At 62.5% G+C, this 461373-nt stretch carries 410 protein-coding genes, 7 tRNA genes, 3 pseudogenes and 1 riboswitch (1 of these 421 only partly in view); of the genes and pseudogenes, 260 read left to right on the top strand and 160 right to left on the bottom strand.

Annotation, left to right across the window (positions count from 1 at the left end):
• Together FB466_RS08205 and FB466_RS08200 are read right to left on the bottom strand one after the other, a co-directional pair.
• On the bottom strand, positions 1 to 491 hold the 5' portion of the coding sequence (locus FB466_RS08205; RefSeq protein WP_141917508.1) for an acetyl/propionyl/methylcrotonyl-CoA carboxylase subunit alpha. It extends 1279 nt beyond the left edge of the window; the window shows 491 of its 1770 coding nt (coding positions 1–491); the start codon lies at positions 489 to 491; its stop codon lies off the left edge, out of view.
• A 130-nt stretch (positions 492 to 621) separates the two neighbouring features.
• The gene (locus tag FB466_RS08200) at positions 622 to 1311 is read right to left on the bottom strand and encodes a Maf family protein (RefSeq protein WP_141917507.1); all 690 of its coding nucleotides are present in this window, start codon (positions 1309 to 1311) and stop codon (positions 622 to 624) included.
• Between the two features lie 9 nt (positions 1312 to 1320).
• Between FB466_RS08200 and FB466_RS08195 the strand changes: the two genes are divergently transcribed.
• The 4 genes from FB466_RS08195 (at position 1321) to FB466_RS08180 (ending at position 7735) form a co-directional block, all read left to right on the top strand.
• The gene (locus FB466_RS08195; RefSeq protein ID WP_246054585.1) at positions 1321 to 2637 is read left to right on the top strand and encodes a class I SAM-dependent RNA methyltransferase; all 1317 of its coding nucleotides are present in this window, start codon (positions 1321 to 1323) and stop codon (positions 2635 to 2637) included.
• A gap of 112 nt (positions 2638 to 2749) precedes the next feature.
• Positions 2750 to 3952, top strand: a complete 1203-nt coding sequence (locus FB466_RS08190; protein ID WP_141917505.1) for a cobalamin-independent methionine synthase II family protein — start codon at positions 2750 to 2752, stop codon at positions 3950 to 3952.
• A 216-nt stretch (positions 3953 to 4168) separates the two neighbouring features.
• The gene (locus tag FB466_RS08185; protein WP_211344789.1) at positions 4169 to 6568 is read left to right on the top strand and encodes a glycosyl hydrolase family 28-related protein; all 2400 of its coding nucleotides are present in this window, start codon (positions 4169 to 4171) and stop codon (positions 6566 to 6568) included.
• 99 nt (positions 6569 to 6667) lie between these two features.
• Entirely contained in the window at positions 6668 to 7735 is a 1068-nt protein-coding gene (locus FB466_RS08180; protein WP_141917503.1) for a hypothetical protein, read from the top strand.
• A gap of 69 nt (positions 7736 to 7804) precedes the next feature.
• On the opposite strand, the gene FB466_RS08175 is transcribed toward FB466_RS08180, so the two are convergent.
• Entirely contained in the window at positions 7805 to 8443 is a 639-nt protein-coding gene (locus FB466_RS08175) for a DUF4166 domain-containing protein (RefSeq protein ID WP_170206076.1), read from the bottom strand.
• 124 nt (positions 8444 to 8567) lie between these two features.
• Here FB466_RS08175 and FB466_RS08170 point away from each other — a divergent pair, with 124 nt between their 5' ends.
• Positions 8568 to 9137, top strand: coding sequence for a YbaK/EbsC family protein (locus FB466_RS08170; RefSeq protein WP_141917500.1), 570 nt, complete (start codon positions 8568 to 8570; stop codon positions 9135 to 9137).
• On the opposite strand, the gene FB466_RS08165 is transcribed toward FB466_RS08170, so the two are convergent.
• The 5 genes from FB466_RS08165 to FB466_RS08145 all read right to left on the bottom strand — a co-directional run bounded on the left by FB466_RS08165 (position 9134) and on the right by FB466_RS08145 (position 13769).
• Positions 9134 to 10318, bottom strand: a complete 1185-nt coding sequence (locus FB466_RS08165) for a 5-(carboxyamino)imidazole ribonucleotide synthase (protein WP_281285169.1) — start codon at positions 10316 to 10318, stop codon at positions 9134 to 9136. The two genes, FB466_RS08170 and FB466_RS08165, sit on opposite strands and share 4 nt — an antisense overlap.
• Before the next feature lie 29 nt (positions 10319 to 10347).
• On the bottom strand, positions 10348 to 10929 hold the full coding sequence (locus FB466_RS08160) for a PH domain-containing protein (protein WP_141917497.1): 582 nt from the start codon (positions 10927 to 10929) through the stop codon (positions 10348 to 10350).
• A gap of 82 nt (positions 10930 to 11011) precedes the next feature.
• Positions 11012 to 12457, bottom strand: a complete 1446-nt coding sequence (locus FB466_RS08155) for a catalase (RefSeq protein ID WP_141917496.1) — start codon at positions 12455 to 12457, stop codon at positions 11012 to 11014.
• The gene (locus tag FB466_RS08150; protein WP_141917494.1) at positions 12454 to 12927 is read right to left on the bottom strand and encodes a Fur family transcriptional regulator; all 474 of its coding nucleotides are present in this window, start codon (positions 12925 to 12927) and stop codon (positions 12454 to 12456) included. Before FB466_RS08150 ends, FB466_RS08155 begins: the two co-directional genes overlap by 4 nt.
• 62 nt (positions 12928 to 12989) lie before the next feature.
• The gene (locus tag FB466_RS08145; protein WP_141917493.1) at positions 12990 to 13769 is read right to left on the bottom strand and encodes a biotin--[acetyl-CoA-carboxylase] ligase; all 780 of its coding nucleotides are present in this window, start codon (positions 13767 to 13769) and stop codon (positions 12990 to 12992) included.
• Between the two features lie 125 nt (positions 13770 to 13894).
• Between FB466_RS08145 and FB466_RS08140 the strand changes: the two genes are divergently transcribed.
• The 6 genes from FB466_RS08140 to FB466_RS08115 all read left to right on the top strand — a co-directional run bounded on the left by FB466_RS08140 (position 13895) and on the right by FB466_RS08115 (position 19970).
• Positions 13895 to 15499, top strand: coding sequence for an acyl-CoA carboxylase subunit beta (locus tag FB466_RS08140; protein ID WP_141917491.1), 1605 nt, complete (start codon positions 13895 to 13897; stop codon positions 15497 to 15499).
• Positions 15500 to 15510: 11 nt separating this feature from the next.
• Positions 15511 to 15765, top strand: a complete 255-nt coding sequence (locus FB466_RS08135) for a hypothetical protein (protein WP_141917489.1) — start codon at positions 15511 to 15513, stop codon at positions 15763 to 15765.
• Positions 15766 to 15835: 70 nt separating this feature from the next.
• A complete protein-coding gene (gene purE / locus FB466_RS08130; RefSeq protein WP_141917487.1) occupies positions 15836 to 16345 on the top strand; it encodes a 5-(carboxyamino)imidazole ribonucleotide mutase in 510 nt (169 codons plus the stop codon).
• The gene (locus FB466_RS08125) at positions 16342 to 17682 is read left to right on the top strand and encodes an LCP family protein (RefSeq protein WP_141917485.1); all 1341 of its coding nucleotides are present in this window, start codon (positions 16342 to 16344) and stop codon (positions 17680 to 17682) included. The genes purE and FB466_RS08125 overlap by 4 nt, the downstream gene beginning before the upstream one ends.
• A 14-nt stretch (positions 17683 to 17696) precedes the next feature.
• On the top strand, positions 17697 to 19643 hold the full coding sequence (locus FB466_RS08120) for a glycosyltransferase (RefSeq protein ID WP_141917483.1): 1947 nt from the start codon (positions 17697 to 17699) through the stop codon (positions 19641 to 19643).
• 9 nt (positions 19644 to 19652) lie between these two features.
• Entirely contained in the window at positions 19653 to 19970 is a 318-nt protein-coding gene (locus FB466_RS08115) for a hypothetical protein (protein ID WP_141917481.1), read from the top strand.
• A 262-nt stretch (positions 19971 to 20232) separates the two neighbouring features.
• Here FB466_RS08115 and FB466_RS08105 read toward each other — a convergent pair whose 3' ends face one another.
• Positions 20233 to 21369, bottom strand: a complete 1137-nt coding sequence (locus FB466_RS08105; RefSeq protein WP_141917479.1) for a glycosyltransferase — start codon at positions 21367 to 21369, stop codon at positions 20233 to 20235.
• Positions 21366 to 22268, bottom strand: coding sequence for a dTDP-4-dehydrorhamnose reductase (gene rfbD, locus FB466_RS08100; protein ID WP_141917477.1), 903 nt, complete (start codon positions 22266 to 22268; stop codon positions 21366 to 21368). The genes FB466_RS08105 and rfbD overlap by 4 nt, the downstream gene beginning before the upstream one ends.
• A gap of 196 nt (positions 22269 to 22464) precedes the next feature.
• Between rfbD and FB466_RS08095 the strand changes: the two genes are divergently transcribed.
• Genes FB466_RS08095 through FB466_RS08085 form a run of 3 tightly spaced genes read left to right on the top strand, consistent with a single transcriptional unit; the run spans position 22465 to position 25690 of the window.
• Positions 22465 to 23082 carry a dTDP-4-dehydrorhamnose 3,5-epimerase family protein gene (locus tag FB466_RS08095; protein WP_141917475.1) on the top strand — a complete coding sequence of 206 codons (618 nt, stop codon included), beginning with the start codon at positions 22465 to 22467 and terminating at the stop codon, positions 23080 to 23082.
• On the top strand, positions 23079 to 23939 hold the full coding sequence (rfbA, locus tag FB466_RS08090; RefSeq protein ID WP_141917474.1) for a glucose-1-phosphate thymidylyltransferase RfbA: 861 nt from the start codon (positions 23079 to 23081) through the stop codon (positions 23937 to 23939). Before FB466_RS08095 ends, rfbA begins: the two co-directional genes overlap by 4 nt.
• Positions 23940 to 23950: 11 nt before the next feature.
• Complete coding sequence (locus FB466_RS08085) at positions 23951 to 25690, top strand: glycosyltransferase family 2 protein (protein ID WP_141917472.1); 1740 nt, start codon at positions 23951 to 23953, stop codon at positions 25688 to 25690.
• On the opposite strand, the gene FB466_RS08080 is transcribed toward FB466_RS08085, so the two are convergent.
• Positions 25659 to 26774 carry a glycosyltransferase family 4 protein gene (locus FB466_RS08080; RefSeq protein ID WP_141917470.1) on the bottom strand — a complete coding sequence of 372 codons (1116 nt, stop codon included), beginning with the start codon at positions 26772 to 26774 and terminating at the stop codon, positions 25659 to 25661. The genes FB466_RS08085 and FB466_RS08080 overlap by 32 nt on opposite strands.
• A 103-nt stretch (positions 26775 to 26877) precedes the next feature.
• Here FB466_RS08080 and FB466_RS08075 point away from each other — a divergent pair, with 103 nt between their 5' ends.
• The gene (locus FB466_RS08075) at positions 26878 to 28038 is read left to right on the top strand and encodes a glycosyltransferase family 2 protein (RefSeq protein WP_211344788.1); all 1161 of its coding nucleotides are present in this window, start codon (positions 26878 to 26880) and stop codon (positions 28036 to 28038) included.
• 36 nt (positions 28039 to 28074) lie between these two features.
• Here FB466_RS08075 and FB466_RS08070 read toward each other — a convergent pair whose 3' ends face one another.
• Genes FB466_RS08070 through FB466_RS08055 form a run of 4 tightly spaced genes read right to left on the bottom strand, consistent with a single transcriptional unit; the run spans position 28075 to position 34752 of the window.
• Positions 28075 to 31644, bottom strand: coding sequence for a glycosyltransferase family protein (locus FB466_RS08070; RefSeq protein ID WP_141917469.1), 3570 nt, complete (start codon positions 31642 to 31644; stop codon positions 28075 to 28077).
• A 34-nt stretch (positions 31645 to 31678) separates the two neighbouring features.
• The gene (locus tag FB466_RS08065; RefSeq protein WP_141917467.1) at positions 31679 to 32530 is read right to left on the bottom strand and encodes a glycosyltransferase family 2 protein; all 852 of its coding nucleotides are present in this window, start codon (positions 32528 to 32530) and stop codon (positions 31679 to 31681) included.
• Positions 32531 to 32566: 36 nt separating this feature from the next.
• The gene (locus FB466_RS08060) at positions 32567 to 33814 is read right to left on the bottom strand and encodes an ABC transporter ATP-binding protein (RefSeq protein WP_141917466.1); all 1248 of its coding nucleotides are present in this window, start codon (positions 33812 to 33814) and stop codon (positions 32567 to 32569) included.
• Positions 33815 to 33846: 32 nt separating this feature from the next.
• On the bottom strand, positions 33847 to 34752 hold the full coding sequence (locus FB466_RS08055) for an ABC transporter permease (protein WP_141917464.1): 906 nt from the start codon (positions 34750 to 34752) through the stop codon (positions 33847 to 33849).
• A 164-nt stretch (positions 34753 to 34916) separates the two neighbouring features.
• Here FB466_RS08055 and FB466_RS08050 point away from each other — a divergent pair, with 164 nt between their 5' ends.
• Complete coding sequence (locus tag FB466_RS08050) at positions 34917 to 37265, top strand: hypothetical protein (protein WP_141917462.1); 2349 nt, start codon at positions 34917 to 34919, stop codon at positions 37263 to 37265.
• 17 nt (positions 37266 to 37282) lie between these two features.
• Here FB466_RS08050 and FB466_RS08045 read toward each other — a convergent pair whose 3' ends face one another.
• Positions 37283 to 39394 (bottom strand): glycosyltransferase, encoded by a 2112-nt coding sequence (locus FB466_RS08045; protein WP_170206074.1) that lies wholly within the window; start codon positions 39392 to 39394, stop codon positions 37283 to 37285.
• A gap of 128 nt (positions 39395 to 39522) precedes the next feature.
• Between FB466_RS08045 and FB466_RS08040 the strand changes: the two genes are divergently transcribed.
• From FB466_RS08040 to FB466_RS08030, 3 genes are all read left to right on the top strand, one after another.
• Entirely contained in the window at positions 39523 to 40905 is a 1383-nt protein-coding gene (locus tag FB466_RS08040) for a glycosyltransferase (protein ID WP_211344787.1), read from the top strand.
• Entirely contained in the window at positions 40902 to 41483 is a 582-nt protein-coding gene (locus FB466_RS08035) for a hypothetical protein (protein WP_141917457.1), read from the top strand. Before FB466_RS08040 ends, FB466_RS08035 begins: the two co-directional genes overlap by 4 nt.
• A gap of 78 nt (positions 41484 to 41561) precedes the next feature.
• On the top strand, positions 41562 to 44042 hold the full coding sequence (locus FB466_RS08030) for a glycosyltransferase (protein WP_141917455.1): 2481 nt from the start codon (positions 41562 to 41564) through the stop codon (positions 44040 to 44042).
• Positions 44043 to 44109: 67 nt separating this feature from the next.
• Here the strand turns inward: FB466_RS08030 and FB466_RS08025 are convergent, their stop codons facing one another.
• The 6 genes from FB466_RS08025 to FB466_RS08000 form a co-directional block, all read right to left on the bottom strand.
• On the bottom strand, positions 44110 to 45795 hold the full coding sequence (locus FB466_RS08025; RefSeq protein ID WP_141917454.1) for a DUF2142 domain-containing protein: 1686 nt from the start codon (positions 45793 to 45795) through the stop codon (positions 44110 to 44112).
• Positions 45792 to 46199, bottom strand: coding sequence for a DUF2304 domain-containing protein (locus tag FB466_RS08020; RefSeq protein ID WP_141917452.1), 408 nt, complete (start codon positions 46197 to 46199; stop codon positions 45792 to 45794). The genes FB466_RS08025 and FB466_RS08020 overlap by 4 nt, the downstream gene beginning before the upstream one ends.
• Positions 46196 to 46924: a glycosyltransferase family 2 protein gene (locus FB466_RS08015; RefSeq protein WP_141917450.1), complete on the bottom strand. Its 729-nt coding sequence runs from the start codon at positions 46922 to 46924 to the stop codon at positions 46196 to 46198. The genes FB466_RS08020 and FB466_RS08015 overlap by 4 nt, the downstream gene beginning before the upstream one ends.
• Before the next feature lie 246 nt (positions 46925 to 47170).
• Entirely contained in the window at positions 47171 to 48058 is an 888-nt protein-coding gene (locus FB466_RS08010; protein ID WP_141917448.1) for a glycosyltransferase family 2 protein, read from the bottom strand.
• A gap of 51 nt (positions 48059 to 48109) precedes the next feature.
• On the bottom strand, positions 48110 to 49441 hold the full coding sequence (locus tag FB466_RS08005) for a hypothetical protein (RefSeq protein ID WP_141917446.1): 1332 nt from the start codon (positions 49439 to 49441) through the stop codon (positions 48110 to 48112).
• Positions 49438 to 50574, bottom strand: a complete 1137-nt coding sequence (locus tag FB466_RS08000) for a glycosyltransferase family 4 protein (protein ID WP_170206073.1) — start codon at positions 50572 to 50574, stop codon at positions 49438 to 49440. Before FB466_RS08000 ends, FB466_RS08005 begins: the two co-directional genes overlap by 4 nt.
• A gap of 106 nt (positions 50575 to 50680) precedes the next feature.
• Here FB466_RS08000 and FB466_RS07995 point away from each other — a divergent pair, with 106 nt between their 5' ends.
• Positions 50681 to 51706 (top strand): glycosyltransferase family 2 protein, encoded by a 1026-nt coding sequence (locus FB466_RS07995; RefSeq protein WP_141917443.1) that lies wholly within the window; start codon positions 50681 to 50683, stop codon positions 51704 to 51706.
• Here the strand turns inward: FB466_RS07995 and FB466_RS07990 are convergent.
• Both FB466_RS07990 and FB466_RS07985 read right to left on the bottom strand, forming a co-directional pair.
• Positions 51689 to 52993, bottom strand: a complete 1305-nt coding sequence (locus FB466_RS07990; protein WP_141917441.1) for an O-antigen ligase family protein — start codon at positions 52991 to 52993, stop codon at positions 51689 to 51691. The two genes, FB466_RS07995 and FB466_RS07990, sit on opposite strands and share 18 nt — an antisense overlap.
• A gap of 4 nt (positions 52994 to 52997) precedes the next feature.
• Entirely contained in the window at positions 52998 to 54344 is a 1347-nt protein-coding gene (locus FB466_RS07985) for an O-antigen ligase family protein (RefSeq protein ID WP_141917440.1), read from the bottom strand.
• A 40-nt stretch (positions 54345 to 54384) separates the two neighbouring features.
• Here FB466_RS07985 and manA point away from each other — a divergent pair, with 40 nt between their 5' ends.
• The 5 genes from manA (at position 54385) to FB466_RS07960 (ending at position 62331) form a co-directional block, all read left to right on the top strand.
• Positions 54385 to 55596: a mannose-6-phosphate isomerase, class I gene (gene manA, locus FB466_RS07980; protein ID WP_246054584.1), complete on the top strand. Its 1212-nt coding sequence runs from the start codon at positions 54385 to 54387 to the stop codon at positions 55594 to 55596.
• A gap of 40 nt (positions 55597 to 55636) precedes the next feature.
• Entirely contained in the window at positions 55637 to 56617 is a 981-nt protein-coding gene (galE, locus tag FB466_RS07975; RefSeq protein WP_141917436.1) for a UDP-glucose 4-epimerase GalE, read from the top strand.
• Between the two features lie 182 nt (positions 56618 to 56799).
• Positions 56800 to 57117: a WhiB family transcriptional regulator gene (locus FB466_RS07970; RefSeq protein WP_141917435.1), complete on the top strand. Its 318-nt coding sequence runs from the start codon at positions 56800 to 56802 to the stop codon at positions 57115 to 57117.
• A 125-nt stretch (positions 57118 to 57242) separates the two neighbouring features.
• A complete protein-coding gene (locus FB466_RS07965) occupies positions 57243 to 60917 on the top strand; it encodes a glycosyltransferase (RefSeq protein ID WP_141917433.1) in 3675 nt (1224 codons plus the stop codon).
• Positions 60910 to 62331: a DUF5719 family protein gene (locus FB466_RS07960; RefSeq protein ID WP_141917432.1), complete on the top strand. Its 1422-nt coding sequence runs from the start codon at positions 60910 to 60912 to the stop codon at positions 62329 to 62331. Before FB466_RS07965 ends, FB466_RS07960 begins: the two co-directional genes overlap by 8 nt.
• A gap of 4 nt (positions 62332 to 62335) precedes the next feature.
• On the opposite strand, the gene FB466_RS07955 is transcribed toward FB466_RS07960, so the two are convergent.
• Positions 62336 to 62782 (bottom strand): hypothetical protein, encoded by a 447-nt coding sequence (locus FB466_RS07955; protein WP_141917430.1) that lies wholly within the window; start codon positions 62780 to 62782, stop codon positions 62336 to 62338.
• Between the two features lie 44 nt (positions 62783 to 62826).
• Between FB466_RS07955 and FB466_RS07950 the strand changes: the two genes are divergently transcribed.
• Positions 62827 to 63072, top strand: a complete 246-nt coding sequence (locus FB466_RS07950; RefSeq protein ID WP_141917429.1) for a DUF3499 family protein — start codon at positions 62827 to 62829, stop codon at positions 63070 to 63072.
• A 39-nt stretch (positions 63073 to 63111) separates the two neighbouring features.
• Positions 63112 to 64587 carry an adenosylhomocysteinase gene (gene ahcY, locus FB466_RS07945; RefSeq protein ID WP_141917427.1) on the top strand — a complete coding sequence of 492 codons (1476 nt, stop codon included), beginning with the start codon at positions 63112 to 63114 and terminating at the stop codon, positions 64585 to 64587.
• An 18-nt stretch (positions 64588 to 64605) separates the two neighbouring features.
• Here the strand turns inward: ahcY and FB466_RS07940 are convergent, their stop codons facing one another.
• Positions 64606 to 65427, bottom strand: coding sequence for an RDD family protein (locus FB466_RS07940; RefSeq protein WP_246054583.1), 822 nt, complete (start codon positions 65425 to 65427; stop codon positions 64606 to 64608).
• Between the two features lie 19 nt (positions 65428 to 65446).
• Here FB466_RS07940 and FB466_RS07935 point away from each other — a divergent pair, with 19 nt between their 5' ends.
• From FB466_RS07935 to FB466_RS07925, 3 genes are all read left to right on the top strand, one after another.
• A complete protein-coding gene (locus FB466_RS07935) occupies positions 65447 to 66442 on the top strand; it encodes a stage II sporulation protein M (RefSeq protein WP_141917425.1) in 996 nt (331 codons plus the stop codon).
• 94 nt (positions 66443 to 66536) lie between these two features.
• A complete protein-coding gene (locus FB466_RS07930) occupies positions 66537 to 68411 on the top strand; it encodes an ABC transporter ATP-binding protein (RefSeq protein WP_211344799.1) in 1875 nt (624 codons plus the stop codon).
• A 113-nt stretch (positions 68412 to 68524) separates the two neighbouring features.
• Positions 68525 to 69637 carry an IS1249 family transposase gene (locus FB466_RS07925; RefSeq protein ID WP_141916551.1) on the top strand — a complete coding sequence of 371 codons (1113 nt, stop codon included), beginning with the start codon at positions 68525 to 68527 and terminating at the stop codon, positions 69635 to 69637.
• A 106-nt stretch (positions 69638 to 69743) separates the two neighbouring features.
• On the opposite strand, the gene FB466_RS07920 is transcribed toward FB466_RS07925, so the two are convergent.
• Positions 69744 to 69819, bottom strand: a tRNA-Lys gene (locus FB466_RS07920).
• A gap of 178 nt (positions 69820 to 69997) precedes the next feature.
• Here FB466_RS07920 and FB466_RS07915 point away from each other — a divergent pair.
• A complete protein-coding gene (locus FB466_RS07915; protein WP_141917422.1) occupies positions 69998 to 70642 on the top strand; it encodes a DNA-directed RNA polymerase subunit beta in 645 nt (214 codons plus the stop codon).
• A gap of 212 nt (positions 70643 to 70854) precedes the next feature.
• On the opposite strand, the gene pstB is transcribed toward FB466_RS07915, so the two are convergent.
• From pstB to pstS, 4 genes are all read right to left on the bottom strand, one after another.
• Positions 70855 to 71634 carry a phosphate ABC transporter ATP-binding protein PstB gene (pstB, locus tag FB466_RS07910; RefSeq protein ID WP_141917420.1) on the bottom strand — a complete coding sequence of 260 codons (780 nt, stop codon included), beginning with the start codon at positions 71632 to 71634 and terminating at the stop codon, positions 70855 to 70857.
• A 21-nt stretch (positions 71635 to 71655) separates the two neighbouring features.
• Positions 71656 to 72738: a phosphate ABC transporter permease PstA gene (pstA, locus tag FB466_RS07905; protein ID WP_141917419.1), complete on the bottom strand. Its 1083-nt coding sequence runs from the start codon at positions 72736 to 72738 to the stop codon at positions 71656 to 71658.
• The gene (gene pstC / locus FB466_RS07900; RefSeq protein ID WP_141917417.1) at positions 72735 to 73781 is read right to left on the bottom strand and encodes a phosphate ABC transporter permease subunit PstC; all 1047 of its coding nucleotides are present in this window, start codon (positions 73779 to 73781) and stop codon (positions 72735 to 72737) included. The genes pstA and pstC overlap by 4 nt, the downstream gene beginning before the upstream one ends.
• Before the next feature lie 108 nt (positions 73782 to 73889).
• Positions 73890 to 74987: a phosphate ABC transporter substrate-binding protein PstS gene (gene pstS / locus FB466_RS07895; protein WP_141917415.1), complete on the bottom strand. Its 1098-nt coding sequence runs from the start codon at positions 74985 to 74987 to the stop codon at positions 73890 to 73892.
• 367 nt (positions 74988 to 75354) lie between these two features.
• Here pstS and FB466_RS07890 point away from each other — a divergent pair, with 367 nt between their 5' ends.
• Positions 75355 to 79146, top strand: coding sequence for a DUF7507 domain-containing protein (locus FB466_RS07890; protein WP_170206070.1), 3792 nt, complete (start codon positions 75355 to 75357; stop codon positions 79144 to 79146).
• A gap of 151 nt (positions 79147 to 79297) precedes the next feature.
• On the opposite strand, the gene FB466_RS07885 is transcribed toward FB466_RS07890, so the two are convergent.
• The 4 genes from FB466_RS07885 to FB466_RS07870 form a co-directional block, all read right to left on the bottom strand.
• Positions 79298 to 80236 carry an NUDIX hydrolase gene (locus FB466_RS07885; RefSeq protein WP_141917412.1) on the bottom strand — a complete coding sequence of 313 codons (939 nt, stop codon included), beginning with the start codon at positions 80234 to 80236 and terminating at the stop codon, positions 79298 to 79300.
• On the bottom strand, positions 80233 to 82383 hold the full coding sequence (locus tag FB466_RS07880) for an RNA degradosome polyphosphate kinase (RefSeq protein WP_141917410.1): 2151 nt from the start codon (positions 82381 to 82383) through the stop codon (positions 80233 to 80235). The genes FB466_RS07885 and FB466_RS07880 overlap by 4 nt, the downstream gene beginning before the upstream one ends.
• A 69-nt stretch (positions 82384 to 82452) precedes the next feature.
• Positions 82453 to 83385: a mycothiol synthase gene (gene mshD / locus FB466_RS07875; RefSeq protein ID WP_170206069.1), complete on the bottom strand. Its 933-nt coding sequence runs from the start codon at positions 83383 to 83385 to the stop codon at positions 82453 to 82455.
• Positions 83342 to 84046 (bottom strand): winged helix-turn-helix transcriptional regulator, encoded by a 705-nt coding sequence (locus FB466_RS07870; protein WP_141917407.1) that lies wholly within the window; start codon positions 84044 to 84046, stop codon positions 83342 to 83344. The genes mshD and FB466_RS07870 overlap by 44 nt, the downstream gene beginning before the upstream one ends.
• A gap of 81 nt (positions 84047 to 84127) precedes the next feature.
• Here FB466_RS07870 and FB466_RS07865 point away from each other — a divergent pair, with 81 nt between their 5' ends.
• The 5 genes from FB466_RS07865 (at position 84128) to FB466_RS07845 (ending at position 88371) form a co-directional block, all read left to right on the top strand.
• Entirely contained in the window at positions 84128 to 84460 is a 333-nt protein-coding gene (locus FB466_RS07865; RefSeq protein WP_141917405.1) for a hypothetical protein, read from the top strand.
• Positions 84461 to 84631: 171 nt separating this feature from the next.
• Positions 84632 to 85249, top strand: a complete 618-nt coding sequence (locus FB466_RS07860; RefSeq protein ID WP_141917404.1) for a heme-binding beta-barrel domain-containing protein — start codon at positions 84632 to 84634, stop codon at positions 85247 to 85249.
• Entirely contained in the window at positions 85242 to 86444 is a 1203-nt protein-coding gene (gene ygfZ / locus FB466_RS07855; protein ID WP_425460901.1) for a CAF17-like 4Fe-4S cluster assembly/insertion protein YgfZ, read from the top strand. Before FB466_RS07860 ends, ygfZ begins: the two co-directional genes overlap by 8 nt.
• A gap of 28 nt (positions 86445 to 86472) precedes the next feature.
• A complete protein-coding gene (locus FB466_RS07850) occupies positions 86473 to 87561 on the top strand; it encodes an FUSC family protein (RefSeq protein WP_170206068.1) in 1089 nt (362 codons plus the stop codon).
• A 57-nt stretch (positions 87562 to 87618) separates the two neighbouring features.
• Positions 87619 to 88371 carry a phosphoglyceromutase gene (locus FB466_RS07845; protein WP_141917400.1) on the top strand — a complete coding sequence of 251 codons (753 nt, stop codon included), beginning with the start codon at positions 87619 to 87621 and terminating at the stop codon, positions 88369 to 88371.
• A 69-nt stretch (positions 88372 to 88440) separates the two neighbouring features.
• On the opposite strand, the gene phoU is transcribed toward FB466_RS07845, so the two are convergent.
• Positions 88441 to 89082: a phosphate signaling complex protein PhoU gene (gene phoU, locus FB466_RS07840; protein ID WP_141917399.1), complete on the bottom strand. Its 642-nt coding sequence runs from the start codon at positions 89080 to 89082 to the stop codon at positions 88441 to 88443.
• A gap of 161 nt (positions 89083 to 89243) precedes the next feature.
• Between phoU and FB466_RS07835 the strand changes: the two genes are divergently transcribed.
• Together FB466_RS07835 and FB466_RS07830 are read left to right on the top strand one after the other, a co-directional pair.
• Positions 89244 to 90650 (top strand): sensor histidine kinase, encoded by a 1407-nt coding sequence (locus FB466_RS07835; protein WP_141917397.1) that lies wholly within the window; start codon positions 89244 to 89246, stop codon positions 90648 to 90650.
• Complete coding sequence (locus FB466_RS07830) at positions 90647 to 91330, top strand: response regulator transcription factor (RefSeq protein WP_141917396.1); 684 nt, start codon at positions 90647 to 90649, stop codon at positions 91328 to 91330. The genes FB466_RS07835 and FB466_RS07830 overlap by 4 nt, the downstream gene beginning before the upstream one ends.
• 63 nt (positions 91331 to 91393) lie before the next feature.
• Here the strand turns inward: FB466_RS07830 and FB466_RS07825 are convergent, their stop codons facing one another.
• Positions 91394 to 91981 (bottom strand): hypothetical protein, encoded by a 588-nt coding sequence (locus FB466_RS07825; RefSeq protein ID WP_141917394.1) that lies wholly within the window; start codon positions 91979 to 91981, stop codon positions 91394 to 91396.
• Positions 91982 to 92155: 174 nt separating this feature from the next.
• On the opposite strand from FB466_RS07825, the gene FB466_RS07820 reads away from it, so the two are divergent.
• From FB466_RS07820 to rlmB, 4 genes are all read left to right on the top strand, one after another.
• Positions 92156 to 92638, top strand: a complete 483-nt coding sequence (locus FB466_RS07820) for a CarD family transcriptional regulator (protein ID WP_141917393.1) — start codon at positions 92156 to 92158, stop codon at positions 92636 to 92638.
• Between the two features lie 4 nt (positions 92639 to 92642).
• Positions 92643 to 93845, top strand: coding sequence for a 2-C-methyl-D-erythritol 4-phosphate cytidylyltransferase (gene ispD / locus FB466_RS07815; protein WP_246054582.1), 1203 nt, complete (start codon positions 92643 to 92645; stop codon positions 93843 to 93845).
• Between the two features lie 62 nt (positions 93846 to 93907).
• The gene (gene cysS, locus FB466_RS07810) at positions 93908 to 95335 is read left to right on the top strand and encodes a cysteine--tRNA ligase (RefSeq protein WP_141917391.1); all 1428 of its coding nucleotides are present in this window, start codon (positions 93908 to 93910) and stop codon (positions 95333 to 95335) included.
• Positions 95328 to 96350, top strand: a complete 1023-nt coding sequence (gene rlmB / locus FB466_RS07805; protein WP_141917390.1) for a 23S rRNA (guanosine(2251)-2'-O)-methyltransferase RlmB — start codon at positions 95328 to 95330, stop codon at positions 96348 to 96350. The genes cysS and rlmB overlap by 8 nt, the downstream gene beginning before the upstream one ends.
• A 110-nt stretch (positions 96351 to 96460) precedes the next feature.
• On the opposite strand, the gene FB466_RS07800 is transcribed toward rlmB, so the two are convergent.
• A complete protein-coding gene (locus FB466_RS07800; RefSeq protein WP_141917388.1) occupies positions 96461 to 96973 on the bottom strand; it encodes an Rv3235 family protein in 513 nt (170 codons plus the stop codon).
• Between the two features lie 205 nt (positions 96974 to 97178).
• Between FB466_RS07800 and FB466_RS07795 the strand changes: the two genes are divergently transcribed.
• Positions 97179 to 98672: a sensor histidine kinase gene (locus tag FB466_RS07795; protein WP_141917387.1), complete on the top strand. Its 1494-nt coding sequence runs from the start codon at positions 97179 to 97181 to the stop codon at positions 98670 to 98672.
• A gap of 35 nt (positions 98673 to 98707) precedes the next feature.
• On the top strand, positions 98708 to 99838 hold the full coding sequence (locus FB466_RS07790) for a glycerate kinase (protein ID WP_246054581.1): 1131 nt from the start codon (positions 98708 to 98710) through the stop codon (positions 99836 to 99838).
• Between the two features lie 45 nt (positions 99839 to 99883).
• Here the strand turns inward: FB466_RS07790 and FB466_RS07785 are convergent, their stop codons facing one another.
• Entirely contained in the window at positions 99884 to 100234 is a 351-nt protein-coding gene (locus tag FB466_RS07785; protein ID WP_141917385.1) for a hypothetical protein, read from the bottom strand.
• 317 nt (positions 100235 to 100551) lie between these two features.
• Between FB466_RS07785 and FB466_RS07780 the strand changes: the two genes are divergently transcribed.
• Positions 100552 to 104208, top strand: coding sequence for an AAA family ATPase (locus FB466_RS07780; protein ID WP_141917919.1), 3657 nt, complete (start codon positions 100552 to 100554; stop codon positions 104206 to 104208).
• Positions 104209 to 104482: 274 nt separating this feature from the next.
• On the opposite strand, the gene FB466_RS07775 is transcribed toward FB466_RS07780, so the two are convergent.
• The gene (locus tag FB466_RS07775; protein WP_141917384.1) at positions 104483 to 104836 is read right to left on the bottom strand and encodes an FmdB family zinc ribbon protein; all 354 of its coding nucleotides are present in this window, start codon (positions 104834 to 104836) and stop codon (positions 104483 to 104485) included.
• Positions 104837 to 104850: 14 nt separating this feature from the next.
• Positions 104851 to 105432: a 5-formyltetrahydrofolate cyclo-ligase gene (locus FB466_RS07770; RefSeq protein ID WP_141917382.1), complete on the bottom strand. Its 582-nt coding sequence runs from the start codon at positions 105430 to 105432 to the stop codon at positions 104851 to 104853.
• 67 nt (positions 105433 to 105499) lie between these two features.
• Between FB466_RS07770 and galU the strand changes: the two genes are divergently transcribed.
• The 5 genes from galU to FB466_RS07750 all read left to right on the top strand — a co-directional run bounded on the left by galU (position 105500) and on the right by FB466_RS07750 (position 109242).
• Complete coding sequence (gene galU / locus FB466_RS07765) at positions 105500 to 106393, top strand: UTP--glucose-1-phosphate uridylyltransferase GalU (protein ID WP_141917381.1); 894 nt, start codon at positions 105500 to 105502, stop codon at positions 106391 to 106393.
• A 39-nt stretch (positions 106394 to 106432) separates the two neighbouring features.
• Positions 106433 to 107047, top strand: a complete 615-nt coding sequence (locus FB466_RS07760) for a GNAT family N-acetyltransferase (RefSeq protein ID WP_141917379.1) — start codon at positions 106433 to 106435, stop codon at positions 107045 to 107047.
• Between the two features lie 66 nt (positions 107048 to 107113).
• Complete coding sequence (locus tag FB466_RS13485) at positions 107114 to 108265, top strand: hypothetical protein (protein WP_170206067.1); 1152 nt, start codon at positions 107114 to 107116, stop codon at positions 108263 to 108265.
• A gap of 1 nt (position 108266) precedes the next feature.
• Positions 108267 to 109136 (top strand): DUF1206 domain-containing protein, encoded by an 870-nt coding sequence (locus tag FB466_RS07755; RefSeq protein WP_170206066.1) that lies wholly within the window; start codon positions 108267 to 108269, stop codon positions 109134 to 109136.
• Positions 109137 to 109166: 30 nt separating this feature from the next.
• Positions 109167 to 109242, top strand: a tRNA-Ala gene (locus FB466_RS07750).
• A gap of 129 nt (positions 109243 to 109371) precedes the next feature.
• Here the strand turns inward: FB466_RS07750 and FB466_RS13480 are convergent.
• On the bottom strand, positions 109372 to 109509 hold the full coding sequence (locus FB466_RS13480) for a hypothetical protein (RefSeq protein WP_170206065.1): 138 nt from the start codon (positions 109507 to 109509) through the stop codon (positions 109372 to 109374).
• Positions 109510 to 109714: 205 nt separating this feature from the next.
• Here FB466_RS13480 and FB466_RS07745 point away from each other — a divergent pair, with 205 nt between their 5' ends.
• On the top strand, positions 109715 to 111106 hold the full coding sequence (locus FB466_RS07745) for an MFS transporter (protein ID WP_141917376.1): 1392 nt from the start codon (positions 109715 to 109717) through the stop codon (positions 111104 to 111106).
• A 17-nt stretch (positions 111107 to 111123) separates the two neighbouring features.
• Here FB466_RS07745 and FB466_RS07740 read toward each other — a convergent pair whose 3' ends face one another.
• On the bottom strand, positions 111124 to 112446 hold the full coding sequence (locus tag FB466_RS07740) for an SWIM zinc finger family protein (protein ID WP_141917374.1): 1323 nt from the start codon (positions 112444 to 112446) through the stop codon (positions 111124 to 111126).
• Positions 112447 to 112532: 86 nt separating this feature from the next.
• On the opposite strand from FB466_RS07740, the gene FB466_RS07735 reads away from it, so the two are divergent.
• Both FB466_RS07735 and FB466_RS07730 read left to right on the top strand, forming a co-directional pair.
• On the top strand, positions 112533 to 112979 hold the full coding sequence (locus FB466_RS07735) for a helix-turn-helix transcriptional regulator (RefSeq protein WP_141917372.1): 447 nt from the start codon (positions 112533 to 112535) through the stop codon (positions 112977 to 112979).
• Positions 112980 to 113017: 38 nt separating this feature from the next.
• The gene (locus FB466_RS07730) at positions 113018 to 113428 is read left to right on the top strand and encodes a VOC family protein (protein WP_141917371.1); all 411 of its coding nucleotides are present in this window, start codon (positions 113018 to 113020) and stop codon (positions 113426 to 113428) included.
• Here the strand turns inward: FB466_RS07730 and FB466_RS07725 are convergent.
• Together FB466_RS07725 and FB466_RS07720 are read right to left on the bottom strand one after the other, a co-directional pair.
• The gene (locus tag FB466_RS07725) at positions 113406 to 114770 is read right to left on the bottom strand and encodes a hypothetical protein (protein ID WP_141917369.1); all 1365 of its coding nucleotides are present in this window, start codon (positions 114768 to 114770) and stop codon (positions 113406 to 113408) included. The two genes, FB466_RS07730 and FB466_RS07725, sit on opposite strands and share 23 nt — an antisense overlap.
• Positions 114771 to 114780: 10 nt before the next feature.
• Positions 114781 to 115893, bottom strand: a complete 1113-nt coding sequence (locus tag FB466_RS07720; RefSeq protein WP_246054580.1) for an AI-2E family transporter — start codon at positions 115891 to 115893, stop codon at positions 114781 to 114783.
• A gap of 69 nt (positions 115894 to 115962) precedes the next feature.
• On the opposite strand from FB466_RS07720, the gene FB466_RS07715 reads away from it, so the two are divergent.
• The 5 genes from FB466_RS07715 to FB466_RS07695 all read left to right on the top strand — a co-directional run bounded on the left by FB466_RS07715 (position 115963) and on the right by FB466_RS07695 (position 122620).
• Positions 115963 to 116352, top strand: coding sequence for a zinc ribbon domain-containing protein YjdM (locus FB466_RS07715; RefSeq protein WP_281285165.1), 390 nt, complete (start codon positions 115963 to 115965; stop codon positions 116350 to 116352).
• Between the two features lie 152 nt (positions 116353 to 116504).
• On the top strand, positions 116505 to 117689 hold the full coding sequence (locus FB466_RS07710) for an exonuclease SbcCD subunit D (protein ID WP_141917367.1): 1185 nt from the start codon (positions 116505 to 116507) through the stop codon (positions 117687 to 117689).
• The gene (locus FB466_RS07705; RefSeq protein WP_141917365.1) at positions 117686 to 120652 is read left to right on the top strand and encodes an AAA family ATPase; all 2967 of its coding nucleotides are present in this window, start codon (positions 117686 to 117688) and stop codon (positions 120650 to 120652) included. The genes FB466_RS07710 and FB466_RS07705 overlap by 4 nt, the downstream gene beginning before the upstream one ends.
• 100 nt (positions 120653 to 120752) lie before the next feature.
• Entirely contained in the window at positions 120753 to 120986 is a 234-nt protein-coding gene (locus FB466_RS07700) for a hypothetical protein (RefSeq protein WP_141917364.1), read from the top strand.
• Between the two features lie 125 nt (positions 120987 to 121111).
• On the top strand, positions 121112 to 122620 hold the full coding sequence (locus tag FB466_RS07695) for a DHA2 family efflux MFS transporter permease subunit (RefSeq protein ID WP_141917362.1): 1509 nt from the start codon (positions 121112 to 121114) through the stop codon (positions 122618 to 122620).
• A 116-nt stretch (positions 122621 to 122736) separates the two neighbouring features.
• Here FB466_RS07695 and FB466_RS07690 read toward each other — a convergent pair whose 3' ends face one another.
• The 3 genes from FB466_RS07690 to FB466_RS07680 all read right to left on the bottom strand — a co-directional run bounded on the left by FB466_RS07690 (position 122737) and on the right by FB466_RS07680 (position 128363).
• The gene (locus FB466_RS07690; protein WP_141917360.1) at positions 122737 to 124458 is read right to left on the bottom strand and encodes an RCC1 domain-containing protein; all 1722 of its coding nucleotides are present in this window, start codon (positions 124456 to 124458) and stop codon (positions 122737 to 122739) included.
• Positions 124459 to 125133: 675 nt separating this feature from the next.
• Positions 125134 to 126804 carry an RCC1 domain-containing protein gene (locus FB466_RS07685; RefSeq protein ID WP_170206064.1) on the bottom strand — a complete coding sequence of 557 codons (1671 nt, stop codon included), beginning with the start codon at positions 126802 to 126804 and terminating at the stop codon, positions 125134 to 125136.
• Between the two features lie 353 nt (positions 126805 to 127157).
• Positions 127158 to 128363 (bottom strand): hypothetical protein, encoded by a 1206-nt coding sequence (locus FB466_RS07680; protein WP_141917356.1) that lies wholly within the window; start codon positions 128361 to 128363, stop codon positions 127158 to 127160.
• A 388-nt stretch (positions 128364 to 128751) separates the two neighbouring features.
• On the opposite strand from FB466_RS07680, the gene FB466_RS07675 reads away from it, so the two are divergent.
• From FB466_RS07675 to FB466_RS07660, 4 genes are all read left to right on the top strand, one after another.
• Entirely contained in the window at positions 128752 to 131415 is a 2664-nt protein-coding gene (locus FB466_RS07675; protein WP_141917355.1) for a LuxR C-terminal-related transcriptional regulator, read from the top strand.
• 813 nt (positions 131416 to 132228) lie between these two features.
• Complete coding sequence (locus tag FB466_RS07670) at positions 132229 to 132858, top strand: arsenate reductase/protein-tyrosine-phosphatase family protein (protein WP_141917353.1); 630 nt, start codon at positions 132229 to 132231, stop codon at positions 132856 to 132858.
• A complete protein-coding gene (locus FB466_RS07665) occupies positions 132855 to 133976 on the top strand; it encodes an LCP family protein (protein WP_141917352.1) in 1122 nt (373 codons plus the stop codon). The genes FB466_RS07670 and FB466_RS07665 overlap by 4 nt, the downstream gene beginning before the upstream one ends.
• A gap of 83 nt (positions 133977 to 134059) precedes the next feature.
• A complete protein-coding gene (locus tag FB466_RS07660; protein WP_170206063.1) occupies positions 134060 to 135400 on the top strand; it encodes a sugar transferase in 1341 nt (446 codons plus the stop codon).
• Positions 135401 to 135583: 183 nt separating this feature from the next.
• Here FB466_RS07660 and FB466_RS07655 read toward each other — a convergent pair whose 3' ends face one another.
• The 3 genes from FB466_RS07655 to FB466_RS13880 form a co-directional block, all read right to left on the bottom strand.
• Entirely contained in the window at positions 135584 to 136933 is a 1350-nt protein-coding gene (locus tag FB466_RS07655) for a PqqD family peptide modification chaperone (protein WP_141917348.1), read from the bottom strand.
• On the bottom strand, positions 136933 to 138516 hold the full coding sequence (locus FB466_RS07650; RefSeq protein WP_141917347.1) for a tyrosine-protein kinase domain-containing protein: 1584 nt from the start codon (positions 138514 to 138516) through the stop codon (positions 136933 to 136935). The genes FB466_RS07655 and FB466_RS07650 overlap by 1 nt, the downstream gene beginning before the upstream one ends.
• Positions 138517 to 139042: 526 nt before the next feature.
• A complete protein-coding gene (locus FB466_RS13880; protein WP_281285164.1) occupies positions 139043 to 139177 on the bottom strand; it encodes a hypothetical protein in 135 nt (44 codons plus the stop codon).
• Between the two features lie 133 nt (positions 139178 to 139310).
• Between FB466_RS13880 and FB466_RS07645 the strand changes: the two genes are divergently transcribed.
• The 7 genes from FB466_RS07645 (at position 139311) to FB466_RS07615 (ending at position 143636) form a co-directional block, all read left to right on the top strand.
• Positions 139311 to 139475 (top strand): DUF2207 domain-containing protein, encoded by a 165-nt coding sequence (locus tag FB466_RS07645; protein ID WP_141917345.1) that lies wholly within the window; start codon positions 139311 to 139313, stop codon positions 139473 to 139475.
• Positions 139476 to 139660: 185 nt separating this feature from the next.
• A complete protein-coding gene (locus FB466_RS07640) occupies positions 139661 to 140017 on the top strand; it encodes a DUF7882 family protein (RefSeq protein ID WP_141917344.1) in 357 nt (118 codons plus the stop codon).
• A gap of 109 nt (positions 140018 to 140126) precedes the next feature.
• A complete protein-coding gene (locus FB466_RS07635) occupies positions 140127 to 140486 on the top strand; it encodes a hypothetical protein (protein ID WP_141917342.1) in 360 nt (119 codons plus the stop codon).
• A 120-nt stretch (positions 140487 to 140606) separates the two neighbouring features.
• Positions 140607 to 141227, top strand: a complete 621-nt coding sequence (locus FB466_RS07630) for a SipW-dependent-type signal peptide-containing protein (protein ID WP_141917340.1) — start codon at positions 140607 to 140609, stop codon at positions 141225 to 141227.
• Positions 141228 to 141230: 3 nt separating this feature from the next.
• Positions 141231 to 141860: a SipW-dependent-type signal peptide-containing protein gene (locus FB466_RS07625; RefSeq protein ID WP_141917338.1), complete on the top strand. Its 630-nt coding sequence runs from the start codon at positions 141231 to 141233 to the stop codon at positions 141858 to 141860.
• A gap of 31 nt (positions 141861 to 141891) precedes the next feature.
• Complete coding sequence (locus tag FB466_RS07620; protein ID WP_246054579.1) at positions 141892 to 143127, top strand: signal peptidase I; 1236 nt, start codon at positions 141892 to 141894, stop codon at positions 143125 to 143127.
• Entirely contained in the window at positions 143124 to 143636 is a 513-nt protein-coding gene (locus FB466_RS07615; protein ID WP_141917335.1) for a hypothetical protein, read from the top strand. The genes FB466_RS07620 and FB466_RS07615 overlap by 4 nt, the downstream gene beginning before the upstream one ends.
• 160 nt (positions 143637 to 143796) lie before the next feature.
• Here FB466_RS07615 and FB466_RS07610 read toward each other — a convergent pair whose 3' ends face one another.
• The 6 genes and pseudogenes from FB466_RS07610 to kdpB form a co-directional block, all read right to left on the bottom strand.
• Positions 143797 to 143991, bottom strand: coding sequence for a hypothetical protein (locus FB466_RS07610; RefSeq protein WP_141917333.1), 195 nt, complete (start codon positions 143989 to 143991; stop codon positions 143797 to 143799).
• 75 nt (positions 143992 to 144066) lie between these two features.
• A complete protein-coding gene (locus tag FB466_RS07605) occupies positions 144067 to 144669 on the bottom strand; it encodes a dihydrofolate reductase family protein (RefSeq protein ID WP_141917332.1) in 603 nt (200 codons plus the stop codon).
• Between the two features lie 55 nt (positions 144670 to 144724).
• Positions 144725 to 145429, bottom strand: coding sequence for a response regulator (locus FB466_RS07600; protein ID WP_141917330.1), 705 nt, complete (start codon positions 145427 to 145429; stop codon positions 144725 to 144727).
• Positions 145426 to 147922: pseudogene (locus FB466_RS07595) on the bottom strand (ATP-binding protein). The gene FB466_RS07600 and the pseudogene FB466_RS07595 overlap by 4 nt, the downstream one beginning before the upstream one ends.
• Positions 147923 to 147925: 3 nt before the next feature.
• Positions 147926 to 148528 (bottom strand): potassium-transporting ATPase subunit KdpC, encoded by a 603-nt coding sequence (gene kdpC, locus FB466_RS07590; RefSeq protein WP_141917329.1) that lies wholly within the window; start codon positions 148526 to 148528, stop codon positions 147926 to 147928.
• Positions 148529 to 148558: 30 nt separating this feature from the next.
• Positions 148559 to 149861, bottom strand: a pseudogene (gene kdpB / locus FB466_RS07585) (potassium-transporting ATPase subunit KdpB); the annotation flags it as partial.
• 40 nt (positions 149862 to 149901) lie between these two features.
• Between kdpB and FB466_RS13875 the strand changes: the two are divergent.
• From FB466_RS13875 to FB466_RS07575, 3 genes are all read left to right on the top strand, one after another.
• Positions 149902 to 150216 (top strand): transposase, encoded by a 315-nt coding sequence (locus FB466_RS13875; RefSeq protein WP_281285147.1) that lies wholly within the window; start codon positions 149902 to 149904, stop codon positions 150214 to 150216.
• 21 nt (positions 150217 to 150237) lie between these two features.
• On the top strand, positions 150238 to 151122 hold the full coding sequence (locus FB466_RS07580) for an IS3 family transposase (RefSeq protein WP_342777452.1): 885 nt from the start codon (positions 150238 to 150240) through the stop codon (positions 151120 to 151122).
• Positions 151123 to 151694: 572 nt separating this feature from the next.
• Complete coding sequence (locus FB466_RS07575) at positions 151695 to 152081, top strand: SHOCT domain-containing protein (RefSeq protein ID WP_170206098.1); 387 nt, start codon at positions 151695 to 151697, stop codon at positions 152079 to 152081.
• 57 nt (positions 152082 to 152138) lie between these two features.
• Here FB466_RS07575 and FB466_RS07570 read toward each other — a convergent pair whose 3' ends face one another.
• Together FB466_RS07570 and FB466_RS07565 are read right to left on the bottom strand one after the other, a co-directional pair.
• On the bottom strand, positions 152139 to 153149 hold the full coding sequence (locus FB466_RS07570) for an agmatine deiminase family protein (RefSeq protein WP_141917912.1): 1011 nt from the start codon (positions 153147 to 153149) through the stop codon (positions 152139 to 152141).
• A gap of 116 nt (positions 153150 to 153265) precedes the next feature.
• Positions 153266 to 154231 (bottom strand): nitrilase-related carbon-nitrogen hydrolase, encoded by a 966-nt coding sequence (locus FB466_RS07565; protein ID WP_141917327.1) that lies wholly within the window; start codon positions 154229 to 154231, stop codon positions 153266 to 153268.
• 153 nt (positions 154232 to 154384) lie between these two features.
• Between FB466_RS07565 and FB466_RS07560 the strand changes: the two genes are divergently transcribed.
• The 3 genes from FB466_RS07560 to FB466_RS07550 all read left to right on the top strand — a co-directional run bounded on the left by FB466_RS07560 (position 154385) and on the right by FB466_RS07550 (position 156758).
• Positions 154385 to 155506 (top strand): LLM class flavin-dependent oxidoreductase, encoded by a 1122-nt coding sequence (locus FB466_RS07560; protein ID WP_141917325.1) that lies wholly within the window; start codon positions 154385 to 154387, stop codon positions 155504 to 155506.
• A complete protein-coding gene (locus FB466_RS07555; protein WP_246054578.1) occupies positions 155503 to 155973 on the top strand; it encodes a MarR family winged helix-turn-helix transcriptional regulator in 471 nt (156 codons plus the stop codon). The genes FB466_RS07560 and FB466_RS07555 overlap by 4 nt, the downstream gene beginning before the upstream one ends.
• 353 nt (positions 155974 to 156326) lie before the next feature.
• Positions 156327 to 156758, top strand: a complete 432-nt coding sequence (locus FB466_RS07550; RefSeq protein WP_141917323.1) for a hypothetical protein — start codon at positions 156327 to 156329, stop codon at positions 156756 to 156758.
• A gap of 68 nt (positions 156759 to 156826) precedes the next feature.
• Here FB466_RS07550 and FB466_RS07545 read toward each other — a convergent pair whose 3' ends face one another.
• Both FB466_RS07545 and hrpA read right to left on the bottom strand, forming a co-directional pair.
• Positions 156827 to 158032: an MFS transporter gene (locus tag FB466_RS07545; RefSeq protein WP_141917321.1), complete on the bottom strand. Its 1206-nt coding sequence runs from the start codon at positions 158030 to 158032 to the stop codon at positions 156827 to 156829.
• An 84-nt stretch (positions 158033 to 158116) separates the two neighbouring features.
• Positions 158117 to 161989, bottom strand: a complete 3873-nt coding sequence (hrpA, locus tag FB466_RS07540) for an ATP-dependent RNA helicase HrpA (RefSeq protein ID WP_425460900.1) — start codon at positions 161987 to 161989, stop codon at positions 158117 to 158119.
• A 55-nt stretch (positions 161990 to 162044) separates the two neighbouring features.
• On the opposite strand from hrpA, the gene FB466_RS07535 reads away from it, so the two are divergent.
• From FB466_RS07535 to FB466_RS07515, 5 genes are all read left to right on the top strand, one after another.
• A complete protein-coding gene (locus FB466_RS07535) occupies positions 162045 to 162593 on the top strand; it encodes a DinB family protein (RefSeq protein ID WP_141917317.1) in 549 nt (182 codons plus the stop codon).
• A gap of 10 nt (positions 162594 to 162603) precedes the next feature.
• Entirely contained in the window at positions 162604 to 163440 is an 837-nt protein-coding gene (locus FB466_RS07530; protein ID WP_141917315.1) for an aldo/keto reductase, read from the top strand.
• Between the two features lie 271 nt (positions 163441 to 163711).
• Positions 163712 to 165406 carry an MDR family MFS transporter gene (locus FB466_RS07525; RefSeq protein WP_141917312.1) on the top strand — a complete coding sequence of 565 codons (1695 nt, stop codon included), beginning with the start codon at positions 163712 to 163714 and terminating at the stop codon, positions 165404 to 165406.
• A 12-nt stretch (positions 165407 to 165418) separates the two neighbouring features.
• The gene (locus tag FB466_RS07520; RefSeq protein WP_141917310.1) at positions 165419 to 166081 is read left to right on the top strand and encodes a TetR/AcrR family transcriptional regulator; all 663 of its coding nucleotides are present in this window, start codon (positions 165419 to 165421) and stop codon (positions 166079 to 166081) included.
• Between the two features lie 176 nt (positions 166082 to 166257).
• Positions 166258 to 167814: an amino acid permease gene (locus FB466_RS07515; protein ID WP_211344786.1), complete on the top strand. Its 1557-nt coding sequence runs from the start codon at positions 166258 to 166260 to the stop codon at positions 167812 to 167814.
• 26 nt (positions 167815 to 167840) lie between these two features.
• Here the strand turns inward: FB466_RS07515 and FB466_RS07510 are convergent, their stop codons facing one another.
• The 4 genes from FB466_RS07510 to FB466_RS07495 all read right to left on the bottom strand — a co-directional run bounded on the left by FB466_RS07510 (position 167841) and on the right by FB466_RS07495 (position 172436).
• Positions 167841 to 168725 (bottom strand): sulfurtransferase, encoded by an 885-nt coding sequence (locus FB466_RS07510; protein ID WP_170206062.1) that lies wholly within the window; start codon positions 168723 to 168725, stop codon positions 167841 to 167843.
• Positions 168726 to 168793: 68 nt separating this feature from the next.
• A complete protein-coding gene (locus tag FB466_RS07505; protein ID WP_141917307.1) occupies positions 168794 to 169381 on the bottom strand; it encodes a CoA-binding protein in 588 nt (195 codons plus the stop codon).
• Complete coding sequence (locus tag FB466_RS07500; RefSeq protein ID WP_141917305.1) at positions 169378 to 170673, bottom strand: O-acetylhomoserine aminocarboxypropyltransferase/cysteine synthase family protein; 1296 nt, start codon at positions 170671 to 170673, stop codon at positions 169378 to 169380. The genes FB466_RS07505 and FB466_RS07500 overlap by 4 nt, the downstream gene beginning before the upstream one ends.
• A gap of 86 nt (positions 170674 to 170759) precedes the next feature.
• Positions 170760 to 172436, bottom strand: a complete 1677-nt coding sequence (locus FB466_RS07495) for a dolichyl-phosphate-mannose--protein mannosyltransferase (RefSeq protein ID WP_141917303.1) — start codon at positions 172434 to 172436, stop codon at positions 170760 to 170762.
• A gap of 58 nt (positions 172437 to 172494) precedes the next feature.
• Between FB466_RS07495 and rsmI the strand changes: the two genes are divergently transcribed.
• Positions 172495 to 173310, top strand: coding sequence for a 16S rRNA (cytidine(1402)-2'-O)-methyltransferase (rsmI, locus tag FB466_RS07490; RefSeq protein ID WP_141917301.1), 816 nt, complete (start codon positions 172495 to 172497; stop codon positions 173308 to 173310).
• Positions 173311 to 173392: 82 nt separating this feature from the next.
• On the opposite strand, the gene FB466_RS07485 is transcribed toward rsmI, so the two are convergent.
• Positions 173393 to 174394: a LacI family DNA-binding transcriptional regulator gene (locus FB466_RS07485; protein ID WP_141917299.1), complete on the bottom strand. Its 1002-nt coding sequence runs from the start codon at positions 174392 to 174394 to the stop codon at positions 173393 to 173395.
• 181 nt (positions 174395 to 174575) lie between these two features.
• On the opposite strand from FB466_RS07485, the gene FB466_RS07480 reads away from it, so the two are divergent.
• The 12 genes from FB466_RS07480 to FB466_RS07425 all read left to right on the top strand — a co-directional run bounded on the left by FB466_RS07480 (position 174576) and on the right by FB466_RS07425 (position 185554).
• A complete protein-coding gene (locus FB466_RS07480; RefSeq protein ID WP_141917298.1) occupies positions 174576 to 175532 on the top strand; it encodes an asparaginase in 957 nt (318 codons plus the stop codon).
• Positions 175533 to 175557: 25 nt separating this feature from the next.
• Positions 175558 to 176436, top strand: a complete 879-nt coding sequence (locus FB466_RS07475; RefSeq protein ID WP_141917296.1) for a polysaccharide deacetylase family protein — start codon at positions 175558 to 175560, stop codon at positions 176434 to 176436.
• 35 nt (positions 176437 to 176471) lie between these two features.
• Complete coding sequence (locus FB466_RS07470) at positions 176472 to 177839, top strand: MFS transporter (RefSeq protein ID WP_246054576.1); 1368 nt, start codon at positions 176472 to 176474, stop codon at positions 177837 to 177839.
• On the top strand, positions 177836 to 178621 hold the full coding sequence (locus FB466_RS07465) for an SDR family NAD(P)-dependent oxidoreductase (RefSeq protein ID WP_141917294.1): 786 nt from the start codon (positions 177836 to 177838) through the stop codon (positions 178619 to 178621). Before FB466_RS07470 ends, FB466_RS07465 begins: the two co-directional genes overlap by 4 nt.
• Entirely contained in the window at positions 178621 to 179385 is a 765-nt protein-coding gene (locus tag FB466_RS07460) for an SDR family NAD(P)-dependent oxidoreductase (protein WP_141917906.1), read from the top strand. The genes FB466_RS07465 and FB466_RS07460 overlap by 1 nt, the downstream gene beginning before the upstream one ends.
• A 61-nt stretch (positions 179386 to 179446) precedes the next feature.
• Complete coding sequence (locus tag FB466_RS13475; RefSeq protein ID WP_170206061.1) at positions 179447 to 179848, top strand: hypothetical protein; 402 nt, start codon at positions 179447 to 179449, stop codon at positions 179846 to 179848.
• Between the two features lie 152 nt (positions 179849 to 180000).
• Positions 180001 to 181590, top strand: a complete 1590-nt coding sequence (locus FB466_RS07450; protein WP_141917292.1) for an ABC transporter substrate-binding protein — start codon at positions 180001 to 180003, stop codon at positions 181588 to 181590.
• On the top strand, positions 181587 to 182552 hold the full coding sequence (locus FB466_RS07445; protein WP_141917290.1) for an ABC transporter permease: 966 nt from the start codon (positions 181587 to 181589) through the stop codon (positions 182550 to 182552). The genes FB466_RS07450 and FB466_RS07445 overlap by 4 nt, the downstream gene beginning before the upstream one ends.
• Positions 182549 to 183487, top strand: coding sequence for an ABC transporter permease (locus FB466_RS07440; RefSeq protein WP_246054575.1), 939 nt, complete (start codon positions 182549 to 182551; stop codon positions 183485 to 183487). The genes FB466_RS07445 and FB466_RS07440 overlap by 4 nt, the downstream gene beginning before the upstream one ends.
• Positions 183484 to 184275 carry an ABC transporter ATP-binding protein gene (locus FB466_RS07435; protein ID WP_141917288.1) on the top strand — a complete coding sequence of 264 codons (792 nt, stop codon included), beginning with the start codon at positions 183484 to 183486 and terminating at the stop codon, positions 184273 to 184275. Before FB466_RS07440 ends, FB466_RS07435 begins: the two co-directional genes overlap by 4 nt.
• Entirely contained in the window at positions 184272 to 185069 is a 798-nt protein-coding gene (locus FB466_RS07430) for an ABC transporter ATP-binding protein (protein WP_170206060.1), read from the top strand. The genes FB466_RS07435 and FB466_RS07430 overlap by 4 nt, the downstream gene beginning before the upstream one ends.
• 8 nt (positions 185070 to 185077) lie before the next feature.
• Entirely contained in the window at positions 185078 to 185554 is a 477-nt protein-coding gene (locus tag FB466_RS07425; protein WP_141917287.1) for a hypothetical protein, read from the top strand.
• Here the strand turns inward: FB466_RS07425 and FB466_RS07420 are convergent.
• Positions 185512 to 186912, bottom strand: a complete 1401-nt coding sequence (locus FB466_RS07420; RefSeq protein ID WP_141917285.1) for an amidase — start codon at positions 186910 to 186912, stop codon at positions 185512 to 185514. The genes FB466_RS07425 and FB466_RS07420 overlap by 43 nt on opposite strands.
• A gap of 68 nt (positions 186913 to 186980) precedes the next feature.
• Here FB466_RS07420 and FB466_RS07415 point away from each other — a divergent pair, with 68 nt between their 5' ends.
• Positions 186981 to 187727 (top strand): tyrosine-protein phosphatase, encoded by a 747-nt coding sequence (locus FB466_RS07415; protein ID WP_170206059.1) that lies wholly within the window; start codon positions 186981 to 186983, stop codon positions 187725 to 187727.
• Here the strand turns inward: FB466_RS07415 and FB466_RS07410 are convergent.
• On the bottom strand, positions 187724 to 188623 hold the full coding sequence (locus FB466_RS07410) for an alpha/beta fold hydrolase (RefSeq protein ID WP_141917282.1): 900 nt from the start codon (positions 188621 to 188623) through the stop codon (positions 187724 to 187726). The two genes, FB466_RS07415 and FB466_RS07410, sit on opposite strands and share 4 nt — an antisense overlap.
• A 119-nt stretch (positions 188624 to 188742) precedes the next feature.
• On the opposite strand from FB466_RS07410, the gene FB466_RS07405 reads away from it, so the two are divergent.
• Positions 188743 to 189165, top strand: a complete 423-nt coding sequence (locus tag FB466_RS07405) for an SIP domain-containing protein (RefSeq protein WP_141917280.1) — start codon at positions 188743 to 188745, stop codon at positions 189163 to 189165.
• An 8-nt stretch (positions 189166 to 189173) separates the two neighbouring features.
• Here the strand turns inward: FB466_RS07405 and FB466_RS07400 are convergent, their stop codons facing one another.
• From FB466_RS07400 to FB466_RS07390, 3 genes are all read right to left on the bottom strand, one after another.
• Positions 189174 to 189533 (bottom strand): Fe-S oxidoreductase, encoded by a 360-nt coding sequence (locus tag FB466_RS07400; RefSeq protein WP_141917279.1) that lies wholly within the window; start codon positions 189531 to 189533, stop codon positions 189174 to 189176.
• Positions 189534 to 189541: 8 nt separating this feature from the next.
• Positions 189542 to 190396 (bottom strand): arginase family protein, encoded by an 855-nt coding sequence (locus FB466_RS07395; RefSeq protein WP_141917277.1) that lies wholly within the window; start codon positions 190394 to 190396, stop codon positions 189542 to 189544.
• A 73-nt stretch (positions 190397 to 190469) separates the two neighbouring features.
• Positions 190470 to 191309, bottom strand: a complete 840-nt coding sequence (locus tag FB466_RS07390; RefSeq protein ID WP_211344785.1) for a DUF3097 domain-containing protein — start codon at positions 191307 to 191309, stop codon at positions 190470 to 190472.
• Positions 191310 to 191423: 114 nt separating this feature from the next.
• Between FB466_RS07390 and FB466_RS07385 the strand changes: the two genes are divergently transcribed.
• The 5 genes from FB466_RS07385 to FB466_RS07365 are packed head-to-tail and all read left to right on the top strand — an operon-like array spanning position 191424 to position 194942.
• Positions 191424 to 192722, top strand: a complete 1299-nt coding sequence (locus FB466_RS07385; protein WP_141917274.1) for an MFS transporter — start codon at positions 191424 to 191426, stop codon at positions 192720 to 192722.
• 9 nt (positions 192723 to 192731) lie between these two features.
• On the top strand, positions 192732 to 193142 hold the full coding sequence (locus FB466_RS07380) for a DUF3054 domain-containing protein (RefSeq protein ID WP_342777450.1): 411 nt from the start codon (positions 192732 to 192734) through the stop codon (positions 193140 to 193142).
• Positions 193143 to 193187: 45 nt separating this feature from the next.
• The gene (locus FB466_RS07375) at positions 193188 to 193628 is read left to right on the top strand and encodes a VOC family protein (protein ID WP_141917273.1); all 441 of its coding nucleotides are present in this window, start codon (positions 193188 to 193190) and stop codon (positions 193626 to 193628) included.
• 9 nt (positions 193629 to 193637) lie between these two features.
• The gene (locus FB466_RS07370; protein WP_141917271.1) at positions 193638 to 194069 is read left to right on the top strand and encodes a DUF1761 domain-containing protein; all 432 of its coding nucleotides are present in this window, start codon (positions 193638 to 193640) and stop codon (positions 194067 to 194069) included.
• Between the two features lie 42 nt (positions 194070 to 194111).
• Positions 194112 to 194942, top strand: a complete 831-nt coding sequence (locus tag FB466_RS07365) for a MerR family transcriptional regulator (protein WP_141917270.1) — start codon at positions 194112 to 194114, stop codon at positions 194940 to 194942.
• A gap of 3 nt (positions 194943 to 194945) precedes the next feature.
• Here FB466_RS07365 and FB466_RS07360 read toward each other — a convergent pair whose 3' ends face one another.
• On the bottom strand, positions 194946 to 195422 hold the full coding sequence (locus FB466_RS07360; protein ID WP_170206058.1) for a MarR family winged helix-turn-helix transcriptional regulator: 477 nt from the start codon (positions 195420 to 195422) through the stop codon (positions 194946 to 194948).
• Positions 195423 to 195439: 17 nt separating this feature from the next.
• Between FB466_RS07360 and FB466_RS07355 the strand changes: the two genes are divergently transcribed.
• On the top strand, positions 195440 to 196312 hold the full coding sequence (locus FB466_RS07355) for an NmrA family NAD(P)-binding protein (RefSeq protein ID WP_170206057.1): 873 nt from the start codon (positions 195440 to 195442) through the stop codon (positions 196310 to 196312).
• Between the two features lie 119 nt (positions 196313 to 196431).
• Here FB466_RS07355 and FB466_RS07350 read toward each other — a convergent pair whose 3' ends face one another.
• The 3 genes from FB466_RS07350 to FB466_RS07340 form a co-directional block, all read right to left on the bottom strand.
• Positions 196432 to 199491, bottom strand: coding sequence for a DEAD/DEAH box helicase (locus FB466_RS07350; RefSeq protein WP_141917265.1), 3060 nt, complete (start codon positions 199489 to 199491; stop codon positions 196432 to 196434).
• Between the two features lie 72 nt (positions 199492 to 199563).
• Positions 199564 to 199749: a DUF5302 domain-containing protein gene (locus FB466_RS07345; protein ID WP_141917263.1), complete on the bottom strand. Its 186-nt coding sequence runs from the start codon at positions 199747 to 199749 to the stop codon at positions 199564 to 199566.
• A 97-nt stretch (positions 199750 to 199846) separates the two neighbouring features.
• Positions 199847 to 200308, bottom strand: a complete 462-nt coding sequence (locus FB466_RS07340) for a hypothetical protein (RefSeq protein ID WP_141917262.1) — start codon at positions 200306 to 200308, stop codon at positions 199847 to 199849.
• A gap of 90 nt (positions 200309 to 200398) precedes the next feature.
• Between FB466_RS07340 and FB466_RS07335 the strand changes: the two genes are divergently transcribed.
• Positions 200399 to 200902, top strand: a complete 504-nt coding sequence (locus tag FB466_RS07335) for a hypothetical protein (RefSeq protein WP_141917260.1) — start codon at positions 200399 to 200401, stop codon at positions 200900 to 200902.
• A 71-nt stretch (positions 200903 to 200973) separates the two neighbouring features.
• Here the strand turns inward: FB466_RS07335 and FB466_RS07330 are convergent, their stop codons facing one another.
• Positions 200974 to 201723: an alpha/beta fold hydrolase gene (locus FB466_RS07330; RefSeq protein ID WP_141917258.1), complete on the bottom strand. Its 750-nt coding sequence runs from the start codon at positions 201721 to 201723 to the stop codon at positions 200974 to 200976.
• Positions 201724 to 201796: 73 nt separating this feature from the next.
• Here FB466_RS07330 and FB466_RS07325 point away from each other — a divergent pair, with 73 nt between their 5' ends.
• Complete coding sequence (locus FB466_RS07325) at positions 201797 to 202486, top strand: helix-turn-helix transcriptional regulator (protein WP_141917256.1); 690 nt, start codon at positions 201797 to 201799, stop codon at positions 202484 to 202486.
• A 265-nt stretch (positions 202487 to 202751) separates the two neighbouring features.
• On the opposite strand, the gene FB466_RS07320 is transcribed toward FB466_RS07325, so the two are convergent.
• Positions 202752 to 203753, bottom strand: a complete 1002-nt coding sequence (locus tag FB466_RS07320) for a helix-turn-helix transcriptional regulator (RefSeq protein ID WP_246054574.1) — start codon at positions 203751 to 203753, stop codon at positions 202752 to 202754.
• 33 nt (positions 203754 to 203786) lie between these two features.
• On the opposite strand from FB466_RS07320, the gene FB466_RS07315 reads away from it, so the two are divergent.
• Positions 203787 to 204755, top strand: coding sequence for an alpha/beta fold hydrolase (locus FB466_RS07315; RefSeq protein ID WP_141917254.1), 969 nt, complete (start codon positions 203787 to 203789; stop codon positions 204753 to 204755).
• Positions 204756 to 204954: 199 nt separating this feature from the next.
• Here FB466_RS07315 and FB466_RS07310 read toward each other — a convergent pair whose 3' ends face one another.
• From FB466_RS07310 to FB466_RS07300, 3 genes are all read right to left on the bottom strand, one after another.
• Entirely contained in the window at positions 204955 to 205422 is a 468-nt protein-coding gene (locus FB466_RS07310) for a Type 1 glutamine amidotransferase-like domain-containing protein (protein WP_211344784.1), read from the bottom strand.
• A 103-nt stretch (positions 205423 to 205525) separates the two neighbouring features.
• A tRNA-Arg gene (locus FB466_RS07305) sits at positions 205526 to 205598 on the bottom strand.
• Between the two features lie 76 nt (positions 205599 to 205674).
• A complete protein-coding gene (locus FB466_RS07300; RefSeq protein WP_141917252.1) occupies positions 205675 to 206283 on the bottom strand; it encodes a hypothetical protein in 609 nt (202 codons plus the stop codon).
• A 225-nt stretch (positions 206284 to 206508) separates the two neighbouring features.
• On the opposite strand from FB466_RS07300, the gene argS reads away from it, so the two are divergent.
• Together argS and FB466_RS07290 are read left to right on the top strand one after the other, a co-directional pair.
• Positions 206509 to 208173 carry an arginine--tRNA ligase gene (gene argS, locus FB466_RS07295; protein WP_141917251.1) on the top strand — a complete coding sequence of 555 codons (1665 nt, stop codon included), beginning with the start codon at positions 206509 to 206511 and terminating at the stop codon, positions 208171 to 208173.
• 31 nt (positions 208174 to 208204) lie between these two features.
• A complete protein-coding gene (locus tag FB466_RS07290; RefSeq protein ID WP_141917249.1) occupies positions 208205 to 208969 on the top strand; it encodes an LmeA family phospholipid-binding protein in 765 nt (254 codons plus the stop codon).
• A gap of 32 nt (positions 208970 to 209001) precedes the next feature.
• Here FB466_RS07290 and FB466_RS07285 read toward each other — a convergent pair whose 3' ends face one another.
• Positions 209002 to 209517 (bottom strand): hypothetical protein, encoded by a 516-nt coding sequence (locus tag FB466_RS07285; RefSeq protein ID WP_141917248.1) that lies wholly within the window; start codon positions 209515 to 209517, stop codon positions 209002 to 209004.
• A 119-nt stretch (positions 209518 to 209636) separates the two neighbouring features.
• On the opposite strand from FB466_RS07285, the gene lysA reads away from it, so the two are divergent.
• The 6 genes from lysA (at position 209637) to prfA (ending at position 217838) form a co-directional block, all read left to right on the top strand.
• Positions 209637 to 211022 (top strand): diaminopimelate decarboxylase, encoded by a 1386-nt coding sequence (lysA, locus tag FB466_RS07280; RefSeq protein WP_141917246.1) that lies wholly within the window; start codon positions 209637 to 209639, stop codon positions 211020 to 211022.
• Positions 211019 to 212335 carry a homoserine dehydrogenase gene (locus tag FB466_RS07275; protein ID WP_141917244.1) on the top strand — a complete coding sequence of 439 codons (1317 nt, stop codon included), beginning with the start codon at positions 211019 to 211021 and terminating at the stop codon, positions 212333 to 212335. Before lysA ends, FB466_RS07275 begins: the two co-directional genes overlap by 4 nt.
• Positions 212335 to 213417 carry a threonine synthase gene (gene thrC, locus FB466_RS07270; protein ID WP_141917242.1) on the top strand — a complete coding sequence of 361 codons (1083 nt, stop codon included), beginning with the start codon at positions 212335 to 212337 and terminating at the stop codon, positions 213415 to 213417. The genes FB466_RS07275 and thrC overlap by 1 nt, the downstream gene beginning before the upstream one ends.
• Positions 213414 to 214334 carry a homoserine kinase gene (thrB, locus tag FB466_RS07265; protein WP_141917240.1) on the top strand — a complete coding sequence of 307 codons (921 nt, stop codon included), beginning with the start codon at positions 213414 to 213416 and terminating at the stop codon, positions 214332 to 214334. The genes thrC and thrB overlap by 4 nt, the downstream gene beginning before the upstream one ends.
• A 179-nt stretch (positions 214335 to 214513) precedes the next feature.
• Entirely contained in the window at positions 214514 to 216751 is a 2238-nt protein-coding gene (gene rho / locus FB466_RS07260; RefSeq protein ID WP_425460899.1) for a transcription termination factor Rho, read from the top strand.
• Positions 216752 to 216755: 4 nt separating this feature from the next.
• A complete protein-coding gene (gene prfA, locus FB466_RS07255; RefSeq protein ID WP_141917238.1) occupies positions 216756 to 217838 on the top strand; it encodes a peptide chain release factor 1 in 1083 nt (360 codons plus the stop codon).
• A 63-nt stretch (positions 217839 to 217901) separates the two neighbouring features.
• On the opposite strand, the gene epsC is transcribed toward prfA, so the two are convergent.
• Complete coding sequence (gene epsC / locus FB466_RS07250; protein ID WP_141917236.1) at positions 217902 to 218543, bottom strand: serine O-acetyltransferase EpsC; 642 nt, start codon at positions 218541 to 218543, stop codon at positions 217902 to 217904.
• 10 nt (positions 218544 to 218553) lie between these two features.
• Positions 218554 to 219492: a cysteine synthase A gene (cysK, locus tag FB466_RS07245; RefSeq protein ID WP_141917234.1), complete on the bottom strand. Its 939-nt coding sequence runs from the start codon at positions 219490 to 219492 to the stop codon at positions 218554 to 218556.
• A 224-nt stretch (positions 219493 to 219716) separates the two neighbouring features.
• Here cysK and prmC point away from each other — a divergent pair, with 224 nt between their 5' ends.
• From prmC to FB466_RS07170, 15 genes are all read left to right on the top strand, one after another.
• Complete coding sequence (gene prmC, locus FB466_RS07240) at positions 219717 to 220586, top strand: peptide chain release factor N(5)-glutamine methyltransferase (RefSeq protein WP_211344797.1); 870 nt, start codon at positions 219717 to 219719, stop codon at positions 220584 to 220586.
• Between the two features lie 68 nt (positions 220587 to 220654).
• Positions 220655 to 221317, top strand: coding sequence for an L-threonylcarbamoyladenylate synthase (locus tag FB466_RS07235; RefSeq protein WP_141917232.1), 663 nt, complete (start codon positions 220655 to 220657; stop codon positions 221315 to 221317).
• On the top strand, positions 221318 to 222523 hold the full coding sequence (locus tag FB466_RS07230; protein ID WP_141917231.1) for an MraY family glycosyltransferase: 1206 nt from the start codon (positions 221318 to 221320) through the stop codon (positions 222521 to 222523).
• Positions 222524 to 222561: 38 nt separating this feature from the next.
• The gene (locus FB466_RS07225; protein ID WP_141917229.1) at positions 222562 to 223062 is read left to right on the top strand and encodes a Cg1360 family ATP-synthase-associated protein; all 501 of its coding nucleotides are present in this window, start codon (positions 222562 to 222564) and stop codon (positions 223060 to 223062) included.
• A gap of 210 nt (positions 223063 to 223272) precedes the next feature.
• On the top strand, positions 223273 to 224067 hold the full coding sequence (gene atpB / locus FB466_RS07220) for a F0F1 ATP synthase subunit A (RefSeq protein ID WP_211344783.1): 795 nt from the start codon (positions 223273 to 223275) through the stop codon (positions 224065 to 224067).
• A gap of 49 nt (positions 224068 to 224116) precedes the next feature.
• The gene (gene atpE, locus FB466_RS07215; protein WP_141917226.1) at positions 224117 to 224344 is read left to right on the top strand and encodes an ATP synthase F0 subunit C; all 228 of its coding nucleotides are present in this window, start codon (positions 224117 to 224119) and stop codon (positions 224342 to 224344) included.
• A 30-nt stretch (positions 224345 to 224374) separates the two neighbouring features.
• Positions 224375 to 224926, top strand: coding sequence for a F0F1 ATP synthase subunit B (locus FB466_RS07210; RefSeq protein ID WP_141917224.1), 552 nt, complete (start codon positions 224375 to 224377; stop codon positions 224924 to 224926).
• Positions 224926 to 225723 carry a F0F1 ATP synthase subunit delta gene (locus FB466_RS07205; protein ID WP_141917222.1) on the top strand — a complete coding sequence of 266 codons (798 nt, stop codon included), beginning with the start codon at positions 224926 to 224928 and terminating at the stop codon, positions 225721 to 225723. The genes FB466_RS07210 and FB466_RS07205 overlap by 1 nt, the downstream gene beginning before the upstream one ends.
• Positions 225724 to 225787: 64 nt before the next feature.
• Positions 225788 to 227419: a F0F1 ATP synthase subunit alpha gene (gene atpA, locus FB466_RS07200; RefSeq protein WP_141917220.1), complete on the top strand. Its 1632-nt coding sequence runs from the start codon at positions 225788 to 225790 to the stop codon at positions 227417 to 227419.
• 89 nt (positions 227420 to 227508) lie between these two features.
• The gene (locus FB466_RS07195) at positions 227509 to 228408 is read left to right on the top strand and encodes a F0F1 ATP synthase subunit gamma (RefSeq protein WP_141917219.1); all 900 of its coding nucleotides are present in this window, start codon (positions 227509 to 227511) and stop codon (positions 228406 to 228408) included.
• 27 nt (positions 228409 to 228435) lie between these two features.
• The gene (gene atpD / locus FB466_RS07190) at positions 228436 to 229887 is read left to right on the top strand and encodes a F0F1 ATP synthase subunit beta (protein ID WP_141917217.1); all 1452 of its coding nucleotides are present in this window, start codon (positions 228436 to 228438) and stop codon (positions 229885 to 229887) included.
• A 2-nt stretch (positions 229888 to 229889) separates the two neighbouring features.
• On the top strand, positions 229890 to 230156 hold the full coding sequence (locus FB466_RS07185; protein WP_141917215.1) for a F0F1 ATP synthase subunit epsilon: 267 nt from the start codon (positions 229890 to 229892) through the stop codon (positions 230154 to 230156).
• Positions 230157 to 230174: 18 nt separating this feature from the next.
• Positions 230175 to 230951, top strand: a complete 777-nt coding sequence (locus FB466_RS07180) for a YaaA family protein (RefSeq protein ID WP_141917214.1) — start codon at positions 230175 to 230177, stop codon at positions 230949 to 230951.
• A gap of 93 nt (positions 230952 to 231044) precedes the next feature.
• The gene (locus tag FB466_RS13625) at positions 231045 to 231863 is read left to right on the top strand and encodes a DUF5684 domain-containing protein (RefSeq protein ID WP_211344782.1); all 819 of its coding nucleotides are present in this window, start codon (positions 231045 to 231047) and stop codon (positions 231861 to 231863) included.
• Positions 231864 to 232028: 165 nt separating this feature from the next.
• Complete coding sequence (locus FB466_RS07170; protein WP_141917212.1) at positions 232029 to 232844, top strand: PP2C family protein-serine/threonine phosphatase; 816 nt, start codon at positions 232029 to 232031, stop codon at positions 232842 to 232844.
• A gap of 12 nt (positions 232845 to 232856) precedes the next feature.
• Here FB466_RS07170 and FB466_RS07165 read toward each other — a convergent pair whose 3' ends face one another.
• Complete coding sequence (locus FB466_RS07165; RefSeq protein ID WP_141917209.1) at positions 232857 to 233612, bottom strand: MerR family transcriptional regulator; 756 nt, start codon at positions 233610 to 233612, stop codon at positions 232857 to 232859.
• A gap of 186 nt (positions 233613 to 233798) precedes the next feature.
• On the opposite strand from FB466_RS07165, the gene mgrA reads away from it, so the two are divergent.
• Positions 233799 to 234803 carry an L-glyceraldehyde 3-phosphate reductase gene (gene mgrA, locus FB466_RS07160; protein WP_141917207.1) on the top strand — a complete coding sequence of 335 codons (1005 nt, stop codon included), beginning with the start codon at positions 233799 to 233801 and terminating at the stop codon, positions 234801 to 234803.
• On the opposite strand, the gene FB466_RS07155 is transcribed toward mgrA, so the two are convergent.
• Positions 234800 to 235198, bottom strand: coding sequence for a hypothetical protein (locus FB466_RS07155; RefSeq protein WP_141917205.1), 399 nt, complete (start codon positions 235196 to 235198; stop codon positions 234800 to 234802). The two genes, mgrA and FB466_RS07155, sit on opposite strands and share 4 nt — an antisense overlap.
• 11 nt (positions 235199 to 235209) lie before the next feature.
• A complete protein-coding gene (locus FB466_RS07150) occupies positions 235210 to 236772 on the bottom strand; it encodes a PspC domain-containing protein (protein ID WP_141917203.1) in 1563 nt (520 codons plus the stop codon).
• Positions 236773 to 236886: 114 nt separating this feature from the next.
• On the opposite strand from FB466_RS07150, the gene FB466_RS07145 reads away from it, so the two are divergent.
• Both FB466_RS07145 and FB466_RS07140 read left to right on the top strand, forming a co-directional pair.
• Entirely contained in the window at positions 236887 to 238125 is a 1239-nt protein-coding gene (locus FB466_RS07145; protein ID WP_246054573.1) for an ATP-binding protein, read from the top strand.
• An 8-nt stretch (positions 238126 to 238133) separates the two neighbouring features.
• Positions 238134 to 238832, top strand: coding sequence for a LuxR C-terminal-related transcriptional regulator (locus tag FB466_RS07140; protein ID WP_141917892.1), 699 nt, complete (start codon positions 238134 to 238136; stop codon positions 238830 to 238832).
• A gap of 32 nt (positions 238833 to 238864) precedes the next feature.
• On the opposite strand, the gene FB466_RS07135 is transcribed toward FB466_RS07140, so the two are convergent.
• Both FB466_RS07135 and FB466_RS07130 read right to left on the bottom strand, forming a co-directional pair.
• On the bottom strand, positions 238865 to 239068 hold the full coding sequence (locus FB466_RS07135; protein WP_141917201.1) for a hypothetical protein: 204 nt from the start codon (positions 239066 to 239068) through the stop codon (positions 238865 to 238867).
• Positions 239069 to 239119: 51 nt separating this feature from the next.
• A complete protein-coding gene (locus tag FB466_RS07130; protein ID WP_141917200.1) occupies positions 239120 to 239977 on the bottom strand; it encodes a sugar phosphate isomerase/epimerase family protein in 858 nt (285 codons plus the stop codon).
• Positions 239978 to 240127: 150 nt separating this feature from the next.
• On the opposite strand from FB466_RS07130, the gene FB466_RS07125 reads away from it, so the two are divergent.
• Together FB466_RS07125 and otsB are read left to right on the top strand one after the other, a co-directional pair.
• Positions 240128 to 241600 carry an alpha,alpha-trehalose-phosphate synthase (UDP-forming) gene (locus FB466_RS07125; RefSeq protein ID WP_141917890.1) on the top strand — a complete coding sequence of 491 codons (1473 nt, stop codon included), beginning with the start codon at positions 240128 to 240130 and terminating at the stop codon, positions 241598 to 241600.
• Entirely contained in the window at positions 241593 to 242393 is an 801-nt protein-coding gene (gene otsB / locus FB466_RS07120) for a trehalose-phosphatase (protein WP_170206056.1), read from the top strand. Before FB466_RS07125 ends, otsB begins: the two co-directional genes overlap by 8 nt.
• Before the next feature lie 65 nt (positions 242394 to 242458).
• Here otsB and FB466_RS07115 read toward each other — a convergent pair whose 3' ends face one another.
• Both FB466_RS07115 and FB466_RS07110 read right to left on the bottom strand, forming a co-directional pair.
• Positions 242459 to 243847, bottom strand: coding sequence for a glyceraldehyde-3-phosphate dehydrogenase (locus FB466_RS07115; protein WP_425460906.1), 1389 nt, complete (start codon positions 243845 to 243847; stop codon positions 242459 to 242461).
• A 278-nt stretch (positions 243848 to 244125) separates the two neighbouring features.
• Positions 244126 to 244593, bottom strand: a complete 468-nt coding sequence (locus FB466_RS07110; RefSeq protein WP_141917195.1) for a MarR family winged helix-turn-helix transcriptional regulator — start codon at positions 244591 to 244593, stop codon at positions 244126 to 244128.
• Between the two features lie 169 nt (positions 244594 to 244762).
• Between FB466_RS07110 and FB466_RS07105 the strand changes: the two genes are divergently transcribed.
• The 8 genes from FB466_RS07105 (at position 244763) to FB466_RS13870 (ending at position 252285) form a co-directional block, all read left to right on the top strand.
• Complete coding sequence (locus tag FB466_RS07105) at positions 244763 to 245011, top strand: hypothetical protein (protein ID WP_141917193.1); 249 nt, start codon at positions 244763 to 244765, stop codon at positions 245009 to 245011.
• A gap of 50 nt (positions 245012 to 245061) precedes the next feature.
• Entirely contained in the window at positions 245062 to 246756 is a 1695-nt protein-coding gene (ilvD, locus tag FB466_RS07100; protein WP_141917191.1) for a dihydroxy-acid dehydratase, read from the top strand.
• A gap of 118 nt (positions 246757 to 246874) precedes the next feature.
• On the top strand, positions 246875 to 248701 hold the full coding sequence (locus FB466_RS07095; RefSeq protein ID WP_141917188.1) for an acetolactate synthase large subunit: 1827 nt from the start codon (positions 246875 to 246877) through the stop codon (positions 248699 to 248701).
• A gap of 3 nt (positions 248702 to 248704) precedes the next feature.
• Positions 248705 to 249214 (top strand): acetolactate synthase small subunit, encoded by a 510-nt coding sequence (gene ilvN, locus FB466_RS07090; protein ID WP_141917186.1) that lies wholly within the window; start codon positions 248705 to 248707, stop codon positions 249212 to 249214.
• A 28-nt stretch (positions 249215 to 249242) separates the two neighbouring features.
• Positions 249243 to 250268: a ketol-acid reductoisomerase gene (ilvC, locus tag FB466_RS07085; protein ID WP_141917185.1), complete on the top strand. Its 1026-nt coding sequence runs from the start codon at positions 249243 to 249245 to the stop codon at positions 250266 to 250268.
• A 196-nt stretch (positions 250269 to 250464) separates the two neighbouring features.
• Positions 250465 to 251397 carry a 4-(cytidine 5'-diphospho)-2-C-methyl-D-erythritol kinase gene (locus tag FB466_RS07080; RefSeq protein WP_141917183.1) on the top strand — a complete coding sequence of 311 codons (933 nt, stop codon included), beginning with the start codon at positions 250465 to 250467 and terminating at the stop codon, positions 251395 to 251397.
• Between the two features lie 62 nt (positions 251398 to 251459).
• Positions 251460 to 252131, top strand: coding sequence for a DsbA family oxidoreductase (locus tag FB466_RS07075; RefSeq protein ID WP_141917182.1), 672 nt, complete (start codon positions 251460 to 251462; stop codon positions 252129 to 252131).
• Positions 252132 to 252153: 22 nt separating this feature from the next.
• On the top strand, positions 252154 to 252285 hold the full coding sequence (locus tag FB466_RS13870; protein ID WP_281285162.1) for a hypothetical protein: 132 nt from the start codon (positions 252154 to 252156) through the stop codon (positions 252283 to 252285).
• A 301-nt stretch (positions 252286 to 252586) separates the two neighbouring features.
• Here FB466_RS13870 and FB466_RS07070 read toward each other — a convergent pair whose 3' ends face one another.
• From FB466_RS07070 to FB466_RS07060, 3 genes are all read right to left on the bottom strand, one after another.
• Positions 252587 to 254398 (bottom strand): ABC-F family ATP-binding cassette domain-containing protein, encoded by a 1812-nt coding sequence (locus tag FB466_RS07070; protein WP_141917180.1) that lies wholly within the window; start codon positions 254396 to 254398, stop codon positions 252587 to 252589.
• A gap of 104 nt (positions 254399 to 254502) precedes the next feature.
• A complete protein-coding gene (locus FB466_RS07065; RefSeq protein ID WP_141917179.1) occupies positions 254503 to 255090 on the bottom strand; it encodes a YdeI/OmpD-associated family protein in 588 nt (195 codons plus the stop codon).
• Positions 255091 to 255096: 6 nt separating this feature from the next.
• A complete protein-coding gene (locus FB466_RS07060; protein WP_141917177.1) occupies positions 255097 to 255600 on the bottom strand; it encodes a MarR family winged helix-turn-helix transcriptional regulator in 504 nt (167 codons plus the stop codon).
• Positions 255601 to 255679: 79 nt separating this feature from the next.
• Here FB466_RS07060 and FB466_RS07055 point away from each other — a divergent pair.
• The 3 genes from FB466_RS07055 to FB466_RS07045 all read left to right on the top strand — a co-directional run bounded on the left by FB466_RS07055 (position 255680) and on the right by FB466_RS07045 (position 258199).
• Positions 255680 to 255751: transfer RNA gene (locus FB466_RS07055), tRNA-Gln, on the top strand.
• A gap of 42 nt (positions 255752 to 255793) precedes the next feature.
• Entirely contained in the window at positions 255794 to 257218 is a 1425-nt protein-coding gene (gene glmU / locus FB466_RS07050; protein WP_141917175.1) for a bifunctional UDP-N-acetylglucosamine diphosphorylase/glucosamine-1-phosphate N-acetyltransferase GlmU, read from the top strand.
• Between the two features lie 3 nt (positions 257219 to 257221).
• Positions 257222 to 258199: a ribose-phosphate diphosphokinase gene (locus FB466_RS07045; RefSeq protein WP_141917174.1), complete on the top strand. Its 978-nt coding sequence runs from the start codon at positions 257222 to 257224 to the stop codon at positions 258197 to 258199.
• 239 nt (positions 258200 to 258438) lie between these two features.
• On the opposite strand, the gene gndA is transcribed toward FB466_RS07045, so the two are convergent.
• The 3 genes from gndA to FB466_RS07030 all read right to left on the bottom strand — a co-directional run bounded on the left by gndA (position 258439) and on the right by FB466_RS07030 (position 264518).
• Positions 258439 to 259890: an NADP-dependent phosphogluconate dehydrogenase gene (gndA, locus tag FB466_RS07040; RefSeq protein WP_141917172.1), complete on the bottom strand. Its 1452-nt coding sequence runs from the start codon at positions 259888 to 259890 to the stop codon at positions 258439 to 258441.
• A gap of 94 nt (positions 259891 to 259984) precedes the next feature.
• On the bottom strand, positions 259985 to 262837 hold the full coding sequence (locus FB466_RS07035) for an FAD-binding and (Fe-S)-binding domain-containing protein (protein WP_141917171.1): 2853 nt from the start codon (positions 262835 to 262837) through the stop codon (positions 259985 to 259987).
• 1 nt (position 262838) lies between these two features.
• Positions 262839 to 264518: an L-lactate permease gene (locus FB466_RS07030; protein ID WP_141917169.1), complete on the bottom strand. Its 1680-nt coding sequence runs from the start codon at positions 264516 to 264518 to the stop codon at positions 262839 to 262841.
• Positions 264519 to 264652: 134 nt separating this feature from the next.
• Between FB466_RS07030 and FB466_RS07025 the strand changes: the two genes are divergently transcribed.
• The 3 genes from FB466_RS07025 (at position 264653) to pth (ending at position 266854) form a co-directional block, all read left to right on the top strand.
• Positions 264653 to 265354, top strand: coding sequence for a GntR family transcriptional regulator (locus tag FB466_RS07025; RefSeq protein WP_141917167.1), 702 nt, complete (start codon positions 264653 to 264655; stop codon positions 265352 to 265354).
• Positions 265355 to 265587: 233 nt separating this feature from the next.
• Complete coding sequence (locus FB466_RS07020) at positions 265588 to 266175, top strand: 50S ribosomal protein L25/general stress protein Ctc (RefSeq protein WP_141917165.1); 588 nt, start codon at positions 265588 to 265590, stop codon at positions 266173 to 266175.
• 100 nt (positions 266176 to 266275) lie between these two features.
• On the top strand, positions 266276 to 266854 hold the full coding sequence (gene pth, locus FB466_RS07015; protein ID WP_141917889.1) for an aminoacyl-tRNA hydrolase: 579 nt from the start codon (positions 266276 to 266278) through the stop codon (positions 266852 to 266854).
• 163 nt (positions 266855 to 267017) lie between these two features.
• On the opposite strand, the gene FB466_RS07010 is transcribed toward pth, so the two are convergent.
• Both FB466_RS07010 and FB466_RS07005 read right to left on the bottom strand, forming a co-directional pair.
• Positions 267018 to 267494, bottom strand: a complete 477-nt coding sequence (locus FB466_RS07010) for a DUF1266 domain-containing protein (RefSeq protein ID WP_246054572.1) — start codon at positions 267492 to 267494, stop codon at positions 267018 to 267020.
• Between the two features lie 31 nt (positions 267495 to 267525).
• Positions 267526 to 267840 (bottom strand): hypothetical protein, encoded by a 315-nt coding sequence (locus FB466_RS07005; RefSeq protein WP_141917162.1) that lies wholly within the window; start codon positions 267838 to 267840, stop codon positions 267526 to 267528.
• A 365-nt stretch (positions 267841 to 268205) separates the two neighbouring features.
• On the opposite strand from FB466_RS07005, the gene mfd reads away from it, so the two are divergent.
• Entirely contained in the window at positions 268206 to 271808 is a 3603-nt protein-coding gene (gene mfd, locus FB466_RS07000) for a transcription-repair coupling factor (protein ID WP_141917154.1), read from the top strand.
• Here mfd and FB466_RS06995 read toward each other — a convergent pair.
• Positions 271805 to 273013, bottom strand: coding sequence for a Na+/H+ antiporter NhaA (locus tag FB466_RS06995; RefSeq protein WP_141917152.1), 1209 nt, complete (start codon positions 273011 to 273013; stop codon positions 271805 to 271807). The genes mfd and FB466_RS06995 overlap by 4 nt on opposite strands.
• A 123-nt stretch (positions 273014 to 273136) precedes the next feature.
• On the opposite strand from FB466_RS06995, the gene FB466_RS06990 reads away from it, so the two are divergent.
• The 6 genes from FB466_RS06990 (at position 273137) to FB466_RS06965 (ending at position 279165) form a co-directional block, all read left to right on the top strand.
• On the top strand, positions 273137 to 273814 hold the full coding sequence (locus tag FB466_RS06990; protein WP_141917150.1) for a MazG nucleotide pyrophosphohydrolase domain-containing protein: 678 nt from the start codon (positions 273137 to 273139) through the stop codon (positions 273812 to 273814).
• Between the two features lie 112 nt (positions 273815 to 273926).
• Positions 273927 to 275219 (top strand): histidine--tRNA ligase, encoded by a 1293-nt coding sequence (gene hisS / locus FB466_RS06985; protein ID WP_141917142.1) that lies wholly within the window; start codon positions 273927 to 273929, stop codon positions 275217 to 275219.
• A gap of 118 nt (positions 275220 to 275337) precedes the next feature.
• Complete coding sequence (gene eno / locus FB466_RS06980) at positions 275338 to 276618, top strand: phosphopyruvate hydratase (protein ID WP_141917139.1); 1281 nt, start codon at positions 275338 to 275340, stop codon at positions 276616 to 276618.
• Positions 276619 to 276674: 56 nt separating this feature from the next.
• Complete coding sequence (locus FB466_RS06975; protein WP_170206055.1) at positions 276675 to 277235, top strand: FtsB family cell division protein; 561 nt, start codon at positions 276675 to 276677, stop codon at positions 277233 to 277235.
• Between the two features lie 5 nt (positions 277236 to 277240).
• Positions 277241 to 277735 (top strand): DUF501 domain-containing protein, encoded by a 495-nt coding sequence (locus FB466_RS06970; protein WP_141917136.1) that lies wholly within the window; start codon positions 277241 to 277243, stop codon positions 277733 to 277735.
• 98 nt (positions 277736 to 277833) lie between these two features.
• The gene (locus tag FB466_RS06965; RefSeq protein WP_141917134.1) at positions 277834 to 279165 is read left to right on the top strand and encodes an NAD(P)/FAD-dependent oxidoreductase; all 1332 of its coding nucleotides are present in this window, start codon (positions 277834 to 277836) and stop codon (positions 279163 to 279165) included.
• A 76-nt stretch (positions 279166 to 279241) separates the two neighbouring features.
• Here FB466_RS06965 and aceB read toward each other — a convergent pair whose 3' ends face one another.
• Positions 279242 to 280912 carry a malate synthase A gene (aceB, locus tag FB466_RS06960; protein WP_141917132.1) on the bottom strand — a complete coding sequence of 557 codons (1671 nt, stop codon included), beginning with the start codon at positions 280910 to 280912 and terminating at the stop codon, positions 279242 to 279244.
• A gap of 81 nt (positions 280913 to 280993) precedes the next feature.
• Positions 280994 to 282307, bottom strand: a complete 1314-nt coding sequence (aceA, locus tag FB466_RS06955) for an isocitrate lyase (RefSeq protein WP_141917129.1) — start codon at positions 282305 to 282307, stop codon at positions 280994 to 280996.
• A 137-nt stretch (positions 282308 to 282444) separates the two neighbouring features.
• On the opposite strand from aceA, the gene FB466_RS06950 reads away from it, so the two are divergent.
• Both FB466_RS06950 and FB466_RS06945 read left to right on the top strand, forming a co-directional pair.
• Positions 282445 to 283986 (top strand): XRE family transcriptional regulator, encoded by a 1542-nt coding sequence (locus tag FB466_RS06950; RefSeq protein WP_141917128.1) that lies wholly within the window; start codon positions 282445 to 282447, stop codon positions 283984 to 283986.
• Positions 283987 to 284723: 737 nt separating this feature from the next.
• Positions 284724 to 285011, top strand: coding sequence for a hypothetical protein (locus tag FB466_RS06945; RefSeq protein WP_141917127.1), 288 nt, complete (start codon positions 284724 to 284726; stop codon positions 285009 to 285011).
• 24 nt (positions 285012 to 285035) lie between these two features.
• On the opposite strand, the gene FB466_RS06940 is transcribed toward FB466_RS06945, so the two are convergent.
• Positions 285036 to 286490, bottom strand: a complete 1455-nt coding sequence (locus FB466_RS06940) for an XRE family transcriptional regulator (protein WP_141917124.1) — start codon at positions 286488 to 286490, stop codon at positions 285036 to 285038.
• 128 nt (positions 286491 to 286618) lie between these two features.
• Between FB466_RS06940 and FB466_RS06935 the strand changes: the two genes are divergently transcribed.
• Complete coding sequence (locus tag FB466_RS06935; RefSeq protein ID WP_141917122.1) at positions 286619 to 288475, top strand: phosphoenolpyruvate carboxykinase (GTP); 1857 nt, start codon at positions 286619 to 286621, stop codon at positions 288473 to 288475.
• Positions 288476 to 288680: 205 nt separating this feature from the next.
• Positions 288681 to 288754 (top strand) — tRNA-Leu (locus FB466_RS06930).
• Positions 288755 to 288773: 19 nt separating this feature from the next.
• Here FB466_RS06930 and FB466_RS06925 read toward each other — a convergent pair.
• Positions 288774 to 288965: a hypothetical protein gene (locus tag FB466_RS06925; RefSeq protein WP_141917121.1), complete on the bottom strand. Its 192-nt coding sequence runs from the start codon at positions 288963 to 288965 to the stop codon at positions 288774 to 288776.
• Positions 288965 to 289375, bottom strand: coding sequence for a hypothetical protein (locus FB466_RS06920; protein ID WP_141917119.1), 411 nt, complete (start codon positions 289373 to 289375; stop codon positions 288965 to 288967). The genes FB466_RS06925 and FB466_RS06920 overlap by 1 nt, the downstream gene beginning before the upstream one ends.
• Before the next feature lie 45 nt (positions 289376 to 289420).
• Between FB466_RS06920 and FB466_RS06915 the strand changes: the two genes are divergently transcribed.
• From FB466_RS06915 to FB466_RS06905, 3 genes are read left to right on the top strand one after another with little or no spacing between them, the layout of a single operon-like run.
• Complete coding sequence (locus FB466_RS06915) at positions 289421 to 290107, top strand: TetR/AcrR family transcriptional regulator (protein ID WP_246054571.1); 687 nt, start codon at positions 289421 to 289423, stop codon at positions 290105 to 290107.
• Complete coding sequence (locus tag FB466_RS06910; protein WP_141917885.1) at positions 290107 to 291840, top strand: ABC transporter ATP-binding protein; 1734 nt, start codon at positions 290107 to 290109, stop codon at positions 291838 to 291840. The genes FB466_RS06915 and FB466_RS06910 overlap by 1 nt, the downstream gene beginning before the upstream one ends.
• Positions 291837 to 293813 carry an ABC transporter ATP-binding protein gene (locus tag FB466_RS06905; RefSeq protein ID WP_141917118.1) on the top strand — a complete coding sequence of 659 codons (1977 nt, stop codon included), beginning with the start codon at positions 291837 to 291839 and terminating at the stop codon, positions 293811 to 293813. The genes FB466_RS06910 and FB466_RS06905 overlap by 4 nt, the downstream gene beginning before the upstream one ends.
• Before the next feature lie 156 nt (positions 293814 to 293969).
• On the opposite strand, the gene FB466_RS06900 is transcribed toward FB466_RS06905, so the two are convergent.
• Positions 293970 to 294962 (bottom strand): asparaginase, encoded by a 993-nt coding sequence (locus tag FB466_RS06900; protein WP_141917116.1) that lies wholly within the window; start codon positions 294960 to 294962, stop codon positions 293970 to 293972.
• A gap of 52 nt (positions 294963 to 295014) precedes the next feature.
• Between FB466_RS06900 and FB466_RS06895 the strand changes: the two genes are divergently transcribed.
• The 7 genes from FB466_RS06895 to serA all read left to right on the top strand — a co-directional run bounded on the left by FB466_RS06895 (position 295015) and on the right by serA (position 301572).
• Positions 295015 to 295497, top strand: a complete 483-nt coding sequence (locus FB466_RS06895; RefSeq protein ID WP_141917115.1) for an OsmC family protein — start codon at positions 295015 to 295017, stop codon at positions 295495 to 295497.
• Positions 295498 to 295550: 53 nt separating this feature from the next.
• Entirely contained in the window at positions 295551 to 297128 is a 1578-nt protein-coding gene (metG, locus tag FB466_RS06890) for a methionine--tRNA ligase (protein ID WP_141917113.1), read from the top strand.
• Positions 297129 to 298013 carry a TatD family hydrolase gene (locus tag FB466_RS06885; RefSeq protein ID WP_141917111.1) on the top strand — a complete coding sequence of 295 codons (885 nt, stop codon included), beginning with the start codon at positions 297129 to 297131 and terminating at the stop codon, positions 298011 to 298013. It abuts the gene before it with no gap.
• Positions 298010 to 298930 carry a 16S rRNA (adenine(1518)-N(6)/adenine(1519)-N(6))-dimethyltransferase RsmA gene (gene rsmA, locus FB466_RS06880; RefSeq protein ID WP_141917110.1) on the top strand — a complete coding sequence of 307 codons (921 nt, stop codon included), beginning with the start codon at positions 298010 to 298012 and terminating at the stop codon, positions 298928 to 298930. Before FB466_RS06885 ends, rsmA begins: the two co-directional genes overlap by 4 nt.
• A 5-nt stretch (positions 298931 to 298935) precedes the next feature.
• Positions 298936 to 299511 (top strand): hypothetical protein, encoded by a 576-nt coding sequence (locus FB466_RS06875; protein ID WP_141917108.1) that lies wholly within the window; start codon positions 298936 to 298938, stop codon positions 299509 to 299511.
• On the top strand, positions 299511 to 299867 hold the full coding sequence (locus FB466_RS06870) for a hypothetical protein (protein ID WP_141917106.1): 357 nt from the start codon (positions 299511 to 299513) through the stop codon (positions 299865 to 299867). Before FB466_RS06875 ends, FB466_RS06870 begins: the two co-directional genes overlap by 1 nt.
• 115 nt (positions 299868 to 299982) lie before the next feature.
• Complete coding sequence (gene serA / locus FB466_RS06865; protein ID WP_141917105.1) at positions 299983 to 301572, top strand: phosphoglycerate dehydrogenase; 1590 nt, start codon at positions 299983 to 299985, stop codon at positions 301570 to 301572.
• Positions 301573 to 301633: 61 nt separating this feature from the next.
• On the opposite strand, the gene FB466_RS06860 is transcribed toward serA, so the two are convergent.
• Entirely contained in the window at positions 301634 to 302119 is a 486-nt protein-coding gene (locus FB466_RS06860; RefSeq protein ID WP_246054570.1) for a VapA/VapB family virulence-associated protein, read from the bottom strand.
• A 494-nt stretch (positions 302120 to 302613) separates the two neighbouring features.
• On the opposite strand from FB466_RS06860, the gene FB466_RS06855 reads away from it, so the two are divergent.
• Positions 302614 to 304869 carry a polyribonucleotide nucleotidyltransferase gene (locus tag FB466_RS06855; RefSeq protein ID WP_141917102.1) on the top strand — a complete coding sequence of 752 codons (2256 nt, stop codon included), beginning with the start codon at positions 302614 to 302616 and terminating at the stop codon, positions 304867 to 304869.
• A gap of 68 nt (positions 304870 to 304937) precedes the next feature.
• On the opposite strand, the gene FB466_RS06850 is transcribed toward FB466_RS06855, so the two are convergent.
• The gene (locus FB466_RS06850) at positions 304938 to 306350 is read right to left on the bottom strand and encodes a pyridoxal phosphate-dependent decarboxylase family protein (protein WP_246054569.1); all 1413 of its coding nucleotides are present in this window, start codon (positions 306348 to 306350) and stop codon (positions 304938 to 304940) included.
• Between the two features lie 271 nt (positions 306351 to 306621).
• Here FB466_RS06850 and FB466_RS06845 point away from each other — a divergent pair, with 271 nt between their 5' ends.
• The 5 genes from FB466_RS06845 (at position 306622) to FB466_RS06825 (ending at position 311036) form a co-directional block, all read left to right on the top strand.
• Positions 306622 to 307704, top strand: a complete 1083-nt coding sequence (locus FB466_RS06845) for an aldo/keto reductase (protein WP_246054568.1) — start codon at positions 306622 to 306624, stop codon at positions 307702 to 307704.
• A 92-nt stretch (positions 307705 to 307796) separates the two neighbouring features.
• Positions 307797 to 309191 carry a M16 family metallopeptidase gene (locus FB466_RS06840; protein ID WP_141917101.1) on the top strand — a complete coding sequence of 465 codons (1395 nt, stop codon included), beginning with the start codon at positions 307797 to 307799 and terminating at the stop codon, positions 309189 to 309191.
• Positions 309188 to 309787 carry a histidine phosphatase family protein gene (locus FB466_RS06835; RefSeq protein ID WP_141917100.1) on the top strand — a complete coding sequence of 200 codons (600 nt, stop codon included), beginning with the start codon at positions 309188 to 309190 and terminating at the stop codon, positions 309785 to 309787. Before FB466_RS06840 ends, FB466_RS06835 begins: the two co-directional genes overlap by 4 nt.
• Positions 309788 to 309796: 9 nt before the next feature.
• Complete coding sequence (gene dapB / locus FB466_RS06830) at positions 309797 to 310582, top strand: 4-hydroxy-tetrahydrodipicolinate reductase (RefSeq protein WP_141917099.1); 786 nt, start codon at positions 309797 to 309799, stop codon at positions 310580 to 310582.
• Positions 310575 to 311036: a hypothetical protein gene (locus FB466_RS06825; protein WP_141917097.1), complete on the top strand. Its 462-nt coding sequence runs from the start codon at positions 310575 to 310577 to the stop codon at positions 311034 to 311036. The genes dapB and FB466_RS06825 overlap by 8 nt, the downstream gene beginning before the upstream one ends.
• 3 nt (positions 311037 to 311039) lie before the next feature.
• Here the strand turns inward: FB466_RS06825 and FB466_RS06820 are convergent, their stop codons facing one another.
• Positions 311040 to 311966, bottom strand: a complete 927-nt coding sequence (locus tag FB466_RS06820) for a TIGR01777 family oxidoreductase (RefSeq protein ID WP_141917095.1) — start codon at positions 311964 to 311966, stop codon at positions 311040 to 311042.
• 119 nt (positions 311967 to 312085) lie between these two features.
• On the opposite strand from FB466_RS06820, the gene thyX reads away from it, so the two are divergent.
• The 16 genes from thyX (at position 312086) to dapF (ending at position 329119) form a co-directional block, all read left to right on the top strand.
• Positions 312086 to 312787, top strand: a complete 702-nt coding sequence (thyX, locus tag FB466_RS06815; RefSeq protein ID WP_246054606.1) for an FAD-dependent thymidylate synthase — start codon at positions 312086 to 312088, stop codon at positions 312785 to 312787.
• 43 nt (positions 312788 to 312830) lie between these two features.
• The gene (locus FB466_RS06810) at positions 312831 to 313937 is read left to right on the top strand and encodes a hypothetical protein (RefSeq protein ID WP_141917092.1); all 1107 of its coding nucleotides are present in this window, start codon (positions 312831 to 312833) and stop codon (positions 313935 to 313937) included.
• 54 nt (positions 313938 to 313991) lie between these two features.
• On the top strand, positions 313992 to 314810 hold the full coding sequence (locus tag FB466_RS06805; RefSeq protein ID WP_141917090.1) for an SDR family NAD(P)-dependent oxidoreductase: 819 nt from the start codon (positions 313992 to 313994) through the stop codon (positions 314808 to 314810).
• 5 nt (positions 314811 to 314815) lie between these two features.
• Entirely contained in the window at positions 314816 to 315793 is a 978-nt protein-coding gene (dapA, locus tag FB466_RS06800) for a 4-hydroxy-tetrahydrodipicolinate synthase (RefSeq protein ID WP_141917088.1), read from the top strand.
• 14 nt (positions 315794 to 315807) lie between these two features.
• Positions 315808 to 317484 carry a ribonuclease J gene (locus FB466_RS06795; RefSeq protein WP_141917086.1) on the top strand — a complete coding sequence of 559 codons (1677 nt, stop codon included), beginning with the start codon at positions 315808 to 315810 and terminating at the stop codon, positions 317482 to 317484.
• A 56-nt stretch (positions 317485 to 317540) separates the two neighbouring features.
• The gene (locus tag FB466_RS06790; RefSeq protein ID WP_141917085.1) at positions 317541 to 318476 is read left to right on the top strand and encodes a lipid II:glycine glycyltransferase FemX; all 936 of its coding nucleotides are present in this window, start codon (positions 317541 to 317543) and stop codon (positions 318474 to 318476) included.
• 99 nt (positions 318477 to 318575) lie between these two features.
• Complete coding sequence (locus FB466_RS06785; protein WP_141917083.1) at positions 318576 to 321476, top strand: FtsK/SpoIIIE family DNA translocase; 2901 nt, start codon at positions 318576 to 318578, stop codon at positions 321474 to 321476.
• A gap of 52 nt (positions 321477 to 321528) precedes the next feature.
• The gene (pgsA, locus tag FB466_RS06780; protein WP_281285161.1) at positions 321529 to 322119 is read left to right on the top strand and encodes a CDP-diacylglycerol--glycerol-3-phosphate 3-phosphatidyltransferase; all 591 of its coding nucleotides are present in this window, start codon (positions 321529 to 321531) and stop codon (positions 322117 to 322119) included.
• 3 nt (positions 322120 to 322122) lie between these two features.
• The gene (locus tag FB466_RS06775; RefSeq protein WP_141917081.1) at positions 322123 to 322647 is read left to right on the top strand and encodes a CinA family protein; all 525 of its coding nucleotides are present in this window, start codon (positions 322123 to 322125) and stop codon (positions 322645 to 322647) included.
• Between the two features lie 182 nt (positions 322648 to 322829).
• The gene (locus FB466_RS06770) at positions 322830 to 323153 is read left to right on the top strand and encodes a helix-turn-helix domain-containing protein (protein WP_141917080.1); all 324 of its coding nucleotides are present in this window, start codon (positions 322830 to 322832) and stop codon (positions 323151 to 323153) included.
• A 23-nt stretch (positions 323154 to 323176) separates the two neighbouring features.
• Complete coding sequence (locus FB466_RS06765; protein ID WP_141917078.1) at positions 323177 to 323395, top strand: DUF3046 domain-containing protein; 219 nt, start codon at positions 323177 to 323179, stop codon at positions 323393 to 323395.
• A gap of 299 nt (positions 323396 to 323694) precedes the next feature.
• Positions 323695 to 324789, top strand: coding sequence for a recombinase RecA (gene recA, locus FB466_RS06760; RefSeq protein WP_141917076.1), 1095 nt, complete (start codon positions 323695 to 323697; stop codon positions 324787 to 324789).
• A 180-nt stretch (positions 324790 to 324969) separates the two neighbouring features.
• The gene (locus FB466_RS06755; RefSeq protein ID WP_170206054.1) at positions 324970 to 325632 is read left to right on the top strand and encodes a regulatory protein RecX; all 663 of its coding nucleotides are present in this window, start codon (positions 324970 to 324972) and stop codon (positions 325630 to 325632) included.
• Positions 325633 to 325694: 62 nt separating this feature from the next.
• Entirely contained in the window at positions 325695 to 327281 is a 1587-nt protein-coding gene (miaB, locus tag FB466_RS06750) for a tRNA (N6-isopentenyl adenosine(37)-C2)-methylthiotransferase MiaB (RefSeq protein ID WP_141917073.1), read from the top strand.
• A 29-nt stretch (positions 327282 to 327310) separates the two neighbouring features.
• Positions 327311 to 328225, top strand: a complete 915-nt coding sequence (miaA, locus tag FB466_RS06745) for a tRNA (adenosine(37)-N6)-dimethylallyltransferase MiaA (protein ID WP_141917879.1) — start codon at positions 327311 to 327313, stop codon at positions 328223 to 328225.
• A 9-nt stretch (positions 328226 to 328234) separates the two neighbouring features.
• Positions 328235 to 329119, top strand: coding sequence for a diaminopimelate epimerase (dapF, locus tag FB466_RS06740; protein WP_141917071.1), 885 nt, complete (start codon positions 328235 to 328237; stop codon positions 329117 to 329119).
• A 69-nt stretch (positions 329120 to 329188) separates the two neighbouring features.
• On the opposite strand, the gene hflX is transcribed toward dapF, so the two are convergent.
• Entirely contained in the window at positions 329189 to 330763 is a 1575-nt protein-coding gene (gene hflX, locus FB466_RS06735) for a GTPase HflX (RefSeq protein WP_141917069.1), read from the bottom strand.
• 55 nt (positions 330764 to 330818) lie between these two features.
• Between hflX and FB466_RS06730 the strand changes: the two genes are divergently transcribed.
• From FB466_RS06730 to metE, 4 genes are all read left to right on the top strand, one after another.
• Entirely contained in the window at positions 330819 to 331466 is a 648-nt protein-coding gene (locus tag FB466_RS06730; RefSeq protein WP_141917877.1) for a class I SAM-dependent methyltransferase, read from the top strand.
• A gap of 175 nt (positions 331467 to 331641) precedes the next feature.
• A complete protein-coding gene (locus FB466_RS06725; protein ID WP_141917067.1) occupies positions 331642 to 332808 on the top strand; it encodes a uroporphyrinogen decarboxylase/cobalamine-independent methonine synthase family protein in 1167 nt (388 codons plus the stop codon).
• Between the two features lie 23 nt (positions 332809 to 332831).
• Positions 332832 to 333743, top strand: coding sequence for a methylenetetrahydrofolate reductase (locus FB466_RS06720; RefSeq protein WP_246054567.1), 912 nt, complete (start codon positions 332832 to 332834; stop codon positions 333741 to 333743).
• Entirely contained in the window at positions 333740 to 336052 is a 2313-nt protein-coding gene (gene metE / locus FB466_RS06715; protein WP_141917064.1) for a 5-methyltetrahydropteroyltriglutamate--homocysteine S-methyltransferase, read from the top strand. The genes FB466_RS06720 and metE overlap by 4 nt, the downstream gene beginning before the upstream one ends.
• Positions 336053 to 336216: 164 nt before the next feature.
• On the opposite strand, the gene lexA is transcribed toward metE, so the two are convergent.
• Entirely contained in the window at positions 336217 to 336921 is a 705-nt protein-coding gene (gene lexA, locus FB466_RS06710; protein ID WP_425460905.1) for a transcriptional repressor LexA, read from the bottom strand.
• Between the two features lie 298 nt (positions 336922 to 337219).
• On the opposite strand from lexA, the gene FB466_RS06705 reads away from it, so the two are divergent.
• Positions 337220 to 337939 carry a LysM peptidoglycan-binding domain-containing protein gene (locus FB466_RS06705; RefSeq protein ID WP_246054566.1) on the top strand — a complete coding sequence of 240 codons (720 nt, stop codon included), beginning with the start codon at positions 337220 to 337222 and terminating at the stop codon, positions 337937 to 337939.
• Positions 337940 to 338150: 211 nt separating this feature from the next.
• Here FB466_RS06705 and FB466_RS13720 read toward each other — a convergent pair whose 3' ends face one another.
• From FB466_RS13720 to FB466_RS06695, 3 genes and pseudogenes are all read right to left on the bottom strand, one after another.
• Positions 338151 to 338606 carry a hypothetical protein gene (locus tag FB466_RS13720; protein WP_246054565.1) on the bottom strand — a complete coding sequence of 152 codons (456 nt, stop codon included), beginning with the start codon at positions 338604 to 338606 and terminating at the stop codon, positions 338151 to 338153.
• A gap of 195 nt (positions 338607 to 338801) precedes the next feature.
• Positions 338802 to 339053: pseudogene (locus FB466_RS14000) on the bottom strand (helix-hairpin-helix domain-containing protein); the annotation flags it as partial.
• 42 nt (positions 339054 to 339095) lie between these two features.
• A protein-coding gene (locus tag FB466_RS06695) for an IS3 family transposase (RefSeq protein ID WP_141917060.1) occupies positions 339096 to 340318 on the bottom strand; the annotation gives its coding sequence in 2 pieces (ribosomal slippage) (positions 339096 to 340033 and positions 340033 to 340318; 1224 coding nt in all).
• Between the two features lie 49 nt (positions 340319 to 340367).
• Here FB466_RS06695 and FB466_RS06690 point away from each other — a divergent pair.
• Positions 340368 to 340652, top strand: coding sequence for a nucleotide-binding domain-containing protein (locus FB466_RS06690; protein WP_141917059.1), 285 nt, complete (start codon positions 340368 to 340370; stop codon positions 340650 to 340652).
• 41 nt (positions 340653 to 340693) lie between these two features.
• On the opposite strand, the gene FB466_RS06685 is transcribed toward FB466_RS06690, so the two are convergent.
• Together FB466_RS06685 and FB466_RS06680 are read right to left on the bottom strand one after the other, a co-directional pair.
• Positions 340694 to 342178, bottom strand: a complete 1485-nt coding sequence (locus tag FB466_RS06685; protein ID WP_141917057.1) for a PHP domain-containing protein — start codon at positions 342176 to 342178, stop codon at positions 340694 to 340696.
• Between the two features lie 321 nt (positions 342179 to 342499).
• Positions 342500 to 343240 carry an SOS response-associated peptidase gene (locus FB466_RS06680; protein ID WP_141917055.1) on the bottom strand — a complete coding sequence of 247 codons (741 nt, stop codon included), beginning with the start codon at positions 343238 to 343240 and terminating at the stop codon, positions 342500 to 342502.
• Positions 343241 to 343335: 95 nt separating this feature from the next.
• Here FB466_RS06680 and FB466_RS06675 point away from each other — a divergent pair, with 95 nt between their 5' ends.
• From FB466_RS06675 to deoC, 15 genes are all read left to right on the top strand, one after another.
• On the top strand, positions 343336 to 343695 hold the full coding sequence (locus tag FB466_RS06675) for a DUF6907 domain-containing protein (protein ID WP_141917054.1): 360 nt from the start codon (positions 343336 to 343338) through the stop codon (positions 343693 to 343695).
• Positions 343696 to 343717: 22 nt separating this feature from the next.
• Positions 343718 to 344380, top strand: a complete 663-nt coding sequence (locus FB466_RS06670; RefSeq protein ID WP_141917052.1) for a hypothetical protein — start codon at positions 343718 to 343720, stop codon at positions 344378 to 344380.
• Between the two features lie 51 nt (positions 344381 to 344431).
• A complete protein-coding gene (locus tag FB466_RS06665; protein ID WP_246054564.1) occupies positions 344432 to 345955 on the top strand; it encodes a leucyl aminopeptidase in 1524 nt (507 codons plus the stop codon).
• Positions 345956 to 346122: 167 nt separating this feature from the next.
• Positions 346123 to 346821, top strand: coding sequence for a phosphatase PAP2 family protein (locus FB466_RS06660; RefSeq protein ID WP_141917050.1), 699 nt, complete (start codon positions 346123 to 346125; stop codon positions 346819 to 346821).
• A 63-nt stretch (positions 346822 to 346884) separates the two neighbouring features.
• The gene (locus tag FB466_RS06655) at positions 346885 to 347865 is read left to right on the top strand and encodes an NAD(P)H-quinone oxidoreductase (RefSeq protein ID WP_141917048.1); all 981 of its coding nucleotides are present in this window, start codon (positions 346885 to 346887) and stop codon (positions 347863 to 347865) included.
• A 339-nt stretch (positions 347866 to 348204) separates the two neighbouring features.
• Complete coding sequence (locus FB466_RS06650) at positions 348205 to 348555, top strand: YciI family protein (protein ID WP_170206053.1); 351 nt, start codon at positions 348205 to 348207, stop codon at positions 348553 to 348555.
• A 2-nt stretch (positions 348556 to 348557) separates the two neighbouring features.
• Complete coding sequence (locus FB466_RS06645) at positions 348558 to 349766, top strand: DUF6596 domain-containing protein (RefSeq protein WP_170206052.1); 1209 nt, start codon at positions 348558 to 348560, stop codon at positions 349764 to 349766.
• Positions 349763 to 349969, top strand: coding sequence for a hypothetical protein (locus tag FB466_RS06640; RefSeq protein ID WP_141917043.1), 207 nt, complete (start codon positions 349763 to 349765; stop codon positions 349967 to 349969). The genes FB466_RS06645 and FB466_RS06640 overlap by 4 nt, the downstream gene beginning before the upstream one ends.
• A gap of 283 nt (positions 349970 to 350252) precedes the next feature.
• Positions 350253 to 351236: a substrate-binding domain-containing protein gene (locus FB466_RS06635; RefSeq protein WP_141917041.1), complete on the top strand. Its 984-nt coding sequence runs from the start codon at positions 350253 to 350255 to the stop codon at positions 351234 to 351236.
• Between the two features lie 81 nt (positions 351237 to 351317).
• The gene (locus FB466_RS06630) at positions 351318 to 352388 is read left to right on the top strand and encodes a galactitol-1-phosphate 5-dehydrogenase (RefSeq protein ID WP_211344781.1); all 1071 of its coding nucleotides are present in this window, start codon (positions 351318 to 351320) and stop codon (positions 352386 to 352388) included.
• Positions 352389 to 352392: 4 nt separating this feature from the next.
• Positions 352393 to 353925, top strand: a complete 1533-nt coding sequence (locus FB466_RS06625) for an FGGY-family carbohydrate kinase (RefSeq protein ID WP_141917039.1) — start codon at positions 352393 to 352395, stop codon at positions 353923 to 353925.
• Positions 353922 to 354872: a sugar-binding transcriptional regulator gene (locus FB466_RS06620; RefSeq protein ID WP_141917038.1), complete on the top strand. Its 951-nt coding sequence runs from the start codon at positions 353922 to 353924 to the stop codon at positions 354870 to 354872. The genes FB466_RS06625 and FB466_RS06620 overlap by 4 nt, the downstream gene beginning before the upstream one ends.
• Positions 354869 to 356368: a sugar ABC transporter ATP-binding protein gene (locus FB466_RS06615; RefSeq protein WP_141917036.1), complete on the top strand. Its 1500-nt coding sequence runs from the start codon at positions 354869 to 354871 to the stop codon at positions 356366 to 356368. The genes FB466_RS06620 and FB466_RS06615 overlap by 4 nt, the downstream gene beginning before the upstream one ends.
• Complete coding sequence (locus FB466_RS06610; RefSeq protein ID WP_141917035.1) at positions 356365 to 357384, top strand: ABC transporter permease; 1020 nt, start codon at positions 356365 to 356367, stop codon at positions 357382 to 357384. Before FB466_RS06615 ends, FB466_RS06610 begins: the two co-directional genes overlap by 4 nt.
• 35 nt (positions 357385 to 357419) lie before the next feature.
• Complete coding sequence (deoC, locus tag FB466_RS06605) at positions 357420 to 358106, top strand: deoxyribose-phosphate aldolase (protein WP_141917033.1); 687 nt, start codon at positions 357420 to 357422, stop codon at positions 358104 to 358106.
• 297 nt (positions 358107 to 358403) lie between these two features.
• On the opposite strand, the gene FB466_RS06600 is transcribed toward deoC, so the two are convergent.
• From FB466_RS06600 to FB466_RS06575, 6 genes are all read right to left on the bottom strand, one after another.
• Positions 358404 to 359626, bottom strand: a protein-coding gene (locus FB466_RS06600) for an IS3 family transposase (RefSeq protein ID WP_141914895.1) whose coding sequence is annotated in 2 segments (ribosomal slippage) — positions 358404 to 359341 and positions 359341 to 359626 — 1224 coding nt in all. Because the reading frame shifts where the segments join, the coding sequence is not laid out codon by codon here.
• A 249-nt stretch (positions 359627 to 359875) separates the two neighbouring features.
• Positions 359876 to 359952: transfer RNA gene (locus FB466_RS06595), tRNA-Met, on the bottom strand.
• A 10-nt stretch (positions 359953 to 359962) separates the two neighbouring features.
• Entirely contained in the window at positions 359963 to 360922 is a 960-nt protein-coding gene (locus tag FB466_RS06590; protein ID WP_141917031.1) for an AraC-like ligand-binding domain-containing protein, read from the bottom strand.
• 50 nt (positions 360923 to 360972) lie between these two features.
• On the bottom strand, positions 360973 to 362352 hold the full coding sequence (locus FB466_RS06585; RefSeq protein WP_141917030.1) for an MFS transporter: 1380 nt from the start codon (positions 362350 to 362352) through the stop codon (positions 360973 to 360975).
• A 229-nt stretch (positions 362353 to 362581) separates the two neighbouring features.
• Positions 362582 to 362872, bottom strand: a complete 291-nt coding sequence (locus FB466_RS06580; RefSeq protein WP_141917028.1) for a hypothetical protein — start codon at positions 362870 to 362872, stop codon at positions 362582 to 362584.
• A gap of 115 nt (positions 362873 to 362987) precedes the next feature.
• Positions 362988 to 363064, bottom strand: a tRNA-Met gene (locus tag FB466_RS06575).
• Positions 363065 to 363260: 196 nt separating this feature from the next.
• On the opposite strand from FB466_RS06575, the gene FB466_RS06570 reads away from it, so the two are divergent.
• The 8 genes from FB466_RS06570 (at position 363261) to FB466_RS06535 (ending at position 371351) form a co-directional block, all read left to right on the top strand.
• The gene (locus FB466_RS06570; protein ID WP_141917027.1) at positions 363261 to 363911 is read left to right on the top strand and encodes an HdeD family acid-resistance protein; all 651 of its coding nucleotides are present in this window, start codon (positions 363261 to 363263) and stop codon (positions 363909 to 363911) included.
• A 46-nt stretch (positions 363912 to 363957) separates the two neighbouring features.
• The gene (locus FB466_RS06565; protein ID WP_141917025.1) at positions 363958 to 364776 is read left to right on the top strand and encodes a carbon-nitrogen hydrolase family protein; all 819 of its coding nucleotides are present in this window, start codon (positions 363958 to 363960) and stop codon (positions 364774 to 364776) included.
• A gap of 190 nt (positions 364777 to 364966) precedes the next feature.
• Complete coding sequence (locus FB466_RS06560; RefSeq protein ID WP_141917023.1) at positions 364967 to 366697, top strand: bifunctional 3-(3-hydroxy-phenyl)propionate/3-hydroxycinnamic acid hydroxylase; 1731 nt, start codon at positions 364967 to 364969, stop codon at positions 366695 to 366697.
• Positions 366698 to 366729: 32 nt separating this feature from the next.
• On the top strand, positions 366730 to 367533 hold the full coding sequence (locus tag FB466_RS06555) for a 2-keto-4-pentenoate hydratase (protein WP_246054563.1): 804 nt from the start codon (positions 366730 to 366732) through the stop codon (positions 367531 to 367533).
• A complete protein-coding gene (locus FB466_RS06550) occupies positions 367530 to 368468 on the top strand; it encodes an acetaldehyde dehydrogenase (acetylating) (protein ID WP_141917022.1) in 939 nt (312 codons plus the stop codon). Before FB466_RS06555 ends, FB466_RS06550 begins: the two co-directional genes overlap by 4 nt.
• Positions 368465 to 369511: a 4-hydroxy-2-oxovalerate aldolase gene (dmpG, locus tag FB466_RS06545; protein WP_141917020.1), complete on the top strand. Its 1047-nt coding sequence runs from the start codon at positions 368465 to 368467 to the stop codon at positions 369509 to 369511. Before FB466_RS06550 ends, dmpG begins: the two co-directional genes overlap by 4 nt.
• Positions 369504 to 370376 carry an alpha/beta fold hydrolase gene (locus FB466_RS06540; protein WP_141917018.1) on the top strand — a complete coding sequence of 291 codons (873 nt, stop codon included), beginning with the start codon at positions 369504 to 369506 and terminating at the stop codon, positions 370374 to 370376. The genes dmpG and FB466_RS06540 overlap by 8 nt, the downstream gene beginning before the upstream one ends.
• A gap of 33 nt (positions 370377 to 370409) precedes the next feature.
• On the top strand, positions 370410 to 371351 hold the full coding sequence (locus tag FB466_RS06535) for a 3-carboxyethylcatechol 2,3-dioxygenase (RefSeq protein ID WP_141917016.1): 942 nt from the start codon (positions 370410 to 370412) through the stop codon (positions 371349 to 371351).
• 139 nt (positions 371352 to 371490) lie between these two features.
• Here FB466_RS06535 and FB466_RS06530 read toward each other — a convergent pair whose 3' ends face one another.
• A complete protein-coding gene (locus FB466_RS06530; RefSeq protein ID WP_141917014.1) occupies positions 371491 to 372882 on the bottom strand; it encodes an MFS transporter in 1392 nt (463 codons plus the stop codon).
• A 211-nt stretch (positions 372883 to 373093) separates the two neighbouring features.
• Between FB466_RS06530 and FB466_RS06525 the strand changes: the two genes are divergently transcribed.
• Positions 373094 to 373783: an IclR family transcriptional regulator gene (locus FB466_RS06525; RefSeq protein ID WP_246054562.1), complete on the top strand. Its 690-nt coding sequence runs from the start codon at positions 373094 to 373096 to the stop codon at positions 373781 to 373783.
• On the opposite strand, the gene FB466_RS06520 is transcribed toward FB466_RS06525, so the two are convergent.
• Complete coding sequence (locus FB466_RS06520; RefSeq protein ID WP_141917012.1) at positions 373780 to 374892, bottom strand: FUSC family protein; 1113 nt, start codon at positions 374890 to 374892, stop codon at positions 373780 to 373782. The genes FB466_RS06525 and FB466_RS06520 overlap by 4 nt on opposite strands.
• A gap of 65 nt (positions 374893 to 374957) precedes the next feature.
• Between FB466_RS06520 and FB466_RS06515 the strand changes: the two genes are divergently transcribed.
• A complete protein-coding gene (locus FB466_RS06515; protein WP_141917011.1) occupies positions 374958 to 375449 on the top strand; it encodes a MarR family winged helix-turn-helix transcriptional regulator in 492 nt (163 codons plus the stop codon).
• Here FB466_RS06515 and FB466_RS06510 read toward each other — a convergent pair.
• Complete coding sequence (locus FB466_RS06510; RefSeq protein WP_141917009.1) at positions 375427 to 376650, bottom strand: aminotransferase class I/II-fold pyridoxal phosphate-dependent enzyme; 1224 nt, start codon at positions 376648 to 376650, stop codon at positions 375427 to 375429. The two genes, FB466_RS06515 and FB466_RS06510, sit on opposite strands and share 23 nt — an antisense overlap.
• A gap of 639 nt (positions 376651 to 377289) precedes the next feature.
• Between FB466_RS06510 and FB466_RS06505 the strand changes: the two genes are divergently transcribed.
• On the top strand, positions 377290 to 378747 hold the full coding sequence (locus tag FB466_RS06505; protein ID WP_170206051.1) for a S1C family serine protease: 1458 nt from the start codon (positions 377290 to 377292) through the stop codon (positions 378745 to 378747).
• A 93-nt stretch (positions 378748 to 378840) separates the two neighbouring features.
• A complete protein-coding gene (locus tag FB466_RS06500) occupies positions 378841 to 381705 on the top strand; it encodes a CDP-glycerol glycerophosphotransferase family protein (RefSeq protein ID WP_141917005.1) in 2865 nt (954 codons plus the stop codon).
• A 33-nt stretch (positions 381706 to 381738) separates the two neighbouring features.
• Here the strand turns inward: FB466_RS06500 and FB466_RS06495 are convergent, their stop codons facing one another.
• Positions 381739 to 382827 carry a glycosyltransferase family 2 protein gene (locus tag FB466_RS06495; RefSeq protein WP_342777449.1) on the bottom strand — a complete coding sequence of 363 codons (1089 nt, stop codon included), beginning with the start codon at positions 382825 to 382827 and terminating at the stop codon, positions 381739 to 381741.
• A 108-nt stretch (positions 382828 to 382935) separates the two neighbouring features.
• Between FB466_RS06495 and FB466_RS06490 the strand changes: the two genes are divergently transcribed.
• Positions 382936 to 384240, top strand: coding sequence for a hypothetical protein (locus FB466_RS06490; RefSeq protein WP_211344780.1), 1305 nt, complete (start codon positions 382936 to 382938; stop codon positions 384238 to 384240).
• Here FB466_RS06490 and FB466_RS06485 read toward each other — a convergent pair.
• From FB466_RS06485 to FB466_RS06475, 3 genes are read right to left on the bottom strand one after another with little or no spacing between them, the layout of a single operon-like run.
• Positions 384195 to 384965, bottom strand: a complete 771-nt coding sequence (locus FB466_RS06485; RefSeq protein ID WP_141917003.1) for an ABC transporter ATP-binding protein — start codon at positions 384963 to 384965, stop codon at positions 384195 to 384197. The genes FB466_RS06490 and FB466_RS06485 overlap by 46 nt on opposite strands.
• 4 nt (positions 384966 to 384969) lie before the next feature.
• Positions 384970 to 385770, bottom strand: coding sequence for an ABC transporter permease (locus FB466_RS06480; RefSeq protein ID WP_141917002.1), 801 nt, complete (start codon positions 385768 to 385770; stop codon positions 384970 to 384972).
• A 26-nt stretch (positions 385771 to 385796) separates the two neighbouring features.
• Entirely contained in the window at positions 385797 to 386492 is a 696-nt protein-coding gene (locus FB466_RS06475) for a phosphocholine cytidylyltransferase family protein (RefSeq protein ID WP_141917000.1), read from the bottom strand.
• Between the two features lie 231 nt (positions 386493 to 386723).
• On the opposite strand from FB466_RS06475, the gene FB466_RS13955 reads away from it, so the two are divergent.
• From FB466_RS13955 to FB466_RS06460, 3 genes are read left to right on the top strand one after another with little or no spacing between them, the layout of a single operon-like run.
• On the top strand, positions 386724 to 389165 hold the full coding sequence (locus tag FB466_RS13955; protein WP_342777448.1) for an ATP-binding cassette domain-containing protein: 2442 nt from the start codon (positions 386724 to 386726) through the stop codon (positions 389163 to 389165).
• On the top strand, positions 389141 to 390715 hold the full coding sequence (locus FB466_RS06465; RefSeq protein WP_141916998.1) for a hypothetical protein: 1575 nt from the start codon (positions 389141 to 389143) through the stop codon (positions 390713 to 390715). Before FB466_RS13955 ends, FB466_RS06465 begins: the two co-directional genes overlap by 25 nt.
• A gap of 54 nt (positions 390716 to 390769) precedes the next feature.
• Complete coding sequence (locus FB466_RS06460) at positions 390770 to 391060, top strand: DUF3039 domain-containing protein (RefSeq protein WP_141916996.1); 291 nt, start codon at positions 390770 to 390772, stop codon at positions 391058 to 391060.
• A 59-nt stretch (positions 391061 to 391119) separates the two neighbouring features.
• Here the strand turns inward: FB466_RS06460 and FB466_RS06455 are convergent, their stop codons facing one another.
• The 5 genes from FB466_RS06455 to xseA all read right to left on the bottom strand — a co-directional run bounded on the left by FB466_RS06455 (position 391120) and on the right by xseA (position 395398).
• Positions 391120 to 392520 (bottom strand): class II fumarate hydratase, encoded by a 1401-nt coding sequence (locus FB466_RS06455; RefSeq protein WP_141916994.1) that lies wholly within the window; start codon positions 392518 to 392520, stop codon positions 391120 to 391122.
• A gap of 74 nt (positions 392521 to 392594) precedes the next feature.
• Positions 392595 to 393215 (bottom strand): carbonic anhydrase, encoded by a 621-nt coding sequence (locus FB466_RS06450; RefSeq protein ID WP_141917862.1) that lies wholly within the window; start codon positions 393213 to 393215, stop codon positions 392595 to 392597.
• A gap of 48 nt (positions 393216 to 393263) precedes the next feature.
• Positions 393264 to 393908 (bottom strand): DUF4245 domain-containing protein, encoded by a 645-nt coding sequence (locus FB466_RS06445; RefSeq protein ID WP_141916992.1) that lies wholly within the window; start codon positions 393906 to 393908, stop codon positions 393264 to 393266.
• A complete protein-coding gene (locus FB466_RS06440) occupies positions 393905 to 394132 on the bottom strand; it encodes an exodeoxyribonuclease VII small subunit (RefSeq protein WP_141916990.1) in 228 nt (75 codons plus the stop codon). Before FB466_RS06440 ends, FB466_RS06445 begins: the two co-directional genes overlap by 4 nt.
• 21 nt (positions 394133 to 394153) lie before the next feature.
• On the bottom strand, positions 394154 to 395398 hold the full coding sequence (gene xseA / locus FB466_RS06435) for an exodeoxyribonuclease VII large subunit (protein ID WP_141916988.1): 1245 nt from the start codon (positions 395396 to 395398) through the stop codon (positions 394154 to 394156).
• 110 nt (positions 395399 to 395508) lie between these two features.
• Between xseA and FB466_RS06430 the strand changes: the two genes are divergently transcribed.
• On the top strand, positions 395509 to 396543 hold the full coding sequence (locus tag FB466_RS06430; RefSeq protein ID WP_141917860.1) for a 4-hydroxy-3-methylbut-2-enyl diphosphate reductase: 1035 nt from the start codon (positions 395509 to 395511) through the stop codon (positions 396541 to 396543).
• A gap of 65 nt (positions 396544 to 396608) precedes the next feature.
• On the opposite strand, the gene FB466_RS06425 is transcribed toward FB466_RS06430, so the two are convergent.
• Genes FB466_RS06425 through fbaA form a run of 3 tightly spaced genes read right to left on the bottom strand, consistent with a single transcriptional unit; the run spans position 396609 to position 398444 of the window.
• Positions 396609 to 396788 carry a hypothetical protein gene (locus FB466_RS06425; RefSeq protein ID WP_141916986.1) on the bottom strand — a complete coding sequence of 60 codons (180 nt, stop codon included), beginning with the start codon at positions 396786 to 396788 and terminating at the stop codon, positions 396609 to 396611.
• Positions 396788 to 397411 (bottom strand): DUF6264 family protein, encoded by a 624-nt coding sequence (locus FB466_RS06420; RefSeq protein WP_141916984.1) that lies wholly within the window; start codon positions 397409 to 397411, stop codon positions 396788 to 396790. Before FB466_RS06420 ends, FB466_RS06425 begins: the two co-directional genes overlap by 1 nt.
• Before the next feature lie 7 nt (positions 397412 to 397418).
• Positions 397419 to 398444, bottom strand: coding sequence for a class II fructose-bisphosphate aldolase (fbaA, locus tag FB466_RS06415; RefSeq protein ID WP_141916982.1), 1026 nt, complete (start codon positions 398442 to 398444; stop codon positions 397419 to 397421).
• Positions 398445 to 398679: 235 nt separating this feature from the next.
• Here fbaA and glpX point away from each other — a divergent pair, with 235 nt between their 5' ends.
• A complete protein-coding gene (gene glpX / locus FB466_RS06410) occupies positions 398680 to 399612 on the top strand; it encodes a class II fructose-bisphosphatase (protein ID WP_141917859.1) in 933 nt (310 codons plus the stop codon).
• A 155-nt stretch (positions 399613 to 399767) separates the two neighbouring features.
• Here the strand turns inward: glpX and FB466_RS06405 are convergent, their stop codons facing one another.
• Both FB466_RS06405 and FB466_RS06400 read right to left on the bottom strand, forming a co-directional pair.
• Complete coding sequence (locus FB466_RS06405; protein ID WP_141916980.1) at positions 399768 to 401024, bottom strand: DNA recombination protein RmuC; 1257 nt, start codon at positions 401022 to 401024, stop codon at positions 399768 to 399770.
• 102 nt (positions 401025 to 401126) lie between these two features.
• Positions 401127 to 402575, bottom strand: a complete 1449-nt coding sequence (locus tag FB466_RS06400) for a CitMHS family transporter (RefSeq protein WP_141917857.1) — start codon at positions 402573 to 402575, stop codon at positions 401127 to 401129.
• 244 nt (positions 402576 to 402819) lie between these two features.
• Here FB466_RS06400 and FB466_RS06395 point away from each other — a divergent pair, with 244 nt between their 5' ends.
• Genes FB466_RS06395 through FB466_RS06385 form a run of 3 tightly spaced genes read left to right on the top strand, consistent with a single transcriptional unit; the run spans position 402820 to position 406722 of the window.
• Positions 402820 to 404496, top strand: a complete 1677-nt coding sequence (locus FB466_RS06395; protein ID WP_246054561.1) for a sensor histidine kinase — start codon at positions 402820 to 402822, stop codon at positions 404494 to 404496.
• Complete coding sequence (locus FB466_RS06390; protein WP_342777447.1) at positions 404493 to 405167, top strand: response regulator; 675 nt, start codon at positions 404493 to 404495, stop codon at positions 405165 to 405167. The genes FB466_RS06395 and FB466_RS06390 overlap by 4 nt, the downstream gene beginning before the upstream one ends.
• A 49-nt stretch (positions 405168 to 405216) precedes the next feature.
• Positions 405217 to 406722, top strand: a complete 1506-nt coding sequence (locus FB466_RS06385; protein ID WP_141916976.1) for a CoA-acylating methylmalonate-semialdehyde dehydrogenase — start codon at positions 405217 to 405219, stop codon at positions 406720 to 406722.
• A gap of 27 nt (positions 406723 to 406749) precedes the next feature.
• Here FB466_RS06385 and FB466_RS06380 read toward each other — a convergent pair whose 3' ends face one another.
• Positions 406750 to 407361, bottom strand: coding sequence for an exonuclease domain-containing protein (locus FB466_RS06380; RefSeq protein ID WP_141917854.1), 612 nt, complete (start codon positions 407359 to 407361; stop codon positions 406750 to 406752).
• 61 nt (positions 407362 to 407422) lie between these two features.
• Here FB466_RS06380 and FB466_RS06375 point away from each other — a divergent pair, with 61 nt between their 5' ends.
• The 6 genes from FB466_RS06375 (at position 407423) to FB466_RS06350 (ending at position 413271) form a co-directional block, all read left to right on the top strand.
• Positions 407423 to 408325, top strand: a complete 903-nt coding sequence (locus tag FB466_RS06375; RefSeq protein ID WP_211344779.1) for a DMT family transporter — start codon at positions 407423 to 407425, stop codon at positions 408323 to 408325.
• Positions 408326 to 408336: 11 nt separating this feature from the next.
• The gene (gene ychF / locus FB466_RS06370; protein ID WP_141916974.1) at positions 408337 to 409416 is read left to right on the top strand and encodes a redox-regulated ATPase YchF; all 1080 of its coding nucleotides are present in this window, start codon (positions 408337 to 408339) and stop codon (positions 409414 to 409416) included.
• A gap of 36 nt (positions 409417 to 409452) precedes the next feature.
• On the top strand, positions 409453 to 410238 hold the full coding sequence (locus FB466_RS06365; protein ID WP_246054560.1) for a formylglycine-generating enzyme family protein: 786 nt from the start codon (positions 409453 to 409455) through the stop codon (positions 410236 to 410238).
• 245 nt (positions 410239 to 410483) lie between these two features.
• On the top strand, positions 410484 to 411587 hold the full coding sequence (locus FB466_RS06360) for an amidohydrolase family protein (RefSeq protein ID WP_141916972.1): 1104 nt from the start codon (positions 410484 to 410486) through the stop codon (positions 411585 to 411587).
• Between the two features lie 145 nt (positions 411588 to 411732).
• Positions 411733 to 412284, top strand: coding sequence for a hypothetical protein (locus tag FB466_RS06355; RefSeq protein ID WP_141916970.1), 552 nt, complete (start codon positions 411733 to 411735; stop codon positions 412282 to 412284).
• A gap of 156 nt (positions 412285 to 412440) precedes the next feature.
• Complete coding sequence (locus FB466_RS06350; RefSeq protein WP_211344778.1) at positions 412441 to 413271, top strand: hypothetical protein; 831 nt, start codon at positions 412441 to 412443, stop codon at positions 413269 to 413271.
• Here FB466_RS06350 and FB466_RS06345 read toward each other — a convergent pair.
• From FB466_RS06345 to FB466_RS06335, 3 genes are all read right to left on the bottom strand, one after another.
• Complete coding sequence (locus tag FB466_RS06345) at positions 413243 to 413662, bottom strand: VOC family protein (protein WP_141916967.1); 420 nt, start codon at positions 413660 to 413662, stop codon at positions 413243 to 413245. The two genes, FB466_RS06350 and FB466_RS06345, sit on opposite strands and share 29 nt — an antisense overlap.
• A gap of 110 nt (positions 413663 to 413772) precedes the next feature.
• On the bottom strand, positions 413773 to 414117 hold the full coding sequence (locus FB466_RS06340; RefSeq protein WP_141916965.1) for a TFIIB-type zinc ribbon-containing protein: 345 nt from the start codon (positions 414115 to 414117) through the stop codon (positions 413773 to 413775).
• 66 nt (positions 414118 to 414183) lie between these two features.
• Entirely contained in the window at positions 414184 to 414561 is a 378-nt protein-coding gene (locus FB466_RS06335; protein ID WP_141916963.1) for a TfoX/Sxy family protein, read from the bottom strand.
• 174 nt (positions 414562 to 414735) lie between these two features.
• Here FB466_RS06335 and FB466_RS06330 point away from each other — a divergent pair, with 174 nt between their 5' ends.
• Positions 414736 to 416478 (top strand): AMP-binding protein, encoded by a 1743-nt coding sequence (locus FB466_RS06330; protein ID WP_141916961.1) that lies wholly within the window; start codon positions 414736 to 414738, stop codon positions 416476 to 416478.
• A gap of 88 nt (positions 416479 to 416566) precedes the next feature.
• The gene (locus tag FB466_RS06325) at positions 416567 to 417118 is read left to right on the top strand and encodes a hypothetical protein (RefSeq protein WP_141916959.1); all 552 of its coding nucleotides are present in this window, start codon (positions 416567 to 416569) and stop codon (positions 417116 to 417118) included.
• 12 nt (positions 417119 to 417130) lie between these two features.
• Here the strand turns inward: FB466_RS06325 and FB466_RS06320 are convergent, their stop codons facing one another.
• Positions 417131 to 417583: a pyrimidine dimer DNA glycosylase/endonuclease V gene (locus tag FB466_RS06320; RefSeq protein WP_141916958.1), complete on the bottom strand. Its 453-nt coding sequence runs from the start codon at positions 417581 to 417583 to the stop codon at positions 417131 to 417133.
• 72 nt (positions 417584 to 417655) lie between these two features.
• Positions 417656 to 417745, top strand: a riboswitch (glycine riboswitch).
• 123 nt (positions 417746 to 417868) lie between these two features.
• On the opposite strand from FB466_RS06320, the gene gcvT reads away from it, so the two are divergent.
• The 5 genes from gcvT to FB466_RS06295 all read left to right on the top strand — a co-directional run bounded on the left by gcvT (position 417869) and on the right by FB466_RS06295 (position 425137).
• Complete coding sequence (gcvT, locus tag FB466_RS06315) at positions 417869 to 419023, top strand: glycine cleavage system aminomethyltransferase GcvT (RefSeq protein WP_141916956.1); 1155 nt, start codon at positions 417869 to 417871, stop codon at positions 419021 to 419023.
• A gap of 1 nt (position 419024) precedes the next feature.
• Positions 419025 to 419399 (top strand): glycine cleavage system protein GcvH, encoded by a 375-nt coding sequence (gcvH, locus tag FB466_RS06310; RefSeq protein ID WP_141916954.1) that lies wholly within the window; start codon positions 419025 to 419027, stop codon positions 419397 to 419399.
• Between the two features lie 14 nt (positions 419400 to 419413).
• A complete protein-coding gene (gcvP, locus tag FB466_RS06305) occupies positions 419414 to 422314 on the top strand; it encodes an aminomethyl-transferring glycine dehydrogenase (protein WP_141916952.1) in 2901 nt (966 codons plus the stop codon).
• A gap of 322 nt (positions 422315 to 422636) precedes the next feature.
• Positions 422637 to 423572 carry a universal stress protein gene (locus FB466_RS06300; protein ID WP_141916951.1) on the top strand — a complete coding sequence of 312 codons (936 nt, stop codon included), beginning with the start codon at positions 422637 to 422639 and terminating at the stop codon, positions 423570 to 423572.
• Positions 423569 to 425137 (top strand): APC family permease, encoded by a 1569-nt coding sequence (locus FB466_RS06295; protein WP_141916949.1) that lies wholly within the window; start codon positions 423569 to 423571, stop codon positions 425135 to 425137. The genes FB466_RS06300 and FB466_RS06295 overlap by 4 nt, the downstream gene beginning before the upstream one ends.
• Positions 425138 to 425197: 60 nt before the next feature.
• Here the strand turns inward: FB466_RS06295 and FB466_RS06290 are convergent, their stop codons facing one another.
• The 4 genes from FB466_RS06290 to FB466_RS06275 all read right to left on the bottom strand — a co-directional run bounded on the left by FB466_RS06290 (position 425198) and on the right by FB466_RS06275 (position 431268).
• The gene (locus tag FB466_RS06290) at positions 425198 to 428158 is read right to left on the bottom strand and encodes an aminotransferase (protein WP_141916947.1); all 2961 of its coding nucleotides are present in this window, start codon (positions 428156 to 428158) and stop codon (positions 425198 to 425200) included.
• Between the two features lie 140 nt (positions 428159 to 428298).
• A complete protein-coding gene (locus FB466_RS06285; protein WP_141916946.1) occupies positions 428299 to 429915 on the bottom strand; it encodes a solute symporter family protein in 1617 nt (538 codons plus the stop codon).
• Positions 429912 to 430262, bottom strand: a complete 351-nt coding sequence (locus FB466_RS06280) for a DUF485 domain-containing protein (RefSeq protein ID WP_141916944.1) — start codon at positions 430260 to 430262, stop codon at positions 429912 to 429914. The genes FB466_RS06285 and FB466_RS06280 overlap by 4 nt, the downstream gene beginning before the upstream one ends.
• 208 nt (positions 430263 to 430470) lie before the next feature.
• Complete coding sequence (locus FB466_RS06275) at positions 430471 to 431268, bottom strand: CPBP family intramembrane glutamic endopeptidase (protein WP_141916942.1); 798 nt, start codon at positions 431266 to 431268, stop codon at positions 430471 to 430473.
• A 246-nt stretch (positions 431269 to 431514) separates the two neighbouring features.
• On the opposite strand from FB466_RS06275, the gene FB466_RS06270 reads away from it, so the two are divergent.
• The 6 genes from FB466_RS06270 (at position 431515) to typA (ending at position 440859) form a co-directional block, all read left to right on the top strand.
• The gene (locus FB466_RS06270; protein ID WP_141916940.1) at positions 431515 to 433128 is read left to right on the top strand and encodes a peptide ABC transporter substrate-binding protein; all 1614 of its coding nucleotides are present in this window, start codon (positions 431515 to 431517) and stop codon (positions 433126 to 433128) included.
• Between the two features lie 142 nt (positions 433129 to 433270).
• On the top strand, positions 433271 to 434200 hold the full coding sequence (locus tag FB466_RS06265; RefSeq protein WP_141916938.1) for an ABC transporter permease: 930 nt from the start codon (positions 433271 to 433273) through the stop codon (positions 434198 to 434200).
• Positions 434190 to 435140, top strand: a complete 951-nt coding sequence (locus FB466_RS06260; RefSeq protein WP_141916936.1) for an ABC transporter permease — start codon at positions 434190 to 434192, stop codon at positions 435138 to 435140. Before FB466_RS06265 ends, FB466_RS06260 begins: the two co-directional genes overlap by 11 nt.
• 20 nt (positions 435141 to 435160) lie before the next feature.
• Positions 435161 to 436894 (top strand): dipeptide ABC transporter ATP-binding protein, encoded by a 1734-nt coding sequence (locus tag FB466_RS06255; protein ID WP_141916934.1) that lies wholly within the window; start codon positions 435161 to 435163, stop codon positions 436892 to 436894.
• A gap of 167 nt (positions 436895 to 437061) precedes the next feature.
• Entirely contained in the window at positions 437062 to 438870 is a 1809-nt protein-coding gene (locus tag FB466_RS06250) for an ABC transporter substrate-binding protein (RefSeq protein WP_141916931.1), read from the top strand.
• A gap of 81 nt (positions 438871 to 438951) precedes the next feature.
• Entirely contained in the window at positions 438952 to 440859 is a 1908-nt protein-coding gene (gene typA, locus FB466_RS06245; RefSeq protein ID WP_141916930.1) for a translational GTPase TypA, read from the top strand.
• 84 nt (positions 440860 to 440943) lie between these two features.
• Here typA and efeB read toward each other — a convergent pair whose 3' ends face one another.
• From efeB to efeU, 3 genes are read right to left on the bottom strand one after another with little or no spacing between them, the layout of a single operon-like run.
• Positions 440944 to 442296, bottom strand: a complete 1353-nt coding sequence (gene efeB, locus FB466_RS06240) for an iron uptake transporter deferrochelatase/peroxidase subunit (protein ID WP_141916928.1) — start codon at positions 442294 to 442296, stop codon at positions 440944 to 440946.
• An 11-nt stretch (positions 442297 to 442307) separates the two neighbouring features.
• Positions 442308 to 443516, bottom strand: a complete 1209-nt coding sequence (efeO, locus tag FB466_RS06235; RefSeq protein ID WP_141916926.1) for an iron uptake system protein EfeO — start codon at positions 443514 to 443516, stop codon at positions 442308 to 442310.
• A gap of 8 nt (positions 443517 to 443524) precedes the next feature.
• Positions 443525 to 444454 (bottom strand): iron uptake transporter permease EfeU, encoded by a 930-nt coding sequence (efeU, locus tag FB466_RS06230; RefSeq protein ID WP_141916925.1) that lies wholly within the window; start codon positions 444452 to 444454, stop codon positions 443525 to 443527.
• A gap of 111 nt (positions 444455 to 444565) precedes the next feature.
• On the opposite strand from efeU, the gene FB466_RS06225 reads away from it, so the two are divergent.
• From FB466_RS06225 to FB466_RS06210, 4 genes are all read left to right on the top strand, one after another.
• Positions 444566 to 445063, top strand: a complete 498-nt coding sequence (locus FB466_RS06225; RefSeq protein ID WP_141916923.1) for a hypothetical protein — start codon at positions 444566 to 444568, stop codon at positions 445061 to 445063.
• Positions 445060 to 445380, top strand: a complete 321-nt coding sequence (gene fdxA, locus FB466_RS06220; RefSeq protein ID WP_141916921.1) for a ferredoxin — start codon at positions 445060 to 445062, stop codon at positions 445378 to 445380. The genes FB466_RS06225 and fdxA overlap by 4 nt, the downstream gene beginning before the upstream one ends.
• Positions 445381 to 445386: 6 nt before the next feature.
• Positions 445387 to 446490, top strand: a complete 1104-nt coding sequence (gene dapC, locus FB466_RS06215) for a succinyldiaminopimelate transaminase (RefSeq protein ID WP_141916920.1) — start codon at positions 445387 to 445389, stop codon at positions 446488 to 446490.
• Positions 446491 to 446622: 132 nt separating this feature from the next.
• Positions 446623 to 447924, top strand: coding sequence for a citrate synthase (locus tag FB466_RS06210; RefSeq protein WP_141916918.1), 1302 nt, complete (start codon positions 446623 to 446625; stop codon positions 447922 to 447924).
• On the opposite strand, the gene FB466_RS06205 is transcribed toward FB466_RS06210, so the two are convergent.
• Together FB466_RS06205 and dapD are read right to left on the bottom strand one after the other, a co-directional pair.
• On the bottom strand, positions 447921 to 448691 hold the full coding sequence (locus FB466_RS06205; protein ID WP_141916916.1) for a hypothetical protein: 771 nt from the start codon (positions 448689 to 448691) through the stop codon (positions 447921 to 447923). The genes FB466_RS06210 and FB466_RS06205 overlap by 4 nt on opposite strands.
• A 95-nt stretch (positions 448692 to 448786) precedes the next feature.
• The gene (gene dapD, locus FB466_RS06200; protein ID WP_141916914.1) at positions 448787 to 449746 is read right to left on the bottom strand and encodes a 2,3,4,5-tetrahydropyridine-2,6-dicarboxylate N-succinyltransferase; all 960 of its coding nucleotides are present in this window, start codon (positions 449744 to 449746) and stop codon (positions 448787 to 448789) included.
• Between the two features lie 82 nt (positions 449747 to 449828).
• Between dapD and dapE the strand changes: the two genes are divergently transcribed.
• From dapE to FB466_RS06185, 3 genes are all read left to right on the top strand, one after another.
• Positions 449829 to 450911, top strand: coding sequence for a succinyl-diaminopimelate desuccinylase (gene dapE, locus FB466_RS06195; protein ID WP_246054558.1), 1083 nt, complete (start codon positions 449829 to 449831; stop codon positions 450909 to 450911).
• The gene (locus FB466_RS06190) at positions 450883 to 452130 is read left to right on the top strand and encodes a hypothetical protein (RefSeq protein WP_246054557.1); all 1248 of its coding nucleotides are present in this window, start codon (positions 450883 to 450885) and stop codon (positions 452128 to 452130) included. The genes dapE and FB466_RS06190 overlap by 29 nt, the downstream gene beginning before the upstream one ends.
• A gap of 90 nt (positions 452131 to 452220) precedes the next feature.
• Entirely contained in the window at positions 452221 to 452391 is a 171-nt protein-coding gene (locus FB466_RS06185; RefSeq protein ID WP_141916910.1) for a DUF3117 domain-containing protein, read from the top strand.
• Positions 452392 to 452501: 110 nt separating this feature from the next.
• Here FB466_RS06185 and FB466_RS06180 read toward each other — a convergent pair whose 3' ends face one another.
• The 3 genes from FB466_RS06180 to FB466_RS06170 are packed head-to-tail and all read right to left on the bottom strand — an operon-like array spanning position 452502 to position 455155.
• Entirely contained in the window at positions 452502 to 453518 is a 1017-nt protein-coding gene (locus tag FB466_RS06180) for an ABC transporter permease (RefSeq protein ID WP_141916908.1), read from the bottom strand.
• Positions 453515 to 454483 (bottom strand): ABC transporter ATP-binding protein, encoded by a 969-nt coding sequence (locus FB466_RS06175; protein WP_141916906.1) that lies wholly within the window; start codon positions 454481 to 454483, stop codon positions 453515 to 453517. The genes FB466_RS06180 and FB466_RS06175 overlap by 4 nt, the downstream gene beginning before the upstream one ends.
• Positions 454484 to 454519: 36 nt before the next feature.
• On the bottom strand, positions 454520 to 455155 hold the full coding sequence (locus tag FB466_RS06170; protein WP_141916904.1) for an O-methyltransferase: 636 nt from the start codon (positions 455153 to 455155) through the stop codon (positions 454520 to 454522).
• A 136-nt stretch (positions 455156 to 455291) separates the two neighbouring features.
• Here FB466_RS06170 and FB466_RS06165 point away from each other — a divergent pair, with 136 nt between their 5' ends.
• The gene (locus FB466_RS06165) at positions 455292 to 455657 is read left to right on the top strand and encodes a twin-arginine translocase TatA/TatE family subunit (RefSeq protein WP_141916903.1); all 366 of its coding nucleotides are present in this window, start codon (positions 455292 to 455294) and stop codon (positions 455655 to 455657) included.
• Between the two features lie 114 nt (positions 455658 to 455771).
• Here the strand turns inward: FB466_RS06165 and FB466_RS06160 are convergent, their stop codons facing one another.
• Genes FB466_RS06160 through FB466_RS06150 form a run of 3 tightly spaced genes read right to left on the bottom strand, consistent with a single transcriptional unit; the run spans position 455772 to position 458807 of the window.
• The gene (locus FB466_RS06160; RefSeq protein ID WP_141916901.1) at positions 455772 to 456947 is read right to left on the bottom strand and encodes an Mrp/NBP35 family ATP-binding protein; all 1176 of its coding nucleotides are present in this window, start codon (positions 456945 to 456947) and stop codon (positions 455772 to 455774) included.
• Positions 456937 to 457509, bottom strand: coding sequence for a DUF1003 domain-containing protein (locus FB466_RS06155; protein WP_141916899.1), 573 nt, complete (start codon positions 457507 to 457509; stop codon positions 456937 to 456939). Before FB466_RS06155 ends, FB466_RS06160 begins: the two co-directional genes overlap by 11 nt.
• Entirely contained in the window at positions 457506 to 458807 is a 1302-nt protein-coding gene (locus tag FB466_RS06150) for a magnesium transporter MgtE N-terminal domain-containing protein (RefSeq protein ID WP_141916897.1), read from the bottom strand. The genes FB466_RS06155 and FB466_RS06150 overlap by 4 nt, the downstream gene beginning before the upstream one ends.
• Positions 458808 to 458910: 103 nt before the next feature.
• On the opposite strand from FB466_RS06150, the gene FB466_RS06145 reads away from it, so the two are divergent.
• Positions 458911 to 459408, top strand: coding sequence for a YflT domain-containing protein (locus tag FB466_RS06145; protein WP_141916894.1), 498 nt, complete (start codon positions 458911 to 458913; stop codon positions 459406 to 459408).
• Between the two features lie 71 nt (positions 459409 to 459479).
• On the opposite strand, the gene FB466_RS06140 is transcribed toward FB466_RS06145, so the two are convergent.
• Positions 459480 to 460910, bottom strand: a complete 1431-nt coding sequence (locus FB466_RS06140; RefSeq protein WP_141916892.1) for an aminopeptidase P family protein — start codon at positions 460908 to 460910, stop codon at positions 459480 to 459482.
• Between the two features lie 25 nt (positions 460911 to 460935).
• The coding region (locus tag FB466_RS06135; RefSeq protein ID WP_211344777.1) for an endonuclease/exonuclease/phosphatase family protein at positions 460936 to 461373 on the bottom strand (438 nt) is incomplete at its 5' end.

Genomic DNA, 461373 nt, shown 5'->3' with positions numbered 1-461373 from the left:
CCAAACGCTGCCTTGATAGCGACGGGGAGTCCGTGCCGGTCAACGAATTCCAGCACCTCCTCGGCTCCCGAGACGGGGTTTAGGGTGCCCGGTGCGAGTGGGGCCCCCACCTTCTCGGCGACGTGTCGCGCCGAGACTTTGTCTCCCAGCTGCTCGATGGCCTCGGGGCTCGGGCCGATCCAGACCATTCCTGCGTTAATCACCGCCCGGGCGAAGTTGGCATTCTCGGCGAGAAAGCCGTATCCCGGGTGCACGGCGTCAGCGCCGGCCCGGCGGGCGACGCCCAAAATCTTGTCGATGACCAGGTAGGTCTCTGCGCTCGTGCTGCCACCGAGGGCATAGGCCTCGTCAGCGAGCGTGGCGTGCAGGGAATCCCTGTCCTGGTCGGCGTAGATCGCCACGGAGGCGATCCCGCTATCGGCGGCGGCACGGATGATACGGACGGCGATCTCGCCACGGTTGGCGATCAGAACCTTCGAAATACGCGGCATAATGCACTCAGCTTATTGGGTTATGGAGGCACAAAATTGGATATCGCACACAAAAAATATGTCTAAACGCATGTGAATTCTACAAAAGCCCCGTGGTGAGTGGGATATCGCCGGGTGTGGCTCGGTCACATCAGGGTGACGTCCAGAGGGAGGTCCACTCGTGGCCGAGTTCCCGCACCAACCGCCGGAGCGCGGGTAGTGACATCCCTACGACCGTGCTGGGGTCTCCCGAGATGCCGTCAACGAAAGGGGCACCCAGGCTGTCAATGGTGAAGGCCCCCGCCACCTGGAGGGGCTCGCCTGTGGCGATATAGGCGTCAATCTCGGCCGCCGTGATATCGGAGCTGAACGTCACCTCGGCTCGCGTCACCGCGCCGACGGCACCGCGCACCGTGCCCCCCGAGTGGTCGATCAGCCAGTGTCCCGAGTAGAGGGTGCCGGTGCGGCCGCGCTGAGCTAACCAGCGCTCGCGGGCGACGGCGGGCTCGTGTGGCTTGCCATAGATGATCTCGTCGAGCACAAACGCGGAGTCGCCGCCCAGTACCAGCCCGTCGATTGTTTCGCCGCTACGGGTCGAAACGGTCTTCGAGGTTACCACCGCCTCAGCCTTGGCCCGGGCGAGCAACTGAACGAGCTCGGCGGGGGTGAGGTCTCGTCCGAGTTCAGCCGTGTGGGTGGTGGCGGTAGCCTCCTCATCAACGTGTGACGGCAGGAGCGTGGGCTCAATACCGGCTGAGCGCAGCAGCATGAGGCGGGCGGGTGAGGTGGAGGCGAGGTAAAACCGCACGGAGGTCCCCTTCGGGCTGAACGAGTGTGACATGCTCTATTGGTGAACGCGACAATAAATACGGCAGCAGCATCCAGTATCGCGGTGGGTGACGAGATTGAACTCGACATCACCAACGTAGCCCACGGCGGGGTCTGTGTGTCCCGTTACGGGGGGCGCGTGGTGTTTGTCGCCGATACGATCCCCGGTGAGCGGGTGCTGGCCCGGGTGACCGAGGCGCGCAAGAAGAGCTTCGTGCGGGCATCGACCGTGCGCGTGATCACCGCCTCCGAGCACCGCCGTGAGCATGTCTGGGCCGCCGCGAGTCTTGACCGTGACCCGGCCGAGCGGGCTGGCGGTGCCGAGTTTGGCCATATCGACCTGGCCGAGCAGCGCCGTCTCCTCGCGAGCGTCATTACCGATTCGCTCCGGCGGATGGCGGGTATTGAGCGTGAGGTTGTGGTTGAGGCGGCCCCCGGCGACGACGAGTGCAACGGTCTGGGGTGGCGCACGCGGATCAGCCTGCACACGGATGCCGCCGGTCGCGTCGGCCCGTATGCTGCCCGCACCCACACCGTCGTTGAGGTTCCCGATTACCCGCTTGCGCATCACGAGGTGGCTATGCTCACCCTGGGCTTGCCCGGAACCGTGCGCGCCGGTCAGACCCTCGACGTGATCGCGCCGAGCGCCTCCCCGCCCTTTGTTGCCGTCTCGGAGGGGTCGCGCGGCCCGCAGCGGGGGGCAGCCCGCATCCGGGAGCGCGTGGGGTCGCGCGAATTCGAGCTGTCCAAGACGGGCTTCTGGCAGGTCCACCTGGCTGCCCCGGACGTGTTGACTGCCGCTGTGCAGGACGCCATTGACCCCGCACTTTTTGACCCCGCTGCCGACAATCTCGACCTGTACGGCGGGGTGGGTCTGCTTGCCGCGGCGGTGCTGGATCGGTTCCCCGGGAAAACCCGTATCACGACCGTTGAGTCCGATGTGCTCGCAACCGAGTGCGCCGCTGACAACCTGGCCGACAGCCCCGGCGCGTACGCCCAGACGGGCCGCGTTGACCGCTACCTCGCGAACTATCAGCGCGGGGCAACCCCGGCCGAACTTGCTCGGATGCGTGCGGCCACGATTATCCTTGACCCGCCCCGTTCTGGTGCCGGCGGTGAGGTGTGTGCCGCGCTGATTAGCCTGGCCCCCGCGCAGCTTGTTTACGTGGCGTGCGATCCGGTCGCGTTTGCTCGGGATGCCGCGACCCTCACCGCGGGCGGCTACACCCTTACCGGGATGCGCGCGTTTGACCTTTTTCCGCACACTCACCACGTGGAGATTGTTGCCACGCTTGTACGCAGTGACCTGCTGGGTTCTCGGAGCGTGTCGGCGGAGTAACCGTGTGTTGGCCGTCGGGTGCTGTGGCAGAATTGGGGCACGCAGTGCACCCCGCGAAGCCTCGCCCACCACTCGGTGACGCCTGCGACCGCCACCACACGAGAGGCCACAGATGCTGAACAGTGCAGACAACATCCAGGTTACCCATGCGGGTAGCCTGCCCCGAACCCCCGAGCTGATCGCCGCCAATGCGGCGAAAGAGTTGGGGAACGTCGAGAACTTCGACGCTCTGCTCACCGAGGCCGTTGTTGACCTCGTTGCCCGCCAGAAGAGCCTGGGAGTGACGGTTCCCGGCGATGGCGAGTACGGCAAATCAATGTCGAGCGCTGTGGACTACGGGGCTTGGTGGTCATACTCATTTGATCGGCTCGCGGGGCTGGAGATTGACGAGTCTTCCGCTTGGGTCACCGAGCGCACCCTCTCTGAACCCGGTAACGTGCAGCTGACAGGTTTCGGTTTTCGCCGTGACCGGGCCCTTTTTCCCGCGGCCTACAGCGACCCCGAGTCGGGCATCTTTGTGGGTAAGCCCAAGCTGTTTCCGAAGGTTGTGGGGCCGCTCAGCTACACGGGCCAGGCGGCGATCGCGAGCGACGTGAGAAATTTCCGCAAGGGGCTGGAGGCTTCCGGGTACACCGAGGGTTTCCTCACCTCGCTCTCGCCCGGCAGCGCCTCGCGCATTGGTAATGACCACTACGCTACCCAGGAGGAGTACATCTGGGCCTGCGCCGACGCGCTGCGCGAGGAGTACCTGGCGATCACGGGTGCCGGTCTGATTCTCCAGATTGACGACCCCTCCATCGCCGAGAACTTTGACCAGATTGAACCCGAGCCGAGTGTGGCCGACTATCAGGCTTTTACCCGCATCCGGGTGGAGGCGCTCAACTACGCGCTGCGCGGCATCCCCGAGGAGCAGGTGCGTTTCCACCTGTGCTGGGGCAGCTGGCACGGCCCGCACACGACCGATATTGAGATGAAAAATATCGTCGAGGTGATGCTGGAGATCAACGCCGGGGCCTACTCGTTCGAGGCCGCCAATGTGCGTCACGAGCATGAGTGGCGGGTGTGGGAGGAGGTGGCGCTGCCCGAGGGCAAGCTGATTCTGCCGGGTATCGTGAGCCACGCGACCAATGTGGTGGAGCATCCCGAACTTGTGGCGGACCGTATTGAACGTTTTGCGCGCGCTGTGGGCCGGGAGAATGTGCTGGCCTCAACCGACTGCGGCCTGGGCGGGCGTGTTCACCCGGATATCGCGCTCGCCAAGCTGCGTACCCTCGCCGAGGGGGCCGAGCTGGCCTCGCGGCGACTCTGGTCGTAACGAGCCGTGTCGTGTGGGGCGTATCCGTGAGGATGCGCCCCACACGTCGTTAACGGCCTTATCTTCAATAAAAGAAGAAATTCTCCATAGTGTTGAATAATATCAATACTATCGGTATGGTGGCCTGTGAGCCCGCACCATCGGTTTATTCAACCGGTTGCGTGTCCCGTCACCCGCGACGGATGCTCGCATTCACCATCACCAAAGGAAAATGTTATGGCCACACTCATTCACGAAGGAATCACCGCCCAGGGAGAGCCCACCTTCGGGCTGGTCTCCACCGATCACCCCGAGTTCTTCACCGTCCGCACCGGGCAGGACCCCGCCGCCCCGCGCATCCCGATCCTGATCGGTGCCGTCACGGCAACCCCCACGTCCGCCGCGCCCTCCCTCACCATGGAGGTCAGCCCTGCTCCGGTCCTCACCGGAGGGGTGTACACCCTGTTTATGGAGGTCCGGGCGACGGCTCCCCGAACGGGCGGCGAGGTGGCGCTCTCCGCAATTCCCTGCATTGGTGGCACTTTTGCGAGTGCCAGCGAGGTCCCGATTCCGCTGACCTCCGGGTGGACACAGGTTGCGGCGGCCATCGAGGTGGCGGCTCCCACGGGTCACAGCCTCACCGGCCTGACTCTCTACAACGCCCAGCTGGGCGACCAGGTTGAGGTGCGCTCCTTCACTCTCGTCCGCGGGGCGGTCACCACGGCTCCCGGGGTCGTGGTGGACCGAAGTGCCACGGAGACGGTCTCCGCGCGTCCCGTGCGTAATGTGCGTGACTTCGGTGCCGTCGGTGACGGGGTGGTTGATGACACCGCCGCGATTGCCCGTGCCCTCGCCGTGGGGACCGGCTTCGCCACCGTTTTCTTCCCCTCCGGCCGCTACCGAATCACCAGTCAGATCGTCTGGGACCTCTACCGGGTAGAACTGCATGGTCAGGGTGCGGAGGTCTATGCCGACTTCGCACCGACGAGGTTCGACGCCAACCCACCGGCCAAGGAATCCTACGCGGTGAGGGTGCTCTCGACGGCCCCCTTCCCCGGTGGCTCCCCGGCCATGAATATTCGAGGGCAGAGCGGGGGGATTAAATTTATGGGCAGAGGCAGGACGGTTAACGGTCTCTTGATTGAGGGTGCCGCCTCCTCCGTGATAGACGCGCACGGTAAATGGTCGGACGGTCAGCGCAAGAATGCCCACCACACCATCGCCCATATGGTGTTTGAGGGCTTCCACATTGCGCACACGATCGGTTCCTATACGTTCATGCTCGGTTTTCGCAACTGTGTGTTCCGCTACAACGACACCTGCGCGCATATGCCGCTGTTGAGCCCCACCCGCTCAATGCCCACGACCACAGTCCCCACCACCGACCGTGGGGAGCGCATCTACTATGACGCGTGCGACTTTACCAACAACTCCCGCACCTCGTGGGCGCTCCTGATCGAGTGCGACCAAGCCTACAAATTCTTTAACTGCTCCTTTGACTGGATTTCTCAGTTGCTGTGGGCGCATGACGGGGCTCAGGTTGATTTTGTGGGGTGCCATATGGAGACGCCGGCCGACCCGCCGCCCGCCTCCCCGGCGGATACGCCGCGGTCGCCGATGCTGCACGAGTACGAGATGTTCCCGAAGCAGGGGCAGTTTGTGAATAATGTGGATAAGCACCGGGTTCGCTGCTACCTCTACGCGGGTGGTACGGCATCCGTCCAGATCACCAACTCGCTGCTCACGATTAATTATTATGAGGCGGATCAGCGGGCCAACCCGATCCCGTACCTGTTCCAGATCGACCAGCTGGCTGTTGTAGCCGTGCACCAGTCCCAGATCAAGACCCCGTCGGTGATTGCCCTGTCCCAGGGTGGTGGGCACCTCTCGGTGAGTGACCCCGCCTTCTTCCCGGAGGACGAGTTTATTCCCATGGCGGGCCTGAACCCCACGCTCGATCAGCTCTGGGATGGAGGGCTACAGAAGGCCATCATTCGGGATGCCTGGTCCGGAGACAACGTGGCGGTCACCCACACCAACGCCGCGACCGGCGGACCCCCCGTGACCTGGGAGCCGCAATATACGGAGGCTACCGGTTTCGTCCAACTCAGTACCGGCAGTAATATGCTCACGGTCACGCAGAAAAAGGATGGTGCCTCCTCGTTGACCCTCACCGTCCCGGTGCGAACGCGGCTCCGGGTGTTTGGGATTAGCCTCCTGATGCGGGGCAAGCCAAACGGCCAGGGGAAGCTTCCCGTTATCCGAAACTTTCGGATGGAGTTCCTCGACGCGGGGGGTGCAATTCTCGGTACTCTGTACGACGAATCGGATCGGCATATCGTGGCCAAAACAAACGGTGCCTACGGAAAGCGCAACCCGATCGACCTCAAGCCCACCCCCATGTCGCTGCCCGTCGCGCAGCGCAACCACACGGCGTTTCCCGGTGAGATAGACGGACCGGATTGGATCCGCTACCAACTGGTGCGTGCGGTTGGACACCAGGGCCTCAATATGCCCTGGTACTCGGGATGGAATCCGGATCGGGTGACGCATGTGCGGATTGTCCTGCCCGTTCCTGCCGGGCTGGCTGGCGACACCTATTTTATTCGCCAGGCGTTTGTTAACGCTTTTGGATAGAACGCCACACCGTATCCGAAAATCGGTTTCTTCCCATTTTCCCCATCTTTTCCCCATATTTACCGGCGGTCTATACCCCGCCGCAGAAAGGTCATCCCCATGACAACATTTCCCGGTTTCCCCACAGCCCCGGGCCTGGTGGCCCTCACCGAGAGCCGCAACGGCCTCGCCGGGCTCATCGCCCGCAGTACCAGTGGCACCCTTCGTGCCGGGGTGCTGCCCCGCAACGAATCGAGCGTCCTGGTCACCCCGGGGGAGAGCGCCGTCGGTACCGACGGCAGCGTCACTACCGCTGTCTCCGTCGCCCCGTTTGAAGCGGTGCTCCCCCACGGGGGTGGTGCCATCGCCGTGGGCAACACCTCGGCTGTGCGAGTCCCGCTGGATCGCGCAGATGCCGCCCTTGCCCGCATCGACGTTATCTGGGTCCAGCCCGCGCCGAGCTCCTACCTACGCCACTTCTCCCTCCGGGGGGCACAGATCTCCCGCACCACCGGGACGCCCTCCGCTACCCCGGTGGCCCCGGAGATCCCGGATGGAGCTTTCGTGCTCGCCCAGGTGAGCGTTGCCCGGGCGGCAACCGCGATCACCGCGGCGAACATCACCGAGAAGTACACCTTTACCGCAACCGCCGGTGGCACCGTCGTGGTGCGCACCGGCACCGAGCTGGCCGCGTGGACCCCGCACAACGGGGCGACCGCCTACGCTCTGGACACGGGCACCTCCTACACCCGCCGCGGCGGTGAATGGCAGCCCGCGTCTTTCGGAGTCACACTGATGCAGCGCACCACAGCGGTGCTTTCGGCCCCGAAAGATGTGTGGGCCAGCATCTCGGCATCATCCGCGTGGACGGCCCTCTCAACCGCTCCGGATGTCACGTACGCGAACGGGTTCGTCTGCGCCAAGGCGGGCCTCTACCAGGTGGGGTACTCCGTTGTTCATAGCCTCACGCAATCAGCGTTCGGCGTGCTGGTCGGCGAGACGGCAGTGACCAATTTTCGGAACGTTCAGGCCGGCGCGACCTTTCCGGCGAACTTTCCACTCGGGACCGCCTCGACATACGTCCAGGTTCCGGCAGGAGGGGTCGTGCGTCTCTTCGCGGCGGGCATGGGCGCGGCCATGACCGTTGACCCGTCAGTGCCCAAGTGGTGGCTGCGCCGCGTGTCATAACTCGCGTGTGAGCCCTACCGGCGTCGCCAGTGTGGTCGGCCGTTCTGCGGTCGGCCACACTGGCGACGTTCACTCCGCCTCCTCGTACCGGTACGCAAACGACCCGCGGTACTCGATGATGGTGCCCAGCAGGGGATTGTTACCCCGCACACTCACCAGATGAAGACCCGTCTCGTCGTCCCAGCCGTCGAACCCCTCAACGTGCACGCCCAGCAGGCGGGGGAGAGGAACGCGCAGCCGCCCGAGCCGCAGGGCCGTCGCCACCGACACCATCCGCAGGGTACCCTCCGGTGTGACCTCGCAGCGCAGCGTTGCCTCGACACGGCCGCGAGCCCCCAGCCGGTCGAGGACTAGGCCAGGGCCGACCGCCTCAACGGAATCGGAAAATACGCCGGGTCCCGACGGGAAATAGTAGGTGCGGCGCGTGCGCAGGAGGGGGCGACCCGCGGTATCCCGGGCCGGTATATTTTCGACCCTAAACGGTACGCTGCTGCCCGAGGCGCTGAGGAAGAGCTCCGGCCCCAGCACCGGTCGTGAGAGCGCGGCGAGCCAGCGTGGCCGCGAGCTGGCCCACTCAAATACGCCCTCGCCGACGCCAATCTGCCCGCTCACCGATGGCCCGGAAAAGTAGCGACGGAGTTCAGGGCGGAGCCGGTCGAGGTCGTCACCGAGGGCCTCAGCGTAGGCGGAGAGAGGGTACAGGCTCATCGGTCCACCGTATATCGTGTCGGCTCGCGACGCGCCCGGGCAGCATCGAATGAGCTGGGCGAGAATGAATTGTGTCCACGCACCGTGTAACATCGCCATGCTGTATTCATGCGAAAGGATCCCAATGACTCACAACGACTCGACGGCTGCGCGCCCGGACGAATCGGGGAATTCCCAGGGGTCAACCGTGGATGCGGAGCATCCGGCCGTTGCCGCCGTGCGGGTGGCACTCGCCGCCCGCGGGCTCAAGCCCACTATCCACTGGCTGCCAGATGCCGCCCACACGGCCCCGCTCGCGGCCGAGGCCCTCGGCGTGCCCGTCGCCGCCATCGCGAACTCTCTCATCTTTGCCACCGACATCGGCGAGCCGGTGCTCGTGATGACCTCCGGCTGTCACCGTGTCGATACGGAGTTTCTCGGAGGATCGCTCGGGATCACCCTCCAGCGGGCCAACGCGGACCAGGTGCGCAGCGCCACCGGCCAGGCAATCGGTGGGGTCGCCCCGGTGGGCCACCCCGGGTCCGTGCGCACCATTGTTGACGTCTCGCTCGCTGAGTACCCCACGGTGTGGGCCGCGGCGGGCCACCCCCGGACGGTTTTTCCGCTGAGTTTTACCGAATTGGTGCACGTGACGGGCGGCCTCGTGATGCCGGTGGTGCCGCCCGGCTCCCGCGAGCGTCCGCCCGTCGGCTAGCGGTCGAAGAGGGAGGCCGCTGCGCGGGCCAGGTACGCTGTCTCGTCGAGGGTATCGCCCGTGACGGTTACATGACCCACCTTGCGGCCGGGGCGCGGTTGCTTGCCGTAGCTGTGTACCTTGGCTGAGGGGTACTGGCCCAGGACCTCGGGGTAGAGGTCCTCCATAGTTCCCGCGCTCGGTCCACCCAGTACGTTGATCATCACGGTGTAGGGGGAACGCAGGTCCGTCGCACCCAGTGGGAGATCCGAGACGGCCCGCAGGTGCTGCTCGAACTGGCTTGTGACGGAGCCCTCAATAGTCCAGTGTCCACTGTTGTGTGGGCGCATGGCCAACTCGTTGATGAGGATACGCTCATCCGTCGTCTCGAACATTTCGACGGCGAGCACGCCCGTGACGCCCAGGCCGTCGGCCACGCGCGTGGCGATCTCGGCGGCGGTCTCGGCGAGGCGGCCCTCCGAGCCGGGGGCTGGTGCGAGCACCTCGGCACACACACCGTTTTTCTGTACCGTCTCGACCACCGCCCAGGTGGCGCTCTCGCCGCTCGGACGGCGGGCAATCAGCTGGGCCAGTTCGCGGCGGAAATCTACCCTCTCCTCGACCAGAAGCTCACCGCCGTTGCCGTCCTCTGCCAGTGCGGCAAACCAATCGGAGGCCTCGGCCGCGTCTGTCACCATCCGCACACCCTTGCCGTCGTAGCCACCGCGTGCGGTCTTGAGCACACCGCGGCCGCCGTGGGCAGAGAGGAAATCGGCCAGCTGCTCCGGGCTGGATACCCGCGCCCATTCCGGCACGGGTAACCCCAGCTTGCTGAGCTTCTGGCGCATGAGGATTTTGTCCTGTGCGTAGAGCAGCGCCTCGGGGTGCGGGTGTACAGCGACACCACGGGCCATCAGGTTGCGCAGGATGGGCTGCGGTACATGCTCGTGGTCGAATGTGACCACATCGACGGTGTCGGCAAAGCTCGATACGGTATCGGCATCCCGGTAGTCGCCCACACGCACCGCCGCGAGCCTGGCTGATGACTCGTCTGTCTCGGCAAGCACCTGCAGGTCGAGCCCCAGAGCGACGGCGGGTGGGATCATCATCCGGGCCAGTTGGCCGCCGCCGATAACGCCGATGATGTCGGGCATTGTGTCCTCGCAGTCGTGGGTTGGTTGTGAGCGTGAATCGCTGGTGATCGTGCGCGGTTCAGACCCGGGTCAGAGTCCTATTCTGTCACTCCAGCGGGGGTCTGCGCCGGGGAGAGCGCCGAATCTACGGCGTAGGAGCGCTCCATCAATTCGTGCAGCATTGAGACGACCTGCTCGCTTCCCGGTACATCGCGCAGCGAGAGCGGATCCTCACTGCCAACCAGGAGGAGGACGGTGCCGGAGCCAAACATCCGTTGGGCCGCCGTTGCCCGCACACGCACCTCGCGGATGCGACCGATGGAGGCCTCCGAACGGGAGCGCACAAAAAAGCCGTGGCGGACCACGATGCGCTTGGTGGTGATCGTGTAGGTCCCCCCGAGCCAGGCGAAGTAGGGGAGCACGCACAGCAGAAAAATGACGATCCCGCCACCGGCGATCACGAGGCTCCGCTGCCAGGCCTCGGCGAGACTGAAACCGAAGTAGCCCACCAGCGGAGGAACGGCCAGCAGGACAAGTGTGTGAAAGGTGAGGATACGACCGTGGCGGCGGAGCCGGGCGATAATGACCTCGGGCCGGAGGTGGGCTGCGGTGGCTGGTTTCAGGGCGGTGCTCAGATCCTGAGATTTCTGGCGGGAATCGTTGCCAGAGAAGGAAGCCATAGAACCATTGTTACCGCAGAAAAGGGTTCGCGGGGCAGCGACAGGCGCGTACCCCGCGAACTCTCACGGTGTGATCCGGATGTTAGGCCGTTACGCCCGCGGTGATGCGCGCGCCGAGCTCGCCGTCAACGCTCGTCCAGTACCACAGGAAACGCTCCTTGACCTGCTCCAGGGTCAGACTGTTGTACTGACCGATCAACGTCTCAACCAGGCGATCACGCTGCTCGTCGGTGAAAACCTCGCGCACAAGGGTTCCGGGCTGGCCGAAATCGTCGTCGTCGGCGCGCAGCGTGTAGGCCGAGCGCACCAGGTCGCCGTCGGATTCCCAGCCGTTGCTCTCGGCAGCCTTCGCCGCGTCCGCAACAGGGCCACCCAGCGAGTTTGGTGCGTACACCGGGCTCTCGCCGCCGGTGTAGAACTGGCGCATCGCGCCCTCTTTCGAGTAGCTGTTCACCTTGCTAATGGGTCGGTTTACGGGCAGCTCGTTGTAGTTGGTGCCGATGCGGTAGCGGTGCGCATCCGCGTAGGAGAACACGCGGGCCAGCAGCATCTTATCGGGGCTCACATCGGTTCCGGGGACCAGGTTCGACGGCTCGAAGGCGGCCTGCTCGATCTCCGCGAAGTAGTTCGTGGGGTTGGTGTTCAACTCGAAGTGGCCCACCGGGATGAGCGGGTAGTCCTTGTGTGACCAGGTCTTGGTGAGATCGAAGGGGTTGAACCGGTAGGTCTTGGCCTCCTCGTAGGGCATGATCTGCACGGAGACCCGCCAGCGGGGGAAATCGCCGCGTTCGATCGCGTCGAACAGGTCGCGCAGGTAGTAGTCGGTGTCGGCTCCCACGATCTGCTCGGCCTCGGCACCCGTGATGTTGCGCTCGCCCTGTTCGGTGTGGAAGTGGTACTGCACCCAGAACTTCTCGCCGGCCTCGTTGATCCACTGGTAGGTGTGTGAGCCGTAACCGTTCATCTGTCGCCAGTTGGCGGGGAGACCCCGGTCGCCCATCAGATAGGTGACCTGGTGGGCCGTCTCGGGTGAGAGGGTCCAGAAATCCCACTGCATATCGGCGTCACGCAGATGCGTGTGTGGCAGGCGCTTCTGCGAGCGGATGAAGTCGGGGAACTTGATGCCGTCGCGGATGAAGAACACGGGGGTGTTGTTACCGACGATATCGAGGTTGCCCTCTTCGGTGTAGAACTTGAGTGCAAAGCCGCGCACATCGCGCCAGGTATCGGGCGAACCCAACTCTCCGGCCACTGACGAGAAGCGGGCGAGCATCTTCGTCTCGGTGTCCTTCTGGAAGACGGCCGCGCGAGTGTAGGCGCTCACATCCTCGGTGATCGTGAGCGTGCCGAACGCCCCGCCGCCCTTAGCGTGGACAACTCGCTCCGGTACGCGCTCGCGGTTGAACTGGGCGAGCTTCTCCACCAGGTAGTGGTCGTGGAGAACAATGGGGCCATCAGGCCCAACGGTGCGAGAGAACTCGTCGGAGGCGACCGGTGCCCCCGTATTGGTTGTGGTAGGTTCTGTCATTTTTCTTCCCTTTCGCAATCTGTGCATAGTCCGCGGAATGTGAGATCTGTTTCGATGATGCGCATCCCGTGCGTGTTCGACGGGGTGAGGCAGGGTGCATGGCCCACGGTGCAGTCAACATCTTCGATGCGGCCGCAGCGGATGCACTGTACGTGGTGGTGGTTGTCCTTGGTGCGGGTCTCGTACTGTGCGCTACTCGAATCGGCCAGGTTGACCCGGCGGATGATCTGCGCGGCTGAGAGATCGTTCACAATCCCGTGGATGGCCTGGACGGATACCGTGGGCAGCACGTCACGTACGCCGCGGAAAATGGTGTCGGCATCCGAGTGGGGGTTGTGGTCGAGGAAGGCGAGCACCGCGAGGCGCTGGGTGGTGGTGCGGAGTCCCACTGCGCGTAACTTCGCGGTCCAATTCGCACCGCGAGGGTCCGCACCGCGAGGATGCGTGACCGGGGACTCGGCAAACTGCATTCCATTACAGTAGCCCTTTTTTTGAGTTATTCATAATAGTGAATGATTCGTGCTATTGGCGTCTAGCGAAGGTGGATGACATCCCCCGCTGAGACCGTCAGCATCCCGCCCCCATCAGCCCGCTCGATCACGAGCCGCCCGCCGGTATCCAGAGTGCGGGCGACCCCCGTGATGACCGAGCCGTCAGGGAGATGAGTGGAGACTCGGCGGCCCAGGGTGGCGGAGTCACGGCGGGCTCGGTCCACGATGGCCTCAATGCGCTGGGGGGTGTCGGCGTCGAGCAGCTCAGTTGTCTGTGCCCAGAGCTCGCTGAGCGTGGCAGAGAGTACCGTATCGACGGAGGTGCTCACGGCGTCCTGGAGCGCGAGTGAGGTGGCGGTGGGCACGGGGAGCTCCGCCGCCGTGAGGGTGAGATTGATCCCCACTCCGATAATGACCCCGCCATCGGCGGTGAGCTCGCACAGGATACCGCACACCTTGAGCCCGTCCACGTGGACGTCGTTGGGCCATTTGACGGTAACTGAGTGGCTCGGCAGGAGTGGCCGCAGCGCGGCAGCCACGGCGCTGCCCGCCGTGAGTGGCAGGAGCGCGAGGGCCGCATCGGCGCGCCGCGCTCGGCGCAGGGCCGACACGGCAAGGCTGGTGCGGGCCGGGGCGGTCCAGGCCCGGTCGAGGCGCCCTCGCCCCGATGTTTGGGTGTCGGTGGCCACGACGAAACGGTCGGGGACGGGGCTGTCTGGATGAGCCTCTCGAACCCGCTGTGAGAGCCACGCATTGGTCGAGTCCACCTCGGGGAGCCAGGTGAGTAGTGGGGCGACGGTGCGAGTGAGCGGAAGGTCCATGCCCGCTAGGGTAGCGTGGCCCCCGACGCGACGATGAAATTAGAGGATACGTGAAGAGTATTCGGGTTCTTTTGTGGGGGGTCTCATAAGCCGCGCGGAGGAAGCGGGCCGGTAGAGTGGCATTCGTGACTGATGACAACACCGCGAACGTGCCCGATCTTTCCACGACCGCCGGCAAAATTGCCGACCACCGACTCCGCTATAACGAGGCGGTGTACGAGCGCAACGAGGCGGCGGAGGCCCGTCAGCACCCCAAGGGCAAGATGACCGCCCGCGAGCGCATCGAGGGGTTGCTCGACCGGGGCTCGTTTGTGGAGTTCGATAAGTACGTGCGTCACCGCACTCACGCGTTTGGGATGGAGGGTAATCGCCCCTTTGGTGACTCGGTGATTACGGGAGCCGGCACTATTGAGGGCCGCCAAGTGGCGGTGTACGCGCAGGATTTCACGATCTTTGGCGGCTCGCTGGGTGAGGTGGCCGGTGAGAAGATCATCAAGATCATGAACTTTGCACTCAAGACGGGCGTGCCCATCATCGGCATCCTCGACTCGGGGGGCGCGCGCATCCAGGAGGGTGTTGTTGCCCTCGGTAAATACGGCGAGATTTTCCGCCTCAACACCATGTGTAGCGGCGTGATTCCGCAGCTGTCCATCATCATGGGACCGGCAGCGGGAGGGGCCGTCTACTCGCCCGCGCTCACCGACTTTGTCATCATGGTGGACAAGACCAGTCACATGTTTGTCACCGGCCCCGACGTGATTAAAACCGTGACGGGCGAGGAGGTGGGCTTTGAGGAGCTGGGTGGTGCGCTCACCCACAATAAGGTGTCGGGTGTGGCCCACTACCTGGCCTCCGATGAGCATGATGCACTCGATTACGCCCGCACGCTGATCAGTTACCTCCCGGACAACAATATGGCCGAGCTGCCCGTCTACGACAGCGATACCGTGCTCGAAATTACGGATGCTGATCGCAAACTCAACACCATCATCCCGGACAGCCCCAACCAGCCCTACGACATGAAGGTCATCATTGAGTCGATTGTGGATGGCGGCGACTTCCTGGAGGTTCAGCCCCTGTTCGCCCCCAATATCCTGATCGGCTTTGCCCGCATCGAGGGCCGTTCGGTGGGCGTCGTGGCGAACCAGCCCAGCGAGATGGCCGGCACACTCAATATTGAGGCCGGTGAGAAAGCGTCACGCTTTGTGCGCTTCTGCGACTCTTTCTCGATCCCGATCCTGACTCTCGTGGATGTCCCCGGCTATCTCCCCGGCACCGATCAGGAGTGGACGGGCGTCATTCGCCGCGGCGCGAAGCTGCTCTACGCCTATGCCGAGGCTACCGTGCCGCTCGTGACCATCATCACGCGTAAGGCCTACGGTGGGGCCTACATCGTGATGGGCTCTAAGCAGTTGGGTGCAGACGTCAATATTGCCTGGCCCACCGCCGAGATCGCCGTGATGGGCGGTGCCGGTGCCGTCAACATCCTGTACCGGGCCGAGCTGAAGCGGGCGGAGGCCGCGGGTGAGGATGTGGAGGCTGTGCGGGCGCAGCTGGCCAAGGAGTACACCTACAACGTGGCGAGCCCGTTCCTCGCTGCCGAGCGCGGTGAACTCGACAATGTGCTCGAGCCAGCGGGCACCCGCCTGGCCGTGCTCAAAGCCCTGCGTGGTCTGCGCGGTAAGCGTGTGGAGCAGCCCGCCAAGAAGCACGGGAACATCCCGCTGTAGCGGGGGCCCGCATGACGGATCAGACACCCCACGCGGGTCGCGAGGCAGCGCCCCGGCCCGCGGCAGAAAAAGACGTTCTGCCCACCATCGGTATCGAGTTTGTCACGGCCAATGCGTCGGATGACGAGCGTGCCGCCGTGTATGCTGTTCTCGCGGTGCTCAAGCAACAGGAGTCACAGCAGGTGCGGAGCGTCACGGCTCTCGCACGTAACCCGTGGCGGCGCAGCCAGCGGGTTCCCGAAGGTATTCCGGAGTATCTCGACTAAGTGATGGTCGGCGCGCGACACGCTCGCCGAGAGACAGGCCGTGCTCAGGCACGCAAACTAGCATGGTGAAATGGTCAAAGACACTGCACGTGTGCCCCTTGTCGGAGTTGTGATGGGTTCCGATTCCGACTGGACGGTGATGAGCGATGCCGCTCAGATCCTGACCGAGTTTGGTATCCCCTTCGAGGTAGAGGTACTCAGCGCACACCGTACGCCCGAAAAAATGATTGCCTACGGTCAGGCCGCCGCTGAGCGTGGTCTGCGCGTGATCATCGCCGGTGCTGGCGGTGCGGCGCACCTGCCCGGGATGCTCGCCTCCGTGACCACGCTGCCTGTTGTCGGTGTGCCCGTGCCGCTTGCCCGGCTCGACGGCCTCGATTCGCTCCTGTCGATTGTGCAGATGCCCGGCGGCATCCCCGTGGCCACTGTCTCTATCGGTGGGGCCAAGAATGCGGGGCTGCTGGCCGCGCGCATCCTCGGGGCCACGGATGCCACGGTTTCTCGTAAACTTACGGGTTACGCTGCCGAGTTGGCCACCCTGGTTGAGGCCAAGAACGAGGCGCTTAAAAACTCCCTATGACGAAGCTCGATAACCCGATCCGTTATCCCGACGCGGGGTCATCCGAGGTGATGACCAAGCGCGGTTGGTGGTTGGTGCTGCTCGGATTTTTTATCCCGGGTGCCCCGCAGGTACTGGCCGGTAGTCGCAAGCTGGGCCGCTTCGGCCTGGGTGCGACCCTCACCCTGTGGGCGGGTATCGTTGTTGCCGTTATCACCTATCTGGTGTGGCCACAGGCTATCTACGCTCTTTTCACGCAGCGTATTGCGATCACCGTTGTGCAGGTGTTCCTCCTCTTTTACGCCGTGCTCTGGCTGGTCCTCACACTCAACACTCTGCGCCTCGTGCGCATTGTGAAGGTGAAGCCTCGCTCACGTGCTTTTGTGGCGGGGACGGCCGTCCTCGCCCTCCTCCTCACATCGGGGAGTACCGCGTACGCCGCCTACCTGCTCAACGTGCAGCGCGGCCTACTCGGCATCTTCACCCAGGCTGAGCGGGCGGAACCGATCGATGGGCGCTACAACATTCTGTTGCTCGGTGCCGATGCCGGTGAAGACCGTGAGGGGGTGCGCCCCGACAGCATCACGATCGTGAGTGTGGATGCTGAGACCGGTCAGGCCGTGATGGTGGGTGTTCCTCGGGACGTGCGCAACATCCCCATCCCCGAGGCCTCCCCGCTGATGCAGGTCTTCACCGATGGCCTCGACGAGGGCAAGGTGAACGGCCTGTACTCAAGCGGTATGCTCAACGCCGGAATTTACCCGGACGCTGCCGCCTCGGGGAGCAACGCCGGTATCGAGGCTACCAAGGACGGATTGGAGGGGCTCACGGGCATCACGATCCAGTACTACGTGATGGTTGATATGGCTGGCTTTGCCCACATGATTGACGCCCTGGGCGGCGTCACGATCACTGTGGAGTCTCGGGTCGCGATGGCAGGACACGGGGCGACCGGTAACATCCAGTACATTGAGCCTGGCGTGCAGAAACTCGATGGCGGCACCGCGCTCTGGTACGCCAGATCGCGCTTCGATACGACCGACTGGGACCGCATGGTGCGCCAGCGCAATTTGCAGGTCGCTATCCTGGAACAGTTCACGCCGGCCAATGTACTGAGTAAGTATCAGGGCATTGCGGATGCGGGGTCGCAGATTATTACGACAGATATCCCCGAGTCGATGCTTGCCTACTTTGTCGATTTGGCGACCAAGACCAAAAAGCTCGAACCGATCCGGGTTGATCTCGGGCCGGATGTGATCGACCAGGACAACCCGGACACCGCCTACCTGCACGAGCACCTGCACAGTGTGCTCTACCCGCCGGTGGCGGAAGAGTCCGAGGCCCCCGCTGGGGGATAGAAGTAGGGAAGCGTATGAAGCAGAAGATTGCCACCACTATTGTGCGGCTGCCGGGCGGACGGCGGGCGCTTGACGAGGCGATCATTCGTCGCCAACTCGCTCAGATTTCTGCCAGCGGCGTCTTTGACCTGGAGTTTTACCGCGCCCAGGCGGGCCAGTCCTTTTCCTCGAACCGCGCTGCAATTCAGCATTTCCTCAGCCACGGTGCGGAGCAGGGCCTGTCACCGCACCCGCTGATTAATCTTGACTGGGCGCAGCGTGAGCTCACCGGGCGTGGGGCGCTCGCGCACGGTGTGGGTGCGGATGAGGCCTGTGCCGCCCTCCGCCGACCGTCAACTCCTCTCGTCTCGCCGAGTCCGTTATTTGACATGGAACGCTACCTGGCACAGCGGTCTGAGGGGCCCGTCCCGGAGACGACCTGGGATGCTGTTGCCGAGTTTCTCTCGACCGCCACCGACGATACCCCGCTGCCCTCCGCCCGGGGCGCACACACCTGGGGTGGCCTGCGCCACCACCACCTCGATTACGAGCGGGCGGCGGCCCGCGGCCAGGTGGTGACCTGGCGCGGCGGCACCATGCTCTCGACTCCCGATACGGGTGGCGGGGTGGACTGGATCGAGCAGCGCGAGACGCTTGCCGAGCGCACCGTCGGGCTGACCTCCCTGTTGATCCCTACCTATGAGGACTGGGAGATGACCCAGCGCGCGGTGGAGGCGGTTCTCGCCGACGAGAGCGTGCCCACCGAGGTGGTTATCATCGATAACGGCTCTCGCCCCGCCGTGAGCCGCACCCTCTGGGAGCTGTTTGGTGCGGAGCCGCGCTGTGTGCTGCGCCGTGAACCGAGTAACCGCAACTTTGCGGGTGGCTCCAACATCGCTTTTGCCGAGTCGAGCGGAGACCGCGTAGTCTTCCTCAACAATGACACCGAGGCGCGTGCCGGGTGGCTCGCCAGCCTGCGGGCTGCGCTCGACGGGCGTCCAGACATTCTCGGCGTGCAGCCCCGCCTGCTGTACCCGGACGGCAGCTTGCAGGCGGTTGGTACCGTTTTCTGGGACGAGCGCACGCTCCCCTGGCACCTGCTCGCCGGACATCCCGAGTACGACGCCCCCGACGGTCTGCACGCGGGTTTCTCGGCCATCACGGCCGCGGCCATGATGCTGCGCCCGGAGCATGTGGTCGAGAATCGTGGCTTTGACGAGCTGTATAAAAACGGCTACGAGGATGTTGACCTGTGTCTGTCATTGGTGAAGCGTCACAGCGGCTCATTTGCCGTTTGTCACGACGCGCGGGTCACCCACCACGAGAGCAAGTCAACGGGGCGGGCCCGCTTCGCGATTCCCAACCGGGAGCTGTTTCTGAGCCGCTGGCGCGGTGCGCTGCCGGTGGATGCCGCCCGCTTCTACGCCGAGGTTGGCTTCGATATCGCCGCGGTAATGCCCGGTAACTCGTTTGGTGATGCCCTCGTGCGAGGCTCACAGCCGATTGTCATGGCGCGTCCGGATGCCGCAGGTCTCGCCCCTGAGCGCTGGGTGATCCGGGCCGAAGAGGGGAGTTATGAGATTCCGGGCAGTGCCGCGCTGCGTGTGTCCTTGCGTGATCTGGGCGAACTCATCGCGGATGCCGTCCGGGCCGCGGGCGGGCGGGCGGAGTCAGTGTCGTGTGATCATCCCCGCGACCGGGAGTACTTGGACACGGTGGCCGTGTTTCTCACCCACCTTGCGCCCGTCACTCCGCAGCCGGGCGTGTTGAACGTGCTCGTTCGGTCGCCCGAGGAGACGCTGAAGGGCGACCGACCGGCCGCGCCGACGGCGGCAAGCAGGAGCATCCGGGAGTACCAGGACGGTGCGTGTGATCTCGTGATCCGGCTGGGGGAACTTTCTCTCGCCGAGGGGGAGCCCGACGTCGCGGCCCTCGCCGCCGCGGTGTACACCGCGGTGAGTGAGGCCCGACACGGCATATAGACTCCAGGCATGACAAACGTGCCTTTGCAGAATACTTCGGACCGGGTCTCTTCGCAGATACGCCTCCCCGCTCTTGTGACCGTTCTCTCCCTCGTGTCACCGGTGTTTTTGTTTTTGGGCTGGCAGATCTTCATGGGGAGTTCTTCGAGAAGGTATTTCGACGGGGCACCGTTCCAAGCCACACTCGGACTCGTCATGTTCCTGACCGGTATGGGGTGTCTGCTCGCTGTCCTTGTGCTGGTCGCAGTGCGGGCGATTGTAGAACAACAGACGGCTATTCTTCTGCGCATTGAGCGCGAGCGGTGCACTCACGACCGCGATGAGTGACGGGGGGTTCGCGTTCTGAATTGGCCTGGGTTTTGTTCCGACCGGTTTGTCCGTCTCGCGATTTCGCAGTGGCTCGATGACGCACCTCGTGGAGCAGTCGGGCTGGACCACGGGCCGATCAGTGTGCGCGCGAGGATGATCGCGAGGGGGCTGCCGACTCCGTCACCAGCCTCGCTCTCGCGAGTCTTTCGTGACCCAGGAGTCGCCCGGGCGGAGCCACAGAAGCGACCCCGGGCGTCGTTTCGGCGGTTCGTGTATCCTGCTACAGCTCAGCGTGCAACTGCCAGATGCGCTCGCCCGCCTCGCGCCAGCTGAACGCCCGCGCCCGGTCGTGGCCGAGCGTGATCATGCGTTCGCGCTGGGTGGTGTCGGCGACCACCTCGGCGAGCGCCTCGGCGAGTCCGTCAATATAGGTGTCATCGCTGCTCGCATCCACGCTGCGTCCCGCGTCGCCCGCGATCTCGTTGAGCACGGGCGTGTCCGCGTGCACGGTCGGTACCCCGAGCACAAACGAGGTGAGCATGGAGGAGGAGAACTGATCGGCGCGGCCGGGCAGGACGTGGGCGGATGCGGCCCGGTAGGCATCCCTGATCTCGCCGCCGTTGCCGGTGGTGAGCAGGTGTACCCGAGGGGGGGCGATGCCCAGGCTGGTCGTGAGTTCGGCCAGCGTCTCCGGGGTGAGGCCGTCTCTGGCGACGATGGCGAGGCCCACATCGTTCAGCTCGGGTCGCGAGAATGCCTGAAGCAGTGCGGAGAGCCCGCTGAACTCGCTGGTGCCGCACTCCGTGATGACGTAGCTGCCCGCCATTGCCCGAACCGGGTCGGCCTGGCCGTTGCCGTCTGCGTTGATGACCCGGGTGGGCGCGCTGCCCTGAACGACCCGGATGCGGTCACCCACATCCAGGTACTTCGTGAGGTTCTCGGCGGCGGTGTGGGTGGGGACCACGATGGCGTCGGCGTACTTTTGGGCGCGGCGAGCCATGTTTTTAAACCACATCACGGCTTTGGGCGGATACGCGTGGGGGTGGGTCCACGGCGTCGTGTCGTGGATGGTGACGGTGGTCTGTGTCCCGTCGTTGATCTTGTCGTGCCGACTGAGCGGTGCAAACAGGCTGGGCGCGTGCACCATACCGTCGCCGTGCTGCCCGGTGAGGCCAACCCCCCACGCGCGCAGCAGTGCGGCCCGATCGCGCGAGGATTGGATGATCTCGGCCTGTGGGGCCGTCTGCCGGAAGAAATCACGGTCGCGCGTGTTGGCGGAGCACAGGAACGCCGAAACGCCGCAACTGCGGGGTGCGGTTGCCACGATGCTGCGCGTGAGGTCGCGCGCGTAGTCGGTGAGGTCGTTGGACGAGGCGGGCGAGACGCCCTCGGAAATAACGGTCAGTGTGGTCATCATGCCTCAGCGGAGGTTGTTGCGGACATTGGTGGGGTGGTGACAGGGAGGGCCTCGTTAAAAGCGCCGTCGGTAAAAGCCGTGGCCAGGGCCTCCCGCCAGCCGCGCAGCTCCGGGATACCGGCGTGACGCCACGCCTGATGGCCCAGAACCGAATAGCGTGGCCGCGGTGCGGGCCGTACAAATTGTGAGCTGTCGGTGGGATGCACCCGCTCCGGGTCAAGGCCCGCGAGCTCCAGCACCGCCTGGGCGAAGCCGCGCCAGCTGGTTACGCCCGAGTTGGTCCCGTGGTAGATACCGGCCGGGGCCATCGACTCGCTCAATGCGCGGATCTGGCGAGCCAGATCGAGGGTCCAGGTGGGCTGCCCCACCTGGTCATCGACGACGGTGAGCGTGTCGTTGCGCGCGGCCAGGGTGAGCATGGTTCGGGCAAAATTGGGGCCGTGCTGGCCATAGAGCCAGGCGGTGCGGACCACGTAGGTGCCCGCGGGATGTTCGCGAAGGGCGTTGCGCTCCCCGTCGGCTTTGGTTCGGCCGTATGCGGAGAGGGGGTCGAGCGGGTCGTTTTCGCTGTAGGGTGTCGTGGCTGAGCCACGGAAGACATAGTCGGTCGAGACCTGGACGAGCCGTGCACCGACCTCGCGGCAGGCAACGGCCAGGTTGAGTGGGCCCGTAGCGTTGATCGCGTGGGCCTCTTCTTCGTGGGTCTCGGCGTCATCGACCCGGGTATAGGCCGCCGCGTTAATGACCACATCGTGTCCCGCGACGGCCGCCCGAACGGCGGCGGCATCGGTCACATCCAGGCGGGTGCGGTCCAGGGCGGTGACGGTGTGGTCAGCTAGAACACGCTGAAGGTCGGTGCCGAGCATTCCGGATGCTCCGGTAATCAGAAATGTTGTCATAGTGTTGTCCCGTGCCGCCTTTGCCAGGAGTGGGGCGACCCACTCACAATCTTCGTGTGCCGCCCCCTCTGACGTCGCAACATCGTGGCCGAGGCCGGACTGCCGGTGACACATGTTGATCGAGCATACCCAACTCAAGGGGCGGCAAATTCTCATAAGAGTCTAACCTCCTTGATGGTTGGGTAAGCTGGGAGGCGTGCAAATTCGTGAACTTTCTATTCCCGACTCCTACGAAATCATCCCCAAGCAGTTTGGCGATGATCGCGGTGTCTTTCTTGAGTGGTACCGCTTTGATAGGTTGGCGGAGGTGGTGGGGCATCCGATTGACCTCGCTCAGGCCAATACCTCGGTATCTCGCAAGGGAACTGTGCGGGGGATTCACTTTGCGGATATCCCACCGAGCCAGGCTAAATACGTCACGGCAACGCACGGTGCTGTGCTCGACTACGTGATTGATATCCGGGTGGGATCGCCCACCTACGGCCAGTGGGATTCGGTGCTGCTTGATGACACCGAGCGCAAGGCCATCTACCTGGCGGAGGGTCTGGGGCACGCATTTGTCGCCCTCACGGATAACGCCACCGTGAGCTACCTCGTCACCTCCACGTTTAACGCCGAGCGGGAGCACGGCATCAACCCCCTCGATGCCGAGGTAGGGCTGGTATTCCCGGAGGCTGCGGGCGAGCTCCTGCTTTCCCCGAAAGATACCGAAGCCCCCTCCCTTGCGGAGGCTCAGGCCGCCGGTTTGCTCCCCGAGTGGGAGGCTGCGCGCCGCTTTTACGCCGAACTTAACGAGGGAGCACAGCGTTCATGAAGGGTATTATTCTCGCTGGCGGGTCGGGCACCCGGTTGTGGCCGATCACCAAGGGCATCTCCAAACAGCTCATGCCGATCTATGACAAGCCCATGATCTACTACCCCCTCTCCACGCTGATGATGGCCGGAATCAACGAGATCCTCATCATTACTACCCCGGAATATAACGAGCAGTTTCGTGCGCTCCTGGGGGATGGTTCGCAGATGGGTATTCGTCTGGAGTATGCTGTCCAGCCTTCGCCCGACGGTCTTGCACAGGCCTTCACTATCGGCGAGGAGTTCATCGGTGGTGACAGCGTTGCGCTCGTGTTGGGCGATAACATTTTCCACGGTACGGGTCTCGGTTCGGCGCTGCGTGCGCACCACGATATCGACGGTGCCGTGATCTTTGCCTACCACGTTAGCAATCCCACGGCCTACGGCGTTGTGGAGTTTGACGATGACTTCACCGCGGTCTCTATCGAGGAGAAGCCGGTCACACCCAAGAGTAACTATGCGGTGCCCGGTCTGTACTTTTACGACAACTCGGTGGTGGAGATTGCCAAGACGATTGAGCCCAGCGCCCGTGGGGAGCTGGAGATTTCCACCGTCAACGAGCGCTACCTGGAACAGGGCAAGCTGCACGTGCAGGTGCTCGACCGTGGTACGGCCTGGCTGGATACCGGCACCTTCGAGTCGATGATGCAGGCCTCCGAATACGTGCGGGTGATCGAGGACCGCCAGGGGTCCAAGATTGGCTGCGTGGAGGAGATCGCCTGGCGCGCCGGCTGGATTTCGGACGATCAGCTACGTGAACTTGCCGCACCGCTCACGAAGAGCGGCTACGGGGTTTATCTACTCAATTTGGTGAGTTAGGCTCTCGACCGATGGCTCTCTCGTCACGCCGGGACGGTTCGGATATCCACGAGTTGTCGATTGTCGTTACGGCGCATAACGTAGCCCATCGGGTTGACGAGTGTGTGATGAGTGTATTACACCGCAATAGCCTCGACTGTGAGATTGTTCTCGTTGACATCGGGTCCACAGACGGTACGGCCGAGCGGTTACGGGCGTTGGCCCGAGCGGATTCGCGTATCCGTGTGTTCTCGGGATCCCTGCTGGGTACCGACTCGCCAGGAGCCACCTTCTCGGCGATGAATCTTGGCGGTACCTACGTGGCTTGGGTGGACGGCCACGATCTGGTTCCACCGGGGGCGTTCTCTGCGCTTCTGAACTCGGCCCGCACCAATCGAGCCGATGCGGTTGTCGGAGCCGTGTTGGATTTCGCGGCAACGGAGACGTGGAACAGCACAGAAGGGTACGATATCTATGAGGATTCCGAATCGGGTATTCTCCTCACTAATCGGCTCGGCCTGATCGTGCAGCGGCCCGGTTGGCACGGGTTAGCGCGTCGGCAGGTGTGGCAGGATCACGATAGCGCCTTCTTGTCAGGTGAAACTTCGGCCCGTCGTATCGCCGCTATCCGTGTTTTGCGGGCGGCGGAGAGCATCAACGTGATCACCACGGTTGTGTACCTTGCTCGCACGCATTACCCAACCCTGCCTCCCAGCATGGCTGAGCCGCCCCGAGACCGTGTGCTCACCTATCTGCGGGAGGAAACTGCGGTTGCACGGTACGTTAATGGTCTTGACACCCCGAAACTTGGTGAGACGTGGTGGAAGTTTACGGTCCAGACGGATGTTGGACGATTTCTCCGTGACTACGTAGCCGCGCTGCGTGCTGAGAAACGGGAGATCGTTGATCCGGAGGTTGCCCGTGCCGTGCGTGGACTTGTGGAGCTTGCCCCGACGCATGTGTGGGAGACGGTACCGGTTGCACACCGAGCCGTCATTGTCGCTGTTGCGAGTGGCGATTATGATGCGGTTGCAGTCACCCTTGAAAATATGAAACCGACCCCTCAATCTCGCACAGATCTGAACGATCTGACCCGGCGCGTCCGTGCAGCCGTTGTCATCGCCCAGACGGGGCTGCTGTCCGTTCCGAGCTTAACTGAGTTGTACCGTCGAATCGTGATCCATAAGCGGGACATCTCAACCGAGATCTTTGCAGCGGGTGACCTGGAGGTTGTGGGTCGTACCCTGGGAATGGTTGAGTCTTCGTCGCGCCGACAGCCGGAGTGGGTTTCCGACCTCGTTCTCCTGACGAACTTCCTCGCAACGAGCCACCTGACGACCATCCGTGTTGAGGTCAGTCGTTCATTTGTTCACCTCGTTTTTGCTCTGCCCCCGTTGCTGGCGGGGAGCCCCCTCACCCTTGTTGGCTACACGCGGGAGGACTCTGCGCACCGCGTGTCGCTGGGGCCTATTGTCGGGCTTGAGACAGGACTCTTCGAGCGCCGGATGACGGTGTCTGTCGATGAGTTTAATCGTGCGGGTTACTGGCGTATTCTGCTTGAGTTATCGAGTGATGCGGGAACTCTGGCGAGACCCTTGGGCGTTCCCTCTCAGATAGGAGCAGACCACTCCTCGAACAGGTCACGCGGCTGGCCAGTCATCGTGGCATCATACGGTGCGCAGGAGAAGGACCTACTGCTGCTCCGGCGGTCGCACGTCGTTATCCGGGTATGTCGTGCACTCATTCGTCGGTTGCGAGGGTGGCTCCACTAGCAGTAACTTCGTTCGCTCGATTAAGACTCTGCAACAGATCCAGGTATGTGAGTGATAATTCGAAAGGTAAATGCGCCCGTGCGAAGCGGAAGGCCGCCTGACCCGTGGCCTCAGTATGCGGGACGCTTGCCGAGATCGCACGGGCAAGTGATTCCGCCTCCTCCCCCGCCCCGCCCCCGGTGGGGTATCGAGTGACCCAAGCTTCCCCTTCGAACTGGCTACGAAGCGGCTCACCATCCGGGATGATACAGGGCCGACCAAATGTAGCCGAGAGAAAGACGCTACTGGAGTTGAGAATTGCTTGGTAGGGGAAGACCGCAATATCGGCGGCAGTAAACCACCATTGGATCTCCTCATCCGCCACAAATGTGAGTTGGCTCACGACCTGTGCCGACGGAGGAAAGAGTGCGGAGAGTTCGGCGCGTGCCTCGGCCCGAGTATTACCGGCAACGAGGAGGGCTATCTTGGGATATTGTTTCGTCAGGATTTCCACGGCGTCGAAGAGGGTTTTTAGGCCTTTATAGGGCCTGATCTGTCCGACAAAAACGATCACAGGTCCGGCATCCTCATCCAACCCGAAATGTTCCCGGGCTTCGGCCCGTGTTGCTGAGATGGGGTAGACCCCCAGGTAGCTCGATAGCGGGAGTGTTACGAGGCGATCGGGGGGGAGCGTGTACGTCTCCGAGACCACATCGGCGGTTTTCTCGCTCAACTGGATGACACGTGTCGCAGTACTGGCGAGAAATTCGCACAATTCGATTTCGAGCTCTCGGTAGGTGAGCTCGTGTGGGAGCGTATTGTGGACGGTCCAGAGTACAGTGACTCCGCGGCCGAGCGCTGCGCGCGTTGCTTCGCGGAATGTGTCCAGGTTTTTTCGTGCAGCATCCGCGTCGGTGGCAGTCTGACATATGGGTGCTGTCCAGTGGAGGTGGAAGGTATCGCCGTTCTTCAGAGAGTGAAGGCGGTCTATTAGCTTCGTGAGGGTCAGCTCACTCACTACCGTGTACCCCTGAGACTGGGGGGCGAGGGACAAGATAGTGAGGTAGGGATTATCGTATTGCGGGAAAACGAGGATGGTGGGCATGACCGTGTTCGTACTCTCCCCAAACTTTGGTGGTGGCGGTAGATATACCGTACCCGGTGGAGGGTGTGTTTGCCACGGTAGTGCAACAAATTAGGATGGACCCATGAAACTCGTAGCAACAATGATGGTCAGAGACGAGGCAGACATCGTTGCTGCCATGCTGGAGCACCACCTCGCCCAGGGTGTTGATCTGATCATTGTGACCGATAACGGCTCGGTTGACGGTACGCGCGAGATTGTGAGCCGCTACGCCGATACCGGCCGGGTCGAGCTGCACGACTACCGTGAGCACGATAAGCAACAGAGCGCGGTTGTCTCAAAGATGGCCTCCCGCGCCTTCACCGAACACGCTGCCGACTGGGTGATCAATGCGGATGCTGACGAATTTTTTATCCCCGTTGATCGTACGCTCACGCTGCGCGAGGCCCTCGAACGCATCCCTATCGCCCTGGGTGCTTTTACCGCGCGCGTGGTCAATATGACCGGCCTGCCCGGTCGCAGTGGCAGCGGTATCGACCGTCTCACCTGGCGGGATGAGCGTAGTAACGAGACGCTTGCACGCAGTGCGGGGCTGAACGCGCAGCCCACACCCAACGCCATCCACGTGGGCCGGGCCGATGTGACGGTGGCCCAGGGAAACCACTTTGTGAGTATTGAGAGTCAGGGGCAGCCGGAGGCCGCGCTCGCCCTTGAGGTGCTGCACTACCCGTGGCGTTCCTGGGCGCAGTTCTGTACCAAGGTGGAGAACGCGGGTCTGGCCTATGAGGGCAGCCCCACGCTGCGCCCGAGTCCCCGCCACCACGGGATGCGTGACTACCGGTTCCTGAAGGCTGGCATCCTGGAGGAATTCTACGAGTACCGCCACCCCCAGCAGCACGAGCTCACGGACGACTCCACGGATTTTGTCGCCGACCGCTGGATGGCGACCTCCCTGCACGATCTGCTGGATTCGGGTCGCGCGCTTTCCCCTGGCGATCTGGCGGCCACACTTAACAGCCCCGAGGGCGAGCCCTATACCGCAGAAGAGCAGGCCCACGCCGCGGAGATTGTGGGTGCGGCTCTGCCCATCGAGGTCGAGCGCACGGAGGCTCTCGCCCGCGAGGTCACAGAGCGTAAGCGGTTGCAGGGTGTGAGTAACCAGCGTGCACAGGAGGCGGAGGCCGCCCACCGCGAGACTCAGGCCGTGTATGCGAGCCCGGATTACCGGATCGGGCGGGCGGTCCTGGCCCCGGTGCGTGCGGCGAAGAAACTGATCGGGCGTTAGGCCCACGCGGCGGGTGTCTGCCACACCCGCACGCGGCTACAGCGGGTGCGCTATCCCGCGCTCCGTCAGCACGTCCCCGAGGAGTGTCTGCGCCCTGCGCACAAACGTGTGCTCGCGCGCTACAGCCTCGGCAGCCCGCCGGAAGGTGACTTCATCCGGCCAGAGGGGGGAGTCTTCGGCCAGCAGCAGCCGGAGCTCATCGATGTTCCCGTAGGTTTTCACGGTGCCGTGAAAAAGTTCCTCTATCCCCTCGACGGGGTCGCTGATGACGCGCGCGCCCGAGGCGACAGCCTCAAAAAGGCGGTTGGAGTAGAAGCCCTGGGCCGCCATCACTGACCAGTGGTCGTTGAGGACGATACGGGCAGTACGGTAGGCCTCCGGCAGCGTGGCGTTGGGCAGGGAGTGGGCCTTCACAAAGTGTGCGGGGATGAAGGTCTCCCAGTCGTCACCGTACACGTCGAGCCGGGCACCGGCCTCGATTGCGTCGCGGACGATTGGGCGGAACACTCGACGGGTGCGGCCCACAAAAAGGACGTCGTGCTCGGCAGCCGAGTGTGGCTCAGCTCGGGGGTGGAAGCGCTGGGTGTTGGCGGCCTGAAGCAGCGGGCGGACCGGTATCTTCAACTGCGCCGATGCCTCGGACGCCCATCCCGTACTCGCGGCGTAGACAAGCTGGTAGCCGGAAGTGAGCTCGTCTGTGGTGACCAACTCTGGGTGGCTGATAATCCAGAGGATATTGGTGGCACCCGGCTGTGGTACGAAGCGTTCCAGCCCGCGCAGGGTGACGGTCACATCGTCGAGGTGGGTGGAGTCGGGTCGCTCGTGGGCGGGTTGCCGGTCAATCACGACCTCCTGGCCGAGGGCGCGGAGCCCGGCCGCCAGGTCATTGGCAAAAAAGGTATCGCCCCACTGCGCGCCTCGGGGGCCAGCGTGGGCCGGGTTCTTGATCGCCCAGCGCAGTGAGGGCAGGCCAGCAGCCGGGCCGGAGGGCACACGGCGCGCGGGTCGCGCCACCTGAAAGTGTGCACGGCGAACGGAGGTGCCCGGTAGCCGTCGCCCGGCGAGTGTGCCGGTGGTGGTCAGCGATCCGGAGCCGAACACCTCCCGGTCGGTGCGGGCGGGTGTTTCGGACCAGGCGCGTTGGAAGTGTGCGGAGTCGGCCGCGGCACGGAGTTGGGCGGTATCCGCGGGGAGGGGTGCGCTGTGTGCCACCAGTCGCCGTGCGGTGGTTTCGGTGACCGTGCGAAAGTGCCCCTCAACCGTCCGGGTGATGCGCTGGCACAGGTCGGTATCGCCGTGCTCTTCCAGGTAGGCGGCGCGGAATCCGGCGACACCACAGAAGGCCGCGGCGGGCACCATGAGGAGCAAGCCACAGGCCGCGGCGAATGCGTACCCCTCAGCCTGGACACCATCCTCGCCGGGGAAGCCCGAGAGGAACCGTGAGGGAAGAGCCTCGTCTGCGGCGTACACGGTTCCCGCGGTGAACACGGTGTCGTCGCTGTCCAGCAGGAGCGGTTGGACTCCCGCTACCCCGTCACGGGCCAGCACTCGGCTGAGGGCCTCGAACCAGCCGTCTGCCACCACCACGTTTTCATCGGCCAGGACGATCCGGTTCCCCGTTGAACGGGCACAGGCCAGGTTGAGCGCCACGCTCCGTTCTACCCGGGCGGGCGTTCGGATGATCTGCACACGCCGGTCGGTCAGGCTCGCAAGGGTGAGTACGGCTGAGGTTGAGCGGGGGGTCCCGTCGCAGACGACGATGATCTCGACGTCGGCGGGTGTGGTGGCGCGGAGTGCCGTGAGCGCCGTGAGCGCATTCTCCCAGCCTGAGCGCACGTAAAGCAGGATGGAGCTGAGCGCCGCGTTGCGCTGGGGGAGGCCAGTCGCCACCTCATCCCAGCGTTCAAGCGTGCGGGCCTGGATGATTGCGAGGTCCCGATCAACGGGCGGGCTGAGTGCGGGTGGTGCCTCCGGTCCCGGGCGTTCGGCCGGGCGACCCCGGCGTTGGCCGGTCACGATGGAGGCGGTGCGGACGAGGAAATCCCACTCCACGAGTGCGTCGAGGTCTGTGCTGAAACGGCCCTCGCGGATAAAAAGCTCGTAGCTCACCAGGAAGCCGCGTAACGAGGTGGGGCCGAGCCACAGTTGGCGCTCGGCAGGGGTGTAGCCGGGAACGTCGGCGGCCGCTCCCGAGGCCCACACCGCCTGCGCGTAGCGGAGGCCGGTGTCAGTGCCGCCCGTGGTGAGCAGAGAGCTTAGCCGGTCGGGAGACCAGGCTTCCGATCCGTTCCACACGGTGATGGTCTGCCGGGTGCCGGCGTCGGCGGCCTCGTTGAGGGCCGCGGTTCTCCTGCCCTCCGTGGTGACGACACGGATGCGCGGGTCACGCTCCACGAGTGCGTTGACAAAGCGTGTGCGTGAGAGCGCCTCCTCGGCGGTGCCGCAGATGAGTAGCTCCCAGTCGGTATGTGTTTGCGCGAGGAGGGTGTTGATCGGTTCCATACTCTCGACCGAAATCTGGGTCACACTCACCAGAATTGTCACGCTGCTCGCGGCCGCGGCATCCGTAGCGGGTGCGGGGGCCGCGAGCCGCTGCGGGGGGGTGGGGGGGAGCCCGCGACCCGTGAGCGCGCGATGGGCGCAGTACTCGGCGGCGGCGGTGAGTGCGCGCTCGCGCACGGTGACCCACTCGGGGTGGGGGACGTTGGGGTTACTGGGGCACGTTTCGAGCGTGCGATCAGTTTCGGCGCGCTCCAGGAAATGGCCCGCCCGCCCGCCCGGGTGGTCTGGTGCCTCGGGGAAGAGTTCGCCGTAGCGGTGACCGTCGAAGATCGGGCTGGCTGGGGCATCCTGCCCGATGCTGAGGAAGTGGAAGAGCTGATTGACGGTGGGGTCCGGCTGGTACTCGACCAGGTGGTTGAGGTACCACTCGGGTTCAAAGAGGGGGCTGGGGGAGTAACCCAGTATCTCGCCCGTCTCCAGATAGTGGTTGATTGCTGCCTCTCGGGAGAGGAAAGTGAGGCCCGTCTGCGCGGCGTAGTAGTCGAGGTCAAAGAGGGGCGAGGCCGCGATCGTGCGGAAGACCATGCGGTTGTGCAGGGTACTCAGAATCACGTCGTCCCACGTGAGCATGCGGCCGTCGGCGTCCCGGAAGTGCGCGTGGCGTAGCTGGCTTGGTAGCCGGCTGAGCTGGTGGCCCACAATCCCGCCGGTGTGGCGGGTAGCGCGGGGAACCGTACTGCCGTAATCCGGTGTGATGAGGCGAAGTTCCGGTTCTTCGACCGGGGTCGCTGCGAGAACCCACTCCCGGATGTGGCGGCTGGCGTAGATATCTGCTCGGGCCTCGGGGGCGACACAAAACTGGTTGGGTAGCAGCCCCATCTTCCACCCGGTGGTGAGGTAATGCCTCTCGGCCGCGTGCAGTGACGGAAAGGTACGGTCGAGCTGTGACTCGTAGTATTCCTTGTGCACGAGCCGACTGCGCAGCCAGAGGGGGCGCTGGATGACCGACTTGAGGTCAATCAGGGTAGACCGGCTCACGAGTCCGCCGATCGCGCGCTCAATGACGCGCGTGATGCCGGTGGGGGCCGAGGCGGGAGTTGTCAACGTGGAGTCCTTCTGGTCGGGTGATGACAGTGCACTACAGGCGACGGGTGAGCCACCAGCTTCGGAACGAGAGCCCCCCACGAACGACCAGGCGCAGGGGGGCCAGGTACCAGCCCGTGTATTTGCGGGAGAGGTAGGTGTAGGCGCTACGGTGATGTTCACGGATCATCATGGCGGCAGATTCGCTCGTGGAGGTGGAGTGCGCACCGCGGTGGGTGACGAGTGCGCTGGGCACGTACATATTGGCCCAGCCAGCGCGGCCGATGCGCGCGCCCAGGTCAACATCTTCGAAGTACATAAAGTAGGTGCTGTCAAAGCCGCCAATGGCGTCAAAGACGTCACGTCGAATGAGGATGCACGCCCCCGAAAGCCAGCCGGCTGGCCGCTCTGTGCTGGTGTTGGTTTCCTGAAGGTAGAGTGCCGTCCAGGGGTTGCTCGGCCACAGGCGGTAGAAGAGCGCGTGGCCAATGCCGTTACGCAGCGAGGGTAGCTGGCGAGCAGAAGGGTACACCCCGCCATCCACGTTGAGAATCTGGGGGCCAAACGCGGCGGCCTGCGGGTTGCGATGGGCGGCGTCCACGAGGGCGTCGATAGCACCGGGGTGGAAGACGAGGTCTGGGTTGGCGATCAGGATGAAATCTTCACTGATTGCGAGCTGGGTGAGACCCGCCGTGATGCCGCCACCGTAGCCGAGGTTCTGGTCAAGGGCGACAAACTGGGCCGAATGCCTCCGGGCGATGTCTCGGGTGGCCTCTCGCTCGCCGGAGTTGTTCTCAACGATGACGAGCCGGAAGCCTCGCTCGCTGGCCGCGGGGAGCGAGGCACAAAAATCGTCGAGGACGTCAGCAGAGTTAAACGCGACCGTGACTACCAGGGTCTCTGTCACAGTGTTCTCCGCTTCGCATTGGTACGCATGGTCAGTTTAGGACACAACTCCCTGGTCTTCGACCGACGTATCGACGTACACCACACCGCCCACATTGGTGGCGGTCTGAATGGTAAACGTCGTGGCCTGGCGCCGCAGGTGAATCTGCTCGCCGGACCCGTCAACGAGTGCAACTGTGACGGCATACTTACCCGATCCCAGGTGGTTGTCGGCCAGGGTGAACTGTAACCGGCGATTGGCCTGGAGCGGGCTGAATTCTTGTCCGAGTCGTGCCGAACTCGTCGAGAAGATGTTGTTGCCCCGGGAATCCGTCACCTGGATGGCGACCCCCCACTCCGCGAGGGGCTCATCGTGTTCGACCTCGGTGGTGATCAGGACATCCTCGCCCGGCCCGATCGGTGTATAGGCTTCCTTGTCGCGACCCCGTGCGGTGGCCCCCGTGACGCGACCGGGAGTATACCCCAGTCGTTTCTCCTCTTCGGGGAGGCGCTCCTGGCGGGCCTCTTCCAGCAGGTCGCGGAACTTTTCAATCGCGGTGCGTGGTTCGCCCTGGTAGGTGACGACACCGTGGTCGAGGAGAACAACGCTGTCGCAGAAGTTCTGGACCGTGGCCATCGAGTGAGTTACCAGGATGATAGTGCGACCCTCCTGCTGGAATTCACGGATCTTATCGAGGCACTTGCGCTGAAACGCTTCGTCGCCCACGGCGAGTACCTCGTCAACGAGGAGGAGGTCGGGGTCGGTGTGTACCGCGACCGAAAACGCGAGGCGCACGTACATGCCGGAGGAATAGAACTTGACCTGGGTGTCGATGAATTCGCCAATTTCGGAGAATGCCACGATATCGGCAAACTGTGCCTCGGTTTCCTCCGTGCTGAGTCCCAGGATGGCACCGTTGAGGTAGATATTCTCGCGGCCGGTGAGGTCGGGGTGGAAGCCGGCACCGAGTTCGAGGAGGCCAGCCAGGCGACCGCGGCGCATCACCTCCCCCGCGGTGGGGCTGATAACGCCGCCGATAATCTTGAGGAGCGTGCTCTTACCCGAGCCGTTGTGGCCGATCAGGCCGATCGTTTGCCCCGCGTTGATCGTGAGTGATACGCCGTCGAGGGCCCAGAAATCCTGGCGGTGGCGGCGGCCGTCGCGGCCGAGGGTAACGATGCGTTCCTTGAGCGAGTTGTCGCTGCGAATCTGGAACCGTTTGGTCACGCTATCAACCTTCACCATCACGGGGGTGTCCCGTGCGGCGGGGGTGGAGTCGTGCGCGAGAGTTGAGTCAGAAGTCATTGCGGGGATGTCCTTGTCCGGTGACAGAGCTACTAGAGCATCTGGGCAAAGTTGCCCTGTAGCTTACGGAAGACGGCGTGTGAAACAAGCGTGATGAGGGTGCTGATGCCGATGGCCACCCACAGCGACAGCATGAGGTTGTCAGGGTACTCCTGCGCGGTGGGTTCCCCTCCGCCCGTCCACATGGCCTTGTGGAAGCCCAAAACCGCCAGGGTGATGGGGTTGTTGGTGTAGAGAGCCATGCCGATTCCGTCACCCAGAATGCGGTGCACCATCGACCAGGAGTAGACGATGGGCGACGCCCACATCAGCACCATGGTGGCCACCTCGACCAAGTATTTTATGTCTCGGAGATAGACGTTGATGGCCGAGAGGAGGAGGCTCAGGCCGAGCCCGAGAATGACAAGTAGGAGTACCGCGGGGATGATGTACAGAATGCGCCAGCTGAGGGGGAAACTGCCGATCAAAATTGTCGCCGCCACCAGAATCGCGAACTGCACCACAAAGTTGAAGAGGGCGGAGCCAATGGCTGCGAGTGGGAAAATCTCGCGCGGCAGGTAGACCTTCTTGATCAGGCCGCTGCTGCTGACAATTGAGGAGGTCCCGCTGCTCAGGATCTCCGAGAACAGGCCGTATGCCGTCAACCCGGCAAAGATGTAGATGGCAAATTCCGGGATATTGCGCTCAGCCTGGAGGACCTTCCCCAGAATGAGCCAGTAGATCAGGAGTTGCGTGAGGGGCTTAATGAGGGTCCACAGAAAGCCCAGGGCGCTGTCTTTGTACTTGGCCTTCAGATCTCGGCGGATCAACAGGTCAAGGAGTGCTCTGTTGTCGAAGATATCCCGCACCGAGGCAAAGAACTGGATCTTGTTGGTGCCGCCACCAACCGATTGAAGCGGCTCATGTGAGAGGGCATCAAAGCGATCTTGGGCAGTCATATTTCCTTCGGATGTTACGGGCAAAGTCACCCAAGTATAGTCCTGGCGCTCGAAGAGCATTCTGAGCATAATGGCCAAAAGCTGGTGGTTGTGCCGCCGTCTCGCTTAACATGGTCAGTATGAATAGCAGGGTGGGAACTTTTCGTGCGTTAAAAAAGTGTGGGGTGCTTGCGTTGTCGGCGCTGCTGTGCGCCACCGTACTTACTGTTGTGCCGAGCGTGTCCGATGAACCAGCCCAGGCTGCCGGGTTTGATCCCGGATATATTATTTCCGACGCACTCTTTTTTAATCCGAACACGATGAATGAAACTCAGATTCAAACATTTCTCAACGGGCAGGTTGCGAGCTGTGGGGCGGGATCAAGCTGCCTGAGGAACTATCGGCAGAACACCGCGAGTCGGGCCGCGACGGCCTATTGCTCGGGGTACCCCGCCGGGACAAACGAATCGGCGGCCCTCATCATCAAGAAGGTGGCCACGATCTGCGGTGTGAACCCTCAGGTCTTGCTCGTGACCCTGCAAAAAGAGCAGGGCCTCATCACCGCTGCCAACCCCAGCTCCTTTCAGATGCGTGCGGCGATGGGGTACGGATGCCCGGATACCGCCCCCTGTGACGCCCAGTTTTACGGATTCTTCAACCAGGTCTACCAGGCGGCGACAGCTTTTAAGCGTTACGCGGCCAACCCACAGAACTACCGCTACAAGGCCGGGGCTAATAACGCTGTGCTGTATCACCCCAACGCGGCCTGTGGATCCTCCACCGTGTTCATCCGCAACCAGGCCACGGCCGGACTCTACGTGTACACGCCCTACCAGCCGAATGCTGCGGCTCTCGCCGCCGGGTTCGGTACGGGTAACAGCTGTAGTTCCTACGGGAATCGCAACTTCTATAACTACTTCACGAAGTGGTTCGGCTCCCCTAACGGGGCCACGCAGGTGAGGGCAAAGCTGGAAGCGGTCTCCGGCACCTCGGGCGGCATCCAATTGAGCGGTTGGGCCTTCGACGAGGGGGTCACAGCCCCCGTGAACATTCGGACGACCGTCAACGGCAAACTGTATTCTCAGGAGGCCGCCTCGGCGCTCCGCGCAGACGTGAAACGTGCGTACCCCCTCCAGAGTGACCGCCACGGGTTTACCCTTAACATGCCCTCGCCGATTGGTACGAGTACCGTCTGCGTGACCGCGGTGAACGCCGGATCCACCCGCAGCACCAATCTGGGCTGTCGTAGCGTGAAGGTAACGGCCGATGCGGGTACGCTTACGGGCCGTTCCGCCGTGCTGGAGGCGACCGCTCGCGGTGTGAAGGCGGAGGGTTGGGTGGTCACGGGTGCCTCGGGTACCGGCGGTCGTCTGCACTTCTACGTCAACGGTAAGTACACCTCAATGCACATGGCAAATAAGGCGAGTAGCGACCTCAAGAGTTTTTTCCCCGCGGCGACCACCAACCTGCTCGGTTACTCCGAGGTCCTGCCGCGTGCGGTGGGAACCTACAACGTGTGCACCTACGCGGTGAACGCCGCGGGTACGGCCAAGGTCGCGCTCAAATGCGCGGATATCACGGTGACGACGCAGACGCCCGTTGGTCGATTCGAGTCGGCGACGGTTTCCGGCTCCACGGCCTCCGTGAACGGCTGGGCCTTTGACCCGGCCACTGTCAACGCGATTGCCGTTCGGGTGACCCTCAACGGCGTGGCGGTCAGCGACGCGGTGACCACCGCAACGCGCACGGATGTGCAGCGCGTCTACTCGGCTCAGGGGGTAACCCACGGCTACCAGGTCGCTGTCCCCGGTCTGAAAGAGGGTGCCAATACCGTCTGTGTGCAGGCTGTTAACGTGCAGAAAGACAAGACCGCCGATCTGGGCTGTAAAACGGTGACGCGGGTTGCCGCCGTGCCGCAGGGCAAGCTGGAGGCTGCTTCCGTGTTGGGCACCACCCTGAGCGCATCCGGGTGGGCGTTTGATCCCACGAGCACCGCATCGACCCGGGTTGACGTGACGGTTGACGGGGGTCCGGCTGTGCCGGTCACCGCCAACGTTGCCCGACCCGATGTGAAGCGGGCATACCCCGCGCAGGGCTCCGCCCACGGGTTTGGCTACACGACGACTCTGGCCGCGGGTACGCACCAGGTGTGCGCGACCGCTCGATCACTATCGGGCGCGGGTTCCCGGGCTCTGGGCTGTAAGACCGTTACGGTCAGCGCGGCGAAGCTGGACGGACGCCTGGACTCGGCGACGGTGAGCGGAGCCAACGTGGTGGTCTCCGGCTGGGGCTTTGAGGCTGGTGTTAAGGCGCCGGTCAATGTGTCTGTCTCGGTGAACGGAAAACTCAGTACCACCGCCCTCGCCAACGTGCCCCGGTCGGATGTGCAGCGCGTGTACCCCGCACAGGGACCTACTCACGGCTACTCGCTCACCGTTCCGCTTCCGGCGGGGAAAAGCACGGTGTGTACCTCGGTGATTAGTGCCAACGGGGCGCGTACCGCCCAGGTGGGGTGCAAGACGGTCACGCGCTAACCGCGGAGGGCACCTCTCTAGCGGCGCAGCCCCCCACGTAGCCGACGTAGCCGAGAGGATGCCGCCGCGAGTCGCTGGGCGAGGGCGTAGCTGCGGCTGCCCGTCACCTGTTCCAGGTGCTGTTCCAGCTGCCGCTCATGAGCAATGACGGGTTCGGCCTGTGCCGCGAGGATGCCCACGGTGTGGTCACGGGCCGCGAGTCGGTCGAGATCGGGGGCGCTGGCGAGTACCTCGCTCGCGCTCGCCCAGAACTCACGCTGGTAGTCGGCCAGACTGCGCAGGCCGGTGGCGGCGGGAAGCCGGGGCTCGGTGATCGCCGTGGCTACGGCATCCGCGAGCCCGTCGAAGTGATCGAAGAGGGTGACATAGTCGCCGATGCGGAGCGTAGCGACCACCTCGCGGGTGGTGACGGTGTCGAAGGCCACTGTGCGGGCACCCAGCCGTGCGGCCTCGGCGAGCGGGAGGCCAAAGCCCTCGTAGGCGGAGGGGAAAACCAGGCAACCGCATGAGCGGTACAGCTTGTTCAGCCAGAACTCGTCGAGCGCGCCGGAGGGGAGGAAGGTGGCGTGCGGAAACTCGGCGGCGAGTGTGGCCGGTCCCAGGACCACGACGGGAACGCTGCTCGCCGCAAGCGCCGTGAGCGCCTGGCGCAGCTGCTTATGGGCAAACGCGTTACCCATCACGAGCGCGTAGTCACCCGCTCCGATCAGCGCGCGGATGGCGGAGGGAAGGGTATCGGTAGCTGGCCGTGGTGCCTCGACCTGAGACCCAGCCCCCATGGGGATGACCTGTACGCGTTCCCAAGCGCTCTCCTCGATGCCGGTGAAGAAGAGGCGGGCATCCGCGACCGTTGCCGCGCTGATCGCTATCGTCCGGTCGGCGTAGCGCAGGGCCAGCTCCATGACGCTCGCGCGTTCGGGCGTCTGCACCCGGATATCCCACGTGCGCAGGGCGATAATGTCGAGGTAGGAGACAACCCAGCGCAGGCAGAAGCGGTTGAGGGCGATCAGCTGGTCGGTGCTCGCCACGGGTGAGATCGCAATGCCCAGGTCGAAGATGCCGTCGATCTCCGCGTAGGGCACCACGCGGAAGCCGTAGGACGGCAGATCGAAGTGAACAATGGCGTCGGGCTGGGCGGCGAGTACCACCTCGAGGTGTTCGGGTCGTTCGCCCCGCAGCGTTTCCAGAAAGGTGAGGATGTTGCGGGTTGTCCCGTTGTGCACGGCGGGCATCTCGTAGAGGTCCACGAGCACGCGGCGGCGCGGTGCACCGTCCGGTACGATCAGGTCGGCGAAACGGTCGGCGGCGGTGTAGGAGTTTTGGATGAACCGCACCACGGCATCCGGATAGAAGGGGTAACGTTCGCGCAGGATGGCCGAGTTGCGCGTTTCGAGCTCGCCGCGCTGCTCGCTGCCGAAGCTCGCGCTGCCCGCGTGCAGCACGAGCGCGTGGTTGGCGATCAGCGACGAGTAGCCGAGCGCGTTGAGACGTAGGCACAGGTCGTTCTCCTCGTTGTAGCCGCGGCCAAAGACCGGGTCAAAGAGCCCGTGGTTGTGGAGGAGTGAGCGCCGCACGAGCAGGCAGAAGCCGTGCGAGATGGGGCTCACATAGTAGCGGGGTAACCGCTCGGCGAGGGTGGCAAACACCCGGGCCGTTCGGTCGGTCTCGCGGGGCTCGTTCTCCGCGGCCCGGCGTTGGAAGGGTAGTGAGGCGATTGTGGCATTGTTGCTGCGCGGGCTGACCGTGGCGTGGCGCTCGCTGAGGTGCAGGACATCCACCATCTCCTCGAGTGCCCCGGCCGTCAGCTCGGCGTCGCTGTTGAGCAGCAGGATGTTGTTGTCGGTCTGGTCGAGTTCGGTAACGGCTCGGTTGCACGTGCCCACGAAGCCCAGATTATGCGGGTTGCGTTCGTAGCGCAGGGTGGGGTGTCCCTCGATAGCCTCGAGGATGCCCGCCTCCAGGGCGTCTGCCTCTGGCCCGCAGTCGTTCACAAAGAGCACATCACACCGCTCAGGGGAGGCGTGCGCGAGGAGTGAGTCGATGCAGCGGTGCAGCGTGGGCCAGTCGCCGTAGACCGGAACCACAATCGTGGTGCGAGTGGGCGGACTGGCGGCAGAGCGCGTCGTCATGGGGTGACTCTTTCCTGGGCCGGGACGGTGGGCGGTGCTATTTAGTCTACGGGGCGGTCTCTGCGGGTATCCGGCACTCGGTGTGTGCCCAGGTGGTGCTCGCATAGGATGGTCCGGTGAGGGTTCTGATGCTGTCCCACAGCTCCGCCCAGGAGAATCTTGGCGGGGCCGAGTTGTCGTTTTTGCGACTGATCGACGTCTGGCGTGCCCGCACCCCCGAGATCGAGATTGTGGTGGTGGCCCGTACGCCCGAGGGCCTGCTGCAGCCCGAACTTCGCGCGCGCGAGATCGAGTGTCACACGATTCCCTACGATTCCTGGGTACTGACCGTGCCCTCAACCGACGACTACGAGATCCTGGGCAACGAGCGGAATAATGCCAACGCGATTGCGCTCATCCGTCAGATCATCGTTGAACGCAAATTTGATCTTGTCGTGACCAACACAATCGTCTCGCCCTGGGCCGGGGTGGCCGCCGCGCTCGCTCAGGTGCCACACGCCTGGTTTGTCCGTGAATTTGGTGACCTGGATCACGGCCTCACCTTTGCCCTTGGTCGCGAAGAGACCTACACCGACCTCAACCTGCTCTCACAGGTGGTCATTACCAACTCCGAGACGATTCGCGACCACATCGCTCCGTGGGTGGATGCCGGCACGATGATGGTGCAGTATCCCGATGTGGATGCAGACAGCGTACGTGAGCGCTCTCAGGAGGACTGGGAGGCGGGGCGGGAGCCGTGGGTCTTCACGCATAACCCGAAGGACCTCCGACTCGTGATGCTGGGCCGGGTGGCCGAGTCGAAGGGCCAGTACACCGTCATTGATGCCGTCACGGAGTTGGTGGCGGCGGGTAAGCCCGTGCGGTTGTGTCTCGTCGGCTCGATTCTGCCGGCCGAACGCGCCCGGATGGAGGCTCTGCTGCGTGAACGCTCGCTGGAGAAGCACGTACAACTGGTTGGCGAGGTGAGTAACCCCTTCCCCTACGTCGTCGAGGCCGATGTGGGTATCACGGCGTCACGCGCCGAGGCGTTTGGCCGCGGTACGACCGAGTACATGGCGCTGGGTCTGCCCGTGCTGGCCTCCCGGGCTGGAGCAAACCTGGAGCTGGTGGAGGACGGGGTGACCGGCATCCTCTTCGACTCGGGGGATGCACACAGCCTGGCCGAGGCGATCAGTGCGTACCGGGGCAAGACGGAGCGCGTGATGACCGACGGCCGCGCCGCGCGCGAGCGATTTGACCGGGTACTCGCCACGCGCTACCCGGTGGGGGCGGTTATCGACCGCCTGGAGGCTCTGGCGGTCTCCGACGAGGTCACGTTTGAGCTGCCTCACCTGCCCCATCTGGTGCACCATTGGATGACGCTGCCGGCCACGTTCCGCCGGGTTGTCTCCGCCGTTCACCTCGATGTGGATCCGCGCTCGCTGCCTCGCTACCAGGTGGGGGAACAGATTATGGCACCGATCCGCTCCGTTCAGCGCTGGTGGCGTCAGCGGGGCGGGAGGCGCTCGTGAAGGTTTTGGTGATTACCGACGGCAGCGAGCGGGCTAACGCTTGGCGCGACCGGACCGACGTGTTGCACGTGGTCGTGGGCTCGGAGGACTTCCCGCACGATACGCTAATGCTTGCCGAGCGGGCCACCGAGCTCTTTCGTGAGGTGACGGAGATTCTTGCCGCGGGGGAGGTCACCGTTGTGCTCGCTGTGGGCCATGTGTCGCCCTACGGTGCGCTCGCGGCCCGGGTCTGCGCCGTGCCCTACGTGTGGGCGGCTCCGCCCGATGCGCGCTCAGTTGATAAGCGCATCGTTGACCACAACGATCTCTCCTCTGCCCTCATCCCGATTGGTCCCGAGGACACCATGCTCCGCGCCGTGGCCAAGGTGCTGCCCACCGTGCCGGTGACAACCGAGCTGCGGCGGCTGCCGCGCATCGTGGAGGTGTGGCTTGCGGTGCCCGATTTAGGCTTCCGACGAATGGAGCTTGCGTCGGCGGGTCGCGCCAATATCCACGCCACGGCCGAGTGGCGGGTGGGCGGTGTCGTTGCCTGGCTCACGGCACCGCTGCGTCGGGTGGCGGGTCTTCTCCGCCGGTAGCACCGCGTGCCGACACCCATCCCGAGCCAACCCGGCGCTGATAGGATGACCGCAGCCCAGATTCCCCGAAAGGTGTGTATGTCTGCACAACACTCAGGCGTCGTTTCCGTTGTCCTCGTAAACTTTCGGGGTACGGACGACACCCTCGACGCTATCCGTAACCTCCAAGCCATCGATTGGCCCCAGGACCGCCTCGAGATCGTGGTGGTGGAGAACGCCTCCGGCGATGATAGCGAGCAGCGCCTCCGCACCGAGGTGAGCGGCATTAACCTCATCGTGTCGAAGAAGAATCTGGGCTTCGCGGGGGGGTGCAACCTCGGGGTGGCGAAGAGCTCTGGGGAGTACGTGGCCTTGCTTAACAACGATGCCCGGCCAGACAGCCAGTGGATCCGAGCGGCTGTTGACCGCTTCGAGCGCTCCTCGAAGATCGGCGCGGTGGCCAGCCGCGTGCTCGACTGGGAGGGAGAGAAGGTTGACTTCATCGGTGCGGCCCTCACCTGGTACGGGATGGGCTACAAACCGTTTACCGGGGAGAGCATCCCGAGCACCCCCGACACGGTGAAGGATGTGCTCTTTGGCACGGGCTCAGCCATGTTTGTGCGCCGCAGCGTGTACGACCAGCTGGGCGGCTTCGACGAGCGCTACTTCATGTTCTTCGAGGATGTTGACCTCGGCTGGCGCCTCAACCTCGCTGGCTACCGTTACGTGTACGAGCCTGCCTCGCTCGCTTACCACAAACACCACGCGTCGATGAGCAAGTTTGGCTCGTTTAAGGAAACCTATTTTCTGGAACGCAACGCGCTCTTTACGCTTTACAAGAACCTGGGGGAGGAGTCGCTGCACGAGAACCTGGCAGCGGCGATTGCCCTCACCGCCCGCCGCGCTGTTGCCCGCGGCGATCTCGACTCAACCTCGCTCGACCTGCGAAAAGGTGGGAGCGACGGGGAAACCCAGGAGGTGCCGAAGAGTACCCTGGCCACGCTCTACGGTGTTGACCAGTTTGTCGCCGAGCTCCCGGGCCTCCGCGAGGCGCGGGAGCAGATCCAGTCCACGCGGGTGGTGGATGACCGCCAGCTGTGGCGTCTCTTTGGCGAGACCGACGCCCCCGCCTTCGCCGGTGACTATTTTCACGAGGGCTATGCCAACCTGGTGAACACGTTTGCTGTGCTGGACGCCCCCGAGGCGCGTCGGGTGCTGATTATCACGGGCGACCCCATCGGGCCGAAGATGGCCGGTCCGGCTATCCGCGCGTGGAATATGGCTCAGGCGCTCTCTGCCCATAGCCTCGTAACCCTCGTGACTCTTGCCGGAGTGCAGGGCGAGGTGGATGCCCCGTTCGATATCGTGCATGTGGCTCCCGGTGCGGAGAAAGATATGAAGGCGCTTGAGCAGAAGGCCGATGTGGTTGTCTTCCAGGGGCTCGCGATGGCGCTGTTTCGGTGCATTCGGGAGACCAGCAAGATTCTTGTCTGCGACATTTACGACCCCATGCACCTGGAACATCTGGAGCAGGGCCGCGAGCACGGCGGGGCCGAGTGGACGCGTCAGGTGTCCTCGGCTACGGATGTGCTCAACGAGCAACTGGAACGCGGCGACTACTTCCTGTGCGCCTCGGAGCGTCAGCGGCACTTCTATCTTGGCCAATTGGCCGCACTGGGCCGCATCAACCCGGCCAATTACGAGAACGATCCCGACCTCACCGGGCTGATCAGCGTCGTACCGTTTGGCCTCGATACTGAGCCGCCTCGGCATGAGCGCGACGTGCTCAAGGGGGTCTGGCCCGGTATCGGCCCGGACGACAAGGTGCTGCTGTGGAGCGGCGGGGTTTACAACTGGTTTGACCCCAAGAACCTCATCCGCGCGGTGGCCGAGTTGAGTCGGCGACGGGAGAACGTGCGCCTGTTTTTCCAGGGCACCAAGCATCCGCACCCGGGGGTGCCGGAGATGGCCATCGTTGCCGAATCACGCGCTCTCGCTGCCGAATTGGGTGTGCTCGATCAGAACGTCTTCTTTAACTCGTCCTGGGTGGATTACGCTGATCGGCAGAATTTCCTCACCGAGGCGGACGCCGGTGTGAGCACGCACTTCTCGCATGTGGAGACCACGTTTTCGTTTCGCACCCGCATTCTCGATTACCTCTGGGCCGAACTACCGATGGTGGTGACGGAGGGCGACCACTTCGCCCAACTAGTTGCCGAGCGCGGCCTGGGTGTTGCGGTGCCCGCCGAGGATGTGTCGGCGCTTACGGATGCGCTCGAACGTGTTCTCTTTGACGACGCCTTTGCTGAGGCGGTCCGGGAGAACATTCGCGAGGTACGCCAGGACTACTTCTGGGACCGCGTGTTGGAGCCGCTCGTATCGTTCGTGAACGAGGCTCACTTCGCCGAGGATCGCATTCGGCAGGGGGCCTCGTTCGATAGCCCGGTCGCCGCCGGTCGGCGGGTACGCGTTCGCAAGCACGGTCTCGCCCGCGATGTGGAACTGGCCGTGTTTTACCTGAAAAACGGCGGGCCTAAGATTTTGGTGAAGAAGGTTTCGAACCGGCTCAAGCGCCGCTAGGACGGATACGAAAGGGTGATGCCCCGCCACCGTGGTGGCGGGGCATCACCGCGTGTGTGGCGTGCTGCTAGTGGGGTGTCGGGGTAGCGTTCGGCTCCGAGGTGGCGTGAGCCGGCTCGAGGGCTGCATCCGCGGGTGCCTCGGTGTCTACCGTGTCGGCATCGGCCACCTCCGGGGTAACCGTTTCAGTGGGACGTGTGCGCATGATTCGCAGGCAGAACCACAGTGTTACCGCCAGAGCCAGAGCATAGGTGCAGATGATCGGAATGATCCCGAGCCCGGGGATGGTGCCGAGCGGCGGTTTCCACTCGGGGTAGCGCAACGCTTGCGGCCAGCCGGTATCGAGCCCGGTCGTGAACCGTCGAAGAACCTCGGTAAATGCGTACAGGTGGGCCAGGCCCAGGGCAATCACCACGATCACGCTCGCGCGCTTCTGAGCGTAGGCGGGGGCCCGCTGCAGGTACTCGCCCGCACCCACGGTCAGGGTGAAAAAAAGCATCATGAAGAGCGGCAGGTTGTAGCGCCCCTGCCAGATCAGTCCGCCCCCCGTGATGTACATGCCCTGGATGATGGCAGGTAGCAGAATAAAGAGAGCCGTCAGCGTCGTGGCCATGATGAGCTTGCGACCGCGCAGCACGGCCATCGCCAGGATGAAAACGCCACCGGTGAGAGTTGCCCACAGGAAGTAGACGGGTTCTGGAGCCGGTGTATCGAGCCAGCCGAACAGTCCAACGATGCCCTTCGAGTAGTCGAAGAACCCCATAATCAGGATGCGGAAGCCCATCCACCAGGGTTGGCCGTAGAGGGGGTACTTCCGGTCGAGGTTGGTATCGTCAATGCCGGCCCCGAGCACATTTGAGGAGAGTAGCCAGAGGATCGCGAATGCGCTGCCCAGGGCAACGAGAATTGCCGTGATGATGACGATCCGTTTTCGGATCAGCTCAAGAAGCTGCGCTCCGGAGAGCAGAATGAGCGGAGCGAGTACCGCTATGGCCAACCATAGCGCGGATAAACCGCGCGTATTGACCCCGATCATACCCGCGATGGCCACGGCTATTCCACGCTCCATGAGGACAGACGGTGGCGTGGTTCTTTGCGTGATGATGGTGAGCATTCCCACAAAGACGGCGAAAAGAGAACTCGCCTCAACGGCGTTGGGGTTGACGGCCGCCCCCAGGAACAGGAAGACCGGAGTGGCCCCAATGAGAACGCCCATCATGGCGTATCGACGGACGCGCCAGGTGGCCGCACAGGAGATTGCAAAGGCCATGAAAAGGCTGGTGAGCGCCACACTCACAATTCTCATGGCGTAGATGCCGGTGGTGTCGGTGAAAATGAGGGTGGGCCAGCCGACGAGGAGGTAGTAAACAGGGTTATAGAGCCCCGCCGTAGTGGGGGCCGTCACCGTGGCGTTGCTCTCGGCGGCGGGGGCGGGCTGGCAGGTGGCACTGACCTTGTTTTGGAAGGCAAAACAGGTGCGTTTGTCGGTCGTCTCCCCGATGTACGCGGGCACCTGAACCTGGTGACCCGAGGGTGAGTTTTCGCCAATGAACTGACCGCGCACCACGGATGCAGCCTTGACCATGTGCGCGGGCTCATCCGGTGAGCCCGAGACGGGGGTGGTGATGGCCCAGATCGACATCAGTCCGGTGAGCAGGAGCCACGACACGAAGAAGACACGCCAGCGCCCGCGGAGGAAGGCGGGTACCGCGGGTCGAGTGGTGCGGGTATCCGTGGGTGCCGCTCGATTCATTCTGTCGTGTCCTGTCCGTCGAGGTGTGGGCCGAGTCGGCCGGGGCCGGTGCCCGTAGCGGTCTCTAATTCGCGCACGCGAACCGCGAGCAGGGCCGATTCCTCGGCCAGGATACGGGTTTTATCTTCTAATCGGGTGAGTTCCGAGCTGTGCTGGATACACACGAGCACGAGCAGGGCGATGCTGACAAAGAACACCAGGTTGGTGGGCACCTCAATGCCAATAACAGAGGCGGCCCATTCGAGTGAGCCCGGGAAGATGCCGATAACGAGGCCCAGCGCACCGCCGAAGAGCCACCACACGGCGTGCCGCTCCCGGAGGCGGTTGCGGCGCAGCATCTCGATAACGACTCCCAGTGTGATAACGGCTGTGAAAATACCAAAAATATAGCTGGTCACCGTCACTCGAGCGCTCCTGCCTTCGGTAAGGGACGGAGGTAGGCAATGGCGAGGGCCATCATCGCTCTGCCCAGGTAAACGGCCGCCTTAATCGGGGCATGCGAGGGGGTACCGCCGGCACGGGGCCGCATCGCTGCGGGAACCTGGCGGATGACCAGCCCGGAGCGACCCGCGATCACGAGCGCTTCAATGGTGTCGCCGAGATACTCCGCCGGGTAGTTGTCGGCAAAGAGTGCAACGGCGCGTGGCCCGTTGGCCTTGAGCCCGGAGGTGGTATCGGTCAGCTGAGTGTGGGCCGTCTTGCTCAGTACGGCGGAGAGAAACTTCATTGCCCATTTGCGGGGGCCACGCACGGTGTAGCTGCCCACTCCCGCAAACCGGGCACCAATCACGACATCAGCCTCACCCAACAGGGCGAGCAGATCGGGCACCCCTGCCGGGTCGTGTTGGCCGTCGGCGTCAATTTGCACAACGTTATCGAAGCCATTTTCACGCGCATACTTGAACCCTGCGCGCATGGCACCGCCCACTCCCAGGTTGAACGGGAGATCGGCTACGGTAGCACCGGCTGCCCGCGCACGTGCCACGGTGTGGTCAACCGACCCGTCGCTCACCACCAGACAGTGAACCCCTGGAAGCGTGGCGTAGACCTCGCGCACCACATCTCCGACGACGGCCTCTTCGTTAAATGCAGGCATCACAATGAGTGTGCGTGCAAAGAGATTAGGCATGGACTCGATTCTAGGCTACGCATATGCATCCGTGCCCACCCGCCACGCACGAAAGCCGGTCGCCGCTTCGTGGTGCGCCGACGAGGGCGGGGTGTGGAAATGACTGTGGCATCCGCCCCAACCGCGGATGCCACAGCTCCCTGGCCTCGGACTAGGGTCCGAGGAAGCTGTGTGTTGACGGCTGGTCTGTGACCGATTATTCTCAGTGGTCACACGGGCACCGGCCGGTTGTGAAGACGGTGCCCCTTAGCGACCAAGCGCGTGCCGGGTGAGCACTCGAACGGCCGCAACATTCCCGCGGAGAAGCGAACCGGGAATAAGCGACAGGGCGTGAGCTCGCGATGTGATTCTCAGCTTAGCCGCACGTCTGGTGCGGGGCCAGCCGTTTTTCCGTGCCAGGGTGGCGGCCAGGGCAAAGTATGCGCGTTCCCCCACAAAGCGCGAACCGTCACTCAACTGGCTGACGGAGGCGCTCGCCGAGTGCCGCCGATAGCGGAAGCAGACGACCGGATCGAACACGAGCGTTTCGCCAGCGAAGAGCAGGTCCATGATGAGGGCGAGATCTTGAATAATCGGGAAGCCCTCGCGGAAATCCACCGACTGGATGCTCGCCCTCCGGAACGTGAGCGAGGGCCAGTAGAGCCAGTCACCGTGCAGGAGTGAAGCCCCCAGTCGATCCCCGGCCAGTAGCGTGCGCCCTGAGGTTCGTGGCCGCACCACCCTTTGTTTGACCGAGTCAACGAGGGGAGAGACGATCCGGCCGTTTTCATCAATGACTTCGACACCGGGCTGGATGATTCCCGCCTCCGGGAACTCGGCGTGGGCAGCCAACACGGTATCGACGTAGTGCGGGAGCATCACGTCATCACAGCCGATAATGACGACAATATCCTGCGTCGCCAGCTGTACACACGTGCGAAAGTTAGCGGTGATCCCCGCGTTTTTTTCTTTGCGAATGTAGGTGATGCGCGGGTCGCCGAGCGTTGCCAGGTAGTCCTCGATCACGGTTCCGGGGTAGTCGTCATCCACCACGGTGAGCAGCCAGTTCGGGTTCTCCTGGTCGAGAACGCTCTGCACCGTCTCTTTCATGTACTCCGGGTCGCCCCAGTAGGGGATGAAGATATCGAGCGACATGCGGTGGCCCCTTCTCAGAACGTGCGGGTAGTTTCGTCTCCGCTGGTTGAATTATAACGGAGTTTGTTCTGTGGATTCGGACGTTTCGGCCCCGTCATCGGCCGAGGCTGCCGGTCTGGTCAGGACAATCGCGACGATGTGGGTGATGATGCCCAGGACGGGCCCCACCGACAGGCTAACCGCCGCGCGCGTCTCGACCGTACCGGGTAGCAGGAGTAGGAGCACGGAGAGCACGGCCGCGACCACCCAGCCGAGGGAGTAGCTTCCGTGCCGGCCGAGAGCGAGAAGGGCTGTGCCCGTCAGTGTCAGGATGGCCATGAGCACGGCATCCAGGGTGAGCACGCCGAGAAGTAAGCCCGAGATATCGCCAAAACCCGCCCCGAAAATCGACATAATCGGCGGCCCGATAAACACCGCCGCGATACCGCCGACCACACCGATTCCGGTGAGAAGGACCACAGGCTTTACCAGGGCGCCCAGCCGGTGCGAGGTGCTCCGCATGAACGCTGAGATTGCGACCCCTTGGAAAGCCTGTAGCGGGATCATGATGGGTGCCCGGGTGAGTGAGATTGCGAGAACGAGCGGGGCGGCCAGCTGATAGTCCTCCACCGAGGTGGTGGCCCGGAGCAGAATGGGGAACCCCACCACGAGCACCGATGATGAGGCGGTCGTGAGTATCGCGTGGCCGTAGTTGCGCAGGAGGCGGGGAGCCGGAACATCCGCGTATGCCCCCGCGGCCGAGCGAGTATCCCGCGAGACGAGGAGCGCCACGACCCAGACGAGGGTTCCGGCGGCGCACGCGGCTTCGATTCCCCAGAGGGAGTGGGTGAGGACGGCGACGGCGACGGCGACCGCGAGGCGGGCGACCGCATCCAGGCTGATCAGCGTGGCGTAGAGCGGCCACTGCCGACGACCCGCCACCGCGCCGGTGACCGCGGCCTGACCCGAGAAGAGGACGGCGGCCAGGCTGAGGATAATGACGAGAACCGTTGTATTGTCGGGAAGAAGGCTGGCAGCCCAGAGCGGTGAGGTGCTCAGGAGGAGCAGGCCGAGCACCGCCCCCACGCCGAGAGCCCAGGGTAGGGCGCGGGCCGACCTGGTCCCGATGCCGGGGGTAGACGGGGTGATCAGGGTGGCACCGACGGCGCGGGTGACCTCGTTCTGGATCCCGCTTAACACCCCAAAGATCATGAAGAGAAGGGACCAGTAGGCCAGGAAATCCGCGGAGCCGATCTTTCCCAGGCTGCGGGTTGCGACGAGCATGACCAGATAGCCAGCTGCTGCGGCCACCACCGAGGCGACGGCCACGCGGGACGCACCTCCCGCGCCAATTGTGGCCGTGGATTCCTGTGGTTGGCGGAGTTCCTCGGCCGGTGAGGTCATGAGCCGTGGTTGGTTCGGGCGAGGCGGTAGGCCGCCACATGCCGGTCGGTGCAACTTTCCCAGGTGAACTCGCGCACCCGTGCCAGCCCCAGAGTCTGTAGCCGCTCGGTGTCCTCGATGGCGTCCAGCACGGCCTGGGCGATCTCGTCGGGGGAGGTCGGGTCGAAGAGCACGGCAGCGTTGCCCACCACCTCGGGTAGTGAGCCGGAGGTGGAACAGGCTACGGGGCATCCCGAGGCCATCGCCTCCATCGGCGGGAGGCCAAAGCCCTCATACAGGCTAGGAAACACCAGACAACTCGCCCGCTGGTACAGGCCACGCAGTTCGGCGAGCGGCACGAGGCCGCGCACCTCCACATTGTCCGGGATGTCTCGCAGGTCATCAAGGGCACCGCCCGTGAGCACCAGCTTCAGATGCGGTGCGCGCTCCTTCAGGATGCGCATGGCGGCGAAGAGCCGTGTGTGGTTCTTGTGGGCCCAGCCGCGAGCCGGATACATGATGATGTCTTCGCGCGGCCCCAGGTTGGGGGTGAACTCGTCGGCGTCAACGCCCAGATAGGACACCATCACGCGCTCCGGGTCTACACCGAGGTGGTGCACGATCTGTTCCTTGGCAAAACTGCTGAGGGTCATCACCACGTCGGCCTCGCGGGCGGGCTTGTCATAGTAGCGTTTGCGAAACATCCGCTCGGCCGCCGGGAACAGGTGGGGCAGGTCTAGGTGTTGCACATCGTGTAGGGCCTGTACGAATGCCTGGTCGCGGGTCGCGGGGGGCAGCGGGAGGGTAAAAAGTGGGTTGATCACCTCGGCATTGGCCATGAGTTTTTGCAGCTTGCCCCGGTGCAGGGTGCTTTCGGCTACGGTGCGAAGTCGAGCGGTTGTCGATGAACCGCCGGAGATGTAGGGCACCACCGTCTCTACGCTGGGAGATGAGAACCCGGCCGCCGCCGCCGCAACATACGTGTGGATGCTCACCTCGGGTCGTACGCTCAGTTGCCGGATGATCTCGCGCCCGTAGGTCTCGGTGCCGCCCATGCCTCCGCGCACCATCGAAAGCAGGGGGAGTGCCACCTGCAGGGGTGCCTCCGGGGTGGGAAGGGCAGCGTTGGAGTCCGGCGAGGGCGGGTTATGCATGAGGGCCATGCTAGCAAACGCCGCCTGTGCCCCGGGTCGGGAATCACGGCGGTGCCGGGCTGCCCGGGTAGTCTGGCACCAGAACACGGAAAGGATCCACACCCGCATGGCACTACCCACTTCCGAGGTTCGGCCGAGCGTCTCCGTCGCGCTCGGCACCCACAATGGGGAGCGCTTTCTGGCCGAGCAACTGCGCAGTATCCTGGCTCAGAGCTACCCGGTGGCCGAGATTGTGCTCTCCGACGATCACTCGCGCGACAACACCATTGAGGTGGCCCGCCTGGCGATGTCGGACTACCTGTCCCAGTATCCGCCCGCCCCCGGCGAGACCGCCCCCGTGCTGCGTGTGCTCACCAATGTGCCGGCGCTCGGCGTGACCCAAAACTTTGAGAGCGCTATCGCCGCGTGTGGCGGAGACTACATTTCCCTGTGTGACCAGGACGATGTGTGGCATCCCGAGCGTATCGCCACGCTCGTTGCTCTCTGCACGGCGGACGAGGGCTGCGACCTCGTCTTCTCCGATGCCCGGATGGTGGATGGTGTGGGTACCCCGCTGGGGTACTCTCTCTTTGCCGCGATTGGGTTGTCCCCCGCCGAGCGGGCACTCATTCGGGAGGGTAACGCGTTCGAGGTGCTGCTGCGTCGCAATGTGGTGACGGGGGCGACCGCTCTCTTCCGCCGTTCGTTGGTGGAGCGGGCCACCCCCTTCCCGCCCGAGTGGGTGCACGACGAGTGGCTTGCGGTCGTGGCCGCGGCGACCGCCCGCATTGCCTTCTCCGAGCGAGAATTGATTGACTACCGTCAGCATGGCAGCAATCAGATCGGCGCGTTGCAGCAGAGTCTCTGGGGCAAGATCCGGAAGCTTTTCCTGCCGCGGGAGCGTCGTAACCAGCGCCTTCACGACCGCGCCCGCACGTTGGCCCCGCGGCTCGACGTATTGGCCGGAGTGAGCGCCGAGCGCCGAGCGCGGGCACACGAGAAACTTGACCACGAGTCATTCCGGCTGGCGCTGCCCGCGAGCCGGTTGCGCCGTATTCGTCCCATCCTGCGAGAACTGCGCACGGGCCGTTACAGCGACTTTGACTACGGCCGCAAGGATGCTGTGCGCGATCTGCTACAACCGGCCCGGTGACACCTCAATCGGGGTCGGTCGCAACCGGTTACGCCACGACATCTGGCGCGAGGAGATCGCTGCGGCCACGACGAGCATGAACCAGCCTGGGCCGGTCAGCGCCGTGCTCTCCACGAGAGATGTGAGCGCGAGCACGATCAGGATGAGCGCCGGCCACAGATACACATCGCTACGCTTATTGGTGGCCACCAGCGTTGAGCGCACGAGCGCCAGCATCAGGAGCAGAGTAAAAAGTACCAACCCCACGATCCCCAGCTGAAGATAGAGGTCGGCAAACGCGTTGAGCGCCGATTGGTGTTTCGTTCCGTCGTCAAAGTTGATCGCAAAGTAGGGCTGGGTGCCGTTCGGCCATGCGCCGACCCAACCCCAGCCCTCCAACGGCTGCTGTCTGGCCGTGTCCCAGACCGAACGCCAGAGGGAGATCCGTGCCTCCAAGTCACGCGTGGCGCGCAACTGGAAAACGAGAGCGTTGCGCACGCTCCACAGGAGGAGGCCGACGAGCGCGGCGAGCGCAAACATGCCGATCTGCCAGGTGCCTTTCGAGGCGGCGGGTTGGCGTCGCACGAGCAGCAGGGCACCGAGGGCCAGGATGACGCACAGGGTGATGGCGAGTTGGATGGGAGAGCGGGTAAAAAATAGCAGGGTCAGGGCTATCACGCCCGAGTAGAGGCTCAGACCGGGTGGTACTGAGCGGGTGCGCCACTCGGTGACAAACGTGATGAGGGCGATGACGGCCACGAAGGCCAGCAGATTGCGAGAGCCGAAGATTCCCTGGACCGGTCCGCCCGCCCCCAGGTTGCCCTGAATGCCGAGGAACGTGAGGGGCGTGTCGATCAGGATGCCCGAGAGCAGTTCCAGCCCGAGGGCCACCGTGAGTAGCGCGCGAAACGCGTCGCCGAGCGAGCGCACGATCTGGATGAGGTCGCGGAAGGTTCCGATGTAGAGCCCGAGGATGGCCACGGCCACCTGAAAGCTGAGCGAGGACCACGTGGCTCCCGTACGACTCGCCCAGCTCAGGCTGATGATGCACCAGGCCATGAACGCTACGAGAGTGAGGGGGAACGTCTGGTTCCACTCGATCTCTTCGCGGCGGCTGACCGCTGAGGCGATCGCGGCCAGCACGAGTGTGCCGATCATGGCGGCGAAGCCGGGGGTGCCGATCAGCCGCTCGATGGCGTATGAGGCAAACAGTACCCCGCAGATCAGCGTACTGAGAATGGAGGTGAATTCGGCGCTGCCCAGAAAGCGTTGGGCGCGCGCCAGAAGAAGCCTGCGGGGTGCTGTCATGATGCTAGCGGAGAGGCACGTCGCGCCAGGCGGGAATGGGTTCGTCTCCCGAGGTGGAGGGCACGGCAAAGTCGCTCTTGGTCTTGGCGGCCAGCACGACGAGGAGTAGCCAGCCGCCCTCGCTGAGGATGCGGCTCTCGCTGAGTGATTGCACGATCAGGGCCACAGTGATGAGCAGGGGGAGCAGGGTGGATGCCGCGTAGGGCAGCACCTCTCCCGGGTAGCGCTGGGGGCGGTCCACCGCGCGGAACCAGGAGCGCCAGAGTGTCAGTCCCACGAGCAGCGCGAAGAAGAAGACCCCCAGGTGACCCAGTTGGAACCAGACATCAAGCCACGCGTTGTGCGCGTGCGGCACGGGCAATCCATTGCGGGTGTAGAGACCTTTAAAGGGTTCGACCCAGGTGGGCCAGTAGCTGACCCAGCCCCAGCCGGCAAACGGGCGCTGTTCGGCGAGGTGGGTCACCGCTGCCCAGATATCGACCCGACCCGTGAGGTCGCTACTCTTACCCAGGAGGCCGAGGATTGGCTCGCGGAGCGCCCAGGTGAGCGGCCCCACCGCCACCAGTAGCGCGCCAAAGGTGAGGTAGAGCGGTCGGCGCGACTCCACGCCGACGCCACGGGCCCACAGGGCAAAGCCCAGCGCCACGAGCACCACCACGAGGGCCACCAGCACGGTGGCTGGCCGAGTGAGGGCAAGGGTGAGGGCCGCGATGAAAAGCCAGAAAATTCCGGGGGCCTTCCGCACGCTCTTGCCCGTGAGCTGGATGCCGAACACAATGAGCGCGAGCAGGGCCAGGAAGCCCAGCATGACGCTGCTGCCCAGGAGTCCCTGGATGGGACCGCCTGTAAAAAGCAGGTCCCGGCTCCACCAGAGCAGGGGTGAGATGGGCCCCTCGGGGCGGTCTGTCCACAGCGGGAGCACGGGGTGCCGGATCACGGTGGCTACCACGAGTTCGAACAGCAACGAGAGTCCCAGCAGGTAGCGCAGTGCGGTTGAGAGTGCGCGGATGAGTTCGGGCCAGGTGAGGACAAAAGCGATCGATACGGCCATAGCCGTCGTGGCGAGCTGTGCGGCGACTCCCAGAACGGTTTCAACGCGATAGGCCGACCACAGGATCGAGAGCGCGGCCACCACGAGGAAGAGGGTGAGCGAGCGGGGGAGGCGGTACCAGCGGAATCGCTCCGGTCGCATCGTGATGAACGCCCACACGTTGAGGGCAACAAGAATAACCGCGAGGCCTAAAAATCCAGGCCAGCCGAGGAGGTTGCGAAAGGCGTTAGCCCCGAGGGTGAAGACGAACGTCACAATGGCTAGGGCGCTGATCGCCAATCTGGTTTTCGCGTCACTCATCCTATGAGTCTAAACCGCCCGCTGCTCAGGAGGGCTTGGTATGGTTCTACGCATGTTTGTACAGATCGCAAATGTTCCCCGGGATTACGCGTGGGGGTCCACCACGGCTATCCCCGAACTCCTCGGAACCGCGCCGACCGGGCGCCCGCAGGCCGAGCTGTGGCTGGGGACCCACCCCGGCTCACCCAGCACGGTTGTGCTGCCCGACGGCTCCACGGGCGACCTCGGACAGTGGCTCGAATCCGTCGGGGCGACTCCTCAACTCCCGTACCTGCTGAAGGTTCTTGCGGCCGAGCGGCCGCTGTCGCTTCAGGTGCACCCCTCAATGGTTCAGGCCAGAGCAGGATTCGAACGCGAAAATGCGCTCGGCATCCCCCGTGACGCCCCCCACCGTAACTATCGGGATGCCCAGCACAAGCCCGAGGTTGTGGTCGCCCTGAGTGACGCTTTTCACGCCCTCTCGGGTTTCCGTGCGCTCGCCGAGGTGCAGGATGACCTGGCCGCGCTCGCCGCCGTCACGACCCTGAGCGAGGATGACCTCGCGGCCCTCTCCCGGTTTGCCGTGCGGTGTACGGTCAGCATGCACGCGCCCACCGAGGAAGCTGTTCGGCGGGAACTGCTCGACTGGGTGTTCTCGGCTTCGCCCGAGGCTGTCCGCGCGGGTGTGGCCCTCGAACGCGCCGCCGCAGGCCTGGTGGGTGCGGCCTCACCCAGCGTGGCCACTCTTCGCGATCTCGCGGGCCGCTACCCGGGAGATCCCGGCACCATCGTCTCCCTGCTCCTCAACCGAATTACGCTCGCCCGCGGCGAGGCGGTGTATCTGCCGGCCGGGAATATCCATGCCTACCTGCACGGGGTGGGAATCGAGGTGATGGCGGCCTCCGACAACGTGCTGCGTGGTGGGTTGACCCCCAAGCATGTGGACACCGCCGAACTCTTTGCGGTGCTCGATTACGCCACCCTGCCCTCGCCTCTTCTGGCCGCGGAGACCCTCGGTGAGGGGGTCGCCCGGTGGTCGCCCGATGTGCCGGATTTCCAGGTGTGGCGGCTCTCGCCGTCCGCGAACTCGCCAATCCCCGCGCCGTGGCGTGGGGTGGCGCTCGGCATTGTGACGGAGGGTGAGATCACCCTCACTGAGGGGGACCAGCGCCAGACCTTCCGTGCCGGCCAATCTTGCGCGGTGTGTGCTGAGCCTGGCCGCGTCCTCGTGAGCGGTACCGGGGTGATTTTTGCGGCAACCGTCGGCGACTAGTGCCGACGCGACAGTGACTCGCGACGAAGGGAATGCTGGTATGTGGTTGGTGACGGGAGGCGCGGGGTACATCGGCTCGCATGTGGTGCGGGCGTTCGCGGGGGAGGGGATCCCCGTGGTGGTACTTGATGATCTCTCGAGCGGCCACGAAAGTTTTGTGTCGGCAGAAATCCCCCGGGTGTATGCCAGCATCCTGGACCGGGAGGCCGTGCTCACAGCCCTGCGTACCTATGGCGTCACCGGGGTGGTGCACGTAGCCGGTTACAAATATGCCGGCGTATCGGTGCGGCGTCCGCTGCACACCTACGAACAGAATGTGACCGGTACCACGGTGTTACTTTCGGCGATGGCCGAGGCGGGGGTATCCCGCATCGTTTTCTCGTCGAGTGCCGCGGTGTATGGAACGCCGCACACCGAGGTGGTGACCGAGGATACCGCAACGGCACCCGAATCGCCCTACGGTGAGTCGAAACTCATCGGTGAGTGGCTCTTGCGCGATCTGGGCGTGGCTGGGGGCCTGGTGCATACCTCGCTGCGCTACTTCAACGTGGTGGGGACGGGGTTTCCCGATATCGTGGATACGAGCCCGCACAACCTGTTTCCGCTCGTCTTGGGGGCACTCATGGCGGGTAAAACTCCCACGGTGTTTGGTCGCGACTACCCCACGGAGGACGGCACCTGCGTGCGTGACTACGTACACGTTGCCGATCTGGCGCGTTCGCATGTGGCCGCGGCATTGCGGATGGAGCGAGGGGAGAGCATCCTGCCCGCCTATAACCTGGGCAGTGGTGCGGGCGTGTCCGTGGGGGACATCATGCGCACGGCGGCCCGGGTGAGCGGCATTCCCTTCGAGCCCGTGAGCGCGCCGCGCCGCGGGGGAGATCCGGCCCGAATCGTTGCCGACGGCCAGGCCGCGGCCCGTGACCTCGACTGGCAGATGCGGCATTCGCTAGAGGATATGCTGCGGAGCGACTGGGAGGCTCGCCGGGCGCGAGAAAAATCTATGCAGGTCGAGGGATAAATATCTACCGGTATTGATAACGCCCTGATAACAAATTCTTCCTCTTGTGGTCACAAGCCGTGTCGTAAAGACTCTAGCGGTTCTTGAGGGTTTAGCATTCCCAGCTTGACTTGACGGAACTACACCGCTGTAATTGTCGGAGTGTGTTTTTTATCGCTAAGTGAGTAGAGAGGGTGAGCACCATGTCGGTTCCAAACTACCGTTCCGGAGTACCGGGCGACTGGTTCATCGACCCTGTACAGCTGGGCGTCCCGGGGGTTCGTAGCACTGACGATGGCGGGCAGCTTGCCTGGCAGGCGGATGCGCTCTGCGCACAGACTGACCCCGAGGCTTTTTTCCCAGAAAAGGGTGGGTCAACACGTGACGCAAAAAAGATCTGCACATCGTGCGAGGTGAGATCCCAGTGCCTTGAATACGCTCTTGAGAACGATGAGCGTTTTGGTATCTGGGGTGGTCTCTCCGAGCGTGAGCGCCGAAAGCTGCGTAAGCGGGCAATCTAGCGCGCGGCGTGCGCAGAGCGGTGTTGAATCCGGGTCACGGTCTACGCGACCCGGATTTCGCCAAATTTCGCCACGCGGAGTGCCGTGGCCGTGATGCTCAACAGCCCGCCTAAGCTAAACCCGATATGCAAAGTCGAGTTACAGCAATTGTGGTGGCCACAAATGGAGCCGCGCGACTGGAGCGAACCCTGGCGGGGCTTGCGGGGCAGACGCGTCAACCTGATCGCGTGATCCTCGTCGATAACGGATCAACCGATGAGACGGCGGAGATCTGCGCGAATACTCCGGCGGAGCGGATCATCTCAACGGCGGAGATTCTCTCCTTTGGTGAGGCGATTGCCACCGCACTGCGGGTGATTGCCGATGAGCCGGTCGAGGGCGAGTGGCTGTGGTTGCTGACCCAGGATAGCGCGCCGGAACCGGGAGCGTTGGAGGGCATCCTCAATACCGTGCAGAAGGCCCCCTCCGTGGCTATTGCCGGACCAAAGCTCACCTCGTGGGACCGCCCAGACCACATCCGTGAGATCGGCCAGACCCTCACTCGACTGGGGGCCCGCTGGCAACTCAGTACCGAAGAGCTCGACCAAGAGCAGCGCGACACCCAGCAGGATACCCTGGCCGTCGGCCCCGTTGGAATGCTGGTACAGCGTCGTGTATGGGACCAGCTGGGCGGCTTCGACCGTGCCCTCACCACCCACGACGACGGACTCGATCTGTGCGTGCGTGCCCGTCTCGCCGGTTACCGCGTGGTGGTGTCACCCGAATCGCATGTGCACTTTGCCGGTGACGGTGTGGCCGGTCCGCGGATCAGTCGCAAACAATCGGTTGCGCGCCGCAACCACCGCAACGACCGTCGTGCACAGTTGCACCGCCGCTTGGTCTACGCGCCCGGTTGGGCTGTCCCGCTGCACTGGCTCTCCCTGCTGCCGCTGGCTCTCTTCCGCACGTTCTGGTATCTCATTCGCGAGCTGCCCGGCCGCATCCCCGGTGAGTGGGCTGCCGCCTGTAGCGTTCTCTTCTCTGCCGGTAAAGTCTCGGCTGCCCGCCGCGCCCTCGCCCGCGCGAAGACCGTCGGTTGGGACGCTATCCGGCCGTTACGGGTGAACTATGGCACCGTGCGCACCCAGCGAATGATTGACCGCGAGGCCATCCTGGCCCGTCAGGGTCGCGCCATGCATGAACCGCACTTCATCGCGACCGGCGGTCTCACGATTGTCATGGTGAGCATCGTGGTGTCGGCCGTGCTCTTCTACTCGCTCTTTACCGCGGTCGCGATTTCCGGCGGCGGTGCGCTGCCGCTCAGTACCTCACTCGGCGATCTGTGGGAGAGCACCCGCTACGGATTTCACGGTACCGACGGGGCACTCATCGGCCCCGCGCATCCCTTTAGCTTTGTGCTCGCTCTTCTGGGTAGCCTCACCTTCTGGCAGCCCTCCTTCTCGATTGTGCTGCTCTACCTGGCGGCCCTTCCACTCGCGGCGATGGGGGCCTGGTTGTGGGCAGCCCGCCTCACCGAGCGCCCCGTGGCCCGTGGCGTTGCTGCCGTGGCCTGGATGCTCAGCCCCACGCTCCTGGCCTCGCTCGGTGACGGCCGTATTGGGGCTGTGATTGCCCACCTGCTGCTGCCGTGGCTGCTGCTCGCGCTGATGGGGGCTAAGCGCTCCTGGTCGGCTGCCGGTACCTCCTCGCTGCTGCTCGCGGGGGTGCTCGCCTGCGCTCCATCGCTCCTCCCCGCTGCGATCCTGCTGTTCCTGGTGGGCCTCGCTTTCAGCGGCAAGGGGGTTGCGCGGGTTCTGATGGTTCCCGTCGCCTCGATTGTGCTCTATCTGCCGCTGGTGGGCTTTGGGTTTCTGCACGGCAACCCGCTCTTTGCGCTGATTGACCCGGGCGTGGCCGATCCTTTTGTGGCCCCCACCGCGCGTCAGTTGCTCGTGGGCTTCCCCACCGCCGGTCTCGCGGGTTGGGATACTGCTCTCCAGACCGTGGGTGCGCCCGGCTGGCCCTACACCCTCATCGTGACGTGTCTCGTGGCACCCCTCGGTATCCTGGCGCTTCTGGGTGTTGTGGTCTCGCGTATCCGACACTCGGCGGTGGGGCTGCTGCTCGCCGCAACGGGTCTGGCCAGTGCCCTGGTTGCCAACCACTTTGTGCTGAGTAGCGCGGGGCTTGATCCCGTCGGTATCTGGGCTGGCCCCAGCCTGAGCCTGTATTGGCTGGGTCTTCTCACGTTGGCTGTCGCCGGTATTGGTGCCCTCCCCCGACTGGCGGAGACGGTCTCGGTCGTTTCGTGTTTGGCCCTCCTTCTCGCGGTTGTGCCGCTCATCGCTGGCCTGTTTACGAGCCACGCGAGCCTGAGTAGTGACGAGCATACGGTTCCGGCTGTGGTCCGTGCGGCCGCGCAGACCAGCGGTGAGGTTGTGAGGACGCTGGTGCTCACTCCCCAGGCCGACGGTGGTATCCGAGGCGAGGTGGTCCGGGATACCGGGGCCACACTCGACGAACAGTCCACGCTCCTCTTCCTGGACGAGGAACTCAGCGCATCGGAGAAGGAGCGGGCCGCCCTGATCGGTGCCTTGGCTTCCGAGGGCGCGGCGAGTCAGGCCGATGCGTTTGCTGATTTGGGTATTAGCTACGTGGTCGTGAACACCTCCGGGGTCGGCGTTGATCAGGTGCTCGATCCGCGGGCATCTGCATCCGCTGCCCGGTTACAGAGTGCCCTCGACAACAACGATGATCTCACCACAGTGGGGCCCACCGAGTTTGGTGACCTGTGGAAGGTCAGTACGGATGTTGCCGCGGCCCCCGCCGCCGACACGGCCGTGATTCCGCGCCTGCTGAGTCAGGCCCTGTGGTGGGTGCAAATTGTTATTCTGCTGGGCATGTTGCTTCTCGCTCTGCCCACGGGGGCCGTTGTCGAGAGGCCGCCGAAGAACGCTAAGACGAAGCGCCGCCCGGAGCCTCCCGTGGGAGGTTCCGCGGGCCTGAATCCTGCAGCCGATAGCGATACACCCGCCGAGGACCACACCGCACCAGACACCGCACACACCCCGAGTTCGCCCGGCGATTCAACGGGGGAGTCTGCCTCGGCCGCTGCCGAGGTGGAGCCCGAGACAGAAGCTGCCGAGGTGCATGCCCTCGCGCTCACCGCGCGTGCTGTTCGACGGGCTGAGCGTGCCGCGCGTCGGGCTGAGAAAAAAGCGCAGAAGTCCCGCGGCGATAGTGCCGCAGCCCCGGTGGGTGCTGAGACAACCGCCGCTGTGACCGGTGCCGCCGCGGTGGGGGTGGGCATGATCGCTCGGGGAGGTTCGCCCGCCCCTGAGGACAGCGAGCCGCTCCCGGGCAATGATGACCTCGGGTGGGATAAGCCCTACACGGGTGATCCCGCATCGACCATCGGGCGCCCGCGCCGCGCCAGCTACATTGAGACGGGGACAGCCCCCGTGCCCATCCAGCTCCCAGCCGACGAGCCCGACCCCACGGCTGCGGACGGCGCGGATCCGGAGGTTCCCCAGGGGACGTCGGCCGCGCCGGGCCCCGTGCGGGTCACCTCACACACGGTGGCCCCGGATATCGTCGTCAGCGTGCCCCCGGAGCCGGAGGATAGTGCCCCGGTTTTCCCCGTGCAGGATGCCGACCGTGAGGCCGCCGACCCGGACGAGAGCTTCGACGACGCGAGCCTGAGCGCGTGGGAAGACACCATCGTTGACGACACACCCGAGGTGGTGGAGCCGGATGCCGAGCATCCGACCCCGACATCTGACGGTGACACCCCCACGGAGGAGGGCCCCACCCATGGCTAAAACACAGAAAGCCCTCACGATTGTGGGCCGCGTGGCAGCCGGTCTGGTGGCCGGTGGTCTCACCGCCGCCGTTATCGTCTTACTCGGCGTGGTGAGCGTGCCCGCCGTTGAGCGGCCCGTGAGTTCAACAACTGTCGATACCGCCGCCGCAACCAGTTCTGAGCTGGGGTGCCTGGGCTCGCTGGCCGAGCTCGGATCGGATCCCAGTAATCCGCTCGCCATTCGCGCTGTGGGCACGCCCGATGTGGCCAGCAAGGCTCCCGAAGGGGAGAGCCTCGATCCGATCGTGCTGTCCCGGGCCGAGGCCGGGGACACCCCCGAGGGGGCGCTGCCCACGGCGGTTCGGATCGCCGGTGGTGACCGTGCCCGCGCTGCCCGAGCGCAGTCGCAGCGCGTCAGCGAGGACGATTTTCAGGGCTTTGCTGCCACAGCGTGTGCCCAACCGCTCGCCGAGAGCTGGCTGGTGGCCGGGACCACCACAACGGGATCCTCCTCCCTTGTCGTGCTCACCAACCCCGGCAAGGTCACGGCCACAGTGTCGCTCACGGTCTACACGAACGAGGGCCTGGTGGCGAGCCCCGGCTCGTCTGGCATCGTGGTAGATGCCGGTTCCCAACGCATCCTCTCGCTGAACGGTCTCGCCCCGGGGGCGTCCTCCGCGGTGATCCTGGTGCAGTCGCGTGGCGGTAAAGTGCTTGCTGCGCTTCAACAGAGCCAGCTGATCGGCCTCAACCCTGTGGGCGTTGACGCGGTTGTCGCCGTGCCGGAGGCTCAAGATCGCGTTGTCATTCCCGGTGTGCGGGTTGACCGCCCCGCGGGTGTGGATACTCGCGACGAGCACGGGGATGAGGAAGCCATCCAGGTGCTGCGGGTGTTCACTCCCGGCGACCAACCAACCACGGTTACGGCGACCGGTTACCGTGCGGATGGCACCGCAATCGCCCTCGGTCGCTTTGAGGTCGATCCGCGGGTGGTTAACGAGTACCAGCTCTCGGGGCTCGACAGCGGGATCTTTACGGTCACCGTGACGGCCGATGTCCAGATCCTCGCCGCCGTGCGGGTTGTGGCGATTGGTAGCTCCACCGACGACTTTGCCTGGTTCGAATCGGCGGGTGCCCTCTCCGGCGAGGCGGCGACCGTGATCGCCCCCGGTAACGACCCCAAGCTGAGCCTCTACAACGACAATTCCGATCCCGTGGCGGTGACGGTGCAGGGAAGCGGAAGCGAACGTACCGTGACGGTTGCCCCCGGTGCCACCGCTCACCTTGCGGTGACGGCAGGGGAGGGTGTCCGGCTGGACAGCCCCGAAACCATCTATGCGGCCGTGTCGTACTCGAGTGATGGTGTGCTGGCCAGCTACACGGTTCAATCGCCTACTGTGCAGGCTGAACCGCTCACGGTGTATACGAGGTAGTGATCTAAAAGTGGTGGCCGGGTGCCTCGGGCGGCAGGAGCTCCCAGGGCTCCTTGCCCAGGTATTCGGCGACCGCGCTGTACACGGCGTACTCGATGAACATGCGCCGGTGGGCGGCATCTTCCACATGAAGCTTCCCTGAGCGCTGGAGGGGAACACGGTAGAAGGTGATGCGGTGATTCGCCGCATCCACCCGCCACAGTTGCGGTTCGGTGACCGGCTCCGGTGAGGGGGTGACGGGAATTGATACAAAATCGAAACGCACACGGTCGAGCTCGCCCGGCCAGAGGGAGCGCAGGTACTCGACGGTGCCGCCGGCCACGCGGTCGAAGGCCGCGATCCTGTTGTACAGGATGGGCAGCTCGGGGCCGGATACCGGGGAGCGCATCCCGCGGCCGTGCCGGTTGGCGTGGACGCCCCGACGCCGAGCTGTGGACCGCGAATTGTGCATGTCAACATCCTACCCGGCGGTCAACAGGGTAGCCTGGTGGGGATATGCGCGCACGACTCTGTTCAAAAGCCATCTGCGGCCGACCCGCTGCCTTTACCCTCACGTACGATTACGCGGGGTGCGCGATGGCTATTGGGCCCCTGAGTCCTACGGCCGACCCTAATAGCTACGATCTTTGTCAGATCCACAGCGACCGGCTCACACCGCCCGCCAATTGGACCCTGCTGCGACACACCGTTTTCGGCGGTGTTGAGGCGGCTGCCGACCCGGCTCCCACCCAGCTGGTCTGACCGCACAGACCGCATCCGCCCACTCTTGTGAAGGTAATCATGACCGCACCCGCCACGACCGATTCGTACCGCATCGCCGACATGAGCCTGGCGGAGGCCGGTAGACACCAGTTACGGCTGGCCGAGGCGGAGATGCCCGGGCTGATGGCCTTGCGGGCGGAGTACCGTGGTCAGCGCCCGCTCGCCGGTGCTCGGATCGCCGGCTCGCTACACATGACGGTGCAGACGGCCGTGCTGATTGAAACCCTCGTGGACCTGGGCGCGCAGGTGCGCTGGGCGAGCTGCAATATTTTCTCCACCCAGGACGAGGCCGCCGCCGCCGTCGTGGTCGGGCCGACCGGCACCCCCGACGAGCCCGCCGGTGTGCCCGTGTTCGCCTGGAAGGGCGAGACTCTTGACGAGTACTGGTGGTGCGCCGAGCGCATCTTCGACTGGAGCGCCGAGGCCGCGGCGGCGGGTGCCGACTGGACCGGCCCCAACCTCATCCTTGATGATGGCGGCGATGCCACCCTGCTCGTGCACAACGGTGTGACCTTCGAGAGGGCAGGTGCTGTTCCGGATGCCGAGACGGCCGAGAACGAGGAGCATCGGATTGTGCTGGGCCTCCTCCGTGACAGCCTCGCGGCCGACCCCCAGCGCTGGAGCCGCGTTGCGGCCGAGATCCGCGGTGTGACGGAGGAGACCACCACGGGCGTCCACCGCCTCCACGAGCTCTGTCGTGCGGGCGAGCTGCTGTTTCCCGCGATCAATGTGAACGACTCGGTGACCAAGTCGAAGTTTGACAACAAATACGGCATCCGCCACTCGCTGCCTGATGGTCTCAACCGCGCCACCGACGTCCTCATCGGCGGCAAGGTGGCCCTCGTGGTCGGTTACGGTGACGTCGGCAAAGGGGCGGCCGAGGCCCTGGCCGGTCAGGGCGCGCGCGTGATCGTGACCGAGGTGGACCCCATCTGCGCGCTACAGGCCGCGATGGATGGCTTCCAGGTGGCCACGATTGAGGAGGTGGTGGGCCAGGTCGATATTTTCGTTACCTGCACGGGTAACAAGAACGTCATCACGGTCGATCATATGCGGGGGATGAAGCACCTCGCGGTCGTCGCTAATGTGGGCCACTTTGACAACGAGATCGACATGGCCGGGCTGGAGAGCTTGGCCGGAGCCGAGTCCGTCCTCATCAAGCCCCAGGTGCACGAGTGGCGGCTGCCTACGGGCCGCTCCATTCTTGTGCTCAGCGAGGGTCGTCTGATGAACCTGGGCAACGCGACGGGTCATCCGAGCTTTGTGATGAGTAACTCTTTCACCAACCAGGTGCTCGCGCAGCTTGAGCTGTACCTGCGCCTCGACAGCTACCCGGTGGGCGTCCACGTGCTGCCCAAGCACCTTGACGAGAAGGTGGCCCGGCTACACCTGGACGCGCTTGGTGTGCGCCTGACCACCCTCACGCCCGAGCAGGCGGCCTACATCGGGGTGCCCGTTGAGGGGCCCTTCAAGGGTGAGAACTACCGCTACTGACAGCGCCCGCGTCCCGTGCTAGACCGGTGGTCGCCCCGTGAGCGTCGGTTCTAGCCGGGCGAGCCGGGCCGCCTCGCGGGCGAGCGCGGCGGTTTCGCGCTGTCGCCGGATGCTCATCACTGCCTGGAGCGCGGCCAGTGGCTCCCCGCCGGGGGCGGGTGATATGTAGGGGGATACCTCGACGGCCAGTCCCGCGGCCACGGTGGAACGCGCTTCCGGCAGCATCCGTGGTGCATTGGCGAGAAACTGCCCGATACGGCGGGCGAGGGGGTCAGGTAAGGGGGCGACATCTGCAACCTGTGCCCACCCGACGAGCTCGGGCGGCAGGAAGGCGGGCCGACTCGTCGGGTGTGGCACCCGCTCGTGCTGCGCGTAGGTGCCTGCCATCAGGTCACCGAGTCGTTTGGTGGTGGGGGAGAGTAGCCCGGTGAGCGCTGCGCCGCCGCCACCCGTGGCGTAGATCTCGGCAAACCCGACGAGCGCGCGGATGAAGGCGTGCCGAAACTGGATGGCCCCGCCATCGTCGCGTACGATGCGCACGCCGGTCGCGAGCTTGCCGAGTGATCGCCCCGTGGTCAGAAGCTCCACCAGGGTGGGCATCACAACAAGGCCGATCACAATGCAGCTGAGGACCGCCGTTCGGGCGAGGGCTTCGTCGGCGTCACTGGCGGCGAGTGCCAGCGAGGCGGCAAGGAGGAGTGCCCCGGTGAAGAGGAGGGTCACGAGCACGTCGATCATCAGACCGGCCCCGCGCAGGATAAACCCGGCGGGCCGGACGCTCAGAGCGACCGCCTCGCCCGTGATGAGGTCGTCGCTATAGGTACCGCTTGTGGTGCTCACTCGACTAGTATTCCAGCAGATGGATATAGATGCCTATGCTGATGCTCACCGGGCCGAGTGGGAGCGACTTGATGCGCTCACCCGCCAGCGGCATCTGAGCGGTCCCCACATTGACGAGTTCATTGATCGCTACCAATCCGCGGCAAGTCATCTTTCCGCGATCAGTACCGCAGCGGGGGATACTGCCGAGGGTACCGCACTCTCAGTGCGGCTCTCCCGAGCCCGGCTGCGCTTCACCGGCACCCGCAGCAACCCGTTGACGGCCCTCGCTCAGTTTGTTACCGTGCACCTTCCAGCCGCCCTCTATCGCACGCGCTGGTGGTCGCTTGCCGCAGGCCTCGCAGTGATCGTGGTGGGTGTTCTCACCGCTCTCTCAGTAACAAACGACCCGCGGATGCTCGCGGCCCTCGGCTCCGATGCGCAGCTTCAGCAGCTGGTTGACCACGATTTTGTCAACTACTACTCGGAGAATCCGGCTGCCTCGTTCGCCGGTCAGGTGTGGACCAATAATGCGTGGATTGCGGCGCAGTGCCTGGCTTTTGGCATCACCGGGTTGTTTGTTCCCGTGATGCTCTTACAGAACGGCGTGAATGTGGGTAGTTCCGCCGGTGTGATGTTTGCGTACGGCGAAGGGGATACCTTTTTTCTGTACATCCTGCCGCACGGTTTGCTCGAACTCACCTGTGTTTTTGTGGCTGCCGGTGCCGGTATGAAGCTGTTCTGGTCCTGGGTAGCTCCCGGGCCGCGCACCCGTTTGGTGTCGCTTGCCGCAGAGGGAAGGGCGCTCATCACTGTGGCCGTTGGCCTCGCGTTTTGGTTGTTTGTCTCCGGTATCGTGGAGGGTTTTGTGACTCCGCAGCCGTGGCCGTGGCCCGTCAAGATCGGAATTGGCCTGTGCGCGTTCGGTCTGTTTCTCGCCTACATGCTGGTGCTGGGTGGTCGGGCTGTGCGGGCCGGAGAGACGGGTGACCTCGACGAGTTCGAGGCGGGGGCCACCCAGCTCACGGCTGGGTAGAGCCACTCGCAAATTTCCGTGCGATGTACGCTTTATGCGCTGGCGGACCGTTCCACGTGGCACCCCCCGGTGGACGTAGACTGGCCGGATGAGCATGGGTGGTGGACGAGGTGGCGGCAGGCGGATCAGTTCCGCCGACGAGGATCTCCAACGTCGCCTCAATGCCGACGCCCCGCAGATCCCGCACCTGTCTCGACGCATCCGGGGGTTGTTTGCCGGATATCGCAACCCGCTCATCCTCATTGTCATCCTGGTGTTGTTCAGCGCGGCGCTCTCGGTGCTTCCCCCGCTGCTCACGCGGGCAGTATTTGACGATGCGCTGTTTAGTCCCGACGGACTCAATCTGTCCCTGCTCGTCCGGCTGACGGTCATGATGATTGCGCTCTTCGCCCTCACGGGTGGCTTGGGGGTGTGGCAGACCTATCTCACCGCTTCGGTGGGCAACAGTGTCATGGGTTCCCTGCGCACACGGATGTTTGAGCATCTGCAACGTATGGAGCTTAACTTTTTTACCCGAACGAAAACCGGCAGCATCCAATCGCGCCTGCAAAACGATGTGGGCGGTGTGGCCGGGGTACTCACCAACGCCGTATCCAATGTGCTGGGCAACACCGTTACGGTGATCGCGGCGGCCGTTGCTATGCTGCTACTGAGCTGGCAGATGACGATTGTGGCGTTCATCCTGATGCCCGTTCTGGTGCTTGCCCAGCGCCGCATCGGCCGGGTGCGGGCTCGAATCGCCTCGGCCACGGTGGAGTCGCTTGCCGAGATGTCGGCGATTACGCAGGAAACTCTGAGCGTCTCGGGGGTTCTGCTGGCCAAGAGTTTCAACCGTCAGCCCGCCGAGGTGGAGCGCTACCGTCAGGCCAACCGCGAGCAGGTGCGGTTGCAGGTGCGGCAGGCGATGAGTGGGCAGTGGTTCTTTGCCACCGTGAGTATTTTCCTGTCGAGCATCCCCGCGGTCGTGTACCTGTTGGCCGGTCTGATGATCGGCCAGGGCGTGGCCACGGTGACAGCCGGCACCATCGTGGCCTTCACCGCGGCGCAATCCCGGCTCATGTTCCCGCTTCTGGGCCTGATGCGCGTGGCTCTCGATGTGCAGACCTCCACCGCACTCTTTGCCCGCATCTTTGAGTATCTCGATATGACCCCGGCGATCCGTGACCGCCGCGGAGCCCAGCCGGTGCCCGAGCGCATTGGCAGTATCGAGTTGGATCGGGTGTCGTTTCAGTACCCGGATGCCGTGGCCGCGGCTGTCGCTGACCCCGACGCGATCCCGGCCCCCACCCTTAACGGTGTGAGCTTGCGCATTGAGGAGGGCCAGTTTGTGGCGTTTGTGGGGCCCTCTGGCTCGGGGAAGACCACCCTCAGCTACCTCATCCCGCGGCTCTACGATGTGACCGACGGGGCCGTTCGAGTGTCCGGGATTGATGTGCGCGATCTGCAACACGAGTCGCTCGTCGCCCGCGTGGGCATCGTGAGTCAGGAGACCTACCTTTTCCACGACACCATCGCGCAGAACCTGCGCTACGCCAGGCCCGATGCCACCGATGAGGAACTGCGCGCGGCGGCGCGTGCGGCCAACATTCACGACACGATTGAGTCGTTCGCCGACGGCTATGACACCGTGGTGGGGGAGCGCGGCTACCGGCTCTCCGGCGGTGAAAAGCAGCGCGTGGCGATTGCGCGGGTGCTACTGAAAGACCCGGATATCCTGATCCTCGACGAGGCCACGAGCGCCCTAGATTCCACCTCGGAGCGGATCGTGCAGGATGCTCTGGATCAGGCATCCCGCGGGCGCACCACCATTTCGATTGCGCACCGCCTCTCTACCGTGCGCAATGCCGACTGCATCTACGTGGTGCGTGCCGGGCGTGTTGTGGAGCGCGGTACGCATACCGAGTTGATGGCGGCCGAGGGGCTGTACGCCGAACTGTACCGCGAGCGGGACGTGAGAGAGAGCGCATAATCGGTGCCGTACCACGTGTGGGGGTTATAGGACAAAAAGAGTGGATGAGATCTTGATCTAGCCCCGTGATCATGAGGCAGAACGGCGCTGGTCATACCCCGGCATGATTAGGAGTGCCAAACACCCCCAACTCCGGCAAATGTGCGGTATGCGATTCCAAGCTCGTGAAGAACGGGAGACATCGTTCTGGCACGCAGCGTTGGCGTTGCCCGAATTGCGGGGCTTCCGCGACCCGAAAACGTGCCGATCTCACACAGCGACATCAACTCCACGAGTTCCTGAGCTGGCTTGCCGGGAAGCACTCCCAGGCTGACCTCGGTGGCCCGTCTGCCGCGCGGCAGTTTCGACGCTCAACGAGGTGGTGTTGGGATATTGAACCCCGCCTGGGTCCCGTCACGACCGCGCACCACACGATCCTGGTCGACGGCATCTACATCGGTTCCTGGTGTCTACTCATCGCGGTCACGCAATCGTTGCAAGTGCTGGCGTGGCAATGGTGCGCGCGAGAATCAACTGCGGCGTGGCTGGCACTCCTGGAACGTCTCCCGGCACCAACGGTCGTGGTCTGTGACGGTGGCACCGGGATTGCGTCTGCGCTCCGCCAACAATGGCCCGCCACCCGGATACAACGCTGCATCTTCCACGTCCGCATGAACCTCCGCCGTCACCTCACCCTCAACCCGAAAACAGGCGCCGGCAAGCACCTCGCGCAGATCGGTCGCGCGCTTTCAGAAGTCACCACCATTCACGACGCGATCGAGTGGCAGAAACTCCTGAACGTGTGGTGGCAGGCATACGGACACCTCACGAAAGAACGCACCCGATACCGTGACGGAAACTGGGGATACACTCACGACCGGTTACGCAAAGCCTGGAATCTGCTCCACAGCCTCAACCGAAAAGGGGTCCTATTCACATACCTCGAACACGGAAATGCTCGAACCACGTCGCCACTCGAGGGCGGGATCAACAACGGCATTAGGACGGTATTGCGGAACCATCGCGGAATGAGCGAAGTACACATGAAACGAGCCGCGGAATGGTTCCTCACACTGAAAGAGATCCCCTCTGACCGCGCACACGAACTCATCCAACACACACCAGAACCCGCCCCAGACAACACCACCGAGCCAGCCGAACAAACAGACCAGCCACCGCTCTACGACACCGGCCTCGACGCCAGCGAAGGCCTCTGGGTACGCGCCGGATGGGCAGGCAGCGGATGACGCACCCGGGGCCATCCACTCTTTTTGTCCTATAAGCCACGTGTGGCCCACGGCGTTGACACGATTAAACCCCCGGCAGATGCTTTATGCATCTGCCGGGGGTTTGTGGTGGGCCCGGCGGGGCTCGAACCCGCGACCCGCGGATTAAAAGTCCGATGCTCTACCAACTGAGCTACAGGCCCGCCCGACTAACCTATCGTGAATTGGGGCCGAGTACTTAATCGTCCCTGGTAATGAGCTGGGGTACCCGCCCTCAATCGTGACATCCGGGCGGGGGCGCTCAATCGATGGTACCGTCGCTGTTCTGAACTATCCTGGCCGGGTACGACCCGCACGAGAGAAAATGGGGACATCCACCGAATGTCGGAAGAGTTTCATCGGCCCGTCCTGCGGCCCACCCACGAGTTTGACGATCACTGGGGTGCCGAAGACCCGGCCGTGCACTACACCCTGGCTCGCGATACGGCCTGGGCGCTGCTGGATCGGGTGCGCGGCAGTACTGACCGCGAGGGGGTAGCCCAGAACATTGTTGAGCGGATGCTGGTGGCCGACACGAACGGTGGCCTCGACGATATTGCGCAGCTGTGGTCTCAGGCGAGTGCTCGATCACTGCCCGGTGCGCTGTGGCGGTTGTACCTGGTTCGCGCTGTTGTGCGCAACGACCCCGAATCAACGGCCTATGCCTATCGTCGCGGTGCTGAGGCGCTCAGCACGATTGACCCCGTTGTGTCCGGTGCCGTCGCCCCCACCGGCCCGGAGGAAATATCCGCGCTGAGTGATCGGATACTCACGGGTGTGTTCAGCGGCGACCTCGGAATTGCGCTCGACCGCGCGGCTTCGTTCTGTCGGGTGTTGCGCTCGGGCTACATCGATCTGGCCACGGATGTCGAAGCAGGTGAGCCCGAGCGGGCACAGGTTCTCACCACGCGTGGACTGCGTTACTCGCAGTTTGCCGACGACTTTCGCTCGGTGGCCTCACTCTGGCGGTCTGGCTCGCTCGATTAGATGAGTCGGTTAGTCGCCGTGACCGTAGGGCCCGTGCTGCGGTCCAACGAGTGCGGTAAGCTACTTTTTGCCGGATCACAGTAACCCCGGGCTCCAAAAATTGCCGCTTCGAGCGGCCTTCCGCCGAGAGGCGTTTCTGTGGTCCGGCACTCGCGCTTGTTAACGGGGAAGGCCCGCCCCTGGGGGCAGGCCTTCCCTCGTTTGGTGGCGCACTATCCGAATCGGCCCGACACGTAGTCCTCGGTGGCCTGCACCGAGGGTGAGGAGAAGATCGTGGTGGTGTCGTCGTACTCGATCAGCTTGCCCGGTTTGCCCGTGCCCGCGATGTTGAAGAACGCCGTGCGGTCAGAGACGCGCGAGGCCTGCTGCATATTGTGGGTGACGATCACAATCGTGTAGTCCTTCTTGAGGTTCTCGATCAGGTCCTCAATGGCGAGGGTGGAGATCGGGTCGAGGGCTGAACACGGCTCGTCCATCAACAGCACGTCGGGGGACACCGCGATTGCTCGTGCAATGCACAGGCGCTGCTGCTGGCCACCCGAGAGACCCGACCCGGGCTTGTCGAGGCGATCCTTGACCTCGTTCCAGAGGTTGGCTCCACCGAGGGAGCGCTCCACCAGCTCCTCCGCATCTGATTTGGAGATCTTGCGGTTGTTGAGTCGCACCCCGGCGAGCACGTTCTCTCGGATAGACATCGTGGGGAAAGGGTTGGGGCGTTGGAAAACCATGCCCACCTGGCGTCGCACGAGCACCGGGTCAACCCCGTTGGCGTAGAGGTTATTGCCGTCTACCAGCACCTCACCTTCCACACGAGCACCCGGAATCACCTCATGCATCCGGTTGAGCGTGCGCAGAAGTGTGGACTTGCCGCAACCGCTCGGGCCGATGAACGCTGTCACACTGCGCGGGTTGATCGTGAGGTTTACCTCCTCGACCGCCAGGAAGGAGGAGTAGTACACATTGAGGTTAGAGACTTCGATTCGTTTTGACACGGTTGTCCTTCGTGGTGGCGACTAGCGGCTGAGCTTGGGTGAGAAGACGCGGGCGATGATGCGGGCTCCGAGGTTGAGGAGCATCACGATCAGGATGAGCGTGAGCGCCCCGGCCCAGGCGCGGTCGAGGTAAGCGCCCACATCTGTCCCGGGGTTGGCGTAGGAGTTGTAGACGAAGACCGGCAGCGTCATCACGGGCCCGTTGAACATGTTGTAGTTCATGCTCGTGGTGAAGCCGGCGATGATGAGCAGGGGAGCGGTTTCCCCGATGACGCGCGAGATCGAGATCATCACGCCCGTCGTGATGCCGGCAATGGCGGTGGGGATGACTACTTTTGAGATGGTCAACCACTTGGGCACGCCGAGCGCAAAGCTTGCCTCGCGTAGCTCGTTGGGCACGAGTTTGAGCATTTCCTCGGAGGAGCGCACGACCACGGGGATCATCAGGACCGAGAGCGCCACCGCCCCGCCAAACCCCATCCGTACGCCCGGGCCGAAGAACATCGCAAACAGGGCAAAAGCGAAGAGACCGGCGACAATGGACGGGATTCCCGTCATCACATCGATAAAGAAGGTGATTGCCCGCGCGAGCCAGCCGCGACCGTACTCCACGAGATAGATGGCGGTGAAGAGGCCTACCGGCACAGAGATGAGCGTGGCCAGCCCCGTGATCTGTAGCGTACCCAGGATGGCGTGCACGGCCCCGCCGCCTTCACCGGTCACATTGCGCATTGAGTAGCTGAAGAACTCGGAGTCCATCCGGGCGAGGCCGCCGGCAATCACGGTCCATAGCAGCGAGACAAGTGGGAAAAGTGCCAGAATAAACGCACTCGTGATGAGCGTGGTCATCAGCCGATCAACCGCACGCCGGTGGCCCTCTGCGAGCCAGGCAAACGTGAAGATGAGCACCGCGTAGAGCACGGCTCCCACCAGCAGGATGCCGAAGAGATTGAGCTCGTCACTCTTCTCCGACAGCATGACGAGGGCAAAGAGTATCGCGGAGACAGCCATGCTGGTGACCAGGAGTGCCCACGGAGCCCAGCGGGGCAGCCGCCCCGCCGTCAGTGGGTTGGCGCGGGGGCGGGAGAGTGTTGCCGTTGTCATGAGTTTGCCCCTGAGAAGGCCTTGCGGCGGTTGACAATGATGCGGGCCACCGAGTTGACCAGCAGGGTGATGACAAAGAGCACCAGCCCGGTGGCGATGAGTGCGTTGACGTTGACGCCAAACGCCTCGGGAAAGTTGAGCGCAATATTGGCCGCGATCGTGGTGGGGTTGCTAGAGGTGAGCAGAGCAAAGCTGATCACGGTCGCGGGTGAGAGCACCATTGCCACAGCCATGGTCTCGCCGAGCGCACGGCCGAGGCCGAGCATTGAGGCCGAGACGATCCCGGCCCGGCCAAACGGCAGCACCGCTACCCGCACCATCTCCCAGCGTGTCGCCCCGAGGGCAAGCGCGGCCTCCTCATGCAGGCGAGGGGTCTGGAGAAATACTTCGCGGCAGAGTGCCGTGATGATCGGCAGAATCATGACCGCGAGCACGATAGCGACGGTCAGGATGGTACGTCCGGTTCCGGAGGCTTGGCCACTAAACAGCGGAAACCAGCCCATATTTTCGGTCAGCCACGCGTAGACGGGCTGTACACCCGGCGCGAGCACTTTGATGCCCCACAGGCCGAAGACCACGGAGGGCACGGCGGCGAGCAGGTCGATCACATAGCCGAGGCCCTGGGCGAGTTTGCGGGGCGCGTAGTGCGAAATGAAGAGGGCGATACCAATCGCCACGGGCAGGGCGAAAAGCAGAGCGAGGGCGGCGGCCCACACGGTCCCAAACGCGAGCGGGGCCACATAGACCCAGAAACTTGTGGGGGCACCCTTCAACTCGGCGGGATCAACGGTGAGCGCAGGGATGCTCTGGGCCACCAGGAAGATCGCCACAGCCGCGAGGGTGACGAGGATCAAGATACCCGCGGTGCGCGACGTGCCCGAGTACAGCAGATCCCCCAGGCGGCGCAGGGGTCGTCGGGGGGTGCCGGTGGTGGTCGGTGGTTCTTGGGTTCGCGGCTGATGGTCCTGCGGCGGAGTCTCTGCCGAGCGGGGAGTATCGCGCAGGCTGTCCTGTCCGGTGTCCTGCACGCTGGTGTCGCTCATGGACGGTGCTGCCTTTCTGCCCGCGCTCGCGGTTCTCTGTCGCTGGTGGTGGATGATGAACAACGACCGGGGTGTGTGCTGCATCACCGCACACACCCCGGTTGAGTCTTACTTGATGGTGCCGATGGCGGCGGTCACCTTCTCGGAAAGCGAGTCGGAGATGGGTGCCGATCCGGCCTTGTCAGCCGCTTCTTTCTGGCCCTCGGGGCTGGCGATAAAGTTCAGGTACGACGACACGATCGAGGCGGTGTTGGGGTCTGAGTACTCCTGGCAGGCGATGATGTAGCTCACCAGCACGAGCGGGTAGGTGTTGGCCTCGGTCGTGGTGCGGTCAATCGTGATCGCGAGGTCGTTCTCACCGCGACCTTCGGCCAAGGGTGAAGCGTCAACGACTGCTGCAGCAGCTTCGGGTGAAAAAGCGACGAATTTGTCTCCCACCTTGATCTCGGCCACATTCAGGTTACGGGGCTCGGCGGCGGAGGCGTCAGCGTAGCCAATCGTGTTGGTTCCGTTCGCCACGGCATCCGCAACCCCGGAGGTTCCCTTAGCCGCTTCGCCACCCGTGTAGGGGAAAGCGTCGGCGGGCTCAGCGTCCCAGATTTTGGGGACGTTCTGGAAAAGGTAGTCGCTGAAGTTTTTGGTGGTGCCCGAGTCATCCGAGCGGTTGACCCGCGTGATGTTGGCGCTCGGCAGAGTTGCGTCCGGGTTGAGTGCCGCGATGGCCGGGTCGTTCCAGGTGCTGATGTCTCCCTTGAAGATCTTGGCGAGTGTGGCTGCGTCAAGCTTGAGGTTGTCCACGCCGTCCACGTTATAGATCACGGCGATTGGCGAGATGTAGACGGGGAGGTCAATTGCTGTGCTGTCGGCCGCGCATGAGCCGAAGGAGCCAGCCAACTCCTCATCGTTCAGGGCGGAGTCTGAGCCGGCAAAGGCGACACCACCGGCGATGAATGCCTTACGGCCAGCACCGGAACCGTCCGGTGAGTAGTTGATCGTCACGTCGGCGTTTGCGGTCTGGAACGAGGCAATCCAGGCCTCCTGGGCGCTGCCCTGAGAAGACGCTCCGATGCCGGCAATGGTGCCGCTGAGTGCCGCCCCGTCGCTGGTGGAGGTGGTTCCGCCGGACTCGTTGGCGGCACAGGAGGTAAGGGCGAGAGTGGTGATAGCGGCCAGCGCGACCGCCGTGCTCGTGGTTGAGAATCTCACGTACAGTGTCCGTTCTATTGCGTAAGTGGTGCTGTGAAGAACCCTCCGGTTCGTTCTGAACACTAGGCACCGCCGGTGACGAGTCTCCCCCCTGAGAGTGAACGGATGGTTAACGCTGGGCGGATTTTCCGCATTAAAGATGGTGCTACCGTGTTGCTTGTACTGACGGGCTGTATGTCTGCTAAATGATCGGGTCATGCGTCACGATCCGGGCAGCATCTCGTCTTGTATACGTGTACGACCATTTATTTTTGGGAAAATTCGTTTCGCCTCTCACGGGATTGGGATGCGGTGCGCAAGTTAGGTAGGGCACATGACGTCATCGTCGTGGACACAAAAATCCACAGTAAAACATTGGTTACGCAGCGTGGCGCTAGCAGTAGTAACGCTGCTGGCCGCGAGCGTGCTTCTCGTCACGGGAGCCGGAGCAGCCACCGCGGCTATCGGCGACTACACGGTTGAGATCGAGGCACCAGCCTCGGTCGCCGTCCGGCAGGGCTTCTCATACACCGTAACGGTGGATGCGGATGCTCAGGTCGGCTCTCCGGCAACGGGCATCGTGCTCACCGCCCAACTCGCCCCGGGCCTGGCCTTCGAGGCCGTACCCGTTGGCCCAGACTCGGCGGTGAAGTCGTATACGTACGATGCCACGACGGGAGTCGTCATCTTCACCCTGCGAGACCTGACCGAGAGTCTCAGCACATTCATTTTTACGGTCAAACCTGTCGAGCCCGAGAAGATGGATACCTCAACGGTGCTCACCACGACCCTGTCCGGTAGCGACGGTCCCGGCGGTGCGGTTGCTCCGGCCACGGCCAGTACCCGCATCACCGGAAACCTCAATTACTCGCCGGTGAAGTCCGCTGTGACCGTGGTCGGGAGTAACAACCGGGATGTCACCTACTACTTCAACGTGAGTACCGATACCCCGAGTGAGCAGTCCGACACGCTCACCTCGTGGGGCCAGCGTCTCACGGATACCCTGCCGGCCGGTGCAACGATCACGGACACCTATTCCAGCGTGGGCGGTGCCTGGACGGTTACCGGCAGTGCGGCGACAGGACAGACTGCCGTGTGGGAGCGCACGGGCACGCCGTACGGTCCGAGTCAGGCCCATCTGGATGATGTGGACCATCAACTCTGGATTACCGTGAACTTCCCTGAGGGCGCATTTGCCGCTGGGATAACTCCCCCCGCAAACGTTGTGGCGCTCGATGTTCGTGACTTCAGCGGAACCTGGCAGGCTCGGCCGACAGCAACCGCCTCCTCTCCGGCAATCATTCAGGGGGCCGACAAACGCCTCCACATGACAAAGCATGCATACGTTGACGGGAACAGCGATAACTACACCTACTACAACGGAGACTGGCTTCCCGCCTTCCGAGTTGCCGGGTCATTCTTGAACGATGTGGATTCCGAGGGTCTCGACCGTATCGTGCTGGAGGATTCTTCTGCCCAGAGTGCAGAAAATGCCGATTTTTATGCACAGAGCGATGTCTACCGTCTCCGGGTGGGCTTCAATTCCACGCTGATTCGGGCCGATATCCCGTATACGTTTGAGTACACCACAACCGCGAGTAGCGACTGGAAAACGTACGGTGCGGGCCTGACCACGGCACAGAGCCTGTTCCTGAACACGCAGACGAGCGGGTCAAACGGCTTCGTCTCGGAGGGGTACCGGCAGGTGCTGAATCTGGGCCGTGGCGAGCGCATCACGGGGTGGCGTGTCACTGTGTCGCCTGGAGCAACGGACGCGGCCATTCACCACAACTCCGAGGTGGAGGTCTTCACCAGCTATATCCCCATCAACAAGGGTGCCGCTGGCAGCTCTGTCACGCTCAAAAACACCGCTGTAACCTCGGGTGTGCTGGAGGGTGGAGCCGCCGTCACCACGGTGAACGACAGTGCTACCACAACTGTGGAGGACCAGGTTCCGATCATTACCACCATCGCGGCACCGGCTTCGTTGACGGTGGGCTCACCAGCCAACTACGTGGCAAACATCTCTAACCTGGACCCGGTTCGTTCCTTTGATAACTCGGTAATGAACGTGGTGCTCCCGGTCGGTGTGTTCTACGATCCCACGGTGGGAGTGTCTCGGGTGTCACCGACAACGGTGACCTCAAACATTCCTGTTCCCGCCCCCGGGAACGGCCTGACGATTACCACGAACACGGTCACCGCAGCGGATGGCGATCATCAGGTCGTGGTCTTCACCTTTGACACGCTGGAATCCATCCGCTTGGCCGGTTCGCCCAAGAACCGCTACGAGGGTCTGGGCTTCCAGTACAACGTTCCTGTGACGGTGCTGGCACAGGCCTATGCCTCGGGGGGAACGGGTGTGAACACGTATTCGGTGGCCTACACCAACGATGATGCTGTTAAAACGCTTCGGATGGGATACTGGCCCTCGTATTACGCGGCAGATAGCTTCGATCTGGACGCTAACCTCACACGCGTGGCTGTTGCCTCAGCGCAGTCCACGGTCGCAACTGCAGGTGGGCTGCTCATCGGTAAAGTTGTCCGCAGTGATGCGTCGCGGCCCTGGTCAACATTTGCCTCCGTTGCCTCTCCCGGTACGGCTGACTGGCAGGTGTACGTGAAGAACGTCTTGACTGACCCGGTGAGCGACCTGGTGGTCTTTGACAGGATGCCCTTCGACGGTGACACGCGTAACTCTGATTTTGGGGTAACGCTCACCTCGCCGGTTACGGGCGCTCCCGCCGGTTCGACGGTCGAGTACTCCGTTGATGCTACCTCGGCTGATACCGGAAGCTGGTCTACAACACCGACGGGTGCCACGGCGTTCCGTGTTACAGTCCCGGAGCTGAACGTGGGTGCGGACTTCACCCTGGAGGTTCCGGCGACTGAGGTTCCTGCGGGAATTAGCTACCTCACCGAGGCCACCAACACGGTCGAGGCCCACGCGGTGTACCACAGTGCGCAGCGCTCGCTTTCCTCGAACCCGGCGCAGATTGCTGCGGATGCACACCCCGAGATGTCGGTGGTCAAGAAGACCAATGGCATCGACGTCTCAGCCGCCCCTGGAGCCGTTGTGGCTACGGGCAGCACGGTGGAATGGACCTACGCAGTCACCAACGACGGAGACGTCGCTCTCGACCAGATCACGGTTGAGGACGCCTTTGTTGATGGCTCCGGTGCGACGGGTACGCTTGTCCCCACGAGCACCGCGACCGGGCCGCTTCTACCCGGTCAGACCCGTACTTTCACGGCGAGTGCCCCGGCCATCGCCGGCCAGTACCATAACACTGCTACGGTCAACGCTGTCGCGGTGGATGACCTCGGTACTACTCTCGCCGCTCCCGTCGCACCCGCCCAGGATGAATCCTGGTACCTGGCGGGTACCTCCGGCCTAACCGTTGTCAAGACAACAAATGGCACGGATGTGGCGTCGGCCCCCGGACCCTTCCTCACCCCGGGTGATGAGGTCGCGTGGGAGTACACCGTTACTAACACGGGCACGTTGCCGCTGACGAACGTGGAGGTCGCCGATGTGGACAGCGCGGGAGACACCGTCTTCACCGAGACGATTGCATCCCTTGCGCCAGGCCAGTCGCAGGTTCTCTCCGCAACCGGAACCGCTCGGGAAGGGCAGTACCAGAACACCGTGACGGCTTCAGCCAGGGCGCCCCAGCAGGGGGCTGCAGATCTGATGGCTGCCGACGATTCGTTCTACTACGGCCTCGTTAAGGGAATCACCATTGCCAAGGATGTCTCGGTCTCGGCCGATGGCTCCTGGGGTGAGACGGTTAAAGTTGGCAGCGGTGATAGCGTCTATTGGCGGCTGAGTGTCACGAACACGGGTAACTATCCGCTGGTCAAGGTGGCGCTAGGCGATCCGGCGCTGGGCCACTACGCCACAATCCCGTTGATTAAGGCGGGCGAGACTGTTACGCGAATCATTCCGCAGGATGCCCTGTCCGAGGGCTATACGAATCTTGCGACCGTTACCGCGGCCGACCCCGCCAACCCCCGGGAGAACCTGACCGCTGAAGACGATGCCTCTGCGTCTCTCTTCACCGCTCCGGATGAATTGGTGATCACGGGTGCCGATGGTGGTATCGGGATGCTCGCTGGAATACTGCTCCTCGGGGGAGGGGCGCTGCTGGCAGCTCGCCGCCGCCGTCGCACGGTATAGTCCGCTCACACGATGACTGCCCCCGCAACCCTGGTTGTGCGGGGGCAGTCGCCGGTTAACGCGGGTTCCTCCGCCGGGTAGTGTTCCGGTTAACGAGTGGCTGGCCGGGCACCACGGGGTGCCCGGCCAGTTAGCGGTTCTGTGATGACGACTAAGACAGGAGCTTAGGGTACGTCTCGATGGAGAGGATGCCGGAGCTCGGGTGTTCCTGTGAGAGGTGGAAAACGGAGAACCCGGAGACCGGAAGATCCGTTGACTCGGTCAGATAGCCACCCGGGATGGTGCCGGTGGCCAGCACCAGCTCGCGCGCAATATCGGGCAACACGGGGCGGTGGCTGCACAGCACAACGTTCTTCCGCTGCCGCACCACCTTGCCGAGAACACCGCGCAGATTGCCTGTGCCCTCGTCCCAGGCGTCTTGGCTGAGGTCTTCCGTGGTTGCCACCTTCTTGCTCGTTAGCGTGGCCAGTGGGGCCGAGGTTTGCCGACAACGCACCGCGGTGCTGCTGAGGATTTTGGCCCGGCCAAACGCCGCGATAGTGGGGGCAATCGTGAGCGACTGCCCGCGGCCCAACCCGGTGAGCGGTCTCAGATGATCAACGGGAAACGCCTCGCCGCGGGGCTCCGCCTGAGCATGCCGCAGCAGCACCACAGAGAAGGTGTCGTGTGCCTGCCGTTCGACCAGGGCGAGGAAGACGTCGAAAATCTCCTTGTCCTGCTGATAGTCGAGGGCCGCGCGCACCTTCTTCAGGGGGGTCCAGATGAGGGCATCCACCTCTTTGTTGGGCATGAAGGTGGACCGTTGAACGGCCTCCTCCGAGACCTCGGCGGCCCAGTACTGCACAAACTTCTCGCGCCCCTTGGGGAGCGGGTAGTGGATACTGCCCAGGTTTGCGCCGAGAGACACGGCAAGTCCGGTCTCCTCCTCCACCTCGCGCACAGCCGTCATGGGCAGCGTCTCGCCCGGGTCAAGTTTTCCCTTCGGGAAGGAAATATCCTTGTGTTGGGTACGGTGGATGAGCAATATCATCAGCTCGTCGCCTACTCGACGCCAACACACGGCACCGGAGGCGTAGACGAGGTCCGTCATCGGGCTCCTGTTCTGCGGCGCGACATCGCCAGGGTCATTTGTCGATCTTGCATATCCTCGAGCGGGTGCCCGCTGGCATCGAGGTGGGTGCGAGTCCAGGTGGAGTCTGGCTCGAGAGTCCACCCAGCAGTTTTGTCGCTAAAGCATAGCGTGAACATGTCGAGAACCTGCTCCACGTGCTCGGGGTCGGTGAGCTTGACCAGTGCTTCCACGCGTCGGTCAAGATTGCGGTGCATCATATCCGCGCTGCCAATTAAGACGTCCGGATCTCCGCTGTTGTGGAAGGCAAAGATGCGCGAGTGTTCCAGGTATCGTCCAAGGATGGAGCGGATCCGGATGTTCTCGCTGTACCCGGGTTGCCCCGCCTTGATCCCGCAGATTCCGCGTACCCATACGTCAATGGGCACACCATCGCTACTCGCACGGTAGAGGGCGTCAATGATGACCTCGTCTACGATTGAGTTGACCTTGATCTTGATGCCGCTCGGGAGTCCGGCGCGTGCGTTGGCTGCCTCGGTCTCGATCCGGGCGAGTAGGCCGTTGCGCAGGTGGAGAGGGGCCACAAGTAGGCGCTTGTATTTCTTCTCGATCGCGTATCCCGAGAGCACGTTAAAGAGTTTGGTCAGGTCTTTGCCCACCGTTTCTGACGAGGTAAAGAGACCCAAATCTTCGTAGATGCGGCTGGTCTTGGGATTGTAGTTTCCCGTGCCCATATGGCTGTAGTGCTTAAGTACACCCTTCTCCTCGCGGATCACGTGCACCAGCTTGCAGTGGGTCTTCAGCCCCACAATGCCGTACACCACGTGCACGCCAGCCTTCTCTAGCTTGCGGGCCCACGAGATGTTGGCCTCTTCGTCGAAGCGGGCCTTAATCTCGACGAGGGCGAGCACCTGCTTGCCCGACTCGGCGGCTTTGATCAGTGCTGCCACGATGGGACTGTCACCCGAAGTGCGGTACAGGGTCTGCTTGATGGCGAGCACGTGCGGGTCAGCTGCGGCTTGCTCCAGGAAGGCTTGCACACTCGTCGTGAATGACTCGTAGGGGTGATGGGTGAGGACCTCGCGGCGGGAGACCGCCTTGAAGATATCGGCGCGCTCGTTGGGGTTTGAGGGCTTGAGCCACACATTGGTTGTGGGGACGTGGTTGGGATAGTGCAGTTCGGGCCGGTCGATTTTGGCCAGCACAAAGAGCGCACGCAGGTCGATGGGGGAAGGCAGCACATAAACTTCCTGCTCCGTGATGTCGAACTCGCGCAGTAGCAGCATCCGTGTTGTTTCGTCCATGTCCTCGCTGATTTCCAGGCGGATGGGCGGGCCAAAACGACGACGCAGCAGCTCCTTTTCCAAAGCCTGAATGAGGTTCTCGGTCTCGTCTTCCTCGATCTCGACATCCTCGTTGCGGGTCACGCGGAACACGTGGTGGTCGAGGACCTTCATCCCGGGGAAGAGTCCATCGAGATGGTTGGCGATCAGGTCTTCGAGCGCGATATAGCGCACGTAATCGAGGTCTTCGCGCGCATCCACCCGGATGAGGCGGGACATCATCTGCGGTACCTTGAGCCGCGCGAACTCTTCTTTGCCTGTCTTCGTGTTCTGTACCCGAATCGATAGGTTGAGGGAGAGGCCCGAAATGTAGGGGAAGGGGTGTGCCGGGTCTACGGCCAGTGGCATCAGGATGGGGTAGATATGTTGTGAGTAGTGCCGATAGAGGATCGTCTTATCTGCCTCATCCAGGCTGTCCCAGGTGACCACGTGGATGCCTGCCTCAACGAGTGCGGGGCCTACCAGATCCTGGTAGGCCGCGGCATGTCTGGCCTGCAATTCATGTGCTTTGACGGAGATGTCTGCCAGCACATCGTGTGGCGCACGGCCCACGTTTGTGGGGAGCGCCAATCCCGTGACAATACGGCGCTTCAACCCGGCGACGCGCACCATGAAGAACTCGTCAAGGTTGCTGGCAAAGATGGCCAGAAAGTTGGCCCGTTCGAGGACGGGTAGGTTGGGATCTTCGGCGAGCTCCAACACGCGCTGGTTAAAAGCTAACCAACTCATTTCCCGGTCAATATACCGGTCTGCGGGGAGCTCTGCCCAGGAGGGGCTTACACCAGGGACAACATCGACCGGGGCGGAGGCAGATAACTCATTCATAACACTATCTTGGCAGTATCTGGCCGAGGCGGCGGGCTTATTTGTTGCGACTACATAGCATTGCCGAGATTACGGTTGCTCGGGGTGGGCCTCTCTGCGGTACTGGACGCTCGTGGCCTCTGTTTCAAATCCTGAGCTGTGGTACAGGGCCAGCGCTGGCGTGTTATCACCCTCCACATACAGTGACACGCTCGGGATGCTTCGCTCGCGAAGCCGGTCAAACCCGCGTTGCAGCAGTAACCGACCCAGGCCGTGACCCGCTGCCTCCGGCGCGACACCGATGGCGTAGACCTCGCCGGAACGGCCCCCCGCTGGGGGAGCGCTTTCCCCGTGCCGCTCCGTGATCTTGAGCCAGTTGTATCCGACGAGGCGGTGATCAGGTCCGGTCAACACCAGGAAATCCTCCGGGTTAAACCAGGACTCGGCTTGGCGCTCGGCAAGGTCTTGGCGGGTCAGCTTGCCCTGTTCCGGGTGGTTGGAAAAGACGCGCGCATTGAGTTCCACCCAGGCGTCGTCGTCCATACCCGGCTGGAAGGGGCGCACCGTGTAGTCGGTGCTGGTGGGCGTCGCGCCTATTGTCCGGGGTACGGGCGCACTGAGTCTGAGCAGCGTTCGCACGGGCACAAAGCCATGCCGTCCGGCCAGTGCAGCCGATGCGGGGCTGTTGCCGTGCGCCCAGCAGAGCAGCGAGCCCCTGCGCTGGGCCAGCGCGTCGGCGAGGAGGGCTGTCCCCACGCCGCGCCGACGATGGGCCGGGTCAACAGTGAGCTCTAGTTCGTCTTCTCCTCGGAGCGCGGCACCGAGGAGATCGGCCGATGCGCTGCCGAGCGCCACGGTGAGCGAGCGGCGACCGGTTCGCCACTCCACCAGTCCCTGGTCGGAGAAGGGTGGGATGCCGTCGCCCGCGGTCACCCTCGAGATCAGGGCCGCGACTGGCCCGGCTAGCTCCCCGCCGGGGTCAGCGGGAGTCAGGTAAAACGGTACGTGTGCTGGTGCGGTCATTCTCATCCTCTGCCAGGTTAAAGCGGTAGCCGACGTTGCGGACGGTGCCAATCAGCTGTTCTAGGTCGCCCAGCTTGGCCCGCAGTCGTCGTACGTGAACATCCACAGTGCGGGTTCCGCCAAAGTAGTCGTAGCCCCACACTTCGCTGAGTAACTGTTCTCGGGTGAATACTCGTGCGGGGTGTGATGCGAAGAATCGGAGAAGTTCAAACTCTTTATAGGTGAGGTCGAGCGGCTTACCCCTGACCTTGGCTGAGTAATTGGCCTCGTCGATCGTGACTCCGGAGGCGTGGATACGCATGCTGGGGGGGTCCACCGCGGCCTGCTCGAGCGCCATCCGGAGGCGCGCCTCCGTCTCGGCAGGCCCCGCCGTGGCGATAATCACGTCTGTTGCGCCCCATCCGGCTCCGATGGCGGTGAACCCGCCCTCGCTGAGAATAACGATGACCGGTGTGGAGATCCCTGCCGACCGAAGGGAGGTACAGAGCGACTTTGCCCCGGCCAGGTCCCGGCGTGCGTCCACGAGGATGAGGTCGCTTTCGGGGGCACCGAGAAGATGGCTTGTGGTCAAGGGGATAAATCGCACCTGATGATTCAGGAGCCCAAGCGCTGGGAGGGCATCATGTTCGCCCGCACTGGTGAGGACAAGAAGCTGAGCCACACATCCTCCCGAGTCTTACTTCGTGGCAATACTACCCGTATTTTGTCCGCGGGTCAGGGGGATCATGTCAGAATGAGGACTATGGCAGAAGAACAGGCTGGCGGCGGCGAACACTCATCCTCGGGGGGAGAGGGCTCAGAGGTTGTTATTGACGGTAGTTACTGGCACCTGTCCCGGATGGTGATTGTGTGGGTTGTCGCAGCGCTCGCCTCAGCGGCTGTGAGCGTGTGGGTGAGTGACGGGCTTCGGTTTGAGTGGCTTCTCTTTGTCCTCGCCGGTGCCACCCTGTTGACGTTTGGCCTTCAGCTGGGCACCGCACAGAAGAGGGGCTTTATCGACCGCACAGCGTTGAGCGTTGCGGGTGCTTTTATCGTGGTTGCATTGTTCTCCGCCCTCGGCCCTCTCGTGGCATAGACTTGTGCCCATGAATCTTCTCGCTCTAGAACTTTTCTTTGTCGGTTTGTTGGGCCTGGCATCCCTGTCTATCGCATGGGTGGCCGGCATCGTCGTCTTTAAGCTCTTTAAGGGTCAGCGCTAGTTCATCTTCCGCACCGTTGCAGGCCCGTCCGTTGTAAGGAGCATCTCGTGATTGATATTCGTACGGATATTCCCGCAGAGCTGGGGCCGCTGTCCTGGCTGATCGGTGTCTGGGAAGGCTCGGGTGTCATTGACTACGTCATTGATGGTGAGCACGTCACCCAGGAGTTCGGACAGCGCATCAGTTTCAGCCATGACGGTTTGCCCTATCTCAACTACAGCGCCTACGCATGGACGACGGACCCGTTAACGGTCGGGGGCAGCGCTGCCCCCGAGAAACCCCTGATCAGTGAAACCGGATACTGGCGTCTGAGTCGGCCGCAGACAGAAAACGATCCCGGCCCGGGGATGTTGCCCGGTGCCGAACCCGCCGCTTTTTCCACCGTGGAATCGGTGGAATCATTGCGTGGCGGTGACGGCTTTCCGGTGGAGGTTTCGATCGTGCATCCCACGGGCGTGAGTGAGGTCTACCTGGGTGCGATCCAGGGCCCCCGGATTACCCTGGCTACGGACTACGTGATGCGTACCGCCGGCGCGAAAGAATACACCGCGGCTACACGCCTGTACGGACTGGTCGAGCAGCATCTGCTCTGGGCTTGGGATATCGCCGCACTGGGTCAACCGCTGGCGACCCACGCTTCCGCTCGACTGGCCCGGCGTGAGTGACGCGATGCCGAGCCCGTTTGTCACCCTCGCCGGTGCGGTGGTGGATCCTGAGGTTCCGGGTATCCCGGCCCACTACGGTGCTCCGCACCGTGAACAGCACGAACTGGCGGACGGCCGCTCCGTTGTCGATCTGGGTAATCGCGGTGTTATCACCATCACGGGCGTGGACCGTCTGACCTGGTTGGACTCGCTCACGAGTCAGCGGCTGAGTACTCTCACCCCCGGTGGCTCCGCCGAGACCCTGCTCCTCAGTCCGAACGGACGGATCGAGCACGACATTCGCGTGTTTGATGATGGTGAGACGACCTGGCTGCTTGTTGAGGGAGAGCAGACCGGACCGCTCGTTGATTTCCTCGACCGGATGCGGTTTATGCTGCGTGTCGAGGTGACTGATCGTTCCGCCGAGTGGGCCACCGTTGGTGCCCTTATGGGCGCGGCTGCCGACCGTTCGGATGCCCCGGGTGCGGAAGCCGTGCAGATCCTGACCCGGTACGCGGCGAGTCCGGCTGGTCATCCCCTGGTGTGGCACGATGCCTGGGCTCAACCGCCCGTCACCGGCTGGCAGTATGCCGCGGCAGTGTCTGGTCACGGCGACCCGCATCCGTCGAGTTCGTGGCGATACGTGGAGGTGCTTGTGCCCCGTGGTGAGGTGTCCGCACTGGTTACCGCCTTGCCCGCGGCCGGGGTGACCCCGGCTGGCTGGCTGGCGCTGGAGGCCCTGCGTGTGGAGGCCTGGCGCCCACGGCAGGCCACGGAAGTGGACGACCGCGCGATCCCGCACGAGTTTGACTGGATGCGCACCGCCGTGCACCTCGCCAAGGGGTGTTACCGTGGACAGGAAACGGTTGCCAAGGTGCACAACCTGGGCCATCCGCCGCGCCGACTGGTCATGCTCCACCTTGACGGCAGTGAATCGGTGCTCCCCCGCCACGGCGACCCTGTGTATGCGGGTAGCGGCAATGATCGCGTGCAGGTGGGTATTATCACCACTCCGGCTCGACACGGGGAGCTCGGTGGTATCGCGCTTGCCCTGCTTAAGCGCTCTGCCCCGGTGGATGCCGACCTCGTGGTGGTTGTGGGCGGCGGAGAAGCCGAGGTGGCGGCCGCGCAGAACGTGATTGTTCCGCCCGATGCCGGGTCGGTAGCCCACGTGCCTCGGCTGCCACGCTTGGGGGAGCGTCGCGCTGAACGCTAGAGAGTATCTTGGCTATTCGGGTCGCGTTGTGCGCTGGACTCAGCGACTGCGTCGGCGGGTTGATGTTCGAGCCGGTGCCGGGCGGGTACTCCACTCGGCACCTGCCATCGCTCAGATTACGGTTGCCGCGATCATCTCTTACCTGATTGCCCACCATCTGCTGGGTCATAAAAACCCGGTCGTGGCGCTTGTCGTCACAATCTCCAGCCTGGGGTTACAGCGGGATGCCCGACCGCGTCTACTCGCCGAGACCGCGCTCGGCATGGTGATGGGGATTGCCCTCTCGGAGCTGGGTCTGATCCTCTGGGGCCAGGGCACTCTGCAGCTGGCCTGTGTTCTGGTGGTTGTGTTTGTTGCCGGGCGTTTCTTTTCGCCCTCCAACAGCTTTGCGGTCGTCGCGGCGATCCAGGCCTCCATGGTGCAGGTTCTGCCGCTGCCAGATGGTGGTCCGTTCACCCGGAGTCTTGATGGTCTTGTGGCCGGGCTGGTTGCGCTTCTGTTTACGGCATTCATTCCCCGGGATCCTCGGCGGGGTCCTCGGCGCGCGGCCAAGAAACTTTTCAACGAGTGGAACGCTGCCCTCTCCGCTCTTGCAGCTGGTCTGAACCTGGGCGACCACCACTCTGCCGAGCGGGCACTCACCCGGCTTCGGGCCACCCAGCCCCTGCTCGACGACTGGGCGGAGTCGCTTGAATCGGCCGAGGCGCTCGCCCGGATTTCACCGTTTGCGCATCGACACCGCGATGATCTCTTCGATCTTGCCGAGATGCTGCGCTACATGGATTTGGCCACGCGCAGCCTGCGTGTGATCGCCCGGCGGGCCATGTACAAGCTGCAGGACGATGTCCCACGGCCCCGTCTTGGCCAGTTGATCGTATCGCTCTCCAGCGGGGTGAGCCTGCTGGGTGGCAGCGTGGTTGACCGTGAGTTTCGTATGACCGCTCGTGAGTCGCTCGAACAGGTTGTGCCCCGGCTTGACCCGCAGCGCTCGGGCGTTCAGGATTCGCTGGGCGACGTGGGCATTGTGCTCTCACTGCGGCCGCTCACTGTTGATCTTTTGTGTGCTGCGGGTGTTACCCCGGAGGACGCGCGTACCCTCCTGCCCCCGCTCGACTAGCTGTTGCTCGATGGTGGGTTCGGGTCGCGTGTTGACGAGTCCAGTAAGCTGTCGGGTATGACTGAACCACTCACCCTCGTCCTGCTCCGCCACGGTCAAAGCGACTGGAACCAGAAAAACCTGTTTACGGGTTGGGTTGATGTTCGCCTGAGCGAGAAGGGCCGCGGCGAGGCGCAGCGTGCCGGAGAGCTGTTATCTGAGTCGGGGATTGCCCCGGACGTTCTCTACACTTCGGTGCTGAGTCGCGCCATCCAAACGGCCAACCTGGCGTTGGACGCGGCTGATCGCCTGTGGATTCCCGTCAAGCGATCCTGGCGTCTGAACGAGCGCCACTACGGTGCCCTGCAGGGTAAGGACAAGGCCCAGACTTTGGCCGAGTACGGCCAGGAGCAGTTCATGACCTGGCGTCGTTCGTTCGACACCCCACCTCCCGCGATTGACGACGGTGACGAGTGGTCTCAGTGGGGCGATGAGCGCTATGCCGACCTGGGCGAGAACGTGCCCCGCACTGAGTGCCTGAAAGACGTGATCGAGCGGATGCTGCCCTACTGGCACTCCGACATCACGGTCGATCTCGCCGCGGGTAAGACCGTGCTCGTGACGGCCCACGGTAACTCACTACGTGCGCTTGTGAAGCACCTTGACGGGATCTCAGACGAAGATATTGCCGAGTTGAACATCCCCACGGGTATCCCGCTTGTCTACCGGCTTAACGCTGATTTTACCCCCAGCGCCCCCGGCGAATACCTTGATCCAGAAGCTGCTGCTGCCGGTGCTGCTGCCGTGGCAGCCCAGGGCAACACGAAGTAGCTCAGACAACCAGAGACGGACGGGTCGGTACCCCTTGGGGTACCGACCCGTCCGTCTGCTACCGGGGTGTTAGCTGTATTCGCCGGTCGTGAGGTACTGTACTTTTTTCGCAATCGAGACAGCGTGGTCGGCAAAACGCTCGTGGTAGCGGCTCGCGAGGGTCGCATCCACCACGTTGGTGACCTCGCCTTTAAAGGTGTCGCTCAGCACCTTCTCAAAGACTTTCGCATGCAACTCGTCGATACGGTCGTCGCGATTGCGAATCTCGTCGATGAGCACGATATCTTCCGTGCGCAGGAGTCGCGTCACATCGGCGGCAACAGCAATATCGAGCTCACCCATCTCGCGGAAGATTTTGCCGAGGCCCTTGGGGATGACGCTGTCCGGGAAGCGGTAGCGGGCCAGCTGGGCGATGTGCTCGGCAATGTCGCCCATGCGTTCAAGCGATGCGCTGATCCGGAGCGCGCTGACGATGATGCGGAGATCTCTGGCGACGGGTTGCTGCCGGGCCAGGATGGTGATGGCAAGTTCGTCGAGGCTGGTCGCGAGGGCGTCGATGCGTAGGTCGTCCTCGATCACGGCTTCGGCCAGGGCCACATCGGAGGTTTGGAAGGCCTGCGTTCCGCGCTGAATAGCGGACTCGACAAGCTCAGAAATATCGGCGAGTCCGGTCTGAACCTCGCGCAATTCTTGTTGAAATACTTCGCGCATTGCGCTGGGGCCTTTCTCTCGGGTGAGTCCGCACGGATCATCACCATTGTTGGGGGCCAAGGTTAACGATTGGTACTCGGCAGCTAAACAGTGTCTGAAACCCTACCGTGTGGAGTGTATCGCGGAGGTAGACAACGCAGGGAGTCACTACGCTGGTCATTATGGAATCCGTGTGGCTGGTTCTTCTTGCGCTTTGTCTGGGTGTGCTCATCGGGGTGGGTTTGACCGTGGTGGGCGTCTTTGCGGCGCGCCGGGGGCGGGCCAGCCGCGAGGCGAGCCATCCGTCGGTGTCGCACGAGGTGATTGATGTGCTCGAAACGTTCGAATCGTTTGCGGTGATTCTGGACCCCTCACTCAACGTGGTCTACGCCAACGCGGCAGCCCAGCGCAGCGAGTTGGTGGGTGAGGATCTGCTACGTTTTGGCGTACTGGAAGACGTGGCCGCACGGGCGCTTTCAGCCGATGAGATTGTGACGGTTGAGGTGCGTGATGATCCGAGTGAGATTGAGCGCCTGGGCGGCTCGCTGACCGTTCCTCACGATGACCCTGCGCTGCATAACCTCTGGGTCCGCGGGGCCCGGCTGGGGAGCCGATTGGTGCTGGTCATCGTTGAGGACCGGGGTGAGGCGTGGCGACTCGATGCCATGCGCCGGGACTTTATTGCCAATGTGAGTCACGAGCTGAAGACTCCGGTGAGTGCCGTTTCGCTGCTCTCCGAGGCACTGATTCAGGCCTCCGATGACCCGGAGATGGTGGTGCACTTTGCGGGGCGACTTACGCGTGAGAGTGCCCGTCTGGCGAATCTCACATCGGACATCATCCGCCTGTCCTCGGCGCAGGTATCTGCTCCCGCGCTGACGGACGACCCGGTTGCGGTGTCACACCTGTGTGAGCGGGTTGCTGAGGAACATCGCACTGTGGCTGAGCAACGCCATATCGCGATGGTGTGGGGGGATACCGCGGACCTGTGGGTAGCGGGGGATATCGATTCTCTCGTGGTTGCCCTGGGCAACCTGGTGAGCAACGCACTCAACTATTCCCCGGATGGCTCGCATGTGGGCATCGGTGCCCATCGGGTTGGTGCACACATTGAGATCGCCGTAACCGATCAGGGCGTGGGTATTCCTGCCGAAGACATCGACCGCATCTTTGAGCGTTTCTATCGCGTTGATCAGGCTCGCTCGCGGGGTACCGGGGGTACGGGGCTGGGTCTCAGCATTGTGAAGAACACCGTGCAGGGCCACGGGGGCGATGTGCGGGTGTGGTCCCAGCCCGGTTCAGGCTCCACCTTTACGATTGTGCTGCCCGCCTACCAGGAACCTCAGCCGCCCACCGGAACCGTGCCGCAGGTGGGGGGAGCGAGCGTGACGGCCCGCCGTGACCGGGTATCCAGTGCGCGTGGGCTCAGCACGGAGAAGGCCGCCCAGGCGCAGAAGAAAAAAGACAAAAAAGATAAGCGTGACAAAAAATCTGCCGATAAAAAATATAAAAAGCGGGATCGGGAGGTGGCATTTGCGCTGCCCCGCGTGTCCGTGAGTGACAGCACACACAATGAGGGAGAGAAATGACGCGAGTCCTGCTGGTTGAAGACGAAGAATCCATCTCGGAACCACTCAGCTACCTATTGCGTAAGGAAGGCTACGAGGTGGATGTTGTGGCCGACGGAGTATCCGCCCTGGCTGTCTTTGCCGTTGACCAACCCGACCTGGTGCTGCTTGACCTGATGCTGCCTGGTAAGCCTGGCACCGAGGTGTGTCGTGAGATCCGTGCCGCCTCGCGCGTACCCATTATCATCCTCACGGCCAAGGACTCTGAGCTGGATATTGTGGTTGGCTTGGAGTTGGGGGCTGACGATTATGTGACGAAGCCTTACTCGTCGCGTGAGCTGCTGGCGCGTATCCGGGCGGCTCTCCGACGTGCGGCGGACCCGTTCCTGCACGAGGCGGACACCGTGTTGACAGTGGGGCAGGTCACGCTTGATACCGACCGCCACTCGGTTGAGGTGCGCGGGAGCGAGATTACTATTCCCTTGAAGGAGTTTGAGCTACTGGAAGTCCTCATGCGTAACGCAGGGCGGGTACTCACTCGCGGGCAGCTCATCGACCGGGTGTGGGGGAGCGACTATTACGGCGATACCAAGACGCTCGATGTGCACATTAAGCGCATCCGTTCACGGGTGGAGGAAGATCCTTCTCGGCCCGTGTTACTGAACACCGTGCGTGGCGTGGGGTATCGCTTCGAGAAGTAGCGGAGCGCAACGAGGAGGGCCGGACAACATATGTCCGGCCCTCCTCGTTGCGCTGCGGCGGTGCTACTCGGCGGTGTCCTCCGCGGTATCGGCACCCGTTTCTGCGTCCGTCAGGGGAACTGGAACCTTGCCAGCCTCGCCCTGGATGATGATCGTCTCGTTGTCTGAGGTGTCAGCGCGAACAACAAAGGGTTCGTACTCGGCCAGCGTGCCGTCCAGCACGGGAACCCGGAGCTCCACACCCTCCATGTCGCCGTACTGGAAGTACACATTGACAACGGTGCCGGTTATGGCGGAGGCATTGGTAAAGATGACTCTCTCCTCGTCCTCGCCGCCGAAGCGGTTGAGGCCGGTGGCGACGGGCGCCGTCTCGGTGAGTTTGTCGTCAACGAGCTGGACGGTGAGCGTGATCGCCTTCGAGGACTCGGAAGAGTTCACCGCGCTGAAGACGAGGTTGAGAACACCGTCTTCTTCGCCCGCGATCAGAATTGCATTGCGGATAGCGATGTCGCCCACGTTGCCGCTCACCCCGTCGCTGGGGTCGTACTTGTACGTGGTCGCCTGGGGGCTGATCAGGTTGCAACCCGCTGTGCCCAGGACGACGGCAACAGCTAGAACAGCGGATGAAACGATACGTGCACGAGCCTTCACTGTGGACCCTCCGTGAGATGTGATGGGTGACGCGCACCCAAAACGAGCGCAGCGCACAGGACTATAGTCCCGCCTAGTTTAGTGTGCTAAGTCATTCCTTACAGGTTAGGACAACCTAAGTGTAGTTTTCGGTGGTGTGGTATCCTATGTAGCTGAGCGAGGGAGTCATATTCTATGCAGTTTGAGGTTGGCGAAACAGTCGTTTACCCACACCATGGCGCAGCTAAAATCGTCGAAGTTAAGAATCGCATCATTATGGGCGAGGAAAAGCTTTTTCTGAAGCTTGAGGTGAACCAGGGTGATCTGAAAATCGAGGTTCCCGCAGAAAACGTTGATCTGGTCGGTGTTCGCGACGTGATTGACAAGGAAGGCCTCGACGAGGTCTTCGAGGTTTTGCGCACGCCGTTTACCGAGGAACCCACCAATTGGTCCCGTCGGTACAAGGCAAACCTTGAGAAGCTGGCATCTGGCGATGTGATCAAGGTGTCCGAGGTCGTCCGCGACCTGTGGCGTCGCGATCAGGATCGTGGTCTCTCCGCAGGAGAGAAGCGGATGCTGGCGAAGGCCAGGCAGATTCTCATTTCGGAGCTAGCCCTGGCGGAAAAGACCGACGAAGAGTCGGCATCGCTGGTGCTTGACGAGGTTCTCGCGTCCTAACGCGGTGAGCACTCCGACGGAGGTGTCGCGCCCGGCGGTTGCCGCGATTGTGGTTGCTGCCGGCAGCGGTACCCGATTGGGTGCAGGGCACCCCAAAGCTTTCGTTCCCCTGGCCGGGCGTACTATTCTCGACTGGGCGCTGGTGGCTCTTGTCCGCTCGGGTCCGATTGACCAGATTATTGTCGTTGCACCGGCTGATTGCGTTGGTGGTTTGCGTGCATCGGTCCAGGATGTCGTGCGGGACGAGGGTTGCTCTGCGTCCGTAGTGATTGTTGTGGGCGGAAGTACCCGGTTCGACTCGGTGCGTCGTGGCCTCGCTGTTGTGGCCGACACTATCGACATCGTCCTCGTGCACGATGCTGCACGGGTGGCGGTTCCCGCCGAGGTCTTCCGTCGCGTTATTGCCGCGGTGGGTGCGGGAAGCGAGGGGGCAATCCCCGTTCTCCCGGTGGTGGACACGCTCAACCAAGTTTCCGCAGAGGGAAGGGTTGTTGTTGCCGTCGATCGTTCAGCCCTGGTCGCGGTGCAGACTCCCCAGGGTTTTCCGCGCAGGCTGCTGGATGACGCGTATCGCCGGGCCGGGCCGGATGGTGACGCGTTTACCGATGACGCATCCGTGATGCGGCACGCCGGATATACGATCATGACGGTTGCGGGTGATCAACGCTCGCTTAAAATCACAACCCAACCCGACCTCGAACGTGTCGCGGGCTGGCTGGGTGAGCCGGGGAAGGCGACGCGGATGAGGGTTGGAACGGGCACGGATGTGCACGCGTTCGACAGTGGCGAGCCCCTGTGGCTTGCGGGTTTGTACTGGCCGGGTGAGCGTGGACTCTCCGGGCACAGCGATGGGGATGTGGTCGCCCATGCGATTGTGGACGCCCTGCTCTCGGCCGCCGGTCTCGGCGATATCGGCTCGACTTTTGGTACGGCCGACCCCCGCTTCCAGAATGCCCACGGTGAGGTTTTTGTGCGTGAGGCCGTGCGGCTGCTTACAGAGGTCGGCTTCTCCGTGGGTAATGTGTCGGTTCAGGTGATCGGTTTGCGTCCCAAGATCGGTCCCCGCCGGGCGGAGGCCGAGGAAGTTCTCGGCGAGATGGTTGGTGCCCCCGTGAGCCTGTCGGCGACGACCACGGACGGCCTGGGTTTTACCGGGCGTGGTGAAGGTCTCTGCGCGATTGCGACCGCCCTGATCTACTCCGTGTAGTCAGAAGCGGGTTACATGCGCACCGTCGTCACACTGTCGGTAGCTCAGCGTAGGCTTACAGGGTGACTCAGCGACTCTACGATTCTCGGACCGGTACCCTTGTCGATTTTGCCCCTCGCGTGGCCGGTCAGGTGGGGCTCTACATCTGTGGGCCGACGGTTCAGTCCAGTCCGCACATCGGACACTTGCGCAGCGCCCTCGTCTACGACCAGATGCGACGCTGGTTCGAATACGAGGGAAATGAGGTGACCCTCGTACGTAATGTCACCGATATTGACGATAAAATCCTGGACAACGCCGCGAGCGCACAGCGTGAGGGGAGTTCCGAGCAGTGGTGGGCATTGGCTTACCGGATCGAGCGCGAGTTTAACGCGGCCTACGATGCCCTTGACATTCGACCACCCACATATGAACCCCGGGCAACGGCGAATATTCAGCCCATGCTGGACCTGATCGAACGCTTGATTGAGCGGGGCCACGCGTATGTTGCTGCGGGCACCGCTAATGTGTATTTCGACTCCGCCTCGTGGCCTGATTATGGTGAGCTCACCCGTCAAAAGCGGGACAGCATGGAGCCCGCGGCTGATTCGGATCCACGGGGTAAGCGAGACCCGCGTGATTTTGCGTTGTGGAAAGCCCACAAAGATGCCGAACCAGACTCTGCGGCCTGGGGCTCGCCGTGGGGTCGCGGTCGGCCCGGCTGGCATATCGAGTGCTCGGCTATGTCAACCCGCTATCTCGGTCGCGACTTCGACATCCACGGTGGTGGGCTCGATCTCCGCTTCCCGCATCACGAGAACGAATTGGCCCAGTCTCGGGCGGGTGGAGATAGTTTTGCCCGGTACTGGATCCACAATGGCCTGGTCAATGTGGGTGGGCAGAAGATGTCTAAATCGCTCGGTAACTCCATTTTTGCTGCTGATCTTTTGCGCGCGGCTCAACCCGCTGCGGTGCGCTATTTTCTGGGGTCGGCACACTATCGCTCCACGCTGGAGTTTCACCCCGATGCCCTTGTGGAGGCGACCGCGGCGCTTAACCGGGTCGAGGCGTTCCTGCGGCGCTGCGCGCGTGAGGCCGCGGTGGAGACAGCTGCTCGTGCCGGAGTGCGCGTGCCCGAGGCTTTTAGCGCGGCAATGCGCGACGATTTCGCGCTGCCCCAGGCTCTCGCGGTTTTGCACGAGACGGTCCGTGCCGGAAACGCGGCGCTCGACTCGGGAGATACACAGCGAGCGGCCGACCGTCACGGCGAGGTATGGGCTATTGTTAACGTTCTTGGTATCAACCCCCTCGCTGAGGAATGGTCGGCTACGTCTGATGACGGGGCGCTGGCCGCCCTGGGGATGCTGGTTGACCAGCTGCTTGTTGAACGTCAGCAGGCCCGTGAACGTCGTGACTTTGCTACGAGCGACAGGATCCGGGACACGCTGGGCCAAGCCGGAATTTCACTCGAAGACACAACGAACGGTTCACACTGGAGTCTCAATGGCTAAGAAACCACGCGCGGGCGCTGTCCGCAAAAAAAGTAGGGGCGCTCCCGTCGGCTCGGGAGGTCAGGGCCGTCAGGCGTTAGAGGGGCGTAAGCCTACCCCCAAGGCCGAGGATCGTCCGTACCATCCCGCCGGAAAAGCTAAGGCTGCCAAGGAGCGGTTCCTGGCCGCGGGCGGATCGCCCGAGGGGCGTAAACCGCAGAACCGCTCAAACACCGGCTCGGCCGGTGCCCGCGGTGGAAGCCGCAAAAAAGACGACGACAGCGAGTTGGTGACGGGCCGTAACGCCGTGTTGGAGGCGCTGCGTACGCGTATTCCCGCCACCACACTGTATATCGGTACCCGCATCGAGATGGATGATCGCATCCGGGAGATCATCAACATTGCGACGAAGCGTGGCCTGCCCGTTCTGGAGGTCATGCGACCCGAGCTCGATCGAATGTGTAGCATCGACACGGTTCACCAGGGCGTTGTGCTTAAGGTGCCGCCGTATACGTATGCGCATCCGCTCGACATGGCGGACCGGGTTCTCTCCGCGACGAAGGCACCGCTTTTTGTGGCGATTGATGGTGTGACGGACCCTCGTAACCTAGGGGCGATCATCCGCTCGACCGCCGCTTTTGGTGGGGACGGCGTCATCGTGCCCCAGCGTCGTTCGGTGGGGGTGACCGCGTCCGCGTGGAAGACCTCTGCCGGAGCGGCCGCGCGAATCCCCGTGGCGATGGCGGCCAACCTGACCCAGACGCTTAAGGCGTTCCAGGAGCGCGGTATCTTCGTGATTGGTCTGGATGGCGGGGGCGAGGTGTCGCTGCCCGGCCTCACACTGGCCACCAGCCCGGTTGTTGTTGTGATTGGCAGTGAGGGCAAGGGCCTCTCCCGCCTCGTGACCGAAACCTGTGATGCCGTTGTGTCTATCCCGATCTCGGCGGCAACGGAATCGCTCAACGCTGGAATTGCGGCGGGTGTTACGCTCTACGAGATCTCGCGGCTGCGTGCCGAAGAAGCAGCCCACAAGTAGTCTCTCGGTGGCCACCGCCGACCGAGGGAAGCCGCACCCGTGTGAGGGTGCGGCTTCGCTCGGTTAACCGGTGTGTGTCGCGGTCGGATGTCGCTGCCACCAGGCCGTTCCTACAGCACCGAGAGCTGTGATGCGATCCAGCGATTTCCGTGCTTTTCTAGTCGAATGATCACGGCCCGTGTGCGTAGTCTGGTGTGCACCATCGTGACCCCCTCGATCACGCCGTGGCGGGGGGAGCAGGTTCGGGTGCGTCCACAGTACATGGGCTCGCGGCGAGAGGCGGTCCCCACAGCTTGGCGACTTTGCTGGGAGATCGAGCGGCGCAGTCGGAGTGACGCGTAGGCCGACTCGGTCAGCCACCGTGCGATCTTCTCGAGATCTCGTCCGCCGTTAACGATCTCCATGGCGCTCAGCGCCAGGCTTTCCATGAGGCTCTTCGGGTCGGTTGGTGCAGCCGTGAGGTGGGCCGCAGTGACCACCGCTGTGCCGGTCGTGGTGGCTTCCGAGTGGCTGCGCCGCGGCGGGTGGGTATCGGGGCGGGTCTCCGGGCCGCGGGTCGCCGGGCCGCGGGTCGCCGGTTCAGGCCGGGTGCGGTTATCCGTATGCTCTCGTGCACTGATCATTCGTGATCCTCATATACTCGTGACGGTGATAGGGGCGTGTGTGACTCGGCTCGCCCCCCGCGAGCTGTGAGTGTTGTAAGCAACTTAAGATAGAAGCGAATCTGTTGTCTATAGCATATATGCCCTGTGGATAGACTCCGGGGGGAGGCCTCGCCGGGTGGCCCATGACTCCCCGACGCCGCATTTCGGGCACTAGGGTAGGTGTGTGTCTACTCTCAGCGATCTTGTCCACCAGCACTGCGAAAGCAGCGAGGAGGACATCGAATGGCTCCACTTTCTGGTGGGCGATTGGCAATTGCTTGCTGATCTGGCCTTTGCCGACGTCGTCTTGTGGGTGCCGACGGTAGACGATAGCTTTGTCGCGGTGGCACACGCGCGACCGTCGAGTGCGGCCACGCTGTTCTATCGTGATGTTGTGGGCTCGATGGTCCGCTCTGAGTGGTATGAGCAGGTGCGAAACGCGTATAGTACCGCTCACATTGTCGAGTCTTCATCGCCCGCCTGGTTTGAGGAGATGCCGATGAAGGTGCGCGCAATTCCGGTTATCCGGCGCACCTCGGATGGTGAAGACGGCCGATTCGGCCCCATCGCCGTCATCACGGCACACACTAATCTCAGCGAGGCACGAATGCCGTCCCGCCTGGAGGCGGCGTTCACCGAGAGCGCCAACGATCTTTTTTTGATGATTGCGGCGGGAAACTTTCCTGATTGGGGGACACCAACGGGGCCGAGGCGCGGTGCTCCCCGCGCTTCCGATGGCCTGCTCCGGCTTGACGTAGACGGGACGGTCACGTTTGCCAGCCCCAACTCGCTTTCTGCGTTTAACAGGATGGGGTTTGTTGACGAATTAGAGGGGGAGTCTCTCGCCGAGATCACGACCTCGTTACTCGTGGGAAACCACTCGGTGGACGAGTCGCTCCCCGTTGTCGTCACGGGTCGAGCCCCCTGGCGCACCGATTTGGAGGCCCGCGGGGTTACCCTCTCAATCCGTGCCATTCCCACCAAGGTGGCTGGTGAACGCACCGGTGCGCTTGTGCTCACGCGTGACGTCTCCGAGCTGCGGCATCAGGAGCAGGAACTCATCACCAAGGATGCCACTATCCGAGAGATTCACCACCGGGTGAAGAACAACCTCCAGACGGTCGCCTCCCTGCTGCGCATCCAGGCCCGTCGGGCGCGCTCTGAGGAGGCCCAGGAGGCCCTCGGTCAGGCGATGCGCCGAGTGGCCGCGATTGCGGTCGTACACGACACACTTGCGACCGGCCTCTCGCAAAGCGTTAACTTCGACGAGGTTTTTGACCGCGTGCTGATGCTGGTCGCCGAGGTGGCGAGCACTCACAACACCACCGCTCACCCCCGGAAGGAGGGCGAATTTGGTGTGTTGCCGAGCGAATATGCAACCCCGCTCGCGCTCGCGTTGACGGAATTGGTGACCAATGCGGTTGAGCACGGGCTCGCCGGGCGTGAGGGCAGCGTGACGATTGTGGCCGAACGTGGTGAGGAGCGCCTGCAGGTGACGGTTACCGACACCGGGGCTGGCCTGCCCGAGGGGCAGGTGGGAGCCGGATTGGGTACCCAGATCGTGCGCACTCTGATTCAGGGTGAGCTGGGTGGAACCATCGATTGGCACACTATTGTGGGGTCGGGTACCGAGGTGACCATCGATATTCCGCTGCGCTGGCTGAACGCCACGTCGTAGGCGGTTCACGACTTTTCGACGGAGAGGTTTCCGCGGTGCCCACACCCTTGACCGTAACGATTGCCCCGGACTCGTTCAAGGGCACCCTGTCCGCTGATGATGCCGCTCAGGCGATTGCCGCGGGATGGCGGGTCGAGCGGCCGGGGGATACCCTCCTGCTCACCCCCATGGCTGACGGGGGAGAGGGCAGTCTCGACGCGATTGCGCGGGCCACCGAGGGCGCGCGCCGGGTTCCGGTGAGTGTGCAGGGCCCTGATGATCGCCCGGTGGCTGCCGAGTGGCTCTTCCTTCCCGACTCGGCGGGCGGCGGTATCGGAGTTGTCGAACTGGCCAACACCTCAGGGATCACGCTACTCAACCCGTTGCGCCCTCTTGATGCTCACACCCGGGGTTTTGGTCAGGCGATTGTGGCGGCCCTCGACGGTGGCGTGACTCGGTTGGTGCTTGCGATCGGTGGTAGCAGCTCAACCGATGGTGGCACCGGTCTCCTCGTCGCGCTGGGGGCTCGATTTCTGGATGCTTCGGGTGGTCCCGTTGCCCCCGGCGGTGGCGGTTTGGCTGCCCTTGATCGGGCAGATCTTTCTGGCCTACGTCCACCGCCGGTCGGCGGGGTGAGCGTTCTGAGTGATGTGACGCATCCGCTCCTGGGCGCGTCCGGTGCCGCCGTGGTGTTCGGCCCGCAGAAAGGTGCAGATCCGCACGCGGTGCGTGAACTGGATCACAACCTCGCGCGCCTCGCTGCCGCATTGGGTGGCGACCCCACCGAACCCGGTACGGGGGCGGCCGGGGGTGCCGGATACGGTCTCCGGGCGTGGGGCGCGGTGCTCACCCCTGGTGCCGCGGCGGTGGGGGAAATTGTCGGTCTACCGCGTCGGATTGCGGCGTCGGATGTGGTGATCACGGGTGAGGGACGGTTCGATCAGCAATCGTTGGGCGGTAAGGTTCCGTCCTATGTGCGTGCCTGTGCCGCACACGGTTCGGCGCGCACCTGTCTGATGGCCGGAACTGTCGAGTGGGTCGGCGCGGCTAAGGGTAACGCCGGGACCGGGTTTGACGAGGTCTACTCGCTGAGCGAACTGGCTGGCTCGGTTGAGTCAGCGATGCGGGATCCAGCGGGCTGGTTGAGTTATGCCGGGCGGCACCTGGCCCGCCAGTATCGGGTATGACTCGTCAGGTCGGGACCTGTTGATCACGACCTAACGAGGAGGTTTTTAGCTGGAGGGGTTGTTATCAGCGGTGGGTGTCGCGTCGCTATCGGGCGCGGTTTCTGACGGCTCCGGCAGGATCTCGGTGGGGGCATCCCCGGTACCACCCAGGTTGGTCGGCTCGCCCTCGGGGGTGATCGTTGTCTCGGCGGACGGGGCTCCGGCTGCTGCCGCCGCGGCTTCGGTCTCTTTGCGGCGACGGATGCGGCCCATGATGACGAGTGCGGCACCGACTCCTAACACGATCACACCGATGATGACCATCAGCATGATGTCCTGGCCGGTGGTGGCCAGGGCGGGCGGGGATGCAACGGACAGGGCAGTGGTCATCAGGGTGTGAGCGGCGATGAGAAACATGCTGATCACTGTATCGTGTTCCTGTGTGGGGATATCGTCACAATAATGGGAAAGCCTGGTGAACTGCGTGAAACTCGCGACCAATGCACTGATAATTACCCGCAGCATCGTAGGGTGACGGTGTGTGGACTGTGGAGAGACGGCGCAAATCAAACGCCGATAAGCCGAATACTTCGACAACTGACGTCGAAGATGCCGCTGTGGCCACATCCGGTCCGCCGCACCAGGGCCCGAGTAGTTCCCCGTCAGCGGGTAGCGGCAGTCCGTTGACGTCCGAGCGTGGCGCGGAGAGCACAGACAAAGCTCCGGCTGCCCGGTTGGCGGCCGTTGACCATTTTGGCAGCGAGCACCAGCGTTGGCGTGATGAACTTGCCGAGGTCGGCGGGCGCTCCCCTCTGCTCTCATTCGAGGACAGCCCGCGCACCCGTCTGGAGCTGTCTACGACCCACCCTGGCGGGCTGCCCCAGTTCATTACCGGTCAGAAAATCCTGCTGTCAAGCCTGATCCGCGACGATCTCGCCCTGCGCAACGCACGCCTGGCAGCCGGTGAGATTACCGATAAGGCCATTGAGATGCGCAGTGTGCGCGGTTTGGAGACCATCCGGCTCGGCATCGGTCTGGCTAAGTGGCGCTTCGAGGGGGAGCAGTTTAGCGCCCCCGTGCTGATGCGTCCCCTGGCTATCCGGCGCTACGGCCGCGATTTTGAGCTGAAACTCAAATCGCATCCCTTTTTTAACCCCGCCCTCGCCCGCGCCATGCATGAGCAGTTTGGGATGCAGCTTGATGTTGAGGAGTTTGTTGCTCTCTCGCTCAAATCTGGTGTCTTCAAACCTCAGCCCGTGATTGACCGGCTGCGCGCGATGACCGCCCACATTAGTGGGTATGCGGTGCAGCCGCGCCTGATTGTCTCCTCCTTCATGGAGGTGGCCAACGATATGGTGCGTGACGCCCACAACCTGGATCACCCCATCCTGGATGCCGTTGCGGGCAGCGAGTACGCGCGCCGTCACCTCTCCGAGGCCTTCGAGCCGGTCGAGGCCACGCCCCCCAATAATCGCTCGCCCGAGACTGACCGGCTCTTACTCGATACGGATAGCGAGCAGGATGAGGTGATTGCCCAGATTGAGGCGGGTCACTCGGTTGTGGTGCAGACCCTGCCCGGCACCGGAGGAACGCAGACAGTGGTCAATGCCGCCAGTGCTCTCATCGGACGCAACCGTCGCGTACTGATCGTGTCTCCGCGCCGCGCTACGTTGGACGGCATCAGCCACCGACTTGCCCGTGTGGGGCTCAATGGCATCGCCGTATCCCCGCGCCTGTTGCGCCGCAACCTGGTGGAGTCCATCAAACGCAATGAGACCGTCCACGCTCCACCCATGGGCGATGTAGACGATGCCCTGGTGCGCCTGCGCCGGGTATTGCTGGATTACCAATGTGCCCTGGAAACGGTTGACCCGGCGCTCGGAATTTCGCCGCTGGAGGCCGTGCGTGAACTCACCAGGCTGGCCGTGACGGATCATCCCCCGGCTACCACGGCGCGCCTCGACGATATTGCCTTGGACGCTTTAGCCCGTGACCGTGTCGGCATCGCCGAGACGCTCTCGTTGTCGGCCTCCCTCGGCCAGTTCCAGTATGGTCCGGACGACTCGCCCTGGTACGGCGTTACCTTTACCCGAACCGAGGATGCCCGCCAGGCCCACGCCACCGCCCAAGCCCTGTCTGAGCGGGAGTTCCCCCGGCTGCGTGAGTTGGCGGACAGGCTTATCCAGCAGACCTCGATGCGTCCCTACGAAACCCTGGCCGAGTTGGGTATCTACCTGCGCCTCCTGATGGGCATTCGTGAGACGCTTGACCGGTTCACGCCCGAAGTCTATGATCGCTCACTTACCGAGATCATTGCCGCCCACGCCACGCGGGGTGGGGCTGATGAGATGCCCCAGGCTAACCGTCGTCGCCTGCGCCGCCTGGCGCGCGAGTATGTGCGCCCCGGTGTTAACGTCACGGATATGCTCGAGCGGTTGCGGCAGATTCAGCAGCAGCGTCTTCTCTGGCAGCGCTACACGTCTGTCGCCGGTGCGCGTCCCGAGGTTCCCGTAGGTATCTCCGATGTTCTCGTGAGCTACCAGACGGTCTACGAAGACTGCGCCGCCCTTGACGCGGTTTTGGGGACAACCGGAACCGATAACGAGTTTAAAGAGATGCCGATTGCGTCGGTGGCTCGGGTGCTGGGGTCGTTGGCCGAGGAATCCGAGGTTTTGCAGAATATCCAGGAGCGCACCGCCCTGTTGGAGCGGCTGAACAATGCCCACCTGAGCCCGCTGCTTGACGATCTCTCGGCACGGCACGTGGCCTCTGACCGGGTTGCCGCCGAACTGGACCAGGCCTGGTGGCAGTCGGCGCTGGAGCGGATGCTTCAGGGTAATAAGGCGCTTTTGAGCGCCAATACCTCCGTGCTTGACCGTTTGGAGGCTGATTTTAAGCTGGTGGATGACGCCCACTCGTCAGCCAACGGTCGGGTACTCTCTGCACAGCGTGCCGCGGCGTGGAAAATTGCCCTGCTCGATTATCCGGACGAGGCGGTGGCCCTGCGCAGTCTGCTGCGTGCGGACCGCGCCGTTCCTACCCTGCTGGTTGACTCGGCACCGCACCTGATGGATCTACTGGCCCCCGTGTGGATGGTGAGCCCCTACGAGGTGGCCCAGCTCCCCGAACACCTCACGTTTGACGCTGTTCTTCTGGTCGATGCCGGAGCCACAACCCTTGTTGAGAATGTGGGGGCCATCCGTCGTGCCCGTCAGGTGGTCGCTTTTGGCGATCCCGTTACCCAGACCCCGTGCAGTTTCGAGCTCGCGATCACCGTGCCACAGGACGAGGCTGCCGTTGAGAGTGATGTGGACGAACTCCACGCCCGCTCCGCGCTTTCGGTCCTCAGCGACCTCCTACCCACCTACAAACTCACCCGCAGCTATCGTGCGGGCGGTGAGGATCTGGCCGAGCTCATTAACTCGCGCTTCTATGCCAACCAGATTGTGTCTTTGCCCTGGGCCGGTAGCTTCCTGGGGCACCACAGTCTCAGCTACGACTTTGTCACGGGCGGGCACGCGCTGCCGGATCGGGTCACGGGTGCGGTCGAGAGTACGGATGCTGAGGTCAACCGCGTCGTTGAGCTGGTTATTGCGCACGCCGTCCAGCGTCCCCAGGAATCCCTCATGGTCATTACGGCCAGCGCTCGGCACGCGGTGCGTGTGCACCAGGCGGTCCTGCTCGCGTTTGCCCAGCGTCAAGATCTGGGTGAATTCCTGCTGGGCGATCGGGCGGAGCCGTTTGCCGTGATGACGCTGGAACAGGCCACGGCCCAGAGCCGTGACCGTGTGATTTTCTCGGTGGGCTACGGCCGTACACCGCACGGGCGAGTGCTCTCCAACTTTGGCGCGCTGGCGCGCCCGGGTGGCGAACGGTTGTTGGCCGTTGCGATGACCCGCGCGCGCCGCGGTATGACGATCGTGTCGTGCTTCCGGCCCAACGACCTGGACGAGAGCCGCCGCCGTCACGGTGTCGCTGCACTGGCCGAGGTGTTGGCCGCCGATGAGGGCCTCGTTTCGGAGGAACTGGCCGCCACGAGCGATGACCCTATGGTCACCGACCTGGCCGAGCGCCTACGCGCGCTTGGTTTGGAGGTCGCCGTGAACTATCGTGGGGTGTTGCCGCTTGTCGCGTCTTACCGCGGCCGGGCCATCGCCGTGGAGACCGATTTTTTGCTCGCCTCGATGAGTTTGCGTGAGGCGCTGCGCCTGCGTCCTGCGGTTCTGCGACGTCTCGGTTGGCACTACCTCCGGGTCCACAGTTTCGACCTTTTCAGCGATCCGGATGCCGTGGCCCTGCGGATTGCCGGTGTGATTGGTTACACCGACTCAGCTTCGTCCCGTGGCGAGGTATCGGCACATGAGACCGTCGTCCGCGCGAAACAGAACTAGGGTCGTGCCGGATACCGAGCCGAAGAGGTCGAGAAAGCGCGTCTCCCGACGCGTTGTGCGTCCGGCCGTCCCCGGAACGGATGAACGACCTCAGGGTGGCCTAGACCCCACCCTGGCGAGCGAGGATAGTGACGAGTCGTGGGGAGATCGGGCCGAGGGCAACGACGGTGACCTGTTGCGCAACAGGCCTCCGCACTGGGGGTAGCCTGGTTCCTTCGGTGGGTGCCGGGTGGCTCCTTATCGCCCACCGTCCCGGATGAGGTGGGCTAACACTCTAGGAGCCGGATGCGCTGCCAGAGGATGAACCGGCCGAACTCGCCGCGCTGGACGAAGAACCAGACGTTGTTGAACCGGACGAGGCAACTGACGCGGAGGAGCCGGAAGAGGACGACGAACCTGTCCCCTCGCTCGAACTGGATGCCGACGCGCCAACGCCCGCGGGGGAACCGCCTGCACGCGAGTCGGTCCGGTAGAAACCCGACCCGTTGAACGTTACGCCAATCGAGTTGAATACCTTGCGAAGGCGGCCACCACACTCGGGACAGTCGGTGAGCGAGGCATCCGAGAACTCCTGGCGGATGTCAAAAGCGTTGTGGCACTGCGTGCAGCGATACGAGTAGGTAGGCACCGGGTTATTGTCCTTTAGGCGAAAGTGATGGTTCGGGTGGGAGTTACAACTCCCGAGACGGGCTGATCGTGAAGGTCCTGTGGAACCGTATCAACTAATTCTGTGTCGAAGATGACGGCGTAGATGGGCGGGTGGGTTTCCATCGAACCGATGGTCTTGTCGAAGTAGCCGCGACCCCACCCCACCCGCATTCCCGTCGCATCGACGGCGCAGGCGGGGATGATCATCAGATCAACGTCGTTGACGGCCATGGGGCTGAGGATTTCACCAACAGCCTCGGGCACCCCCAGGAGGCCCTCGCGTTCGCTCTCACCATCGCCCACCACCCAGTCGAGGAGGCCGTCCTCGCGTGACACGGGGAAGAGGGCGCGGAGACCTTTGTCGTGGGCCCAGTTCAGGAAGGGCCGTGTGTTGGGTTCAAACCCGGCGGGGAGATAACAGGAAAACGAACGGGCTTTGTAATGATTTACGAGGTTAATAAGTTCGTCGGTGAGGCCGGCCGCGTAGCGGTCGGCGGTGATACTGGGCACGTTACGCCGGCGCTCCCGTATTTCTGCGCGGAGAGCCTTTTTCTGTCTATCGACATCATTGGTCATGGGGGACAGTTTAACTGTCGTGCGGGATTCAACCTAAGACGATCTCCGCGGGGCTAAAGTATTCGTTATGACCTACAAGGTAAGAAAAGCTGTCATCCCCGCCGCGGGACTAGGTACCCGGTTCTTGCCGGCCACCAAGGCGATGCCGAAGGAGATGCTACCGGTTGTCGATAAGCCGGCCATCCAATATGTGGTGGAGGAGGCGGCCGGTGCCGGTCTCCAGGATGTTCTCATCATTGTGGGGCGCAATAAGAACAACCTGGCCAACCACTTCGACAGTGTGCCGGAGTTGGAGTCCACCCTGGCAGGCAAGGGAGACCAGGACCGTCTCGACCGTGTGACGAAATCCACCGACCTGGCCGATGTTCACTTTGTGCGACAGGGTGAGCCCAAGGGGCTGGGTCACGCGGTCTCTCGTGCCCGTAAACACGTGGGTAATGAGGCCTTTGCCGTCCTGCTGGGCGATGATCTGATTGATGAGCGTGACCCGCTCCTCACCACCATGATTTCGGAGTCCGAGGCCCGCCAAGCCACCGTTATTGCGCTGATGGAGGTGGAGCCGTCGCAGATTCATCTGTACGGTGCCGCCGCGGTCGATCCCACTGACGACCCGAATGTTGTGCGGGTGACGGGTCTTGTTGAGAAGCCCTCCGCAGAGGAAGCCCCCTCCAACCTGGCCATCATCGGTCGTTACGTGCTCCGACCCGAAATCTTCGACGTGCTCGACAAAACCGCCCCCGGTCGTGGCGGCGAGATCCAGTTGACGGATGCGCTGCAGACCCTCGCGGTTGACGAGAGCATCGCGGGCGGGGTCTACGGTGTTGTATTTCGTGGGCGCCGCTACGACACCGGTGATCGCGCCGACTGGATCAAGGCTATTATCCGCCTGGCCGTTGATCGGGAGGACCTCGGCCCCGAATTGCGCGACTGGATCAAAACGTTTGCGAGTGAGCTCGATTAGACCACCGATTCGCTGTACAGCCCACTCAAGGGGGTAGGAATGGCTGAGCTTGCGCCCACGCTGGAACACGGTGACGTGACCGTTCGGCCGATTCGCCTGCGGGATGCACGCGAGTTGGAGAGTATCCTTCTGGCCAACCGGCACTGGCTTCAGAAGTGGGAGGCAAGCCTCCCCGGCGTTGCGGGGCCCCTTGTGGGTCAATACAGTGTGCGGCAATCTGTGCGTAATCTCCAGGCGAATGCCCGGACCGGCCAGGGGATGCCCTACCTGATTGAGTACCGTGGACGACTTGCCGGCCAGCTCTCGGTTTCGGGGATTACGGGGGGCTCGCTGGCCTCCGCCTCCCTGGGCTACTGGGTGGCTGAGGAGTTCGCCGGTTTGGGCATCACCCCCACTGCGGTTGCGCTCGTAACGGATTATTTTTTTTCGGGTCGGGGTCTGCACCGGATGGAGATCTGTATCCGACCAGAGAATGGTCCCTCGTTGCGGGTGGTTGAGAAGCTGCGTTTCCGTTACGAGGGGCTGCGTGAGCGTTACATTCACATTGACGGTGAGTGGCGCGACCACAAATGCTTCGCCCTCGTGGCTGAGGAGGTGCCCGCCGGGGTGCTTGCCCGGTGGCTTGTGGGCCGAGAATCCGGCACCCCGTCGTAATTCTGCGGTTTGAACACGCCGTTCGCTAACAGGGTACTCGAAGGTTTCGTCTCCTACTCTTGAGGCATGACGGGTGATGTGCTGGGCGGTGGTGTGGTCGTAGCAATTACCGCCGGGCTGTGGGCCGTATACTTTCTCCCCCAGTGGATCCGTAGACGACAGTTTTCGGCCACCGAACAGAACGCTCTGCGCATCCAGCGCACGCTGCGTCTGCTTGCCGAGACAACCGAGGTTCCCGATGAGGTCCGGTTGGAGGCGAACGCTCGAGAGGCGGCCGCCCAGGAGCGTATCCTGAAGTCTTCCCGGGCCCGAGACGAGGCAGAGCGGCGCAAGCTGGAGGCTGAGCATCGTAAGCAGGTGGTCCAGGCTGAGGCCGAGGCTGCCCGGGCAGAGAAAGAGGCTCGCACCGCGGCGGCCCAGGCGGCGAAGGCGGCTCGGACCGCGGCGTCAGTACAAACGCAGCCCGCGCGTGCAATGCGTGCGGCACAGGTGGAGGCGAAGAACGTGAACACAGATCAGGCACCCCGGCGTGGAGTGAGCGATGTCGTGCGGCGAGCCCGGCAGGCGCGTGCCCGCCGCGTGCGTGCGTGCGTGACCCTGCTGATGTGTGTCGGTGTCGTTGTGGCCGTCATCGGCGGCGTGACGTTAACAGCGGGAGGTTCCTCCCTGACGCTGGTTGTGGGTCTCGTAGTTGCTGTCGCCGGGCTGCTTGCGTTGCGTGCGCTGGCACCTCGGAAGACAAAGCCTGTCGCCCCTCGCGCTCCCGCGTTCCGTGATTTCGCTGCGGAGGAGGCTGCCCAGCTGCCCGTAGCAGCCCCGGCTGAGGAGACCCGGGACCGTTCCTGGACCCCCCGCCCGCTACCCAAACCCCTGTACCTGTCCCACACGAGCGCTGCCGACCAGGCCCTGGCCGCGGCCGAGGCGGAGGCCCGCAGTCGTCGCGCTGCGGAGCTGTCGGCCGAGGTCCGCCGCCTCGTTCAGCGCGAAGTATCGACCCCTGCTGCCGCGAAAAAGGTGTCCGCTCCGTCCAGTGAGGTCTTTGATGTGGAGAGCTCTACTCCCCGGGTCGAGCGTCCTCGCGTGTCGGAGCGTGCCCCCCGGGATGCTCGCACCCCGATTGATGCGACAAGCCTGCGCTCGATGGGTATTGTCGAGGAGGCAGAGCCCGGACTGGGTAACTTGGACGACGTGCTGCGTCGTCGCCGTTCTGTCGGATAACGTGGCCGGGTCTCCTCCCACGGGGGAGAGCATCCCCCAGACACCGGCAGCCGACCGCCGAGCTGAGGCGCGGATCCGTGCCAAGGAAGCCGCTCAACACGCCACCCAGAACAGGACCGTGCGGAACTTTGCCCGCTCCGGCCTCGCGGCTACTGGCGTGGTCCACGGCATGATTGGGCTTATTGCTCTCCGCCTTGCCTGGACGGGTGAGGGCGAGGCCGACCAGGCGGGGGCGCTCGCGGCGCTCACCGCCAACTGGGGCGGTGCGTTGCTGGTGTGGGGTGCCGCGGGTGGTCTGCTGGGACTCGCGGTGTGGCAGCTGACGGATGCGGCCCGGGTCACGGCCCCCTCCCGAACCACCCTGCTGTGGCGGCGGTTAAAGGACGTGGGTAAGTCTCTGGGGTACGCCGGTATCGGCATCACCGCGATGGTTTTTGCAGCGGGCGGGCACTCGGATGCCGACAGGAATGCACAGATCTTCAGTAGTGAGATGATCGCGACGCCCGGCGGCATCCTGGTGCTGATTACCCTGGGCGGGGTAGTGGGTGGCCTGGGTGGTGGCCTGATTTTTCGGGGGGCCTCGCAAAACTTTCGCGAAGACCTGGCGACGATTTCCGGAGCAATGGATACCGTGGTGCGCATCTTTGGCGTGATCGGCCACGTGACGAAAGGGTTGGCTCTGGTGGTTGTGGGGTTGCTGTTTGTGGCGGCTGCGGTCTTCACCGATGCGAGCCAGGCGGGCGGCCTCGACGGGGCGCTCAAGCACCTCGCGGGGCTGCCCTCGGGTTCGATCCTGCTCACGGTCGTGGCCGTGGGGTTTGTGAACTACGGACTGTACCTTTTTGCCCGGGCGGGGTACCTGCGGCATTAGCGGACGTGATAGTCTTTTCGAGTTGTATATGGGCCTGTGGCGCAGTTGGTAGCGCGCTTCGTTCGCATCGAAGAGGTCAGGGGTTCAATTCCCCTCAGGTCCACCACGATGATCTGGCTCGGGCCTGTGGCAAAAGCAATGAAGATTATCAGACAGTGAGTTCAGAAAGATCCCACCGGTTTCGGCGGGATCTTTCGTTTTGCTTGTGTGGCGAGAGCCTTCCAGGGGGTGCGTTTCAAGCCTGCAGGAGGGGGCCGCGCGTGGCTTCACTGTAAATGACATCGAACGGCGCTTGATAGATTGCGTTGATCTGGTGCTGATCTTCTTCCTCGACGGGGAGGAAGACCGTGTCGAAGAGGTGCAGCTTGAGCACGCTGCGAATGTGGGCTGGCGCTTGCCGGTAGGTGTTCCCGCATGTTGCGCGATGTCGAGTGCGATGTTGATGAGGTCGTCGGCTTCGGCGGACGGTTCATCCGATGTGCCGTACAGGCGCGCCGCGCAGAGCGAGGTTCCGGGACACCCCGAGAAACTGATTTCTGCACTGGTAGACGCTCCCCTGTCAACGTATTCTTAATGCCATGGTGGAGCCGTCATCGCAGACCGTCGCACAGCACACACCGCCCGCGGGGGGTGCGGGCACGTTTGCGCAGGTCCTCGTCAACACGCTGATCGCCAATGTGACCACCTCCTTCCTCTGGTTCGCACTCACCTTCTGGGTGTACCTGGAGACCCGCTCCGTGTTGGCCACCGGTATTGTGGGCGGGGCCTACATGCTGCTCGTGGCGGCTTTCTCGATCGGGTTTGGCACGATGGTGGACCGGCATCGCAAGCGCCGGGTGATGGTGCTGGCGAGCATGGTGACCCTCGCTGCCTTCTCGCTGGCTGGTGCGCTGTACCTGGCCTTTCCCGAGGTCGTGATACTCGACCTCGGTGGGCCGCTTTTTTGGGTTTTTGCCGGGACTATCCTGTGCGGGGCGGTCGTGGAGAATATGCGCAATGTTGCGCTGTCCACCACGGTGACCCTGTTGGTCCCGGAGGAACGCCACGCCAACGCGAACGGGCTCGTCGGCATGGTGCAGGGGGTCGGTTTTATCGTGACGAGCGTGTTTAGCGGGCTGGCGATCGGTTTCCTCGGGATGGGGTGGGCCCTCGCGATTGCGGTCGCGTTGACGGCGGTGACGCTGGTGCACCTCATGTTTGTGCGCATCCCGGAGGAGAAGCCCCATGCGGAGGACGGTCACGCGCCCGCCGTTGACCTACGCGGGAGTATCGCTGCGATCCGGTCCGCCCCCGGGCTGTTTGCGCTGATCATCTTTTCAACCTTCAATAACCTGATCGGCGGCGTGTACATGGCGCTGATGGATCCGTACGGGCTGGAGCTGTTCCCCGTTCAGCTGTGGGGTATGGTGTTTGGGGTCGCAGCGACGGGCTTCATCGTGGGTGGGCTCCTGATCGCCCGTTTCGGGCTGGGCCGTAACCCGATTCGCACGATGCTGCTGCTCGTGGTGTTCATGGGGCTCCTCGGCTCGCTCTTCACGATCCGGGAGTGGTGGTGGCTCTATGTGGCCGGGATCTGGGTGTACATGATGATTATTCCGGCGGTCGAGGCGTCGGAGCAGACCGTGATTCAGAAGGTGGTGCCGTACCGCAGGCAGGGGCGCGTGTTTGGGTTCGCGCAGGCGTTTGAGGCGGCCGCAGCCCCGATCACGGCGTTCCTGATCGCCCCGATCGCAGAGTTCGGCATTATCCCGTATATGAAGACGGATGCTGGGCAGGCCTCCTGGGGCTGGCTACTGGGTGAGGGCGACGCGCGGGGAATCGCACTCGTCTTCTTTTTCGCCGGTCTCGTGATGGTGCTGTTGGCGCTCGGCGCGTTCCTGACGCGGTCGTACCGGTTACTGTCGGCAGAATACCTGGCCGAGCCGACCGCGTTGGCGAGCGAGACCGTCGCTCGTGACGTATCCTCATAATTCTGAGAAGGCGGTTATCAGGTGTTCGTCGTCGTTCGTTGAACGGCGAGAATGTGTGGGCACGGGCCGCGAGTGTTAGCGTGGCAGAGGAACCATGCGCAGGTGCACCAGTGTCCGCCGATGGAGAGGCGCACGAGGTAATCAGCCGTGTTGCAGCGCACGGTCCACTCGGTGGGCGACAGCCGACGCAATGCCCCATTCGCGACAAGTTGTTGGGCCGCAGCCGCTCGGGGGTTGTCCGCGGCGACCCGGTCCTGACTATCGGGGAGTTGGCGGTGAAAATGCGCCCCGTCGTGCAGGTCCCAGCCTGCTCGGCCTGAACCGGCCAGCACGGCGAGGGTTGTCTGCGCCGCAGACTCCTCGATGGCTGCTCGTCGTGCGAGGTCCGGGACATCAACGACCGGGTCGAAGGAGAGCAGAGCGGAGACCGTTTTGGCCTGCGCGAGTGCGTGTGGTGCCGTCAGTGCCGAGAGGAGGGAGTCCTCGCCCGAGTGCCCGCGGCACGACTCGGAGGTGAGTCCGAGCACCAGCCGGGCTGTGGGTAGTTGGAGTTCGAGGACGAGCGGCCCCGCTGCCCGATCTGCGGGGCCGTAGACCGTGAGCCCCTCAACGTGGGGGAGGAGGCGTTTGGCCGCGCTCAGACGGTGCAGCCCCTCCAGGTAAACGGCGCTCCCGCCGGGGCGGGCCGAAAGCCGCAGTTCGCCACGGTTTTCGGCGAGCCATCCGCTTCGTCCCACCCCGGTCGCCGAGGGAAGCGCGCCCAGGAACCGCCGGGAGGCGGACGCTCCCACGGTGGCGGCGGCGGTGAGGCCGTGGTGCAGCGTCGCCACGTTTCCCAGCCCGCGTATCCAACAGGTGGGCATATCGACGGGACGCTCAACCGCGCTTGCGTCTGGGCCCGAGATCGTGGGCCTGTCGTCGCCGATGGCGAGCTGGAGCCGCGGGGCAGGGGCAACCGCGGCCAGTGCCTTCCGCACCCCCCGACCCATATCCACGTTGGTGGTGCCGTACATAATGTCACCGCCGTCGAGTCCAGACTCCAGCAGATCAAGGCGGGCGTAGACGCCGGTGCACGCCGAGAAGCACTCGGCCCGTAACCGGTCGCCCTGTGCCGTGAGTACGGGGTCTCGGTGTGCGGCAGGGGTATATGGGGAGTATCGGGTGGCGGTGATATCGGCGAGCGCGAGCAGGCCGCGGGTGACGACCTGGGGGTGAACCGCGCATCCGTGAAAGAACTGGGGTCTGTGCACCGGGCCGTCGGGGGTGAGGCCCGGGGCGAGGGCGAGGGTGAGGCTGGCATTCCGTGCGTCCGAGGGGGTCACAAATGTGCGGGAAGTCACGGGAGCAAGGCTACGGGGCGCCCGCTGATAGATTCCGGCGAGTCCCGGGATTCTGTGGCGATTCCCTGGGCTGTACCCTGGCTGGTATGCACGCCCAAGACCTCATCACCCTCACGCACCTTCGGCGTGCGCGCGACCTCATCGACCGGGAGTATGCCCAGCCGCTTGATGTGCCCACGATGGCCAGGCACGCGCTCATGTCGCCCGCGCACTTCTCGCGGATGTTCCGCGCCGCCTACGGCGAGACCCCCTACAGCTACCTGATGACCCGGCGCATTGAGCGGGCGATGACCCTGCTGCGGGGTGGGGCGAGTGTGACGGATGCCTGTATGGCGGTGGGCTCAACATCCCTCGGCTCGTTCAGTACCCGGTTTACCGAACTTGTGGGGATGATCCCGAGCGAGTACCGGATGGCCGACCACTCCGCCGTGGTTGCGATGCCCGCGTGTGTGGCGCAGGTGCGCAGTCGGCCCGAGCGGGTGGCGGCTTCCCGCGGGGGGAAGGCGGAGAATGGCCGAGGAGAGCAGGATTGAAGAAGCGCCCGCGACCGACCGGGCGTAGGGTGAACCGCATGACAATCACACTTCAGTACACCAACGTCACCGTCAACGATGTTGACGAGTCCATCCCCTTCTATCGTGACGGGCTCGGCCTGGAGCAGCGCAACGATGTGGCCTCTGGCGGGTTCCGCTGGGTGACCCTCGGCAGCCCCGACCAGGTGGGGGCCGAGATTGTGCTCTCCGAACCGCACGCGGGCCGCTCCCCGGCTGACGGCGACGCGCTCCAGGAACTGCTTGTTAAGGGACAGCTGCCCATGCTCGTTTTCAGCACCAATGATCTGGACGCCACGTTTCAGCGGGTGCAGGCTACGGGTGCGGAGGTTCTGCAGGAACCCATCGACCAGCCGTGGGGGCCGCGGGACTGTGCGTTTCGTGACCCCTCCGGCAATATGGTGCGGATCAACCAGCTGCCGTCCGCCTAGGTTCGGAACCGCCCGCCCCCTCGTCCTGTGGTCGTTGGAGCAGTTCTAACCCAAGGATCGCGAACACCGATAGCAGGAGAGTCCACCCCACTAACCCGGCTGTGAGTGGACGCACGAGCAGGATGATCGTCGCCGCCACCGCTGCGACCACGGCCCGCAGCAGCGTCCGTTGGGCAAAGAGCCGGGTGCCCCACTGGCCCGTCGAGATTCCGTGCCGATCCGCGGAGGTTCGCACCCACCCGATGCCGGAGGTGACGAGGCCGCGTAGACGCCGGGGTCGGCTAAACGGTCCCGCGTACCAGGCGACGAGCGCCACAACAGCGGCCAGCACGAGCACGGCGACCGCGGATTCCCTGAGTGGGTCTACGACGGTGTCGAACAGGATGGTGGACACCTCGGAGGGCAGTTGGGAGGGGCTGATCGCTGTGATGGCCGCGATCCGTGCCACCCCGAGCGCCGTGGTGAGGAGCGCCATGCTCAGGGCGAGTCCGATGGCGGCCCAGACGATCGCCACCGTGCGCCGCCGCGCCACAATGACGCCGAGTGTGAGCAGGAGGAGCACCACCCCGGGCAGCCAGGAGCCAGCGGCGATGGTGAGGCCGTAGCCGAGCTGGGCCGTGGGGACGGCATCCGATTGGGCGATGGTCACGGTGCGGTTAACCTCGGGGATGTTCTCGGCAAAGGTGAGCCCCTGCACCACGAGTGCGGTTTTCACCTCGGCGATGATGGGGCCCAACTGGAGGCCGATGGACCCGTCGGAGCCGAGACTGACGGCCGCGTCGGCATCGTTGCGCATAGCGGCAACGAGTTGGGTGTGGCTGACCCGGAGGGCTTGGGTCCACGCTTGGGCGAAGGCGTCGGAGGTGACAAACCGGTCAACGGTTGACCGTACGAGGGCCGTGATGCCCTGCGCGGCCGGGCCTTTCAGCGCGCTGAGTGCCCGGGTTGCCGCCGGGCCGGTGCCGAGGTCGGTGATGCCGTCAACCACGTCTGAGGTGAGCTGGGGGATGTCCACGTTCTCCGTGACGACCGTGACAGCCTGGTCGGTGATAAAGTCTTGCACCGCGGTGCTCTGGGCCAGTGGGGCGTAGGTGGCAACAAATTTTTCCGTGTCGGTCAGTTCCGTCTTGGCCCACGAGGCGGCGAGCGCGACGGGTGCGAGCAACGCACCGAGCACGAGGAGCGCTGTCGCGAGGAGGGTCCAGCCCCAGGACCGTCGGTTGGTAGTATCCGGGGCATCGGTTCCCGTTCGGACCCGGCTGAGACGGGCTGTGAGCGTGGCGTTGGCGGCCTCCAGCTCGGCGAGGCGTTGGGCGAGGGTGTCATTGCTGGTAGGTGTCACGGTGTGCTCACTAACGTCGCTGTTTCAGTGGGATGACAACTTCTGTGATGATGATGAGGACACCAGCCGAGAGGGGGATGGCGACGAGCGCCCCGGCAAGACCGAAGAGAGTGCCGCCCGCCATGGCCGAGATGAGCACGATTGAGCCGGGCACCTGCACAGCTTTGCTCATCACCTTGGGCGTGAGAAGGTAGGCCTCCACCTGCATATAGACGAGCATTAGGATCAGCACGATGAGGCCGGCCGTGGGGGAATGGATGAACGCCAACACGGTCATCACGGCGGTGGTGAGCACGGTGCCGATGAGGGGGATGAGGGTGATGAAGAAGGCCACAAAGCCGATCACAAATGCTCCGGGCACCCCCACGATCAGGAGCAGGATGATACTGAAGACGGCATTGCAGAACGCGAGGACCACCATCCCGCTGAGATATTTACCCACGTTCTGCAGAATCCGGTCGCTGTAGCGAATGAACGTCTCCCGGCGCGAAGCAGCGACGAGCTGGTATGCGGAACGTGTGGCGGTGTCGTAGGCACCCACAAAGTAGATGGTGAGCACGGCAATAAAAATGCCCGAGGCAATCGCATCGGCGATGGAGAAGCCGAGGCCTAGGGCACCCGACCCGATGACCCCCCACGTCTCGGGGCTGGTGAGGATGTCCTGCATCCAGGCGAGAATCGCGCCGAGTACACCGTTGCTCGCGGCGTTGCTCCCGTCAAACCACCCCTGGGCGGTGAGGCGTTGGATTTGCTCGGGGACGGCCGTCACGAGCGCACTGACCTGCTCGACCACGGTGGGGACAACCACCCACACGATCGTGATGATGACCACGACCAGGAGCCCAATCACCGAGAGGACCGCCCCCGTCCGGCTCAGCCCGCGGCGCTGAAACCAGCGCACGAGCGGGTCAAGGCCCACCGTGATAAACGCGGCGAAGAAGATGGAGAAGAGGATGCTGCGCAGGCTGAACAGCGCGAGCCCTGTTGCGATTGCGGCGAGAGCCCCGAGCGTGATGATGTACCCGCGGAGGAACGGGCCGGTGCGGTCGAGAACTCCGCGCGGAGCCTCACCGTCGTCCTTGACGAGGATTTTCCCGATCTCCGGGCCATTCTCCGCCTCCACTCGTGAGCGCTGTGTGTCGATCCTAGTCGCGGTCGGGCCGCCGGTACACTACCAAAATGGGTGATTGTGATGCCGCCCGGCCCCGCTACGATGGTGGGTGTGAACGAGACCCTGCCCCCGTGCCCCCAGTGCTCTAGCGAATACACCTACGAGATGGGCGCGCTGTTGGTGTGCCCTGAGTGCGCACACGAGTGGGGCGTTGACGCCGCCGCCGAGGAGAGCGCCGACGGGCCCGAGGAGCGCGTGATTCGGGATGCAGTTGGCAATATCCTCGCTGATGGGGACACCGTGACGGTGGTCAAGGACCTCAAGGTTAAGGGGAGTTCGAGTGGCATTAAGGTGGGAACCAAGGTGCGCAACATCCGTCTGGTGGACGGTGTGGGCGACCACGATATCGACTGCAAGGTGGACGGTGTCGGCCCGATGCAGTTGAAGTCGAGCGTGGTCAAAAAGGTCTAGCCGGAGGTGTCCGAGGCTCTGCCGGCCCCGGATGAACCGGTGCGAGCCGAGGGGCTCTCCGACAGGACAACGGCGAGTGGAGTCTGGCTGTTCCTGACCCCTCAGCGCTGGTGGCTGGCGCATCCCGCGCGGTTCCGACATGATGGGCAGATATGAAGCTGCTGCACACCTCGGACTGGCATATTGGCCGCACGTTTCACGGGCACCCCACGCTCGATGCGCTCCGCGTGGTGCTCGCGGATCTCGTCCAGCAGACCCGGGAGAGGGGTGTTGATGTGGTGCTCGTCTCCGGTGACGTGTTCGACTCGGCGATGCCAGCGGCAGAGCACTTCACCCTGCTCACTGAGACGCTTACGGCGCTGCGGGCGACCGGGGCCCGCGTGATCGTGACGAGTGGCAACCACGACTCGGCCGCGCGACTGGGGTTTCAGGCGTCGCTTCTGGCGGCATCCGGGGTGCACATGATGACCAACCCGGAAGCCTTTCTCACACCCGTGATCGTGCCGGACACCGATGGGCCGGTGGCCTTCTACGGTATCCCGTACCTGGAGCCCGCGCTGTTTCGGCATCGGCATCCGGGGGAACGGCTCGCCCGACATGATGATGTGCTCGGGTTTGTGCTCGACCGTATTCGCGCCGATGCCGCCCGGCGGGGCGGTCGCTATGTGGTGCTCTCGCACTGCTTCGCGGCGGGTCTTGACGCGTCCGTCGGTACCCCCGTCGATGCCCCCGCAGACTCACCCGGCGTGGAGCGGGACATTACGGCTGGTGGGATCGACTATGTTTCGCGTGATCGCTTCCTGGGCCCCGACTACGTAGCCCTCGGGCATATTCACGGGCGGGCGGTGCTTGCCGACGGTATCCGGTATTCGGGTGCGCCCCTGCACTACGCGTTCAGCGAGGCCAAGAAACCCCGCGGTGCCTGGTTGGTCACCCTGGATGCGGACGGCCTGGCGGGGACGGAGTGGCTCACACTCCCCGTTCCTCGCCAGCTCACGGTCCTCACCGGCGAGATCGACCACCTGCTCGCCGATCCCGCGTTGGCCGGGCACGAGAACGACTGGGTCTGCGCGATCCTGACCGACACCGTGCGCCCCCTCGACCCGATGAGCCGACTCCAGAAGCGGTTCCCCGGCTGTGCCACCCTGGAGCACCGGCCCACCATCGTGGTTGAGGACGACGGTGAGCGCTACGCCGCGCGGGTGCGATCCAAGACCGACCCGGAGATTGTCGCTGCCTTCCTCAGCCATGTGCGCAACGGACGGGGCCCCAGCTCGCAGGAGACCGGTCTCATCGCCGAGGCGTGGGGCGAACTGGACGCGGGGGAACCCCGATGAGGATCCTGCGTCTCACCTTTGCCGGTATCGGCCCCTACCGTGACGAGCAGCAGATCGACTTTGAACGACTCGAAGCGGACGGCATCTACCTGATCGCCGGTCAGACGGGCGCGGGTAAATCGACCATCCTCGACGCCATCTGTTTCGCTCTCTACGGCTCGGTGCCCCGTTTTGAGGGAAGCCGCGCACATCTGCGCAGTGACCACAGCGGCCCCGGCGACCCCACGTTTGCTACCCTCGATTTCGAGTGCGGTGGCCGCGTTTACCGGGTTACCCGCTCGCCCGAGTGGGAGCGGAATCGTAAGCGTGGCAGTGGCACCACCCGTCAGGCGGCCCGGGCCACCCTGATGGAGCTCACCAGCGAGGGTTCCCGGGGAATGTCCTCGAGCGCGCAGGAGATCGGTGCCGAGATTGCCCGCATTGTGGGCCTGAGCAAGGACCAGTTTCTCCAGGTGATTCTGCTCGCGCAGAACCGGTTTCACGAGTTTCTCCTGGCCAAGAACGAGGCCAGGCAGGATCTACTGCGCAGCCTCTTCGGCACCCAGCGCTTTGAACGCCTGCGGCTCACGCTCGTCGAGCGGTGTAAAACTCTCGGCGGTGAGCTTCAGGCTGAGCGCGGGCTCTTGGACGCCCTCGCCGATCAGTCCGCACGCCTGGCCGGGATCGGGGAGAGCCCGGGGGACCCCGATGCCGAGTGGTTCCGCTCGCTCGTACCGGCTTGCGTATCCCGGCTCGCCGCAGCGCAGGTGCTGGTGAGAGAGGCCGACGCCCGCTACGCGCTCGCCGAGGTCGAGGTCGCCAGGGTGCAGCGCATCCACGCGCTTCAGGCTCGGCACTCGGCGGCGCGCGTGGAACACTCCCGGCTCAGTGCCCAGCGCCCCCACCGCGACAGTCAGAGCGGTGAACTGGCAGCCGCGCAGCGGGCCGATGCCGTGCACTCGCATCTCCAGGCCGAGTCTGCTGCTCGCGCTGTCCGGGATGCTGCCCTGACGCGTTGGGCCGAGACGGCTGATGCCCTTCGTTCTCTCACGGGCGACGAGCCGAACCCCGAGACCGCTGTGGCGGAGGTGCGTTCGCTCATCGAGCAGCGGGGTGCCCTCGACCAGGCGCTTGCCGATGAGCGGGCCCTGCCCGGAGCCGAGGCGGAGGGTGACCGTGCGACTCGGGAGCGTGACACCGCCGAGGGGGAACGTTCCGCAACCGCTACCCGGCTGGCGGGTCTCCCCGAGCGGATTGAGGCGGTCCAGGAGACCCTGCGGGCGGCGCGTGAGCGGGCCATCCTGGTGGAGCCCCTCCGGGCTGAGCGCGACCGCTGTGAGCTCCGGCAGGCTGCCGCACGTCAACTGGTGGATGCCGTGGCCACCCACAGCTCGCTGGCCGCCGCCCACCTGACCGCGGTGACCGAAAACTCGGCGGCAACCCACGCACACGAAGAGCTCGTCATCGCCCGCTTCCGCAGCTTTGCCGCCGAACTTGCGATCCGTCTGGTGCCGGGTCAGCCGTGTGCGGTGTGTGGGGCCACGGAGCATCCGGCGCCGACCCCGGCCGCGGAGGGCGGACTGGTTGCGCCGACCGCCATCGAATCCGCCAGGCAATACATGGACGAGTGCCGCGCGCGGATGGATACTGCGCAGCGTGATCTCGCGGCGGCGGGGGAGCGGGTCGCAGCGATGCGGGTTGAAGCCGGTCCCCTGACCGTGGAGGAGGCCGCCGAGGCTGTTGCCCAGGCCAGGCAGAACCTCGACGAGGCCGAGGATGCCCGGAGCCGGGCCGCGGCCGTAGAGGAAGAACAGGCCGCCCTCCGCGCGGAGCAGGATGCGGCCGCAGCGCTGCTCGAATCTCAGGAGGAGCGGCGGGAGGCTGCCGTCAGCGCCCTCGCGGCAGCCCTCGCTACCCGTGCGGCCCTCACCGCCCGGGTGATCGAGTTGCGTGGCACCCACGATAGTGTGGCCGACCGGGTCGCCGAGCTGGAGCGACGCCGCGAGCTCACGGAGGCCTATGTGGTCGCCGCCGACTCCGCCCGCACCGCCGTGGCGGCGGCCGACGCGGCCGGGCGTGCGGTGGAGGTGCAGCTGGCCGAGCGTGGATTTGCCAGGCGAGACGACGCGCGGGCTGCCCACCGTGGTGCGGAGGACCTGGCCGAACTGGCGGAGGCTGTTGCCAGCTTTGATCGTGAGCTCGCCGGGGTATCCGCCATTCTGGCCGAGCCCGAGCTTGCCGATCTGCCCGCCGAACCGGTTGACCTGAGCGGTCCTGCCGCTGCGCTGGCCGAGGTCCGGACCAGCCGGGACGCGGCGCTGGCCGAGCGGGCTACCCGTGACGAGCGGGCGCAGCAGGTGGAGGCGTGTGTGACTGAGGCGCTCGCCCGGCTGGAGGAGCAGGAGGCGGGCAACCGGGCGCTCACCGAATTGCGTGGCCTCGCCGAGACGGTTGATGGAAAGGGACCCAATACCCGCAGTATGAAGCTGGAATCGTTTGTGCTTGCGGCCCGGCTGGAGGAAATCGTGGCCGCCGCCAACGCGCGGCTGGGTGTCATGACGAGCGGACGCTACTCGCTTGAACATGACGACTCGCTGGCCTACCGCGGGGCCGCTTCGGGGCTGGGCGTCCTGGTCTTCGACGGGTACACGGGGGTGCGTCGGCAGCCTGCGTCTCTGTCTGGTGGCGAAACGTTCCTCGCCTCGCTGGCGCTGGCGCTGGGTCTGGCCGATGTGGTAACGGCGCACTCGGGTGGTATTGAACTCGACACCATGTTTATTGACGAGGGGTTTGGCTCTCTCGACCCGGAGACCCTGGATATTGCGCTGAGCACGCTCGACGGGCTGCGGGCGGGCGGGCGCACGGTTGGCCTGATCAGCCACGTGGATGCGATGAGGGAGCGGATACCGGTCGGCGTGCAGGTGCGGGTTGCCGACACGGGTGAAAGCGCCCTCGAAACGGGGGCCGTCGGACGCCCATCCTGATCAGCGGACCCGGCGGAGGCCCGTGTTCCCCGGGCCTCCGCCCCCGTGTCTGATCGGTGCCGCTGGCGGATACCTCCGCACCGTGTGTGAAACTAGTCGCATGATTGATGACAGTTTCTGGACCTCGGGAAGTGTGTGGTTCGTCCTCGCCGTCGTGACCGCCGGTCTTGCCGAGCAGAAGAACCGCTCGCGCTGGACCTGGTTTCTGCTGGGTCTGCTCCTCGGCCCCCTCGCCACGATGCTGGTGGTGGTGTGGCCTGCCCCGGCTGCCGCCCCGTCGCCTTCCGCCACGGCCCCCACCTTCGCAGATCGATCCGGGGAGGACCCGGTCTAGCGCTCACCAGTCAACACCCATCGCGAAGCGGGCCAACGGCTGATCGCACGTTCCGGCCCACCGGTTGCGGGGGTGCGTTGCCTCGGCCTCGCCCGCACACACCACAGAAAATAAGGACTTTCCCGATGGATAAAACTCTTCGACCCTGGCCAGCGCTTTGGGCGCTTGTCGTGGGCTTTTTCATGATCCTGATCGACACCACGATTGTCTCGGTGGCTAACCCGGCCATTATGAAGGGTCTGGATGCCGACATTAACTCGGTCATCTGGGTGACGAGCGCTTACCTGCTCGCCTACGCCGTCCCGCTGCTCATCACGGGCCGCTTAGGGGATCGCTTTGGCCCCAAGAGTCTTTATCTCAGCGGCCTCGCCGTGTTCACCCTCGCTTCGGTGTGGTGCGGACTCTCGGGCGACATCACCGTTCTGATCGTTGCCCGGGTGGTGCAGGGCCTCGGTGCCGCGCTCATGACGCCACAGACGATGGCCGTCATTACCCGCATGTTTCCGCCCAATAAGCGCGGTGCGGCGATGGGACTCTGGGGCTCGGTCGCCGGCATGGCTACCCTGATCGGCCCGATCCTTGGCGGTGTGCTCGTGGATGCCGCGGGCTGGGAGTGGATCTTTTTCATCAACCTCCCGATCGGTATTGTCGCGTTCATCCTGGCGTGGCGGCTTGTTCCCCGGCTGGAAACTCACAACCACCGCTTCGATATTCTCGGCGTGCTCCTGAGCGCTGTGGGGATGTTTCTCGTGGTGTTTGGCATCCAGGAGGGTGAAAGCTACGACTGGGGCACCATCGCGGGGTCGATCTCTGTGTGGGGCCTCATCATCGTGGGTGTCCTCGTGCTGGTCGCATTTGTGATTTGGCAGGCCGTGAACAAGGGCGAGCCGCTGCTTCCTCTCGCGCTGTTCCGTGATCGCAATTTCTCGCTTGCCAACGCGGGTATCACCACGGTGGGCTTCACCGTCACGAGTATGTCGTTGCCGCTCGTGTTCTTCTACCAGGTGGTGCGTGGTCTCACACCCACGCAATCCGCCCTGATGCTCATTCCGACGGCCGTACTCTCGGGTGCCCTCGCCCCGTTTGTGGGTAAGCTGATCGACCGGGTGAATCCGCGCACGATTGCTGTGGTGGGTCTGCTGCTGCTTGCGGGGGGTCTGGCCTGGTACTCGATGCTCCTGTCGCCGGATGTTGAGATCTGGTTGCTTCTCTTCCCCAGCGCCGTTCTGGGGCTCGCGAATGCGGGTATCTGGGCACCGCTGTCCTCGACGGCCACTCACAACCTGCCGCCGCGGCAGGCGGGGGCTGGATCGGGGGTCTACAACACCACGCGCCAGATCGGTGCCGTGCTCGGTAGCGCCTCGATTGCCGCCCTGATCCAGTCACGCCTCGCGGCTGAGCTGCCCGCGGGCACCGGGTCAACCAGCACCGACTTCACCTTCTCGGGCGCGCTGCCGGAGTTTCTGCACGAGGGCTTCACCGCCGCGATGTCCCAGGCGCTGTTGTTGCCCGCAGCGGTGGCCGTGTTGGGTGCGATCCTCGTTGTGTTTTTTGAGAAGCCCCGGGCGGTGACGGGGTGGGTACAAACTCAGACGGCCACGGGTGCCGCGGAGCCCGCACCGGCTGCCTCTTAACGAATCGAGACGGGGGCTCTCTCCCGACGCTGAAGCGTCGGGAGAGAGCCCCCGTCTCTGTGTCAGTCGCGCGGATGGTGGTTATCCCCGTGGGGAAGCGCCGCCACCCGCTCCGACTAGCGGTCTGTCAGTGCAAACGCAGTGTACTGGTTCGCACCGATTTTCAGTGCCTTCGAGCTGGGGGGCAGCAGCACCTTGGTCCACGCTCGCTTGTGCGTCTTGGTTCCGTCACCGAGCTGGCCGTAGCCGTTTGCACCCGCTGCCCAGACCGTCCCATCTTTGCGGATCAGATAGGTGGTCTGAGGTCCGACCACCGCGCGGTCAACATTAGTGATCCCGATTTCGGTGGGTACCGTAATCGAGCCCGTCGTGCCGTTTCCAGAGTTCCCGTAGCCGTTGTAGCCCCAGTACTTCGCGGTGCCGTTCGACTTGATCGCCATCACGCTACGGCCCGGGTAGCTGAAGTGGTTGATTCGCACGTAGCCAATATCGTTGGGAGCGTTGATCCTCTGGGGGAAGTTGTAGTTGGTGGTTCCGCCCAGTCCTAGGCGGTAGTAGGCACCGGAGCCCCAACCCCAGATACTGCCGTTCTCGTCTACGGCAAAACCGCAGGCCCATCCGGCTGAGATGTGGATAATCTTGCCCGTCCCCACGGGGAAGGTGATCTTGGTGGGGACCTTCACGTATGCCGGCTGCCCTGCCCCCAGGCCGAGACCGTAGTATCCGTAGTTGTAGCCCCAGGTCCAGACCGTACCGTCCTCCTTGAGCGCGAGGCCCTGGTAGTAGGACAGTGAGAGCTGGGTGACGCCCGAGGAGAGCGAGGGGTGGATGGGGCGGGGGGAAAATATTCGCTCTCCGCCTACCCCCGCGGGCTCGCAGACGAAGTTCAGGTTCTTGCCCCACGCGTAGGCGGCACCACTCAGGCTGATGGCTCCCACGTTGTAGTAGCCGCCCGCGAGTTCCTTCATGGGCATGGGCGTCTTGACTTCGGTCGGCGTGTAGTAGCTCTTCAGATTCTTCGAGTCTGCCTGACCGTTGAGGCCGTAGCAGCCGTAGCCCCAGGTGAACATCCGACCGGAGCTGTTCAGCAGCGTGCCGCCGGCAGAGGTCCGTGAGAGCTGGATATCCACGGCATCGTTTGCCGTGTAGGCCACGAGGGCGGGGAGGGGCTGAGAGTTCTTGTTGCCATTGCCCAGCGCACCATAGCTCGCGTTGCCCCAGGCCCAGACCTGGCCCTGGCCGCCGGTCTGAACACGGATGTAGGCGACGGCAGTTCCCGTCAGCGCACCGAGGGTTGCGGTCGCTGTGATCCGCATGACTCCGCGCCCGCCACCGCTCTGGATGCCGGGGACCGTGCACACGCCGCTGGCGTTTACCACCCCGGTGGCGTTGACGCGGCCACCCGAGAACAGCAGATTCATCTCGGTAGAACCGGCAGCCTCGGTGGCATCGGCGATCTCCTCGTCGATGTCATCGGGTACGTCTTCGCCGTCGGGAATATCCTCGAGCGCAAAGCTGATGGTGGCTCCGGCAGCTGCAGATGCTGCCCGGGAGATTTTCTGTACCAACACGGTGGCATCGAGCAGCGCACCGTAGGGGTCCATGTCGTACACCTCTTGGGAAAAGGCGACGGAGAGGGCGTTGGGTGCGGGCGATGCGGCTGCTGCCGGTGTCGCCGTTGCCAGCGCAACCGCGGGGACGCTCCACATCGCTGCTGTGGTGACGGTCCGACGGCTGATGCCGCTGGGCTTCTCCGTTGCGGAGATTTTTTCCCGAGACTCGTGCGCTCCTGACGTATTGTTCGTGATGCCGTCAGAGGCGTTCTGTGGTTGAGTCACTTATTTCCCTTCTGATAAATAACTCCTGGCCGTGGCCGGTGTATGTTTGACGCAAAAGAGGCAGTTAATGCATTTAAATTCTGCCGGAGTGAATCTTCGCAGATGCGCGGTGAGTCCTATGAGGCCCAGTGACCTGGGGTTTTATCGAAAAATCTCCGATAGGAGAGCAAAACCCGGGGATTTAGCGAGGTAATGTAGAATACATTAATAAATGTATTAATTCGAATCAAATGTAATTCACTCAAAAATTCACCCTGATAATGACCTCACGATGTCAGAGCGAGTAATTTTTTCACCCTGGTTGTCAGACAAGTTGGCATCTGGAGAAGATTCTCGGGGCTCGCTCCGGCCTGGATCTTGGGGCTCTGTGTCGCAGATCTCTCTCCTCGGGCGTGCACAACGATCACGGAGCTATGGATGAGGTGCCGGTGGGGAAGTCGGCAGAAGCGGACCCAGCATCGCTTGCCGGGCACAGGGCCCCTTCTCTGGACCGGTGAGGGCGCGGTAATGACACAACGAACCCTGTGCGGTGAGCAACCCTGCGAGACATAAAAATGGAGGGGGAGCATGTCAGTGACTGCTCCCCCTCCGGGGTGTAGTCGGCGTTCGCACATGGGGGGGATAACGCGAGAGCGCCGACTAGTCTGTGTGGTGCGGTGCGCACCGGGTTCCACTCTACCGATCTGTCAGAGCAAACACCGTGTACTCGTTGGCTCCCACAAGAAGCGCCTTCGAGGTAGCGGGCAGGAGTGCCTTGGTCCAGGCGCGCTTGCTCTTCTTTGACCCGTCGCCGAGCTGTCCGCAGCCGCCAGAGCCGGCCGACCAGATCGTCCCGTCTTTTCGAACGAGATGCGTTGTCTGGGGGGCGGCAAGCGCGCGGGCGATATTGGTGATGCCGATATTTGTTGGCGTCTTTACATAGCCGGTCGTGCCGTTCCCGGAGTTACCATGGCCGTTGTATCCCCAGTACATCGCGGTTCCGTCCGCTTTCACCGCCACGGCGCTGCGGCCAGGGTAGGAGAAGTGGTTGATGCGTACATAGCCGGTGTCACCGACGGCATTGATGCGCACGGGGGCGTTGTAGTTTTTGGTTGTGCCATTTCCGAGGCGATAGTAGTGCCCGCCCCCCCAGCCCCACATATTGCCGTGCTCATCCACCGCATAGCCCGAGGCCCAGCCCGCCTGGATGTGTACGATTTTGCCCGTTCCTGCGGGGAAAGTGATTTGCGTGGGAACCAGAACGTAGGCGGGCTTACCGGCACCCAGGCCGAGGCCGTAGTAGCCGTAGTTGTAGCCCCAGGTCCAGACGGTTCCGTCTTCCTTGAGCGCCAGACCGTTGTACTTCGACAGTGAGAGCTGCTTAACCCCTGAGGAGAGCGAGGGGTGGATGAGGGTGGGGGTGTAGATCTTGTCGTTCCGTTTGCCTGCGGGCAGGCTCACGCTGGCATAGTTCTTACCCCAGGCGTAGGCTGCACCATCCGTGGTTACCGCTCCTACGTTGTAATATCCGCTCGCAAGAGATTTAAACTTTTTGGTGGAGTTTACTTTTACCGGCGTGTAGTACGACTTGGTATTGCGAGCGTCGCCCTGACCGTTGAGTCCGTAGCATCCGTATCCCCACGTATAGATTTCACCTGCGTTCGTGAGTAGGGTGCCACCGTGTGCTTTGCGGGAGAGCTGGATATCGACAACGTTCGTTGCCGTGTAGGAGACAAGCGCAGGAATGGGCTGCGTCTTCTTGCTGCCATTGCCCAGAGCCCCGTGATCGGCCTTACCCCAGGACCAGAGGTGTCCGGTGAGCTGAACGCGGATGTAGGCAACTGCTGAAGCGCTATAGCGGCCGAGCGTTGCGGTTGCGGTGATCTGTAAGACACCGTACCCGGAACCGCTGGTGATCGCTGGGGTCCCGCAGTAGCCTGAACCGTCCGAGATATTGGTCGCATTGGCCGAGCCGCCGGGGAAGGTGAGCGTGATCTCACCGGCTCCTACGCCCTCACTGGCGTCGATGGCGTCTTCGTCAACATCATCGGGAAGGTCGGTACCATCCGGAACCTCCGAGATGACGAAGCTTACGCTGGCCCCCGCTCCAGGAGAAGAAGATTGCGCAACTTTTTGGACCAGGACGGCGACGTTGGTCAGGGAGCTGTTGGCCCGAACATCGTAAACTTCCTGCGTGAACGCAACAGTGATTGAGTTGGGTTCGGGCGAGACAGCGGCGGCAGGGGCTGCCGAGGCAAGTCCGATGGCGGGAACAGCCCACACCGCGGCGGCGGTAACAGCGCGGCGGCTGGGGCCCTCACCCCGACGGGTCGGGGGCTCAGTCGCTGCGACCGACTCTGCCTGCATGCCGTTCCTGCCGGATTCGTATGCCTCTGATGAGTTATGAGTGATGCCATCAGAGGCGTTGTTTTCCTGAGTCAATTTTCCTTCTTCGGGGGTAACTCCTGGCGACTGCCAGTGTGGGTCATCATGAAAATCGTCTGACAGGATGTGGAATGAGTCCACAGATGCCCCTGTCTGAACGTTCCAAAGCATTGCAGATTCCCGAATATCGATTGTTGGGAGATGAGCTCACAACACGCCGAGGGCCGTCCGAGCCCATCGCGGGAAACAGCTGTATCTAGCTGGGAAATCCGAGAAATGTTGTCTCGCTGCGATGCTCCCGCAGAGAAAATCTTTTCACCTAGGGTTTCACCCCGTTATTTTTCTGGGTGCTCACTCGAGGGTTGAGGGTCACCCGGGGAAGGGTCCTTCGGGCCTGGGCCTGTGCCGATCAGACGCTGTTCAAGGACTCCCTGATCGGCCAGGTCATGAAGGGCACGTTCTGCCAGGATTGCAGAATCTGGGTGGGGGCCAAAAGACTCGATAAGGGTGCGGTGTACCGTGTCGCTGTGAGTCCATTCCCTGGTGGCCGACCAGATTAGCGAACCAACGGGGGATAAAAGAACTACCTGGTTTTCCACCAGAATGAGAATGTTACCGTCGATCTCCAGTGCATCTGTGGTGGGGCGTGCTCGGTACTGGAGCCCGGCCGAGACCGGGGCTGTTTCAGGAGTGAGCTCACCGGCTCCGCTGATCTCGGCGGAACTCCAGCTCTCGTTTCCCTCCGCAGCGGGTGGGTTGCTGAGGAGGTCCGGTAGTGTCGCTGCCTCGGCGTAGCGCACCCGGTGGACGCCGCCGGTGCGCTCAATGAGTCGGGCCAAGCTGTAGAGCGGGGCCGGATACTTCCAGAGATACGACATCTCGGTCGATAGCTCGACGATGGCTGAGGCCAGTGGAACACGCTCCACAACGGGGGTCACGCACTCTGGGTCGCGGCTCAACAACACGAGGCGGGCGAGCGATAATGGCACGCCGGGTGTCGGGGCGACTAAGCCCAATTCATCCGGACCGACCTGTGTCTTGATCGTGTCTAAGGCGTGGGCTTTCACCGACAGCGGTTTGGGGTAGCCGAGGACTGAGCCGTCGGGGAGAACGGCAACTGTCTCGTCGGTGACGTATCCCCGGTGCCGAGCCATCGCCTGTGCGGCCGTCGTTTTCCCCCGGCCCGACGGGCCCACAAGGGCAATGACGTCACCGGTCACCGGGTGGGAACTTGCGGTTGCGTGGAAGAGAAATGATGTTCCCGCGAGGTCTTCGATTCCCATAAGTGTCAGGTGGCTTGTCACGGTTGAGCGGAGAATACTGACGTCGGGTGCGGTGATCAGAGAAAGTGTCGGGGATGCGGCTGGAGGGTCGGCGGCATCCTGATCGAGAGAACACCACACGGTCAGTACAGCGTCAACACCCTCGGTGCGCAGACACCGGTTCCAGGAGACTCGAAGGGCCTCCTCGATACCGATGTGTCGGGGATCATGGATGACAAGGTCTACGGGAAGCCCCAAAATATCCACGCGAATTGTCATGTGACGACCGCCTCCTGTTCGGCATGGAGCTTAGCAGCGATCAGGGTGGTGGCTGTGCGTCGCACTTAGGGCTAATATGGGGTGAGCGCAGCGTGCGGCAGTCCGATCCCTGGGGGTTAAAAGCGGGATTAGGTCGCGGCATACGGCGAGATTAAAATGTTTAGGGTTTTCGCGTTATCAAACGCGTGAAAGCCGCTCTTATATGGTAGAAGCGAGCATTCGCCGACGGCACCACCACAGCCTTCGGAGAAGCGAGTGTTTTCTTCGGCGTTGAGATCGCAGTTAGCGGTTTTCGCGAGGGTGGGGGCCTACAGAACCGTTGACTGGCGGCATCGTCAGTTGAGGGGAGCCAAGCGTAATAAATGAACTCATCTGGGGGAGATCATCCGTGAAAAACGTTGCCAATACTGAATCACTATTAGGTGACCTGGTGCACACCGCACCGCGTTTCCTCCGCACGGCAGTGAGCCGACCGCGGCTGTTAGATCTGTTGGATGGCGCGCTCAGCGATGCTCAGCTCGTTGTGTTGAACGCCCCAACTGGTTGGGGTAAAACCCAGTTGTTGACAGATTGGTTCCACCATCGGCTGGATAGCCACCGCCTGCATGCCACCTGGATTGACATGGGACGTACGGGCCTTACCGCCAGCGGTCTCCGATCAGTTCTGGGCGGTGCGCTCGTCCTGAAGGGTGGCCAGGGAGCCAGCGGTGCCGGGGCCGCAGACTTTAGCGACTTGGACGCCGGTGCACAGCGCAACGTGATCCTTTCTCACCTTGACGCCCATGTGTCGGAAAAATTTCTGATCGTTATCGACAGCGACGACGGTATGGCAAACGATGAAACCTTCGCGGACATCGTCTGGTTATTGCGCAAGGCGCGCAACCTTTACGTCTGGTTTGCCGGCCGGGTGACCTCGCCGTTTGAGAGCATCGCGGTACAGGCGAGCATTGACTCGGTCAGTATTACGGCAAAAGATTTACTCTTCACTCCCCCCGAAACTGTTGAGGTGGGTGAGAAACTGGGGATGCCGCTGAGTGATCATGCCGCGGTGGCTCTACAGGAGCTCACTAACGGGTGGCCGTCACTGACCCGGGCTGCCCTGATGCGTCTCCGCCGCGTGGGTGAGGCCTATGGGCTACGCGATGTTTCTGCCCGGCTCACGGAGTCCGCTCTGAGCTGTATCGAGGGCGACATCATGAACAGCTTTGACACCGTATCGGAACTGCCACTCGTGGAGGTCCTTGCTCTCGCCCCCTTCCTCACCGTGGAGCTGGCTGATGCGCTCGTGGGGCAGGAGAAAGCGGCGGTGCTTTTCACCCATCTACAAGAGTTGGGGTATGGGCAGTGGACAGAGAACGCCTCCGAGCGCCGTTTTGTCATGATCCCGGTGTTCCAGTCATTCCTCCAGGAGCGGAGCGCGGAGCGCGCCGTTGAGTTGAGTGACCACCGCCGCCAGATCGCCTCGTACATGGAGCACATCGGGTGCCCCTTCGAGGCATACCAGCAATACGAGACTCTGGGCGACTACGCTCCAATGGCTCGGCTCATTCGCCGTGAGTATCCTTGGTTTGCTTACAGCTTTCGCTACGAACTACGCGAGTCGCTCGCGCGTCTGAACGACGATGTCTTTGCTGAGCATCCGGCACTGATTGGGATGCTGGCTCAGTTCAACTACTGGATCGACGGGCTGACCCCCGCGGTTGATCAGCAGCTTCGCACCGCTATCACCGCGATGCGTTCTCGCGCTCGCGATCTTGGCCCGGTTGAGCGGGTTTGGGTCGAAACTGCCGTTCTGAGCGTGCAACGGGTGACGGGATACAACGCACAGAGCGAGATTGCCATCACCCGCTTCCAGGAGGCACTCAAAGAGATTCCCGATCAGAGGGCGGGTGAGCTTGCGCACCTGCTACCAGCGGCTTGGGTGCAGGTGGGGAACGCGTATCTGCACAGCGGTCGGTATCACGCAGCGGTCACGGAGTACACCAAGGCTGCCGCCCTCAGTGGCGATCTTCAGGGAACGCCCATGTCTGTGCATGCTCAGGGCTCTCTCGCTCTCGCACTCGTCATGACCGGCAAGATCACGCAGGCGCAAGACGTCTTGCGCAACGTTGAATCGTCCAACCTGTGGTTGAGTATCCGCGAGACGTTCTGGGCCCGGCCGGTTTATCTGGCGCGCGTCTTTGAACGGCTGGAGGTCTTTGACGAGGAGACCTCGCGCGACGCGTTGAGTCTGCTCGGCAGCGATGGTGTTGACTACGAAGATCGTCCACTTGTTGAGTACGCCTACGCGCTGGCCACTCTGGTTCGGGGAGAACCGTATCGTGGATTGGCGCGCCTGGACGCCTTCACTGTGGGCAACCGCACAGGCCGCCTGAACGGCTATTACAGCGACCTACTCGCGTCTATTCGGGCAGAGCTATTGATTGCGTTGCGCCGCCCCCAGGAAGCGCAGGAGACACTCAAAACCATCGTGAGCGGACGCGAACAGTCTGCTGGCTCGCGTGCTCGGCTGCTCCTGGTGCTCGGTAAGGAATCTCAAGCGATTGCTCTGGCTCGCGACTTCCTCTGGCGTGAAGATGCCTATCCTCGGACAAAGATTGAGCACCTTCTGGTGCGGGCAATCGCGGCCGACCGGCTCGGTGACGACGAGTCTGCCGCCGATTCCTGGCACAAGGCAATCAGTCTGTACGAGAAGTTTGGTGTTCGGATGGCCTTTGCGTTTATGCCCGAAGACTCTCTTCAATCGTTGGCTGAGAAAAACGACGGGGGCATCCTTCCCACTGGTCTGGAGGCGACGCCGCACGTTTTTGATCTTGCTCAGCAGGTGATTCCGAAGCTGACCCGACGCGAGCGACTCGTCTTGGGCCACCTCGCGCGAACACCCTCCATGACGGAGATCGCCTCCGCCCTGGTGGTGTCGCCTAACACGGTCAAGACGCAGGTGCGGAGTACCTATCGTAAGTTGGGGGCCAACTCGCGTCAGCAAGCCCTGGCTGTTGCCGCGGAGTGGGGCCTCCTGTTGGCACCTCCCGGAGAAGACGACAATCGGTAATGAGTTCTCTCCCCACGGGAAGAGTGCGGAGATAATAATTCTGTGCGATTGAATGCGACCGGAACCGCATCGTTCTGGCCGTTTATCAACCGATTTCTTGAGTCCCCGGCATTTTTGTGATCGGGCTGTGTCCCGTTGGCGCGAGAATGTATCTGCGTGGTGGTGGCGCGGATATAGCCGGTGTGGGTGAATACCTTATCTGGATGGTTTTTTCTGTGTGTTTCTGTCGCTATTCCGTTCGAGATCCCGGCTCTCAGGAATTGTCGGTTTTGTGTGGGTGTGGGGGCGCAGAATAGCGGTGTGAAAGAGCGGGATGCGGGTGGGGAGATATGACCGCATTGACGAGTCCTATTGGTGCGTGAGGCCTGGGCAGCGGGGTGCCAAAACGAGCACATAGGGGTTTCTCCTGGGCGTTATGGCAGAGAACCCGGGGCCTCAGCGCCGCGTCTGACGGAGTTGTGAGGTCAGCCTGTCGATCTCCGATTCAACACCAGTGACAGGTTCAACTCTACGTTCTTCTAATCGAGGGAGAATTGTTTTTCACCCGAGGTGAATTCGAGGATGAGGTGACCTGAATTTGGGGGTGAATTGGATTTTTCTTCTTGGAGATTTCTGTCTTGAAATCGGGCGGGTTTACGCAAAATTTCCTCAACCCGCTTCGAACGGGCATAAAAATGCTCACTGTTTCTGGTTTATCGTGTGCAAGTTATACCTCGTATGTGTGCGCGTATTTGCGTGTCGGCGATGGTGAGGGAACGTGGTCCCGCGGATATGTAGCGGGCGGTTGCGTGCAATGGGGAGTTGGAATAAATAATGAGCGATTCGCTTCGGTTGAGGCTATCCGGGGTTGACCGGAGACGCGATGCTGAACTTCAGCCCACGCGAATCGTTTTCGTCTGTACGGGGAACATCTGCCGTTCGCCGTTTGCTGAACGTGTCATGCAGGCCAGATGCGATCATCTTGCTCCCGGCCAATTTATCGTCTCAAGCGCGGGTACCCGGGCGGTTCTGGGCCGGGCGATGGATCCCTCTTCTGCGCTGCTCGTTGAACACTATGAGGGGTCTGCTGCCGGGTTCTCTGCTCAGCAGTTAACCGAGGATAGCCTCGCCGGGGTCATACTTGTTCTCACGATGGAGCGGGCTCACCGCGACCCCGTGATTGAACTGGCGCCGACTCTCCTCCATAAGACCTTTACCCTGGTCGAGTTCGCGCGATTGGCTCAGTTAGCCCCGTCACTCCTGAAAATTCCCCAGCCAACCGGATTGGCCGAGTGGATTCGCGCGGTTGCACTCGCTCGTCAACGGTTGTCCTTTGACGGCGGGGTCCAGGATGACGTCGCGGATCCGTATGGTCAGACGCAGGAAAAATTTCTCGCGATGGCTCAGCGAGTGGAACCCCTTCTTAATCAGATTGCGGTTGCGAGCGTCGGGAGTCGTGCGTGAGAAACGGTCCTGTTTCCCCCTTTGAAACCTCGCTCAACAGTGGCGAACCGGTGAGCGAGGGAGAGCTCGAAACGGATATCGAGGAGGAAGAATCTCCCCGTCCGCGTAAGCGTCGTGGGAAGCGCCGAAAGTGGCGGATTATCGCGATTGTTCTGGCGGTTCTCATCGGTATACCCATCGCGGCAGCGGCGGCCATCTACATCTACGGCGCACAGACGTTTAACAGCGCTGTGACCTCCCTGGATAAGGCAGATTCCTTTCCCGCGGAAGAGACCCGCCCCGAGGTGACAACCTCAGGTGCGCTCAACTACCTGATTATTGGTTCGGATACGCGTGAATCGCTCGGCGATATCGTCTCAGCTGGGTTTAAGGGGCAGCGAGCCGACACGATGATGCTGGTACACATTCCAGCGGACCGTCAGTCGATCTCGGTGGTGTCATTTATGCGGGATTTGTGGGTGAATATCCCCGGTCATGGTGAGAATAAGCTCAATGCCGCCCTGTCCTATGGAGGGGTTCCCCTGGTGGTCGAGACGCTGGAGTCTCTGACGGGGGTGCGGATCGATCACGTTGCCGTTGCCGATTTCAAAGGTTTTCAAGCGGTGACGGACGAATTGGGTGGTGTGGATATCTACTCCGATTACGCATTCGAATCACAGAATGTGACCGGGTTCTCGTTCACGAAGGGCCTGAATCACGTCAACGGTGAGCAAGCGCTCGCATTCGTCCGGGAGCGCTATGCCTTTGCGTCTGCCGACTTTCAGCGGGTAAAGAATCAACAGGCGTACATGAAGGCGGTCATCACTGCCGTACTTGCACCCGAGGTTGTGGGGAACCCGCCGCAGTTGCTGAAAGTGGCAAAGACTGCCCTTTCTTACGTCGCTGTTGACGAATCATTTGACTTCAACGCCGCGTTAGGGCTGGCAGTTGAACTCCGTAACGTGCGCGGCGATGACATTGTGCTCGCCACCGCACCAACGGCTGGTACGGGGAGGAGCCCCAGCGGATCCTCCATCGTGCTGCAAAACACCGAAGAATTCGCCGCCATGTCGGTGGCATTGAAAGACGATTCGCTCGCTGATTATTTGCGAGTTCGAAGCGCTGAGGAAGGAAACTAATGGCATCGTATAGTGCCACAACTGCATATTCTGTACCGGAAGTAGCGAGTAGACGAGTCAGCGCTCAGGGGATAAGACGCACGGTGAGCGTGCTTGACACTGTTGTGGTCTTTTTCACCGTTTTTGTTGCTCAGCTGCTTCGCTTTGGCACCGATCCAAACGCTGTCAACCTGGGGCTTTTTGATTCAAGCTACACGTACTTTTCCTGTGCCCTCGCGACCGTGTGGTCGCTGAGTCTGCTGCTCTTTCGGGTTCGATACACGCGAGTCCTTGGCTTTGGCAACTACGAAATTGCTCGTATCCTTCAGGCAACCCTTGTGGTCTTTGGCGGGTTGTCGATCTACTCCCTGATCTTCCAACTGGAGATTTCACGCCTCTACCTGGTTGTGGCCTTCCCCCTCGGTGTGCTGGGTCTTTTAGCGGTGCGCTGGGTGATTCAGATCATCATGCGAGCAGGCGTTCGTAACGGTCGGAGCCTGACACGTGTGCTGGTGGTCGGCGACGAGCATCATGTGGATCAGACCGTAACGGCAATCGAGCGGAAGGGCCGCTCCGGGATGCGCGGCATCCCGATTACGGGTGCTGACTCGGCGGATCCCGAGGAACTGCTGCACCTGATTAGGTTTCATTCAGCTGACGCCGTGGTGCTGGCTGGTGAGGTCGATACGGGAAGCCCGTTTGTTCGTGAGCTCACCTGGCGCCTGGAATCCAGCCGGGCTGAACTGCTGCTTTCCACCCAACTCTATGGGGTACGGAGCACACGGCTGAGGCTGGAACCCGTTGGCGGGCTACCACTTGTTCACGTGGAAGCTCCCCGCTACCGCGGTCTCAAGTACGGTGTGAAGCGCGCTATGGACCTCGTGGGGGCAGTATTTTTCCTTATCATCCTGTCCCCGATCTATCTGGCGACAGCGATCGCGGTAAAGGCTACGAGTGCCGGGGGTGTCATCTATCGCCAGGAGCGCATTGGCCAGAATGGTGTTCCTTTCAATATCTACAAATTCCGTTCCATGTATGTGGACGCGGATAAGTACCTGGAAGCGTTGATACAGCAGCGTGAGGGAGTGCTCTTTAAAGTGGGCAAGGGTGACCCTAGCATTACTCCGGTTGGTGCCTTCATTCGTCGGTTTTCCATTGATGAACTCCCGCAAATGTTTAACGTGCTTAAAGGAAATATGAGCCTGGTCGGGCCGCGTCCGGCTATTGCTAACGAGGTCGAGCGGTACTCCGTGGATGCCCGACGTCGGCTTCTGGTCAAGCCCGGCCTCACGGGTCTCTGGCAGGTGAGCGGGCGTTCTGATCTGTCCTGGGAAGAGGCGGTCTATCTCGATCTCTTCTATGTGGAGAACTGGTCAAACTTTGTGGACTGTACGATTCTTTTTCGCACGGTGAAAGCGGTTCTCACGAGCGACGGAGCCCGCTAGGGCTACCTGTGCTCCGGCACGATCGCGCACAGCGGTGTTCGGATGTCTCTAGAGAGGCATCCGAACACCGCTGTTCTAACATTTACCCTGGCGTAGAGAATACGACCAATTATCGAGATATGGGCCATTATTCCGTGAATCGATAGGCGGCTTCACCTGCTGCAGTGAGACTTTGCCGTGCCGTTATCGAATCGTCAGGAAGCCCTGATCGACCATCTGGTCAACAAATGTGCCGACATCGGTGCGGACGGTATTCAAGGGGGCACCGTAGCGTGTGGCCGCGTGGGTAGCAAGCCGGTCAACGGAGTAGGGATGTTCCAGCATCTTCCACAGCTCACATGAGGTGCCCTCAAGCGCGAGTGGGAGTTGAGTGAACGGTGAGACTAAGCGAAGCAGGCCAACCGATTGCTCATCCTGAGCGGTCTCGTAGGCGCAGGTTTCGCTTCGGTAGATGCGGGGTGCATTGTCCCCGGGGTCTGCCCGGTCGTCCAGGGAGTCGTCGGTGGCCATATCGTATTCGTGGGGAAACGATGAGGCAGCCTCATCAGGGCGGCCCGGTGTAATTGTGGGTTCTGTTGCGGTGGGGACGTCCGGGGAGTCACCCGCCGAAGCGTGAGTGTGCAGTGCGGTCTCCTTGGCGCTGCGGAAGTGGGTGTAGGCGCGGGGAAGTGCGCGAATCCCACGGCCGAGGCGGGTGACTCGGGCTGAGATCAGCCGCGGCCACGACTCGCCCGCCTCAGGATGATCGATCAGGAGGTCTTGCGTGGTGGGAAATACCGCGCGCCACAGGAGTCCCGGTTTCTGACGGGCCGGAGCCTGCGAGATGAGCAGCATCCAGTTACCGGCCTGGTTCTTCTGATGGCTATGGAGCTTCCAACGTTCCAGTTCGGGTGAAATTGGTGCGGGAGGGGGAAGGGGGGCTCCCACACGTGCCAAAAACGGCCGGAGCGGTTCGACCGCGTTGAGCTGTATGGCGAGGGGGAGTAGCTCCTCGCGGATTTCCTCGGGAAACATCCGGTCGGTGACGGCCTTCACTACATAGTCAAACTCGGTGCTGTGCCGGACCTCGGACATGGCTCGAAGGGAGTGCAGGGCGGTAATTAGCGCACTGGCGGCAAAATTGGTGGTTGTGATGTTGCGGCCAGCGATGCGCAGATCCATTCGCTGCGTCCAGAGAACATCAAAGGCCTCTGAATCCTCCAGGAGAATACCCGGGAAGCTGGTGTGAATGTCTACATCACAGGGCCATTGGGGGTGGAAGTAGGTGTGGGAGTGGGTGACAAAGCGACTGTGCCCGAGTGAGGACGGTCGCCGCTGCCAGCCAGCAGCCTCCATACCCCTCTCCACGGTGTGGACGCGTGCCGGGTCGGCCAGGACATCCACGTCGTGAAAGGCGCGCCAGGGGCGGAGCCCGTGGGCGTTGGAGACGGGTCCCTTAAGAAATAGGATTCGCGTGTTTGCTATAGTCGCAATCTCTGCAACCAGCGCGTGGGCGAGGGCCGCAGATACCTCCACGGGGAGGGGTGAGGGCATTAGGCTACGTTTCCACGCCTGTACTTGGGAGCATCGCCGTCCTGGCGACCTGAGCGCGCACGGGAGCCAGAGCGAGAGGACTTGGCTGACTTTCCTTTAGTGGGTTTTCCCTTTGTCGGGCGTCGGGATGCGGAGGCATCGTCATCTTGGCCGTAGTAGGTCGTGCCGTAGTAGCCGTACTCCGAACTACTGGTACCGCCGGAGGGGACGCGATTGAGTACCACGCCCGTCACGGTGCCGCCGATGCGACGGATGGAGTTGATGGCTCGACCGAGTTGGTCGTGGGTGGTACGGCGGGCCTGGGCAACGATGACGGCACCGTCGGCGGCCTTGGACAGAATGGCTGCATCCGTCACGGGCAGAAGCGGGGGGGCATCCAGCACAACAAAGGCAATCTCGGAGAGGCGCTGGATGAGGTCAGTCATTCGTTTAGAACCGAGGAGTTCACTGGGGTTCGGTGGGACGCGTCCTGCCGTGACAACACTGAGATTCCCTCGCTTGCCCAGGGAATGCACCACATCGGCGAATTCGGCGCGTCCGCTGAGGACATCCGTAAGGCCTGCGCCAGCGGCGAGCCCAAATACCTTCTCCTGCGTGGGGCGACGAAGATCGCAGTCGATCAGGACAACGGCCTGGCCGGTCGAGGCCATGGCGCTCGCCAGGTTGGCCGATACGGTTGATTTGCCCTCACCCGGCATAGCGCTTGTGACCACGAGGATGCGCGGGGGCTCATCGACGTGGACATACGACAGATTGGTGCGCATGCTACGGAGCGCCTCGCTGACGGCAAAGCGTTCCTTGCGGAATGCAGCCGTTCCCGAGGCTTCGGCGAGGATACGATTACGCGAGCCAATCTTGGGGTCGATGGGGAGCACTCCCACAACCGAGACACCAAAATCTCGCTCAACGCTGTCTACGGAGCGGATGCGGCGATCAAAGACATTGCGGATGAACGCATAAAGAACGGCAGCCAATAGCCCGACCGCGAAGCCGATGGCAAGGTTGGTCTTGATGTTGGGGGAGGTGGGTGCAGCTGGCAGCGGAGCGACAGAGAGGGAGGTGAGCTCAACCACTTGGCTGTCTTGACCGTCGGGACTTTCGAGAGTCTTTACCTGGGCGATGAGGGCCGTGACCCAGGCATTGGCGAGGCTTTGCGCTTCCTCGGGTGTTCCGCCGGAGGCAGTGACTTCGATCACGGCGGTGTCTACCAGCAGGGTGGATTTGATCTGAGCGAGAACCTCACCGGGGGTGGCATCCAGATTGAGATCGCTAATAACGCTTTCGGCGATTGACTCGGACATCGCCATCTGGGCATAGGACTCGGCGCGCGACTTAGTGAGTGTTTCCCCGGCGAATGCGAGATTGAGGTTGTCCGCTCCGAGGGCTTGGACGAGAGTAGTGGCGCGGGTCTGGTAAACGGGAGTTTGAAGAGCCGTCCAGGCCGCTGTGAGGAGGACGCACGTGACAATCACGCAGACTCCGCCCAGCCAGTAATTCTGGAGGATACGGATGTAGCCGCGGAGGTCAAAGGAGTCAGCGTGGCTGGCCTCCTGCTGGCTCGGCGAGGTATCGCTGAGGGTCATGCGTGTCCCGCTCTCAAGTCTCTCGGGGATCCGATAAGCCGAGGATCCACGGTGTGATGCTCCCCGCCTTGGGTTAGTAAGGCAAACCCCAAGGATGTCGAGGCTCGATAGACAGGCTACCCGTACTGAACATGTGAAGAATCGGTGAGCTCGCCTCCATCGCCCGAAAAGCGATGAGGAAAGTCGTCGCGTTTGAGGGTTCGGTTTACCCGCGAGTGGAGGGGGCTGGCCCGGTAGCAGGCGGTTTTATCGGCGACGTTTTTCTACGCGCGCATCCCTTGTGTCGTGTTAGGTGAGCATCAATAGCGCGTGGACGCAGAGGGTGGGGGTTAGCTGTCTTTAACTCTGAATATCACCCTGAGTTCCGAACGAGGGTGATATTTTCACGACGTCGCGAGGGGCCGTGTGTCGCCTCTCCTCCGGCCAGTGTGGCGGAGACGTCGTTACTCCGCACTGACCGAATCGCGGTGAGGGGCGGCTGCGCGGTCGGCCCCTCTGGTGGGCCGACCGCGCGCTTGTGGGGATGCTACGAGTCAGAGGGGGTGTCGGAGGGCGTGTCTGTGTCCGTCTCGGGATGCGGATGCTCCTGCGGCGAGACCTCGGGCTTTTTGAGTCCGGCGAGGTCGGAGGGCTTGGGGCGTTCAGAAGATGAGGTACTCATCGTGGTCCTTCCTGAGGTGCGTAAAAGACGATGGTGCGGGCGCTGCAACTGCATGTGCCAGTCTGACTGTCAACCCCCTGTCATGTATTTTTATGTGTCCGTAGCGTGGGCTAGATCAACGAAAGGATTTATCGTGAACATTTTTTTGATCGTGCTCATCGTTATCGCCGCCGTCCTCTTTGTGACGGGTGGTTTTGTTCAGTCGTTGAGTTTTCTGTTGTGGGTGGGCCTTGTGCTCGCCATCATCGCTGTTATCGCCTTCCTGATGCGCAGCATGAGCGGCCGACACAACGTCTAATGTATCGACTCTACGGCTCGTCGCTGTGCGCGGCTAGTGAAGCTCAGCATGACGTCAGGTTCTTTTTTGGTGGGTAGATCGATGCCGATGGGTGCGGGGTGTTTCACGTGGTGCCTCGTGGTGGCGTGATCCGTTGTGACGGGAAACGCTTGCGCCCTGCTGGGGGGAGCAGTGATGATGGGGATATGGGATACCTCACATACGGATCGAGCACCGAGTATGAGATCGATGATCGTGCCCTGGCCCACCTCAAAGTGGTCATTGCCTCGAAGCTGCGCCGTCAGGAGTGTTTCTTTCTGAGCTGGAACAACGACCCGGAAGCGGGATCCGGTCGGATTGCGTTGTGGCTGGCCCCCAACATCCCACTACAGTTTCGGTTTCTTGGTAGCCGGGCACCCGAATTGAACCGCCTGTGGATAGAGGTGCTGGCCGACTCGTCCAACACTCCGCGTGGACTGCATCTGCTGCCAGAGTCGGATATTGAGGCCTATATCAGGGATAAAGAAGCCCGCACGGATGCCCTGCTTGCTGAGCATCAGTAGCATGCGTTAACCGCAATAAATCGGGGTTTTTCTCCCTGTGGCAGTGTCAAGCCCCTATCGGTAAGGAGGGGGTGAGCATAGCGTTGGCTAAAAGATCGGAAGGGCGATCATGGCACACGCATATCACTACACACGCCGTGCGCGGGATTCTCATCGGGAGTGGCAGCAGCCCTCCGTGACAACGGCCTCCGGGGAAGGCTGGCTCATCGCCGGTGCGCTCGGGGTTATTTTTGCCACAGGTTCTTTGGCCTGGATGTCCCAGCTCACGTTTTTTGTCCCAGTCGGGGGGATCGCGGGCGTGCTTCTCACCTTTATCGGCATGGTGGTTGTGCGGTTTACTGTGATTCCACGTCGTCGTCGCCTGCTGCTGCTCGCTGCTGGCATGGGACTGCTCTGGCTGATTGCCGTTGGGTGCGCCCTGACCGTGGTCATAACGGAGTGGGCCCAGGTTCCTAACGTCATCAGCTAAAGAAATTTAGGCGTTGCTCGTGAGCACACGGCTGAGAAAAAAATATCTCTTCACTTATTGTTGCCTATGTGTCTACCATGATCCCGTTGAAATAGTTCAGAGTTTGATGGGGGAAAAAATATGGACAACGCAGTTACGGTTTCTGGTGAAGGGCGTCGTCGCCAATCATTCCGACGGGCCCGTGCGATTCTTGCCGGTGGCCTCGTAGTGGGAGTCGGTGCGGCTGTTACACTGGCTGCCTGGAATGACTCCGAATTTGCCACGGGTACGTTTACGGCTGGAGCGTTCAACCTAGAGGGCAGCACAAACGGCACGGCCTACGCAGAGCACGCGGCTGCTGGGTCGGCCGCTACGCTGGGCTTCACCGTGAACCCGACTAACCTGGCCCCGGCTGATATCGTCTACGCGCCGTTCTCGGTCCGGCTGGATGCAGCCACCACACGTGACGCCACCGTGACCCTTTCGCACGAGACCGCAACGGGAACAAACGCAAACCTCACCTACACGGTGGTAAAAACCGCCTCGCCGACCTGTGACGCAACGGCCGTCACGGGCGGTACGGTGCTGGTTCCAGCAGGTACGGCGCTCGGCACGGTTCCTGCCGGTGTTACCCTCAGCCTCACCGCGGGCAGTGGGGTCGCCGGCACCCCGGCCCACCTGTGCTTCGCCGTGACCGCCGGAAATATTGCCCAGGGGCAAACCGGCAGCGTCACGTGGAAGTTTGCGGCAGGTTCGGTGTAATCGATGACGGAACCTGTTCGGACGCGACGCTTAACCCGGACGCGTGCTCTCCTTGCTGGTGGGCTGGTGCTGGGTACCGGTGCCACCGCCACTCTGGCCGCCTGGACCGATGGGGAGGTGGCTACCGGAACGTTTGGGACGAGTGTCTTTGACACGGTCTCGACCAGTGCGGGAACAACCGTGGGCAGCCACCCCACGGCCCCTGGTGCCTCACTGACCTTCGCGGCAACGGCGATGTCGCCGGGGGTCTCGGCGTATGCCTGGCTCAACGTGAACACCACGGCGGCGACGACGATCAGTGGGAGTATGTCGCTCACACTGGTCAAGGCGACAGACACGAGCGGGGTTGCCCTCTCCACCTATCTGCAGTACCGGATCGTGCAGTTGGCGACAGCGTCAACCACGTGTGCGGCCGCTTCTTTTACGGGGTCACCCACGTGGGTGACCCCGGCGAATACCTACACCAATGTGGCAGCGGCCCTCCCCACAACAACGGCGATTGCATTGGCCTCGGGTGGAACCGCGGAGAAACGCCTGTGTATTGAGGTGCAACTGGCCCCGACCGCTACGAGTGATCGCCAGGGGCAGACGGCGAACATCCAGTGGACCTTTACCGCAACATCCACCAGCTAGCGAATCGGTACGGTACAGGATGACACGGAACGTGCCAAGGATACTGGGCGACATCGGCCTCACCATCGCCGCGATCGGTGGGCTGGTGTGCATCGTTGCGGTTATCGCGGCGACGTTTTTTCAGGTGACACTGGTGCTCTTCCAAACCGGTTCTATGGGCCCCACTATCCCCGCTGGTTCGGTGGCTGTTGTGGTCGAAACTCCCGCCTCGCGGGTGCGGGTGGGCGATATCGTCACGGTGGATCGGGTGGGTAAGTTGCCCATCACCCACCGGGTGATGTCGATCACCCCGCCCGCCGCGGGCGGTGACACGTACGGACTAACCCTTCGGGGCGACGCCAATAGTATGGATGATCCCGAGCCCTATCCGGTGACCCGCGTGCGCGAGGTGATCTTCTCGGTGCCAGGCGGGGCGGCATATGTGAGCGCTCTCGGTAACCCGGCAGTGATGGGGGGCATCACGGTTATCGTGGCCGCCCTGATGACCTGGGGCCTGTGGCCGCGGGGCGGCCGCCCCTCACCGCAGGGGTCCACGCCCGGAACTCCCGTGGCCACGAGAGTCGTTGCCTGCGTTGTGATGGGGCTGCTCTGTGCCGCCTCGGTCTGTGCCGCCTCGGTGTGGGCCGCAGCACCCGCCAGCGCCGCGGAGAGTGACACCGTCTTCCGCGGGCGCTGGATCGTCCTGACTGCGGTGGGTGATCAGCAACAACTGGCGCAGCTCGCGAGCGGGAGCGATGCATCCTGGCAGGTGGGGGTGGACTCCACCTCGACTGAGCCCGGCATCCTGAACGCTGAGCTGATGGCGGAGGGTCCCCTGGTGGACCGGCTCAGTATCCGGGTGCGGGCGTGTGACACCCGCTGGGTCAACGGTCTCTGCGCCGGTGCGGCCCGCGAGGTGATGGGTTGGGGGCCGCTGGCCGATGCGGTGGCGGGTGGCGGCATTCGCACACTCGTCTCGTTTGACTCAGACGAGCAGCGTTGGCTGCTTTTTGATGTGCGCACCGACCCGACCGCCGTCAGCGGAGACGAGGTGACCCTCACCGTGCACGCCTGGGGTGCGGGAGACTCCATCTCGGGTGGAACGGGCGCGGGAATCGGCGGTGCTCCCGCGGGGAGCGGGCCGCAGGGCGAATTGATGGGTTCCCTGGCCCTCACAGGCGGTCCACCGATGGCGGTGGTGGCCGCCATATGCTCGATACTGGCCGTGCTTGCCGGTTGTGTGGCCTGGCGCGGAGCTTTCGGGCACCGCCGCGGCGGTGTCTCATGACGCGGCGCGGGACCCGGTCTGGCTTCGTCGCCGTGCTCGCTATAGCTCTGCTGGCCGTCACGCTGGGAGTTCGGGAATCTGTGCGCACCGAGGCGGCCTGGCTGGATGTAGAGACGGGTCGGGGAACGGTTGGTACCCTCACCCTGGCGGCACCGGTGAGTCAGGAGCAGTGTGCCTACGACTCGGGCCGCCCGTCCGACATCCAGATGGTCTGGAAGTATGCCACCGGCACACCCGCAGCTGCCGGCCGTGAATACGGGTACGTGAGCAGTGGAAAGGTGGTTGCTGTTCCCAGTAACCTGACCGGCTCGGTGACGACAACGGGGTCGCGCTCGTCGGGGTATCGGAGCACCTTTGACAGTGACCTTTTCAGCGAAACTCTGGGTGGGAAGTATGTCGTGGCCGTTCGGACAACGCTCGTGATTTCCGGCGGATCAACCTGGACATCCCCCTGGCTGACGGCGACCGTAACACCCGGAACCGAAGCCTGCGTCATGTCTGATCGCTAATCCGATCGCCCACCCGCTGCCGTACGGGTACCCGCCCAGAGAAAACAAGAGGGTGGCGTGCCAGCGGTGGTGGCACGCCACCCCAATACGTCCCGGGCGTCGCGTACGCATGATGCTTCACACGCGCCTCGCCCGAAACGGTCCGGGAAAATTGTGGGTTTTAGGGGAAATCGGGGAGGTAATTCATGCCGCGTTCCTCGGGGGATTCGCCCCCATCATTGGGCTCGGGCCACTCGTCGTCGATGTCCTGTCCCAGGTTATCCTGCAGCTCTTCTCGGCGATCCGGTTCCAGGGCGGTTTCCAGATCCAGATCAAAATCGAGATCCTGGTCGGTGTTTTCAAAGCTCTCTGACACGGTCTCCTCCTCGGTGTTCTCTCCACCAACCTATGCCCGGAGCGGGGCGGAGGAAAGGGCTTGACAGGAGTGGCGTTATATCCGAGCGGATTGCGCCGATGAACTCTTAGCCCCCGGGTAGGTGACATCGTAGTGCAACTGCACAAACGTGCCGTCGAAGCCGGGCTGGCCGCGCAGGGTGAGTGCAGGGGCGACTGCTCGGCGGGGGAAAAGAGGCGCACCGGAGCCGAGTGTGACGGGGGCAACGGACAGGATCACCTCGTCAAGTAGTTGCCGGTCGTAGAATTGCCCGGCCAGGTCGCCACCACCCACCACCCACACGTTCTGGCCGCCCGCCGCCGTCATCATCTCGGTGTGGACGGTGGCGATATCGCCCTGGGCGAAGCGGATGTTGGCCCCGGGGAGTACGGGCAACTCGCGATGGCTCAACACCCAGGTGGGTTTCTCATAAGGCCAGGGTGCCGGGGCCAAGGGGTTGGCGTAGACCAGGTTCTTGAGCAGCCACTCGTAGGTGGTTGACCCCATTGCAAGCGCACCAACGTTGGCATAGAAAGCCGAATAGCCGTGATCGTTATCGGAATCGTTGGCATCGCCGAGGCTGGTCAGCCACTCCAGAGAATTGTGCTCGTCCGCGATAAAACCGTCAATACTGGTTGCGGTATAGAACTGGGTGCTCATGAGGTGACACTAACAGCGACCGCCGACACGGGAAAGGTCTGAGCGCAGCCGGTGGTTACGTGGGCGGCGTGGGATCGGGCACAAACCGGTAGCCCATTCCGGCCTCCGTCATGAGGTATCGGGGCCGGGAGGGCTCGGGTTCCAGCTTCTTGCGCAGTTGGGCCAGGTAGAGCCGGATATACCCGCTATCGCCGGTGTGTGTGGGCCCCCACACCTCGGTGAGGAGGGCCTCACTCGTCACGAGCTTGCCGGGGTTGCGCAGCAACACCTCCACGATGCGCCACTCGGTGGGGGTGAGCCGAATGGGTTCCCGGCCCCCGGCCTCCGTGAGCCGCACCACCTGGGTGGCTGCGAGGTCAACGCGCACATCGCCGAGGGACACGAGCGGTTCCCCCTCGACGGCTGGGCTGCGGCGAGTGAGCGCCCGGATGCGCGCCAGGAGCTCGTCAATTGAGAACGGTTTGGTCACGTAGTCATCGGCTCCGGCATCGAGCGCATCCACTTTGTCGGCAGCCCCCGTGCGTCCCGACACCACGAGGATGGGTACACGGCTCCAGCCGCGCAGGCCCGCGATCACGTCGAGGCCGTCGAGGGTGGGCATCCCGAGGTCGAGCATGACGAGATCCGGGTGCTGCTCGATCGCTCGGTTGAGCGCCTCGGCCCCGTCGGCTGCGGTCACGATCTCGTAGCCGCGGGCACCCAGTGTGACGCGTAACGCTCGCAGAATCTGGGGGTCATCGTCAGCAATCAGGATTTTCATGCGGGCTCCTGCGAAGACGGTGTGCTGGCGGCGGTCAGCGAGACCACCATGGTGAGCCCGCCCCCGGGCGTGTCATCGGCGGTGAGTGTGCCGCCCATGCCCTCGACAAAGCCCTTTGAGAGGGCCAGGCCGAGGCCCAAGCCCGTGAGGTTATCGGTGTCGCCGAGGCGTTGGAAGGGGACAAATACGTCGTCTCGCCGGTCTTCCGGGATACCCGGGCCGTGGTCGGTCACGCGGATCTCGACCGTGCCCGCAAAGTGGCTCGCCGACACGCGCACGGGCGTGTCGGCGGGGGCGAACCGGATGGCATTGGAGAGCAAGTTGACGATCACCCGTTGCAGCAGGCCAGCATCCGCGAGCAGGGGGGTGAGCCCCGGGGGGAGGTCGAGTTCGACCTCACCGGGGCCGAGGCCCAACTCGTCAAGGGCGGGCAGCACCACATCCTCCACGTCGAGGGGGCTGAGCGAGACAGCGAGCACCCCGGCCTGTACACGGCTCACATCGAGGAGATTCGTGACGAGCCCCGAGAGCGATTCGAGGCTCTCGCTGGCGGTCGCGAGCAATTCTTCGCGGTCGGCATCCGACCACTCGATATCGGTCGAGCGCAGGCCGCTCACCGCGGCGGTGGCGGCGGTCAGCGGACGGCGCAAATCGTGTCCGACCGCGGCCAGCAGGGCACTGCGCATCCGGTCGGCCTCGGTGAGTGTCCCCATCGCGCGTGCGGTCTGTGCCAGGTTGCTGTGTTCCAGACTCGCGTCAATCTGTGCCGTGATGACTGCGAGAAGGCGGCGTTCGGATGCTTCCAGGTCGGGGCCAAAAAGTTCGAGTGTGGCGCGGGTACCTACCGGGATAATGCTGCGGATGGTGGGGTCTGTAACCGCGCCATCCTGACACACCGTGTGCCCCTCGGTGCTCAGCCGGACACCGTCAAGCGAAAATGCTTCGCGCGTGCGTGTGAGGAGCGCCTCGATGGCGTCCTGCCCGCGCAATACGCTTCCGGCCACGGTTGCCAGCATCTCCGACTCGGCCGCCGCCCGCTGGGCCTTCCGCGTGCGGCGTGCCGCCTGGTCCACGACGTAGCTCACGAGTAAAGCGTTCACGATATAGAGAATGAGCGCAAACAGATGCAGCGGTTGGGCGACCGTGATCGTGTAGACGGGCTCGATGATGAAGAAGTCGAGCGCGAGCCCCGAGAGCAGCGCCGCACAGAGTGCCGGCCAGATGCCGCCCACGAGGGCCACGACCACCACAAGCAGCTGATAACTGAGGACATTGCTCGTAATCGACTCGGGGGAGCGCAGAGTTGACAGCAGCCAGGTGAGCAGCGGCCCGCCCACAACGGTGAGTGCGAAACCCGCGAGCCGCCGCCGGGGCGAGAGCGCCCCACCGATGCGTGGCAGGGCGAAGTGTCCCCCCGCGGCCGCGTGATTGACGATGTGCACGTCAATATCGCCGGAGGCCCGGGTGACGGTCGCGCCGATCCCCGGCCCGGTGAGCGCCGTGAGTGGTCCACTGCGGCGGCTCACGCCGATCACCAGTTGCGTGGCGTTGGCCGCACGGGCAAAGTCCACCAGGGCCCGCGGGATGTCGTCACCGAGTACCTGATGGTAGCTACCGCCCAGCTTCTCCACGAGCGACCGCTGGGCGGTGAGGGCTCCCGGATGCGGTTCGTGCAGCCCGTCCTGACCGGCCACGTGCACGGCGAGGAGTTCACCGCCGGCCGAGCGGGCCGCTATCCGCGCGCCGCGGCGCAGCAGTGTCTCGCCCTCCGGTCCGCCCGTGAGCGCCACGACCACGCGCTCGCGAGCCTCCCACTTGTTGTCAATGCCGTGCTCGGCTCGGTATGCCTTGAGTGCGCTATCCACCTCGTCAGCCAGCCACAGGAGAGCCAGCTCGCGCAGTGCGGTGAGGTTGCCCAGACGGAAGAAGTTTGACAGTGCCGCGTCAATGCGCGCCGCCGGGTACACATGGCCCTCGGCCAAGCGATCCCGCAGCGCTTGTGGCGCGAGGTCGATCACCTCAACCTGGTCGGCGGCCCGCAGGAAGTCATCCGGCACCGTCTCGCGCTGTGGCACCCCCGTGATTTTCTCCACCACATCGTTGAGCGATTCGATGTGTTGGATGTTGATCGTTGACATCACGTTGATACCGGCCCCCAGCAGCTCCAGGACATCCTCCCAGCGCTTCTCATTGCGTGAGCCGGGGGCGTTATTGTGGGCGAGCTCGTCCACGAGAGCAATCTCGGGCGCGCGCGATCACGGCGGCGACATCCATTTCGCTCAGCTCTACCCCGCGGTGCTCCGTGATCGCGCGCGGCAGAACCTCAAGACCCTCCACCATGCTGGCCGTCGCGGCGCGCCCGTGCGTTTCGACGAGTGCAACGACCACATCGTGCCCCTCGGCGCGCAGACGGCGGCCCTCCTCCAGCATCGTGTAGGTCTTGCCCACTCCCGGTGCCGCACCGAGGAGAACCCGAAGTCGTCCGCGCCCCATCCGCTACGTGCCCGTCTCTGCGAGGGCGATGTTGAGGTCAAGAACGTTGACCGTCGGCTCGCCCAGGAAACCGAGGTCCCGTGACTGAAGTATAGACTCCACCAACTCGCTGACCTGGGCTTCCGGGAGCCCGCGCGCCGCGGCCACTCGGGGTACCTGTAGGCGGGCATACTCGGCACTAATGTGCGGGTCGAGCCCTGAGGCGGATGCGGTCACCGCGTCCGCCGGAATCTCGCTCGTCGTTACGTTATCCCCCGCCACGATGAGCGCCTGGCGCGCGCGGATCGCGGAGATAAGGTCGAGGTTCTCCGGTCCACGGTTGCTGCCGCCAGAGGCTGTTGCATCATAGTTCGCGGCGGAGGGTCGTGACTGGAACCACTCGGGGAGTGCGTTGCCATTCGCATCCGTGAATGACTGTCCAATCAGCGCCGAGCCGACCGTCTCCCCGCCCGCCGACACAAGCGATCCGTTGGCCTGCGCCGGGAGGGCCACCTGGGCAATCGCGGTGACGACGAGTGGGTAGCCGATGCCGAGCACCACCGTTGCGATGAGAAGGAACCGTAGGGCCACGCCATAGTGGCGAAGGTTAATGCGCTGTGCACTCATGAGGTGTTCTTTCGTCAGGGTTGGTGCCGGTCAGAAGCCGGGGAGGAGAGCGACCAGGAGGTCAACAAGTTTGATGCCGATGAACGGGGCGATCACGCCGCCCAGGCCGTAGACAAGAAGGTTGCGGCTGAGGATGCTCTGGGCGCTCGCCGGGCGATAGGCCACACCCCGCAGAGCGAGCGGAATCAGCACGATGATGATGATTGCGTTAAAGATCACCGCCGAGAGGATCGCCGATGCCGGTGAGTGCAGCTGCATAATGTTGAGGACCGCCAGCCCGGGAAAAACCGTGACAAACATGGCCGGGATAATCGCAAAATACTTGGCAACATCGTTGGCGATGGAGAACGTGGTGAGCGCCCCTCGGGTAATCAGCAGTTGCTTGCCGATGCGCACGATGTCGAGCAATGTTCCCCGCCTCCTTCGCGGCCGACGTTCCCGTGTTCATCGCCACACCCACATCGGCCTGGGCGAGTGCGGGAGCATCGTTGGTACCGTCCCCCGTCATCGCCACGAGGCGGCCACCGGCCTGCTCGCGCTTAATCAGTTCCAGCTTGTCCTCGGGGGTGGCCTCGGCGAGGACGTCGTCCACACCCGCCTCGGCGGCAATCGCGGCGGCGGTGAGCGGGTTGTCTCCCGTGACCATCACGGTTCGGATGCCCATGGCCCGTAGCTCCCGAAACCGCTCCGCAATTCCCTCCTTCACAACGTCCTTCAGGTGGACCACGCCCAGCACTCGGCCCCGACCGCCGGGGCTGAGCGTGGCCACAACGAGTGGGGTTCCGCCCGATTGGGATACTCGCTCCACCTCCAAGTTCAGATTGTCGGAGACGGCCGTGGGCAGGGCCTCCGACTCGTGCATCCAGGCCAGTACGGCGCTACCGGCTCCCTTCCGAATCACCCGGCCATCGGCCAGATCGAGGCCGCTCATGCGACTCTGTGCGGTGAAGGGCACGATCACAGCCTCGACGGTTTCGGGGACGGTGAAGCCGAGCGTCGTGGCCAGGTCCACGATTGAGGCACCCTCGGGTGTGGGGTCACTCAGCGAGGAGAGCGCCGCCGCGTGGACGAGTTCGGCGTGGTCCACACCGTCCAGGGGGAGGAACTCCGTGGCGCGCCGGTTACCGTACGTGATTGTGCCGGTCTTATCGAGCAGCAGGGTTGTCACGTCTCCCGCCGCCTCAACTGCCCGTCCAGAGAGGGCGAGCACATTGCGTTGAACCAATCGGTCCATACCCGCGATGCCGATTGCGGAGAGCAGAGCACCGATGGTTGTGGGGATGAGACATACGAGCAGGGCGACCAACACCGGCAGACTGACCGTTGGTTTGGCCTGGGTTTAGTTCCGTACTTTCAACAAGGATAGGAACACCATGGCAAACAAATATGAACCAGAATTCCGTGAACGCGCGCTGCGTATGCTCACCGAAGCGCTCCCCGAGCATACGAGCCTCAACGCAGCCAGCAACCAGGTCGGCAAGCTCCTCGGTGTCTCACCAGACACGCTGCGTATCTGGCATCGTCAAACGCTGATCGATACTGGCCAAAAACCCGGCGTGACCACTGATATGAACGAGGAGAACCGGCGACTGCGCCGCGAAGTCGCTGAACTCAAGAAAGCAAACGAAGTCTTGCGAGCTGCGAGCATATTTTTCGCCAAGGAACTCGACCCGCCACGAACGAAATGATCCAATTCATCGATACCTATCGTGATCGTTTCGGGGTTGAGTTCCTGTGCCGTGTGCTGGGCTCGGCAATTCGTGTTTCTGACGTCCCGAGGATATCGGGCAGCGAAACACAGACTCCCGTCGGTCAGGAAACTACGCGACGAGATTCTCGTCACCGAGATCCGTCAACTCCACAAACAGCACTACAGCGTCTACGGGCGCCGCAAGATGCACGCCCTCCTCACCAGAGCAGGGTGGGTCATCGGACGCGACCAAACCGAGCGTCTGATGAAAATCGCCGGAGTGCGTGGGGTACGTCGTTCGAAGAGAGCCTTCACAACAACGAGTGACGTCAGGGATCAGCTGCCGGGTGATCTCGTCGAACGCCAGTTCGTGGCCGACGGGCCAATGAAGTTGTTGGTGTGTGACATCACTTACGTTGCTACGTGGGCTGGGTTCGCATACACCGCGTTCATTATTGATGTCTTTGATCGTAAGATCGTTGGCTGGAACGTTGCCTCAACACTGAAAGCTGAGATACTGCCGCTGCAGGCGCTTGAGATGGCGGCCTGGCAATCAGGTGGAACGCTCGACGGGGCCGTGCATCACAGCGACCACGGATCGAACTACATGTCGATGGTCTACTCCAACCGCGTCAGAGAACTGGGGGCGATTCCTTCAACGGGGACCGTAGGTGACAGCTACGATAATGCCCTGGCCGAGTCAGTGAACGCGCTCTACAAAGCAGAACTCATCCGCATGCGTGGCCCCTGGAAAACAGTTGAGGAAGTCGAACTCGCCACCCTGGAGTATGTGTGGTGGTGGAACAATGAGCGCCTCCACGGCGAGCTAGGCAGGCGAACCCCGGTCGAGGTTGAGACGGCGTACTATGCTGAGGCGCAGTCACTCGTGACAACCGTCGAGTGATGAACAAAATAGTCGGAACTAAACCCAGGCCAAACCACTGTCTCGCGCGGAGAGTTCTTTGGTCGTGGCACGTGGGATGTGCGGGGGAGCCGAGGGCAGCAACACAGCATCCATCTGAACTTTGAATCATTCGGTGAGACAGAGGGGGCCTCGGTGGAGCGGTCGGCAGGGAGAGGACTGATTGTGCAGACGGTCTTGCGGGAGGGGCGTCGTGCACTCTACTTCTCCGACGGTGAGGAAATGAATACGCTCGTGATGACTCGGGTGGAGCCGAGCCGAGAGTAGCGCTGGCACGCCGGGCGGTGGTAGCTGTGAATCACAGCGGGGTGTCCACGCTACGTATCTCGGTTGGGTTTTCCGGCTGTCTCTCCGAGTCGTTCGGCCTGGTGAGGGCGTCCCCATTTTCACAAAAATGTGTGAGAACTTCACACCCAGAGGGTAACCGAGACGGCGAAAAACGGGGTGAAAAATTATTAACAAAACTCTAGTCTCGAAGACCGTCCGGTACTACTGTTCAACTAAGGCGGTGCCCGGGGGAGGGTGCCCCATAATAGGAAAGGGTGGTGGCCATTATGTGGTCAAACATCTGGGACGTTATCTGGTTCTTCTTCTGGGCATTCGCGTTTATCGCCTATTTGATGGCGCTATTCTCCGTGATCGGAGACCTCGTGCGGGACCGCTCGCTCAACGGGTGGTGGAAAGCTATCTGGATTATCTTCCTGGTCTTCCTACCGTTCCTGACCGTGCTGGTCTACCTGATCGCCCGCGGTCGTGGGATGGCGGAGCGCCAGGCCACTGAGGCGGCTAAAGCACAGGAGGCCGCCAACAACTACATTCGCCAGGTGGCCTCGACCGCACCGGCCGACGAGATTACGAAGGCAAAGGCGCTTCTGGACTCCGGTGCGATTACGCCGGAGGAATATACCGCGCTGAAGAATCGGGCGCTCGCGGGCGGATAATCCCCAGAGCTGACGAGCGGGTCGGGTGTCGGTGACGGCACCCGACCCGCAACGCTTTTAACGGCTAACGGGTTGCTGCTGCGTGATGCAGTGGATGCCGCCGCCGCGGTCGAAGAGCGCGCGCGCATCCACCGTGACCACCTCGCGCCCCTCATAGTGCTCACGGAGGATGCCGGCGGCCACCTCGTCGTGGGGATCGTTAAATCCGCACGCAATCACACCGCCGTTGACCACCAGGTGATTGACGTAGCTGTGGTCTACGTAGCCACCCGCGTCGCGCAGGTTACGTGGAGCCGGGAGCGAGACCAGTTCGAAGTGTTGTCCGTGTGCGTCTGTTGCTTCTTGCAGCGTGTGGTGTAGCTCCCGGCTGACCACGGAATCCGGATGTCCGGCATCCTGCTGGTCGTGCACGAAAACCAGGCCGGGTCGGGCAAACGCCGCCAGCAAATCGGCGTGGCCACGGGTGCCGAGCGCCTCGGAGTCGCGGGTGAGGCCGCGGTCGAACCAGATAGCGTTGGTCGCCCCGATTGTGCGGGCAAGCTCGCGCTCGATCTGGGTGCGGGTTTTCCCGGGGTTGCGGTGCGGGTCACACTGCACGGTCTGGGTGAGCAATACGGTGCCCTCGCCATCCACCTGGATACCGCCGCCCTCGTTCACCAAACGGGATGGCACGAGTTCGGCCCCGGACCACTCGGCCACGTAGCGGGCAATCTGCGAGTCTTTATCCCACTGCGCCCACTCCTGCTCGCCCCAGCCGTTGAAGGTCCAGTCAACGGCACCGAGGGTCCCTTCGGGGGAGAGCACAAAACTGGGGCCGATATCGCGCATCCACGCGTCGTTGAGCGGTGCGCTGTGCAGCGCCACGCTGCCCGAGAGGAGCCTGCGCGCCACCGCCTCGTCTCCGGGGTTGCAGACCATGCTGACGGGCTCGAACTCGGAGACCGCGTTGGCAACGGCCGACCATGTTCGCTGGGCTTCTTCCCGCTCCACCTCGGAGCTGCCGAGTGCGTAGCCCGCGGTGGGCCAGGCCAGCCACGTGCGCTCGTGGGGTGCGCCCTCGTGCGGCATGATCCAGCCGGTTGTGCTGCCCTCGGCGGGGCGGGGTGCCGGGATGGTCGCGCCGGTTTCGAGGTCAACTCCGGCTCGGGCCGCCGCATTGGCGAGTGCCTGTGAGAGATCCATAGCTATGCCGTCCTGTGTCCGTGGGGGTGGGTGGGGTCAACCGGCTCCATGAGGGTTGAGTAGGTATCGGGTCGTCGAGTGGCGAGGAAGGGGAAGAGATCGAGCCAATCACGTCGCTGGTCGAGGTCAAGATCGGCGATGAGTACGGCGGTCTCATCCCGCGGGGCTTGCACCAGAACTCGGCCGTAGGGGTCGGAGATGAACGAGGAGCCGTAGAAGGTGAGCTCCCCCTCGGAGCCGTAGCGGTTGGGCACAACCATGAAGAGCCCATTCGCGATGCCGTTGCCCACGATCACCTGTTGCCAGAGCGGTTGGGTGTCAAATGTGGGGTGGTCGGGCTCCGAGCCAATCGCTGTGGGGTAGACGAGGATATCTGCCCCACCTAGCGAGTAGGCCCGTGCGACCTCGGGGAACCACTCATCCCAGCACGTGGGGAAACCAAACCGGCCCCCCGACCACTCGGCCACCTCCGTGACCGGGTAGGGGTCGTCCGCGGGCCCCGGCCGAAAATATTTGTCCTCATAGTAACCGGCCGTGACGGGGATATGCAGTTTGCGCGTGCGGGCCAGGATCTCACCGCCCGGTGAGACGAGGATCGCCAGGTTGTATCCGCGGCCATCGATCCCGTCCGCCCGCTCGTAGAGCGAGGCGTGCACGGCCACGCCATAGTCGGATGCGGCCTGCCGTGCCCAGGCGAGGGTGGGACCGGTCTCGAGATCTTCGGCGATGTCGGACGGGGTGCCCAGCGGGAGCGTGTCGGCAGGGTAGCGAGAGAGCGTTAGTTCAGGCAGGAACACCACACGTGCGCCCTCGGCTGCCGCGATCTGGATGCCTTCGCACAGTTCGGTGACGAGCCGCTCGGGGCGTTCATCCCATCGGTGTTGGATGAGTGCTACGCGCAGCGGCGGCCGCTCGCTCGGGGTAACCCGGGAGAGAGACTCTGGTGCTTTAGACCTGATAACGCGCATGGTGAACCGCCTCGGCAAAGTGAAGTGTGTGGCTACGGAGTCTACCGGCCGAGGCGCTACCCGGCGAGGGTATTCGGTGGCAGGGAATAACTTTCACGGTGGCCAGGTTATGCACAGAGTATGCAAACGCATGAAAAAAGGAGCGCGATAGCCATGCAATTTGGAATCTTCACGGTCGGCGATGTCACGACCGACCCCACGACGGGAAAGACCCCCACCGAACACGAACGAATCCTGGCCACCGTCGCCATTGCGCGCAAAGCCGAGGAAGTGGGGCTGGACGTCTTCGCCACCGGTGAGCACCACAATCCTCCCTTCGTCCCGTCGTCGCCGACCACAACGCTTGCGTATATTGCGGCGCAGACTGAATCGATCATCCTCTCCACCTCGACCACCCTGATTACCACCAACGATCCGGTCAAAATTGCTGAAGACTATGCCACTCTCCAACACCTTGCGGGTGGCCGCGTTGACCTGATGATGGGTCGAGGGAACACCGGACCCGTATACCCCTGGTTTGGTAAAGATATTCGCCAGGGCATCCCGCTGGCCCTCGAAAACTATGCGCTGCTGCGCCGACTCTGGCGTGAAGACGTGGTGGATTGGGAGGGCCAGTTCCGCACACCCCTGCAGCGCTTCACCGCCACACCCCGACCGCTCGATGACGTGCCGCCATTCGTCTGGCATGGCTCGATCCGCAGCCCCGAGATTGCGCACCAGGCCGCGTTCTACGGTGACGGCTTCTTTGCCAACAACATTTTCTGGCCCAAGGGGCACTTTCAGCAACTGGTCAACATCTATCGTGAGCGCTTCGAGCACTATGGCCACGGTACGGCGCGCCAAGCCTACGTGGGCCTGGGTGGACAGGCCTTTATCCGCAAGAATTCTCAGGATGCCGTGAAGGAATTCCGCCCCTACTTCAATAACGCCCCCGTGTATGGACACGGTCCCTCGCTGGAGGAGTTTACCGAAACTACCCCGCTATCGGTGGGGAGCCCCCAGGAGGTCATCGACAAGACCCTCGCCTTCCGGGAGGAGTTTGGCGACTATCAGCGCCAGCTTTTCTTGATGGATCACGCCGGTCTCCCCCTCACAACGGTCCTGGAACAGCTTGATCTTCTGGGTGAGGAGGTTGTTCCTGTGCTGCGTCGCGAGTTTGCCACGAACCGTCCGGCCGATGTGCCCGACGGGCCCACGCACGCCGGGCTCCTTGCTGCACGCGCCGCCGAGGCTGGCGTCTCAGCGGGGGAGGCCCCCGGCACGGTGCGGTCGTGACCTCCCACCTGCAGCGTGCCAGTGACACCTGGGAAGCCCTCTTCCGCGCCCAGGTGGTACTCATGCGCCACTACACGGCCCGGGATGTGTGGGGCAGTCTGAGTCCGAAAGAATACGACGTTCTCTACACCCTCAGCAGGGGACCGGACGGGGGGATGCGGCTGCACGACATCAACAATTCCATCCTGATCAGTCAGCCGTCGCTCAGCCGTATGATGGAGCGCTTGGAACGCCGTGACCTGGTGGAGCGGGCCCCTGCGCCGGGGGATGGGCGTGGTGTGGTCGTGCGGCTGACAGCGGAGGGTACCCGGGTGCGCCAAGATATTGGCCGCAGGCACGCCCGAGATATTGAAGATACCGTGGGCGAGTTTCTGTCCGACGACGAGATGGATACCCTTCGTGCCCTGAGCACCCGTCTCACGAGCGCCATGCAGGCCCGAACCCACACGGAAAAATCCTCCCGCTGAAGATTTTTCTGTTTTGTTTGTGTGATGTGCGTCACGAAATGTTGTTGCACTCGTCTTTAACCCCTGTAACGGTCGTTCTGCCAATGGTTCCGTCGGTATACACCCCCCCCGTACCGATTTTGGCCCCGTTACCGGCGGTGTTGTAGAGCTGTGATGCGTTCTACAACACCGCCCTTCTCGCTTTTTCAGGCGGTGATGCACTCCGATTGACCCGTGCCACCACCCCCTACGCGCTGGGAGATATAGGGGGGGTAGCGACCTGCGTAGAATCGGCCGTGATTCGGCATCCTATTTCGTTTCGGCTATCGTGAGATCGTCGCCGGAAACGCTTCGGCGGTAGAAGGTGTATTTCTATGGGAATCTTTGATTCGGCCCGTAACCTGTTTTCCCGCCAGGACCCCACCACGGGGGAACCCCGCCGGGCAGGTAGAGGGCGTCAGACGCCCGACACGGAAAGCGTGGGGGACGCGACACAGCAGGTTCGAGATTTTGCCGATGACGCCTCGACCTCCACCCACGATTTTTCCGAGGAGATGAGCGAACTCATCCAGGTGGGCATCACCACTGCAGGTGAGGGGCTCGAAACATTCCTCACCCGTCAACACGATGACACCACGGATATCAGTGAGGAGCGCGTCGAGACGTCCCAGTCCTCCGTCACCTACGTGGGGCCGGAGCAGGATGTGGCCTACTTTACCTCGCCGGATGGCGACGCAGACGAATACACGATGTCCGATTCCGACGTTCGGTTCTACACCGAGGACGACGGCGACACCATCCCGTAATCGCATTGACACTCTCCCGAGAATAGTGTCCGGGAGAGTTTGTGTGTGCCCGCCATGAGCGGGGGTGTCTATCGCCCGGGCAGCGCGATCGGTTCGGTATCGGGAATGGGGCTGGCATCCCGACCGCGCAGGTCCGGACTCCAACGACGACCGATCACTGCCGCGACACAGCCCAGCAGGGCAAAGCCGGTCGCGGCATAGAACGCACCCACATGGCCGACGCCGTCGATGAGGAAACCCGCGACAGCGGAACCGGCCGCGGCTCCGATGAGCTGTCCGGTACCCACCCAGCCGTAGGCCTCCGCCGTCTCGCTGAATTTAACGGTTGACGAGACCATGGCGAAGAGGACAGTGAGGGCGGGGGCGATACCCACGCCAGCGACAAAAAGCGTGATGGACAGCCACCACACGTCGAGCCACAGGAGGGCAACGCCGAGGCCCACCACGATGATGAGCATACGCTTGGCGAGTGACCAGGGACTGATCGGAACGTGGCCCATTGACAGGCCGCCCACGAGCGACCCCACCGAGAAAATAGCGAGCACTATACCCGACTTGATGCCGTGGTCGAAAACGGCGATGAGTCCAGCCTCCACCGCTGCACACGCACCGATCAGCAGGAATCCTACAACCGTTGCCACGACAACGCTGGGTCGTTTGAGCACGGCCCCCATCCGCCCGCGGCTGCGGGGGATGCGCACCCGACTCACCTCGGGTGACGAGATGAACCACGAGCCGCCGGCCAGAATCAGGAAGGCCGCGGTGAGGATGCCATACATCGAACCCAGCTGGGTGGAGATGAATACCGTGACCACGGGACCGAGGACCCAGATGATCTCTTGCGCGGAGGCATCCAAACTAAAAAGCGGAGTGAGCTGTCGTGAGGTGACCATCTTAGGGTAAATGGTGCGCACGGCCGGCTGCACGGGTGGTGTGGACAAGCCCGCGATAAACGCGACCACCATGTAGAGCGGAATCGGCATGACAAACACGGCGATGGCGGTCACGCTCAGCATGCAGACAATCATCGTGAGGAGCAGTACTCGACGCATTCCCCACACGCCCATCCACCGGCTCGTGAGCGGCCCAGAGATGGCCTGGCCGATGCTGGCCGCGGCCAGCACGAGACCCGCCGAGCCGTAGGCACCCGTGACCTGCTGAATGTGGATGAGGACGGCCAGGGAGAGCATTCCAAAGGGAAAACGGGCGGTCAACTGCGCCAAAATGATGCGCCCCACGCCCGGGCTTTGAAGTAGTTCTTTGTAGGTGCTCACAGAGAGTTCATCGTACTCCGAAAGTGGCCGACCTGTCATTCGTTCCGGGAGAAATCGCCGCGTATCTGCTGTGAGATGGGGGCCTCAGCGCAACTCGGCGAGCGCTCGTGTGATGCGCGGAGCCGAGACCTGCTCGGCTGCCCTGAGGTGCTGGGCAAAGAGGCTGATCCTCAGTTCCTCCAGCAGCCAGCGCACGCGGGTCAGCCCGGGGGGAGCGTGCTCGCCCGCGGGCAGCGTGCCGCCCGCATCGGTGTACTTTTCGGTGAGTTGCTGAATCTCGGTCATCCACACTCGGTCGCGGCCCGGGTTCTCCACGAGTTTGGGGATGCGGGCGGTCACCGCCGCCGCGTATACCGGTAGTCGCGCCAGCTGCCCCAGGCCGGTGCGCGAGATGAAGCCGTCGAAAACGAGCGCGTCAAGCTGGTTGCGGGCGTCGGTCAGCGCGGGCAACAGGGTGATCGCCGTGTTCTTCTCGATGGCCCGACGGGCATCGCGTACGGCACCGAGGGCGCTCGCGACGGTGGCGACCGCTCGATATGACGAGTCAATCAATTGTGCCGAGAAGTCGTCGCGGGCGGCTTCGAACTCGACCTGGGTCCACAGGATGCTGTCGCCGCTGCGGGCGGTGAGCACGGCATCCGCCACGGCCAGGCATACATCCTGCATCACGGCCGTGATGCCGCGGTACGGGCCGGCCGAGAGCAGTAGCTTCTCGTTCTGGCTGAGGTGCTCCTTGAGATAGGAGACGGGGGAGGGCGTGCTCAGCACGAGCAGGCGACGGATACCGCGCCGACTCAGCCGGGTCTGCTCTTCGGGGGTTGTCACGAGGCGGATATCGACGGCAGCCCCCGTGTCCACCAGCGAGGGATACGCACGCACCACGCCACCGCCGTGCCGGGACTCAACCACGTGGGCGAGATCGCCGAAGTCCCACGCGGTCAGCCCCGAGCGTTCGACCGCGTGGGCGGGTGCCGCGGCCGCGGCCACCTGAGCGACGCTCTCGCGTGAACTCGTCGCGTGTGAGGTTTGTAGCTCGCCCAGGTTCTTGCCCCGGGCAACCGTGCGTCCGCGGTGGTCAACCACGCGAAAAGAGGGCCGCAGATGGTCAGGGATGCGGTCGAGGTCGAAGTCTGCGGCTGACACGGGGACGCTCGTGGCCCGCCGGATCTCAGCGGCGAGCTGCACGGTGAGGGAGTCGCCGTGACCGGCCTCTTCCCCGAGCCGTTCGAGCAGGCGGGTGGCCCAATCGGCCGCGGGGACCACATGGCGACGTATGGCTTTGGGTAGCGACTTAATCAGTGCCGTGACGAGATCGCGGCGCAGGCCGGGTACAAGCCGTTCAAAGTCGGCACCGTCAATGCGGGGAAGAAGCGGGAGGGGCACGGTGACGGTGACCCCGTCATCCTCCGCCCCCGGCTCGAAGCGGTAACTCAGGGTGAGCGCCTGATCGCCCTGTTGCCAGACTTTCGGAAACTCGGTCTCGCTCACCTCGGGGCTGTCCTCCTCCTCGAGGAGGTCGGCTCGGCGCATGGTGAGCAGTTCGGGGGTGTCTCGGCGGGTGGTACGCCACCACCCCTCAAAGCTGCGGGTGGAGGCGATATGCTCCGGGATGCGGGCGTCGTAGAAGGCGTACACGGCCTCATCCCCCAGCAGAATATCGCGGCGGCGTGAGCGCTCTTCGAGCTGTTCCAATTCGCGACGCAACCGTCTGTTGGCTTTGTCGAAGGCCTGGGGGGAATCCCACTCACCCTCCACGAGTGCGTGCCGAATGAATAGTTCGCGGGCGTGCGCGGGGTCGAAGCGGGCGAACTGAACACGGCGTTTCTCCACGAGCGGCACACCAAAGAGGGTGACTCGTTCGTAGGCCACAGCGGCTCCCTGCTTTTTCTCCCAGTGCGGCTCGCCGATGCTGCGCTTGACCAGAGGTCCGGCCAACTCCTCAGCCCAGGCCGGGTCGATCGCGGCGTTGCTGCGGGCGAAGAGGCGTGAGGTCTCGACAAACTCGACGGACATCAGTGCCTGCGGCGGCTTCTTGGCCAGCGCCGAGCCCGGGAAGATGACAAACTTGGCATTGCGTGAGCCGATGTACTCAGCTGATTGCCGTTTCTGTTGCCGCCCGCTGGCGGGGGCCGAGCCCGGTGTGCGGGTGTCTCGCACCCCCAGGTGCGAAAGCAGCCCGGCGAGCAGGGAGCGGTGGATACCGTCGGGGTCTACCTTCGGCTCGGCCACTTCCAGCCTCAATGGTTTGGCCGCCTGGCGCAGCTGCCGGTTCAGATCGCCCCACTCGCGCACGCGCAGGAAATTGAGGTACTCGGCTTTACACAGGCGCCGGAACGCGCTGGACGAGAGCTCGGTGCGCTTTTCCTCCAGGTAGTTCCAGAGGGCGAGCACCGTGAGGAAATCGCTCGTGGGGTCGATAAAGCGACGGTGGGCGGCATCCGCGAGCTCGCGCTTTTCGACGGGCCGCTCGCGGACATCCTGAATCGTGAGCCCCGCCACGATTGCGAGCACCTCGCGCGAGACGCCGTGCTTCTTCGACTCGATGACCATGCGCGCAAAGCGCGGCTCGATGGGCAGGCGGGCGAGGTCGCGGCCCACGCCGGTGAGTGCGAGTTGGTCGCGGTTGGGTGTGATGGCACCGAGCTCGCTGAGGAGATCGAGTCCGTCTTTGATTCCGCGCGAGTCGGGCGGGGTGAGGAAGGGGAATTCGGCGATATCGCCGAGGCCGAGCGAGATCATCTGGAGAATGACCGAGGCGAGACCCGTGCGCAGTACCTCGGGCTCGGTGAACTCGGGACGTTTCTGGAAGTCTTCTTCTGAGTAGAGCCGGATGGCGATACCCGGGCTAGTGCGCCCCGAGCGGCCTGATCGCTGATTCGCCGATGCCTGTGAGATCGCCTCGATGGGCAGGCGCTGCACCTTAGAGCGGGCGCTATACCGCGAGATACGAGCTGTGCCGGCATCAATCACGTAGCGGATGCCCGGTACCGTCAGGCTCGTCTCCGCCACGTTGGTCGCGAGCACGATTCGGCGCCGGGTGCCGGGCCGACGGCTCGTTTCGAAGACGCGGTGCTGTTCGGCCGAAGAGAGCCGGCCGTAGAGCGGGAGTACCTCGGTGCCCTCCGGGAGGCGGTGGGCCCGGATACGGCCCTCGACTGCGTCGGCGGCATCCCTAATCTCGCTCTCGCCGCTCAAGAACACGAGCACATCGCCGGAGGATTCCCGAGAGAGTTCGTCGAGGGCGTCGCCGATTGCGTCAAACAGATCGCGTTCAACTGACGCGGGAGGTTTCGGGCCGGTCGGGGTGCTCTCGGGCACCTCCTCGATCAGCGGCCGATAGCGGATATCGACGGGAAAGGTGCGACCCGATACCTCGATAATGGGGGCACCACCGAAGTGTTTCGAGAAGCTCTCCGGGTCGATCGTGGCCGAGGTGATGATGAGTTTGAGATCGGGGCGCCGGGGTAGCAGGGTCTTGAAATAGCCGAGCAGGAAGTCGATGTTGAGGCTACGTTCGTGCGCCTCGTCGATGATGATCGTGTCGTAGGCGCTCAGCGTCTTGTCGCGATGGATTTCGTTGAGCAGGATGCCGTCCGTCATCACCTTGATCTGCGTGCTGGCGCTCGATCGATCGGTGAATCGGACCTGGTATCCCACACGCCCGCCGAGCTCCTCGCCCAACTCCTCCGCGATGCGCTCGGCAATGGTGCGCGCCGCGATGCGCCGGGGCTGGGTGTGGCCGATGCGGCTGCGGCCCAGGCTGAGCGCGATCTTTGGCAACTGGGTGGTTTTACCCGAGCCGGTCTCCCCGGCCACGATGACCACCTGGTTGTCGCGGATCGCCTCGGCGATCTCTTCGCGCAATTGGCTAACGGGGAGCTCGGGCGGAAACGTCATCTGAAGGTCTTCGGGATGCATGGCTCGTCTATTCTCCCCCGAAACACTGACAGTGGTCACACGCCGCTCTCGGGTTGCCCCTGAATCGTGTCGGGGACTGGATAGTCTGGGCTTCATGACGATGACACCGGAAACGAAAGACTGGACCTGGGTACTCACCGAGCGCTGCGCGGAGTGCGGGTTGGCTGTGGCCGATCTTGATTACGACGATATCCCCGCGCTCGTTCGGGCCACGATTGTGCCCTGGCAGGCCGGGCTCGCCACCCCGAACGTTCGGGTGCGACCCGCTGTCGAGACCTGGTCCATCCTGGAATACGCCTGCCATGTGCGCGATGCGCACCGCATCTTCGGTGAGCGGGTGGGGCTCATGCTCACACACGACAATCCCACGTATCCCAATTGGAGTCCGGATGCGGCGGCGGCGGAGGCCCGCTACAACGAGCAGGACCCCGCGACGGTTTGGCGTGAGCTTGCGGCGGCAGGAGAAGTCACGGTCGGCGTTTTTGCGGCGGTACCGCGCGATCAGCGTGACCGTCCCGGGCTGCGCAGTAACGGTTCGGCGTTTACTATTGACTCCCTGCTGCGCTACTACCTGCACGACGTTTTTCATCACGTGGGCGACCTCGACCGGCAGAATCCGCTTCTCGAGGGTGCCGACGCGTAGGGTAGAGCGCATGGCTGAAAATACAATTCCCCTGTGTGAACTGAGTAATGGCACCCGCATCCCGCAGCTGGGGTTTGGCGTCTTCCTGGTAGACCCGCCCGAGGCTGAGCGGGTGGTCTCCGATGCGCTCGAGGTGGGCTACCGCCACATCGATACGGCTACCATCTACAAGAACGAGGAGGGGGTGGGCCGGGCTATCGCATCCTCCGGCATCGCCCGTGATGACCTTTTTGTGACGACAAAGCTGTGGAACGCCGACCAGGGTGCCGACACGACCCTGCCCGCGTTTGAGGCGAGTCTGGATCGCCTGGGACTCGATTACGTGGACCTCTATCTCATCCACTGGCCGGCACCGGCTCGGGATGCCTACGTGGATTCCTGGCGAGTGCTGGAGCGTATTGAGAAGTCGGGTCGCGCGAAGGCGATTGGCGTCTCGAACTTCCTGATTCCGCACCTGGATCGCCTGATTGACGAGACCGGCGTGATCCCCGCTGTCAACCAGATCGAATTGCATCCCTATCACCAGCGGCGCGAATTGGTTGAATTCTGTCAGGGTAATGACATCCGGGTGGAGGCCTGGGGTCCGCTCTCGCAGGGCAAATCCGATCTGCTGGAAAACCCTGTGATTGTGGCGGCCGCAGCGGCCCACGGCAAATCCTCCGCCCAGGTGGTCCTTCGCTGGCACCTGGAACAGGGAAACATCATCTTTCCGAAGACCACGCGGCGTGAGCGTGCTATCGAGAATCTGGATCTCTTTACTTTTGAGTTGAGTTCGGAGGAGCGCAGCGCGATCACTGCCCTTGACCGGGAGTTGCGTCTCGGTGGTGACCCGCTTGAGGTAAACTAGGCTTTCTGCGTGATACGGCCCGTTGCCCCGTGTGTGGGTGGCGGGCCATTTCTTTTCTGTGTCGCGTTCTCTGCGGCGCTCGCGGTTACGCGCACGGGGCTGGATGTCGGTGGTCGTGGCTAGGCTCGTCTCGCGGCATATCCTCAGCTTCAGAGTTTGCAGATTCGTGCAGTAACTGCAAAAGTTTAGTGACTGCATTGTGTCGTGTTGATCGTCTCCGATGGTGTGGGGGATCACATTTTCCGTTCCTACTACCCATTGAAAGACCATAATGACCACCTCTCTTTCACCAACCGTCACCGAGCAGGCTCCACCGGGAATGCTCCCGAAGAGACAGATCAATCTGATTTTTGTGGGTCTCTTGATTGCGATGCTGCTGGGTTCACTTGACCAGATGATCTTCTCGACCGCCCTGCCCACAATCGTGGGCGAGCTCGATGGCGTTGACCACATGCTCTGGGTGACCACCGCCTACGTGGTGGCCGTCACGATCATGATGCCGATTTACGGAAAGCTTGGCGATCTAATTGGGCGTAAGAGCCTGATCCTCGGGGCTATCTCGATCTTTATGATCGGTTCGGTGGTTGGCGGCCTCGCTTCCGATATGACCTGGCTGATCACCGGTCGGGCTGTGCAAGGTCTGGGCGGTGGTGGTCTGATGATCCTCGCGCAGGCGGTTATTGCCGATATCGTTCCGCCGAAAGACCGTGGCCGCTACATGGGGCCGATGGGTGCCGTATTCGGTCTTGCTGCTGTGCTGGGGCCCATTCTTGGCGGCTGGTTTACGGAGGGTATCGGCTGGCGCTGGGCGTTCTGGATCAACATCCCGCTGGGCGTGCTGGCCCTCGTGAGCATTCTCATTTTCCTCAAGCTGCCGCACCGCGACTTCACTCGGCCCCGACTCGACGTCGCCGGCATCAGCGTCATGGCGATCTTTGTCACCTGCCTCGTGCTCTTCACCTCGTGGGGTGGCAAAGACTATGAGTGGGATTCGCCCATGATTCTTGGTCTCATCGCCGCAACGGTCGTCTCCGGGGTGCTGTTCCTGTTCGTGGAGAAGCGCGCGGCCGAGCCGATTATCCCGCTCTACCTGTTCCGGGACCGCAACTTCAACCTCTCAACCATCGCCGGTCTCATTGCCGGTGTGGTGATGTTCGGTGCCATCGGTTACCTGCCCACGTACCTGCAAATGGTGCATAGCCTGAACGCGACCGAGAGCGGCCTGCTCCTGCTGCCCATGGTGGCCGGGATGCTCGTTTCTGGCATCGTGTCGGGTCAACTCGCGAGCCGCACGGCCCACTATAAGTGGATGCCCATCGCAAGTATGCTGATCACCGCCGTCGCGATGGTACTCCTCTCTACCCTCACGATCGAAACTGAACTCTGGGTGGTGGGCCTTTTTATCGGCATCTTTGGTCTCGGTCTCGGTCTCGGAATGCAGATTCTCGTGCTGATTGTGCAGAACTCATTCCCCGTCTCCCAGGTGGGAACCGCGACTGCGTCGAATAATTTCTTTCGGGAGATCGGTGCCACGCTCGGTGCCGCGATCGTGGGTAGCCTCTTCACCACGCGACTGGGTGAGTTGCTCGCCGAGCGGATGCCCGTCGTTCCCGAAGGGTCGGGTGCGACGGCCCCCGAGGCTAACAGCCTCACGCCCGCGCTGGTGCGTGATCTACCTGATATGTTCCGCACCCCCATCATCGAGTCCTACAACGACTCGATGACGCCCATCTTCCTCTACCTGCTGCCACTACTGATTGTGGCCGCTGTCGCGCTGATATTTGTGATCGAGAAGCCGCTCGAAACAACGCTCACCTACGGTGAGGATGCCGCGGTCGCGGGTGCAGCCGGTACGAACGACGGTGCCGAGGCCGAGGGAATTACCGAGGCCGATGCGCTGCCCGGCGACACGGAGAGCGTGGGTGCGGGTACTGCCTCCGATGCGGGCCGTCGTGCTGAGCAATAGACTCGCAGAGTGATGACAGCCGACACGCCCTCACCGTCGCGCCCCGGCCCTAGTGCCGGGGCCGCGATGGGCCTGCGTGAGCGTAAGCAGCGTGCGCTCCGCGAGCGAGTGGAGACCATCGCCGTCAACCTGGTTGATGAGCGCGGGTATGACGGCGTGTCGGTTGATCTCATCTGTGAGCGGGCGGAGATTTCTCAGCGCACCTTCTTCAACTATTTTGGAACCAAAGAAAAGGCTGTGCTTGGCAACGAGCCGCCGGAGGTGACGGAGGAGCATCTTGCCCGGATCGTGGCAGATGATCGAGCCGATACCCTGGCGGTTCTTTTCGACTTCCTCGCTACTCTCGACACCCTCACCGAGCATGAGCGGTCGATGCGGGTGCGACGTCGGGAGGTGATTATGCGCCATCCCGAACTCATGCGGATGATATTTGCCCGCGTCGATGCTCTCCAGGAGGTGCTCTCGGCTGCCGTGTTGCAGCGAATGCTGCGGCTGCGAGGGCTCACCGAGGCTACCCCGGAGATGCGAGAGGAGGCCCGTATGACAATCAACATGTCGGCGTGCATCCTCAAATTTACGAGTGAGCAGTGGGCGCGTGAACAGATTGCCGAGGGAATCCTCCCCGGCCTGCAGCGGGCACGGGATCTCGCCGCACGGGTGCTGGGGGCACGATAGCGGTGTCTCGCCGAGCGGCCTGGGGACAATGTCAATAAAAATGTCCAGCCGGAAGGTGCCGTTTTTTGGATGAGTCAGAGAGATTTCCGTCAATGTGCGCGATGGTGGATAGCGGCTGACTAAGCTGGGTCGTTAGACACACACTTTTTTGTTTCGCCGGTGAAAGCGAGAACTTCATGCCAGAGTATTCCCCCGTGCCAGAGCATGACCAGGCAGGTGAACTCGAAAACGCGCGCGAACGTCTCGGTGACGAGATGTCGGCCGTTCAAGACTTTTCGAGTGAGCAGGTCGGGTATCACAAGACGCTCAAGGCCCGCCAGTTGCAGATGATTGCCATCGGCGGCGCGATCGGTACCGGACTCTTCCTTGGCGCGGGCGGGCGTCTCGCCTCGGCAGGACCGTCGCTCGTTTTCGTGTACGCGATCTGTGGTTTTTTTGCGTTCCTCATCCTGCGTGCGCTGGGGGAGTTGGTGCTCCATCGGCCGTCCTCTGGCTCGTTTGTGTCCTATGCCCGTGAGTTTCTCGGCGAGAAGGCCGCCTTTGTCGCCGGCTGGATGTACTTTTTGTTCTGGGCAATGACGGCCATCGTTGACATTACGGCCGTGGCGCTCTACGTCAAGTTCTGGTCGGCTTTTACGGATGTCCCTCAGTGGTTGTTGGCGCTTATCGCGCTGACAATTGTGGTGCTCCTTAACCTGGTCTCGGTCAAGGTCTTCGGTGAGATGGAATTCTGGTTTGCAATTATCAAGGTGACGGCGCTTATCGCATTCCTCATCATCGGTGCCGTTTTTCTGGCCTTCCAATTTCCCACGAGCGAGGGTGTCCCCGGCCTGCACGTTCTTGCCAATAATGGCGGATTCTTTCCCGAAGGTCTGCTGCCCACCGTGCTCGTGGTTCAGGGGGTTGTGTTTGCCTACGCCGCGATCGAGCTCGTGGGAACCGCCGCCGGTGAGACGGCGAACCCCGAGAAGATTATGCCCCGGGCCGTCAATATGGTGATCGTGCGCATCATGGTGTTTTACGTGGGCTCGGTGCTGCTGCTCTCCCTCCTGCTGCCCTACACGGCCTACAGCAAAGACGAGAGCCCGTTCGTCACCTTCTTCGCCAGCATCGGTGGAGCCGAGGTGGGTGGGATTGCGGGCAACATCATGAATTTTGTGGTGCTCACCGCGGCCCTATCCAGTCTTAATGCGGGGCTTTACTCCACCGGCCGTATTCTGCGCTCCATGTCTATTAATGGAGCCTCACCCCGATTCACCGGGGCCATGAACAAGAGCGGCGTGCCCTACGGCGGCATCCTACTGACCGGGGTTGTTGCCCTTGCGGGGGTTGCGGTCAACGCGATTATGCCGGATGAAGCCTTCGAGATCGTCCTGAATGTGGCCTCGCTCGGTATCATCGCCGCGTGGGGGATGATCATTCTCTGTCAGATGCGACTGCGCCGGTGGGTGAAGGAGGGCCGAGCTCAACCGTCAAGCTTCCGGCTCTTTGGGGCACCCTTCACGTCGTACCTCACGCTCGCCTTTTTAGCCTCGGTTGTGGTGCTGATGGCCTTCGACTACCCCGTGGGCACCTATACCACGGGCACCCTCATCATCATCGTGCCGCTGCTGATCGGTGGCTGGTTCCTGTCCCGCAAGCGAATTGCGGAGATCGCGAGCCTGCGCGAGGGCCACACCGGTGTCCTTCCCGTACTCCCGGAGCGTCCAGGCAGCACGAAGACCGGCCGCTAAGGGGCGTTTCGTCGGGAAGAGCCGGTCTAACCCGCTGTCGTGACGAGTGGTGCGGCGGCGTCGGCCGCCCACTCCGCGAGTGAGCCGTCGTAGAGCGCCACACCGGTGTGCCCGAGGACGGTGAGGGCGAGGGCATCCGCCGCCGCCGCGAGTCCGGCACTGCAGTAGACGACCACGCGCTTGGCGGTGGTTGCCTCGCCGAGGCGTTCGGCCAGCGCCTCCCGGTTGAGGAACGTCTTGGTGGACCGGTCGAGGAGCCGCACGACCGGCGCGCTCACGCTGCCCGGGATATGCCCAGCCCGCGAAACGGCCGTGGTTTCGCCCGTGAACTCGCGGGGTGGTAGGCCGCAGACGAGCGCGGCCGACTCGGTGCCGGCGATGACGCCCTCCACGAAGGATTTATCCACCCACAGCTCGGTGCGTTCGCGGGCCACGAAGGTGCGGGGTGTGGGCTCAACATGGCCCACCTCGAGGGGAAACCCAGCGGCCTGCCAGGCGGTCAGCCCGCCATCCAGCACCACCACCCGGTCGTAGCCAAACGCGCGGAACAGCCACCACACGCGGCTGGCGAAGTGACCAAAGCTACCGTCGTACACCACCACCGAGGTCTCGTTGCTGATACCGAGCGCACCGGCGGCGGTGGCGAAGCGCTCGGCGCTCGGCCGGGTGAAGGGAAACGGTCCGGCGGGGTCAGAGAACTCGGTGATCACGTCGGCAAAGATCGCGCCGGGGAGATGCCCGCCCACGAGATACTCCTCATCACCGCTCACGTAGGCGGGGTGCCCACCCGGTCCGTCGAGGAGAAACGCCGTGGCATCCAGGATGACCAGGCCATCCGCCCCCAGGTGGTCATAGACCCACTGGGCAGAAACGAGCGGGGAATCAGGGTTCTCGGGAAGTGTGGGAGACATGCCTTCCATGCTACCGATGGGTGTGCCGACGGGTGGGGACGCGTGCAATCGGGGGTAACAGACCGGTGCTACCGCAGCGTCTTGCGCGCCGTGATCTGCCCGGTGTCGAAGCCGAGCAGATGCAGGCCGCCGTGGAAGCGGGCGTGCTCAATCTTGATGCAGCGATCCATCACCACGGTGAGCCCCTTCTTCTCGCCGTCGTACGCGGCCTCCTCGTTCCAGATGCCGAGCTGTACCCAGATCACGGGGCTGCCCACGGCAACCACGTCATCAATCACGCTCGGGATGTCGCTGCCGCGTCGGAACACGACCACAATATCCGGCACCTCGGGCAGCGAGGCCAGATCGTCGTAGGCCCTCTCGCCGAGGATGGTGTCGGCGTTGGGGTTCACGAAGTACACCCGGTAGTCGCTTGATTGTTGCAGGTAGGTGCCCACGAAGTAGCTTGATCGCGCCGGGTTGGGCGAGGCCCCCACGATGGCAACGGACTTCGCGGCGCGCAAGATGCCCAGGCGATCCTTGGCGCTCGGCCCGGTCCAGGTGCGTTGTGATGCGAGCAGCTTGGCGAGAGGGGAATCGGCCGGTAGCTCACAGCTGAGACCGTTAGCGAGGTGAGTGGTGACCGTATCGGCGGGCGTAGTGTCGGTGGTGCTCATCGGGACTCCTCTACGGCGATGGTGAGTGCCTGGTCAAGATCGTAGATGATGTCGGCAACATCCTCGATACCCACGCTCAGGCGGATGGTGCCCGCACCCACGCCGGCATCCACGAGCTGCTGCTCGGTGAGCTGTGCGTGTGTGGTGGAGGCGGGGTGGATGATGAGGGTCTTGGCATCCCCGATGTTGGCGAGGTGGCTGGCCAGGTTCACGTTCTCGATCAGTCGGCGGCCCACATCCCGCCCGCCTTTCACGGTAAAGCTGAACACCGAGCCGGGACCCTTCGGGAAGTACTTCTGGGCCCGGTCGTGGTGTGGATGCGCGGGCAGGCCCGCCCAGCTGACCGACTCGATCCGCTCGTCGGCATCCAGCCACTCGGCCACCACTCGGGCGTTGTTGACGTGCGCCTGGATGCGGTAGGGCAGGGTTTCAACGCCCTGGGCGAGCAGGAAGGCGGAGTGCGGGGCCAGGGTGGGCCCGATATCCCGCAGCTGCTCGGCGCGCAGCCGGGTGAGGAACGCGTACTCGCCAAAGTTTCCCGACCACTTGAGCCCGCCGTAGCTGGGTACGGTCTCGTCGAAGAGTGGGAAACGTTCACTGTGCCAGTTGAACCGGCCCGACTCGACGACAACGCCGCCGAGGGTGGAGCCGTGCCCGCCGAGGAACTTGGTGGCCGAATGGATGACCACATCGGCCCCCCACTCGATGGGCCGGTTCAGGTACGGGGTCGCGAGGGTGGCGTCAATGATGAGGGGCAGGCCCGCGGCGTGGGCAACCTCGGCCAGACCCTCAATATCGGCGATCTCGCCCGAGGGGTTGGCGATGGATTCGGCGAAGATGAGTTTGGTTGTGTCGGTGATCGCGGCGGCGTAGTCGGCCGGGTCGCTCGACTGCACAAACGTGGTGCTGACGCCGAAGCGGCGCAGGGTTACGTCAAGCTGTGTGATTGAGCCGCCGTACAGGTTGGCGGAGGCCACGATGTGGTCGCCCTGCCCGGCGAGGGAGGCAAAAGTGATGTACTGTGCGCTGAGTCCGCTCGCGGTGGCGACGGCACCGAGGCCGCCCTCCAGGCTCGCGATGCGCTCCTCGAAGCTCGCCACGGTGGGGTTGGAGAGGCGGGAGTAGACGTTTCCGTATTTTTGCAGGGCGAAGCGGGCCGCGGCATCGGCGGTGTCATCGAAGACAAAGGCGCTTGTCTGGTAGATGGGGAGGGCGCGGGCGCCGGTGATGGGGTCTGGGATGTTGCCCGCGTGGATGGCGCGGGTGTTGAATCCATATTCGCGATCTGCCATGCCCCACAGACTATCGCCGGGCGTGGGGTGCGCCGCACCGCGGTGTAACAAAGTGCAAGGAGAGCGGGCGGGGAAGGAGGCGGTCGCTAGCTCCACCCCGGCAGCCAGATGTGCAGCTGCCAGAAGGTGAACGAGATGCGGGTCCCCGTCCACAGCGGGTAAAAGTAGATGCTGACCGCGAGGGCCGTCACGAGGAAGATCGCCACAACCGTCAGGTTGGGGGTCGTGATTCTGGGCAGGGGGTGCCGACGCGAGATCGTGCCGAAAAACTTCCCGTAGCCCTGATCCAAACGCCAGTAGCCCAGGATCCATCCCACCGCGTAGGCGAGGGCCAGGTAGACAAAGGGGGCGTAAGCGATTGTGTAGAACTGGAACACGGCGCTGCGACTCGGGGTGAGTAGCCAGGGTAGGTACCCGCTGAGCGCGCCGACCAGGATGAAACCGGCCACGCCATCCCGATATCGCACGAGCAGATAGGCCAGGAAGCCGAGAGCCAGGAGCCCGCCCCACCAGATGAGCGGGTTGGGCAGCGAGGTGATCGCCTCGCTGCACTTGGATATCGTGCATCCGTCCTGACCGTACTCAAATGACTCGTAGTACATGCTCGTGGGTCGCAGGGCGAGCGGCCAGGTGAGTGGATGGGCCATGTAGGGGTGCGGTGCGTTCAGCGTTGAGTGCCACTGGTACATGGTCGTGTGGTAGTGCCAGAGGCTCTGTGCCCAGTGCGGCACCCAGGAGAAGAACCCCGTTGCGGCGTTACCCGCCTCGGCGGCCCAGCCCCGGTTCCACCCGGTCGAGGTGAGCAGCCAGCCCGTCCAGGTTGCCAGGTAGGACGCCAGAGCCAGCGGCACGAGGAGTGCAAATGAGACGAGCCCCTGGGTGAGTACACCCGCGCTGAACCAGCCGACGAGCCCAGCCTTCCTGCGCTGATACATATCGCGGATGACCAGGTACAGCCCGAACCCGGCCAGTACATAAAGCCCCGACCACTTGATCCCTGCCGCGAGACCAAACGTGATGCTTGCCGCGAGGAGCCACGGCCGACGCCACAGCACGGGGCCGTAATCACCGCGGTGCGGGGTGGCCCTGAGCCAGCGCTGCCAGACCCGGTCGTTCTGGTCGCGATCGAGCAGGACGAAGTACGCTCCCAGTAGCGCGGCGAGCATCAGGAAGTTGTCGAGCAGGCTCACCCGCGACATGACGATGGCCAGCCCGTCAATGGCCATGAGGAATCCGGCAATCACCCCGATCAGGGTCGAGCGGAAGAGCCGACGGCCCAGAACCGTGACGAGCAGCACCGCGAGCGTTCCGGCGACAGCCGTGGACATCCGCCAGCCCCAGCCGTTGTCGGCGTCGCAGACGAGCATCCCGAGGCCAATCAGCCATTTGCCGAGCGGTGGGTGTACGACGTATGAGGCGGTGGGGAGGCTCTGGGTGATCTCGTTCGGGCCGAAGTTCATGCCCAGGCCCTCAGCCCACTTGGTGGGGAACCCATTGAGTAGCTGGCTGTAGGAGTCGCGCACGTAGTAGATCTCGTCAAAGACGAGCACTCCCGGGTGCCCCAGGTTCCACAGGCGCACGGCGGCGGCCAGGAGGGTGACAGCGGCGATGGCCGACCACTGGAGGCGGCGGGCGGCGCGGGGGGTGAAACGCCAGGTTCCGTTTTTCCACCAGCCGGCGGCGGCCTCCGCGGTGCGGGACACCCAGGACGGCGGCGGTTGCCTCGGTGTGTGGGCCACGGGCGGTGGGGTCGGCTGGGTCACCCTGCCATGCTATCTCGCGGGATGTTCGGATTCGGCCACCGTCACGTACGCTGAACACGTGATTATTCTTGCCGCAACGCCCATCGGAAATCTCGGCGACGTCTCCCAACGTCTCCGCGACACACTGGAGGCGGCGGCGACCATTGCTTCCGAGGACACCCGCACCACGGCGCATCTGCTGCGGGCTCTGAACATCGAGAACCGTCCGCGCCTGATCAGCCTGCACGACCACAATGAGCGCTCCCGCTCGGTGGAGCTGGTGGCGGAAGCCGCCGAGGCGGACATCGTGGTGATGAGTGACGCGGGGATGCCCACCGTTTCCGACCCCGGCTATCATCTGGTGGCTCTCGCCGCCGAGAAGGGTGTGCGCGTGACCGCGCTACCGGGGCCGAGCGCCGTGATTACCGCGCTCGCCGTGTCTGGGTTGCCCACCGACCGCTTTACTTTTGAGGGTTTCCTGCCCCGAAAATCCGGTGAGAGGAGGTCGCTGATGCGTGAGTTGGCTGGGGAGCGTCGCACCATGGTCTTCTTTGAGTCGCCCGCCCGTCTGGCCGCCTCGCTCGCCGATATGGCCGCCGTGTGGGGGGATGAGCGCCGGGTGGCGGTGTGCCGGGAGCTCACCAAAATGTACGAGGAGGTGCGCCGTGGTGGCGCGGCCGAACTTGCCGAGTGGGCCGCTGGGGGGGTGCGCGGTGAGATCTGTGTCGTCGTTCAGGGTGCCCAGCGGCGGGCCGTGAGCGCGGAGGACGCGCTCGCCCAGGTCCGCGATCTTGTTGCCGCCGGTGCCCGGCTGAAAGACGCGGCGGCGGAGGTCTCGGAGGTCACAGGCCACGGTAAACGTGACCTCTACCAAGCGGCTCTGGCTCAGCGGTAGCCCACGGGGTCTGTTGTGTGGCCTGAGTGAGTAGCTGGGGCCGACACGAGGGTATCTGGCTGCGGGGTCTGAGTCGCGGGGTTTACGCGGTTGAGCGCACAACAAACTCCGGTGTTAGCCGCTCGCTGTCCACCGCTTCTTTGTCGATCAAGGCGAGCAGCTTGTCGAAGCCGAGCCGACCCATCTCGATCATGGGGGAGCGCACCGTCGTGAGGTTGACCGCCTGGGCGATGGGGGTGTCGTTGTAGCCGACGACCGCGATGTCGTCGGGTACCGAGATACCCCGCTTCTGAAGCGCACCGATTGCGCCGATTGCGGCGAAGTCGTTGACGGCAAAGACCGCCTCGGGTCGGGTGTCGGTGCCGAGGATATCGGCGATTGCGCGCTGACCTGCGGGGGCGTCAAAGCCGGTGTAGTGGAGGTCCACCTCCGATTCGCCAATGCCGTGCTCGGCGAGCACGGCGAGGAACCCGCCCACCCGGTCGAGCGTGGTGGAGGCGTAGCGGGCGCCCGCGATGACGGCGAAGCGCCGCCGCCCGGTGGACACGAGGTGTGTTGCCGCGAGTCGCCCGCCCGCGATGTCGTCGCAGGTGACGGATACGTGCCCGGCGCGTCGCCGACTGACCAGGGTGAGCGGCACGCCGCGGGCGGCGAGTTCGTCCAGGTAGGGGGAGTCTTGGTGTGCGTCACCGAAGATGAGGCCGTCAACCCGTCGGGCCAGCAGCGACTCGGTGCGCAGGCGCTGGCGGGCCGGGTCGTCGAGGGAGTTGGCGACAACCGTCACCCGGCCGCTGGCCTCGGCCGCAGCGTCGATGCCCTCGTAGATGGTTGCGAGCACGTAGTCCTGGAGGCGTGGCACGATCACGCCCACGAGGTCGGAACGGGAGGTGCGCAGCGAGGCCGCGTGCGGGTTGCGCGCGTAGCCGCGCTCGTGTGCCAGTTCCTGGATGCGGCGGATTGTGGCGGGGGACGCCCACTTGGCCTCCGTCCCCGGCTCGGCGTTGATGACGCGCGACACGGTTGAGACGTTGAGCCCGAGTTCGCCCGCGAGGGTTTTGAGGGTGACGGGCTCGGTGACGTCCATGTAAAACTCCAGTTCGTAACGGCACGAAAACGGGGAAGTGAGTCGTGTTGCGTGAACAACATCCTTGACATAGTATCAACACACATCAGCACACAAACGTTTGCGGCATACGTTTGCGTAACCCTGTCCCCGATCTGGTGATGACAGGTAAACGCAGGTTTTACAAAGGAGTAGTTACACCGTGGCACACATCGAAGTTCTGGGCACCGGTGGAACCATTGCCTCCCGTTCGCGCGGGACGGCGGGAGCCGTCGCGGAGGCCAGCGCTGCCGAACTGCTCGCCCACCTGGGCGGCGACCACGTCGTATCCCACCGAGACATTCTCACGGTGGGCAGCTACCAGCTCACGCTCAAAGACCTCCGGCTCATCGCGCAGGCCGTGGCCGAATCGGCCCGCAACCCGGAGGTTGACGGAATCGTCGTGACCCACGGCACCGACACCCTCGAAGAGACCGCCTTCCTGCTCGACCTCGTGCACTCCTCGGCCAAACCGGTCGTTGTCACGGGCGCACAGCGCACGGCCGACTCCGACGCACCCGATGGCCCCGGCAACATCGCCGAGGCCATCGCGGTGGCCGCCGACCCGAGCATGAGGGGCCTCGGGGCACTCATCGCGTTCAGCGGCACGGTGCGCACGGCCCGCGGTGCGCGCAAGAGCCACACCGTCGCGGCGGCCCCCTTCACCGGAGGCACCGAGGTGGGGCACTTTGCTGGCGGGCGTCTCGTGGCGACGGCATCCACCATCCACCGGCTCCCCCTTGATGCGCCCACCGAGGCTTTTGATACGACGGTTGTGGATGTCGTGAGCACCTACCCGGGAGCCGAACCGGTACTCCTCACCGCGGCCCTCGACCGGGCCTCCGCGGTTATCATCGCGGGGACCGGTGTGGGCAACGCCGGACCGGGCTTCGCCGAGGCCATCTCCGCGTCCACGCGGCCCATCATCCTCTCCACCCGAGTGCCGTGGGGGCCGGTTGTGCCCACCTACGGCAACGGCGGCGGCATCGACCTGGTCGCGGCCGGTGCTGTTCCCTCGGGGGATCTCAACCCCTATCAATCCCGAATCCTCGCTGCTCTACTGGTCTCACAGGGTTACCACGGCGCGGCGTTTGCCGAGCGATTTGCCCGGCAGCTCTAACTAAATGCATCACTTAGGAGGCAACATGTCAAAGAAGATTTATGTCAGCATTGGAATAGATGTCGATGCCGTGGGCGGCTGGCTCGGTTCCTACGGCGGCGAAGACTCGCCCGGGGATATTTCCCGTGGCCTCTTTGCCGGTGAGGTCGGGGTACCCCGACTGCTCAAACTCATGACCGACCGCGACCTGCCCACCACCTGGTTTTGGCCCGGTCACTCCATCGAGACCTTCCCCGAGCAGTTTGACGCCACGGTTGCCGCCGGTCACGAGGTGGGTGTCCACGGGTACAGCCACGAGAACCCGCTCGCGATGACCCGCGAGCAGGAGACCGAGGTGCTCGACTACTGCATTGACCTCTTTGTGCAGAAGACGGGGGTGCGTCCCGAGGGGTATGTGGCCCCGTGGTGGGAGTTCTCAAACGTGACCAACGAGATCCTGCTGGAGCGCGGCTTCCTCTACGACCACTCGCTGATGCACAACGACTTCACCCCCTACCGGGTCCGGGTTGGCGATAGCTGGACCAAGATCAACTACGATGCGGCCACCGCCGCGGAGTGGATGAAGCCCCTGGTCCGCGGTGAGGAGACCAACCTCATCGAGATTCCGGCCAACTGGTACCTCGACGATCTGCCGCCCATGATGTTCATCAAGGGCTCGGCGAACAGCCACGGCTTCGTCAGCCCGCGCGACATCGAGCAGATGTGGAAAGACCAGTTCGACTGGGTCTACCGCGAGATGGACTACGCGGTCTTCCCCATCACTATCCACCCGGACGTCTCCGGACGCCCGCAGAACCTCCTCATGATCGAGCGTTTGATCGAGCACATGAGCGGCCACGACGGCGTGGAATTCGCCACCATGACAGACATCGCTCGCGATTTCGACCAGAGGTTCCCGCGCTAGGCCGCGGACCTCGCTTAACACAAGGAACTTTTCTCATGACCACACCTTCCGCGATGACGGACGCCCAGAAACAGTCCGCGACTCCGCCAACGGAGCCCTGGAATACCCCCATTACCAAGAAGACCATCACCCAGGTGTCGATCATCTGCTTCATCGCCTGGGTCGCCTCCGTGTATGACTACACGCTCTTTGGCACCCTGCTTCCCGTGATCGCCGACGACTTCGGCTGGAGCTCCGGCGAAGCCACCATGATCAACACGTTTGCAACGGTGGGCGTCTTCATCGTCTCCCTCGTGGTGGGCACCATTCTTGACCGCTTGGGTCGTAAGCGCGCGCTTATCCTGCTCATGATCGGTGGTGCGGTCGCCTCCGGTCTTACCGGTGCCGTGATCGGTGCCGTGAGCCTCATCATCGTGCGCGCCTTCTCCGGCTTCTCGATGTCTGAAGAGGTGGTCAACGCCGTCTATCTGAACGAGATCTACAAGAAGGCCAAGAGCCGCGGCTTCATGTTTAGCCTTGTGCAGTCGGGCTGGCCCGTTGGTGCTCTTCTCTCGGCCGGTCTCTCGGCCATCCTGCTGCCGATTATCGGCTGGCGCTGGAGCTTCGTGTTTGCCGCCGTGCTCTCACTCATCGTCGTTGCCCTCGCCTCACGCCTGCCCGAGTCGCCCACATTTGCCGCGATGAAGGAGGTGCGCCGCCGCCGTGAGGCTGGCGACGTTGACGGAGCCACTGCCCTGGCCGCCGAGCACGACCTGGAGGAGGCCAGCCACTACAAGACCGGTGTGAAGGATGTCTTCACCAAGGAGCTGCGCAAGAACACGATCTTCCTGTCCCTGGCCTGGTTCTTCAACTGGGTGGCCATTCAGGTGTTCTCGGTGCTCGGCACCACGGTGCTGGTGGAGGCGAAGGCCGTGTCCTTCGACAACGCCCTGCTGATTCTGGTGGCCGCCAACGCGGTGGGCTTCCTCGGTTATCTGGCGCACGGCTGGGTGGGTGACCGCCTGGGTCGCAAGCTCACGGTCACGCTCGGCTGGGTGCTGGGCGGCCTCTCCTCGATGATTATGCTGTTCGGTCCGAGCGATGCCACGTTTGTGATCTCGTTCTACGCCCTCACGCTGTTCTTCCTCACCGGACCCTACGCGGCGTTGCTCTTCCACATGGGTGAGTCCTTCCCGGCCCACGTGCGCGGTATGGGCACCAACGTGGCACATGTGATGGCCCCTGTCGGCGGTATCGCCGGTTCGTTCTTCCTTGGCGCGTTCCTGCTCGCCGGTGTTGACATGATGTGGGCCGCATTCTTCACCGGCTCGCTGGGCCTGTTTGCCTCGGGCCTGTGTATGCTCGGCACGCGTACCACCAACCGGATGGGCGACCACAAGAAGGCACAGGAGGACGCCGCATGAGTACCCAACGTGACGACCAGCTGTCGGGCCGGGTAGCCGTGATCTCGGGCGGTGCGAGCGGTATCGGTCAGGCCCTGGCCGTGGCCTACGCCCGCGCCGGTGCGCACAGTGTGATTGGTTACTATGCGGGCGACCCACACTCAAAAACCGAGACTGAAGAGCTCGTCCGTGCGGCCGGTGGCCGGTGCGTCACGGTTCCCGTTGACGTTCGTGACTACGAGCAGACCGAGGCCCTCGCCCAGGCGGCGATTGACAGCTTCGGCCGGCTGGACATTGCGGTTGCGGCGGCGGGTATCCTGCGGCGAAACTCCCTCGCGGAGATGACCGACGAGGCGTGGGATGACATGATGGCCGTTGACCTCACGGGCGTGATGCGGGTCTTCCGCTCGTGCTCGGCCCGGATGACGCAGGGCGGGGCCATGGTGGCCACCTCCTCCATCGCCGGTGGCGTCTACGGGTGGGAGGATCACTCGCACTACGCGGCGGCTAAATCGGGCCTGCTGGGGCTGTGTCGCTCGCTGGCTGTGGAGCTCGCTCCGCGCGGCATCCGGGTGAACACCGTGATCCCCGGTCTGATCGAGAGCCCACAGTCGCTCGACGCGAAGAACTCGCTCGGTAAGGAAGGACTCGATGCGGCCGGAGCGGGTATCCCCCTCGGCCGGGTGGGGAACGTGGACGAGGCGGCGCGCGTGCTCCGCTTCTTGACGAGTGCCGATTCCGCGTACATCACCGGCCAGGCGATCATCGCCGATGGCGGATTGTCGATTCGGTGGCCGAGCTGATGAGTGCGCAGAACGCGGGCCAGCTCGCCGGGAAGGTCGCCGTGGTGACGGGGGCCGCGAGCGGTATTGGCCAGGCCATTGCCGTGCTCTTCGCCGCCGAGGGGGCCGCCCTCGCGCTGTGCGATCTCTCTACCGAGCGCCTCGCAGAGACCAGTGCGCGCTGCGAGGCGGCCGGAGCCACCGTCTCGGCGCACGCCGTTGACGTGACCGACTCGGAGGCGGTGCGGGCGGTGATGGATGCCGTCGTTGCCACGCACGGTGGCATCCAGGTTCTCGTCAACAGTGCGGGTATCCTCGACGAGACGCCCCTGCTGGAGATGAGCGCGGAGACGTTCGACCGCACGATCGCGGTCGATCTGACAGGGATCTTCACCTCCTGCCGCTGGGCCGCACCCGTGATGGTGGCCGGTGGCGGTGGCCGGATCATCAACATCGCTTCTCAACTGGGCATCAAGGGCGGGGTGGGGCTCACCCACTACGCCGCGGCCAAAGCTGGTGTGATCGGTTTCACCAAGTCGCTCGCGCTTGAGCTGGCCCCGCACGGTGTGCTGGCCAACGTGATCGCGCCGGGGCCCATCTTTACCCCGCTCGTGGAGGGGCTCTCTGCCGAGTGGAAGGCAGCGAAGCAGGCCGAGCTGCCCCTCGGACGCTTCGGTTACGCGGACGAGGTCGCTCCTACCGCGCTGCTGCTCGCGAGCGACCCGGGCGGTAACCTGTACACGGGCCAGACGCTCGGCCCCAACAGCGGCGACGTGATGCCGTAGCCGACCCCAACCGATCTATCGAACAGGAAAAACCGTGTGTGGAGGATGCCCCGGAGGGTCCGTGATTTCGCCTCTGAGCGCTCATGTGACCCTCCGGGGCATCAAAGCCCGCGTCACCCGCGAACTGTCCGCGCGCTGCGCGCCGCGGTTCCGGCTCTCGACGTGTGGCGATTCGTGGCTCGTCACGGGGGCGACGGGGCGGCAGAGCGTCTGTTCCTCGTTGGAGGAGGCCGCCCTCGTGGTTGTGTCGGCCGTGCCCTCGGCGGGGCGGGTGCCCGCCGTCCTGGGGCGGGTTGTGCTCACCTCTACCCTGGACTCGGGGGTCGATATTCCGTTCCCTGACCCCGCATCCCTCTCACCGGCGGAGCTTGTTGACTGTCTGCTCTGGTTCGCCGCGACCCGGCCCCGGGAGCTGCATTGGGAACACGATGGTCACCCCGATTCTGAATCAGCTTTCATATAACGATTCTGTTGAACTGTGTCATCAATGGACGCATAATTGACGCCGGTCCGGCTTTGTGCTCTACCCTCTGTAGAGCGCCCTCGCGGTGCCCCACACGGGCAGCCGGGTCATTCGGGCTCGCCACACACCGTTGTCCTGGAGAGGATCACTGAATGTCCCACCCGCAGAAGCCCGCCGGATCGGGCCAGCCGACCTACGAGAAAAAAACGGGAAGCAACCGCAAGATCATCATCGGCGGCATAGCGATTATCGCCGCTCTCGCCATCTTTGGTGGTGCTTTCCTGCTCGGTCAGATGACGCGGGGAGCCGTCGATCCTCGGGGGTCGGGCACTGGAAAGGTTGATCCCAACGGCACCCTCACGGTGGGCCTCACCCTGGAACCCACGAATCTTGACATTCGGAAGACCGCGGGTGTTGCCCTCGACCAGGTGCTGATCGACAATGTGTACCAGGGGCTCGTGGGTCTGACCTCCGACCTCTCGATTCAGCCGGTGCTCGCTGAGTCGTACGAGGTGTCGGAGGATAGCCTCACCTACACCTTCACACTCAACGACGGGGTCACCTTCCACAGCGGGGCGGCCCTGACCGCGGAGGATGTCGCGTGGTCGCTCAACGAGACCCGTACGAATGCCGATTTTAAAGCCAACGCCGACCTCGCTGATATCGCGTCGGTGACGGCTCCCGACGGCTCCACGGTTGTGGTGATGCTCTCCCAACCCAACGCGCAGCTGCTCTGGTTGCTCGCCGGCCGTGCCGGTCTCATCTACGAGCAGGCCGCAACAATCGACTACGCCACGGCAACCAATGGCACCGGTCCCTACACGCTCGGCACCTGGAAGCAGGGCGACAGCGTGACCCTGACCCGGGTTGACAGCTATTGGGGCGACGCGGCGACGCTGAAATCCGTCGTTTTCCGCTACATCAAGGATGGCAATGCCGCCCTCAATGCGGCCCTGAGTGGCGATATCGACGTGCACACGGCTGTGCTCCCCAACCTGCTCAGCCAGTACGAGGGCCAGGAGAACTTTACTCTCGTCAACGCTGAGGGCACCGATGTCTTCACGCTTGCCTATAACAGCGGCCGTGCGCCGTTTGATGACCCGCGCGTGCGCGAGGCCTTCAGTCAGGCGATTGACGAGGATGCGCTGATCGCGGCCATTGAGAATACGGGTAAGCCGCTGGGCAGCCCCATCACCTCCCTTGAGCCTGGTTATGTGGACCTCACCTCGGTCAACGGGTATAACCCGGAGAACGCCAAAAAGCTGCTCGCGGAGGCCGGACAGGAGAACCTCACGGTGACGCTCACGCTGTCCAATAGCTACGATACAGACGTGCCCGAGTTGCTCGTTTCGCAGCTGGCCGATGTCGGTGTTAAGCTCACGCTCAACCAGGTCGAGTTCCCGAAGTGGATTGAGGATGTCTACACCAACAAAGACTACGATCTCAGCTTCGTTGACCACGCCGAAGCCCGCGACTTCAGTAACTACGCCAACCCGGACTACTACTTCAACTACACCAATCCGGAGGTTACAGCCCTCTACGAGAAGTCGCTGCGCGCGGACGGCCCCGAGCGGGAGGACCAACTCTTGCAGGAAGCTGCCACGCTCGTGGCGAAGGATGCGCCGGCCAAGTGGTTGTACAACTGGACCCCGACATCCGCCATCAACAACCGCGTGACAGGTTTCCCCCGGGCCGGGACAAACTCACGAATCAACCTCGCGGGCGTTACAGTTACTGAGTGACCCGATTTCTTGTCGTTCGTCTCCTGAACCTCTTTATCGGGTTGCTGGTGGCGAGCGCGATGATTTTTCTCACCCTGCGCATCCTGCCGGGTGATGTTGCCCAGGTAATTGCGGGGACGCAGGCCACGCCGGAACGCGTGGCCGCCATCCGCACCTCCCTGGGGCTGGACCGCCCGCTACTCGCCCAGTACGGCGAGTGGCTGGCTGGCCTGTTTCGCCTCGACCTGGGCACCTCCGTGGTTACGGGCACCCCCGTGGCCACCGAGCTCACCCAGAAGCTACAGGTCACGTTTCCGCTCGCGGCGCTGTCTCTGTTCATCGGGGGGCTGATCGCGTTTCCGCTGGGTATTCTTGCCGCGCTCTGGCACCGTCGCGTTGTGGGCCGCGCGATCACGGTGCTGTCGATTACGGCTGCCGCCGTGCCCGTTGTGTGGGCCGGCCTGATGATGATCGCTATCTTCTCCGGCTGGCTCGATATTCTCCCCTCACAGGGGTTCCCCGTGGCGGGGTGGGCTGACCCGGGCCGGGCCTTCCGCTCGCTGCTGCTACCCGCGCTCACGATTGGCCTAATCGAGGGTGCCGTGCTGCTGCGCTTTGTACGCAGCGCCACGCTGTCCGCACTCGGCGCCGACCACGTGCGCACGGCCGCCGCGCGCGGCCTCACCCGAACGCGGGCGCTCATCACGCACGGCCTGCCCGTTGTGGGACTTTCGCTCGTGTCGATTCTCGGCCTCCAGATTGCCGCGCTCGTGGTCGGGGCTGTTGTGGTCGAGCAGCTGTTCAGCCTGCCGGGGGTGGGCCGGATGCTTGTGGTTGATGTGGGCAACCGTGACCTGTCCAAGGTGCAGAGCGAGGTGCTGGTCATCACGGCGATCATCCTCATCGTGGGCACCGTGATCGACATCACCCACCGCATCATTGATCCTCGCCAGCTCGACAACGAGGCGGTGAGAGACGCGTGAGTCGCCCCTCCGCCGCTCCGATGGAGCGGGCACCGTTCATCGCCCCGCGACACCGTAGTTGGGTGATCCGCCTGCTGCGCCACCCCACGGGGGCCGTCTCGCTCGGTGTTATCGCGATCGTTTGCCTCGCGGCCGCCGTATCCTTCGTCTGGACCCCCTACAATCCATCCTCGGCCGATGCCTACGCGCGCTGGCTCGCCCCCTCTGGGGCGCACCTCTTAGGTACGGATGCCGTGGGCAGAGACACCCTCTCCCGCCTGATGCTCGGTGCGCGCGTGACGGTCGTTGTCGCCACCGTCGCCACGGCGCTCGCTGCGGTGTGTGGCACGGTTCTCGCGGTGGTGGGCACGTTCAGCTACCGTGTTGTGCGCGAGCCCATTGCGGTACTGATCGACGTGCTGATCGCGTTTCCCACGCTCCTGATTGCGATGATGCTCGCGGCGAGTTTCGGCGGATCGACCGCGGTGGTGATCGTCGCCGTTGGTATCAGTAACGGCGTCAACATTGCCCGGGTGCTGCGCCCCGAGATTCGGCAGGTGGCCGGTTCCGACTTTGTGCGTGCCGCGCGCGCCTGCGGGGTGAGTAAGCCCGGTATCCTGTGGCGACACATCCTGCCCGGCGTAACTCCCGTGTTTATTGTGCAGCTGTCGCTCACCGCGGCGTTGTCGATTCTTGCCGAGGCCGGTCTCAGCTTCCTGGGCTTCGGCGCACCGTCGGCGTCCTCCTCCTGGGGGCGGATGCTCGCCGAAACCCAGAAATACGTTACCGCCTATCCGCTTGCCGTCGTGTGGCCCGGTCTGGCCGTTACCATCACGGTGCTCGCTTTTCACCTGCTGGGTGACGCTCTGCGTGAGGTGACTGACCCGCAGCTCACCCGCTACGACGGTACCAACCGCGCGATGCGTCAATTACGAACGCTGGTGGGTCCGCGATGAGTCTGGTGGTGAGTGGCCTGTCGATCAGTATCGGAGGCACCCTGGTGGTGGACGATATCAGTTTTTCGGTGCCCGACGGCCAGCGTTTCGGCATTATCGGCGAATCAGGATCGGGCAAGTCGATGACGGCGCTCGCCCTGCTCGGCCTGCTGCCGGAGGAGGCGCTCGTGACGGGCAGCATCCTCTACCAGGATCGCGAGCTGGTGGGCCTGCGTGACCGCGACTTCGCGGCCGTGCGCGGTGATCAGATCGGCATCGTGTTCCAGGAGCCACAGACGGCACTCAGCCCGCTGCGACGGCTGGGCGCACAGATGACGGCGGCGCTGCGCATCCACTACACCCTCAGCCGTGCCCAGGCACAGGAGGCGGCGATTGACCTGGCCACGCGCGTGGGGCTGCCGAATCCAGAGTCGATCGTGCGTGCCTACCCGCATCAGGTGTCGGGTGGTCAGCGGCAGCGTGCGGCCATCGCGGCGGCCATCGCGGCCGGTCCCGATCTGCTCGTTGCCGACGAGCCCACGACGGCGCTTGATGTGACCGTCCAGGCCGAGATCCTTGACCTGTTCCGTCGGCTGAGCGAGGAGGGTGGCACGAGCCTCATCTTTATTACGCACGACCTGGCGGTGCTCCGGCAGATCGCCGACCGGATGATCGTGCTCGACGGGGGGCGCGTGGTGGAGCAGGGGAGCGTGACGTCGGTGTTGCGCAACCCGCAGCATCCGAGTACCAGAGCCCTCGTGGCGGCGGCTCACGCGACCGCCTGGAAACGACCGGAGGCCCGCCCGTGACCGATCCCGCCGCCCCGCTGATCGTGGCCGATCGCATCTGCCGCGATTACCGTCTGCCCCGCGCTACCCTCTGGGGTCCCCGCCCGGTGCGGAGTGCGCTGCGGGAAGTCTCGCTCACGGTGCACGAGGGGGAGTCGGTGGCCGTCATCGGTGAATCCGGCTCGGGGAAGACAACCCTGGTGCGCATCCTGCTCGGTCTGGGTACCCCCACGCGGGGTACCGTCACGTTTGACGGCCGACTCGTGACCGGCACACCCCGCAGCCGGATGCTGTGGTTGCGCCGCGAGAGCGGCATCGTCTTCCAAGATCCCTACGCGTCTCTCGATCCGCGGATGACCGCCGGTCAGATCATTGCGGAGCCCCTGCGCGCCCTCGACATCCCGGGTAACCATCAGGACCGGGTCGCCGAGGTGCTCGACCAGGTGGGTCTGACGCGCGACAGTGTGGAGCGCTACCCCAACGAATTCTCCGGCGGTCAGCGTCAGCGCATCGCCCTCGCCCGCGCGATTGCGCATAAGCCCCGTGTGCTCGTGGGGGATGAGCCGGTGAGCGCTCTCGACGTCACCGTGCGGGCCCAGGTGCTTGACCTGCTCACCCAGCTGCGCCATGAGCTCGACCTCACGCTCGTGATTGTCTCGCACGATATCGGCCTGGTGCAGGGAATGAGCGACACCGTCTACGTGATGACCGACGGCTCCGTGGTGGAGTCGGGCCGAGTCGAGCGTGTCCTCGCCGACCCCCAGCACTCATACACCCGTAAGCTTCTCGCCTCCGTACCCACCTTCGACGATTAGGTCTCATCTTGGATATCTCACTCACCCACCCGGAGGTCGTCGCTCTCGTCTCCCGTCGCCTCCCCGACTACCTCGTCAACCTCCGCGAGGAGGACGGTGTGTACCGCGTGGATGTGCTGTTGCGCAAGGTGCCGGGAGGTGGTACTAAAGTCGCTCTCGCGGCCGCACTCTTTGGTAGGGTGACCCTCGTGCTGCGGCCCGCCGTGGACGCACCACCGGCGGCTCCCACGGGCGTACGGGTCGCGATGAGCGTCGAGTCGGCCGGTGTCCCGGCCGGGGAGGTGCTGGGCGCGGTCAATATCGTGATTGCCGAGGTGGTTGCCAACCGTAATCTCGTGGGCACGGTCGCCGCGTCAATCACCGGCGGTGTAATGACGGTCGGGGCGGATGCCGCGGCCATTCTCGCCCGTGAACTTCCGCCGTTCCGCCTGGCGGCCCTCACCTATACGGCGGAGGGCGTCCAGGCCACGGCCTCGCTCAACTGAGCCGCGGCGGTGAGGAGCAGCGCATCCCGTCCGAAGCCCCCGACTAACTGCACGCTCATGGGCAGTGCCCGCTCGGTGAATTCGACGCGGTACCGGCCGACGGGCAGGGTGATGGCGGGCATCCCGGCCACGTTGATCGCCGAGGTAAACGGCGAGTAACGCACCTGCTGGGCAAAGTTGGTGTCGGGATCCGCCGAGTGGGAGCCGACGGGCCGCGGGCTCTGGCCGAGGGCGGGGGTGAGTACCAGATCGTAGGGCGCAGCGGCCTCTCGCAGTGAACGGCCGTATGTGGCCAGGTCTGCGTCGTTGCGGGCATTCTCTGCCGCGCTGAGCGCGCGACCGCGGTGCATCAATTCGCGGGTGACAGGTTCGAGCCGCGCCTCCTCGTTCGGTGTGGACACGGGAAGGCTCGCCGCCGAGCGCTGCCAGGCGGTTGTGAAGATGTGCGCGTAGTCGAGGCGGGGGTAGGTGAACTCTTCTTGGATGATGTCGTGACCGAGTGCGGTGAGGGCTGCCAGGGCGTCCTCATAGGCGGCCACGGCGGCGGGGTCGAGCGTTATCTCGTAGGCGTCGTCCCAGGCAGAGCTCCGGGTTGCCGCGATGCGGAGGCGACCCGGTGCGGATCGCAGGGCCGCACCGTAGCGCTCGCGGGTATCGCCCCTCATCCCGTCGAGAAGGAGGGCGGCGCCGGCCACCGTGTGGGCGAGTGGCCCGGAGACCACACCGGTGTGTGTGGGCGGTGCGGCCGCGTCGGCAGGTACGAGCCCCCGGGTGGGTTTGATCCCCACGAGCCCTGTGGCCGCGGCGGGGATGCGTACCGAACCTCCGCCGTCGCTGCCGGGAGCCCAGGGCAGCATCCCCGAGGCGACCGCCGTGGCGGCACCACCGCTTGACCCGCCCGAGCCCAGGTGAGGGGCTTCCGGGTGTCGGGCGGGCGGGGCGACGGCGCTCTCGGTGTAGCCGTACAGACCATACTCCGGGGTGTTGGTTTTGCCGAGACTGACACAGCCCGCGGCCTCCAGGTCGCGCACGAGGGGATCAGAGACCGCCGGTATCTGGCCGCCCAACCGCGAGCCGAGACCCGTGGGGATGCCTGCGCGGGCGCAGAGGTCTTTATCGGCCAGGGGCATCCCCCAGAGCGGGGGCCGCGTCCCTGCGTCCCGGGGAATTCCCGCCCTCAGTAGCGCGTCGGCCCGGGCGAGCGCGGCCTCAGCCGTCACCGTGACGAATGCCCCCAACTCCGGGTTGAGTCGGTCAATCACGGCCAGGTAATGTTCAGCCGCCTCGCGCGGGGTCACGTTTCCGGCAGCCAATTCGTTGCGCAGGCCACTCGCGCTCAACTCACCATGTAAGGTCATGCTGTGATGCTACGCGATTGCAGCCCCGAGGCTTTTCCCGGTCTAAAATACCTGACAGAATGGCAATTATGACTGATGTTGCGCGGCGCTCCATTTCGATTGACGGGCTCTATAACCTTCGTGATATTGGCGGGCTGCGTGCCAGCGGTACGAGCACCCGATGGGGCACCCTGTATCGGTCGGATGGGCTGCATCACCTCACCGAGACGGGCCGCGAGCAGTTGGCCCGATTGGGGATCAGGACTGTGATTGATCTGCGCGACGATGAGGAGCGCACCGTTGCGCCCAGTCGTACCGGTGGCCTCACCTTTGCGACCGTCTCCTCGCCCATCTTTCAGGGGGTCGGCAGTGTCCTTTCCGGCCCCAACATCACGCTCATCGAGTTTTACCGCGCCCTGATCGACGGGTTTGCCGAGGAGTACGCCGCCGCCGTGCGACTCCTCTCGCAGGCCCAGAACGCCCCCGTCCTCGTGCACTGTACGGCGGGTAAGGACCGCACGGGAATTGTGATCGCGCTCGCGCTCGCGGCCGCGGGGGTTGACCGCGACGACATCATTGACGACTATTCACTCACCCAGGACAACCTGGCCGGTGAGTGGCTGGACCGGCACCTGGCGATGGTCACCCGGATGGGCTTACCGATTACCCCCGCGTTGCGCGCCCTCGTCGGGGAGAGCCCCCGCCGGGTGATCGCCGATACGCTCGCCCATGTCGAGGTCACCTGCGGTTCAGCCGCCAATTACCTGCTCAGCGGGGGTCTCACCGAGGACGAGCTGGCCACCCTGCGGCGGGTGATCCTCAACGATCCCCTCTAGCCGAGGGATGCGCGGGCTTCACGGATGATGCGGGCCAGTTCCACGGGCGCGTAGTCGTGCACGTTGTGTCCGGCTGCGACCTCAACCACGCGGGCCTGGGGCAGGCGCTCGCGCCACTCGGCGAGCCCCGCTTCGGTGACAAAACCGTTGCTGGCGCGTACGAGCGTGAGGGGCACGCGGATGCGGGCCAGATCATCCCACAGCTCCGTGTAGTCGGTGCTGAATGTCTCCTCGCTGCCGGTGAGGTGGGCCAGGTGGTGCCGAAACTCATACCGACCGTCGGGGCGCACCCGCGTGTTGAGGAACACCCCACGTTTCAGGGCCGCCCGGTCTTCGCCGATGCCGAAGCGCACGGCCCGCTCCACGATCTCGTCGCGCGTGGCAAAGTCTCGCTGCCCCGAGATGAACTCGCGCACGGCGGCCGACCCGGTATCGGGTGTGATTCCTGGCGTCACGTCCACGATCACGAGGTGGTTAACAAGTTCGGGATGCTCGGCCGCGATGACCGCGGCTGTCAGTCCGCCGAGCGACTGGCCGACAAGCGTCTGCGGACGGCTCACTGCGCTGGTTATGAGCGCCGCGACGGGGGCCGCAATCGTCTGGGGCCGGTAGTCGGCGTCCACACGCCAGGCCGACTCGCCGTGTCCCGGCAGGTCAATGCTGAGCGCGGGTTCGCCGAGGGCTAGCACGGTGGGGTCGAAGGTGTGGGCGTTGAGGCCTGCACCGTGTAGGAGAGTGACGGTTGTCGGTTCGGTACCGTAACGCAGGGCGCTGAGCGTGGCGCCCGCGGGTCCGTGGCTGGTGCGGCGCACGGCCGGGATGCTCGCCGCACCAACGCGTTCGGCGTCGCCCGGCAGGAAGAAAAATTCGGTCGTCGGCTCCGGTGTGGTAGACATCCGACCAGACTAATCTGTCTCACGCTTTCCGTGCGCTGTGTGTGTCCCCGGTGGGTGCGGACAGGGTTCGCTCCCGAAACGACTGGAAAGTTAGGTGAGCCTGCCCTATAGTAATTCCTATGACGACCCCCATCCGCCGAGCGCACCGCAGCAGGGCGCTGGATATGCCCCTGTACCTCATTGTGGCTGACGAATCATCGCTCACCGAGTTGGAGGTCGGCCTCGCTACGCTTCCACTGTGCTCCCGGGGGCGCGTGTTTGTTGAGGTACAGCACAGCAGCCAGATTGAGTTTCTCGCCGCGCCGCCGCGGATGACCATCACCTGGTTTGTGCGCGAGAGCGCACGGCAGACCACGCCCCCCGGTATCACGGTGGGTCGCGCGGTGGCCGCGTGGGCGAGTGAGATGCTGTGCGGCGACGATTCCCGGGCGCAGCCGTGGCTCCTCGGTGCCGACAGCACTGTTGCTCCGGTGCGCGAGCTGCTGAGTAGGCCCGAGGTGCCGAGCGCACCCATCATGACCGCGGCGGCCTTCCGCCTGTAGCGGCATCGCTACGGTAGGTATCCGCCGTCCGCCAGCCCCGCCTCAATCTCGAAGCGGTTGGTGAGGGGGTTGCGGCCCGCGGCCGCGTTCAGAATCGGAAAGAGCAGGCCGTAGTCCTCCCACTGTTGCCGGTGCACAGCCTCGTGCCGTAACACAGCCGTTCCCGCGTTGTGCCGGGTGAGATAGCAGGCCCCCACGCAGGACCCGCCGCGGCGGAATGCCCAGCGGGGCATCCCGGTAAACACGTAGAGGCCGTTCCTGCGCTGTACCGGCCCGGTGCTCCACAGAAACCCCCACACGAATCCCACCGCCGTGGCGTATCGGTAGCCGAGTCGGGAGAGGGGCGAGTGGGTGAGGATGCCGCGCATACCGGCCCCTAGTCTGTCGGGGTGCTGGTCAGTGCGGCAATGACGCGCAGCACGGTCGTGAGGTCGTCACCGGCAGCATCCACGTCGGCGGGCGCAAACTCGCAGATGCCTGCCCCGGCAAGCTCCGCCGTTGCCCGCACCGCGCGGATGGATGCGGTGAGCTGGGAGACCGTCAGACCAAACGGCACGGGTACGTGCACGCTCTCAAACTCGGCCGGGTCGAGCACATCGAGGTCGATGTGGAGGTACGCGTGTGAGGAGCCCGTCGCACGCACGGCGTCGGCGACCGTCTCGGCGACGGTGACCCCGTCATCCACCTCCAGGGAGGACACCAGACGGATACCGAGCCGCTCAATCACGGCCAGCTCTGCATCGCCGTAGTCGCGTCCGCCCACGAGAATGAGCCGCGCGGGGTCAATCGGGGTCTCCGCGTTGTACGGGCTCTCGCCCTCGCCGAGGAGGGTTCGCAGCACCATACCCGAGAACGCCCCGCTCGGGGAGTCGTCAGCGGCGTTGAGGTCGCCGTGCGCGTCGAACCAGACAACCGCCAGGTTATCCGCCCCGTGTGTGGCTACGGCGTGCGTCACGCCGGCGAGGTCGGAGGCGCAGTCACCGCCCACCGTGATTGTGGGCTGGGTGAGCGTGTGTAGCACGGCCAGGGCACTATCGCGGTTGGACAGCACACTCGATAGCCGACGCACGCTGGTACCCAGGTTATCGCCAGCCCCGGACCGTACCTCCACGCGGTGCGTGTTGCTTGACGGGAGGTCATGGGCGAGCAGGTCGGCCCCATCAACCAGGCGCATGGCCCGGGCGGAGTCTGAACCCTGCCACTGCGGAAAAACAAGAAAATCGACGGTCATGGCGTGGCGTCCTTTCCGAGGGCGAACATCCCCATCGTACTCTGCACTCGCCTGCGGAGCCCGTGCGAATGTGCTACTCGGTCACAAAATCGATCAACTGCTCCACTCGACCGAGCAAGCTTGGCTCCAGGTCGTGGAAGCTGCGCACCCGGCCCAGGATGCGCTGCCAGGCTCGCGCGATGTCGGCCTGATCCTCGTGTGGCCAGCCGAACGCCTCGCAGATGCCGTGCTTCCACTCCATCGTGCGGGGCACGCTCGGCCACGCATCGAGGCCGAGGCGTTGCGGTTTGACTGACTGCCAGACATCCACGTAGGGGTGCCCCACAATCAGCACGTGGGCACCGTGCCGCCCCGCCATGATCTGCTCGGCCAGGCGACTCTCTTTGCTGCGGGGCACGAGGTGGTCTACGAGCACACCCACGCGCCGCTCACGGCTGGGCTGGAACGCGTCAAGCACCTCGGCGAGGTTATCCACTCCCGCCAGATACTCGACCACAACACCCTCAATACGCAGGTCGTCGCCCCACACTTTTTCGACCAGTTCGGCATCGTGTCGGCCCTCCACGAAGATGCGGCTGGGCAGGGCCGTGCGGGCACGCTGCTCCGCAACGGCGAACGATCCCGACGCGGTGCGGGCGCGGCCCGCCGGTGGCTGGCGCTGTGGCGGGACGAGGGTAACGCGTTCGCCGTCGATCAGGAAACCGTCGGTCACGGGGAAGGACCGCACGGTGCCACGCCAATCTTCTAGCTCCACGAAACCGCCGGAGAGACCCACGATCGCGCCGCACCACTCGCTCACGGTGTGCTCGATCACGAGGTCGCGCGCGGCCTCGACCGCCCGGGGGTCGGGGGCAGTAGCCCCCCGCCGCTCGCCGGAAAGGACGTCGTTACCGTATCTGTCGTGCGTTGTCACCACTTGAGAATAGGTCGGATACAGTGGAAGTCGCCTGAGGGCGCACCGCCCGCCACAAACAATCAGAGAGCATCCGGTGAGTCATACCCCCCATTTCCCCGCCGGGGCCGCGTGATGGCCGGACGCAACCTCTTCGTCGATCTTGCGCCGTTCCGGGCCAGTCGCGCCTTTACCCGACTCTGGGTGGGCAACTCGGTCGCGGGTATCGGCTCGCAGATGACCATCGTGGCGGTTGGCTTCCACATCTACGACCTCACCCACTCCACCCTCGCCGTCTCGCTCGTGGCCCTCTACTCGTTGCTGCCCATGATCGTTGCTGGCCTGCTGGGTGGGATGCTCGCCGACGCCCACGACCGTCGTACGGTCGCCCTGTGGTCGGCCGTCGTTGCCTGGCTGTGCGTGGGCGGACTTGCCGTCGTGGCCTGGGGCGGGCTTGACCTGCTCTGGCCCCTGTACCTGCTCACGACCGTGAACGCCGTGGCCAGCACCATCCTGAGTGCCGCCCGCTCCGCGATCATGCCGAGGTTACTCCCCGCTGATCTGCTCCCGGCTGCCGCCGCGCTTAACGGAATTGGTATGGGCGTGATGGTCACCGTTGGCCCCGCTCTGGCCGGTGTGCTCGTCTCCTCGGTGGGATTTGGCTGGACCTACAGCGTTGATGTGGTGCTCTTTACTGTTGCCTTCCTCGGCATCCTCACCCTGCCTCCCATCGTGCCGGACGGCACGGCCGAGGCCCCGGGGTGGCGCTCCCTGCGCGAGGGAGCCTCGTTCCTGAGACATGCCCCGAATGTGCGGATGACTTTTCTCCTCGACATTATCGCCATGACGTTTGGCTTTCCCCGGGTGCTCTACCCGGCCCTCGGTGCGATCCTGATGGGTGGTGGGGCCGTGACCGCGGGCATCCTCACCGCCGCATTCGCGTGCGGGGCGCTGCTCAGTTCGGTGTTCTCCGGTCCGCTCGGTTCGGTGCGCTGGCAGGGCCGGGCGATTGGGCGGGCGTTGACCGTGTACGGCATCTGCATCCTGGGCTTCGGCACGGTGGTGCTCACGATGGCGCTTGGTTGGTGGGGGCCGACGGGAACCGTGGGCGAGGCGCGTGTCGCCCCCATCATGTGGGGTTGTCTCTTCCTCGCCGGGGCGGGGGCGGCGGATAACGTGAGTTCGGTGTTTCGCACCACAATTCTGCAATCGGCCGTTCCGGATGCTATGCGCGGCAGGCTCCAGGGCCTCTTCATCGTCGTGGTCACGGGCGGTCCGCGCGTGGGCGACCTGTACGTGGGGCTGCTCGCCACGACGGCCCTGCTCTGGCTACCTCCGCTGTTGGGTGGCGTGATGATCGTGCTACTTGTGGCCATCCTGATGCGTACCGTGGGTTCCTTCGCCCGGTATGACGCACAGGCCCCCACGCCGTAGGCTGGGGGAGTGACCTCTTCACCCAGCACACCCACCCGTACCACGCCCGCCGCCGGACCGTCCCGGGTGGCCGGGGCCTTCCTGCTCGACCTGGTGTTGGTGGTGATCTTTGTGCTGATCGGCCGTCGCAGCCACGCCGAAAGTTTCGACGTGCTGGGTGCCCTCAACGCGATCTGGCCGTTTGTCAGCGGGATGCTCGTGGGCTGGCTGATCTCGCGGGCCTGGCGTGCGCCGCTGGGCATCCTGAACCCCGGTGTGATCGTCTGGCTGTGCACGGTTGCCGGTGGCATGCTGCTGCGCGTGGCGAGCGGCCAGGGTGTTCAGCTGAGTTTCGTTATCGTGGCGAGCGTCGCCACGGCGCTGTTTCTGTTGGGTTGGCGGCTTGTCGCGCTCTTCGCGGTGAGGCGTCGGCGGGCGTAGACGCAACCCCTTTCTTTTGTGCGTGCGGGCGCGTACATTGTGCCCATGTCGCCAACACTTTTTGTGAACCTGCCGGTTACGAACCTGGCCGCTGCCACCGAGTTTTATCGCGGTCTCGGTTTTTCTCTTGACGGGCGATTCACCGACGAGAACGCGGCGAGCGTGATCGTGTCGGACACGATCATGGTGATGCTGTTGACCGAGGAGTCCTTCGCCCGGTTCACCGACAAACAGATCATCAACTCCAATACCCACATTGAGGTGATTACCTCCCTGGGTCTCGCCTCCCGGGCGGAGGTGGACGCGCTCGCCGACCGCGCCTACGCGATGGGGGCTATCGCCCCGAAAGACCCGACGGATGAGGGCTTCCTGTATCTGCGCACCTTCCAGGATCCGGACGGGCATGCGTGGGAAGTCTGTTATCTCGACGAGAGCGCGATTCCCGAGGGCGCGTTACCTGCGGGCACCGACCCGGCTTCAGAATAGGATTTTGCCATGAACATCGACATCAACTGGCTCGCTGTGGTTGCGGCCGCCCTCTCCACCATGATTGTTGGCGCGGTGTTCTACGCGCCACCCGTGTTTGGTAACGTCTGGATGCGGTGGACGGGCCGTGATCCCGAGTCCACGGAGGGCGGGTCGCCGTGGATCTTTGTCGGTGCCTTCCTCGCGAGCGTGGTGACCGCGACTGTGCTGGCCGGGGTGGTTTTCCTGGCCTACGCCTTCTGGGGTGGGACTTTTCTCGGGATCGCCGTGCTAACGGGACTCGCACTGTGGCTGGGTTTTACGGCCGCACGGCTCCTGGTGCACGACCTCTTCGACCTGCGCACGCTCAAGCTCACGGCACTCAACAGCCTGCATGAGCTCATCACCATTGTGGTGATGGCGTTGATTATTGGGGTGTGGCCGCCCGCGGGGGTGGTGTAGCCGATTTGACTCTGCCAGTGTGGGAGAGTGTCGAATCGAATCATGGATAGTGACGGCGCAGGGATGCTGCGTATCGGGGTGTTTTCTCAGGTCACGCGCATCAGTGTGCGAATGCTGAGGTACTACCAGGACTACGGTCTCCTGGTACCCGTGTGGGTGGACCCGGATTCTGGGTACCGCTACTACGGGTCGGAGCAGCTAGAAACCGCCCGGCTGGTGACCGGCCTTCGCGAGGCCGGATTCTCAGTCGAAGCCTCCCGTGATGTGCTCTCTGCCCGTGACGATCCTGCACGCGTGCGCACCCTGATGGATGACCAGCGGAAACGGCTTGAGGCCGAACGCGGCGAGTTGTCCCGGCGGGTGGCGGCGTTCGTTCACATGAGTTCGATGATCAAGGAGCATCCTATGGAATTTACCGTTGAGACCAGAACCCTGCCGGCGATGACCGTCGCCACACTGCGCGACACCATCGGCAGCTACCCGGAGGAGGGCCGCCTGTGGGAGGCCATGATGCCGCTCACCGTCCGCTCGGCCGCAACCTTCCCCGCGGGCGGCCTCGCGGGGGCGACGTTCTACGATGAGGGCTACCGGGAGTCGGATGTTGACGTTGAGCTCTGGGTGCAGGTCGCCGCGCCCTTCACCCCGGTGGCGCCGCTGCGCTGCGTGGAGGTGCCCGAACGTGAGATTGTGTGCGCCACGCTGCGGGGTGACTACACGCTGACCGCGCAGGTGATGGCTTCCTTGGGGGCCTACATCGCTGAGCACACGCTCAACACGGGGCCGATGTTTAACATCTACCGCGTGGGGCCGGGGCAGAACCCCGATCCGAGCACCTGGGTCACGGATATCTGTCTCCCCATCGTGGCCGACTAGCCGTCACCGTGGCGCGGTGGAGGGCTCGATCTGTTCACCCTCGTTCGCAAATCGGGTCAGTAGCGTTGCGAAGACGCTGAGTTCTGAACTGCTCCACCGGGCGACGAGGCGTGCGAGGTAGCCCTCACGAAATGCCTGGGCGGAGTGAGCGAGTTTTTCGCCCTCCTCTGTGAGGTGAAGCGCTGCTGCGCGCGGGTCTCGGGGGCTCGGAGTTCTGCTGACCATGCCGATAGCAACAGCCTTGTTGACCAGGCGGCTTGCGGTGGAGGGGGTGACGTCTAAGCGGGTGGCGACCTCTGCGATATGGACGGGGGTGTGGGCCGGGCCGTCGGGGTATCGGAGGCGGGTGATCGCGTCCACAATCAGGACGGTGGACGTATCAATCGGTGTCCCCTGCTCGGTCGTCACCCTCGACGGTGCCTCCCAGATGCGGCGAAGGCGCAGTAGGGCATCGTCGATAGCGGAGAGATCATGTCGCATACATGTACTATACATGCATGACGATCTCTCCTGTTCTTGTCACCGGCGCAACCGGCACGGTTGGCGCGCACGTTACTGAGGGGCTCCTCGCGGCAGGACTTTCTGTCCGGGCTGCAGGCCGTACCGCGCAGAGTGTGCGTTCACGGTTCGGCGACCGAGTCGAAGCGATTGAGTTTGACTTTACCGATCCGGCAACCTGGGCTGCGGCCTGTGACGGTGTGACCTCAATGTTCCTGATGCGTCCGCCGCAGCTCGGTGCGCCCAAGAAACAGATGCTACCCGCACTCGAATACGCACGGTCTATCGGCGTAAAATTCTTCGTTTTCCTCTCGCTTCAGGGGGCCGAGGGCAACAAGATCGTCCCCCACGCGGTGATCGAAGCGTGGCTGCGTGACACCGCGGGGGTGGACTACTGCTTTGTACGTCCCTCATTCTTTATGCAGAATCTTTTGACGACCCATCTCGGCGATATCCGGGATCGGGGTGAGATTCTCATTCCCGCCGGAACGGGTCGCACCGCATTTGTTGATGCCATTGACGTTGCAGCCGTTGCCTCCGCGGCGCTCCTTCGACCGGATCTGCATAGCAATGTGGCGTATACCCCCACGGGTCCGGCGGCACTCACCTACACCGAGATCGCCGCCGAACTCTCTCGCGTGCTCGGCCGAACCATCCGTTATTCGCAACCCGGTGTGTTTCGGTTCGCCCGTCACGCCCGTCGTACCCTGCGAATGCCGTGGGGGATGGTTGGTGTCACCTGCGCGATCTATACGATTGCCCGGTGGGGTAAGGCCGGGGGTCTCACGGATGACGTTCGTCTGGTCACCGGGCGGTCACCGGGCGACTTCGGCAGTTTCGCACGCCGCGAGCGGGAGGTCTGGTCGCGCTGAGCGCCTTCCTTAAACCATACAAGGCACTACCTACCGAGCTGTCTCAATCGAGCGATAGGTGGTGCCTTGTGCGGTTATCTGGCCAAGCTTAGCCCATCCGGGGGTCACGTGGTGACGCGCTACGTGAGCAGCGCACGGATGTCCTCTGCAGTGAGCGCCGAGCCGAACAACGCCTCATCGTTCACCACCGCATCGAAGAGTGCCGCCTTGCGCTCCTTCAGCTTCATCACCTTCTCCTCGATTGTGCCTGCCGCGATCATCCGGTAGACCATGACGCTTTTATCCTGCCCGATGCGGTGGGTGCGGTCGATGGCCTGTGCTTCCGTTGCGGGATTCCACCAGGGGTCGAGCAGGAAGACGTAGTCGGCCTCGGTGAGGGTGAGTCCCACACCACCGGCCTTGAGGCTGATCAGGAAAACGTGGGCGTCACCCGTTTTAAACTCCTCAATGACGGTTCTCCGGTTGAGCGTGCTGCCGTCCAGGTAGGTGTAGCGGATACCGGCCGCATCCAGCCGTTCGGCCGCTTTCCCGAGGTACGTTGTGAACTGGCTAAAGACGAGTGCCCGGTGCCCTTCATGCACCACATCCCCGAGCTGTTCGAGGAGGGTGTCGAGCTTAGCGGAGGGGATCCCGGCGTACGCGTCGTCGAGGAGGGAGGCGTCCAGCGCGAGCATCCGCAGTAGGGTGAGTGAGCGGAAAACGATGAAGCGGTTGCGGTCAAGATCTTCGATCAGCCCCAGGAGCTTGCGACGCTCGCGTTGCAAGAAAACATCGTAGAGGTCGCGGTGTTCGGGGGTCAGCTCGATGTGGAGGGTCTGCTCCTGCTTCGCGGGCAGCTCGGGGGCGACAACTTCCTTGGTGCGGCGCAGCATAAACGGGCGGATGCGCCGCCGCAGTCGGTCCAGGCGTTCGGTGCGCAGGGTGGAGGCAGTTTCGACCGCGCTGCCGGCACCAGGGCCCGCGGTCACGCCGGCGGCTTCGGTTTCGATCGGCCGCACGTACTCCTCCACAAAGTGGCGACGTGAGGGGAACAGCCCGGGGGCCACGATTGCCGTGAGCGCGTGCAACTCGGTGAGGGAATTTTCGAGGGGGGTGCCGGTCACCGCGAGCTTAAACCGAACGGGCAGATCCCGCGCGCACTCGTGCACCCGGGAGGCGTGATTTTTCACAAACTGGGCCTCGTCGAGGATGAGCCCCGCCCACCCGGAGCCCGTAGCGACGGCCCGGTACGCGTCGATATCGAGGCGGAGGAGTGCGTAGCTGGTGACGACAATATCGGCCATGGCCGCGGCCTCCGAGAGGGACACGGTGCCCACGGCCTCCGTGGTCGTGATCTCGCATATCACCAGGTCGGGTGTGAAGCGCCGCGCCTCGGATACCCAGGTGGACACCACCGAGGTGGGAGCCACCACGAGGAACGGCTGCCTCGCCCCAGTCGGTGGCCGCGTCTCGGCGACGTGCTGCATGAGCGCGAGGCACTGAATCGTCTTACCCAGCCCCATATCGTCGGCGAGGATGGCCCCGAGCCGCTGCTGCCAGAGGACGGCCAGCCAGGAGAATCCCTCGGCCTGATAGGGGCGCAGCGTGGCGTTCAGCCCCCGGGGTGGCGTCACCGACTGCGGGGTGTCACCGCTCAGTCCTGCGACCAGGTCGCGCCACTCGCGGGCGGGTCTGGACTCGTCGGCCAGATCCTCAATATCGGCCCAGAGGCTCGTCTGGTACCTGCTCATCACGGGAGTTGTCTCCCACTCGGCAAGCTCGCCGGACGCGCTGATCAGTTCGGCAAGCGGGACCAGAGCCGGATGGGTGAGTGACAGGTAACGGCCATCCACCAGCAGAAGTTTGCGCGTGCCCGTTGCGAGCGCCCGGAAGAGCGGCGCAAAAGGAACATCCTGCCCGTCCACCGTCACGATCACGCCCAGGTCGAACCAGTCGGGCCGCTCGGTGGGTATCGTTGTGACGGTGAGTCGTGGGGTGCCGGTGAGCTCCTGATAGTGGGGGTCGGTGCCCGCAGATTCCACCCGTACACCGTGAATTTCCTGAAGTGCGGGCAGTATCCGCACGGCACACTCGGCGGCGTCGATCCCGCGTAGCCGGATGCTGCGGGGGAGGGCGGAGGTCTCGTCCGCACCGGCGAACCAGCTCTCCGGTATCACCCCCTCGGGCAGCAGATCCCGCACGCGGGGCGGTTCGCTCGCGCGTCGCCGGTGCTCCCACCTCCACGCGAGTGTGAGCGAGTGCCGAGGGCCGAAGGTTGCGGTGACGACGAGAGTGGGTGGAGCGAGAGGTGGCAGTGGTATCGAGACATCCGGGCTGGTCACCTCAATGCCCTCACGCAGCCGGGGGAGAAAGTCGCGGAGAAACTCGTCCGCCTCGGTGGCGGGAACGGTGATGCCGGTGGCGGCCCGGGAACTGCTCAACAGGGTCAGCTGCTCGCTGGTGAGTGGCATCTCCGTGGGGGCTACGCAGTAGGTGTGTGGCTTCGTGAGGGTGAATGTATAGATGCCGTGGGTGCCGATTGCGTGGGCGGCAGATACGGGCAGCGCACTGCCATCAATGGTGAGGGTGGGGCGCATTCGGATGCCGTCGGCATCCCGGGTCGCGGTGAGGTTCAGTGTGGCGCGCTCGCCCACCAGGACCCTTGCGGCGGCGGTGGGCCCTACACACGGAATACCGAGTTCTGCGGCCTGCCGTAGCAGCTGCCAGAGCACGGGATTGCCCCAGTCGCCAAGGAAAACCCAGTCCAGATCCTGCCCGGGGGTGGCCGGTGTACCGGCGCGGTGCAGGGCGACAAACTGGCAGAACCAGCGATGTTGGGCGGGGTCGAGATTCTGCCGGTTGAGCAGGTGCGGGATATTTGACCACGTGATGCTGCCCCGTGCCCACCCCCGGGCGGTGCGTGCCACGGGTCGCACAGCCAGGCGGTACTCGCCGTTACCGATGCCGTCCTGACCAGCGCGGCGAGGGGCACCCGCGGTTCGGGAGGTGGGGCCGTTCCACTTGGAGGTGGAGCGCGGAATGAGTTCGCGCAGTTCGAAGTACAGGGCGAGCGCGGTGTGTGCGTGTGTTCGCGGGCTGGCGGCCTCGCCGCCGCTAGTCGGCAGCAACTCGTTCAGCGCGATGCGCCAGGCATCCCCGTGCGGCTCAGCAGCGCTGTGGGGCTGCGCGGGGCGTGACATCCTGCAATGATCTCACAGACCCCGACACGAAAAGAGGGGCGGCGGGAATCCTCCCACCGCCCCTCAACGGGTCTATCCGCTCTTGCGGCGGAACTCCCGCTGATGCCCAGCGGGGCCGTGCGCCTGGTTGACGCGGCCGGTGCTGTCTCGGCGGTCCTCGCCCGTGCCCTGTGACTGCTTCTTTTTGCGGTCAAGAGCCTCGCGGAATTTGCGTTTACTCTCGTCGGACGCGGCCTGCGCGTCGTTGTCGGAACTCATCGTGAAACTCCCTGACTGGCGTTGAACTATCAACGTGCCGCACTGGATGTGCGACCCTGACAGTCTAACGAGCGTCGCCGACACGCGCCGAGCGTATCTACGCGGCGGGGGCGGGTTCGTGGTGTGAGTTGCCGCGCGACCCCAACCAACCATCGACCAGATCGACGAGCCGGTGTGCGACGGTTAGGGCGGCCACGATGAGGAAGATCCCCACAAAACCGCTGATCTGAACCTGATCTCGGAACATCACGTCGAGCACGGCGAGAAATACAAATTTGGAGAGGAAGAGCACCAGCCAGACGCCAAAGATCAGCCCCACCGTGCTCCAGGGGTGCTCGCTCCGCCGAAACGTTCGTGCCACGCGCACCTTGACCGCAAACGTTGCGGCGGTGAGCGCCTGCATCACGATTGCCATCGAGAAGGTGATGGAGTAGGAGGAGGTGACCAGGGTATCCGTGTAGTCGTTGAAAAAACCGAGGACCACACTGTAGAGCAGCACGCCGATAAGCATGGTGCGGAAGACGCTCTGCTGGGTGCTCGACGCGGGTGTGTCTGTCATGCGTTTACCGTAGGCGGAGGGCGGGTCGGGGGCAAGGGGGAGTTGTATTGTTCGTCGGAACCGCCCGCCGCTACGCCCTAGGCTGGGCGGATGACTACCGTCACGCAGATCCGGGTGTGGATCGTCTTCTTCATCGTTGCGCTCGTGCTGAGTGGCGTGACGGCCTTCCCCCTCGAAGCGGAGTTGCGGCTGGCCTCGACGGTGCTGCATAGCTCGCCGCTGGCCGATCTGCTGCCCGGCCTGCTGGAGTGGGTGGATCGGGTGCGCGACGGGCTCATTGACACCAATAACCGCTACTCATTTATGGCCTACTCCTCGGACTGGCTCGCGTTTGCGCACCTCGTGATTGCGGCGGCGTTCTGGGGCCCACTGCGCGACCCGATCCGCAACGTCTGGGTGATCCAGTGGGGGATGATTGCCTGCGCCGGTGTGCTTCCGCTCGCCCTCATCGCGGGTGCGGTTCGGGGGATTCCGCCGGGTTGGCAGCTGATTGATATGTCGTTTGGGGTGTTCGGGATCATCCCGCTGATTATTGTGTACCGGTTGATCCGGCGACTGGAGCGGGAGCGGACCGCGCCGCAGGGTAACCGGTAGGGCTCATCAAGACGTGGGTTCCCGGCCTGGATAATATTCGAATCTCGTCTCGCGCCCTGACGTCAGTGATGTCATGACATTGAGGAACGTGCTGCGTGAGAGATGATTTGGGCGAGGTCTTCGGGGCGGCTCCACATGGGCCAGTGTCCGGTCGGAAGGTCAATAAAATCACGGTGCAGGAGGTTGGCGACTTCGGCGAACATGGGGTGACCGGCGTTGGCTAGCTCCATCAGCTGTGTGCTCGAGATCGAGCAGCACACCATGGTGGTCGGGACCTGCAGGCGGGCATCATTGGTAAGTTTCACTGGCTGACGAAGTACAGGGCCGGGCTCTGGAACTGCCCTGGCTCGGAAGCGCTCGAGAGCGTGACTGCTGAGACCCTCAATGCTTGCTTGTTGCGTGAGTACGTCGAAAGGCGGCAGGGGTAGTTCGGCTAGTTCCTGCGGCATATCCGGGGCGAAAACGCTTCCAGATGCTACCGGCCCGCTATCGATCCAGACCACGCGTTTCACGAGTTCGGGGCACTGATCGAGCACAAGACTGACCGGGGCGTTGGCCCCGCTGTGTGCCGCGATGACCACCGGCTGCTCGACGGAAGCTGCGGCTTGACTCATGGCCTGTGTGATTGCCGTCGCCTGGTCGTCGAGAGTCCTCGACGCTCGTTCGCGATCGCCCTGGTCCAAGCCGGGTAGGGTCAGTGAAATGGTTCGTTGGTTAGGGTTAGCGGCGGCGAGGTGCTCCACCACCTCATCCCATGCCCAGGCACCTAGCCAGTGACCGGCGATCAGGATGATGGTTGGTTCATGCGTATGTGTCGTCATACTGTGATGCTAGTTTGCCCTCAGGACAGCTGTATGTCACTATTTCTGACATGATTTTCTCTGAGGTTCAGGAGTGAAGCGGGCAGAGCGACTTCACGCCCTGTCTGAGATGCTGCGCCGTAACGGTTCCCGTGGATGCACTGCTGATCGGCTCGCAGAGGAATTCGGCGTGTCCGTGCGGACGGTCAAAAGGGATCTCACCGCCCTGGAGAACAGCGGTGCGCCGATCTGGTCACGCCCAGGGCCCGGCGGCGGCTACGGTGTGGCCACTCGTGCAAACCTCCCGCCGGTTAGCCTCACCCCTGCGCAAGCGGTGGCGCTACTCGCGGCCGTTTCAACCGCTTCCGAGGCTCCTTACGCAGATTTGGCTTCCTCTGGTGTGCGGAAGATTCTGGACGTTCTCGACCCTCGGACCCGAGCGAAAGCTGACGAGCTTGCAAGCCGCATTTGGGTGAACAGGCCGTCCTCTTCTCAGCGTGTTGTCAGGTCGGCCCTCGAAGAAGCGATGGCCGATCAACGTGTTGTTCGTATTCGCTATGTCTCGGGTGATGGCAACGAGACGATTCGTGACGTAGAGCCGATCATGTTTGGATCCACTCATGATCGTTGGTACCTGATCGGCTGGTGCCGGTTACGCAGCGATATCCGCTGGTTCCTGATGGCACGAATAGAACAGGCGAGTGTCACCAAGATTCCCTGTAGTGGTCACCAGATTCAGGAAGTCGGTATACCCCCGGCGACGGCAAGGTCCGTGCAGAACTGAGGCAAGCCGGGTTATAAGGAATGGGTGAATCGGTGACAGTCAGGGCTCGACGTGGACCGGGTGAATCGTGCTCGAACACTCTCCCTTAAGTGGCCACGCGCTGGTGGACCTGGGCTCCATACTGGATGTGGATCCCCGCACCGTAGGGCGCTATCTCAGGTTGGATGACGTTACGTTGCGATCACGGGGGAGGCGATCACACCAGGTGTGAGGATACTCGCGGGTCTTGTGTCCGGGGGTTTGTGTGTGGTGTGCGCGAGTTACCTTATTCGTCGTCGAACCGGCCACGAGGGCTATATCGCTCCGCAAGAGCGGTTCCGATGGTTGCGAGGTGGTTACGCACTCCGTGAGGGCCGGTGACATCGAGCCACTCCACGAGCCCGGAAATGTGTCCAGCCAGCCCGTACTCGCTGTGACCGTGGATGACGACAGGGATGCGCCCGTCAGCATCAGCGTTCCCAACCTCCAGATCACGACCGACGGCGGTGCGCAAGAAACCGATCCCCTCGGGAGCGCAGGTTGCGTGGACCTCAACAGGTGCACGCCTGCGGTCGATAGTATCGGCGATTTGATGCCAAGCCTCCGCGAGATCGAAGTCCAGAGGGCGTTGGACCGGCTCTTCCGTCGGCATGACGGCTGAGACTCGATCAATGCGGAAGGTGCGCCGTCCCGCATCGGTGTGAGCGACGAGATACCAGAACAGCCCCTTCGCGACGACACCCAGCGGGTGGACGATCCGGTCAGTCTCGATGCCAGCGCTGCTTATGTAACCGAGCCGCACTTGAGTGCCGAGGATCACGGCATCGTACAGTGCATCGAGAAAATCAGGGGGAGACTGATCGACGCGAGACGAACCCCACGGATGTGGGTCGACTACCTGAGCGGATGCGGCCGCTTCCGCCTCGTCACGGAAGGGCTCGGGTAGGGCGCGAACGAGCTTCCGCAGCGCGTCTTTCACCGCCGGGGTCGTCGCCGCGGCGGAGCCGGAGACCAGAAACAGTGCACGGGCCTCGCCTGCCGTGAGTCCAGACAGATCGGTACGGCCCCCTCCGAGGAGGCGCCAACCGCCGTGCCGTCCCCGAACCGAATAGAGAGGGATTCCTGCCATACTCAGAGCGTCGAGGTCACGGCGTGCCGTGCGCTCAGATACCTCGAGCTCTTTGGCGACCTCGGGGGCAGTGACCACATCGCGGCGTTGCAGCATTAGGAGTATGGCCACCAGCCGGTCGGATCGCATACTGACCATACTCTCAGAAAAACCGGTCATCAGGTGTCCTGTATACGCTTCTAGATTGGAGTTATGAACTCAGCCCAGAACGCTACCGATTTCCCCGAGCCCACCATAATCTCCCTCAACGGCATTGAACTGGAGGTCTTCGAAGCCGGACGGCAGAACGCAGGTAACCCCATTGTGCTCTGTCACGGATGGCCGGACCTCGCCTACACCTGGCGGCACCAAGTGCCCGCGCTCGTCAACGCGGGCTACCACGTCATCGCACCCAACCAACGAGGCTACGGCAACTCGACCCACCCATCAGACGTGACCGCGTACGACGTTGCGCATCTATCCGGCGACCTCGTCGCCCTTCTCGATCACTACGGCTACAAAGAGGCGACCTTCGTCGGTCACGACTGGGGCGCTATGGTCGTATGGAGTCTCACACTGCTGCACCCGACGCGCGTGAACCGCATAATCTGCCTCAGCCTTCCATACCCCGTCCGCGGAGAGGTACCGTGGCTCGAATTTATGGAAACGGTGCTCGGTAGCGACTACTACTTCGTGCACTTCAACCGGGAACCCGGCGTTGCCGATGCGGTGTTCGACGCGAACCCGGCCCGCTTCCTCAACAACCTGTATCGCAAGAACGAACCGCTCAGTACACCGCAGCTCGGAATGACGATGATTGAGATTGCCCACACCACGACACCTCCGGGAGAGCCTCTACTGAGCGACCATGACCGTGCCGTCTACGCTTCCACCTTCGAAGCGTCCGGCTTCACTGGCGGGATCAATTGGTACCGAAACTTCGATCGAGACTGGCACCTGCTCGCCGACGTTGACCCGGTCATCCACCACCCTGCGCTCATGATCTACGGAGATCGCGATGCTGTTCAACAGGCTGAGAACCTCACCGCGTTCGTTCCCAATGTTGAAGAGGTCCGTCTTGACAGTGGACATTGGATCCAGCAGGAAAGGCCGGAGGACACCAATCGCGTAATTCTGGAGTGGCTAAATCGCGACAAGACCGCCGCCACGTCAGACGAGTAGCCACAGGCGCTGATCCCAGACCCCAAAAGAATCGTAGGCGATCTGGAGGCGCCCCTCCGCTCGGCATTCGTAAGAGCAGACCTGTCGGGACCCGCGCCCTACGTCTCGCGTGCTCGATTCAGACGTTCCATGGACTACTGAGCCGCCCGGAATCTCCGAATCGAGCCCGCCTGGGCTCAAGATTCGAACTTAGTTTGGCTCAACGTGAGGTCATGATCTCGGATCCCTCGGCGGTGACGCGAAGCGCAGGGGCAGCCCCTCGGTCATCCATCAACTCAGCGGGAGCGATTGACGGCCCCGCAATGATCGAACCAGCACTGCACCCTATGTAGGGGAGCCCGGCGCGCACGCGCTCAGCGAGCACATCGCCGGTTCCGTTTGACCGAAGCGCTTCGAGTAGCACAAAGGGTTCACCGCCGGCCACATACACAGCATCAAGAGAGTCCAGCGTGTTGCCGAAGCTCTCCGAGTCGGTATCGCGAGCGAGAATCTCGACGATGTCGTACCCGAGCGCCTCCACGCCAGCGCGCTCTCGGGCAGCAAACGGCATCCCCTCAGCCGCGTCTGAAATGTACCCAAGCCGCAACGGTCGGGAAAGCGATCCCACGCACTGAGTGAGGAAACCAGGCACGGCACCGACGTTGATTGAGAGCAAGAGCAAATCCATTGTCCTCAGGCTACCAACGGCCTCCGACGGGCTCCCCGGACACGAATGAATTCCCCGCCGAACCCACGACCCTGTTTACGAGGTCGCAACTCCGAACATTGGGTGCCCCCTGCTGGATTCGAACCAGCGGCCTTCTGCTCCGGAGGCAGACGCTCTATCCCCTGAGCTAAGGGGGCTCGGGACCTCAACAACATTAGCATCGGCGGCGGCAAATCTCCGCATCCGGCCCGGGCATCGTGTCCCCACTCCACGTTAGAACGAGCGCAGCGCCTGGTTCATCAGGGGAGCGGCCTCGGCGTCCGTGGCAAATACGGCCGACGACATCACGATCCAGGTGTTGCCTTTAATGGCTTGTGCCAGGTCGGCGCGGTCCTGCACGGTGAAGGATGCCGCATCGGCGGTGAACAGTGTGGTGGGCGTTCCTTTATCGAGGTACTGCGCGGTTGCGGTCGGCACGGCGTCATCGTTCAGAGTGATGACGGCCATTTCGATAGAGAAGCCCCCGCTTTCGCTCTCCCACGCGCACAGCGTGCCACCCGCGGTGATCACGTCTTTGACGGTGGGGTCGGCCGGGCTGAACTGCTCGCGAGCCGAGAACCCCGTAGCCACGGTATCGACGGTGGCCTGGGGCAGTATCGTGTCGCAGGCCACGCCCGGATCGGTGCCCGCGATTGTTCCGTTGGCGGGTGTGGTGGGCGCGGGCGTGGCCGGTGTGGTGGTGGTCGGGGGTGCCGAGGGACTAGCGGGGGAGGTGGGCAGGCCCACCGGGTTACTGTCGCTGCTCGCACAGGCCGAGAGTGTTCCGGCTGCGAGGAGGGCGGCGGTCATTAAGCTGAGGGGGCGGGCGATGCGCGATGTCATAGTGTTCTCCCGGGTGACATAAGAAGGGTAGTGTTCGCCCGCGCTGAGCATCAGAGCGGTGCTGCATCGAGCGTAACAACGTGGATGCTCGTGGTGGTGCAACGCGCCGGTTCCTCTCGGGGAGTCCACGGTATCCGGGAGAAATCTGGACGTGAGCCTGGATAAACGCCGGAAAATCGCTCACCCTCCGTAACCGGTCAGGCGGAAACACTAGGATTATTCTTCGTGACACCAGCCGAACTCTCCGAAGCCCTCCTCGCCATCGTCAACTCTGCCATTGCGCAGCACGACGAGGCGGATTTTACCGCAACCATCGCCGATGTGCTCCTCGAACGACCCCGCAACCGTGACCACGGAGACTGGGCGTCCAACGTCGCGATGAAGTTTGCGAAGCGTCTAGGCACCAACCCCCGCGCATTTGCGGACGAGATCGCAGTGGGTCTGCGACGGGTTGAGGGCGTGTCCGAGGTGGAGGTGGCCGGCCCCGGCTTCATTAACATCCGCCTGGATGCCGCCGCCGCGGGTCAGATTGTCACACAGATTGTGGCGGCCGCGGGCAGTTTTGGCCATAACGCCTCGCTCGACGGTCTCAGCATCAACATGGAGTTTGTGTCGGCCAACCCCACGGGTCCGCTGCATATGGGCCACACCCGCTGGGCGGCGCTCGGCGACTCTATTGCCCGCGTGCTCACGGCATCCGGGGCTGCCGTCACCACCGAGTACTACATCAATGATGCCGGTGCGCAGATGGACAAGTTTGGCCTGTCCGTGCTGGCCGCGGCCCAGGGCAAGCCCACCCCCGAGGGTGGCTACCCCGGTGCCTACATTGCTGAGCTCGCCCGACAGGTGCTCGCCCAGCGTCCCGATCTGCTCGACCTGCCCGAGGCGGAGGCACTCGCCGAGGCCCGCGAGCGCGCCTACCTGTTGCAGCTTGCCGAGATTAAGCGGTCGCTCGAAAACTTCCGCGTGCACTTTGACGTGTTTTTCTCGGAGCGTACCCTGCACCAGACCGACCCCGCCACGGGGGTGAGTCCCATTGAGGATGCCATCGGTCGCCTGCGTGAGCAGGGGCACGTCTTTGACGAGGAAGACGCCGTGTGGGTGCGCACCACCGACTTCGGCGACGATAAGGATCGCGTCTTCACCCGTGGCAACGGCATTTACACCTATTTCGCTGCGGATGCCGCCTACTACCTCAGTAAGAAGGACCGCGGCTTCACCGAGAAGATTTACCTGCTCGGAGCCGATCACCACGGTTATGTGCATCGTCTGCGGGCCCTCGCGGGGGCGGCGGGGGAAGACCCAGACGTCAACATCAAGGTGCTCATCGGTCAGCTGGTCAACCTGGACGGGGCGAAGCTGTCCAAGCGGGCCGGTAACATCATCGAATTGGATGATCTGCTGCAGTGGCTGGGTGCCGACGCGCTCCGTTACTGGTTGGCCCGATATCCGGCGGACTCGCCGCTCGCCCTCGACGGTGAGAAGCTGCGCAGCCGCAGCAACGATAACCCTGTCTTCTACGTGCAGTACGCCCACGCCCGCACGAGTGCTGTTGATCGCAACGCCGCCGCTGCCGGGGTTACCCGCGAGGTGTTCCGGCCGGAGCTGCTCACCCACGAGACCGAAAGTGTGCTGCTGGGTGCGTTGCAGGAGTACCCGCGTGTGGTTGCTCACTCGGCGCTGCTGCGTGAGCCGCACCGGATTGCTCGTTATCTTGAGGATCTGGCCGGCAACTATCACCGCTGGTACGATCTCTGCCGCGTGACGCCGATGGGCGATGAGCCGGTCGGCGAGATTCACCACACGCGACTATGGCTCAACGATGCCGTGGGTCAGGTGATCCGCAACGGGCTTGACCTCCTGGGCGTCAACGCCCCCGAACGCATGTAACGATCACTTTCATCGAGCCCCGGGGGTAACAGTGAACAAGACCATGAAACGCCTCGTCATCACCCTGTCGGTGTTTACCGTGCTTCTCGGGCTGCTTGCCTGGGGTGTGGGGGTGATTGACCCCTGGGTGCGGGCTCGAGTGGCCGACGTCATCGCGGGAGCGGTCTCTGATCGGGTAGACCCGGCGGATCGCAAGCGGGTCATCGCCGAGATTGGGGGCTTTTCGATCTTTACCCAGCTGGCCTCGGGTCGCCTGGATGATGTCACGGTGACGGCCCCCGAAGCCACCCTGGGCAGCGCAACGGGGGATCTTTATCTGACGCTCACCGGGATGCCGGTTGACGCCGCCATCCCGTTTACGAGTGGCAAGCTCCGGGTGACCATGCCTGCGAACACCCTCGCCGAGAAGGCTGTCGCCGCGGCTGATAACCAACTGGTTGGGTTGAGCGCCGACGGTGACCAGGTGAAGGTTACGAGGGGTTTTTATGTTGCCGGGTATAGCCGGGTGTTTGAGGTGTGGCTCGACCTGACGGTGCAGGGCCAGAACCTGGTAATAACACCGGCACGAGCGGCCGAGGACGGTGTGGGGAAGACCTTCGATGAACTCCGGGCAGCCTACGGCAGCAGGCTGGGCGACAGTCTTGACCCTCGGACCGCGTGCGTAGCGCAGTACTTTCCCCGCGGTGCAACCCTGGACGGCGTGACCGCGGAGGGTAGTAATCTCGTGTTCGATTTCACGCTCGCCGCAGATTTTATTGCGAATCCGGAGCAGCGCGAGGCGGGTTCCTGCGCGTAGCCCGTGATCGCGGGGTGCGCTCCTGCATCGGCTCAGCGTGCCGCGGTGTGTGACCCCGCAGCGGTGAGTCCATCGCGGCCAGGGTATCGGCTCCCCGCCCGTACAAGCATTGCGCCGAGGGCCAGCACGCTCACCGACACGAGAGAGGTGCGTACAAAGGCAAAGGCACCACCGAGGCCTCCGTTTCCCCCGTCAATCGCGGTCGAGGTCACGAGGTCGGAGAAGACCAGGGAGGCCGACATGATGGCATAGACGCTTCCCGCGAGAACGAGGAGCCCGCCCAGTAGCTGTTTGGGGAAGGCTCGGCTGCGCTCGGGTGCGCTGCGTTTCCGGGCCTCGTTGCGCAGCGAGCGGGCCTGTACAAAAAAGAGGACGGCCAGCCCAGCCGAGGCGATCACGGTCAGGCCGAGGGCGACGATCCCCGGTAGGGAGGGTGCACTATTGGCGATGGCCAGGCAGATCACGGGCGTGTAGAAGAGGAAGTACCAGCCCGCCGCAGAAAAGGAGACGCTGGCGGGAGTGGTGACGGGAGCGTCCAAGGAGTTCACACTCACAGACGGTAGCAGCTTGGCCGCTGTGGGGCACGGAAGAGGGGCAGTGCCCGGTTCTGTCGTCACACACGAGGCCCGGGCCACCCCCTGCATACGCCGCCCGCTAGGATAAAACGGTGTCTGCCACGAATACCTCCCTGAGCACAAAGCTGTTTTCACGCGGTGTCGCGCGTGCCGCCTCCGGTGAGGCCACCGTTGCCGGTGTCCCCGTCACCGAGATTGCGCAGCGTTTTGGCACGCCCGTGTACGTGGTTGACGAGATGGATGCCCGGGGTCGTGCCGCCGAGATCCGGGCTGCCTTTGACTCCGCCTTCACCCGTATTGGCACCACAGCAACGGTCTACTACGCCGGTAAGGCTTTTCTCTGCACCGAGGTTGCCCGCTGGATGGTCGAGGCTGGCCTGGGCGTTGATGTGGCCAGCGGGGGAGAGCTCGCGGTGGCCCTCGCTGCCGGGGTGCCGCCCCAGAAAATTGGCGTGCACGGCAATAATAAGTCGCGCGCCGAGATTGATGCCGCAGTGTCGGCCGGTGTGGGCAGTATCGTCATCGACAGCCTGGTCGAGATCGAGCGTGTCGCGGAGGCCGCGCGTCGATACGGTGTGACGCAGCCCGTGCGGTTGCGGGTGAACAGTGGTGTGCACGCCAGCACTCACGAGTTTCTCGCCACCGCCCACGAGGACCAGAAATTTGGCTTGCCGATTACGGGTGCACCCGCGGCCGTCGCCGCCATCCGCTCGCACGGTAGCCTGCGTTTTTTGGGTCTGCACTGCCATATCGGTTCGCAGATCTTCGCCCCCGAGGGTTTTGCCGAGTCGGCTGCGCGGCTACTCACTCTGCACCGGGACTTACTAACCGGTGGTCCGGTGCCCGAATTGAACCTCGGTGGCGGCTTCGGCATCGCCTATCTGGAAAGTGACGACCCGCCCGCGATTGCGGATCTCGCCAACCAGATTGCCGACACGGTGCGCGACACAGCAGCCGAGCTCAACATCCCCTTGCCCGTTGTCGCGTTTGAGCCGGGTCGCGCCGTGATCGGTAGCTCCACGCTCACCCTGTACACGGTGGGCACGATTAAGCCCGTTGAGCTCCCCGAGGGCGGGGTGCGCACCTATGTGAGCGTCGATGGTGGTATGAGCGATAATGCCCGTCCCTCTCTTTACAATGCCGAGTACACGGTGCGCCTCGTGAGCCGCGATTCGGCGGCCGATCCCCTCCTCATCCGTCTTGCAGGCAAACACTGTGAGAGCGGCGACATTCTGATTTACAACGACTACCTGCCTTCCGATATTGCCGCCGATGATCTGGTGGCCGTCCCGGGCACCGGCGCATACTGTTGGTCGCTGTCGAGCAACTACAACTACCTGGGGCGTCCCCCCGTGGTGGCGGTGCGTGAGGGTGAGGCTCGGCTGATTGTGCGCGGCGAGGGCATTGCAGAGTTACTCTCCCGCGATTGTGGGATTCCGGCCGGGAGCATTCCCGCCACTAAGCGAGGAGAAGAATGACCGACTATCGCAACCTTCGAGTGGCACTTCTGGGTGCCGGGTCCGTGGGATCACAGACCGCTCGCCTGCTTCTGGAGCACGCGGATGAGCTGGCCTCGCGTGTGGGGGCACGGCTCGAACTCGCGGGGGTTGCCGTGCGTAACCTCTCCGCGACGCGTGATGTGCAGCTTCCTGCCGAGCTCTACACGACCGATGCGGAGGCGCTCATTGAGAGCTCCGATATCGTCGTCGAACTGATGGGCGGTATCGAGCCTGCCCGCACCTATATCATTCAGGCGCTCACCTCGGGGGCCGATGTGATCACGGCCAATAAGGCCCTGCTCGCCGAGCACGGCACCGAACTCTTCGCTCTTGCTGATCGCGTGGGCGCACAGCTCTACTACGAGGCATCCGTGGCCGCGGCTATCCCGATCCTGCGCCCGCTGCGTGACAGCCTCGCAGGCGACCGGATCAACCGAGTCATGGGCATCGTCAACGGCAGCACCAACTACATTCTGGACCGGATGGACCGCTATGGTGATAGCGCCGAGGATGCCGCCCAGACAGCGCTGGAACTGGGTTTTCTGGAGGCTGACCCCACGCTCGACGTGGAGGGTTTCGACGCCGCCCAGAAAGTCACCATCCTGGCGAGCCTCGCATTTCACACCAGAGTTCCGGTCAGCGCCGTCTACCGTGAGGGCATTACGGGGGTGACGCTCGACCAGATTCGGGCGGCGAAGAACGCTGGCTACGTCATCAAGTTGTTGGCCATCGCCGAGCGGTTGACTGATCCCGAGACCGGGGCCGACGCCATTTCGGCTCGCGTCTATCCGGCTCTGATTAGCCGCGAGCACCCGCTCGCCTCCGTCTACGAGGGAAAGAATGCCGTCTTTGTTGAGGCGGAGGCTGCCGGCAGTCTCATGTTCTACGGTGCGGGTGCCGGTGGTGTGGAGACCGCCTCGGCCGTGATGGGCGACCTCGTGTCGGCCGCGCGTCGGCACGTCGCGGGTGGTCCCGGACTCGCCCAGAATGCGCACGCCGACCTGCCGCTCCTGCCGGTCGGCGCGATCAATACGCGATACCACATCACGCTTCGGGTCGCCGATGAACCCGGGGTTCTCGCCCGCGTGGCGAGCGTCCTGGCCACCCACGGAGTCTCCGTCGAAAACGTGTTGCAGACCGTTCCCGACGCGGCGGATGCAGACGGCACCGCTACGCTGGTGATCGGAACGCACACCGCACGCGAGGCGGCCCTCGCCGCAACGGTAAAGGAATTGGCGGTCATTGGGGTTGTGCGAGCAGTATCCAGTGTCCTGAGAGTTGAAGGAATCTAATGGCTAACTTGTGGCGCGGTGTCATCCGCGAATATGCAGATCGTTTGAACGTGACCGATGCAACTCCTGTGGTCACCCTGGGGGAGGGTGGCACACCGCTGATCCCGGCCCCCGCGCTCTCGGCCCGTACCGGTGCGAACGTCTTTGTGAAGTACGAGGGGATGAACCCCACCGGTTCGTTCAAAGATCGCGGAATGACCATGGCGATCTCTAAGGCGGTCGAGCACGGTGCCAAGGCGGTTATCTGTGCCTCGACGGGCAATACCTCGGCCTCGGCCGCCGCCTATGCCACCCACGCCGGGATCAGTTCGGTTGTGCTCGTCCCCGAGGGTAAGATCGCGATGGGCAAACTCAGCCAGGCGATCGCGCATAATGCGAGCCTGCTTCAGGTGCAGGGCAACTTTGACGACTGCCTGGACATCGCCCGCGAGCTATCCGCCAACTATCCCGTTCACCTCGTAAACTCGGTCAATCCCGACCGTATCGACGGCCAGAAGACAGCTGCATTCGAGATTATCGAGCAGTTGGGCAAGACCCCCGACTTCCACTTTATTCCTGTGGGTAACGCCGGTAACTACACCGCCTACCACCGTGGCTTCCGTGAGTTTGCGGATGCTGGCCTTGCCACGCACGTGCCCCGGATGTTCGGCTTTCAGGCCGAGGGCAGCGCGCCCATCGTGCTGGGCCACCCGGTGAAGAACCCGGAGACCATCGCGAGTGCCATTCGGATCGGTAACCCGGCCTCGTGGGAGCTCGCGCTTAGCGCGCGGGACGACAGCAACGGCTATTTCGGCGCGCTCAGTGATGCCAAGATCCTGGAGGCGCACCGGATACTCTCCGCCGAGGTGGGTATCTTTGTGGAGCCCGCCTCCGCCATCAGCGTGGCCGGTCTTTTGGAACGCTCGGCCGCCGGTGAGATCCCCGCGGGGTCAACGGTTACGGTTACGGTTACGGGCCACGGTCTTAAGGACCCGCAGTGGGCCCTGCGCACCGATGATGGCTCTGATGTGCAGCCCACGGTTGTTCCGGTTGATGTGGCGCAGATTGCCGACGTGCTGGGCCTGGTGAAGGGAACCGCGTGAGCCTGATCGGTCGTACTGTTCGCGTTCGGGTCCCGGCGACGACGGCCAACCTGGGCCCGGGGTTTGATACCCTCGGCCTGGCCCTCTCCCTGTACGACGAGTTGGAGGTGAGCGTCCGCGACGCCCCCGGAGCCTGTGTTGCGGTCCACGGCGTGGGGGCGGGCGAGGTGCCCACAGACGAGAGCAACCTCGTTGTTCGTGCCATCGCGCACACTTTCCGGGCTCTCGGTCAGGATCTCCCCGGCCTTGACCTCATCGCCCACAACTCCATCCCACACGGGCGTGGCCTCGGTTCCTCGGGCACCGCGATTGTGTCCGGCATTACGGCCGCTCGCGGCCTGCTCGACGGTGTGGTGGATGTTGACGATAACAGGCTCCTGGCTCTCGCCACCGAGATGGAGGGCCATCCCGATAATGTTGCCCCCGCCCTGTTTGGTGGTCTCACGATTGCCTGGACTACGCCCGAGGGCCCCAAGCACAAGAAGCTCATGGTGCACCGCGGTGTGTCGCCGCTGGTGCTTGTACCGGAGTTCACCCTCTCCACCGAACTGGCCCGCAGCCTGCAACCCGAGTCGGTGCCGCATGAGGATGCTGTCTTCAACGTCTCCCGCTCGGCGCTCCTCATCGCGGCCCTCACCCAGAGCCCTGAGCTCGTGTTTGAGTCCACGGAGGACCGTCTACACCAGACCTACCGAGGATCGGCTATGCCCCAGACGCGCGATCTGATTGCCGTGTTGCGGGATGCGGGCTACGCGGCCGTTGTCTCCGGGGCAGGCCCGTCCATCCTCGTTCTCTGCACCTCACCGGCGGAGCGTGCGGTCGCCGCGGACCTGGCAGTTTCCTCCGGCGAATCGCCGTGGCGCGCATTGCCGCTGGCTGTTGACGTCAAAGGTGCTACAGTGGAATTCGTGTCCTAACGGAACTCACGCAATCGCGTTTCGAGTTTTGGGGTACACGTTATCCTCAATCAGCCGCTTCCGCGGCCCGGTTGATCACATATGCACTTTGAGTGCGGCAGTTCAGCGTGTGCGATTCGCGCAGACCATCGTGTTTGCGGCGTGCACTCGGCTGCCTTTTATCCCGAAAGGAATACATCGTGGAGAACACCTCCAACGTTCCTGCATCATCAGAGGGTGCCGTATCGGCTCCTGTTGAGACCTCTGCCCCCGCTGTTGCGGAGACCGAAGCTCCGAAGAAGCGCGTGACCCGTCGCGCCACCTCCACCACCCGCGCCACGAAGGCTGCTGCTGCTCCTGCGGCCGATGCCGTACCGGTTATCGCCGCCGCAGAGACCGCCGCCGAGGCGGCTCCAGTTGAGGCCCCGAAGAAGCGCGCCACCCGTACCACTCGCAGCCGCACGGCCGCTGTGGTGCAGGCTGCTGCTGAGACGGAGGCCGCCGCTGCGCCCGCTGCGGAGAACGCCCCCGCCGCCGCTGCCATCTCCGCTACTGCCCCCGAGGTCGAGGCCCCCGCCGCTCCCAAGAAGCGTGCCACCCGTACGAAGAAGGTTGTTCCGGCCGTTGACGCTCCCGCGGAGAGCACCGTTGTCGCCGCACCGGTTGAGAAGACCTCCGCCGCACCGGTTGAGACTCCCACGACGACGAAGGCTCCCGCTGCCGCCACGGCCGCCGTTGAGGCTCTTGTGGCCGAGGTTGCCGCAGCAGGGTCGGCGAGCAGCGCTGTCGCTGAGGCTCCGCCCGCGACGAAGAAGCCCGTGCGCACCAAGCGTGGACGAAAGACCACTCCCGTCGCCGCACCCGCCGAGTCCGGCGACGCGACCGGGAACGAGCAGTCGGCATCCGCCTCTCCGGTAGCCGACACCCCGGTTGAGGCACAGACGGCGGGCACGTCTCCCGATAACGCCAAGCGAAACGACTCACGCTCGCGTAACAATGCCCCCGCTGAGAGTAAAGACGGCGATACCGCCGACAAGGAGCAGGGGGGTGCCGGCGGTACTGAGCGTCAGAGCGGTCGGCGCAATCGTAATGATCGCACGAGCAACCGCAACGACCGCAACACGAATGGCGGAGATCGCAACACCAACGAGCGCAATAACGGACCGAGTGAGGACGAGGAGAACCCCCGCGGTGGTCGTGATGTCGAGAGCCGCAACAGTCGCAATCGTCAGCGTGACCGGAAGCGTCGCGGTGGTTTGAGCGATGAGCTTGAGCCCGAGATCACCGAGGACGATGTCCTACTCCCCATTGCTGGCATTCTGGATGTCCTCGATAACTACGCGTTTGTGCGCACGAGTGGGTACCTGCCCGGCACCAACGACGTGTATGTGTCCCTCGGTCAGGTCAAAAAGTACAACCTGCGCAAGGGTGACGCCGTTGTTGGCGCGATCCGTCAACCGCGGGATGGCGACCACAACGGCCGTCAGAAGTACAATGCCATCGTCAAGATCGACTCTATTAACGGCTTGAGTATCGAGGAGAATGAGAACCGCGTTGACTTCAACGCGCTCACCCCGCTCTACCCCCAGGAGCGCCTACGTCTGGAGACCTCCTCAGAGAAGCTCACCCAGCGCATTATTGACCTGGTCTCGCCCGTCGGTAAAGGCCAGCGCGGACTCATCGTCGCACCCCCGAAGGCGGGCAAGACCATCGTGATGCAGCAGATTGCCAACGCGATCGCGGTCAACAACCCCGAGGTACACCTGATGGTTGTCCTGGTTGACGAGCGTCCCGAAGAGGTCACCGATATGCAGCGCACTGTCAAGGGTGAGGTCATCGCCTCCACCTTTGACCGCCCCGCCGAGGACCACACCACGGTTGCCGAGCTCGCCATCGAGCGGGCCAAGCGTCTGGTTGAACTGGGCCACGACGTCGTTGTGTTGCTTGATTCGATCACTCGCCTGGGTCGCGCCTACAATCTGATTGCCCCGGCCTCCGGCCGTGTGCTTTCCGGTGGTGTGGATGCCTCGGCGCTGTACCCGCCCAAACGTTTCTTTGGCGCCGCCCGCAACATTGAGAACGGCGGTTCGCTCACTATCCTCGCCACTGCGCTGGTGGAGACCGGATCCAAGATGGACGAGGTTATTTTTGAGGAGTTCAAGGGAACCGGCAATATGGAGCTCCGGCTGTCGCGTCAGCTGGCCGACAAGCGTATCTTCCCGGCTGTCGATGTCACCGCGTCGAGCACGCGCCGCGAGGAGATGCTGATGGGTGCCGACGAGGTCAAAGTCACCTGGAAACTGCGCCGCGCGCTCAGTGGGCTCGATCAGCAGCAAGCTGTCGAGGTTGTCCTGGGCAAGCTCAAAGAAACCTCCTCTAACGTCGAATTCCTGATGCAGATGCAGAAGTCGGGCGCTATCTCTTCTGTGAAGGACTAGTCACGTGTTTGAATCGGTTCATACACTCATGGCGGAGCATGCAGAATTGCAGGAGCAACTTGCTGATCCTGCGCTGCATGCGGATCCGGCCAGGGCAAAGAAGGTCAACCGGCGCTACGCCGAGTTGAGCAAGATTCGGGCGGCTCACACCGCCTGGGTTCAGCAGGGCGAAGACGTGGAGGCGGCTCGTGAGCTGGCCAAAGAGGATGACAGCTTTGCCGAGGAAATCCCGGCCCTCGAAGAGGGCCTGGTCGCGGCGCAGGAAAAACTGCGCCGTCTCCTCATCCCGCGTGACCCCGATGATGGGCGCGATGTCATCATGGAGATCAAGGGCGGCGAAGGTGGGGCCGAGTCGGCACTCTTCGCGGCCGATCTATTGCGCATGTACATGCACTATGCCGAGTCGATGGGGTGGAAGACCGAGCTTCTCGAGCGAACTGAGAGCGACCTGGGCGGGTATAAGGATGTTCAGGTCGCTATCAAGAGCAACGCCACCGATCCCTCTCAGGGTGTGTGGGCACACCTCAAGTACGAGGGCGGAGTGCACCGGGTACAGCGCGTTCCGGCCACCGAGTCGCAGGGGCGCATCCACACCTCCACCACGGGTGTGCTGGTGTTCCCCGAGGTCGATGAGCCCGGTGAGGTGGAGATCCACCCCAACGATCTCAAGATCGACGTGTACCGCTCCAGTGGTCCGGGCGGCCAATCGGTGAACACCACGGATTCCGCTGTGCGCCTCACCCACCTGCCCACAGGTATTGTGGTGGCGATGCAGAACGAGAAGAGCCAACTGCAGAACCGTGAGGCCGGAATGCGCGTGCTGCGTGCCCGCATCCTCGCTCGCCAGCAGGAGGAGATTGCCGCCGAGGCGAGTGCCCACCGTAAGACCCAGATTCGTACGATGGATCGCTCGGAGCGTATCCGCACCTACAACTTCCCGGAGAATCGTATCGCGGATCACCGTACGGGGTATAAGGCGTACAACCTGGATGCGGTCATGAACGGTGCCATCGGCCCCGTCATCGACTCCTGCATCCAGTTCGACGAGGAGGCCCGCCTGGCCGATCTGGGCGACAATAACTCGTAACTCGGCCATGGTAGGTAGCCAGCAGCCCCGGCGGGTCAGTGTCGGGGCTGCTGGCGTTAATCCTTAGATGTAGATGGCCGGATCAATGTAGTCGGTGTCGGGGAGACCCTGGCTCCCAGCGGTCTGTGCGGGCTCGGTGATCCCGGTACCGGCGGTGCCGGGCCGGGTGGCCGTTGGGTGTGGATAGCGCGGTCGCGCCCGGGCGGGGATGCCAACGAGCAGCGACTCGGCGGGCGCATCCTTCACGACAACCGCGTTGGCTCCCACGACGCTATCCGCGCCGATGGTGATATTACCGAGCAGTTTTGCCCCCGCGCCGATCACGACGCGGTTGCCCACGGTGGGGTGCCGCTTACTGCGTACACTCGTTGTGCCGCCGAGCGTGACACCGTGGTACATCATCACGTCGTCACCCACGATGGCGGTTTCACCGATGACCACACCCATCCCGTGGTCGATGAAGACTCGGCGACCGAGCACGGCCCCCGGATGGATCTCAATCCCGGTCGAAAATCGGGTGAACTGCGAGAGGATACGCGCGGCCAGGCGGAATCCGTGGGTCCACAGCCAGTGGCTACGGCGGTGCCAGAATACGGCCTGTATGCCGGAGTATGCGAAAAAAACCTCGGCTCCGCTGCGCGCGGCCGGGTCGTGGGCGCGCGCAGCGGTGAGGTCTTCACGCAGGTGGGAGAAAGGAAATCGCACGAATGCCAGGCTAGTCCAGTAAATCCTCGTAGAGGACAGTAGAGATGTAACGCTCGCCGAAGTCCGGCACAATCACCACGACGGTTTTGCCTGCATTTTCGGGGCGCTTGGCTACCTCCACCGCGGCGTGTACGGCGGATCCCGAAGAAATACCGGCGAGGATGCCCTCGTCGGTTGCCAGGTTCCGTGCCACGCGCAGCGAGTCGGCGAGGGTCACATCGAACACCTCGTCGTAGACGGCACGGTCAAGCACGTCGGGAATAAAGTTCGCCCCGATCCCCTGGATCTTATGCGGTCCCGCGGTGCCCTGGCTGAGCAGCGGCGAATCGAGAGGCTCCACCGCGACCACGTGCAGCTCGGGTTTCCGTTCTTTGAGCACCTGACCCACGCCCGTGATGGTGCCCCCCGTTCCGATGCCAGCCACGAGGATGTCCACCTCGCCATCCGTGTCCCGCCAGATTTCTTCGGCGGTCGTCGCGCGATGGATTGCAGCGTTGGCGGGGTTCGAGAACTGTTTGGCCCAGACAGCCCCGGGGGTGTTCGCCACAATTTCCTGGGCTTTAGCCACGGCTCCGCGCATCCCCTCGCTGCCGGGGGTCAGCACGATTGTGGCCCCGTACGCGCGCAGGAGAACCCGCCGCTCTTTGCTCATGGTCTCGGGCATCGTCAGGATGACGGTGTAACCGCGGGCCGCGCCCACGAGTGCGAGCGCAATCCCGGTATTGCCGCTGGTGCCCTCCACGATGGTGCCGCCAGGCTTGAGCGCGCCGGAGGCCTCGGCTGCGTCAACTATGGCGATGCCCAGGCGGTCTTTGACGCTCGCTGCAGGGTTGTAAAATTCAAGCTTGGCGAGAACGCGGGCACCCGCATCCCCCACAACGCGGTTGAGCTGAACCAGCGGGGTGTTTCCAAAAGCCTCGGTGATATTTGAGTGGATGCGTTGGGTCACGATTCTCCTTTGAGTGATGCGGTACCAGGTCGCGATGGCTCACACTCGCCCCGCTGAACTAATGGTACGGCGATGACGACCCTATCGGTCAAGTGTTACGTTGCTCGGGTCTGCCGACCGATTATGCTGGGTGCGGTGTGCGTGTCGCCGACCCGTGCCCGCATCTCCCGAGAAAGCGATTCCTTATCTCTGATCCACATCACACAGATCCCGTCGAGGCCGGGCTGGACGGTCATCCCCTCGGCCTGGCTGAGTTGCTGCGCGTCTCCGCTCGGCGCCTGGCAGCCGCGGGTGTCCCTGATCCCCAGGTGGATGCGGAACTTCTGATCGCGAGTGTGCTCGACGTGAGTCGCGGACGTCTCCACGCTCTCGCCATCCTCAACGGTCCCTGCCCTGACCAGCTCATTGACCGCGTTGAGCCACTGATCGTCCGTCGCGAGAACCGCGAGCCGCTGCAACACATTACGGGTACAGCGCCCTTCCGGGGGCTCACCCTTCGGGTGGGGCCGGGCGTGTTTATCCCGCGCCCCGAGACGGAGTCCGTCGTGCAGTTTGCTATTGACGCGCTCCGTAGCGTGCCCACGGCGCGTCCTCTCGGCGTCGATCTGGGCACCGGGAGTGGAGCGATTGCCCTGGCGATGGCCACTGAGGTGCCCACCGCACACATTGTGGCTGTGGAGAAGAGCCCGGAGGCACACCGCTGGGCGAGCGCCAACTTTGCGGCCGTTGCGGCGACTAACGCTGAGCTCATACGGGGGGATCTCGCTACCGCGGTCGGCCACCTGGCCGGTCAGGTCAATGTGCTCGTCTCGAATCCGCCCTATATCCCGGCCGCGGCCATCCCGCGAGACCTAGAGGTGCGTCTCTACGACCCCGAGATGGCTCTGTACGGCGGAGTGGACGGCCTCGATGTGGTCCGCGAGATTAGCCGTCTGGGCCGCACCCTGGTTGTTCCCGGGGGCGTGCTCGTGCTTGAACACGCCGAGATGCAGGGCGCGGCGATCCGCGAGCTGCTGCGTGCCGATGGCTGGCGCAGCCCCGAAACGCATCACGATCTCACCGCTCGGGATCGCACCACCACGGCAACTCGCTAGGTGACCGCGATGGAATCGCCCGCCCGATTGGGTGATCTCCCACGCAAACTAACTATCATGGGAGAGTTATGGCTACGGTATTCGATTGCTCGGTGAGCACAGAACTTTTGGCGGGCATGCGAAACGCGCGGGGCGCGCTCAGTCGCGGTGAGCTCGTTGTGTTCCCCACGGATACGGTGTACGGCATTGCGGCGGATGCGTTTTCACCCGCCGCCGTGCATAAGCTTTTGGATGCTAAGGGTCGTACTCGCCAGTCACCACCGCCCGTTCTTGTTTCGAGCCCCGCGATGCTGGGTGCACTTGTTGAAGAGGTCACCCCCCAGGTCACCGCCCTGGTTGAGGCCTTTTGGCCGGGTGCCCTCACTATCGTGCTCAACGTTCAGCCCTCTCTTGCCTGGGATCTGGGCGAGACCGGTGGCAGCGTTGCCGTGCGGATGCCCCACAACGACCTGGCCCTGGAACTCCTGACAGAGACGGGCCCCTTGGCCGTGTCCTCCGCTAACCTCACGGGTAACCCGCCCGCGCTGACCGCCGCAGATGCCCGCGAGATGCTGGGTGATTCCGTCGATGTATATCTTGATGGGGGAGTCGATGTGGTGGGCGGCACCGCCTCGACCATCGTGGATGCCCGCGGGCTCACCGAGGACGGTGGCGAACTCGTTGTACTCCGCCACGGTGACATTTCCATCGAGGATCTGGCCGCGGTCATTCCGCTGGCAACGGTGCGCTAGATGCGCCTCTATTTTTTCATCTGCGTGGTTGCGGCGGTGGTGTCGTTTGTGGCCTCGTGGGCGGTCTTCCGCCTGAGTAAGCGGTACCGTCTTGCTCCGGCAGTTCGGGAGCGGGATGTCCATTCCCAGCCCACACCTCGGCTCGGCGGAATCGCGATGTTTTGCGGCGTGGTGGTGGCATTCGGGGTGGCCTCACAGATTCCATTTTTTTCGATTGTCTTTCTCGATGCCGGTCCGGTCTGGGCCATCCTGGGGGCGGCTCTCCTCATTGTGTTGGTGGGTGTTGCCGATGACCTGTGGGATCTTGACTGGATGATCAAACTGGGGGCGCAGGTGCTTGCCGCCGGTTTGCTCGCGTGGCAGAGCATCCAGATCGTCTCGCTGCCCGTTGGCAATAGCATCGTCGTGGGTTCGCCCGTGGCAAACTTCACGCTCACCGTATTTCTCGTGGTGCTCGTGATGAATGCGATTAACTTCATCGACGGTCTCGATGGTCTCGTCGCGGGCGTTGCGATCATCGCCAATGGTGTGTTCTTTCTGTACAGCTATTTGCTCGTGCAGCAGACGAGCCCGTCCAACCACTTCAACCTGGCGAGCCTGATCGCCGTGGTGCTGGTGGGGGTTTGTATCGGGTTTCTCCCCTTCAACTGGCACAAGGCGCGCATGTTTATGGGAGACTCGGGGGCCTTGCTGGTCGGGTTACTGATGGCCACCTCAACCGTCGCCGTTACGGGCCAGCTGAATCCGGGGTCACTTGATCGCAAGGTACTGCTTGCCGCCTACATTCCGATCATCCTGCCGTTTGCCGTGATGACGGTACCGCTGCTCGACTTTGGTCTCGCGGTCTTCCGTCGGGTACAGGCCGGTAAAAGCCCTTTTACGGCAGACCGCAAGCATCTGCATCACCGTCTTCTCGACATGGGACACACTCACCTACAGGCCGTGCTGATCTTCTACTCTTGGACTGCTGTGATCGCGGTCGGGTTTTTGCTCATCTTTGTGTTCCAATCCTTTGTTTTTCCGCTGATTCTGATGGGTTCCGGGTTTATCGCCTGCATCGTGATGACGCTCGCGCCGCTCGGTCGGCGTAAGCGCACCGAGATCGAGGTGCAAACCGCGGCCGCCGACTCAGCCGCCGCGGATGTCATGGCCCCCTACGACCCACTGGATGAGGCTTCCGAGGGCCGTATCCGCCTCAATGACTAGCCTTTACCCGCCAGTAATCCGACGAAAAGACAGAAGTGATGACCGACCCCATCTCGCATGACCCCGCCACGACACCGGAGGTGGCCTCCGAGGAACGCCGGGTGCCCAGTTCCCAGCCCATTTTGCTCCGAGCGGTTACCGTGGGGGGTATCGCGGCCGTCGTGGTGACGGTTGTTATGTCGGTCATCGGATGGTGCGTGGATGGGGGCACCGGCCTGGCGAGTGGCGCACTCGGTTCCGTGAGTGCGTTTGTTTTCCTTGGCGTGACCGCGGCGAGCATCCTGGTGTCCAACTTTTTTGTGCAGAGCGACTTCTACGTGGTGATCTTCTTTGGTCTGGTCCTGGGCTCCTGGATTCTGAAGTTTGTTCTGTTCATCGTCGCGGCCCTGCTGCTCAAGGATCAGCCCTGGATCAACCCCACGATGTTCTTTATCAGTGTGATTGTTGGGGTGCTGGCGTCACTTCTTGTCGATGTTTTTGTTGTGGCCAAGAGCCGAGTACCGTATGTTGGTGATTTAAGCAAAGATCGTGCCGTCTAGCGAACACTCGACCGTGGTGATCGAGCGTACGTAACTTTTTCTGCTCAGGATTGCGTGTTTTCCCCGCGGTCTTGATAGAGTGGAGCAGTTCCCGCCGCCAGACGTTATTGTTGTGTTGCGTCCGTGCCGGGATGTCCGAAATTCGTCGTCGCCTGAGTTTACGCTCGCGCCCCGATTCAGGAGACAGCTCTGTTAGCTCAAGTTCTGAACATGCACATTCCGTTTGTGTCCGCCAATGATGGTGAGTTCCATGGACCCACTATCAACGAGTTCTTTCCTCCGGTCATCTTCTTTGAGGGAACTCCCTTCGAGATTAACCGCATCATTCTGATTCGGTTCCTCGCGGTCGCCGTCATTATTCTTCTGTTCTGGCTGGCAACGCGCAAGATGAGCGTTGTTCCCGGACGAGGTCAGAGTCTCGCTGAGATGGCTCTTGATCTGGTTCGAGGCGGAATTGCTGAAGATCTATTGGGCAAGGTAGACGGTCGTCGGTTTCTCCCGATCCTCACCGCGATGTTCTTCATCATCCTGGGCTTCAACATCACCGGCATTATCCCCGGCCTCAACATCGCGGCGTCCTCAACGATCGGTTTCCCGCTGGTCCTTGCTGTTGTCTCGTACGTAACCTTCATCTACAGCGGTATCAAGAAGAGCCCTAAGAACTTCTTCAAGAACTCGCTTTTCCCCGCGGGCGTGCCGTGGCCGGTCTACATCATCGTGACTCCGATCGAATTGATCTCCACGTTTGTGATTCGCCCCGTCACACTCACCCTCCGTCTGCTGATGAATATGATCGTGGGGCATCTCCTACTGGTCTTGTTCTTCTCAGCGACGCAGTTCTTCTTCTTCACCGCAGACGGCTTTTTCAAGCTGTTCGGTGTGGGCAGCCTTGCATTCGGCTTCGCCTTTACTCTCTTTGAGATTCTGGTTGCCGTGCTGCAGGCCTATGTATTTACGCTTCTCACCGCTGTTTACATCCAGCTTGCGCTGGCTGAAGAGCACTAACGAGTTTCAGCGTCCGCTGAAATTCACCCACGAAAGGTAAGGAAACAACGTGTCAGTTCTCGCTGAGGTTTCAGGAAACATTGCGACTGTCGGATACGGTCTTGCAGCGATCGGACCCGCCATTGGCGTGGGTATCGTCGTTGGAAAGACGATCGAGGGTGTTGCCCGCCAGCCCGAGCTCCAGGGCAAGCTGCAGGTTCTCATGTGGATCGGTATCGCGTTCACCGAGGCGCTCGCGTTCATCGGTATCGCAACCTACTTCATCTTCACTAAATAGTCCACGTCTAGCGTCTCGATAGGAGGCAATATGCTCAACGCAGTTTTTGTTGCCAACGCCGCAGAGGAGTCGGTGAACCCGATCTTTCCGGCGTCATACGACATCATCTGGTCTGCGGTGTGCTTTGCGATCATCCTGGTCTTCTTCTGGAAGGCCGTCCTTCCCAAGGTCCAGACGATGCTCGATGAGCGTTCTGCCGCTATCGAAGGAAACATCGCGAAGGCAGATGAGGCACAGGCTCAGGCCGAGGCCGCTCTGCAGGAGTACACCGCTCAGCTGGCTGGTGCGCGTCAGGAGGCTGGCGAGATTCGCGAGGCGGCGCGTGCCGATGGCGTGAAGATCGTGGCCGAGGCCAAGGATGCGGCCGTTGCGGAGGCCGCCCGTGTCACCGCTAGTGCCAAAACTCAGATTGAGGCCGAGCGTCAGAGCGCCGTCGTGACTCTTCGCAAAGAGGTGGGCTCGCTTGCTATCGACCTCGCTTCTGGAGTGGTTGGTGAAAGCCTCAGCGATGACAAAAAGGCTGGCGCTCTTGTTGACCGTTTCCTCGCCGATCTCGAAGCGTCTGAAAAGGCATCGAAGTAATGGGTAGCGCATCTAGAGAAGCTCTCGTCTCGGCCAGGGGAGTCCTTGACTCGCTCGGGTCCGAGTTGAGTGCGACCTCGGGCGAGCAGCTGCTGTCGGTAGCCCGTACGCTCCAGGCCAATGCTGCGCTGCGGTCAGCGCTGGGGAACCCGGTCGCAGAGTCGGCGATCAAGAATGCGGTTGTTCAACGTGTTTTCGGCTCGGTTGTGGATTCCGCCACGTTGACGCTGCTCACGACGGTGGCCGATAGCCGCTGGTCTGCAGCTGCCGATATCGTTGACGCGCTTGAAGACCTGGGCATCCGTGCTTTCGCTAAGACGGCTCCCGCGAGCCTGGCTCTTGACGAAGAACTTCTCACAGTGAACGCGGCTGTGTCGTCCAACGCCGAATTGGAGCTTGCTCTGGGTAGTGCGCTGGGCATTGCCGATGCTAAGGCGTCGCTGGCTCGTACGCTCCTGACGGGCAAAGCATCGGATGCCACGCTCGCAATTGTCACCCATCTGGTAACGGTTCCGCGCGGTCGCCGCATCGGCGAACTGCTGAACGGAGCCGCCCGCACTGTTGCCGATGAGCAAGGTTACGCGATCGCCACGGTCACAGCAGCCCAGAGCGTTGACGCGCAGCGCCTCACGCGGTTGGAAAAGTCTCTCGCCGTATCGTATGACCGCCCGGTCAAGATCAACCTTGTTATTGATCCCACCATCATCGGTGGACTGCACATTCAGATCGGTGACGATGTCATCGACGGTAGCGTGTCGGCCCGCCTGAGCGAACTGAGACGCCAACTCGCCAGCTAAAGCGGGTTAGTAAAAATACTTCACTCCGGATCCAGACGGCTCCGAATCAGACAGAGGAAACCAAATGGCAGAACTATCAATCAGCCCGGATGAAATCCGTGACGCGCTGAAGGACTTTGCGGCATCCTATGAGCCCGACAAGGCGTCGAAGACCGAGATCGGTTACGTGGTCGATGCCGCCGACGGCATCGCACACGTTGAAGGTCTCCCCGGCGTCATGGCGAACGAGCTGATTCGTTTTGCCGATGGCACACTGGGTCTTGCGCAGAACCTTGATGAGGACAAGATTGGTGTTGTTGTCCTCGGGGAGTTCACCGGCATCGAAGAGGGCCAAGAGGTTACTCGCACCGGAGAAGTTCTTTCCGTTCCGGTGGGTGAGGGATACCTGGGTCGCGTTGTTGACCCGCTAGGTAACCCCATTGATGGTCTTGGCGAGATCGCTTCAACCGGACGCCGTGCCCTGGAGCTTCAGGCTCCCGGCGTGATGGCCCGTAAATCGGTGCACGAGCCCATGCAGACCGGAATTAAGGCAATCGACGCCATGATCCCGATTGGACGTGGCCAGCGTCAGCTCATCATTGGTGACCGCCAAACGGGTAAGACTGCTCTCGCAATCGACACCATCATCAACCAGAAGGCCAACTGGGAGTCCGGCGACACCAATAAGCAGGTTCGGTGCATCTACGTTGCTATCGGTCAGAAGGGCTCAACCATTGCCGCGGTCAAGGGCGCTCTGGAAGATGCTGGAGCTATGGAGTACACCACAATTGTGGCCTCTCCGGCCTCCGACCCCGCTGGCTTTAAGTACCTCGCTCCATACACCGGTTCGGCCATCGGTCAGCACTGGATGTACGACAGCAAGCACGTCCTGATCATCTTTGATGACCTGTCGAAGCAAGCTGAGGCCTATCGTGCGGTATCGCTTCTGTTGCGCCGTCCCCCGGGCCGCGAGGCCTACCCCGGTGACGTGTTCTACTTGCACTCGCGTCTGCTGGAGCGTTGCGCCAAGCTCTCCGATGAGTTGGGTGCTGGCTCAATGACCGGCCTGCCGATTATCGAGACCAAGGCCAACGACGTCTCGGCCTACATCCCTACCAACGTAATCTCGATTACGGATGGTCAGATCTTCCTCCAGTCAGACCTGTTCAATGCCAACCAGCGTCCCGCTGTTGACGTGGGTATCTCGGTCTCCCGTGTGGGTGGTGACGCACAGGTGAAGTCGATCAAGAAGGTTTCCGGTACCCTCAAGCTCGAATTGGCTCAGTACCGCTCCCTTGAGGCATTTGCAATGTTTGCCTCGGACTTGGATGCGGCCAGCCGGCGTCAGCTGGCTCGTGGAGCACGTCTGACTGAGCTGTTGAAGCAGCCCCAGTACTCGCCGTACCCCGTTGAGGACCAGGTTGTTTCGATCTGGGCCGGAACGAACGGCAAGCTGGACGAGGTTCCGGTGGAGGATATCCTCCGGTTCGAACGTGAACTCCTCGACTATCTCGGCCGCAACACGAAGGTGCTGGACACCCTGCGCGAGACCAACGTTTTGGATGATGATACCGTTTCTGCTCTGGGTGCTGCGATTGATGCATTCAAGCTGGAGTTCCAGACGGGCGAGGGTGTTCCCCTTCTCGGTAACGAAGAGGTTGACCCTCTCTCGGGCGACGATGTTGACCAGGAGAAGATCGTGGTGAAGAAGCGCTAATCGCTTTCCCCACCTACTACCCGTCGTGGCGGCGGGCGCGAGCCCGCCGACCACGGTAACGATCAAAGATTGAGGAACACAGGAGAGACATGGGAGCGCAACTTCGGGTCTATAGGCAGAAAATCAAATCTGCCCAGACGACCAAGAAGATTACCCGTGCGATGGAGTTGATCGCAGCCTCGCGTATTCAGAAAGCGCAGGCTCGAGTACAGGCATCAACCCCGTATGCACGCGCCATCACTCGCGCCGTATCAGCTGTGGCATCGCACTCCAATGTGGACCACTTGCTGACTACCGAGCCGGAGAAGGTCGAGCGAGCAGCCGTGCTGATCTTCTCGTCTGATCGGGGATTGGCCGGTGCCTTTAACTCAAACGTTTTGCGTGAGGCCGAGCAACTGAGCGAGTTGCTTCGTAACGAGGGCAAAGACGTCGTTTACTACCTCGTTGGGCGGAAGGCGCAGGGGTACTTCACCTTCCGTCATCGCCCCGCAGAGCGGATCTGGACCGGTGGTACTGACCAGCCCCTCTTCGAGACGGCCAAAGAGATTGGTGAGACGCTTCTCGAGGCGTTTGCGCGTGACGCAAGCGAGGGAGGCGTTGACGAAATTCACGTGGTCTATAACCACTTTGTGAGCATGATGACGCAGAGTCCCAGGGTAGTCCGTTTGCTTCCGCTCGAACTTGTCGAGGGCGTTGAGGAACCTCCCGTTCCGGGCGCGCGTATCGAGCCGCTATATGAGTTTGAACCGGATGCAGAGACCGTTCTAGACAGATTGCTCCCGGTCTATGTTGAATCACGGATTTTCAATGCCATGTTGCAATCGGCTGCCTCTAAACACGCCGCGACTCAGAAGGCCATGAAGTCGGCCAGCGATAATGCCGACACCCTGATTCGCGACTACACCCGTCTGGCAAACAACGCCCGTCAGTCGGAGATTACCCAACAGATTTCAGAAATTGTGGGCGGCGCTGACGCGCTAGCCAACTAGCAGATACTGCGAGAAGAGAGAGAAGCTATGACCGCAACCGCCAAGCAGGCGACCCAGGCTGTGGGCCGTATCGCCCGTGTGACCGGCCCCGTCGTTGACATCGAGTTTCCCCACGACTCCATCCCGGAGGTGTACAACGCGCTCAAGACCACCATCGACTTCGGTGATGGCAGTGAGCCCACGGTGCTGACCCTTGAGGTCGCACAGCACCTCGGCGACGACCTCGTTCGTGCCATTGCTCTGAAGCCCACCGATGGACTTGTCCGCGGACAGGAAGTAACCGATACCGGTGAGGCCATCTCGGTTCCCGTTGGTGACGTTACCAAGGGTAAAGTTTTCAACGTTATTGGTGAGATTCTCAACGGTACTCCGGGTGAGACGGTTGAGATCACCGAGCGGTGGCCCATTCACCGCCGCCCGCCAGCATTTGATCAGTTGGAGTCTAAGACCCAACTGTTTGAGACCGGTATCAAGGTCATTGACCTGTTGACCCCTTACGTGCAGGGCGGAAAAATCGGTCTCTTTGGTGGTGCCGGTGTGGGTAAGACCGTTCTGATCCAGGAAATGATCCAGCGTGTTGCCCAGGACCACGGCGGTGTCTCGGTGTTTGCGGGTGTGGGTGAGCGTACCCGCGAGGGTAACGACCTCATCCACGAGATGGAGGAGGCTGGCGTCTTCGATAAGACTGCTCTCGTCTTCGGTCAGATGGATGAGCCGCCGGGAACGCGTCTTCGCGTTGCTCTCTCTGCCCTGACCATGGCGGAGTATTTCCGTGATGTGCAGAAGCAAGATGTGCTGTTGTTCATCGACAACATTTTCCGCTTCACTCAGGCCGGTTCGGAGGTATCTACCCTGCTGGGTCGGATGCCCTCGGCCGTGGGCTACCAACCCAACCTGGCAGATGAGATGGGTATTCTTCAGGAACGGATCACCTCCACGCGTGGTCACTCGATTACGTCGCTGCAGGCCATCTATGTACCCGCCGATGACTACACTGACCCCGCTCCGGCAACCACGTTTGCCCACCTTGATGCAACAACCGAACTCTCCCGTGAGATCGCCTCTAAGGGACTGTATCCCGCTGTGGATCCGCTCACTTCGACGAGCCGGATTCTTGACCCGCGTTATTTGGGTGAGGACCACTACCGAGTTGCGACCACGGTTAAGCAGATCCTTCAGAAGAACAAAGAGCTGCAGGAAATCATCGCGATTCTCGGTGTTGATGAGCTTTCCGAGGAAGACAAGATCACGGTGTCTCGTGCCCGTCGAATTCAGCAGTTCCTTTCCCAGAACACCTACATGGCTAAGAAGTTCACCGGTGTGGAGGGTTCCACTGTCCCGCTGAAGGAGACGATCGAGTCCTTCGACGCTATTGCTAAGGGCGACTTCGACCACGTTGCTGAGCAGGCTTTCTTCAACGTCGGAGGGATCTCGGACGTTGAAGAAAAGTGGGCTCAGATTCAGAAAGAGAACGGCTAAGCATGGCAGCGCCGCTGACGGTGAGCGTTGTCTCTGCTGACCGTGAGGTGTGGGCTGGCGAGGCAACTCAGATCATCGCAAAAACTGTTGAGGGTGAGATCGGTATCCTTGCCGGGCATGAGCCGCTGTTGGCTATCCTGGCCCACGGCGAGGTTCGGGTCACGACGACGGATGGCAGCAAGGTTGTTGTCGATGCGGCCGAGGGCTTTCTCTCGGTGGATAACAACGTTGTTCAGGTGGTGGCCGGTCGTGCCTCCATCGTGGCCTAGCGGGTATTCACGAATCGAATGAGGATTCTTCTCCCGCCGTCGGAGACAAAACGTAGCGGTGGTTCGGCCAGTGCACTCGATCTGGGTGTGCTGGCCGAACCTCGTTTAACGCCGCAACGTTCCACGTTGATGTCTGCCGTGACTGAATTGGCCGCTGACCGTGATGAGTGTATCCGCGTGTTGAAGCTGGGGCCACAACAGCACGCTGAGGTGGATCGCAACCGCTCTCTCGCCAGTTCGCCGACCATGTTGGCCCTGGACAGGTATACGGGGGTGCTTTACGACGCGATCGACTCCGATGATCTTACTGTCGAGCAGCGTGTGTTTGCCGCCGAGCATGTCTTTATCCACTCGGCGCTGTGGGGCATCATTTCGGCTGAGAATCCGATCCCGGCCTACCGGCTCTCATATAACTCACGCGTCCCTGCCCTCGGGACGTCCCTCACGCGGTTTTGGCAGGCCCAGGTATCAGCGGTCCTCGACGATTGGTCCGGCCTCACCCTTGATCTACGCTCACAGGGGTACCGGGGACTTGGGCCACTAACACCCCGCTCGGGCGTTGTCGAGGTTGATGTTATGACACGCGGGGAGGATGGCGCTCTCCGCGCTCTCAACCACTTTAACAAGAAGGCCAAGGGGATGCTTGTCGGTGCGCTCATTCGTTCCGGCCACAACTACCAGAGGCTGGGCGACCTGGTTGACGACCTCGTCGATCAGGGACATGAGGCTTGTGCCGTGAGTCGGTCTCGGCTGCACCTGATTGTCGCTGAGCCACAAAAGGTGAGTTCAAAATAACGTTTTTGTCTGTGCTGTGGCAGGATGTATTGGGTGCTCTTATAATGAGCACACCGTGCTGGTGACGGTATTTTCCTATGAGAGGTTACCTCGATGTTTCTAACCACGTACTATAACGACTACGGTACGAGTGCCGCTGTTGTGGCTGGACTGGTCTTTTTCTATTTCATTATGATCATCGTGAGCTATGTGCTGACATCGATTTTCATGTCGGTGCTTTTCACCAAGGCCGGAGTCGATAAGAAATGGCGCGCATGGGTGCCGATTTACAACACCATGATTTTCTTTAAGTTGGGTGACGTCCTGCCCTGGTTCTTTTTTGTGGTTTTCGTGCCCTATCTGGGCCAGCTTGCCTTTTTCGCGTTGTGGGTCATGGCTGCATATCGCATCAATGTCAAGCTGGGCAAAAGCCCGGTTGGATTCACGATTTTCGCAATATTCTTGTCCTTCATCTGGTTGATCGTTGTTGCCTTCGATAAGACTCCGTGGAACACCAACGTTCCGCCCGCTCCCTGGGCAAACTCGTTCCTCGCCGATAAATCTGTCTTTGCCGGGGTTCCGGTGCAGGCTACCTACGGTGCGGCCTACGCCCAGCCGCAGTACGGTCAGGCTCCGGGATACGGTCAGCAGCAGCCCTATGGTCAGGCTCCGGGATACGGTCAGCAGCAGCAGCAGCCGTATGGTCAGCAGCAGCCGCAGGCGGGTCAGGCTCCCTACGGGCAGCAGCAGCAGCCGCAGCAGCCGCAGCAGCCGCAGCAGCCGGGATACGACCAGCAGGCGGGTCAGGCTCCCTATGGTCAGCAGCCGTATGGTCAGCAGGCTCCGGGTGCCGGTCAGCCCCCGTACGGTCAGGCACCAGATAATGGCCAGATGCCCAACAACGGGCAGAACCCCCAGGGTCCGGCAGTCTAGTCCTGTGCTCTCTTCGCGGTGGCGGGCGGTTCTCCGGAGCCGCCTGCCACTGGCGTATGTGCAACGTGTCACCAGAGCCCGGTATCAAATGGAGTACACGCCCGCTGTCGCGCCGCGTTCCACGTGTTGTACCCGCTAGGCTCGTGGTGTGAGAAAGGCATCCGTATGACAGAGGTCGGTAGTAACAAGAGCGACTACACTTTCTCAGCCGACGATTTGAACCCCATTCGTGTATCCCTGTCCTGGTTTGCCTTGACGGATGTGGGATATCGTCGAGAGGTCAACGAAGACAGCTATGTTACAGTACCTCCCATCTTTGCGGTTGCTGATGGGATGGGGGGACACTCCGCCGGGGATATTGCCAGCGCTGCGGTTGTTCGTCGGCTGGGTGAGTTAGGCGGCCCGCTTACGGTTGCCCGTAGCGAGATCGACGCGGCGCTGAGCGCTGCTGTTGAGGACATCGAGATTAACGCTGGTGATAGCGACCTGGGCACCGGGACCACGGTGACCGGGGTCGCCCTGGCCTCGCACAATGGATCGCTCGTCTGGGACTGCTTTAACATCGGCGATTCGCGTGTGTATCAGCTTTTTGAGGGTGCTCTGAGTCAGATCACGGTTGATCACTCGGTGGTCCAACACCTCATTGATACGGGCGCGATCACTCCGGTCGAGGCCGAATCGCACCCGCACAGCAACGTGATCACCCGCGCCGTCGGCTTTAACGAAGAACCCGTGCCAGACTATGTGCAGCTCGCGCTTGTCGAGGGGCAGCGTATCTTGATCTGCTCGGATGGGCTGACGAAAGAATTGACTGACCACGGTATCCAGCATTTTTTGGGTGACGCTGCCACGCCTGAGGAGGCAGCACGTCAGCTCATTAAGCAGTCGCTGGGCAATAGCGGGCGTGACAACGTCACAATCGTAGTGATAGATGTGGTGGAGGCGGAGTACCTCCCCATGGAGGACACCTACACCAGCTAGCCGGGTCGGTGACTATAGGCTCGTCTCCGCGTAGACACGTAGTGCGTCGCGTACATACTCGGCACCCTGTGGGCTATGGCGTGTGTAACTCTTCCGAAACCGTGGGTCGGCTACGTACATTTCCCCCAGTCCGATCACGTATTCCTGGGTCATCTTCATGCCGGAACCCCGGGCTGACCGCGCGATCCAGGCGCACTGTCGCGCGGCAACCGCCTGGGCTTCCACACTCTCGGGGGCGTGGCCTGCCGCCTGAGCGGTGCCAAACTCATCTTGGATCCTGACCTGCTCGGTGAGGAACTCCTTCCTTTCTGCGTCCGTGAGTGCACGCCACCAAGCATCGCTCGCTGCGTAGCGATCCGCGCCCCAGCGTTCCTCGGTCTCCTCTCGATAGTCAGTGTGGTCGAATCCGTCAAACATGTCTTCTGCCATGAGTTTTTCTCCTGTTGTGAGCGTGCTGAGGGTGTGCTCAACCGCGCGAATCTGGCGGTTAAGTCGTTCCCGTTGTGTTTCTAGCCAGCGCAGGTGGGTCTGGAGAGCCTCCGCATCGTCTCGTTCGCCGGCGATAATCGTGGCGATCGAGTCGAGGCCTAGGCCCAGCTGACGGAGCAGCAGAATCCGCTGCAAAATGACGAGCGCGTGCCCATCGTAATAACGGTATCCGTTCTGCCCGATTCGGCTGGGGGTGAGAAGTCCGATGCTGTCATAGTGGCGCAGGGTGCGGGACGTTGTTCCCGTCAATCGTGCGACATCCTGAATCGATCTTTCCATAGTGGCTGTCCTTCCCGGTGCTGTGGCGTCACCGCTACGCTACTGCTTGACGTTACGTCAAGGTCAAGCGGCCAGGATTGCATAGCCCTGTGCGGTACCGTGCGTGTGGCGTAGGCTTCTCCTAGACTCACTCCGGCGTGGTTTCCCTCTGAAGCCTCTCCGGTCAGCACAGCGACGAGGAAACGCATGACATTTATTGCCAACGATAACCGCTATGACGAGATGTCTTATCAGAGAGTGGGGCGATCGGGACTGAAACTGCCCGAGATCTCTCTGGGCTTGTGGCACAATTTTGGCCACACCCGTACCACCGATTCGCAGCGCGCTATTCTTCGTCGTGCGTTTGATCTGGGTGTGACGCACTTTGACCTGGCAAACAACTACGGGCCACCCTACGGTTCGGCCGAGACCAACTTTGGTCGTCTCTTTCACGAGGACTTCCTTGCGTATCGGGACGAAGTTATTATTTCGTCGAAGGCCGGATTTGATATGTGGCCCGGGCCCTATGGTGACCACGGCTCACGGAAATATGTGTTGGCCTCTCTTGACCAGAGTCTGGAGCGGATGGGCCTCGACTACGTCGATATTTTTTACCACCACCGCCCCGACCCGGAGACCCCGATTGAGGAGACAGCCGGTGCCCTTGCCTATGCCGTCACGAGCGGGAAAGCGCTCTACGTGGGGGTGTCTAACTATGACCCGGAGCAGACGCGGCGTATGGTGGCGGCGCTGGCCGAGCACAAGATCCACCTGCTCATTCACCAGCCGCGATATTCGATGTTCGACCGGCATATTGAGGATGGTCTCTTCCCCGTGCTTGCCGAGGAGGGTATCGGCTCGATTGTATTCTCTCCTCTGGCTCAGGGGTTGTTGACGGATCGTTACCTGGACGGAACCATTCCGCAGGACTCACGGGCAGCCACGAGTCGTTTCCTTCCGGTGGAGCGGGTGAACGAAACCTATCTCGTGCGAGCGAGGGCTCTCAACGAGATTGCTCAGGGGCGTGGTCAAACCCTTGCCCAATTGGCGCTCGCGTGGGTGCTACGGCAGCCTCAGGTGACCTCCGCTCTCGTGGGGGCCTCCAGCGTCGCCCAATTGGAGCAGAGCGTCACGGCTCTCCGCGCCCCACGTCTCACACCGGCTGAGCTGGTCGCAATTGAGCCGTACGCGGTGCATGGTACGGGGCTCTAAGGCTTTCGTAGCGCGGCGGCAATCCCTGCGCTGAGCAGGAGGATTCCGGTCACGAGAATCCCGCCGATAACGATGATGCCGAGATTTGCCGTCTGCGGCTGCGTGACCAGTAGCACAATCACGAGGGCCCAGCCGATGAGGAATACCCCCGTGAGGATTGTGCCGAAGCTGGCTGTGAGCGTGGCCGGAGCACTCTGCGGCGACATCGGCGAGTCGGGGATGGATTCCGTTGATGCCGTTGTGGGACTGGTGACCGCCTCCCATGTGATTCCTCCCGTGGTGTTGCCGCCCTCCGTTATGGGGTGGGCGGATTGGGGCGTCACGGGGGTGTCATCCCCGGTGGGCTGTGCGGGTGTGGTGTCCGTCGGTGAGTTGGTTGTGCTGTCCTCGTTCATGGTATTCCTTGCTAGTTTTTGATGCTGATGTCGGCGTTACCGGCGGCGTACCACAGCCGCACCGTTGTGGTGTTGACCGGTATCGCTGTCCCTGCGGAGAGCACGGTGCCGTCGCGGACGACGATTCGTTCACTGACGAGTGCCCCGCTGCGGCTGGTGCCGTTACCAAGGGAGCCGTAACTAACACTGCCGGCGAATGCGTTGGACTCCACCACGATCGTGCCCTCGTTTGGGAGGATCACTCGGGTGACCCCGCCGCCGAGCCAGAGAGTCACATCGCCGCCAGTGTCGGCAGCGCGACTGTCCAGCGTGGAGAGATCAAGTGTTGCGGTGCCTCCCAGCAGCACAAACCCCTGGGTTTCACCCGCGGGTGCGCTCGTCACATTCCACTCGGGGGTGCCCAAAGGCATGAACTGTGTCCCTGTCGGAAACACTCCGAAGACAAGCGTTGCAGCCATGAGGCAGAAGGCGGCAAACCCGAGGCCGCTACTGTGACGACCGCGAATTCCTGCGATCACAACTCCCACGCCGACCACGGCCAGGGCTACGGCGGCCCCGAAAGCGGTGGCGGCGGAGCCCGTGAGCGGTGCCGTACCCAGGTAGCCGGTTAGGGCGGCCGTGAGGGTTCCGGCGATCAGCGCCACCCCCAGGAAGATGGCTACAAAGGCGGCCTCTGGGCGCCGGCGATGGTACTCCTCGCGCTCACCATGATGGGTGGCCCGCTGGTCGCCTCGGGCCTGCCACCGTGTGGCGCGGTCCGCGCGCGCTTCGGCGCGTTGCCGATTCTTCTCGGCTTGGATTCGATGCCACTCGCTAGTGCGGGGTGGGTACCCCCCGGTTGCGGTAGATTGTGAGGTGTTTGCGCCTGATGCTCCCGGCGTCGAGTCGTGACCGGGAGCCGCGGGGTTCGTCGAACCGGTGGGGCCGTCGGCTATCGGGCCGTCGGCCGTGGGTGGGGGTGTCGTTGCCGTCGGTGGCTCTCCTGCCGACGGGTTTCCGCCCGGCTCACCGGTTGGACCGTAGTACGGGTAGCCGTGGGGGGCGTCCGGGCCGCGATATCCGCGGCCCCAGCCGTCGCGCTGGGCGCGCTGTGCGATGACGATAATCAGCCAGATGACACCCCCTGTGACGAGAACACCCCAGGCCAGGCGGAACGTGACTTCCAGCCAGTCCGGCATCCCCCACCATCCGGGGGGGCCCGCCCACCAGAGGCCCTGAAATGCGGGGAAGAATGACACCAGCATGACCGCACCGATGGCAATTGTGGGCCCTTCGACCACGCCCTGAGTGACCCGTTCTAGGTGGATCTTGCCGCGAGCATCCGGCAGTAGTAGCCAGGCGAGAGCGTACAGGAAGAGGACGGGTCCGCCGAAGAGAGCGACCACGAGGGCGAGGCCACGGATGATGAGCGGGTCGAGGTTAGTGCGGCGTGCGATGCCTGCACACACCCCGGCTAACCACCCGTCATCGGAGCGAACCAGGTTGAGGCTGCGTACCCAACCGAAAAAGGACGCTCCGGGGCTCGGAGGTGAGGTTTGTGCGCCTCCAGTGGGAGGAACATTGTGCTGTGTCATGTGTTAAAGTCTGGCCAACCAGGGGAAAACGCACTATGGGGGAAGACCCTGAGCGAACCCTGAACTCCGTCGCTGAGGTATCGGGGGTACCCTTCATCGTGTTTGGATAGCTGCGTGAGTACATCTGTCATGGTCCGCCCCCGTCTGCGTGTTATTGGTGGTGTCTGCACCGGGTTGGCGCAGCATACGGGGTGGTCGGTGTCGCTTATTCGTACGCTGATGCTGGCCAGCGCTGCGGCCGGTGGGGCAGGGTTTGTCTTCTACGCTTGGCTGTGGGTCACGACCCCCTCGGGTGACGGAACGCTGGCTGGCATCCCGAAAAGCGCCAGTGAGGTTCTTCAGCGTCCATCCGGTAACGAGGAGGACGCCTTGAAGGGGCCGGGTGTCAGGCGTCTCCCGCTCACCGAAATCCTGCTCGGGCTGGCGCTCCTCGTCATCGGGCTGGCCCTCGTTGCCCGGCAGTTGGGGGTGGAGGTTCCGCTGTCGCTCATCATCCCGCTTGTCGTGATCTGTGCGGGCGTTGGCCTAGCCTGGCGGCAATTTGACGGTATCCGTCGCGCGTCGCATTCGAGTGGGTCGTCGGCACTGGTTCGGATTTTGGGGGCCGTTGTCTTGGTAGCTCTCGGCATTCTGCTCTTCTTTGTGATGGGTGATCGACCGAATGTGTGGACCGTCATCGTGGCGGCACTCTCCGTGTTGCTGGGAGTAGCCGTTGTGGTGGCCCCGTGGCTGGCTCGCCTCAATCGTGACCTGAGCGAGGAGCGCGCCGCCCGTGCCCGCGACCTGGAGCGAGCCGAGATCGCCGCGCACCTGCACGACTCGGTGTTGCAGACCCTGGCTTTGATCCAGCAGAAGTCCGATGCTCAGAGTGATATTGCTCGTATCGCTCGGGCTCAGGAACGTGAGTTGCGCGACTGGCTCTTTGGCGAGGCAGATGTCACGCCAGATCGCGACCTGGCCGAACAGGTCCGTGCTGCGGCCGCCGAGATTGAGGCCGATTTTCCGGCCCGATTTGACCTGGTCGTGATTGGTACTCCGCCCACGGCGGGGTTCGAGGTTTTTGGTGCTGCGGCTCGTGAGGCCATGCTCAATGCGGCGCGGCACGCGGGTGGCACCATCTCCGTTTTTTTGGAATGTGGTGCGGGGTCGTGGGAGCTGAGCGTGGTGGATCGCGGCCCTGGGTTTACCCTGGAGGAGGTTCCCGATGATCGCCACGGAGTGCGCGAGTCGATTGTGGCCCGCATGGAGCGGGCCGGTGGCGACGCCCGCGTGAGTCGCGGCCCCGGCGGGGTGGGGACCGAGGTCCGTGTGCGGCTTCCCCTGGTCGCATCGGAATCAACGGGAGAGAAGTAGGAACTATGATGATAGACCCGCAGGATGACCAGCTGAACCCAGTAGCTGCAGCCGCTTCCGAGATTTCTGTTGTGATTGTTGACGATCACTCCATCTTCCGCACCGGGCTGCGCGCCGAACTCGCCCCCAGCCTGCGGGTTCTGGGCGAGGCAGCGAACGTGGACGAGGCCATTGCGGTGGTGACCTCAACACAGCCACGCGTTGTGCTCCTTGACGTGCACTTGCCCGGTGGCCGTGGTGGCGGTGGGGCCGAGGTGATCCAGCGGGCCGCCGCTGCCTGTCCAGGCACTCTTTTCCTTGCGCTGAGCGTTTCGGATGCTGCGGATGATGTGGTGCGGGTGATTCGGGCCGGAGCGCGAGGCTACATCACCAAAAGCTCCTCAGGAGGAGAGGTCTCTGAGGCTGTGAACAGGGTCTCCGAGGGGGATGCCGTCTTCTCGCCGCGCCTCGCCGGCTTCGTGCTTGACGCATTTGGGGCTGTCGCCGGTGAGACTGCACAGACTACCGATGAGCTTGATCGGTTGTCGGCCAGAGAGCAGGAGGTGATGCGGCTCATCGCCCGAGGTTATTCCTACAAGGAGGCCGCAGCCGAGCTGTTTATCTCGGTCAAGACTGTCGAGACGCACGTTTCGGCGGTGCTGCGGAAGTTGCAATTCTCGTCACGTCACGAACTCACCGCCTGGGCGCTTGATCGGAAGCTGCTCTAGGCGGGTTGCGGCGGGAACCCCTCGGCTAGCTGTTATTTATGTAGTTCCTCATAAGCTTTGTCGCTGTCGCGTAGGGCGACCGAGCCGATAGCGATGGCGAGGGTGCATCCCCAGATCACCCAGGTCAGAATTGTGCGCCAATCACGGGGGCTGTTTTCGGTTTTCTTAATGGTGCTCACCAGGCTCACGGCAGAACCGATAATGCCACCGTTGAGAATGTACTTACTGATCGACATAGAAAACCTCCGTGCACCACGTTACCGTGTGTGCGTAGACGAACCAAGCCGTTAGCGTCCGGGAATCAGATCCGCAAGGCGACGCATCCGGCGATGTATGCGGGACGGGGTGGTCGTTATTGGGTGGATGTGGGCCTGTGCAAACTCACGGGTTTCGATCAGCAGCGCGAGACGTTCATCATCGGTCTTCGCCTTGCGCGTGTTGATTTCGGCGACCACGCTCCCCGACCATCCGGATGTGGCGAGTGCGCGCAACACCGCTGCGACAGGTTGCCCGCCGTGCCCGGGGAGAAGGTGCTCGTCAAAGACTTTGCCCTCGTCGAGAGAACCGGAGCCGTCGCACAGGTGTACGTGGCGCAGGCGCGGCCCGAGGCGGGTCATCACATCAAAGGCATCCTGGCCGGCGAGCGCCGCGTGTGAGAAGTCGAGGGTGGTGGCTGCGCACTCAAACTGCGTGACATCCCAACCGGGGGAGTATGCCTTGACGCTCGTGCCTTTGACTTTCCAAGGGAACATGTTCTCAACCGCTATTTCGACGCCTGTGGTGTCGGATATCTGGGCCACGATCTCCATAAAGTGGTCGGCATAATCAGATTGCCACCGGAACGGTGGGTGCACTACCGCGGTCTTGGCTGTGAGAGCCTGTGCGAGCTCGGCGGTGCGTTCCAGTTTACGTTGTGGATCGGTACCCCACACAAAGTGGGTGAGCAGGAGGACCGGGGCGTGAATCGACAGAATCGGCATCGAGTATCTGTCGGATAGCTCGCGCAGTGAGGTGAGATTTTGCGTCCGTTTATCCCGGGTAACCATGACCTCGATACCATCGAAACCCGCTTGCTGGGCGAGCCGGAAGCCGCTCTCAATATCGAGCGGGTAGACGCTTGACGTACTCAGACCTAGACGAATCATTACTCCTCACGGTAGTCCTTCAAACTGAACGTTGCGCGAATAACGGGTAGATCTGCGGGAAAATCTCAGGCTGGTAGGGTGTGAACATATGCTCAGCGTTGTCGATATGACCGCAATGACCGAAGGGCGGGCGTAGTGAACAAGCCGCAGATGGCCGTGCCACGGACCGATGTTCTGCACGATTTTGTGTGTATCTCTAACCGCTTACCCGTTGACCGGGTCCTGGACGCCGATGGTGTGCCGGAGTGGCGCACTTCACCGGGTGGTTTGGTGACCGCGATGGAGCCGGTCATGCGTGAGAACGGCGGCGTGTGGTTGGGCTGGCCGGGCGTGCCCGACGAGACGTTTGATCCCTTCACGGAGGGAGGAATTGACCTCGTTCCGGTGACACTCAGCGCGCAGGACATTGAGGAGTTCTACGAGGGCTTTTCCAACGACACGATTTGGCCGCTATATCACGATGTGATCGCCTCGCCGGCCTATCACCGTGAGTGGTGGATTAGCTATCAGCGCGTTAACCAACGTTTTGCTGAGACTGCTGCGGCGATTGCCGCCCCCGAGGCGACCGTGTGGGTCCACGATTACCAACTTCAACTGGTACCGCGCATTCTGCGCAGCCTGCGGCCGGATCTCACGATTGGCTTTTTCAACCACATCCCGTTTCCGGCCTACGGGCTTTTCTCGCAGTTACCGTGGCGTAAGCAGATTATTAACGGTGTGCTGGGAGCCGACGTGATCGGGTTCCAGCGACCTGCGGACGCCGGTAATTTTCAGCGCTCTGTGCGCCGTCTGATGGGCTACGAGACGAAGAGTGCCCGCATCATGGAGCCGCAATCAGACGGCACCTTCCGCCAGATCCTTGCTAAGAGCTTTCCCATCTCAATCGACAGCGCCGGGTTTGAAGAGTTGGCGCGTCGTCCAGATGTTCAGGCCCGCGCCGCCGAGATTCGGCAGCAGCTGGGGGAACACAAGACCATCATGCTCGGCGTGGATCGGCTTGATTACACCAAAGGCATCCGCCACCGGCTTAAGGCGTTTAGTGAGCTGTTGTGTGAGGGCCGACTGACCGTTGAGAATGCCACCCTGGTGCAGGTCGCCAGTCCCAGTCGTGAGCGGGTGGAAACCTATCGGTTGTTGCGTGATGAGATCGAGCTGACCGTGGGTCGGCTCAACGGTGACTATGGCACCATCGCCGACACCGCGGTGCACTACCTGCACCACGGCTACCCGCGCGAGGAGATGGCGGCCCTCTACCTCGCTGCCGACATTATGCTCGTCACCGCCCTGCGCGATGGGATGAACCTGGTCGCCAAGGAATACGTGGCCACGCGGTTTGATCGCAGGGGTGTGCTGATTTTGAGCGAGTTTGCTGGTGCCTCCGACGAGTTGAAGCAGGCCCTTCTCGTGAATCCCCACGACATTGAGGGGTTAAAAGATACCGTGATGCAGGCCGTCACCATGAGTGTTTCTGAACAGGAACGCCGGATGCGCTACCTGCGCAAACGTGTGGCCCTTCACGACGTGGCACGATGGTCGCGTTCGTTCCTGAGTGCACTTGATGAGTTTCCTGCGCTTCGCCAGCCCGCCCCGACCGATCCGGAGGATGTCCAGCGCTATGAATGAATCCGTGCCCTCTTCACTGCCCACTGATCTTGCTCGTGAGCTGCAACGCTTGGCGGAGGCGACCACCCTGTTGGTCGCCGTTGACTTTGATGGCACACTTGCGCCCGAGGTAGACGACCCGGCCGCTGCCCGCGCCCTGCCCGCTGCCCGGGTTGCGCTGCTGCGGCTGCTTGATCTGCCCCGCACGCGTGTGGCCCTCATTTCCGGGCGTGCTTTAGACTCCCTTGTCTCGGTCGCCGACATGCCGGATGCTGTGCTTCTGGCCGGTTCCCACGGGGCGGAGACCCGCTATCCCGGGGAGCAGACTCCGCTGGGCCTTGACCCGGAGGAAGAAAATCGGGTGCGACGGTTAGGCGAGATTCTTCAGGCTGTTGCCGGACGATTCCGAGGTGCCTGGGTCGAGGTGAAACCGGCCGGTTTCGCACTCCATACGCGCCTGTCGAGGCCCGAAGACGCTGCGGTCGCCGAGAGGGAGGCTCTCGTTGCTCTGCGGGCGGAGGGCGGAGACATCACCATCCGTGGGGGGAAGAACGTGCTGGAAGTCTCCGTCCGCTCCGCCACGAAAGGTGAGGCATTCGCCCTGTTACGGGCCATTACTGAGGCCGACGCCGCACTCTACGCGGGGGACGACGAGACTGATGAAGATGTCTTCGTTGTTATGCGTCACCCAGATCTCAGCCTGAAGAGCGGACACGGTGATACCGCGGCCAGGCAGCGTGTTGCCGGCCCCGCCGATGTTGCTGATGCGCTGGTACTTCTCGCTGATTTGCGGGCTGAAGCCACACTGGGCTGACCACGTTGCGGTGAGGACGGGCGGGCCTCCTCGGAGGCCCGCCCGCTTGTTTCTCGCTCTCGCGGCTACTCTCCCAGCGCCGGGAATGCTGGCGGGTGCACGCGCCCGATCTCCTCCAGCACTCGGATGACTTGGCAGCTGTAGCCGAACTCGTTGTCGTACCAGACATACAGCACAAGGTTCTTGCCGCTGCTGATCGTGGCGAGGCCATCGACGATGCCCGCCTTGCGTGAGCCCACAAAGTCGGTTGAGACCACTTCGGGGGAGTCGATGTAGTCGATTTGCTTGCGGAGTGACGAGGTGAGCGAGATATCGCGGAGGTAACTGTTGACCGTTTCTTTGTCTGTTTCACGGTCGAGAGTCAGATTGAGGATCGCCATCGACACATCGGGTGTGGGTACGCGGATGGCGTTGCCCGTCAGTTTACCGCCGAGTTCTGGCAGGGCCTTCGTGACGGCGCTTGCGGCACCCGTCTCGGTAATGACCATGTTGAGGGCTGCGGAGCGGCCGCGGCGGTCGCCCTTGTGGAAATTATCTATGAGGTTCTGGTCGTTGGTAAACGAGTGCACCGTTTCCACATGGCCGTGCACGATGCCGTACTCGTCGTTGAGGACTTTCAGTACCGGAGTGATCGCGTTCGTGGTGCAGGACGCGGCCGTAACGATGAGGTCGTCATCCTGGATCGTGCTGTGGTTGATGCCGTGCACCACGTTTTTGAGTGCCCCTTTGCCGGGGGCGGTGAGCACAACGCGCGCGGCCCCCGTGGCCTTGAGGTGTTGTGATAGTCCCGCCTCGTCGCGCCAGCGGCCCGTGTTATCGACGATGACCGCGTCGCTGATGCCGTAGTCGGTGTAGTCGATGGTGGCGGGGTCGTTTGAGTAGATGACCTGGATGAGAACGCCGTTGGCCCGAATCGCGTTGTTCTCGTGATCAACCGAGATGGTCCCGTCGAAGGGTCCGTGTACCGAGTCGCGCCGCAGGAGGCTTGCGCGTTTCTCGAGATCGTTATCGGATCCCTTGCGTACCACGATTGCACGTAGGCGCAGACCGTAGTCCCCGCCCGAGTATCCGATCAGGATGCGGGCCAGTAGGCGACCGATCCGACCAAATCCGTAGAGGACTACATCGGTAGGCTCGCGTCGCGGTGCGGTGTTATCGCCCAGTACGCTGTCGAGAACCCCGCGAAGGTAGGTATCTAGCTCCTCGTCAGAGTGACCCGCGCGTTTGTCGGCGAGGAGGCCCGCCAGATCGATAGAGGCGGCACCCGGTTGGAGTGCGCTGATGGCCTGGAGAAGGGGAAGTGTATCGTGAATCGAAAGTTCGACGTCATCAACCTGACGGGCAAATCGGTGCGCTTTCAAAATGTCAACGGCGGACTGATTGACCAGACTGCGCCCGTAGATTGACGTGACAACGCCGTGCTCACGGTAAAGATGTCCGATGAGGGGGATCATTGCCTCGGCGTGTTCTTGCCGGGTGAGCCATTCGCTGAGGTGGGCGTCGGATGTGTGTTTCACTGACTTCCTTTCTGTGGCGGCCTCGCCATCGAGACCGTTCGAGGGAGTTGCCCCCGGGTTAAAAGACAAACGGGAACGATGCCCATCATGATGTGGTGTCACAATGCGCAGTTCCCGTGGGCACTAGTCTAGCGTGAGCTCACCGAGGGCCGAGCCATTGGCGGAGGCATGGTCCGGATACCCGGTGAAGCGTGAGGCTCCTTGACGCAGGGCGGCTAGTGCGAGTCTTTCGTATCTGTGCCGTGTGTTGATGACCGCTCAATCAGCTTGGTCATGGAAGCGTGAAGGGCCTCCAACTCGTCCCAACTCATTCCGAGACGTTCGGCAATGGCATCGGGGATGGGCTCGGCCTGCGTGCGTAGGTTATGGCCTTTTTCTGTGAGCGTGATCGACAGCGTGCGCTCGTCACCGGCAACACGGGTGCGCTGGAGGAGCCCCTGGCCTTCAAGTCGTTTAACGAGAGGAGACAGGGTTCCGCTGTCCTGCTTGAGGTGTTGGCTGAGTTGAGTGAGCGAGACGGGCTCGTACTGCCACAGGGCAAGCATCACGAGGTACTGTGGGTGCGTGAGATTGAGCGGCTCTAGGACCTCGCGGTACGTGTTGACGATGCTGCGCGATGCTACGGAAAGCGCAAAGCAAACTTGACCTTCGAGTGCCAGACGGTTCTTCTCAGCGGGTGCCACGGATCTCCTTGTGTGATGTGCTGTCGGGGCGAGAAAGCGCGAATTATCGCGCGACCTTTATTGTAATCATGACAACTGGAGAAAGTGCGGGGATAGTTCAAACTATTGTTTATACCCGCTAGGGTTAGAGGGCAAATAGTTAACGCTCCTACTGACCCGAAGGTGGATCATGACCGTTCGTCACGATGTTCCCGTTCTTGTTAACTCCGACACGGAGGGCCGCTCCGCTGGCACCTCCCGGCTGATTTCGATCCTCGGCCTGATTTTCGCGTTCGGAAGCCTGTTTGGCAGTTTCTTCATCTTTGATGCCGCGTACCGTGATCTCGATAACGCGCTCTGGTATTACGCGGGCGGCAGCTTTCTTGTCAGCTTCGGCTTCTGGGTGGCCCTGTGGCTGGTGCCCAAACTTGACGGGTAGCCGATAATTCCGTGTCGGAATGGGTATCTTCTCGACGGTATGCTCTTACCATGCCTGAAATCGATATCAAACCACGCAGTCGTGAAGTGACTGATGGCATCGAGAAAGCAGCCTCGCGCGGGATGCTTCGAGCCGTCGGTATGGGAGACGAAGACTGGGATAAACCGCAAATTGGGGTCGCCAGTTCGTGGAACGAGATTACCCCCTGCAATCTCAGTCTTGATCGGCTCGCGCAGGGCTGCAAAGAGGGTGTTCATGCGGGTGGCGGTTATCCGTTGCAATTTGGTACCGTTTCAGTTTCCGACGGTATCTCCATGGGCCACGAGGGGATGCATTTCTCGCTCGTCTCCCGTGAGGTGATCGCTGACTCTGTGGAGACCGTCATGATGGCTGAACGCCTGGACGGCTCCGTCCTCCTGGCTGGCTGTGATAAGTCGCTGCCCGGGATGCTGATGGCGGCAGCGAGACTGGACCTCGCGTCCGTTTTCCTCTACGCCGGCTCTATTGCTCCCGGGTGGGTGAAGCTCACGGATGGCACCGAGAAGAGCGTCACAATTATTGATGCGTTTGAGGCTGTGGGGGCTTGCAAAGCTGGCACCATGAGTGAGGAAGATCTCAAGCGTATCGAGTGTGCGATCGCTCCGGGCGAGGGAGCCTGTGGTGGGATGTACACCGCAAACACTATGGCGAGTGTGGCCGAGGCCATCGGTATGAGCCTTCCCGGCTCGGCTGCTCCCCCCAGCGCCGACCGTCGTCGTGACTATTACGCTCACCGCTCGGGCGAGGCCGTTGTCAACCTGATTCGCCAGGGCATTACGGCCCGCGACATCATGACAAAGAAGGCATTCGAAAATGCCATCGCCGTGGTCATGGCGTTTGGTGGCTCGACCAATGCGGTCCTCCATCTCCTCGCCATCGCGCGCGAGGCCGAGGTTGACCTTACACTCGAGGATTTCAACCGTATCGGCGATAGAGTGCCGCACATCGGTGATCTCAAGCCGTTCGGTCAGTATGTTATGAATGATGTTGACCGCCACGGCGGCGTTCCTGTCGTGATGAAGGCGCTTTTGGATGCCGGTCTCATTCACGGGGACTGCCTCACCGTGACGGGTAAGACTGTTGCCGAAAACCTGGCCGAGCTCAACCCAGACCCCGTGGACGGTGAGGTTATTCGTACACTTGACAACCCCATCCATGTCAGCGGCGGGCTGTCCGTGCTGCACGGCTCGCTCGCCCCCGAGGGTGCCGTTGTGAAGACAGCAGGGTTTGACCTGGAGATTTTCGAGGGTCCCGCGCGTGTATTCGAACGCGAACGCGCTGCCATGGACGCTCTCACCGAAGGCAAGATTGGTGCGGGCGATGTGGTTATTATTCGCTACGAGGGGCCCAAGGGTGGTCCGGGTATGCGTGAGATGCTCGCGATTACCGGAGCGATCAAGGGTGCGGGACTGGGCAAAGATGTACTACTGTTGACGGATGGTCGATTCTCAGGCGGCACAACCGGACTCTGTATCGGCCATATTGCACCGGAGGCTGTGGACGCAGGTCCAATTGCCTTCGTTCGCGACGGTGACCTGATTCGGGTTGACATCGCTGCTCGCACCCTCGACCTACTGGTTGACGCTGACGAGCTTGCCGCCCGCAAAGAAAGCTGGGCACCGCTTCCCCCGCGCTACACCCGCGGCGTTTTGGCCAAGTACTCCAAGCTGGTGCACTCCGCGTCTGAGGGCGCGATCACGGGCTAGCCGTTTCTGGCGTTCGCCGCCACACCCCCTCGTGGCGGTGGACACTAGCCACAGGTACGCGTCGGGAAGTCAACTTTTCATTTTCACGCCACTGCAAGAGATAGTTGAAAGAACACGAATGACTACGGAATCAATTCCCGTCATCCCCACACCCGGAGGTAGCACGGCACGCAGCCGTACGAACCAGTCCCCGGCCGGTGAGCGCATCACCGGTGCGGCTGCTGTGGTTCGCAGCCTCGAGAACCTGGGCGTGACGGATGTTTTTGGTCTTCCCGGCGGGGCCATCCTGCCGGTGTATGACCCCCTGATGGACAGCACAAAGCTGCGGCACATTCTGGTGCGCCACGAACAGGGTGCTGGCCATGCGGCCGAGGGCTACGCCTCCTCCAGTGGCAAGGTTGGCGTGTGTATCGCCACTTCGGGCCCGGGGGCTACGAACCTCGTCACGGCCATCGCCGATGCGTATATGGACTCCGTCCCGCTGCTGGCGATCACCGGCCAAGTTTTCTCGACTCTCATGGGCACCGATGCGTTCCAGGAGGCGGATATTGTGGGCATTACGATGCCGATCACTAAGCACTCGATCCTGGTGACTCGGGCGGCGGATATCCAAAACGCTATCGCGTCCGCATATCACATTGCGGGGACGGGCAGGCCTGGCCCCGTGTTGGTGGATATTACGAAGGATGCGCAGCAGGAGGAGTTTGACTTCGTCTGGAACCCGAAGGTTGACCTCCCCGGCTATCGCCCCGTAACCAAAGCCAATAGCAAGCAGATTCAGGCAGCGGCTCAGTTGATCGGTGAAGCCAAAAAACCGGTATTCTACGTGGGTGGTGGGATTATTCGGGCACACGCTGCCGAAGAGCTTCGGGCCCTCGCGGAGGCAACTGGTGCGCCGGTTGTCACCACGTTGATGGCTCGAGGTGCCTTCCCTGATTCCCATCCGCATCACCTCGGCATGCCGGGAATGCACGGTACGGTGCCGGCCGTGCTGGCGCTTCAGGAAGCCGATCTGATCGTGGCGTTGGGGGCCCGTTTCGATGACCGGGTGACGGGTAAGGCAGCGCTCTTTGCGCCCCACTCGAAGATTATCCACGTGGATATCGACCCGGCCGAGATCTCCAAGATTCGCGTCGCCGATGTGCCGATCGTGGGCGACGCCAAGGAGGTGCTCGCCGACCTTACCCACACGGTCGAGGCCAATTTCCGTGAAACCGCGCCCGACTACTCCGAGTGGTGGGTCTATCTCAACGGGCTGCGGGACAAGTTCCCACTTGGTTATGCCACTCCCACGGACGGCCTCCTGGCACCGCAGTACGTGATTGAGCGTATTGGGGAGTTGACCGGTCCCGAGGGGGTCTACGCCGCGGGCGTGGGGCAGCATCAGATGTGGTCGGCCCAGTTTATCAAGTACGAGCGTCCCAACTCCTGGCTCAACTCCGGTGGAGCGGGCACCATGGGTTATTCAGTTCCCGCCGCGATGGGGGCGAAGGTGGCCCAACCAGACCGGCATGTGTGGTCGATTGATGGTGACGGGTGTTTCCAGATGACCAATCAGGAGTTGGCGACGTGCGTGATTAACAACATCCCGATCAAGGTGGCGATTATTAACAACTCGTCGCTCGGCATGGTGCGCCAGTGGCAGACCCTCTTTTACGATGGCAGGCACTCCCACACCGACCTCAACACGGGCCACGGCACCGTCCGAGTGCCTGATTTTGTAAAGATGGCCGACGCCTACGGCTGCCTCGGCATCAGGGTGGAGCGTGAGGAAGAAGTGGATGCCGCCATTAGGCTCGCTCTCGAAACGAACGACCGCCCCGTGGTGATCGACTTCGTCGTGAGCGCAGACTCGATGGTGTGGCCTATGGTTCCCCAGGGTGTCAGTAACAACTACGTACAGTATGCGCGGGATCACAGCCCCGAGTGGGATGAGGAGGACTAGGCCATGACCACACACGTTTTGAGCCTTCTGGTCGAGGACAAGCCTGGCCTGCTCACCCGCGTTGCCGGCCTCTTTGCCCGACGTGGATTCAATATCGAATCGCTCGCTGTTGGCCACAGTGAAATTGAGGGCCTCTCGCGTATCACCGTCGTCGTGGATGTGGACACCCTGCCTCTGGAACAGGTGACCAAGCAGCTCAACAAACTGATTAATGTCATCAAGATTGTGGAGCTTGAGCCTGCCCAATCCGTGCAGCGTGAGCACCTGCTGATTAAGGTGCGCGTCGATAACAGCAGCCGTTCGCAGGTGATTGAGGCCGTCAACCTGTTCCGTGCCCGTGTGATCGACGTGGTAACGGATGCTCTCGTGATCGAGGTCACCGGAGACTCCGGTAAGACCCAGGCGCTCCTGCGCGTGCTGGAACCCTACGGTATCAAGGAGATCGCCCAGTCGGGACTGCTGGCTATCGGCCGCGGTTCCAAGTCGATCACCGAACGCGTTTTCAAGAACTAACCCACATCACAAACAAGGAGAAAAACTCGTGACTGAGATTCACTACGATGACAACGCCGACTTGTCGCTTATCCAGGGCAAGAAAGTTGCCGTTATCGGCTACGGCTCGCAGGGGCACGCCCACGCGCTCAACCTGCGCGATTCGGGCGTCGAGGTTGTTGTCGGCCTGAAGGACGGTTCGACGTCGATTGTTAAGGCGGAGGAGGCCGGTTTCACCGTCAAGAATGTGGCTGATGCTGCGGCCTGGGCCGATGTGATCGTGATTCTCGCCCCCGACCAGTACCAGCGCACCATCTACGCGGAGTCCATCAAAGACCAGCTCGCGGACGGCAAGGCGCTCGTCTTCGGTCACGGCTTCAACATCCGTTTTGGCTACATCGAGGCACCCGAGGGTGTGGACGTATTCATGGTCGCCCCGAAGGGACCCGGTCACACCGTACGTCGCGAGTTTGAGGCAGGACGTGGCGTTCCCGTCATCGTTGCTGTTGAAAAGGACGCCTCGGGTCACGCCTGGGACCTCGCCTGGAGCTACGCCAAAGCCATCGGCGGGCTGCGTGCGGGTGGGATCAAAACCACCTTCACTGAGGAGACTGAGACCGATCTATTCGGCGAGCAGGCTGTGCTCTGTGGTGGTGTCTCGCAGCTGGTGCAGTACGGTTTTGAGACCCTCACCGAGGCAGGCTATCAGCCTCAGATTGCGTACTTTGAGGTTCTGCACGAGCTCAAGCTCATTGTGGATCTGATGTGGGAGGGTGGCATCGCCAAGCAGCGCTGGAGCGTCTCCGACACCGCCGAGTACGGTGACTACGTTTCTGGCCCCCGTGTGATCGATCCCTCGGTCAAGGAGAATATGCAGGCGGTGCTGAAGGATATCCAGACGGGAGCCTTCGCTCAGCGCTTCATTGATGACCAGGATGCCGGTGGGCCGGAGTTCAAGGCTCTTCGCGCCACAGCCGAGGCTCACCCGATCGAGGCCACCGGCCGCGAACTGCGTGCCCTCTTTGCCTGGAAGCAGCAGGATGCCGACTACACCGATGGAAGCGCAGCCCGCTAGGTAGCGGCTCGGCGCGTCTCTTCTGTGGGTATCTGCCTTCGGTCGAGACCGTGCGGCACGTGATCTCCTCGAACTTCGCCCGGTACCGCCACCCTTGGGTGGCGGTACCGGGTTTTCCCTGTTCACACGGTTGCTATTCAGACGCGGGTACACGTGGCGGTCAGGTTCGGGTATCCCGGTGGGTTAGGTTGGGTATATGAGTCCAGCCTTGTCTGCGCCGACGGTACACGTGCGCGCCCCGGGAAAGCTCAACCTGTATTTTCGGGTGGGGTCCGTGATGGATGATGGTTACCACGAGGTTGCCTCTGCCTACCAGGCGGTGTCTCTCTTTGAGGACGTCTGGGCCAGGGCGGATCCTAACTTCACGGTGGAGTTTGGTGGTCCCATCGACACCTCCGAGTTGGAAGTGGATGACTCAAACCTTGCTCTTCGCGCGGCGCGTCTCCTGGCAGCGCATACGGGCTACACGGGTGGTGTTCGTCTGCGTATTGAGAAGAACGTGCCCATCGCTGGCGGTATGGGCGGGGGTTCAGCGGATGCCGCTGCCACGCTCGTTGCCTGTGATGCCCTCTGGCAAACCCGGGTGAGTCGAGAGGAACTGCACGAGCTCGCCGCACAGCTGGGTGCAGATGTGCCCTTTGCGCTCATGGGCGGAACTGCGGTAGGAACGGGGCGCGGTGACGAGTTAAGTCCCGCGCTTGCCCAGGGAAATTTTCACTGGGTGCTGGTTCCTTCGGACCGTGGGCTGAGTACGCCCGCGGTGTATCGGGAATTAGACCAGCACCGTATCCGGCATACGGGGGCGATCACCCCGGCCCCGGTGAAACCCGTGGTGGACAGCTTTGTTTTGCAGTCGTTGCGGGCTGGAAATCCTGAAATGCTGGCTGACTGCATTCAGAATGACCTCCAGGCTGCTGCGCTGCAGATGGCACCTGAGCTGGTAGACACCCTGGAGCTGGGCGAGGGTAACGGTGCTCTCGCCGGAATTGTTTCGGGCTCTGGGCCTACCGTCGCCTTCTTGACGGCCGATTCCGAGTCTGCGATTGATTTGCAGGTGGCTCTGAGCCTGCGTGGACATCATGCGCTGCGGGTGACAAGCCCCGCTCCGGGTGCGCGGGTCGTTCTCTAACGCTGTGATAGTTTCTGCCACCGGTGCGGAATGGAAAATCGGCTTCCCGAGTTGAGCCTGGTATGGCAGAAACGATTAAGGTTGATATTTGGTCCGATATTGCGTGTCCCTGGTGCTACATCGGCAAGCGGCGGTTTGAGGAGGCCCTGGCGGGCTTTGCGGCGTCGGATGCGAGCGTCCCAGTTGAGGTTGAGTATCACAGCTTTGAGCTTGCTCCGGACACTCCGACCGATTTTGAGGGGACCGAGGTCGATTTCCTGGCCGGGCACAAAGGGATGTCGGCTGAGCGGGTGACGCAGATGCTCGACCACGTGACAGGGGTCGCATCGAGCGTTGGCCTTTCTTACGACTTTGACGCGTTGCAACATACCAAGACGCTCAAAGCTCACGAGCTGCTGCACTTCGCGAAGAGTCAAGGACGTCAGCGAGAGCTCAAGGAGCGCCTACTGCGGGCCTATTTTGAGGAGGGTCGTCACGTGGGTCGCATCGACGATCTTGTCGCTCTGGCCGCCGATGTTGGCCTCGATACTGAGGCAGCACGCGCCGCGCTAGAAGGCGGAGAGTTCGCCGATGATGTGCAGGCGGATATTGATCAGGCGCGGGGCTATGGTATCAATGGCGTGCCGTTCTTTGTCTTTAACAGTGCATACGGGGTCTCGGGGGCACAGGAGTCCGCCGCCTTTCGGGGGGTTCTTGAGCAGATTAGTACGGGCCAGGTGGGGGAGCAGGATTGATATGAGAGACGATAATCACGAAATGCTGGTTGCAGATGTGGCCGTGGTTGAGGAAGGAATCGAGCCAAGACCGCAGCTTCTCACCCTGTTGAACCAGAACCCGTCGGACGATAACGAGGGCGGATGCTGCGGCGGGGGATCATGCTCGCTTTAGATGAGCGATGTCGTGGGCAGGGGAGAGGTAGGGACAGTTTGAGCGTGCGCAACGTTCCCGCACGTTCAGACTGTTTCCCAACCCTGCCGGATCTGTTGCTGTCAATGGGAGAAGACTTGATGCCTGGTGTTAGCCAGTTACCTGAGTCGTTTGTTGTAGCGGGCTGCCGGGGAAGAAACGGCGGGTCAGAAGATGCACATATCTGACCGATTCGTGTTTGTTGCTGTATCAGACGAGGGGCCCGTGACCGCAAGGGCATCCAGATCGGTGTCCCCGAAGGCCCGTGGGGTGATGGACTGGGCTAGCCTAGTAGCTCTGATAACTCCAGCCAGCTCTCCTCCAACTCGGCGATGGTGGACTCCAACGCAGTTGTCTCCTGCATGATCAGGTTGAGGCCCGCATAGTCGCCCTGGTCGTGCGTAGCCAGGCGTAGCTGGGTGGCGGTGAGGGTCTCGCCCAGCTTGGCGATCTTCCGCTCGGTCGCAGAGAGTTCCTTCTCGGCGTTACGTTTCTCCGCGCCACCGAGGGAACCAGTGGGCGCGGGGACTGTGTTGCCGGGGGTGGACGAGGAAGCTGCGAGGGAAGCGGAGGGGGCGGTTGAGGCATCCTCTGTCTGCTTGCGGAGCGCGAGGTACTGGTCTACACCCCCGGGTAGATGACGCAGCTGGCCGTCAAAGATGGCATATTGCTGGTCGGTGACGCGCTCCATCAGGTAGCGGTCGTGCGAGACAACGATGAGGGTACCCGGCCAGGAATCGAGCAGGTCCTCCATCGCGGCCAGCATATCGGTGTCCAGATCGTTGGATGGCTCATCGAGCACCAACACATTGGGTTCGTCAAGCAAGATGAGGAGCAACTGAAGGCGACGGCGTTGGCCACCCGAAAGGTCTTTCACCGGGGTTTGCAGCTGGGCACTGGAGAAGCCGAGACGTTCGAGTAGTTGGCTGGGCGTCATCTCTTTGCCGCCCGTGACGTAGCTCGTGCGTTTGAGCGCCACCACATCACTCACCCGGTCGTTGGCGTGCTCGACGAGTTCGGCGAGTTCCTGACTGAGAGTTGCGACCTTGACGGTCTTGCCGTGCTTGACGCGGCCCGTGGTGGGCTGGACCTCCCCCGTGATGAGGCCGAGCAGGGTGCTCTTGCCTGCCCCGTTCACACCCAGAATGCCCGTGCGCTCACCGGGCGCGATGCGCCATTCGACGTCGCGTAGCACCTGCTTATCGCCGTAGGATACGCCCACGTCGAGGATGTCTACCACGTCTTTGCCGAGGCGGGAGGTGGCCATCTGGCTGAGCTGTACTGTGTTGCGTGCGGGGGGTTCGTTTTCGATCAGCTGGTTGGCGGCATCAATGCGGAACTTGGGTTTTGCCGTGCGGGCCGGGGCTCCGCGGCGCAGCCAGGCGAGCTCTTTGCGCATGAGGTTTTGACGCTTGGCCTCGGAGGCGGATGCCATCCGGTCGCGTTCGACGCGCTGAAGGATATAGGCCGCGTAGCCACCCTCGAAGGGCTCGATAATGCGGTCGTGTACTTCCCAGGTGGCGTTACACACCTCGTCCAGGAACCACCGGTCGTGCGTCACAACGAGTAGCCCACCCGAGGTGCGACCCCAACGGTTTTTGAGGTGCTCGGCGAGCCAAGCGATGCCCTCCACATCGAGGTGGTTGGTGGGCTCATCAAGAAAAACGCAGTCCCAATCACCCACGAGGAGTGCGGCGAGGGCAACACGGCGGCGCTGGCCGCCGGAGAGGGAACCGATCACAGAGTCCCAGGGAATGTCGCGGATGAGACCGTCAATCACATCGCGAATGAGTGGGTCACCCGCCCAGATGTACTCCTCGGTGTCGCCGACGATGGCCTGCCCCACCGTGAGGGTGGGGTCGAGGACATCGCTCTGGTCGAGCATCCCGATGCGGACGCCGCCGCGCACGGTGACGCGACCGCCATCCGGTTGGATACGGCCCGAGAGAAGGGAGAGGAGGGTGGACTTACCGTCGCCGTTGCGACCCACAATACCGATGCGGTCGCCCTCGTTCACCCCGATTGTTACGGCGTCAAAGATGATCCTCGTGGGGTATTCGAGGTGAAGGTTTTCTGCGCCGAGTAGATGTGCCACCCCACGAGGCTACCGTTGATTGACGGCCGGTGCAGCCGTTGCCCGGCCCGAGGCAGTTGGATGAGGGGGCGTGCGGCCACGCAGGACGACGCGGGTGGGGTAATTTAGTACGGGGTGCCGAGTTCGAGGCGCTTCACGAGCCGCTCTGCGGTGCGCTGCCGGGCCTCTGCGGTGCGACCGATCGTGACCCGGTGGAGAAACGCATACCGATTGGCTCCGCTGAGCGTCTCGAAGTGTGCGGCCGCGGTGGGGGAGGCCGCGAGGGCCGCCGCAAGCTCCGCTGGAACCTCGATTGTGGCAGACCCCTTGTAGGCGCGTTCCCACCGGCCGTCAGACTGGGCCGTGGCGATCTCGGCGTGACCGCGATCACGCATCCGGCGCTCTGCAATGAGTCGCGCGGTGTGGCCCACGTTGCGCTCGGACCAGATGCTGCGCGGGCGGCGCGGCGTGAACCGCTGCATAAACGTGGCCTCGTCTCGGCTGCGCTTCTGGCCGTCGATCCAGCCGCTGCACAGCGCCTCGTCGAGGGCCTCGGCGTAGGTGAGCGAGGTTGGCGTGGTAACTCCCTTCTTGGCGAGCACCAGCCAGACGCCGGCCTCGGTATCGTCTTCGTGCGCGTCGAGCCAGGCCCGCCAGGCGGCGACGTTGGGCACGATAAAGGGGACAATCTCGGCGGCGGGTGCGGGAGTCATCGCGGCCTAGAGATCCGTGGCATCGAAGCTGATGCGGAGCTTACGCAGCAGCGTGCCGAGACGCGCCTGCTCGGTGTGGGTGAGGCCTCCCAGCAGAGCCTCCTCGGCATCGACCAGGCGTGTAATCGCGGCATCCACGCGAGTGAGACCCGCGGGAGTCATCTTGACGAGGACGCCGCGGCCGTCGTTGGGGTCGGTGAGTCGGGAGACGAGGCCGCGCTCCGCCATCCGGTCGATGCGGTTGGTCATGGTGCCGCTTGACACCATGGTGGCCGATACAAGCCGCTTGGGGCTGAGTGCAAACGGGGGACCCTCCCGGCGGAGGGCAGCCAGTACGTCAAACTCCCAGGAGTCCAACTCAGACTTGTTGAAGGCATTCTGACGGATGCGGTTGAAATGTTTTGCGATTCGCGTCACACGGGAGAGCACATGAAGCGGATCAAAGGTGAGATCGGGTCGTGCGCGGGCCCAGGCTTCGACGATTAGGTCTACCTCATCGTTATCTCTCATGCGACCATTATCCCCGGTGTTCAACTTCTGCTCATCTTTCTGGCAGACTTATCCCTGTGCCTGACACGATCGGGTACGGTCCGCCGTAGTGTAACGGCAGCACGGCAGCCTTTGGAGCTGTTCGGTCCAGGTTCGAATCCTGGCGGCGGAGCGCACAAAGATCAGTTCAGCACACCTAGCGCGGAGGTATTTGATGCCGAATAGCCAGCTTGCAGTTGTCATTCTGGCTGCCGGACAGGGAACGCGGATGCGTTCATCCCTTCCGAAAGTTCTCCATCCTCTTGCCGGTCAGCCGCTGATTGGGCACGTACTTGATACGGCCATCCAGCTCAACCCAGCCCACATTGTGGCGGTCGTCCGACATGAGCGCGATCAGGTTTCGGCAGCGATTACAGAGCACCTGCCCTCAGCGATCATCGTGGATCAGGACGAGGTCCCCGGTACGGGGCGTGCGGTTGAGGTCGCTGTTGCGGTCCTACCGGCGGAGTTTACGGGGCACGTGGTGGTGTTGAGTGGCGATGTACCCCTGTTGAGTGAGGCGGCCGTGAGAGAGTTGGTGGAGGCTCATCTGGCCCAGAGTAACGCGCTCACTCTACTCAGCACCGTCGTGGGCGACCCTGCGGGGATGGGGCGTATTCTTCGCTCAGACTCTGGCAGCTTTGTGGGCATCGTGGAGCAGAAGGACGCCACTGCCGAGCAGCGGGCCATTGTCGAGATCAACGCGGGCGTTTACATCTTTGAGCGCGCGGCCCTTGACCACGCCCTGGCCCGCGTGAGCACCGACAACGCCCAGCAGGAGAAATACCTCACGGATACCGCGGGTGAGATTCTCGCAGCGGGTGGCCGCATTCAGGCCGTCGCGATTACCGATCACTGGCTGGTGGCCGGTATCAACGACCGGGCCCAGCTGGCGGCGGCGGCGCATGAGTTGAACGCTCGTATCATCCGGCACTGGCAGCTCAACGGTGTGACGGTGCAGGATGCGGCCAGCACCTGGATCGATAAGGACGCCCAGCTTGCCGAGGACGTCACTCTGCTGCCCGGAACCCAGATCCTGCGCGCCACTGTCGTGGGTGCCGGTTCGGTTATCGGCCCGGACACGAGCCTGATTGACTGTGAGGTGGGCCGAGACGCTCGGGTGCGTCGCACCGACGCACAGCTCGCCGTCATTGGCGACGGGGCGACCGTTGGCCCCTACTCGTTCCTGCGCCCCGGCACCATCCTGGGGGAGGGCGGCAAGATTGGGGCCTATGTAGAAACGAAGAACACCACGATCGGTGCCGGAAGCAAGGTCCCACACCTCAGTTACGTTGGCGATGCCACGATCGGCGAGGGGACCAACGTTGGTGCCGGTACGATCGTCGCTAACTACGATGGCGTGCAGAAACACCACACCGAGGTGGGCTCTCACGTGCGCATCGGTTCGAAAAATGTCTTGGTGGCACCCGTTACAATTAGTGACGGGGCGTACACGGGGGCCGGAACGGTCGTTCGCAAGAACGTACCGTCCGGGTCGCTCGCGGTGAACGTTGCACCACAGCGAAATCTTGAGGGCTGGGTGGCTCAGAACCGACCAGGCACAGACACGGCTCAAGCGGCCGAGAAAAGCGGAGAATAAAAATTGTCGGGAATTAAAGTCAACGGCCAGAAGAAGCTTGTCCTTGTTTCGGGCCGGGGGTACCCCGAGCTCGCGGAGCGTATCGCGAGTGAGCTGGGGTCTGAACTTGTTCACACCGACGCCCGCACCTTCGCCAACGGCGAGATCTATGCACGTTTTGACGAGAGTGTTCGCGGCTGCGATGCGTTTGTGATCCAGTCTCACACGCACCCTATCAACGAGTGGGTGATGGAGCAGCTCATTATGGTTGATGCTCTCAAGCGCGCCTCCGCCAAGCGCATCACGGTTGTTGCGCCGTTCTATCCGTACTCACGCCAGGATAAGAAGGGCCGCGGTCGTGAGCCTATCTCTGCTCGTCTGATTGCCGACCTGTTTAAGGCCGCCGGTGCCGACCGCATCATGTCGGTCGATCTGCACGCCGCGCAGATTCAGGGTTTCTTTGACGGTCCCGTTGATCACCTCTTCGCCATGCCGGTCCTGCTGGAACACTTCCGCGAGAAACTGGACGCCGACACCCTCACGGTGGTTTCCCCCGATATGGGCCGTGTGCGTGTCGCCGACATCTGGAGTGACAAGCTGGGTGCCCCCCTCGCGATCATCCACAAGCGGCGTGACCCGCTTGTACCCAACCAGGTCAGCGTGCACGAGATCGTCGGAGATGTGAAAGACCGCTGGTGTCTGCTCGTTGACGACATGATCGATACGGGCCGCACCATTGCGAGTGCCGCCGAAGCCCTGAAGCTCGCCGGTGCCAGGGGAGTGGTGATTGCTGCGACCCACGCGATTTTCTCCGACCCGGCCGTCGAGATGTTGAGTTCCGACTTCATTGACTCGGTTGTGGTCACCGACACCCTGCCCATCCCCGCGGAGAAGCGTTTCGACAAGCTGGAGGTGCTCTCGATTGCCCCGCTGATTGCCCGGGCCATCCACGAAGTTTTCGAAGACGGCTCTGTCACGTCAATGTTTGATGGTGCCGCGTAGCCGGTAGAGACTCGCTGGCGACCCCGGCCCCACCCTGCGGATGACGGACTCATTCGCAGGGTGGGGCCGGGGTCTGCCGGGTCCCAACCGCGAGCCAGTACGGTGGCACCTACTGCCTGCGAATATGTGGGTTTCCCCCGAAGGTGCCAGCGATAGGCGACGCCGTCACGACGATGCGACGCGAGTCTTTCAGTGGGAAAGCCATCCGCGCATCCTCTCGGGCGTCGCCTTGCTGGAGCTTAGCTCAGCGTAATCTCGGTGCGGTCGCCGCTCCACAGGGTGTGGAAGACGCCGGGAGCGTCCACCCGGCCGTAGGTGTGTGCCCCGAAGAAGTCGCGCTGGCCCTGGATGAGAGCCGCGGGCAGACGCTCGGCACGCAGGCCGTCATAGTAGGCGAGCGAGGAGGAGAACCCGGGGGCGGGGATGCCGGACTGGGCCGCTCCCGCGACGACGCGACGCCAAGATTCCTGGGCTCGGGCGACGGCCTCGGTGAAGTAGGGTGCCGTGATGAGCGCCACCAGACCCGGGTTCTCGTCGTAGGCCTCGGTGATCCGGTTGAGGAACTGGGCACGAATGATGCAGCCACCGCGCCAGATCTTTGCGATGTCGCCCTTCCTGATATCCCAGCCGTATTTCTCAGCACCGGCGACGATGATGTCGAAGCCCTGCGAGTAGGCCACGATCTTGGAGGCGTACAGCGCGAGGCGGACATCCTCGACAAAGGCTGCACGGTCCGTGATCGCGCCGAGCGGTGCGGGGCCGGGTAGACCGGCGGCGGCCCGACGCTGCTCGGGGTGTGAGGAGAGTCCACGGGCGAAGACGGCCTCGGCGATGCCCGAGACGGGGGTGCCAAGATCGAGGGCGGCCTGGACAGTCCAGGTGCCGGTGCCCTTCTGGCCTGCGGCATCCACGACAATGTCTACGAACGGTTTGCCCGTCGTGGCATCCACCTGCTTAAGTACCTCGGCGGTGATCTCAATCAGGTAGCTTTCGAGTTCGCCGCGGTTCCACTCGGCAAAAACTTCACCAATCTCGGCGGGGGTGAGGCCGCCCGTATTGCGCAGTAGGTCGTAGGCCTCCGCGATGAGCTGCATATCGGCATACTCAATGCCGTTGTGGATCATCTTCACAAAGTGGCCGGCCCCGTCGGTACCCACGTGGGTCACGCAGGGTACGCCATCTACCACAGCGGCGATCGAAGAGAGGATGGGGCCGAGGGTTGTGTAGGACTCGGCGGAGCCGCCGGGCATGATACTCGGACCCTTGAGCGCGCCCTCTTCTCCGCCGGAGATCCCAGCACCCACAAAGTGAACCCCGGTGGCGCTGACGGTCTTCTCTCGACGAATAGTGTCGGTGAACAGTGCGTTGCCACCGTCCACGATGATGTCGCCCGGTTCAAAAAGTGCGGTGAGCTGGTCGATCACGGCATCGGTGCCGCTGCCAGCCTGCACCATGATAATCGCGGTGCGGGGCGTGCTCAGGGAGGCCACGAACTCTTCAATGGTTTCGCTGGCGACGAAGCCAGCCTCCGGATGCTCCGACACGAGGGAGCGGGTGCGTTCGGGGGAGCGGTTAAAGACAGCAACGGTATTGCCCTCACGGCTCGCGAGGTTGCGGGCCAGGTTGCTGCCCATAACGGCCAGGCCGACGACGCCAATGTTTGCTGTTGCGTGGGTGGCGTTGTCCGCCATGGTGCCTCCTTGAAGTGCGTGAGAGCGCGTGCGTATTGCGCGCAGCCAACCTCTAGATTATCCCGTGCGGTGCTGGACGTGTGAGCGGCGGGTGCTACTCCGATCTGCTGAGCTGGTTGAGCAGCTCCAATACGTGGTGGTACTGCTCGCCCGTGGCGCGGGTCATCCCGAGCTCGCAGGTGCGGTTGCACGAGGCGTGGGCCGAGGCATCCAGTGTGGCGACCTCGGCAGCCTCAGCTGCGGTGGCCGACGCGGTGAGTTCGGGGTGCAGCATTCCGCGATCACCAGCAAAAGCGCAGCAGCCCCAGTCTTCTGGCACGACAACGTCGGTGGCTACGGCACGGGCCACGATGCTGAGGGCGTCGTTTCCCCCCATCCGGGTGGATGAGCAGGTGGGGTGGATGACGAGGCGCTCCATCTTTCCGTGCTCCGGAAGGAGGGGAAGTACGCGTTCGGCGACAAAGTCTACGGCATCAACGATGCGCAGCGGTCGGTCGGAGGTCGCGTTCTCCTTTTCGACCGCGTGTAGCAGCCCCTCGGTGCACGAGGAGGCGTCGCAGATAATGGTGAGCTCGCCATCCCGGCTGGCCTCGCGAAGCGACTGTAGCGTGCGCTCTTGCATGGTGCGTTGGCCGCGCGAGAGACCCTTCGACGACCACGGGGTACCGCAGCACAAATCGTTAATGTTTTCGGGTACGAACAGGGTGAGGCCCACCCTGGCGCACAACTGTTCAAAGCTCAGCTGGACCCCGGGGCCCGGTTTTCCGTCGGCCCCGTTGGCTGGGCCAAACATGGTATTGACGCACGCGGGCATGTAGACGGCATCGACCGCGGTATTTGCAGCAGGGGCGGGACGTGTGCGCGACTTTCCGCCGCCGGGTAGTTCGGCGGAGTACCGGGGAACGGTGTCAGCGCCCAGGACCGCGCGGGCAATCGCATTGGGTGGTGTGATGAGGGGGAGGGGGATTTTCTCGACCACGTTGAGGGCTGTCCCCGCGACCCGAGTGACGGTGCCCCAGTTCGTGGCGGCCGCGTTCCACACACCCTGCGCCACGCCGTTCACCTCCTCGCGGCGGAAGTGTTTCACCAGGTTGCCCGTGTTGATCTGCACGGGGCAGGCGGTCTGGCACATGCCGTCAACGGCGCAGGTTTGCACGGCTCCGTAAGTGTAGTCGCGGGTGAGGCTTGTGGTGAGCGCGGTATCCCCGTCAATCTTTGATTGTTCGATCGCACGCAGGGTCACGATGCGCTGGCGGGGGGTGAGCGTGAGGTTACGGCTTGGGCAGACGGGTTCGCAATAGCCGCACTCCACACAGCGATCAACCTCTTCATTGACGGGCAACGGTGTCTTGATATGACGCAGGTGGGCCTCCGGGTCATCGTCCAGGAGGACGCCGGGGTTGAGCATCCCGTTCGGGTCGCAGAGAACTTTGATTTGGCGCATCACATCGTAGAGTTCGTCGCCGTATTGTCGGCGTACGTAGGGGGCCATTACCCGCCCAGTGCCGTGTTCAGCCTTGAGCGAGCCGCCCTCGCCGAGGATGAGGTCAACCAGGTCTTCGGTGAAGGCCGCGTAGCGCTCAACCTGCTCCCGCTCAACGAACCCGTCGGTCAGCATAAAGTGAACATTGCCGTCCTTGGCGTGGCCGAAGATGACGCTGTTCTCGTAGTGGTACCGGTCAAAGAGTCCGATCAGCTCGGTGCAGGTGTGGGCGAGGGAAGCCACAGGAACGACCACATCCTCCAGCAGGGCGGTTGTGCCGGTGGGGCGCGCTCCGGCCACGGTTGTGTAGAGGCCCTTGCGCAGGTGCCACAGATCGGCACGGACGCTCGCATCGGTGCTGAACGTGGCGGGGGTGGAGAGTCCCAGCGTGGGCATCAGAGCGTCGCCGCCCGCCTGGAGTTCGGCTAGGTGCTCGGCCTGTTCTGCCTGGTACTCCACGAGTAGCGCGGCGTGTTGCTCCACAGGGAGGCCGCGGATGGCGAGGGGAGCGTCGGGGGCCTGCTGTCCGATTTTCAGCGAGAGCGCATCCAGGAGTTCAAGCGTTGCCGCCCCCGAGTCAACGAGCGCGGGCAGTGAGCTATTGGCTGCCTCCAGACTGTCAAAGATGAGCAGCCCAGACGAGGCGAAGGTGGCCTTGGGTACGGTCCGAAAAACGGCCTCGGCGATGAAGCCGAGCGTTCCCTCGGAGCCCACGACGAGGTGGGCGAGCATATCGACGGCTCGGTCAAAATCGAGCAGCGAGTTGAGGCCGTAGCCCATCGTGTTCTTCATGGAGAACTGGTGGGTGATGGTGGCCACGGACTGCGTGTTATTTCTGACTCGCTGGGCCAGACGGTGTAAGCCCTCGACGAGCGCAGGTTCGAGGGCGGTGAGGCGTTCCTCAGCGTCCCGGGCACCCGTGTCGATGACGGTACCGCTGGGCAGCACAATGGTGACTGATTCGAGGGTGTTGTAGGCGTTATCAACCGTGCCGCACGCCATCCCGGAGGAGTTATTGGCCACCACGCCACCGATTGTGCACGCGGCCTCGCTCGCCGGGTCCGGTCCCAGTTTGCGGCCGTAGCGCGCGAGGCGAGCGTTCAGGGCGCGCACTGTTACCCCAGGTTGCACCCGGACGCGGGCACCGTTGTCGAGTACCTCAATGTTTTTGAAATTGCGCCGCACATCCACCAGTACGCCATCGGTGACGGATTGCCCGCTCAGGCTGGTGCCACCCGAGCGGAGCGTGAGCGGCACCCCCTGGCGGGCGCTCGTCTGGAGCAGCTCCCCGACATCGGCTGCGTTCTCGGCGATGACAACGGCCTGCGGAATCAGGAGGAAGTGCGAGGCGTCGTGGGCATTGGCGTGCAGGTCGATCGGGCGGGTGCGGACCTGCGCGGGGTCACCGACTGCGGAGCGCAGTTCGTCCAGGAGTGTGCGTGTGGGGGTGGAGTGAGCGGACATGTTACGGAACCATCCAGCCGAGGATCGGGGTTGACTGCAGGAAGATCAGGAGAGTCATGAACGCCAGGAGGCCGAGGCTCCACCCGATCAGCTTACGGAAGAGTGTGCTTTCCGCGCCGTGCATTCCCACGGCTGCCGCGGCAACCGCCAGATTTTGCAGCGAGAGCATCTTGCCGAGCACCCCAGCGGAGGAGTTTGATGCCGCCATGAGCACGGGGCTGAGTCCTGCCTGCTGCGCCGCCGTGACCTGGAGCAGGCCGAAGAGCGAGTTGGACGAGGTATCGGAGCCGGTGAGCGCCACACCAATCCAACCAATCAGCGGGGAGAGCAGCGCGAAGAAGCCTCCGGTCGCGGCGAGGGCGAAGCCGAGGCTCGCGGTCTGACCGGACAGGTTCATCACGAAGGAGAGGCCAAGCACGGCAGTGACCGTGACGATTGTCCAGCGCAGTTGTACGAGTGTCTCCCAGTAGACCTTCAGAGCTCGTCTGAGGCCCACGCCGTAAATGGCCATGGTGACAATTCCGGAGAGAAGAAGGAGCGTGCCGGTGGCTTTGATGTGGTCGAGCTTGAACATCTGGGCGGGGACGGGGGTGCCGTTCGCATCCACAACGTCGAGTCCGGGCCACTGGAAGGTGACCGAGCCGATGCCAGCGAGCCACGTTTTGATCGCCGGAATCTGGGCCACCGAGAAGATCACCATGATCGCGAGGTAGGGGGCGAGGGCGCCCCAGGTGCGCGTGGCCGTTGAGGTTGGGAGCGCGTGAGTGTTGTCCGTGCTGAGACCGGCGGCCCGGGCAAGGGCGTCTTCATGGCTCGGTGTGGTGAGGTTTTCGGCCTCGTTGTCGTCCGAGACAATGCTTACGGTCTCGGCGGGCTGCCAGAAGCGCAGCATGATGAGTACGGCGATGACCGTGACCACGGCGGCGACCACATCTGTTAGTTCAACGGCAAAGTAGTTGGCCGTGATGAACTGTGAGATACCAAACGCGAGGCCGGCCACGAGCGCGATGGGCCAGGTCTGTTTGACGCCCCGTTTACCGTCCACGATGAAGACCAGAACGAGGGGGATGATGACCGCGATAAACGGCGTCTGTCGTCCGGCCATCGCGGCCAGGTCTTCAATCGGCAGGCCGGTCACCCCCGCGAGGGCGATGATGGGAGCGCCCATCGCACCGAATGCGACCGGCGCGGTGTTGGCGAGCAGCGAGACAATCGCGGCCTTGAGCGGTTTCATGCCCGCGGCGATCAGCATGGCGGCGGAGATCGCGACCGGTGCGCCGAAGCCGGCGAGTGACTCCAGGAGCGCACCGAAGCAGAACGCGATGATGATCGAGAGCACGCGTAGGTCATCTGAGATGGTGCGAATGGTGGTGCCGAGCACTTCAAACCAGCCGGTCGCCAGGGTGAGCCGGTAGATCCAGAGGGCGTTGACCAGGATCCAGAGGATGGGGAAGAGGCCGTAGAAGATGCCCTCGGCTGTAGCGCTGAGGGCCTGGGTGGCGGGCATCTGCCAGCCAACGATGGCCAGAACTATCGAGAGAACGAGGCCGGAGATCGCGGCGTAGGGGGCTTTGACTCGAAAAACTCCGAGTAGGACAAACAGTAAGAGCAGCGGCAGTGCTGCACAGATTGCCGAGAGTGTGAGTGACCCAAATATGGGGTCAAGAAGTTGTTCAAACATGATTCAGTGGTGTCCTCATCGTGTGGGCGTCATTGCTACGAGAAATATTGTCTTACAAATACACTTGGATAGCGAATGCGGATCCGTCGTTCTCTCTGCGACAATGGGTTTTTACCGTTCGCAGGAGATCTTTGATGAAGCCCAGAGTGTCGGCAACGTCCATCGTTGATGCGGTTGCCGAGGATCTCAGGAACCGCCTGTACGCCGCAGAATTTCCCGGGGGCACGGCTTTTACCGAGAACGATGTTGCCCAGACCTATGAGGTTGCCCGACCCACGGCCAAGGCTGCAATCGAAAAAGTTGTCGCCGAGGGACTGCTCGTGCGTGGGGTGCACAAGACCGCGCGTGTTCCCGAGTTGGGGCCCGAGGATGTTCGCGATATTTACCGTAGCCGTGCGTACCTCGAAACCGAGGTGCTGCGCCGACTCGCTGCACGAGGAACCGTTCCCACGGCTGCCGTGCGGGCCAACCGCGAGATCGCCGAGGCGCTCGACTCCGAGAATGCCCTCGCGATTGTGGAGCCAGATATGCGTTTCCACACGAGTCTCATTGATGCGCTGGGCAGCCCCCGCACGAGCAAACTGTATGGCACCCTTGTGAGCGAGGTGCGCATCTGCATGACCCAGGTGCAGGGCCGCCGCCTGCTCGATCCCAAGATTATTTGTGCCGAGCACGACCAGATCCTGACCTATATCCGCCAGGGCGATGGGGATGCGGTGGCCCGTCTGCTTGACGAGCACCTGGCCCGCGCGCGCGAGCGTCTCGTGGCTGCGGTGGGTGGCGAGGCTGGCCCTGAGGCCCTCCTGCCGTTCAGTGTTGAGATCCCGCCGCACTAGGCTCCCGGACTCGTGGCCGCACCCCGGACGACGGAGGTGGTGCGTTCTGCTGACGAACCGTGTAAACTCGGGCCTTGTACTTCGGCGAGGGATGTCGCATCAATGTGGCATCCGTTATCGACGCGGTGGGTGAGGCGGAAGTCTTTCCTCACGCTGCGAACGGCGCGAGTTGAATACAGACCATGAGCCTCACGGCTCCCAAATGAACGGGCTTAGCCCGCAAGGAGAACACTATGAGTGACGACACGAACAAGGTTTCTGCCGAACTTCGCGAAAAGTTTGGTAAGGGTGCCGCCCGTAAGCTCCGCGCCGCGGGGAAGATCCCCGCCGTCATCTACGGCCACGGCACCGAGCCCCAGCACGTAACCCTGCCCGGTCACGAGGTTGGCCTCATCATCCGTAAGGCCAACGCTGTTTTGACCCTCGATATTGATGGTGTCGAGCAGTTGACCCTGGTGAAGGATGTTCAGCGTGACCCGGTTCTCCAGATCGTTGAGCACATCGACCTCATCGTGGTGAAGAAGGGTGAACTGGTTGAGGCTGAGGTTCCCGTCCACGTGGAGGGCGAGTCCTACCCCGGAACGCTGGCCATGCTGGAGCTGAACACTCTGCGTCTCCTGGTTGAAGCTACGCACATTCCCGAGAACGTCGTCGCACGCATTGACGGCCTTGTGGAGGGCGACCAGATTCACGCCGGTGCCATTCAGCTGCCCACCGGTGCCAAGCTGGCTGATGATGCCGATCTGCTGATCGTGAACATCGTCGTGCCCCGCTCGGGTACGGCCGCTGACGACGCCGCCGAAGAAGCTGCTGCCGAGTAGTTCCGCGGACTATCGAGCCCGCCGAAACATCATCGTGACTATTCGCGACCTGTTTCGGCGGGCTCGACCCGTTAACCAGACCAGAGAAGAGGAGAGCGTCGTGGATACGTGGTTGGTGGTGGGCCTCGGCAATCCCGGACCCCAGTACGCGAAGACTCGGCACAATGTGGGACAGATGGTGCTCGACGCGCTCGCGGAGCGACACTCGGGGCGCTTCGGCAGACACAAAGCTAATGCGCAGGTCGCCGAGGTGCGTGCCGGGATGGGCGGTCCCCGCCTGGTGCTCGCCAAACCCAATAGCTTTATGAACGTGTCCGGCGGCCCCGTCTCTGGGCTGCTGCGTTTCTATTCGCTGGGGGTGGACCGTCTCATCGTGGTGCACGACGAACTCGATATCGACTTTGACACCATCAAACTTAAGACGGGCGGTGGCCACGGTGGCCACAACGGTCTGCGCGACATCGCGAAGGCTGCCGACAGCCCAGACTTTACCCGCGTGCGCGTCGGCATCGGACGTCCGCCGGGACGTCAAGATCCGGCCGACTACGTGTTGCGTGAGTTCGGTTCACTCGAGCGCCAAGCCCTACCCTCGTTGCTGGACGAGGCGGCAGACGCCGTTGAGGTGATTGTGGCGGGTGGGCTGGCGGAGGCGCAGCAGCGCTTTCATCGCCCGCGGTAGGTCTTTTCGTTTTGCGCGGGGTCACGGCGGCTGTTGTACGGGACACGGCGGCCTCTTCGAGAGGGGGGCGCTCAGCGCGCCGACCCCAGACGAAGAGGCCCCCGTTATACCGGGATGACCCTCGTGGGTCAGAACTTTGGTATTAACTAACCCCGGAAAATCGTTAGAGCGGGAAGGTCAGCCAGGGACTCTTTTCGTTGCGGGTGGCCGAACCCGCGTTGAGCGCTACATCAGCCATCTCTCCGTCATAGCAGAGTGCGCGACCCACCAGGAAAGAGGCCGCGTATTGCGTCCACGAGGAGAATCGTTCCCGAGTCATCCGGTCGGCAACGGCCAACCATTCGTATCCTTCGTCTTCGCTGAGGTAGCCTGACGCGACCGAGAATCGAACGACGTTACCGATGCGTTCAATATCCCACGCATCCATGCTGGTAGTCGTGTTAAAGTCGTCTACGGTCAGGTTCTTTCCCTTCACAAGTTTGCGGGCCTCAGCGAGGCGGGTCAACATTGTGCCAACCTCGTCGCCGTAGGCCGCAAGCTCAGGAGAGATCGCGCTCACGTTACCCTTACGACCACCGCTGTAGGCGGAGGCAAGCACTGCCGTGTACTTCGGTGGCGTGTATGTCAGTGCAGGTCGCACAAAAACGGTAAATGCTGTTCGGTGCCCCTCGTCACGTAACCAGGTTAAGGGTGTGGATAGCCTCGTCATGGTTATTGATACCCCACGAGTTATGGAGTAACCCGCGAACCTCCTCAACGGGTGTGACGAGCGCAAACGTTGCTGTTGGCATTCCGTGGAGGACAAGAGTGCCGTAGCAAAAAAGGTGCTCCATCCCGGGGCGAGCGGGGTTATCGGCAGCTAGCCGTTTGGCTTCCTGAGTTGTTTTTATGTTTTTCGCAGCGCCCGTTGCCACGTTGGCAACCCCTTGAACAATTTCTAGGTTATTTTTGAGCGACTCCGAGACGAGAAATGACGGAATTTTCATGTGCAAGATGTCTTTTCTATGGGGGGATTTAAATGAGTCACGCGCTGGGTTTTGGACGCCCCGAAAGGAGCCTAGCCCGTTCCCAGTGAGTGTGATGCGGGTGGTTCGTTGTGAACAAGTTATTCTCGTTCAATTCGAGGCCAGCACGTTTTCTACACTACTCCCGGGAGACCAGAGGGTACCAAATATCGGTGCTCCCTCCCCGCTGGGATGCAGCGTGTATGAGAGGTGAGCACTCACGGTTGGAGTCCGCCTAGAGCGGGCTGCGTGAAGCCGTTCCGGAAGGTTGTTAGTGACAGTCAGGTTCCCTGCCTCGGGAGGGGGAGCCCGGACGTATCCGGTGTGATCGGGGGTAAGATTGTCCGGTGACTCTTCACGGAATTCTTGCCACACTCGCCACGTCCCACAGCTTCCACCGGGCCCTCAGTTATACCGCTGAAGATGCTGATTTCTCTCTGGCCGAGGGGCTGCGGGCTCCGCTGCTGGCAGGCCTGCTAGCGGGGCGAGGCGGGGGAGGCCGGGCATCCGCGCTGTTTATTGTCACGGCGACGGGCCGCGAGTCAGAGAGCCTGCGGATGTCGCTGGCCGCGCTGCTCCCCGACGTCGATATTGTCGAGTTTCCGGCCTGGGAGACGCTGCCGCACGAGCGACTGAGCCCGAGCGCCGAGACGGTCGGACACCGCCTGACCGCCCTGCGCACCATGAGCGAGTGGAGGCCCGAGTCTGGCCGCGATCTCATCGTGATTGGTGCCGTGCGGGCCGCGCTGCAACCGCTCGCCGACAACCTCCTCTCGGTTCCACCGCTGCACTTTGTCACGGGTGGACGTGGCCACGATCTGACCGAGGTCAGTGAGCGACTGGTTGCCCTCGCCTATGCCCGTGTAGACATGGTGACCCGTCGCGGCGAGTTCTCGGTGCGTGGCGGTTTGCTGGACGTGTTCTCGCCCGTGGCCGAGCATCCGGTGCGGATCGAATTTTTTGGTGACGAGGTGGAGGAGATCCGCCCGTTCTCGGTGGCCGACCAGCGCAGCCTCCCCGTGGAGCTCACCGAGGCCACGCTGGTACCGAGCCGCGAGTTGCTGCTGGATGAGGGGGTGCGGCAGCGGGCCCGCGAGATGCAGAGCGAGTTTCCGAACCTGTCGGCGATGCTGGAGAAGGTGGCCGAGGGTATCCCCGCTGAGGGAATGGAAAGCCTGACCCCCGCGCTGGTGGAACGTCTCGTGCCCATCACACACTACCTTCCGGCGGAGGCCGCGGTCGCCGTGATCGCCCCCGAGCGTGTCGCTACCCGCGCCGTGAGTCTTGCCGAGACCAACCGTGAGTTTCTGGCCGCTGCCTGGAACGCCGCGACCGCCGGGGCTGACGCCCCCATCGACCTTGCCTCGGGCGATTTTCTGTCGCTCAATACCCTGCGCGGTTCGACGGGGGAGCGTCCCTGGTGGACGCTCAGCTCCTTTCAGCGCGACGAGCACGACCCCATCAGCCAGGGCATCGACGGCTATGTGCGTATCGAGGCGGATGCCGTGCCCAGCTTTCAGGGCAGCATTGACGGAGCCGTTGACTACGTGGGTGGCTTGGTGCGGGATGGCTGGCGTGTGGTTGTGACGGCGCAGGGCCAGGGCACGGTTGAGCGGGTGCGCGACGTGCTCAGCGAGCACGAGGTTGCCGGACGTGTGGTACCCACCCTGGAGGGGGCTCCCGAGGCGCTCGTCGCCACACTCGTGGCGTGCAGCATCGACCACGGCTTTGTCAGCACCGAGGCGCGCCTGGCGGTGCTCACCGAGGCCGAGTTCTTCGGCCGCAGCGCCACCTATCAGGCCGGTCAGGTGAAGAAACTCGCGAGTAGCCGTAAAAATGTGGTGGACCCGCTTCAGCTCGCAGCCGGCGATTTTGTGGTGCACGAGACGCACGGTATCGGTCGTTTTATTGAGCTGACGCAGCGTGAGATCACGACGGGTTCGGGTCGTAATGCCACGAAAGCACTGCGTGAGTACCTGGCCCTGGAGTATGCACCCTCCAAGCGTGGCTACCCGGCCGATAAGCTTTTTGTGCCTACCGACCAGCTTGACCAGCTCTCCCGCTATGTGGGCGGCGAGGCCCCCGCCCTCAGTAAAATGGGCGGTTCAGACTGGTCGGCGGCGAAGGGCCGCGCGCGCAAGGCTGTGCGCGATATCGCGGTTGAGTTGGTTAAGCTTTACTCTGCCCGGATGGCGAGTAAAGGGTTCGCTTTCTCGCCCGACACCCCCTGGCAACGTGAACTGGAGGAGGCATTTCCCTTTGTCGAGACTCCCGACCAGCTGACGACGATCAACGATGTGAAACGCGATATGGAGTCGCCCATTCCGATGGACCGGCTCGTTTCGGGGGATGTGGGCTTTGGAAAAACCGAGATCGCGGTGCGAGCCGCCTTTAAAGCGGTCCAGGACGGTAAACAGGTCGCGATGCTCGTGCCGACGACGCTCCTGGTCAAACAGCATCTCGAAACTTTTCAGGAGCGTTTCGCCGGGTTCCCCGTGCACCTGCGCGCGCTCAGTCGTTTCCAAACCGATAAGGAAGCCCGTGAGGTGCTTGACGGCCTCGCGAGCGGGTCGGTGGATGTCGTCATCGGCACGCACCGCCTCCTCGCTGCGAGTGTTGTCTACAAAGACCTCGGCCTTGTGATTGTGGATGAGGAGCAGCGCTTTGGCGTGGAGCACAAGGATGCGCTCAAGAAGCTCAAGACGAATGTGGACATCCTCGCGATGAGCGCCACACCCATCCCGCGCACCCTGGAAATGGCGGTGACGGGTATCCGTGAGATGTCAACGCTCGCGACGCCACCGGAGGATCGGCATCCGATTCTCACGTTTGTCGGTCCGCGCTCTGATCGACAAATCGCCGCGGCTATTCGCCGTGAGCTGTTGCGCGAGGGGCAGATCTTCTTCGTGCACAACCGCGTGTCGAGCATTACCCGCACTGCGGCCCACCTGGCCGAGCTCGTGCCGGAGGCTCGCATCGCGATTGCGCACGGCAAACTGTCGGAGGCCACCCTCGAACAGGTTGTGGTGGACTTCTGGGAGCGGAAGTTTGACGTTCTCGTTTCGACCACGATTGTGGAGACCGGCCTCGACATCGCGAACGCCAACACCATCATCATTGACCGTGCCGACAAGTACGGTCTGAGTCAACTGCACCAGCTGCGCGGGCGTGTGGGGCGCGGCCGCGAGCGAGCTTACGGCTACTTCATGTACGACGAGGACCGGCCGCTCAGCGAGACCGCACACGAACGCTTGGAGACCATCGCGACCAATAACGAGCTGGGCTCGGGGATGCAGGTGGCGCTCAAGGACCTGGAGATTCGCGGGGCCGGAAACCTGCTGGGTGGCGAGCAATCGGGCCACATCGCGGGTGTGGGCTTTGACCTCTACCTGCGGATGATTGGCGAGGCGGTGAGTACCTTCCGAGGTGAGGCGACGGCGAGTCTGACGGAGCTCAACCTGGAGTTGCCCGTGGTGGCGCACATTCCGGAAGACTATGTGGAGAGCGAACGGCTGCGACTGGAGGCCTATCAGAAGTTCTCAACCGCGAGTTCCTCTGTGGCCGGTGCCGACCAGCTCGACCTGGTGATGGAAGAGCTGGCAGACCGTTATGGCACCCCGCCGGCTGAGGTGGAGAACCTGCTGCGCGTCTCGCGCCTGCGCCGCCTGGCGGGCCTGCACGGACTGAGTAAGGTCGTTGTGCTTGGCCCTAACCTTAAGGTGGAGCGGGTTGATCTGCCGGATTCACGCCAGATGCGGATGATGCGCCTCTATCCCGGCTCGCGCTACGTGAACACGACAGGTACCATGACGGTCCCACTGCCGGTGCTCCACGGTGTGACGCTTGGCGGCACCGAATTGATCGATTGGGTGCGGAAGCTGGTCGAGGTGATCCTGCCGGAACTGCCTGAGGCCGCAACGGAGAGTGCCGGAGAGGCCAGCGGGGACTAGCTTGTGGCTGCGTTCGCTGCCACCCGCGCTCGCTTGTAGTGCCGCGCCCGCCAGCGCACCAGAGCCACCGAGAGCACGATGGACACGGCCGAACCGATAATCACGGCAAGCACCCCCTGATCGGCAATCGCCCGGTTGCCCGCAAACGCCAGTTCGTTCATCAGTAGCGAGACCGTGAATCCGATGCCCCCGAGCGCTCCGGCCGCGAGCATATCGCCCACATTGAGGATGGCGGGCTGCTTCGTGCGCAGGAGACGGTCCGCGAGGAGCGTTGCCCCCACGATGCCGATGAGCTTACCCAATGGCAGTGCGATAGCGATGGCCCAGAACGGGGCTGCGAGGGGTGTCTCGCCCAGGGTCGGGATGGTCACCAGCGCCGCCGAGAAGGCAAAGAGCGGTAGTACCGCCACATTGCTGACGGGCTCGATCAGATAGCGCGCGCGGTGCGCGGGGGCGCGGTGCATAGCGAAACCGAGAGCCACCCCCGCGATGGTGGCGTGGATACCCGATTGGTATACCACATACCAGGTGAGCAGTCCGATCAGAATCATGGCCAGGAGGAGACCCCACTCGGCTGCACGATGGCGTTTCTGCGAGGGCCGTCGGGCGCGGCGGCGCAGGGCCGCGTACCGCCAGCTAAGGGCCCCAAAGATCACCGTGAGAATGAGGCCCAGTGCGATCAACCCCACCTGGGCGTTGCTGGTAAAAAAGGTGGCGATGAAGAGGATCCCGGCCAGATCATCCAGCACGGCCAGCGCGAGCAGGAACGCCCGTACCGTTGTTGGTAGTCCCCTGCCCACGACCGCGAGCACGCCGAGCGCAAACGCGATGTCGGTTGCGGTGGGGATGGGCCAGCCGTTCTCGTAGCCGCTGCCCCAGGTGATCGCCAGGTAGACCCCGACGGGCACGAGGATACCGCCGAGGGCAGCAATCGCGGGGCGAATGGCCTTGCTGACCGAGTTGAGGTCGCCCTCCACAAACTCATGTTTCAGTTCGATAGCCACGATAAAGAAGAAAACGGCGAGTAGGCCGTCACTGATCCAGTGCCCCACCGAGAGGTCGAGGCCCAGCCCGGGTAGGCCCAGGTGGGCGTGTTGTAGATCCTGGGCGGCCTGCGCGAGGGGGCTGTTGGCAATTGCCAGGCCCAGCACGGCGGCGACCAGAAGGAGCGCGGCGGATGTGCGGTTGGAACGGAGGAAGCTCATGGCTGCCTTTCGGGTTCGTTGGTGGTCTGTGTCGACCAGGCTTCCCGACTCACCGGAAACTACTATAGCTGTGATACCGAGAATTTCCTCGGATTATCAGGCTAGTGAGGGAATCGAGGAGTCGTGACGGAGACCCCGGATGCTGTGTCTACGCTGGTGGGTGTTGTCGCCCGCCTGCGCGCCGAGTGCCCCTGGCACGCCGAGTTGACCCATGAGGCACTGGTGCCCTACCTCATCGAGGAGTGTTACGAACTGGTCGAGGTGATTGAGCGGGGCACGGATGACGCTCGTCATCGCACCGATGTGCGCGAGGAGCTGGGTGATGTGCTGTACCAGGTGGTGCTGCACTCGACAATGGCCGCCGAGGGGCCAGGCGGGGCCACCGATGCGCGGGCTGAGACCGCGCGGGGTGAACTGGATGCGGTGGCAGCGGGGCTGGCCGAGAAGCTGGTCCGGCGGCATCCGCACGTCTTTGGTCATGCTGGGCCAACGACCGTCGAGCAGCTCAATAGCACCTGGGAGCAGGTCAAAGACGAACAGGGGGCGGAGGTCCGTTCGCGCGCGATTCTCGCGGGTGTCCCCTTCTCGCTGCCCGCCCTCGCCCTGGCCGATAAGGTGCTGGAGCGCGCATCGCGTCGGGGGCGTCCCGTGCGGGTGAGTGCGGTGGCACATCCCGAGACCGAGGCGGAGTTTGGGGCGGCCCTGCTCGCGCTCGTCGCGGCGGCGAAGGGGAGCGGTGTTAACGCTGACCGGGCTCTGCGAGCGGCGATTCGCGGGGTGGCGGATGATCTGGCCGAGTAGTCTGCTCAGCCGGTGCTGAGGCAGTGTCGCTGCCGGTTTCTTACTATTGGCGGGGCAATTTCGGCTCGAGGAGGCGCGGTGAGAGCGGGCGCCTACCCCTACAATTGAACGCATGGCTGCACCGGTAAACCCACCCCGTGGGATGCGAGATTTCCTGCCCACCGACAAGGCTCGACGGGAACTGGCGCTCAGTACCATTCGTCGCGTGTACACGGAGCACGGTTTCGATGAGATCGAAACCCCGATGGTGGAGGATAGCGCCCGGCTGCATTCGGGCCTGGGCGGCGATAATGAGAAATTGGCGTTCGGGATTCTTCGTCGCGGTCTGAAAGACACCGACCTGGTGGCGGCTGCCAACTCCGGCTCGGCCGAGGGGCTCACCGATCTGGGTTTGCGCTTTGACCTCACGGTGCCGCTCGCTCGCTACTACGCGACGCACCGCGCCGAACTGCCCGCCGTTTTTCGCTCCATTCAGATCGGGCCGGTCTGGCGCGCTGAGCGCCCCCAGAAGGGCCGCTACCGCCAGTTCGTTCAGGCCGATATCGACATCATCGGTGAGGAGGGTCTGATCGCCGAGATTGAGTTGATTACCGCTACCTCCGCTGTGCTGAGCGCTCTGGGCCTGGACGGGTGCACCATCCGGCTGAATGATCGGCGTATCTTGTTGGGTATCCTCGACCACTGCGGCTTCCCGACCGAATTGTATGATTCCGCTCTGATTTCGATTGACAAGCTCGACAAGATCGGCACTGCCGGTGTTGTCGCGGAGCTGGCCGAACGCGCTCCTGAACCGGCCGTCGCGCTCAGCGACGTTCTCGCCGCGATTGAGCCGCACCTGGCTAGCGGGGGAGTTTCGCTCACGGAGGAGCGTATTCGTTCCCTCCTCCCCGCGGGGTGTGCCCCCGAGGCTGTCGCCGATCTAGTGGCCCTCGCCACCGCGCTCACCGCTCTACCGGATGCCGTCACTCTGCGTTTCGACCCCACCCTTGTCCGGGGTATGGGCTACTACACCGGCACCATCTTCGAGATCGCGCACCCCTCCTCCGGGAGTTCCGTGGGCGGTGGCGGACGTTACGACGGGATGATTGGCCGCTTCCTGGGGCAGGCGGTTCCCGCGGCGGGGTTCTCGATTGGGTTCGAGCGCATCGTTGACCTTATCGAGCAGCCTGCGGCGCACGACCCGGACTCTCTGGTCGTGATTTATGACGGGGATGTGGATGCGGCCTCTCTCGTGTCCCTGAAAGCCGCCCTGGTCGCGGGAGGCACTCGCGTGCGCTTGGAGAAGCGAGCCAAAAACTCCAAGGTGCAGCTTGCCCGCCTGGCTACGGCTGGGTTTGGCAGTTTTGCGTTTGTGAACGCAGCGACGGAGGGTCCCGACAGCCTGGTCATCAAGCCTCTGGCCTAAGCCTCGCGGGAAGAATTCACGGGAGAACCCGGCCGAGTCGAATACACTAGGCGGTGGAGTTCTTCCACGCGGTCGTTCCATCCGCACCTACTTGAACAGCCCCTATAAGGAGACAACTGTGGCCTTCATTGATGCCGTCATCGCTCGTGAGATTCTGGATTCCCGTGGCAACCCCACGGTTGAGGTAGAGATCGGCCTCACCGACGGTACCGTCAGTCGTGCCGCTGTGCCCTCGGGCGCATCCACCGGTGCCTTTGAAGCCTACGAACTGCGCGATGGCGACAAAAACCGATACCAGGGCAAGGGCGTCCAGCAGGCCGTTGCCGCTGTTTTTGATGAACTTGCGCCGGCGATTGAGGATTTCGCTGCCGATGACCAGCGCCTGGTTGACGCGGCCCTGATTGCGGCTGACGGCACCGAGAACAAGAAGCGCACCGGTGCCAACTCGATTCTGGGCGTCAGCCTGGCCGTGGCCAAAGCTGCCGCCGAGTCCGCCGGGCTGCCCCTCTACCGCTATGTGGGCGGACCCAATGCGCGCACCTTGCCCGTGCCGCTCATGAACATCATCAACGGTGGTGCACACGCCGACACGAGCGTGGACATCCAGGAGTTTATGGCTGTTCCCCTCGGCGCGGAGAGCTTCTCGGAGGGTCTGCGTTGGGGCGTCGAAACGTACCACTCGCTCAAGAGCCTGCTGAAGAGCAAGGGTCTGGCCACGGGCCTTGGCGACGAGGGCGGTTTTGCCCCCGACCTGGCCAGCAATGCGGCCGCGCTCGACCTCATCCTGGAGGCTATGACGCAGGCCGGGTTCACGCCGGGCAAAGATATTGCGCTCGCGCTTGACGTGGCATCGAGTGAGTTCTTCGAGAACGGCTCCTATACGTTTGAAGGCAAGCAGCGCACCGCGCAGGATATGTCGGCCTACTACGCCGACCTCGTTGCCAACTACCCGCTCGTCTCGATCGAGGACCCACTTGACGAGGACGACTGGAGTGGCTGGGTACACCTCACGCAGGAACTGGGAGATAAGGTGCAGCTTGTTGGCGACGACCTGTTCGTCACCAACCCGGTGCGTCTGGCCCGCGGTATTCAGGAGCGCGCGGCTAACTCGTTGCTCGTCAAGGTCAACCAGATCGGTACCCTCACCGAGACCTTGGATGCTGTCTCGATGGCTCAGCGTGCCGGTTACACGGCTATCCTGTCGCACCGCTCCGGTGAGACCGAGGACACCACCATCGCCGACCTCGCCGTGGCAACCGATTGTGGTCAGATCAAGACCGGTGCTCCTGCACGTAGCGAGCGCGTGGCCAAGTACAACCAGCTGCTGCGTATCGAGGAAGAGCTGGGCGGTGCCGCACGCTATGCCGGCCGTTCGGCCTTCCCCCGCTTCAGCGCGTAAGTAACCACTAGGGCACATTCGTGCCCCCGAGACGAAGGCGAGGTATCAAGATGAAGATGCCTCGCCTTCGTCTGCGCTCGGGCAGCGGGACGAGTGGGACGAGCGGGACGCCCCCGCGCCGCTCCCGGGCCGAGGCCGCGCCACCCGCCGAGAGCGCGAGCGAGTTGCGCTCGTGGTTTCGTGGCCTGCGTTTCTCCGGGTTTTCGATCATTATGATGGGTCTGCTAGCCCTCGGCATTGTCATCCTGAGTCCCAGCCTGTCCGTCTACCTTGACCAGCGCCAGCAGATTACCGAGCTGCAGGAGAGTGTGCGCCTCAAACAGGAGGCTCTTGATAATGCCACCGACGAGCAGAAGCGTTGGCAAGATCCGTCTTTTGTTCGCTCCGAGGCGCGCAACCGGCTTTTTTACGTGATGCGGGGGGAGACCCAGCTTGTCGTGATTGACGATGTGCAGATTCCCGCGAATACCGGCCCGGTGGCCACCCCCGAGTTGCGCCGCACCGAAACCGACTGGGTGGAGGCCCTCGCCTACTCGGTTCTTGCCTCCGGCACCACCACGAAGGATGCCCAGCAACTGCAAGACGCAGGTACCACCACCGACGAAGAAAGCGAGTAGCCCGGATGTCCCGTCCCCCTTTTGACCCGCCCACTCCGGCCGATATTGATATCGTGACCACTCAGCTGGGCCGTCCCGCCCGCAATATTGTGGGGATCTCGGCGCGTACGCGCACGGGTGAGCCTGCCGTGGTATCGACGGCCCCGCGCCTGGATGATGGCACACCGTTCCCCACCTTTTACTACCTTTGCCACCCGGGTGCCGTCGCCGCGGTGTCGCACCTGGAGGCCAACGGTTTCATGGTGGAGCTTAATCAGCTACTTGCCGACGACGAGGATTTGCGCGCCGCCTACCGTACTGCACACGAGAGTTACATCGCTGATCGCGAGTCGATTGCGGTGGTCGAAGAGCTCGCCGGGGTGAGCGCTGGTGGGATGCCCGACCGGGTTAAATGTCTGCATGCGCTCGTCGGTCACTCCCTTGCAGCCGGCCCCGGAGTCAATCCGATTGGCGATATTGCTCTAGAACGCGCCGCGTGGTCGCCAGATTCGGTACTCTAATACGTGGTATAGGTGTCGCCGTCGCCACCGGTATTGTTGTTGAGGGGCATATCGTCCATTCAAGCCCAGTCCAGTGCTAGTCAAGGAAGTGCTTTTTCGTGTCTAAAATCCTTATTGTTGGTGGCGGCTACGCCGGTTTTTACACCGCGTGGAAACTAGAGAAGTGGCTCCGTGCCGGGGAGGCCGAGGTCACCATTGTGGACCCGCTTCCGTACATGGCGTACCTGCCGTTTCTTCCCGAGGTGGCTGCTGGCTCCATTGAGCCGCGTCACGCGGTTGTTGCCCGCCGTCGTCATCTGAAGAAGACGAAGAGCATCGCCGGTAAGGTCACCACGATCTCCCACGCCGACAAGACGGTCACAATCACGCCTAACGAGGGTGCGGCGTACGAGTTTCAGTACGACCACATCGTGATTGCTACCGGTTCTGTGTCGCGCACCTTCCCCATCCCGGGCATCGCAGATAACGCAATTGGAATGAAGACGATTGAGGAGGCCGTCGCCGTGCGCGACCGCCTGGTCAGCAACTTTGAGAAGGCTGCCAGCCTGCCCGCGGGCCCTGAGCGTGATCGCCTGCTGACGGTCACGGTGGTGGGTGGCGGTTTTGCCGGTATCGAGACCCTGGCCGAGCTGCGCTCGTTTGCGAGCGCCCTGCTGCGCCGCTATCCCGAGATTACCTTCGAAGAGACCCGCTTCCACCTGATCGAGGCGATGAGCCGCATCATGCCGGAGGTATCCCTCGATACGAGTAAGTGGGTTATCAAGAAGCTCTCGTCGCTGGGTGCCGAGATTCACCTGGACACGCAGCTCGCCTCGGCTGTTGACGGCACCATTGGACTGTCTACCGGTGAGAGCTTTGAGTCCGACCTCATCGTGTGGACGGCCGGTGTGATGCCTCGCCCGTTCCTGCGCGGTACCGACCTACCCATTGGCGAGCGTGGTCATGTCCGCGGTCGCCCCGACCTGCGGGTGGAAGGCGACGACGGTATCCTAGCGGGTGCTTGGACAGCTGGTGACACCTCCGCTATCCCCGATATCTCCTCGACCCCCGGCCCCGGCGGCTTCTGCGTGCCTAACGCGCAGCACGCCGTGCGCCAGGCCAAGGTGCTGGCTCGCAATATTGTGGCCGATATCCGCGGCGAGGGTCTGCATGACTACAACCACAAGAATGCGGGTGCGGTGGCCGGGTTGGGACTCAACATTGGGGTGTTCCAATCGGGGAAGTTCGCGATGAAGGGCTACGTTGCCTGGCTCGCACACCGCTTCTATCACGGCCTGGCGATCCCCACGTGGGAGCGCAAGTGGCGTGTGTTTGGCGGTTGGGTGAGCCACTTTTTCCTGGCCCGAGACATCGTAAACATTGAGGCCGTGCAGCACCCGCGTGCGGTGTTTGAGGAGTTCGCTTCGCGCCCCAAGCCCAAGACGGACTAGCCCCGATCTGCTGATGCTTCACACGGAAACACCCCAACCATACATACGGTTGGGGTGTTTCCGTGTGAACGGGCCGCTAGGCGATGGCGGGTTCTCGCTCGGGGGCGGGCTCCACCAGGTAGCGGGCGTAGGCTCCGAGCGTGAGGAACGTCGGGAACTCCGGCTCTAGTGCCACCTCGCGGAAGACGTCAACGGCATCGCTGACCCGATCATTGGGGGTGCGTTCCCACTCGGCGAGCACCCGGTCCACGAGTCCCTCCACGGCGTCGCGGGTGATAGGGGTGCCCTCGTGGGTGATCGTTCCCTGGTGGATCCACTGCCAGATCTGGGAGCGGGAGATTTCGGCGGTTGCCGCATCTTCCATCAGGTTGTTGATGGCCACCGCACCGTTACCGCGCAACCACGCCTCAATGTAGCGCAGTGCGATTGAGACGTTATCGTAGACGCCGTGGTCGGAGACGGTGCCGTTGGCGCTGGGAATATCGAGCAGTTGGGCCGCCGTGACGTGTACTTCCTCTCGTAGCAGGAAGAGCTGGTTGGGGTGTTTGCCAAGGACTCGGTCGAACTCGGCCTGCGCGGTGGGGATGAGGTCGGGATGGGCTACCCAGCTCCCGTCGAATCCGTCGGTGGCTTCGCGGCGTTTGTCTGCTCTCACCTTGGCAAGGGCGTTTTCGGTGGCCTCCGGGTCGCGGCGGTTGGGGATAAAGGCGCTCATGCCGCCGATGGCGGGCGCCCCCCGCTGGTGGCAGGTGGAGACAAGTAGCTCGGTGTAGGCCCGCATGAATGGCACCGTCATGGTGATCTCACTGCGATCCGGCAGGATAAACCGCTGACCTCGTTGGCGGAAGTTTTTGATGATGCTGAAAATGTAGTCCCAGCGCCCCGCGTTGAGCCCAGCGGCGTGCTCACGCAGTTCGTACAGGATCTCGTCCATCTCGAACGCGGCCGGGATCGTCTCGATCAGCACGGTCGCCCGGACGGTGCCGTGCGGGATTCCGAGGCGCTCCTGCGCAAATGTGAACACGTCGTTCCAGAGGCGCGCCTCCAGATGCCCCTCCAACTTTGGCAGGTAGAAGTAGGGTCCGGTGCCGTTGTCGATGAGTCGCTGGGCGTTGTGGAAGAAGTACAGCCCGAAGTCCACGAGGCTACCGGAGGCCGACATCTCGACTCCCTGACGGTTCACGAAGGTCAGGTGCTTCTCCACGAGGTGCCAACCGCGCGGCCGCATCACAATTGTGGGGCGGTTGTGGCGGGGGGTGAGGCGGTACTCTTTACCCTCCGGGGTGGTGAAGTCGATCTGGTTGCGGATGGCGTCGTAGAGCGAGACCTGCCCGCCGATGATGTTTTCCCAGGTGGGGGATGTGGCGTCCTCCAGGTCGGCGAGCCATACCCGGGCCCCCGAGTTGAGCGCGTTAACGGTCATCTTGCGGTCGGTGGGGCCGGTGATTTCCACGCGGCGGTCTTCCAATCCGGGGCCGGCCCCGGCGACGCGCCAGCTACGGTCTTCACGGATGTGTGCGGTGTCTTCCCGGAAGGACAGGTCGCGGCCATTGGCGACGTCGGTACGCCGCCGCATCCGCGCCGCCAGGATCTCGTGGCGTGGCCCGGAGAAACGGGCGTGCAGTTCGGCGACGAAGGCGAGTGCTTCGGGGGTGAGGACCTCGTCGAAGCGATCGTGGTGGGGGCCGTCTACGCGCACTGCTGGTGCGCGGTCGGGGGTGGTTTCTGGGCGGGATTGCGTGGTCATGATGGCTCCTAGAGGCGGCGGTGACGGGTGTGTGGAGGGGCTGGTGGGATGCCGGGTGGCGGCATCCCACCGTTAGCGCCCCTAGTGAAATTGCTCGGATTCGGTGGAACCCGCGAGGGCGAGGGTGGCGCTGGTGGGGTTGAGCGCGGTGGAGACGAGGTCGAAGAAGCCAGTGCCCACCTCGCGCTGGTGGCGTGTGGCGGTGTAGCCCTGGGCTTCGCTGGCAAATTCGGCCTCTTGCAGCTCGACGTAGGCGGTCATGCCGTGGTCGCGGTAGCCTTCGGCGAGCGTAAACATGGAGTGGTTAAGCGAGTGGAAGCCCGCGAGGGTGATGAACTGGAAGGTGTACCCCATTGCGGCCAATTCGCGCTGGAAGACAGCGATCTGTGCGTCGTCGAGGTGCTGCTTCCAGTTGAACGACGGCGAGCAATTGTACGCGAGCTTTTTGCCGGGGAACTTTTCGTGGATGGCCTCGGCAAAGGTGCGCGCCAGCTCCAGGTCGGGTACACCCGTCTCCACCCACAGCAGGTCAGCGTACTCGGCAAACGCGAGTCCGCGTGTGATGACGGGGTCCAGGCCCGGCTTCACCCGGTAGAAGCCTTCGGGGGTGCGCTCGCCCGTGGTGTACTGGCGGTCGCGCTCATCAACGTCGCTTGTGAGCAGATCGGCGGCGAGGGCGTCGGTGCGGGCGATGATCACGGAGGGTACCCCGGCCACATCGGCCGCGAGCCTGGCCGCATTAAGGGTGCGGATGTGTTGCTGGGTGGGTACGAGGACTTTTCCGCCCAGGTGGCCGCACTTTTTTTCGCTCGCGAGCTGGTCCTCCCAGTGCACTCCTGCGGCCCCGGCCGAGATCATGGCGGACATGAGCTCATAGGCGTTGAGCGGGCCGCCGAACCCGGCCTCGGCATCCGCCACGATGGGGGCGAGCCAGTCCCGGGTGACGGTACCTTCGCTCGATTCGATCTGGTCGGCTCGGATGAGCGCGTTGTTGATGCGACGCACCACGTTGGGTACGGAGTTGGCGGGGTAGAGGCTCTGATCGGGGTAGGTTTGGCCAGAGAGGTTAGCGTCTGCGGCCACCTGCCAGCCGGAGAGGTAGATAGCTTTCAGCCCGGCCTTGACCTGCTGCACGGCCTGGTTACCGGTGAGGGCACCGAGCGCGGCGACCCACCCTTCGGCGTGGATCAGCTCCCACAGGTTTTCGGCCCCGCGGCGGGCGAGGGTGTTTTCTTCGGTCACGCTGCCGCGTAGACGAACAACGTCCTCGGCCGTGTAGTCGCGTTTCACACCGGCCCAGCGGGGGTCTGTTTCCCAATCGAGGCGGATTTCGTCGGCCGTCTGGCGGGTGTCTCCGGCCCGGGGTGCACCTGCGGGGCGAGGGGTGTACGTCATGATCGAACTCCTTTGTGATCGAAAACTTATCTGTATTTCGAGTTTGGGGGTCGCTTGCTCCCGTGGATAGACATTCTTGAGTAGAAGTTTTATGATTCTTCTACTTTGCAGAACTTCTACGATCTGATCGGACACTGATGCCCCACGCACTGCCGCCGAGACACTCCGCTCCACGGGAACGGGCACACCAGACGCTGAGACCGTCAGATGCTGTCACCCCCAAGGCTCCCGGTGAATATCGGGTGGATGCGGTCGCCGTGGGGCGGCGTATCCGCAGCATCCGTAAGTCTCAGGGGCTCACGCTCGATGATGTGGGGCGGCGTATCGGTCGAGCTGCAAGCCAGGTATCGGTGGTGGAGAACGGTCGTCGTGAACCACCGCTCGCACTGTTGGGCACGCTTGCGGAGGCCCTCGGCTGTACCCTCAGTGACCTGTTGAGTGTGGAGGAGGTAGATGGCCGCACGGCCCTAGAGATTGAACTGGAACGGGTGCAGCGTGGCCCGGCCTTCTCGGCGCTGCGGTTACCGGCGCTGCGGGTGGGGCCGTCGCTGTCGAGCGAGACAATGGAGGTGATTTTGGGCCTGCATCGTGAGATCGAGCGGATGCACAGCGAGCGCAGTGCCACCCCGGAGGAGGCCCGCCGGGCCAACGCTGAGTTGCGCCAAATTATGCGCGCTCAGGGAAACTATTTCGAGGCCATCGAGCAGACGGCGGGAGAACTGTTGAGCGCCGTGGGGCATACGGGAGGTCCGCTTTCGCAGCGGGTGACCGCCGAGATTGCCAGCTATCTGGGTTTTTCGCTGCACTATGTGGCCGATGTGCCCAAGTCCACCCGTTCGGTGTCTGATTTGAAGAACCGTCGCATCTACCTGCCACACCGGGTCCGTACGGAGCGCGACCCCCGCTCCGCTCCGTTGCACGCCCTCGCCAGCCACGTCTTGGGTCATGAGGAGCCGCGCGACTACGCCGAGTTTCTTCGCCAGCGCGTTGAGGCCAACTACCTCACGGCCGCGCTCCTCATGCCGGAGAAGGCCTCGGTCGAGCTCCTCTCAGACGAGAAGGATGCTCGTCGAATCTCTGTCGAGGATTTCCGCGACGCGTTTGCGGTCTCCTACGAGACTGCCGCGCACCGTTTCACGAACCTCGCCACGCGGCACCTCGACCTGCCCGTGCACTTTATGAAGGTGCACGAGAGCGGGGCTATTTCGAAGGCCTACGAGAATGACAACGTGTGCTTTCCCACCGACAGTATGGGCGCGATTGAGGGCCAGACGTCCTGCCGACACTGGACTTCCCGCACGGTGTTTGCCGTGGATGACCGTTTCAACCCGTACTACCAGTACACCGATACCCCGACAGGCACGTTCTGGTGCACCTCGCGCGTGCAGAGCAGCGATGATGGTGAGTTCTCGGTGAGCGTTGGCGTGCCGTTTGAGCATGTGCGCTGGTTCCAGGGGCGGGATACCCCCTACCGCGGTGTTTCGCGCTGCCCGGATGAAACGTGCTGTCGCCGTGCACCTGACGAGTTGCGCGGCAACTGGGCCGAGTATGCCTGGCCGACGGCCAAGCCGCATGCGAGCGTGCTCACGGCGCTGCCGAAGGGTGTTTTTCCGGGCGTGGATGACACAGAGGTGTACGAGTTTCTGGAGGCGCACGCGCCGACCCAGCCCCAGGAGTAGCCCCCTGTCAGCTCAATCGTGAACGGCCGCGGCAGGTGAACGCCCGGGGCATCGCGTCGTCGGTTGTTCACACGGGGAGTGATCGTCGAGCGGTAGGATTCTGGCGGTCGGGTAATCGGTGCTGTGTCTGAAGGGGTGCAAAAATGTGGTACATGTTACTTGCATATCATCGCCGTGGGCACTGGACGTTGATGGAAAAGTGTTCTAATTTACGACGAGTTTGTTGGTTCTCGGCTCGCGCAGGTGATTAGTTCATCTTTTTTGACTGATGACCAGTACCCTGTCATTGCGGATCTGGTTATAGCTGTTACGTGATATGAGTATAAAGTTGTTGATAAAAAAATAACGAGTAAACCTAATCTCAAGCAGCTGCTCGGTGGATGTGTTATTGGAAAAGCAGATCCAATGTTCAGGATATTCGGGAGTTGTTCTGTGTCGAGTTCTCTCAGCTATAGTCTGGGAATAACTAAGGCAGATGTTGCAAATTCGCTCGGAGTTGCTCTGCAGAAGACGGTGTCGGGGTCAATATCATGTACATCGCCTAAACTGCCTAAGGGCGCGAAATTTCAGGCCATTCTTATGGGACTTTTTACACGTATAAGATTGAGAAATGGAAGGTTCATCAGGTGGCTGGAACCCAGTCGCGATCTAAAGTCGAGATGAGCGGAACTCACACGGCTTTTTATCCGGACAAAATGATTTATTGCAAGTAGATGCAACATGAAAAGTTTAATTCTATGAAAAAGATTGCTTATATTGCGTTATGGGCCATTGCGGCGCTCTCTCTTTTGGCGGGAATATTCATGCTCGCGAAAGGTGAAATTACCGCGTGGCGGGTTATTGATGGAAATGAACTTGAGGGTACGGTCAGTCCATTCCAGGTCGATTTAAAGCCAGCCGGATTACTGTTCTTTTTACTGGGGGTAATGGTGACTGCTCTGACTCTATTTGGTGAGGTCTATGTGAGACCGCTGGCGATGGCCCGTCGTGAGGGTGATCAGGGTGGAGAAAATAACGCGCTCTAACTGTTATCAGCCACGGATGTTCTCCTAGTCCGCGTGTCGGCTCAGAAACTGAAACACCTCGGTGTCGTCAACCCCGGGAAAAGAGCCCTGGGGCAGCGGTGAGAGCACATGTGCGTGCATTCGGGCGCTCGGCCAGGCGTGCTCCGCCCAGCGCTCCTGAAGCGTGGCATCGGGCCTCCGGCAGCATGAGGCATCCGGGCACAGCGACACCGAGCGGTTGGTGGTTTCGCGCCCGCGGAACCACTTGGCGTGGTCAAACGGCACACCGAAGCTGATCGAGAAACCCTCCGTGGCGGTGGTTCCGGTCTGTACAGTGCACCAGAAAGTACCCGCAGGGGTGTCGGTGTACTGATAGAACTCGCTCGTGCGGTTGGTTCGCTCAAACGCGGTGCGTGCACCCCAGCGGCGGCACACGATCTGTCCCTCGATTGTGCCGCTCGCGTCGCTGGGTAGCGGTACGTTGTCGTTCTCATAGCCGCGCGTGAGCGAGCCGTCGTCGTTGACTCGTAGAAAGTGCACGGGCAGGTCGAGGTGGGCGGTCGCGAGGTTGGTGAAGCGTTGGGCCGCCGACTCGTGGGTGACTCCGAAGGCATCCCGAAAGTCCTCGATTGCGAGGTTGCGGTCTTTTTTTGCCTCGCTCAGAAACTCGACGGCGCGGCCCTGGGGAATTAAGCAGGCGGCCGCAAAGTAGTTGATCTCCAGCCGTTGCTGCAAAAAAGCGGTGTAGCTGGCGGGTTTGTCATGCCCGAGTACGGCGTGTGCCATGGCCTGTAGCGCGAGTGAGCGCAGGCCATGCCCGCCAGGGATGGATGCCGGTGGCAGGTAGATTCGTCCGTTCTTGAGGTCGGTTACGCTGCGCGTGGAGTGGGGTAGATCGTCCACATAGATGAGGGTGAAGCCCAACTGCTCGGCCATAATCGCGACCGTGCGGTGTGTGAGTGCTCCCGTGGTGTGGTTGGCCGCGCGCAGCAGGTCCTCGGCCAGATCTTCGATGTCCGGGATGTAGTTGTCGCGTTCACGCATCTGCTGGCGGATTTCGGTGTTGGCCCGGCGGGCCTCCTCCGGGGTGGCGATGGCTGCCCGCTCACGCCGTTCGATCTCGCGGTGTAGCCCCACGAGAGATTCAAGTGCGTCGTCGGGCAGCGATTTTGCGCCGCGAATAACCGGCAGCCCCATACTCGCGTACACCGGGTTGTGCTGTGCCTGGTCGAGTTCGATCTCCAGCGCTGAGCGCCGGTCGGGCGGATCGGTGCTGAGCAGCTGGCCGAGATCGACCGAGAGTGTGTGGGCGATCTTCTGGAGCGTCGACAGCTTGGGTTCGCGGCGCCCGTTTTCAAACAGGGAGAGTTGGCTGGCGGCGAGGTCAACGCGTTCACCGAGTTGTTCCAGGGTGAGTCCCGCGTTGATGCGAAAAAAGCGCAGGCGCTTTCCCATCACAAGGGTGTTGGAGTGGGGGGACTGGGGTGAGGCGGGGGTCATATTTTTAACTTTATGTTAAAAAGCACACTTTTTGACACCCAGATTGGTCAATTGGCCCGCAAAATGTATCTGATCATTGATGTGTACCCCCCGTTTCTTCTCTGCCAATACGTAGGAGATCGCAGATTATGACCGTCATCGACACACCAGATGTCACGATCAACTCAGCCGCCGCCACCGGAGAGCCGACAACCGGTAACTCCGAGGTTCTGGCCTGGGTGACGAAAATCGCCGAGCTGACGCAGCCGGAATACATCCACTGGTGTGACGGCTCACAGTCTGAATGGTCTGCCCTCACCGAGGAGCTTGTTGCCGCGGGCACACTCACCCCCCTCAATAAGAATCTGCGTCCCGGTAGCTTTCTGGCCCGCTCGCACCCGGCCGATGTGGCACGCGTCGAGGACCGCACCTTTATCTGCACCGAGCACCAGGCGGATGCTGGCCCCACAAACAACTGGAGCGAGCCCGCCGCAATGCTGGAGACGCTCACCCCCCTTTTCCGGGGCTCGATGCGCGGTCGCACCATGTACGTCGTTCCTTTCTCCATGGGGCCGGTGGGCGGACCGATCTCGCAGCTGGGCATCCAGATCACCGACTCGCCCTACGCCGTGCTGAACATGCGCATCATGACTCGAATGGGTCAGGATGCGATGGACCACATCACACCCGACACCGAGTGGGTGCGCACCGTTCACAGCGTGGGGATGCCCCTTGTAAATGACGCCGGCGAGAGCATCGACGACGTCGAGTGGCCCTGCAACGACACCAAGTACATCTGCCAGTTTCCGGACACGTTGGAGGTGTGGTCCTTCGGCTCGGGTTATGGCGGAAATGCCCTGCTCTCGAAGAAGTGTTTCGCCCTGCGCATCGCGAGTGTGATGGCCCGCAAGGATGGCTGGTTGGCCGAGCATATGCTCCTGATTAAGCTCACAAGCCCCGCGGGTAAGGACTACCATGTGGCCGCAGCTTTCCCCTCGGCGTGTGGCAAGACCAACCTCGCGATGCTGCGTCCGACGGTTCCCGGTTGGAACGTCGAGACCATTGGCGACGACATTGCCTGGCTCCGCCCCGGACCCGACGGTACCCTGCGCGCCATCAACCCGGAGGCTGGCTTCTTTGGCGTGGCCCCGGGCACCGGATACTCCACTAATCCTGTTGCGATGGATAGCATCTGGGGTAACACCATCTTCACCAATGTGGCGCTCACGGATGAGGGCGACGTGTGGTGGGAGGGTATGACGGAGACACCCCCCGCGCACGCGATTGACTGGGAGGGTAACGAGTGGACGCCCGACTCCGGCCGCCTAGCCGCGCATCCTAACTCCCGATTCACCGTGCCGATCACCCAGTGCCCCACCGTGGCGCAGGAGTGGTCGGAGAGCGAGGGTGTGCCACTGGACGCTATCCTGTTTGGCGGTCGGCGCGCCACCAACGTCCCGCTCGTGACGGAGTCACTCAGCTGGGAGCACGGCGTGTTTATCGGCGCAACCGTATCGAGCGAAAAGACTGCCGCTCAGGAGGGAACCGTGGGCGAGTTGCGCCGCGACCCGTTCGGGATGCTGCCTTTCTGTGGCTACAACATGGCCGACTACTGGTCGCACTGGCTGGAGATGGGTGAGTCGCTCGGCGACAAGGCTCCCCGGATTTTCCAGGTGAACTGGTTCCGCAAGGGCGATGACGGCCGCTTCCTGTGGCCCGGGTTCGGTGATAACTCCCGCGTGCTGGAGTGGATCGTGCGCCGGGTCGAGGGTGAGGCTGAGGGCCAGGAGATTGCGGTGGGTCGTATCCCCGCTGCAGGTGAGCTTAATGTGGAGGGCATCGAGATTCCTGCCCAGGACATGACCGAGCTCTTCGATGTGAACCCGCAGTCCTGGCTGGCCGAGTGTGACCTCACGGACGAGTATTTCGCTCAGTTTGGTGACCGGGTTCCCGCCGCCCTGAGCGAGCAGCTGACCGGGCTCCGCAGCCGCCTCTCGGCGATGTAAATCCCTCCCCAGATTTCTGGGTCAAGATTTCCCGTTCTTGCCCCAGAACTAGGTCGCCGGGTGTCCCTTTGTTCCTGTAGGTACACCCGGCGTTCAACCAGAGCGGCGGATGCCGGGAGTTGCGCGAATGCGCAGATCCAGACATCCGCCGCTCGCGTTGTCGATTGCGGGATACGGTCCGTGGTTCGCTAACATGGACCGGTGGGCCCCCATAGCCCAATTGGCAGAGGCAGATGACTTAAAATCATCCAAGTGTGGGTTCGAGTCCCACTGGGGGTACTGTTATTCGCTTGGTTGGCTATTTGTCTCGTTTGCGGGCGCGAAAGGTGGTCGCCAAGAAGACGAGCAGCATAATTACGCCGGCGACCTGGAAGGTGAGTGCCGTCCACGCGCCCGCAGCGTCACCCTGCGTGGTCATCAGGATGATGATCCCGGCGACGATGCTCAGGCTGCCGATCAGGGCGAGTGGCGGAATTCTGACGTATCCCACTAGGCCTGCACCAGCCCGGTTGCGGTCAGCTCGGCGAGCGCCTTCCATGCGGTCAGCGGGATGCCGGAGGTTTCTTCTAATCGGGCACCGGCCTCGGTCACATTGCTGACGGTTGCGGTGAGATAGGGCACAAACCCCCAGCCGGGTTCGGCGCGGAATGCCGCAACCGGTTTGCCGGTGCGTCCGCTGCTCTTTTCTAAAATGGCGAGGATGTCGTCAAACCGGGGTCCAGCGTTGAGGCCCGGAAATCGCTTGGAGTATTCCCAGCGCACCCAGGCGAAGCGGAAGGCGCGGTCTATCGTGAGCTTGTTGTTGCTCAACCCCTCAATGCCCACAGCGAGGCAGCCGAGCGCGAGACCCTCGCCAACGATGGTGTGCTGTCGGGTCTTGGTGAGGGTGACTTTGGCCATTCTTGAAGCTTACCGTGAGCATTCCGAGTCGGAGCATGTTGGTTTGTGAGTGAGCGCTCACTCACTTATGATGGCGGGATGCATATGGCGAACGAAACGACGACCCTGGGTGACGCTGATGCGGCGGGGGAGACCGCGCGCCGGGCGCAGCCGCTGGGGGTTGAGGATCGCCGCGCCATGATTATCGGCGCGGTCACGCCGCTCCTCATGGAGCAGGGGTTTGGGGTGACCTCGAAGCAACTGGCGGATGCAGCAGGACTCGCCGAGGGCACAATTTTCCGCGCATTTGGTGATAAGCAGAGTCTGCTCCGGGCTGTCACCGAGCGGTATTTGGACCCTGAGCCGTTCCGCGAAGAGCTGAGTCGAATAGACCGGAGTCTTCCCCTCGAGGTGAAGGTCCGCACGGTTATCCACCTCATGCGGGAGCGCTTTGGGAGCGTCTTTCGGCTCGTTGCGGCGGTCGGTCCGGGGGAGCGCCCCGAGTTTCCCTCGCATCGCGCGGCCTTTGACCGGCTGGTGGGAGACCTGCTTGACGATGACCGAGAACAGTTGATGTGGCCACCGGCGACCGTGGCGCACATCATCCGTTTGATGACCTTTGCCTCGACGCTGCCCCGATTGAACGAGGACAACGCCCTGAGTCTGGATGATCTCACCAGCATCGTTTTGTACGGAATTGCCGGTACCCCGGCATCCGCTTCGACGGACCAACCGATTGAGGAGAAATCGTGATTTTAATGAAGCTGTTAGGCCGCTACCTGCGGCCGCATTGGCCGCTCCTGGCGGGGGTGGTGGTGTTTCAGCTGGCGCAGGCGATCCTGTCGCTCTACCTGCCCACGCTCAACGCCGACATTATTGACCAGGGCGTAGCCTCGGGCGACACCGGGTACATCATCTCGACGGGGGGCATCATGCTGCTCCTGACCCTGCTCCAGGTGGTGTGCTCGATCACAGCTGTGTACTTCGGCGCGAAGGCGGCCATGCGTGTGGGTCGCGACCTGCGTGGCGCGATCTTTGAGCGCGTGGGGGAATTTTCCGAGCGTGAGGTGGCGCAATTTGGTGCCCCCTCACTGATTACCCGCAACACCAACGATGTGCAGCAGGTGCAGATGCTTGTCTTGATGACGTGCACGCTGCTCGTCTCGGCTCCCATTCTTGCGGTGGGTGGCATTGTGATGGCGATGCAGCAAGACCTGGAACTGTCGTGGTTGATCGCGGTGAGTGTGCCGGTCTTGCTGATCTCGATTGGTGCGATTGTGGTCAAGATGGTCCCGCTCTTCCAGATGATGCAGAAGCGCATTGATAATGTGAACCGGGTGCTGCGGGAGCAACTGACTGGTATCCGCGTGGTCCGTGCGTTTGTGCGGGAGGATATCGAGGCCGCCCGCTTTCGGGTTGCCAACGATGAGGTGACCGACACCGCCCTGCGGGCCGGTCGTCTCTTTGCCCTGATGTTCCCGATTGTGATGCTCGTGCTCAACGTGTCGAGTGTCGCCGTGATCTGGTTTGGAGCGTTCCGGGTGGAGGACGGCTCGATGCAGGTGGGCACGCTCACGGCGTTCCTCACCTACCTCATGCAGATCCTGATGGCAGTGATGATGGCCACGTTCATGGCCGTCATGGTGCCTCGCGCTGCGGTGTGCGCCGACCGGATTAGCGAGGTGCTCCAGACCGAGTCCACCGTGCGCCCGCCAGCCCACCCGCTGACCGCGACCGAACGCCGCGGTGCGGTGCGCCTCGCCGGGGTCGGTTTTGCCTACCCAGGGGCCGAGCAGCCCGTGCTGAGCGATATCTCGTTCGAGGCCAAGCCCGGCCAGATGACCGCCATAATCGGCAGTACCGGTTCGGGCAAGACCACACTCATCAACCTTCTGCCCAGACTCTTTGATGCCACCAGCGGTATCGTCAGCATCGACGGGGTGAGCGTGGCTGATCTGGACCCTGATGATCTGTGGGCGCGCATCGGCCTGGTGCCGCAGAAGCCCTATCTCTTCTCCGGTACCGTGGCGAGCAACCTGCGCTACGGTAAACCCGACGCTACGGATGAGGAGCTGTGGGAGGCCCTCACGATTGCGCAGGCGAAAGATTTTGTCTCCTCCATGCCGCAGGGCCTCGACTCGCCCATCGCCCAGGGTGGCACCAATGTGTCGGGTGGCCAGCGGCAGCGGCTCGCGATTGCCCGCGCCCTGGTGAAACGCTCCGAGATCTACGTGTTCGACGATTCGTTCTCGGCTCTCGACCTTGCAACGGATGCCCGCCTCCGCCGGGCTCTCACCGCCTCGCTCAGCGATGCCACGTTTGTGGTCGTCGCCCAGCGCGTCTCCACGATTGTGGAGGCCGACCAGATCATTGTGCTTGAGGACGGTCGCGTCGTGGGTCGAGGAACCCACGACGAATTGCTTAGCACATCTGAAACCTACGCCGAGATTATCTCGTCGCAGCTCGCAGCGGAGGAGGCAGCATGAGCGAGACGGTAGAAGAGCAGAATGACGACGCTGTCGTCGCCCGCCCGCCCGTGCGGCGCGGCCCCGGTGGTCACGGCCCTGGAATGCAGGGGCCGACCGAGAAAGCCATGAACTTTGGTCCGAGCGCCAAGCGACTCATCCGGCGGCTCCGCCCAGAGTTGCTGGGCATTTGGGCGGTCGGCTTCCTCGCCGTGGTCAGCGTGGTCTGTGCGGTACTCGGCCCCAAAATCATCGGTCAGGGTGTCAATCTGGTGTTCTCGGGGGCTATCTCCCGACTGCTGCCGGCCGGTGCCACTCAGGAGCAGGTGATCGCGGGTCTGCGTGCCCGGGGCGAGGGTCAACAGGCCGACATGATCAGCGGTATGACGCTCACACCCGGTGAGGGTATCGACTTCACCGCGCTCAGCCACATCATGCTCTGGGTGCTCGCACTGTATATCCTCTCCTCGGTGTTCAGCTGGTTGCAGGCATACGTGCTCAACGGCATCACACAGCGCACTGTGTATCGGTTGCGTGAGGATGTTGAGGCCAAAATCAACCGGCTGCCGTTGCGCTACTTCGACAAGATGCAGCGCGGTGAATTGCTCAGCCGGGTCACCAACGATATCGACAATATTTCGCAGACCCTTCAGCAGACCATGAGTCAGTTGCTGACCTCGCTCCTCACGGTGATCGGCGTGATCGTGATGATGTTCATCGTGTCACCGCTTCTCGCGTTGATCGCGCTGGTCACGATTCCCCTCACGCTCGTCATCACGATGATCATTGCAAAGCGCTCGCAGAAGTATTTTGTGGCGCAGTGGAAGCACACGGGTGAACTCAACGGCCAGATCGAGGAGGCCTTCACCGGCCACGCTCTCGTGAAGGTTTTTGGTCGCCACCGAGAGGTGGAAGAGACGTTCCGGCAGAAGAACGACGAGATGTACCGGGCGAGTTTCGGCGCGCAGTTTATCTCGGGCATCATCATGCCGGCCATGATGTTTGTGGGCAACCTGATGTACGTGGTGATTGCTGTTGTGGGTGGTCTCCAGGTGGCCTCAGGCGCGATGCAATTGGGAGATGTGACCGCATTTATTCAGTACTCGCGCCAATTCACCCAGCCGCTCACGCAACTGGGCTCGATGGCAAATCTGCTCCAGTCTGGTGTGGCCTCGGCCGAGCGTGTCTTTGAACTCCTGGATGCCGAGGAGCAGACCCCGGACGCCGACCCGGCCGAAACCCCGACCGGGAACAGGGGCCGCCTCGTCTTTGAGAACGTCTCCTTCCGCTATGCCGAAGACAAGCCGCTCATTGATGATCTGTCGCTTGTCGCCGAGCCCGGTCAGACGGTCGCGATTGTGGGGCCAACGGGTGCCGGTAAAACTACGCTCGTCAACCTCATGATGCGTTTCTATGAGCTGGATGCCGGTCGCATCACCCTTGACGGGGTGGACATCGCCCAGATGACTCGGCGCGACCTGCGCAGCCGAACCGGGATGGTGTTGCAGGACACGTGGCTGTTTGGTGGGACGATCCGTGAGAATATCGCCTACGGGCGGCCCGATGCCACGGAGGAGGAGATTCTGGCGGCGGCCAAGGCCACGTACGTGGATCGCTTTGTACACTCGTTGCCCGACGGGTACGACACGGTACTCGATGACGAGGGGTCCAACGTCAGCGCCGGTGAGAAGCAGTTACTCACGATCGCTCGGGCGTTCCTGGCGCAACCCAATGTGCTCATCCTGGACGAGGCTACGAGCTCCGTGGATACGCGCACCGAGCTACTCGTGCAGAAGGCCATGAGCGCGCTGCGGGCCGATCGCACGAGCTTTGTGATCGCGCACCGGCTGTCCACGATTCGGGATGCTGACCTCATCTTGGTGATGGAGTCTGGCGCGATCGTCGAGCAGGGCACGCATTCTGAGTTGCTGGCAACGGGCGGGGCATACTATACGCTGTACAACGCTCAATTTGCCGGTGCCGCCGAGGCCTAATCCGTACCCACTCGTGCTGCCCTCGCGCCCGTGCGGCGTGGGGGCAGCGCGCCCCATCCCTCAGCTCGGGTGACTTTTCCTCACAGATCGACGCAATTTTCTCGGTAAGCTGCACAAATCTCACCCGCAGGGGGCAACCTCGGGGTGAAACCTGGTTCAGATGGTTGCGCGAACCTCGCCCACAACCTCGCTGCCCCCCGTAACTCCCAGCCCCAGGTAGGGCAGAACGTCGTCAACGGCGGCGCGGGTGAGGGCCGCGGCATCCACCAGTAACTCGAGGGAGGCCACACTTGCGGCCCGCAGATTGCCGTCAAGTACCTTAAGCGCAACGGTCGTGCCATTGGGCGCGCCCATGACCATGACGCCCTCGGCTCCAAACTTGGCAAACACGCCCAGGCGGTCGATCACGACGGTGTTCGGACGCCCGGGGCCGTCAATAATCCAACCGTGATTGAGGGCGCTCTGGTACAGTTCTGCCGCCGTGCGGTGCAGCGGAAACGGTGACGAGACGGAGGAGGTGACGATGCGGCGGATGGCGCGAGCCAGTCCCACGAGCGAGAGGGCGTGCACGGGTGCGCCGCATCCGTCAACCCCCGTCGCAGAAACTTTCTCGCCCGAGAAGCGCTGCACCGTGTCGCGGATGTGGACCTGAAGTGGGTGGTCGTTATTCAGGTACGATTCCAATGGCCAGCCGTTGACGACACAGGCCAACAGCATGGCCGCGTGCTTGCCGGAACAGTTCATAAACATGGGGCTGGGCGCGAGCCGCTCGCGGAGCACCTGACCGCGCGACTCGCGATCAATCGGGATATCTGCCGGGCATTGCAACGCCGAGACGGGAATGCGCCCCAGATCGAGGATGTGCTGCACAAGCGCTAGGTGGTTGGCCGTGCCCGAGTGGCTCGCCATGGCGATGACCGATAACTCGGGGGGCAGGGCAACCCCGCTTGTCAGAACGGCGAGCGCCTGCAACGGCTTAAGGCAGGAGCGTGGATAGATGAGCGCGTGGGGGTTTCCCAACTCACGAATAACCTCACCTTCACTATCCAGCACCACCGCCGAGCCCGCGTGGCGTGACTCAATAAACCCACTGCGGGTAACGACGGCCAGTTGGGCGGCATCGCCCAGGGAAAAAGTCTCGGTATTCATCGGTGTAGAGCCTATCGGCTCTGTGCGGGCTGCCGGGTGTATCGTGTCCGTCATGGTCAACGATCACGCGTATGAGGTCCGGGTGGAGTGGCAGGGTAATCGTGGTACGGGAACCTCCGGGTACCGTGATTACGGTCGAGAGCACGCCGTGACGGCCGCGGGCAAACATCCGATTGAGGGCTCGGCCGACAGGCCTTTTCGAGGTGACCCTGGGCGCTGGAATCCCGAGGAGATGCTGCTGGGCGCGCTTGCCCAGTGCCACATGCTGTCCTACCTATATGTGTGTGCGGGGTCGGGTATTGTCGTCACGGAGTATACGGATAGTGCGGAGGGTCGTCTGCGCGTCGATCACCGGGGCGGTGGCGCGTTCGTGGGGGCCACCCTGCACCCCGCCGTTACTGTGGCACACGCGTCGATGCTGGAGGCGGCGCGTGCCGGTCATGTTCGGGCGCGTGAGCTGTGCTTTATTGCCAACTCGGTGAGTTTTCCGGTGGTGCATGAGCCGACGATTCGCGTGGCTGGTGGCCCTGTGTAGGTGTTTGTGGCCCCCTGCGTCACGAAGGGCGTGCAGGCCTTAGGATAGACAGCATGTCCAGCGGTTCGTCGTTCTTTATAACCACGCCCATTTTCTACGTCAACGACGTACCTCACATCGGCCATGCGTACACGGAGGTCGCGGCCGATGTGTTGGCTCGCTGGCACCGGCAGTCGGGTGATGACACCTGGCTGCTCACCGGTACCGATGAGCACGGCCAGAAGATTCTACGTACGGCAACCGCAAACGGCGTGACGCCTCAGGAGTGGTCCGACAAGCTGGTGCGAGAGGCCTGGTTGCCGCTGCTGGAAACGATTGACGTGGCCAATGACGACTTCATTCGCACGACCGAAGAGCGGCACGAGAAGAATGTGCAGAAGTTCCTGCAAAAGCTCTACGACGCCGGCCACATTTACGCGGGTGAGTTTGAAGCCCTCTACTGTGTGGGCTGTGAGGAGTTTAAACCCGAGAGCGAGATTGTGACGGGCACGGGCGAGTTGGTAGGCGTGAAGGTTTGTGCTATTCACTCCAAGCCTCTCGAATTGCTCCAGGAGAAGAACTATTTCTTCCGCATGAGCGATTTTCAGGAGCGCCTGCTCACACTCTACGAGACCCGCCCCGACTTTGTTCAGCCTCCAAGCGCCCGCAACGAGGTCATCGCGTTTGTGCAGCAGGGTTTGAAAGACCTGTCAATCTCTCGGTCGAGCTTCGACTGGGGCATCCCGATTCCGTGGGACAATACCCACGTCACGTACGTGTGGTTCGACGCGCTGCTCAACTACGTGACGGCCGTGGGTTACGGCGAGAACGAGGAGGAGTTTCACCGTCGCTGGCCGGCCAACCATATTGTGGGCAAGGATATCCTGCGGTTCCACGCCGTCATCTGGCCCGCCATGCTGATGGCGGCAGAGATCGAGGTGCCCCGGCACGTTTTTGGTCACGGCTGGCTGCTCGTGGGCGGCGAGAAGATGTCCAAGTCTAAGCTGACCGGTATCGCGCCCAGCGAGATCACAGACACTTTTGGGTCGGATGCGTTCCGCTACTATTTCATGCGTGCCGTGAGCTTCGGGCAGGACGGCTCGTTCAGCTGGGAAGACCTTAACGCCCGCTATCACGCGGAGCTGGCCAACGGCTTCGGTAACCTTGCCAGCCGGGTGCTCGCTATGAACTCTCGCTACTATGACGGCACGACGCCGAAACCGGGTGAGATCACGGATGCCGAACGGGAGATTCACGCTGTCGTTGCGGCCGCCGCCACAGAGGCTGATGCCTCGGTTGAGGCCTTTCATGTACACGAGGCGCTCGCGCACATTTGGACCATTGTGGATGCCCTCAACGGTTACATTACCGATCAGGAGCCGTGGGTACTCGCCAAAAACGATGATACCCGCGAGCGCCTTGGCACTGTGCTGTACACGGCCACCGAAGGGCTGCGTGCGCTGGCCGTCTTGTTGTCGCCGGTCATCCCGCTCGCGACCGAGAAGCTGTGGGCGGCGCTTAATGCTGAGCCGGTGCTCGGCAGCCTGGCTAGCCAGAATCTGCGCGCGGCCGGGGTGTGGGGGCAGCTGCCCCCGGGGACGCCGGTCAGTGTGCTTGAGGCGTTGTTCCCCCGGATTGAAAGCGCGGAGTAGATGACGGTGGGCAAACCGATTCGTTCCCGAGAGAAGACCGCGGGGCGCGATCTGAACTATCCACCGCTGCCCGAGCCGCTGCGTGTGCCCGTCTACGATAACCATACCCACCTGGAAATCGAGGATGGCGAGACCGGTCTGGACGTCCGCGAGCAGCTTGACCGCGCCGCACGCGTTGGCGTGCGCGGTGTGGTCCAGGTGGGGACCGATCTCGCTACGAGTCGCTGGTCGGCGGCTCTCGCTGCGAGCGACCCCCGGGTGCTCGCAGCGGTGGCGCTGCACCCGAACGAGGCCCCGCGCCTGGCGGAGCGGGGTGTTCTTGACGAGCATATTAGCGGCATTGATGAGTTGGCTGCCCAGCCCCGTGTGCGTGCTGTGGGGGAGACCGGCCTCGATTACTTCCGTACCGGGGAGGAGGGGCGTGGCAGTCAGCTCTACTCGTTTGAGCAACACATTGAGATCGCTCAACGCCACGGCCTTGCCCTCCAGATTCATGACCGCGATGCCCACGAGGATGTTGTCGCTACCCTTCTCCGAGTGGGTGCACCAGAACGCACCGTGTTCCACTGTTACTCGGGTGATGAGCATCTGGCTGCGATCTGCGCCGAGCACGGCTGGTACCTTTCGTTTGCCGGTACCGTCACCTTTAAGACGGCGGCTCACCTTCGGGCGTCGTTACGGGTTGTTCCGCGCTCGCTCGTGCTGGTCGAAACGGATGCTCCGTTTCTCACCCCCATGCCTCACCGGGGGCGACCCAACTCGGCCTACCTCATTCCCCACACCGTGCGGCAGATGGCGCTCGTGTTGGATGCCGACCTCGATACCCTCTGCGAGCAGATTGCCCATACCACCGAGCAGGTTTACGGGCGCTGGGATAACGAATGACCGGTCACGTGGGTGATAATAACGCACTCGGTGACCACGCCGAGTCCTCCTCGGTGCGGCTGCTCGGCCCGGCCGAGATTCGAGATCTCGCGGGTTTGCTCAACATTGTGCCCACCAAGAAGCTGGGCCAAAACTTTGTGATTGATCCCAATACCGTGCGTCGTATCGTGCGCGTCGCGGGCGTGCAGCCGGGAGAAACGGTTGTCGAGGTGGGCCCTGGTTTGGGTTCGCTCACTCTCGGACTGTTGGAGGCGGGTGCCGATGTGGTGGCCGTGGAGATTGACGGCCGGTTGGCTGCGCAACTGCCCGAAACGGCCCATCTCCTGGCTCCGGATGCTCGACTTACGGTTATCCACGCCGATGCGCTCCGCGTCACAGAGTTGCCCGATTCGCCCGCGCGACTCGTTGCCAACCTGCCCTATAACGTGTCTGTGCCGGTGCTTTTGCATTTTATGGAGCACTTTCCTACGCTGCGTGCCGGTGTCGTAATGGTGCAGGCTGAGGTGGGCTATCGTCTCGCGGCCGGTCCCGGTTCGAAAGTGTACGGCGCGCCGAGCGTGAAGGCTGAGTGGTATGGCACGTGGCGCACGAGCGGTCAGGTGAGCCGTCAGATTTTCTGGCCCGTGCCCAACGTCGATTCGGTGCTGGTGGGTTTTGATCGCCGCGAGGTGGCCCTGGGTACTGAGGAGGAGCGCCTCGCGACGTTTGCGCTTGTGGATGCCGGGTTCCAGCAGCGTCGGAAAATGCTGCGCCAATCGCTCCAACCGGTGTTGGGCGACACCGTCGCGGCCACCGCAATCATTGCGGCGGCTGGCGTCGATCCACAGACGCGCAGCGAGCAGCTGACGGTTCACGATTTTCTCACGATTGCCCGCGTTTTCACCGGAGTGGGTATTCCTCGCAGCGAGCTACCCTAGGAAACATGGTGCACAACAACCCACCCGATTCCGGCGAGGCAGATGCCTCGCCCACCGTTTCCAGCCGATCCGGCTGGCACATCGTCAGCGTCAGTGAGGCGGCGGCTTCGACCGCCACCGGTGCTGACGTGACCGTCGATGAGCACGAAGGTCACGAGGGCTGGCAGGATGCCGACGCCGTGGTGGAGGGTCCTGCTGTCTTCGACGGACACCCCGCCGCCGAAGACCAGGCGTCTGTCGAGCCCACGACCGGTGCTGATGTCGCACCGCGCCGCGTGAGCGACACTGTGTTGGTGTTGCTGGGTGTTCTTGGCGGCGTCTACCTGCTCTACAGTCTTGGCTGGATCGTGTCGGCTCGTCGCTTTTCCGACTTCTACGCCACCAGTTCCTCGGGTGGGGTGTTGGGCGACCTGATGATGCAGGTCACGATCTGGCTCACGATTGCGGCCCCCGCAGCCTGGTTTGCGTCGGTGTGTGCCCTCACCCGCTCCTCGCGCGCCTGGGTCCGACTCGTCTGGCTCGTCGTGGGTGCTGTGATTCTGGTTCCCCTCCCGTTCCTCTTCCCCCAGATGGTGATGTGATGACCGACGTAACCACTCTCCCCGTGCGCACCAGGCCGACTTATGGTGTCGGTTCGATCGCGGTGGCGGGCCTCTTCGCTCTGGTTTACGCCTACGACGTGTGGGCGGCGTGGGGTAATTTGATCGGTATTTCTAACGTTGCCAGTTCGCTCGGCGGTGAGGTGGTGTGGTGGGGCTGGGTCATCCTGGTGGCCAGTGCTGCGTTGCCCGTGGTCGTTTTCCTTCTCGCGCTGTGGCTGGGCCGTCGGCGCGCGTTGGCGGTTCGTGCGCTGGTATTCTGTGCCGGGCTTGCCGTCATCTCGGTGACCACCCTCGACATCCTTAACCGTTTCCAGCTGGGAGCGTTCTTCACGTAACCCCCGGTCGGACGGCCCTCACCTGGCGCGGATGCTCGGGTGGCCGGTATAGGATGAAACGGACCTGCCCGGTCGTGGCAGGCGACTCCACCCCGCCATCTCGGAGGATACCCTCGTGTCAAAGCCGGTCGTGCTGATCGCTGAAGAATTATCGCCCGCCACCGTTGAGGCCCTCGGCCCCGACTTCCAGGTTGTCAACGTTGACGGAACGGATCGCCCTGCGCTTCTGGCCGCCGTTGCCACCGCGGATGCCATCCTGGTTCGATCTGCTACGCAGGTAGACGCCGAGGTATTACAGGCGGCATCTGCGCTGAAGGTTATTGCCCGAGCGGGTGTTGGCCTCGATAATGTCGATATTAAGGCGGCGACCTCCGCCGGTGTCATGGTGGTGAACGCCCCCACGTCAAACATCATCAGTGCAGCCGAACTCACGGTGGGTCACATCCTGAGCCTGGCCCGTCATCTCCCACAGGCGCATGAGGCCCTCTCGAACGGCCTGTGGAAGCGCTCCGCCTACACCGGAACGGAACTATACGAGAAGACGATCGGCATTGTGGGTCTGGGCCGTATTGGCGCTCTCGTGGCCGAGCGGGTCAAGGGCTTTGGCGTTACCATCGTGGCCTACGATCCCTACGTGACGAGTGCCCGCGCCCAGCAACTGGGTGTGCAGTTGGTGAGCCTGGAGGAGCTGCTCGCTCAGGCCGATTTCCTCACCATTCACATGCCGAAGACGCCCGAGACAACCGGGATGATCGGTGCCGAACAGCTGGCCCAGATGAAGCCAACGGCCTACGTGGTTAACGTGGCCCGCGGCGGTCTGATCGACGAGCAGGCGCTCTATGAGGCGCTTGCGGCGAAGACTATTGCTGGAGCAGGTCTTGACGTATTCGTTCAGGAGCCGCCGAAGGATCTGCCCTTGCTCGCCCTGTCCAACGTGATCGTGACACCGCATCTGGGCGCATCGACCGATGAGGCGCAGGAGAAGGCTGGCGTGTCGGTGGCTAAATCTGTTCGCCTAGCTTTGGCCGGCGAGTTGGTGCCGGATGCCGTGAACGTCGCCGGCGGCGTGATTGACCCGTACGTTCGTCCGGGTCTTCCCCTCACGGAGAAACTCGGACAGGTCTTCTCCGCTCTGGCGCACAGTTCGCTCACGAGCATAGACATTGAGGTGCATGGCGAGCTTGCCAACTACGACGTCAAGGTGCTGCGCCTCGCGGCCCTCAAGGGCATCTTCACGAACGTCGTGAGCGACTCGGTGTCATACGTTAACGCCCCGCTCATTGCGGAGCAGCGCGGTGTTGAGGTGCGGATGTTTAGCGACGGTGAGACGGAGGACTACCGTAACGTGGTCACTATTCGAGGCGCACTCAGCGACGGATCACAGATTTCCGTTTCGGGGACTTTGACCGGGACTAAGCAGGTGGAGAAAATCGTGGAGATTAACGGCTACGACGTAGAACTGCCGTTTGCCGAACACATGATCGTCTTCACCTACCGGGACCGCCCCGGGATCGTGGCAACCTACGGGCGGCTGCTGGGGGAGGCCGGTATCAATATCGCCGGTATGCAGGTTGCTCGTGACGTTGAGGCGGGCCGTGCGCTGAGCGTACTGAGTATCGATTCGCCGGCTCCCGAGTCATTGCTGAGCGAGTTGCGTAGCGAGATTTCCGCCGATACTCTGCGCGAGATCGACATCGTTGACTAAGCCGTGACAACACTGAGGGGCTGGGCACGTAAGTGTCCAGCCCCTCAATGTTGTGAGCGGTCTACGCCCAGCTTCCTGTTCCTCCGCCGATACCGACAACTGTCGAGAGGGAGCCAGCCTGCAGGTGACCGAGAAGGTGTGAGTCCGCATCAAAGAAGTTCACGTTTGTATATGCTGCCGCCGCGTTCACTTGAAAGCTGACCGTATCCGCGTAGAGCCGGGCGAGGTCATCGGTGTATAAGGTGCCGATAACGGCCCCGGCGCCGGGGGTAAACAACCCTCCTCCGTTACCCACGAAAGACTTTTTGCTGCCGTCTTTTGCATCTACCTGAACGCGGGTGTAAACCAGCCCGCCGACGATGGATCCGGCTGCAGGGATGGAGGCCTCTTTTGTTGGGTGATCGGACGCCGGGGCAGCGGGCGCGCTCTGCCCAGTGGTATCTGGGATCGGTTCTGCGGCCTGTGCGGGTGTTGTGGCCAGTGCGCATCCCAGTGCCAGGCTGAGGCCTGCCACCCCGGCGAGTAGGCGATTTGTGCGAATTTTCATAGTTTTCTCCATTTTTTATGCTGGTGAATTCCTGCCGCCGAGAGACGCCAGGGGTATTGAGAAATTAAACTTCGCCTTGGCTAACTTTAATTTTCGCATGATCTAAACAGTATGGGTTGCGGGTGAGGGTGGGGCTCTTTGGGGGCAACTCACAGTGTTCTGCCCGCCCGCATTCGGGTTGTAAGCGATGGACCGCAAGCGGTTGTGGCGAGCTGGCGGCGAATCCGCGCGAAAATCATGAGGGGCTATCGGAAATCTCCCCGATTTTCCGCGGAATGGGTGATGGCTCTGTTAGAATCGGGGAGTTGCCCACTCGGGCAATGCGCAATTGTGCGCTAAAAGATGAGTGTGCAAGCAGGGCGCTGGTCTTCGGTGGTGAATTCCCATTACATGTGACATGGTGATTTTCTACTGTTGATCAGCAGCGATCCTTGGAATGCCACAGGTGGTGTTTCGCGCTGCATGCGTGCTCCTCATGTAAGGAGAAAGACCTCTTGGAAGGTCCAGAAATTAAATTTGCCGAAACCGTTCTTGATAACGGTAAGTTCGGAACCCGTACCATTCGTTTTGAGACCGGTCGTCTCGCTCAGCAGGCCCAGGGAGCAGTAGCTGCCTACCTCGACGAGGAAACCATGTTGCTGTCCGCCACAAGCGCAGGCAAACACCCCAAGGACAACTTCGACTTCTTCCCGTTGACGGTGGATGTTGAAGAGCGCTCCTATGCCGCCGGAAAGATCCCCGGATCCTTCTTCCGCCGCGAGGGCCGCCCCTCGACCGAGGCCATCCTGGTATGTCGCCTGATTGACCGTCCGCTGCGTCCGTCATTTGTGGCGGGTCTGCGCAACGAGGTCCAGATCGTGATCACCGTCCTCAGCATTGCCCCCGGCGAGTTCTATGATGCTTTGGCCATTAACGCGGCGTCAGCATCCACCCAGATCTCGGGCCTGCCCTTCTCTGGCCCTATCGCCGGTGTCCGTCTGGCTCTTATCGGTGATCAGTGGGTTGCTTTCCCCACCGTATCTCAGCTAGAAGAGGCCGTTTTTGACCTCATTGTGGCTGGCCGCGTTGTGAAGAATGCCGATGGCAGCGACGATGTTGCCATCATGATGGTCGAGGCCGAAGCCACCGAGCACAGCTGGAACCTGATCAAGGGCGGTGCCACCAAGCCCAACGAGGAAATCGTTGCCCAGGGCCTGGAAGCCTCGAAGCCCTTCATCAAGCAGCTGGTTGAGGCTCAGGCAGCACTAGCCGCCCAGTCGGCTAAGGAAATTGCTGAGTACCCGGTCTTCTTGCCCTACACGGAGGAGACCTACACCGCCGTTGCCGAGCTGGCTGAGGCCGAACTGGTCAATATCTACCAGATTGCCGACAAAATCGAGCGCCAGAATGCTGATGACGCGCTCAAGGCGCGCGTTGTCACGGCCATCACGGTCAAGATCGACGCGGGTGAGTTGCCTGTTGAGGCGACCACGCAGGTCAGCGCGGCCTACAAGTCCGTGACCAAGAAGGTCGTCCGCGGCCGCATCCTTACCGAGGGTGTCCGTATGGATGGGCGCGGTCTCAGTGACATCCGGGCGCTGGATGCCGAGGTTCAGGTTATTCCCCGCGTGCACGGTTCCGCGATCTTCCAGCGCGGCGAGACTCAGATCCTGGGTGTCACCACGCTGAACATGCTCAAGATGGAGCAGCAGATTGACTCTTTGTCGCCCGTCAAGAGCAAGCGCTACCTGCATCACTACAACTTCCCGCCCTACTCCACCGGTGAGACCGGTCGGGTCGGCAGCCCGAAGCGTCGCGAGATTGGCCACGGATTCCTGGCTGAGCGCGCACTCGTTCCCGTGCTGCCCAGCCGAGACGAGTTCCCCTATGCCATCCGTCAGGTGTCCGAGGCGCTCAGTTCCAACGGCTCCACCTCGATGGGTTCCGTCTGCGCCTCGACATTGTCGCTGCTCAACGCTGGTGTGCCACTGCGTGCGCCCGTCGCGGGTATCGCGATGGGCCTCGTGAGCGACACGGTGAACGGTGAGACGCGTTACGCGGCGCTTACCGACATCCTGGGTGCCGAGGATGCTCTCGGCGATATGGACTTTAAGGTAGCCGGTACCAGCGAGTTCATCACCGCGATCCAGCTCGACACCAAGCTGGACGGCATCCCCGCCTCGGTCCTGGCCAGCGCGCTGACGCAGGCAAAGGAAGCCCGTACCACCATCCTTGACGTCCTTACCCAGGCGATCGACACGCCCGACGAGATGGCTCCGACCGCTCCTCGCGTGATCACCGTTAACATCCCCGTGGACAAGATCGGTGAGTTGATTGGCCCGAAGGGCAAGACAATCAATGCTATTCAGGATGAGACCGGTGCCGACATCTCAATCGACGACGACGGCACCGTGTACATCGGTGCGGTTGACGGCCCCTCGGCCGAGGCAGCCCGTGTGCAGGTCAACGCCATTGCTAACCCGCAGAACCCCGAGGTGGGTGAGCAGTACTTGGGTACCGTGGTGAAGAACGCCGCGTTCGGTGCTTTCATCTCGCTGCTTCCCGGTAAAGACGGCCTGCTGCACATCTCTGAGGTGCGTAAGCTCGCCGGAGGCAAGCGGGTGGAAAACGTGGACGACGTATTGTCAATCGGCCAGAAGGTTCTTGTTGAGATCACCAAGGTGGATGATCGCGGCAAGCTGTCGCTTGCACCCGTCCTTGACGATGCCGCAGCCGAGGGCGAAGCCCCCGCAGAGGCACCCGTCGAGTAATTTCGCCGATCAGACAGGAGGGCCCTCGCTTCGGCGGGGGCCCTCCTGCGTTGTTGACGAGAACGAGGCTAGCGCAGCGTATCCAGGATCGGTACCAGCACATCAAGCGTGCTGCGTGGGTTTACAATCGCAAAGCGCAGGATCGGCTTGCCGTGGTGTGAGCTTGGCGTGACAAAGCCCGTGCCCGCTGTCAGCAGCCGAGCCGACCAATCGCGATAATCCGCCGCCTCCCATCCGAGACGGCTGAAGGCGACAATCGATAACGTGGGGTCGCACACCAGCTCCAGGTGCTCAGTTTCACGGATGATCTTGGCCACAGCCCGTGCTGTCATCACGGTCGATTCGATTGCCAATCGGTAACGTTCTGTCCCGTAGCTGGCGAGCGAGAACCATAGCGGGAGACCCCGGGCGCGCCGGGTCAGCTGGATGGCGTAATCCGACGGATTCCACACGGTCTCCTCCTCAAGTGTGTCGAGGTACTCGGCGTGCTGGCTGTGCGTGCGATACGCCACGCGTGGGTCTCGATAGACGAGCGCACACGCATCGAAGGGAGTGAAGAGCCATTTATGTGGGTCCACGATAAACGAGTCTGCATACTCGGCACCGGCGAAGAGTGGCGCGAGTTCCGGCACCAGAATCGCGGCGAGCCCGTATGCCCCGTCAACGTGAAACCAAATGTCCCGCTCCCGGCACAGCTCACCAATGCCAGCCAGGTCGTCAATAATGCCCAAGTTGGTGGTGCCGGCCGTAGCGACCACCGCACACACGCTCGCTCCACCGTCCGGTTGGGCGTCGAGCGCGGATCGTAGGATGTCGCCGGTGAGTCGTCCAGAGGGGTCTGGATCGAGGGGGAGGAGGTCAACATCCATCACCCGGGCCGCAGAGCGGAGCGAGGAGTGCGCCTCCCTGCTGCATGCGATGGCCCACCGGTCGGGCACGGGGGTCCCGTTGCGTGCGGCAGTGCTCTGTGCGTTGAAGCGTGCGGCCACAAGCGCCGAGAGGTTACCGATTGTGCCACCCTGCACAAACACCCCGCCGGCCCCTGCTGGCAGGCCCACCTGGGCTGCCAACCAGCGGAGCACCTCGTTCTCGGCGTGCACGGCTCCGGCACCTTCCAGCCACGATCCACCGTAAACGCTGCACGCGGCAACCGCCAGGTCAAACATTGTCGCGGCCTCGGTCGCGGCGGTGGGAATGAAGGAAAGATATCCGGGGTGGTCGGTCGAGATACAGGCGGGGGCCAGGATCTCCTCGAAGATACGCAGCGCTTCCGGTCCGCCCAGACCTGTTGGTGTGATGGTGCGAGGCACCCGCGCGGCGAGCTCGGCCGGGGTTGCGGGGAAGTCGAGCGGCTGGTCGTTGGCCATGCGGTCACGGGCATAATCGAGAACGGCCCCAAGAAGCGCGCGATTGTGGGGCGTCTGGATGTGCATCTCGGTGCTGGGAGTTGTGGCTCCGGTGTCCGGAAAGAAGTGACTCATGTCCGCTATCCTGGCACGCGGATGACCGCTTGACCACGATCAATCTGTCCAGGCATCACCCGCGGTACGGGGTGGCCGCTGGCCTGATCACGCCATTGATTTATCAGTGTTTAAGTATTTTTCTGGGCAGATATCCATGCACCGTGGATATTTGTTCGGACTTCTGCATAAATAAAGCTCAAATTGATAACAGTTCGTTTGTTCCCTCGACGTTTGTAGACAGGTCACGTAGGGTACGAGGAATAGTGTTTAGCGAATGTTGTGGGGGAGCATGATGTGGGGAATTCCAGGAACGAAGTCACCGGCGGGTGGCCGTCATGTTGCCACGGTGGAACGGTTGCACAGCCCACGTGGTGCGGCTGAGCCCACACCCGCTGAGGAATCCGTTGCCGGACCCTGTTTTACCGAACCGATTACGCTTGCCCGCGCCGGTGTGCAGCGGCCCATTGGTCGCAGCGACCTCAGGGTGTACCCGGTCGCCCTCGGGACGAGCGTTTTTGGATGGACCGTTGACCGCCCCACGAGCATGAGCATCATGGATCGTTTCTTCCTGCTGGGCGGCAACTTTATCGATACGGCCGACAACTATGCCGCAGGCCAGAGTGAAATGATGATCGGTAACTGGATGCGTACCCGCGGTAATCGTGACCGTATTATCCTGGCGACAAAAGTGGGCCAGAGTCATGACAACCCCGGGCTTACCCGCCGCGGCATTCTCGCCGCTGTTGAAGCCTCGCTGGAGCGGCTGCAGACCGACTATATCGATTTGTTGTATTTTCATTATGACGACCAGCGCGTTCCCCTGGAGGACAGCCTCGCTGCCGTTCACGAACTGATTGAGAGCGGTAAGGTGCGCTACCTCGGTGCGTCAAACTACTCCGGTCAGCGCCTCATGGAGGCTCGCCTGCTTGCGGCGACTGGCCTGCCCTCCTTTGAATCGGCGCAGGAGCACTACAACCTCATGCATCGTAAGGAGTATGAGACGGATGCCGCTCTTGCGGCTGACACCCAGCAACTCGGCGTTGTGCCGCACTTTGCGCTCGCCCACGGTTTTTTGGGTGGTGGGTATCGGTCCAAGAATGACGGCATTGGCAGCGCCCGCCGAGCCCGCGCGGGGGAGCACATCAACCGTCGGGGGATGAGGGTGTTGAGTGTGCTCGACCGGGTTGCGGCCGAGCACGGTGTCGATAACGCGGCGATCGCGCTCGCCTGGCTGCAATCGAAACGTCACGTGGCAGCTCCCGTTGTGAGCGCGGACACGCTGGGGCATGTTGACTCGATGATCGCCAGTGCCGACCTGGTTCTCACCCACGCCCAGTTGCGCGACCTGGATCGGGTATCCGCAGTGCGCTAACCTGCTGAGGTAAAGTATCCGATCAGGGGTTTCTCTCTGAGCGAACCTGGATCTCTGCCCGCTTTCAGCGAGGGTGCCCTAGGCTGAATCAGGTGACCAGCGCCGTTGATTTACCCCTCGATCTGTCTGCCCTCAGCTTTTCTGTCGGGGGTGAGACGCTGGTTCAGCGAACCGTCCACTCGAGCGGGGTCCGGATCCTCACGGAGTCCATGCCGGGGGTTCGCAGCGCCACCCTGGGCTTCTGGGTGCCGGTGGGCTCACGTGACGAGCAGGCTCACCACGCGGCCGCGGCAGGAAGTCTCGGCTCTACTCACTTTCTCGAACACTTGCTTTTTAAGGGCACACACTCCCGCAGCGCCCTCGATATCGCGATCAGTTTTGATGCGGTGGGCGGTGAACACAACGCTATGACGGCTAAGGAATTCACCTGCTACTACGCTAAGGTGCGTGACAGCGACCTCTCGATGGCCACGGGCGTGATTGCCGATATGGTGACTGGCTCTGTGATCGACTCCGCTGAGTTCGACACCGAGCGCACGGTCATCCTGGAGGAACTGGCAATGGCTGAGGATGATCCGGCCGATGTTGCGAGTGAGCGATTGTGCGGGGCGGTCCTGGGCGATCATCCGCTCGGCCGACCCATTGGGGGCGACTCCTCGACAATCACGGGTGCCACACGGGAGGGCGTTTGGCAGCACTATCGTGAGCAGTATCAGCCGTCGAACCTCGTCGTCGCTGCGGCGGGGGCTGTTGACCACGACACTCTGGTATCTGAGGTTGTGGAGGCGCTTGAGCACGCCTCCAGGCACTGGCCTGAGTGGTCGATGTCGCGGGTGGCGACTCCTGCCGCTCGACGCGACCAGACTCCAGCGGCGATCACGCGCGGTGCAGACTACATTGAGGTGGAGCGGCCAGGTGGCCAGATCAACCTCATGCTGGGAGTGCCCGGGTTGATTGCGGGAGATCCGCTCCGCTTTGCCATGAGTATCCTCAACATCGTTGTCGGCGGCGGGATGTCGAGTCGCCTCTTTCAGGAAATCCGCGAGAAGCGTGGCCTGGCCTACTCCACCTACTCGTTTGCCTCCGCGTACTCCGATGCGGGCCTTTTCGGCCTGTATGCCGGATGCTCGCCCGAGAAGGCTGGTGTCGTCGCCACGGTTCTCCGCGATGAGTTTTCCCGTCTGGCTCAGGACGGTATCACCGATGATGAACTGCGCCGAGCCCTCGGCCAATTGGCCGGTTCGTCGGCTCTTGCGCTGGAGGACTCTGAGACCAGGATGGGCCGCCTCGCTCGCAGCGACCTGGGAACGGGCGTCTTTTACGACCTCGATCACACCCTGGAGTGTGTAGCCGCTGTGACCTCTGCCGAGGTGCAGAGTTTGGCTCAGGAGCTCGCCTCTCGCCCCCTCTCGGCCGTTGTTGTGGGTGATCTCAACGCCTCCTCGGCGGGGAGAAATGTTCGCCGTGCCCTGGAGGATGCCCTGTGACCCGCACGCTGTACCTCGTCCGCCATGGGGAACAGGTGGACGCTGAACACGGCATCCCCGATGGCACCCTCTCCGAACGCGGTGAACTCCAGGCCAGGGCCATTGCCGAGCGATTTGCCGGGCTAACGTTTGACGCCGCATGGCATTCGCCGCTCAAACGCGCCGAGGAGACCGTGCGTGTGATGGCCCAAACTTTGCCGTTACTTGACTCGCAACCGTCAAGTCTGTTGCTCGACTGTGTGCCCACCGGACGGGTCGAGGGGATGCCTGAGGTGTACGCTCCCTTTTTTGGCTCATACACGGCGGACGAGACTGAGGCCGGACGTGCCCAGATGGCCGACGCTACCGCTGAGTTTCTGGGGGGCAAAATCGACACGCATGAGTTGCTCGTCACCCACAACTTTGTCATCGCGTGGTTTGTTCGCGAGGCGATGGATGCGCCCGAATGGCGTTGGCTGGGAATCAATCAGGCGAACTGCGGTCTCACGATCATCCAGCAGCGTCCGGGCCGCCCCTGGACCCTGCTGGTACACAACGATCTCTCGCATCTGCCCGTCGATCTGCGCACGGGGCTACCCGAGTCACTGCCGGGGTAGCCTAGACCAATGACTACACGAGTTGCTGTTGCCGGTGCCTCCGGGCGAATGGGTCTGCTGGCCCAGAGCATCCTGAACGATCTTCCCGGGTACGAACTGTACGCCGCCCTCGGCTCATCGAGCGCGCGGGAGGAGATGCTCGGGGCCGATATCCTCATCGATGTCACCACGCCCGCTGTGTCACCAGGCCTCGTTGAGTTTGCGATAGCCCGTGGTATCCGTGTGCTCGTGGGGACCAGCGGGTGGTCGGCCGAGCGTCTGGCCGCTCTTGAATCCCAGGTGGCGGCGCGGCCGGAGGCTGGCGTGATCGTCATCCCCAACTTCTCAATCGGTTCCGTCGTGGGTACGGCGCTCGCAGCAATTGCGGGGCAGTATTTCGACTCGATTGAGATCGTCGAGGCACACCACGCGGGTAAAATTGACTCCCCGTCGGGCACGGCTGTGCGCACGGCCGAGATGATTACGGCGGCTCGCGGTGATCGTGGCCCCGTCGAGGCGTCGTACACGGACCAGCTTGCGCGGGGCCAGCAGGTGGCGAGCATTCCGGTGCACAGCCTACGGCTCGCGGGAGTTCTGGCCAAACAGGAGGTTATCCTGGGCGGTCAGGGCGAGGTTCTCACCATCACCCACGACACGATTTCGCCGACAGCCTACGACGCAGGGATGCGTGCTGCGCTGCACGCCACCCGTACCGCTTCTGGCCTCACGGTGGGCCTCGATCGGGTGCTGGGCCTGAGCGTTGGTCCGCAGCCGAGCGCCCCCGAGCGCCGTGTGGCTGGTGCAACCGATGAATAGGACGCTCCTGGGGGTTGGCGTCATGCTGGTGCTCCTGCTGCTCTATATTTTTTCGGCGGGCCAGCGGGCGATTGTGCTCATCTCATCGGAGTCACCCGTCGCGGTCACGATGGGGTGGGCGTTGGCCGTCCTTCCGCTCATCGCGCTCTGGGCACTGTTCCGTGAGCTTGCCTTTGGCCGTCGGTCGTCGCGGCTGTACGCGCGGTTGGCGGGGGAGGGCGGGTTACCGGGCGCGGATCTCCCGGTTACCCCGAGCGGCCACATCGAGCGGGCTGCCGCGGATGCCGCTTTTCCCGAGTACCGGGCGGAGGCCGAGGCGCAGCCTGAGCGCTGGCAATCCTGGTTTCGTCTCGGTCTTATGTACGATGCGTGCGGTGATCGTCGGCGCGCGCGCCACTCCATCCGCCAGGCGATCGCGCTGGATCGGGCCTCGATTACCCACACCGCAGGCTAGTCCTCAACGAGTCGCGTAGAGTCCCGATATGAGTGTGGTCATGCTCGGGTCGTGGAAGGTATAACCGGATTCGAGGAGGCGTCTGGCCTGCACATGCTGATCCGAGAGCAGCAGTTCACGGGCCGCATCGCCGAGCAGTCCGACGAGCGCAAAACGCGGAGCTGGTAGCCAGTAGGGCCGGTGCACAGCCGTGGCTACGGCGCGCACGATTTGCGCGGCGGTGACCTGTTCCGGTCCAACGAGGTTGACGGGCCCCGAGACATCCGCCCGGAGCAGGTGGAGCTGTGCACCCACGTGATCGCGCAGACTGATCCAGGGCCAGTGCTGTGTGCCGGGGCCAAGCGGTCCGGCGAGCCCGAATCGGGCGATGCGCTCCAGCAGGGGTAGCACACCGCCGGTGCGGGAAAGCACGATGCCGGTTCGCAGCGTCACAACGCGTACCCCGGGCGGGGCGGCCTGGGCTGCAGCCTCCCACTCGGCGCAGACATCGGCGAGAAATCCCGTGCCGCGGGCGGGGGAGGTCATCAGCTTTTCACCGGGTCGGTGGCCGTAATATCCAACTGCTGACGCGTTGAGGAGCGTGGCGGGAGGGGTATCCATTCGTCCCATCGTCTGCACCAGGGTGCCGGTGGCATCGAGCCTGGATTGACGGATCTCCTTCTTGTAGCGCCCCGTCCAGGGCAGCTTGTTGAGGGGTGCCCCCGAAAGGTTGACGACGGCATCGACGCCGCGCAGTGCCGCCGTGTCGAGCAGACCGGCAACCGGGTCCCAACGGAACTCCGAGGTGTTGTGTGCGGCGCGGCGCACGAGAGTGCGTACCCGGTACCCCTCGGACTGTGCTCGGACCGCCAGCGCGCGGCCAATCAGCCCCGAGGAACCCGAGATGAGGAGGGTACGCGGGGTGGTGCCGTTCAACGCTGATTCAGACATACGCACAGACTACGCGGCCGTATGTGTGCTGCCAATAGTCGCCGCGGCGTGTGCGGTGTCTGTCGGGCGGGCAAGCCACTATCGTGGACTTCGTGGCTGACATTCAATTCCGTTCCGATATGACCGTTGAACTTGTTCGTTCAAGTGCTCATGACTCCGACGTTCTTTTTGCCGCCCGGGTGTCCACCCAGGGAGAGAAAACCCTCGACCAGGCCCAATCTGGCGAGGAAGCCAGCGAGAAGCGTGACCGGGGACTCATTAATTACCTGATGCGGGATCGGCACGGATCACCGTTTGAGCACAACTCGATGACCTTCTACGTGCAAGCCCCGATCTTTGTCTTCCGCGAGTTCATGCGGCACCGGATGGCCTCCTACAACGAGGAATCAGGTCGTTATCGCGAACTCAACCCCGTTTTCTACGTGCCCAACGCCGAGCGCAACCTGCTCCAAGTGGGGAAGCCGGGAGCGTATGAGTTTCGCCCCGGAACCCCCGAGCAGATCGACCTGGTTGACCAGACCACGCGTGAGGCGAGCACTCACGCTTATGCGGCCTACCAGACCATGCTCGAAGCGGGGGTCGCGCGGGAGGTTGCCCGCATCGTGCTCCCGCTCAACACATACTCGTCGATGTATGTGACGGTCAACTCACGTTCACTGATGAACTTTCTGAGCCTGCGTACCACGCGCGAGGGCACCCACTTTCCGAGTTTTCCCCAGCGGGAGATCGAGATGTGTGCCGAGAAGATGGAAACGTTCTGGGCCGACCTGATGCCGCTTACGTACGAGGCTTTTAACCTGAACGGCCGGGTAGCTCCGTAGCTACGGTGCACCCCACGTGCCTCACCGAGGTAGGGTAATCCTCGTGAGTACCACTCCTCCCGTATACACTCCACGCAACTTTTCGGCACTGGGATATGCGCCCTCAACGGCCGAGCGCCAGGCCTTCCGGCAGTATCTATTGCAGCGGTACGGTTATCGTCTACCTCTGGGCTCAGGTCTCTTGGTGGGCATCATCCTGGGTCTGCTGTTTCTGTGGCCCATCGCCCTTGGTGGTCTCCTCCTGAGCATAGGGGGTGTAGGAAATCTTATTGCCGGGAACCTGATCGGTGCCGTCTACACGGTGGTCGGCCTCGGTATGGTGGCATTTGGGGTGGGGATGACCTGGTGCGTGATCTGGGCCTCACGTCGCAGTGTCAGCACCAGCCTGCTCACCACTATGCGGCTCTTCTCCTTTGCCAGGGATAATAGATTCCAGTTCACTCCCCGCACCGAGAATCCCCTGTATCCCGGGATGATTTTTAATCTCGGTCACGGCCGTGCGTCGTGTGACCGGGTGCACAGCCTCCCCGGTCAGCGGTTTTTCGACATTGGCAGGATGACCTACCGCACGAGCAACGGGAAGAGTGATGTCACCCATACGTGGGGCTATTTAGCCTTTCAGCTCGACCGAAGGCTGCCCCATATTGTGCTGGACTCACTCAGCAATAATCCGCTCTGGTCTAACCTGCCCGACGCGTTCAACCGCGACCAGCGGCTCTCCCTGGAGGGTGACTTTGACCGCTACTTTACGCTTTACTGCCCCCGCGAGTATGAGCGAGATGCCCTGTACATCCTCACCCCCGATGTGATGGCGCTTCTCATCGATCATGCCGCCCCATTTGACGTTGAAATCGTGGATGACCTCGTTTTTGTCTATTCCGCGGCACCTTTCGACCACAATGGCATGAACGCGTTTGTGCGTATGTGGCAGGTGCTCGACACGGTGGGAGCCAAAACTCTTCGTCAGACGCATCGTTACGCTGACGAGCGGGTGCCTGATCGTTCGCTCAACGTGGTCGCCCCTCCCGGACGGCGGCTCAGACGCTCGTATCTGCCTGCGCTCATCGTTGGCGGAATCGTGCTTCTCGTCTCGGTACTCACCACAATCATCCCGGTTGTTATTGGTCTTATCGTCGCCCTCACCTCCTAGATATCCGGTTGCGTCCGGTTCCGCACCGCTCCGATCTCGACTAGGTTGAGGCGCATGACCCAGACAGCTTTCATCACCGGAGCAACCTCGGGAATCGGTGCGGAGTGCGCCCGGCAGCTCGCGGCGACGGGGTGGGATCTTGTCCTGCTCGCTCGGGACGGCGAGCGTCTGGCGCGGGTGGCCGACCGCTTGGCGGGGCGATACGGAGTGACCGTGAGTATCCTGAGCGCCGACCTCACCACCGAGGCAGGTCTCGCAGCGGCCTGTGGGCGCCTCTCCGATGAGGTGGCACCCATCGAGCTTCTCGTTAATAGCGCGGGCTTTGGCCTTGCCGGACGCTTTCACCGCAACCGCGTCGCCGATGAAGAGCAGATGCTTGATCTCCTGGTTCGCGCCCCTCTTCGGCTGACCCATGCCGCGATGCGGGGGATGCTTTCCCGTGGCTCCGGTCGTATCGTCAACGTGGCCTCCGTGGCTGGCTTTGTTCCTCGCGGCACCTACAGCGCGGCGAAGGCGTGGCTGATCACTTTTTGCCGTTCACTCAACGCTGTTTATGGGCCGCGCGGCGTGCATGTGACGGCGCTCTGCCCGGGTTTTGTACGCACCGAGTTTCACGAGCGGATGGGTGACGAGATGGCGGGCATCCCCCGGTGGATGTGGCTCACCACCGAGCCCGTTGTGCGGCGGGGGCTGCGTGATAGCGCACGCGGGCGCTCGATCTCGGTTCCCACGGTCCGATACCGAGCAATTGTGGCCCTGACGCGCGTGCTCCCCTCGGCCCTCCTGGCGGAGCGGGGGCGGGGTTCGAGGATGGGTGAGGCTCGCCCAGTTTCTCGACACGGAGCAAACTCGGCGTGTGACGCGCTAACCTAGAGGGCGTGGCTACTGTAGAGAATCCCTTTGGACAGGTCCTGGTGGCGTTGGTCACCCCCTTCACCTCCGATGGAGAGGTTGATTGGCCTGCGGTTGAGCGGCACATGGATGACGTTATCAACGCTGGTGCCGACGGTATCGTTGTCGCCGGTACCACCGGTGAGACCTCCACCCTCACCGACCCTGAGAAGCTCAGGCTCGTTGAGGTGGGTAAGCGCGTGGCGGATGGCCGCGCGAAGATCATCACGGGGGGCGGCTCTAACGAGACCGCGCATGCGATTGAACTTTACCGGGCCAGCGAGAAGGCTGGTGCAGACGGCGTGATGATCGTCACTCCGTACTATAACAAGCCTACCCAGGCAGGCATTCTCACCCACTTTCGGATGATTGCGGATGCGACAGATCTGCCGGTCATCCTGTATGATATCCCGGGTCGCACGGGTGTGCCGATCGAATATGAGACCATTCTGCGCCTCTCAAAGCACCCCAATATTCTCGCGGTAAAGGACGCCAAGGGCGATTTCAGTGAGGTGAGTCGTGTGCTCAACCAGACCGATCTCATGTATTTTTCGGGTGATGACGCCAACGTGCTGCCGCACCTCTCGATTGGGGCCAGCGGCCTCATTGGTGTTTCAGCCAACGTCACGGCCACTCCCTACCGCCAGATGGTTGATGCGGTCAACCGCGGAGATCTGGCGTCGGCGACCGATGCACACAAGAAGCTGGAGCCTCTAGTCCGGGCGTCGATGACCCACGTTCCGGGGACGATCGCTGTCAAGTACATCCTGCACGGCCTGGGTCGCATCGGTAGCCCGCGTGTACGTCTGCCCCTCGTTGGGCCGGAGGAGTGGGAAGCCGCACAGATCGAGGATGACCTCGCTCTGGTACGCGATCTGCCCGGCCTCGACCTCAGTAATTTCCGACCGGACCGCAATGCGGCTGCCGGCGGAGCCCTACCCAAGATTGCGGGAACGACCCGCTAGAAACAGGAGGACGTGTGCCAAGCAACGTCTACGAACCGTCCGCGCTCGAACCGGGAACGCTGCGGGTAACGCCCGTCGGTGGCCTCGGTGAGGTCGGCCGGAATATGACCGTTTTTGAAATGAACGGCAAGCTTCTCATCGTCGATTGCGGCGTGCTCTTCCCCGAGGAGCACCAGCCGGGCGTTGACCTCATTCTGCCCGACTTCTCGATCGTGCGTGACCGTCTCGACGATGTGGTCGCCGTTGTGCTCACACACGGCCACGAGGACCACATCGGCGCGGTGCCCTATCTGCTGAAGTTGCGTTCGGATATCCCACTCGTGGGATCAACGCTTACGCTCGCACTGATTGAGGCCAAGCTCAAAGAGCATCGCATTAAGCCGTACACCCTCACGGTGCGTGAGGGTGATATTGAAGAGATGGGACCATTCAGCCTGGAGTTTGTGGCCGTCAACCACTCCATCCCGGATGCGTTGGCCGTGGCGATTCGCACGGAGGCCGGCCTGGTCCTCGCTACGGGTGACTTCAAAATGGATCAACTGCCACTTGACGGTCGTCTCACTGATCTGCGTGCTTTTGCTCGTCTCGGCGAGGAAGGCATTGATCTCTTCTTGGTTGACTCAACCAATGCCGAGGTTCCCGGCTTTACACCGTTGGAGCGTGATATCGGACCCGTACTGGAATCCGTTATTGCCAAGGCTCCGCGTCGCGTAATTATTGCCAGCTTCTCCAGCCACATCCACCGTGTTCAACAGGTTCTGGATGCCGCCCATGCCCACGGCCGCCGCGTCGCCCTACTGGGTCGCTCGATGGTGCGCAACATGGGGATCGCCGCCGATCTCGGCTACCTCAAAGTACCCGATAACGTACTCATTGACTACCGCAAGACCGATAACGTGCCGGAGGACAAGATTGTCTTCATGAGCACGGGGTCACAGGGCGAGCCGATGGCTGTGCTGAGTCGTATGGCTAACATGGAGCACAAGATTGAGGTGGGGGAGGGCGACACCGTTATTCTCGCCTCCAGCCTCATCCCCGGTAACGAGAACGCGGTCTACCGCGTCATCGACCGACTCACCAAACTGGGTGCCAACGTTGTGCATAAGGGCAACGCAAAGGTACACGTTTCCGGTCACGCAGCTGCGGGTGAGTTGCTCTACTGTTACAACATCCTCAAGCCCAGGAATGTGCTTCCTGTGCACGGGGAGTATCGCCACCTGGCGGCGAACGCCAAGCTGGCAATCGAGACGGGCGTGCCCGAGCAGAACGTGATTCTTGCGGATGACGGCACCGTGATCGACCTCAAGGGTGGCGTTGCGCGTGTCGTGGGTCAATATGATCTCGGCTATGTGTATGTTGACGGGTCAAGTGTGGGCGAGATCACCGAGGCCGATCTGAAAGATCGCCGAATTCTTGGTGAAGAGGGTTTTATCTCGGTGATTGTTGTCATCGAGTCGGCCACCGGTCGTGTAATCGTTGGTCCGGAGATCCACGCAAAGGGTGTTGCCGAGGGCGATCACGTTTTTGATGAGGTCAAGCCCAAGGTTATTGCGGCGCTGTCCGAGGCTGTTGGTAATGGCGTGCGCGACCAGCACGCCCTGCAACAGGTCATGCGCCGCACGATCGGCCGCTGGGTTGCCCAGCGTCTGCGTCGCCGCGCCATGATCGTTCCCGTGGTCATCGAGGCCTAATCTCCCCGCAACGGGTTCCGTTGCCTATCCGCGCCGTGCGTGCGTACGAAGGTGTCATGACACATATTCTGCAGACCCCCGCCTGGGGGCGGTTTCAGTCGAGCCTCGGGCGCGAGGTGGTGGCGGATGCTGGCGACGGCTGGCGTTACCAGGCGATCCTGGAGAAGGGCCGCATGAACTCGCGACTGTATGCGCCGTATGGCCCCGAGTTGGAGTCCTCCGCTGCGTTGCCCGCCGCCCTCGGCTCGATGGTGGCCCAGGCCAAGCGTCTGGGGGCCGCGTTTGTTCGTGTGGAGCCGACGGGTCTCACCGCGGGGAGTGAACCGAGGGATGCCGCGACCACGCGCATCCTAGAGGCCGCCGGGTTGAGACCGACTTCCGCTGTGCAGCCAGAGCAGACATGGCGGGTAGATCTCACCCGCAGTGAGGACGAGATCCTTGGGGATATGTCAAAAACCGGACGCAATCTGTACCGCAACTACGCAAAGAAGGGCTTGTCCGTTCGGTCAAGTGACAACCCAGATGATGTTGAGGTCCTCCTCACTTTGCTCGCGGGTGTAGCCGCACAGACCGGTATGAAAGCGCACAGTGATGAATATTTCCGGGCGCAGGCCCGCGCCCTACTGCCGGAGGGTCGTGGGCGGTTGTACTTTGTCGATGTCGAGGGGGATCCGGTCGCGGCATCCCTCGTCTACGATGACGAGGAGCGCCGTTATTATGCTCATGCCGCCGCCGACTACGAGCACCGTCGCCTGCACCCGGGGAATATCCTCGTCACCCAGATGATGCTGGATGCGCGGGCAGAGGGAAAGCGCGAGTTTGACTTCTACGGGGTTGCTCCCGCTGGCGATCCAGAGCACCCCTGGGCTGGCTTCAGCACGTTCAAGCGTTCTTTTGGTGGCTACGATCATCACTTCGTGGGTGCGTGGGAGCTACCCGTACGTCGCGGTGGCTACGCCGTGTACTCGATGCTGCGTCGTGTTCTCGACTAGGGAAATTGTGCCGTGCAGCCGGGCCTGCTATTCTCCCTCGGTTATGCACACGCCGCCCCGCTAGCCCGGAATATCGGGGCCATCTTGTACCGTTGACCCATGGCCACGAAACCAACGTCAAAAGGACGCACGACGTCCACGTCGTCGTCCCGTGCCGTTGGAGCAAAAAAGGGCTCACCTGCAACCGCTCGGACGGTCGCCTTCAGCGCGGATGCCCAGCCCGGTATCCTCACTCGCTTATGGGTGGGTACAGCTCACGGTATCGGTGGGCTCTGCCGCGCCTTCCGCGTCGAGAAGATTGCGCCGGAGGAGCGTCGTGATGGTATTCCCCTCCTGCTGATTGTGCTCGCTGTGGCCGGTGCGATTGTCGAGTGGTTCTTGATGGGTAACCCTGTGGCGCAGCAGATTGACGCCTGGAGCTTTGGCGGACTCTTTGGCCGGGTGGCGTTTGGGCTGCCGGTCCTCATGGTGCTTTTTGCGCTCTGGCTTTTCAATAACCCGAGCAGCGTGCACGATAATCGCCGCATCACGATTGGCCTTGCTCTGCTGCTCCTGTCTATTTCCGGCCTCTGCCACATCTTTGGCGGTCAGCCCTCCCCCAGCCAGGGTATGGTTCAGTTGGCTACCGCTGGCGGTCTTCTCGGCTGGATGATTGCCGCGCCGCTCACCGCGATTCTTACCGTGTACGGGTCAAGCGCCGTCGTCATTTTGCTCCTTATTCTGTCGCTCTTTATTGTTACGAAGACGCCGCCCAACAAGCTGCCCGAGCGCATACATGATTGCTACGTGTACCTGTTCGGTGCCGAGCCGCGCGATTCCAGTGCCGAGCCAGCGGCCGAGCGCCGAGCCAAAACGCGTACGTCTAAGCAGACTGTCGAGGATGTTAACGCGCTGATTTCGTTAGACGAGGACGAGACGCCCAGCGGGGGAGAACTACCCTGGTGGCGGCGTAACTCCTCGCAGCGCGAGGTCGATCCCGACTATGAGAAACCTGCGGCGGTGACCGATGTGCTCGGGGTGCCCGGCGCCGGTGCCACGGGCTTTGACAGTGCTCTTGAACAGGCCCCCGTCGGCGATACTGCCGCCACCGGCGTGTACCCTACCGGGCTTTTCGGTGACCTGAGCCATGCCGAGCAAGCCGTGGCGGACGTCCCATCCGGGTTCAAATCGTCCGGCCTGAGTGATGACTCCACCGCTCAGTATGGCGACTTCGGTGTTGATCCCAACAACGATGAGGTTGCACCGCGACCAGTCGTCCCACTGGCCGAAACCGCCCCGCCCTCTGCGCAGCGCGAGTATGTACTGCCTGACGCCTCTTCCCTGGAACTGGGCAGCCCGTCCAAAACCCGGTCGCAGGCGAATGACGATATCGTCGCCGCCATTACCTCTGTTCTCACGCAGTTTTCGGTGGATGCTAAGGTTACCGGATTCTCTCGTGGCCCCACCGTGACACGCTACGAGATTGAGCTGGGCCCCGGCGTTAAGGTGGAGCGGGTGACTGCCCTGGGTAAAAACCTCTCCTACGCGGTCGCGAGTAACGAGGTTCGTATCTTGTCCCCGATTCCGGGTAAGAGCGCGATCGGTGTCGAAATCCCCAACACTGATCGCGAGACGGTTTCCCTCGGCGATGTGCTGCGTTCGCCGGTTGCGGCCAAGGCTACGCACCCACTTACGATCGGCGTCGGCAAGGATGTTGAGGGTGGTTTTGTCGTTGCCAACCTGGCGAAGATGCCGCACCTCCTGGTGGCCGGCTCAACCGGATCGGGTAAGTCGAGCTTCATCAACTCCATGGTTACGAGCCTGCTCATGCGCTCAACCCCGGCCGATGTGAGAATGGTTCTGGTTGATCCTAAGCGCGTTGAGTTGACCGCCTATCAGGGTGTACCTCACCTGATCACCCCCATCATTACGAACCCCAAGAAAGCTGCTGAGGCGCTGCAGTGGGTAGTTAAAGAGATGGATATGCGATATGACGATCTGCAAAGCTTTGGTTTCCGTCATATTGATGACTTTAACGCGTCCGTGCGGAAGGGCGATCTGGTGCTTCCCGAGGGAAGCCAGCGGACGCTCAAGCCCTACCCCTATCTGCTCGTGGTGGTTGATGAACTTGCCGATCTGATGATGGTTGCTCCGCGGGATGTCGAGGACTCGATTGTGCGGATCACACAATTGGCCCGAGCGGCCGGTATCCATCTCGTGCTCGCTACTCAGCGGCCCAGCGTTGACGTGGTGACGGGTCTCATTAAGGCCAATGTGCCCAGTCGCCTGGCGTTTGCCGTGGCGAGTGTCACCGATTCGCGAGTGATCCTGGACCAGCCGGGTGCCGATAAGCTGATCGGCCAGGGGGATGGGCTCTTCCTGCCGATGGGCGAGTCCAAAGCGGTGCGGGTACAGGGTGCCTGGGTGAGCGAGGAAGAGATCGAGCGTGTTGTTCGCCACGTCAAGACTCAGGCCATCCCCGACTATCGCCAGGATGTTGCCACCAGCGGGGCGAAGAAAGAGATTGACTCCGATATCGGCGACGATCTTGAGGTGCTGCTTGCGGCTACCGAGCTTGTCATCTCGACCCAGTTTGGCTCGACCTCAATGCTCCAGCGTAAGTTGCGTGTGGGTTTTGCGAAGGCTGGGCGCCTGATGGATCTGTTGGAGTCCCGCGAGATCGTAGGACCCTCCGAGGGGTCGAAGGCCCGGGATGTTCTGGTTACCCAGGACGAGCTTCCCCGTGTTCTCGCTCGTCTCCGCGGCGAGGATTCGTCCCCGCCGCCAACCCCAACGGTGCAGCCAGCCCCGGCGCAGCTCCCGACAGTTCCGCCACGCACCGACCCGATCACTGAGCCCATCCCGACCTCCGTTACCGACGCTAACCCGTTCTCCTCCCACGGGGTGGACACCGCGGTAATTCCCGAGAGCGATCATGACTTCGCAGCGGCCTATGGCAACCTCGACATCGTTGAGGCTGACAGTGATGAGGATGCCTGGGGGCTCACCGGACGGGAGTAACCCGCGATTCTGGAGGGGTGTGCGCTTGTCTCCCGGACGCTAGACTCGCACTGTGTCTGTACCTCACGCCCCAACGAGAAACTGGAACTCTCCAAACGTCATCACGGGAATCCGGATGCTGCTCACCCCGCTGTGCTTCTGGCTGGTGGTCTCGGGTGGCGAGGCAGGCGCAGCTCGTTGGTGGGGTGCTGTTCTCTTCATTGTGGCCATTTCGACCGATTGGGTGGATGGGTTCCTCGCTCGTCGAAACAACCAGGTCACCGATCTGGGTAAGTTACTTGATCCGATCGCTGACAAACTTCTGACGGGTGCGGCGCTGGTCAGCCTCTCTCTCCTGAGCGAGCTGCCCTGGTGGGTAACGATTATCATTCTGGTGCGGGAAATTGGTGTTACCGTTGATCGGCTGGTGCGGGCTAATAGTCACGTCGTCATTGCTGCGGCATGGATGGGTAAGCTCAAGACGCTCGTGCAGGCTGTCGCGATCTCGTTGGCCCTGCTCCCGCTCGAATCTCTGTGGGGCTCCTGGATTGTACCGGTGGATGTTGTGCTGATGTCCCTCGCGGTGGTCCTCACCGTCCTCAGCGGTCTCGATTATGTGCGCACCGCTGTGGCGTCGCGTACCCGACCTTCCCCTCAGGCCTAGCTCGTGTTCGAGCCTCTTGCCCAGGTTGCTGCCGAATGTGTCGCGCGTGCGAGGGCGCTCGGGTTGCGGTGTGCCGTGGCAGAGTCGCTCACCGGTGGGCTGCTGGTGGGGGAGTTGGTGTCTGTGCCCGGCGCATCTGCGGTGGTGAGTGGCGGTATCGTGGCCTACGATACCGAGCTCAAACGGTCCCTTCTCGGAGTGAGTCGGGTGCTGCTGGGGGAGTATGGCCCCGTGCATCCTGAGGTTGCCCGTCAGATGGCTGCGGGCGTCCGTCGGACGTGCGCTGTTTCCGGTCAGTATGCCGGTGTGGGTATCGCCACGACGGGTGTTGCCGGTCCCGATCCCGACCCGGCTACGGGGCAGCCTGCGGGGGTCGTCTTTGTGGGGCTCTCCTCGGAGCGGGGAGAACGGCATGTTGAGTTTCGGTTCGAGGGTGACCGTCAACAGATACGTGTGGCAACGGTCGGGGCAGCGCTCGGTCTTCTCCGTGAGGAACTGGTGCACCTATTGTCCGCAAAAATCCGCTAAACTGGTCGTATTCGTGCGCTTTAACTCGGGGGTGTGGTGTGGGGAATATCACGCGTAAGAATCGGGTTACAGTGGGTGACGCTTACAACGTATCTTCAGGATATATGCATAGAGTTGTCGCAGAACTGCCACATTGTGTGGTAGAAATTCGTCATTACGGTCAGAGGTAGAGGAGGGTGAACGTGGTTCTCGTACGTCAGGAAATTGGTGACGTTCTTCGTGATTTTCGCCTTCAGAAGGGGCGCACTCTGCGCCAGGTGGCCGGAGACGCCAGTGTTGCGCTGGGGTATTTGAGTGAGGTTGAGCGTGGTCAGAAAGAGGCCTCAAGCGAGATTCTTGCTGCGGTTGCAGATGCGCTAGGCACGCCGTTGTCTATCATCATGAGTGAGGTGAGCGGCCGGTTGGCCGTTATGGAGGGCATTGATCGGGTCACGGGTGATTCCGTTCCTGACACCGTGCCGGCAGACCTGGTTGCCGGTTTTGATGCGGGTCTTGTCCGTCGTTAGGCGCGGGCAGCGGAAGAGCTTTTGTGCGACTGAGTGAGTTCCGGTCTGCCGTGAGTGAAGAGTTTGGCGACAGCTACGGCTCCACGCTCATTCGGGATGTTCTCATTACGGAGCTGGGGAGTCGTAGCGCTGATCTAGCCCTGTCAGAGGGAGTCTCGGTCGATGATGTGTGGCATGCCCTATGCCGCGAAATGGATGTTCCCCCTGATCGTTGGCACGGTCGCGGTCGCCCTGAGCGGTAGCGGTAATGACTGATCGCTTTTGTGCGGTGGTTTCGACACGCCGTCAGTGCTTTCGAATATATGTTCGGTTCTTGGTAGTCTCCTCAACAGGTCAAGTTTGACCCTAGTTGTTCCCTATGGGTGCCGTCTGATGAGCGAATGTCAGTGGTGTCTCGTACGGTTCAGGTAGGACAAATGAGAGCCAACGCCTTGTCGTTAGCAAGCGAATCCTCACCTTCGGGTCGGATTAGCCCAGCGCGACAGCCTGTGGGCGTATCCACTAGCGACACCGGTCGCCCGTACCACGCAAGGAGAACGCAATGCCATCAGCAACTGACCGCGAAAAAGCCCTCGAAACGGCACTGAGTCAGATTGACCGTCAGTTCGGTAAGGGATCCGTGATGCGCCTCGGCAGCGATGAGCGCGCTCCCGTTGAGGTCATCCCTACCGGATCTATTGCCCTCGATGTTGCGCTCGGCGTGGGTGGCCTGCCCCGCGGCCGCATCATCGAGATCTACGGCCCCGAGTCCTCGGGTAAAACCACGCTGACACTGCACGCGATTGCCAATGCCCAGCGAGCCGGTGGTATTGCCGCTTTCATTGATGCGGAGCACGCGCTTGATCCCAGCTACGCGGAAAAGCTTGGCGTTGATATCGACGCCTTGCTCGTGTCGCAGCCCGATACGGGTGAGCAGGCGTTAGAGATTGCGGATATGCTTGTGCGCTCCGGCTCGATTGACCTTGTCGTCATTGACTCTGTGGCCGCCCTCGTTCCTCGCGCCGAGATTGACGGCGATATGGGGGATTCGCACGTGGGTCTGCAGGCGCGATTGATGTCTCAGGCTCTGCGTAAGCTCACGGGCGGTCTCAACCAGACCAACACCACCATGATCTTTATCAACCAGTTGCGTGAAAAGATCGGTGTGTTCTTCGGTAGCCCCGAGACCACCGCCGGTGGTAAGGCGCTTAAATTTTACGCCTCGGTGCGACTTGACATCCGCCGTATTGAGACGCTAAAGGAAGGGACGGACGCTGTTGGTAACCGCACCCGCGTCAAGGTGGTTAAGAATAAGATGGCACCGCCGTTCAAACAGGCCGAATTCGATATCCTCTACGGTACGGGAATCTCCCGTGAGGGCAGTCTGATTGACTTTGGTGTGGAGCACGAGATCGTGAAGAAAAGTGGCTCCTGGTATACCTACGAGGGTGACCAGCTCGGTCAGGGTAAAGAAAATGCCCGCCGCCTGTTGCTGGAGAACCCCGCCATTGCTAACGAGATCGAGCGCAAGATTAAGGTGAAGCTTGGCATAGGAGATGCCGCCGATGAGGCTGCTGTCGCCGCCGCCGCGGCAGCGAAGACCAGTGAGACGCCCGTCCCGATCGAGAAAAAGATCGCCGCGAAGCGCGGTGCATAGCTGATGACCGTACGGTTCCTTCCTCCGCCCGCTGACCCTGGTAACAGTTCTTCCGGGTTTCCGCCTGGTAACAGCGATGAGTGGGTACCCTCCGAAGAAGCCACCGGGCGGGCGGGGGAGAGACCGGTGCGGAAGAGGCAAGACTCTGTTGTGGCGTTACCGGATGAAAGGCTCGCAGTTGTGACTTCTCTGCAGGCCCGGCGCGGTGCGGTTGTCTCAGGGGTCCGGGCGTACGGAGGAACGCGGGAGGAAGTCTCTGCTCTTCCGGCTGTGCTGCCCGGCCTGCGGACAGGTCGTTCGTCCGAGGACGCCACTGTGGAGCCCGACGATTACGAAGGTGGCTTTGTTCCGCCCACTCACGAGGAGATCGAGACCCGAGTTCTTGCCCGATTGGCGCGTAAGCAACTATCCGAAGAAGAAACCCGCCGTGCCCTGCGTGAGGAGGGGGCCGACGAGAATCAGGCAGAGGATCTACTGGCCGATTTTTGCGGACGGGGTTATGTTAACGACGCCACGTTGGCTGAGGTCCTGGTTGAGAAGCTTCTTGGGCGTAAGAAGCAAGGGCCGTCGGTTATTCGCCGAGAGTTAGCACAGCGCGGTTTGCCAGATCACATCATCGCTGCTGCCCTTGAAGTGATAGATGAGGATGCTGAACAGCAGCTGGTGCTCGATGCTGCTGTTGACAGGGCTCGCCGTTTGGGTTCCCTTGAACGGGATGTAGCGGAGCGTCGACTCACCGCCTATCTGATTCGTCGTGGCTACTCGTCCGGTATGGTTCGTGATGCGGTGCGAAAAGCTCTTGGCCCCTCCCGGAAAGGCTCTGGTTCTGTCACCTTTCGATAGATAGTGCACCTCAGTTGTGAACATCGATGAAACTCTACAGAATCAACGATAAAATGGAGTTCATGAGTTTGCTGGAATCCCCGACCGTTATTGTGCCCTCACCGGCCGCACTGCGAGCCGACGGTACGTCGCGTACCTATCAGGTGCGTACCTATGGGTGTCAGATGAATGTACACGACTCCGAGCGGTTGAGCGGCGCGATGGAGGCTGCTGGCTATGTTCCAGCTGACTCCGATACGGCTGATGTTGTGGTGATCAACACGTGCGCCGTGCGCGAGAACGCCGACAACAAGCTTTATGGCAATCTCGGATACCTCGCGAGCGTCAAGCGCAAAAACGAGGGAATGCAGATTGCTGTGGGAGGGTGTCTCGCTCAGAAGGACAAAAATATTATTCTTGCGAAAGCTCCGTGGGTTGACGTGGTTTTTGGCACCCATAATATGGGGGCACTGCCGAGCTTGCTGGAACGATCGCGTCACAATAATGAGGCCCAGATCGAGATCTTGGAAGCCCTGGACACTTTTCCCTCCACGCTCCCGACTAAGCGCGATTCCAGTTATAGCGGTTGGGTGTCGATCTCGGTCGGCTGCAACAACACCTGCACCTTCTGTATCGTGCCCACCCTTCGTGGGCGGGAAAAGGACCGCCGCCCTGGCGAGATCCTTGCTGAGATCAATGCTCTGGTCGAAGATGGTGCTATCGAGGTGACTTTGCTGGGTCAGAACGTTAATACCTACGGTGTGGAGTTTGGTAACCGTAGCGCTTTTGCTGAGTTACTGCGGGCGACAGGTCAGATTGAGGGGCTGGAGCGCGTACGATTTACGAGCCCGCATCCCGCCGCGTTTACCGACGATGTGATCGATGCTATGGCTGAGACTCCTAACGTCATGCCGCAGCTCCATATGCCGTTGCAATCCGGTTCCGACCGGATCCTCAAAGCGATGCGGCGCTCATACCGATCACAGAAGTTCCTGGGAATCCTGGAGCGCGTGCGCGCACAGATCCCACATGCGGCTATCAGCACCGATATTATCGTTGGCTTTCCCGGCGAGACCGAAGAAGATTTCCTAGAGACGATGCGGGTGGTCGAGCAAGCACGTTTCGCGACCGCCTTTACCTTTCAATACTCCATCCGCCCCGGCACCCCTGCGGCCACTATGGAAGGACAGGTTCCTAAGGAGGTTGTCCAGGACCGTTATAATCGGCTTGCCGCCCTCCAGGATCGCATCTCGCTTGAAGAGAACCAGAAGCAGATCGGCCGCCGTGTGGAGGTTCTTGTGGCCAATGGTGAAGGTCGCAAAGACTCGGATACAAACCGGATGTCTGGCCGTGCCGAAGACTCTCGTCTGGTGCACTTTGACGTACCCCCCGGGAGCGAGATTCCCCGTCCTGGCGACATAGTGAGCGTGCAGACCACCCATGCTGCCCCGTTCCATCTTCTCGCCACCGTCAGTGATGGCACACCGCTCATGGTCCGACGCACCCGTTCTGGCGATGCGTGGGATCGTCGAGAGCTCGACTCGTGTGCGGTACCCGAACCCGTAAACGCGCCCGGCGGGGCATCTGGTAAGCCTCGTGTATCGCTGGGATTGCCCACCGTTCGTGTCGCGACCACGCCCATTTACGACCTCCGCGACGACGAGCGCTAGACCACGTGAGCGAACACGCCACACCCGCGATGTACGTCGTTGTAGGACCTACCGGTTCGGGTAAGAGCGCTCTCTCGATCGACCTCGCTGAGCGTCTCGCGGCGCGCGGGGAACGGGCCGAGATCGTGAACGCTGACGCTATGCAGCTCTACCGGGGCATGGATATCGGCACAGCCAAGCTGTCGATGGTTGAGCGTCGTGGCATCCCACATCACCAACTAGATACACTCGCCGTTACCGATGAATCGACCGCTGCGGCCTATCAGAAGTCAGCGCGACGGAGCATCACCGAGATTCAGCAGCGCGGCGCTGTACCGATCCTTGTCGGCGGTTCAGGGCTTTACGTATCGGCTGCGGTCTTCGAGTTTGAGTTTCCCGCGACTGACGCGGTCGTGCGGGCCCGGCTGGAGGCTGAGTTGCAGAAGCACGGGGTGCGGGTGCTGCACGAACGGCTCGAACGGCTCGACCCTGTGGCTGCTCACAACATCGGGCGGGAAAATCTGCCCCGGATTGTTCGGGCGCTTGAGGTCATCGAAATCACCGGCGCGTCCTTTAGCGGGGTATTGCCAGCGGTTCCCGTGCCCTGGCAGCCCGCCAAGCTGATTGGTCTGCGGGATGATCGTGCTGCGCTTGTCGCGCGGCTGGATGAGCGCGTGCGCCAGATATGGCGGGAGGGGTTGCTGGACGAGGTGGAGAGACTTATTCCCCTCGGCCTTAGCGAGGGGCCGACAGCGTGTCGTGCTATCGGCTATGCCCAGGCGCTCGCACAGTTGCGCGGTGAGCTCTCTGAGGAGGAGGCCATCACTCGTACGCAGAACCTCACGCGCAAGTATTCCCGCCGTCAGGTGAGCTGGTTTAAACGGTACCCCGGTCTCACCTGGCTCGACACGACCGATCCCAATCGGGTCAAGCTCGCTCTCGGCTGCACCCCTTCTCCGGGGTAGGCTGGTGGGATGACTTCCACCATCAGCTTTGTTAAAGGACACGGAACGGGCAACGACTTCGTGCTGTTCAGCGACCCGGAGGGCGACACCCAGCTGACCGCCGAACAGATCGCGTGGATCTGCGACCGCCACTTTGGTATTGGTGCCGATGGTTTTATCCGCGTCGTGCGATCCCGTCATCTCCCTGAAGGAGAAGCCTGCCTGGCCAGTGACCCCGCTGCCGAGTGGTTTATGGACTATTGGAACGCGGACGGGAGTGTGTCCGAGATGTGCGGCAATGGTATCCGCGTTTTTGCCCACTACCTGCTGAGTGAGGGCCTGGTTGACCTCAACATGGGTGAGACTCTCGTTTTGGGCACACGGGCTGGTGTGAAAGATGTGCAGCGCAATCGTACCGGGTACCAGGTAGATATGGGCCGCTGGCGGCTGGACGGGGGCGAGCCGCTTGTGCGTGCCCGTGATCTGGCCGTCGCTCGGCCGGGGCTCGGCATCAACGTGGGTAATCCGCACGTGGTCGTTGCGCTCTCTCATTCTGAAGAGTTGGCCGACCTCGACCTCAACTACCCACCCCAGCTTGACCCGCCCGCCCCAGACGGAGCAAACGTAGAGTTTGTGGTCCCAGAAGACCCGCTCGTGCACGACGGGGTGGGGCAAATTCGGATGCGCGTACATGAGCGAGGCAGCGGAGAAACTCTATCGTGCGGAACCGGTGCCGTTGCCGCGGCCCTTGCTATCAGGCACTGGGCCGGTGCTTCAGCCCCGCACCACTGGCGTGTCGATGTGCCCGGTGGGCGCGTTGCTGTGCGGATGTTTCCCACTGAGGAAGGCGAGCATGTGTCGCTTTCCGGCCCGGCGGAGCTCACCTTTCGCGGTCGGGTAACACTGCCCTTCTAATCCGGCCGTGTGCGGTACGTCTTTCAGCGCCGGAGAGTCGCGTAACGTTCTCCGCGTTTCGCGGGGCATTCACTCAGGCTGCCGGCGAAACTCTTCTAACTGTGCCGCCAAGTCGGGGGAGACGAGAGTGTGGACCAGGGTTCCACCCTCCACATAGTCCACACTCAGCACCCGGTTGTTTTCGTGCAGCGCGGCCACAAGCTCGCCGCGATTGAAAGGGATGAGTACGGTCATATCTACGGAGGGATCGGGAATGAGCCCGTCAATGCGGGTGAGTAGTTCCGGGACTCCCTCACCAGTGCGTGCCGACACAAACACCGAGCCAGGTTCTAGCCCCCGCAGTACCAAGCGATCACCATCACCGATCAAATCCGCTTTATTAAAAACAACAAGCTCTGGAACCCCGCGGGCCCCGGCTTCGCCGAGCACGTCGCGCACGGTACCGATCTGCCCTGCGGGATCCGGGTGGGACGCATCCACGACGTGCACGATGAGGTCAGCGTTCCGAGCCTCCTCGAACGTGGACTGGAATGCTTCGACCAATTGATGGGGCAGGTTGCGCACAAAGCCGACGGTATCGGCGAGAGTGTACTCGCGACCATCCGCGGTCTCGGTGCGGCGCACGGTTGAGTCGAGGGTAGCGAAGAGGGCATTCTCTACGAGTAGCCCGGCATGGGTGATGCGGTTGAGCAGACTTGACTTGCCGGCGTTTGTGTAACCCACGATCGTGACCGAGGGCACCTGGTGGCGCTTGCGGTTGGCGCGTTTGGCCTCACGGGCCGGTGCCATCGCGGCAATCTGTTTGCGTAGTTTGGACATCCTGATGTGGATGCGGCGGCGGTCGAGTTCAATTTTGGTCTCACCGGGGCCGCGCGAGCCCATCCCGGCCCCCGCGCCACCCACCTGGCCGCCGGCCTGGCGGGACATCGAATCTCCCCAGCCGCGGAGACGGGGGAGCAGATACTCCAGCTGGGCCAGCTCCACCTGGGCTTTACCCTCGCGGCTTTTGGCGTGTTGGCTGAAGATATCAAGGATGACGGCGGTGCGGTCGATGACCTTCACCTTCACCACATCTTCCAGGGCGCGCCGTTGGCTGGGAGAAAGCTCGCTGTCAGCGATGACGGTGTCGGCCCCGAGGGCAGCAACGGTGTCACGCAGTTGCATGGCCTTTCCCTTGCCGAGGTAGGTGCTCGGGTCGGGGTAGGGGCGGCGCTGGAGCAGCCCATCAAGCACAACAGCTCCGGCGGTCTCGGCCAGGGCGGCCAGCTCGTGCATGGAGTTTTCCGCCTCGGCGAGTGTGCCCTGCGAATACACCCCGATCAACACCACGTTTTCGAGGCGTAGTTGGCGGTATTCAACCTCGGTGACGTCGTCGAGCTCGGTGGAGAGTCCGGCCACCCGTTTCAGGGCATTGCGGTCGTCGCGGTCAAATTGGTCGCCGTCGGAAGAGCTACGGAAATGCCGATCAACCGTGCGGTCGAGAGCCTGGGCTGCACCATCGCGAAAGAGGGAGAAGCCTGACGCGGTCGCCGCAGCCGCCCCAAGCACGCGGTCAACCGCCGCCTCATCGCGGGTAGTGGGTGCATCCGAATCGGTGCTTTCCGGGGTGGTGTTATCGTCTGAGGTGCCCGAACTAGTAGTCATTACGCCCCAGGATACCCTGGCTCTCGGAACGCGGGAAGTCTGGGATACTGGTCCAATGGGCGGAGACCACTATTTTACCTCGACCCCGGAGAGCAGCTTTCGGCCGAAATCAATTTCGGTGATGCTGGCGGGGGCCACACGCAATCTGACCACAGCAGGCGGGGTTTTTAGCCCCGACCGGCTGGACCAGGGCACCCAGGTACTTCTCGATTATGTGCCGGAGCCACCTGCCACCGGTAATATTCTTGATCTGGGTTGCGGCTGGGGTCCGATCGGCCTCACCGCGGCGTTGGAATCACCCGAGAGTACCGTCTGGGCGGTTGATGTGAACGACCGGGCACGTGAACTCGTGCGACTCAACGCCGATGCTGTGGGCGTGACCAATATTCGTACTGCCCGTCCCGAGGACGTGCCCGACGACATCCGTTTCTCAGCCATCTGGTCGAACCCACCCATTCGCGTGGGAAAAAAGGTGCTGCACGACATGCTGCTCAGCTGGCTGCCTCGCCTGGAGCAGGGGTCCGATGCCTATCTGGTCGTGCAGCGAAACCTGGGCTCCGACTCCCTTCACCGCTGGTTAGAGGATGAGCTCCCAGCTAATTTCTGTGTGAGCCGTACGGCCACGAGCAAGGGCTACCGACTGCTCCGTGTGCGCAGTGGATCCGCACAGAACTCGGTCGTGTCACACTCCGTCACAGAATGATGGCCGGGTTGCAGGTCTCCTCGGGTCTGCTGCTAGTCTGCTGCTAAGCCTGCGGTCTGCATCGCGGGCGGAGCGACAGCCGAGCCCGGCACCCGCCCCGACAGTCCGTACTGTCGTTGGGCCGTGCCTGTGAGCGAGCGGTGTCAGCGGCATCCGCTCTTCCCCTGGAGGTCGTGTGACCCTTCGTACTGAACCCGTTGGTTCTCTGCCGCGCCCGACCCGCCTGCAGAGCGCACTCATTGATTACGATGCCGGACTCATCGGGAGGGATCAGGTTGAGCGTGAGCAGGATCTTGCCGTGGCGGATACCCTTGAGCGCTTTGCGGCGACAGGTTCGCCACTCATCACGGACGGTGAGCAGCGGGTGTCGAGTTTTGCCACCTACCCGTTTGCGGAGACGCTGGGCGGTGCCGAGTTAGGCGAGAACCTCGCCCTCGACGGTCAATACTTTGCGATATTCGAGGACGGACACCACCGTCAGTTACCGCGCCTCACCGCCGGGCCGTTTGCCTACCGCAGCTATGCCGCCTCGAACGTGATCGCTGCGCGCCCCCTCACAGAACTCCCACTCAAACAGGCCGTGATCGCGCCCTCTCTGCTCTCCCTGCTCTACCCGCTGGATGGGCAGATTGACGGTTATCGTCGTGATGAGTTTCTCGGGGACCTCGTCGATGAGTGTGAGTTGGATATTCGGCGTACATTTGCTGCTGGGGCTAGCCGGGTTTCGATTGACTTCACAGAGGGGCGCCTCGCGCTGCGCGGTGACGCCCGTAATCCCTGGACAGGGCGGAAGCTGCTGGGTGACTTTATCGAGCTAAACAACCGCGTTTTTGAGCGGTTTACGGCATCTGAGCGAGCTAATATCGGTCTGCATACATGCCCGGGCAGCGATCTGGATTCAGCTCACAGCGCCGACGTAGACTACGCACAGTTATTGCCCGAACTGTTTCAACTGGATGCCGGTTATTTCCTTGTGCAACTCGCGAGTGAGCCTGATCGTGAGCGGGTCTACGAGTTGATTGGCCGAACTCTCCGACCCTCAGCCGGCGGGGTGGCACAGCAGGTGCTGATCGGTGTGACCGATCCCAAGCAGCCGCGGGTGGAGTCGGTCGATGAGGTGCGGGCTCAGATCGTGTCGGCCGCGCGCTACGTGCCCGCTGAGCGTCTCGGTTCAACGGATGATTGCGGATTTTCACCCTTTTCGATTGACGACAAGCCTCGGCACGGGTCACCGGATGCGGCTCGTGACATCGCGTTTGCGAAGATCACCGCCCGTGTGGAGGGTACCCGTCTAGCGGCCGAGGAGCTGGGCGGTTCCGTCACCTGGGCCGGTGGGCTGTGAGCGCCGCTGCGCGCGGCGGGTTCGTGCCGTTTTCTTTTGAGGTGTTCCCTGCCCGCAGCGCCCGCGCGGCCCTCTCACTCGGGCATACCGTCCAGAATCTTGCGGCGGCTGGTCCGGATTTTATCTCGGTAACCTACGGTGCGAGTGGGTCAAGCCGTGATTCTTCGCTCGACTTGCTCCGATACATCCGCGAGCACACGACAGCGAAACCCCTCGCGCACCTCACCTCGATCGGCTCGACGCGTGCCGAAATCGAACAGTTGGTTGCTGAGTTCTGTGCCGCGGGTGTCTACGACTTTCTTGCACTGCGGGGTGACCCGCCCGCGGGAGTCCCCGAGGAGGAGGTTGAACTGGGCGAGTTGGGTGACACCGCCGAACTCGTGCGGTTGATTCGCGCCACCGTGGCGCGCCGTGTCGCCGAGCACGCGCCGGATGTGGGTCTGGCGGGTGCCGGGCCAGCCGCCGGGCGAGTGTGCATCGCCGCGTTTCCTAACGGTCATATACGTTCTGAAACGAAGCATCAGGACGTGTTAGCGCTGCTGGCTAAGCAGGAGGCCGGTGCCGAGTTTGCTATTACTCAACTTTTTTTCTACGCCGACGACTACCTCGACTACGTCGCTGCGGCGCGCGAGGCAGGTGTGAGCATCCCGATCTTGCCGGGGCTGATGCCTGTATCGACCGAGGCCCAGTTGCGCAAAGTTTCCGAGTTAGCCGGACAAGTCGCCCCCGCCGACCTGCTCGCCGATTTTCAGGCTGCAGACGGTTTTGCCCCGGAGTACGGTGTGGCCCACACGACCCGCCTCGCAACGGAGCTGATTGAGTCGGGGGCCCCCGGCATCCATCTTTACACCTTCAATAGACACCAGTCCGCGCTCTCGGTTCTCCGCGAGCTCGGAGTGATCACCACCCATCCATTTGACAAGGAAATCGCATGAGCACACCAGCACCTTTTCCCACCGGAACGATCCTGGGTTATCCCCGTATCGGTCGCCGCCGCGAGCTGAAGCGCGCCGTTGAGTCGTTCTGGAAGGGCGATATCACGGCGGCTGAGTTGGAGCGGGTGAGCGCTGAACTGCGGGCCGCTACCCGCGACCGACTCGTTGAACTGGGCCTCGATGGTCGCGGTTCCGCGATCCCTGAGTCGTTTAGCTACTACGACCAGGTGCTGGATGCCGCGGTCACAGTGGGGGCCACGCCCGCCCGATTTAGCTATCTGGAGGATGCTGAGGGCGCCGTCGATCTGGCAGGGTACTTTACGATTGCCCGTGGTGAAGGCGAGCACCTGCCCGTTGAGATGACCAAGTGGTTCGACACCAACTACCACTATTCAGTGCCCGAGATCGGGCCAGAAACCAACTTCCACCTGGCCTCGACCCGTCTCGTTGCGCAGTATGCGGAAGCCGTTGCACAGGGCTACGTAACGCGTCCCGTGATTGTGGGCCCCGTGACTTTCCTACTGCTGAGTAAAGCCAGCGAGGATGCCCCTGAGGGCTTCCGCCCCCTGTCACGCCTGGCCGACCTGTTGCCCGTGTATCGGGAGTTGCTAAGAGCTCTGCGTGCCGCCGGTGCTGAGTGGGTCCAGCTGGACGAGCCCGGCCTCGTGAGCGAGAGCCTCAACGAGGACCGTTTGACGGTGCTCACCGCAGCAGAGAAGGCCTACCGCGAATTGGGCGACGACACGGATCGTCCGCAGATTTTTGTTGCGGCTCCCTATGCGAGTCTTGATGACGCCCTGCCTGTGCTGGCTGGAACCGCCGTCGAGGCCATCAGTCTCGACCTTGTGCGGGGCAGTCTGCCCGAGTTTACGCCCGGCCTGGAGGCTAAGACTCTGGTGGGTGGCGTGGTGGATGGACACAACGTGTGGCGCGGCGACCTCACCGTGGCCGCGGACACGCTTGAGGCTCTGCGTGGGCTGGGTTCCGGGGCTGTGGCTGTCGCGAGTTCCACGTCGCTACAGCATGTGCCACACGATGTGAATGATGAACCGTACCTGAGTGATCAGCTGAAGAGTTGGCTAGCATTTGCGGAGCAGAAGGTGGGCCAGATTGCCACTCTCGCCACAGGCCTCGTCAACGGACGGGGGAGCATCTCCGCCGAGTTGGCCGCCTCCGCCGCGGCTCTTGCCGATCGGCTGGCGGCTCCCGGTGTGCACGATCCGGTTGTGCGTGCTCGCACAGCCGCACTCACCGCTGACGACTTCTCGCGAGGTGAGTATGCTGCCCGGGTAGCCGCCCAGGCTGCGGCGCTCAACCTGCCTGACCTGCCCACGACAACGATCGGATCTTTCCCGCAGACGGGGGACATCCGCCGTGCTCGCGCATCGTTTGTGCGCGGTGATATTACTGAGGCGCAGTACAACGAGTTTCTGCGTGAGGAGATTCGTCGCGTGGTGGCTTTGCAGGAGGAGATCGGCCTTGACGTCCTTGTGCACGGTGAACCCGAGCGCAACGATATGGTGCAGTATTTTGCCGAGAACTTTGATGGTTTCGACGTGACCCAGAACGGGTGGGTGCAGTCGTACGGCACCCGAGCCACCCGTCCCTCGCTGCTCTGGGGCGATGTGTCCCGTCCTGCGCCGTTCACGGTTGAGTGGAGCGCCTTCACTCAATCGCTGACCGAGAAGCCGGTCAAGGGGATGCTGACCGGTCCCGTGACAATTCTCGCCTGGTCGTTCGTGCGTGACGATCAACCGCTCGCCGAAACGGCCAACCAGGTTGCTCTCGCCCTGCGCGATGAGATCGCTGATCTGGAGGAAGCCGGTATCGGTATCATCCAGGTGGACGAGCCCGCTCTGCGCGAGTTATTGCCCCTCAAAGTCGCCGACCAAGCAGACTACCTCGACTGGTCGGTTAACTCGTTTCGCCTGTCAACCGCCGGTGCGGCGGATGCCACACAGATCCATACGCATCTGTGCTACTCGGAATTCGGCGTTGTCATTGACGCGATTCGCGCGTTGGATGCCGACGTAACGAGCATCGAGGCGGCCCGCTCCAAGATGGAGGTGGTGCACGATATTAAGGCGAGCGGGTTTGATCACGGCATCGGGCCGGGCGTCTACGATATCCACTCGCCCCGAGTCCCCAGCGTCGCCGAGATCAGTGAGTTGATCGCGACAGCCCTGGGCGAGATCCCCGCGAGCCAAGTGTGGATCAATCCGGACTGCGGTCTCAAAACGCGTGGCTATGAGGAGACGACGGCTAGCCTGACTAACATTCTGGAGGCCACGCGCGCCGCACGCGGGTAGCATAATCTCTAGGTCCGCCTGGGAACGAGGAGGTGCCCTAACCCCGTTGGGTTGGGGCACCTCCTCGTTCGTGGCGTCAAGGATGCACTCGGCTGAGCGGCACCTGACTGAGTTTTATCGGACCGAGCAGGGCATCGTTTGGTCGGGTGCTATCCCACCGAACGTTATTTGATTGAACGCAGAACCGCAACGACCTTGCCCAGAACCTGGGCGTAGTCGCCGAGGATGGGCTCGAATGCGGTGTTGCGGGGAAGCAGCCAGGTGTGACCGTCACGCTGCTTAAAGACTTTGACCGTGGCCTCATCATCGAGCATTGCCGCGACTATATCGCCGTTATCGGCCGTATTTTGTTGACGCACCACGACAAAATCACCGTCACAGATGGCGGCATCAACCATTGAATCACCGACCACCCGGAGCATGAACAGTTCGCCCTTACCGACGAGCTGACGAGGGAGTGGGACAACTTCTTCAACCTGCTGCTCGGCGGTGATCGGAATCCCGGCAGCGATGCGGCCCACGAGAGGGACCATCGCGGCGTCGCCGATGGGGCTGGGCGGTGTGATTTCGGAGGGCGAAGAGCCCGCGGGAGATGCTCTTTCGCCTGAGTTGGGCAACTCGATGAGGATTTCGAGGGCGCGTGGACGGTTCGGATCGCGGCGTAGGTATCCACTCAACTCAAGCTGATTGAGTTGGTGAGTAACGCTTGAGAGGGAGGATAAGCCGACCGCATCTCCAATCTCGCGCATGCTGGGTGGGTAGCCCTGCTGCTTGACCGCGTTTTGAATGACCTCCATGATGGCGACCTGTTTTGCGCTGAGGTTTTTACGCCGCCGCCGTGGCGGGGCAGTCGCTGCCTCGCCGGTGATGTCGCTCATGCGGTTCTCCCTATTAGGTCGATGGACGTGATGGTGTGCGGGCGGAACTCCCGATGTCAGTGGTCTCTGATTGAGTACTGCTAGCGCCGCTGGTCAAGCCGGTGCCGTACCCAAAACTGTAGTGATGTTTCAGAAACATGGCAAACATATATTCGAGTGTCGCGAGAAGTTTTGAAAAATTAGCCGAAGATTTGCTTGATTATTCGAATAATCGAAGATATATTCGAAACAGAGATTCGATAAGGGCTGGGAGTTTCAGCTTGCCGGGCATCTGTTGAAGGAGGAACCCATGAGTAACATCATTTCTTTCCCGCACGAGACAACGCTTGTACGTGAGTCGATGTCTGGATCAGGAGTCGCTCGCAGGCCTACCCCGCAGAGAGCGGTGGGCGATTATGAGGTACTGGGGCGCCCCGTTCTCAGCGGTGGTTACTCGTATGACCCGGTGCGGATGGCCTCGGTGCCTTACCGACCAGGCCAGAGCCCCTCCGCGAGGGAGCGGCTGCCCCAGGATCTGTTGTTGCGTGGCGCTTCGGTTCCAAACGACAGGGAACACCGCATACTGGGTCACAGTATTTTTGACCAAGATGTTTCCGTACCGCCGAGCGTATCTACGGTTACGGATGGCCTGGGAATTACCGAGTATCGCGTGAAGACTCGGCTTCGCCTCACTAACCGAGGGCGTGTGGTCCTCGTCGGCGTGATTGCTCTCCTTCTTACGTTGGTCGCCCTTTCAGGGATTTTGTTTATGTCGGGCTCGGCCATCGCCTCCTCCGCACCGTCGCAGGGGCTCACCTACATTACGGTTAACTCGGGAGATAGTCTCTGGGGGTTGGCCCAGCGCTTGGCTCCCTCGAGTGACCCGCGCGATGTGATCAGCGATATCCTTTCGCTCAATCGGCTGGACTCCTCCGACCTCGAGGCTGGCCAAGAGCTTGCTATTCCCACTCAATATATGGATGGTAAAGATTCTGCTGATGGCGGGGCGGGAGAGTCGGTTTCCGGCTAGCAGTGCTGCTCGCGGCCAATCATGCAGATGCAGATGCAGATGGTGCTTCGCTCGGTGCTGCTCACCGCTGGGGGTAACCGTGATGCTGGTGAGTTTCGCTTCGCGGTCGTGCGCGGTCTGCTTCCTTGTATTTGATCCGAGGGGGGTTCGACTGGTGATATCCGGATTGCCTCCCGTGGCCGCCGGACTGCGCCTCGGCTAGCGAAACTTTTTACGCACCCCTCTGCGTCGTGAACCCGGACCAGAGCTGGGCAAGATCCCATACCTTGGTAGCTCGTACGGATAGACCGGTCTCCTTGCTGCGGTGTGTGGTGCCCGCCACGACCATCAGTCGCGTGCCGAAGTGTAGTGAATCGGACGATTTCTGGGCCTGGCCGAGGAGCGTGATCTCGGCGCATCCGCTGCCGTCATCAAGGGCAACTCGGAGAGCTCGCTTACTGCTGTGCGAGGGCAGGGTCTGGGCAGTGACGCGAATGCCGGCCACCATAACCTCGGTGTTATCAGGAAGGGCGAGGAGCTCCCCGGAAGGGGTGACCCCGATGCTGTCCAGGAGCGGGCGGTATGACTCAATGGGGTGGGGAGCGGGTTCGTGCTCCAATGTATCGTGTTCTGGGTGTTGCTGTTCGTCCTGTGCGCGTGCCGAGGTTAACGGGGCGATGACCTTCATCTCCCAGAACTTGGTATCCGCCTCCCCGCCGAGCGTTGGCTGTGCGGTGTTGTCCTGTTGGCAGGTTGGTGCGGTGACGCCCTGCTCGGGTGTGTCTGATGAGCGGCTGTTTCGCCTGTATGTAGCGTGTGTACGCGCTGTCAGAGTGCGTGTGTAGGCGATGATCTCGCCCCGAGCGGTCTGTGGCGAGAGCGGGTCAAGCGCGCCCAGGGCTGCCAGCCGTTGAAGTAGCCCTTTGGAAGGGTTCGCTTTGGCCGCGAAATCGCTAATTGAGCTGTAGGGTTGCCGCTTCAGGATGCGTTCGCACTCCGCCGCGGTGATGCTCGGTACGCTCAGCAGGGATAGTCGGATGCCGTAGTCTCCCGGCCCTGCCCGTCTCCCGTGTCGTACTTTTAAGGGTTCTACGTGGTAATGATCGCGTGACGCGTTGACATCAACGGGGAGCAGCGGAATGGTTTGGCCTGGGTTTAGTTCCGACTATTTTGTTCATCACTCGACGGTTGTCACGAGTGACTGCGCCTCAGCATAGTACGCCGTCTCAACCTCGACCGGGGTTCGCCTGCCTAGCTCGCCGTGGAGGCGCTCATTGTTCCACCACCACACATACTCCAGGGTGGCGAGTTCGACTTCCTCAACTGTTTTCCAGGGGCCACGCATGCGGATGAGTTCTGCTTTGTAGAGCGCGTTCACTGACTCGGCCAGGGCATTATCGTAGCTGTCACCTACGGTCCCCGTTGAAGGAATCGCCCCCAGTTCTCTGACGCGGTTGGAGTAGACCATCGACATGTAGTTCGATCCGTGGTCGCTGTGATGCACGGCCCCGTCGAGCGTTCCACCTGATTGCCAGGCCGCCATCTCAAGCGCCTGCAGCGGCAGTATCTCAGCTTTCAGTGTTGAGGCAACGTTCCAGCCAACGATCTTACGATCAAAGACATCAATAATGAACGCGGTGTATGCGAACCCAGCCCACGTAGCAACGTAAGTGATGTCACACACCAACAACTTCATTGGCCCGTCGGCCACGAACTGGCGTTCGACGAGATCACCCGGCAGCTGATCCCTGACGTCACTCGTTGTTGTGAAGGCTCTCTTCGAACGACGTACCCCACGCACTCCGGCGATTTTCATCAGACGCTCGGTTTGGTCGCGTCCGATGACCCACCCTGCTCTGGTGAGGAGGGCGTGCATCTTGCGGCGCCCGTAGACGCTGTAGTGCTGTTTGTGGAGTTGACGGATCTCGGTGACGAGAATCTCGTCGCGTAGTTTCCTGACCGACGGGAGTCTGTGTTTCGCTGCCCGATATCCTCGGGACGTCAGAAACCCACGAATTGCCGAGCCCAGCACACGGCACAGGAACTCAACCCCGAAACGATCACGATAGGTATCGATGAATTGGATCATTTCGTTCGTGGGGGGTCGAGTTCCTTGGCGAAAAATATGCTCGCAGCTCGCAAGACTTCGTTTGCTTTCTTGAGTTCAGCGACTTCGCGGCGCAGTCGCCGGTTCTCCTCGTTCATATCAGTGGTCACGCCGGGTTTTTGGCCAGTATCGATCAGCGTTTGACGATGCCAGATACGCAGCGTGTCTGGTGAGACACCGAGGAGCTTGCCGACCTGGTTGCTGGCTGCGTTGAGGCTCGTATGCTCGGGGAGCGCTTCGGTGAGCATACGCAGCGCGCGTTCACGGAATTCTGGTTCATATTTGTTTGCCATGGTGTTCCTATCCTTGTTGAAAGTACGGAACTAAACCCAGGCCAAACCAATGCTCAGCAACAGGCTTCCGCTACGCACTCAAAAAAGTCTCGATTTTAGCATCACCGAATGCGATGTCCCTCACCCTTACGAGCTGAAATGGAAAGTCCTCAACCAAGGTGACGAAGCCAAACGGATCAACTGTATCCGCGGACAAATTATTTCAGGTAGCAAACTCAACGGTCACCACGAAGCTACCCAGTTCCGCGGAGAGCACTACGTCGAGTGCTACGCCATCAAAGACGGCGTGGTCGTGGCCAGAGATCGGGTTGAGGTGCCCATCACCACCGCCTAGGAACTATGGCAATCCGTCGGAAATGCACACAGACAGTGGCCTCAAAGACACCATGTGGTATTACTGAGGACCACTCCATACGTATCGTCGCCCTCGTATGTGGTTCCGTGCGCCGGGGACGTCTCGTGTGGAGGGAGGAGGGCTGCTCGATTCTGACCGTAGCGCTCAAAAATGGCCGTGTGGATCTCGGCCTGACGTGTCGATTCAACGTCAATACCAAGGCTGGGCAAGGTGGACGGGCTACTGCCGAGGAAACACTCGTGGAAGAGGCCATGTTCCAGCGGGTCAACAGCGCTGACACGCAGGAGATAATTGACGATTGAGCTGGTCCCTGACCCACTCGCCTGGTTGCGGATCCCTCTGTTGCGAATCAATTGGGACACGTCGGCCACCGTCAGGAAGTAGGCGTCAAATTCTAAACTGTTGATGGCGCTCAGCTCGGTGTGAAGTCTCTGGTGCACTCGCTCGGAGTTACGACCATCGAGTCTCGGGTAGCGCTCGGTGATGGCAGCCTGGCACCGCTCGGTGAGGATACGCTGTGCGGTACCGCTGAATCCCAGTGCGCTGAGTTCGGGAAGCCGGGGTCGTCCCCACCCCAGATCGGCAACCGGGTCGAGGATGCAGCGCTCGGCGAGCTGGTCCGTGGCGGAAAGAATCCTGGGGAGAGCCAGGGTGGAGAGCGTGGAAGCGTTGACAATGAACCGTGCCACCAACTCCATCGTCTGTTGTGGCTTTAGCCAGGCCTCACGGTTGTGCCGTCCTGAAGGGCTGACGAACGCGCAAAGCTGATCTGCTGAGTCGAATGGATCGTTCGTGGCTGTCGCATCCCTTCGCGCAGAGCGCGCCGCGTTGGTCAGAATGGCGGGAACGTGACCTTCCTCGGCAAGCTCCAGCATCCGCGCAGCGTGCTCGACGGATGCCGTAGCCCCGATTTCAGCGAAGTGGCAGACAATCTCGACCGCTACCCCACCGGGTAGGAGCGTATTCCACTCAGCAAGATATTGCCGGGCGAGGTCGTGGCGGTTATGGAGGACTGCCTGACCCACGTTGGAGTCAGGCCCGAGAAGGACCGTGGCAACGGGCCCCTCGCTGGTCTTCAGGAAGTTCGCGAGGAGCGATGCGGGAACGCTCGGTCGGACTCCGGGGCTATGTCGAACGGACGATGCCCCTGGACCGGATGCTCGCGGGGAGTGTGCCGCCGAGACGGTGCGGCACAATGCTGCCCATCCGGCTCCCCCTGCGCAGCCGTGGGCCACGATCACGACCGGGAAATTACCGCTCGGAGAAGCAATGTGAATGTCCACGCCCACGATGGGGGAGACTCCTTCGGCGATGCAGGCTCGTATGTGCTGGATGGCCCCGTAGAGGCCGTCCTGATCAGTGAGAGCGAGCGCGGGGGAGGGATCGCTGTCGTGCGCCCTTTCGGCGTTGTTGTGGGCGATCTGGGCAACGAGTTGTTCCGGCCTCTGCGCTCCATAGCGGGGCGAGAAAGAAGACGATACGTGGAGGTGGGTGAATCGGGGCATGAGCTAGCTCAGAACGTTGGTGAGGAACCAACAGTATGCGCAGGGTCGCCACCGGGGGCGTGCGGGGTAGTGACTAGATGTTTCTGGCCGGTCCACGCCATTTTTTCGGGGGTGTCCTCATCGGCGTGCCAGACAGTGATGCGCTCTTTTTTTATCGTTCGTACGGGACCTATCCTCAATGATTCGAAGGTTTGTTCGATTTAATCGAGTGTAGGCCTCAGCGCCCAGAATTGCCAATAGAGCGTCTGATGCTGTGCGGTGTGTGCTGAATCCGAAGGCTCTGGCGAAGAATGGCCGCCGGCCGGCGCCGTCTCCGCATCTCTAACGTAGAATGCGCCGTGGAGCCCCGCCTCGGGGTGACTCAACCGGGTGGTATTCCAGGGCGTCGAGCGCCCGATCGGATGCCTGCACCGCCGCATCCACCAGTTCCTGGTCACCCGTTGTGCTCGGATCAAGCCACGCCTCCCATGCATCGGCGGGCAGACATACCGGTGTGCGGGCGTGCAGATTGGCCAGGTGCGGTGGGGCGGTCCGGGTGAGAATGGTTGCTGATAGTGTCCAGCGTGCGGGGTTACGCGGGTCCACCGCGGGATCGGCCCACCATGAGTACAGCCCCGCAAATGAGAGCGGTTCACCGTGTGTGTCCGAGTCATCTGCTACCGCACGACCCGACACAAAGTATGGCGTCTTGGCCCTGCGCCCGGGTGTGTGCTGATCCGTCCGCCATTCGTAGTAACCGTCGGACGGAACAAGGCAGCGCGTGCGGGCGACTGCACCGTGAAAGCTCGCGATCCGGGCCGCGGTCTCGGAGCGGGCGTTGAATGTGGAATACCGCTGTCGAGCCTCGCGGGCAAACGGCGGGATGAGCGACCAGCGTGCCGCCTCCAGCCTGCGGCGCGTTCCTGCGGGATTCTGGGTATCGACCACGTCAACCACGATTGGCACGGGGTCAGTGGGGCGAACATTGAACCCGGGTTGGGGAAGGTTATCGCCCTCATCATCAACCCCATAAAACGCCACGAGATCGAGGGTGGTCTGCGCCACCACGTATCGTCCACACATGTCCACATGGTACTCCGGCCTCCGGGTGAGGCTGGTGTCAGAGGTGCCTGCTACAACTGTGATACTCCCGCCCGAGAAATCAGTGAAGGAGAGCTATGTCGTCATCACACATAAACCGTGTACCCTGTGGATGCCCGCCCTGGTGCGTGCGCGACCACACGGCCCGCTCCGAGCCCGATCCCCTCCACGTGAGCGTTGAGGAGGGCGTTCCTGTCGTGCTGCGTCGCAGTGAGTGGGTCGCCGGTGTGGGTGAGGATCGGGTCGAGTCAGGTGAGTGCACGGTTGTCCTGTGGCAGCGTGTTGGCAGCAGGAATACCTGGGTCTATGTGGGAGCCCGCACCACCGACGAGGGGCGCGGTGGCTTCGAAATGAGTACCGAGAGCGCCCAACAACTCCTGTGGTTGCTGGCCGACCGGCTGGGAATGGAGAACGAACGCAGGTCGCCCACGACATAAATTTTCTCGCTACCCTGAGTGCATGACGAAAACTGTGACCTGGGACTACATCGACGAGACCAGCTTCGACGCCGACACCCCAGACAAGGCGATTGCCGCTGCCGAGGGATTCCTTACTCTCGCCCGCGATCCACAGACCCGCTATGAGGAGGACACCTCGCCCGCCGCCGTACTGATCTCGGCCTCCGAATGCTTTTACGACGGACTGGAGCCACTGCGCGCTTATGAGGCTGCACGTGAGGCCCAGGACGTCGAGGGCGAGGTGGCCCCGGACAAACGTCTCTACCTGATTGACGCTCTCCTGCGCACCGGCCAGACAGTCGAGGCGGGTGAGCTCGCTCAGGCGGTCTGGAATGAAGAGATTCTTGATCCGATGGTCTACTCGTTCCTGGGCGATTCCTATTCGTCTGTGAACGATGTGCTGGCGGGTCAGCGCTGGTACGACCGGGGTATCCGGTTGATCGAAAAGATTCTGGAAGACGCCGATAGCTTCGACCGGAACGAACTGGCCGACATCTTTGAGAGCCGTGAGTTACTTCTTCTCGGTCGCCAAGCTGTGCGGGAGGATGGCGGTCTCCCTGCCGATCGCTGGGATGAAGAAGCTCTCGAAATCTTGGCCGAGTACGATGAGGAGGCCGACGAACAGGACACTGACGCGGATTCGATCGGCCCCACAACTCGATGAGCAGGGTAGGCCTCTGTTCTCATCACCATAGAAACAAGGAGTTTTACCAGAGTGAATAGTGCGTACAAACTGATTCCGGCCGGGTTCACCCCAGCCCCCTCCCTCGATGCCGAAGCCGTGACGCTCGCCGTTCTGCCGGCACCCTCTGCGGAGGCTGGAGCTATCGGCTACGTTGTGGCCAGTGATGGCGAGGTTCCTGCGGATCTTGGCCTTGATCGGGCCGCACTCGCCGCCGCTGGATTTGAGGGTAAGTTGGGCCAGGCCCAGCAGCTGCTCGGGGCAGGCCCCGTGCGCTATGCCGTGGGCATCGGTTCAATAGCTGACCGCTCGGCTGCCACGCTGCGCGATGCCGCAGCCACGTTTGCTCAGGCCGCCCATCGCTTTGGTCACCTCGCTTTTGTGGGGGTTGACGATTTTCAGATCGACCCCGCCGCGGCCGGGCAGGCACTCGCTGAGGGTGTCATTCTTGCGCGTTATCGCTATACCGAACTGAAGTCGGCACCACAAGATCGGGCACTCGCCGTGTGTGAAGTCGTCTCGTCCTCCGCCGATGGCGCAAGTCTGGCTGGTGGAATTGCCCGCGGCCGCGTGATTGCGGTGGCGACCACCCTGGCCCGAGACCTGGCGAATACTCCTCCCAGCCACCTCACCGCCGCCAATTTTGGTGATCTTGCCGAACAAATCGCCCCTTCGTTCGGTATTACGGTGGAGACCTTCGACAAGGCTCGGCTGATTGAGCTGGGCACGGGTGGCCTTCTGGGCGTCAACGCAGGCAGCGTGGAGGAGCCCCGGCTCATCAAAATCCGCTATCTGCCGGTTGATAACGCGGGTGAGCCGATCCCGCCGCGCGGTGAGCTCGCATTTGTGGGCAAGGGCATCATGTACGACTCGGGTGGGATCAGCCTTAAGCCGTCTGATCCCATGCACCTCTCGATGAAGATGGACATGGCTGGTGCGGCTGCGGTGTTTGGCGCGATGACCGCCCTGCGCGATGTGGGCTGCCGCGCTGCCGTGACGGCCTACCTGATGTGCACCGATAATATGCCCTCGGGATCCGCCACCAAGCTGGGTGATGTCCTCACCATCCGTGGCGGTACCACTGTCGAGGTGAAGAATACCGATGCAGAGGGTCGCCTGGTGCTCTCTGACGGTCTGGTTCTCGCCGCCGAGGCTGAGCCGGACGCGATCATCGATATCGCCACTCTTACGGGTGCCGCCCTTGTTGCTCTCGGCACCAGTACGGCCGCCGTTTTTGGTAATAACCAGGACCTGGTCAACCGCGTGCTGGACTCGTCCGCCGCCACTGACGAACCATTGTGGCAGTTGCCGCTCGAAAAGAAGTACCGTGAGCAACTCAACTCCGAGATCGCCGACCTCTCAAATATGGGTGGGAAGTATGCCGGTTCCACCCTCGCGGCGCTCTTCCTCGCTGAGTTTGTGGGTGAGACTCCCTGGGTTCACCTTGACATCGCGGGCACTATGCAGTCTGAGACCAACGACGGCTGGCGTCCACGTGGGGCTACGGGCTTCGGCACTCGTCTGCTGATTGATGTGGCAGAGAGTTTTACCCGGTAGCGCACCGGTGAGGCCTGATCGGACCACAGCAACTAACTAGTCAATAACCAGCTCCATCACCGTCACGGAACGTGGCCAGATAGGAGTGAGGGCGGTAGCGTGGGGCACATTGAGGTCTTCGTGATGTGGTTTCTCCGAACTACTGGAGCGGAAAGTTGGTAGATGCGATGCCCAGATCATCCGGTATTCTGCCCCTTTCTGTCGCGTTGCGCCGCCGGATGAGTGTCGCATCCGGCGGCCTTTTCCTCGCGGTTATCGTCCTGGCCGTGGTACTCCATCACGGTGTGGATGGTGCCTGGGCCGTTGCCGACCGTTCGTGGTTGGCCCTCATGGTGGATGCACGACAGCCCGTTCCCCTCAGTCTTGCCTATGCATTCAACGAGGTCGGTGCCGGTCTCTGGGGTGCCGTTATCATTCCGTCCGTGTCGGTGTGTGTGGTATTCCTGGTCCGGGGCCCCCGCTCGGCAGGCTACCTGGTGACAGTCATGATTCTGGCCACGCTCGTGACCCAATTGCTCAAGCGTGTGGTGGCCCGGCCCCGACCGGAGGGTATGCTCGTGACGAGCGATTTTGGTTCGTTTCCCTCGGGACACTCGGTGCAAGCGGTGGTGTGGGTGGTCGCGCTGGGTCTCCTTTTTCCATACGTTGGGGTGTGGGTGGCGGGTGCACTCTACGCCCTCGCAATGATGTGGAGCCGTACGTACCTCGGTGTGCACTGGCTTACCGATGTGCTGGGTGCTGCTGCACTGGGGTGTGCCGTTGCTCTGGCCTGCTACGCCGGGTACGGGCGGTGGCTGCGGAATGAGCGGCGACCGCGAGTTTCGACGTCACACGCGTATCGGACACGGCACCGCCGCTGTCCGTGATGTTCCTCCGGGGTCTGCGACTACTCTGGAATCGAAACGTTGGGCAACACCCAGGAGGCGGCAATGAGAGTAGCTGTGTATACCGGCGCGGGAGGTCCAGAGGTGATCAGGATGGAGGAGCGCTCTGACGCGTATCCGGCCTCGGGAGAGGTCGCCATCCGTGTGGCCGCGGCCGGGCTCAATCGAGCCGATGTTCAACAGCGCAGGGGTCTTTACCCGCCGCCCCAGGGAATCACCGACGTGCCGGGGCTGGAGGTTTCCGGGCAGATCGACTCGCTCGGCACGGGCGTCACCAGCTTCAGCGTGGGCGACGAGGTGTGTGCCTTACTTGCGGGCGGTGGCTACGCTGAGCGGGTGGTCTGTCCGGTGGATCAGGTGGTTCCCCTCCCGGCAGCCGTGAGTCTTCGTGATGCAGCCGCATTACCCGAGGCTGCCGCGACCGTGTACAGCAACCTGGTGATGGAAGCCGGGGTGCGGGCGGGCGATATTGTTCTGGTGCATGGCGGTGCGGGCGGCATCGGTACGATGGCGGTGCAATTGCTCCGCGCGCTCGGGGCGACGTGCATTGTGACGGCCGGCTCTCCGGAGAAACTCGAGGTTGCGCGCACCCTCGGGGCAGACGTGCTCATCAACCACCGCAGCGAAGATTTTGAGGCGCGCGTGCATGAGGCTACGGGTGGTCGGGGTGTTGATGTGATCCTGGACGTTGTGGGTGCTGCCTACCTTCAGCGCAATATCAACTGTCTCGCCACGGGAGGTCGGCTTGTCATCATTGGGCTGACCCGGGGTGCCGTTGCTGAGATCAACCTGCGCGATCTGATGACTAAGCGTCTGAGGGTGATCGGTACTACGCTTCGGGCGAGACCCACCGACGAAAAAGCCGCCATTATGCGTGAGGTTGTCAAGCGGGTCTGGCCGCTCGTGGCTGCGGGGCAGATCAGGCCCCTCGTCGATCGGGTCTTTCCACTCGTCGAGGTAGCTGCTGCCCAGGAGTATTTCGATTCGGGTTCGCACACGGGTAAAATTCTGCTTGTGAACGGTTGAGGGCTGATGCTTTACACATTCTGGGCTCCCTGCCAACGACAGGAAGCCCAGAAAAATACCGCACACTAGTCGGGGTTCTGGGAACTTACTGCACAGAACTGTGGCGAATAGGCACCATAAGAAAACTGATGGGTCTACTATCGGTTTGGTTGATTTTTGATGTGTGGACGTTGACGTTCTGTGGCACGTATCTTGCGGCGCTAAATGGTGGCTGGCCGGGACTCCAATCCTCCGTGCGAATGTGACATGTCTGCTCTTTCTTGGCACCGGTGTCGATTTCCTTGGTGCTCATCCGTCACCATGATGATGGTGCGCGTGCACCCCGAGAGGAGAAGAAGTATGAAGTACATGCTGTTGTTGACCGGAGACGGCGATGTTCCCGCGTGGGATGGGCTGGATGAGTCTGAGCAGGCCGCACTCATGGAACGGTTCGAACAATTCCAGAGTGAGTGCACTGCCCGTGGTGTTGAAATTTTGGCAGGGGAATCTCTCGAAAACGGCGAATCTGCCACCACCGTGCGCAGATCGGCTGGTGCGCGGGTGATCTCTGAAGGACCGTATGCCGCCGCCTACGAAGGACTGGGCGGGTTCTATCTCGTGGAGACGCCAAGCCTTGACCTGCTTCTGGAACTCTCGGACGTTCTGCCGCCGTACGACATGGAGTTCCGGCCGATCGATCCGATGGGGTGAGCGTGGAAGGCGCAGATCAGGCAGTGGCGGCGCTGGTGCGTGAGCACTGGGCGTCGCTACTGCGGTCTCTCATTTCGTTCTCCGGCCGGGTGGACCTCGCGGAGGATGCTCTTGCTGCTGCATGCGAGCGTGCGCTGAGTTCCTGGGGCGGGCAGACGCCTGCGCATCCTGTTGCCTGGATTCGTCGTACAGCTCAGCGCGCGTTGATCGACGAGTTGCGCCACGAGCAGGCATTCGCGCGAAGGCAGCACCTGGTCGTGACCGAGGAATCAGTTGAGGCGAACGAAAGTACACTCGGCATGGTCGATGATCGTGTCGAGATGCTGTGGTTGGCCTGCCATCCTGCTCTTGGGAGCGAATCTCGACCGCTGCTGGCGCTGCGTTTCGTATTCGGCTTGTCAACCGAGCGGATCGCACGCATGTTTCTTGTGAGCACATCGACCATGGCAGCGCGCATCACCCGGGCCAAGAAGCGCGCAGCGCTGGCTGGCTTCGCGCTGACGTCTTCCCGTGAGCATCCGGAACGCGCCGACGACGTCGCTCGCGCGATCTCAGTAGCGTATGCAGCTGCTTATTTTGCCAGTGACGAGTCCGCCGCCGACCTCGTCACCCTGTTGCATCAGACCGCGGGGAGCCGCCCTCATCCGGCGCTTAACGCGCTCGCTGTACTGATCTCACTCACCCATGCCCGCCGCGATGCCCGGATCGGTGCCGACGGGCGTCTGCTTACTCTGGCCGAACAGGATCGCTCCCTCTGGCATGTGAGTGAGATGACGGCGGCACTTCGCCAATACACCGCCCTGTCTCCGAGCGTCGGGTACGCGGAGGAGCTTCGCGCATACGCCACGATCGAGGCAGCACACGCTGTGGCCCCCGATAGTGAACGCACGAACTGGCGCCTCATCGACGCAGCCCACGATCGGCTCGCCCAGCTAGGCGACTCACCGCTGGACCGGCTGGAGCGGGCGGCAGGACGCGCTGCCTCCGGCCGCCCGATCGCCCGCGCTGACGTGGAAAGGCTACGCCGCGAGCTCCCAGACCATCACCGAGTATTGGTCGTTGGCGCACATCTGCTGCGACAAGAAGGCGACGATCTGGGTGCCGACGACCTTCTCCGTCGCGCCATCGAACTGTGTGAGTACGAACACGAGCGCCATGCTCTGCATCACCTCCTCAGCGACAGCGGCGCATCAGGAGCAACGTCTGATTGAACGACGACTTCGGGATCTCGGAGTCAGGTCTGCAGCGCTGGCTGAAACTGGCCGATATCGAGGACGCTAAACGGCCCGGAGTGACCCAGGCTGACGCTGCCGAGCTGCGGGAGGCGAGGAAACGGATTCGGCTGCCGGAGCAGGAGAACGAGATCCTGCTCCGGGCTGCCGCTTATGTGTCGCAAGCATCGCTCCCACAATGAGGTTCCCGCTGATCCACGAGTTGGCCGCTGACCGGCGAATTCCGGTCGCGTTTCTCGAAGGAACCACCGTCGATTTATGAGCACAGCGCGACCATCTGATGCTGGTGCTGTGGATCTCGGACGAAGAGAGGGCGTTGTTTTGCGCGAAGAGCACCGTTTTTGCTCGTTTGTTGGCCACGAACATCTGTTTGTGCTCATATGAGCAAAATGTTCTACATAAGTTGTTTTCGTTGTTGGGCGTTCTTACTCTAGGGACTATTCGTTTCGATCAAGGAGGCTCACAATGAAGCGACTCTCATACGCTCTCGTCGCGGTACCCATCGTTTTGGTGCTGGCGGCATGCACAAGCACACCCGGCGGTACTACCGGCGAGAACACCGCCGGTGCATCCGACGGTACCGTCACCGTTGGGTTCAGCCAAGCAACTCAGCAGTCACCGTTCTACGTCGAACTCGGAGACGGTGTGAAAGAAGCTGCCGCCGACAACGATGCCGAACTGGTCTACGTAGACGCCAACGGTGACGTGACCAAACAGAACAACGACATCGAAGACCTCATCACCAAAAATGTGGATGTTCTTCTCATCAACCCGGTCGATCCACAGGGAATCGCCCCGGCGCTTGCATCCGCCAAAGCCGCCGGTATCCCGGTTGTCACGGTTGACCGCTTTGCCGAAGGTGCCATCGCCCACGTCGGTCGCGACAACGTCGAAATGGGAAGGCTTGTTGGTGAGGCCGTGTCCGACAAGCTTGGCGAGGCCGGGGGAAAGATCATCGAGATTCAGGGTGATGCCGGAGGAACCGTTGCCGCCGATCGCAAGCAGGGTTTCCACGATGCGTTTGACGGCAACAGCGCCGTCACCATCGTTGAAGGTCCCTACGCCGAATACATTCGCGCCAATGCGGTTACCGCAATGCAGGACCTGCTTCAGGCAAACTCCGATGTCGCGGCAATCTATGCCCACAACGACGACATGGCTCTTGGTGCCCTGCAGGTGCTCAAAGAGAACGGCCGTGACGACGTCATCGTTGCGGGTGTTGACGGGCTTATGGAAGCCGTGAAAGCAATCGACAACGGAGACCAGTACGTTGCCACGTCACTCAATGACCCCATCTCGCTTGGGTCGGTAGCCGCCGACACCGCCATCAAAGCGGCCAAAGGCGAAACCGTAGACACAGACATCGACGCGGGAACACAGCTTGTAACCACGGAGAACGCCGCATCGTTTGTCGGCGACACCCTCTTTGCTCGCAGCGAATCCAACTAGTCATCCACCGTCAGTGTGCCCGGGTCCAAACCGCCCGGGCACACAACCCCCACCGTCCCTCGCGGAGAACTGGAGCAAACAATGTCAGAAAACACCAACAATAGAAGTTCAGGCGGCACCATGACGGCCGCGGTGCTCTACGCACCGGGAGAGATTCGGGTTGAGAACGTCGCCATACCAACCATCGGTTCGGGCGACCTGCTGGTCAAAGTTGCGGCCTGCGGTGTGTGCGGGTCCGACATCCCTAGAATGAATTTTGCCGGAGCGCACCGGCACCCCATCATTTGTGGTCACGAATTCTCCGGCTTCGTCACCAAAGTCGCACCGGATGTTGCAGGATTCGCCGTTGGCGACCTGGTTTCTGTTCCCCCGCTCCTGCCCTGCCGAAAATGCGACAGTTGTCTCGAAGGCCACTTCAGTCTCTGTGAAGACTACGACTACTTTGGGAGCCGACGCGACGGTGCCTACGCCGAATATGTTGTGGTTCCGGCCGACAACGCTCTGCTCATGCCCGCCGGTGTAACCCCGAAAGCAGCGGCAATGATAGACCCGTCAGCAATAGCCCTGCACGCCATTCGACGCACCAGGCTCGGCAAAGGGTCGCGTGTGGCCGTCATCGGAGCCGGCCCAATCGGTCTCTTTGCTGTTCAGTGGGCCCGCATCCTCGGCGCCACCGAGGTACTCGCCGTAGACCTGAACGAGCAAAAAGCCGACATGGCCCGTGAAGCAGGTGCCACAATGACAGCGACCTCCGAAGAGCAAGCACGTGAACGCGCCGGAAAAGGATTCGACGTTGTTATCGAATCCGCAGGAGTTCCGCCCACCATCGCGTTGGCTGTCAAACTTGTTGCGCGTCGGGGTGAGGCATCTTTCATTGGAATACCCCACACACCGGTTGAACTCGACAAAGCAACGTTTAGCAGTTTCCTGCGCCGGGAAGTCTCCCTGCATGGAAGCTGGAACTCTTTCTCCTCGCCCTTCCCCGGCGAAGAATGGACCATCTCCGCCGAACTCATGGCAAGCGGCGTGCTCAAAACCGACTTTATGATCACCCACGAACTCCCACTCTCAGAGGTTCCCGCAATCATGAAGCAACTGGCCGAGCGGTCTATATTTAGCTCAAAGATTTTATTCCTCCCCAACGGAGAATAGAAACATGTCTCTCTTTCTCGCAATCGATGTCGGCACCGAGAGCGCGCGGGCCGCAGTCTTCACCGACGATGGACACACGGTCGGTGAAGGACAGCGCGGGTATGCCACCAGATTCCCCCAACCTGGGTGGGCAGAACAGGACCCACTCGAATGGTGGAACTCCGCAGCGCAGGCCTGCCGACAGGCACTCACCGCTGCAGGAACAACAACAGTGGATGCCGTCAGCGTGGCCACGACCGCGTCATCCGTTGTGTTTCTCGACGTGCACGGCAGCCCCGTGCATCCGGCCATCTTGTGGATGGACAGTCGCTCGGTTCTTGAGTCGCAGAAAACGGCCAAGACTGAGCATCCGGCACTCGCCTTCTCCGGGGGTTCGGATAGCTCAGAGTGGCTCGTTCCGAAAGCCATGTGGTTCGCAAAAAACCGACCGGAACTCTACCGAGACTCGCGCTACATCGGAGAGTCTGTTGACTACCTCACCTACCGCCTCACCGGAGAGTGGGTCGGATCGCGCCTCAACGCCACCTGCAAATGGAACTACGACCACCGCATCGGCGAACTGCCCGTTGATCTGTACGAGGCATTGGGTGTGCCCGATCTACACACCAAGCTCCCATCGCGAATCCAAGAAGTGGGGGCACCCGTTGCGCCGCTCAGTGACGCGGCTGCCCAAGACCTGGGCCTCACCAACCGGCCCATCGTCGGTACCGGAGGGATCGACGCTCACCTGTCGCTGCTGCCGCTTCGTGGAATTTCGGCAAACCCGGTATCCATCGTTGCGGGAACGTCCAACGCCTTCGTGGCGGAGGCCGACGAGCCATCATTCAGCCCCACCATTTGGGGCCCATACCCGGGTGCCCTCACGGAAGGCCGCTGGCTGATCGAAGGTGGACAAGTGTCGGCGGGGTCATCACTCACCTGGCTGGCAGAAAAAATTGTGGGACAGAAGCGCGAAAATATTGCCCAGTTTGTGGCCGAAGCGAGCCGCATTGCACCGGCCTCCCACGGACTGCTCATGATCGACAACCTGATGGGCAACCGCACACCTTACAGAGACCCTGAGCTGCGGGGCGCGTTCCTGGGCCTTACCCTCGGCACAACTGCTGCTGCCCTCTATCGGGCGGCAGTTGAAGGTGTCGCTTTCGGCACCCGCCAAGTGCTGGAATCGTTTGCCACCGTGGGGGTCGATACCACCGACGTGTTCATGACCGGTGGAATACGTCATAACCCGCTGTGGCTACACACCACGGCAGACGCTCTCGGTCGCCCAATAACCCTCGTGACCAACTCCAACATGACGCTCAGCGCCTGTGCGGCGATAGGAGCCGTAGCGGCTGGCGTCGAGAAAGACCTGGCCGCCGCGGCGAAGCTATTCCCCGTTGGCACCCGCGTCATAGAGCCGTCGCCCGAGTCAACCACAGCCCTCAGCGACAGCTACGCCCTCTACGTCGAAGCCACGGCAGTAACTGCCGGCATACACCATCGGCTCAGCCAGTTGGCAACCGCCGCTGCTCGCCGAAACGGGGCTGAATCATGACCGGAGACGAAGAACTTCTCGCAATCAAAGCATCCGTTCTCTACTACGAAGACGGCAAAACCCAAGACGAAATTGGTGCATTGCTCGGTCTCAGTAGGTGGAAAGTTGGGCGGCTCCTCAGCGACGCCAAAACGGCCGGGTTTGTGCGGATCGAAATTGTGCACCCCCGAGCTCGGAAGCTGGAACTTGAACGACGTCTCCGTCAAGAAATGGGACTCGTGGATGCTGTGGTCGTCCCCTCACTCGGACAGGCCGACTCGGACGAGCTCCAGTCACGCGTCGCCCTCGCAGCGGCCGAATATCTCACCTCGGCTCGTCCAGTGCCCCGCACGCTAGGCATCAGCTGGGGTCGCACGCTTCACGACGTAGCACAGCAACTGCGCCAAGACTGGGCAACCGGAGTCAACGTGGTACAAATCAACGGTGGTGTCAGCCTCAACAAGCGGGCAAGCTCTGCCGCAAACACCACAGCAACCATTGCCCAGAAGGGTGGGGGAGAGGCGCTGCTGCTTCCCAGCCCAGCGATCCTGGAACGAGCAGAAACCAAGCGAATTATCGAAAATGACCGCACCGTCGCGCAGGTGCTCACCGCAGCGCGAAGCGCGTCCGCCTTCCTGTTCAGCGCGGGGCTGGCGGACTCTAGCTCCGTGCTGGTTGACAGCGGGTACCTCACGCGCGACGACGTACGTATCTTGGTACAAAAAGGCGCTGTCGGCGACGTTCTTGGCCGCTTTGTTGATGCCAACGGAAACGTTGTAGACCCTGCCCTTGATGAGCGCACGGTTGGCATCACTATTGATGAGCTGCGAGCCGCCCACACCTCTATCGCCGTCATCTCCGGGCGATCCAAGAACGACATCTGCCGCGTGCTTGTGAGCAGCGGGATCTGTACGGTGCTCGTTACCGACGAAGGTAACGCGCGCTACCTGTTGGAAGGAAAACAATGACCAGCACACCTGACACGCTGCTCGACATGCGAGACATCGTCAAAAGCTTCCCCGGCACCAAAGCTTGCCAGGGAACGAGCCTCAGCGTTCGCGCCGGAGAAGTGCACTGTCTGCTTGGCGAAAACGGTGCCGGCAAATCCACTCTCATGAAAATCCTATCCGGCTCGTACCAGGCCGATTCGGGTCAGATCATCATCAACGGGGCAGAGTATACGTTTGCGAATCCCAATGACGGCATCGCGGCTGGGATCGCAGTGATTTACCAAGAGCTCGACCTTTTCCCCGATCTGACAGTCGCCCAAAACCTGTTCCTCGGGCATTCACCATCCCGTGTCGGGATCGTCAAGCGGGCCCAACGCCGTGCCAACGCCCAACAGTACCTCGACCGGGTTGGGGCAACATTCTCGCCGGATGCGGTGGTCAGTTCGCTGTCCATCGCAGATCAGCAACTCACCGCCATTGCGCGGGCAATCACCGTTGACGCCAAAATCATCGTCATGGATGAACCCACGGCGACCCTGGGTGAAGCAGACGTCAAAAACGTGTACCGCGTCATCCGGTCATTCATTAGTGAAGGCCGCTCAGTGATCTATATTTCTCACCGTCTCGACGAGGTGCGTGCTGTTGGAGACCGTATTACCGTGCTGCGTGACGGAAAAGATGTCGCCCACTACAACGTCGCCGACACCACGGAGGAGCAGTGGGTCGCGGACATGATCGGAGACAAATCCAAGGAGCTTGCTGGCACAAACAGACGGCCCATGCCCACAGGGGAACCGCTGCTGAGCATTGACCGGGTGAGTATCCCCGGCCTCATCGAGATTGAAGGAATAAACGTTCGACCGGGGGAGATCGTTGGTCTCGCCGGGTTGGGGGGAGCGGGGCGAACCACCCTGCTCTCCGCCGTCTTTGGGGCACGACGTTCAGCCAACACCATCCGAATTTACGGGTCACGGGTATCGATGCGAACCACCCGTGATGCTCGACGACTCGGCTTTGGATTGGTGCCGGAAAGCCGCAAAACGGAAGGTCTGATGCTGGGCCTGTCCGTGACCCGAAACGCGGCCATGGCCTCCCATGACCAACCGCCGTGGCTGCTGCCGCACGCTAAAGGTAAAGAACGAACGCTTCCCATTCTCACCAGACTCGGGGTCAAGTTCTCAAGTCCTAACCAACTTGTCGGCCAGCTCAGCGGAGGCAACCAGCAAAAAGTTGTTCTCGCCAAATGGTTGGCACGGGACACCCGGATACTACTGCTCGATGAGCCCACTCGCGGGCTTGATATCGGCGCAAAAGCCGACCTGTATCGACAGGTTCACGCCCTCGCCGAGCAGGGGGCTGCTGTCCTTGTGGCCAGCAGCGAGCTGACAGAACTTGTCGCAAACGCGGACCGAATAGCGGTTCTCCACGAGGGCAAAAACATCGGGTTCTTCGACCCCAGACAGCACACAGAAGCAGAAATTACCCACGCGATCATCAGCGGAGAGATCTCATGAACCACAAACTAGACACACCAGTAACGGCCACAGGGCCGGTTGCCGCCACACCGTCACGGTCTTCGGTCTGGAAACAAAGGGGCGCAAGTTGGCTGGTTAAAGGCAACCTGCTCATCGTGTTTCTCGTCATCTGCGCGGTGGCGGCCATGCTGTCGCCCGAGTTCCTGACCGTGCGCAACCTGTCGAACCTGTTGCAGCAGTCCAGCCTCACCGGCATCATTGCCGTCGGCATGACGCTTGTCATCCTGACCTCGGGCATTGACCTGTCTGTGGGAAGCACAGCAGCGCTGAGCGGAATGGTTGTCGCCATAGCGTTGGATGGGTTTGTGCCCGTACCGTTGGCGATCCTTCTCGCCCTGCTGGTGGGTGCCGCCCTTGGATTCCTCATGGGGTCTATCTCTGCGTGGCTCAGGCTTCCCGCGTTCATCGTGACACTCGCCGGTTTGACAGCCATCCGCGGACTCGCCTATCTCACAACCGACGGAAAACCTGTCGGGCAAAACCTGCCCGAATCGTTCACACTCCTGGGGGGTGGCTACATCGGCTACATTCCCACCACCGGCATCATCTTTGTTGTCGTTGCCCTCCTTGCCGCCTGCCTGCTGCGATTCACAACATTTGGCGAATACATTTACGCGGTCGGAAGCAACGAAGAAGCGGCCAGGCTGTCGGGTGTTCCCGTCAAATGGGTTCAGGCATCCGTGTTTGCACTTTCCGGGCTGACCGCAGCAATCGCCGGTGTGCTCCTCACAAGCAGGCTCACCATCGCCCAACCCACCTCATTCCAAGGCGCAGAGCTTGACGCGATTGCCGCCGTTGTTCTGGGTGGGGCTAGCCTCTTCGGTGGCCGCGGGGGAATCGGAGGCACATTCATCGCGGTACTCCTGCTCTCCGTGCTCAAGAACCTCTTCAACCTGATGGGTATGGGCTCGTTCTTCCAAATGGTGGTCACGGGCGTCATCCTCATTCTGGCCCTCATCCTGAACAAGGTTCTTGATGTTCGTCGAGCCAACTAGACCATCAACAGATAAACAACAGAAAGGCATCCACCTTGACCTCGTCTGCAGATCTCAGCCGCATCATTGACCATACGCTTCTCGCATCCGACACCACCGCCGAACGGATTGACTCGTTTCTCGAATCAGCGGTAGCCCTCGGCGTCGCGAGGGTGTGCATCTCCCCCAGCGTGCTGCCCGTCAACAAACGGGGGCTCGAAATTGTGACGGTAGTTGGGTTCCCCTCGGGAGCCCACAAAAGCAGTATTAAAGCTGCTGAGGCGGCACAGGCCATTCTCGACGGCGCAGACGAAATAGATATGGTCGTCAATCAGGGGCTCGTCAAGGCGGCAGACTGGGACGCGGTCGAGGCTGAAATTGCGGCCGTGCGGGCAGCGGTACCCGTCGGAAACATCCTCAAAGTCATTATCGAATCCGCAAATCTGACGGATGCCGAAATTGTGCACACGGCGCAGGCTGCTGCTGCCGCCGGTGCCGATCAGGTAAAGACATCCACCGGCTATCACCCGGCGGGTGGGGCCAGCGTGCATGCGGTCAGCCTCATGGCGAAGACTGTGGCACCGGAGCTGGGAGTTAAAGCATCCGGTGCCATTCGTTCTGCCCAAGCTGTGCGCGACCTCCTCGCTGCCGGAGCAACACGTTTCGGGGTGTCTGGAACCGCCGCAATCCTCGCCGAGTGGGATGGGGCGGACGTAGAACCGCCATCGACGGACGCCTACTAGGAGCATCCGGTGGTCGCGTTGTGCTCCTGTGGGTTGCATGAGGGACAGCTGTCGCCTTGACTGGCTCACTGACCAGCGCAACAGCAGCCCCGTGTCAGCGAGGTGAAAGCCGTGCTTGGGTTTTTAGAAAACGTGGCCGAACTTTAGGCCGGGCGAGCTCTGACGTTCGCACCGATTGAACTCTGCTGTGTTCACGACAATATTTGTGTAGCAGGACGAACCGTCGGAGCGTGTGATGGCTCCGCCAATAGATGATCTTTTGGTTTGGCCTGGGTTTAGTTCCGACTATTTTGTTCATCACTCGACGGTTGTCACGAGTGACTGCGCCTCAGCATAGTACGCCGTCTCAACCTCGACCGGGGTTCGCCTGCCTAGCTCGCCGTGGAGGCGCTCATTGTTCCACCACCACACATACTCCAGGGTGGCGAGTTCGACTTCCTCAACTGTTTTCCAGGGGCCACGCCTGCGGATGAGTTCTGCTTTGTAGAGCGCGTTCACTGACTCGGCCAGGGCATTATCGTAGCTGTCACCTACGGTCCCCGTTGAAGGAATCGCCCCCAGTTCTCTGACGCGGTTGGAGTAGACCATCGACATGTAGTTCGATCCGTGGTCGCTGTGATGCACGGCCCCGTCGAGCGTTCCACCTGATTGCCAGGCCGCCATCTCAAGCGCCTGCAGCGGCAGTATCTCAGCTTTCAGTGTTGAGGCAACGTTCCAGCCAACGATCTTACGATCAAAGACATCAATAATGAACGCGGTGTATGCGAACCCAGCCCACGTAGCAACGTAAGTGATGTCACACACCAACAACTTCATTGGCCCGTCGGCCACGAACTGGCGTTCGACGAGATCACCCGGCAGCTGATCCCTGACGTCACTCGTTGTTGTGAAGGCTCTCTTCGAACGACGTACTCCACGCACTCCGGCGATTTTCATCAGACGCTCGGTTTGGTCGCGTCCGATGACCCACCCTGCTCTGGTGAGGAGGGCGTGCATCTTGCGGCGCCCGTAGACGCTGTAGTGCTGTTTGTGGAGTTGACGGATCTCGGTGACGAGAATCTCGTCGCGTAGTTTCCTGACCGACGGGAGTCTGTGTTTCGCTGCCCGATATCCTCGGGACGTCAGAAACCCACGAATTGCCGAGCCCAGCACACGGCACAGGAACTCAACCCCGAAACGATCACGATAGGTATCGATGAATTGGATCATTTCGTTCGTGGGGGGTCGAGTTCCTTGGCGAAAAATATGCTCGCAGCTCGCAAGACTTCGTTTGCTTTCTTGAGTTCAGCGACTTCGCGGCGCAGTCGCCGGTTCTCCTCGTTCATATCAGTGGTCACGCCGGGTTTTTGGCCAGTATCGATCAGCGTTTGACGATGCCAGATACGCAGCGTGTCTGGTGAGACACCGAGGAGCTTGCCGACCTGGTTGCTGGCTGCGTTGAGGCTCGTATGCTCGGGGAGCGCTTCGGTGAGCATACGCAGCGCGCGTTCACGGAATTCTGGTTCATATTTGTTTGCCATGGTGTTCCTATCCTTGTTGAAAGTACGGAACTAAACCCAGGCCAAACCACTTTCGACGGCACGGGATGTTCTTGCCGCACGCAGGATTGGTCTTGCGGGTGACGCTCTGGGGAAGACTAGCCACTCATGGAAGAGGCAGGCGGGAAAGAGAAAAGGAACCACCCCGTAGAGTGGTTCCTTTTCTCTGCTAGCTATATCGGAACTCCTATAAAAGTTACTTTTTGAGAAACTTTTGCAGTACGTCCCAGCTGGTTGCGGGGGCAGGATTTGAACCTACGACCTCCGGGTTATGAGCCCGGCGAGCTACCGAACTGCTCCACCCCGCGGCACAAGAACTCACTCTAGCATGGATCGGCGTTGTCTCGGGTGTTCGAGCTGTTTTCGAAACTCTCGCGGACTTTTCCCGTAGGTCGCCCGAAACAGCTTTGAAAAGTGTGAGGGGTCGGCGAACCCCCAGCCCGCAGCGATCTCGTGAATGCTGTGCTGCCTACTCGGGTCGGCCAGCTCTCGCCGCGCCATGTCAAGCCGGCGTTGCCGTACCCACGTCGATACGGTGGTGCCGGTTTCCTGGAACAGGCTGTGTAAGCGTCGAGTGGAGATAAAGTTGGCGCGCGCGATGGTGGTGGGGGAAAGGTCGGGATCCCGAAGTCGGGTCATAATGTACTCTCGAACACTCACGAGAAGCGTGTGCCTGACCTCGGTTGTCGTGGGTGTGGTCTGGCCGCGGGCCTCCAGGACTGCGGCCGATACCATGTCGATGACGGATTGCGTGAGAGTGCTGCCAAACGTACCGGTCAGCGCGTCCATGTTTGCGGCGATACCCAGGAGAAACGGCGAGACGATTCGGCCCAGACCGTTGTCTCTCGATATTCGTGCGCCCGCGATCTGGGCTAGCTCCCGCGGGGGAAGTGAGACGAATTGCTGCGGAAACAGGATGATCAGGGTGCGCGACTCGTCCGTAAAAACGCGGCGAAAGGGAATGGTCGAGTCATAGATGGCAAAGTCACCGGGTCGGAGCGTCGATATCGTGTCCTGCTGTTCGAGCGTACCGCTGCCCTCGATCTGAAGGGTGATGGTGTAAACCGGGTCTGGGGGCATTTCATATGCCGGGCGACCTCGCGTGAGAGTGTGCGGCATCGCCCAGACAGTGAAGAATCTCACGTCGCCCACGGTTCGGGTGGTGAGCTCTGCCTCGAAGGTATCGCCGTGTTCGCTCTCAATTGCGAGGGGGAGGATTAACGAGTTCACGGTCTGTCGCCATCGGGAGAGACCGTGAACTCGTAGCGGAAGTCTCATCGTCGGGTGACTCCTTTGTGCCTCACAACGATTCCAGGCTACGCCATCGGTTAGGTGCGACTCATTCCGTAGATGGCAGGAGCAGACTGCTCCTCTTCATGGTCGGGGCCGAGCGGTATTCCGGTGCGGTCGCGGATGGCCAGGGTTGCCGCGAAAGCGATGGTTGCCATGATGGTGAGGTAGACACCCACCGAGACGGATGTCCCGGTTGCCTGTACGAGCGCCGTCGCGATCATGGGAGCGAAAGCCCCGCCCAGTATGGAACCAAGTGCGTATGAAATTGATACACCCGAGAAGCGGATGGACGCCGGAAACAGTTCCGCATAGAACGCGGCCTGCTGCCCATAGGTGAAGCCAAGCCCCACCGTGAACAGGCACAGCCCCAGACAGAGCAGCCAGATATTCCCGGTGTTGACAAGGGCGAAGAGCGGGAAGATTGCTGCGATGAGGGCGATCCAGCCCACGATGTAGGTTGCGCGACGGCCGATTCGGTCGGACACAATTCCGGCCAACATGGTGAAGATGAGCCAGGTGACCGCCGAAATGGATACCGCAACGAGGACGGATTGGCGGTCGAGACCGACGGGGCCATCCGGGTTGGTCGCGTAGTTTTGGATGTAGCCTCCCGTGGTCATGTACCCGGCGGAGTTCATGCCGGCAAAGGTCAGAGCCGCGAGGAGGACGAGCCGCCAGTGCTTGCGGAACAATACCACGACGGGTTTCTTGGTGCGCTGGGCGCGATCACGAATCTCCAGGAAGACCGGGCTTTCCTCCACGCTGCGGCGCACGACGAAGCCCACCACGATGAGTACGATGCTGAGCAGGAACGGGACGCGCCAGCCCCACTCGATGAAGGCCTCGCCGGGGGCAACCGCGGTCATAATAGCGAGCATTCCGGTGGCCAGAAGTAGGCCGAGCGGGACGCCGAGCTGAGGGAAGGCTCCGAAGCGCCCGCGCTTGGCGTCGGGGGCGTGCTCGACGGCCATGAGTACGGCGCCGCCCCATTCGCCGCCTGCGGAGATGCCTTGCAGGATGCGTAGCAGCAGGAGGAGTACGGGGGCCATGACGCCGATCTGGGCGTATGTGGGGAGTACGCCGATGAGTACGGTTGAGGCCCCCATCAGGATGAGGGTAATAACGAGCATCGCCTTGCGGCCGAGGATGTCGCCAAAGTGGCCGGCCAAGAATGCCCCGAGCGGCCGGAAGAGGAAGCTGACACCCACCGAGCCAAACGAGAGCAGGATGGCCAGCTGTGGCCCGGCGGGTTCGAAGTAGAGCTGTGCGAAGACGAGCCCGGCGGCGTTGGCGTAGAGGAAAAAATCGTACCACTCAATCGTGGTTCCAACAACGGTTGCGACGGCGACGCGGCGGGTGTCGCGACGCTGAGAGGGCGTGGCCTGATGAGGGCGCACTGTGGTGGGGATAGCCATTTCTGTGACTCCTTTGTCGTGTGGGATGGCTGAGCCTCCGTGAGCCAGTGGCGTTCGGGGGCTGAATCGACAGGCTAGGGGAAAGGCGGTATTGCCCTCAACCGGCTCCGAAGCGCCGTATGTGGATAAAATGCGCGTGAATTAGCGACAGAACGCTCGGTAGGTATATCGAGCGTGGATCAAGGTGTGCGCTCCTGGCATAGGAGGTGTGCGCTCTTGCACCGGTCAGCTAATGGGCTGGCTGCCAGCGGCCGCGGGTGAGTCGGGTGACGGTGGTGGTGAGAACCTCCACCCGGTTGTCCGTTGTGGCGGTGATGTGCGCCGCTACCTGGAGGGCGATCTCGGTGTCCTCGACGGTAAAGCGCACAATGATGTGAGGTAGTCCACCGAGGATGCGCAGGTCGGACGACTCCAGTATTGCGAGCGTGGCTGCGGCCTTGGCCGCGGACGGGAGTGCTTCGGTCGGCGCGATGCCGGGTCTCATGGATCCGAGGCGCATGGTTACGCGAAACGAGGGCACCTGCCCAGATTAGCGTGGCTGGGTGCTCGGGTTCTTGACGGAGGGGGAGACGAGTTAGGCCCGGAGCAAAAACTCCGGGCCTAACTCGCGTGACACCCTGTGGGTGATATCCGCTTGGTTGCGGGGGCAGGATTTGAACCTACGACCTCCGGGTTATGAGCCCGGCGAGCTACCGAACTGCTCCACCCCGCGGCACAAGAAGTAACACTATCACGACAGCCCTAATGTGTGCGAATCGAAGCACTCGGACCCTGTCATTACGTTCCCGTGAGCCTTCCCGTGGCAGTGTTGCGACCGGCGGGGTAAAGCATCGGTCTCGGCGCGTCTGAGGTTTAGAGTGTTGGGCACAAGGTCCGGAGGGGCTGCAGACGAGTGATGGGGGAGAACAGTGTCGGATTCAGCGCAACAATTTGCGAAGACCGTGCGATCAGGGATCACCGCTCTCTGGTGGTTATACCTGCTACGCGGTGTCTTTGCCGTGGTCTTTGGTATCGTCGCCCTGAGTAACCCGGGTCTGGCGGCCGGAGCGCTCGCCGTCCTGCTGGGTATCTACCTCATGGTGGAGGGTCTGAGTTTGGCGATCAGTGCGGTGGCTCAGCGCTCCGAGATCGCGGGTTGGGGCTGGTTGATCGGTCAGGGCGCTCTGACTGCCCTCGCTGGCCTCTTCATGGTGATCCTTCCTATGTGGACGGCGAGCCTGGTGGGGCTGTTCCTGGTCTGGTCTGTGGTCATCTGGTCAGTGCTGGCCGGTATCTATGGTGTCGCGGGTTCCCTGCGCGCCAAGCGCTCTGGCCTTGTATGGGGGTGGGGGATGGTTGCCAGCATCATGAGCATCCTGCTCAGTATCCTTGTCGCCGTTTTTGTGATTGCAGATCCGGTTCTTGCGGTCAAGATCCTTGTAGTGATCGCCGGGTTTTGGGCGATTCTTTTCGGCCTTATTCTGCTTTTTATCGCGTTCTCGGTGCGTCGCGGCGTTAAAACGCTCAGTGACAGCCTTGCCGACGCGGCCGCTGATCCGAACGCGCCGCGACGTCCATAAGTCCGCCGTGCTCGTGTATCCCGGTGGGGGTGGCTAGGCTGGCGACGTGAGTGATCTGAGCGTTGCCATTGTCCAGTTTGCCCCCACCGATAATCCGACTGCTAATCGTGAGGAGGTCGTTCGTCTCGCGCATGAGGCTGCCGGTCTCGGCGCGACGCTCATTGTTTTTCCCGAGTATTCCTCGTACTTTACGCCGCGCCTGGGTGCACACACCGTTGCGGCCGCAGAATCGCTCGATGGCCCGTTCGTGTCAACCGTGCGTGAGACGGCCCGGTTGTTGCGTGTCTATATCGTGTGCGGTTTTGTGGAGAAACTGGGGGGCACGACGCGATGCTCCAACACTCTTGTGGCCCTCGGTCCCGCGGGGGAGATAGCCACGGTTTACCGTAAAATTCACCTGTACGATGCCTTTGGTCAGCGTGAGAGCGACTGGGTTACCCCGGGGGAGGTTGGTCGTGCCCCCATCTTCACGGTGGCTGGCTTTACCGTCGGACTGCAAACCTGCTACGATCTGCGCTTTCCTGAGGTCACCCGCTGGTTGATGGATGCCGGAGCCCAGTTGGTTCTTGTACCAGCCGAGTGGGTGGCTGGTGAGCTCAAGCTCGTGCAGTGGCGGACTTTGCTGGCCGCGCGCGCCATTGAGAATACGGTCTACGTGGCTGCGGCCGATCATGCTCCACCCGTCGCGGTGGGTCACTCTGTGGTGCTTGATCCGCGCGGTGTTTACCTTGCCGGTCTTGAGGGAGGGTCTGGGATCGCCCTGGCATCCCTGTCTCTCGACGCCCTGGCCTCGGTGCGTTCCATGAACCCGGCTCTCGCTCTGCGGAGGTTTGGGGTGGCCCCTCTCCGCGAGGATGCCGTGTGATGCGCGTTGAGGGAGCGCTCCCTGCCGCCACCGATATCCGCTCGGGTGCCGGTTTTTTAACGCGTGTGCCGCAGGTTGAGACGACCGGTTTGACAGGTGTGACGGCGCGAGTAGACTAATTCAAAATCAGATATCGCACGCGTATGTGCGTTATATGCACGCCCTCCATTTTCCCACTCAGGAGTCAAAGATGACTGCATCCATAACAGACGCACAAGAGACAGATGTTCTTATCATCGGTAGCGGCCCCGTTGGCCTCAGCCTGGCCAATCTGCTGGGTATTAATGGTGTGCGCGTGACCGTGCTAGAGGCGTTGCCCAGCCTGATCGACTACCCGCGTGGGGTGGGGCTCGATGATGAGTCCCTGCGTTCCATTCAGACGATGGGTCTTGTCGAAGCCGTGCTCCCACATACTTCGCCTCAACACATCATGCGTCTGGTCAACGGTCGCGGCAAGGTCTTCGTTGAGATTGCCCCTACGACCGATGAATACGGCTGGTCTCGCCGCAACGGTTTTGTCCAACCCCTCGTTGATGAGGAGCTCTACGCCGGCGCGGTTGCGCGCGCGGGGGTTGAGGTGAGGTTCGCGCACACCGTTGAGAGTATCGCGGAGTCTGGCGATCACGTGAACGTGACGGCTCGTAATGCCGATGATGAGCTGGTGACGTTCTCGGCACGCTATGTGGTGGGCTGCGATGGCGGCCGCAGCCTGACACGCAAGCACATCGGGGTGAGCTTCGACGGGCAATCACCCTCAACCCGCTGGCTTGTTGTCGATGTAAACAACGATCCGCTCGGCACGCCCAATATCTTCCTGGGTGCCGATCCCAAGCGTCCGTATGTGTCGCTGGGATTGCCCCACGCTATCCGCCGGTTTGAATTTATGCTTTTCGATGATGAGCCGGACTCGCTCGTGGATAATGCTGTTTTCATCAACAAGCTGCTGTCGGAGCACGTGCCGCACGCTGACGCCCTCGATATTGTCCGTCAGCGCGTCTATACGCACCACTCCCGTATTGCGAGCAGCTTCCGCCGCGGTCGGGTTTTCCTTGCGGGAGATGCCGCCCACCTGATGCCCGTCTGGCAGGGACAGGGTTACAACAGCGGTGTGCGCGACGCGACCAACCTGGCCTGGAAGCTTTCCGCCGTCATCAACGGCATCAGTGATGAGCGGTTGCTCGATACCTACGATGTGGAGCGTCACGACCACGCGAAGGCCATGATTGATATTTCCACGGCGTTCGGTCGGGTCATCAAGCCGACCAATCGTATCGTTACGGCTGGCCGAGACCTCGCCGCTGCCGCGCTTAATCTCTCGCCCAGTGTTAAGCAGTATTTTGCGCAGATGAAGTACAAGCCCATGCCGCGATATCGGGCGGGGGCGATTGTGGATGCCAGCACCTTGGCTTCCGGTGTGTCCCAGGGCACGATTGTGCGCAAAATACACGCCATTTCGAGCGCGAACACCAACGTCTCGCCCGTGGGTACGCAGTTTATTCAGCCCCGGGTGGACACTGACACTGATTCGGGAGTTCTGCTCGATGATGTGATCGGGACCGGCTGGGGGGTGCTCCTGTGGGGGAGCATCCCCGAGCAGGTGTTTTCCGCCGAGGATCTGGCCGTTCTCGACCGCCTCGGCACCACCTTCGTATCGATCCGCCCCGTCACTCAGACGAAAAACACCCCCTCGGCTGTCCCCAATACCCGGGTGGTTGCCGATGTGACGGGTCGCCTGAAGAAGTGGTTCGACGACCGACCCACCCCCGTGGTGTTCTTGCGTCCCGACCGCTTTGTCGCTGCGGCCTGCTTGAATCAGGATGCTTCGGCAACTCTTCGCTCGCTCACCCGGGCCATCCACCTGTTGCCGGTCGCAGCGGTGGCACCAGCCCCCGCCGCCGAACCCCATCTCGCCGCGAAATAGTCGCGGTGCCACAGAGCGCAGAGGAGCCGAACGTGTTATCTGAAATTAGTCCGATTGATTGTGCCACTCAGCGGTTGCGGCTCGCGGCCGACCGAGGAGTCCCCACTCTTCCGGTGCGCGATCTACTCGGGACCAACCTTGAGGCTGCCTATGCGGTTCAGGAAGTTCTGATGAGTGAGCGCGAGTCACCCTCTAACCCGCGTGTGGGTCGTAAGGTGGGGCTGACCGCCCCGGCCGTACAGAAGCAGCTCGGCGTTGATCAGCCGGATTTTGGCGTTCTGCTGGCCGATATGGCGGTTCAAGAAGGGGCAACCCTGAGCCCGGGTACCCTGCTTCAGCCACGCATTGAGGCCGAGGTTGCCTTTGTGATGGCGCACGATGTGTGGGACCCCTCCCGAGAGTCGGTGATAGCCGCGGTGGACTACGCGGTGGCAGCATTGGAGATCGTTGACAGTCGTATTGCGGCCTGGGACATTTCGATTGTTGACACCGTGGCCGATAACGCCTCCAGCGGACTTTTTGTTCTGGGCGACAGGCGGGTGCCACTTGCGGAGATCGACACGGTATCTGTCGTGATGACCATGACTGATAATGGCGAGACTGTCTCTGAGGGTACGGGCGCTGCCTGTCTGGGCGATCCGCTCAATGCACTCGTGTGGGTGGCAGAGACCGCCCACCGCCTGAACCGGCCACTCCGGGCCGGCGAGGTTGTCCTATCGGGCGCGCTGGGGCCAATGGTTCCCCTGCGTGCCGGGTCAACTATCAGCGCATCCATTTCCGGGTTGGGAACCGTATCCGTGACGGTTGCCCCCACAACAGAGAGTGAGGCGCGATGAACGCGCAGGTAGCAATCATCGGGTCGGGCAATATTGGCACCGACCTGATGTTCAAGGTGAAACGACTGAGCGATGTGCTTGACATGGCTGTTCTGGTGGGGATTGATCCCGACTCGGACGGTCTGGCCCGCGCCCGTCGGATTGGAGTGACCACAACAGCTGAGGGTGTGGATGGCCTGATCAATTTGCCCGAGTTTGAGAATATCAAAATTGTTTTTGATGCCACTTCGGCGGGGGCGCACCGTTACAACGCGGAGAAGCTGGCACCGTTTGGTAAGCGTCTTATCGATCTGACTCCTGCGGCACTTGGCCCCTACGTGGTGCCGGTGGTGAATCTGGATGAACACCTGGACGCTATGGATGTCAATATGGTCACCTGTGGTGGTCAAGCTACGATCCCGATCGTAGCGGCGATTAGCGCAGTGACCCCCGTGCACTTTGCGGAGATCGTCGCATCCATTGCCTCTAAATCGGCCGGCCCGGGCACGCGCGCCAACATAGACGAGTTTACCGAGACCACCTCGGAGGCCATCGAGAAGGTCGGCGGTGCCGCGCGTGGCAAGGCCATCATGATCCTCAACCCGGCCGATCCGCCCATGATTATGCGGGACACGGTGCAGGTGCTGGTCAACCGGCTCACCTCCGAGCAGCAGCATGCGGTTACCGATTCGATTGTGGCCCAGGTGGCCCGTGTCGCTGAGTATGTTCCCGGCTATCGCCTCAAGCAAGACGTGCAGTTCCGTGAGGAGGATGCACGTGTTGCTTCCCTCTTACCTGAGGGTGTTACGGGTGATTCATTCACCCGCGTGAGCGTGTTCCTGGAGGTGGAGGGTGCGGCCCACTACCTGCCCGCGTACGCCGGAAACCTTGACATCATGACCTCCGCTGCGCTGCGGGTGGCCGAAAAATTTGCCCAGCAAGGAGAGACGCGATGAGCGACAGCCCCCAGATTTTCCTGCAGGATGTGACCCTGCGCGACGGTATGCACGCCATCCGTCACCAGATTACGCCGGAGAAGGTGGCCCAGATTGCCGCGGCTCTCGATGCCGCTGGTGTGGACGCTATTGAGGTGTCACACGGGGACGGCCTTGCCGGCAGTAGCCTCATTTACGGACCGGGCAGTCACACCGACTGGGAATGGATTGAAGCGGCGGCCTCCGTCGTGAAGAAGGCGCGCCTGACCACGCTCCTTCTTCCCGGTATCGGTACACTCACCGAACTCAAACGGGCCTACGACCTGGGTGTGCGTTCGGTGCGGATTGCCACTCACTGCACCGAGGCGGACGTCTCTGCTCAGCACATCACCGCGGCGCGTGAGTGGGGGATGGACGTCTCCGGCTTCCTCATGATGTCTCACCTCAACACACCTGAAGGTCTTGCTCAACAGGCCAAACTCATGGAGTCATACGGAGCCCATTGCGTCTATGTGACTGACTCGGGCGGGCGTTTGACCATGGACGGTGTGCGAGAGAGGGTGCGGGCCTATCGCGATGTACTCGATGAGGGTACCGAGATCGGTATCCACGCCCACCAGAACCTATCGCTGGCCGTTGCTAACTCGGTTGTTGCTGTGGAGGAGGGTACCTACCGGGTGGATGCCTCGCTTGCCGGTCACGGTGCGGGTGCGGGTAACACCCCCATTGAACCATTCGTTGCCGTTGCGAACCTTCTGGGGTGGCAGCATGGTGCCGACCTTTACGCTCTACAGGATGCCGCTGATGATCTGGTGCGTCCGCTCCATGACCGTCCCGTTCAGGTGGATCGTGAGACCCTGACCCTGGGCTACGCCGGTGTGTACTCCAGCTTTCTGCGTCACGCCGAGACGGCGGCGCAGGCGTACGGATTGGACGCCAGGGACATTTTGGTCGAGGTGGGTCGCCGCAAGCTGATCGGTGGCCAGGAGGACATGATCACCGACGTCGCACTTGATCTTCAGCGTGCGGTAACACCGTCTACGAAAGGACACCCCCATGACTGAGCGACCCTTTACGAGCGTGTGGTCTGATCTGAACCAGGTGGAGTTTTCGCAGGGGGTCCTGGATGCCGCTGGTTATCGCACCCGATATCTGCATGCGGGCGATAGCTCAAAACCACCGCTCATCTTGCTGCACGGCATCACGGGTCATGCTGAGGCCTATGTGCGTAACCTGGCGTCTCATGCCGAACACTTTGATGTGTGGGCTATTGATCTCATCGGCCACGGCTACAGCGCTAAGCCCAATCATCCCCTGGAGATTCCGCACTACATCACACACGTGCTGGGGTTCATGGAAGCCATCGGGGTACAGAAGGCTAACTTTTCTGGAGAGTCGCTCGGTGGCTGGATTACCGCCCGCTTGGCCTCCGATCATCCGGAGCGCGTCGAACGTATTGCGCTCAACACGATGGGCGGAACGATGGCCAACCCCGCCGTGATGGAGCGCCTCTTTACGCTCTCAATGGAGGCCGCTAATGACCCCAGCTGGGAGCGTGTGCGTGCCCGCCTGGAGTGGCTCATGGCCGACCCGACCATGGTGACGGATGACCTCATCAAGACTCGGCAGATGATTTTCCAGCAGCCCGAGTGGAAGATGGCCTGCGAGATGAACATGGCTCTCCAGAACCCAGAGATTCGTCAGCGCAACATGATCAGCGATGACGATTTACGAGCGATCCAGGCTGAGGCCCTCGTGATCTGGACCACCAAGGATCCTTCTGGTCCCGTGGACGAGGGGAGACGCATTGCCAGCCTCATTCCTAATGGTGACCTCGCCGTCATGGAGGAGTGTGGCCATTGGCCTCAGTACGAGGACACCGCCACGTTCAATAAGATCCACCTCGACTTTTTACTGGGTCGCCGGTAGCGGCATCCCCCAACCATTTACAAGGAGAATGACATGACAACAGCGCTGCTTGCGATGTCGCACAGCCCCCTTTTGGACTATGTAGACCCACCTGCCGATGTGAAGGCAGCGGTGGATGAGTCTTTTGCCGTAGCCCGAAAGTTTGCGAATGATTTCGATCCCGATCTTGTTGTAACGTTTGGTCCCGACCACTACAACGGGTTCTTCTACGAATTGATGCCGCCGTATTGCATCGGCTATGAGGCTCTAAGCATTGGCGACTACGGTAGCCAGGCCGGTGCGCTTAACGTGCCGACTGAGGAGGCCAAGGGCCTCGCCGAATATGTGCTGAGCCAGGGCATCGACACGGCCGTATCGCTGCGTATGGAGGTCGATCACGGTGCCGTGCAGCCGCTGGAGATCTTGTTTGGCGACATTGCTGCTAAGCCGGTGGTACCGGTGTTTATCAACTCGGTGGCCCCGCCATTTGTGCCGATCAACCGCGTGCGTCGGCTGGGACAAGCGGTGGGTGAGTATTTTGCTCAGAGCGACAAGAAGGTACTTTTTATTGCTTCTGGTGGCCTTTCGCACGACCCGCCGGTGCCACGTATCGCTACGGCAACGCCAGAACAGCGCGCGTTCCTGCTGGGTGGTGGGCGACACCTCACTCCCGAGGCTCGCGACGAGCGCCAACAGCGCGTGATTACCGCGGGTAAGGCCTTCGCCAAAGGCGAGGCAGACATCATGGATCTTGCACCCGAGTGGGACAAGGAACTTATGGAGATTCTGGCTTCGGGTGACCTCAGCCCGCTCGATGCGTGGACGACCGAGTGGATGACCGAGGTTGCTGGTAACTCTTCGCACGAGGTGCGCACATGGATTGCGGCCTACTCGGCCATGGGCGCGTGTGGCGCGTACACAGTGAACTACAGCTTTTACAAGCCGATTCCGGAGTACATCGCCGGATTTGGGGTGACGACGGTCATCCACGCTTAGCAATCGCAGCACAGCCCCGGTTCCTCCGAAGAAGGAACCGGGGCTGTGTGCTATGTGGTATGCCGCGTGCGCTTTTTCTCTCAACGAACAGTAAATCCGGGTTCCCCACCGCGTGGAGAACCCGGATCTCAGTGGGTACCTAGCGGCTGACTGGTGCCTTTTTACGAGACTTCTGTACCGGAATGACACCCGTTGTGTGCGAAAGTGCAATGTCCGAGGTCTCTGAACTGAAGAGGTAGGCAAGCCCACTGACCACGCACAGCGCCATGAAGAGGAAGACGATGTAGATCGGGTCGGTGCCGCCTCCGACAGCCAGCAGTGCTGCTGCGGCGAGCGGTGCCAGACCTGCACCCAGTGTGGAGGAGACCTGGTAACTGAGTGAGACGCCCGTGTAGCGGGCATCCGTCGCAAACTTCTCGCTGAGCCATGCGGCCATGGGCCCGTACATCATGCCTTGGACGAGCGGGTTTCCGATGAGGAAGGCGAGCAGTAACGTCCACCATGATCCGTCAGAAACGAGCTGGAACAGCGGCCAGACGAGCACGATGCCGAGCGCGGCTCCGGTGACCATCACAGGTTTGCGGCCCAAACGGTCGGAGAGTGCAGCAAAGGCCGGAATGGTGATGATGTGCACGGCGCTGGCAATCGTCACAATGGTCAGAGCTTCGGTGCGGGTGTGGCCCACCGTTACGGAGTAGGTGAGCATAAACGTGGCGAGGAGTGACTGCAAGAAGAGGGGTGCGAGACCGCCAGCAATTGCGGTGAGGGTCTGAACGGGGTAGCGGCGCAGCACCATCATGATCGGTGTTTGGGTGGGGGCGTCTCCACGTTCAGTCTTCTGAATTCGCTGGGCCTCGGCGAACTCGGGGGACTCGCTGATGCGGAGGCGCATGACAAGGGCGAAAACTACGAGAATCGCGCTCAGGAGGAACGGTACGCGCCACCCCCACGTCAGAAAGTCCTCCTCGGGGAGGAGAGAGAAGGCAGTGAGGACGACGGTTGCCAGCACGGCACCGCTGGGTCCACCCGAGGACGCCATGCTCGCGGCAAACCCGCGGCCTTTGGGTTTGGCGTGCTCCATCGACATCAGGGCCGCTCCAGCCCACTCTCCGCCCACTGCAAATCCCTGAATCAACCGCAACGTAACGAGCAGGATCGGGGCCCACATGCCGATAACCTCGGTCGTGGGCAACAGGCCAATGACAAAGCTGGATATCCCCATAATGAGCAGCGTGATGACGAGCATATTTTTGCGACCGATGCGGTCACCGAAGTGGCCGAAGACGAGGCCGCCGATGGGCCGGGCGAAGTAACCGGCAGCGAGTGTGGCAAACGAGGCGATGGTGCCGGCCAGGGGTGTCATCTCCGTGAAGAAGAGGTGCGGAAAGACGAGGCTTGCTGCGGTGCCGTAGAGGAGGAAATCGTAAAATTCCACGGTGGTGCCCAGGTAGCTGGACAGCATAACCCTGCGGCGTTCCTTGGCCTCGTTTCGGGGAGGGGTTGACGTAGATGATGGGGGTGTATGGCTCATGATGCTCCGTTGAATCGTGGCCGGCTCCCGAGGTGGGGGCCATAGCGAACAAAAACTGTAAAACGTGCACATAGCGCACTTTGCGTTTCACATAATGTACAACTGTGAGCCGTGTGGCTTCATTTGTCAAACGGAGATCCCATTTTCACCGCGCCACACGACAAAAGAACACAATCCGGTTTTCTGGCTCGAACGGACTACGCTGTCACATGTGGCAGATCTCACCATTCCCAGCGGCTCGGGGGCGCAGACCCTCGCGCGAGGAATCGTGGCGCTGAAAATCATCGTTAATTCGGCCGAGGGGCTCTCTGCTCAGGAGTTGGGCGAACGCATTGGTGTGCATCGCACGATTGCCCATCGCATCCTCTCCACTCTTGCCGATGCTGATTTGATTGCCAAGGGAGCGGACGGCCGATACCGCGGTGCGGTGGGGTTGCTCTCCCTGACGGCTGGTGCCTATCTAACGCTGCGAGATGCCGCTATTCCGGTACTCCGTCGTCTCGCCAATGACCTCTCCTCGACGGTTTCCCTCCTGGTGGCTCAGCGCGGTGAAGCCGTTGCATTGGCCGTAGTTGAGCCGCAGAATGTTCGTTACCACATCACGTTTTCCGAGGGCAGCGCCCATCCGCTTGATCGCGGGGCGGCCGGTCACGCGATTTCGTCGCTTCAGCCTCCCGCTGCGGAGGATCATGAGCGGGTTGTGCTCGCGCGGTCTCAGGGGTATGTGATGTCATTTGGCGAGGTTGAGCCGGGAGCTTTTGGTCTTGCCGTCCCCATCGAACTGGGTCCGAGCGGCATCCTGGCGTGCGTTAACCTCATTAGTTACCGGGAAGATGTCATTGTTGACGCGGTTGACCGGATGCGTGAGGCTGCCCGTCAGCTCGCGGATATCGCGCGCTAGCCGAGACGGGTGATTCCGTTCGGAACCATCTCCATTCGTTCTACCCCGCTGCGCAGTTTGTGTGTGGCCAGGAGCAGCAGGGTGACCACCGCCACCCCAACAACCGTATCGACGGCCCGATTGCACAGTGCGTCCGCAACGGGTAGCGGTCTCGCGAGGTGCATCATGAGCAGGGCCAGCGGAGTGATGAAGATGAGCGCCAAGCCGTAATTGCGGGCCACCAAGAGCTCGGCTCCCACCTGCACCACCCCAATGACGACAACGAGCCCGACCAGGTTGAGGGGCAGGAGGAGCAGCGCGCCCGTGAGAATTAGGCCCAAGAGCGTGCCGAGTATGCGGTGCCCAGCACGCAGAAGCTGTGTGGCAGTTGCCCCGCTGACGACGGGCACAATGGCCGCGATCATGGCCCAGTAGGAGAAGCCGAGGCCCAGCCCGAGGCTGATCAGTCCAGCGATTGCTGAGGCTGTACCGCAGAGGAGCGCCCGTAAGATCATGCTGGGGGTGAGCCTCATGTTACATGTGTGCGATAGCGCCCGCGTTGAACCTCCGCCACGTAGGTTCAGGCTACGTGCGTGCCGTCGGACGTGGGGTAATGCCAGCCCCGCGTAGCCGATCGTGAGTGCATACAGGGCACTGCCCGCTGCGCACGTGGCGGCGATAGCAATGCTGGCTGGGGTCGCGGGTATCCACGCGGTGACGGTAAAGCCGAAGACAAAAAAGAGCGGTCCGCCGGGTTTCCACCCGCGCGCATCTGACAGGAGTGAGGTGGCGATCGCCACGACGGATGCGGCGAGGACCGCGATCCAGGGCGGCGCGCCGAGCGCCGAGACGGAGGTACCCAGGGTGACCACCGTCACGAGGGCGGCTCCCGCTTCGGCCTGCATCAGTAACCGGGGGCGGCGTAGCATACTGCGACCAAAGGTGGAGAGCATGGAACCAAAGACTGCGTAGGGGCCCCACTCTGGCCTCCCCATCGCACAGAGCAGCGCGAGCGGAACGATGACGGCCGCGGTAACGCGCAGGGCGACGCGGTGCGCGCCGTCGTGCGGCCCGAGTCGCAGGAACTCTCGGGGGTGGGGCACAACAGCGGTGTGTGTCGGTGTGTTCATGATCCTCCGGCAATCGAGGGAAGCCCCTCATTTCGTTCATTCGTGAATTACTTTATACTGTGGGAATGACCGATGCGCTCACCGATGTTCGTGCCCAGTGGAAGCGGCTTCGTCCGGAGCTTGACACGCTCCCCATCGAAACCGTGGGGAGAATCAACCGCATTGCTCGCATTCAACAGCGACGGAGCGATGCGCTCCTGGCCACCTTTGGCTTTATCCGCGGTGAGTTCGATATCTTGGCCGCGCTCGTGCGCAGCGATCACCCCCTGATGCCGAGCGAGATTGCGGACGCCCTTATTGTGTCGCCTCCCGTTGTCACCAAGTGGTCCAAGCGGCTCCTCGCCTCCGGCTACATTACGCGTGGGGCGCATCCGCGCGACGGTCGCGGTGCCGTTCTGAGCGCCACTGAGGCGGGGCATGCGGCGATTCACGCCATGCTGCCGGTACAACTCGAGGCTGAAGCTGAGCCCCTGGCCGCCCTCACACCCGCACAGCTCGACACGCTCAACAACAGTCTTCGGCTGCTTCTGGCCGCTATCGAGCCCGCAGCCGACTGAGACGGTCCGCCGCTTCCCGGAGTACCTCGGTGCGTTTGCAATAGGCAAAGCGTACGAGCGAGGCATAGGCAGGAGAATGTTCGGGGCTGCAGAAAGCGGTAACGGGCACACCAACCACCCCGGCTCGTTCGGGCAGCTCGCGACAGAGCGTCACGGCGTCCTCGTAGCCAACGCTGTGGGCATCCGCGATGACAAAATAGCCGCCGCTGGGCACCGACACCTCGAAACCTGCCGCGCTGAGGCCCTCACTCAGGAGGTCACGTTTGGCCTGAAGCCCCGTAGCTATCTGGGAGAAGTACTCGTCCGGTAGTCGGAGTCCCGTAGCGATAGCGGGTTGGAAAGGCGCCCCGCTCGCGTAGGTCAGGAACTGTTTGACCGACTGGATAGCGGTTACTGCTTCGGCCGACGCGGTGAGCCAGCCCACCTTCCAGCCCGTCGTATTGAAGGTTTTACCGCCTGATGAGATTGTGACGGTGCGTTCTGCGGCCCCCGGAAGACTGGCGATCGGCAGGTGCTGCACGCCGAAGGTGAGGTGCTCATAGACCTCGTCGGTAACGATCCAGGCATTGTGCTGGCGGGCCAGAGCCACGATGTGTTCAAGCGTTGAGCGGGGCAGTAACACGCCGCACGGATTGTGTGGCGTGTTGAGCAGGATAATGCGGGTCCGATCCGTGATCGCGGCCGTGAGCTGCTCACGACTCGGTAGGTAGCTGGGGTGGGGCAGGGGCACGGTGCGGGGTTGTGCTCCCGCCAGGCGAATGAGCGCGCCGTATGCGTCATAATACGGCTCGAGGGTGACGATCTCGTCGCCTGGCTCGCTCAGGGCGAGTAGGGTTGCGGCGAGGGCCTCGGTGGCACCCGTCGTGACGAGCACCTCGTCGGAGGGGTTGAGGTGGATTCCATAAAACCGCTCCTGGTGCTCCGCGATTGCCTCACGCAGATCCGGGGTGCCCCGTCCCGGTGGGTACTGATTGTGCCCGTTGGCGATCGCGGCACGGGCCGCCTCAAGAAGCTCAGTGGGTCCGTCCTCGTCTGGAAATCCCTGGCCCAAATTGATAGCTCCCGTGCGTACCGCAAGGCTCGTCATCTCGGCAAAGATGGTGGGGTGCACCTCACCTGCTGGACCGAATAATCCTGCTCCGCGAGCGGCACGTTGCCAGGAACCGGGAAGGGGTGTGCAGGTATCCGGGGTGTCGGTCATCTGACAAGGCTACGACAGAGTCTTCGCCCAGAAACTTCACGGGGTGCCGACCGGTTTCTTATCCCCACGGTGTGTGCAGATAATCGTCAGATCGTCTACAGGCCGTTCATATAGAATGCATAGCCAAGCGAGGGACGCTGAGATTGTGCGGAAGGAACAACAATGACTATTCCCGAGAATCCCATCAATTCAGAGCCCCAGCCGACTAATAATAACCACGCGGTTGACCCTCAGTCGGTGCCACGTGATCATCAGGCACAGGCCCCCGCGGAGCCGGTGCCGCCAGTGAGCCCGGAGGTGTCCTCGGCCGGTCCCGCCGCGGATTCGCCCCGTGTCTTTCCGGCGGTTGAGGGGCACGCGCCCACTGCCTCAGTGCCCCCGCCTCGGCACACGCCACTGAGTCCCTCGGCGGCTCCTGTGCCGTCAGGGTCCCCGGCGCAACCGTGGCAGTCGGCGTCGGCTCCGCAGGCCTCGGAGCAGCATGGCCGTTTCGCCCCGCCACAGGGCCAGCCTTCCTGGCAGCAAGGTGATACGGATGCTGCCCCGGCGCAGCCATTTTTCCAGCCTCCGTCTGGCCTGGGTATGGGGGTGGTTTCTGGTCAGCCGCCGCAGGCTCAGCAGCAGGGTCACAATCACTCGATGCCATCACAGCAGACGGGCGCCCCCGTCCAGCCGGGACTGGTCCAGCCCACGGGAGCATCACCCTATGCAGCCCCCGGTGTTGCGGCTGCCCCGCAGAACATCCCGGCCCAGACGATTCCTCAGCCCCCTGGGGCCACAGTGGGTGGCCCGATCCCTCCTGCTCACGGGGGTACATACGGTCATCCCGGTTTCGTGTCCGATGCCAGCGAGGGTGCCGCGTTTGGTGTTACCACGTTGGAAGGCCCGGAAAAGAAGAAAAATAAGCGGGCGAGCATATGGATTGCTGGCCTGGCTATTGGGGCCCTTCTGGGTGGCGGTGCGGGGGCGGGAATGACCGCACTCATTAACGCCCAGGGGTCGGGCGCGTTTAGCGCTAACAACGGTCCACAGACCATCACGGTCAATAATGAGGACAGCGTCTCTGAGGTGACAGCTATTGCCGCGAAGGCGATGCCGAGCGTGGTAACCATCACGGTGCAGTCTTCAAGCGTTGCGGGAAGCGGATCGGGCGTCGTCATTGATGATAACGGCCACATCCTCACGAACAATCACGTAGTCAGTTTGGATGGTGCCGGTAAGGATGCCGTCATTCGTGTGCACACGAGCGACGGTCGCATCCTCCCCGCCACGGTTGTGGGCACCGATCCCTACGCGGACCTTGCTGTTATCAAAGTCAAGGATAGCAACCTGCCCTCGATCGAGTTTGGCAACTCGGAGAAGCTTAATGTGGGAGATCTGACGGTCGCCATCGGTGCACCCCTCGGCCTGCCCGGCACCGTCACGAGTGGTGTCGTGAGCGCCCTGAACCGAGGCATCACGGTGGGTTCTACCCAGGCACCGAGTGACCCGGAGCAGGACACAACGCCCAACAAGGAGAAAGACCCAAGCAACCCGCTAGACCTGTGGAACTTTGATCTGGATGACCAGTCCAGTTCGTCGGGTGGCACCTTGAACTACGTGGCCCTTCCCGTGATCCAGACGGATGCCTCGATTAACCCTGGTAACTCCGGTGGTGCGCTTCTCGATAAGAACGGCAAACTTATCGGGATCAATGTGGCTATCGCGAGTACATCCACCTCCGACAGCGGCACGGCAGGAAGCGTGGGTCTTGGCTTTGCCATCCCGGTCAACCTGGCCAAGCGCGTGGCACAGGACCTGATTGACGGTACCAAGGTGTCACACGGTCTGCTGGGTGCCACCATCTCGGATTCGAGCCAGGACACCACGGCTACGATTGCCGGTGCCGTCATTCGAGATGTGACACCGGGCGGGGCCGCAGCCAAGGCGGGTCTTGTCTCCGGCGACACCATCGTCAAGTTCAACGGTGCCCCCGTTACCAACGGCACCGACCTCACCGCTCTTGTTCGGTATCTCGCTGGCGGGAGTACAGCCGAGGTGAGCTACGTGCGAGGGGGTAAAGCCGGAACCACAGAGGTCACTCTCGGGACACTCTAGGTAGAGAACCGCATAGGACCCCGTCGCATAATGTGGCGGGGTCTTTATGCTGGGTGGAGCGGCGCAAAAGCGATACGGTAGAGCGGGGCGAAAATGAGTTCGCCCCGTAGCGACAACACGGAACATGAGGCGCGAGTGCAACGGTTCACCTTTGGCCAGGGAAACCTTCGTAAGCTTCTCGGGCTGCCGCTTTATCTCGCCGGTGGCCTGCTTTCTCTCTGCATTCCGCGTTCGTCCGAGCGGTGGGTATTTGCTTCGGGCTCGGGGGTCGGCGAGGGTGCTCTTGAGGTGTACCGTGCCGTGGGGCATAAACTTCCCGCTCACCAGCGTGTATGGCTGGTGAGTTCGGCAGGGGAACGTCAGTCTGCGGTAGCTCAGGGTATCCCCACGGCCTCGAAGACGAGCCTGCGTGGCCTATGGTTTACGCTGCGCGCCGGAACAATCGTAATAACCCACGGTTTTGGCGATGTCAATCGCTATGGTGTGCTGGGTGCCACGGTTGTGCAGCTGTGGCACGGTATTCCGCTCAAAAAACTGCATCTGGATTCGCCCGTGACAACCCAACTAGGCTCCCGTCTTCCGGGGGGAGCCCGCCGTCTGCTTACAGCCATGTATGCCAGGGGCGGCCGTTCTCTTTCGATCTTTTCGGTGGCGTCCGAGACCGCCGCTGCCCGCATCCACACGGCTTTCCGCCTGTCCAGAGCGCAGATTGCGATCACGGGGGATCCGCGTAATGATGTTCTTCTCGTAGAGGATCCGGCTCGGCTGCATGCCGAGGCCAGGGAAGCCGTACTGACCATGTTGGGCACTCAGATTCCCGACGACCATCGCTTGGTGCTCTACGCCCCCACCTGGCGCGATGGTGAGGTAGACCCAGCGATCCCTACGCCAACCGAGTGGCGGATGATTCGCGAGCATGCGGTGGCTCACGCGTACCATCTGGTCGTTCGTTCGCACCCTCTGGGCGTAGGGGACTACCTCACGGGGGTCGCCGCGAGCACTCACCTTCATCTTCTCGGGTCCGACCGTGCACCGCATATCATGCCATTTCTCGCTGGTTTTGACGCCGTCGTTACCGACTACTCGTCCATCGCCTTCGACTTTTCGCTCACGGGAGAGCCTGTCGTGTGGTTCGCACCAGATCTGGCCCGCTATGAGCGCTCCCGAGGGCTCTACGAGCCCTATCCGGTGACAACCGAGCGTAGCTATGTCACCACCTGGTCTGGGGTCGTGGATCGCTTGGCTGATCTGGGATCACGCCCCGAAGCACTGGCCGAAGCTCGTGCTCGCTCGGTGCGTTTGGCTGAGCGCCACTTTCGCTACCGTCGGGGTTCCACACCGAGTGCCGAGCGGGTGGTGGATGAGGTGCTGTTACACCGGCTCGGTTCGATGTTCCCGAGCCTGCACGAGTCTCCACACGCACCGGTTACTCCGCCCCCACCGGTTTTCCCCGAGCCGGAGCCTGGCCGGGGTGTTGAGTTGCGCCTTGAGGATGTGGACGACCCCGTCGTGACCGTGACGGGTCGTGTGGTTGACGGTCATGCCCCGGTGACCCGGGTTGTGCTTCAGGGAATGCATGATGAGCGGGGGGCGGATACGGTGGTTCACGCTGATCGCTGGAGTGCCGCTATCCGGCTCCGGGCCTCCCTCTGGGGTCGTAGCGAGTTACCCCCGCCCTCAGGCGACTACGAGGTGCGCCTCGTCCGCGGTGAGGGAGCAGCCCCCGAGCTGGCCCAGACGACAGGCTCCGAGTTCACCACTATCACCGCATGGTGTGCGGTGACGGTTGGGTCGGATGCTGCGGGCGCTCTCCGGGTGGCCCTCGGCCCACCCCTTCAGCCAGGCGAGCTCTCGTCCACGACCCAGGCCGAACGCGAGGCGCGGTATCGGACCGCGAAGGTCGTCCCCGAGAACGCCGTCTTTTTTGAGAGCTTCTATGGCCGGGTCGCCACGTGTAACCCGGCGGCGCTTGACCGTGAAATTGCCCGCCAGCTTCCCGGCATACGCCGCTACTGGAGTGTGCAGGATCTCTCCGTGGAGGTCCCCGCCGGTGCCACTCCGATTGTGGAGGGTAGTGAGGAGTGGTGGCGGGTGCGCGGCACCGCCAGGCTTCTTGTTGTGAACGATTGGCTGCGCAAGCGCTGGCGTCCGCGGCCCTTCCAAACGGTGTTGCAGACCTGGCACGGCACCATGCTCAAGAAGCTCGCTCTCAGTCGCCCTGGCGTGAGAGCACGTCAGGGTGCTGCGGTGATTCTGGAAAGCCGTCGGTGGGACATCCTGCTCTCACAGAATGCCCATAGCACACGCATCTTCCGAACCTCATATGCCTATCGAGGTCCGCTCTGGCAGGTCGGCTATCCCCGTAACGATGCGCTCGTGAGTGGTGATCGTGACGTTGCCCGTCTGGCGCTGCAGATTCCCCAGGGAAAGCGGGTTGCCCTCTACGCTCCCACCTGGCGTGAGGGTGTACCCGAGCTCGTCGGCCCAGCGAGTGTAGTGCAGTTAGCGGAGAGGCTGGGGGACGATTGGGTGGTCCTGGTCCGCAGTCACAGCAGGACCCACATCGTTGGTCGCTACAGCGAAACTGGCGGTGTGCGCGATCTGTCTCGCTACCCGGAACTCGCCGATCTCATAGTCGCGAGTGATGTGGTCATTACCGACTATTCTTCCGTGATGTTTGACGCAACCATCGCTGATCGTCCCCTCGTGTTTTTCGTTCCCGACCTGGAGCGCTACGAGGAGCAGGAACGCGGCTTCACCTTCGATATTCGTGCGCGCGCTCCCGGCCCGCTTACCCATAACGCTGATGAGCTGGTGGATGCTGTACTGGGCGTCGAGGAGAACCGCGCTGCTTTCGCCGAGCGCTATGCCCGGTGGAAAACTGATTTTAACGCGCACGATGACGGTCACGCGTCACGCCGTGTCGTTGACCGCCTGCGCCGGGAGGGTCGGATCTGACCGGGTGCCCTGATACGGGCGTCGCGTGTGACGCTACCGCTCCCGGGGTGCTGTCGTCCGCGAGGTGTCTACGGAGTGGTGTCCACCGCGCACGATGCCCACCAGGAAGCCGAATCCCCAGCTGAGGTGCATTGTGGCAAAGACGACCAGGCTGTAAAAGCGGTCGCGGAGGGTGAGTGGCCCCGGCATCCGGAGTGACACCACGATGAGCGCAAGGAGGTACAGGGCTGGCCCCGCGTATACGACGCTCGCGAGTGCTGAGGAGAGGGGGCTGAAGACTCCCGTGAGCTGTAGCCCGGCAATGAGTAGGCTGAGGAACCAGGTGAGGACGAGCAGAGGGGGGACGAAGAAGCGCCAGGGGTTTTTACCCCCGTAGCGACGGACAAGTTCGGCGCGCCACGTTCCCGTTGCGGCAAATTGGCGGGCCAGATTGCCCCAGGTGTCGCGGGGCCAATACGTCACACTGAGGGCAGGGTCAAACCAGACGGTGTGGCCGGCCTGGCGGATGCGGAGGTTGAGCTCCCAATCCTCACCGCGCCGGATCGACTCATCGTAGAGGCCCACTTCGTGCAACACCTCGCGGCGAAATATGCCCAGGTAGGCAGACTCGGCTGGCCCGGCCTCGCCGCTGCCGTGATAGGCGGCTCCACCCAGGCCAAACGGGCTGTTATAGGCCCGGGCGATAGCGTTTTGAAAAGGGGTGCGACCGCGAGCATGCATGATGCCGCCAACGTTCGCCACCCCATTGTCGAGCAGACTGCGTACGCCGTCGGTGGTGTAGTTGGCGCTCAACTCGGAGTGGGCATCCACACGGATAACGATGGGTTGCGTACTGCGGCTGATTGCAATGTTCAGCCCGGCCGGGATATCGACCCGCGGGTTGGTGACGACAGTGATGCGCTCGTCGGTGCTCGCGATCTCGCGCACGATATCCTCTGTGCGGTCTGTGGAGGGCCCCAGAGCGAGAATGAGCTCCTGCGCCCCGTTGTAGTCTTGGGCCAGGATCGCACGAATGGAATCGGCAATGTACTTCTCCTCATTGAGGACGGGGACCACGTAGCTCACTCCAGGCATCCGGGAGACCTCGTCGTCAGCCTTCTCAGCTGCCACATCATTCTGCACCACTTGATCTTGTCATGAACGAGGGTTCCCGTGGGAACCGGTCACAATTTGCTACCGAATTACCAGCCTGGTCACGAGGAGGTTCGCCGGGAGGCTACGCTAGTAACCGTGAATCTGGCGAAAGATGTTCGGCGCGCCGCAAACCTTGTACGAAAGGCTCTGCGTCGTCGTCGTGACCGCGCAGACACTCTGGCGCTCCTCAGCGAGCGGGGTGAACTTCCGTCAGGCCGCTTTCGCATTGCTGTCTACTTCGCGGATGACCGAGTGAACGCCTACCAGCTGCGCCAGTGGTATGCTCCCCTCGCTTTGGTGTCACGGAAGTGGCCCGTTCTTGTGATCGCCCGCACGGCCGGCGGTGCTCGCGTCGTGATGGAGGAGACGGATCTCGAGGTCGCCTATGCTCCCAAAATTGTAGATATTGAGCGGGTTGTTGCCGAGCAGAGCATCCAACTGGTCTTTTACGTCAATCAGAACACCCGTAACTTCCAAATGATGCGTTATGGGCAGATGTGGCACGTTTTCATCAACCACGGTGAGAGCGACAAAATGTATATGAGCACCAACCAGTTCAAGACTTATGACTACAGCTTGATTGCCGGTGAGGCTGCCCGCTCGCGGTTGGGTAAGGCCCTTTGGAACTTCGATCTGGACGCGAAAACTATTCAGATCGGCCGCCCGCAGACCGATCACTTCATCGGTGCTGTGCCCTATCCGAAAGATGACCGGATCACGGTGCTTTACGCTCCCACCTGGGAGGGTGACCGCCCGGCCGCTGCTTACGGCTCAATCGTGAGCCACGGTGTTCCCCTCGTTCGGGCCCTGCTCGCAAGTCCCCGACACCGTGTGGTGTATCGGCCGCACCCGCGCAGTGGGGCTGTTGACCCCGGTTACGGCGAGGCTAATCAGCAGATCATTCGCATGATTGCTGAGGAAAACAAAGCCACCCCCTCCGCTCATCACTTCTTTGACAACGGGCGTGAGCTCGGCTGGCAGATTCTGGATGCTGATGTTGCTATCTCTGATGTTTCCGCTATGGTATATGACCGCCTGGCCGTGGGGCGTCCCCTGTTTGTTACCCGTCCGGTAAGCCAGGAGGCCGATGTTGATATCTCCGGCTATCTCAGCCAGTGCGAGTGGCTGGAGGCGAGCGAGGCGACGGATATCCTGTGTCGCGTAGACGTCCTCCTTACCGATGAGGTGGCTCAGGATCGCCTGGCTACCTGGTCACACCATCACTTTGGCGATACCACTCCAGGGGCTCCCACAGCGCGATTCCACGCGGCCATTGAGCGAATGCTCAGCGACTGGGACGAATGGAAGCTGCGCTCGGGACAGGGCGTCGAGCCAGCCGCACCAACGCGGATGTCTCACGGCTCTGAAGATTTTGATGCCGACTCATTATCGGCGTTGTAGCGCGCGATAATCTCGTCGATCGGGCCGTCTGCGACTAGCTCGCCTTTGTTGAGGTAGAGGCCGCGCGTGCAGAAGGTGGTGAGGTCCTTTTCATTGTGTGAAACAAGGAAGAGCGTCTTACCCTCGGCGAGTAACTGGCGGATCTTGGTGTGGCATTTGTCTCGGAAGGCCTTATCGCCCACCGCAAGTACTTCATCGACGAGCAGAATCGGTTCGTCAAGTCGGGAGATAACGGCAAAAGCAATGCGCACCTTCATCCCGCTGGACAGGTGCTTATAGGGGGTATCAACAACGTCTTCCAACTCCGCGAAGGCGATGATCTCGTCAAAGAGTTGGTTGACTTCACGGGTAGAGAGACCGTGCAATCCCGCGGTCAGGTACACATTGTCACGCACCGTCAGATCGCCTACAAAACCACCCGTAATTTCGATCAGTGGAGCGACACCTTCGCTGACGTGCACGCTCCCCTCATCGGGAAAGAGTACGCCGGCTACGAGTTTCAGGAGGGTTGATTTCCCGTTTCCGTTGCGTCCAACTACCCCAATGGCTTCGCCCGGCTGAACCGTAAAGCTGATGTTTCGTAGCGCCCAGAACTCACCGGGGCGTGATCGCCGACGCTGCCCCGCAAAAAGGTCTTTGAAGTTGCGTCGTCGGCGACGATTCCGCTTGAAGTGGATGCCAAGATTATCGGCAACGATGACAGGTTCCGGAAGGTTCTGTGGCATGTCTTTAGAGCTCCTTCAGGGCGGTGCCGATCGTGCGTCGGAAGACGAACGCGCCCACGAGGCACAGCACAAGTGTGACCGCAGCGGAGCCGGTGACAAGTATCCAGTCCAGCTGATCGGGGAAGAACGCAGCCCGGTACAGTGAGAAAATTCCGCTGAGGGGATTGAGGGCAGCCCAGGGTTCAATCTGGTCCGGCAGATCCACGGTGCCGTAGATGATGGGGGATGCGTAGAACAGGAACCTCAGCACCAGCTTGGTGGCGCGCTCCAGGTCGCGAAAAAAGACCACGAGCGGTGCCAAGATGAGTCCTAGCGCCCCGATGAGTGCTGCCTGCATTAGCACTGCTAAGGGAAAGAGGAGGACGTAGGGGCTCAGGTGCGCTCCCGTGAGGATGGCAAAGATAGCCACCACGGGTATGCTCAGCAAAAACTCGATCCCTTTGGACGCCACGATCCGGTGGACCCAGATGGAGCGCGGAAGGGAGAGCGAGCGAACCAGCTTGACATCCTTGAGAAACGCCTTGGTCGAGTCGGAGACAGCACCGTTGAACCACACCCAGGGCAATAGTGCGGTGAGCAGGAAGACGAGGTACGGTTCTGTGCCCACCGAGCGGTCAAATACCTGGGTAAAAACAAACCAATAGATGAGCGACATAACCAGCGGGTCCAGGATCGACCACAGGTATCCGAGTACGGACGTCGAGTAGCGAACCTTGAGGTCACGTCGCGTGAGGAGAGAAAGTGGCCGCCAATAACCGGCCCAGCGCGAGTGATGCTTACGCTGTGCTCCGAGAGCTTCGCTCACTGTCTTCCTTCTGCGGCATTTCAGCCTTAGACGAAGAGGTTTGCCCTCTCGAGGTCTTCTGCGAAGTCCACCTCAACCGCGTACAGGTCAGAAATATCCATTGGTTCTAAAAGCACCCGGTCGTGCTCAATAGCCAACTCTAAACCACGTTCGAAGTAATCGTCGTTGCGCACGCGGCCCAAATGATGAATGAGTGCAGCCTTATCGCGTGACGAGATAAAGTTGATACCTACCGCTTCGCCCAGCGCGCCACGACGTACGGTCTTGGATAACTCGTTAATGAAGCCTTCGGCGGTAACGGTGTATTTAACCTCTTCATCGGAAACGGAGGAGGTGTTGACTGTGACCATGGACTGATCGCGGGCGATGATGCTGGCGGCACGGGTCAGGATAATGGGATCGAAGACGACGTCACCGTTCATCCAGAGAACTCCACCCTTACCCGAGGCTTTGAGCGCGCGTAACAGGCTCTTCGACGTGTTGGTTTGGTCGTACTGCTCGTTGTAGACGAAGCTCATCTCGGGGAAGCGGTCAACGATCTCCTCTGATCGGTACCCTACAACGGCCGTGACGGGGACGGACGGCCCAAAAGCCTCGTTGATGTTGTCCAGCTGTTGACGCATGATGGAGCGACCATCGTTCAACTCGGTCAGCGGCTTCGGGAGGGAGCGCCCAAGGCGGCTTCCCATTCCGGCGGCAAGTATGACTACCTGAAGGCTCACGTGTTTTCTCCAAAACTGGTTGCGGGGGGATTCTGCGCCGTCACAATAGGTAACAGCAAGACGACGAACAAATAAAGGCACTCCATCGTGTTCCTTAAACTGTAGCGAACATGGTGTCAGGATGCTGTTTTATTCTGTGACTGTAGTGAATTTGTGATAATTCTTGGGGGCGCTATTGGCGCGGAAGGTCACTTGTTCGCGTCGTCTCTAGAGCTTTGATAGATTTGCCTGGTGACCTCCGATTCTTCCGCCGCACCCCTCGGCGACACCAGTGCGCCCGAGGATAAAACGGACGATCGGGATGGCCAGAAATCAGCCGGTGAAGAGGTCTCCCTGGGCGAGACCTCCGGGTCCTCGGATACCCCAGAAACAGCGGAATCTGAAGCTGAACAGGCGGCAAAGAGGAGCCGATATCCGCGCAAGCGACCACAGCGTAGGGCTGGTGTGTCGGGGGAGACATCCGTAGTTGCCGAAGTCGATGTTTTAGCGAGCGCGACGGAGAGTGCGCACCGTGGGGGGAAGGCGAAATTGACGATGGAGTCCTCTATTGTCACAGACGGCTCCACACTCCCAGGAAATTCCAAGGAAAATTTATCCGGCGAGACCAGCCATGACGACGATGATCAGATATCTGATCTCGGGTCTGATGCTGTTGATGAGGAACCAATCCTCGTTGAGAACAATTCGGTGTCCACCGAAATGGACGACGATGCTGAGGGGGAGGATAGCCCCGAATTAGATGGTTCGATATCGCTCCCGGACAGTGGCACGGAAACTCAGAGTGCTCCCGTCGAAGAAGACTCTTCTTCTGAAAGCTCAGACCCGATTGATGTAGCTGCCGTTTTGGGGTCCACTTCCGATGATGGCGAAAGCGCTGCCGCGGAGGACTTGGACGATGACATAGAAGACACGGTTGCTGGTGTGTCGGTTGGTGTCGACCCGGGAGAGCTCACAACATCTGAGGGGCCGGAGACGCCTGACCCCACGGTGTCCGAACCGATGAGTTTAGAGCGGGTGGATTCAGAAGCTATACCTGCCGAGTCGTTCAGCGTTGCTGAAGTTGATATTGTGGCCCTTGACGACACAGACGATGGTTTTGTTGATGTGTTTACAGCGGTTCCTATGCCTCAGGGCAATCACGATGACGATGGCGATGACGAATTTGCCACACACGACAGTTCAGGGCTGCGCCAACCCTCAGCCGCGCTGACCGGACGCGAGGGCTTTTCGACGTCGGGTTCCTGTGACACGAGTGAGAGCGATGAGACAATCGTGCCTTCTCGTCACGACGCGAAGAAAGCCGAGTCTCTCGCCGACGAGGCTCCCGTACTTGACCCGCTTGAGGTGCTTTACGGATACTTTGACGAGTCGGCGACCTCTCGTTCTGCGGCCGAAAACTCACCGCAGGAATCCCTGCTCTCGCGTGTGGATGAGCACTCCTCCACGCGGCCACCCCAGGTGATTGCTGAGGATGTTCCCGCAGACCCACTTCCGGGTTCGACCGCACCACTCGGTTCCGCCGGAGCGGCCTCCGCTGGGTCGGCATTGTTTTTTACTGCACCCTCCAATGTAAGCCGGACTCGTGTGGATCAGATATCGGCACCCGCACCCGGTTCTGCCCCGATGCCCTCCAGCGCCACGGCCCCGGTGCCCTCAGCCGACCCCGTATCGGTGACTCAGCCCAACACGAACCGTCCGGTCACCCAGCCGATTGAGGAGACGCTTCCCAGTAGCTTTATCACTCGCACGGAACGGAGTGAAAATCTCCCCATTATCGTGACGAGCATTGAGGATGAGGTCGAGGAGTCGTTTGAATATACGACCTCGTCGCGACCTCGCACGGATCCTGATCGCACCGAGGTTCAGCCGAGTATTCAGCGGGCCCGTGAGCGCGCAGAGGCAACCGCAGGGCAGCCCGTTGTGCTGTCTACATTTGGGCTATCGAAGCGCTTCGGCTCCAGTATTGCCGTCGATAGTGTCAACCTGGAGATTCGCGCGGGTTCCTTCTACGGCTTTGTGGGTCCCAACGGTGCCGGTAAGACGACAACCCTGTCGATGGTAACGGGTCTGCTGCGGCCCACCTCGGGAACCATCATGATCTTGGGCACCGACATGTGGGCGAATTCGCCCGATGCCAAGCGACTGGTGGGTGCACTACCTGATCGCCTGCGGCTCTTTGACCGACTGACGGGTGCGCAGTTGCTGTACTACTCAGGAATTCTGCACGGGCTCGATGAACGGACCGTGACCCAGCGCGCCGCTGAGTTATCGAGCGCTCTAGGTTTGGAAACTGCTCTCGGACGGCTTGTTTCTGACTACTCTGCCGGCATGCAGAAGAAGATTGCCCTCGCTACAGCGATGATCCACTCGCCGCGCATCCTGGTGCTGGACGAGCCGTTCGAGTCGATTGACCCTGTGTCGGCGGCAACGGTGACCGAGCTGTTAGAGAAATTTGTGGCCGGAGGCGGTAGTGTGCTCATCTCTAGCCACAGTATGGAGCTCATCCAGCGGGTGTGTGACCACGTGGCCGTGATCGTGCAGGGCAACGTTGTTGCCGCAGGAACTGTCGATGACGTTCGCGGTGAGGGAACCCTCGAAAGCCGTTTCCTGGAGCTAACCGGACCCGACACGCGAACAGAAGGCCTGGAATGGTTGCACGGATTCTCCGACTAAAGCTGAGGATCCTGGCTAACTCGTTTCGACGAACGCGCCGTGGAAACCTCGCTTTTATCCTGTGGACCCTTGCGGGTGCGACCTCGGCTGCGGGTGCTGTGTGGGTAGCCGGCAACCTGCGCAATGTCCTCGTCGTGGATCTTCCACAGCTTCTGACAATTGGTGGTTCGCTACTCGTTGGGCTCAGCTTCATCATCCCAATCTTTTTGCGTGGTACCGCGCTTGACCCACGCCAGTTCGCGATGTATCCGGCCAGTCGCGGGCGAATCGCCACCGGCTTGTGGATGGCCGCACTCCTCAGCCTGCCCACCCTCATGCTGGTGGTTGCGCTGCTCGGGAGTCTTGTCATGTGGCTGGACGACTCGCTTGCGCTGACAATTGCGGCTATTTCGGTGCTTCTAGTTACCCTGGCTGCCGTGCTATCGGCGCGCATAGCGACCAGTATCGCCGCCTATATCTTTTCGTCGCGACGGGCCCGCGACGGGCTGAATGTCATTGCGGGGCTTCTCCTCCTGGGGATGCTGCCCCTGATTTTTGTGCTGACCACACTCAACTGGGCAACGGAGGGCAGGGCTTTTCTCACGGAGGTAGCGACAGTACTTGCCTGGACCCCGCTCGGGTCTGGATTTAGCGCTCCACTCGAGGCTGCTGTCGGTGAAACCACGGACGCTCTGATCCACTTGGGCATGAGTGCTGGCTACGTGGTGGTGCTGGCTGTGCTGTGGCGGCTCCTGGTTGGCTCCATGATGACCCGAATTTCCCGTCCCGCGCGCCCGGGTATTGTCCGCTCTGGACTGGGATGGTTTGACCGGCTGGTGCCGACTGTTGCTGGTGTGATCGGCGCGCGAAGTGTGACCTATTGGATCCGTGATCCCCGGTACCGGGTCTCTCTCGCCGTTATCCCATTTGTGCCGGTTGCTATGATCATCCCGTTGCTTGTTGCAGGGGCCGACGCCCGGTATATGGCTCTCATTCCGCTACCCGTTGCCTGCCTCTTCCTCTCGTGGTTTGTGCACAACGATGTGGCCTGGGATAGTACCGCCATCTGGACGCACGTCTCTGCCGCAACCCGGGGGATCGACGATCGTCGCGGTCGGCTGTTGCCCGTGCTTCTTCTTGGTGTTCCACTCGTGGTGATCGGTAGCACTGTCAGCGTGTATTTTTATGACGATTGGAGGGTTCTTCCCGCAACCATCGGCGTGAGCTCCTGTGTCCTCCTGGTGGGCAGCGGGGTGTCGAGCCTGTTCTCGGTGCTGCTGCCCTACGCCGCCACGCGGCCAGGGGACAGCCCCTTTGTGCAGCCGCAGTCTGCCGGTACGCGTGCGGGACTTTCGCAGCTGGCTAGCCTGCTCTGCACCCTTCTCCTGTCGAGCCCCGTCGCTGTCCTGGGGTGCATCGCTGTCTTCGATGATGAAAGCTACAATCTCTACACCATTGTCGGCGGATTCCTGTGGGGTCTTGTCGTGCTGCTGGTGGGTATCTTTGCCGGGGGAAAGCTTTTTGATCGTCGCGCCGCCGAACTCCTCACTGTCGCCCAGCTCTCCGACTAAACCGTTTGGGCAGTGGCCACAGTGTCATCAGGCGAAGGCTGTACACTACTGGCTATGGTTGTTCTACCTTCATCTCACAATCAACCCTCTCCACTTACGGGGGGCTCTACCGACGTCCTTGACCGGGAGCTCGAAGAGCTTCTGAACCAGGAGGGCATTGAGGAGGGTGATCATGAGCGATTCTCCCACTACGTGAAGAAGGATAAGATCCTCGAATCCGCCCTTACGGGTAAGCCCGTTCGGGCGTTGTGTGGCAAAAAATGGACTCCTGGTCGCGACCCCGAAAAGTTTCCGGTTTGTCCCGACTGTAAAAAGGTGTATGAGCGGATGCGTCCCGGCGAGTAGTTCGCGGTGCGCGAGTGAGGCCCCTGAGATCGTCTCGGGGGCCTCACGTCTGTGAGTGATTACAGGCCGGGGCCGGTCATCTTTGTCACATCGAGAGCGCTGTCTAGCTGCTCCTCGGTGACCTCACCGCGCTCCACATAGCCCAGGGCAACTACGGCCTCACGCACCGTGATTTTCTGGGCCACAGAGTACTTGGCGATTTTGGCCGCGGCCTCATACCCGATCACGCGGTTAAGCGGGGTGACGATCGAGGGGGATGACTCGGCCAGGGCCCGTGCGTGCTCCAGGTTGGCTGTCAGCCCGTCAACAGTTTTATCGGCCAGGACACGGCATGAGTTCGCCAGGAGACGAATTGACTCAAGCAAGGCCGTGCCCATGACGGGAATAGCCACGTTCAGCTCAAACAGCCCTGAGGCGCCACCCCAGGCAATTGTTGCGTCGTTGCCGATCACCCGGGCGGCGACCATCAGGACAGCCTCGGGGATAACCGGGTTGACCTTCCCTGGCATGATTGACGATCCGGGCTGCAGATCGGGGATATGGATCTCGCCGAGTCCGGTGTTAGGGCCGGACCCCATCCAGCGCAGATCATTGTTAATCTTGGTGAGGCTCACCGCGATCACCCGGAGGGCACCGGAGGCCTCTACGAGCGCATCACGGTTGGCCTGGGCTTCGAAGTGGTTACGGGTTTCCGTGATCGGGAGACCGCTCTCGGCGGCGAGTTTGGCGATGACTTTCTGGGGGAAACCGGTGGGTGTATTGATACCCGTTCCCACTGCGGTTCCGCCCAAGGGAACCTCGGCGACGCGGGGGAGAGCCGACTGGACTCGCTCGATGCCCAGGCGGATTTGTGCAGCATAACCGCCAAACTCCTGGCCCAGGGTGACCGGGGTGGCATCCATGAGGTGGGTGCGGCCGGACTTGACGGCATCCTTCCACAGGACGGCCTTCTTTTCGAGGGCAATCGCGAGGTGGTCGAGGGCCGGGATAAGGTCGTTAATGAGTGCACCCGTGACGGCGACGTGAACCGATGTAGGGAACACGTCGTTGGATGATTGCGAGGCATTGACGTGGTCATTGGGGTGCACGGGGGAGCCGAGTGCTTGCGTGGCGAGGGTGGACAATACCTCGTTCATGTTCATATTGGAGGAGGTTCCGCTGCCGGTCTGGTAGACGTCAATGGGGAATTGCTCGTCAAAGTCACCCGTGATGACCTGGTCGGCTGCCTGCGCGATGGCGTTCGCAATCGCGACCTCAATCACACCGAGCTCAGCGTTGGCCAGGGCCGCGGCCTTCTTAATACGGGCGAGGGCGGCGATCTGGGCAGATTCGAGGCCCGCCCCAGAAATGGGGAAGTTCTCGACGGCGCGCTGCGTCTGAGCGCTGTAGAGGGCAGTTCGAGGAACGCGCACCTCGCCCATGGTGTCGTGCTCTATGCGGTACTCGTGTGTGTCAACCACGCTGTGACGTCCTTACTGTCGGGGTGTGAATTGTGTGAGGGAAAGAGTCATGGGGTGTTGCCGTGGGCCGACACCTAGCTGTCGGTGTCAATTTGGCCGATGGCGACGCTGGGTTCCGCGCGACCTTCCAGTAGCCGATAATTGGCACCGACGATTCCGAGGGCGCCGTTGGCGACAGCCTCACTGATCAACTCTGACCCACGGAGGAGCTCGGCAACACAGCCACGCAGATGAAAACGGCCCACATCAAAGGCGTCGATCTTGTCGGGGTCAACGTAGGGCGTGCTGGGATTATCGCGCAACCAGACGGCCTGTACCGCAGGGATAATCGGCCGGATCTGGCCCGCGATCTTGGGGGGTAGGAGCGCCGGGTTTTTCCGCTGTGACTCAACGGCGGCGGTGACCGCGCCGCACTCATCGTGTGCGAGGACCACAATCAGTGAGATATCGAGTACCGCAACGGCGTACTCCAGCGAACCGATGACACTATCGGACACCACATGGCCCGCGTTCCGCACGACAAAAAGATCGCCGAGGCCCTTATCGAAGATGATCTCGGCGGCGAGACGGGAGTCGGAGCAACCGAAGAGCGCCGCGGTGGGGTTCTGGGATCGGTGGGTGGCGACCCGATGCTCAACATCCTGCCGTGGATGCTCGGGCGAGCCCTCCACAAAGCGATCATTCCCCGTTTTCATCTCCCGCCAGACCTCAGCAGGCGTGAGGCGTCTCCCCGTCGTCACGATCTAGCCCTCCTGCTGTGCGATGTGATCGGCAACGCTCTGTGCCAGAAGGTGAATATCTTCCAGTGGTGCCGTGCCGTAGACCACGTAGCTGCTGTCCTGCGCAACGGTGGTGAGGGCGTAGTCAACATTTCCCGTGTCGTCCCGGCTGTCCCTGTGGTCATAGACCGTCCAGGTGAAACCTCCGATCTGTTCGGTGCCCGTTGCGAGGGATCTTTCTAGCTGCGTTGCGACCCAGTTTTCGTTGGCGTTGAAACCCTGGCTAAGCGCGGCGAAGTTCTCCTCGGGGGTGACCCAGCCCACGTACCACGAGGTGACGTCGTCGGCCGAGGAGTGCCGCAGCTCGGCGATGTTGGCTTTCCAGCCATCGGGGAGTTCGGGAACAATGAGCGTCTGCTCAATACTCGGTTGAGAGTCGGCGGCCACCTGTACGTAATCAACATCGCGCTCGGCAGTGTAGTTACCCCGGGGAACAGCCAGCACGATGATAACGACGGCCGCCAGGCAGGCCAGCAGGGAGAGGACCAGGTTGTTGATGGTCTTGCGGGAGCGGTAGAGCCGTGAGTTTTCGGCTTTGCGGGCGGCGGTCTCAGCGGCGGTTTCTGGCCGGCCGAGCTCGGCGACAACGCGGGGTGGCTTGGTGCTCATTCGGCGTTCGCCTGGCTGTCCGCCCCAGTACGTGCGGCCTCAAGCCGTTTCTTTGCTCCGAGCAGCCACTCTTCGCAGCGGGTGGCGAGGGCTTCTCCGCGCTCCCACAGGGTGAGTGACTCTTCGAGAGTTGCTGTGCCCTGTTCGAGTTGGGAGACCACATCAACCAGTTGGTCGCGTGCCTCCTCATAGCTGAGAAGTGTAACGTCGTCGCCGGATGCCATACGGACCAGTGTACCCATTCTTTATGGGGTCGTGTCCGAACCAAAAACCGTTGTGGTTGGCCCCTCGGAGCGGGCGGCCAGCACCCCCTCGGGGAGAGTGACTCGTAGTTCCGAACCCACCGGGGCGTCCGCGGGGGTTCGGATGATCGTACCGACCGGGGCCTGCACGATTGCGTAGCCGCGGTCAAGCGTGGCGCGGGGTGAGAGTGCCCGAAGTTGGGACCGGAGTTCGGCAGTTGTGCCCTCCGCGCGTTCAAGGCCGCGCCGTGCCAACTCGGAGCCGCGAGCCACATAGCGGGTGATGTCCTCGGAGCGGGTAGTGACGATCCAGTCCCCCTCGGCGAGGACGGGGCGCGAGCGGATCTGATCGACTCGCACAATCTCGTGCGAGAGGTAGGTACTGAGCCTGCTCGTAAGGCGGGCGCGGGCCTGGGAAACGCGGGCCAGTTCTTCGGCAACGTCCGGTACCACGCGCTTAGCGGCATCCGTGGGGGTGGAGGCGCGTAGATCCGCGACGTCGTCAAGCAGGGGGCGGTCGGCCTCGTGGCCGATCGCGCTCACAAGCGGGGTGGTCGCGGCTGCCGCGGCGCGCACCACGCGCTCGTCGCTGAAGCCCAGGAGATTTTGGAAGTCGCCGCCCCCGCGGGCCACGATAATCACGTCAACCTCGGGGTCGGCATCCAGCTTGTGGATGGCGGCCGTGACTTCCCCGGGTACGCGGTCGCCCTGCACCGCCGCGTGCACCACACGGAATTGCACATCGGGCCAACGCAGCTGAGCGTTGCGGAGTACGTCTTTCTCGGCGTCTGAGTCTTTGCCTGTGATCAGGCCGATCATACGGGGAAGGAAGGGGAGCGGGTGTCTGCGTGAGGGGTCGAAGAGGCCCTCGCTTCTGAGCTGTGCGCGGAGGCGTTCTAATCGTTCCAGGAGATCGCCGAGGCCCACCTGCTTCATGGCGAAGACCTGCATGGTGAGCGATCCGCCCTTGACCCAGTAATTGGGTTTCACGAGGGCGACAACCCGGTCGCCCTGTCGAAATCCTTCGGCGGGGAGTTTGCTGCGCACGGAGGACCAGATCGTGAAGCCCACCGTGGCATCCTGGTCGAGATCTTTCAGCTTGCCGTAGACGTTGCCGGCCGACACACTCCACTGGGTGATCTCGCCCTCAACCCAGATAGTACCGAGGCGGTCAATGTAGTCGCGGATTTTTCCCGACATGACCGCGACGGGCCACGGATGCTCCGCAGAGGGGGCTGACTCGACCATTTCCGTTCACACTCCCACTTCTTCCTCAGAGGACTCGCACTACACTTGACGCCATGACTCTTGCGCACCACGACCAGCGCACCATCGGTGCTCCCGTCGTTAGTTTAGCGATGCCCCGCGTGCGCGGCGTTCGTAACCGACTGAAGGACATGCCCGTTGTGGGTGAAAAGAAGGTACTGCTCGCTGCCCCGCGTGGGTATTGCGCGGGTGTTGACCGCGCCGTTGTTGCCGTAGAGAAAGCGCTTGAACGCTACGGTGCACCGGTCTACGTGCGCAAGCAGATTGTGCATAACATCCACGTGGTCCGCACCCTCGAACGGATGGGCGCTATCTTTGTCGAGGAGGTTGACGAGGTCCCCGAGGGAGCCCACGTGGTCTTCTCCGCACACGGTGTTTCACCCGCCGTGGTTCAGGGTGCCGAAGACCGTGGTCTGCAAGCGATCGATGCCACGTGTCCTCTCGTAACGAAGGTGCACCGGGAGGCCGTGCGGTTTGCGCGGCAGGACATGGAGATCTTGCTGATTGGCCACGAGGGCCACGAAGAGGTCGAAGGCACCGCCGGTGAGGCCCCCAATCACGTGACGATCGTCAACTCGCCGGATGACGTCGAAGGTCTGGTCGTCAAAGATCCTCACAAGCTTGTCTGGCTCTCACAGACCACCCTCAGTGTGGACGAGACCATGGAGACCGTGCGTCGCCTGCGCACCCGGTTCCCCCACCTTCAGGATCCACCCAGTGATGACATCTGCTACGCCACGCAAAACCGTCAGGTGGCGATTAAAAAGGTAGCGAAGGATGCAGACCTCGTGATCGTGGTGGGCTCGGCTAACTCTTCGAATTCGGTGCGTCTCGTAGAGGTTGCCCTGGAGTACGGTGCCCGGGCCGCCTACCGAGTAGATTACGCCGACGAGGTTAAGCAGGAGTGGCTTGACGGTGTGAATACGGTCGGTGTGACCAGCGGAGCCTCTGTGCCTGAGGTGCTCGTGCAGGAGCTTCTGGACGACCTCGCCGAGGCCGGATACGGCACGGTCGAGGCCGTGGTCACGGCTGAGGAAGATCTTGTCTTCTCGCTGCCCAAAGAATTGCGTAAGGATGCCAGCGGTAACCGCGACGAGCGTGCGCTCGGCGGGCGTAACCGCTTATAACGTTAACGTTACGGCGGCGGTTGTCGGAGAGCTGGTTAGTTCGACACCGGACCGACTCTCCACGGTTAACCCGTTGAGATCTGGAGCGAGAGAAGGAGGCCGACCGCCCCCATTGACAGTGCTATGAGGCCGATGATGACTACCCAGGCGATCCCGCGCGCACTCGCTAGACGACCCAGCAGCCCGGAGCGACCACGATGATCATTGTTATCGTCACTGTAGGAGTCGAGTTCGGGATTCGTCATCAGGGTATTCCGTTGGTGAGGTAGTCCGTCAGCGTCGGGTCAGTGGTCATCACTTGGAGGATGGCTACCACGATGAGGACCATCGAGAGTACTCCACCGATGAGCGGAATATACCACGCGTGGCGTTTGCGCATCAGTAGCAGGATGGTGACTGCCGCGACAACCGCCCACAGCACAAACTGCGCGATGCGCCCGCCCTCGATGATGCCGTTAAACCCGTCAAACGGGGTGAATTCACCCAGCCCGTACTGGTCGTACGCGGTCTGGAACGCCGCGGACATGTCGCCGAGTGCCATTACAGCCGACTGTGCCCCGATCACGGAGAAGACCAGCAACAGAATTGATGTTGCCACGCTTACGAGCCCCGGACGACGGGGCCGGTCGGCCGAGAGGCCTTCCTCCGACGGCATCCCGCGACCCGAAGCGGTCCCCGGATCAGAGACCGGGCTGACCGGTACCGAGGGGGATGCCGCCGCATCGGATTCCGACAGATTACCGGATCGGTCCAACGCCTCCTGATGTGGCGACACCCAGCCCGGGGGAGCATACTCTCCGTATTGCGGCCGGGGCCGTTGATCGGGGGTGGAGCTCTCGGTGGGCTGAGCGTCGTCAGGGTGAGTCATACGGTGGTTACTTAATCGACTTTCCGGCCGAGCCCAGCTGCTGGGTGGCCTCGACCACGCGGGCGGCCATAGCCGACTCGGCAGCCTTGCCCCAGGCTCGAGGGTCGTACTGTTTCTTGTTTCCGACCTCACCATCCACCTTGAGAACGCCCTCATAGTTGGTGAGCATCCAGCCGGCAATATTGCGGGTAAAGGCATACTGCGTGTCCGTGTCGATGTTCATTTTGATGACGCCGTGAGCGACTGCCTCGGCGATTTCGGCATCTGTGGAGCCCGAGCCGCCGTGGAAGACGAGGTCGAGGGGGAGAGCAGCGGTGCCATACTTGGCGGCCAGACCGGCCTGGATCTCTTTGAGGAGTTCGGGGCGCAGCTTGACGTTTCCCGGCTTATAAACACCGTGTACATTACCAAAGGTAAGGGCGGCCATGTAACGGCCCTGCTCGCCGAAGCCGAGCGCCTCGACCGTCGCGATTGCGTCGTCGAGAGTGGTGTACAGGTTGTCGTTGATGTCGTGGCTCACGCCATCCTCTTCGCCGCCGACGACGCCGATTTCAACCTCCAGTACGGAGTTGATGGCGTGCAGACGGGGGAGAAGTTTCTGGGCGATCTCCAGGTTCTCGACCAGGGGAACCGCCGAACCATCCCACATATGCGACTGGAAGATCGGCTCGCCGCCGGCCTTCACCCGGGCCTCACTAGCCTCGATCAGCGGCATCACGAAACCGTCGAGGGCATCCTTGGGGCAGTGGTCGGTGTGCAGCGCGACCGTGACGGGGTATGCCTTGGCCACCTCATGTGCGTAAGCCGCAAAGGCGAGTGCGCCGCCAGCGCGGTTCTTAACGGTGTGTCCTGCCCAGTAATCTGCCCCTCCCGTGGTCACCTGGATGATGCCGTCCGAACCAGCCTCGGCAAATCCCTGCAGTACGGCGTTGAGCGTCTGGGAGCTGGACACGTTGACCGCGGGGAACGCGAATCCAGACGTCTTAGCGGTGTCAAGCATCTGCGCGTACTGGTCGGGTGTGGCGATGGGCATACCGATTCTCCTTAACGAAAGTGGGCGAGGCGCGAGCAGCGGATGCTCGGCTCGTGCGCCCCAGTCTAGTGAAGTTTTTCTGGAATGAACCGGCGAACTAGACTGGGTTCGACCGTGGTGTGTTCACACCACGAGCCTCACTTCCCCGTGGCCCATCCGCCACCCCTAAGGAGATTACGCTGTGGTAAATCTGGACATCGTCTCGCCCGACCTGCAACCCGACCGAAACCTCGCGATGGAGTTGGTACGCGCCACCGAGGCCGCGGCCATTCGCGCTATGCCCTTTATCGGCCACGGCGACAAGAACGCCGCTGATGGTGCCGCCGTTGACGCCATGCGCCAGTTTCTTAGCACCGTGAACTTCAGCGGCGTTGTGGTGATTGGTGAGGGAGAGAAGGATGACGCCCCCTGGCTGTATAACGGTGAGGAGGTCGGCAACGGCCGCGGACCCGCTTGCGACGTGGCCGTTGACCCGATTGACGGTACGAGCCTCACGGCGGCCGGACGCCAGAACGCGCTCTCGGTGATCGCCGTGGCTGACCGCGGCAGCATGTATGACCCCTCCGCCGTGTTCTACATGGACAAACTTGTCTGTGGGCCGGACGGCGTGGGCGTTGTCGATATTCGTCAGCCCATTGGCGAGAACATTCGTGCGCTCGCGAAGGCGAAGGGTGTGAGTACCTCTGACATTCGAGTCGCCGTGCTGGACCGCCCGCGTCACGCGCAGTTGATCGAGGAGATTCGGGAGGCCGGGGCAGGTACCCGCCTCATGCTTGATGGTGATGTGGCCGGTGGTGTTAACGCTGCCCGCTACGAGTCTCGCATTGACCTGTGCGTGGGCATCGGCGGCACCCCCGAGGGCATTATCACGGCGTGCGCGGTGAAGGCACTCGGCGGGGTCATCCAGGGCACGCTGGCCCCCCGCGATGACGATGAACGACAGAAGGCCATCGATGCGGGTCACGACCTGAGCGCCGTGTTGGAGGCTAACGATCTTGTGAAGTGCGACAACACATACTTTGTGGCCACGGGTGTAACCCAGGGCGAGTTCGTGGATGGCGTGCAGCGCAGGGGTCCGATTATTCGCACCGACAGCATTGTGCTGCGTTCAAAGTCGGGCACACTGCGCCGTGTGCGTGCCGACTACCAGGCGTCGCGCTGGGTCTAAGCACCCGAGAGTTTTTCCCACACCACATGCGGATCCGCCGCACCTCTTTTCGGGGTGCGGCGGATTTTTTGTGCCGGTAGCCAGTTCATCTCGAACACGTCGGGCATCATTGGTAACGGTCGGGTGGGGTGCCCTTGGCGAGGGGAGGGAGGGCCTCAGAGCCTTGTGGGGTGCGAATCCTCGGGGCGAGGTGATTCCTGCTGGGGCGAGATTTCGGATGAGGTGAGCGGTTTGGGGGAGGAATCGATCTGCTGCTGCGTGGCGATGACTTTGGATTCGTCGAGCGCGTCGAGTTTGCGGGCTGTAATGAGCACCCGGCTTTCCAGTGACGTGGCGAAACGGTTGTAGCTACTCACCGTGTTCTCGATCGCCTTGCGCAGCTTATCCGAGTGCTCTGAGAGCGTGGCGAGGCGCTGATAGAGCTCCTTGCCTAGGTCGAAGAGATGCTTGGCATCGTCGGTGAGAATATCCTGCTGCCAGGTGTAGGCCACGGTTTTGAGCACCGCCCAGAGGTTGACCGGAGAAGCCAGAGCAATCTTCTTGCTAAACGAGTAGTCAAGTAGGGTGGAGTCGTATTCCAGGGCAGCCGAGAGCAGGGATTCGCTCGGGACAAATGCGATCACGAACTCTGGGCTCGCATCGAGACCCGCCCAGTAGCTGCGGGCAGAGAGAGCGTCAATGTGGCCTCGCACGGCCTTGACGTGTTGTGCGAGGAGGGCGTCGCGGCGGGCGGCCTCCTCACCCGTTGCGGTGAGCGGGATCTGGCTGGCCTCCAAATAGGACGTGAAAGGCACCTTGGCATCAACCGCGATGGATTTGCCGCCCGGCAAACGAACCGTCATATCAGGCCGCCCAACCCCGGCATCCGAGGTAATACTGGTCTGGAGATCGAAGTCCACCCGGTGGGTGAGCCCCGCCGCTTCGACCACGTTGCGCAGTTGTGTCTCGCCCCAGACCCCCCGCGTGCCGTTGTTGCGCAGCGCGCTCGCAAGGGACTCGGTGGTGGCGCGTAATTGTTCGTCGGTCTGGTGGGCGCGCTGGAGCTGCTGGGCGAGAGCGCTGTACTGCCCGGCCCGCTCACGCTCAAGTGTGGACACCGACTCATTCATGGTACGCAGCGTCTCGCGCACGGGGGCCAGGGTTTCGAGGATGCGGCTCTCATCTGCACGAGCGTAGCGTTCCCGCTCTGCGGCCTGCTCCTGCTGATCGAGGAGATGCGTGACCTGGGTGCGGAGTTCGGTGGCCCGAGCCTCGGCGGCGGCGGCTTGGGCGCTCAATTCGGTAACGCGCGCGTGCAGGGCGGGTGTGGTGTCAGAGGAGGGCGTCTGCCGTGACCGCCAGACACTACCCGCGATACCGGCGGCGACGGCACCGATGAGGACGCCAAGAATAAACGGGAACACAGAATCCATGTCTTCAGTCTGCCAGCAGGCACCGACACTGTGAGGAAACACTGACAACGCCGGTCGGCGCAACCTCCAAGGAGATTGCGCCGACCGCTGACCTACCCGGCGCTAACCGAACGGAATGACACCCAAGATGATGCCCACCGCGAGCATCACGAGTGAGACAACGGTTGCCCGCCACAGCACCTTTTTATGGTGATCACCCAGGTTCACGTTGGCCAGCGATACGAGAAGGAGGATCGCCGGAACGAGCGGGCTCTGGAGGTGCACCGGCTGACCGATAATTGATGCTCGGGCCATGCTGATCGGTTCAATACCGAAGTTGGCGGCGCTCTCGGCGAGAATCGGCAGCATCCCGAAGTAGAACGCATCATTGCTCATGAAGAACGTCATCGGGATGCTGAGTACCCCCGTGATGACCGCGAGGAATGGACCCATCGAGTCGGGGATGGCGGTGACCAGCCAATCGGACATTGCCGTGACCATCCCCGTGCCATTGAGGACACCAATCAGCACGCCGGCCGCCATCACCATGGAGACAACACCCACGACGCTCGGGGCGTGCGCAAGAATTGCCTTCGACTGCTGCTTGAGCTGTGGGAAGTTGGCCACGAGTGCGACCGCTGAGCCCACCATAAAGACGTAAGGCAGCGGCACGAGGTCGGCCACGAGCATCACCATGACACCGACCGTGAGTGCGAAGTTGAACCAGATGAGCTTGGGGCGCAGCGTCTCGCGGTTCGGATCAAGCATGGTGTCGGCCATTGCCGTATCGTCCGCACGTACGAGCGTAGCGACGGTCTCGGCCGAGGTAAGCGGCGAGTCGAGGTCTGCGGATGCTCCCGAACGGGAACCGGTCAGCATCCGGGTGAGTCCGCGGCGTGGTTTGCCGCCAAACGTGGAGATGGGCGAGGTCTCGCTCTCGATGGTGGCCGCGATGCTGTAGCCGCTGAGCGACCCCACCCGTTTACGCTCGCCAAGACCGAGGAACCAGGCAAAGGCGAACGTCACTATGAGCCCCGCGATGAGCGAGGGAATCATGGGCACAAAGATCTCGGTGGGCGACACATCGAGGGCCGCTGCAGCGCGCACCGTCGGGCCACCCCAGGGCACGATATTGAGGGTTCCGTTGGCCAGGCCTGCCACGCAGGTGAGCACCACCGGGCTCATCCCGAGCCGCAGGTAGATGGGTAGCATCGCCGCTGTAGTCACAATAAATGTTGTTGAGCCATCCCCGTCAAGTGAAACGGCCGCCGCGAGAATGGCCGTGCCCAGCACCACCTTGGCGGGGTCGTCGCCCAGAGCGCGCACGATGAATCGCACGAGTGGGTCGAACAGCCCCACGTCGATCATGAGGCCAAAATAAATGATGGCAAACATGAGGAGCGCGGCGGTGGGTGCGAGCTTCCCGATGGATTCGAGGATCATGTCTCCGAGACCGAGGCCAGCCCCGGCACAGAGACCAAAAATAGTGGGAACAAGAATGAGGGCGACCATTGGGGTGAGCCGCTTGGTCATGATCAGCACCATAAAAGTAATGACCATGGCAAAACCCATGATGACAAGCACTGGTGACTCCTTTGTCGATGTGGCAGATACTGTGAGGACAACGGTAACGGGGAATCGGGGGAGCGCCTCGGTTCTGTTGACTTTGGCTCAGTTGCTGCGCATAGTGCGAGATCTGCGCATTATGCTCACGGTGAGCCCGGTTAGGATATTCGAGAGTGCTGGCCGAGATTCCGGACCATGCGCCGACGGAAAGAGACACACAATGGCGCGGTCGAGGACAGGGCGGTACCCCGTGTTGCTCCCGCGTCTGCGCTTCGCCACCGAGGTGTTGCTCTTGCAAATCACGGTTGTCGTCGCCATCGTGACGGTGAGCACCGCCGTTTTTGTCACGGCCGGGTTGCACCGTTTGGAGGACGAAGCCAAAGCCACGGCGCTCGCCGTGGCGCAGAGTCTGGCCGAGGATGTTGACGTGCGAGCCCAGGTGGCAACGTTCTCCGCCGACCCCGGGACGCCGTCCGCAGACGATCTTCTGGGCGGCTCATTGATGGAGATTGCCAGGGCTGTTGAGCGGCGCACGGGGGCGCTGTTTGTGGTAATTACGGATGACCACGGTATCCGGTTGGCTCACCCCAACTCCTCGGAACTCGGCCAGCCCGTGAGCACTAGCCCCGCCGCGGCCCTGGCCGGTCACGAGGTGGTGTCCTGGGAGTCGGGCACCCTCGGCGAGTCTGCCCGGGCGAAAGTGCCGGTTTATGCGCCCGGGTCAGATGTGGTTGTCGGTGAGGTGAGTGTGGGGTATGCCAGGGCACACGTTTTTGACAGCATCCTCAACGATTCGGTCCCCGTGATCGCGGCGGCTCTGCTGGCTCTTGCCCTGGGGGTGGGCTCGGCGATTCTGCTCACCCGGCGGCTGCGGAGACTGACGCTCGACCTGCAACCCGAAGAACTTGTCGCCCTCGTACACGACCAGGAGGCGGTGCTGAGCGGCGTTGATGAGGGTGTGATCGGCCTGACCGGGGAGGGCCGGGTTATGGCGTGCAACGATTTTGTGACGCGTCACTTTGGCGTGGCGCATCCCGTGGGTCGTGATCTTGCTACGCTCGGTTTGCCCGGTGAGCTTGTGCGCTTCATCCGGCACACCCCCGTGACCGTGCGCCGGGATGCGGAAACGCTCGTGCTGGAGCAGCGGGTGATGTTTATCGACCTGCGGCCCGTGTTTCGAGACGGTGTGTGCCTGGGTCGCGTCGTCATCATCCGTGACCGCACCGACGTGGAGGCGCTCAGCCGGCGGCTGGATGCGGTGGCGGCCATGACGACCGCGCTGCGCGCCCAGCGTCACGAATTTGCCAATCGTCTGCACACCATCTCGGGCCTTATCACAATCGGTAAAAACGCTGAAGCGCAGAGCTACCTGGCCGGTATTCTGGAGCACGGGCCACTCCGTTACCCCGTTGGCCACGCCGAGCGCCTGACCGAGCCGTATTTGCAAGCCTTTGTGGGGGCCAAGGGGGTTGAGGCTGCAGAGAAGGGCGTGAGTCTGCGCTGTGGGCCTGAGACTCTCGTGACCGATACGCTGGGCGATCCCGAGGACGTGACCGCCGTGCTCGGAAACCTTATTGACAACGCCGTGGCCGCCGCGGTGAGTGGTCCCCGCCGTCCCGCCTGGGTGGAGGTGGAGGTGATGGATGCCGGTGCTGAGCTGCACCTCGCCGTGCTCGACTCCGGGGCAGGGGTCTCCGTTGGGCACATCTTCGAACGACCCCCGGCCCGTGGTGAGACGACCGAGACGGTTGATGATCGGGTGCACGGCCGCGGCTTTGGTCTTCCCCTGTCCCGCGATATCGCCCGGCGGCGTGGCGGTGATGTCTGGTGTGTTCCCGACGAGAGCAATACCCGCGGCGCGCTTTTCTGCGCCCGCCTCCCTGGCGTGGTCATCCCCGCGCCCTGCACACCCGAGGAGACCCGATGACCGTTATGGCTCAACCCCTGCGAGTGCTCGTTGTTGATGACGACTTCTACGTGGCGAATTTGCACCGTCAGTACGTGGACGACCTGCCCGGGTTCACCGCTCTGCCCCCGGTCGGCAGCCTGGCGGAGGCACGCGTGGTAATTGACGCCCAGAGGCCCGACCTGGTTCTGCTCGACGTTTACCTCCCGGACGGGAGCGGCCTGGAGTTGTTGGCCGGGCTGAGTTGCGACGCGTTTGTGCTCACGGCTGCCGCTGAGCGTGCCACGGTTTACCGTGCCCTGCGGGCCGGGGCGCTGTGCTATCTCGTCAAACCCTTCGTTGCCGACTTCCTTGCGGAGCGACTGATGGCGTATGCGCGTTACCGTAACATCCTGAGTTCGGCCCCAGACCTGACCGCGGAGACGATCGCCCGCGCGCAGCGGGTGTTCCATGCGGTTGACGCGGCCGTGGGGCCTGCGGGGCGCTCGGCAACCGAGGGGGCTGTGCTCGCCGCGGTCTCGGCAGCGGGCGGTGAATTATCCGCGCACGAGGTTGCCCGAGCGGTGGGGGTGTCGCGCGCCACGGCTCAGCGCTACCTCACCGCGCTTGCGGCGAGTGGGCAAATCCACATGCGGCTGCGCTACGGTACCACAGGTCGGCCCGAGCATCGCTATGCGGCCTCCTCACGGTAAGTCCCGCACCTTTTCCACACTCAACCTCGCTACCAAAGGACACTCCGTTATGACTGTACAGACCCTCCCCACCGTTGGTCACTGGATTGACGGGGCTGCGTTCGCCTCAACAAGCGGACGCACCGCCCCCATCTATGATCCGGCCCGCGGCATCGTGACCAAAAACGTGGCGCTTGGTAGCCGCGAGGAGGTAGCGGTCGCCGTCGCCTCTGCCCGGGAGGCTTTCCCCGGCTGGCGGGACCTCTCGCTGGCTCGCCGCCAGACGGTGCTCTTCCGCTTCCGGGAGCTGCTTAACCAGCGCAAGGGGGAACTGGCCGAGATTATCACGGCCGAGCACGGCAAGGTACTTTCCGACGCGCTCGGCGAGATTGGTCGTGGGCAGGAGGTGGTTGAGTTTGCGTGCGGTATTGCGCACCACCTCAAGGGGGAGTTTTCGGAGCAGGTCTCCGCCGGTATTGACGTGTACTCCACCCGCCAGCCGCTCGGTGTGGTGGGTATTATCAGTCCCTTCAACTTTCCGGCGATGGTGCCCATGTGGTTCTTCCCCCTGGCGATTGCCGCGGGGAACACGGTGGTGCTCAAGCCCAGCGAGAAAGATCCGAGCGCCGCGCTCTGGCTCGCGGAACTCTGGAAAGAAGCAGGTCTGCCTGACGGGGTATTTAACGTGCTTAACGGTGATCGGGAGGCGGTAGACGGCCTGCTGGCGCATCCCGAGGTGCGGGCAATTTCATTTGTGGGCTCAACCCCCATCGCTCGGCGCATTTACTCGACCGGCGCAGCCGCTGGCAAACGTGTTCAGGCTCTCGGCGGGGCCAAAAACCACATGCTCGTGCTGCCGGACGCCGACCTCACCCTGGTGGCCGACTCCGCTATCAACGCGGGTTTTGGTTCCGCGGGGGAGCGCTGCATGGCGATCAGCGTTGTGGTCGCGGTGGAGCCCGTTGCCGATGAACTGATTGAGGAGATCGCTGAGCGGATGTCCGCCCTGGTCACGGGGGACGGCCGCCGCTCCTGCGATATGGGCCCCCTCATCACGCGCGAGCACCGGGATCGGGTTGCCAGCTACATTGAGATCGCGATTGAGGACGGTGCCACGGTGGTGGTCGATGGCCGCAGCGTACGGCCGGACGGTGCACCCGAGGGATTCTGGCTGGGGCCGACGCTGATCGATAACGTGCCCACAACCTCCCGCGTCTACACCGAAGAGATTTTTGGCCCGGTGCTGAGTGTGGTGCGGGTGCCGAGCTTCGAGGCGGGAGTTGAGCTCATCAACAGTGGCGCGTTCGGTAACGGCACCGCGATCTTCACAAATGACGGGGGAGCGGCCCGCCGGTTCCAGAACGAGATCGAGGTGGGGATGATCGGTATCAACGTACCCCTACCCGTGCCGGTCGCCACATTCTCCTTTGGCGGGTGGAAGGACTCGCTGTTTGGTGACACGAAGGCGCACGGTGCGGAGGGGGTCCGCTTCTACACGCAACTCAAAGCTGTCACTGCGCGTTGGCTTGACCCGAGTCACGGCGGTATTAATCTGGGGTTTCCCGAGAATGACTAGGGTCGCTCAGAGGGTGTCCTGGGTAACTTAGGTCTGCACAAACTGTACGGTGGGCGTGGGCTTCGGCGCTGTTGGACCCAGCGTCTTGAGGGTGAGCCCGGTGGCCTCTGCCAACTCGGCGAGGCTGTGTGACCCGTGGTGGCGGCTCGCATCCACGATGATCGCGGCGCAGGCCTCAGCATCCGCGAGGGCCTCGTGATGCTGAAAGTCGGTGAAACCCGCGGCCTCCGCAGCTGAGGGGAGCCGGTAGGAGGCGAGTTCGTAGGTTTTGCGGGCCACCTGCACACTGCACAGGTAGCTGAGGGGCGGGACGGGGATCTCGGCAACCTCGCAGGCGGCACGGATCACACCCATATCGAAGCCGGCATTGTGGGCAACCATGGTGTCCTCGCCCGAGAATGCGAGGAGTTCGGCAAACTGTTCGCTCCAGTCGCGGGCATCAGCCACATCGGCGGCAACGAGGCCGTGAATTTTGGTGTTCCACATGAGGAAGGCGTCGTGGCCCGGGGCGGGTTTGATCAACCAGGATGCGCGCTCCACCACCACCGCGTCGCGGACCCTCACCAGACCCACGGAGCAGGCTGATGCCCCGTGACTGTTCGCGGTTTCAAAATCTATTGCGGTGAAATCGACGGGCACCAGTCCATAATCGCACATCCCGGCCCGGGGGTGTGCGTCGGTTTGCCGGTAGGGTGGGCGCGTGACCGCCACCGAGCCTCCCGCCAGCCCCGCCCGGATTAACTATCTGCTGCTGGTGTTGGCGAACCTGTTTTGGGCGGGTAATTTTATTGCGGGTCGTCTGGTTGTCACCGAAATCACGCCGTTACAGCTCACCTGGACACGGTGGCTGATCGCCCTCATCATTCTGATTCCACTCGCCCTGCGGGTGGATGGACGGGTCTGGCGTGCCGGTCTGCGCGAGTGGCCCCTGCACGTGTGCTTGGCGGTGCTCGGCGTGATCGGATTCAACCTGTTCAGCTACGTGGCCTTGCAATACACGACGTCGCTCGATGCGGCTGTGGTGGGCAGCATCAACCCCGCGCTGATCGCGGTGGTGGCGGCCATCATCATCCGGGAGCGAATCAAGCCGCTCAACGTCCTGGGGCTCGCCGTTTCGTTGCTGGGTGTGCTGCTGGTACTCACCGACGGCAACCTGCTCGGGACGTTCACGGCCGACTACAACCTGGGCGAGCTGTACATGCTCGGTGCCGTCACGGTGTGGACGTTCTACTCGATTCTGGGCCGTAAGCTAACGACTCCGCCCGTGACCTCAACCGCAATTCAGGCGATTATGGCCGTGATTATCCTCACGCCGTTTATAGCGGTGGGCGGGTTCGACGTCTCGTTGAGCGCGGGAGGGTGGACGGGGCTGCTCTACATCGCGGTCTTCCCCTCGGTGCTGTCCTTTATGTTCTGGAATATTGCGGTGCGCAGGGTGGGAGCGGCCCGTTCGGGGATCTTCCTCAACCTGCTGCCGGTGTTCACCGCACTCCTGGGGCTGCTGATGGGTAACGGGATCAGCGCGGTGCAACTACTGGGTGGGGGCCTTGTGATCCTGGGGGTGAGTGTCACCGTGCGCCCGCCGCGGCGGGCTATCGTCTAGGCTTATCTCTCGTGGCTCTCACTATTGGAATCGTCGGTCTGCCCAACGTTGGCAAGTCCACCCTGTTCAACGCACTCACCCGCAACGAGGTTCTCGCGGCGAACTACCCGTTCGCCACGATTGAACCCAATGTGGGTGTGGTTAACCTGCCCGACAAGCGCCTCAACGTGCTTGCTGAGATCTTCGGGAGTGAGCGCATCCTCCCTGCCGCCGTGTCTTTCGTGGATATCGCGGGCATTGTGGCTGGCGCGAGCGAGGGTGAGGGGCTGGGTAATAAGTTCCTGGCCAACATCCGTGAGGCCGACGCGATTGCCCAGGTGGTGCGCGGATTCGGTGATCCCGACGTGATCCGCCGCGAGGAAGACGGTGAGGTCAACCCCGCGAGCGACATGGAGACCATCAACACTGAGCTGATCCTGGCCGACATTCAAACCCTCGACAAGGCCATCCCGCGGTACGAGAAGGAGATCAAGGGCAAGAAGCTTGACCCCTCCGTGCTGGTGGCTGCGCAGGAGGCGCTCGCTGTGCTCAACGGGGGCACGCCCCTGTCCGCGGCGAAGGTTGACCTGGAGCCTATCCGAGACCTCGGCCTGCTGACCGCTAAACCTTTTATCTACGTCTTCAACGTGGACGAGAGCGTGCTGGGTAACAGCGAGAAGCTCGCGGAGCTGGCCGCGCTGGTGGCCCCCGCCCAGGCGATTTTCCTCGATGCCAAGCTGGAGAGCGAACTCATCGAGTTGAGCGACGAGGATGCCGCCGAGCTGCTGGAATCCATCGGCCAGTCTGAGAGCGGCCTGGACCAGCTCGCCCATATCGGCTTCGATACCCTGGGCCTGCAAACTTACCTCACGGCCGGACCGAAGGAGGCGCGCGCCTGGACCATCCGCAAGGGCGCGAAGGCACCGCAGGCCGCGGGAGTGATCCACACCGACTTCGAGAAGGGCTTTATTAAGGCTGAGGTCATCTCGTTTGAGGACCTGGTGGCGACCGGCTCGGTGGCCGAGGCCCGGGCGCAGGGCAAGGCGCGTATGGAGGGTAAGGACTACGTTATGCATGATGGGGATGTGGTGGAGTTCCGCTTCAACGTGTAAACGGCTAGGCCCACAACACACGTGGTAACTTTGACCATGAGCGCTGCTGCCTTCACACCGCCGAACATGGTCCCCATTCCGCGCACTACGGTGCATATGCGCGATGCGCGGACCAATTTTTCCCGCGATGTTGATCTTTTGTTCTTCGAGATCGGTCAAACAGCTGTCACAGCGGCTGAGTTCGTGACGCTCATGGTCGATGGTGCTGTTTCGGTGGAGATTGACACTACCCCCGCGCATCCGGTGACCTGGTATGACGCGGTGCAGTGGTGCAACTGTGCCTCTGCGCGAGCGGGACTACGCCCAGCGTATGACGTGCGCGAGCGGGAAGTCACCTGGGATGTGAGCGCCGACGGGTTCCGCCTGCCCACTGAGGCCGAGTGGGAGGCGGCCTGTCGGGCAGGGACGAGCCAGCCAACGTATGGTCCGCTTCACGAGATTGCCTGGACCGCGCCCGACCGTGTCGGGGGGCCGCAACCGGTGGCGCACAAAAACCCCAACTCTTACGGGATGTACGACATGCTCGGCAACGTCTGGGAGTGGTGCTGGGACTTCGCCGATACGGGTCGATACGGCGACTACCGTAGTCTTCGCGGCGGTGGTTGGGCCGATCAGAAATGGAGTGTTCGAGCCTCTGTTCGACGGGGTAGTGCCCCGGACGCAGTCCTGGAGGATGTGGGTTTCCGCGTGGCGCGAGGCTCCGTTGGTCCGGGGCACTCCCACGCCGCGCAGGGCTGGTCAGCGGATGCCGACCGACACCGGGCCAACATTCGGGGGCCTCTTCCCGTTGGCTGGACTCCGCACCGCGCCCTTCTGGACTGAATACGGTGGTATCGCCGCACGTCGGTTCGGCGGGTCTGGATGGCGATCGCGGCTACCCGGCCCCCGCTGGTAGTAGGCGTATCTGGTGAGTGCTCCTCGGTCACCCAAACGTGCGGCGAAGCGCTCATCAATGCGGCTCATGCTCACGAGTCTAGGGCGGTCCACCGAGCGTCGGCACATCGAAGCGTAACCATGTAAATGTTAATCCCTAGCCATTCCTCATCCGCGCGGGTAGGGTCGAGACTATGCGTTCACACAGAGCAGGGGCCACCACTTTCACGATCGACAACGTTCGAGTGTTTGACGGTGACGGGCTCAGCGAGTTGCGCGCGGTGCACGCGAAAGAAGGTCTCTTTGTTGATGAACCGGCCACCGAGGTGGTGATTGACGGTGAGGGGATGACCCTCCTCCCCGGCCTGATTGACGCGCATATCCACCTGACCGGTCTGGCCGATCTGGAGTTGATGGCCCGCTGGGGGGTGACGACGGCGTTCGATATGGGCAGCTACCCACCTCAACTGGTTGACACCCTGCGGGCGAGGCCGGGCCTGACGGATATCCGTAGCTCGGGAAGCCCCGCATCTGGTCCGGGTGGTGCCCAGACAACGCTCAATGGCTTTCCGCCCTCGACCGCATTGACCGGCCCAGATCAGGCGGAGCGTTTTGTCCGTGATCGCGTTGCCGAGAGGTCTGATTTCATCAAGATCATTGTCGAGGATCCAGAAGATGTGGGGGATGTCGCCCTCGGCATCGACACCCTCGCGGCCCTCGCCGCCGCCGCGCACGCCCGCGACCTTCGAGTTGTTGCGCACGCACCCACCCTTGCCGGTTACCGCCGTAGTATCAACGCCGGGGTCAATGTGCTCACACACGCCCCGATTGATGGACCCACCGGCCCCGACCTCGTTGCCGATATCGCCGACCGCGGCATCATCGCTGTACCCACCCTGGTGATGATGCGCGGCGTGGTGAGGCTGCACAATCGGCAGGTACCTGAGAGCTGCGCCTACCACTTCACCGAGGACGCGGTGAAGGCGATGCGGGACGCCGGCATTCCGATTGTGGTGGGTACTGACTCCAACGACGCCCCCGGAGCACCCTTCAACGTGGAGCACGGTGTGGCGGTACATGACGAATTGTCGTTGCTCGTGGCGGCAGGGTTGACTCCCGTTGAGGCTCTGCGCGCGGCCACTGTGGTGCCTGCCGCTCTCTTCGACCTTACTGATCGTGGTGCCATTCTGCCGGGGCTCCGGGCGGATGCCTTCCTGGTGGAGGGCGACCCCACCCACGACATCAGCGACACCATGAATATTCGCGGGGTGTGGGGTGCCGGATACCGTATCCGGTAGGTGGATCTGAGCACTGTCAGTGGTAGAGAATATGCTGCTCACATGGAGTCAAAAAACCCGAAAAATCTTGATTTTCCGCCTTGTGCCGACCACATAGCAGCCCTCGCACTAGGTCGCATTCGGGGGTCTTTTCGGCGCGACGTTCGTGAGTGATTGGGGTGCGGGGCGCACCCGGTTAGTCATCCAGCCGGTCACTGACGTCGGCGCAATCATTGAGGAGTTTGTTGTCGATCTTGACGGTTGCCTGCCGCTGGACCAGGTGGAGCGGGTGGCTCGGTCGATTCCCGGACGTCTGTCTCCCGTTCCCTATCGTCTCCACGCGACACGCAACATCGTTGAGTGGGGAGCCTCCGGAAACCTTGCCGACTACCTGTTGCAATTTCTGGCCCAGCCCTACGTGTCAGGGGCCTTCTACCTCTTCCTGGGGGCGTGGATTGACCACTTATTTGGGCGGCGCAGGGCCCGTAAACCGCCCGACACCCTTGATGCGGTGAGTCAGGCAACCCACACAGTGCTGCTTCGACATCCCGATCTGGTGGAGACGGACCTCGACCTGTGGTCAACCGAGGAAAATCGTGACGACGGCACCATCACAGTGGTGCTCAACGGGCCGTCCGTCGAGTACCGGGTGGCTGTTCGTCGTACGCAACGGGGAATTACGATCTGCCGGATTCGTGAGGCTCAGCGGACAGGGTGAGAGGGGGCGGGCGGATGCTACGATCCAGACGTGACCGCTACCTCCCGATCCACACGGATTTTCTATACCCTTCCGATCCTGACCATCCCCGTCAGCCTCTGCCTAGGCTGCCAACTGGCCGTGTTATCCCTCGACAGTGCACGTGTTTCTGAACTCATGAGTGAACCCCTCTACCTCCCGTTGTGGCTCGGAACACTGTTCTTTCTGTCCCTGTCAGTACCCGTTCAGATGGTGTACTCTCGAGCCCTGAGTGCAGCCTGGCTGCGGGAGGCCGTGGGCGGCTCAATTGACCGCATCCTTGACACGGTGGATCGTGAGTTTCTTCTCACGCTGGCTGGTCCGGCCCGACCGTCTCAGCCCTCCATCAGATTTCTGAACCGTCAATACCCTTTCATGGGAGGCTCTCTCGCGGGGCGAGTGCTTGAACAGGCCACACCGTACCCGGACGGAACACCGTCCGCCGCCATCACCCCGAACCCGCCGCTCGCCACCGATTATGGTCTCATGACTCGGTTGGCCCAGCGGATGGACGCCCGCGCACGGGTCTGGATGCTGGTGCTTCTCTGGGCCGTCCCCGCCGTACTGGCTGCGGTCGTGTTCCTGGTGGTGGCTGGCCGCGTGATACCAACGGATTCCCTGCCCCCGATGGTCTCCTTTGTGACCCGTGGCCTGATCGGCGCCGTGTTGTGCGCGGCGATTCTGAGCTGTTGCATCCTGGCGTTTCTGTGGTCACGCCACGAACTGCGTCGGGACTGGCTCGGCGTCCATTACGGCGGATCGGTTGGTGCCTTTGTCGGCCGTCTTGATCCGGTTCGGCAGGACGCGATACTGGCGGCCTGGCGTAAGAAGGGCCTACCGGCTGCCTACGCGTTCCTCCGTCGGGAGTATCCGGGGCTGACCGCTTTCGAGCAGGCCGCAGTGATCCGGGTGTTGTCTTCCCGGTTCGACGCGGCATCCGCTACTGCTGGGGCTGGCCCGCGATATTGACCATCCAGCTGATGCCGAATTTGTCAACGAGCATGCCAAAGCTGTCACCCCAGGGTGCTGTTGTGAGGGGCTGTCTGACGCTTCCACCCACGGCCAGTTCGTCGAAGTAGCCGCGCAACTCGGGCTCGTCGTCGCCGCTGAGTGAGAGTGCAAAATTGCTGCCCTGGGTCAACTCCATGCTGTTGGGAGTGTCCGCCGCCATGAGGGATAGGCCACCCGGTGCTTCGAGCATGGAGTGCATCACCTTGTCTTTCTCGGCGGGGTCTTCGCTGACCTCAAACTCGGCAAAGGTGCTGCGGGTAATTTCCCCGCCAAACACGCTCTGGTAAAAGTCGAGTGCCGCGCGCGCACTGTCACGGAAACTCAGGTATGCATTCAAGCTGGTGTTCATGATCAAACCTCCGGGTATGTGGTGTCTCTTGGTCTGATTATGAACGAGGAGACCCCCGGAGGGAAGGCGTAGAGGGATATTCGTCTCATCCCGCGCACGCCCCGTATAACCTAGTCGAAAAGTTCGCTCAACCAGTTTTCGCGCTTCTTCTTTTTGCCGTAGTGACCGTTGTTGTGGTCGTTGTGTCGTCGGTCGTCATACCGGGGCTCGTTGTAGCGCTGCTCCGGGTAGGCGGGGGGCTGGTAGCTGGGTTCCGGGTAGCCCTGCGGGGCGTATCCCGGCTCCGCATATCCGGATGCTGCCGGTGCAGGCGGGGCAACGACTCCGGCGCGCTCGATGATTTTGTCGAGTTCACCGCGATCCAGCCAGACTCCGCGGCACTGCGGGCAGTAGTCAATTTCGATTCCGTTGCGTTCGCTCATCACGAGCGTGTTGTTGTCGATTGGGCATTCCATGTGTCCAGGGTACGGATTTTTCTGCTGTGAGAATGCTGAGATCGGCTAAAGTCCCGCCGCGGAGGGTTAGCGGTCGTTGGCCCGCGCGAATGACCAGGCGTGCCGGAGTAGGCTCCGCCACGGCTCGAGGTCGCCCTCCGGGGTCGGATACACGCTGGCCCACTCCCGCATGGTGCGCCTGCCCATTGTCATGGGCTGTGCTTGTGCGGTTTCGATCAGGACGCGCACATCCGCTACAGAAGTCTTGATAACGAGGTCGCCGGACCGGCTGACAAAGGCGAAGATTTTTCCGTTCAGGCTGAGACCCGTGCCGTTGAACATACGCCCCTCGATGACGCCGGTCTCCTCGGAGAACTCGCCAGCCAGACGGTGCAAGAGATGCTCGCCTCGGGCGCGCGAATCGACCTGGTCAGCCGCTGACTCGGGGGATGTGGAATCGGGCATTGTCTCCGCTCCTACCTGTCGGGTTGTTACGTTATCACAAACAGATACCTGAATATAATATGTCTTGAATATCCCGACTTTACGCCGATCCGCATCGGGTATCGGCCATATCTGGCCAGCCGTCTCTTCGAGTGCCGATAGAGTGGAGAATCCCTGCGACCAGAGGAGATCTGCATGAGTGCAACCACCGCAACCACCGCCTTCCGGGCGGCCAGGGACAGTCTGCTGGCCCGGCGCACCGACTATGAGACGGCGATTGTCGGGTTCGACTGGCCGGATGTTGGCCCCCGCTTCAATTGGGCGAGCGACTGGTTCGACGTGGTGGCACGGGATAACGACCGCACCGCACTCTGGTTGGTCGAGGAGGACGGTAGCGAGCAGAAGATTACCTACCGCGAGATGGCGGCCCGCTCGGACGCCGCCGCGGCCTGGTTGCGTGCGCAGGGAGTCAACCGCGGTGACCGGGTGCTGCTCATGTTAGGTAACCAGGTCGAGCTGTGGGAACTCATGCTCGCCATCATCAAGCTGGGGGCTGTTATTATGCCCACCACAACCGTCCTGGGGCCACATGAGCTGGTTGACCGTGTGGTGCGCGGCGAGGTGCGTCACGTGATCGCCAACGCCGAAGACGCCCCCAAGTTTCAGGATGTCCCCGGCGACTATGGCCGGATCAGTGTGGGCGAGGTGCCCGGCTGGGCTCACTACGCCGAGGCCAACGCATCAAGCGCCCTGGCATCCCCACCCGATGGCGACCGCTGGTGCGACACTGAGGCGAGCGATCCTGTCCTCATCTATTTCACTTCCGGCACGACGAGTAAGCCCAAGATGGTGGAGCACAGCCAGGTCTCCTACCCGGTCGGTCACCTCGCGACGATGTACTGGTTGGGCGTGCAGCCCGGCGATGTGCACCTGGCAATCAGTTCGCCCGGCTGGGGCAAGCACGCGTGGAGCTGCTTCTTCGCTCCCTGGATCGCTGAGGCCACCGTCTTCGTCTACAACTACACCAAGTTTGATCCGGTGGCTTTGGAGGAACAGCTTGTCCGTGCCCAGGTGAACACCTTTTGCGCCCCGCCGACAGTGTGGCGGATGCTCATCCAGATGACGGAGACACGAGGCCCCGGGGCCATGCGGGAGCTTCTCTCCGCGGGGGAGCCACTTAACCCCGAGGTGATTGCCCAGATTCAGCGGATGTGGGGTCTACCCATCCGAGACGGCTACGGCCAGACCGAGACGACCGCACTCATTGCTAACACCCCCGGCTCGCCCATCAAAGCCGGCTCGATGGGCCGCCCGCTACCCGGTGCGGCCGTGGTTCTCCTCGATACCCGTACGGGGCAGCCCGCACCCGACGGGCCCGTGGAGGAGGGTGAGATTTGCCTCGACCTGGCCCGTCATCCCGTCAACTTGATGACCGGCTACGTGGCGGATGAGCAGCGTGACGCGCAGGCTCGCGAGGGCGGATACTTCCATACCGGTGACGTTGCCAGTCGCGACGAGAACGGTCTCATCAGTTACATTGGCCGTACCGATGACGTGTTTAAGTCCTCCGACTTCAAAGTTTCGCCATTTGAGGTGGAGTCGATTCTGATCGAGCATCCTGCCGTGGCCGAGGCGGCCGTTGTTCCGGCACCGGATCCGGTGCGTCAGACCATCCCGAAGGCTTACGTTGCGCTCACCGCAGGCTGGGAGCCCGGCCGGGAGACGGCCCGCGCCGTGCTGCAGCACTGTCGCGAGAACCTGCCACCCTACATGCGGATTCGCCGGGTGGAGTTTGCCGAACTACCCAAGACGATTTCCGGCAAGATTCGCCGGGTTGAACTGCGTCAGCGCGAGAACGAGGCTGCGGAGGCCGGAATCATCGTTGAGGGTGAGTGGCGCGAGGATCATTTCCCTGACCTCAAAAAGCCCGTTCGCTAATTCACATCCCGGCTTGCTCTCGGGTATGTCGGACTCGCGGCCCCTAAGCTAGTCACATCCCCTAAGCAGCACACCGTGAGGAACTCCCATGTTTGACCGCAACAGCAAAGCATTTCCCTGGATGATTGTGTCCATCATCGCCCTCGTGGCGATTGTGATCGCCGTCTTTGTTGTGGTGATCGTCAACGGGGCCCGAAGTGACGAGCCAGAGGCGGTCGAGACCACTTCGGTGCTGACCTCAGCCCCCGTGGCCACCTCAACGCCCCCGGCGGTTGAGGAAGAAACCCCCGTAAACTCAGATGTTCCTGAGGTGGAGGTTGGGCCAACCAAATCGCTTGCCGTGAGTCAATGGGGAGTCACCTTCGACTACTCGACCAAGCTGGGGGCACCGGCGTACTCGATTGAGGGCGACACCGTACTCGTCGATACCGCGCTCGTGCAGACGCTCCCAGAGTCCTGCGCCGCGGCGCGGGTGGGGTGGGGGTTCTCCCGCACAACGGCAGCGGATGCGACCCACGTTAACCAGGTGGGCGAATACTACTACGGCATTGCGATGCCCACCTCCGGATGCTCGGAAGACTCGGCCCTCTTCGACGAGTTGCACGGCCTGTACGCGGCCCTTGCCGCGTCAGTCCACTAGGCTCCAGGTCCGTTAGAATTCCCGTTGAGTCTCCCATCTTTCGATGGGCCCCTCGACCGCGCGGAAGAGTGCGGCTTCCATTGGAATCGTGTCCGCGTCGTGAACGGCGAGCAATTGCTCGGCACGTCCCGGGTCTCGAACGGTCAACTGGGCACACAGTCCGTCAAATTCGTAGCGTAGCTGAGCGGTCGTGACGGTAATCCTCATCTCGGGGTCCGCGGGTAGCGCCACGAGTTCGCGGTCGAACGAATAACCTCTGGCATCCGCCTCGTCAGCAAGCAGGTGCAGATAGGTGGAAATTGCCGAGGGTGGATTGTCCGTGCCGCGGAACCTTATCAGCTGCGGGTGGTTGCTGTCGTCCGTTGTGTTTCCCGCGAGTGCCTCCTGGGCGAGTAGCGTTTCGCGCCAGCAGACCGCCAGGCCCGTGTTGTCAAGGTATGAGGGGTCAAGGCTCCAGATGCGCATCCCACAACTCTACGCACCCCACCCCGGAGCGGCGTGAGTGTATGCTTATGCCTCATAACCGCATACTGGGCCGCACGTGATGCGGGAGAGCCGTGTTCAACACGGCACCGAAGGAGCAAGCCTCCCCGCCAATCTCTCAGGTAGTTGTACCGCATCGAATAGGCCACTCTGAAAAGTAGGGCGTGTCTCGCGCGTCCTCGCCCACGGTGAAAGCAGGCTATCGCCCGCGAAGCTCTCAGGCCTATGACAGAGGGGGAGTTCTCAGAGCATCGTCGCCGCAGACGGATGCTGACACCGATTTTGTGCCCAGGGAGAACTCTCGTGACAGACCATCTCAGCCCGCTCCACCACACCCATGTGGCAGCGGGTGCCACCTTTACTGACTTTGCCGGTTGGCAGATGCCCGTGCGCTACACGAGCGACCTCGCGGAGCACCACGCCGTGCGCACGGCCGCAGGTCTCTTCGATATCTCGCACATGGCCGAGATTATTGTTGAGGGTCCAGAGGCGCCAGCCTTTCTTGACTATGCGTTGGCGGGTCTCCTCTCTACCGCGATGATCGGGCAGGCCAAATACTCCCTGCTGCTTACCGAGCGCGGCACGGTGATTGACGACCTCGTGGTCTACCGGTTGACCCATCACTCCTACCTGGTGGTGGCCAACGCGGGGAATAGGTTCGCAGCTGTCCGCGCCCTCGTGGAGCGGGCCGTCGGCTTCGATGTAGCCGTGACCGACCGCAGCGACGATTACGCGCTGATCGCTGTGCAGGGCCCCCGAGCACAGGCGGTGTTGGAGCAAACCACAGGGCTGACCGTCGAGATTCCGCTTGACGAGCTGAAGTATTACCGCTCAACCTCCGGGAGTTTCTCCGGTGTTCCCCTGCTTGTGGGCCGCACCGGCTACACGGGGGAGGACGGTTTTGAGCTCTACATCGCAGCCGAGTCCGCCGCGGCGATGTGGGCGGCCGTGGCTCTCGCGGGTGCGGGTCTTGGCCTGGTTCCCGCAGGTCTTGCGTGCCGCGACACGCTGCGCTTGGAAGCCGGGATGCCGCTGTACGGTCACGAGTTGTCGCTCGATGTCTTTCCCGCCCAGGCAGGTCTCGACCGGGTGGTGGCGCTTACATCACAAGACAGTTTCGTGGGTCGTGAGGGCACCGAGGTGGGACCGGCCGACGGGGCCTGGCGGCTGGTGGGCCTCGCCGCCGAGGGGCGGCGGGCGGCGCGGGCTGGCTATCCCGTTTTCGCGTCCGTGTCGGAGAATAAACCGGCGGGAATCATTACGAGCGGGGCGCTCTCGCCCACGCTGGGGCATCCCATTGCCCTCGCCTTTGTGGAGCCCTCACTGGCCGAACCCGGTACCGAGGTTTCCGTCGATATCCGTGGCAAGCGCCTCAGCTTCGCCGTGACCGCACTCCCGTTCTATCGCAGAGAGAAGAAATAACATGCCCGTTCCCGAGAACCTCACGTACACCTCCGAGCACGAGTGGCTACTGATCGACGGTGACACCGCAACGGTGGGCATCACCAACTACGCGGCCGATCAACTGGGAGATGTGGTCTTTGTCGAGCTGCCCGAGGTGGACGATGCCATGATCGCCGGTGCGGTTGTGGGTGAGATCGAGTCAACCAAGTCGGTGGGCGAGTTGCTCGCCCCCGCCAACGGCAGCATCCTGGAGTCGAACCGGGCCGTGGCCGAATCGCCCGAGCTGGTCAACAGCGACCCCTTCGGTGCGGGCTGGCTCGTGCGGGTGCGCCTTGACGCGGCCCCCGAGGGTCTGTTGAGCGCAGCCGAGTACGATGCCCTCGTGGGCGAATAGGGAGAGACCCTTCGATGACTCAGGAGAGATTTGCCGAACGTCATATCGGCACCGATGCGCCCTCCCAGTACACCATGCTGGCGACCCTCGGGTACGCGAGTGTGGATGACCTGGTGCGCGCGGCCGTGCCTCGGGCTATTCACCTGGAGAATTTTCGTGCCCGGGGCGGTAGCCCTCTGCCACCGGCCGCGACCGAAACCGAGGCGCTGGCCGAGCTGCGCGAGCTGGCCGCGCGCAACACTGTGCGTCGCTCGATGATTGGGCTGGGATATTACGGCACCGTCACTCCCGCGGTGATCACGCGCAACGTGCTTGAAAATCCCAGTTGGTACACGGCCTACACGCCGTATCAGCCCGAGATCTCGCAGGGCCGGCTGGAGGCTCTGCTCAACTTCCAGACCATGGTGACCGACCTCACGGGTCTTGGTACCGCCAACGCGTCAATGCTCGACGAAGGTACCGCCGTGGTCGAGGCAATGCTGCTGGCCCGCCGTGCCTCCCCGGTGAAGACCCCGGTGTTCATTGTGGACACCGATGCCCTCCCTCAGACGAAGGCTCTCTTGGCGGCGCGCGCCGAGCCGCTCGGTATCACGGTTCTGGAGCGTGACCTCGCCGCGATAGCCGACACGGGGGCGGCCGAGCTGCCCGAGGCTTTTGGCGTTTTTGTGCAGTATCCTGCGGCTTCGGGTCGGGTGTGGAACCCGGCATCCGTGATCGCCGCCGTCCGTGAGGCCCGTGGCATCGCCGTGGTCGCAGCGGACCTGTTGGCGCTGACGCTCATGACTTCGCCGGGCGAGTTGGGGGCTGATGTGGCGGTCGGTACGAGCCAGCGTTTTGGGGTTCCCCTGGGCTTCGGTGGCCCGCATGCCGGCTACTTGGCCGTGCGGGCCGGTCTGGAGCGCCAGATGCCCGGACGTCTCGTGGGGGTGAGCGTGGATGCCGATGGTAACCCCGCCTACCGCCTCACCCTGCAGGTGCGAGAGCAGCACATCCGTCGCGAAAAGGCCACCTCCAACATTTGTACGGCCCAGGTGCTCCTGGCCGTGATGGCATCCATGTATGCCGTGTATCACGGCCCCACCGGGCTGCGGAGGATTGCCGAGAGGGTGGCCGCTTCGACCGCCGCTCTGGCTGCCGCGCTCACCGCAGCCGGTGTCGAAGTTGTACACTCCGCGGTCTTTGATACCCTCCAGGTGCGGGTGCCCGGCCGTGCATCCGCGATTGTGACCGCCGCACACGAGGCAGGTATCAACCTCTGGCCGATCAGCGGTGACGTGGTGCAGCTGTCAGTGGATGAAACAACCACGGCGGAAGAGCTTGCCCGTGTTGCGGTGTGTTTTGGTGTGTCGGGAGGGATCGTCGGTGTCCCAGGGGAGTGGCCGCTTCCTCCCGGGTTGGCCCGTACCTCGGCTTATCTGACGCATCCCGTCTTCAACACCCACCACTCTGAGACCGCCATGATGCGCTATCTGAAGCGGCTGGCAGACAAAGACTATGCGCTTGATCGCGGCATGATCCCGCTCGGCTCGTGCACCATGAAGCTCAACGCGGCAAGCGAGATGGAGGCCGTCACCTGGCCAGAGTTTGCGGCCCTGCACCCCTTTGCCCCCGAGTCAGACGTTGCGGGTTCGCTCGAACTCATCACCCAACTTGAGCGCTGGCTCACGGAGCTCACAGGCTACGACACCGTGTCGCTCCAGCCCAACGCGGGCAGTCAGGGGGAGCTTGCGGGCCTCCTAGCGATTCGCGGTTACCACCGGGCCAACGGTGCGGCGGATCGTACGGTGTGTCTCATCCCGTCGAGCGCGCACGGCACCAATGCGGCCTCGGCCGTGCTTGCCGGGATGAGGGTTGTGGTAGTCGCCTGTGACGCGGCCGGTAACGTGGATCTTGATGATCTGCGCGCCAAGATTACGCAGCACGCCGCCACTCTCGCCGCGCTCATGATCACCTACCCGTCCACGCACGGTGTATACGAGCATGAGGTCGTCGCGATCACCGAAGCTGTGCACGAGGCGGGCGGTCAGGTCTACGTGGACGGGGCCAATCTCAACGCACTCCTCGGGTATGCTCGCTTCGGCGATTTTGGTGGCGATGTGTCGCACCTCAATCTGCACAAGACGTTCTGCATCCCGCACGGTGGCGGCGGACCCGGTGTGGGACCCGTGGCGGCGAAGGCTCATCTGGCCCCGTTCTTACCCGGGCATCCGCTCGCGCAGCGTAACGCCCACCCCGCCCGCACCGCGGACGGCGGTGCGGGCATGATCGAGCATGGCGGCACCCCGGTGTCGGCCGCGCCATTCGGCAGCCCGAGCATTCTGCCCATCTCCTGGGCCTACATACGGATGATGGGTGAGGCCGGTCTGGTAGAGGCGACGGGGGCGGCCGTGCTCGCCGCCAACTACATCGCGGCGCGTCTACGTGACCACTATCCGGTGCTCTACACGGGGGATGCCGGTCTCGTCGCGCACGAGTGCATCCTCGACCTGCGGCCCCTGAAAGAAGCCACGGGTATCACGGTGGACGATGTGGCGAAACGTCTGATCGACTACGGTTTCCACGCGCCCACGATGTCATTCCCCGTTGCGGGCACGCTCATGGTTGAGCCGACCGAGAGCGAGGATCTTGCTGAGCTTGACCGTTTTATTGAGGCCATGATCTCGATCAGGGCTGAGGCGGATGCTGTGGCTGCCGGCGCGTTTCCGGCTGATGATAACCCCCTCGTGGCGGCACCGCACACCGCGCACGCGCTCATCGCGGGGGAGTGGTCGCACGCCTATACGCGCGAACAGGCCGCGTATCCAGTGCCCACGATTGTGCGCAACAAGTACTGGGTGCCGGTGCGCCGGATTGACCAGGCGTACGGTGACCGCAATCTTTTCTGTTCCTGCCCGCCGCCCGAGGCGTTTGCCTGACTCAGGTTGACGGAAAGACGCGGATGCTCCGAATGTCGGAGCATCCGCGTTTGTGGGCATCCGGCTACGGGGCACCACGGGCGGGTGATCTGTCTCGTCGAGCGAGACAAGACAACTAAATTCGTTGCTGTTCTTCTTAAAGTGTGCGCATTTCGTTGTATGAATTTGTAGCGGTTATCAAATTCGTTGGGTTATGCTTATCCAACTGTGGATTTGCCCCTCAGATGGCATCCGCTGACCGCCCGAGCGGTGGCCGTGATGCGGTCTCGGGCACTGATTTCAAAGATGAAAGCAGCCTCCGGCTGAGAAAGTAGGGCAATTGATGCGCTATGTAGTGGGTTATACCGCGGACGACCGGGGCCGCAATGCGGTTGACCTGGCGCTCACCTTCGCCCGCGGACAGAAGGCCACCCTCACCCTCGTGATGGTGCTTCCCCCCGCCGAGCCGTTTCAGGCGGTCTACCCGCCCGAGCGCGACTTCGAGGATATCCTTGCCCAGCAGGCTCAGGAGTGGCTGCTCGAGGGGGTTGCGCTCGTGCCGGAGGGTATCGCCGTCACCGCCGAGATTCGCTACGCCCACTCGTTCGCCGAGGGTTTGATGGCCGCGGCCGTTGAGTTGCGCGCCGCCATGATCGTCATCGGCACCGCCAAGGGCGGGCTGTTTCATCGCTCGACCGTGGGAAATGTGGCCAATGGCCTGCTGCACGCCTCGACTACCCCCGTGGCCATCGCACCGTTGGGCTACGGATCGAGCGGTGCGATTTCGCGTATCACCTGTGCGGTGGGCAGCCGGGAGGGGGCCGAGGCGATCCTGGAGGTGGGTCTCACTTCGTGTGCCAACCGGGGTATCCCGCTGCGTATTATCTCGTTGCTGGCCCTGGGAGCTGGTGCCGAGAACAGCACCGCGGCCGTTGAGCGGGCGCAGGCCCACGCGGATTCCGTGAAGGCGGAAGCCCTGGAGGTTCTGCCTGCGGGGTCGGTTGCCACCGCCCAGGCGGCACACGGTGCGACGATTGAGGACGCCGTCGAGTCGCTTGACTGGGATGAGCATGAGATCGTGATTGTGGGCTCCAGCCGCCTGGCGGAACGTCAGAAACTTTTCCTGGGGAGCACGGCGAACAAGATGTTGCGCGCGCTGCCCGTCCCGATGGTGGTTGTTCCGCGGCGCTACAGTCTGCCAGGCCACCTCAACCCGTTTGTCACCGATGACACTCGGGCATCCGAGCAGCATCGCGAAGAGGGTGGTACAGAGCTGTGACCGAGGTAGTGGATACTGTTCAGGCCGATGATAGTGGCATCTCTAAGAAGGGCCTGACGGAGGGCTCTGTCGGTGTTCTCGGTGCCGTGGTGATTGGGCTCTCGTGCTGTGCCCCCGCGTATACCCTCACGGCGGCGCTGGGCCCGGCCGCCTCCGAGGTGGGCACACAGCTTCCTGCCATCTTCATCGTGGGGTTCATCCCCATGTTCCTGGTGGCGATGGGTTATCGTGCTCTCAACAAGGCCATGCCCGATTCGGGCACCTCGTTTACCTGGGCTACGCGCGCGTTTGGGCCGTGGATTGGCTGGATGGGTGGCTGGGGGCTGATCGCCGCGACCGTTCTGGTGTTGTCCAACCTGGCCGGTATCGCGGTCGAGTTCTTGTATCTGGCGCTTTCGCAGATCTTCCAGAATCCGGAGATTGCAGACTGGGGGAAAATTGTCTGGGTCAATATCCTCACCTGTCTGAGTTTTATGGCGATCGCCACGTGGATTTCGTATCGAGGGATGACCTCCACCAAGGCGTTCCAATACGTGATCGTGGCCTTCCAGATGCTCATCCTGGTCTGGTTTATTGTCGCCGCTTTTACCGGGGCCTACGGTGGGAGCAACCCCGACTCGATTCCGGTTCAGCTCAGCTGGTTTAACCCGTTTGAGGTGTCCTCGTTCTCGGCCTTCTCCGCCGGTATCGCCGTCTCTATCTTCGTGTATTGGGGCTGGGACACCGTGCTCACCATGAACGAGGAGACGAAAGAGTCGAAGGGCAAGTCGAGTACCTCGGGTAAGGCCGCGACTATCCTCATCTTCCTGCTCGTGGGGTTCTACGTGGCGATTGGCACGGCCACGGTGGCCTTCGCCGGCGTGGGCGACGGGGCGACGGGCCTCGGGAACGCCGATATCGCAGACAATGTGTTTGCGGCGCTCGCTCATCCCGTGATGGGGTCGGCCGGTATCCTGCTCGCTCTCGCGGTGCTCGCGAGCTCGGCCGCATCGTTGCAGTCCACGGCGGTTTCGCCCGCCCGTACCCTGCTTGCTATGGGGCACTATAAGGCGCTTCCGGCCAAATATGCGACGATCAGCCCGCGCTACACCTCGCCCTCCTACGCAATCTTTGTCTCGGCGATTGTTGCCTCGGCCTTCTACGCGGTGATGCGGGTCGTCAGTGAGAACGTCTTGTGGGATACCATCACGGCCCTCGGCATGATGGTCTGCTTCTACTACGGCATCACGGCGTTTGCCTGCGTGTGGTACTTCCGGAGGGAGGCTTTCACCTCGGCGAAGGCGTTCTTCCTGAAGATTCTGATGCCCGGCCTTGGCGGTATCTTCCTGTTCATCACGTTCATTCAGACGGCAATCGACAGTATGGATCCCGAGTTTGGTAGCGGATCAGCGATCACCTTTGGTAGCGGACCGGACGCCTACCAGCTGGGTCTCGTCTTTGTGCTCGGTGTGGGGGTGCTCTTGCTGGGCGTGGTGGTCATGTTCATCATGCGCTGGCGCTATCCGGCGTTTTTCCGCGGAGAGATCCTTAAGCAGGGAACACCGCTGCTCACGATCGACGAGTAGCGGGCCTCGGTACGAGGGCCTCGGGGCTATGCCCCGAGGCCCTCGCGCGTGGTGACCGGGCTACCAGCCGTGGGTGAGGACCTCGTCAAGGCAGCGCACAAAGTAGCGGGCGCTCTCCACGGTGAAGCACATGGGCGGTTTGACCTTGAGGACGTTCTGCCGGTCGCCCGTTGGCTGCACTATGACACCAAGTTCGCGCATCCGGTCACAGATCAGCGGTGTTTCCACGCTCGCTGGTTCGAGTGTTTCGCGGTCCCGGACGAGCTCAACCCCCTGGTAGAGGCCCTTCCCGTGCAGGGCACCGATCATAGGGTGGCGTTCAGCGAGTGCGCGGAGCCCGTCGGTGAGAACGCCACCAACCTGCTGGGCATTCTCCTGGAGGCCCTCCTCGTCAAGCACCCGCAGTACGGTTGAGCCAATCCGGGCGCTCAGCGTGCTTCCGCCCGCGGAGGAGAAGAAGGAGCCTTGCTCAGAGAGAGCTTCGGCAATGTCGCGACGGGTGATCACCGCCCCGAGCGGATGCCCGTTGCCCATCGCCTTGGCCACCGTGATGATATCGGGCACCACTCCGTGCTCCTCGAAACCCCAAAAGTGTGCGCCCAAGCGACCGTACCCCACCTGAACCTCGTCCGAGATGCACACGCCGCCCGCGGCCCGAATGGCGCTGTAGACGGTTGGCAGGTATTCGCTCGGGATGCCGATGCCGCCCGCGTTACCGTTGCGCGGCTCCGCGATGAACGTGCCGATCCGGATGCCCTCGATTGCCAGCTCGCCCAGCCGAGCCACCGCATCCGCGGCGTAGCGCCCTCCGCTATCGGTCCCGCGGTGGGTGCCCCGATAGGCGTTGGGGGCATCGACCGCGTGTACCCAGGAGGGACGAGTGGAGGCTGCGAGGGGGTTGTCTGAGGTGGATAGCGATACGGCGTCTGAGGCGAGGGACCAACCGTGGTATGACTCACGCACGCACATCACATGGGGGCTGTCGGTGTACGCCGCCGCGAGTCGCAGCGCCAGATCAACGGCCTCACTACCGCTGTTGACGAGCAGAACGGTATTGAGCGACTCGGGAACCTTCTCGAGAAGCGCCTCGCTCAGCTCGGTCACTGCGGCGTAGTGGAAGCGCGAGTTGGTGTTGAGGCGCAGCCACTGGTCGGCCGCCGCCGCCGCCACACGCGGATGTCCGTGGCCGAGTAGTGTGACGTTGTTGACCATGTCGAGGTACGGACGACCGTCGGTGTCGATCAGAAACTCACGCCAGCCGCGCTCGATCTGCGGCGGCTCGGCGTAGTAGTGGCTCTGCAGTTGCGCGTAGGCATTACCGCGACGGCGCAGCAGTTCGGCGGTTGGGGCGGTGGCCACGGGGCTCCGACCGTAGAGGGGTGCCGGATCGAGGTAGAGGGCGTGCCAGGCATCAGCCTCCGAGGCGCGGACAAACTCTACGGGGGCTGCCCCTGCGGGCACCGCCCCTGTGCGGCTCACCCATACCCGGGTACCCCGTTCCAGGCCCGTTGAGGCATCTGAGTGGGCGCACACCTCGCCCGCGCTCAGCAGACCAGCACCTGCAGCGGGGCGCACGCCATCCAGGTGTAGGGACAGGCTGTCGCCGTCAAGTCTCAGCGAGTGAGGTCCCGTCACCGTGAGGGTCCCGGCCCACGGCGCATGGAGCGCGAGGCGTGTTCGCGTGAAGAGCTCCGAGAAGAGCGGCACTCCCCGGGGCTCCTCCCGGGAGAGAGCGCTCGCCCGAGTAAGTTGTGCCTCACCGTGCGGGATGACCGCCGCTGAGTGCTCTGTGAGCGCCCCGCGCACAAGCTCGGGTATTGTCTCGGCGGGTGTGAGCCAGCGCCCCGCGTGTAACCCCTCGCTCTCGGTGCCGAGTGATACGGGGGCCGGGATATCTGTGAGTAGGGGGTGGCTTCGGGGCGGTAACCCCGCCCCGAACGCCTCCGGGCCCAGCCCGAGGGTGGCGCGAATCGCCGACTCCGCAACGGGCACGGGGAGCGTAGCGGCGGCGGCAAAGATGCTCCACTCGCGTTCGATCGCCTCAGCCGCGTACTCGTTTTCGGGATCAATCACCACCTGTTCCTCACCGCTCACCACGAGGACGGCCCCGCGCAACAGCACGAGGGGCCAGAGCGCCCTAATCTCTGCTTCTGTGAGGGGGACACGCTGGTGGAACGCGGCAATCAGGGGGAGCACGAGCAACGGAGAGCCGGGGTCGCGGTGTAGCACGGCCGTGCACGCCACGGCTAACTCCGCTACACGCCAACTCAGCATGGCGTCGCCCAGGTCGATGACCCCGCTCAGGCGGGGTCGGCCGGAGTTTCGCGGCGTGCACACCACATTGTCGTCGGTGAGGTCGCCGTGGACGGCCTGTACGGGGAGCGCGTCGCGCAGGGGGTCGAGGGCGTGGGTAACCTCCGCCACGGCATCCGTGATCCGGTCACGCCGATCGGTGTCCCGTACCCGGTGCAGCAGGTTCTTGACGACCTCCTCGCCCCGGCGGAGGTCCCATTGCAGGGTGCGTTCCAGCCCAGGGTGCCGCAGCTCGGTGAGGCTCTGCGATACCCGCCCGGCCAGATTGCCGAGTTCGTGGATGGTTGCGGGGGCAAGATACCTTCGTTCAATTAGGGGGGTGCCCGGCACAAACGTGAGGAGACGCACCAGGTGGGGGATGCCGCCAATTTCTGCTGCTACGATCTCCCGCCCGTCCGTGGTCGGGACGGGGTGTGGTGTGTCGAGCCCCGCCGCCGACAGGGTTGCCATCATGGCGTTCTGCGCCTCGACCTCGGCGCGGGGAAAGGCAGCGTTGCTGATTTTGAGGAGGTAGCGGCTCTCGGTCTCTCCCTCTGTCTCTCCCTCGGACGAGGTCAGCCGCACGAGAAAGTTGCGGTCCTGCTGACTGCCCAGCTCGGTGAGGGTGCCGGTCTGTCCGTAGTGTGTTGCAAGGAGCTCTGCCGCCTCACCGAGGGACAGAGCCGGGCGGGTCAGACCGCCGTGGGAATCGGGCGGGGAAACGGTCATCGTGGTCTCCGTAGGGTCAACGTCCCGCGCAGTGTTGGGCGGGCTCTGGCCAATTCCTCCCAGCCTAGGCCCCACGGTGGGAGGGACAAAAGGGTGCGGCTCGCGGGTCAATACCCCACGAGCCGCACCCTTGTGTGTTCTTAGTGTTCCACAGCTTTCTCGGCACCGTGGCCGGTGAGGGAACGTACTTCCATCTCGGCGGCTACGGCCGGGTCTTCTTGTGTGGTGCTGGTCACGGTACCCAACCAGCCCAGGAAGAACCCGAGCGGGATCGAGATGATGCCCGGGTTCTTGAGCGGGAAGATCGCGAAGTCCACACCATCGCCGAGCATCGAGGTCACGTCTCCCGAGACGACGGGGGAGAGTGCGATCAGGATGATGGCGGAGCCAAGACCACCGTACATGCTCCACACCGCGCCCCGGGTGGTGAACTTTTTCCAGAAGAGCGAGAAGAGGATGGTGGGCAGGTTCGCGCTCGCGGCGACCGCGAAGGCCAGGGCCACGAGGAACGCGATGTTCTGTCCCTGCACGCCCACTCCACCCACGATGGCGAGCACGCCGATCACGACCACGGTGCGGCGGGCCACCTTGACCTCACTCGAGCTATCTGCCGCGCCCTTCTTGATGACGTTGGCGTAGATATCGTGGGCGAAGGATGCGGCTGCCGTGATGGTGAGACCAGCCACCACCGCGAGGATGGTCGCAAACGCCACCGCTGAGATAAAGCCGAGCAACAATGGACCGCCCAATTGCAGGGCGAGCAACGGTGCCGCTGAGTTGACACCACCGGGGGAGTTGGCGATGATCTCCGGGCCGACCATGAACCCGGCACCGTAGCCGAGCACGAGGGTGAAGAGGTAGAAGGTGCCGATCAGCCAGATGGCCCACACCACTGAGCGGCGGGCCTCTTTGGCCGTTGGCACGGTGTAGAACCGCATGAGCACGTGGGGCAGGCCTGCCGTCCCCAGGACGAGGGCCAGTGCGAGGGAGATAAAGTCGAGTGGATTGGAGCCGTATTGCAGCCCGGGGGCCAGTACGGCCATGCCCTTATCTGAGGCATCCGCAGCGTTTTGGAGCAGGGTGGAGAGGTTGAAACCGTTGAGGGCCAGCACCCAGATGGTCATGACGGCCGCGCCGCCGATCAGCAGGATGGCCTTGATAATCTGCACCCAGGTGGTGCCCTTCATTCCGCCGAAGAGCACGTACATGATCATGACAACGCCGACCACGACCACGACGAGGGATTGCCCGAGCTTATCGTTGATGCCGAGCAGTAGCGAGACGAGGCCGCCCGCCCCAGCCATCTGGGCGAGGAGGTAGAAGAAACAGACGGCCAGGGTCGTGATGGCCGCGGCCATTCGTACCGGACCCTGTTTGAGGCGGAACGACAGCACATCGGCCATCGTGAACTTACCCGTGTTGCGCATGAGCTCTGCCACAAGTAGGAGGGCTACCAGCCAGGCCACAAGGAAGCCGATCGAGTAGAGGAAGCCGTCGTAACCGTTGACGGCGATGGCCCCGACGATGCCGAGGAAGGATGCTGCGGATAGGTAGTCACCCGCGATGGCCGTGCCGTTTTGAGACCCGGTAAAGGAGCGTCCGCCGGCGTAGAAATCGGCGGCGGTTTTGTTGTTGCGGCTGGCTCGAATGACGATCACCATGGTGATGCCCACGAACACGATGAAGATCGAGATGTTGAGCACCGGGTTGTTTTCAACGACGGTGGTCTCGGCAATTCTGAGGGCGGTAGCGATCATCGAGCGCTCTCCTCTGCCTCAAGCTTTGCACGCATTTTGGCGGCAAGCGGGTCGAGTTTTCTGTTGGCGTAGCTGACATACCAGGTGGTGATGGCAAACGTTGTGACAAACTGGCCTAAGCCCAACACGATTCCCATATTGATCGCACCAAACACTGGCCTGGCCATAAACTCATGCGCGTAGGCCGCCAGGAAGACATACGCAATGTACCAGGCGAGAAAAGCGATTGCGAGAGGGAAGACAAAGCTGCGATGCCGCTTCTTCAACTCGCGAAAAGTAGGGTCTTTCTCCACCTCTTGATAATCCAATGGTCGTGTGGTCGGTATTTCGTGAGCATTTTTGCCCATTACTGTCTCCTCCAGCATCGTGGCCTCAGGCCAATCGCACGACTCTGTGCGATGGACCACAGTCTACGCATATCGACCCCAAAACCGGCAATTTGCCGGGAGTTTTTGTTTCGACGTCAAGACAGTTGCGTTCCAAGCTCCGGGGGATTATTATTCCGCCCCTGTTCCCTGATCGAAGCGCTGCGGTTCTCGGGAAAATAGGTGTCGATTAGAACAAGCTGGGAAAGGTGGATACAGCCCAGGCGTACCCCACAAAACTTACGATATCGAGAATCCAGTGGGCGATAATAAGCGGTAGTGTGCGGCCGTAACGTTCATAGAACCAGCCAAAGATGATGCCCATAGCAACATTTCCGATAAAGCCACCAAACCCCTGATAAAGGTGGTAGCTTCCGCGGAGCAGGGCGCTTGCCAGGATGCGTGTCCACGGTTTCCAGCCCAGCTGCCGGAGCCGGTCGAAGAGGTAGCCGACCACAATAATCTCTTCCAACAGGGCCGCTTTGAGCGCCGCCAGGATGAGTACGGGCACAGTCCACCAGTAGTCTCCGAGCGAGGTGGGGATGACGTTGGCGTTGAGGCCGAGCGCCCGCGCCCCACAGTAGAGTGCGAGTCCTGGGATCCCGATGATGGCCGCCAGGAGCAGGCCCAGCCCCAGGTCGGAGCCTCGTGGTCGGCCGTGTAGACCGAGACTACTCAGCCGTGGCCGCTGCTGTGACCAGGCGAGAAAACACACGAGGGCAACCGGTGCAAGGCCCATGATAATCCGCAGGAGTTGGTAGGCCAGGTCAATGAGTGGCCGTTCCGAGACCGAGCTATTGAGTGCGGTGCTCTGTTCTGCGAGCGCCTCGCTGCGGGTGAGTAGATCAACAATCGACACGAGGGCCTGGAGGGCAGAGGCCCCGAGCGAGAGGGCGAGGACGATTGCGATCTCCCACCACACCCGAGCACGGGACGTCCCAGGGGCGTCGGTCGCAATGCGGGCGGGGCTGTGGCCGTGCTGACTCATGCGCTCTAGGGTACGCGTGTTCCGAGGCCTGTCTGTCGTCTGTTCCCGGAGAAAAAATTGAATCGCTTCACTCGGTTTGCGCAACCGCTTACATATGCCGGTAATATGCTCAACACGATTGAGTAACGCTTCTCTACGCAACCTGTTGCGTTTCTCAAAGCCCTGGTTAAGCTCAGGGTGTTAGCAATCACGCGGGGGCGGAGCAAAATATTTTGGTTCTCCTGCCGCGTCTTTACAGGAGGAATTGTGAAGATTTCACGCATTGGATTGGGTGTCACCGCCCTGGCCACTGCCGGACTTCTGGTTCTGTCCGGGTGCGCCTCAGGCGACACGGACAAGCCGGATGCGTCGGGCAATGGTGTGGTCACCGCCAACGGTACCGAGCCGCAGAACCCGCTGATCCCCACGAGCACCAACGAGGTGGGCGGCGGACGCATCATCGACTCGCTGTTTGCCGGTCTGGTGTACTACGACGCCAAGGGCGAGTACCACAACGAGGTTGCACAGTCTTTTGAGCCCAACGCCGACTTCACCGAGTGGAACATCGAGCTGAACAACGACTGGAAGTTCAGCGATGGCACCCCCGTCACCGCGAACTCCTTCGTGGATGCGTGGTCCTACGGGGCATCCCTCAAGAATGCCCAGCTCAACCGCTACTTCTTCAATATGATCGAGGGCTACCAGGAAGAGGCGCAGAGCGACCTCACCGGTCTGACCGTTCAGGATGACACCCACTTCACCGTCAAGCTGAACAGCGGAGATCCCGAGTTCCCGCTGCGTCTCGGCTACTCTGCCTACTACCCGCTGCCCGAGTCGGCATTTGACGATATGAAGGCGTTCGGTCAGAACCCGATCGGAAACGGCCCCTACAAGCTGGCCTCCGATGACGCGTGGGAGCACGACGTTCAGATTAAGCTGCTGCCCAATGAGAACTACGATGGTGGGCGCAAGGCAGCCAACGGCGGCCTCACGTTTGTCTTCTACAGTGGCCTGGATTCGGCGTATGCCGACCTTCTGAGCGGCAACCTGGATGTCCTGGACGAGATCCCGGAGAACTCGCTTGAGGTGTACCGTGACGAGCTCGGCGACCGCGCTGTGACTCAGCCCGCTGCTCGTAACCAGACCTTCACCATCCCGGAGCGGCTTGACCACTTTGCCGGTGAGGAGGGCACGTTGCGTCGCGCCGCTATTTCGATGGCCATCGACCGCGACAAGATTGGCGAGGTCGTCTTCAAGGGTGCCCGTTCGACGATGGTTGACTTCACCTCTCCCGTGATTGCCGGCTTCAATGACAATCTGAAGGGCAAGGACGTTCTGGAGTACAACCCGACCAAAGCCAAGGAGTTGTGGGCGGAGGCCGACAAGATCTCGCCCTGGAGCGGAACCTTCACGATCGGCTACAACTCCGACTCCAACCACCAGAGCTGGGTTGACGCCGTGAGCAACGGCATCAAGGACAACCTGGGCATCAACGCCGAGGGCAAGCCCTACGCCACGTTTGCAGAGTTCCGGGCAGCCGTGACCGACCGCACCACAACCGGTGCCGCGCGTGCCGGCTGGCAGGCTGACTACCCGTCGCAGTACAACTTCCTCGGGCCGGTCTTCGGTACGGGTGCTGGTTCGAACGACGGTGACTACTCGAACCCCGAGTTCGACAAGCTGATCGCCGAGGGCTCGCAGCAGACCGACGAGACCAAGAAATATGCAGACTTCTCGGCCGCTCAGGAAATCCTGCTGGAGGACCTGCCGGTGATCCCGCTCTGGTACCAGAACGCAACGGGCGGATTCTCGGAGAGCGTCGATAACGTCGTGTTCGGCTGGGAAATGGTTCCCCTGTATTACCAGGTCACAAAGAAGTAGTAGACATCAGAGAATAAATCTCAGATAACGTGGGGGTGTCCGTGTCGATCCGTCGGCGCGGACACCCCCACGTGAGCGATGGAGGACATTGGCAATGAACAACCCACACGTAATACCATCCCGGGGGAGGTGTGTCTCCTAGATGGCCTGGTACTTTTTTCGGCGTGTGTTGCAGATGATTCCGGTTTTTATCGGCGCAACCTTCCTGATCTACTTCATGGTTTTTGCCCTCCCTGGTGACCCCGTGTTGGCGATGTTTGGCGACAAGACGCCGAGCCCCGCGATTGTGGCGGAACTGCGTGCACAGTACAACCTGGATAAGCCCTTCATCGTGCAGTACCTGCTCTACCTGGGCGGTCTCTTCACCTTTGACTTTGGAACGTCCTTCTCCGGGCGTCCCGTGTCGGACCTGCTTGCGAGCGCGTTTCCGATCACCTTCAAACTTGCCATGCTGGCCATCGCGTTTGAGGCTATCGCGGGTATCGCTATCGGTCTCTTTGCCGGTCTCCGCAAGGGAAAACTGTTTGATGCGAGCGCCCTAGTGGTGAGCCTGCTCCTCATCTCGGTGCCCACATTTGTGATCGGTTTTGTCTTGCAATACGTGTTTGCCGTACAACTGGGCTGGGTCAACGCCACGGTGGGCCAGGGGGCCCCGCTCAAGGACCTCATATTGCCGGCTATCGTGCTGGCCTCGGTCTCCTTCGCCTACATTGTTCGGCTCACCCGAACGAGCGTGTCGGATAATCTGGGGGCCGACTACGTGCGTACCGCGACGGCTAAGGGTCTGAGCCGCGGCCGGGTTGTCCGTGTCCACGTGTTGCGGAACTCACTGATCCCCGTTGTTACCTTCCTCGGCACTGATATTGGTGCTCTCATGGTTGGCGCGATTGTCACCGAGGGAATTTTTAACATCAAGGGTGTTGGTGGCACCGTGTACCAGGCTATTATTCGCGGCGAGGGCCCCACCGTGGTCTCGTTTGTTGCGGTTATGGTGATTATCTTCATGGTGGCCAACCTGCTTGTTGACCTTCTCTACGCCCTGCTGGATCCGAGGATTCGATATGCCAAATAACGATTCGCGCTCACCTGAGCACTACGTCGCGCCGCTCGATGAGACGCCGCTTCTCGTCATCGATAAAGTTGATGAGAACGCCAAGCCGAGCAACCTGTGGCTGGACGCCTGGCGTTCGCTGCGGCACAGCCCGATCTTCTGGATCTCCTCCAGCATGATCCTCTTCATTCTCTTTGTCGGGCTGTTCCCTTTTCTTTTTACCAACGAGCCCCCCAACAACAAGTGCGACCTCGATAACAGCAATGGTGGTCCGGAGGCCGGACATCCCTTTGGCTTTACCAAGCTGGGGTGCGACGTTTTTGCTCGTGTGGTGTACGGTGCACAGCCCTCGCTTACGGTGGGGATTACCGCCACTCTGCTTGTGGTGATTGTTGGCGTCATCCTGGGTGCCCTCGCGGGTTTCTACGGGGGATTCTTCGACACGATTATCTCGCGCGTGGGCGACATGTTCTTTGCCATCCCCGTCGTTCTGGGTGCCATCGTGCTGATGCAGACCCTGTCGGGCACGCGTAACGCCTTGACCGTGGCGCTCATCCTGTCCATCTTCGCCTGGCCACAAGTGGCGCGTATTACCCGTGGAGCCGTGCTCTCGGCTAAAAATTCCGATTATGTGACAGCGTCAATCGCTCTCGGGGTCACCCGATTCCGGGTGCTCATGCGCCATGTGCTGCCCAACTCGCTTGCTCCCGTGATCGTGGTTGCCACGGTATCGCTCGGTACGTTCATCGTGGCCGAGGCCACCCTGTCGTACCTGGGTGTTGGACTGCCGTCCAGTGTGATGAGCTGGGGTAACGATATTTCGCAGGCGCAGTCCTCCATTCGAACCGCCCCGCAGACGCTGCTCTACCCGGCCGGCGCACTCTCGCTCACTGTGCTCAGTTTCCTGATGCTGGGTGATGTGGTCCGCGACGCACTCGACCCGAAAGCGCGTGCCCGATGACACAGGAAAGTTCGCACACTATGAACGCCACCACCGCACCCACCACCGGTCGGCCCCTGCTGGAGGTGACAGATCTGGAGGTGTCGTTCCACACGCAGAACGGCATCGTGAACGCCGTGCGCGGTGTCTCGTTTTCGCTCAACGCGGGCGAGTCGCTCGCTATCGTGGGGGAATCCGGCTCGGGTAAGTCCACCTCGGCAACAGCCATCATTGATCTGTTACCCGGCACGGGAAAGGTCACAGGCGGCAGTATCAGGCTCGACGGCACAGAGCTTGTGGGAATCAGTCGCGCCGAGATGGAGGCCATCCGTGGCAGTCAGATCGGCTACGTGCCACAGGACCCGATGTCGAATCTCAACCCGGTGTGGAACATCGGATTCCAGGTGATGGAAACCCTGCTGGCCAACGGCATTGCGAAAAGCCGCAAAGAAGCCGAGGCCAAGGCGATCCAGGTGCTTCAGGATGCAGGCCTACCGGATGCGGGCAAGCGCCTGCGTCAATACCCCCACCAGTTCTCGGGTGGTATGCGTCAGCGCGCCCTGATTGGTATCGGCTTGTCGAGTCAGCCCAAATTGCTCATCGCGGACGAGCCCACCTCAGCGCTCGATGTGACGGTGCAGCGGGTGATCCTCGACCACCTCAATACCCTCACCCGGGAGTTAGGCACCTCGGTGATCTTTATCACCCACGATCTGGGTCTCGCCGCCGAGCGGGCCGAGAAGCTTGTCGTGATGTACCGCGGACAGGTGGTTGAGTCGGGTCCCTCTCGCGAGATTCTGGCCAACCCGCTGCATCCCTATACCCAGCGCCTGGTTGCCGCGGCCCCCAGCCTGGCATCGCGCCGAATGCAGGCGGTCAAGTCCCACGAGAACGTGGCGATTGCCGCTCCCACTGCAGCCCTCGACCTTACCCTCATTGAGCGGGCTGAGCAGCGGGAGGAAGCGGCCACCGCAGCATCACCCATCATCTCGTTACGTGACGTTACCAAGCAGTACAAGATCCGCACGGGTGGCTTTAAAACCGAGCTGTTTACGGCTGTCGATAAGGTTTCTTTCGATGTGCACCCGGGGACAACAACCGCCATTGTGGGGGAGTCGGGATCGGGTAAATCGACAATCGCCAAGATGGTGCTGAAGCTGGAGGATGTGACGGCAGGGAACGTGCTGGTTGACGGCACCGATGTCACGGCTATCCGCTCGGCGAAGGACGTATTGGCTTTCCGGCGGCGAGTACAGCCGGTGTTTCAAGACCCGTACGGCACACTCGATCCGCTATACAACATCGCTCAGACGATCGCCGAGCCTCTCGTCGTGCACGGGGTGGGCACCGCTAAGGAACGCACCGCCCGTGTGCGGGAGCTGCTTGATCAGGTGTCGCTGCCCGTATCCACGATGAGTCGTTACCCGAACGAGTTGTCGGGTGGTCAACGCCAGCGCATCGCCGTGGCCAGAGCCCTCGCTCTCAAGCCCGATGTGCTCGTGCTGGATGAGGCCGTTTCTGCGCTCGATGTGCTGGTCCAGGGGCAGATCCTCAACCTGCTCACCGAATTACAATCCGAGATGGGTCTGAGCTATCTGTTCATCACTCACGACCTGGCTGTTGTGCGACTCGTCGCCGACAGTGTGTGCGTGATGAAGAGCGGGCAGATTGTGGAGAGCGCGACAACAGACGAGGTGTTTGACTCGCCCCGCGAGCAGTACACCAAGGATCTACTGGCCGCGATCCCGGGTGCCGGTATCGAGCTGGGAGCCTAACCCACTCTCACTTCGGGGTCCCGTCCAGTGCATTCTGGGCGGGATCTCGGTCGTCCTGGTCGTGGCACGACATGGGATAGCGTAGAAGCCTGCCGCCTCAGTCGTGATCGGAGTACCCTGTCGTGAGCCCACGTCGTGCGCGATACGCGTTATGTGTTCTCGGTTCGATGCTGGTCTTGTCGGCCTGCGTTCCGGGTGGACCAGACCCCGGTTCTACGCTGCGCGTCTCCACTCCCATGGCTGTGGGGTCGTTCAATAGCCAGACCATTTTCGGTGTCGGCGTGGCTAACCAGGGCATCCTCTCGGCGACGGAGGGCGGTTTTTTTGAGCACAGCGCTGACTACCAGATTGAGGCTAACGACACTTTCGGCGAGGTCACGGTGCTCTCGACCGATCCGCTCACGGTCCATTACGAGGTGGCATCCGGTACCACCTGGTCCGATGGTGTTCCGGTGGGTGCTGCCGATCTTCTTCTTGCCTGGGCCGGTCTGTCGGGCACGCTCAACGACCCCGACCTGATCCGCGGTGATCTGATTGACCCGGATAGCGGCGAAGCTACGAGTGGCTTCACCGACTCGACGGTGTTTTTCGACGGTATTCCCAACGGCCTCAACCGGGTGACGGAGATACCAAAGATAGACGATAGCGGTCGCGGTATCACCCTGGTGTATGCTTCGCCAGCCGTGGATTGGCGCTATCTTTTTGACGTGGGCGTTGCCGCGCACGTCGTGGGTGAGCGCGCGCTGGATATTGCCGACGATGGTGAGGCCGCAGTGGCGGTCAGCGAGGCCATTCAGGATAATGATCGGGATGCCCTCGCCGCGATTTCGCGGGTATGGAGCACAGGATTTATTACGAGTACCATTACTGCACCCGCTGCGCAGCTGCTCTCGGTGGGGCCCTACGCTGTCACGGGCACCGAGGGGGGAGTAACCCTGGGGGCAAACAGGGCCTATCGAGGGTCCCACGCGGCCTCGGTCGAGACGATTCGTGTCACGGCTGGTACGGATGCCGCAGCCGCGGTGGCTGCGATTGCCGCGGGCGACCTCGATGTCGCCACCCTGGCCCCCACGGAAGATGTTCTCACAGCGCTTGACGCGCACGAGAAGGAGGGCGCGGCGGACGGGGACACCCACCCGGTAGAGCTTGCGGTGGGGTCGGGGCAGAGGTTTGAGCATCTGGACCTGCAATTTGACCGCTCCGCCAACGGTACCTTTGATCGTGCCGCTGTGCGCACAGCGTTTCTTCTGACGGTGCCGCGCGAGGCAATTATTGACGCGATCGTCCGCCCGTTTGATCCGGATGCCGAACCCCGCAATAGCTTTCTCGTGTCACCTGCCGAGCCCGGGTATGCGGCCGTGGCGGGGTTATTATCAGTGGGCGACGCGGTTGACCTCCCGCGCGCCCGTCAACTGCTTGCGCAGGAGAACGTCACCGATCCGACCGTGTGTGTGCTCTTTGACTCAGAGAACGCGCGTCGCCTGGTGCAGTTTGAGCTCATCAAGAAATCCGCCGAGCGAGCGGGGTTTGTGGTGACCGATTGTTCGCGACCCGATTGGGACGAATACCTGGGCGTCCCGGAGGCCTACGACGCGGCCCTGTTCTCGTGGGATTCCACAACAGCGCTATCGGCGGTGCGGGAGCGCTTTGCCTCACGTAATGCCATTGCCAATTTCAGCTACTTTTCCAGTCCACCAGTGGATGGTGCGATCAACGGCCTCTTTGGTGACCGGATCGACCGTGATACCGAGCTGGGTGATCGGGGCGTATCCGCGGCCGATCTCGGCCCGGAGAGTGCTGCCGCCGCCGAATTCACAGCGGAGATCGAGCGGCAGCTCTGGGATGCTGGGTACGGGTTGCCGCTGTTCCAGCACCCGGAAGTCGCCCTGCATCGGGGCGGAATCGAGGGGATCTCCCTGACCCCGCTTGCTCCCGGTCTGCTGTGGAACGTCTCTGAATGGACCGTACGGGAGTAGCGGTCTACGTCCCTCATGAGCGTAGAATGGCCAGGTGGCACTCGCCACCACATCCACTTAGCACCTCCTGAGGATACTTTTATGGCTTTGGCCACCCGCGATGACCTTCGAAACGTTGCGATCGTCGCCCACGTAGACCATGGTAAGACGACGCTTGTCGATGCCATGCTGAAGCAGACCAACTCGTTCGACGCTCACTTTGAGACCGACGACCGCATGATGGACTCCAACGACCTTGAGCGCGAAAAAGGAATCACGATTCTCGCCAAGAACACCGCCATTCTCTACGAGGGCGAGCACGCCACGAATGGACCCGTCACCATCAATGTGGTGGACACCCCCGGCCACGCCGACTTTGGTGGCGAGGTGGAGCGTGCACTGAGCATGGTAGACGGCGTTGTTCTGCTCGTTGATTCGAGCGAGGGGCCCCTGCCACAGACCCGTTTTGTGCTACGCAAGGCGCTGGAAGCCAAGCTGCCCGTGATTCTCCTTGTGAACAAGACAGACCGCCCCGACTCGCGTATTGACGCTGTTGTCTCCGAGAGCCAGGATCTGCTCCTTGGTCTCGCCTCCGATATGGCGGATGAACACCCCGATCTTGATTTGGACGCCATCCTGGACGTCCCCGTCGTGTATGCTTCCGGCCGCGCCGGTGCCGCGAGCCGCACCAAGCCCGCCGATGGCACGCTGCCCGACAATGACACGCTGGAGCCTCTGTTTGAGGCCATCTTGGAGCACGTCCCGGCTCCCGTGTATGACGACGAGCATCCGCTGCAGGCGCACGTCACGAACCTTGACTCTTCGCCCTTCCTGGGGCGTATCGCGTTGCTGCGCGTGCACCACGGCACAATCAACAAGGGTCAGACCGTGGCCTGGGTTCGCCACGACGGTACCGTGCACAATGTGCGCATTACCGAACTGATGCTCACGAAGGCGCTCACTCGCTTTCCCGCTGAGAGCGCCGGTCCCGGCGACATTGTGGCCGTGGCCGGTATCGCCGACATCACCATCGGTGAGACGATTGCCGATGCCGAGGATGTTCGCCCGCTGCCCATGATCGAGATTGACGATCCCGCCATCTCGATGACGATTGGCACCAATACCTCGCCTCTCGTGGGCAAGGTGAAGGGCCACAAGCTCACCGCCCGTATGGTGAAGGATCGTCTTGACCGCGAGCTGATCGGTAACGTCTCGCTCAAGGTTCTTGATGTCGGACGCCCGGATGCCTGGGAGGTTCAGGGCCGCGGGGAGTTGGCTCTGTCGATTCTCGTCGAGAACATGCGTCGTGAGGGCTTCGAGCTCACGGTGGGTAAGCCGCAGGTGGTCACCAAGCGCGTTGACGGTAAGGTTCACGAGCCCTTCGAGCACCTCACGATTGACGCCCCGGAGGAATACCTCGGCGCGATCACGCAGTTGCTGGCCGCCCGCAAGGGTCGGATGGACGGCATGTCCAATCACGGTACCGGCTGGGTGCGAATGGAATTCATTGTTCCCGCCCGCGGTCTGATTGGTTTCCGCACGGAGTTCATGACCACCACGCGAGGTACGGGTATCGCCAACGCTATCTCGCACGGGTACGAGCCCTGGGCTGGGGCCATCATCACACGGGTTAACGGCTCGATTGTGGCCGACCGTGCCGGTGTGGCCACGCCGTTTGCCATGATTAATCTGCAGGAGCGGATGTCGTTCTTTGTCCAGCCCACCGAAGAAGTGTATGAGGGCATGGTCATCGGCGAGAACTCGCGTTCCGAGGACATGGATGTGAACGTCACCAAAGAGAAGAAGCTCACCAATATGCGGGCAGCTTCTTCCGACACATTTGAGTCGATGACCCCGCCACGCCAGTTGTCGCTGGAGGAGTGCCTGGAGTTCGCGCGCGAGGATGAGTGTGTAGAGGTCACCCCCGCCGCGATTCGTATTCGCAAGGTGGAGCTGGATGCTTCGGCCCGTTCGCGCAGCACGGCTCGCCTCAAGAAACAGAACGAGTAGCGGGCGCGACATCCGCGTACTGAGGGGGCCGTTATTCGTGACAGGCCCCCTCAGTTATTTACGCGTGCTGTCGCGGCGGGAAGATTATGTGAAGAGTCCCTCGCCGATATACCCGCCGCTCGCACATCCCGGGGGAACCGCGAAGAGTGCGGAACCCACATGCCGGATGTACTCGTTCAGCGCGTCTGTCGCCAGCTTTTTCTGGATGCGAATGAACTGTTCGGGAGAGCGCTGGAATGAGATGAAGAAGAGCCCGGCGTTGAGTTGGCCGAGGCCGTTATTCCCATCCACGTAGTTGTAGCCGCGGCGCAGAATCTGGGCACCCTTATTGTTGTTGGGGTGAGCCAGGTGCACATGTGAGTTGACCGGGATGGCCGGTCCGCCATCCGAGCGCACCGCGTCGAAGTTGGGTGAGTCAAACTCTTTCGTGCCGGAAAGGGGCGCACCTTCGCCCTTGTCTCGGCCGAAGATATTCTCCTGCTCTTCGAGTCGGGCCCGGTCCCACGTCTCGATGGTCATGTGAATTTTGCGGGTCACTAAATAAGTGCCGCCAGCCATCCACCCCCGGTCGCCTGAGGCGTCTGCCCACACCGATCGGGTGACGGCCGCGTGGTCCTCCGCCATGATGTTGGCGGTGCCGTCTTTGAATCCAAAAAGGTTGCGCGGGGTTGCCTGGGCGGTGGAGGTAGATGATGTTCGACCAAATCCCAGCTGTGACCAGCGGATGTGTGCGCGGCCAAATGCGATGCGACTGAGGTTGCGGATGGCGTGCAGAGCAACCTGGGGGTCGTTGGCGCAGGCCTGAATACACAGGTCGCCGCCACTCTGCGCCTCCTCCAGGATGTCGAAAGCAAAGAGAGGTAGCTCACGCAGTTCTGTGGGCTGGCGATCCGCTATGCCGTATCGGTCGGTGCCGTCGGCGGCGGTGAAGAGGGTGGGGCCGAGACCAAATGTGAGGGTGAGCCCGCTTGCGGGTAGTCCCAGAGCTTCGCCCGTGTCATCGGGGGGGAGTAGAGGGGAGCCACCCACGGCACCCGTCTCGCTCACATCGAGTCCCTGGGTGAGCCGTGACGCGGCGAAGGTCCAGTCTTGGAGCAACTCGATGAGATCCTCGCGAGTGGCCGTGGGGAGCATGTCGTAGCTGGCGAAGAAGAGTCTGTCCTGAGCGGGGGTGACAATGCCGGCCTGGTTTTTTCCATAGAATTCGTAGGATTCAGCAACGCTTGGGCTGTCGGAGCGGGGGACGGCGGCGGCAACCGAGGCAACGCCGCCCACAAAACCGGCGGTGGCACTCACCCCCAGAAGCCCCAGAAGCCCCCGGCGAGAGAGACCACTGGGGGTACCTTTCGCCGGGGGAGAGGGATCAGCCGCTGGGGTCGGTGCGGCGCTGGACGGGTCTGTCGGTGTGGTCGGGGGGATATCAGCGGGGGTCGTCATCCGTGGTAATCCTATGATCCAACGCCCAGGACGGTGTGGGTGAGGGAAGCCAGTGGCTCGCTCAAGGCGTTGAGCTGGGCACCCAGTACGTTGCGAGCCTCCTGGTCAACCGTATTGTAGAAGACGAAACCGTCATCATAGTTGCCATACGTTTCAAGCAGGGTTTTCATCCGGGCAAACTGCTTATCGAGCGTGGCGGTGAGGTCTTCGCCTTCCTGGCCTTTACCCAGGGCAATGTCGCGCACGTTGCCGTAGGCCACCTCGGCACCCTCAACGTTGGCGTAGAAGTCGTAGAGGTCAGTGTGCCCAAATTCGTTTTCTTCGCCGGGGAGTTTGCCGTCGGGGGCCGAGATTTCGTCGAGAAGGCTGATGGCTCCGTTGGTAATATCGCCGAGTGTGAGCTGAAAATCGGCCGAGTGAACATCGTCGTAGAGCGCCGTGACATCGGCGACTAACTGCTCGCCGACGGTTCTGCGTCCGGCCGGATCAAGGGCGGTGAGGTTCTCCTCGGGGTAACGAGCTTTAGCCTCGTCGAGCCACAGGTCCATCTCAATTCGGTGGAAGCCGGTGAAGGGGATGCCTTCGGCCTCGGCGCCGGGCTTGCGATAGTCAATTTTGGGGTCGAGGTCGCCAAACTGTTCGGCGGTGGGCTCGATGCGTTCGTAGTTGATGCGCACGATCGGGAAAAGTTCGCGGGCCTTCTTCACATCGCCGGCCGTGTACGCGTCCACAAATTCCTGTACGTGGGGGACGAGTTCGCTTGCCTGTGTCTTAACGTAGGCGGTGTAGTTTGCCACGGCATCGTCGGCAGCCTGTTGGTCGTTGTCGGAAAGCGCCACCGATTCGCCCGTTACGGTGAATGTGTTCTGGCCCAGCCCGTCACCGATCATCCCTGGCTTGCACACGGTGTAGTAGGTACCGGGCTGGGCGATGACCGTGAGGTCGCGGCTCACGCCGGCGGCGATGTTTTCCACCTCTCCCACGATACGTAGTTTGTCCTCCGCCAGGATGTAGAACTCCGTGATTTTGTCCCCCGAGTTGGTCACCGTAAACGTGATGGGACCGCTGGCCGCCGTTGCTGTATCGACGATACAGTCATCGGCGGTGCTATTTACCGCGATGGCCAGCGCATCGGCACCGGTGTTGTTGGGAACGCATCCTGTGAGCATCACGAGGGTTCCCGTGGTGGCCAGGGTAGGCAGTAGTCGGCGGTGCTTCATACTTCTCCTTAGACGGACTGTGTGGTTAACGTGGGGGGTGCATCTTCGGTTGTCTGGGCGGCTGCACGCACGGCTACGCGGCGGTGACGGGCAACGACGGTGATAAAGATGGTCAGTGTGGGAACGATGTAGAGGAACCAGGCGAGTACCTCCAGCCGGGTCATTTCGGGGGTGAACCCGATGGTTCCCTTGAGTACTGCCCCCAGAAGCCCGCCGGGGGCGATGATGTGCGGGATGCGGAACGCCCACCCGGCGTCGCCGTAGAAGGCCTGAAGCCAGGTTGGGGCTCCGACGGGTGCGGCCTCGAACGGGCCGGGAAGCACCCGAGCCTCCTGGAGATCGTGAATGGCATAGGCAATGACACCCGCCGCGACCACGATCAGGAGGGCTCCCGTCCAGGTGAAGAACTTTGACAGGTTAATGCGCACCATGCCGCGGTAGATGAGCCAGCCCAGAGCCACGGCGGCGAGGAGGCCGAGTACAGCACCGAGCAGGGCCTGAGCAGGGTTGCCGGTTGACTTGAGGGTGGCCCACAGGAAGAGCGCAGTCTCGATACCTTCGCGGCCGACTGCGATGAAGCCGACGAAGACGAGTCCCCAGCCCGCACCCACGAGCGCCTTATCAACGTTGCCCTGCAACTCACCCTTCATGTTTTGGGCGGTGCGTAGCATCCAGAACACCATCCAGGTGACAAAACCGACGGCCACGATGGAAAGGGTTCCGCCGATAATCTCCTGAGCCTCAAACGACAGCCCGTAGGTGCCAAACGTCAGAATTGCACCGAGGATGAGAGAGGCGGATACTGCGAGCCCTACGCCGATCCAGATGCGTTTCACAACATCCGAGCGTTGGATCCGGTGCACGTAGGCGATCAGAATGCCCACGACGAGCGCGGCCTCAAGTCCTTCGCGCAGCCCAATCAGAAATGTGCCGAGCACTCGGATCCTTTCGTCGATGGCGGGGATGCAAAATATGGTTAGCCTGTCCTTAGTTGAGGTTAGTGGGTTATGTTGATTGTTGTCCAGCCGAGACCACGCTAAAGTTGACCAATGACCACTACCTCGCCCTGGATGTCGGCGGAGAACTCCCGCCCGAGCACGGGAGCGATTGGCCCGGATCCCCGCCCATCTTCGCTACGGGCTCGCGTTTTTTACGCCACGCTCACTGTCATCGGCGGCTTTCTTTACGGCACGGTGGGTTCGATTCAGCACACAAATAACGTCATTGTTGTGGGCGTCACGGTCCCCTGGGGCATTATCGTGGCTCTTCTGGGTTGTCTGGCCATTGTGGTTTATGCCCGGCTGAGTCGTCACGGAGTGGGTCGCGCGGTGCAGTTTATGGGGGGTGTGATCCCGGCCGTGGCCCTTTATACCACTCAGAGTTCCGGCGGTACCGTGCTGATCCTCGGTGATTCCCTTGGCTGGGTCTGGGTAGTTGGCTGTCTTGTGATCGGCATCGGTGCCGTGTTGCGGCCCCGGGTTCACCGCGAGTTAGGGGATAAACTAGGACAGGAAAATCCCGCCCCGAGAAGTATGGAGACCCCGTGACCTACGTCATCGCCCTCCCGTGCGTCGACGTCAAAGACCGCGCGTGTATTGATGAGTGCCCCGTTGATTGCATCTATGAGGGTGAGCGTTCGCTCTATATTCACCCGGATGAGTGTGTCGATTGCGGAGCCTGTGAGCCCGTGTGCCCCGTTGAGGCCATCTATTATGAGGACGATCTTCCTGAGAAGTGGGCCGATTATTATACGGCTAACGTGGAGTTCTTCAGTGAGATCGGTTCGCCTGGCGGTGCTGCCAAAGTTGGCACCTACGCTATGGACCACCCCGTTATCAGCGCACTGCCGCCGCAGGGAGGCTAGGGCGTCATGTTAGGACAGCTGCCGGAGTATCCGTGGGATGCGATGGCTCCCTATGCTGCCAGGGCCCGAGATCACGTGGGTGGCATCGTTGACCTTTCTATCGGCTCTCCGGTGGATGAGACTCCCGCCACTATCCGCCAGGCCCTGTCGGATGCCACCGACGCCCATGCCTACCCCGTTACCGCCGGTACGCCACGGCTGCGTCAGGCCATTATCGAGTGGTTTGGCCGTCGCCGCGGTGTCACCGCCCTGACGGACGCTGCGGTGCTGCCCACCGTCGGTTCCAAAGAGCTTGTCGCGTGGCTGCCTTTCATGTTGGGTCTGGGCGAGGGGGATGTCGTTGTGCACCCTCGCGCCGCCTACCCCACTTACGCCGTGGGGGCTGCGCTTGCGGGTGCCGAGCCGCAGGCGGCTGACCACCCCGATGAGTGGCCCGAGAACACGAAGCTCGTGTGGCTCAACTCGCCGGGTAATCCTGACGGGCGCGTTCTGGGGGTGGAAGCACTGCGTCAGGCGGTGGCCGCCGCGCGAGATCGCGGGGCCGTGATCGTTGGCGACGAGTGTTATGCCGAGTTGGGCTGGAGCGGAGAGTGGTCCGACCATCCCACGCCCTGCATCCTGGACCCCCGCGTAGTGGGGGACTCGCACGCGGGCGTACTCTCGGTGTATTCGCTCAGTAAGCAGTCCAATCTGGCCGGGTATCGCGCGGCTTTTGTCGCGGGGGACACTGCCCTCATCGGGCGTCTGCTGACCATCCGTAAACACGCCGGCATGATCCCACCCGCACCGGTGCAGGCGGCAATGGTTGCCGCCCTGGGTGATGATGAGCACGTCCGAGCGCAAAAGGAGCTTTATCGCGCTCGCCGCGCTGTACTCAAATCCGCGTTGGAGGCCTCGGGTTTCCGGGTTGACCTGAGTGACGCCGGATTGTATCTGTGGGCTACCGAGGGGCGCGACGCGTGGCAGAGCGTTGGTCGGCTCGCTGACCTGGGTATTCTGGCTGGTCCCGGTGTTTTTTATGGCAATTTTTTTCCGGGACACGTTCGATTTTCCCTCACCGCGACTGACGAGCGCATTGCCGAGGCCGCATCACGCTTATCTAACGTCTGAGCGACCTGATGAACCCTGGTTCACTCGACAGGCTCCCGACAGGTTAGGCTTGAACGGCTATGGGCCCAAAGGTCCGTGCCCTGTGCTGTCTTATGGCACAGACACTGACGGTTAACCACTGGAGGAGACGACGTGACTGATAACGGGATAGTGAGCGGTGAAGGACAGAAAGCTCAGCTGTCGTTCCCCGGAGGAACAGCGGAGTTCCCCCTCCTTCCAGCCACTGCTGGAGCATCCGCAATTGACCTGTCATCGCTGACACGTCAGAGCGGGCTGACAGCGCTGGACTATGGATTTGTGAACACCTCGGCGACACAGTCGGCGATCACGTATATCGACGGTGACGCGGGCATCCTGCGCTACCGGGGGTACCCCATCGAGCAACTCGCTGAGCACTCCACCTACCTGGAGGTTGCCTGGTTACTCATCTACGGTGAGTTGCCTACCCCCGATCAGCTGGGTGAGTTTGACGCCAATATTCGGCGACACACTCTGCTGCACGAAGATCTTAAGCGTTTCTTCTCCGCGCTGCCCCACACAGCGCACCCGATGTCTGTGCTCTCAAGCGCCCTGTCTGCGCTCTCCACCTACTACGAGGGCACCCTCGACCCGAACGACCCCGAGATGGTCGAAATTAACACCATCCGTTTACTGGCCAAGCTCCCCGTGATTGCGGCCTATGCCCACAAGAAGTCCATCGGCCAGGCCTTTCTCTTCCCCGATAATTCGCTCAGTTTTGTGGATAACTTTCTCAAGCTCAACTTTGGCAACATGGCCGAAAAATACGACATTGACCCCGTGCTCGGACGTGCCCTTGACCAGTTGCTGATCCTGCACGCTGACCACGAGCAGAATGCCTCCACGTCAACCGTGCGACTGGTGGGTTCAACCGGTGCCAATATGTTTGCCTCAGTTTCGGCCGGTATCAACGCTCTCTCGGGCCCGTTGCACGGCGGTGCCAATGAGGCGGTGCTTGACATGCTAGGCAAGATTCGCGATTCTGGCGAGGGCGTCGAGAAGTTTGTCGAGCGTGTCAAGAACAAGGATGCCGGTGTGCGCCTTATGGGCTTCGGCCACCGTGTCTATAAGAACTATGACCCCCGGGCCAAGATCGTCAAGGAGAGCGCGGATGCTGTGCTTGACGCGCTTGGTGTGCACGATCCGCTGCTTGACCTGGCCAAAGAGCTAGAACAGATTGCCCTGAGCGACGACTACTTCCGTGAGCGGCGACTTTACCCCAATGTGGACTTCTACACCGGTGTTATCTACAAGGCGATGGGATTCCCCACGCGGATGTTTACGGTGCTGTTTGCCATTGGACGCCTCCCCGGCTGGATTGCTCAGTGGCGCGAGATGCAGACCGATCCGCACACCAAAATTGGTCGCCCGCAGCAGCTCTATACGGGTGCTCCCGAGCGTAACTTTCCGCGCTAGAGGACCATCTCGGAGGGGTCGCGAGTCACGGACTCGACCAAGAGCTTGACCACCCGGTCGTGCTCGTGAAGGTGCTCATCCGTGATGTGCAGGACGGTCCACCCCGGTGGGCAATCCTGCACCCGGTCAGGCGTTGTGGCTCTCCCTGCGGCTGTGCACCGGATTGCCACCCGTGCGGACTCAAAAGATATTGGATAAGGCTGACGGGCACCGGGGATGTGGGCGTTGAGGTCCGGCCGCAGACCGGCCTCAACCAGCTGATAGTGCAGCGCTGAGTAGGCGCGAGAGGGGGAACCGGTCCAGAGCCGGGGGAGAGCTTTTATCGCTCGAACCCGACCAGGAGTGCGGATAGCGGCGCGAGCGACGGCACACATACCCTCAACCGTTACGGTTCGCTCCCGGCAGCGGAGGAGTGCATCACCCCACACGACATCGTACTCGTCGGGGGCATCGCCCGCCCTGGCCCCGACAAGGTCAAGCCAGGTACGTTCGGGGGTTGTCACGGGCAGGCTCCGGAGCGTCGTGATGTCTTCGGGCTGAGTCCGTGCGCTGTGGCCGCGAATCCCGTTCGCGTGCGGCGCACGGTGGCCGCTGGGGACGCTTACGTGCAGAGCCGCTACCGGGGGCGGCAGCTCGCCCGTCCAGAGCAGGGCGGCCGTCTCGTGGCTGAACCAGCCGGTGCTGGGCATCCGCCGCAGGAATGCGCGGGCCCGGGCCTCGACGGTTTTCGGTCGGGCAGTATGTGTGATCGACTTGTGAGGGGTCATGTCGCCCAGCCTGCCCGTGAGGAGCGGCTACACGGCGGTTATCCACAGGGTGTAACCGTAAAACCGCCGTGCAGAAAACCGCCGTGCGCTGAAAACTAGGCGTGCAGCGCGGGGTTGAGTGTGATGCCCTGACCCGTGCGAGGCACGACCTCCACGGCACCGCTGAGCGAGTTGCGACGGAATAGCAGATTGTCAACGCCCGATAGCTCAACCGCTTTGACCGCCCGGGGCAGGCCGCTCGGATCCAGGGAGCCATCCAGCAAGAGAACCTTGGTGCCTGCGGTCACGTATAGACCGGCCTCCACCACACAGTCGTTGCCGAGAGAGATGCCGATGCCGGAGTTGGCTCCGAGAAGAGAGCGCTCGCCAATGCTGATGCGCTGGGTGCCGCCACCGGACAGGGTGCCCATGATGGAAGCACCGCCACCGATATCGGAGCCGTTACCCACCACAACGCCCTGTGAGATGCGACCCTCCACCATGGATTGGCCTATCGTTCCTGCGTTGAAGTTAACAAAACCCTCGTGCATGACGGTGGTACCGGACGCCAGGTGGGCTCCCAGACGCACGCGGGATGCATCGGCGATGCGCACACCCGCGGGCGTCACGTAGTCCAGCAGCCGGGGAAACTTGTCGATCCCCGTCGCAATAATGCCTGCTCGTTTGAGCGCGGGGCGCAGACGGTCGAACGCCGCGGGAGACACGGGACCGGCCGTGGTCCATACCACCGTGGGCAGGTGGCCGAAGATGCCGTCGAGGTTGATGGTGTTGGGAGCGGCCAGGAGCGTCGAGAGGAGGTGCAGGCGCAGGTAAGCATCCGCGGTGTTCGCGGGGGGATCGTCCAGGGTGATCTCAACCGTGACGATTGTGGTGGTGACCTCGCGGCGGGGGTCCGGCGTGGCCAACTCCTCCAACTGTGCGGAGGCGATCCAGGGGTCGCGGTCGGCGGGCAGGGGTCCCAGCTGGGGGGCGGGGTACCACGTGTCCAGTACGGTGCCGTCTGATGCTACGGTGGCGAGTCCGAGTCCCCAGGCCTGTCGTGTAGTAGAAGTCATTTCTCTAGGTTATCGTGGCCCAATGGGGGCGGATATCCGCGTGCCTCGGGTGCCGGGTTGCGCCCATCGCTACACTCGTATGGTGAGTGACGAACAAATTCTTGACCTGACCCAATCTTCGGCCGATATTACGCGCCAGCTCTGCAACATTGAGTCGGTCTCGGGTAACGAAACCCGATTGGCTGACGCCATTGAGACCGCAATGACGGGGTACGGGCATCTAGAAATCATTCGTGACGGTGACTGCGTTGTTGCCCGCACGAACCTGGGGCGTGCCCAGCGAGTGATCATCGCCGGGCACATTGATACCGTTCCGGTCAATAACAACTTACCCGTGCGCGCCGAGAGCGTTGAGGGTGACGACTATCTCTGGGGTCGCGGCACCGTCGATATGAAGGCGGGGGTGGCTGTCCAGCTCAAGCTGGCCTGCGAACTCGTGAGCCCCACCGTCGATATCACATGGATTTGGTATGACCATGAGGAGGTCGCCGCCCATCTCAACGGCCTCGGTCGGCTGGCTGCCAACCGTCCCGATCTTTTCCAGGGAGACTTTGCAATTCTTGGTGAGCCCAGTAACGCCGGTATCGAGGGGGGCTGCAATGGGAACGTTCGAGTGGAACTGCGTACCCGCGGGGTGCAGTCGCACTCCGCCCGCAGCTGGGTGGGGGAGAACGCTATCCACAAGGTGGGGCAGATCGTGAGCACACTGGCCGAATACACGCCGCGACAGGTGGAGGTTGATGGCCTGGTGTACCGAGAGGGCCTTAACGCCGTCGGGATCACGGGGGGGATCGCCGGTAACGTCATCCCCGACGAGTGCATGGTCCATGTGAACTACCGATTTGCGCCCAACCGCACGGCTGATGAGGCAATCGAACACCTGCGGGAGCTCTTTCCCGCCGCCGAGCTGACGGTCGTGGACCGGGCCGAGGGCGCTCGTCCCGGTCTCGACGCCCCCCTCGCGCTCGACTTTGTGGCCGCGGTGGGTCGCGAGCCGCAACCCAAGTACGGGTGGACAGATGTGGCCCGCTTCAGCCAGATGGGCATTCCCGCCGTCAACTACGGACCCGGTGACCCGCTGAAGGCCCATGCTGACGACGAGCGCGTGTCTATTGCGGACATTCGTGAGTGTGAGCGTGGCCTCCGCGACTGGCTCCTCGGCTAAGCTCGCAGTCATGCCGACGGTTGAGACTCTGCGCCGCGACGTGACGATACGGTACCGGTTGACGCCCTGGTGGCTGCGGATCGTGATCATTTTTATCGCCTCACGCATCGTGAGTACCTCACTCTTGCTGTATTTTGCCTCACGCCAGGTACCAGTTATGGGGTGGGTGTCGGGGGCACCCAGCCTGGCGGAGTATTCGACCCTGTGGGATGGTCAGTGGTATTGGCGCATCGCCCTCTACGGCTATCCATCGGAACTCCCTGTGGATGGTGCCGGTCTGGTGACGGAGAACGCGTGGGCGTTCATGCCTGTTTTTCCGTTTCTCGTGCGCGGTCTCAGCCTGATAACCACGGTACCGTGGCCAATTCTTGCCCCGACGGTGTCGGTCATCTTTGGCCTTGCCACGGCCCTGTTATTTTACCGTCTCCTGCGTTCCTACCTGGACTGTTCTCAGGCGCTCTTTGCGGTGGCCCTCTACTGTTTTGCTCCGATTTCACCCCTATTGCAAGTGTCCTATGCGGAGTCGATGGGGGCTTTCCTGCTTACCCTGATGCTCTGGTTGCTCGTGCGTCGTCGGTACGCCCTCATGGTTCCCACGATTATGCTGATGGCTCTGACCCGACCCATGGGGCTCGCCTGTGCGCTCACCCTGGGGCTCTGGTGGGTCTTCCGCTGGCTCCGCCGCGCCGTTGATCCCTTTCCCGTGCGCGAGATGCTGGCCGGGGCTGGCTTGGCGGTTCTCAGCGGGGTGATGGGGTTCCTCTGGCCTGGCATCGCCTGGATTGTCACGGGCTCCCTCACCGCCTACACCGATACCGAGCTGGCTTGGCGTCGTCCCTATATCGGTGAGGGGCACCTTGTGCCTTTCACGGCGTGGTTCCAGGGGGCTAATTGGTGGTTCGGGGTGCCCCTCGGTAGTATCCTTCTGATTGTCCTGCTCGCCCTTGTCGTGGCGGCCTTCTGGCTCCCCCAGATGCGGAGATTGGGGCTCGAATTACGCCTGTGGACGGTGAGTTACGGTCTCTACCTGCTCGCGGTCTTTTTTCCGCAGTCGAGCACTTTCCGCCTGCTGATGCCATTCTTTCCCGTGTTGGGGGCAATCGCGCAGCCGCGGTCGAGGCTCTACCGGGCAGCACTCATCCTGCTCTGCCTGGTGGGTCAGTGGGCCTGGCTCTCTATTGCCTGGTGGATTGATGATGCCGACTGGACCCCACCATAACAGCGCGCCGCGCGCAACAGCGTCAATTAGAGGGACCCGGCGGTTTGCCGATATTGTAGTAAAGAAGCACAACCGAGAAAGGGGAGCGTCATGGCGGCTATGAAGCCGAGAACTGGAGACGGGCCGATGGAGGCTGTCAAAGAGGGGCGTGTGATTATCGTCCGGGTACCTCTTGAAGGGGGCGGACGTCTCGTTGTCTCCGTCAATGACGCGGAGGCGCAAGAGTTGCACGATGCGCTCGCCGGAGTTGTTAAGAAGTAGGTGGGGTTTACCGCGTCGCTGAGGAACAGGCGCGCGACACGGTGGTCACACGATCAGCGGGAGGCTCGGAATCTGATGGTTCCGAGCCTCCCGTCGTTAAGCGCGGAGAGTTACGCGATGCGTTGACCTCGCGGGAGGGTACGGGCGGGGGTCCTCGTCTTCCGAACGGCACCGGCAAGGAATGCCCCCGCGATCAGCACGTGGAGCCCCAGGCCGACAAACCAACTGGGCACGGTTGTGTTGACGGTGTTCTCGTCATCACCGCCATCCGAGTAATCGTTCTCTTCGCAATAATTGATCGTGTCGGGCATCTCCGGTGGAATCTGGGCCTGGCGAACCGCGAGCTTGAGGCCACCGAGTAGGCCCTCCACATAACCGTCATTGAACGTAGCCGGGGTGGCATCCGCGAGCACGACAAAGGGGTTAGCAGCGAGGATCCACCAGTAGCGATCACTACGCGCATACGACCGATCCTCAATGGTGACTTCATCGCAGGAGGAGCCATAATCGTCGAGGCTATACGAGCGTACGGTCGTCTCCTTGTGGGTTACGGTAGTGCCGACCAGCAGCGCGAAGATGATGGGTGTGCCAATCGTGAGCAGCGCGACCATCAGGTAGGTGCTCACCACGGAAAAGAGTTGGCGAGGCATGAGGCCTGACATCCCCACCCCAATGCCCGAAATGATACCCATTTCGGCGATGAGTACCGCGAGTGACACGATCACCACAACCGGGTTGATCCCCTCACGCAGCGCAGCGATGACGAGGAAGGGGGTTGCCGTAGCGACAAACGCGAGTGAGCAAAGCCAGGCGGCGAGAAACTTTCCGAGGACGATCTGGCCCGTGCTGACGAGGGTGACCTGCGTGGTGGCGAGAGTGCCCTCCTGACGGTCGCCGTTGATGGAGCCGCCGCTGAGCGCAGGGATTACCAGCGTGGCCATGAGGAGGGAAAAAAGCACAATTGTGGAGTAGAGCCACGCTGAACTGTCGCCGGAGTCTGTCGTACCCAGAATGATAAGAGTGAAGAGGGTTATCAGGGCGATGCCGAGGGTCCAGATGCCGAGCATGACCCACCACCCGATGCCCCGGATTCGTTGGCGGAGTTCGATTTCAATGATGGTTTTCACTGCGCTGTGCCCCGTTTCAGGTCGAGGAAGGTGTGTTCCAGGCGGCCGACGGCCTGTTGATAGCTGTGGATGGTAACCCCGTGGGTGATGAGCCGACCGAGAAGTTCGGCTGCGGCGGTCTCGTTCGCGATGAGCACCGAGGCTGCCCCCGTCACGGGGTCCAGGGTGTAGGGGATGCCGAACTCGGTGAGGGCGGTGTGCAGGGCCTGCGGCTGGAGCGCTCCAATGCGCCACTCACGGGCCGAGGACGTGGCCGCGATGACAGCCTCCGCGCTGGCTGAAACGCCCTCGTTGATAAAGACGGCATCATCGGCCATCTCGTCAAGCTCGCTTAAGACGTGGGAGGAGATGAGGATCGTTGTGCCCTGGGCCGCGAGTGAGCGTACCATTTGTCGAAGTTCGATCCGCGCCTCGGGGTCAAGCCCGCTGGCCGGTTCGTCAAGCAGGAGCACCGCGGGGTGGTGAATGAGTGCCCGTGCGAGTGAAAGCTTCTGCTTCTGGCCGCGTGAAAGCACGTGTGTGGGCTGCTCAGCCAGGGCGGTGAGGCCCACGCTGTTGAGGACCTCATCGACCCGCTGGGGAATGGTGGCGGTCGGCAGTTGATACAGTTTGGCCGCGGTGAGGAGGGTGCGACGAACGGTGAGGGCAGACCAGACGCCGAGGGCGTCCGGCATCCACCCCATGACGGCGCGCACCGCGCGGGGGTGCGTAACGGGGTCAATGCCGTTGACGGTGATCGTGCCACTGTCGGGTGCGAGCAGGGTGGCGAGCATGAGGATCAGTGTGGTTTTGCCGGAGCCGTTGGGGCCCACGAGCGCGGTGACCTTGCCGGGGTGGGCGGTGAAGCTGATATCGCGCACCGCGTGGACACCGCCAAACGAGCGGGCAACGTGCTGCACGGTGATACCCGTTAAAACGGGTGGTGGCGGGGTGGGAAGTCCAGGTACGCTGCTGGAAATTGTCATGCCCTATTCCTAGCGGTCCAGCCTGAGTGAGTTCTGCTAGCGCTCAGCGAGTCGCGTGATGTGGAGGAGTCCGTCGCCGACCGGCAGGAGCGAGGTGACGACCGCCTCAGAGTCGGCGAGTTCGGCCATGAGCATCCGATAGTCCACCGAGAGCTGGTCCCGGGAGGCCGGATTAGCGACGCTGCCCTCCGCGAGGATGCGGGGTACCAACACGGTTCCTCCCGGGCGGACAAGGCGCAGGCTGTGTTCCACATACTCGAGCAGACGGTCGGGGTCCCCGTCGATCAAGACGATGTCGTAGCTGTTCTCGTTCATTCGGGGCAGCACATTCTCGGCGGGGCCATTGATGAATCTCACGCGTGTGTGTGCGATGTTGGCGTCGCTGAAGAGGGCCCGAGCGAGGCGGTGATACTCCGACTCCACATCAATTGTGGTGAGCGTGACGGCGGGGAAAGACGTCAGCATGCTCAGCCCACTGACGCCCAATCCCGTGCCGATCTCGGCAATGCTGTGTGATCCCGTCATCGCAACGACGCTGGCCAGGTGTGCGGCAGTGGCCCGGGAGACGGGATCAACGCCCATCTCAATCGAGAGTTTTCGCGCTTTTTCCAGGACCGGCGACTCCACGGGGTAGTCTTCGGCGAACTTCCAATTATTTTCGATCTGGGACACGCGATACTCCACGGTTGACTGGGCAATGCTCTTAGCGTATGTCGTGTGTGTGGATGCCCCGGTAAGGCGCGCTGAATCGTGAACGAAGACGACGACCGGGGTTGTGTCAGGGGCGCTGAGAAAAACGTATTACGCTATGGGGGTGGGACTCACGTTTGAAAAGCTTTTGGTGATCGGCGTCATCGCCGTTTTTCTGCTCGGTCCTGAGCGGTTGCCCATGTACACGGCCAAGCTCGCTCAGCTGATTAAGTCGCTACGAGATATGGCCAGCGGGGCTAAGGAACGCATGCGTGACGAGCTCGGTCCAGAGTTTGACGACGTGGATTGGAAGAAGCTTGATCCGCGGCAATACGACCCGCGGCGCATCATCCGGGACGCCCTGTTGGAGGACGACAGCCCCAGCGCGGCTCCCGCCAGTCCGCCGCCTCTGGAAGAAGATGAACCGCGCGGTGACAACGCTCGCGGTGGGCTCGTGTTTCACTACGACACCGAGGCTACCTAACGCGTTGCTACGGCCCTGAGCATCTTCCGGCTGACGTGTATTCCCCGTGGATGCGGACCCGGTGTGGACGCGGCCACACCGGACTGAGTGGTATTCCTCGGTGCACGGTGCCCCTCACCCGTGTGCGGTAGTGAAGGGCAACGACCGGCCGGCGAGGCCGCGCTGGCGCTGGCCGAGGACATCCGCGACCGTTTTGATGGCGTGTGCGGCTGGATCTTCCGGTGTGCTGATCACGAGAGGTTGTCCCGAGTCGCCGCCCTCGCGCAGAGCCACGCTCAGCGGGACGCTTGCGAGTAATGGAACCGCGTGCTGCTGCCCCGCCGAGAGCCTGCGGGCCACCTCCGCCCCGCCTCCCTCACCGAAGATACTGAGCCGCTGACCATCGGGAAGCTCAACCCCCGCCATATTCTCGACGACGCCGAGTACGGACTGCCCCGTCTGTCGGGCGACGATTCCGCTGCGCTCGGCCACCTCGGCAGCCGCAGGCTGCGGGGTCGTCACGACAAGTACCTCGGCCTGGGGGAGGAGCTGGCCGATCGAGATAGCCACATCCCCCGTGCCGGGGGGCAGATCGAGCAGTAACACATCGAGGTCGCCAAAGAACACGTCGGTGAGGAACTGCTGGATCGTTCGGTGAAGCATGGGGCCGCGCCAGGATACGGCGCGGGAGGCCGCATCGGTGCCCTCCAGAAACATCCCGATCGAAATGACCTTGACCCCGTGCGCGACGGGTGGCAGGATCATTTCGCCCACACGGGTGGGCGGCTGGGTGACGCCGTCGTGTACGAGACCGAGGATACCGGGGATCGAGAAACCAAAAACATCCGCGTCAATCAGCCCCACCGAGAGACCCCGGGTGGCCAATTCGACGGCCAGGTTGGCGGTGAGAGTGGACTTGCCCACGCCACCCTTGCCGCTCGTAACCGCGTAGACGCGGGTGAGGCTATCCGGGCCAAATTGGGCAGTCTGGGCACCCCGTCCGGCGCGCAGTCGCTCGGTGAGGGCGGAGCGCTCTGCGGGGGTCATTACCGTGATGGTGACCTCGTCCCGGGTAATACCGGGCACGCTCAGCACCGCCGCCCGCACGGCGCGCTCGATGCTGCGTGCGGCCGGGCAGCCCACAATCGTGAGTTTGATCACGACATGCGCGGTTTCATCCTCGACCTCAACCCGGCCCACCATGTCGAGATCGGTGATGGGTTTGCGGATTTCGGGGTCGATCACTGTGGCGAGGGCCGCGTGAAGACGCGCCACCGGATCGGACGAGGTGAGGTCGGGGCTAGCGGGCATGATGAACCGGTCCGCCCGCGGGTAAGCTGCCGGGAGCATCCGCACCGTTGGCGGACCCTTGGCTCTCATCCGCCTCCAGCTCGCGCAGAATCGTGCGCAGTTCTGCTCGGAGGAAATCCTTATCGGCGAGGTCTTGGATGGCCAGGCGCAGCGCGACAACCTCGCGTGCCAGGTACTCAGTGTCGGCGAGGGTTCGCTCGGCGCGCTGCCGATCCTGCTCCATCTGTACCCGGTCGCGGTCGTCCTGCCGATTCTGGGCGAGCAGGATCATGGGGGCCGCGTAGGAAGCCTGCAACGACAGGATCAGGGTGAGTGCGGTGAAGCCGAGCGCGGCAGAGTCGAAGCGTACTTGTTCGGGACTAAACGTGTTCCAGGTGAGCCAGGCGAGGCAGAAGAGAGTGAGGCCGACCAAAAACCAGGGGGTACCCATCGCGCGGGCGATACCCTCGGTCCAGCGACCAAAGGATTCGTTACCCGAGACATTACGCTGTGTCGAGCCGCGACGACGACCTGCCCGGACGGGTGAATCGAAGTTGTCATTGTTGCGGGAGAAACGGCTCATACGCGTTCACCCTCCTCTAGGGTGGGGTCAGATATGGTCGGGGTGGGGCCGGTATGCAGATCGTCGTCGGCCTCGTGGCTGCGCCAGTCATCTGGGAGAAGGTGATCGAGGACATCATCCACCGTGACGACCCCCACGAGACCGTCCTCGCCATTGACGACCGGGACGGATACCAGGTTATAGCTCGCCAGGATGCGCGTGACCTCGGCTGCTGAGGTATCTACCTGAACCTCCAGGCCCTCATCAAGGATGGAGCCGAGGCGCTCGTGCGGCGGGTAGCGCAGCATCCGCTGAAAGTGCACGATGCCCAAGAGCCTGCCCGTTGGTGTTTCGTAGGGCGGCAGCGTGACGCACACGGCTGCGGCCATCGCGGGGGCTAGCTCGTGCTTGCGGATCAGGGCGAGGGCCTCGGCAACAGTTGCCTCGGCCGAGAGCACGAGGGGGTCGGGGCTCATCAAGCCGCCGGCGGTGTCGTGACCGTAGGCGAGGAGCATTCGGACGTCCTCAGCCTCCTCCGGCTCCATGAGGGTCAGGAGATGCTCGCCCTCGTCCTCGGGGAGCTGGGCGATGAGGTCGGCTGCGTCATCCGCCTGCATATTGTCCAGAACATCGGCTGCACGGTTATCGCCCAGGGCGGCAAGAACCTCCAACTGGTCACTCTCGACCATCTCTTCGAGGACATCCGCCAGGCGGTTGTCGGGGAGCTCTCCCACGACGGCGAGCATCCGCTCGCGGGGAAGATCGAGCAGGGTATTAGCCAGGTCGGCCGGCTTTAAGTCGGAGTAGGTGGCGATCAGATGCTCCGCTGACTGGTTCTCGCCCGCGCGAATCTGCTCACGGACCTCCTGCCAGGTGGCAAACTCGGTGCTGCCCCGGCTGAAGGGCGATGCGCTGTGCTTCGGTCTACGTACAAAGAGTTGGCTCACCTCCCATGTTCCGGCACGGTTCTTTTCGACCGCAACATCCTCAACCACGGCATCCCCACTGCGGTTCACAAAGCTGACAGTGCGGCCGATCATCTCGGCGATCACGCGCACCTCGCCGCCGCGCTGCTCGAAGCGGCGGACGTTGATGAGGCCGGTCGTAATGACCTGGCCCGAGCCAATCGAGGTGATGCGCCCGATCGAGACAAAAACGCGCCGACGACCCGGGATTTCTACCACGAGCCCCACCACCCGAGGTGAGGAAGATTTTCGGTAGACCACAACCACATCGCGCACTCGACCCACACGATCACCGACCGGGTCAAATACGCCACAGCCTGCCAGCCTGCCCACGAATACTCTGGTTGAAGTCACACCACTAACTTACCCGGCCCTCGCCTCCGAGGCGGCCCGCATTCCCGCCGGAATCAGGGCAAATACTCGTTGCGCTCGCCGGGTCGCGTGACAGAATGGGGTGATGAGTACGCCTAGATCCCTGACCTCGCGCGGCGCGAATCGTTTTCCGACCATGCCCCGTGGCGAGGTGGCCGTGTCCTACGACACCTATCAGCAGGCACAGGAGGCGGTTGGCCACCTAGTGCACGCCGATTTTCCGCTCAACAACATCTCCATCGTGGGAGGCGATATCAAGAGTGTTGAACGCGTAACCGGTCGGATGAGCTACGGCCGGGTTGCGCTCCTGGGAGCTGTTTCCGGGTCTTACCTCGGTTTTTTCCTAGGTATTCTCTTTTTTCTTTTCCAACCGGAAAACTCCAGCATTGTCTCGGTTTTCTTTGCTCCTGTGATCATCTGTGCCGGGTTTGGGATGCTTTTTGGTGTGCTTTCCCACTCCCTCAACCGGAACCGCCGTGAGTACTCCTCGGTGATGCAACTGATTGCGTCGCGCTACGACGTGGTGGTTGATCCCGACCTGGTAAACAGGGCACGTAACGTGTTGCAGTCTCCGCCCCGTTGAAGAACTCCACCACGCCGAAGGGGCGGTCCCGAATGTTCGGATGGACCGCCCCTTCGGCGTTATCGTGACGGCTAGGACGCGTTGTGGCGCGCGATCCACGCCTCCACCTCATCCGCGGTACGAGGGATGTAGGCCGAGAGATTCTCCGCACCGGTTTCCGTGACGAGGATGTCGTCCTCAATCCGCACGCCGATGCCGCGGAATTCGGCCGGAACGGTGAGGTCATCGGGTTGGAAATAGAGACCCGGTTCGATTGTGAAGACCATACCGGCTTCGAGCGTTCCCTCAAGGTACAGGTCACGACGTGCCTGAGCGCAGTCGTGCACGTCGATGCCGAGGTGGTGGCTGGTGCCATGCACCATATATCGACGGTGGTACTGCACATCGCTACCCAGCGTATCCTCCAGGCTGACGGGGAGGAAACCCCATTCGGAGGTGTAGCGGGCGATAACGTTCATGGCCGTCGCGTGAATCTCGCGGAACTTGATGCCGGGGCGGACGACGGCCAGCGCGGCATCCGCTGCCTCGCGTACCGCCTCGTAGACCTGGCGCTGTGTGGGGCTGAACGTGCCGTTGATGGGCAGTGTGCGCGTGATGTCGGCGGTGTAGAGGCTGTCGAGCTCAACGCCCGCGTCGATCAGGATGAGATCCCCCGGGGTGACGGGGCCGTCGTTCCGGGTCCAGTGCAGGATGCACGCGTGCGAACCGCTCGCCGCGATTGTTTCGTAGCCTACCGCGTTGCCGTCGAGACGTGCGCGGTTGTGGAATGCGCCCTCGACGAGGCGCTCACCGCGGCTGTGATCCGTGATGCTTGGTAGCTGGGCGACGATGTCGTCGAAGCCGCGGGCCGTGGCGGCCACGGCATCCCGCATCTGCTGGATCTCGTAGGGGTCCTTCACCAGACGCAACTCGGAGAGATCCTGGAGGAGCTGAGTATCTGCGAGTGTCACATCGGCTTCGGTGGGTGCAAACTCTGCCAGAGCCAGAGTGGGGAGGCCGAGATCGGCCGAAACCTGCGTGAGAGAGGGGCGTGGGCCGATCCAGAACTCGCCGATCTCGGGGTTGGCGTAGAACTCGTCTGAGTCGCGGCCCGCGCGCTCACGGAAGTACAGGGTCACGTCGTGGCCCGTGGGCGTCGGCTCAAAAACCAGCACGGAACCCGGCTCGCTGTCGGTGGCCCATCCGGTCAGATGGCTAAAGGCCGAGTGCGCGCGGTACTCGTAGAACGTGTCGTTGGAGCGCTGCTTCATCTCGCCGGAGCGGATGACGAGCCGTTGACCGGGGTAGCGGCGGGAGAGCTCTGCGCGGCGGCGGGCAGCAAAGGGGGCCTGCTCGCGCAGCGGCGGTAAGGAATCCTCTCGGTCAGCCCAGTTGCTCATGATAAAGGAGGTGAACGCCTCCGAGGTGGGTGTGGTGGAGCGGTTGCTGTTGTCGATCACAACGGCCTCGTTGGCCTCTGCGACAAGGGCAGCGCTTTCTGCGGGTGTATTGCTGGTGGACATGCGTCTATTCTCTCATCGTTGACCGTTATCGGGCAGGGGTCAGGCGGGTGGTGAGGGGGCGGTGATCGGAGCCTGCTTCATCGTTGTCCGTGGTGATACTCACACCGACTGCGCGCCAGCTGGACGAGTAGAGCACGTGGTCAATGGGTGCTCCCAGGAGGCTCGGTACCGATGTGCTCCAGGTGCCGAGGGCGGCCGCGCCTGTGAACTGGGCGGCGTCCGAGCATCCGAGGTCAGCGGGGAAGTGATCTACCGTGGCGTTAAAATCGCCCGCGAGGATCACATTGGGCTGATCGCATAGTCGCTCAACCCATCCGAGGTCGTCACGCCAATCCCCCATGTGGGTGCTCACCGGCGGGGTTGTGTGTACCGCCACAAATGTGGGTCTCGTGGCGTCGCCGTCGGGTACCGCAACGAGGGAGGGGAGCAGCGTGGTGTCGCCGAGAGCGTGAGTCACGCTGTA

Origin of the sequence: Klugiella xanthotipulae, assembly GCF_006716695.1 — a bacterium.
In the GTDB taxonomy this organism is placed as follows: domain Bacteria; phylum Actinomycetota; class Actinomycetes; order Actinomycetales; family Microbacteriaceae; genus Klugiella; species Klugiella xanthotipulae.
The sequence above is the reverse complement of the archived record's forward strand: the minus strand, read 5'-3'. Positions and strand labels throughout refer to the sequence as shown.

What these genes read in the sequence shown, in the direction of transcription:
- metE (WP_141917064.1), top strand. Translation starts at nt 333,740, where the DNA reads ATGAGCACACCAGCACCTTTTCCCACCGGAACGATCCTGGGTTATCCC.
- FB466_RS07405 (WP_141917280.1), top strand. Translation starts at nt 188,743, where the DNA reads ATGACGACCCCCATCCGCCGAGCGCACCGCAGCAGGGCGCTGGATATG.
- gcvT (WP_141916956.1), top strand. Translation starts at nt 417,869, where the DNA reads ATGCTGACACCGATTTTGTGCCCAGGGAGAACTCTCGTGACAGACCAT.
- FB466_RS06660 (WP_141917050.1), top strand. Translation starts at nt 346,123, where the DNA reads ATGCCCAGATCATCCGGTATTCTGCCCCTTTCTGTCGCGTTGCGCCGC.
- FB466_RS07700 (WP_141917364.1), top strand. Translation starts at nt 120,753, where the DNA reads ATGATTGATGACAGTTTCTGGACCTCGGGAAGTGTGTGGTTCGTCCTC.
- FB466_RS06805 (WP_141917090.1), top strand. Translation starts at nt 313,992, where the DNA reads ATGACCCAGACAGCTTTCATCACCGGAGCAACCTCGGGAATCGGTGCG.
- FB466_RS07105 (WP_141917193.1), top strand. Translation starts at nt 244,763, where the DNA reads ATGACCGTTCGTCACGATGTTCCCGTTCTTGTTAACTCCGACACGGAG.
- otsB (WP_170206056.1), top strand. Translation starts at nt 241,593, where the DNA reads ATGAATGAATCCGTGCCCTCTTCACTGCCCACTGATCTTGCTCGTGAG.
- FB466_RS06870 (WP_141917106.1), top strand. Translation starts at nt 299,511, where the DNA reads ATGACCGACGTAACCACTCTCCCCGTGCGCACCAGGCCGACTTATGGT.
- FB466_RS13625 (WP_211344782.1), top strand. Translation starts at nt 231,045, where the DNA reads ATGTTTCTAACCACGTACTATAACGACTACGGTACGAGTGCCGCTGTT.
- FB466_RS07410 (WP_141917282.1), bottom strand. Translation starts at nt 188,623, where the DNA reads ATGTCTACCACACCGGAGCCGACGACCGAATTTTTCTTCCTGCCGGGC.
- FB466_RS07205 (WP_141917222.1), top strand. Translation starts at nt 224,926, where the DNA reads ATGGGTAGCGCATCTAGAGAAGCTCTCGTCTCGGCCAGGGGAGTCCTT.
- FB466_RS06140 (WP_141916892.1), bottom strand. Translation starts at nt 460,910, where the DNA reads ATGTCCACCAGCAATACACCCGCAGAAAGCGCTGCCCTTGTCGCAGAG.
- FB466_RS07210 (WP_141917224.1), top strand. Translation starts at nt 224,375, where the DNA reads ATGCTCAACGCAGTTTTTGTTGCCAACGCCGCAGAGGAGTCGGTGAAC.
- FB466_RS06505 (WP_170206051.1), top strand. Translation starts at nt 377,290, where the DNA reads ATGCCATCACAGCAGACGGGCGCCCCCGTCCAGCCGGGACTGGTCCAG.
- FB466_RS08190 (WP_141917505.1), top strand. Translation starts at nt 2,750, where the DNA reads ATGCTGAACAGTGCAGACAACATCCAGGTTACCCATGCGGGTAGCCTG.
- FB466_RS07560 (WP_141917325.1), top strand. Translation starts at nt 154,385, where the DNA reads ATGCAATTTGGAATCTTCACGGTCGGCGATGTCACGACCGACCCCACG.
- rsmA (WP_141917110.1), top strand. Translation starts at nt 298,010, where the DNA reads ATGACCGGTCACGTGGGTGATAATAACGCACTCGGTGACCACGCCGAG.
- FB466_RS06385 (WP_141916976.1), top strand. Translation starts at nt 405,217, where the DNA reads ATGACTGTACAGACCCTCCCCACCGTTGGTCACTGGATTGACGGGGCT.
- FB466_RS06250 (WP_141916931.1), top strand. Translation starts at nt 437,062, where the DNA reads ATGCTGGTCTTGTCGGCCTGCGTTCCGGGTGGACCAGACCCCGGTTCT.
- gcvP (WP_141916952.1), top strand. Translation starts at nt 419,414, where the DNA reads ATGACTCAGGAGAGATTTGCCGAACGTCATATCGGCACCGATGCGCCC.
- FB466_RS06550 (WP_141917022.1), top strand. Translation starts at nt 367,530, where the DNA reads ATGAACGCGCAGGTAGCAATCATCGGGTCGGGCAATATTGGCACCGAC.
- FB466_RS07225 (WP_141917229.1), top strand. Translation starts at nt 222,562, where the DNA reads ATGACCGACCCCATCTCGCATGACCCCGCCACGACACCGGAGGTGGCC.
- FB466_RS07300 (WP_141917252.1), bottom strand. Translation starts at nt 206,283, where the DNA reads ATGACATCGCGCATCGCCCGCCCCCTCAGCTTAATGACCGCCGCCCTC.
- purE (WP_141917487.1), top strand. Translation starts at nt 15,836, where the DNA reads ATGGTCAAAGACACTGCACGTGTGCCCCTTGTCGGAGTTGTGATGGGT.
- FB466_RS06885 (WP_141917111.1), top strand. Translation starts at nt 297,129, where the DNA reads ATGACGGTGGGCAAACCGATTCGTTCCCGAGAGAAGACCGCGGGGCGC.
- FB466_RS06175 (WP_141916906.1), bottom strand. Translation starts at nt 454,483, where the DNA reads ATGACAATTTCCAGCAGCGTACCTGGACTTCCCACCCCGCCACCACCC.
- FB466_RS07640 (WP_141917344.1), top strand. Translation starts at nt 139,661, where the DNA reads ATGGGATACCTCACATACGGATCGAGCACCGAGTATGAGATCGATGAT.
- FB466_RS06625 (WP_141917039.1), top strand. Translation starts at nt 352,393, where the DNA reads ATGTCTCTCTTTCTCGCAATCGATGTCGGCACCGAGAGCGCGCGGGCC.
- FB466_RS07370 (WP_141917271.1), top strand. Translation starts at nt 193,638, where the DNA reads ATGAACATCGACATCAACTGGCTCGCTGTGGTTGCGGCCGCCCTCTCC.
- dapF (WP_141917071.1), top strand. Translation starts at nt 328,235, where the DNA reads ATGACTTCCACCATCAGCTTTGTTAAAGGACACGGAACGGGCAACGAC.
- FB466_RS07150 (WP_141917203.1), bottom strand. Translation starts at nt 236,772, where the DNA reads ATGACACAGCACAATGTTCCTCCCACTGGAGGCGCACAAACCTCACCT.
- FB466_RS07550 (WP_141917323.1), top strand. Translation starts at nt 156,327, where the DNA reads ATGGGAATCTTTGATTCGGCCCGTAACCTGTTTTCCCGCCAGGACCCC.
- FB466_RS07315 (WP_141917254.1), top strand. Translation starts at nt 203,787, where the DNA reads ATGAACTCAGCCCAGAACGCTACCGATTTCCCCGAGCCCACCATAATC.
- FB466_RS06905 (WP_141917118.1), top strand. Translation starts at nt 291,837, where the DNA reads ATGAGCGAGACGGTAGAAGAGCAGAATGACGACGCTGTCGTCGCCCGC.
- FB466_RS06325 (WP_141916959.1), top strand. Translation starts at nt 416,567, where the DNA reads ATGTTTGACCGCAACAGCAAAGCATTTCCCTGGATGATTGTGTCCATC.
- FB466_RS06360 (WP_141916972.1), top strand. Translation starts at nt 410,484, where the DNA reads ATGCGTTCACACAGAGCAGGGGCCACCACTTTCACGATCGACAACGTT.
- FB466_RS06790 (WP_141917085.1), top strand. Translation starts at nt 317,541, where the DNA reads ATGACACATATTCTGCAGACCCCCGCCTGGGGGCGGTTTCAGTCGAGC.
- FB466_RS06895 (WP_141917115.1), top strand. Translation starts at nt 295,015, where the DNA reads ATGGTCAACGATCACGCGTATGAGGTCCGGGTGGAGTGGCAGGGTAAT.
- galU (WP_141917381.1), top strand. Translation starts at nt 105,500, where the DNA reads ATGACCTACAAGGTAAGAAAAGCTGTCATCCCCGCCGCGGGACTAGGT.
- FB466_RS07130 (WP_141917200.1), bottom strand. Translation starts at nt 239,977, where the DNA reads ATGATTCGTCTAGGTCTGAGTACGTCAAGCGTCTACCCGCTCGATATT.
- FB466_RS07705 (WP_141917365.1), top strand. Translation starts at nt 117,686, where the DNA reads ATGAGGATCCTGCGTCTCACCTTTGCCGGTATCGGCCCCTACCGTGAC.
- FB466_RS06390 (WP_342777447.1), top strand. Translation starts at nt 404,493, where the DNA reads ATGACCGTTATGGCTCAACCCCTGCGAGTGCTCGTTGTTGATGACGAC.
- FB466_RS07615 (WP_141917335.1), top strand. Translation starts at nt 143,124, where the DNA reads ATGACGCGGCGCGGGACCCGGTCTGGCTTCGTCGCCGTGCTCGCTATA.
- FB466_RS06650 (WP_170206053.1), top strand. Translation starts at nt 348,205, where the DNA reads ATGAAGTACATGCTGTTGTTGACCGGAGACGGCGATGTTCCCGCGTGG.
- FB466_RS07650 (WP_141917347.1), bottom strand. Translation starts at nt 138,516, where the DNA reads ATGACCCTCAGCGATACCTCGCCGAGCCAGCAGGAGGCCAGCCACGCT.
- FB466_RS06440 (WP_141916990.1), bottom strand. Translation starts at nt 394,132, where the DNA reads ATGGCATCCGGCGACGACGTTACACTTCTCAGCTATGAGGAGGCACGC.
- FB466_RS08080 (WP_141917470.1), bottom strand. Translation starts at nt 26,774, where the DNA reads ATGCCCACCATCCTCGTTTTCCCGCAATACGATAATCCCTACCTCACT.
- FB466_RS06300 (WP_141916951.1), top strand. Translation starts at nt 422,637, where the DNA reads ATGCGCTATGTAGTGGGTTATACCGCGGACGACCGGGGCCGCAATGCG.
- FB466_RS07385 (WP_141917274.1), top strand. Translation starts at nt 191,424, where the DNA reads ATGGCCGGACGCAACCTCTTCGTCGATCTTGCGCCGTTCCGGGCCAGT.
- FB466_RS06420 (WP_141916984.1), bottom strand. Translation starts at nt 397,411, where the DNA reads ATGACTCACCCTGACGACGCTCAGCCCACCGAGAGCTCCACCCCCGAT.
- FB466_RS06400 (WP_141917857.1), bottom strand. Translation starts at nt 402,575, where the DNA reads ATGGGTTTTGCCATGGTCATTACTTTTATGGTGCTGATCATGACCAAG.
- phoU (WP_141917399.1), bottom strand. Translation starts at nt 89,082, where the DNA reads ATGCGCGAAGTATTTCAACAAGAATTGCGCGAGGTTCAGACCGGACTC.
- fbaA (WP_141916982.1), bottom strand. Translation starts at nt 398,444, where the DNA reads ATGCCCATCGCCACACCCGACCAGTACGCGCAGATGCTTGACACCGCT.
- FB466_RS06265 (WP_141916938.1), top strand. Translation starts at nt 433,271, where the DNA reads ATGGCCTGGTACTTTTTTCGGCGTGTGTTGCAGATGATTCCGGTTTTT.
- recA (WP_141917076.1), top strand. Translation starts at nt 323,695, where the DNA reads ATGCCATCAGCAACTGACCGCGAAAAAGCCCTCGAAACGGCACTGAGT.
- dapB (WP_141917099.1), top strand. Translation starts at nt 309,797, where the DNA reads ATGACTACACGAGTTGCTGTTGCCGGTGCCTCCGGGCGAATGGGTCTG.
- manA (WP_246054584.1), top strand. Translation starts at nt 54,385, where the DNA reads ATGGTTCTACGCATGTTTGTACAGATCGCAAATGTTCCCCGGGATTAC.
- FB466_RS08180 (WP_141917503.1), top strand. Translation starts at nt 6,668, where the DNA reads ATGACAACATTTCCCGGTTTCCCCACAGCCCCGGGCCTGGTGGCCCTC.
- FB466_RS07835 (WP_141917397.1), top strand. Translation starts at nt 89,244, where the DNA reads ATGGAATCCGTGTGGCTGGTTCTTCTTGCGCTTTGTCTGGGTGTGCTC.
- FB466_RS06995 (WP_141917152.1), bottom strand. Translation starts at nt 273,013, where the DNA reads ATGAGCTTCCTCCGTTCCAACCGCACATCCGCCGCGCTCCTTCTGGTC.
- FB466_RS06950 (WP_141917128.1), top strand. Translation starts at nt 282,445, where the DNA reads ATGCCCCACGCACTGCCGCCGAGACACTCCGCTCCACGGGAACGGGCA.
- rfbA (WP_141917474.1), top strand. Translation starts at nt 23,079, where the DNA reads ATGAAGGGTATTATTCTCGCTGGCGGGTCGGGCACCCGGTTGTGGCCG.
- FB466_RS07935 (WP_141917425.1), top strand. Translation starts at nt 65,447, where the DNA reads ATGGATATAGATGCCTATGCTGATGCTCACCGGGCCGAGTGGGAGCGA.
- FB466_RS08145 (WP_141917493.1), bottom strand. Translation starts at nt 13,769, where the DNA reads ATGGACCTTCCGCTCACTCGCACCGTCGCCCCACTACTCACCTGGCTC.
- FB466_RS08045 (WP_170206074.1), bottom strand. Translation starts at nt 39,394, where the DNA reads ATGACGACGCGCTCTGCCGCCAGTCCGCCCACTCGCACCACGATTGTG.
- FB466_RS08000 (WP_170206073.1), bottom strand. Translation starts at nt 50,574, where the DNA reads ATGCATAACCCGCCCTCGCCGGACTCCAACGCTGCCCTTCCCACCCCG.
- FB466_RS06845 (WP_246054568.1), top strand. Translation starts at nt 306,622, where the DNA reads ATGATGTGGGGAATTCCAGGAACGAAGTCACCGGCGGGTGGCCGTCAT.
- FB466_RS07355 (WP_170206057.1), top strand. Translation starts at nt 195,440, where the DNA reads ATGACGATCTCTCCTGTTCTTGTCACCGGCGCAACCGGCACGGTTGGC.
- FB466_RS06405 (WP_141916980.1), bottom strand. Translation starts at nt 401,024, where the DNA reads ATGGATTCTGTGTTCCCGTTTATTCTTGGCGTCCTCATCGGTGCCGTC.
- FB466_RS07600 (WP_141917330.1), bottom strand. Translation starts at nt 145,429, where the DNA reads ATGAAAATCCTGATTGCTGACGATGACCCCCAGATTCTGCGAGCGTTA.
- dapC (WP_141916920.1), top strand. Translation starts at nt 445,387, where the DNA reads ATGTTAGGACAGCTGCCGGAGTATCCGTGGGATGCGATGGCTCCCTAT.
- FB466_RS07655 (WP_141917348.1), bottom strand. Translation starts at nt 136,933, where the DNA reads ATGCCCTCACCCCTCCCCGTGGAGGTATCTGCGGCCCTCGCCCACGCG.
- FB466_RS06670 (WP_141917052.1), top strand. Translation starts at nt 343,718, where the DNA reads ATGACGAAAACTGTGACCTGGGACTACATCGACGAGACCAGCTTCGAC.
- FB466_RS06290 (WP_141916947.1), bottom strand. Translation starts at nt 428,158, where the DNA reads ATGACCGTTTCCCCGCCCGATTCCCACGGCGGTCTGACCCGCCCGGCT.
- glpX (WP_141917859.1), top strand. Translation starts at nt 398,680, where the DNA reads ATGGAGTTGGTACGCGCCACCGAGGCCGCGGCCATTCGCGCTATGCCC.
- ilvN (WP_141917186.1), top strand. Translation starts at nt 248,705, where the DNA reads ATGACCACACACGTTTTGAGCCTTCTGGTCGAGGACAAGCCTGGCCTG.
- FB466_RS07335 (WP_141917260.1), top strand. Translation starts at nt 200,399, where the DNA reads ATGACTACCGTCACGCAGATCCGGGTGTGGATCGTCTTCTTCATCGTT.
- FB466_RS06850 (WP_246054569.1), bottom strand. Translation starts at nt 306,350, where the DNA reads ATGAGTCACTTCTTTCCGGACACCGGAGCCACAACTCCCAGCACCGAG.
- FB466_RS07710 (WP_141917367.1), top strand. Translation starts at nt 116,505, where the DNA reads ATGAAGCTGCTGCACACCTCGGACTGGCATATTGGCCGCACGTTTCAC.
- FB466_RS08160 (WP_141917497.1), bottom strand. Translation starts at nt 10,929, where the DNA reads ATGGCTTCCTTCTCTGGCAACGATTCCCGCCAGAAATCTCAGGATCTG.
- FB466_RS06820 (WP_141917095.1), bottom strand. Translation starts at nt 311,966, where the DNA reads ATGTCTGAATCAGCGTTGAACGGCACCACCCCGCGTACCCTCCTCATC.
- FB466_RS06335 (WP_141916963.1), bottom strand. Translation starts at nt 414,561, where the DNA reads ATGCCCGATTCCACATCCCCCGAGTCAGCGGCTGACCAGGTCGATTCG.
- FB466_RS13870 (WP_281285162.1), top strand. Translation starts at nt 252,154, where the DNA reads ATGCTGGTTGCAGATGTGGCCGTGGTTGAGGAAGGAATCGAGCCAAGA.
- FB466_RS07515 (WP_211344786.1), top strand. Translation starts at nt 166,258, where the DNA reads ATGCCAGAGTATTCCCCCGTGCCAGAGCATGACCAGGCAGGTGAACTC.
- aceA (WP_141917129.1), bottom strand. Translation starts at nt 282,307, where the DNA reads ATGACGTACACCCCTCGCCCCGCAGGTGCACCCCGGGCCGGAGACACC.
- dapD (WP_141916914.1), bottom strand. Translation starts at nt 449,746, where the DNA reads ATGACTTCTACTACACGACAGGCCTGGGGACTCGGACTCGCCACCGTA.
- FB466_RS07095 (WP_141917188.1), top strand. Translation starts at nt 246,875, where the DNA reads ATGACTACGGAATCAATTCCCGTCATCCCCACACCCGGAGGTAGCACG.
- gndA (WP_141917172.1), bottom strand. Translation starts at nt 259,890, where the DNA reads ATGGCGGACAACGCCACCCACGCAACAGCAAACATTGGCGTCGTCGGC.
- FB466_RS06280 (WP_141916944.1), bottom strand. Translation starts at nt 430,262, where the DNA reads ATGGGCAAAAATGCTCACGAAATACCGACCACACGACCATTGGATTAT.
- FB466_RS07330 (WP_141917258.1), bottom strand. Translation starts at nt 201,723, where the DNA reads ATGACGACACATACGCATGAACCAACCATCATCCTGATCGCCGGTCAC.
- FB466_RS07770 (WP_141917382.1), bottom strand. Translation starts at nt 105,432, where the DNA reads ATGACCAATGATGTCGATAGACAGAAAAAGGCTCTCCGCGCAGAAATA.
- FB466_RS13485 (WP_170206067.1), top strand. Translation starts at nt 107,114, where the DNA reads ATGACGGGTGATGTGCTGGGCGGTGGTGTGGTCGTAGCAATTACCGCC.
- FB466_RS06255 (WP_141916934.1), top strand. Translation starts at nt 435,161, where the DNA reads ATGAACGCCACCACCGCACCCACCACCGGTCGGCCCCTGCTGGAGGTG.
- FB466_RS07450 (WP_141917292.1), top strand. Translation starts at nt 180,001, where the DNA reads ATGTCCCACCCGCAGAAGCCCGCCGGATCGGGCCAGCCGACCTACGAG.
- FB466_RS06940 (WP_141917124.1), bottom strand. Translation starts at nt 286,490, where the DNA reads ATGACCCCCGCCTCACCCCAGTCCCCCCACTCCAACACCCTTGTGATG.
- FB466_RS06560 (WP_141917023.1), top strand. Translation starts at nt 364,967, where the DNA reads ATGACTGCATCCATAACAGACGCACAAGAGACAGATGTTCTTATCATC.
- FB466_RS06515 (WP_141917011.1), top strand. Translation starts at nt 374,958, where the DNA reads ATGACCGATGCGCTCACCGATGTTCGTGCCCAGTGGAAGCGGCTTCGT.
- FB466_RS07125 (WP_141917890.1), top strand. Translation starts at nt 240,128, where the DNA reads ATGGCCGTGCCACGGACCGATGTTCTGCACGATTTTGTGTGTATCTCT.
- FB466_RS08170 (WP_141917500.1), top strand. Translation starts at nt 8,568, where the DNA reads ATGACTCACAACGACTCGACGGCTGCGCGCCCGGACGAATCGGGGAAT.
- aceB (WP_141917132.1), bottom strand. Translation starts at nt 280,912, where the DNA reads ATGACCACGCAATCCCGCCCAGAAACCACCCCCGACCGCGCACCAGCA.
- FB466_RS06460 (WP_141916996.1), top strand. Translation starts at nt 390,770, where the DNA reads ATGGTTGTTCTACCTTCATCTCACAATCAACCCTCTCCACTTACGGGG.
- FB466_RS06615 (WP_141917036.1), top strand. Translation starts at nt 354,869, where the DNA reads ATGACCAGCACACCTGACACGCTGCTCGACATGCGAGACATCGTCAAA.
- FB466_RS06860 (WP_246054570.1), bottom strand. Translation starts at nt 302,119, where the DNA reads ATGAAAATTCGCACAAATCGCCTACTCGCCGGGGTGGCAGGCCTCAGC.
- FB466_RS08115 (WP_141917481.1), top strand. Translation starts at nt 19,653, where the DNA reads ATGACAAACGTGCCTTTGCAGAATACTTCGGACCGGGTCTCTTCGCAG.
- FB466_RS06485 (WP_141917003.1), bottom strand. Translation starts at nt 384,965, where the DNA reads ATGCCACAGAACCTTCCGGAACCTGTCATCGTTGCCGATAATCTTGGC.
- FB466_RS07360 (WP_170206058.1), bottom strand. Translation starts at nt 195,422, where the DNA reads ATGCGACATGATCTCTCCGCTATCGACGATGCCCTACTGCGCCTTCGC.
- FB466_RS06330 (WP_141916961.1), top strand. Translation starts at nt 414,736, where the DNA reads ATGAGTGCAACCACCGCAACCACCGCCTTCCGGGCGGCCAGGGACAGT.
- FB466_RS06350 (WP_211344778.1), top strand. Translation starts at nt 412,441, where the DNA reads ATGAGTGAACCCCTCTACCTCCCGTTGTGGCTCGGAACACTGTTCTTT.
- FB466_RS07960 (WP_141917432.1), top strand. Translation starts at nt 60,910, where the DNA reads ATGGCTAAAACACAGAAAGCCCTCACGATTGTGGGCCGCGTGGCAGCC.
- FB466_RS07230 (WP_141917231.1), top strand. Translation starts at nt 221,318, where the DNA reads ATGCGCCTCTATTTTTTCATCTGCGTGGTTGCGGCGGTGGTGTCGTTT.
- FB466_RS07670 (WP_141917353.1), top strand. Translation starts at nt 132,229, where the DNA reads ATGAGCGATTCGCTTCGGTTGAGGCTATCCGGGGTTGACCGGAGACGC.
- FB466_RS06585 (WP_141917030.1), bottom strand. Translation starts at nt 362,352, where the DNA reads ATGGCTATCCCCACCACAGTGCGCCCTCATCAGGCCACGCCCTCTCAG.
- FB466_RS07185 (WP_141917215.1), top strand. Translation starts at nt 229,890, where the DNA reads ATGGCAGCGCCGCTGACGGTGAGCGTTGTCTCTGCTGACCGTGAGGTG.
- FB466_RS06685 (WP_141917057.1), bottom strand. Translation starts at nt 342,178, where the DNA reads ATGCCCCGATTCACCCACCTCCACGTATCGTCTTCTTTCTCGCCCCGC.
- FB466_RS07695 (WP_141917362.1), top strand. Translation starts at nt 121,112, where the DNA reads ATGGATAAAACTCTTCGACCCTGGCCAGCGCTTTGGGCGCTTGTCGTG.
- FB466_RS08125 (WP_141917485.1), top strand. Translation starts at nt 16,342, where the DNA reads ATGACGAAGCTCGATAACCCGATCCGTTATCCCGACGCGGGGTCATCC.
- FB466_RS07060 (WP_141917177.1), bottom strand. Translation starts at nt 255,600, where the DNA reads ATGAGAGATAACGATGAGGTAGACCTAATCGTCGAAGCCTGGGCCCGC.
- FB466_RS07995 (WP_141917443.1), top strand. Translation starts at nt 50,681, where the DNA reads ATGGCACTACCCACTTCCGAGGTTCGGCCGAGCGTCTCCGTCGCGCTC.
- FB466_RS06155 (WP_141916899.1), bottom strand. Translation starts at nt 457,509, where the DNA reads ATGAGCCGTTTCTCCCGCAACAATGACAACTTCGATTCACCCGTCCGG.
- FB466_RS07915 (WP_141917422.1), top strand. Translation starts at nt 69,998, where the DNA reads ATGTCGGAAGAGTTTCATCGGCCCGTCCTGCGGCCCACCCACGAGTTT.
- FB466_RS08105 (WP_141917479.1), bottom strand. Translation starts at nt 21,369, where the DNA reads ATGATGACCACACTGACCGTTATTTCCGAGGGCGTCTCGCCCGCCTCG.
- FB466_RS07680 (WP_141917356.1), bottom strand. Translation starts at nt 128,363, where the DNA reads ATGACAATTCGCGTGGATATTTTGGGGCTTCCCGTAGACCTTGTCATC.
- FB466_RS06345 (WP_141916967.1), bottom strand. Translation starts at nt 413,662, where the DNA reads ATGAACACCAGCTTGAATGCATACCTGAGTTTCCGTGACAGTGCGCGC.
- FB466_RS06785 (WP_141917083.1), top strand. Translation starts at nt 318,576, where the DNA reads ATGGCCACGAAACCAACGTCAAAAGGACGCACGACGTCCACGTCGTCG.
- FB466_RS07565 (WP_141917327.1), bottom strand. Translation starts at nt 154,231, where the DNA reads ATGCGCGTTATCAGGTCTAAAGCACCAGAGTCTCTCTCCCGGGTTACC.
- FB466_RS07505 (WP_141917307.1), bottom strand. Translation starts at nt 169,381, where the DNA reads ATGAGCACCACCGACACTACGCCCGCCGATACGGTCACCACTCACCTC.
- FB466_RS07970 (WP_141917435.1), top strand. Translation starts at nt 56,800, where the DNA reads ATGTCGGTTCCAAACTACCGTTCCGGAGTACCGGGCGACTGGTTCATC.
- FB466_RS07310 (WP_211344784.1), bottom strand. Translation starts at nt 205,422, where the DNA reads ATGGATTTGCTCTTGCTCTCAATCAACGTCGGTGCCGTGCCTGGTTTC.
- mshD (WP_170206069.1), bottom strand. Translation starts at nt 83,385, where the DNA reads ATGACCGCACCAGCACACGTACCGTTTTACCTGACTCCCGCTGACCCC.
- pstA (WP_141917419.1), bottom strand. Translation starts at nt 72,738, where the DNA reads ATGACAACGGCAACACTCTCCCGCCCCCGCGCCAACCCACTGACGGCG.
- FB466_RS07630 (WP_141917340.1), top strand. Translation starts at nt 140,607, where the DNA reads ATGGACAACGCAGTTACGGTTTCTGGTGAAGGGCGTCGTCGCCAATCA.
- FB466_RS07845 (WP_141917400.1), top strand. Translation starts at nt 87,619, where the DNA reads ATGACTGAACCACTCACCCTCGTCCTGCTCCGCCACGGTCAAAGCGAC.
- FB466_RS06540 (WP_141917018.1), top strand. Translation starts at nt 369,504, where the DNA reads ATGACTGAGCGACCCTTTACGAGCGTGTGGTCTGATCTGAACCAGGTG.
- FB466_RS06275 (WP_141916942.1), bottom strand. Translation starts at nt 431,268, where the DNA reads ATGAGTCAGCACGGCCACAGCCCCGCCCGCATTGCGACCGACGCCCCT.
- FB466_RS07500 (WP_141917305.1), bottom strand. Translation starts at nt 170,673, where the DNA reads ATGGCAGATCGCGAATATGGATTCAACACCCGCGCCATCCACGCGGGC.
- efeB (WP_141916928.1), bottom strand. Translation starts at nt 442,296, where the DNA reads ATGACGACCCCCGCTGATATCCCCCCGACCACACCGACAGACCCGTCC.
- FB466_RS07415 (WP_170206059.1), top strand. Translation starts at nt 186,981, where the DNA reads ATGACTGATGTTGCGCGGCGCTCCATTTCGATTGACGGGCTCTATAAC.
- FB466_RS07930 (WP_211344799.1), top strand. Translation starts at nt 66,537, where the DNA reads ATGGGTGGTGGACGAGGTGGCGGCAGGCGGATCAGTTCCGCCGACGAG.
- FB466_RS07020 (WP_141917165.1), top strand. Translation starts at nt 265,588, where the DNA reads ATGAGTGACGACACGAACAAGGTTTCTGCCGAACTTCGCGAAAAGTTT.
- FB466_RS06535 (WP_141917016.1), top strand. Translation starts at nt 370,410, where the DNA reads ATGACAACAGCGCTGCTTGCGATGTCGCACAGCCCCCTTTTGGACTAT.
- thyX (WP_246054606.1), top strand. Translation starts at nt 312,086, where the DNA reads ATGACCGTTGAACTTGTTCGTTCAAGTGCTCATGACTCCGACGTTCTT.
- FB466_RS07365 (WP_141917270.1), top strand. Translation starts at nt 194,112, where the DNA reads ATGGATAGTGACGGCGCAGGGATGCTGCGTATCGGGGTGTTTTCTCAG.
- FB466_RS06620 (WP_141917038.1), top strand. Translation starts at nt 353,922, where the DNA reads ATGACCGGAGACGAAGAACTTCTCGCAATCAAAGCATCCGTTCTCTAC.
- FB466_RS07800 (WP_141917388.1), bottom strand. Translation starts at nt 96,973, where the DNA reads ATGATCAGTGCACGAGAGCATACGGATAACCGCACCCGGCCTGAACCG.
- kdpC (WP_141917329.1), bottom strand. Translation starts at nt 148,528, where the DNA reads ATGAGTGCACAGCGCATTAACCTTCGCCACTATGGCGTGGCCCTACGG.
- FB466_RS06320 (WP_141916958.1), bottom strand. Translation starts at nt 417,583, where the DNA reads ATGCGCATCTGGAGCCTTGACCCCTCATACCTTGACAACACGGGCCTG.
- FB466_RS07275 (WP_141917244.1), top strand. Translation starts at nt 211,019, where the DNA reads ATGACCGACTATCGCAACCTTCGAGTGGCACTTCTGGGTGCCGGGTCC.
- FB466_RS06510 (WP_141917009.1), bottom strand. Translation starts at nt 376,650, where the DNA reads ATGACCGACACCCCGGATACCTGCACACCCCTTCCCGGTTCCTGGCAA.
- galE (WP_141917436.1), top strand. Translation starts at nt 55,637, where the DNA reads ATGTGGTTGGTGACGGGAGGCGCGGGGTACATCGGCTCGCATGTGGTG.
- FB466_RS07820 (WP_141917393.1), top strand. Translation starts at nt 92,156, where the DNA reads ATGCAGTTTGAGGTTGGCGAAACAGTCGTTTACCCACACCATGGCGCA.
- FB466_RS07065 (WP_141917179.1), bottom strand. Translation starts at nt 255,090, where the DNA reads ATGACTCCCGCACCCGCCGCCGAGATTGTCCCCTTTATCGTGCCCAAC.
- FB466_RS07170 (WP_141917212.1), top strand. Translation starts at nt 232,029, where the DNA reads ATGACAGAGGTCGGTAGTAACAAGAGCGACTACACTTTCTCAGCCGAC.
- efeO (WP_141916926.1), bottom strand. Translation starts at nt 443,516, where the DNA reads ATGAAGCACCGCCGACTACTGCCTACCCTGGCCACCACGGGAACCCTC.
- FB466_RS07025 (WP_141917167.1), top strand. Translation starts at nt 264,653, where the DNA reads ATGAAGCCCAGAGTGTCGGCAACGTCCATCGTTGATGCGGTTGCCGAG.
- FB466_RS07420 (WP_141917285.1), bottom strand. Translation starts at nt 186,912, where the DNA reads ATGACCTTACATGGTGAGTTGAGCGCGAGTGGCCTGCGCAACGAATTG.
- FB466_RS06630 (WP_211344781.1), top strand. Translation starts at nt 351,318, where the DNA reads ATGTCAGAAAACACCAACAATAGAAGTTCAGGCGGCACCATGACGGCC.
- miaA (WP_141917879.1), top strand. Translation starts at nt 327,311, where the DNA reads ATGTACGTCGTTGTAGGACCTACCGGTTCGGGTAAGAGCGCTCTCTCG.
- FB466_RS07030 (WP_141917169.1), bottom strand. Translation starts at nt 264,518, where the DNA reads ATGTTTGAACAACTTCTTGACCCCATATTTGGGTCACTCACACTCTCG.
- FB466_RS08005 (WP_141917446.1), bottom strand. Translation starts at nt 49,441, where the DNA reads ATGACCTCACCGGCCGAGGAACTCCGCCAACCACAGGAATCCACGGCC.
- FB466_RS06730 (WP_141917877.1), top strand. Translation starts at nt 330,819, where the DNA reads ATGGGCGGAGACCACTATTTTACCTCGACCCCGGAGAGCAGCTTTCGG.
- FB466_RS13880 (WP_281285164.1), bottom strand. Translation starts at nt 139,177, where the DNA reads ATGAGTACCTCATCTTCTGAACGCCCCAAGCCCTCCGACCTCGCCGGA.
- metG (WP_141917113.1), top strand. Translation starts at nt 295,551, where the DNA reads ATGTCCAGCGGTTCGTCGTTCTTTATAACCACGCCCATTTTCTACGTC.
- FB466_RS06705 (WP_246054566.1), top strand. Translation starts at nt 337,220, where the DNA reads ATGAGTAACATCATTTCTTTCCCGCACGAGACAACGCTTGTACGTGAG.
- gcvH (WP_141916954.1), top strand. Translation starts at nt 419,025, where the DNA reads ATGCCCGTTCCCGAGAACCTCACGTACACCTCCGAGCACGAGTGGCTA.
- FB466_RS07115 (WP_425460906.1), bottom strand. Translation starts at nt 243,847, where the DNA reads ATGATCCCCCTCATCGGACATCTTTACCGTGAGCACGGCGTTGTCACG.
- FB466_RS07625 (WP_141917338.1), top strand. Translation starts at nt 141,231, where the DNA reads ATGACGGAACCTGTTCGGACGCGACGCTTAACCCGGACGCGTGCTCTC.
- FB466_RS06165 (WP_141916903.1), top strand. Translation starts at nt 455,292, where the DNA reads ATGGGGGTGGGACTCACGTTTGAAAAGCTTTTGGTGATCGGCGTCATC.
- FB466_RS07525 (WP_141917312.1), top strand. Translation starts at nt 163,712, where the DNA reads ATGACCACCTCTCTTTCACCAACCGTCACCGAGCAGGCTCCACCGGGA.
- FB466_RS08085 (WP_141917472.1), top strand. Translation starts at nt 23,951, where the DNA reads ATGGCTCTCTCGTCACGCCGGGACGGTTCGGATATCCACGAGTTGTCG.
- typA (WP_141916930.1), top strand. Translation starts at nt 438,952, where the DNA reads ATGGCTTTGGCCACCCGCGATGACCTTCGAAACGTTGCGATCGTCGCC.
- hisS (WP_141917142.1), top strand. Translation starts at nt 273,927, where the DNA reads ATGGCTGCACCGGTAAACCCACCCCGTGGGATGCGAGATTTCCTGCCC.
- FB466_RS06970 (WP_141917136.1), top strand. Translation starts at nt 277,241, where the DNA reads ATGTCCCGTCCCCCTTTTGACCCGCCCACTCCGGCCGATATTGATATC.
- FB466_RS06450 (WP_141917862.1), bottom strand. Translation starts at nt 393,215, where the DNA reads ATGAAAACGGGGAATGATCGCTTTGTGGAGGGCTCGCCCGAGCATCCA.
- FB466_RS07520 (WP_141917310.1), top strand. Translation starts at nt 165,419, where the DNA reads ATGACAGCCGACACGCCCTCACCGTCGCGCCCCGGCCCTAGTGCCGGG.
- FB466_RS07320 (WP_246054574.1), bottom strand. Translation starts at nt 203,753, where the DNA reads ATGACCGGTTTTTCTGAGAGTATGGTCAGTATGCGATCCGACCGGCTG.
- FB466_RS08055 (WP_141917464.1), bottom strand. Translation starts at nt 34,752, where the DNA reads ATGACTGCCCAAGATCGCTTTGATGCCCTCTCACATGAGCCGCTTCAA.
- FB466_RS08015 (WP_141917450.1), bottom strand. Translation starts at nt 46,924, where the DNA reads ATGCCTAATCTCTTTGCACGCACACTCATTGTGATGCCTGCATTTAAC.
- FB466_RS06225 (WP_141916923.1), top strand. Translation starts at nt 444,566, where the DNA reads ATGACCACTACCTCGCCCTGGATGTCGGCGGAGAACTCCCGCCCGAGC.
- atpD (WP_141917217.1), top strand. Translation starts at nt 228,436, where the DNA reads ATGACCGCAACCGCCAAGCAGGCGACCCAGGCTGTGGGCCGTATCGCC.
- ahcY (WP_141917427.1), top strand. Translation starts at nt 63,112, where the DNA reads ATGACCGCACCCGCCACGACCGATTCGTACCGCATCGCCGACATGAGC.
- FB466_RS07785 (WP_141917385.1), bottom strand. Translation starts at nt 100,234, where the DNA reads ATGTTTCTCATCGCCGCTCACACCCTGATGACCACTGCCCTGTCCGTT.
- atpB (WP_211344783.1), top strand. Translation starts at nt 223,273, where the DNA reads ATGCACATTCCGTTTGTGTCCGCCAATGATGGTGAGTTCCATGGACCC.
- FB466_RS06520 (WP_141917012.1), bottom strand. Translation starts at nt 374,892, where the DNA reads ATGAACACACCGACACACACCGCTGTTGTGCCCCACCCCCGAGAGTTC.
- FB466_RS07575 (WP_170206098.1), top strand. Translation starts at nt 151,695, where the DNA reads ATGTGGTCAAACATCTGGGACGTTATCTGGTTCTTCTTCTGGGCATTC.
- FB466_RS07965 (WP_141917433.1), top strand. Translation starts at nt 57,243, where the DNA reads ATGCAAAGTCGAGTTACAGCAATTGTGGTGGCCACAAATGGAGCCGCG.
- FB466_RS07475 (WP_141917296.1), top strand. Translation starts at nt 175,558, where the DNA reads ATGTCAAAGAAGATTTATGTCAGCATTGGAATAGATGTCGATGCCGTG.
- FB466_RS07530 (WP_141917315.1), top strand. Translation starts at nt 162,604, where the DNA reads ATGGCTGAAAATACAATTCCCCTGTGTGAACTGAGTAATGGCACCCGC.
- FB466_RS08155 (WP_141917496.1), bottom strand. Translation starts at nt 12,457, where the DNA reads ATGACAGAACCTACCACAACCAATACGGGGGCACCGGTCGCCTCCGAC.
- hflX (WP_141917069.1), bottom strand. Translation starts at nt 330,763, where the DNA reads ATGACTACTAGTTCGGGCACCTCAGACGATAACACCACCCCGGAAAGC.
- ilvD (WP_141917191.1), top strand. Translation starts at nt 245,062, where the DNA reads ATGCCTGAAATCGATATCAAACCACGCAGTCGTGAAGTGACTGATGGC.
- FB466_RS06340 (WP_141916965.1), bottom strand. Translation starts at nt 414,117, where the DNA reads ATGGAATGCCCAATCGACAACAACACGCTCGTGATGAGCGAACGCAAC.
- FB466_RS07985 (WP_141917440.1), bottom strand. Translation starts at nt 54,344, where the DNA reads ATGAGTGACGCGAAAACCAGATTGGCGATCAGCGCCCTAGCCATTGTG.
- FB466_RS07460 (WP_141917906.1), top strand. Translation starts at nt 178,621, where the DNA reads ATGAGTGCGCAGAACGCGGGCCAGCTCGCCGGGAAGGTCGCCGTGGTG.
- FB466_RS06205 (WP_141916916.1), bottom strand. Translation starts at nt 448,691, where the DNA reads ATGACCCCTCACAAGTCGATCACACATACTGCCCGACCGAAAACCGTC.
- xseA (WP_141916988.1), bottom strand. Translation starts at nt 395,398, where the DNA reads ATGGTCGAGTCAGCCCCCTCTGCGGAGCATCCGTGGCCCGTCGCGGTC.
- FB466_RS06590 (WP_141917031.1), bottom strand. Translation starts at nt 360,922, where the DNA reads ATGAGACTTCCGCTACGAGTTCACGGTCTCTCCCGATGGCGACAGACC.
- thrC (WP_141917242.1), top strand. Translation starts at nt 212,335, where the DNA reads ATGGCTAACTTGTGGCGCGGTGTCATCCGCGAATATGCAGATCGTTTG.
- FB466_RS07950 (WP_141917429.1), top strand. Translation starts at nt 62,827, where the DNA reads ATGCGCGCACGACTCTGTTCAAAAGCCATCTGCGGCCGACCCGCTGCC.
- FB466_RS08010 (WP_141917448.1), bottom strand. Translation starts at nt 48,058, where the DNA reads ATGTCGCTCGATATCTTCATCCCCTACTGGGGCGACCCGGAGTACATG.
- FB466_RS13720 (WP_246054565.1), bottom strand. Translation starts at nt 338,606, where the DNA reads ATGAAGGTCATCGCCCCGTTAACCTCGGCACGCGCACAGGACGAACAG.
- FB466_RS07635 (WP_141917342.1), top strand. Translation starts at nt 140,127, where the DNA reads ATGGCACACGCATATCACTACACACGCCGTGCGCGGGATTCTCATCGG.
- FB466_RS07570 (WP_141917912.1), bottom strand. Translation starts at nt 153,149, where the DNA reads ATGCCGCACGAGGGCGCACCCCACGAGCGCACGTGGCTGGCCTGGCCC.
- FB466_RS07715 (WP_281285165.1), top strand. Translation starts at nt 115,963, where the DNA reads ATGCCGCCCGGCCCCGCTACGATGGTGGGTGTGAACGAGACCCTGCCC.
- FB466_RS07735 (WP_141917372.1), top strand. Translation starts at nt 112,533, where the DNA reads ATGCACGCCCAAGACCTCATCACCCTCACGCACCTTCGGCGTGCGCGC.
- FB466_RS07400 (WP_141917279.1), bottom strand. Translation starts at nt 189,533, where the DNA reads ATGCGCGGCATCCTCACCCACTCGCCCCTCTCCCGACTCGGCTACCGA.
- FB466_RS08185 (WP_211344789.1), top strand. Translation starts at nt 4,169, where the DNA reads ATGGCCACACTCATTCACGAAGGAATCACCGCCCAGGGAGAGCCCACC.
- rlmB (WP_141917390.1), top strand. Translation starts at nt 95,328, where the DNA reads ATGGCTAAGAAACCACGCGCGGGCGCTGTCCGCAAAAAAAGTAGGGGC.
- pstC (WP_141917417.1), bottom strand. Translation starts at nt 73,781, where the DNA reads ATGAGCGACACCAGCGTGCAGGACACCGGACAGGACAGCCTGCGCGAT.
- FB466_RS06610 (WP_141917035.1), top strand. Translation starts at nt 356,365, where the DNA reads ATGAACCACAAACTAGACACACCAGTAACGGCCACAGGGCCGGTTGCC.
- FB466_RS07075 (WP_141917182.1), top strand. Translation starts at nt 251,460, where the DNA reads ATGGCAGAAACGATTAAGGTTGATATTTGGTCCGATATTGCGTGTCCC.
- FB466_RS07340 (WP_141917262.1), bottom strand. Translation starts at nt 200,308, where the DNA reads ATGACAGACACACCCGCGTCGAGCACCCAGCAGAGCGTCTTCCGCACC.
- FB466_RS07375 (WP_141917273.1), top strand. Translation starts at nt 193,188, where the DNA reads ATGTCGCCAACACTTTTTGTGAACCTGCCGGTTACGAACCTGGCCGCT.
- FB466_RS07140 (WP_141917892.1), top strand. Translation starts at nt 238,134, where the DNA reads ATGATAGACCCGCAGGATGACCAGCTGAACCCAGTAGCTGCAGCCGCT.
- FB466_RS06875 (WP_141917108.1), top strand. Translation starts at nt 298,936, where the DNA reads ATGGTGCACAACAACCCACCCGATTCCGGCGAGGCAGATGCCTCGCCC.
- FB466_RS07865 (WP_141917405.1), top strand. Translation starts at nt 84,128, where the DNA reads ATGGCAGAAGAACAGGCTGGCGGCGGCGAACACTCATCCTCGGGGGGA.
- miaB (WP_141917073.1), top strand. Translation starts at nt 325,695, where the DNA reads ATGAGTTTGCTGGAATCCCCGACCGTTATTGTGCCCTCACCGGCCGCA.
- FB466_RS07005 (WP_141917162.1), bottom strand. Translation starts at nt 267,840, where the DNA reads ATGAAAATTCCGTCATTTCTCGTCTCGGAGTCGCTCAAAAATAACCTA.
- FB466_RS08120 (WP_141917483.1), top strand. Translation starts at nt 17,697, where the DNA reads ATGAAGCAGAAGATTGCCACCACTATTGTGCGGCTGCCGGGCGGACGG.
- FB466_RS06690 (WP_141917059.1), top strand. Translation starts at nt 340,368, where the DNA reads ATGCTCAGCAACAGGCTTCCGCTACGCACTCAAAAAAGTCTCGATTTT.
- FB466_RS07605 (WP_141917332.1), bottom strand. Translation starts at nt 144,669, where the DNA reads ATGAGCACCCAGTTCTATACCGCAACCAGTATTGACGGTTTTATCGCG.
- FB466_RS07990 (WP_141917441.1), bottom strand. Translation starts at nt 52,993, where the DNA reads ATGACAGCACCCCGCAGGCTTCTTCTGGCGCGCGCCCAACGCTTTCTG.
- glmU (WP_141917175.1), top strand. Translation starts at nt 255,794, where the DNA reads ATGCCGAATAGCCAGCTTGCAGTTGTCATTCTGGCTGCCGGACAGGGA.
- FB466_RS06655 (WP_141917048.1), top strand. Translation starts at nt 346,885, where the DNA reads ATGAGAGTAGCTGTGTATACCGGCGCGGGAGGTCCAGAGGTGATCAGG.
- FB466_RS06920 (WP_141917119.1), bottom strand. Translation starts at nt 289,375, where the DNA reads ATGGCCAAAGTCACCCTCACCAAGACCCGACAGCACACCATCGTTGGC.
- FB466_RS07345 (WP_141917263.1), bottom strand. Translation starts at nt 199,749, where the DNA reads ATGAGTTCCGACAACGACGCGCAGGCCGCGTCCGACGAGAGTAAACGC.
- FB466_RS06530 (WP_141917014.1), bottom strand. Translation starts at nt 372,882, where the DNA reads ATGAGCCATACACCCCCATCATCTACGTCAACCCCTCCCCGAAACGAG.
- FB466_RS07885 (WP_141917412.1), bottom strand. Translation starts at nt 80,236, where the DNA reads ATGACGGACCTCGTCTACGCCTCCGGTGCCGTGTGTTGGCGTCGAGTA.
- dmpG (WP_141917020.1), top strand. Translation starts at nt 368,465, where the DNA reads ATGAGCGACAGCCCCCAGATTTTCCTGCAGGATGTGACCCTGCGCGAC.
- FB466_RS08025 (WP_141917454.1), bottom strand. Translation starts at nt 45,795, where the DNA reads ATGAATCGAGCGGCACCCACGGATACCCGCACCACTCGACCCGCGGTA.
- rfbD (WP_141917477.1), bottom strand. Translation starts at nt 22,268, where the DNA reads ATGACAACATTTCTGATTACCGGAGCATCCGGAATGCTCGGCACCGAC.
- FB466_RS07080 (WP_141917183.1), top strand. Translation starts at nt 250,465, where the DNA reads ATGAGTCCAGCCTTGTCTGCGCCGACGGTACACGTGCGCGCCCCGGGA.
- FB466_RS08040 (WP_211344787.1), top strand. Translation starts at nt 39,523, where the DNA reads ATGCTGTCCCACAGCTCCGCCCAGGAGAATCTTGGCGGGGCCGAGTTG.
- FB466_RS07235 (WP_141917232.1), top strand. Translation starts at nt 220,655, where the DNA reads ATGGCTACGGTATTCGATTGCTCGGTGAGCACAGAACTTTTGGCGGGC.
- FB466_RS08200 (WP_141917507.1), bottom strand. Translation starts at nt 1,311, where the DNA reads ATGTCACACTCGTTCAGCCCGAAGGGGACCTCCGTGCGGTTTTACCTC.
- FB466_RS08135 (WP_141917489.1), top strand. Translation starts at nt 15,511, where the DNA reads ATGACGGATCAGACACCCCACGCGGGTCGCGAGGCAGCGCCCCGGCCC.
- FB466_RS06160 (WP_141916901.1), bottom strand. Translation starts at nt 456,947, where the DNA reads ATGCCCGCTAGCCCCGACCTCACCTCGTCCGATCCGGTGGCGCGTCTT.
- FB466_RS07535 (WP_141917317.1), top strand. Translation starts at nt 162,045, where the DNA reads ATGACGATGACACCGGAAACGAAAGACTGGACCTGGGTACTCACCGAG.
- FB466_RS07510 (WP_170206062.1), bottom strand. Translation starts at nt 168,725, where the DNA reads ATGTCTCCCACACTTCCCGAGAACCCTGATTCCCCGCTCGTTTCTGCC.
- FB466_RS08060 (WP_141917466.1), bottom strand. Translation starts at nt 33,814, where the DNA reads ATGACTTCTGACTCAACTCTCGCGCACGACTCCACCCCCGCCGCACGG.
- FB466_RS07435 (WP_141917288.1), top strand. Translation starts at nt 183,484, where the DNA reads ATGAGTCTGGTGGTGAGTGGCCTGTCGATCAGTATCGGAGGCACCCTG.
- FB466_RS08030 (WP_141917455.1), top strand. Translation starts at nt 41,562, where the DNA reads ATGTCTGCACAACACTCAGGCGTCGTTTCCGTTGTCCTCGTAAACTTT.
- FB466_RS07180 (WP_141917214.1), top strand. Translation starts at nt 230,175, where the DNA reads ATGAGGATTCTTCTCCCGCCGTCGGAGACAAAACGTAGCGGTGGTTCG.
- FB466_RS07155 (WP_141917205.1), bottom strand. Translation starts at nt 235,198, where the DNA reads ATGAACGAGGACAGCACAACCAACTCACCGACGGACACCACACCCGCA.
- FB466_RS06425 (WP_141916986.1), bottom strand. Translation starts at nt 396,788, where the DNA reads ATGACGAATCCCGAACTCGACTCCTACAGTGACGATAACAATGATCAT.
- FB466_RS07745 (WP_141917376.1), top strand. Translation starts at nt 109,715, where the DNA reads ATGGTGGAGCCGTCATCGCAGACCGTCGCACAGCACACACCGCCCGCG.
- FB466_RS07395 (WP_141917277.1), bottom strand. Translation starts at nt 190,396, where the DNA reads ATGACCGTCGATTTTCTTGTTTTTCCGCAGTGGCAGGGTTCAGACTCC.
- FB466_RS06975 (WP_170206055.1), top strand. Translation starts at nt 276,675, where the DNA reads ATGCCTCGCCTTCGTCTGCGCTCGGGCAGCGGGACGAGTGGGACGAGC.
- FB466_RS08175 (WP_170206076.1), bottom strand. Translation starts at nt 8,443, where the DNA reads ATGAGCCTGTACCCTCTCTCCGCCTACGCTGAGGCCCTCGGTGACGAC.
- FB466_RS07730 (WP_141917371.1), top strand. Translation starts at nt 113,018, where the DNA reads ATGACAATCACACTTCAGTACACCAACGTCACCGTCAACGATGTTGAC.
- FB466_RS06635 (WP_141917041.1), top strand. Translation starts at nt 350,253, where the DNA reads ATGAAGCGACTCTCATACGCTCTCGTCGCGGTACCCATCGTTTTGGTG.
- FB466_RS07165 (WP_141917209.1), bottom strand. Translation starts at nt 233,612, where the DNA reads ATGGAAAGATCGATTCAGGATGTCGCACGATTGACGGGAACAACGTCC.
- FB466_RS06260 (WP_141916936.1), top strand. Translation starts at nt 434,190, where the DNA reads ATGCCAAATAACGATTCGCGCTCACCTGAGCACTACGTCGCGCCGCTC.
- FB466_RS08150 (WP_141917494.1), bottom strand. Translation starts at nt 12,927, where the DNA reads ATGCAGTTTGCCGAGTCCCCGGTCACGCATCCTCGCGGTGCGGACCCT.
- FB466_RS06185 (WP_141916910.1), top strand. Translation starts at nt 452,221, where the DNA reads ATGGCGGCTATGAAGCCGAGAACTGGAGACGGGCCGATGGAGGCTGTC.
- FB466_RS06445 (WP_141916992.1), bottom strand. Translation starts at nt 393,908, where the DNA reads ATGAGCACCAAGCCACCCCGCGTTGTCGCCGAGCTCGGCCGGCCAGAA.
- FB466_RS07485 (WP_141917299.1), bottom strand. Translation starts at nt 174,394, where the DNA reads ATGGACGTCACCGAGCCCGTCACCCTCAAAACCCTCGCGGGCGAACTC.
- FB466_RS07195 (WP_141917219.1), top strand. Translation starts at nt 227,509, where the DNA reads ATGGGAGCGCAACTTCGGGTCTATAGGCAGAAAATCAAATCTGCCCAG.
- FB466_RS13875 (WP_281285147.1), top strand. Translation starts at nt 149,902, where the DNA reads ATGGCAAACAAATATGAACCAGAATTCCGTGAACGCGCGCTGCGTATG.
- FB466_RS06465 (WP_141916998.1), top strand. Translation starts at nt 389,141, where the DNA reads ATGGTTGCACGGATTCTCCGACTAAAGCTGAGGATCCTGGCTAACTCG.
- FB466_RS06145 (WP_141916894.1), top strand. Translation starts at nt 458,911, where the DNA reads ATGAGTACGCCTAGATCCCTGACCTCGCGCGGCGCGAATCGTTTTCCG.
- FB466_RS07760 (WP_141917379.1), top strand. Translation starts at nt 106,433, where the DNA reads ATGGCTGAGCTTGCGCCCACGCTGGAACACGGTGACGTGACCGTTCGG.
- mgrA (WP_141917207.1), top strand. Translation starts at nt 233,799, where the DNA reads ATGACATTTATTGCCAACGATAACCGCTATGACGAGATGTCTTATCAG.
- FB466_RS07350 (WP_141917265.1), bottom strand. Translation starts at nt 199,491, where the DNA reads ATGTCACGCCCCGCGCAGCCCCACAGCGCTGCTGAGCCGCACGGGGAT.
- FB466_RS08075 (WP_211344788.1), top strand. Translation starts at nt 26,878, where the DNA reads ATGAAACTCGTAGCAACAATGATGGTCAGAGACGAGGCAGACATCGTT.
- FB466_RS06430 (WP_141917860.1), top strand. Translation starts at nt 395,509, where the DNA reads ATGCCCCGCGTGCGCGGCGTTCGTAACCGACTGAAGGACATGCCCGTT.
- FB466_RS07135 (WP_141917201.1), bottom strand. Translation starts at nt 239,068, where the DNA reads ATGTCGATCAGTAAGTACATTCTCAACGGTGGCATTATCGGTTCTGCC.
- FB466_RS06500 (WP_141917005.1), top strand. Translation starts at nt 378,841, where the DNA reads ATGAGTTCGCCCCGTAGCGACAACACGGAACATGAGGCGCGAGTGCAA.
- FB466_RS07465 (WP_141917294.1), top strand. Translation starts at nt 177,836, where the DNA reads ATGAGTACCCAACGTGACGACCAGCTGTCGGGCCGGGTAGCCGTGATC.
- FB466_RS07880 (WP_141917410.1), bottom strand. Translation starts at nt 82,383, where the DNA reads ATGAATGAGTTATCTGCCTCCGCCCCGGTCGATGTTGTCCCTGGTGTA.
- FB466_RS06365 (WP_246054560.1), top strand. Translation starts at nt 409,453, where the DNA reads ATGAGCGCTGCTGCCTTCACACCGCCGAACATGGTCCCCATTCCGCGC.
- FB466_RS07470 (WP_246054576.1), top strand. Translation starts at nt 176,472, where the DNA reads ATGACCACACCTTCCGCGATGACGGACGCCCAGAAACAGTCCGCGACT.
- FB466_RS06680 (WP_141917055.1), bottom strand. Translation starts at nt 343,240, where the DNA reads ATGTGTGGACGATACGTGGTGGCGCAGACCACCCTCGATCTCGTGGCG.
- FB466_RS06285 (WP_141916946.1), bottom strand. Translation starts at nt 429,915, where the DNA reads ATGATCGCTACCGCCCTCAGAATTGCCGAGACCACCGTCGTTGAAAAC.
- FB466_RS06825 (WP_141917097.1), top strand. Translation starts at nt 310,575, where the DNA reads ATGAATAGGACGCTCCTGGGGGTTGGCGTCATGCTGGTGCTCCTGCTG.
- FB466_RS06945 (WP_141917127.1), top strand. Translation starts at nt 284,724, where the DNA reads ATGAAAAAGATTGCTTATATTGCGTTATGGGCCATTGCGGCGCTCTCT.
- FB466_RS07035 (WP_141917171.1), bottom strand. Translation starts at nt 262,837, where the DNA reads ATGTCCGCTCACTCCACCCCCACACGCACACTCCTGGACGAACTGCGC.
- FB466_RS06900 (WP_141917116.1), bottom strand. Translation starts at nt 294,962, where the DNA reads ATGAATACCGAGACTTTTTCCCTGGGCGATGCCGCCCAACTGGCCGTC.
- FB466_RS06935 (WP_141917122.1), top strand. Translation starts at nt 286,619, where the DNA reads ATGACCGTCATCGACACACCAGATGTCACGATCAACTCAGCCGCCGCC.
- FB466_RS06675 (WP_141917054.1), top strand. Translation starts at nt 343,336, where the DNA reads ATGTCGTCATCACACATAAACCGTGTACCCTGTGGATGCCCGCCCTGG.
- FB466_RS07685 (WP_170206064.1), bottom strand. Translation starts at nt 126,804, where the DNA reads ATGCAGGCAGAGTCGGTCGCAGCGACTGAGCCCCCGACCCGTCGGGGT.
- FB466_RS07830 (WP_141917396.1), top strand. Translation starts at nt 90,647, where the DNA reads ATGACGCGAGTCCTGCTGGTTGAAGACGAAGAATCCATCTCGGAACCA.
- FB466_RS07955 (WP_141917430.1), bottom strand. Translation starts at nt 62,782, where the DNA reads ATGCACAATTCGCGGTCCACAGCTCGGCGTCGGGGCGTCCACGCCAAC.
- atpA (WP_141917220.1), top strand. Translation starts at nt 225,788, where the DNA reads ATGGCAGAACTATCAATCAGCCCGGATGAAATCCGTGACGCGCTGAAG.